At 40.5% G+C, this 461,373-nt stretch carries 390 protein-coding genes, 2 tRNA genes and 8 pseudogenes (2 of these 400 cut by a window edge); 188 read left to right on the top strand and 212 right to left on the bottom strand.

Annotated elements, in window-relative coordinates; all coding sequences use genetic code 11:
* From OCV27_RS19650 to OCV27_RS19610, 9 genes are all read left to right on the top strand, one after another.
* A protein-coding gene (locus tag OCV27_RS19650; RefSeq protein WP_125322711.1) for an arylsulfatase crosses the window boundary here: on the top strand, positions 1-483 show its final stretch. The gene continues 1,065 nt to the left of window position 1, outside the view; 483 of the gene's 1,548 nt are visible here — the last part of the coding sequence; its start codon lies off the left edge, out of view; it ends in the stop codon at positions 481-483.
* Between the two features lie 144 nt (positions 484-627).
* On the top strand, positions 628-2,946 hold the full coding sequence (locus OCV27_RS19645; RefSeq protein ID WP_125322710.1) for a cytochrome c3 family protein: 2,319 nt from the start codon (positions 628-630) through the stop codon (positions 2,944-2,946).
* Between the two features lie 113 nt (positions 2,947-3,059).
* Positions 3,060-4,043 (top strand): AAA family ATPase, encoded by a 984-nt coding sequence (locus OCV27_RS19640; protein WP_125322709.1) that lies wholly within the window; start codon positions 3,060-3,062, stop codon positions 4,041-4,043.
* A 12-nt stretch (positions 4,044-4,055) separates the two neighbouring features.
* Entirely contained in the window at positions 4,056-5,018 is a 963-nt protein-coding gene (locus OCV27_RS19635) for a DUF58 domain-containing protein (protein ID WP_125322708.1), read from the top strand.
* Positions 5,019-5,561 (top strand): DUF4381 domain-containing protein, encoded by a 543-nt coding sequence (locus tag OCV27_RS19630; RefSeq protein WP_125322707.1) that lies wholly within the window; start codon positions 5,019-5,021, stop codon positions 5,559-5,561.
* Complete coding sequence (locus OCV27_RS19625) at positions 5,554-6,654, top strand: vWA domain-containing protein (RefSeq protein ID WP_125322706.1); 1,101 nt, start codon at positions 5,554-5,556, stop codon at positions 6,652-6,654. The genes OCV27_RS19630 and OCV27_RS19625 overlap by 8 nt, the downstream gene beginning before the upstream one ends.
* Positions 6,647-8,365 carry a vWA domain-containing protein gene (locus OCV27_RS19620; RefSeq protein WP_125322705.1) on the top strand — a complete coding sequence of 573 codons (1,719 nt, stop codon included), beginning with the start codon at positions 6,647-6,649 and terminating at the stop codon, positions 8,363-8,365. The genes OCV27_RS19625 and OCV27_RS19620 overlap by 8 nt, the downstream gene beginning before the upstream one ends.
* Positions 8,362-9,711: a BatD family protein gene (locus OCV27_RS19615; protein ID WP_125322704.1), complete on the top strand. Its 1,350-nt coding sequence runs from the start codon at positions 8,362-8,364 to the stop codon at positions 9,709-9,711. Before OCV27_RS19620 ends, OCV27_RS19615 begins: the two co-directional genes overlap by 4 nt.
* 306 nt (positions 9,712-10,017) lie before the next feature.
* Positions 10,018-10,932, top strand: coding sequence for a LysR family transcriptional regulator (locus tag OCV27_RS19610; RefSeq protein WP_125322703.1), 915 nt, complete (start codon positions 10,018-10,020; stop codon positions 10,930-10,932).
* A gap of 278 nt (positions 10,933-11,210) precedes the next feature.
* Here OCV27_RS19610 and OCV27_RS19605 read toward each other — a convergent pair whose 3' ends face one another.
* The 4 genes from OCV27_RS19605 to OCV27_RS19590 all read right to left on the bottom strand — a co-directional run bounded on the left by OCV27_RS19605 (position 11,211) and on the right by OCV27_RS19590 (position 14,517).
* Positions 11,211-11,501: a hypothetical protein gene (locus OCV27_RS19605; protein WP_125322702.1), complete on the bottom strand. Its 291-nt coding sequence runs from the start codon at positions 11,499-11,501 to the stop codon at positions 11,211-11,213.
* Between the two features lie 572 nt (positions 11,502-12,073).
* Positions 12,074-12,280 carry a hypothetical protein gene (locus OCV27_RS19600; protein WP_125323500.1) on the bottom strand — a complete coding sequence of 69 codons (207 nt, stop codon included), beginning with the start codon at positions 12,278-12,280 and terminating at the stop codon, positions 12,074-12,076.
* Between the two features lie 318 nt (positions 12,281-12,598).
* Entirely contained in the window at positions 12,599-13,579 is a 981-nt protein-coding gene (locus tag OCV27_RS19595; protein ID WP_125323093.1) for an HAD family hydrolase, read from the bottom strand.
* Positions 13,580-13,728: 149 nt separating this feature from the next.
* The gene (locus OCV27_RS19590) at positions 13,729-14,517 is read right to left on the bottom strand and encodes a formylglycine-generating enzyme family protein (protein WP_125323094.1); all 789 of its coding nucleotides are present in this window, start codon (positions 14,515-14,517) and stop codon (positions 13,729-13,731) included.
* 176 nt (positions 14,518-14,693) lie between these two features.
* On the opposite strand from OCV27_RS19590, the gene OCV27_RS19585 reads away from it, so the two are divergent.
* The 4 genes from OCV27_RS19585 to OCV27_RS19570 all read left to right on the top strand — a co-directional run bounded on the left by OCV27_RS19585 (position 14,694) and on the right by OCV27_RS19570 (position 18,137).
* On the top strand, positions 14,694-16,019 hold the full coding sequence (locus OCV27_RS19585; RefSeq protein WP_125323095.1) for an anaerobic sulfatase maturase: 1,326 nt from the start codon (positions 14,694-14,696) through the stop codon (positions 16,017-16,019).
* A gap of 97 nt (positions 16,020-16,116) precedes the next feature.
* Positions 16,117-17,115, top strand: coding sequence for a hypothetical protein (locus tag OCV27_RS19580; protein ID WP_185759836.1), 999 nt, complete (start codon positions 16,117-16,119; stop codon positions 17,113-17,115).
* Positions 17,116-17,292: 177 nt separating this feature from the next.
* Positions 17,293-17,715, top strand: coding sequence for a YeeE/YedE family protein (locus tag OCV27_RS19575; protein ID WP_125323097.1), 423 nt, complete (start codon positions 17,293-17,295; stop codon positions 17,713-17,715).
* On the top strand, positions 17,712-18,137 hold the full coding sequence (locus OCV27_RS19570) for a YeeE/YedE family protein (RefSeq protein ID WP_125323098.1): 426 nt from the start codon (positions 17,712-17,714) through the stop codon (positions 18,135-18,137). The genes OCV27_RS19575 and OCV27_RS19570 overlap by 4 nt, the downstream gene beginning before the upstream one ends.
* Positions 18,138-18,157: 20 nt before the next feature.
* On the opposite strand, the gene OCV27_RS19565 is transcribed toward OCV27_RS19570, so the two are convergent.
* Positions 18,158-19,054 (bottom strand): endonuclease/exonuclease/phosphatase family protein, encoded by an 897-nt coding sequence (locus OCV27_RS19565; protein WP_125323099.1) that lies wholly within the window; start codon positions 19,052-19,054, stop codon positions 18,158-18,160.
* Positions 19,055-19,339: 285 nt separating this feature from the next.
* Between OCV27_RS19565 and nrdD the strand changes: the two genes are divergently transcribed.
* The 5 genes from nrdD (at position 19,340) to OCV27_RS19540 (ending at position 25,854) form a co-directional block, all read left to right on the top strand.
* Positions 19,340-21,460: an anaerobic ribonucleoside-triphosphate reductase gene (gene nrdD, locus OCV27_RS19560; protein WP_125323101.1), complete on the top strand. Its 2,121-nt coding sequence runs from the start codon at positions 19,340-19,342 to the stop codon at positions 21,458-21,460.
* A 3-nt stretch (positions 21,461-21,463) separates the two neighbouring features.
* A complete protein-coding gene (gene nrdG, locus OCV27_RS19555; protein WP_125323100.1) occupies positions 21,464-21,937 on the top strand; it encodes an anaerobic ribonucleoside-triphosphate reductase-activating protein in 474 nt (157 codons plus the stop codon).
* A 343-nt stretch (positions 21,938-22,280) separates the two neighbouring features.
* A complete protein-coding gene (locus tag OCV27_RS19550) occupies positions 22,281-23,240 on the top strand; it encodes a transposase (protein ID WP_185759835.1) in 960 nt (319 codons plus the stop codon).
* A 761-nt stretch (positions 23,241-24,001) separates the two neighbouring features.
* Positions 24,002-24,886: a LysR family transcriptional regulator gene (locus OCV27_RS19545; RefSeq protein WP_125323473.1), complete on the top strand. Its 885-nt coding sequence runs from the start codon at positions 24,002-24,004 to the stop codon at positions 24,884-24,886.
* A 653-nt stretch (positions 24,887-25,539) separates the two neighbouring features.
* Positions 25,540-25,854 carry a hypothetical protein gene (locus OCV27_RS19540; protein WP_125323327.1) on the top strand — a complete coding sequence of 105 codons (315 nt, stop codon included), beginning with the start codon at positions 25,540-25,542 and terminating at the stop codon, positions 25,852-25,854.
* A gap of 139 nt (positions 25,855-25,993) precedes the next feature.
* Here the strand turns inward: OCV27_RS19540 and OCV27_RS19535 are convergent, their stop codons facing one another.
* Positions 25,994-26,833, bottom strand: coding sequence for a hypothetical protein (locus OCV27_RS19535; protein ID WP_125323326.1), 840 nt, complete (start codon positions 26,831-26,833; stop codon positions 25,994-25,996).
* Between the two features lie 101 nt (positions 26,834-26,934).
* Between OCV27_RS19535 and OCV27_RS19530 the strand changes: the two genes are divergently transcribed.
* The 7 genes from OCV27_RS19530 (at position 26,935) to OCV27_RS19505 (ending at position 34,968) form a co-directional block, all read left to right on the top strand.
* Entirely contained in the window at positions 26,935-28,824 is a 1,890-nt protein-coding gene (locus OCV27_RS19530; RefSeq protein ID WP_125323325.1) for a PAS domain-containing sensor histidine kinase, read from the top strand.
* A gap of 915 nt (positions 28,825-29,739) precedes the next feature.
* Entirely contained in the window at positions 29,740-30,759 is a 1,020-nt protein-coding gene (locus OCV27_RS19525) for a BspA family leucine-rich repeat surface protein (RefSeq protein WP_125323324.1), read from the top strand.
* Between the two features lie 332 nt (positions 30,760-31,091).
* Complete coding sequence (locus OCV27_RS19520) at positions 31,092-31,898, top strand: BspA family leucine-rich repeat surface protein (RefSeq protein ID WP_420919493.1); 807 nt, start codon at positions 31,092-31,094, stop codon at positions 31,896-31,898.
* A 3-nt stretch (positions 31,899-31,901) separates the two neighbouring features.
* A complete protein-coding gene (locus OCV27_RS20915) occupies positions 31,902-32,207 on the top strand; it encodes a BspA family leucine-rich repeat surface protein (RefSeq protein WP_420919492.1) in 306 nt (101 codons plus the stop codon).
* Between the two features lie 224 nt (positions 32,208-32,431).
* Positions 32,432-33,613, top strand: coding sequence for an amino acid aminotransferase (locus OCV27_RS19515; RefSeq protein ID WP_125323074.1), 1,182 nt, complete (start codon positions 32,432-32,434; stop codon positions 33,611-33,613).
* A 72-nt stretch (positions 33,614-33,685) separates the two neighbouring features.
* The gene (locus OCV27_RS19510) at positions 33,686-34,336 is read left to right on the top strand and encodes an ATP-dependent zinc protease family protein (protein WP_125323073.1); all 651 of its coding nucleotides are present in this window, start codon (positions 33,686-33,688) and stop codon (positions 34,334-34,336) included.
* 221 nt (positions 34,337-34,557) lie between these two features.
* Entirely contained in the window at positions 34,558-34,968 is a 411-nt protein-coding gene (locus OCV27_RS19505; RefSeq protein WP_125323072.1) for an NUDIX hydrolase, read from the top strand.
* Between the two features lie 76 nt (positions 34,969-35,044).
* Here the strand turns inward: OCV27_RS19505 and OCV27_RS19500 are convergent, their stop codons facing one another.
* Together OCV27_RS19500 and OCV27_RS19495 are read right to left on the bottom strand one after the other, a co-directional pair.
* The gene (locus tag OCV27_RS19500; protein ID WP_125323071.1) at positions 35,045-35,518 is read right to left on the bottom strand and encodes a BamJ family beta-barrel-assembly machinery protein; all 474 of its coding nucleotides are present in this window, start codon (positions 35,516-35,518) and stop codon (positions 35,045-35,047) included.
* An 18-nt stretch (positions 35,519-35,536) separates the two neighbouring features.
* A complete protein-coding gene (locus OCV27_RS19495; RefSeq protein ID WP_125323070.1) occupies positions 35,537-36,157 on the bottom strand; it encodes a thiol:disulfide interchange protein DsbA/DsbL in 621 nt (206 codons plus the stop codon).
* A 188-nt stretch (positions 36,158-36,345) separates the two neighbouring features.
* Here OCV27_RS19495 and OCV27_RS19490 point away from each other — a divergent pair, with 188 nt between their 5' ends.
* The 4 genes from OCV27_RS19490 to glpK all read left to right on the top strand — a co-directional run bounded on the left by OCV27_RS19490 (position 36,346) and on the right by glpK (position 40,667).
* Entirely contained in the window at positions 36,346-36,969 is a 624-nt protein-coding gene (locus tag OCV27_RS19490; RefSeq protein ID WP_125323069.1) for an OmpA family protein, read from the top strand.
* Positions 36,970-37,049: 80 nt separating this feature from the next.
* Positions 37,050-37,823, top strand: a complete 774-nt coding sequence (locus OCV27_RS19485) for a substrate-binding periplasmic protein (RefSeq protein ID WP_125323068.1) — start codon at positions 37,050-37,052, stop codon at positions 37,821-37,823.
* A 429-nt stretch (positions 37,824-38,252) separates the two neighbouring features.
* A complete protein-coding gene (locus tag OCV27_RS19480; RefSeq protein WP_125323067.1) occupies positions 38,253-39,104 on the top strand; it encodes an MIP/aquaporin family protein in 852 nt (283 codons plus the stop codon).
* 45 nt (positions 39,105-39,149) lie between these two features.
* Positions 39,150-40,667, top strand: a complete 1,518-nt coding sequence (gene glpK, locus OCV27_RS19475) for a glycerol kinase GlpK (protein WP_125323066.1) — start codon at positions 39,150-39,152, stop codon at positions 40,665-40,667.
* 66 nt (positions 40,668-40,733) lie between these two features.
* Here the strand turns inward: glpK and OCV27_RS19470 are convergent, their stop codons facing one another.
* Positions 40,734-41,057, bottom strand: coding sequence for a DUF496 family protein (locus OCV27_RS19470; RefSeq protein ID WP_125323065.1), 324 nt, complete (start codon positions 41,055-41,057; stop codon positions 40,734-40,736).
* Positions 41,058-41,247: 190 nt separating this feature from the next.
* Between OCV27_RS19470 and OCV27_RS19465 the strand changes: the two genes are divergently transcribed.
* The 6 genes from OCV27_RS19465 to luxQ all read left to right on the top strand — a co-directional run bounded on the left by OCV27_RS19465 (position 41,248) and on the right by luxQ (position 47,609).
* On the top strand, positions 41,248-41,442 hold the full coding sequence (locus OCV27_RS19465; protein ID WP_125323064.1) for a hypothetical protein: 195 nt from the start codon (positions 41,248-41,250) through the stop codon (positions 41,440-41,442).
* Between the two features lie 29 nt (positions 41,443-41,471).
* Complete coding sequence (locus OCV27_RS19460; protein ID WP_125323063.1) at positions 41,472-42,131, top strand: YceH family protein; 660 nt, start codon at positions 41,472-41,474, stop codon at positions 42,129-42,131.
* Complete coding sequence (locus OCV27_RS19455) at positions 42,132-42,446, top strand: GIY-YIG nuclease family protein (RefSeq protein WP_125323062.1); 315 nt, start codon at positions 42,132-42,134, stop codon at positions 42,444-42,446.
* A gap of 181 nt (positions 42,447-42,627) precedes the next feature.
* Entirely contained in the window at positions 42,628-43,767 is a 1,140-nt protein-coding gene (locus tag OCV27_RS19450; protein WP_125323449.1) for a conjugal transfer protein TraF, read from the top strand.
* Between the two features lie 177 nt (positions 43,768-43,944).
* Positions 43,945-45,039 (top strand): autoinducer 2-binding periplasmic protein LuxP, encoded by a 1,095-nt coding sequence (locus OCV27_RS19445; protein ID WP_337969453.1) that lies wholly within the window; start codon positions 43,945-43,947, stop codon positions 45,037-45,039.
* A 2-nt stretch (positions 45,040-45,041) separates the two neighbouring features.
* On the top strand, positions 45,042-47,609 hold the full coding sequence (gene luxQ / locus OCV27_RS19440) for a quorum-sensing autoinducer 2 sensor kinase/phosphatase LuxQ (protein ID WP_125320983.1): 2,568 nt from the start codon (positions 45,042-45,044) through the stop codon (positions 47,607-47,609).
* A gap of 73 nt (positions 47,610-47,682) precedes the next feature.
* On the opposite strand, the gene glpD is transcribed toward luxQ, so the two are convergent.
* From glpD to yccS, 5 genes are all read right to left on the bottom strand, one after another.
* Entirely contained in the window at positions 47,683-49,215 is a 1,533-nt protein-coding gene (gene glpD, locus OCV27_RS19435; RefSeq protein WP_125320982.1) for a glycerol-3-phosphate dehydrogenase, read from the bottom strand.
* Between the two features lie 270 nt (positions 49,216-49,485).
* Positions 49,486-50,745, bottom strand: a complete 1,260-nt coding sequence (locus OCV27_RS19430; RefSeq protein ID WP_125320981.1) for a hydroxymethylglutaryl-CoA reductase — start codon at positions 50,743-50,745, stop codon at positions 49,486-49,488.
* A gap of 88 nt (positions 50,746-50,833) precedes the next feature.
* The gene (locus OCV27_RS19425) at positions 50,834-51,112 is read right to left on the bottom strand and encodes a hypothetical protein (protein ID WP_125320980.1); all 279 of its coding nucleotides are present in this window, start codon (positions 51,110-51,112) and stop codon (positions 50,834-50,836) included.
* 58 nt (positions 51,113-51,170) lie between these two features.
* The gene (locus tag OCV27_RS19420; protein ID WP_185759772.1) at positions 51,171-51,332 is read right to left on the bottom strand and encodes a hypothetical protein; all 162 of its coding nucleotides are present in this window, start codon (positions 51,330-51,332) and stop codon (positions 51,171-51,173) included.
* Positions 51,333-51,541: 209 nt separating this feature from the next.
* Positions 51,542-53,698 (bottom strand): YccS family putative transporter, encoded by a 2,157-nt coding sequence (gene yccS, locus OCV27_RS19415; protein WP_125320984.1) that lies wholly within the window; start codon positions 53,696-53,698, stop codon positions 51,542-51,544.
* Positions 53,699-53,894: 196 nt separating this feature from the next.
* Here yccS and helD point away from each other — a divergent pair, with 196 nt between their 5' ends.
* Entirely contained in the window at positions 53,895-55,970 is a 2,076-nt protein-coding gene (gene helD, locus OCV27_RS19410) for a DNA helicase IV (protein ID WP_125320979.1), read from the top strand.
* 4 nt (positions 55,971-55,974) lie between these two features.
* A complete protein-coding gene (gene cutA / locus OCV27_RS19405) occupies positions 55,975-56,217 on the top strand; it encodes a divalent-cation tolerance protein CutA (protein WP_125320978.1) in 243 nt (80 codons plus the stop codon).
* Here cutA and OCV27_RS19400 read toward each other — a convergent pair.
* Positions 56,181-56,798 (bottom strand): DUF2238 domain-containing protein, encoded by a 618-nt coding sequence (locus tag OCV27_RS19400; protein ID WP_125320977.1) that lies wholly within the window; start codon positions 56,796-56,798, stop codon positions 56,181-56,183. The two genes, cutA and OCV27_RS19400, sit on opposite strands and share 37 nt — an antisense overlap.
* Positions 56,799-57,029: 231 nt before the next feature.
* Here OCV27_RS19400 and OCV27_RS19395 point away from each other — a divergent pair, with 231 nt between their 5' ends.
* A complete protein-coding gene (locus OCV27_RS19395) occupies positions 57,030-57,869 on the top strand; it encodes an isopenicillin N synthase family dioxygenase (protein WP_125320976.1) in 840 nt (279 codons plus the stop codon).
* Positions 57,870-58,000: 131 nt separating this feature from the next.
* Complete coding sequence (locus tag OCV27_RS19390; RefSeq protein ID WP_125320975.1) at positions 58,001-58,618, top strand: DNA-J related domain-containing protein; 618 nt, start codon at positions 58,001-58,003, stop codon at positions 58,616-58,618.
* A 53-nt stretch (positions 58,619-58,671) separates the two neighbouring features.
* Here OCV27_RS19390 and OCV27_RS19385 read toward each other — a convergent pair whose 3' ends face one another.
* The 3 genes from OCV27_RS19385 to OCV27_RS19375 form a co-directional block, all read right to left on the bottom strand.
* Complete coding sequence (locus OCV27_RS19385) at positions 58,672-60,327, bottom strand: ABC-ATPase domain-containing protein (RefSeq protein WP_125320974.1); 1,656 nt, start codon at positions 60,325-60,327, stop codon at positions 58,672-58,674.
* Between the two features lie 97 nt (positions 60,328-60,424).
* Positions 60,425-62,302 (bottom strand): putative bifunctional diguanylate cyclase/phosphodiesterase, encoded by a 1,878-nt coding sequence (locus tag OCV27_RS19380; protein ID WP_125320973.1) that lies wholly within the window; start codon positions 62,300-62,302, stop codon positions 60,425-60,427.
* A gap of 285 nt (positions 62,303-62,587) precedes the next feature.
* Positions 62,588-63,187 (bottom strand): arylesterase, encoded by a 600-nt coding sequence (locus OCV27_RS19375; protein WP_125320972.1) that lies wholly within the window; start codon positions 63,185-63,187, stop codon positions 62,588-62,590.
* Between OCV27_RS19375 and OCV27_RS19370 the strand changes: the two genes are divergently transcribed.
* The 3 genes from OCV27_RS19370 to OCV27_RS19360 all read left to right on the top strand — a co-directional run bounded on the left by OCV27_RS19370 (position 63,186) and on the right by OCV27_RS19360 (position 68,029).
* A complete protein-coding gene (locus OCV27_RS19370) occupies positions 63,186-63,860 on the top strand; it encodes an ABC transporter ATP-binding protein (protein WP_125320971.1) in 675 nt (224 codons plus the stop codon). The two genes, OCV27_RS19375 and OCV27_RS19370, sit on opposite strands and share 2 nt — an antisense overlap.
* Positions 63,857-66,301 (top strand): ABC transporter permease, encoded by a 2,445-nt coding sequence (locus tag OCV27_RS19365; RefSeq protein WP_125320970.1) that lies wholly within the window; start codon positions 63,857-63,859, stop codon positions 66,299-66,301. Before OCV27_RS19370 ends, OCV27_RS19365 begins: the two co-directional genes overlap by 4 nt.
* A gap of 288 nt (positions 66,302-66,589) precedes the next feature.
* Complete coding sequence (locus OCV27_RS19360) at positions 66,590-68,029, top strand: FAD-dependent oxidoreductase (RefSeq protein WP_125320969.1); 1,440 nt, start codon at positions 66,590-66,592, stop codon at positions 68,027-68,029.
* A gap of 85 nt (positions 68,030-68,114) precedes the next feature.
* On the opposite strand, the gene OCV27_RS19355 is transcribed toward OCV27_RS19360, so the two are convergent.
* From OCV27_RS19355 to OCV27_RS19345, 3 genes are read right to left on the bottom strand one after another with little or no spacing between them, the layout of a single operon-like run.
* Positions 68,115-69,047, bottom strand: a complete 933-nt coding sequence (locus tag OCV27_RS19355; protein WP_125320968.1) for a 5-oxoprolinase subunit C family protein — start codon at positions 69,045-69,047, stop codon at positions 68,115-68,117.
* On the bottom strand, positions 69,044-69,751 hold the full coding sequence (locus tag OCV27_RS19350) for a 5-oxoprolinase subunit B family protein (RefSeq protein ID WP_125320967.1): 708 nt from the start codon (positions 69,749-69,751) through the stop codon (positions 69,044-69,046). Before OCV27_RS19350 ends, OCV27_RS19355 begins: the two co-directional genes overlap by 4 nt.
* Before the next feature lie 10 nt (positions 69,752-69,761).
* Positions 69,762-70,496 carry a 5-oxoprolinase subunit PxpA gene (locus OCV27_RS19345; RefSeq protein WP_125320966.1) on the bottom strand — a complete coding sequence of 245 codons (735 nt, stop codon included), beginning with the start codon at positions 70,494-70,496 and terminating at the stop codon, positions 69,762-69,764.
* A 224-nt stretch (positions 70,497-70,720) separates the two neighbouring features.
* Here OCV27_RS19345 and galE point away from each other — a divergent pair, with 224 nt between their 5' ends.
* A complete protein-coding gene (gene galE / locus OCV27_RS19340; protein WP_125320965.1) occupies positions 70,721-71,737 on the top strand; it encodes a UDP-glucose 4-epimerase GalE in 1,017 nt (338 codons plus the stop codon).
* 99 nt (positions 71,738-71,836) lie between these two features.
* Here galE and OCV27_RS19335 read toward each other — a convergent pair whose 3' ends face one another.
* From OCV27_RS19335 to napF, 6 genes are read right to left on the bottom strand one after another with little or no spacing between them, the layout of a single operon-like run.
* Positions 71,837-71,974 carry a TIGR02808 family protein gene (locus OCV27_RS19335; RefSeq protein ID WP_125320964.1) on the bottom strand — a complete coding sequence of 46 codons (138 nt, stop codon included), beginning with the start codon at positions 71,972-71,974 and terminating at the stop codon, positions 71,837-71,839.
* A 15-nt stretch (positions 71,975-71,989) separates the two neighbouring features.
* Positions 71,990-72,565, bottom strand: coding sequence for a NapC/NirT family cytochrome c (locus OCV27_RS19330; RefSeq protein WP_125320963.1), 576 nt, complete (start codon positions 72,563-72,565; stop codon positions 71,990-71,992).
* Positions 72,566-72,593: 28 nt separating this feature from the next.
* On the bottom strand, positions 72,594-73,049 hold the full coding sequence (locus tag OCV27_RS19325) for a nitrate reductase cytochrome c-type subunit (protein ID WP_125320962.1): 456 nt from the start codon (positions 73,047-73,049) through the stop codon (positions 72,594-72,596).
* 55 nt (positions 73,050-73,104) lie between these two features.
* On the bottom strand, positions 73,105-75,594 hold the full coding sequence (gene napA / locus OCV27_RS19320; protein ID WP_125320961.1) for a periplasmic nitrate reductase subunit alpha: 2,490 nt from the start codon (positions 75,592-75,594) through the stop codon (positions 73,105-73,107).
* Positions 75,591-75,905, bottom strand: coding sequence for a chaperone NapD (locus OCV27_RS19315; RefSeq protein WP_125320960.1), 315 nt, complete (start codon positions 75,903-75,905; stop codon positions 75,591-75,593). Before OCV27_RS19315 ends, napA begins: the two co-directional genes overlap by 4 nt.
* Before the next feature lie 16 nt (positions 75,906-75,921).
* Positions 75,922-76,401, bottom strand: a complete 480-nt coding sequence (gene napF / locus OCV27_RS19310) for a ferredoxin-type protein NapF (protein WP_125320959.1) — start codon at positions 76,399-76,401, stop codon at positions 75,922-75,924.
* Between the two features lie 241 nt (positions 76,402-76,642).
* Between napF and narQ the strand changes: the two genes are divergently transcribed.
* A complete protein-coding gene (gene narQ, locus OCV27_RS19305; RefSeq protein ID WP_125320958.1) occupies positions 76,643-78,373 on the top strand; it encodes a nitrate/nitrite two-component system sensor histidine kinase NarQ in 1,731 nt (576 codons plus the stop codon).
* On the top strand, positions 78,360-78,992 hold the full coding sequence (locus tag OCV27_RS19300) for a response regulator (RefSeq protein ID WP_125320957.1): 633 nt from the start codon (positions 78,360-78,362) through the stop codon (positions 78,990-78,992). Before narQ ends, OCV27_RS19300 begins: the two co-directional genes overlap by 14 nt.
* Before the next feature lie 68 nt (positions 78,993-79,060).
* On the opposite strand, the gene OCV27_RS19295 is transcribed toward OCV27_RS19300, so the two are convergent.
* Entirely contained in the window at positions 79,061-79,696 is a 636-nt protein-coding gene (locus OCV27_RS19295; RefSeq protein ID WP_125320956.1) for a hypothetical protein, read from the bottom strand.
* 397 nt (positions 79,697-80,093) lie between these two features.
* Here OCV27_RS19295 and OCV27_RS19290 point away from each other — a divergent pair, with 397 nt between their 5' ends.
* Complete coding sequence (locus tag OCV27_RS19290; RefSeq protein WP_125320955.1) at positions 80,094-80,633, top strand: cytochrome b; 540 nt, start codon at positions 80,094-80,096, stop codon at positions 80,631-80,633.
* Positions 80,630-81,202, top strand: coding sequence for a YceI family protein (locus OCV27_RS19285; protein ID WP_125320954.1), 573 nt, complete (start codon positions 80,630-80,632; stop codon positions 81,200-81,202). Before OCV27_RS19290 ends, OCV27_RS19285 begins: the two co-directional genes overlap by 4 nt.
* Positions 81,203-81,292: 90 nt before the next feature.
* On the opposite strand, the gene OCV27_RS19280 is transcribed toward OCV27_RS19285, so the two are convergent.
* Complete coding sequence (locus tag OCV27_RS19280; RefSeq protein WP_125320953.1) at positions 81,293-82,924, bottom strand: ATP-dependent endonuclease; 1,632 nt, start codon at positions 82,922-82,924, stop codon at positions 81,293-81,295.
* Between the two features lie 216 nt (positions 82,925-83,140).
* Between OCV27_RS19280 and OCV27_RS19275 the strand changes: the two genes are divergently transcribed.
* Positions 83,141-84,886: a bifunctional metallophosphatase/5'-nucleotidase gene (locus OCV27_RS19275; RefSeq protein ID WP_125320952.1), complete on the top strand. Its 1,746-nt coding sequence runs from the start codon at positions 83,141-83,143 to the stop codon at positions 84,884-84,886.
* Positions 84,887-85,482: 596 nt separating this feature from the next.
* On the top strand, positions 85,483-85,671 hold the full coding sequence (locus tag OCV27_RS19270; protein WP_125323334.1) for a hypothetical protein: 189 nt from the start codon (positions 85,483-85,485) through the stop codon (positions 85,669-85,671).
* A 63-nt stretch (positions 85,672-85,734) separates the two neighbouring features.
* Here OCV27_RS19270 and OCV27_RS19265 read toward each other — a convergent pair whose 3' ends face one another.
* The 4 genes from OCV27_RS19265 to moeA all read right to left on the bottom strand — a co-directional run bounded on the left by OCV27_RS19265 (position 85,735) and on the right by moeA (position 89,447).
* Entirely contained in the window at positions 85,735-86,448 is a 714-nt protein-coding gene (locus tag OCV27_RS19265; RefSeq protein WP_125323335.1) for a riboflavin synthase subunit alpha, read from the bottom strand.
* 96 nt (positions 86,449-86,544) lie between these two features.
* Entirely contained in the window at positions 86,545-87,375 is an 831-nt protein-coding gene (locus OCV27_RS19260) for a sulfurtransferase (RefSeq protein ID WP_125323336.1), read from the bottom strand.
* 66 nt (positions 87,376-87,441) lie between these two features.
* Entirely contained in the window at positions 87,442-88,203 is a 762-nt protein-coding gene (gene moeB / locus OCV27_RS19255) for a molybdopterin-synthase adenylyltransferase MoeB (RefSeq protein ID WP_125323337.1), read from the bottom strand.
* Between the two features lie 8 nt (positions 88,204-88,211).
* A complete protein-coding gene (moeA, locus tag OCV27_RS19250) occupies positions 88,212-89,447 on the bottom strand; it encodes a molybdopterin molybdotransferase MoeA (protein WP_125323339.1) in 1,236 nt (411 codons plus the stop codon).
* Between the two features lie 262 nt (positions 89,448-89,709).
* On the opposite strand from moeA, the gene folE reads away from it, so the two are divergent.
* On the top strand, positions 89,710-90,363 hold the full coding sequence (gene folE / locus OCV27_RS19245) for a GTP cyclohydrolase I FolE (protein WP_125323338.1): 654 nt from the start codon (positions 89,710-89,712) through the stop codon (positions 90,361-90,363).
* Between the two features lie 109 nt (positions 90,364-90,472).
* A complete protein-coding gene (gene dbpA / locus OCV27_RS19240) occupies positions 90,473-91,849 on the top strand; it encodes an ATP-dependent RNA helicase DbpA (protein WP_337969452.1) in 1,377 nt (458 codons plus the stop codon).
* A gap of 75 nt (positions 91,850-91,924) precedes the next feature.
* Here the strand turns inward: dbpA and msrB are convergent, their stop codons facing one another.
* Together msrB and OCV27_RS19230 are read right to left on the bottom strand one after the other, a co-directional pair.
* Positions 91,925-93,061, bottom strand: a complete 1,137-nt coding sequence (gene msrB / locus OCV27_RS19235; protein WP_171360691.1) for a peptide-methionine (R)-S-oxide reductase MsrB — start codon at positions 93,059-93,061, stop codon at positions 91,925-91,927.
* A gap of 147 nt (positions 93,062-93,208) precedes the next feature.
* Positions 93,209-94,414 carry an aromatic amino acid transport family protein gene (locus OCV27_RS19230; protein WP_125323367.1) on the bottom strand — a complete coding sequence of 402 codons (1,206 nt, stop codon included), beginning with the start codon at positions 94,412-94,414 and terminating at the stop codon, positions 93,209-93,211.
* A gap of 119 nt (positions 94,415-94,533) precedes the next feature.
* Here OCV27_RS19230 and OCV27_RS19225 point away from each other — a divergent pair, with 119 nt between their 5' ends.
* The 5 genes from OCV27_RS19225 to OCV27_RS19205 all read left to right on the top strand — a co-directional run bounded on the left by OCV27_RS19225 (position 94,534) and on the right by OCV27_RS19205 (position 98,907).
* A complete protein-coding gene (locus OCV27_RS19225; RefSeq protein WP_337969486.1) occupies positions 94,534-94,710 on the top strand; it encodes a hypothetical protein in 177 nt (58 codons plus the stop codon).
* A gap of 191 nt (positions 94,711-94,901) precedes the next feature.
* The gene (locus OCV27_RS19220; protein ID WP_125323368.1) at positions 94,902-96,176 is read left to right on the top strand and encodes a DEAD/DEAH box helicase; all 1,275 of its coding nucleotides are present in this window, start codon (positions 94,902-94,904) and stop codon (positions 96,174-96,176) included.
* A gap of 24 nt (positions 96,177-96,200) precedes the next feature.
* The gene (locus OCV27_RS19215) at positions 96,201-96,707 is read left to right on the top strand and encodes a GNAT family N-acetyltransferase (protein ID WP_125323369.1); all 507 of its coding nucleotides are present in this window, start codon (positions 96,201-96,203) and stop codon (positions 96,705-96,707) included.
* A 276-nt stretch (positions 96,708-96,983) separates the two neighbouring features.
* Positions 96,984-97,757, top strand: coding sequence for a substrate-binding periplasmic protein (locus OCV27_RS19210; protein ID WP_125323370.1), 774 nt, complete (start codon positions 96,984-96,986; stop codon positions 97,755-97,757).
* A gap of 583 nt (positions 97,758-98,340) precedes the next feature.
* Positions 98,341-98,907 carry a GNAT family N-acetyltransferase gene (locus OCV27_RS19205; RefSeq protein ID WP_125323167.1) on the top strand — a complete coding sequence of 189 codons (567 nt, stop codon included), beginning with the start codon at positions 98,341-98,343 and terminating at the stop codon, positions 98,905-98,907.
* A gap of 69 nt (positions 98,908-98,976) precedes the next feature.
* Here the strand turns inward: OCV27_RS19205 and OCV27_RS19200 are convergent, their stop codons facing one another.
* The 3 genes from OCV27_RS19200 to OCV27_RS19190 all read right to left on the bottom strand — a co-directional run bounded on the left by OCV27_RS19200 (position 98,977) and on the right by OCV27_RS19190 (position 102,860).
* Positions 98,977-100,740, bottom strand: coding sequence for a methyl-accepting chemotaxis protein (locus OCV27_RS19200; RefSeq protein WP_125323166.1), 1,764 nt, complete (start codon positions 100,738-100,740; stop codon positions 98,977-98,979).
* A gap of 236 nt (positions 100,741-100,976) precedes the next feature.
* Positions 100,977-102,281 (bottom strand): inosine/guanosine kinase, encoded by a 1,305-nt coding sequence (locus OCV27_RS19195; RefSeq protein WP_125323165.1) that lies wholly within the window; start codon positions 102,279-102,281, stop codon positions 100,977-100,979.
* A gap of 108 nt (positions 102,282-102,389) precedes the next feature.
* Entirely contained in the window at positions 102,390-102,860 is a 471-nt protein-coding gene (locus OCV27_RS19190; RefSeq protein WP_125323164.1) for a CreA family protein, read from the bottom strand.
* A gap of 164 nt (positions 102,861-103,024) precedes the next feature.
* Here OCV27_RS19190 and OCV27_RS19185 point away from each other — a divergent pair, with 164 nt between their 5' ends.
* Positions 103,025-103,534, top strand: a complete 510-nt coding sequence (locus OCV27_RS19185) for a flavodoxin (protein WP_125323163.1) — start codon at positions 103,025-103,027, stop codon at positions 103,532-103,534.
* Positions 103,535-103,545: 11 nt separating this feature from the next.
* On the opposite strand, the gene OCV27_RS19180 is transcribed toward OCV27_RS19185, so the two are convergent.
* Positions 103,546-104,007, bottom strand: coding sequence for a methylglyoxal synthase (locus tag OCV27_RS19180; RefSeq protein ID WP_125323162.1), 462 nt, complete (start codon positions 104,005-104,007; stop codon positions 103,546-103,548).
* A gap of 10 nt (positions 104,008-104,017) precedes the next feature.
* A complete protein-coding gene (gene torT, locus OCV27_RS19175) occupies positions 104,018-105,043 on the bottom strand; it encodes a TMAO reductase system periplasmic protein TorT (protein WP_420919491.1) in 1,026 nt (341 codons plus the stop codon).
* A 53-nt stretch (positions 105,044-105,096) separates the two neighbouring features.
* On the opposite strand from torT, the gene torS reads away from it, so the two are divergent.
* Positions 105,097-107,982 (top strand): TMAO reductase system sensor histidine kinase/response regulator TorS, encoded by a 2,886-nt coding sequence (gene torS, locus OCV27_RS19170; protein WP_125323161.1) that lies wholly within the window; start codon positions 105,097-105,099, stop codon positions 107,980-107,982.
* Positions 107,983-108,044: 62 nt separating this feature from the next.
* Here the strand turns inward: torS and OCV27_RS19165 are convergent, their stop codons facing one another.
* Entirely contained in the window at positions 108,045-109,193 is a 1,149-nt protein-coding gene (locus tag OCV27_RS19165) for an iron-containing alcohol dehydrogenase (RefSeq protein WP_125323476.1), read from the bottom strand.
* Positions 109,194-109,612: 419 nt separating this feature from the next.
* Between OCV27_RS19165 and OCV27_RS19160 the strand changes: the two are divergent.
* A pseudogene (locus tag OCV27_RS19160) lies at positions 109,613-112,531 on the top strand (chitinase C-terminal domain-containing protein); the annotation flags it as partial.
* 110 nt (positions 112,532-112,641) lie between these two features.
* Here the strand turns inward: OCV27_RS19160 and OCV27_RS19155 are convergent.
* A complete protein-coding gene (locus OCV27_RS19155) occupies positions 112,642-113,160 on the bottom strand; it encodes a hypothetical protein (protein WP_125323402.1) in 519 nt (172 codons plus the stop codon).
* A gap of 97 nt (positions 113,161-113,257) precedes the next feature.
* The gene (locus tag OCV27_RS19150; protein ID WP_171361834.1) at positions 113,258-113,626 is read right to left on the bottom strand and encodes a YgiW/YdeI family stress tolerance OB fold protein; all 369 of its coding nucleotides are present in this window, start codon (positions 113,624-113,626) and stop codon (positions 113,258-113,260) included.
* A gap of 156 nt (positions 113,627-113,782) precedes the next feature.
* On the opposite strand from OCV27_RS19150, the gene OCV27_RS19145 reads away from it, so the two are divergent.
* The 4 genes from OCV27_RS19145 to modC are packed head-to-tail and all read left to right on the top strand — an operon-like array spanning position 113,783 to position 117,814.
* Positions 113,783-115,255, top strand: a complete 1,473-nt coding sequence (locus tag OCV27_RS19145; RefSeq protein ID WP_125323149.1) for a cobyric acid synthase — start codon at positions 113,783-113,785, stop codon at positions 115,253-115,255.
* Positions 115,252-116,010, top strand: coding sequence for a molybdate ABC transporter substrate-binding protein (modA, locus tag OCV27_RS19140; RefSeq protein WP_125323148.1), 759 nt, complete (start codon positions 115,252-115,254; stop codon positions 116,008-116,010). Before OCV27_RS19145 ends, modA begins: the two co-directional genes overlap by 4 nt.
* Positions 116,011-116,051: 41 nt before the next feature.
* A complete protein-coding gene (gene modB / locus OCV27_RS19135) occupies positions 116,052-116,708 on the top strand; it encodes a molybdate ABC transporter permease subunit (protein WP_245986858.1) in 657 nt (218 codons plus the stop codon).
* Positions 116,708-117,814: a molybdenum ABC transporter ATP-binding protein ModC gene (gene modC, locus OCV27_RS19130; protein ID WP_125323146.1), complete on the top strand. Its 1,107-nt coding sequence runs from the start codon at positions 116,708-116,710 to the stop codon at positions 117,812-117,814. Before modB ends, modC begins: the two co-directional genes overlap by 1 nt.
* Positions 117,815-117,851: 37 nt before the next feature.
* Here modC and OCV27_RS19125 read toward each other — a convergent pair whose 3' ends face one another.
* Positions 117,852-118,286 (bottom strand): DUF3069 domain-containing protein, encoded by a 435-nt coding sequence (locus tag OCV27_RS19125; RefSeq protein ID WP_125323145.1) that lies wholly within the window; start codon positions 118,284-118,286, stop codon positions 117,852-117,854.
* A gap of 174 nt (positions 118,287-118,460) precedes the next feature.
* On the opposite strand from OCV27_RS19125, the gene OCV27_RS19120 reads away from it, so the two are divergent.
* The 10 genes from OCV27_RS19120 (at position 118,461) to OCV27_RS19075 (ending at position 128,139) form a co-directional block, all read left to right on the top strand.
* A complete protein-coding gene (locus tag OCV27_RS19120; protein ID WP_125323144.1) occupies positions 118,461-119,399 on the top strand; it encodes a GGDEF domain-containing response regulator in 939 nt (312 codons plus the stop codon).
* Positions 119,400-119,643: 244 nt separating this feature from the next.
* Positions 119,644-120,015 (top strand): late competence development ComFB family protein, encoded by a 372-nt coding sequence (locus tag OCV27_RS19115; RefSeq protein WP_125323143.1) that lies wholly within the window; start codon positions 119,644-119,646, stop codon positions 120,013-120,015.
* A 12-nt stretch (positions 120,016-120,027) separates the two neighbouring features.
* A complete protein-coding gene (locus tag OCV27_RS19110) occupies positions 120,028-120,309 on the top strand; it encodes an HlyU family transcriptional regulator (RefSeq protein WP_125323142.1) in 282 nt (93 codons plus the stop codon).
* A 259-nt stretch (positions 120,310-120,568) separates the two neighbouring features.
* Positions 120,569-122,107: a Re/Si-specific NAD(P)(+) transhydrogenase subunit alpha gene (locus OCV27_RS19105; RefSeq protein ID WP_125323141.1), complete on the top strand. Its 1,539-nt coding sequence runs from the start codon at positions 120,569-120,571 to the stop codon at positions 122,105-122,107.
* Positions 122,108-122,118: 11 nt separating this feature from the next.
* Entirely contained in the window at positions 122,119-123,495 is a 1,377-nt protein-coding gene (gene pntB / locus OCV27_RS19100; protein ID WP_125323140.1) for a Re/Si-specific NAD(P)(+) transhydrogenase subunit beta, read from the top strand.
* Between the two features lie 169 nt (positions 123,496-123,664).
* Entirely contained in the window at positions 123,665-125,095 is a 1,431-nt protein-coding gene (vxrA, locus tag OCV27_RS19095; RefSeq protein ID WP_125323230.1) for a sensor histidine kinase VxrA, read from the top strand.
* Positions 125,070-125,729, top strand: a complete 660-nt coding sequence (vxrB, locus tag OCV27_RS19090) for a response regulator transcription factor VxrB (RefSeq protein WP_125323231.1) — start codon at positions 125,070-125,072, stop codon at positions 125,727-125,729. Before vxrA ends, vxrB begins: the two co-directional genes overlap by 26 nt.
* Positions 125,729-126,601: a DUF2861 family protein gene (locus OCV27_RS19085; RefSeq protein ID WP_125323232.1), complete on the top strand. Its 873-nt coding sequence runs from the start codon at positions 125,729-125,731 to the stop codon at positions 126,599-126,601. The genes vxrB and OCV27_RS19085 overlap by 1 nt, the downstream gene beginning before the upstream one ends.
* Before the next feature lie 59 nt (positions 126,602-126,660).
* Complete coding sequence (locus tag OCV27_RS19080; protein WP_125323233.1) at positions 126,661-127,875, top strand: conjugal transfer protein TraF; 1,215 nt, start codon at positions 126,661-126,663, stop codon at positions 127,873-127,875.
* Between the two features lie 105 nt (positions 127,876-127,980).
* Positions 127,981-128,139, top strand: a complete 159-nt coding sequence (locus tag OCV27_RS19075) for a YoaH family protein (protein WP_125323234.1) — start codon at positions 127,981-127,983, stop codon at positions 128,137-128,139.
* 452 nt (positions 128,140-128,591) lie between these two features.
* Here OCV27_RS19075 and OCV27_RS19070 read toward each other — a convergent pair whose 3' ends face one another.
* Positions 128,592-129,134, bottom strand: coding sequence for a hypothetical protein (locus OCV27_RS19070; RefSeq protein ID WP_245986872.1), 543 nt, complete (start codon positions 129,132-129,134; stop codon positions 128,592-128,594).
* 263 nt (positions 129,135-129,397) lie between these two features.
* On the opposite strand from OCV27_RS19070, the gene OCV27_RS19065 reads away from it, so the two are divergent.
* The 3 genes from OCV27_RS19065 to OCV27_RS19055 all read left to right on the top strand — a co-directional run bounded on the left by OCV27_RS19065 (position 129,398) and on the right by OCV27_RS19055 (position 132,022).
* Positions 129,398-130,519, top strand: a complete 1,122-nt coding sequence (locus OCV27_RS19065) for a hypothetical protein (RefSeq protein ID WP_125323235.1) — start codon at positions 129,398-129,400, stop codon at positions 130,517-130,519.
* Positions 130,520-130,632: 113 nt separating this feature from the next.
* Positions 130,633-131,157 carry a hypothetical protein gene (locus tag OCV27_RS19060; protein WP_125323236.1) on the top strand — a complete coding sequence of 175 codons (525 nt, stop codon included), beginning with the start codon at positions 130,633-130,635 and terminating at the stop codon, positions 131,155-131,157.
* A gap of 445 nt (positions 131,158-131,602) precedes the next feature.
* Positions 131,603-132,022 (top strand): DUF3653 domain-containing protein, encoded by a 420-nt coding sequence (locus OCV27_RS19055; protein WP_337969451.1) that lies wholly within the window; start codon positions 131,603-131,605, stop codon positions 132,020-132,022.
* Between the two features lie 167 nt (positions 132,023-132,189).
* On the opposite strand, the gene OCV27_RS19050 is transcribed toward OCV27_RS19055, so the two are convergent.
* The 18 genes from OCV27_RS19050 to OCV27_RS18965 form a co-directional block, all read right to left on the bottom strand.
* Positions 132,190-132,342: a hypothetical protein gene (locus OCV27_RS19050; protein ID WP_337969027.1), complete on the bottom strand. Its 153-nt coding sequence runs from the start codon at positions 132,340-132,342 to the stop codon at positions 132,190-132,192.
* Complete coding sequence (locus OCV27_RS19045; RefSeq protein ID WP_337969450.1) at positions 132,342-132,560, bottom strand: hypothetical protein; 219 nt, start codon at positions 132,558-132,560, stop codon at positions 132,342-132,344. The genes OCV27_RS19050 and OCV27_RS19045 overlap by 1 nt, the downstream gene beginning before the upstream one ends.
* Before the next feature lie 91 nt (positions 132,561-132,651).
* On the bottom strand, positions 132,652-133,071 hold the full coding sequence (locus tag OCV27_RS19040; protein WP_337969484.1) for a virion protein: 420 nt from the start codon (positions 133,069-133,071) through the stop codon (positions 132,652-132,654).
* A gap of 53 nt (positions 133,072-133,124) precedes the next feature.
* Positions 133,125-133,301: a hypothetical protein gene (locus tag OCV27_RS19035; RefSeq protein ID WP_337969449.1), complete on the bottom strand. Its 177-nt coding sequence runs from the start codon at positions 133,299-133,301 to the stop codon at positions 133,125-133,127.
* A 12-nt stretch (positions 133,302-133,313) separates the two neighbouring features.
* The gene (locus tag OCV27_RS19030) at positions 133,314-134,198 is read right to left on the bottom strand and encodes a hypothetical protein (protein WP_337969448.1); all 885 of its coding nucleotides are present in this window, start codon (positions 134,196-134,198) and stop codon (positions 133,314-133,316) included.
* On the bottom strand, positions 134,198-134,806 hold the full coding sequence (locus OCV27_RS19025) for a hypothetical protein (RefSeq protein WP_337969447.1): 609 nt from the start codon (positions 134,804-134,806) through the stop codon (positions 134,198-134,200). The genes OCV27_RS19030 and OCV27_RS19025 overlap by 1 nt, the downstream gene beginning before the upstream one ends.
* Entirely contained in the window at positions 134,806-135,312 is a 507-nt protein-coding gene (locus OCV27_RS19020; protein WP_337969032.1) for a hypothetical protein, read from the bottom strand. Before OCV27_RS19020 ends, OCV27_RS19025 begins: the two co-directional genes overlap by 1 nt.
* Complete coding sequence (locus OCV27_RS19015) at positions 135,312-135,728, bottom strand: hypothetical protein (RefSeq protein WP_337969033.1); 417 nt, start codon at positions 135,726-135,728, stop codon at positions 135,312-135,314. Before OCV27_RS19015 ends, OCV27_RS19020 begins: the two co-directional genes overlap by 1 nt.
* The gene (locus tag OCV27_RS19010) at positions 135,725-135,940 is read right to left on the bottom strand and encodes a hypothetical protein (protein ID WP_337969034.1); all 216 of its coding nucleotides are present in this window, start codon (positions 135,938-135,940) and stop codon (positions 135,725-135,727) included. The genes OCV27_RS19015 and OCV27_RS19010 overlap by 4 nt, the downstream gene beginning before the upstream one ends.
* Complete coding sequence (locus tag OCV27_RS19005; RefSeq protein WP_185759874.1) at positions 135,937-136,086, bottom strand: hypothetical protein; 150 nt, start codon at positions 136,084-136,086, stop codon at positions 135,937-135,939. The genes OCV27_RS19010 and OCV27_RS19005 overlap by 4 nt, the downstream gene beginning before the upstream one ends.
* A 9-nt stretch (positions 136,087-136,095) precedes the next feature.
* Positions 136,096-136,365 (bottom strand): hypothetical protein, encoded by a 270-nt coding sequence (locus tag OCV27_RS19000; protein ID WP_337969035.1) that lies wholly within the window; start codon positions 136,363-136,365, stop codon positions 136,096-136,098.
* A 9-nt stretch (positions 136,366-136,374) separates the two neighbouring features.
* On the bottom strand, positions 136,375-137,181 hold the full coding sequence (locus OCV27_RS18995; protein WP_125323489.1) for a major capsid protein P2: 807 nt from the start codon (positions 137,179-137,181) through the stop codon (positions 136,375-136,377).
* A gap of 246 nt (positions 137,182-137,427) precedes the next feature.
* On the bottom strand, positions 137,428-138,087 hold the full coding sequence (locus tag OCV27_RS18990) for a P-loop NTPase family protein (protein WP_125322420.1): 660 nt from the start codon (positions 138,085-138,087) through the stop codon (positions 137,428-137,430).
* The gene (locus OCV27_RS18985; RefSeq protein ID WP_125322421.1) at positions 138,065-138,304 is read right to left on the bottom strand and encodes a hypothetical protein; all 240 of its coding nucleotides are present in this window, start codon (positions 138,302-138,304) and stop codon (positions 138,065-138,067) included. Before OCV27_RS18985 ends, OCV27_RS18990 begins: the two co-directional genes overlap by 23 nt.
* Positions 138,285-138,776, bottom strand: a complete 492-nt coding sequence (locus OCV27_RS18980; RefSeq protein WP_125322422.1) for a hypothetical protein — start codon at positions 138,774-138,776, stop codon at positions 138,285-138,287. The genes OCV27_RS18985 and OCV27_RS18980 overlap by 20 nt, the downstream gene beginning before the upstream one ends.
* Positions 138,776-139,162 (bottom strand): hypothetical protein, encoded by a 387-nt coding sequence (locus tag OCV27_RS18975; RefSeq protein WP_125322423.1) that lies wholly within the window; start codon positions 139,160-139,162, stop codon positions 138,776-138,778. The genes OCV27_RS18980 and OCV27_RS18975 overlap by 1 nt, the downstream gene beginning before the upstream one ends.
* Positions 139,162-139,341 carry a hypothetical protein gene (locus tag OCV27_RS18970; protein WP_125322424.1) on the bottom strand — a complete coding sequence of 60 codons (180 nt, stop codon included), beginning with the start codon at positions 139,339-139,341 and terminating at the stop codon, positions 139,162-139,164. The genes OCV27_RS18975 and OCV27_RS18970 overlap by 1 nt, the downstream gene beginning before the upstream one ends.
* A gap of 4 nt (positions 139,342-139,345) precedes the next feature.
* Positions 139,346-139,612, bottom strand: a complete 267-nt coding sequence (locus OCV27_RS18965; RefSeq protein ID WP_125322425.1) for a hypothetical protein — start codon at positions 139,610-139,612, stop codon at positions 139,346-139,348.
* A gap of 227 nt (positions 139,613-139,839) precedes the next feature.
* On the opposite strand from OCV27_RS18965, the gene OCV27_RS18960 reads away from it, so the two are divergent.
* Together OCV27_RS18960 and nadS are read left to right on the top strand one after the other, a co-directional pair.
* The gene (locus OCV27_RS18960) at positions 139,840-140,175 is read left to right on the top strand and encodes a type II toxin-antitoxin system RelE/ParE family toxin (RefSeq protein WP_125322426.1); all 336 of its coding nucleotides are present in this window, start codon (positions 139,840-139,842) and stop codon (positions 140,173-140,175) included.
* Positions 140,172-140,459: a NadS family protein gene (gene nadS, locus OCV27_RS18955; protein WP_125322427.1), complete on the top strand. Its 288-nt coding sequence runs from the start codon at positions 140,172-140,174 to the stop codon at positions 140,457-140,459. The genes OCV27_RS18960 and nadS overlap by 4 nt, the downstream gene beginning before the upstream one ends.
* 15 nt (positions 140,460-140,474) lie before the next feature.
* Here nadS and OCV27_RS18950 read toward each other — a convergent pair whose 3' ends face one another.
* The 4 genes from OCV27_RS18950 to OCV27_RS18935 all read right to left on the bottom strand — a co-directional run bounded on the left by OCV27_RS18950 (position 140,475) and on the right by OCV27_RS18935 (position 143,097).
* Positions 140,475-140,768 (bottom strand): hypothetical protein, encoded by a 294-nt coding sequence (locus OCV27_RS18950; RefSeq protein ID WP_125322428.1) that lies wholly within the window; start codon positions 140,766-140,768, stop codon positions 140,475-140,477.
* A 35-nt stretch (positions 140,769-140,803) separates the two neighbouring features.
* Positions 140,804-141,469, bottom strand: a complete 666-nt coding sequence (locus OCV27_RS18945; protein ID WP_125322429.1) for a DNA adenine methylase — start codon at positions 141,467-141,469, stop codon at positions 140,804-140,806.
* 620 nt (positions 141,470-142,089) lie between these two features.
* Positions 142,090-142,926 carry a hypothetical protein gene (locus OCV27_RS18940; protein ID WP_185759810.1) on the bottom strand — a complete coding sequence of 279 codons (837 nt, stop codon included), beginning with the start codon at positions 142,924-142,926 and terminating at the stop codon, positions 142,090-142,092.
* A 3-nt stretch (positions 142,927-142,929) separates the two neighbouring features.
* Positions 142,930-143,097: a hypothetical protein gene (locus OCV27_RS18935; RefSeq protein ID WP_185759811.1), complete on the bottom strand. Its 168-nt coding sequence runs from the start codon at positions 143,095-143,097 to the stop codon at positions 142,930-142,932.
* A gap of 264 nt (positions 143,098-143,361) precedes the next feature.
* Here OCV27_RS18935 and OCV27_RS18930 point away from each other — a divergent pair, with 264 nt between their 5' ends.
* The gene (locus tag OCV27_RS18930) at positions 143,362-143,634 is read left to right on the top strand and encodes a hypothetical protein (RefSeq protein WP_125322430.1); all 273 of its coding nucleotides are present in this window, start codon (positions 143,362-143,364) and stop codon (positions 143,632-143,634) included.
* Between the two features lie 251 nt (positions 143,635-143,885).
* On the opposite strand, the gene yciH is transcribed toward OCV27_RS18930, so the two are convergent.
* From yciH to OCV27_RS18910, 4 genes are all read right to left on the bottom strand, one after another.
* Positions 143,886-144,197: a stress response translation initiation inhibitor YciH gene (gene yciH / locus OCV27_RS18925; RefSeq protein ID WP_125322431.1), complete on the bottom strand. Its 312-nt coding sequence runs from the start codon at positions 144,195-144,197 to the stop codon at positions 143,886-143,888.
* Between the two features lie 6 nt (positions 144,198-144,203).
* Positions 144,204-144,578 carry a DUF3319 domain-containing protein gene (locus tag OCV27_RS18920; RefSeq protein ID WP_125322432.1) on the bottom strand — a complete coding sequence of 125 codons (375 nt, stop codon included), beginning with the start codon at positions 144,576-144,578 and terminating at the stop codon, positions 144,204-144,206.
* A gap of 247 nt (positions 144,579-144,825) precedes the next feature.
* Positions 144,826-145,821, bottom strand: coding sequence for a D-alanine--D-alanine ligase (locus tag OCV27_RS18915; protein ID WP_125322433.1), 996 nt, complete (start codon positions 145,819-145,821; stop codon positions 144,826-144,828).
* 155 nt (positions 145,822-145,976) lie between these two features.
* Positions 145,977-146,528, bottom strand: a complete 552-nt coding sequence (locus tag OCV27_RS18910) for an SPOR domain-containing protein (protein ID WP_125322434.1) — start codon at positions 146,526-146,528, stop codon at positions 145,977-145,979.
* Positions 146,529-146,745: 217 nt separating this feature from the next.
* Between OCV27_RS18910 and OCV27_RS18905 the strand changes: the two genes are divergently transcribed.
* The gene (locus tag OCV27_RS18905) at positions 146,746-149,442 is read left to right on the top strand and encodes a bifunctional acetate--CoA ligase family protein/GNAT family N-acetyltransferase (RefSeq protein WP_125322435.1); all 2,697 of its coding nucleotides are present in this window, start codon (positions 146,746-146,748) and stop codon (positions 149,440-149,442) included.
* 8 nt (positions 149,443-149,450) lie between these two features.
* Here the strand turns inward: OCV27_RS18905 and OCV27_RS18900 are convergent, their stop codons facing one another.
* The 5 genes from OCV27_RS18900 to OCV27_RS18880 all read right to left on the bottom strand — a co-directional run bounded on the left by OCV27_RS18900 (position 149,451) and on the right by OCV27_RS18880 (position 153,571).
* On the bottom strand, positions 149,451-150,338 hold the full coding sequence (locus OCV27_RS18900) for a LysR family transcriptional regulator (RefSeq protein WP_125322436.1): 888 nt from the start codon (positions 150,336-150,338) through the stop codon (positions 149,451-149,453).
* Between the two features lie 513 nt (positions 150,339-150,851).
* Complete coding sequence (locus OCV27_RS18895; RefSeq protein WP_125322437.1) at positions 150,852-151,103, bottom strand: hypothetical protein; 252 nt, start codon at positions 151,101-151,103, stop codon at positions 150,852-150,854.
* Entirely contained in the window at positions 151,072-152,811 is a 1,740-nt protein-coding gene (locus OCV27_RS18890) for an SgrR family transcriptional regulator (protein WP_125322438.1), read from the bottom strand. The genes OCV27_RS18895 and OCV27_RS18890 overlap by 32 nt, the downstream gene beginning before the upstream one ends.
* 76 nt (positions 152,812-152,887) lie before the next feature.
* Complete coding sequence (locus tag OCV27_RS18885) at positions 152,888-153,121, bottom strand: DUF3389 domain-containing protein (protein ID WP_125322439.1); 234 nt, start codon at positions 153,119-153,121, stop codon at positions 152,888-152,890.
* The gene (locus tag OCV27_RS18880) at positions 153,122-153,571 is read right to left on the bottom strand and encodes a hotdog fold thioesterase (RefSeq protein WP_125322440.1); all 450 of its coding nucleotides are present in this window, start codon (positions 153,569-153,571) and stop codon (positions 153,122-153,124) included.
* Between the two features lie 83 nt (positions 153,572-153,654).
* On the opposite strand from OCV27_RS18880, the gene OCV27_RS18875 reads away from it, so the two are divergent.
* On the top strand, positions 153,655-154,443 hold the full coding sequence (locus tag OCV27_RS18875) for a M48 family metallopeptidase (protein WP_125322441.1): 789 nt from the start codon (positions 153,655-153,657) through the stop codon (positions 154,441-154,443).
* 79 nt (positions 154,444-154,522) lie between these two features.
* On the top strand, positions 154,523-155,080 hold the full coding sequence (locus OCV27_RS18870) for a PhnA domain-containing protein (RefSeq protein ID WP_125322442.1): 558 nt from the start codon (positions 154,523-154,525) through the stop codon (positions 155,078-155,080).
* Between the two features lie 88 nt (positions 155,081-155,168).
* On the opposite strand, the gene OCV27_RS18865 is transcribed toward OCV27_RS18870, so the two are convergent.
* Both OCV27_RS18865 and OCV27_RS18860 read right to left on the bottom strand, forming a co-directional pair.
* The gene (locus OCV27_RS18865; RefSeq protein WP_125322443.1) at positions 155,169-155,396 is read right to left on the bottom strand and encodes a hypothetical protein; all 228 of its coding nucleotides are present in this window, start codon (positions 155,394-155,396) and stop codon (positions 155,169-155,171) included.
* Positions 155,397-155,515: 119 nt separating this feature from the next.
* Positions 155,516-156,727, bottom strand: a complete 1,212-nt coding sequence (locus tag OCV27_RS18860; protein ID WP_125322444.1) for a hypothetical protein — start codon at positions 156,725-156,727, stop codon at positions 155,516-155,518.
* A gap of 585 nt (positions 156,728-157,312) precedes the next feature.
* On the opposite strand from OCV27_RS18860, the gene OCV27_RS18855 reads away from it, so the two are divergent.
* The 4 genes from OCV27_RS18855 (at position 157,313) to OCV27_RS18840 (ending at position 162,797) form a co-directional block, all read left to right on the top strand.
* A complete protein-coding gene (locus OCV27_RS18855; RefSeq protein ID WP_245986797.1) occupies positions 157,313-157,867 on the top strand; it encodes a hypothetical protein in 555 nt (184 codons plus the stop codon).
* A gap of 437 nt (positions 157,868-158,304) precedes the next feature.
* On the top strand, positions 158,305-160,620 hold the full coding sequence (locus OCV27_RS18850; RefSeq protein ID WP_337969446.1) for a type VI secretion system Vgr family protein: 2,316 nt from the start codon (positions 158,305-158,307) through the stop codon (positions 160,618-160,620).
* Entirely contained in the window at positions 160,620-161,942 is a 1,323-nt protein-coding gene (locus tag OCV27_RS18845) for a hypothetical protein (protein WP_337969445.1), read from the top strand. Before OCV27_RS18850 ends, OCV27_RS18845 begins: the two co-directional genes overlap by 1 nt.
* 9 nt (positions 161,943-161,951) lie before the next feature.
* Complete coding sequence (locus OCV27_RS18840) at positions 161,952-162,797, top strand: hypothetical protein (RefSeq protein ID WP_337969444.1); 846 nt, start codon at positions 161,952-161,954, stop codon at positions 162,795-162,797.
* A gap of 216 nt (positions 162,798-163,013) precedes the next feature.
* Here the strand turns inward: OCV27_RS18840 and OCV27_RS18835 are convergent, their stop codons facing one another.
* Together OCV27_RS18835 and OCV27_RS18830 are read right to left on the bottom strand one after the other, a co-directional pair.
* Positions 163,014-166,397, bottom strand: a complete 3,384-nt coding sequence (locus OCV27_RS18835) for a hypothetical protein (RefSeq protein WP_185759795.1) — start codon at positions 166,395-166,397, stop codon at positions 163,014-163,016.
* 315 nt (positions 166,398-166,712) lie between these two features.
* Complete coding sequence (locus OCV27_RS18830) at positions 166,713-167,693, bottom strand: sugar-binding transcriptional regulator (protein WP_125321744.1); 981 nt, start codon at positions 167,691-167,693, stop codon at positions 166,713-166,715.
* A 463-nt stretch (positions 167,694-168,156) separates the two neighbouring features.
* On the opposite strand from OCV27_RS18830, the gene tal reads away from it, so the two are divergent.
* The 3 genes from tal (at position 168,157) to add (ending at position 172,304) form a co-directional block, all read left to right on the top strand.
* Entirely contained in the window at positions 168,157-169,107 is a 951-nt protein-coding gene (tal, locus tag OCV27_RS18825; protein WP_125321746.1) for a transaldolase, read from the top strand.
* Positions 169,108-169,187: 80 nt separating this feature from the next.
* A complete protein-coding gene (gene tkt / locus OCV27_RS18820; RefSeq protein WP_337969443.1) occupies positions 169,188-171,179 on the top strand; it encodes a transketolase in 1,992 nt (663 codons plus the stop codon).
* Positions 171,180-171,305: 126 nt separating this feature from the next.
* Positions 171,306-172,304, top strand: coding sequence for an adenosine deaminase (add, locus tag OCV27_RS18815; protein ID WP_125323263.1), 999 nt, complete (start codon positions 171,306-171,308; stop codon positions 172,302-172,304).
* A 34-nt stretch (positions 172,305-172,338) separates the two neighbouring features.
* Here the strand turns inward: add and OCV27_RS18810 are convergent, their stop codons facing one another.
* Positions 172,339-173,901, bottom strand: coding sequence for a methyl-accepting chemotaxis protein (locus OCV27_RS18810; RefSeq protein WP_125323264.1), 1,563 nt, complete (start codon positions 173,899-173,901; stop codon positions 172,339-172,341).
* Between the two features lie 307 nt (positions 173,902-174,208).
* Here OCV27_RS18810 and ylqF point away from each other — a divergent pair, with 307 nt between their 5' ends.
* The 5 genes from ylqF (at position 174,209) to cqsA (ending at position 180,432) form a co-directional block, all read left to right on the top strand.
* Positions 174,209-175,153, top strand: a complete 945-nt coding sequence (gene ylqF / locus OCV27_RS18805; RefSeq protein WP_125323265.1) for a ribosome biogenesis GTPase YlqF — start codon at positions 174,209-174,211, stop codon at positions 175,151-175,153.
* 45 nt (positions 175,154-175,198) lie between these two features.
* The gene (locus OCV27_RS18800; protein ID WP_125323266.1) at positions 175,199-176,170 is read left to right on the top strand and encodes a CobW family GTP-binding protein; all 972 of its coding nucleotides are present in this window, start codon (positions 175,199-175,201) and stop codon (positions 176,168-176,170) included.
* 441 nt (positions 176,171-176,611) lie between these two features.
* Positions 176,612-178,012: a H(+)/Cl(-) exchange transporter ClcA gene (gene clcA, locus OCV27_RS18795; protein WP_125323267.1), complete on the top strand. Its 1,401-nt coding sequence runs from the start codon at positions 176,612-176,614 to the stop codon at positions 178,010-178,012.
* A 107-nt stretch (positions 178,013-178,119) separates the two neighbouring features.
* Positions 178,120-179,067 carry a TDT family transporter gene (locus tag OCV27_RS18790; RefSeq protein WP_125323491.1) on the top strand — a complete coding sequence of 316 codons (948 nt, stop codon included), beginning with the start codon at positions 178,120-178,122 and terminating at the stop codon, positions 179,065-179,067.
* A gap of 189 nt (positions 179,068-179,256) precedes the next feature.
* On the top strand, positions 179,257-180,432 hold the full coding sequence (gene cqsA / locus OCV27_RS18785; RefSeq protein ID WP_125323484.1) for an alpha-hydroxyketone-type quorum-sensing autoinducer synthase: 1,176 nt from the start codon (positions 179,257-179,259) through the stop codon (positions 180,430-180,432).
* A 34-nt stretch (positions 180,433-180,466) separates the two neighbouring features.
* Here cqsA and OCV27_RS18780 read toward each other — a convergent pair whose 3' ends face one another.
* A complete protein-coding gene (locus OCV27_RS18780; protein ID WP_337969442.1) occupies positions 180,467-180,928 on the bottom strand; it encodes a response regulator in 462 nt (153 codons plus the stop codon).
* A gap of 62 nt (positions 180,929-180,990) precedes the next feature.
* Positions 180,991-182,511 (bottom strand): sensor histidine kinase, encoded by a 1,521-nt coding sequence (locus OCV27_RS18775; RefSeq protein ID WP_337969441.1) that lies wholly within the window; start codon positions 182,509-182,511, stop codon positions 180,991-180,993.
* 176 nt (positions 182,512-182,687) lie between these two features.
* Between OCV27_RS18775 and OCV27_RS20835 the strand changes: the two are divergent.
* Positions 182,688-182,798, top strand: a pseudogene (locus OCV27_RS20835) (tellurium resistance protein); the annotation flags it as partial.
* A 116-nt stretch (positions 182,799-182,914) separates the two neighbouring features.
* Positions 182,915-183,565, top strand: a complete 651-nt coding sequence (locus tag OCV27_RS18770) for a glycosyltransferase family 25 protein (protein WP_125323458.1) — start codon at positions 182,915-182,917, stop codon at positions 183,563-183,565.
* Between the two features lie 123 nt (positions 183,566-183,688).
* Here OCV27_RS18770 and OCV27_RS18765 read toward each other — a convergent pair whose 3' ends face one another.
* From OCV27_RS18765 to OCV27_RS18750, 4 genes are all read right to left on the bottom strand, one after another.
* Positions 183,689-185,746 (bottom strand): CDP-glycerol glycerophosphotransferase family protein, encoded by a 2,058-nt coding sequence (locus tag OCV27_RS18765; protein WP_337969440.1) that lies wholly within the window; start codon positions 185,744-185,746, stop codon positions 183,689-183,691.
* 158 nt (positions 185,747-185,904) lie between these two features.
* Positions 185,905-188,946: an AAA family ATPase gene (locus OCV27_RS18760; protein ID WP_125321286.1), complete on the bottom strand. Its 3,042-nt coding sequence runs from the start codon at positions 188,944-188,946 to the stop codon at positions 185,905-185,907.
* Positions 188,943-190,088, bottom strand: coding sequence for an exonuclease SbcCD subunit D (locus OCV27_RS18755; RefSeq protein WP_125321284.1), 1,146 nt, complete (start codon positions 190,086-190,088; stop codon positions 188,943-188,945). Before OCV27_RS18755 ends, OCV27_RS18760 begins: the two co-directional genes overlap by 4 nt.
* An 80-nt stretch (positions 190,089-190,168) precedes the next feature.
* Entirely contained in the window at positions 190,169-191,257 is a 1,089-nt protein-coding gene (locus OCV27_RS18750; protein WP_125321282.1) for a ketoacyl-ACP synthase III, read from the bottom strand.
* A 152-nt stretch (positions 191,258-191,409) separates the two neighbouring features.
* Here OCV27_RS18750 and trxC point away from each other — a divergent pair, with 152 nt between their 5' ends.
* Together trxC and OCV27_RS18740 are read left to right on the top strand one after the other, a co-directional pair.
* Positions 191,410-191,844: a thioredoxin TrxC gene (trxC, locus tag OCV27_RS18745; RefSeq protein WP_125321281.1), complete on the top strand. Its 435-nt coding sequence runs from the start codon at positions 191,410-191,412 to the stop codon at positions 191,842-191,844.
* A 195-nt stretch (positions 191,845-192,039) separates the two neighbouring features.
* Positions 192,040-193,200, top strand: coding sequence for an MFS transporter (locus OCV27_RS18740; protein ID WP_125321279.1), 1,161 nt, complete (start codon positions 192,040-192,042; stop codon positions 193,198-193,200).
* 82 nt (positions 193,201-193,282) lie between these two features.
* Here the strand turns inward: OCV27_RS18740 and OCV27_RS18735 are convergent, their stop codons facing one another.
* The 4 genes from OCV27_RS18735 to OCV27_RS18720 all read right to left on the bottom strand — a co-directional run bounded on the left by OCV27_RS18735 (position 193,283) and on the right by OCV27_RS18720 (position 197,639).
* Positions 193,283-194,659 (bottom strand): cytochrome P450, encoded by a 1,377-nt coding sequence (locus OCV27_RS18735; RefSeq protein WP_125321277.1) that lies wholly within the window; start codon positions 194,657-194,659, stop codon positions 193,283-193,285.
* 282 nt (positions 194,660-194,941) lie between these two features.
* Positions 194,942-195,015 (bottom strand) — tRNA-Cys (locus OCV27_RS18730).
* Positions 195,016-195,050: 35 nt separating this feature from the next.
* Positions 195,051-195,137, bottom strand: a tRNA-Leu gene (locus OCV27_RS18725).
* 189 nt (positions 195,138-195,326) lie between these two features.
* Complete coding sequence (locus OCV27_RS18720) at positions 195,327-197,639, bottom strand: methyl-accepting chemotaxis protein (protein WP_125321275.1); 2,313 nt, start codon at positions 197,637-197,639, stop codon at positions 195,327-195,329.
* Positions 197,640-198,284: 645 nt separating this feature from the next.
* On the opposite strand from OCV27_RS18720, the gene pdhA reads away from it, so the two are divergent.
* From pdhA to OCV27_RS18705, 3 genes are read left to right on the top strand one after another with little or no spacing between them, the layout of a single operon-like run.
* A complete protein-coding gene (pdhA, locus tag OCV27_RS18715) occupies positions 198,285-199,379 on the top strand; it encodes a pyruvate dehydrogenase (acetyl-transferring) E1 component subunit alpha (RefSeq protein ID WP_125321273.1) in 1,095 nt (364 codons plus the stop codon).
* Positions 199,372-200,355: an alpha-ketoacid dehydrogenase subunit beta gene (locus tag OCV27_RS18710; RefSeq protein ID WP_125321271.1), complete on the top strand. Its 984-nt coding sequence runs from the start codon at positions 199,372-199,374 to the stop codon at positions 200,353-200,355. The genes pdhA and OCV27_RS18710 overlap by 8 nt, the downstream gene beginning before the upstream one ends.
* Positions 200,352-201,488 (top strand): dihydrolipoamide acetyltransferase family protein, encoded by a 1,137-nt coding sequence (locus OCV27_RS18705; protein WP_185759781.1) that lies wholly within the window; start codon positions 200,352-200,354, stop codon positions 201,486-201,488. Before OCV27_RS18710 ends, OCV27_RS18705 begins: the two co-directional genes overlap by 4 nt.
* Before the next feature lie 42 nt (positions 201,489-201,530).
* Here OCV27_RS18705 and OCV27_RS18700 read toward each other — a convergent pair whose 3' ends face one another.
* The 3 genes from OCV27_RS18700 to OCV27_RS18690 form a co-directional block, all read right to left on the bottom strand.
* Positions 201,531-202,310: a GGDEF domain-containing protein gene (locus tag OCV27_RS18700; RefSeq protein WP_245986733.1), complete on the bottom strand. Its 780-nt coding sequence runs from the start codon at positions 202,308-202,310 to the stop codon at positions 201,531-201,533.
* A 547-nt stretch (positions 202,311-202,857) separates the two neighbouring features.
* Positions 202,858-203,796 (bottom strand): electron transfer flavoprotein subunit alpha/FixB family protein, encoded by a 939-nt coding sequence (locus OCV27_RS18695; RefSeq protein ID WP_125321265.1) that lies wholly within the window; start codon positions 203,794-203,796, stop codon positions 202,858-202,860.
* A 10-nt stretch (positions 203,797-203,806) separates the two neighbouring features.
* Positions 203,807-204,556 carry an electron transfer flavoprotein subunit beta/FixA family protein gene (locus tag OCV27_RS18690; protein WP_125321263.1) on the bottom strand — a complete coding sequence of 250 codons (750 nt, stop codon included), beginning with the start codon at positions 204,554-204,556 and terminating at the stop codon, positions 203,807-203,809.
* A gap of 216 nt (positions 204,557-204,772) precedes the next feature.
* Here OCV27_RS18690 and OCV27_RS18685 point away from each other — a divergent pair, with 216 nt between their 5' ends.
* Complete coding sequence (locus OCV27_RS18685) at positions 204,773-206,440, top strand: electron transfer flavoprotein-ubiquinone oxidoreductase (RefSeq protein WP_171361529.1); 1,668 nt, start codon at positions 204,773-204,775, stop codon at positions 206,438-206,440.
* Between the two features lie 57 nt (positions 206,441-206,497).
* On the opposite strand, the gene OCV27_RS18680 is transcribed toward OCV27_RS18685, so the two are convergent.
* The 7 genes from OCV27_RS18680 to OCV27_RS18650 are packed head-to-tail and all read right to left on the bottom strand — an operon-like array spanning position 206,498 to position 214,041.
* Positions 206,498-207,256 (bottom strand): SDR family oxidoreductase, encoded by a 759-nt coding sequence (locus OCV27_RS18680; RefSeq protein ID WP_125321261.1) that lies wholly within the window; start codon positions 207,254-207,256, stop codon positions 206,498-206,500.
* 12 nt (positions 207,257-207,268) lie between these two features.
* Positions 207,269-208,171 (bottom strand): 3-hydroxyisobutyrate dehydrogenase, encoded by a 903-nt coding sequence (gene mmsB / locus OCV27_RS18675; RefSeq protein ID WP_125321259.1) that lies wholly within the window; start codon positions 208,169-208,171, stop codon positions 207,269-207,271.
* Between the two features lie 33 nt (positions 208,172-208,204).
* Positions 208,205-209,335 (bottom strand): enoyl-CoA hydratase/isomerase family protein, encoded by a 1,131-nt coding sequence (locus OCV27_RS18670; RefSeq protein ID WP_125321257.1) that lies wholly within the window; start codon positions 209,333-209,335, stop codon positions 208,205-208,207.
* A gap of 8 nt (positions 209,336-209,343) precedes the next feature.
* Positions 209,344-210,132 carry an enoyl-CoA hydratase gene (locus OCV27_RS18665; protein ID WP_125321255.1) on the bottom strand — a complete coding sequence of 263 codons (789 nt, stop codon included), beginning with the start codon at positions 210,130-210,132 and terminating at the stop codon, positions 209,344-209,346.
* Positions 210,133-210,150: 18 nt separating this feature from the next.
* Positions 210,151-211,305, bottom strand: coding sequence for an acyl-CoA dehydrogenase family protein (locus tag OCV27_RS18660; RefSeq protein ID WP_125321254.1), 1,155 nt, complete (start codon positions 211,303-211,305; stop codon positions 210,151-210,153).
* 11 nt (positions 211,306-211,316) lie between these two features.
* A complete protein-coding gene (locus OCV27_RS18655; protein WP_125321252.1) occupies positions 211,317-212,810 on the bottom strand; it encodes a CoA-acylating methylmalonate-semialdehyde dehydrogenase in 1,494 nt (497 codons plus the stop codon).
* Positions 212,811-212,829: 19 nt separating this feature from the next.
* Entirely contained in the window at positions 212,830-214,041 is a 1,212-nt protein-coding gene (locus OCV27_RS18650; RefSeq protein WP_125321250.1) for a thiolase family protein, read from the bottom strand.
* 247 nt (positions 214,042-214,288) lie between these two features.
* On the opposite strand from OCV27_RS18650, the gene OCV27_RS18645 reads away from it, so the two are divergent.
* From OCV27_RS18645 to OCV27_RS18625, 5 genes are read left to right on the top strand one after another with little or no spacing between them, the layout of a single operon-like run.
* On the top strand, positions 214,289-214,666 hold the full coding sequence (locus OCV27_RS18645; protein ID WP_125321249.1) for a MerR family transcriptional regulator: 378 nt from the start codon (positions 214,289-214,291) through the stop codon (positions 214,664-214,666).
* Positions 214,667-214,718: 52 nt separating this feature from the next.
* On the top strand, positions 214,719-215,888 hold the full coding sequence (locus OCV27_RS18640; protein WP_125321248.1) for an isovaleryl-CoA dehydrogenase: 1,170 nt from the start codon (positions 214,719-214,721) through the stop codon (positions 215,886-215,888).
* 10 nt (positions 215,889-215,898) lie between these two features.
* Positions 215,899-217,503 (top strand): carboxyl transferase domain-containing protein, encoded by a 1,605-nt coding sequence (locus tag OCV27_RS18635; RefSeq protein WP_125321246.1) that lies wholly within the window; start codon positions 215,899-215,901, stop codon positions 217,501-217,503.
* A 9-nt stretch (positions 217,504-217,512) separates the two neighbouring features.
* Positions 217,513-218,325: an enoyl-CoA hydratase/isomerase family protein gene (locus tag OCV27_RS18630; protein WP_125321244.1), complete on the top strand. Its 813-nt coding sequence runs from the start codon at positions 217,513-217,515 to the stop codon at positions 218,323-218,325.
* 8 nt (positions 218,326-218,333) lie between these two features.
* The gene (locus OCV27_RS18625; RefSeq protein WP_185759783.1) at positions 218,334-219,227 is read left to right on the top strand and encodes a hydroxymethylglutaryl-CoA lyase; all 894 of its coding nucleotides are present in this window, start codon (positions 218,334-218,336) and stop codon (positions 219,225-219,227) included.
* Here the strand turns inward: OCV27_RS18625 and OCV27_RS18620 are convergent.
* The 8 genes from OCV27_RS18620 to accD form a co-directional block, all read right to left on the bottom strand.
* On the bottom strand, positions 219,207-220,142 hold the full coding sequence (locus OCV27_RS18620) for a DMT family transporter (protein ID WP_125321240.1): 936 nt from the start codon (positions 220,140-220,142) through the stop codon (positions 219,207-219,209). The two genes, OCV27_RS18625 and OCV27_RS18620, sit on opposite strands and share 21 nt — an antisense overlap.
* A 105-nt stretch (positions 220,143-220,247) precedes the next feature.
* Positions 220,248-220,994 carry an AraC family transcriptional regulator gene (locus tag OCV27_RS18615; protein ID WP_125321238.1) on the bottom strand — a complete coding sequence of 249 codons (747 nt, stop codon included), beginning with the start codon at positions 220,992-220,994 and terminating at the stop codon, positions 220,248-220,250.
* Between the two features lie 199 nt (positions 220,995-221,193).
* Positions 221,194-221,445: a DUF6482 family protein gene (locus tag OCV27_RS18610; RefSeq protein WP_125321236.1), complete on the bottom strand. Its 252-nt coding sequence runs from the start codon at positions 221,443-221,445 to the stop codon at positions 221,194-221,196.
* Positions 221,446-221,574: 129 nt separating this feature from the next.
* A complete protein-coding gene (locus tag OCV27_RS18605; protein ID WP_125321234.1) occupies positions 221,575-222,375 on the bottom strand; it encodes an OmpA family protein in 801 nt (266 codons plus the stop codon).
* On the bottom strand, positions 222,339-222,686 hold the full coding sequence (locus tag OCV27_RS18600) for a hypothetical protein (RefSeq protein WP_125321233.1): 348 nt from the start codon (positions 222,684-222,686) through the stop codon (positions 222,339-222,341). Before OCV27_RS18600 ends, OCV27_RS18605 begins: the two co-directional genes overlap by 37 nt.
* Positions 222,677-223,540 (bottom strand): hypothetical protein, encoded by an 864-nt coding sequence (locus tag OCV27_RS18595; protein WP_125321231.1) that lies wholly within the window; start codon positions 223,538-223,540, stop codon positions 222,677-222,679. Before OCV27_RS18595 ends, OCV27_RS18600 begins: the two co-directional genes overlap by 10 nt.
* Positions 223,541-224,087: 547 nt before the next feature.
* The gene (locus tag OCV27_RS18590) at positions 224,088-224,570 is read right to left on the bottom strand and encodes a hypothetical protein (RefSeq protein ID WP_125323203.1); all 483 of its coding nucleotides are present in this window, start codon (positions 224,568-224,570) and stop codon (positions 224,088-224,090) included.
* 435 nt (positions 224,571-225,005) lie between these two features.
* Entirely contained in the window at positions 225,006-225,869 is an 864-nt protein-coding gene (gene accD, locus OCV27_RS18585) for an acetyl-CoA carboxylase, carboxyltransferase subunit beta (RefSeq protein WP_125323204.1), read from the bottom strand.
* Positions 225,870-226,000: 131 nt separating this feature from the next.
* Between accD and OCV27_RS18580 the strand changes: the two are divergent.
* A pseudogene (locus OCV27_RS18580) lies at positions 226,001-226,207 on the top strand (LysR substrate-binding domain-containing protein); the annotation flags it as partial.
* 40 nt (positions 226,208-226,247) lie between these two features.
* Here the strand turns inward: OCV27_RS18580 and OCV27_RS18575 are convergent.
* The 3 genes from OCV27_RS18575 to OCV27_RS18565 all read right to left on the bottom strand — a co-directional run bounded on the left by OCV27_RS18575 (position 226,248) and on the right by OCV27_RS18565 (position 232,589).
* The gene (locus OCV27_RS18575) at positions 226,248-227,039 is read right to left on the bottom strand and encodes a substrate-binding periplasmic protein (protein ID WP_125323205.1); all 792 of its coding nucleotides are present in this window, start codon (positions 227,037-227,039) and stop codon (positions 226,248-226,250) included.
* A 263-nt stretch (positions 227,040-227,302) separates the two neighbouring features.
* Positions 227,303-231,199, bottom strand: coding sequence for a hypothetical protein (locus tag OCV27_RS18570; protein WP_337969439.1), 3,897 nt, complete (start codon positions 231,197-231,199; stop codon positions 227,303-227,305).
* A gap of 196 nt (positions 231,200-231,395) precedes the next feature.
* Positions 231,396-232,589, bottom strand: a complete 1,194-nt coding sequence (locus OCV27_RS18565; protein WP_125323207.1) for an acetate/propionate family kinase — start codon at positions 232,587-232,589, stop codon at positions 231,396-231,398.
* A gap of 270 nt (positions 232,590-232,859) precedes the next feature.
* On the opposite strand from OCV27_RS18565, the gene cueR reads away from it, so the two are divergent.
* The 3 genes from cueR (at position 232,860) to OCV27_RS18550 (ending at position 235,970) form a co-directional block, all read left to right on the top strand.
* Positions 232,860-233,246, top strand: a complete 387-nt coding sequence (cueR, locus tag OCV27_RS18560; protein WP_125322880.1) for a Cu(I)-responsive transcriptional regulator — start codon at positions 232,860-232,862, stop codon at positions 233,244-233,246.
* 107 nt (positions 233,247-233,353) lie between these two features.
* Positions 233,354-235,243: a DUF294 nucleotidyltransferase-like domain-containing protein gene (locus OCV27_RS18555; RefSeq protein WP_125322881.1), complete on the top strand. Its 1,890-nt coding sequence runs from the start codon at positions 233,354-233,356 to the stop codon at positions 235,241-235,243.
* A 7-nt stretch (positions 235,244-235,250) separates the two neighbouring features.
* Positions 235,251-235,970 (top strand): 3'-5' exonuclease, encoded by a 720-nt coding sequence (locus OCV27_RS18550; RefSeq protein WP_125322882.1) that lies wholly within the window; start codon positions 235,251-235,253, stop codon positions 235,968-235,970.
* 42 nt (positions 235,971-236,012) lie between these two features.
* Here OCV27_RS18550 and OCV27_RS18545 read toward each other — a convergent pair whose 3' ends face one another.
* Positions 236,013-237,590 carry a BCCT family transporter gene (locus tag OCV27_RS18545; protein WP_125322883.1) on the bottom strand — a complete coding sequence of 526 codons (1,578 nt, stop codon included), beginning with the start codon at positions 237,588-237,590 and terminating at the stop codon, positions 236,013-236,015.
* A gap of 412 nt (positions 237,591-238,002) precedes the next feature.
* Between OCV27_RS18545 and OCV27_RS18540 the strand changes: the two genes are divergently transcribed.
* The 4 genes from OCV27_RS18540 (at position 238,003) to emrD (ending at position 241,509) form a co-directional block, all read left to right on the top strand.
* Positions 238,003-238,479: a MarR family winged helix-turn-helix transcriptional regulator gene (locus tag OCV27_RS18540; protein WP_125322884.1), complete on the top strand. Its 477-nt coding sequence runs from the start codon at positions 238,003-238,005 to the stop codon at positions 238,477-238,479.
* Positions 238,480-238,556: 77 nt separating this feature from the next.
* The gene (locus tag OCV27_RS18535) at positions 238,557-239,603 is read left to right on the top strand and encodes a GGDEF domain-containing protein (protein WP_125322885.1); all 1,047 of its coding nucleotides are present in this window, start codon (positions 238,557-238,559) and stop codon (positions 239,601-239,603) included.
* 173 nt (positions 239,604-239,776) lie between these two features.
* A complete protein-coding gene (locus OCV27_RS18530; RefSeq protein WP_125322886.1) occupies positions 239,777-240,085 on the top strand; it encodes a cysteine-rich CWC family protein in 309 nt (102 codons plus the stop codon).
* 218 nt (positions 240,086-240,303) lie between these two features.
* Entirely contained in the window at positions 240,304-241,509 is a 1,206-nt protein-coding gene (gene emrD, locus OCV27_RS18525; RefSeq protein WP_125322887.1) for a multidrug efflux MFS transporter EmrD, read from the top strand.
* Between the two features lie 14 nt (positions 241,510-241,523).
* On the opposite strand, the gene viaA is transcribed toward emrD, so the two are convergent.
* Entirely contained in the window at positions 241,524-242,969 is a 1,446-nt protein-coding gene (gene viaA, locus OCV27_RS18520; RefSeq protein ID WP_125322888.1) for an ATPase RavA stimulator ViaA, read from the bottom strand.
* A gap of 11 nt (positions 242,970-242,980) precedes the next feature.
* A complete protein-coding gene (locus OCV27_RS18515) occupies positions 242,981-244,639 on the bottom strand; it encodes an ATPase RavA domain-containing protein (RefSeq protein WP_125322889.1) in 1,659 nt (552 codons plus the stop codon).
* 272 nt (positions 244,640-244,911) lie between these two features.
* Between OCV27_RS18515 and OCV27_RS18510 the strand changes: the two genes are divergently transcribed.
* Together OCV27_RS18510 and ltaE are read left to right on the top strand one after the other, a co-directional pair.
* Entirely contained in the window at positions 244,912-245,436 is a 525-nt protein-coding gene (locus OCV27_RS18510) for an NUDIX hydrolase (protein ID WP_125322890.1), read from the top strand.
* Between the two features lie 11 nt (positions 245,437-245,447).
* Positions 245,448-246,455: a low-specificity L-threonine aldolase gene (ltaE, locus tag OCV27_RS18505; RefSeq protein ID WP_125322891.1), complete on the top strand. Its 1,008-nt coding sequence runs from the start codon at positions 245,448-245,450 to the stop codon at positions 246,453-246,455.
* Between the two features lie 90 nt (positions 246,456-246,545).
* Here the strand turns inward: ltaE and OCV27_RS18500 are convergent, their stop codons facing one another.
* On the bottom strand, positions 246,546-247,286 hold the full coding sequence (locus tag OCV27_RS18500; RefSeq protein ID WP_337969438.1) for a substrate-binding periplasmic protein: 741 nt from the start codon (positions 247,284-247,286) through the stop codon (positions 246,546-246,548).
* 591 nt (positions 247,287-247,877) lie between these two features.
* Here OCV27_RS18500 and OCV27_RS18495 point away from each other — a divergent pair.
* Positions 247,878-250,052 carry a glycosyl hydrolase family 18 protein gene (locus OCV27_RS18495; RefSeq protein ID WP_125323019.1) on the top strand — a complete coding sequence of 725 codons (2,175 nt, stop codon included), beginning with the start codon at positions 247,878-247,880 and terminating at the stop codon, positions 250,050-250,052.
* 94 nt (positions 250,053-250,146) lie between these two features.
* On the opposite strand, the gene OCV27_RS18490 is transcribed toward OCV27_RS18495, so the two are convergent.
* A complete protein-coding gene (locus tag OCV27_RS18490) occupies positions 250,147-250,425 on the bottom strand; it encodes a peptidylprolyl isomerase (protein ID WP_125323018.1) in 279 nt (92 codons plus the stop codon).
* 194 nt (positions 250,426-250,619) lie between these two features.
* Here OCV27_RS18490 and OCV27_RS18485 point away from each other — a divergent pair, with 194 nt between their 5' ends.
* From OCV27_RS18485 to OCV27_RS18475, 3 genes are all read left to right on the top strand, one after another.
* Positions 250,620-251,555 (top strand): chemotaxis protein, encoded by a 936-nt coding sequence (locus tag OCV27_RS18485; RefSeq protein ID WP_125323017.1) that lies wholly within the window; start codon positions 250,620-250,622, stop codon positions 251,553-251,555.
* A 137-nt stretch (positions 251,556-251,692) separates the two neighbouring features.
* Positions 251,693-252,709 (top strand): GGDEF domain-containing protein, encoded by a 1,017-nt coding sequence (locus OCV27_RS18480; protein WP_125323016.1) that lies wholly within the window; start codon positions 251,693-251,695, stop codon positions 252,707-252,709.
* Positions 252,710-252,897: 188 nt separating this feature from the next.
* The gene (locus OCV27_RS18475) at positions 252,898-254,001 is read left to right on the top strand and encodes a hypothetical protein (RefSeq protein WP_125323015.1); all 1,104 of its coding nucleotides are present in this window, start codon (positions 252,898-252,900) and stop codon (positions 253,999-254,001) included.
* 21 nt (positions 254,002-254,022) lie between these two features.
* Here the strand turns inward: OCV27_RS18475 and OCV27_RS18470 are convergent, their stop codons facing one another.
* Entirely contained in the window at positions 254,023-254,955 is a 933-nt protein-coding gene (locus tag OCV27_RS18470) for a DHH family phosphoesterase (RefSeq protein WP_125323014.1), read from the bottom strand.
* Between the two features lie 615 nt (positions 254,956-255,570).
* Between OCV27_RS18470 and OCV27_RS18465 the strand changes: the two genes are divergently transcribed.
* Complete coding sequence (locus OCV27_RS18465; protein ID WP_125323013.1) at positions 255,571-256,941, top strand: L-serine ammonia-lyase; 1,371 nt, start codon at positions 255,571-255,573, stop codon at positions 256,939-256,941.
* Positions 256,942-257,046: 105 nt separating this feature from the next.
* Here OCV27_RS18465 and OCV27_RS18460 read toward each other — a convergent pair whose 3' ends face one another.
* Positions 257,047-257,637: a DUF1294 domain-containing protein gene (locus OCV27_RS18460; RefSeq protein WP_245986839.1), complete on the bottom strand. Its 591-nt coding sequence runs from the start codon at positions 257,635-257,637 to the stop codon at positions 257,047-257,049.
* A 340-nt stretch (positions 257,638-257,977) separates the two neighbouring features.
* On the opposite strand from OCV27_RS18460, the gene OCV27_RS18455 reads away from it, so the two are divergent.
* Complete coding sequence (locus OCV27_RS18455; RefSeq protein WP_125323012.1) at positions 257,978-258,664, top strand: helix-turn-helix transcriptional regulator; 687 nt, start codon at positions 257,978-257,980, stop codon at positions 258,662-258,664.
* Here OCV27_RS18455 and OCV27_RS18450 read toward each other — a convergent pair.
* Positions 258,661-258,882, bottom strand: a complete 222-nt coding sequence (locus tag OCV27_RS18450; protein ID WP_185759833.1) for a cold shock domain-containing protein — start codon at positions 258,880-258,882, stop codon at positions 258,661-258,663. The two genes, OCV27_RS18455 and OCV27_RS18450, sit on opposite strands and share 4 nt — an antisense overlap.
* A 70-nt stretch (positions 258,883-258,952) precedes the next feature.
* Positions 258,953-259,630 (bottom strand): pyrimidine 5'-nucleotidase, encoded by a 678-nt coding sequence (yjjG, locus tag OCV27_RS18445; RefSeq protein WP_125323010.1) that lies wholly within the window; start codon positions 259,628-259,630, stop codon positions 258,953-258,955.
* Positions 259,631-259,859: 229 nt separating this feature from the next.
* On the opposite strand from yjjG, the gene elbB reads away from it, so the two are divergent.
* The gene (gene elbB / locus OCV27_RS18440; RefSeq protein ID WP_337969437.1) at positions 259,860-260,510 is read left to right on the top strand and encodes an isoprenoid biosynthesis glyoxalase ElbB; all 651 of its coding nucleotides are present in this window, start codon (positions 259,860-259,862) and stop codon (positions 260,508-260,510) included.
* 96 nt (positions 260,511-260,606) lie between these two features.
* Here the strand turns inward: elbB and OCV27_RS18435 are convergent, their stop codons facing one another.
* The gene (locus tag OCV27_RS18435; protein WP_337969436.1) at positions 260,607-261,092 is read right to left on the bottom strand and encodes a hypothetical protein; all 486 of its coding nucleotides are present in this window, start codon (positions 261,090-261,092) and stop codon (positions 260,607-260,609) included.
* A 230-nt stretch (positions 261,093-261,322) separates the two neighbouring features.
* Here OCV27_RS18435 and OCV27_RS18430 point away from each other — a divergent pair, with 230 nt between their 5' ends.
* Complete coding sequence (locus OCV27_RS18430) at positions 261,323-262,060, top strand: dienelactone hydrolase family protein (RefSeq protein ID WP_171361230.1); 738 nt, start codon at positions 261,323-261,325, stop codon at positions 262,058-262,060.
* A gap of 44 nt (positions 262,061-262,104) precedes the next feature.
* Here OCV27_RS18430 and secF read toward each other — a convergent pair whose 3' ends face one another.
* The 4 genes from secF to OCV27_RS18410 form a co-directional block, all read right to left on the bottom strand.
* Entirely contained in the window at positions 262,105-263,007 is a 903-nt protein-coding gene (gene secF, locus OCV27_RS18425; RefSeq protein WP_337969435.1) for a protein translocase subunit SecF, read from the bottom strand.
* A gap of 2 nt (positions 263,008-263,009) precedes the next feature.
* Positions 263,010-264,848, bottom strand: coding sequence for a protein translocase subunit SecD (secD, locus tag OCV27_RS18420; RefSeq protein ID WP_337969434.1), 1,839 nt, complete (start codon positions 264,846-264,848; stop codon positions 263,010-263,012).
* A gap of 181 nt (positions 264,849-265,029) precedes the next feature.
* Positions 265,030-265,497, bottom strand: coding sequence for a hypothetical protein (locus OCV27_RS18415; RefSeq protein WP_337969433.1), 468 nt, complete (start codon positions 265,495-265,497; stop codon positions 265,030-265,032).
* A 147-nt stretch (positions 265,498-265,644) separates the two neighbouring features.
* The gene (locus OCV27_RS18410) at positions 265,645-266,313 is read right to left on the bottom strand and encodes a flagellar basal body-associated FliL family protein (protein ID WP_253820511.1); all 669 of its coding nucleotides are present in this window, start codon (positions 266,311-266,313) and stop codon (positions 265,645-265,647) included.
* Between the two features lie 97 nt (positions 266,314-266,410).
* On the opposite strand from OCV27_RS18410, the gene OCV27_RS18405 reads away from it, so the two are divergent.
* From OCV27_RS18405 to OCV27_RS18395, 3 genes are all read left to right on the top strand, one after another.
* A complete protein-coding gene (locus OCV27_RS18405; protein ID WP_337969432.1) occupies positions 266,411-266,920 on the top strand; it encodes a hypothetical protein in 510 nt (169 codons plus the stop codon).
* A 205-nt stretch (positions 266,921-267,125) separates the two neighbouring features.
* Entirely contained in the window at positions 267,126-268,304 is a 1,179-nt protein-coding gene (locus OCV27_RS18400) for a hypothetical protein (protein ID WP_337969431.1), read from the top strand.
* Positions 268,305-268,478: 174 nt separating this feature from the next.
* On the top strand, positions 268,479-269,642 hold the full coding sequence (locus OCV27_RS18395; protein WP_125322685.1) for a hypothetical protein: 1,164 nt from the start codon (positions 268,479-268,481) through the stop codon (positions 269,640-269,642).
* 91 nt (positions 269,643-269,733) lie between these two features.
* Here OCV27_RS18395 and OCV27_RS18390 read toward each other — a convergent pair whose 3' ends face one another.
* Positions 269,734-270,063, bottom strand: a complete 330-nt coding sequence (locus tag OCV27_RS18390; protein WP_125322684.1) for a 4a-hydroxytetrahydrobiopterin dehydratase — start codon at positions 270,061-270,063, stop codon at positions 269,734-269,736.
* A complete protein-coding gene (gene phhA, locus OCV27_RS18385) occupies positions 270,056-270,847 on the bottom strand; it encodes a phenylalanine 4-monooxygenase (RefSeq protein WP_125322683.1) in 792 nt (263 codons plus the stop codon). The genes OCV27_RS18390 and phhA overlap by 8 nt, the downstream gene beginning before the upstream one ends.
* A gap of 228 nt (positions 270,848-271,075) precedes the next feature.
* On the opposite strand from phhA, the gene OCV27_RS18380 reads away from it, so the two are divergent.
* The gene (locus OCV27_RS18380; protein ID WP_125322682.1) at positions 271,076-273,076 is read left to right on the top strand and encodes an acetoacetate--CoA ligase; all 2,001 of its coding nucleotides are present in this window, start codon (positions 271,076-271,078) and stop codon (positions 273,074-273,076) included.
* Between the two features lie 52 nt (positions 273,077-273,128).
* On the opposite strand, the gene OCV27_RS18375 is transcribed toward OCV27_RS18380, so the two are convergent.
* Positions 273,129-273,707 carry a class I SAM-dependent DNA methyltransferase gene (locus tag OCV27_RS18375; RefSeq protein ID WP_125322687.1) on the bottom strand — a complete coding sequence of 193 codons (579 nt, stop codon included), beginning with the start codon at positions 273,705-273,707 and terminating at the stop codon, positions 273,129-273,131.
* A gap of 151 nt (positions 273,708-273,858) precedes the next feature.
* Here OCV27_RS18375 and OCV27_RS18370 point away from each other — a divergent pair, with 151 nt between their 5' ends.
* The 3 genes from OCV27_RS18370 to OCV27_RS18360 all read left to right on the top strand — a co-directional run bounded on the left by OCV27_RS18370 (position 273,859) and on the right by OCV27_RS18360 (position 276,898).
* Complete coding sequence (locus OCV27_RS18370; RefSeq protein ID WP_125322681.1) at positions 273,859-274,737, top strand: LysR family transcriptional regulator; 879 nt, start codon at positions 273,859-273,861, stop codon at positions 274,735-274,737.
* Between the two features lie 245 nt (positions 274,738-274,982).
* Positions 274,983-275,876: a cation diffusion facilitator family transporter gene (locus tag OCV27_RS18365; protein WP_125322680.1), complete on the top strand. Its 894-nt coding sequence runs from the start codon at positions 274,983-274,985 to the stop codon at positions 275,874-275,876.
* 329 nt (positions 275,877-276,205) lie between these two features.
* Positions 276,206-276,898 (top strand): response regulator, encoded by a 693-nt coding sequence (locus OCV27_RS18360; protein ID WP_125322679.1) that lies wholly within the window; start codon positions 276,206-276,208, stop codon positions 276,896-276,898.
* Positions 276,899-276,962: 64 nt separating this feature from the next.
* Here OCV27_RS18360 and OCV27_RS18355 read toward each other — a convergent pair whose 3' ends face one another.
* From OCV27_RS18355 to OCV27_RS18345, 3 genes are all read right to left on the bottom strand, one after another.
* Positions 276,963-277,148, bottom strand: coding sequence for a DUF1289 domain-containing protein (locus OCV27_RS18355; protein ID WP_245986818.1), 186 nt, complete (start codon positions 277,146-277,148; stop codon positions 276,963-276,965).
* 85 nt (positions 277,149-277,233) lie between these two features.
* On the bottom strand, positions 277,234-278,094 hold the full coding sequence (locus tag OCV27_RS18350; RefSeq protein ID WP_125322677.1) for a mechanosensitive ion channel family protein: 861 nt from the start codon (positions 278,092-278,094) through the stop codon (positions 277,234-277,236).
* Positions 278,095-278,213: 119 nt separating this feature from the next.
* Positions 278,214-278,681: a DM13 domain-containing protein gene (locus tag OCV27_RS18345; RefSeq protein WP_125322676.1), complete on the bottom strand. Its 468-nt coding sequence runs from the start codon at positions 278,679-278,681 to the stop codon at positions 278,214-278,216.
* 539 nt (positions 278,682-279,220) lie between these two features.
* Here OCV27_RS18345 and OCV27_RS18340 point away from each other — a divergent pair.
* Complete coding sequence (locus tag OCV27_RS18340; protein ID WP_125322675.1) at positions 279,221-279,664, top strand: exoribonuclease R; 444 nt, start codon at positions 279,221-279,223, stop codon at positions 279,662-279,664.
* A gap of 76 nt (positions 279,665-279,740) precedes the next feature.
* On the opposite strand, the gene OCV27_RS18335 is transcribed toward OCV27_RS18340, so the two are convergent.
* The 3 genes from OCV27_RS18335 to OCV27_RS18325 all read right to left on the bottom strand — a co-directional run bounded on the left by OCV27_RS18335 (position 279,741) and on the right by OCV27_RS18325 (position 282,957).
* Positions 279,741-280,469 carry a carbonic anhydrase gene (locus OCV27_RS18335; RefSeq protein WP_125322686.1) on the bottom strand — a complete coding sequence of 243 codons (729 nt, stop codon included), beginning with the start codon at positions 280,467-280,469 and terminating at the stop codon, positions 279,741-279,743.
* Positions 280,470-280,729: 260 nt separating this feature from the next.
* A complete protein-coding gene (tdh, locus tag OCV27_RS18330; protein ID WP_125322674.1) occupies positions 280,730-281,761 on the bottom strand; it encodes an L-threonine 3-dehydrogenase in 1,032 nt (343 codons plus the stop codon).
* Positions 281,761-282,957 (bottom strand): glycine C-acetyltransferase, encoded by a 1,197-nt coding sequence (locus OCV27_RS18325; RefSeq protein WP_125322673.1) that lies wholly within the window; start codon positions 282,955-282,957, stop codon positions 281,761-281,763. The genes tdh and OCV27_RS18325 overlap by 1 nt, the downstream gene beginning before the upstream one ends.
* Positions 282,958-283,266: 309 nt before the next feature.
* Here OCV27_RS18325 and OCV27_RS18320 point away from each other — a divergent pair, with 309 nt between their 5' ends.
* The gene (locus OCV27_RS18320; protein WP_125322672.1) at positions 283,267-284,196 is read left to right on the top strand and encodes a LysR family transcriptional regulator; all 930 of its coding nucleotides are present in this window, start codon (positions 283,267-283,269) and stop codon (positions 284,194-284,196) included.
* 238 nt (positions 284,197-284,434) lie between these two features.
* Here OCV27_RS18320 and OCV27_RS18315 read toward each other — a convergent pair whose 3' ends face one another.
* Entirely contained in the window at positions 284,435-285,358 is a 924-nt protein-coding gene (locus OCV27_RS18315; protein WP_125322671.1) for a DMT family transporter, read from the bottom strand.
* 449 nt (positions 285,359-285,807) lie between these two features.
* On the opposite strand from OCV27_RS18315, the pseudogene OCV27_RS18310 reads away from it, so the two are divergent.
* The 3 genes and pseudogenes from OCV27_RS18310 (at position 285,808) to OCV27_RS18300 (ending at position 291,327) form a co-directional block, all read left to right on the top strand.
* Positions 285,808-286,418, top strand: a pseudogene (locus tag OCV27_RS18310) (hypothetical protein).
* A 579-nt stretch (positions 286,419-286,997) separates the two neighbouring features.
* The gene (locus OCV27_RS18305) at positions 286,998-289,754 is read left to right on the top strand and encodes an immune inhibitor A domain-containing protein (RefSeq protein ID WP_125323423.1); all 2,757 of its coding nucleotides are present in this window, start codon (positions 286,998-287,000) and stop codon (positions 289,752-289,754) included.
* A gap of 331 nt (positions 289,755-290,085) precedes the next feature.
* On the top strand, positions 290,086-291,327 hold the full coding sequence (locus tag OCV27_RS18300) for an SGNH/GDSL hydrolase family protein (protein ID WP_125323314.1): 1,242 nt from the start codon (positions 290,086-290,088) through the stop codon (positions 291,325-291,327).
* 85 nt (positions 291,328-291,412) lie between these two features.
* Here the strand turns inward: OCV27_RS18300 and OCV27_RS18295 are convergent, their stop codons facing one another.
* From OCV27_RS18295 to OCV27_RS18240, 12 genes are all read right to left on the bottom strand, one after another.
* Positions 291,413-292,111: an aspartate/glutamate racemase family protein gene (locus tag OCV27_RS18295; RefSeq protein ID WP_125323313.1), complete on the bottom strand. Its 699-nt coding sequence runs from the start codon at positions 292,109-292,111 to the stop codon at positions 291,413-291,415.
* A 201-nt stretch (positions 292,112-292,312) separates the two neighbouring features.
* The gene (locus tag OCV27_RS18290; RefSeq protein ID WP_125323312.1) at positions 292,313-293,752 is read right to left on the bottom strand and encodes a nucleotidyltransferase domain-containing protein; all 1,440 of its coding nucleotides are present in this window, start codon (positions 293,750-293,752) and stop codon (positions 292,313-292,315) included.
* Between the two features lie 86 nt (positions 293,753-293,838).
* A complete protein-coding gene (locus OCV27_RS18285) occupies positions 293,839-295,473 on the bottom strand; it encodes a pyridoxal-dependent decarboxylase (RefSeq protein ID WP_125323311.1) in 1,635 nt (544 codons plus the stop codon).
* A gap of 386 nt (positions 295,474-295,859) precedes the next feature.
* Positions 295,860-297,641 carry a class I poly(R)-hydroxyalkanoic acid synthase gene (phaC, locus tag OCV27_RS18280; RefSeq protein WP_125323374.1) on the bottom strand — a complete coding sequence of 594 codons (1,782 nt, stop codon included), beginning with the start codon at positions 297,639-297,641 and terminating at the stop codon, positions 295,860-295,862.
* A 56-nt stretch (positions 297,642-297,697) separates the two neighbouring features.
* Positions 297,698-298,045 carry a phasin family protein gene (locus OCV27_RS18275; protein ID WP_125323373.1) on the bottom strand — a complete coding sequence of 116 codons (348 nt, stop codon included), beginning with the start codon at positions 298,043-298,045 and terminating at the stop codon, positions 297,698-297,700.
* Between the two features lie 56 nt (positions 298,046-298,101).
* Positions 298,102-299,310 (bottom strand): acetyl-CoA C-acetyltransferase, encoded by a 1,209-nt coding sequence (locus tag OCV27_RS18270; RefSeq protein ID WP_125323372.1) that lies wholly within the window; start codon positions 299,308-299,310, stop codon positions 298,102-298,104.
* Between the two features lie 12 nt (positions 299,311-299,322).
* The gene (locus OCV27_RS18265) at positions 299,323-300,063 is read right to left on the bottom strand and encodes an SDR family oxidoreductase (protein WP_125323371.1); all 741 of its coding nucleotides are present in this window, start codon (positions 300,061-300,063) and stop codon (positions 299,323-299,325) included.
* Positions 300,064-300,775: 712 nt separating this feature from the next.
* Positions 300,776-301,567 carry a type IVB secretion system protein IcmH/DotU gene (gene icmH / locus OCV27_RS18260; RefSeq protein WP_185759852.1) on the bottom strand — a complete coding sequence of 264 codons (792 nt, stop codon included), beginning with the start codon at positions 301,565-301,567 and terminating at the stop codon, positions 300,776-300,778.
* Entirely contained in the window at positions 301,564-302,889 is a 1,326-nt protein-coding gene (gene tssK / locus OCV27_RS18255) for a type VI secretion system baseplate subunit TssK (protein WP_125323360.1), read from the bottom strand. Before tssK ends, icmH begins: the two co-directional genes overlap by 4 nt.
* An 11-nt stretch (positions 302,890-302,900) precedes the next feature.
* On the bottom strand, positions 302,901-303,401 hold the full coding sequence (gene tssJ / locus OCV27_RS18250; RefSeq protein ID WP_125323361.1) for a type VI secretion system lipoprotein TssJ: 501 nt from the start codon (positions 303,399-303,401) through the stop codon (positions 302,901-302,903).
* Positions 303,394-304,737 (bottom strand): type VI secretion system-associated FHA domain protein TagH, encoded by a 1,344-nt coding sequence (gene tagH / locus OCV27_RS18245; RefSeq protein ID WP_125323362.1) that lies wholly within the window; start codon positions 304,735-304,737, stop codon positions 303,394-303,396. The genes tssJ and tagH overlap by 8 nt, the downstream gene beginning before the upstream one ends.
* Before the next feature lie 12 nt (positions 304,738-304,749).
* Positions 304,750-305,352 (bottom strand): hypothetical protein, encoded by a 603-nt coding sequence (locus OCV27_RS18240; RefSeq protein ID WP_125323363.1) that lies wholly within the window; start codon positions 305,350-305,352, stop codon positions 304,750-304,752.
* A 483-nt stretch (positions 305,353-305,835) separates the two neighbouring features.
* Here OCV27_RS18240 and OCV27_RS18235 point away from each other — a divergent pair, with 483 nt between their 5' ends.
* Genes OCV27_RS18235 through OCV27_RS18225 form a run of 3 tightly spaced genes read left to right on the top strand, consistent with a single transcriptional unit; the run spans position 305,836 to position 311,052 of the window.
* Positions 305,836-307,167: a type VI secretion system ImpA family N-terminal domain-containing protein gene (locus OCV27_RS18235; protein WP_125322797.1), complete on the top strand. Its 1,332-nt coding sequence runs from the start codon at positions 305,836-305,838 to the stop codon at positions 307,165-307,167.
* A 2-nt stretch (positions 307,168-307,169) separates the two neighbouring features.
* A complete protein-coding gene (gene tssM / locus OCV27_RS18230) occupies positions 307,170-310,565 on the top strand; it encodes a type VI secretion system membrane subunit TssM (protein WP_125322798.1) in 3,396 nt (1,131 codons plus the stop codon).
* A 34-nt stretch (positions 310,566-310,599) separates the two neighbouring features.
* Positions 310,600-311,052 (top strand): Lrp/AsnC family transcriptional regulator, encoded by a 453-nt coding sequence (locus OCV27_RS18225; protein WP_125322799.1) that lies wholly within the window; start codon positions 310,600-310,602, stop codon positions 311,050-311,052.
* Positions 311,053-311,156: 104 nt separating this feature from the next.
* Here the strand turns inward: OCV27_RS18225 and OCV27_RS18220 are convergent, their stop codons facing one another.
* A complete protein-coding gene (locus OCV27_RS18220) occupies positions 311,157-311,669 on the bottom strand; it encodes a GNAT family N-acetyltransferase (protein WP_125322800.1) in 513 nt (170 codons plus the stop codon).
* A gap of 327 nt (positions 311,670-311,996) precedes the next feature.
* Here OCV27_RS18220 and OCV27_RS18215 point away from each other — a divergent pair, with 327 nt between their 5' ends.
* The gene (locus tag OCV27_RS18215) at positions 311,997-312,299 is read left to right on the top strand and encodes a GNAT family N-acetyltransferase (protein ID WP_125322801.1); all 303 of its coding nucleotides are present in this window, start codon (positions 311,997-311,999) and stop codon (positions 312,297-312,299) included.
* Positions 312,300-312,313: 14 nt separating this feature from the next.
* Here OCV27_RS18215 and tssG read toward each other — a convergent pair whose 3' ends face one another.
* The 13 genes from tssG to OCV27_RS18150 all read right to left on the bottom strand — a co-directional run bounded on the left by tssG (position 312,314) and on the right by OCV27_RS18150 (position 327,735).
* Complete coding sequence (tssG, locus tag OCV27_RS18210) at positions 312,314-313,312, bottom strand: type VI secretion system baseplate subunit TssG (RefSeq protein WP_125322802.1); 999 nt, start codon at positions 313,310-313,312, stop codon at positions 312,314-312,316.
* On the bottom strand, positions 313,309-315,057 hold the full coding sequence (gene tssF, locus OCV27_RS18205) for a type VI secretion system baseplate subunit TssF (RefSeq protein ID WP_125322803.1): 1,749 nt from the start codon (positions 315,055-315,057) through the stop codon (positions 313,309-313,311). The genes tssG and tssF overlap by 4 nt, the downstream gene beginning before the upstream one ends.
* Positions 315,058-315,075: 18 nt before the next feature.
* Positions 315,076-315,486 (bottom strand): type VI secretion system baseplate subunit TssE, encoded by a 411-nt coding sequence (tssE, locus tag OCV27_RS18200; RefSeq protein ID WP_125322804.1) that lies wholly within the window; start codon positions 315,484-315,486, stop codon positions 315,076-315,078.
* Positions 315,487-315,546: 60 nt separating this feature from the next.
* A complete protein-coding gene (gene tssC / locus OCV27_RS18195) occupies positions 315,547-317,022 on the bottom strand; it encodes a type VI secretion system contractile sheath large subunit (RefSeq protein WP_125322805.1) in 1,476 nt (491 codons plus the stop codon).
* 9 nt (positions 317,023-317,031) lie between these two features.
* A complete protein-coding gene (tssB, locus tag OCV27_RS18190; protein WP_125322806.1) occupies positions 317,032-317,541 on the bottom strand; it encodes a type VI secretion system contractile sheath small subunit in 510 nt (169 codons plus the stop codon).
* Between the two features lie 26 nt (positions 317,542-317,567).
* A complete protein-coding gene (gene tssA, locus OCV27_RS18185) occupies positions 317,568-319,121 on the bottom strand; it encodes a type VI secretion system protein TssA (protein WP_125322807.1) in 1,554 nt (517 codons plus the stop codon).
* A 3-nt stretch (positions 319,122-319,124) separates the two neighbouring features.
* Positions 319,125-321,119 carry a serine/threonine protein kinase gene (locus OCV27_RS18180; RefSeq protein WP_125322808.1) on the bottom strand — a complete coding sequence of 665 codons (1,995 nt, stop codon included), beginning with the start codon at positions 321,117-321,119 and terminating at the stop codon, positions 319,125-319,127.
* A gap of 183 nt (positions 321,120-321,302) precedes the next feature.
* Complete coding sequence (locus OCV27_RS18175; RefSeq protein WP_125323283.1) at positions 321,303-322,271, bottom strand: hypothetical protein; 969 nt, start codon at positions 322,269-322,271, stop codon at positions 321,303-321,305.
* On the bottom strand, positions 322,268-323,251 hold the full coding sequence (locus OCV27_RS18170; RefSeq protein WP_125323282.1) for a DUF2169 family type VI secretion system accessory protein: 984 nt from the start codon (positions 323,249-323,251) through the stop codon (positions 322,268-322,270). The genes OCV27_RS18175 and OCV27_RS18170 overlap by 4 nt, the downstream gene beginning before the upstream one ends.
* The gene (locus OCV27_RS18165; RefSeq protein WP_125323281.1) at positions 323,232-324,560 is read right to left on the bottom strand and encodes a hypothetical protein; all 1,329 of its coding nucleotides are present in this window, start codon (positions 324,558-324,560) and stop codon (positions 323,232-323,234) included. The genes OCV27_RS18170 and OCV27_RS18165 overlap by 20 nt, the downstream gene beginning before the upstream one ends.
* A gap of 19 nt (positions 324,561-324,579) precedes the next feature.
* Complete coding sequence (locus tag OCV27_RS18160; RefSeq protein WP_125323280.1) at positions 324,580-325,068, bottom strand: hypothetical protein; 489 nt, start codon at positions 325,066-325,068, stop codon at positions 324,580-324,582.
* Positions 325,068-327,146, bottom strand: coding sequence for a type VI secretion system Vgr family protein (locus OCV27_RS18155; RefSeq protein WP_125323279.1), 2,079 nt, complete (start codon positions 327,144-327,146; stop codon positions 325,068-325,070). The genes OCV27_RS18160 and OCV27_RS18155 overlap by 1 nt, the downstream gene beginning before the upstream one ends.
* Positions 327,147-327,216: 70 nt before the next feature.
* Positions 327,217-327,735 (bottom strand): Hcp family type VI secretion system effector, encoded by a 519-nt coding sequence (locus OCV27_RS18150; protein WP_125323278.1) that lies wholly within the window; start codon positions 327,733-327,735, stop codon positions 327,217-327,219.
* Positions 327,736-328,196: 461 nt separating this feature from the next.
* On the opposite strand from OCV27_RS18150, the gene tssH reads away from it, so the two are divergent.
* The 3 genes from tssH to OCV27_RS18135 all read left to right on the top strand — a co-directional run bounded on the left by tssH (position 328,197) and on the right by OCV27_RS18135 (position 333,466).
* Positions 328,197-330,863 (top strand): type VI secretion system ATPase TssH, encoded by a 2,667-nt coding sequence (tssH, locus tag OCV27_RS18145; RefSeq protein WP_125322194.1) that lies wholly within the window; start codon positions 328,197-328,199, stop codon positions 330,861-330,863.
* Positions 330,850-332,505, top strand: a complete 1,656-nt coding sequence (locus tag OCV27_RS18140) for a sigma-54-dependent Fis family transcriptional regulator (RefSeq protein WP_125322195.1) — start codon at positions 330,850-330,852, stop codon at positions 332,503-332,505. Before tssH ends, OCV27_RS18140 begins: the two co-directional genes overlap by 14 nt.
* A 199-nt stretch (positions 332,506-332,704) precedes the next feature.
* On the top strand, positions 332,705-333,466 hold the full coding sequence (locus OCV27_RS18135; protein ID WP_125322196.1) for a rhodanese-like domain-containing protein: 762 nt from the start codon (positions 332,705-332,707) through the stop codon (positions 333,464-333,466).
* 77 nt (positions 333,467-333,543) lie between these two features.
* Here OCV27_RS18135 and OCV27_RS18130 read toward each other — a convergent pair whose 3' ends face one another.
* The 4 genes from OCV27_RS18130 to OCV27_RS18115 form a co-directional block, all read right to left on the bottom strand.
* Positions 333,544-338,286, bottom strand: coding sequence for an OmpA family protein (locus tag OCV27_RS18130; RefSeq protein WP_125322197.1), 4,743 nt, complete (start codon positions 338,284-338,286; stop codon positions 333,544-333,546).
* A complete protein-coding gene (locus OCV27_RS18125; protein ID WP_125322198.1) occupies positions 338,283-339,425 on the bottom strand; it encodes a lipoprotein in 1,143 nt (380 codons plus the stop codon). The genes OCV27_RS18130 and OCV27_RS18125 overlap by 4 nt, the downstream gene beginning before the upstream one ends.
* A 108-nt stretch (positions 339,426-339,533) precedes the next feature.
* Complete coding sequence (locus tag OCV27_RS18120; RefSeq protein ID WP_125322199.1) at positions 339,534-341,282, bottom strand: hypothetical protein; 1,749 nt, start codon at positions 341,280-341,282, stop codon at positions 339,534-339,536.
* 521 nt (positions 341,283-341,803) lie between these two features.
* Positions 341,804-350,980 (bottom strand): hypothetical protein, encoded by a 9,177-nt coding sequence (locus tag OCV27_RS18115; RefSeq protein ID WP_337969430.1) that lies wholly within the window; start codon positions 350,978-350,980, stop codon positions 341,804-341,806.
* A 272-nt stretch (positions 350,981-351,252) separates the two neighbouring features.
* Here OCV27_RS18115 and OCV27_RS18110 point away from each other — a divergent pair, with 272 nt between their 5' ends.
* Positions 351,253-352,224 (top strand): peptidoglycan DD-metalloendopeptidase family protein, encoded by a 972-nt coding sequence (locus OCV27_RS18110; RefSeq protein WP_125322201.1) that lies wholly within the window; start codon positions 351,253-351,255, stop codon positions 352,222-352,224.
* Positions 352,225-352,479: 255 nt separating this feature from the next.
* A complete protein-coding gene (locus OCV27_RS18105; protein ID WP_125322202.1) occupies positions 352,480-353,550 on the top strand; it encodes an immunoglobulin-like domain-containing protein in 1,071 nt (356 codons plus the stop codon).
* Between the two features lie 131 nt (positions 353,551-353,681).
* Here OCV27_RS18105 and OCV27_RS18100 read toward each other — a convergent pair whose 3' ends face one another.
* Positions 353,682-354,035, bottom strand: a complete 354-nt coding sequence (locus OCV27_RS18100) for a hypothetical protein (protein ID WP_125322203.1) — start codon at positions 354,033-354,035, stop codon at positions 353,682-353,684.
* A gap of 528 nt (positions 354,036-354,563) precedes the next feature.
* Positions 354,564-354,914: a hypothetical protein gene (locus OCV27_RS18095; protein WP_337969429.1), complete on the bottom strand. Its 351-nt coding sequence runs from the start codon at positions 354,912-354,914 to the stop codon at positions 354,564-354,566.
* Positions 354,915-355,394: 480 nt separating this feature from the next.
* On the opposite strand from OCV27_RS18095, the gene OCV27_RS18090 reads away from it, so the two are divergent.
* On the top strand, positions 355,395-355,532 hold the full coding sequence (locus tag OCV27_RS18090; RefSeq protein WP_185759750.1) for a hypothetical protein: 138 nt from the start codon (positions 355,395-355,397) through the stop codon (positions 355,530-355,532).
* A gap of 49 nt (positions 355,533-355,581) precedes the next feature.
* On the opposite strand, the pseudogene OCV27_RS18085 reads toward OCV27_RS18090, so the two are convergent.
* Positions 355,582-356,493: pseudogene (locus OCV27_RS18085) on the bottom strand (sigma-54-dependent Fis family transcriptional regulator); the annotation flags it as partial.
* A gap of 323 nt (positions 356,494-356,816) precedes the next feature.
* Between OCV27_RS18085 and exaC the strand changes: the two are divergent.
* Positions 356,817-358,337, top strand: a complete 1,521-nt coding sequence (exaC, locus tag OCV27_RS18080) for an acetaldehyde dehydrogenase ExaC (protein WP_125320514.1) — start codon at positions 356,817-356,819, stop codon at positions 358,335-358,337.
* A gap of 57 nt (positions 358,338-358,394) precedes the next feature.
* Here the strand turns inward: exaC and OCV27_RS18075 are convergent, their stop codons facing one another.
* From OCV27_RS18075 to OCV27_RS18040, 8 genes are all read right to left on the bottom strand, one after another.
* Entirely contained in the window at positions 358,395-359,222 is an 828-nt protein-coding gene (locus tag OCV27_RS18075) for a DUF6279 family lipoprotein (RefSeq protein ID WP_125320513.1), read from the bottom strand.
* 79 nt (positions 359,223-359,301) lie between these two features.
* Positions 359,302-360,525 carry an L-2-hydroxyglutarate oxidase gene (gene lhgO / locus OCV27_RS18070; protein ID WP_125320512.1) on the bottom strand — a complete coding sequence of 408 codons (1,224 nt, stop codon included), beginning with the start codon at positions 360,523-360,525 and terminating at the stop codon, positions 359,302-359,304.
* A 197-nt stretch (positions 360,526-360,722) separates the two neighbouring features.
* Positions 360,723-361,076 carry a 50S ribosomal protein L20 gene (rplT, locus tag OCV27_RS18065; protein WP_125320511.1) on the bottom strand — a complete coding sequence of 118 codons (354 nt, stop codon included), beginning with the start codon at positions 361,074-361,076 and terminating at the stop codon, positions 360,723-360,725.
* 41 nt (positions 361,077-361,117) lie between these two features.
* Entirely contained in the window at positions 361,118-361,312 is a 195-nt protein-coding gene (rpmI, locus tag OCV27_RS18060) for a 50S ribosomal protein L35 (RefSeq protein ID WP_019275792.1), read from the bottom strand.
* A gap of 118 nt (positions 361,313-361,430) precedes the next feature.
* Entirely contained in the window at positions 361,431-361,919 is a 489-nt protein-coding gene (gene infC, locus OCV27_RS18055; RefSeq protein ID WP_338156075.1) for a translation initiation factor IF-3, read from the bottom strand.
* Positions 361,920-361,985: 66 nt separating this feature from the next.
* The gene (thrS, locus tag OCV27_RS18050) at positions 361,986-363,914 is read right to left on the bottom strand and encodes a threonine--tRNA ligase (RefSeq protein ID WP_125320509.1); all 1,929 of its coding nucleotides are present in this window, start codon (positions 363,912-363,914) and stop codon (positions 361,986-361,988) included.
* Positions 363,915-364,181: 267 nt separating this feature from the next.
* Complete coding sequence (locus OCV27_RS18045) at positions 364,182-368,135, bottom strand: hypothetical protein (RefSeq protein WP_125320508.1); 3,954 nt, start codon at positions 368,133-368,135, stop codon at positions 364,182-364,184.
* Between the two features lie 250 nt (positions 368,136-368,385).
* A complete protein-coding gene (locus tag OCV27_RS18040; protein ID WP_125320507.1) occupies positions 368,386-369,510 on the bottom strand; it encodes a DUF481 domain-containing protein in 1,125 nt (374 codons plus the stop codon).
* A gap of 382 nt (positions 369,511-369,892) precedes the next feature.
* Here OCV27_RS18040 and OCV27_RS18035 point away from each other — a divergent pair, with 382 nt between their 5' ends.
* The 8 genes and pseudogenes from OCV27_RS18035 (at position 369,893) to OCV27_RS18000 (ending at position 378,939) form a co-directional block, all read left to right on the top strand.
* A complete protein-coding gene (locus OCV27_RS18035) occupies positions 369,893-371,698 on the top strand; it encodes an MFS transporter (protein ID WP_125320506.1) in 1,806 nt (601 codons plus the stop codon).
* 159 nt (positions 371,699-371,857) lie between these two features.
* Positions 371,858-373,006 carry an S-(hydroxymethyl)glutathione dehydrogenase/class III alcohol dehydrogenase gene (locus tag OCV27_RS18030; protein WP_125320505.1) on the top strand — a complete coding sequence of 383 codons (1,149 nt, stop codon included), beginning with the start codon at positions 371,858-371,860 and terminating at the stop codon, positions 373,004-373,006.
* A 64-nt stretch (positions 373,007-373,070) separates the two neighbouring features.
* Positions 373,071-373,910, top strand: coding sequence for an S-formylglutathione hydrolase (fghA, locus tag OCV27_RS18025; protein WP_125320504.1), 840 nt, complete (start codon positions 373,071-373,073; stop codon positions 373,908-373,910).
* A 17-nt stretch (positions 373,911-373,927) separates the two neighbouring features.
* Positions 373,928-374,456: pseudogene (locus OCV27_RS18020) on the top strand (GNAT family N-acetyltransferase).
* Positions 374,453-374,911 (top strand): GNAT family N-acetyltransferase, encoded by a 459-nt coding sequence (locus tag OCV27_RS18015; RefSeq protein WP_125320503.1) that lies wholly within the window; start codon positions 374,453-374,455, stop codon positions 374,909-374,911. The pseudogene OCV27_RS18020 and the gene OCV27_RS18015 overlap by 4 nt, the downstream one beginning before the upstream one ends.
* A 298-nt stretch (positions 374,912-375,209) precedes the next feature.
* On the top strand, positions 375,210-376,430 hold the full coding sequence (locus OCV27_RS18010) for a multidrug effflux MFS transporter (RefSeq protein WP_125320502.1): 1,221 nt from the start codon (positions 375,210-375,212) through the stop codon (positions 376,428-376,430).
* Positions 376,431-376,542: 112 nt separating this feature from the next.
* Positions 376,543-378,222 (top strand): RluA family pseudouridine synthase, encoded by a 1,680-nt coding sequence (locus OCV27_RS18005; RefSeq protein ID WP_125320501.1) that lies wholly within the window; start codon positions 376,543-376,545, stop codon positions 378,220-378,222.
* 183 nt (positions 378,223-378,405) lie between these two features.
* Positions 378,406-378,939 carry a lipocalin family protein gene (locus tag OCV27_RS18000; RefSeq protein WP_125320500.1) on the top strand — a complete coding sequence of 178 codons (534 nt, stop codon included), beginning with the start codon at positions 378,406-378,408 and terminating at the stop codon, positions 378,937-378,939.
* Between the two features lie 133 nt (positions 378,940-379,072).
* On the opposite strand, the gene OCV27_RS17995 is transcribed toward OCV27_RS18000, so the two are convergent.
* On the bottom strand, positions 379,073-379,759 hold the full coding sequence (locus tag OCV27_RS17995; protein WP_125320499.1) for a type 2 periplasmic-binding domain-containing protein: 687 nt from the start codon (positions 379,757-379,759) through the stop codon (positions 379,073-379,075).
* 368 nt (positions 379,760-380,127) lie between these two features.
* Between OCV27_RS17995 and OCV27_RS17990 the strand changes: the two genes are divergently transcribed.
* From OCV27_RS17990 to OCV27_RS17965, 5 genes and pseudogenes are all read left to right on the top strand, one after another.
* On the top strand, positions 380,128-380,592 hold the full coding sequence (locus tag OCV27_RS17990) for a hypothetical protein (protein ID WP_125320498.1): 465 nt from the start codon (positions 380,128-380,130) through the stop codon (positions 380,590-380,592).
* A 22-nt stretch (positions 380,593-380,614) separates the two neighbouring features.
* A complete protein-coding gene (locus OCV27_RS17985; RefSeq protein ID WP_125320497.1) occupies positions 380,615-381,370 on the top strand; it encodes a hypothetical protein in 756 nt (251 codons plus the stop codon).
* A 223-nt stretch (positions 381,371-381,593) separates the two neighbouring features.
* Positions 381,594-381,740, top strand: a pseudogene (locus OCV27_RS17975) (lipocalin family protein); the annotation flags it as partial.
* 127 nt (positions 381,741-381,867) lie between these two features.
* Positions 381,868-383,670, top strand: coding sequence for an FG-GAP repeat protein (locus OCV27_RS17970; protein WP_125320495.1), 1,803 nt, complete (start codon positions 381,868-381,870; stop codon positions 383,668-383,670).
* A 211-nt stretch (positions 383,671-383,881) separates the two neighbouring features.
* Complete coding sequence (locus OCV27_RS17965) at positions 383,882-384,790, top strand: aldo/keto reductase (RefSeq protein ID WP_125320494.1); 909 nt, start codon at positions 383,882-383,884, stop codon at positions 384,788-384,790.
* A gap of 95 nt (positions 384,791-384,885) precedes the next feature.
* Here OCV27_RS17965 and OCV27_RS17960 read toward each other — a convergent pair whose 3' ends face one another.
* Positions 384,886-385,086, bottom strand: a complete 201-nt coding sequence (locus OCV27_RS17960) for a restriction endonuclease subunit S domain-containing protein (protein WP_125320493.1) — start codon at positions 385,084-385,086, stop codon at positions 384,886-384,888.
* Positions 385,087-385,414: 328 nt separating this feature from the next.
* On the opposite strand from OCV27_RS17960, the gene OCV27_RS17955 reads away from it, so the two are divergent.
* The 8 genes from OCV27_RS17955 to OCV27_RS17920 all read left to right on the top strand — a co-directional run bounded on the left by OCV27_RS17955 (position 385,415) and on the right by OCV27_RS17920 (position 393,029).
* Entirely contained in the window at positions 385,415-386,371 is a 957-nt protein-coding gene (locus OCV27_RS17955; protein ID WP_125320492.1) for an AAA family ATPase, read from the top strand.
* Positions 386,372-386,380: 9 nt separating this feature from the next.
* Complete coding sequence (locus tag OCV27_RS17950) at positions 386,381-387,307, top strand: DUF58 domain-containing protein (protein WP_125320491.1); 927 nt, start codon at positions 386,381-386,383, stop codon at positions 387,305-387,307.
* Positions 387,304-387,777, top strand: coding sequence for a DUF4381 domain-containing protein (locus OCV27_RS17945; protein ID WP_125320490.1), 474 nt, complete (start codon positions 387,304-387,306; stop codon positions 387,775-387,777). Before OCV27_RS17950 ends, OCV27_RS17945 begins: the two co-directional genes overlap by 4 nt.
* On the top strand, positions 387,770-388,738 hold the full coding sequence (locus OCV27_RS17940; RefSeq protein ID WP_125320489.1) for a vWA domain-containing protein: 969 nt from the start codon (positions 387,770-387,772) through the stop codon (positions 388,736-388,738). The genes OCV27_RS17945 and OCV27_RS17940 overlap by 8 nt, the downstream gene beginning before the upstream one ends.
* Entirely contained in the window at positions 388,731-390,605 is a 1,875-nt protein-coding gene (locus tag OCV27_RS17935; RefSeq protein ID WP_337969428.1) for a vWA domain-containing protein, read from the top strand. Before OCV27_RS17940 ends, OCV27_RS17935 begins: the two co-directional genes overlap by 8 nt.
* Positions 390,606-390,607: 2 nt before the next feature.
* A complete protein-coding gene (locus OCV27_RS17930) occupies positions 390,608-392,242 on the top strand; it encodes a BatD family protein (RefSeq protein WP_125320487.1) in 1,635 nt (544 codons plus the stop codon).
* Between the two features lie 70 nt (positions 392,243-392,312).
* Positions 392,313-392,483 carry a hypothetical protein gene (locus OCV27_RS17925; protein ID WP_171361711.1) on the top strand — a complete coding sequence of 57 codons (171 nt, stop codon included), beginning with the start codon at positions 392,313-392,315 and terminating at the stop codon, positions 392,481-392,483.
* A gap of 60 nt (positions 392,484-392,543) precedes the next feature.
* A complete protein-coding gene (locus OCV27_RS17920; RefSeq protein ID WP_185759749.1) occupies positions 392,544-393,029 on the top strand; it encodes a L,D-transpeptidase family protein in 486 nt (161 codons plus the stop codon).
* 8 nt (positions 393,030-393,037) lie between these two features.
* Here the strand turns inward: OCV27_RS17920 and yddG are convergent, their stop codons facing one another.
* The 6 genes from yddG to OCV27_RS17890 form a co-directional block, all read right to left on the bottom strand.
* Positions 393,038-393,958 carry an aromatic amino acid DMT transporter YddG gene (gene yddG / locus OCV27_RS17915; RefSeq protein ID WP_125320486.1) on the bottom strand — a complete coding sequence of 307 codons (921 nt, stop codon included), beginning with the start codon at positions 393,956-393,958 and terminating at the stop codon, positions 393,038-393,040.
* Positions 393,959-394,028: 70 nt separating this feature from the next.
* Complete coding sequence (locus tag OCV27_RS17910; protein ID WP_125320485.1) at positions 394,029-394,427, bottom strand: OsmC family protein; 399 nt, start codon at positions 394,425-394,427, stop codon at positions 394,029-394,031.
* Positions 394,428-394,438: 11 nt separating this feature from the next.
* Positions 394,439-395,416, bottom strand: a complete 978-nt coding sequence (locus OCV27_RS17905) for a Gfo/Idh/MocA family protein (protein ID WP_125320516.1) — start codon at positions 395,414-395,416, stop codon at positions 394,439-394,441.
* 67 nt (positions 395,417-395,483) lie between these two features.
* A complete protein-coding gene (locus OCV27_RS17900; RefSeq protein WP_125320484.1) occupies positions 395,484-396,098 on the bottom strand; it encodes a LysE family translocator in 615 nt (204 codons plus the stop codon).
* Positions 396,099-396,184: 86 nt separating this feature from the next.
* Positions 396,185-397,108, bottom strand: coding sequence for a LysR family transcriptional regulator (locus OCV27_RS17895; RefSeq protein ID WP_125320483.1), 924 nt, complete (start codon positions 397,106-397,108; stop codon positions 396,185-396,187).
* Positions 397,109-397,128: 20 nt separating this feature from the next.
* Positions 397,129-397,887, bottom strand: coding sequence for a class II glutamine amidotransferase (locus OCV27_RS17890; RefSeq protein ID WP_125320482.1), 759 nt, complete (start codon positions 397,885-397,887; stop codon positions 397,129-397,131).
* A gap of 1,732 nt (positions 397,888-399,619) precedes the next feature.
* On the opposite strand from OCV27_RS17890, the gene OCV27_RS17885 reads away from it, so the two are divergent.
* Positions 399,620-400,072, top strand: coding sequence for a dCMP deaminase family protein (locus OCV27_RS17885; protein WP_125320481.1), 453 nt, complete (start codon positions 399,620-399,622; stop codon positions 400,070-400,072).
* Here OCV27_RS17885 and OCV27_RS17880 read toward each other — a convergent pair.
* Positions 400,055-402,709: an ATP-binding protein gene (locus OCV27_RS17880; RefSeq protein ID WP_125320480.1), complete on the bottom strand. Its 2,655-nt coding sequence runs from the start codon at positions 402,707-402,709 to the stop codon at positions 400,055-400,057. The genes OCV27_RS17885 and OCV27_RS17880 overlap by 18 nt on opposite strands.
* Positions 402,710-403,260: 551 nt before the next feature.
* On the opposite strand from OCV27_RS17880, the gene OCV27_RS17875 reads away from it, so the two are divergent.
* From OCV27_RS17875 to OCV27_RS17860, 3 genes are all read left to right on the top strand, one after another.
* A complete protein-coding gene (locus tag OCV27_RS17875; RefSeq protein WP_125321221.1) occupies positions 403,261-404,697 on the top strand; it encodes a glyceraldehyde-3-phosphate dehydrogenase in 1,437 nt (478 codons plus the stop codon).
* Positions 404,698-405,360: 663 nt separating this feature from the next.
* Positions 405,361-405,846: an acyl-CoA thioesterase gene (locus tag OCV27_RS17865; RefSeq protein WP_125321218.1), complete on the top strand. Its 486-nt coding sequence runs from the start codon at positions 405,361-405,363 to the stop codon at positions 405,844-405,846.
* A gap of 108 nt (positions 405,847-405,954) precedes the next feature.
* On the top strand, positions 405,955-406,200 hold the full coding sequence (locus OCV27_RS17860; protein WP_125321216.1) for a hypothetical protein: 246 nt from the start codon (positions 405,955-405,957) through the stop codon (positions 406,198-406,200).
* 249 nt (positions 406,201-406,449) lie between these two features.
* Here OCV27_RS17860 and malG read toward each other — a convergent pair whose 3' ends face one another.
* The 3 genes from malG to malE form a co-directional block, all read right to left on the bottom strand.
* Positions 406,450-407,340, bottom strand: a complete 891-nt coding sequence (malG, locus tag OCV27_RS17855) for a maltose ABC transporter permease MalG (protein WP_125321214.1) — start codon at positions 407,338-407,340, stop codon at positions 406,450-406,452.
* Between the two features lie 11 nt (positions 407,341-407,351).
* Entirely contained in the window at positions 407,352-408,923 is a 1,572-nt protein-coding gene (gene malF / locus OCV27_RS17850; protein ID WP_125321212.1) for a maltose ABC transporter permease MalF, read from the bottom strand.
* Positions 408,924-408,990: 67 nt separating this feature from the next.
* Positions 408,991-410,175 carry a maltose/maltodextrin ABC transporter substrate-binding protein MalE gene (gene malE, locus OCV27_RS17845; RefSeq protein ID WP_125321210.1) on the bottom strand — a complete coding sequence of 395 codons (1,185 nt, stop codon included), beginning with the start codon at positions 410,173-410,175 and terminating at the stop codon, positions 408,991-408,993.
* An 853-nt stretch (positions 410,176-411,028) separates the two neighbouring features.
* Between malE and malK the strand changes: the two genes are divergently transcribed.
* Both malK and OCV27_RS17835 read left to right on the top strand, forming a co-directional pair.
* Positions 411,029-412,150, top strand: coding sequence for a maltose/maltodextrin ABC transporter ATP-binding protein MalK (gene malK, locus OCV27_RS17840; RefSeq protein ID WP_125321208.1), 1,122 nt, complete (start codon positions 411,029-411,031; stop codon positions 412,148-412,150).
* Between the two features lie 611 nt (positions 412,151-412,761).
* Positions 412,762-413,454, top strand: coding sequence for a MaoC family dehydratase (locus OCV27_RS17835; protein WP_125321206.1), 693 nt, complete (start codon positions 412,762-412,764; stop codon positions 413,452-413,454).
* Between the two features lie 26 nt (positions 413,455-413,480).
* Here OCV27_RS17835 and OCV27_RS17830 read toward each other — a convergent pair whose 3' ends face one another.
* A complete protein-coding gene (locus tag OCV27_RS17830; RefSeq protein ID WP_125321204.1) occupies positions 413,481-414,299 on the bottom strand; it encodes a phosphate ABC transporter substrate-binding protein in 819 nt (272 codons plus the stop codon).
* Between the two features lie 138 nt (positions 414,300-414,437).
* Between OCV27_RS17830 and OCV27_RS17825 the strand changes: the two genes are divergently transcribed.
* Positions 414,438-414,791, top strand: a complete 354-nt coding sequence (locus OCV27_RS17825; protein ID WP_125321203.1) for a DUF3024 domain-containing protein — start codon at positions 414,438-414,440, stop codon at positions 414,789-414,791.
* A gap of 81 nt (positions 414,792-414,872) precedes the next feature.
* On the opposite strand, the gene rnb is transcribed toward OCV27_RS17825, so the two are convergent.
* A complete protein-coding gene (gene rnb / locus OCV27_RS17820; RefSeq protein WP_125321201.1) occupies positions 414,873-416,840 on the bottom strand; it encodes an exoribonuclease II in 1,968 nt (655 codons plus the stop codon).
* A gap of 491 nt (positions 416,841-417,331) precedes the next feature.
* Here rnb and OCV27_RS17815 point away from each other — a divergent pair, with 491 nt between their 5' ends.
* On the top strand, positions 417,332-419,221 hold the full coding sequence (locus OCV27_RS17815; protein ID WP_125321200.1) for a DEAD/DEAH box helicase: 1,890 nt from the start codon (positions 417,332-417,334) through the stop codon (positions 419,219-419,221).
* Between the two features lie 37 nt (positions 419,222-419,258).
* Here OCV27_RS17815 and OCV27_RS17810 read toward each other — a convergent pair whose 3' ends face one another.
* Positions 419,259-420,227 carry an ABC transporter substrate-binding protein gene (locus OCV27_RS17810; RefSeq protein WP_125321199.1) on the bottom strand — a complete coding sequence of 323 codons (969 nt, stop codon included), beginning with the start codon at positions 420,225-420,227 and terminating at the stop codon, positions 419,259-419,261.
* Between the two features lie 126 nt (positions 420,228-420,353).
* Here OCV27_RS17810 and OCV27_RS17805 point away from each other — a divergent pair, with 126 nt between their 5' ends.
* Positions 420,354-422,288 carry a sensor histidine kinase gene (locus OCV27_RS17805; RefSeq protein ID WP_125321198.1) on the top strand — a complete coding sequence of 645 codons (1,935 nt, stop codon included), beginning with the start codon at positions 420,354-420,356 and terminating at the stop codon, positions 422,286-422,288.
* A gap of 14 nt (positions 422,289-422,302) precedes the next feature.
* Here the strand turns inward: OCV27_RS17805 and OCV27_RS17800 are convergent, their stop codons facing one another.
* The gene (locus OCV27_RS17800; protein ID WP_125321196.1) at positions 422,303-423,853 is read right to left on the bottom strand and encodes a response regulator; all 1,551 of its coding nucleotides are present in this window, start codon (positions 423,851-423,853) and stop codon (positions 422,303-422,305) included.
* Between the two features lie 497 nt (positions 423,854-424,350).
* Between OCV27_RS17800 and OCV27_RS17795 the strand changes: the two genes are divergently transcribed.
* Both OCV27_RS17795 and OCV27_RS17790 read left to right on the top strand, forming a co-directional pair.
* Positions 424,351-424,824 carry an RDD family protein gene (locus OCV27_RS17795; RefSeq protein ID WP_125321195.1) on the top strand — a complete coding sequence of 158 codons (474 nt, stop codon included), beginning with the start codon at positions 424,351-424,353 and terminating at the stop codon, positions 424,822-424,824.
* A 276-nt stretch (positions 424,825-425,100) separates the two neighbouring features.
* Positions 425,101-425,649 carry an MSHA operon transcriptional regulator gene (locus OCV27_RS17790; RefSeq protein WP_125321193.1) on the top strand — a complete coding sequence of 183 codons (549 nt, stop codon included), beginning with the start codon at positions 425,101-425,103 and terminating at the stop codon, positions 425,647-425,649.
* A gap of 30 nt (positions 425,650-425,679) precedes the next feature.
* Here the strand turns inward: OCV27_RS17790 and OCV27_RS17785 are convergent, their stop codons facing one another.
* The gene (locus OCV27_RS17785) at positions 425,680-426,462 is read right to left on the bottom strand and encodes a substrate-binding periplasmic protein (RefSeq protein WP_125321191.1); all 783 of its coding nucleotides are present in this window, start codon (positions 426,460-426,462) and stop codon (positions 425,680-425,682) included.
* Positions 426,463-426,865: 403 nt separating this feature from the next.
* On the opposite strand from OCV27_RS17785, the pseudogene OCV27_RS20910 reads away from it, so the two are divergent.
* The 3 genes and pseudogenes from OCV27_RS20910 to OCV27_RS17775 form a co-directional block, all read left to right on the top strand.
* A pseudogene (locus OCV27_RS20910) lies at positions 426,866-427,582 on the top strand (PAS domain-containing protein); the annotation flags it as partial.
* A 171-nt stretch (positions 427,583-427,753) separates the two neighbouring features.
* Positions 427,754-428,173, top strand: coding sequence for a methyl-accepting chemotaxis protein (locus tag OCV27_RS20905; protein WP_420919496.1), 420 nt, complete (start codon positions 427,754-427,756; stop codon positions 428,171-428,173).
* 206 nt (positions 428,174-428,379) lie between these two features.
* A complete protein-coding gene (locus tag OCV27_RS17775; RefSeq protein ID WP_125321187.1) occupies positions 428,380-428,631 on the top strand; it encodes a DUF2999 family protein in 252 nt (83 codons plus the stop codon).
* Between the two features lie 44 nt (positions 428,632-428,675).
* Here OCV27_RS17775 and OCV27_RS17770 read toward each other — a convergent pair whose 3' ends face one another.
* Positions 428,676-430,499: a M4 family metallopeptidase gene (locus tag OCV27_RS17770; protein ID WP_125321186.1), complete on the bottom strand. Its 1,824-nt coding sequence runs from the start codon at positions 430,497-430,499 to the stop codon at positions 428,676-428,678.
* 395 nt (positions 430,500-430,894) lie between these two features.
* Positions 430,895-431,470, bottom strand: coding sequence for an aldolase/citrate lyase/malate synthase family protein (locus tag OCV27_RS17765; protein WP_125321184.1), 576 nt, complete (start codon positions 431,468-431,470; stop codon positions 430,895-430,897).
* 163 nt (positions 431,471-431,633) lie between these two features.
* On the opposite strand from OCV27_RS17765, the gene OCV27_RS17760 reads away from it, so the two are divergent.
* A complete protein-coding gene (locus OCV27_RS17760) occupies positions 431,634-433,169 on the top strand; it encodes a DUF3612 domain-containing protein (protein ID WP_125321182.1) in 1,536 nt (511 codons plus the stop codon).
* Between the two features lie 319 nt (positions 433,170-433,488).
* On the opposite strand, the gene OCV27_RS17755 is transcribed toward OCV27_RS17760, so the two are convergent.
* Entirely contained in the window at positions 433,489-433,923 is a 435-nt protein-coding gene (locus OCV27_RS17755; protein ID WP_125321181.1) for an Mpo1 family 2-hydroxy fatty acid dioxygenase, read from the bottom strand.
* A 69-nt stretch (positions 433,924-433,992) separates the two neighbouring features.
* Entirely contained in the window at positions 433,993-435,375 is a 1,383-nt protein-coding gene (locus tag OCV27_RS17750) for a diguanylate cyclase (protein ID WP_125321180.1), read from the bottom strand.
* A 472-nt stretch (positions 435,376-435,847) separates the two neighbouring features.
* Here OCV27_RS17750 and OCV27_RS17740 point away from each other — a divergent pair, with 472 nt between their 5' ends.
* Positions 435,848-436,183, top strand: a complete 336-nt coding sequence (locus OCV27_RS17740) for a LysR family transcriptional regulator (protein ID WP_245986730.1) — start codon at positions 435,848-435,850, stop codon at positions 436,181-436,183.
* A gap of 345 nt (positions 436,184-436,528) precedes the next feature.
* Positions 436,529-437,701: a GGDEF domain-containing protein gene (locus OCV27_RS17735; protein ID WP_125321178.1), complete on the top strand. Its 1,173-nt coding sequence runs from the start codon at positions 436,529-436,531 to the stop codon at positions 437,699-437,701.
* Here OCV27_RS17735 and OCV27_RS17730 read toward each other — a convergent pair.
* Positions 437,688-437,990, bottom strand: a complete 303-nt coding sequence (locus tag OCV27_RS17730; RefSeq protein WP_171361177.1) for a hypothetical protein — start codon at positions 437,988-437,990, stop codon at positions 437,688-437,690. The genes OCV27_RS17735 and OCV27_RS17730 overlap by 14 nt on opposite strands.
* Before the next feature lie 367 nt (positions 437,991-438,357).
* Here OCV27_RS17730 and OCV27_RS17725 point away from each other — a divergent pair, with 367 nt between their 5' ends.
* Both OCV27_RS17725 and OCV27_RS17720 read left to right on the top strand, forming a co-directional pair.
* On the top strand, positions 438,358-438,849 hold the full coding sequence (locus tag OCV27_RS17725; protein ID WP_125321176.1) for a DUF2850 domain-containing protein: 492 nt from the start codon (positions 438,358-438,360) through the stop codon (positions 438,847-438,849).
* A 164-nt stretch (positions 438,850-439,013) separates the two neighbouring features.
* A complete protein-coding gene (locus tag OCV27_RS17720) occupies positions 439,014-440,108 on the top strand; it encodes a mechanosensitive ion channel family protein (RefSeq protein WP_125321175.1) in 1,095 nt (364 codons plus the stop codon).
* A 110-nt stretch (positions 440,109-440,218) separates the two neighbouring features.
* On the opposite strand, the gene OCV27_RS17715 is transcribed toward OCV27_RS17720, so the two are convergent.
* From OCV27_RS17715 to OCV27_RS17655, 13 genes are all read right to left on the bottom strand, one after another.
* On the bottom strand, positions 440,219-440,833 hold the full coding sequence (locus OCV27_RS17715; RefSeq protein ID WP_125321174.1) for a fumarylacetoacetate hydrolase family protein: 615 nt from the start codon (positions 440,831-440,833) through the stop codon (positions 440,219-440,221).
* Positions 440,834-441,011: 178 nt separating this feature from the next.
* Positions 441,012-442,013 carry a porin gene (locus OCV27_RS17710; protein ID WP_125321172.1) on the bottom strand — a complete coding sequence of 334 codons (1,002 nt, stop codon included), beginning with the start codon at positions 442,011-442,013 and terminating at the stop codon, positions 441,012-441,014.
* Positions 442,014-442,450: 437 nt separating this feature from the next.
* Complete coding sequence (locus OCV27_RS17705; RefSeq protein WP_337969483.1) at positions 442,451-443,914, bottom strand: ATP-binding protein; 1,464 nt, start codon at positions 443,912-443,914, stop codon at positions 442,451-442,453.
* A gap of 4 nt (positions 443,915-443,918) precedes the next feature.
* Positions 443,919-444,572 carry a response regulator transcription factor gene (locus OCV27_RS17700; protein WP_171361181.1) on the bottom strand — a complete coding sequence of 218 codons (654 nt, stop codon included), beginning with the start codon at positions 444,570-444,572 and terminating at the stop codon, positions 443,919-443,921.
* A gap of 99 nt (positions 444,573-444,671) precedes the next feature.
* Positions 444,672-445,676: an HlyD family secretion protein gene (locus tag OCV27_RS17695; protein ID WP_337969482.1), complete on the bottom strand. Its 1,005-nt coding sequence runs from the start codon at positions 445,674-445,676 to the stop codon at positions 444,672-444,674.
* 33 nt (positions 445,677-445,709) lie between these two features.
* Positions 445,710-446,726 carry an NADP-dependent oxidoreductase gene (locus tag OCV27_RS17690; protein ID WP_171361183.1) on the bottom strand — a complete coding sequence of 339 codons (1,017 nt, stop codon included), beginning with the start codon at positions 446,724-446,726 and terminating at the stop codon, positions 445,710-445,712.
* 63 nt (positions 446,727-446,789) lie between these two features.
* Positions 446,790-447,440, bottom strand: coding sequence for a hypothetical protein (locus OCV27_RS17685; RefSeq protein ID WP_337969481.1), 651 nt, complete (start codon positions 447,438-447,440; stop codon positions 446,790-446,792).
* Positions 447,437-449,026 (bottom strand): MDR family MFS transporter, encoded by a 1,590-nt coding sequence (locus OCV27_RS17680; RefSeq protein WP_171361185.1) that lies wholly within the window; start codon positions 449,024-449,026, stop codon positions 447,437-447,439. The genes OCV27_RS17685 and OCV27_RS17680 overlap by 4 nt, the downstream gene beginning before the upstream one ends.
* Positions 449,023-453,120, bottom strand: a complete 4,098-nt coding sequence (locus OCV27_RS17675) for a non-ribosomal peptide synthetase (protein ID WP_337969480.1) — start codon at positions 453,118-453,120, stop codon at positions 449,023-449,025. Before OCV27_RS17675 ends, OCV27_RS17680 begins: the two co-directional genes overlap by 4 nt.
* Positions 453,121-453,205: 85 nt before the next feature.
* Positions 453,206-458,731, bottom strand: a complete 5,526-nt coding sequence (locus OCV27_RS17670; protein ID WP_337969479.1) for a type I polyketide synthase — start codon at positions 458,729-458,731, stop codon at positions 453,206-453,208.
* Positions 458,732-458,867: 136 nt separating this feature from the next.
* Positions 458,868-459,143, bottom strand: coding sequence for a phosphopantetheine-binding protein (locus tag OCV27_RS17665; RefSeq protein ID WP_125323347.1), 276 nt, complete (start codon positions 459,141-459,143; stop codon positions 458,868-458,870).
* Between the two features lie 17 nt (positions 459,144-459,160).
* Positions 459,161-460,660 carry a non-ribosomal peptide synthetase gene (locus tag OCV27_RS17660; protein WP_125323346.1) on the bottom strand — a complete coding sequence of 500 codons (1,500 nt, stop codon included), beginning with the start codon at positions 460,658-460,660 and terminating at the stop codon, positions 459,161-459,163.
* A gap of 55 nt (positions 460,661-460,715) precedes the next feature.
* On the bottom strand, positions 460,716-461,373 hold the final stretch of the coding sequence (locus tag OCV27_RS17655; protein WP_125323345.1) for a non-ribosomal peptide synthetase. Its footprint extends 2,396 nt past the window's final position; 658 of the gene's 3,054 nt are visible here — the last part of the coding sequence; the start codon falls outside the window, past its right edge; its stop codon occupies positions 460,716-460,718.

Genomic DNA, 461,373 nt, shown 5'->3' with positions numbered 1-461,373 from the left:
GGTCAAAACGATGTAAAAGAGAAGCTTGTCAAAGGCGACTCTGTTGGCGGGACAAACTATAAAGTGCACCTTGATGGCTACAATTTCTTGCCTTATTTGACCGGTGAAGAGAGAAAAGGTCCGCGAGAAGAAGTGTTTTATTTCTCCGATGATGGCGATTTAACCGCACTTCGCTATAACAACTGGAAAATAGTCTTCTTGGAGCAGAGGGTAGAAGGTACTTTGCGTATTTGGGCAGAACCTTTTGTAGAGCTACGTTTACCAAAAATTTTCAATCTACGAATGGATCCGTATGAAGTCGCTGATATCACATCAAATACTTATTATGATTGGATGATAGATAGAGCATATATGCTGGTTCCAGCACAAGCCTATGTTGGGAAATTTCTTGAAACGTTTAAAGAATTTCCACCAAGGCAGAAAGCAGCGAGCTTCTCACTTGATCAAGTGATGGAGAAATTGCAAGAAAGTCATAACAAGTAAATACATCATTGTTAGAGGGGCCAGTTTATGGCCCCTTATTTGATCCTGATAATAATTCCATCTTCAACTTATGCAATTAATTGTATTTGATGGTGAAATTCCTCTATCTTGGCTTAGGAAATAATAATTATTACAAGGGGAGTTATGATTCAGTGGGCAAGAGGTCAGGTCGTAAAGCGTCTATTTGTTCTCATTATATTGTTAATATTTGTGCAGCCTTCGTTTTCAAAAATGTTGAAATCAAATAACTCTTCCAGTCTTGGCTATGTTGGCAGTCAGGTCTGTATTGACTGCCACCAAAAAGAATCAGAGGCATGGAAAGGTTCTCACCACGACATGGCGATGAAACACGCCGATTCACAATCGGTATTAGGTGACTTCAACGACCATATTTTTACCTTACAAGATAAACCGAATCGTTTCTTCCGTAATGGGGAGGAATATTGGGTTAATATTCAAGGGCCTGACGGGAATTGGCATGATTATAAAGTCAGCTACACTTTTGGCTGGGAGCCACTGCAACAATACATGGTCGAGTTTGAAGATGGAAGAGTACAGCTGCTCCCTTTTGCATGGGATGCGCGGGTGATAGAAGAGGGGGGACAACGTTGGTTCCACCTCTACCCAGATACCACTCCGACAGACGAATTCTATTGGACCAACTCAGGGCAAAACTGGAACTTCATGTGCGCTGATTGCCATTCAACCAATGTAGAAAAAAACTATAACGCGCAGTTAAATACCTATTCTACCACTTGGTCTGAGATTAATGTTGGTTGTGAGGCTTGTCATGGGCCAGCAAGTCAACATATTGCATTGAGTAAATCGCAGAAGCAGTGGAGTAATGAAGTAGGGCATTATGGTTTTGAACGCGATTTATCCAAAGCCGTTAAGCAGTGGGTCCAACAGGAAGGACACAGTACGTTACAGCCTAAAGATATTACTATCACGCAGCAAGTGCAAACCTGTGCTCAATGCCACAGTCGCCGTACACAGCTTAACGAAACGGGTGACCATATCAATGGCGCTTTTCTTGATAGATATCGCCTGAGTTTAATTACTCCAGAACTTTATCATTTTGATGGACAAATCTATGACGAGGTATATGTTTATGGTTCTTTTTTACAATCAGAAATGGCGAAAAAAGGAGTAACTTGTACCAACTGTCACGATCCGCATAGCGCTGATCTTAAGATCGATGAAGAGGCGGTATGTCTGCAATGCCACTCTGCATCTGATTATACGCCAGAAAAACACACTTATCATACCGCGAATACCAAAGCGTCAAAGTGTACCACTTGTCATATGCCTGAAACTACGTATATGCAGGTTGACCCACGACGTGATCATAGTTGGCATGTTCCTCGCCCTGACGTGAGTCAACATATTAATACGCCCAATGTCTGTACTTCTTGTCACGCAGATCAAACGGCTCAATGGGCCGATAAGCAAATCGGTCAGTGGTTTCCTAACTCTAAGTATCGTAACCAACGCCATTTTTCATTGGCATTCTATGCCGATTCAATTGGGCATAGCGGAGCGCCGGATGCCTTGGCATATTCTGCACAGGACTCTTCATTAAGTGACATTATCCGTGCGTCAGCTTTAGAGCGTATGAGTGGAAATACTGGTCAGAATACACTGGTTTCTCTGGCACGTTCTGTTAAGCATCAAAATGACATGATACGCCTCGGTGCTATAGCGGGGTCTTCAGGTTATCCATTTAGCGATAGGTGGCAAATATTAGAGCCGCTTTTGAGCGATTCAGTACTGTCTGTTAGAGCAGAAGCGGCGGGCGCTTTGGTTCGTTATTATGTTGAGATGAATCCGCTTCAGCGCGAGAAAATCCAATCTCCACTCAATGACTATATGGATATTCAGAGGTTTAATTTGGATAGAGGTTTTGGCAGAACGAACCTTGCTAACGTCTATCGGGATATTGGTGAAACGGCCAAAGCTATTGATTCTTATCAACAAGCGATTGACATTGAACCTTACTTTGAAAATAGCTACGTCAATTTAGCCGATCTATATCGCTCGCAAGGTCATGATAGTAAAGCTATAGCGACACTTGTCGCCGGTATGAAAGCTCAACCCAAATCAAGTGCGTTGCCTTACAGCGCAGGTTTAGCGTGGCTGAGACTTGAAGACAATACCAAAGCAGTTAAGTATTTAAAACAGGCCGCTGAAATCGCTGAGCGTAATCCACATTATTGGTATGTTTATGGGCTTGCACTGGAAAAAAGTAGTGTTGTTGCTGCTAGTAAAGCGCTACATACGGCCTACAAGGTCGGAGGTGACCCTCAGCATCTGTACGCTGAATGTGAGGTATTAGCGCGTAACTATAAAGCTGGTGGTGTCGCTTTTGCGTTTGAAAAGTGTGTTAACCAATTGAGCAAACTTGTTCCACCTCAAGTTATTCAACAACTTAGGGCACGAGTATTAAGTACCAATGGTGGATAGAGCCTGTGTTTAGCAGCATTTTAAATATGTTAGGTATTAAGTTTATAACCAATAGTTATAGAGCTTGTGAGTAGGCTGTACACAGCAAACATTATGCACATTGAGGGAATACGATGAATCATGCACAGCAAGCCATGAATGAATTAATCAAACAAACTGAAAAAAGTGTCATCGGACAAAGCCATGTGGTTCAGGCATTAGTGATAAGTTTGCTTACCAACGGACATGTGCTGTTAGAAGGGCTACCTGGTACGGCTAAAACACGCTCTGTAAAGTCGTTAGCAGAGAGGCTTAATACCAGTTTTGGCCGTATTCAGTTCACGCCTGATTTATTGCCGTCAGATGTAACAGGAACTGAAGTTTATCAAGAGCTAGAAGGTAAACATCGGCTGACCTTTCAAGCCGGCCCCATTTTTAACAGTATTGTCCTAGCTGATGAGGTCAATCGTGCTCCTGCTAAAGTGCAAGCGGCCCTTCTTGAGGCTATGGCCGAAGGCACAATTACTGTTGGCGATAAAACCCATGTACTGCCTGAACTGTTTATGGTGCTTGCAACGCAAAATCCAGTAGAGCAAGAGGGCACCTATCCATTGCCAGAAGCTCAGATGGACAGATTCATCATGAAAGTCACGGTGGATTATCCACAAGATGAGGCCGAGCGTGACATTGTTCGATTGGTGCGTAGTGAAGAAACGAGTTCTCGATCTCAAGACAAACCACAATCGTCATGGCACATCGACCCTGAATTTGTTATCGAAGCACGCCGTCAGCTGCCTGACGTTGCCGTCTCTGAGTTAGTAGAAAATTACATTGTTGCTTTAGTGATGGCGACGCGTAAACCCGATCGTTATTCAGAGTCTATGCTGAAAAAATGGCTTGAAATTGGAGCCAGCCCTCGCGCGTCCATTGGATTAGATAAGTGTTCTAGAGCTTATGCATGGTTACAGGGGCGTGACCACGTAACGCCTGACGATGTTCGTGCTATGGTGCCATCCGTACTTGGTCACCGATTTTCTCTGTCTTATGATGCGCTGGCAGACGGAGTGGATCATCAACGTGTTGTTCAAGAGCTGCTTGATTGCGTAGAAATCGGATAGGCAGGAGATGCTATGGCACAGCCAACGATTGTTCCTCAGAGTCAAGGGCTTGATCCTCGTTTGTATTGTGAATACGCACGTTTGGTGCGTTTACAAGCACAAGTAAAATCTTTTAGTTTACTGCCTCACCTGAATTCAGGCAGCGTGTTATCGGGTCGACATAATTCACTCTTTCGTGGTCGAGGTTTGAACTTTGAAGAATTGCGCCACTACCAATTGGGTGATGACATTCGCAATCTTGATTGGAAGGTTACGATGCGTACTGGTAAACCACATGTGCGCAGTTACACAGAAGAAAAAGATCGTAACGTGATTATTTGTGTCGATCAGCGTAGTGGGATGTTTTTCGCTTCTACTCAAGTCATGAAATCTGTTGTTGCCGCTGAAGTGGCGGCTATGTGTGGCTGGCGAGTATTAAAAGATGCTGATCGAGTTGGGTTTGTTATTGCGTCAGATACTCTGTTATACCAAAGTAAAGCGCAGCGTTCCCAGCATGATCTACTGGCTCAACTTAAGCGATTATCACAAGCGAACCAGTCTCTAAATGTCAACTCTCGAAATTCAGACAACGTCAGCTTTGGTCAATGGATAGAGCTGATAAAACGAATGAAGCTGAAGCAGTCGACTTATATTATCATCAGTGATTGGAGAGATTGCGAAGAGCATCACCTTGATCACTTAAAGCAATTGCAGCAACATAACGATGTGCTTGCGGTGACAATAAGTGATCCTTTAGAGCAATCTTTACCCAAAGATTTGGCCAAAATTAACTGGGTGATTGGTGATGGTTATCACCAGTTAAATCTAGATAGTCAGGCCAAAGTTGCCATGGCAAGAGCTAGCTTAGAAAAGAAAACGGAGACGCAGCGAAAGTCACTGGTCGAGTTGATGGCAATGAAAAGGCTCCCTCATATCGAGTTAGACACATCAGGTGAGCACATCGCTCAATTCCAAAAGCTGGTGGGAGGGAGATAAATGACAGAATTACATAAGCCTCCAAGCACTTATATTTTACGTCAACTTCATGATGTTGTTGTTCCTGACAGTGTCAGCTGGCTACCTCAGACAATAGGCTGGAAAGTCTTGGCTGTTTTTGGGTTTGCCCTATTAGCGTACGGATTATACTGCAAAGCTTGGCAATGGTGGGTTAACCGTTATCGAAGCGAGGCAATACAAGCGATATCAAGACTAAAACCGAGTGATGCTGATCAGCCTCAAGAGCTTTTTTCAATTCTAAAAATAGTTCTTATTTATCTCGATAATGCAAATGCACCATTATTTGACGAACAGTTTTTGCAAAAGCTTGATGCACTAAATCCTAATAGCGTCCAATTTACTGATGAAGTCGGAAAGCGCTGGGTTAAGAGTGTTTTCGATCCGAACATAGTACTTGATGCTTCAGAATGCTTATTGTTGAACCAACGTGCAATGGAATGGGTGAAAAGACATGATAATCGACAAGTAAAGCCAGTTTTGAAAAAGCACTTAAGGCGATTGATAGGAGGACGGTATGAATGATTTCCTTACCTTATTGGTCAACATATCCAGCGTTAAGTTTGAACACCCACTGTGGTTTTTTATTCTGCCGTTACCCATCACTATTTATTATTTTCTTCCTGCTTATCGCACCAAACAAGTGGCGATAAAAGTGCCTTTTTTCAGCCAACTGGTGAATGCGATTGGCGAAATCCCCAAACAAGGGGCGAGCCAACTTTCTCCTAGTTGGTGGCAGCGCGCGACCTTAATTTTGTCTTGGCTATTGGTTGTCACCGCTATGGCTAAACCAACCATTTTAGGCCCACCACAAATTCGTGAAAGTTTAGGTCGAGATCTTATGGTGGTGGTTGATTTGTCAGGTTCGATGGCAGAGCAAGATTTTATGTCTAAAACAGGTAATAAAATCTCTCGGCTTGATGCGGTAAAAGAGGTTCTAACTGATTTTGTGCAAACACGTCAAGGTGATCGACTTGGTTTGATTCTTTTTGGTGATGCTGCGTTTGTCCAGACTCCATTTACCTCAGATCAACAAGTATGGCTTGAGCTGCTTAAACAAACAGATGTTGCGATGGCAGGACAAAGTACTCATTTAGGTGATGCCATTGGCTTGGCAATAAAAGTCTTTGATCAAAGTGAACCGCTGGAAGTTGAAGGTAAAAACAAGCGTGAAAAGCTCGCTATAGTGCTTACTGATGGTAATGATACAGGCAGTTTTGTTGAGCCGATTGATGCCGCGAAAGTGGCGAAGGCGAAAGGGGTACGTATTCATGTGATTGCCGTGGGAAACCCCAAAACAGTCGGAGAAACAGCTCTAGATACAGACACTATAGAGCGCATCGCAAAAGAATCAGGTGGTGAGGCGTTTGAGGCGCTAAATCGTGATGAGCTTGCAAAGGCTTATGCTCAAATTGGGCAGTTAGAAACGCAGCTTTATGAAAGTACTACCTATCGGCCAAAGCAAAGTGTTCACCAGTATTTAATGGCTTGGGTTGTGATCATGTACTTATCTGCATTTTCTCTAACGACTTTGAAACGTAAGCAAGTTAAAACCAATAGACTCGTTTCTTCTCGGCAAGAAAAAGATACCAATGTAGCGGGAGAGAAACATGTTTGACTCGCTATATTTCGAGCAGTTTATTACTCAGTTTCATTTTATCCGCCCATTTTGGCTGTTGACACTTATCCCTATGCTTTTACTGCTCTGGTTAAGATGGAGAGAAGAGAGCAAACCGAGCTGGAAGGACATTTTACCAGAGCATTTACGCCAAGCTTTGATTCTTGGAGAACACGGCTGGCGCAAGCAGCTACCACTTAAACTATTAGTGGTAATTATTGGCTTAGCCATCATCACTTGCGCAGGACCAAGTTGGCAGCGTCAAGCGTCGCCTTTTGGCGAAGATAAGGCATCCATGTTGGTAGTCATGGATAACAGCGATTCTATGCTGCAAAAAGATCTACCTCCAAGTCGTTTAGAGCGATCCAAGCAAAAGATTCATGATTTGTTATCCGTAAGAAAAGGGGGTAGTACCGGGCTTGTCGTCTATTCAGGTTCAGCGCATGTTGCTATGCCTATTACTCAAGATAGCCATGTATTTGCCCCATTTCTTGCTGCTATCTCGCCTGAAATTATGCCAGCTAAGGGTAAAATGGCGGAAAAAGCACTACCTCTGATTGATCAACAATTAAAGGGACAGCTAGGTTCAACAGTGCTTTTGGTTACTGATGGTGTTAATCCAGCCACGATTGAAGCGTTTAAAACTTATTTTGCTGATAAACCTTATCAGCTTTTGATTCTGGCTGCCGGCAATGCTGAGCTTGTGTCAGATCGTCCCATCGATTTACATTCACTACGTCAACTTGCCAGTGTCACATCTGGGCACCTGGTTGAAGTAACGGTTGATAATACCGACATCGATACTTTAAGCCGCTATATTGAGCGTAACATGCAGCTTAATGGCGATTTATCCATGCCATGGCAAGATATGGGGTATGAACTGTTAGTCCCTATTGCGGTGATCATGTTGCTCTGGTTTCGCAAAGGTTGGTTAGTCCAATGGTGCTTGATTGTCGTCATCACGACAACTTTATTTTTGCCTCAGCAAGTCAAGGCGGAGACAGTTTCACTCAAAGCTGATATTCCCGAGGTAGTTCAAGAGGTGACGACTTGGGACAAAGTGTCCCAATGGTGGTGGGATCTATGGCTAACACCTAACCAGCAAGGTCAGCGTTTGTTTAATCAAAATGAATATTTAGAAGCGGCAAAGCACTTTACCGACCCGCTAAGAAAAGGCACCGCTTATTATTATGCGGCTGAGTATAAACTCGCTCACAGTACATTTTTGGAAATGCAGAATGCTCCGTCAAAAGCGAGAAGAGAATTAGGCTTATATAATGCCGCAAGCGCGCTTGCACGCCAGCGTGAATATTTAGCTGCGCGCGATGTTTTGCAGTCTCTTGCTGACAAAGATACGTTGGACCGTCATTTAAGAGAAGATGTTGAGCATAATCTTATCGTCATTAAAGGGATTGTCACAGAAATAAACCAAACGAGTGAAAGCCAAGCGGGAACGGAGAATGACGCATCAAAAGAGCTGGGTGATAATCCACAGACAGCAGAAGGGGCAGATGAAAAAACCTCTGCTGAATTAATGATTAATGAGACGTTAAGTGCCGACGAGATCCTTGCAGATGAAAGCATTGCCAATAAATGGCTAAAAGGCGTAGAAGCAGATCCTAAATACTTCTTACAGGCTAAGTTTCAGATTCAGCTGCGTTATACAACAGTAATTACCAGCAATTCTAGCTTCGAGGGGCAAGCGCAATGACAATTACATTAAAGCGTGGTGCTTCTACTTATCTGATATTTATGATTTTTACGTTGTTATGTTTACTTAGCATATTGGTATCAAGCTCATGTTATGCCCAAAACATTCACGATCTTGAACGTAACAATGAGATCGAGCTATTAGCTTGGGTTGGTAAACAAAGTAACGACTCTAGAAATAACAAGACACCTAAATTTAGTGTTAATGAGCAAGTTATTTTGTACATTGAGGTTGCAACCCCACGCTGGCTTACTGGTGGAACTCGCATTGGTAGTGTCGAAATACCCAGTGTAATTACTAAGCAGAGAAATCAGTTAGCAACCAATTATACTGAGCGAAAAGAGGGCCAAACATGGTCTCGTCAACGCTGGGAGGTGACTATTTACCCCCAGTCTTCAGGTAGATTTGTGATTCCACCGATTGCTGTTGGAGTGCAAGTTTCAGCCTCTGACGGCGCTAAAGTCGTTGGCACTTTATATACACAGCCGATTCATTTTGAAGCCATAATGCCTTCAGGCTTGATCAGTGACAAGTCGCAGTGGTTTTCAGCAACAGATGTTGAGGTAAAACAGACTTGGTCAACCTCAAATGATGAGCTCAAAGTCGGTGATGCGATTACTAGAACAATTATTATTAATGCAAACGACAGCCTATCAGTTCTGCTGCCTGATCTTTTATCCGATGGTCCTACAACTAAATACCAAGCATACCCGAAACCTAATAAACTTTCAGACATGCAAACCCGCGGTGATTATCAATCAAGCCGAAGTGAAGAAACGGTTTATGTGATTCAACAAGGAGGGGAACTTAAGCTACCTGAATACCATTTTCAGTGGTGGAATAGCAAAACAAAACAGATTGAAACACACGTTATTTCTGGAAAAATCTTTACTGCAAAACACACACTGAAGTCTTTCATTCATGCTTATGCGTTATGGCTTGTAAGTGGTATTACTTTTATTGTGACAATGGTGTTGATGGCTATTAGTATTGGTCAATATTATCGTAAACACCCAATGCCTCCTTGGTGGGTTTTTAATCAGATGCTGAGAGATAAACGTTGGGGTACAGCACGAGCCTTGTTATATAAGCAATTAAGAGTGAATTCAAATAACTTGGAGATGGGTAAGGCGGATTCTTCAGATGTTTGGAAGGGTTGGTGTGACCATATTCAAAATGGGTTCCAAGACAGAAAGTTGTTCCGATCTATGTGGAAAGTGATTGGTAAAATGAAGGACAATCATAAAGGTCTATCAGTACCTCCTAAAGCACTACCCCAACTAGATAGTAGGCGAAGAGAAAAAAATAAGTCATCAGGTAAAAATACATCTCAAAACTATCACTAGATAATAAGAATCAATTGCAGTAATGTGATTTTGTTATTACCCTCGCCATTGAGTTTTTTCTATTGATGCTACAGCCATAAGCTCAGATACTTTGTAGGCAGCCAGTATATTTGGCATTTATCTTTACTTATCAACTAGGTGGGTTGCTAAATTTGACGCCTATACTGCAACACATCCAGTCGGAGTTTATTGCTGGTTTCAAATTTGAGTCTAAAACATGCATTGCCACTCAGTTTCTTGATTCTAAGTCGTTATGTGTGAAGCAGTTAGTTAGAATGGGGTATTACTTGGTTTTATGTTGGCGCAATGAAGAGTACAGACTTAAACCTTATCCCAATTTTTGTGGCTATATTCGAAGAGCAGAATTTGTCTAAGGCTGCGGCTAGGTTAGACATTAGCCAGCCTGCCGTGAGTAAAGCGCTCGCCCGCCTCAGAGACATCTATGACGAACCTTTGTTTCACCGCAGTAGTTCTGGTGTTGATCCAACCAGTTTTGCTATGGATATCTATCCTGCAATGTTGACGGCGCTGAAGAACTTTACCTCGACCTTATCTGCTTCAAGTAGTTTTGACCCCAAAATATCAAATCGAATTTTTTCTATTGCCTGTTTGTCAGTAGCAAGTTACGAGTTAATGCCGCAGCTTTTGTGTCAAATTCGCCAGCAAGCACCAAATATTGCTTTGGAAGTTCATCCACTATTTACCGAGGATTATGAAAGTGACTTGCGCTTACAGCGTTATGATTTGATCATCGATTTACCGCCGCGCGGACGTACTGTATTAAAAATGGAAGCTGTTTTTTCAGAGCGCTTAATGGTGGTTTGTAGTGCTAAACATCCGCGCCTCAAAGAGTCTTGCAGCGTTGAACAATTTTTAGCCGAACAACATGTGGTCGTCGCTCGTTGGCAGGCGAGAGATAGTTTGCTTACCGGTGAAGATATAGAAGATTTAGCACGGAGAAACATTGTTTATCGTGCGGCTGGTGCAATGGAAATGTTACCAGTTATCAATGGTAGCGAGCTTATCGGTACTTTACCGCAATCGACTGTTGAGCATTTTTCAAATACCTATAGCCTTAAGGCGCTTCCTTTGCCCTTTGAGGATAGCGTGCATGACTTATACGCAATTTGGCACTCCAGCCGAACTAACGAAAGTGCACATCAATGGTTAAGAGCGCAAATCAAGCGGGCAGGAAAAGCGATCCGAAAACAGGAATTTTGATTTGAAAGTTCCCCATAGTGGGAAGCAATCGACTTATTGCTACGGCAGCGATTGACCAAGTGCCCTGAGTTTGAAACGAAATTCTGACGGGTAGGCACGCGTTTATTACTAACTCATACTCTCTAAGAAGTGCTATTAATACCCTTTCGGAAAATGAATGGATTTAGCTTTTGTTTTTTGAACTGATAAAGAATGAAAATTATCTGGTTAGTTAGTACACCACTATGATAGCTATATATTATATAGCTATCATAGTGGTGTACTAACTGTACTTGCGCCTAGACTTGAGATGTAGGTATGACGCTTAAACCATCACTTTTTGTGAAAGCTAGAACTTTGTCTGCAGCACTATTTTTCACTCCTGTTGCAAAAAACTCTTTTGTATGCGAATTGAGCTCCATTTTAGATCCACTATTTTCAAATGTATAAGTTCCATCAGGAGAGCAAGATAAACTAAATTTATTGCTACTAATTGAGAAATTACCATCCGAAAGATTATGCTTTTTTAAAAAGGTTCTCAATCCGGCACCTGAAACTTCAGACAGGTTATTTATTGTTAGATCTTTCACTTTTCAATCTCCTTTTATCGATATAAATAATAAAAACTAGAGTGTAAATACTAGTTACGCATCGAGATTAACCATTATTGATTTAATTATCAAAATTCATTAATTTATAATATTTTCATGGGTTATTATATTTTTTAATGAGTTAGTATGATTCAGATGGTTTTTATTGAGCCGCTTTGTATTCCAATACTATTTTTAATGAAAAGCGATCCGAAGACAGGAATTTTGATTTGAAAGTTCCCCATAGTGGGAAGCAATCGACTTATTGCAACGGCAGCGATGGACCAAGTACCCTGAGTTTGAAACGAAATCCTGATGGGCAGCCATGTGTTTATTATCAACTTATACTCTCTAAGATGTATTATTAAGAGGCTCACGGGCGCTGAATGGGTTTAGGCTTCGTTATATGAAAACTATCAAACTAGTTGCGATAAATCTATGCTAGCTATATGTTATATAGCTAGCTCGGAGGTATACTATTATTACTAGAGTTAGAGATATAGACTCTAGAAGTTGTATAGCTTCTCTGTTTTTGATAAGTGGAGTTTGCCCACTAGTATTATTATTTTTTGTTAGGTGTTTGCATATCCCGCATTATACTCAACTGCAAAGCTACCACTTTCAATCCTGTGAACTCCATGATGATTAGAGTATTTAAAATCGTATCCATGAATAGACAGAGTATAGTCTTTATTCGAAAAACTAAAGCTATTTAGAGTGTCAAACAGTATATTTCCGCCTGAAACTTCAGACAGGCTATCGAGTGTTAGGTTTTTCATTTTATAATCCCCGTTCAGTGAAAAATTAATAATAAAAATCAGAGTGTAAATAATATTCAGATTCCAAACTTAAACGCTGTTGATTTTACTATCAAGTTTTGTTTTTTTATAGAATCAATGTGAACTATTATATTTTTTAATGTATTGATATAATTCAGTTGATTTATGATTTAATCACTTTTCATACCAATATTATTCTCAAGGGGGAGTGATCAGCCAAGTGGTATTTGAATACTTGTTTACAAGGAAAAGCTTGTTCTGAGTTTAAGACAGGCATTTTGATTTGAAAGCTCCCCATAGTGGGGAGCAATGAGTAAATTAATATATGGTGCACCATTCTTTTCTCATATCGATAAGATACCAATTGTTACGCTGGTTGGCCTCATCCATAGCTTTATCGAGGTGACCAACGCTCGACTTACGGTCGTATTGCCACTCTCTGTCTTTGTCTGTGTGATGGACGATCATCGCCATAGAATTAGGTTGACTAGTCGCCCATTGCATCATTGCATGGTCGCCGTCTGAATTACCTACAGCAAGGATTGGCTTCTTACCAATAACATGTTGTATATTTTCAACTTTAACGGCTTTATCATCAATGCTAAGGATTTCATTGAGCTTAGTGACCGTTGGGTTGCCGTCGTTATAGTCGTATTGGTATTTGAGCGCACTACCAATGATTTGCTCTTGAGGAATGTTGTATACGTCTGGCGCCCAGACACGCATAAAATCAACGCCACCGCCCGAGACAATGTATGTCTTAAACCCATTATCTTGAAGATAAGTGAGCATTTCACGCATTGGTTTGTATGTGAGATCAGTGTAAGCCTTACTAAAGCGAGGATCTTTGGCCGCTTTCAACCACTTCTCAACGCGGCTTTGATACTCTTCGACAGTCATGCCGCTGTGGGTCGCAGTGACTATTTTAAGTAACGCTTTCTCGCCGCCCCTTAGTACACCAGGTATGTCGTTTTTGAGTACAGACTTGAATGGCTCCTGTGCTTTCCATTCAGGATGAGAACTGGCCATAGATTTTACTTGGTCAAAAGCGAAGGCAAGTTGGAAGTAATAAGGTTTTTCTGACCAAAGTGTTCCATCATTATCAAACACGGCAATACGGTCTTGCTTGGGGATAAAAGTTTTAGTCGATTTATCAGTTGATTGGGAAACGAACTGAGTGATTTTAGTTTTGCTTACGCCATCTTTCCATGAAGGCAATAAACTTGGATCACAATCTAAAGCTAAAGCTGAGAATGATAAACCAGATAAGACTGCGAGGGTACAGATGTGTTTTTTCATTTTATTATTTACCTATGTATTTATTGTTTACCGCCGATACAGTGAGGCTAAATGCCTATTGTCTCTATGCGCTTAACCATATCCTGACCATAGACGTACTGTTTTAATCAAATCGGGATTGAGTAGGCTTACGCCTACCTTTATCGTGACTATTCAACACTTTTAGCAAGACGAAGTCCCATGTCCGACATAATAATAGACTGACTTGCGAAATCGCGGCGGAAATTTTCTGATTCATCAGCATCATAGGAAAAACTTCCACCTCGAACCGACTTGTGGGCTAAGCCTGCTTTTTCTTGTTTGGCGTTGTTGGGATTGTCAGTAGGACCGAATCGGTAGAATGTATCGTCATAGGCATCAATCACAAATTCTCCAACATTGCCTGTCATGTCGTAAAGTCCAAGTTCGTTAGGTTGCTTTTGCCCAACAGGATGCGCTTGATTGTTCGAGTTAGCAGCATACCATGCGACATCATCAATATTATTTGATCCCGAATATGCAAATCCGTTACTTTTAATTCCCCCTGTGGCTGCAAATTCCCATTCGGCTTCGGTTGGTAACCTGTAGTGCTCACCCGTTAGCTGGTTAAGTTTGTCGATAAAATAGTTAGCTTGTTGCCAGCTCAAATTGTTGACGGGGTTATTTTTGCCTTGAAAATAGCTTAATGATGAACCCATTACAGATTCAAACAGCTCCTGCGTGACTTCGAATTTAGAGATATAAAAAGTGTTAACTGTCACTTTTCTTGCGGGCTTTTCGGCCTTGTTTGCCAAGTCAGTGTTCGAACCCATTATATAAGTACCGCCTTCGACCATAACCATATTTTTCTCAATATCGAGCGCAATAGGGTGGGGAGGGGGAGTAGCACAGCCATTGATTAAAAAGCTGAATGAGACAATGAAAATGGCAGGTAAAGGTTTGCTTTTAAGGTGTTTCATCGATGAATTCTCATCCGGTTAGTGAAAAATAATGTTAGCAATAATTACTATGACAAAAGGTTATATCGGGTATAACAAGCATGTGACATTAATGCTATTTATGATTGAACCACCGAAGTAAAAATAGCGGGCTTAAGGTTATTTTTATCTAAATTTCATAAAGAAAAAGGTGATTTATGCATATTACTCAAGGCCCTCAATATAATGGCAAAGCATCTAAACGTTTACACGTTATGGCCAAGCCCATTGGAGCGGTGTGCAATATTGATTGCACTTACTGTTATTACCTCAGTAAACAAGACTTACTTGAGTATAAGCAAGGCTGTTCGCCGGTGATGGATGATGACACATTAGAAACGTATATTCGGCAATATATTGAAGGACAAAACACGCCAGAAATTATTTTCTCTTGGCAAGGCGGTGAGCCGACCATGTTGGGTTTGGATTATTTTCACAAGATTGTTGAGTTTCAGGCCAAGTACAAACCTGAAGGTATTACTATTTCTAATGATTTGCAGACCAATGGTACATTACTAACCGATGAATGGTGTGTATTTTTAAAAGAGAACAATTTCTTAGTGGGTTTAAGCATTGATGGACCAGAGATGTTACATAATGCTTATCGAACTAATCGCGCAGGGAGAGGCACGTTTAAGCAAGTCATGAATGCGGTCGATCGGCTGCATAGTCATAAAGTGAACTTTGCAACGTTGACGTGTGTAAACAATCTCACCAGCCGTAATCCGCTAGAGGTTTATCGTTTTTTGCGAGATGAAGTGCGTTCACCTCAAATGCAGTTTATTCCCATTGTGGAGCAGAAAACCTTTCGCACTACAGCACCACAAACTTGGCAGCCACAAGAGCAATTAAAACAAGGAGATAAGCGATTGATTCCCGGTCATAAAGACTCAGTTGTTGAACCATGGTGTGTGGCAGATGAGGCTTGGGGAAATTTCCTTATTGCGATTTTTGATGAATGGGTGCAAAACGACATCGGTAGAGTCTTCGTGCAATACTTTGAAGCCAGTGCAGAAGCTTGGATGGGCAGAAAAAACCCTTTGTGTACATTAGGTGAAATTTGCGGTAAGGGCTTAGCAATGGAGCCCAATGGTGATGTATTTTCGTGTGATCATTATGTTTACCCAGAATATAAGATTGGTAACATCCACCACCAGAAATTGGAAACATTAGCCTATAGCCCAGAACAGCAAAAGTTTGGCTTTGCAAAAAAACGTACTTTGACTCAGCAATGTCAGCGCTGTGATTACCAGTTTGCATGTTATGGTGAGTGCCCTAAGAATCGTTTTATTCGTTCCAAAGAGGGTGAGCCGGGATTGAACTACTTATGCTCTGGATGGAAGAAGTTTTTTGCTCATGCAGATAAGGCGATGGCCTATATTCTTCGCTCTACCGGCAATCCTGTTGCTCATGGAAAATACAGCGATGCATTACTACACGATCATATGACTAATAAACGTTCTTCATTTGAAGCAAAGTTTTAAGGCGGAAGTTATGCGATTACTTTCAAAAAATTTTCCTCATTCAGCATCAAAAGTAGTCAACAAAAAGTGGTTTTGTAAGCTGATTATCGCTGTAGTTATGGGATTGTCAGTGAGCCCATTGGCTATTGCAGATGGTGAAGCTCCAAATGTACCAAGTCAAGAAAGGGCATTGAATTCAGCTGAGCAGCCGAAGCATGCGACTTCACAGCAAAGGGGGGCTTATCTTTCTTACCGAGCGCAGGATATTAAGCAACCTAAGCAACATCGTATTGAAGCTTTGCGCGAGCTGGCTAACTATCCCAGTCAAAATGCGCTTGTTGCTGTTGTGCGTAGTTTACAAGATCATGAACCAACCGTTCGAGAAGCGGCGATTATTGGAGCAGCGCCTTATACCATAGAACATCGCTGGCGTATGATTGAGCCTTTACTGACTGATAGAGAAGCCAAAGTGCGTATTACGGCGGCGACCAATTTGGTGCGAGACTTTGCAAATTTAAACCCAAAACAGCAACAAATATTAGAAAATCCAGTTGCTGAGCTCATCACTTACTTACAAGCTGAGCAAGATCAGAATTCTCAATTACTGCTTGCTGATGTCTATCGCTGGCATCATGAATGGGACCAAGCCGACAAAATCTATCAAGTACTAGTGGTAAAACAACCAGGCAATCCTGAGGTTTGGTTGAGTTTGGCGGATAACTATCGTGCTCAAGAGCAAGATAGTCGTGCCATACAAACACTAGATAACGGCCTTGAACTTCACCCTGATAACGCCGCTCTTCATTATTCAAAATCACTCGCACTAGTGAGGCTTGATGATAAGAAAAGTGCTGCAAGAGAAATTGAACAGGCAGCTGAAATAGCAGAGGACAACAGCTACTTTTGGTATCTTAATGGCGTGTTGCAAGAGGAGTATGATTTGAAAAAATCAGTAACATCTTTTGAGCAAGCCTATTTAATATCCGGTGCGCCTGAGCAGCTTTATGCGGTTTGCGATATATACGCTCGCCATGAAAACCCTAAGATCGATCAGTGCTTAAATGAATTAGCTAAAGTTGCTCCTCAGTCGGTTATCAATGGTTTGAAGAAAAACTAGACGATGCCTCTAACATGGGTATTGTCTAGTAGATCTATAACCCCAAAGTAAATTAGCATAACCTAATATTAACTTGACGAGCACTTAATACGCATTCATTATATTAGCAATTACTAATCTTGATTTGACGACATTCTCTGATAAGCATGATTGAAGTTCAGATATAGGTGAAAAAGTATGTTAAGCACGATGCTTTGGTGGTCATTAATTGGTGGAATGATGCTTGGTTTATCTGCTATTTTTCTACTTTTCATCAGTGGAAAAGTAGCGGGTATTAGCGGAATTATCAATGGCTTACTTTCTCCAGCGAAGGGAGATGTACTATGGCGAGCGCTTTTTTTGTTAGGGCTTGTTATTGGAGGATCATTCGGCCTAGTCAGTATGGGCATTCAAGCACCTAACACGGATGGAGTCCCGATTCATATTCTAATATTAGCCGGTTTACTGGTCGGTTTTGGTACTCGGTTGGGTAATGGATGCACTAGCGGGCATGGAATATGTGGAGTAGGGCGATTGTCTTTTCGTTCATTGCTGGCAACTGGTGTGTTTATTTTTGCTGCCATGGTCACAGTTTGGCTGACTCATGAGGTAGGGCTATGAAACTGACATTACTCAGAGTTTCTATTTTCACCAGTGGGCTGTTATTTGGTATAGGGTTGACACTTTCAGGAATGGTAAACCCTGCCAAGGTGATTGGTTTTCTTGATATTACAGGGCAGTGGGATCCAAGTTTAGCATTGGTAATGGGTGGCGCTTTAGTGGTTTATACACCACTTTATCACTTTTGGTTAAAGCAAAAAACACACGCTTTGTCAGGAGAAGTTTATTGCTTTACACCCAATAAGGCTATAGATACCAGATTGGTTTTAGGTGCAGTAATATTTGGCATAGGTTGGGGGTTAGCTGGTATTTGCCCAGGCCCAGCGATCGCAAGCCTAGGCTTCGGTAATTTGGATATTGTTATTTTCATTGTCGCAATGTTAGCGGGTTCCATGCTCTCCAAATATTTAACGCAGCCTTAAGCTTTGGGTTTAAGTGCTTTTTACTCTAGTGTTGCTCTTAAGGGGCAGTGATCACTTAAGTGGTATTTGAGTACTTGTTCACTTGGAAACACCACTTGTTCTGGTGTGCTCAGTGACAGTTTTTTGCTAATGATGATGTGGTCAATCAAAGAGCGAAACTGATGAAGCCGATCAGGATGATGTCTTGAACGCACCTTACACCTTGGTTGAGTGGAGATAGTCGCTAGAATCGCGGAAGAAGACTGCGTTATCTCCCCCCATAACCAGTCGCCTTGGTAGCTAAGGTTATGATTAAAATCCCCCAATATCATATATTGCTGCTTGGCTTTTTCGCGCTCTAGTATCCATTGGTTAAGTGCCTTACCTTGAGACTCTAGTATTTGGCAATCTCGATTGTTATTGTATGCACCGCTGCAACGTGCCTTTAAGTGCACAGATAAGAGGTGTACTGGCGGCTTTTGGTTAGGTGTAATAACCATATATGTGGCAAACCTGAGTTTGCTGCTTTTGCGCTTATCTAGCTGGAGATCGGGGAGATTCTCAACGGGTATTCCTTTTCGCACAGCAAATCCCGTATATTGGTTAATATCTTTAAATTGCTGTTTAACCCTACTGCTACTTGCGCGTTGTGATAAGTAAATATCATAGTCTTGTCCAACCACCTTCCGGATCGCTTTTAAGTCATTAACTTCTTGAAAGGCAAGAATATCAGTGTCGGTTGATTCAAAATGATTGGCTAGTGCCTCTAAGTCTATTTGTGTTCGTTTTGATTGAACAAACTGCTTGGAGGGCTTAGAGGTTAACCACTCAATATTCCATGTTGTAAAAGACAAAGGAGTTGCGGTAACAGAGGTTGAAGCAATACTGAGTATTAACGTGAGTATTAAATGCTGCCAGTGATGGTGAGATTTAGTCATAGAGAAACAGTGTATAAGGCTAAGAGGCTCAAGTTTACAGCAAATTAAATTTGATTCAGTGATAAACACTTAAAACCCATACCATGATGATTTTACCAAGTTGCGATCCTTATCTACAAAATTGGTGTTTTGTCCACCAAGCTCAGAAGTTTGTTGATCGATATCAATACACTCCACTATCAAATTTCGTCTAATAAACCACAATATATAGTATTTTGGATGTTAATTTTCCCCTCATGTTGTGATTCTAATGATCTGTTTGTGGGCAGAGGTTAAGGAGAAATGGTGAAACTAATTGTAATCAAACGAGATGGCTCAAAGGTCCCTTTTTGTCGGGGGCGTATTCAATCAGCTGTTGAGGCTGCGGCTGAATGCAAAAATAAGGATATGGCGCTGTACGCGCTAAATATTGCGTTAGCGATAGAGTTGCAACTGATTGAGCATCAACAAGTTGACATTGCTGATATCCAAACTCGGGTTGAAAATGAATTGATGCAAGGCCCGTTTCCATCGATTGCTAGAGCCTATATCGAATATCGCCATGAGCGTGATGTTGCGAGAGAGAAAAAAACCGACCTAACGCGAGAAATTGAAGGCTTGATTGGACAAAGTAACCTTGATTTGATCAATGAAAATGCGAATAAGGATGGTAAAGTTATTCCCACACAGCGAGATTTGCTAGCTGGAATACTAGCTAAACACTATGCCAAAACCCGCATTCTTCCTCGTGATATCGTTGCCGCTCATGACAGTGGCGATATTCATTATCACGACTTAGATTACGCACCTTTCTTTCCAATGTTTAATTGTATGCTCATTGATTTAAAGGGTATGCTGACCCATGGATTTAAAATGGGTAATGCTGAAATAGATACACCCAAATCCATTTCTACAGCGACTGCGGTCACAGCGCAAATTATTGCTCAAGTGGCAAGCCACATCTATGGAGGAACAACGGTTAACCGAATTGATGAAGTACTGGCACCATATGTAATGGCAAGTTACAAAAAGCATCTTGCAGTTGCACGAGAGTGGGGAATTGACGATGTAGAATGTTTTGCTCGTGAACGTACTGAAAAAGAGTGTTTTGATGCATTTCAATCTTTGGAATATGAAGTCAACACTTTGCATACAGCAAATGGCCAGACACCTTTTGTCACATTTGGTTTTGGCTTGGGTACCTGCTGGGCATCATGTTTAATACAGCAAGCAATATTAAAAAACCGTTTGGCGGGACTTGGGAAAAATCGTAAAACAGCGGTATTTCCTAAGCTGGTGTTTACCATCAAAGAAGGGCTGAACCGTAACAGTGAAGACCCTAATTACCACATCAAACAGTTAGCCTTAGAATGCGCCTCAAAACGAATGTATCCAGATATTCTTAATTATGACCAAGTGATTAAAGTGACAGGGTCATTTAAAACACCAATGGGTTGCCGTAGCTTTCTTAGTGATTACCAAGAAAACGGTGAGCTTATCTATGATGGACGAAATAATTTGGGCGTTGTAAGCCTAAATCTTCCTCGAATTGCCTTGCAATCAAAGCAAGGCGAAGAAGACTTTTATGCGCTACTCGATCAAAAACTACTTCTTGCTCGTAGGGCGTTAGAGACTCGAATCGCTCGGCTAGACAATATCCAAGCTCGCGTTGCCCCCATTTTGTATATGGAAGGGGCTTGCGGAGTAAGGCTAAGAGCGGACGAACCTATATCGAACATCTTTAAGTATGGTCGTGCCTCTATCTCGCTTGGCTATATTGGTCTTCATGAAGCCATTAACGCCTTGTATGGTGATGAGACCCATATTTATGACAGTGCTAATCTGCAAACTAAAGCATTTAAGATAGTGCAATATCTTAAATGCGCGGTTAACCAGTGGAGTAAGGAATCTGATTATGGCTACAGTTTGTATGCCACGCCAAGTGAAAATTTATGTCACCGATTTTGTCGTATTGATGCTAAAGAATTTGGTGTAATTGAAGGCGTCACAGACAAAGGCTACTACACCAACAGCTTTCACTTAGATGTAGAAAAAAAAGTTAACCCATACGATAAAATTGATTTTGAAATGGTTTACCCTCAGCTCTCAAGTGGTGGTTTTATTTGCTATGGCGAATTTCCAAACATGGAGTCCAACATCGAAGCTTTGGAAAATGTTTGGGATTACAGTTATTCACGCGTGCCTTACTATGGCACGAATACACCAATTGATGAATGTTACGAGTGTGGCTATAGGGGGGAGTTTGATTGCACAAGTAAAGGGTTTTGCTGCCCTAATTGCGGCAATCATGATTCGCCTACAATGTCTGTGACAAGGAGAGTATGTGGCTATTTAGGCAGTCCTGATACACGGCCATTCAACGCGGGTAAGCAGCAAGAAGTGATTCGTCGAGTAAAGCATTTATAAATAATGAATTATCACGCCTATTATCCAGTTGATGTTGTCAATGGCGAGGGAACGCGCTGTACCTTATTCGTCTCTGGTTGTGAGCATCAATGCAAAGGTTGTTATAACCAGTCAACTTGGCGTCCAGACGCTGGACTGCATTTTACCCAAGCATTACAAGACACCATCATTGCTGACCTTAAAGACTCCCGCATTTATCGTCGCGGCCTCTCATTATCTGGCGGTGATCCTTTGCATCCTGCTAATTTAAATGCCATTAATAAATTAGTGCAAAGAGTGAAGTTAGAATGTCCCAACAAAGATATTTGGCTTTGGACGGGTTATACCTTAGACAAACTGTCGGCTAAGCAACTTGCCATTGTCGATCAAATCGATGTACTCATTGATGGCAAGTTTGAGCAGGATAAAAAAGACCCCACGCTTAAATGGCGTGGTAGTTCAAATCAAATGATTTATTGGATGAGGGAGCTTACTTAAGCGCTTTTGTTTTCCCCCAGTTCAGCCAAAAATGTTGCTATCTTTCACGTTATTACTCCCAAATCCTAATACCCCTCTTTTCCCTAGCTTCAAATGCTGTTTTTCCAACCACCCTTCAGCCCATTTCCTTACTGTAATGAAATGATAATTATCGTAGCGCAGCGAGGACACACACCTAAGTGAGCGCAGCGAGGACACACACCTAAAGTATGAAATATAGCGCAGCGAGGACATACACCTAAAGTATGAAATAAGTGTGGTTATCCCCTAAGCACTCGTTGCACCACAACTCTTTCAATTAGCTTTTACTATATTTTCTTACTCGTTGAGTGAGGAAAAACCAATGACCACCGCCAGAAAACAGCTCGTCTCTGCTGACGTCACGTCCTACTATCACTGCGTTTCACGTTGCGTAAGGCGCAGTTTTCTATGCGGGGAAGATGCCGTTACTCAAAAAAACTACGAACATCGAAGAGACTGGATAGTACAGAAAATATATGCCCTATCTAGTGCTTATTGTATTGATATTTGTGCTTATGCCATCATGAGTAATCACTACCATCTGGTTGTAAATATTAACAAAGATAGAGCAATGACCTTATCCGCTCATGAGGTGGTTGCACGCTGGGGTCAATTACATAAGTTGCCTCACTTAATCCACCGTTGGATGAATAGTGAATTAACCAGCGAGTCTGAGACAGAGAAATGCTTTGAAATTATTGAGCAATGGAGAGAGCGACTCTGGAATTTAAGCTGGTACATGAAAGAGCTCAACTTTGATATCGCTTGCCGAGCAAACCGTGAAGATAAGTGCACTGGCCATTTCTGGGAAAGTCGATTTAAAAGCCAAGCCTTATTGGATGAGAAAGCACTCGCAGCAGCCATGACTTATGTGGACTTAAACCCCATACGAGCAGGTATCGCCGACACGCCCGAGACCTCAGATTATACCTCTGTAAAAGCTCGTATTGATGCGTTAAAGCAACCGCTATCCACCGCTCCGTGCCTACATCCTTTTATTGGCAATCCAACTAATGCCATGCAAGAAGGTATTCCTTTTCGTTTGATGGATTATCTTGAATTAGTTGATTGGTCCGCTCGTCAGGTAAGAGCGAATAAAGCTTCTATGGAATCAAGGCTGCCAAACATCTTACAGCGCTTAGATTTCAATATGAATGGGTGGTTAAAGGTCTGTACCTGTTTGGAGAAATCACATTCAACGGTAATTGGCTCCAGAGCTCAAGCTGTTGCCGTCAAATCGGTGCTTAATAAAACAAGAATTCATCTTTATTCGCTTGAATGATTTTTAGCCAGCCACTCATTACTGCATTTATCACTTTAGTTGTCTCCACGACATTAGCTGATTATAGACAGTCCAATATGACCGACACTCTAACCACCCAGAATACTCAATCAGACAGGTCCACTACTTGAGGTTAGTGATTAGCATTTAACAGGTTAAATACTCACTTTGGAGTAATATTGGCTTCTTTAAAGCTTGTTACTATGGTGTGTGTCCCCGTAATTTCCAATAAAGTTATCAAAAGTGGTTTTTAACATCTACATTGCAATTCTTATAACATTATTAACTATTTATTACTAATGTGCATTATTAATAAAATATTAAAACACTATTTAGATTGTCTTAAGCTATTAGTGTCATTTATAATTAATTATGCATTTAACATTAAATATAATATAATTGAATTAATCAAGATATTATTTAAAAATAGTAAATAATTTTGTTATCGATAGAGAAGTAATAAAAATAAGGCTAGGCGAGATAATGATAAAGATTTCCATAGAGCAACAAAATATTACATTTTTATTTCACTTTACAATCTAAGAAATAAATGATTAAAAATCTATCAATTTTTAACTTAATCATCTGAAATTTATGGATATTTATTATTTATAAAATTCTTATGTATATCCATTTTTGTAGTTATGTTTTTTATGCATATAAGAAAAATCTATAAATCTATAAATATAATGTATATTTTTAAGCTTACGAGGAAGTGATAATAAAAACATTGCGATAATATTTGCCAGTAGAGGGAACATATGGAAAACATGAAGCGTTACTGCATATTTTCTGTTGTTGCAGAATCCGAGAGCATGACTGCTGCATCAAAACGGCTAGGTATGTCACCGTCAGCTATTAGTCAGAATATATCTATCTTAGAAGAGTCTTTGGGTGTGACGCTGATTTATCGCTCTACTCGCGGTTTTTGTCTGAGTGAAGCAGGCAGAGTGTTGTTAAGCGAGTACCAAAAAATGCATACTCATTTTTGTCAATTCAAACAAAATATCAGTGACTGTAAAGAACATATATCGGGGAGGATCAAAATCACCGCTAGCACTGGTATTGCTCAGGAGGTTCTCGTACAGGCTCTTGCGGAATTTACACCGAAATATCCTCAGGTGAGTTTTCATATTATTGCTGATGATGAATCAAGAGACGCGATCAATGATGGTATAGACATTGCGATTAGGATTGGGAAGCTAAAAGATAGTAATTTGGTTTACCGGCCAGCAGGAGAGTTAGAAACAGTATTGGTTGCTTCACCAATATACCTAAAGAAGCATGGTATTCCGAACAAGGTCGGTGACTTAGTAGAACACAGCTGGCTGACGGGCACGGCATGTGCGATGGAAAGTAGAATAAATAGTATGCTTAAGAATTCTGAACCTCTAAAGTTTAATACCAAACTAGAGAGCAATAATATTATGGTGTGCCGCTCCTTCGCTATTGGTCATCAAGGGGTTACAATTTTGCCACGATGTTTCGTTAGTGATGCACTTCAATCTGGGCAGCTGGTTGAACTTTTGACTGATATTGATTGGCCATCGGTCGAAGTACAAATCTTAACGGTTAGTCGAGTTTTACCCAGAAAAATTAGGACTGTCATTGAGCATTTAAAGGCTCACTTTGAACTGAAAGTGTAACAAAATCAATGTAAGTCACTATTTTTACTAACAGCAGTCGATTAACTAATTTCTTTTAGTTTTATATAAGCATTCTAAATTAGTTGTCTACTTATTAATATTTAAATAACAATACTTTGACTTAAAAGAGCTAAAATTTAGTAATTTAGCCCTGAATATTACATATATTATTGGAACATAAAATGAAACTACAAAAGTTAGCAGTTTTATACACAATGACTATAGCTTGCCATTCGTATGCTGCCCCCACGTATATTCAAACTCCTTTCGAGCAAAGCTCCAATACAGAGTTACATCAGAGTAAGCAGGTTGATATTTTTTAAAACAACTGTCTGAATAGAACGTAGGGTAGAAAACCAACTCATTAGTACACGAACATTTTTGAATTTAGTCAGTAATAATTATGAAAAAATCATTCAATTGACGGAGCACACACAGCAAAAGTCGGCACAAAAACCGCGCGACATATATTTGGATGTTTCATTTGGAGCTAACATTAAAAATATTGTTAAAAAAGTGCCTCTTACGAGGAAAGATACAGGCCAGTCGGTACAAGTGAGCTTTACTAACTTTGACCAGATTAGTGGTAAAGACGAGTTGCACTACCCAAAGTTTATGTTGTTGCTAACAATCAAGAAGCTTTTAAATCATGTTTGGATAAACATGGTATTGAGTATCAAGTCGTTCAAGAGCTTCAACAACAGAATGTTGGCATACTCTCCGCCAGTAATCTCAGTATTGCATCTAAAGGTAGGCTAGGAATTTGCCGTTTTACTGACCTAGATTTGGTCAAAGAAAATAAGCAGGTTTCACTACAAAATGGCGATTTAGTTGCGCCGATGAATCAGCCTTTAGGTACCTTGGTTGGGCTTATGCTTGACCCAAGATCTTCAAGCTCAATTTTTCAAGAGCCTGCTTGGCAAGGTTATTTGAGGCAGGAGCCACTTCCAATTTATACTATCGATTAACGACAGTTAGTATATTACTCGAAGTAAAAAGGGCATACCAATCCCAGTTAGTGTCTTTATCTAAATCACAAATGGCGTCGCACAGTGCGACGCCATTTTATAACCATTGCCTAAAACCAGAGTCGATAATGCGAATTGCTTATGGTACATACCACCATTTATCATCGATAGCTTTAAAACCTTCTGTGAGAGTTGGGCTAGGTATTAGAATATGAGTGCGCTCTGCGAGATTAGCTTTGGTAAACGCATCGCTAGAGAAAGGGTGGTTGAACAGTAAGTCCCGCAGGCTGCCGTCATTAAATGCTGCTTCTAGTCCTTTAGCTAACATGTCTTCCAGCTCTTTATCATTATTACGAATGTAGAAAAAACGCCCATAGGGATAAATTAGAACTAATTGATTCTCGACCATCAGCTGTTTTTGGTTTCCACGATATGTTTCAAGAAACTGATGGACTTCTGTTGCACCTAGTGGAAATAAATCAAATCGCTTCCCTCCGACCATTTTGATTAAAATTTCGATACGTGGCGCAGTGGTCACCTGAAGTCCTGCAGCTTCTAATATTCGTATATCTCCCCAGCCTTGGCCTTGGCCCATAACAAATTGACTTAATTGTGATATATCTTTTACATTTTCAATTTTTTCTTGGGTATCTTGATGAATGATAAATAGTCGCCACCCTGTGAGACCTAAATCGATAGGTAGGTAAATAGGCTTAAATCTGCCATCGAGCGTTTCATCAAAACCAGTATCAAAAATGTCGAGTTGGCCATTTTCAACTTGCTGCCGAACTCGGTTTTGGTTGACTTCGTTGGAGTCGACCACAGCTGTCATATCGGCCCCTGACTTTTCAATCGCCAATTTTAGCATAGCAAGGCCAATGGATTGCTGGCCAATACCGTCAAGATTGGGATAGCGTACTTCTCTAGCAAATACGACACTTGAAAGGCTAAATAGTAGTAACAGGAAATACGCCTTCATAACAGGACCTCAACCTATGAATATGAACTTTAGTATAGTTATTTGTTAGAAACCCTCCAGTTAACACTATAATTTATACACATATTTGTAGAGATAGATAGATGAGCAAAACGCAGGTCAGTAGAATTGGCCGTCGTGTACTCCTTATATTGGTCGTTGTCAGCAGTATTATTACTCTAACAACAACAGGGTTGCAGCTTTACTGGGACTATGACCGTGAGTTTAGCGATGTTGAGTCAACACATAGAGAAATCAGACAGGTTTATTCTGGGTTGCTTGCAACATCTTTGTGGTTTTATGATATTCCTTCATTGCAAAAAAGGCTTGAAGAGCTGACTATGCTGCCCAAAGTAGACTACCTTGAAGTACGACTCGATGGTGAGGTTATTTCATCTGGCACAAAGCCTGAAGGGAGTCATGTCACCAGTGAATTCAACATCAAGTACTTAGATCAAAATACCCAGTTAGAAGCTGTGGTTGGTGAGCTTGCAGTTACGTCTAACTCAGAAAAAATCTACCATTTTTTAATTCAGCAGTTTTTTATTAGCCTTTTGCTTAATACGATAAGAACCTTTTTAGTGTGTAGTATTTTGTTTTGGGTTTTTCATAAAAGCATCAATAACAGAGTGATCAATATTGTCAAACATTTACGTCATTACTCTCCCCGTTACACAACTACTACATTACGAATGAATGATAAACATTGGACAATCGAAGACAGGGATGAGTTGAGCTGGGTTGCCGATGAAATTAATAAGCTTACCTGCACTTTTACTAAGTTATATCAAAGCATCAAATCTGAGCAAGAAAAGCTGCAAGATTTTACTTATGTCTCTTCAGATTGGCTATGGGAAACGGATCAAACGCATAGGCTAAGTTTTTGTTCCGAACCAATGAGAATTGCACTTGGAATTAGTGGCGATCAAATGCCGGTGGTGCATAAGATCGAAGGGTTTAAGAAGTCATCAAAACTAATTGAAAAACTTGAACAAAAGAAAAGTTTTTCAATGTGCCAAGATGAGATTGAGTTTGATGGTAAAGCTTACTATTTCGTGTTTCAGGCAATCGCCAAGCACAGTGATAATACTTTTATTGGCTTTAGAGGTACGGCAATTAATGTCACAGAACTTAAGCAAGCTCAGTTTGAGTTAGAAAAGCTTAACCATACGTTAGAAGACACAATTGCAGCGCGAACCCAAGCGTTACAAGAAAGCTTGAGAGAACTTGAGAGCACGCAAGAAAAGCTTGTTGAATCGGAAAAAATGGCAGCATTGGGTGGTTTAGTTGCAGGGGTAGCTCACGAAGTGAATACACCACTTGGCATTGCTGTCACCGCTACTTCACTAGTCGAAGACAGCTTGAATAAACTCAGTAGCAGCTTTAACAATCAGACACTAACCACAACAGAGTTTACCAGCGAAAGCCAAGTTATGGATAAAGGGTTGTCTATGCTCAAAGCAAATCTAGAACGTGCATCAATATTAATTAAAGACTTCAAGCGCACCGCAGTAGATCAAATTTCAGAAAACCAATCCGAGTTTAATGTCCATCAGGTGTTAGACACACTTTTGGTTAGCCTCAGCTCTGAGACAAAAAAGGTGTCAGTCAATATAGAGTTGACTGGCGATCGAGATCTCACGATGGATAGCCTGCCTGGTGTTTTGACCCAGGTTATGAGTAATTTGGTCCTCAATAGTATTTATCATGCGTTTGAGAAAAATATAGAGTTAGCGAGTATTGTGATTAGTTATCAACAATCTGAGCAGCAGGTCATTTTTATATATCAAGATAATGGACAAGGTATCGCTCTTGATCAACAGCAAAAAGTCTTTGAGCCTTTTTATACCACAAAACGTGGCAGTGGCGGTTCAGGGTTAGGTTTGACCATGGTATACAATTTAGTTAACCAGAAACTAAAAGGAGAAATCCAACTGAAATCTGATTTTGGCCAAGGAGTACGCTACACCATAACTTTACCTAAGTCACTATAGGCTGATTGTTCATAGATAATGATTTATGGAAACTTGGTTAATTTGTTGAAGCAGTAAACCTTTTCAAAGGACGCGTTTGATAAGGCAGGTTTGACTAATCGAACTAGGATTGACATCGACAGCCCATTTACGAAAAAAAGCTGTAGCCAAATCGATAGTCGGTGGTGGTACATACCGTAATTAATTATAAAATATCGTCAATACAGAAACGAGAAGTGAGTGTTTTTTCCTCTCGTTTTAAAGGTTATCAGTGTCAACTTTTCTTACCTCGTCACATTTAAATCAATCACTTTTTCTGTGTGTAAGCGCGCGAGGAGGTGGATTCCGGTAATATCTGAATATTGCCATTTAATAAATCCTTTCCTGTCAAATGATTGCATAATCTATCGTGATCTAATCCCGTCTCTTAACCCCCCAACTGTGATAAATGTGAATGGCACAATATTTTGTATATTGCACAAACATAACTGATTGATTTATAATTAAAAACACAAATTTAACAATAATGAAACAAAAGTATATTAATTTACATTGTTGCTACTTGTTCATATGTTCTAATAGATGCATAAAATTAAAAACTGCACCCAATCTCAAACTACCTTGTTCGGCTTAAACATAACAACTGTAGTTTGGTGTTGTGGCGCAATGGGCTTCAAATGGCACCGACAACAATAATCATAACTTCACTCAATAGTGTAGCAGTCAGGTCACAAAAAAAGTGGCTTATTCACCAAAGACAGGTTTTTAGTCAGAGCACTTCTCGCCTTATGATCAATATAAAACGCACGTTTTCTGGTGCGATCCGCGTGAACAGAATTTACGACGTGTGCTGCTTAATTATTGGCGCATTGGGTGGTTTGCCTGATCCACATCCTCGTATTTTCTCAACAACGTCGATACGTACTAGGAAAAAAAATGATAAATACAATAACGTCAGTTATATTTGGCGCAGCTGCGCTTGCTAGTCACAGTGTTTACTCGATTGATATCGCCATAAAATGTCCAGACGAACCGATCAATTCTATGATGTTAGTAAACGATCAGGTGTACGTTGTGGTCGATAATGACCTTATACGCAATAAAGCTTTACTGGTTAATCTGGAGCAAGGAAATATTCGATTCTGTACAACTCAAGTCACCAGTATGAAGTCTTTATTTAAAGGGCGTAAACAGTTTAATGCCAGTATTGGTGATTGGGATACGTCAAATGTAACTGATATGTCCTCAATGTTTTATTGGGCAGAGGTTTTTGATCAAGATATTGGCCATTGGAACACATCAAAAGTAACAACCATGCAAGAAATGTTTTACGGATCAAGATCGTTTAACCAAATTATTGGCCATTGGGATACATCAAAAGTGACCAATATGGACTCGATGTTTTTTTGGGCGAGTATATTTAATCAAGATATTGGCTATTGGGACACATCTAGCGTTGGAACAATGGCTTGGATGTTTTTTGGGGCAAAAAGGTTTAATCAAGATATTGGCTACTGGGATACGTCTAAAGTAAGATGGATGCATTCAATGTTTGGCGGGGCAGAGACGTTTAATCAAAATATTGGCCGCTGGGACACCTCACATGTAGCCAATATGTATGAAATGTTCTACAAAGCTCAAAAGTTTAACCAAGACATCAGCCGATGGAATACCTCTAGCGTGTCTTCCATGTATCGAATGTTTGTTGGAGCTGGTTCGTTTAACCAAGATATTGGTCGCTGGGATACGTCAAATGTTACTCATATGAAACAAATGTTTGATCATGCGATTAGTTTTTCGCAAGACTTAAGCCAATGGAACGTCTCTAAGGTGAGTAATTACAGCCAATTTTCAACTGGTAGTTCATTAGCGCCAGTGCAAAAACCTCACTTTATTGATTCATCTTGGCTGGATAATAAAGAGCCGGAGCCGAGATATTATACTCACAATCATTAATCTATTTACGATTTTTCTATCATAACAGCCTCACCAATGTGAGGCTGTTTATTTTTTAAATAAAATTCATTATATGGCATTAATAAAAACACATAAATAAATCACCACTATTTAAATTTATAATAACAGATAACATAGTCATTATGTTCGTGTTTTGATGAGGCATAAGTTTACTTTTTTGAATAGTTAAAATTAAATGTAAGAAAAAATGTATTTTTAACGGTTATAATCGATATAAATTTTTTAATGATTTATATGTAATTGAAAAAAAACTTATTTATTAGCTTTCTTCTTAATTTTCCAACAGCGTCTATTCAAACTAGGAAATAATAATGACAAAAAAAACCAATTCTTTATTTATAGGCTTATTAATTCTTATCAGTCAATATGCTTTCGCCATAGACATTGCGGTAAAGTGCCCGGATAAGCAGGTTAATTCAGTGCTAATCGAAAAAGGACAAGTGTATGTTGTCGTGGATAACGCGCTTATTCGTAACCAAACCATGTTGGACAAACTTGAGCAAGGATACATCAATTTTTGTACTACTCAAGTGACTAATATGGATATGGTATTCTATGATAGAAAAACGTTTAATGCGGATATTAGCGACTGGGATACCTCTAATGTTAACAGCATGCATTCTATGTTTTTGTATGCAGAAGCGTTTAATCAAGATATTGGCTTTTGGGACACGGCGAATGTTGCCAATATGCTGCAAATGTTTTCTTTCTCCAAAGCATTCAATCAAGACATAGGGCATTGGGACACTGCTAACGTCACTGAGATGCAGTCTATGTTTCATAAAGCGGAAGTCTTTAACCAAGATATCGATCATTGGGATACGTCCAAAGTGACCAATATGTTTGGGATGTTTTATCAAGCGGATGCTTTTAATCAAGATATCGGCCACTGGGACACTGCCAATGTGACGAATATGAATAACATGTTTCAAGGCGCTGGCGTATTTAACGCGGATATTGGTGGTTGGGATACTTCAAAAGTCACTACTATGGACTACATGTTTAATGGTGCAGAAGCGTTTAACCAAGATATAGGCCACTGGAACACTTCCCAAGTCACCAGCATGCAAGGAATGTTTATGGTCGCGTATCGCTTTAACCAAGATATTGGCCATTAGGATATGTCTAACGTTACTAGTATAAACCGAATGTTTCTGGGCAGTTATGCGTTTAATCAAGATATAGGTCACTGGGATACTTCCAAGGTGACCGATATGGCAGGTGCCTTTACTGCGGCACTGCTGTTTAACCAAGATATAGGCCATTGGGATACATCCAATGTGGTCAATATGAAAGAGATGTTCTCTCAAGCCACTCGTTTTTCACAAGACCTAAGCAACTGGAATGTTAGCCAAGTGACTGAGCATACGGATTTTGCCAAAGACAGTATATTAACTGAGGAGCAGTTGCCGATATTTACCCAGTAGTGGGTGATCCTTTTAGACTTATTACTTAGCTTTTAGCCTCGCATAGCGAGGCTTTTTACTTGGAACAGTAGAAATAGATAATGCTTAATTGATAACCTTCATTGTATTCTGACGGTGATTTTTGCTCGGTAATGTGAGTCGAGGTTAAAATTTTATTTCGACATTTTTGGGTTCAATGCTAAGTTGGATGGCGCAATCAGAATGTTAAAGGATTATATTGTCACATGTTTTCTCATCTACCGACTCCCGCATTAGACCCCATTCTTTCTTTATCTGGTATATATCGTAATGACTCTCGTGAGCATAAAGTGGATTTGGGGGTTGGCGTATACAAAAACAGCGCAGGCCAAACCCCGATAATGCAGGCTATTTCTCAAGCGCAAGATATTGTTGTCGCATCACAAACCACCAAAGCTTATGTTGGCCTGGCGGGATGTGAGGAGTTTAATCAAAGTATGATTGACCTGCTCTTGTCGGGCACTTCTGCCATAGAGAGAGTGGCGGCCATACAGACTCCTGGCGCAAGTGGAGCGCTAAGAATGCTGGGCGATCTAATCAAAGTTGCTCAGCCTGATACTTGTGTGTGGCTGTCTAACCCAAGCTATGTCAATCACAGACCGGTAATGGAAGCGGCGGGCTTGAAGGTTAAACAGTACACCTACTTTAGCCCGCAAACCAAGCAAGTTGATGCAAGCCGTATGCTGGAAGAGTTGGCTCAGGCTGGTCCAAATGATGTAGTGTTATTGCATGGCTGCTGCCATAACCCAACGGGCGCAGACATTGATTTTGCTGCATGGCAAGCCATCACTGAGCTTGCTCAGAAAAATGGGTTTGTGCCGTTTGTCGATGTGGCTTATCAAGGCTTTGGTGATGGCTTAGAGCAAGATGTTCAGGGGCTGCGCTTTATGGCTGATAATGTTGAAGAAATGCTGATTACCACCTCTTGCTCGAAAAACTTTGGCCTCTATAGAGAGCGAACTGGTGCCGCGTTTGTGATTGGTAAGTCGCTACAAGAAGTAGGTAATGCTAAAGGAAGATTGCTGACGCTAGCTCGCGCGACATACACAACGCCGCCAGATCATGGTGCTGCGCTGGTGAAAACTGTGTTACAAAACCAAGAGTTGACTAAGCTATGGAAACAAGAACTCAGCGAGATGCAACAGCGATTGGTCAGTTTGAGACAGACCTTGTGTCAAGAGCTTCGTAATACCCATAACACGTCACAGTTTGATTTTATCGAGAGTCACAAAGGCATGTTTACTATGCTAGGATTTAGCCAACAGCAGATGGTGAAACTGCGTGAAGACCATGGCATTTATGGTGTGACGGACGGTCGAATCAATATCGCAGGTTTGGCAGAAAAAGACATTGCTTATGTCGCTGATGCGATAGTGAAGGTCTCTTAGATTTTGTGTCAAGGCCCACATTGACTTGGGCCTTTCTGTCATAAATATGGTGTTAGAAAGTTAGGTGATAAAATGGATAAAACGTCAAAGGCTTTGGTAGCCATGTTATTAAGTGGAGGGTTAATGGCTTGTTCCACCACAAGTCAGCAGCCGAAAGATCTCCAACCTAAGCCCGTAATTGAAGCGCCCCAACCTGAAGAGCCCAAAGCTAAGCCTGATAGCTCTAAAGCCGATAAAAATAGCCAAGTGGCTGAAAAACCTAAACCCGTTAAGCCCAAACCTCAGCCGAAAAAAACCGCCGATGGCAAGTTGATTTTAGGCCAGCAGGAATGGGTGTATGTGCCTGGGTTTGAAGAGAATTTTAAGGCCCGTATTGATACAGGCGCTACCACTTCTTCGATAAGTGCGACTGATGTGGTGGAATTTGAGCGTGATGGACAAGATTGGGTCAAATTTAACATTGAGCATGATGGGACAAAGAGCAAACAGATGGCATTGCCTGTTGTGCGCTGGGTTAAGGTTCGTCAGTCCAGCTCGGAAAAATCTCAGCGCCGCGCTGTGGTGGAGTCTTGGGTTCAACTGGGCGATTTGAAAGAAAAAACTGAGTTTACCCTTGCCGATCGTACCCATCTCAAATATCCCTTGTTACTGGGAAGAAGCTTTGTCACGGATGTGGCAATTGTGGATGTGAGTAAAGAGTTTGTGCAGAAAAAGCACAAGTAAGCGGTTTAAAAGTAAAACTCATCATTTAACGGCACCTCAAGGTGCCGTTTTTGTTTTGGATATCGTGTTTTTTGAAGGCAGTATCAGAACTCAGCGAACTATTCCGCTAACCTTGCGGCTTGGATAACGGTGTAACATCGCAAGGGCAGCCTATTACTAGTCGTTTGTCCCCATTTTCGTCGCTCAGCCGATAATGTCTGCTTATTCTCAAGGAGTCTTTAATGAAGTATTTATCGATGGCGGTGGTCATCAAACAAGGTAAGGTTTTGATCCAAGAACGTTATCGCTCGAACCAAGGTATGGTGTTTGAGTTCCCCGGCGGGGAAGTAGAAAGTAATGAGTCGGGTACTGACGCTGCTATTCGCGAGTTATACGAAGAAACGAATATGAGCGGTTTATCTCACGTTGCAACCTATAGCGATATTAATGAATACGGTGGTCGTATCTACTATGTGCTGCTACATGCCAGTGCAGGCGATGAGCCAAGAGCGCAAGACTCAAGCCGCCAGCAGACTTTTCATTGGCTCTCTCTAGGTAATTTACCAATCGATGAATTTTACAAAGCTGATGTAAGCTTCATTAATAAGCATTTAGGCAAACATTTGCAACGAGAAGTCGGAGAGATGGCCTGATAAGACTTATTGCTGCCTTGAAGCCTAAATATGCCCCTTTCATATCCTTAATATGTATTAAAGGGGCATGTTGTCATTATTGTATCTCTATTAGCTCAACATCAAAGATCAATGTTGATGAAGGTGGGATTGGGCCTGAGCCATTTTTCCCATAAGCTAATGTACTAGGGATGAATAGGCGAAATTTATCCCCTTCAACCATATATGTTAAGCCTTCTTGCCAGCCTTTGATAACTTGGTTTAACCCAAACGAAATTGGCTCTCCACGCTCAACTGAGCTATCAAATACGCTTCCGTCGAGTAGGGTGCCATGGTAATGCACTTTGACCTTACTTTTTGCGCTTGGATTCAATGTACCTTCACCTTTTGACAGTACCTTATATTGCAGCCCACTCTCTGTGATGATAATGCCGTCTTGCTTGCCATTTTCGAGCAGAAATGCTTGACCGGCAGCGAAGTTTTCCTCCCCCGCCTTACCTGTGACCAGAGTACGGTAAATCATAAAACCCGCGAGAACCAAGATGACGATAGGAATAATAATTTTAGACATGGGACCTTTCCATAATTGTTAGGGTTGTTGTATTAGATAGTTGATGGTGTTAGCAATGCCATCGAGATCTTTATGCCCAGCAAGTAGTACCATGTATTTACCTTTGACGATAAAGGTGGGTACGGCATTAATCTGGCCTTTTTGCGAGATCAGAGCGGCTTTCTGCATTTCCGTAAACAAGGCTTTTTGCTGCGATTCACTTAATTGCTCAGGACTGGATAGTCCTTGTTGTTTAAACACCTTATTGATGGCTTGTTTTTGTTGCTGAGCGGTTGAACCATTACCCATTTGCACGGCATCAAACATGGCTTTCATCATCTCATGACTTGGTGTTGTCCCTAGCTGAATTTGCGCGCTGTAATAAATCATAGCGTTGATTTGTGCGCTTTGATCAAATATGACATGCAGTTTGCCGAAAGTTTGATCGGTCATTGATTCAAGTTGTGGTAGAGCTGATTCCATATTCGCGCAATGCCCACAATTAAGTGAAAAAACTTCAGTAACAACGGGGAGTTGATACTCGGACAAATCAGCGGGTAGACGCTCAAATTGCTTTCCTTCTTGGGGAAGGTCACTCTTACTGCAGCCCAACAGTAGGGCGATTAAACTAAAGCCAATAAAGGCCAGGATTTTTTTCATAGTGGTTACTCTTTACCATCAAGTGAGATGTATAAGTCTGAAGTGTTTGATTCTACCCTGTCATTGCAGGGAAAAAAACAGTCGGTGCACAGACTTTATGTCAAAAACAAAGTCTGCATTTATAATTAAAGTATTTCCCAATTCGCCGATATAAATGTTGTATCGAATCAAAAAAGAATGGTGGATCGATGAAATACCTTGCTTTGCCTCTTCTCTTGTTGCTCACAGGTTGTGGGAACCTTGCAAAAGAAATGCATTATTTGTCCGATGATATGTTAGAAACTGCGCCAAAATCAGACATGCAGGTTCGATATCCGACTTGGGGAGATGCACCAAAAGTGGTTTCACAGAGTGGTGTTATGGGACCAATGGGGCGAAGCCGTGCTGTAAGTAATAGCGATTTACAGAGCTTTTTGATGAAAAATGGTGTTGAGCATGAAGTGTTACCAGGCGACCATCTGATGGTTAAGCTAACCGATACGATTAAATTTAATACTGGGTCTTCGATGGTCAAACCCAGCTCGGCCTATTGGATTAATAAAATGGCAAGTTATTTAGCAACCCAACCGGGGATTGACATTGTGATTGATGGCCACACAGATAATACGGGCCCGCCGTCTCGTAATGACGTTTTATCTATGAAACGAGCCAAAGCGGTCAAGAAGCAACTCATTCGTAACAATGTCGCTATGGACGCTATTTTTACTCGTGGTTACGGTGAGTACGTCCCTGCATGTTCAAATAACACCAGAGCAGGAAAAGCTTGTAACCGTCGTGTTGAAGTATTATTCATTGTATCTAATCAGAGATAAATTCGCGCTTCATTAAAGCCCCAGCTAAACTTTAATTTGTAACCTTTAGCAACTCCTTTAGTGATTTATATGGGAAGCGGATGCCTGACTATTTAGAAAATATAATTAAATCTTTTTTGCTTCTTTTTCTACTACTTTTTTCAGCTTCAGTAGTTGTCGCTAAGCCACTGATTATCACAGTCAGTGAATATCCTCCTTATCACTCAAAAGATTTGCCAGGTTTTGGCATTAATGCACAAATTGTAAGCGCAGCGTTTGAAAGCCAAAAAGTTTCGATTGATTACCAGCAAATGAACACATGGAAGGAAGCCTTCGATTATGCAGCAGGGGGTAAAGCAGATGCTGCCGCGTTATGGGAGTACAACCAAGCACACAAGAATGATTTTTTGATCAGTGACTCTGTGTATAAAATAAATGCTCATTTTTTTTATAACAATAAACATGAGTTTAGCTGGCGCAAAGTCAGCGATCTTAAGGGATACACCATCAGTGCTTTAATTGGTGGTTATTATGGTGATGCTTTTGAAGCCGCTGAAAAGAGTGGGGAGATCAAGGTCACCCGGGTATATGATGAGACAGAGAATGTGAAGAAGCTTGTCGATGGATCCATTGATCTTGCGCCTTTGTATATTACTAGCTTCAATTATGTGCTGAAAACACAAGGTTTAGCTGATAAAAGGGCAGAGTTTAGTTATCACCCTAAGCCTTTGTTTACAAACTCTGTACACTTATTAATGCCAAAATCGAACCCTCAAAGCAAATACAATATGGTGTTGTTTAACGAGGGTTTAAAAGCCATAAAAGCAAATGGTGTACTTCAATCTATTCTCAATGACCACCTTAACTATCGTTAATTCATATCAAGAAATTGTTCAATCTAACTGAGATCTCTTTCGTTAATCTTCGTTTTTGTTCATTAATGGATGGTTCACGTTATAGCCATAGTAATAGACTCAATGGATAAACAAACAACAATTAGTTAATAATTGAGTCGTTAATTTTTTTGATAAACCTAATACTTTGGTGCCTATCTACTCGTTAAGTTTAACTTATGGCGAGAGAGCATATATAGCTAACTCTACCTCTTTACTACTAACAATGGTTGATTATGAGAATAAAAAGTAGAGTTAATTAACAAATCAGAGAACATAAATGCAACAAAGTGTGCTCGAACGCTCATTAATGGCTCGGGAGCGTTTCATATGGCGGTCAGGTATGCAGAATACCAATCGCAATCATAGCAAAACCAATCTTACCCATTAATATAAACAAGGACTCTTACTATGACGGATAGAAAACCCACTTTGCTCGGAGAGTGTATTGCCGAGTTCATAGGGACAGGATTGCTGATTTTCTTTGGTGTGGGCTGTGTAGCAGCCTTAGTACTAACAGGCGCTCAGTTTGGCCAATGGGAAATCAGTGTAGTCTGGGGCTTTGGGGTGGCAATCGCAATCTATTGTACAGCAGGCGTATCTGGCGCACATATTAATCCAGCAGTTACAATCGCATTGGCAGCGTTTCATGGCTTTGATAAAGCTAAGGTTGTACCTTACATCATTGCTCAAATGCTTGGGGCGTTTTGTAGTGCTGCATTGGTGTATAGTTTGTACAGCAATTTGTTTATCGATTATGAAATTACCCATGGTTTTGTTCGCTCTAGCCAAGAGGCTCTTGCGACTGCTGGTATTTTCTCAACCTATCCTCATGCTTCTTTGTCATTTTCTGGGGCTTTGGCTGTTGAATTTGTGATAACGGCCGTACTCATGTTTGCGATTTTGGCGTTGGGTGATGAGAATAATGGCGCTGCTCGCGGCCCTATGAATCCATTATTGATAGGTGTACTTATCGCTGTGATCGGTAGTTCATTAGGTCCGTTAACTGGGTTTGCCATGAATCCTGCACGTGATTTTGGGCCAAAGCTATTTGCTTACTTTGCTGGATGGGATTATGCGCTGACTGGAGCTAAAGACATCCCATATTTTATTGTTCCTATTCTTGGCCCAGTTGCTGGCGCGTGTTTTGGTGCTTGGGCATACCCTAAAGTTATCGCTCAATACTTACCCAATACCGGTACTGGTTGTACTATCCCTAATCAGTGTGATGATACTGAAGAGAATCAAGAAGCCCACGTGTAACACTAAAATCTATTGATATAAGTATTGAAATAAAAGGAAATTATCATGACTGAGCCAAAATATATTGTCGCGCTTGATCAGGGAACGACGAGCTCCCGTGCAGTGGTACTTGACCATGATGCTAACATTGTCAGTGTTTCTCAGCGTGAGTTTACTCAAATATACCCTCAGGCGGGTTGGGTTGAACATGATCCTATGGAAATCTATGCCACGCAAAGTTCAGTTTTAGTTGAAGTCTTGGGCAAATCTGGGATCCGCAGTGATGAAGTGGCGGGTATAGGTATTACTAACCAGCGTGAAACCACCATAGTTTGGAATAAAGACACAGGCAAGCCAGTCTACAACGCTATTGTTTGGCAGTGCCGACGCACAGCGGCTATATGTGAAGACTTGAAAAGCCGAAATCTAGAAGAATACGTTCAGGAGAATACAGGTCTGGTGTTAGATCCCTATTTTTCTGGCACAAAAATTAAGTGGATTTTAGATAACGTTGAGGGTGCCCGTGAAGATGCGAATGCCGGTAAGCTCTTGTTCGGAACAGTAGATACGTGGTTATTGTGGAAGATGACTCAAGGGCGTGTCCATGTAACGGACTATACCAACGCTTCTAGAACCATGCTGTTTAACATAAATACACTTCAGTGGGATGAAAAACTGCTGCAAGAAATGGACATACCTTTATCTATGATGCCAGAAGTTAAGACATCATCAGAGGTTTATGGACAAACCAATATTGGCGGTAAAGGGGGAACTCGAATACCGATTGCGGGGATCGCAGGAGATCAGCAAGCAGCTCTGTTTGGACAAATGTGTGTCAATGCAGGGCAAGCAAAAAATACCTATGGGACAGGTTGCTTCTTGTTGATGAATACTGGCCAAGAAAAAGTGACATCTAAAAATGGACTACTGACCACATTAGCTTGTGGACCAACGGGTAAACCTGCCTATGCGCTTGAAGGTGCTGTGTTTATGGGAGGGGCATCTATTCAGTGGCTAAGAGATGAAATGAAGCTGCTAGCGGATGCTAAAGATTCAGAATATTTTGCCACTAAGGTTGATACGTCTAATGGTGTTTATGTTGTGCCTGCTTTTACTGGGCTTGGTGCTCCCTATTGGGATGCTTATGCTCGTGGAACCATTGTTGGTTTGACTCGAGGTGCTAATTCAAGCCATATTATACGAGCAACATTAGAAGGAATTGCTTACCAAACACGTGATGTGCTAGATGCAATGCAAGCAGACTCTGACATCAAACTCGAAGCTCTTCGTGTCGATGGTGGTGCGGTTGCCAATGATTTCTTAATGCAGTTTCAATCTGATGTTCTTGATACTCAGGTGCTTCGTCCACAGGTCACGGAAGTAACCGCATTGGGCGCTGCGTACCTTGCTGGTTTAGCGGTAGGTTTTTGGGGTAGTCTGGACGAAGTTGCTGGCAAAGCTGAAATCGATAAGACCTTTGTACCTCATCATGACGAAGAGAAACGCAGCCGTCGTTACAAGGGTTGGAAGCGTGCGGTGAAATGTGCTCAAGTGTGGGCAAAGATGCATGATGAAGATGATTAAAGTATTGAAAAAATTATAATATAAATGGTGCCCACTGTATAAAGCGGGCATCATTTTTAGTGGAAGTTAAGCTTTCTTTTTACCTTGCAATACTTGCTTGTCTTCTTCAGTCAGTTCACGGATACGTCGACTAATATCACGGCGCTCTTTGGAGATTTCCGCACTTTTTATAATATGGTCGTCAACGCGATCTTCATAATCTGCTTTCATATTATTGATGATGGTGATGATTTCATCAGGGGTCATATTAGGCTTGATGTAATCCATCAAGTTGTCCAAAAGATCGACCCTCTTGCGGTTATCACGAACTTTTTTCTCATTGTCGAGCAGTTCACGCTTTAGCTTATTTTTTCTGCGAGCCTGAGCTACGATTTCAAATACTCCACTCATAAGTGTCTTTCCTGCTTTTGCTTAACTTTAACTGCCAATGATTAAACCATAACATCTCTGCCGATAACAGGCTTAAGATCAACAACTCTATAATGATGACTAGTTTATCACCAAAAAGCCAATGCAGTGATTGAGCATAAGTGGGAGTCAGGATATGATTTCGTTATTAATAAAATAAAAAGCTAACTTTATGCGAGTATCCAGTATTGTAGTCCCGAAAGTTGAGAAGGCTGAATTGTCCCCACAAACAAGTAAGATTGTTGAGGCATACCGTAAAGAACGTCGGTGTCAGGAATTGACAGAAGTTGAGTTAAATCGTAGAAAAATCATTATGATTGATGAGTATGGTAATATAAAAAAACCATCGATTCTTTTCGAGCACTAAGCTAGGAAGATGTGACTAAGGATATGATAATGAATATAGAACTAAACGATATAGAAGCTCGCGTTATTGGCTGTTTAATCGAAAAGGAAGTTACCACACCAGATTATTACCCATTGACCCTCAATAGTTTGACCAGTGCATGTAATCAAAAAAGCAATCGTGAACCTGTTATGACATTATCTGAAGTTGATGTTCAGCAAGCTATTGATGGATTGATTGCTCGTAGGCTTGTTAGTGATGAGAGCGGATTTAATAGTCGAGCGAGTAAGTTTCAACACAGGTTCTGTAATACCGAATTTGGTGACTTAAAGTTAACAGCTCAAGAAAAAGGGATCGTCTGTTGTTTGTTGCTTCGTGGAGCACAAACACCTGGTGAATTGCGTACACGTACAAATCGATTAGCAGATTTTAGCGATGTAAAAGAAGTCGAATCAATATTAGAAAATATGGCATCACCAGATGACGGATCCTTAGTTATTAAATTAGCGCGGGAAGCAGGCAAGCGTGAATCTCGTTATATGCATTTGTTTAGTGGAGAGGTCGATATTGAGAGTTTTGTAGTGTCGATCTCTCATCCTAACAATGTTGAATCTGATATAAAAAGGATAGATGCACTGGAACTTGAGGTTGCTGAATTAAAAACGCAATTAGAGGTATTACGTCAACAAGTGGAAGAATTGTGTTCCTAAATGCCATCTAAACAAACAATCCAGCCGTGTTCGATATGGTTTGTATACTTGATTCGGACACGCTTAAATGCCCTGTATTGTGGCATAACGACAGATGTTTACCGTCGTTATGCACAACACTGCCAAGGTACTGGTGCTAAATCTCTCAAAGGAAAAGCACCTTTGACGCTTGAATGGTATCAAATGATTGGTAAAAGCCGTTCAATGGCATCTAAATATGAATATCGTATTAAGAAATTGTCAAAATGTCAGAAAGAGCAACTGATAAGTGGGGCAGTAGTGCTAGGTGATATTATCGATGTTGAAGAGGGTTGAGGTGACAAAAGCCAGCTTATCCGATAACGAAACATAATTGTAATCTTGATAAATTATCAGTCAATTTTTTATCTTTACCACAAATTTTATGTTATGTAATTGATATTGAATTGATTGTCCGTCGAATAGTTCAAATCTGTATTAACCTTGAATATAGAATTTAAATAAGGTTGGTATGGATATGAAACTTTTGATAAAAGCTATTTTAATGTGGTCGTTAGCATGGATTGCTATCGTGGTTAATGCTGCAACCGTTGTCCCAGATGGGCGCGGTAATGGTATGGGTAATACTGGTGTTACATCGGCAGATTATCTGTTAGCACCATTTTATAACCCTGCATTGGTTGCTATTCATAGAGATTCAGATAAATTTGGTGTGCTCTTTCCTGGTGTCGGTTTAAGATTGAGAGATACAGATGAAACCCTAAATACCGTGGATAAACTTCAAGATGAGATCAAAGCTTTTAAAGCAAACTCCTCAGATTCTGCTGCAGAAGCGAGATTGAATAGTTATTTAGATCAAATTTCGGATGATAAGCCGTTGGGAGTTAACGGTGGTGTCGTTGCCGCGGTTGCGTTGCCTGTTGATATTCTGTCGACCAATATTTTTACCCGCGGATACGCCGAAGTTATCGCGAAGAGTGATATTTCAAGTTCGACGGATACTCAAACTCGTTATGAGAACTCGAGTGTTGATGTAATCGCATTTGGCTACGGTGAGTTTGGTGTGGCGATTGCTAAACGGGTGAACTTTCTAGGACAGGATGTTTCTGTTGGGATTTCTCCTAAGTTTCAAACCATGCGAACATACAAACAAGCAATTACTGTTGAAGACTTTGATATCAAAGACTATGACAAAAGTGAAACCAAAAAAAATGCATTTAATATAGATCTTGGTGCGGTTTGGTTGCATGAACAATTTCGTGCTGGAGTCGCTGTGAAAGACTTATTCTCGCAGAAACTTCAGACTTTAGATATTGGAGGTGTCAGTACATATAAGTTAAACACTCAGGTTACGGTATCTGGGGCCTATACATTAGAATATTTTACGGCCACTACAGACTTCGATCTGACCAAGCAAGAAAGATTTACAGATCAAAATGATGATACTCAATTTTTACGCTTTGGAGTGGAAGGTAATGCCATGGGTTGGGCTCAACTCAGGGTAGGCTATGAAATTGACCTAGAAGATACACTAGATAATTCAGTTACGCTTGGTGTTGGTATAAGTCCCGGCGATATGGTTAGCTTTGATTTAGCAGGAAGTTATGCTGGCGATAATCAATATGGCTTATCTGGGAATTTGGCATTTACTTTCTAATCTTGAGTTGTTAGTACAGAGTTTGTGCTGCTAGTTACTCAATTTGCATCAAATATTAGCCGCACATTCCCTGCTTAAGATAAAAACTTACAAACAGTGGTTAAATCAGCTCGAAAGGCAGGTACACCCTATGTAAAATACGAAGTAAAAAAATATCTTTATGAGAAAGGATAATTGATGCTAAAAGTGACTCTTTTGTCAGTAGTTCTCGTTTTACCTATGCCCAGTTGCGCACACACAACTCAAGTCCTCAGTGGGTACTGGCAATATGATGAGTATCTAGATGCTAATCCAGAAGAGAAGGTTCTGACTAAAGCTTTGGCCGATACAGTAAGAAGTCAAGCAGTACCGATTTCTGCCAAGCAATCTAACCCGGTATCAATTTCAGTTGTGTATCCCGGACAGCAAGTGTCAGATTATTGGGTAAGGAACATTAAAGCTTTTGAAGCACGCCTTACCGAGTTGGGGATAAACTATGAGATAAAGCAGGTTTTTACTCGGCCTAATCTAGATGTTAGACAGCAGAGTCTCTCACTGCTCGAAGCGATACAAAACAAAGCAGATTATTTGATTTTTACCTTAGATACCACTCGGCATCGAAAGTTTATTGAAAATGTTCTCAGTTCAACAAACACTAAGCTTATTTTACAAAATATAACCACACCTGTTAGAGCTTGGGGTGAGCAAAAGCCATTTATGTATGTTGGTTTTGACCATGTTAAAGGGACTCACTTACTTGAAAATTATTACAAAAAAATTGTGCCCGCTGGTAGTCGCTACTCTGTTTTATATTTCTCTGAAGGCTATGTCAGTGATGCTCGAGGTGATACGTTTATAGAAGAGATGAGCCATCATGATTCGTATAAACTATCTTCATCGTTCTATACAACAGCGACTAAAGAATCTGGATTTAATGCAGCGATCAAAGCCGTAGAAAAAGATCCTAATATTTCATTTATTTATGCGTGTTCAACTGATGTTGCTCTTGGTGCTACAGAAGCACTTAAGAAATTAAAGCGAGAAGATATTATTGTCAACGGATGGGGAGGTGGCAGTGCAGAGCTAGCAGCGCTCGCTAAAGGTGAATTAGATGTGACTGCAATGCGAATGAATGATGATACTGGGGTTGCAATGGCTGAAGCAATAAAGTGGGACCTTGAAGGAAAAGAGACACCAAATGTTTATTCTGGGGACTTTGAACTTGTGATAAAAACAGATAGTCATTTGAAAATAGATAAATTAAAGCAAAGAGCTTTTAGGTACTCGGATTAATAATGTCTTTTTTAGCTCGGCGAGGGACTAAAAAACGTCTTGCCACATTACTTACACGCTCAATCTTTCTTACCATCGCGGTTTTGTCTTTGGTCGTTGTACTTCAGAACTACCAGGTTAATCGGCAGGTTGTTTCTCAAGAAGTTGCGCGTTCTAAGTTACAAACCCAAAGTCTAGTCCAGCAAATCTTGAACTTTAGGCTCGAGGCTCTTGAAATACAACAAGATAGTTACAGCCGAAATGGCTCCTTAGTTGAGGCTTTTATTGCTTCGGATGTAAATCGATTGGCACGTTTTTTTAACGGTATTGATCAGGGCTCTCCGGCACTCGCTCCCGACTTTCGTTTTATTACAGAACGCTCCCAAATTGTATGGGATGATGCCAACTATCAGTTCTATGGTTTATCAATGGAGCAGTTGTCGCACATTAGTAAAGATATGACCACTGGAGGAAGCTGGCACTTATCACAAACACCTTCATTACTCGGAACTCGATATCTGATGGTGCGTCGTGTCCCTATTATTGATATGGGGTCAGGAGAGGTTTTAGGTTTTTTGCATATTGCGGTTGTATTGAACAATAATTTTTCTTTAATGAATGCAGTACTAAGAGGGAGTAATGCTGATCAAGTATTACTTGCAGTAGGCTCAGAAGTCATTGCATCGAGCACGAAAGATATCGACTTAAGTCATATTGAGTGGCTGGAAGAATCTGCAGTGGATTTTACTGCAAGTAAGTACATGGTTTCTAAAACAGATTTGACTATTAGCGATGTACCTACTTTTTTGTCTATTTATACCATTCAGGACAATAAACCCATCGTCATTTTAGTTCGTAGCCATTATATGTGGGTTGCAATCGCTGTGGTATTGCTTTTTTTGATCGCAGTATACGGTCGATTATGGCTTGGGAAGCGAGTTTCAAAAGAGCTCTTAAAACTCATGAATTACACCGAGAACTCTGTCGAAACCAAAGGGATGAACCGTTTCCCAGGATCACATATAGAAGAATTTGATCAGATTGGCTCTTCTTTTGAATTGTCTTTTCAGCGCTTTCACGAACAGGAAAAACAATTTGCTGACTTGTTCAACTTTTCACTTTCACCAATGACCTTGTGGGATGCAGGTGGTCAGTTATTGAGGAGTAACCCTGCTGCAGAAAGAAGCTTTCTAGTTAATAACGATACTGAAAAAGGCGATTATCATCTCTTAATTGAAAAACTTGGCCCTCATATACGGTTATGTGCCAAGGGAGCTGCGTTAAAGGGTATTAATATTTCTATAAGAGATAAAACATATCGCTGGAACCTGTCTCCGATTTTTATTGATAAAGGAACCAACAATGTGCTGGCCCAAGGACAAGATGTGACGAGTTTTGTAGAAGCAGAAGTTCAAAGTATTGCTGCAAGAAGGGAAGCAGAAGAGACAGCTAAAGCGAGATCTGATTTCTTAGCTAAAATGAGCCATGAGCTGAGAACCCCCCTTAATGGTATTTTAGGCGTTTCGCAGTTACTTAAAGGTAAATTATCTGATACTCAAGATGTTGAACACCTTGATGTGCTATGTAACAGTGGTGAACATCTATTGGCTGTATTAAATGATATTCTAGATTTTTCGAAAATAGAACAAGGTAAATTTCATGTTCAGTCTGTTGATTTTCGTTTAGTAGAGTTAGTGAGTGCAGTAGAGAAAATCTACACTCCACTATGTGAAGAGAAAGGGGTTAGCTTTGAGGTCATCACGAATCTCAGTGATATGACTTTTGCACATAGTGATCAAGTTAGGCTTAACCAGATATTGTTTAACTTAGTGAGTAATGCTATTAAGTTTACCCATCAAGGTAGTGTAACGGTATCAATTATGTGCCTTAAGCAAGTGACTGGGTGCAATTTGAATATAAGTGTAGTAGATACCGGTATAGGCATAGAACAGGAACGAATAACTCATATTTTTGAACCTTTTGTGCAAGCTGAATCTACAACTACTCGAGAATACGGTGGAAGTGGTCTCGGCCTTGCGATTGTTCATAGCTTAGTCGAAATGTTGGATGGCCAAATTGAAATAGAGAGCGCTATAGGTAAGGGAACGCGTTTACATTTATCGATTCCTATCGAGTTAGTGGCGTCCACCGAGCAAGTTGAAGCCAATATATTAGTTGAACCTGCAAACTTGTTTGATAGGGTACTTAATGTTTTGTTAGTTGAGGATAACCATACTAACGCGTTTATAGCCAAAGCATTTTGTGAAAAGTACGGTATGAAAGTTATATGGGTTCAAGATGGTTATAACGCGATTGAAAAATTAAAACAGCAGCATGATATTGATTTAATTCTAATGGATAACCAGTTGCCTAATTTGGGTGGTATAGAAACCACTAAAATAATTCGTGAAGATATGAAGCTAGATACGCCTATTTTCGCCTGTACAGCGGATGGAATGCAAGATACAAAACGCGCTTTTTTAAATGTTGGTGCAGATTACGTTATTATCAAACCTATCAAAGAGTTGGCGTTAAATCAGGCTTTCATTCATTTTAAGGAAAACCACCTCAATAAGACTCAACAATACTGAGAAAGTTTGTATGGTTTAAACAAAGGCTCAAGGGCTACCTCTTGAGCCTTCATATTTATTGGTAAATACGCAGTTACGCACACTGCTTTTCAATGCTGTAGTGGTTTGTTTCAAGATAGTTAGCAATGGCAAGCTGGCATTGTTGATCGCATAATAGGTGTAGTTTACTGCGGCGCATAAGGACGTCTTCAGCGTTTGCCGCAAGTTCTTGTTTAACCATATAGTCAACTTCAATTTGGTAGATGCCTGTAGAGAATTTAATACCCAAATCTTGATTGGTTTTTACCCCCTCAAGTAACTGATTCACTCGACTACCATATGATTGAATCCAACGTGTGCGTGTGCCAGGGTCAACAAATGGAATTTCCCTGGCTAATTTTGCTTGTAAACTAGTCCATGAGAAATGTTCACCGCCAGGTAAGGGAGCTTCTTTAGTCCAAGGTTTGTTTTGATTGAAATAGGGTGAGAGATGCTGCATTGCAGATTCAGCCAACTTCCTATATGTGGTTAATTTCCCACCAAAAATTGATAGTAAGGGTGGTTCGCCAGTTTGACCTTCTAACGAAAGTGTGTAATCTCGAGTGATGGCTTGCGGCGAGTCAGACTCATCATCACACAGTGGACGAACACCACTGAAGTCAGCAATAATATCTTCCATCGTGAGTTGTTTGCGAAAATGACTGTTAGTCACTTTAAGCAGATACTGTTTCTCTTCATCACTAATTGATACATGTCGAGGACTACCGTGAAACTCGACGTCAGTTGTTCCAATAATTGAAAATTTGTTGAGATAGGGAATAACAAAAACAATCCGATTGTCTTCGTTTTGCATGATATATGCTTGTTCTTCATCATGGATTTTGGGCACTATAATATGTGAGCCCTTAATCAACCGAATACCATAAGGAGAAGCCAATTGGGTATTCTCGGTCATAAAATCTTTGACCCATGGGCCAGTTGCGTTAACCAAGGCTTTTGACTTTCTTATTAAAGTTTGACCTGTGCGTAGGTCATTTATTTCGACATGCCAAAGTCCGTCAATACGCCTTGCTTTAGTCACTTGACAGTAATTGCTGACTTCTGCTCCTAACTCCCGAGCTTGAATGATATTGAGTATGACTAACCTCGCATCATCAACCCAGCAATCAGAATATTCGAAGCCTATACTAAGCTCAGGTTTCATGACTTTTTCATTATCAAGTTTGATTTTTTTACTGCCAGGTAAAGAGGTTCGTTTGCCTAAGTGGTCATATAGAAATAAGCCTGCCCGTATCATCCACGCTGGACGAAGAAATGGTCGGTGGGGTAATCTAAATCGCATTGGAAATGCAATATGTGGCGCTTTTGCAAGTAATACTTCACGTTCAGCGAGTGATTCACTGACTAAGCGAAATTCATAGTGTTCCAAGTACCTCAATCCACCATGTATAAGTTTAGAACTTGCTGAAGAAGTAGCACCGGCAAAATCTTGTGCTTCGTAAAGGCCTACTTTTAGTCCACGTCCTGCTGCATCTGCAGCTATACCAGCACCATTTATACCTCCGCCGACGACTATTATATCTAGAAATTCTTGTTCTTTTTGTTCATCTAAGTAACTAACAGTCATGTAATTGTCATCCAAATGTTCGTTCGAGCGTGATTATTTTCGTTATGTAATCATATTGTAGCTTGGATTGTTAGTGTTTGTTCGGTTAAATATGATCAAGATCATCTAAATAATTACAATACGAAAGTTATTCGAGCTTTAAATGTTCATATAAGAATATCAAACTAGAGAGTTTAAGCTGATATATGATCGTTGGACATATTTAGGCAGGCTAAAAGCACGCTAATTTAAAATTAGCGTGGCGGCAAAATGATAGTCTTCGATTTAGAATTATCTCGCGAGTTTCTGGTGTGCTTTCGAAAAATGACCTGCGCTGAATGCGCCAACAATAGAAAGCTCACCTGCAAGGCATACTGCTGCGACTACTTCGGCAAGTGTTCTTGCTTTTCCGGCTCCGTATAGGCCCATGATCTCGAGGCATGCCCTTTGACTTGGTAGGTGAGTACCACCACCGACGGTTCCTACCATGATGTTAGGTAACGTGACACATGCGTATAAGCCACCATCTCTGTTTACTTCCATACGCGTAATACCAATAGCAGACTCCGCTACGCATGCGCTGTCTTGTCCGCAAGCTGTATAAATAGCAGCAAGAGCATTTGCATAGTGTGCATTAACGCCAATTCCGCCACTAATAGAAGCGCCTGTTGTGGTTAGTTGGCCGAACTTAGCCATTTTCTCAGGCGTTGTGTGCAGGTATTTTTTGATCAACTCTTTTGAAAGGTTTACCTCAGCCGAGACCTTTTTTCCTCTGACATGCCTTAGTGTATGTGCATTGGGTTTTTTGTCTCCAGATAGATTCCCATCAAGAAAAGCTTCTTGTGCTTGAATTGGCGATTGCGCGCAGATGTAATTGAACACCTCATTGGTCGCAATGGTAACCATGTTTTGCCCTGATGCATCACCTGTATGAAACTCAAATATTAAATATACGCGATTACCTTCAATATTAATGTTGATATCATTTAGTTGGCCGTGTGATGTCGTTGACTCAGCAATTTTCTTGACTTGGTCATATTGGGTTACAACCCAAGCAACAAACTGACCTGCTTGTGAAAGTTGTTGGAACTCAAATACTGGAGTTCTTGTAACTCCTTCATTAAGCAGTATCGCACTAGCACCACCACTTGCGGTAATAAGCTGGGAACCACGATTGTAGGAGGCAACTAAAGCGGCCTCGGTAGTCGCAAGGGGAATAAAATAATCACCTTGAGCATGTAAGCCATTTACACGAAGAGGCCCAGCGACACCAACAGGTACTTTTACTGTACCGATGAAATGTTCGATGTTCTTGTTATACACATCAGAGTTCTGTTGCGTAAATGGATCAAGCAGATGTTGTTTTTGTGTGAGGTCAGCTAATATCTTCCAGCGTTTGTCTAAATTTTTAGTTGAGACATAAGGGCTCGATGTTAGACGTTGCTTTGGTAGTCCAAAGTTAGGTTTAAGCCTTTCCTCTAGTGTATCTGAGCAAGGCTCTTGGTCAAAGATCGATTTTCTGTCACGGTGAGATAAGTTGAGTTTGGGCATGGTGATGAAAAAAATGATGTTGTCGGGCGATTCTAGCGCCTATTGAGCGGAAGGCAACACTTGTTATCGTGTTGATGTGAATTTTAACCTACACATGTACATCAAGTAACGTACCGATCATTTCCTGATCTCTTTGTAACACATTGGTACCAATACGACTGTACTTTTCTGCTTGAGTTAGTTTAACGATAGGTTCAATTTGGGAACTCTCTGGTAGCTTAAATTCTACTTTGTTGAACTGATATAAATCGTCTTTCTTAATCGGGTTTGTAATTCTGGTCTGATGAATTTCGTGCGCTGCTTCTTCAGCCATCTGAGATGACTGTTCAATCACGTTATAACCGGGCTGGATTGCAGACACTGTAATATATCACCCCCCTAGATTATTAAATCTTAATTCGAGTTTGCTTTTTTAGCAAGTTATGCTATTCAAACAAGCTTGAGATAAGCTGCTGCTCTTCGTCTGTTAACAGAGTGCGATTAGATTCAGATAAGGTCTGGGATATCTCAGTTTTCAATGTATGTAGCTGATTAGGTGTCAGACTTTTTATTTGGTTTTTAAGTACTTCAAACTGTTTTGCATTCATACTATGTTGCCTCCGAATCAATTCATTTCTCTGGTTCGAATAGCAAGACATGTCTCCTTTCATCGTCTTACCCATTTACGAGATTTAAACGTCAATTTTATGCACTCCCGCTCAAAAAATGTCCGAACAATGTCAGGTAGAGTTTAAATAAAAGTGAAGTATGCCATAATATTCCACATATTTGTTGTTTTTATTATCACCAATATGGGTCAGTTTTTTGCACGAATAGTGAACTTACCTGCCAGAGAGTGGAGCTCTGGAAGCATTCTGTAAATGAGATAGAGCTGCTGTAATACCATCCTGGTTGAGTTATCGTCTTGATCTCGCCATTCTTCTAGACGGGCTTTGAGAGTGAGGTCAATACTATGATTCGTTGTGCTCTGCTCCTTTGGCTCATGAAGTTGATAAAACAATAATTCAAGATGGTTGTGAATAACTTTGTGGGTTTCTAGAATAAGCTGGTGAGCATTAGCTTCATTGATTCGAGTTCTGTGCGCTCCAAGCGCTGACACATAGCCTAACAAAGCATGAGTTAATGTTAAGAAGCGAAAGCTCTCATCCACCGCAGAGCGATATCGACCAGGTTCCACTAGCATTGCACTTATCGCATTGTTGAGATTAGCGTCATGGTTGTGAGCATTACGTCTGGCTATTCGGTAGGTCAAATTGTCTTTCTTTCCAATTCTGTATTGGCCAATGATTTGTGCGAGATACTCACGGTGCGCTTGAATTGTTTCAGCCATTACTTTATGAAGACGTTTTGATTGCCAGTCTGGTAATATAAATGTGACGGATAATACTGCCAATCCGCATCCGATAAGTGTATCAGTCAATCTTGGGAATACTACAGAATAACCATCACCAATCTGGTGGAAACAAAACAACACCAAAATAGTAATAAACCCCGTCGCATAGCCATAATTAGCGAGTCTAAGCATAAAGAATGCTACGCCAGAGATGACAATCAGTAATAACTGGCTCTCTTGAGATGGAAATACAATGAGTAGTGGGACACCAACTAACAAACCGATAATTGTCCCTGCAACTCTAGCGACAAGTTTGCTCCGAGTGGCACTGTAGTTAGGTTGGCAGACAAATAGTGTGGTCATTAGTATCCAATAGCCTTGGTTTATATTTAAAAATTTTATCAGGCCGTATCCTAATGTTAGCGTAATAGATAATCTTATAGCATGTCGAAACAGCATTGAGTCTATGGTGAAATGTGATGCAATCCTTTGCCACTTTTCCTTGAAGGTATGAACTTCAGTGTCATCGAGCACATCTGCCCCAAATTCATTCGAATGGGGATGACAAATGCTACTTAACTGTTTTTCGACAGTGGCAAGGTTATTAAACAGATAATGAAGCTGATTGAGCAGAGACTTTCTTGCTGGAATCGTCTCTTCTTTTAGATCTTCTAGTGATCTTACTAATTCATCAAGTGCAATCAGAGAGTTACCAGTATGTTGATAGTCTGATCCTAATTGAATCGCCTTTGCTACCGCACGGCATGCTTGTGCCTGTGTCTCCAGTAGGTATTTAAACCTAAACAGAATATCAGAGCGTTCAAAATTTTTACAAAGCTCCTGGTAGCGATAATGACTAGAGCTAACACGTTCATGGATATCTTGAGCGAGAAAATAAATATTAAGAAATTGATCGCTACTTGCATTGACATAGCCTCGTTTAGAACGGCTTAAGAGTGTCGCTTTACAGTGATTTAACGCTGTGACTGTGGCTGCATTAAGTTGTGCTTGCTTAATCCTAAAAGGTTGGGGGTCAAGACTTGTCACAGGGTGGAAGAGCTGACTTCTTGAATCTAGATAATTTGCGAGATTTGTGAAAACTGTTGCTAAGCTGTGTTGCACAGGCTGCAAAGGAAACAATGCAGACCAGAAAATGGAGAGTAGAAAATACCAGCTTGCACCGGATAAAAGCAAAATAGGTTGTAGCCAGATATTAACACTTTGTTCGGCACCTAGCATGGTGTAAATGGCAATCAGTAATGAACCGAATGCTATGCTGGCGTATCTTGTTCCAATCGCTCCAAGCATAATGAAGCCAAAAGTGGAAACACATAATCCAATAGCAAACAAAATGGGGGTAGGGAAAAGTAATTCTATCGAGAAAGACGCAACAGCGAAGCAAAATAGAGTTAAAAATGTCGCTTTTATTCGGCCTATTGTTGTGTCATCTGTCTGTGCTAAGGCTGCTGCGATCACCCCTAATATTAACGGGATGACGTTAGATTTTGTAGCATCAAACCAACTGAGGCCAACGATTCCTAATAATGAAATTAGTATTAGTAAGCCGTAATTAATGGTTTTGTTTGCCCAATATAGGCGAAGTTGATTAAAAGGTTGCACAGTATCTGTTTTGGTTGCCATTATTAGTGATTATATTATCTAATAATACATGTTAAATTCATGATGTAGATAAAGTAATACCTCTATTGACGAGATTTTAACGTCAAATGTTTTAATTCATCTATTGACAGGATCTTTTCATTCTTCGATTTGGTTAAGTTATTATGTATGTAACTAAGCTTAAGGAACAACAAGTATGCAGCTCAGTGCTACCAAGACTGCACAATATCTAATTCAAGACGAATATAATCGAGTGTGTCTAGATTCTGACTTTATCATATTGAGTTCTAAGAGGTATGAAGAACGTATTCCATTTAGTGTCTGGAATGGTGAGGTTAACCTAAAGCGTGGATTGATATGGGGTGGACTACAATTTTTTTCACATTCCAAAGATGGGCAAAGACAATCTTGGCTTATCGAAGGGCTTTCGTGGCAAAGTTGCCGTCAGTTTGCTCGTTTAGCTGTGACGTCATATCAAAAGTGGCATCGTCATCAATGCCAACAATTGTATGCATTTCTTCCGCAATGGGAATCAGCTCTGCAAGGGTTGGAACGTCAACCTGCTTACCTTACACATTCCACTCTTGATATTCAACTAAGTCAGATCTTTGCAGACTTAAGTACCATGGAAATGACTTTGGAAGATGCCATATTGATGGTGCCTGAGCGAATGGCAAATATCGTCCCATGGGTTTTAGAAACTGAGAAAAATCTATCAGAGCGTAACCAACGGTGGATGAAAATTGAATTGGAAAATTGGAAGGTACTCTTTTCACAAATTGAATCCTCTCCTTTAAATGTGTCTCAGCAGCAAGCTGTTTTACTTAATGACGATAATAACTTGGTACTCGCTGGAGCAGGTTCTGGCAAAACCAGTGTTTTAACTGCGCGGGTAGCGTATCTTCTTCAAGGTCACTTGGCTCAGTCTGAAGAAATTCTAATGTTATCTTTTGGTCGCGATGCAGCTAGTGAGATGCGCCAACGCTTAGAAAACAAAATTGGCTTGAGTGCAGATCAAGTTATGGTCAACACGTTCCATCAGCTGGGGCTGTATATTTTAAATCAAGTTGGACAACATCCAGTAATAATTTCACCTATCGCAACAGATGATAACTTAAAGACTACTTGGTGTATGGAATGGCTAAAAATACATTGGGCCACTCCGACAGCGTTTAAGCGTTGGCAAAAGCATCTCAATAAATGGCCAATAGCCTATATTACAGGAGATGATGAACTTGGTAGTCATGTAGAAAACCCTAAATTGATTGCTTGGTTAAACAAACAGCTTAATCAACTATCGGCAATAGGTGGGACGAAGAAAGATATTCAAGAAAGTTTGCTTCCCCATAAGAATTACACTCGATTAAACAGCGAACTTTCCTTAGTTTGGCCTTGCTACCAAGCGTGGATTGCAATGCTCAATGAGCATGGTCATATTGACTTTAATATAATGATCAATAAAGCGACAGAACATGTGCTTAAAGGAAGGTATAAATCGCGTTGGAAATATATCATGATTGATGAGTATCAAGATATATCACCTCAGCGTTTGTTATTAGTCGAGGCGTTGTGCAAACAAAATAATGGCCCGAGCTGTGTTTTGTTTGCTGTTGGTGATGATTGGCAATCGATTTATGAATTTGCAGGTGCTGATGTTGACTTGACAACGGGTTTTGCAATGCGTTTCCCTCATTCAACAGTCCATAAATTGGATACAACTTATCGCTTTAGTAATCAACTTGGTGACGTGGCTAATCAGTTTGTTCAGCGCAACCCAGCTCAAGTAGAGAAACTTTTACATAGTTTTAAACAGAAAAAATCTAAATCCGTCACTCTGTCAGCGAGTAGCTCGATTGAAAAAATTCTTGATGAATTGAATCGCAAGGCAAAAAACACTCAAACTGTGCTTTTACTTGCTCGAAATCATTACCACAAACCAGAGCTTCTTTCTCAGTGGCAAAAACAATTTGCGTTACTATCGATTGAATTTATGACTTGTCATGCAAGTAAAGGTCGTGAAGCAGATTATGTCATCATATTGTGCGTGAACGAAGGTCAATTTCCGCCAAGAATAAAAACGTTACATATTGATGGTGCTTTGACTCAATCCGATGATTGTTTTCCTTATGCTGAGGAGCGGCGATTATTTTATGTGGCTTTGACTAGGGCGAGAAATCACGTATGGGTGACGTATTCAGGAGCGGGGTCTAGTTTTATTCATGAACTGAAAGACCAAAATTACCCTGTCATTATTAAAAAAAGAGGTGTTTAAAATAATGAAAGAGCAATTTTGTATGGTACTAACGACGACTGATTGCCAGGAATTTGCACAAAAAATAATTGATGCAGTGTTAGAACAGAGATTAGCTGCATGTATCCAAACTATTCCAATTCAAAGCAGTTACTGGTGGGATGGACAAGTGCATAGTGACAATGAACTGCCAGAGATAATTCATATGCCAATCACAAAAGGCTTTGACCCTTATTTAGCATGGCTGGATGAAACAACCCGAAGTTGAAATGTTAACAGCATCAATGATGTTAACGCTCCTAATGTATCCATTAACATATCTTTTTGTGCATCCCAGATATCTCCTTGAGAACCCAAAAAAGCAATACCTTCATCACCACCAGCAAGTGCAGCGTACCACCATTCAACCATTTCATATCCAGCTGCCAGTGACATGATTGAAAATAGAGCAAAACACATTGCTAGTTTCGAGGTCATCCACTGTTTTTTGATCATATATTCGGCAATGGGGTAGGCATATAACCCAATAGAAAAATGCGCAACACGGTCAAAATTATTTCGCTCAGAGTCAATAGCTTGATTGAACCAATCGAATGGTACCTCAGCAAAGGTATATTTTGCGCCTATAGTATGAAGCGTTAGCCATATGAACATAAGAAAATAGGCTGTATTAGAAAATCTAAATCGTCTCGAGATTGACCAAATTAATAACAATATAATCAAAGCAGGGATGATTTCAGCAATCCATACGGCTCGAGAGGAAGGATCAGTTGCAGAGAATACAAACACTATTGCGTAACCTAAGCTTAACCAAAATAAAAATGATAGTGTGGTTCTGTTTGTATCCATTAAAGGGGTTCCTTAATCATGCATAGGGTTATAATGGCATTAAATAAAACGTTGTTCAATTGAGGTATGTGTAGTTTTTATCACATTTAACTTACCATTTATGTTGAAAAATATAAATATTGCGCAGTAAAAACACAAACTGACCCCTTCTATCTCACCAAAGTTTGATTTAGCTACAGGTGAGATTTAAAATCTTGCTTCAAACATAGCATAACGAAATAAAGTGAAGTCATGAAACTGGAAACTGTCGATTATCGAGCCAAAGATGCTGCTCAACAATTTGTAACCTCACTCCATGAGACTGGGTTTGGGGTGCTTAAAAATCACCCAATACAGAAAGAGCTTGTGGAGTCAATTTATGAGAACTGGTATCAGTTTTTTATGACTGAGCTCAAAAATGAATTTACATACAATACCGATACTCAAGATGGGTACTTTCCACCATCTATATCTGAAGTTGCTAAGGGGCATACTGTTAAAGATATTAAAGAATACTTTCATGTTTATCCTTGGGGACAAATACCGCAAGAATTAAAAGAGCAAATTTTGGATTACTATCAGCGAGCGAATAACTTTGCTGAGGAATTATTAGGCTGGGTTGAGGAGTTTGCTCCAGTAGACGTTAAGGACAAGTTTTCCATGGCACTTTCTGATATGATTAGCAATAGTGAAAAGACGCTGTTAAGGGTACTTCATTATCCTCCAATGACAGGTAAAGAAGAACCTGGTGCTATTCGAGCTGCTGCTCATGAAGATATTAATCTTTTGACGATTCTCCCCGCAGCAAATGAGCCTGGGCTACAAGTTTTGGCTAAAGATGGTCAATGGATTGATGTTCCATGTGACTTTGGTAGCTTAATTATTAATATCGGCGATATGCTTCAGGAAGCGTCAGGTAGTTACTTCCCATCGACTACACACCGCGTCATCAATCCAACGGGTGAGCGTCAAGAAACATCACGGATCTCGTTGCCTTTGTTTCTTCACCCAAAGCCTGAAGTAGTATTATCCGAGCGTCATACAGCAGATACATATTTAACAGAAAGACTAAGGGAGCTAGGGGTTTTGTAATTCAAACTTCTGTTAAAGAGTCAGTCATTACTGGCTCTTTTTTGGGGTAATGATCGTTAAATTTTAGGTATAAACTCGACAAATCGGCAATTTTGTCTTTGTATTAAAAATAAAACCTAAATAAACTGGATATGAACGAACATCAAGAAGTCGCGGCCCAATTCCAGCAGTATATGGAAAACCCTTTACTGTGGCCTATCATGGAAATTTTAAAACAACAATCTACAAGGTGGAAAGTACACACTCTTTCTTCACACCTTTGCGATCTTGAACTTTTACCTGTGCTTGATGCTTCCCCAGACAAGGATCTGTTTAAGCGTAATTTTCTTATCATGAACGCCTTATACCAGTTGCAGGAAACACTTTACCCAGAAAATTGGTTACAAGTGCAAGCAATGGATATTGTTTTAATGCCTCAGTCTCAAGTCTTCGGTCATGAAGTGGATCATGAAGATCCTCTAAGAGATTATTATCTGGACTGGCATAATTATGAGGCAGAAGAAGGTGAGGTGAAACGCTTGCTTAATGAGTTTTGGACTCGGTATCGAGAGTTTGTTGGTAGCACAGATGTTGGTGATATGGACAGAAGTAAAGCGTTATCGCTTTTCGAGTTACCTTTAGATGCTAGCCCTGCTGAAATTCGCAAAACTTGGCGCAAATTGGCACTTAAATGGCACCCGGACAGAGAAAATGGTAATAGTGAGCGGTTTCGAGTGCTATGTGAAGCGTGGCATGTGTTAAGGCATTAACAAGTGCGCAATGCGCACTTGTGCATAACGTATTTAGGTTAATCTATACAAAATTATTCTGTTGGTTGGAACTGAGCTTTCCTCATACGGTTTAAAGCTGCCACGACATCAAGAGCTCTTGGTTTAGCAAGATCACCTTGCACCGGCATGTTATGTGACCAATCTCCATCAAGCATCTGCTGTATTTCTTGAGTTGGGTTGTGAGAATACCCAGAGCCTTGCGCCAGTTGAAACCATAACCAGCCTATTGCATTGATTTCAGAACTTGATTCAAGTTGCTCTAATGCAGTTAAATCAGTGAACTCTTTGCCAAAACGAAGAGAATCTGTGCCTTTAGCTGATATTCTAAACTTACCATCTGATAGTACCTTTTGCAGTATGGTTCGATTTAGAGCTCGTGGCTTAAAAGTGGAGAGAACACCTTCTGATTCATTATGTCGTTGAGTTGGATGCTGTTTTACAACTTCTTTAGCTTTATCGGTAACATTTATCGGCTGATAGTCATGCATTTGAATTACACAATCAGCAATATCAAAATAGTCACCGGACCCTCCCATAACGACAATTGATGATACGTCGAGGTCATCTCGTAATTGCCCTATACGGTCTACTAACGGGGTTATGGGTTCAGCGCCTTTACTGACAAGAGCCTGCATCCTTTCATCCCGAATCATAAAATTGGTGGCCGATGTATCTTCATCAATTAATATTCCTAAAGCACCAGCCTCTATAGATTCTTGTAACCAAGCGGCTTGAGACGTTGATCCTGAGGCATCTTGAGTAGAGAAATTGGTAGTATCACGCCCCATAGGTAAATGATTGATATAATTAGATAAATTTAAACTATGAACACATCGACCATCTTCTGCCCGTATTTTTCCAGCATTAACATTAGTGGCAATGTACTCTCGCCCATCTCCAGGAATATGATTGTAAATAGATCGCTCAATCGCATTTAATAATGTCGATTTACCGTGAAATCCGCCACCTATTATCAAAGTAATACCTTTGTTAATACCTAAACCACTAATTCTACCTTGGTTAGGAGTTTGAATGCTTACAGACATTGATTCAGGAGCCATGAATGGTATCGCATTTTCCATTGGAAAATCACAATTTCCTGCAACTCTTGGGAGTATTGAGCCGTTTCCTACGAAAGCTATTAAGCCTAACTCGTCGAGTTTACTTCGTATAAAATCTTGATCTTCTATTACTTCACAATGATGTATTAATGCTTCTTTATTTAGCTCACGTTCTAGTGTGGCACGTCTGATGTATTTGGGTAGATGGAACGTTAATAAATTATTGGCCTTCTTTCCGAGAATAGAACGGCCTTCAGCTGGAAGGTTAACACGAAATCTGAGCTCAATACCTGTATCGGTGAATACTACGGCTGTAGAGTCAAGTACCGCCTGACCTGTTAAGGAAATATCAAGGTTGTTTTCTTGCTTAGATAATTGCGCAAATTCGCGCGCGATGAAATCACGAGCAGCAATCTGATAAGCTTGAGACTTATTTTGAAGCCACTGTAGCCCAGTTACTGACCATGGCCTTATAGCTCTTACTCTGGAAGCCGACGCATAGGGGTCGGCCTGAACTTGATCAACTAGGAACTTATAATCGCCGAAATCATACTCACCTTTTAGCTTTTGGTATGCACGGTAGTTTTGTTTTTCAATTTTTTTTAGTGTCGCGGTTAACTGTTCCATAGGACATTCTCAGGCGAGATATAATAAAGGTGTGGATTATATGAACCGTTCGCCACAGAGTAAAGAGACTAAGTCATAATCAATAAGTTTGAAGTGACTAATGGTTAATTAAGTTTGATTCAAATTCATCATACGGCATTGGTTTGGCGTATAAATAGCCTTGAGCAAAATCACAACCTTCGTTTGTAATGAATTCTTCATGCCTCTCATTCTCGACGCCTTCAGCTGTAATTTGCAAATTGAACTTTTTAGCTATCTCAATGATAGATTTTACAATTTTTTGATCTTCAGAATTCTCGTCTATATTTTTAATAAAGCTTTTATCTACTTTAAGTACATCGAATGGAAACTTTTTAAGATAGGCATAGGTTGAATATCCAGTACCAAAATCATCTAGTGCCAATGTCACTCCCAGTTTGTGCAAATATGATAAAGTGTTCTTCATTATTGACTCATCAATAACCAAACCGCTTTCAGTAATTTCGAGCTCAAGATTTCTAGGTGAAAGTTGATACGTAGTGAGTAGACTTTTGAGATGAGCAACAAAGTTCGGACTATTAAGCTGCACGACTGAAATATTGATAGCAATTTTAAACTCTGCATTGCGTTTCACCCACTCAGAACCTTTTTGAATAGCCTCTTTTAATACAAAGTTACCTACTTGAAAAATAAGACCATTCTGCTCTGCTATACGGATTAGCGCTTCACTAGAAATATCACCGAGAGTAGGGTGTTTCCAACGTAATAATGCTTCAGCACCTATCCAATGGTGACTTTTTGTACAGATCTTGGGCTGAAAATAAACCACAAGGTCATCGTTTCGTATGGCATGAAGTAAGTAGGTTTCCAACTTATGGTGATCTTGGTGCTGGTTAGAAAAAGCTTGAGAGAAATAGCTAAAGTTATTCCCGATGTCCTTGTTCAACCATGATGCTTTATAAGCGTATTGCAAAAGACTTTGGGCGCATGATGTATCATCGGTAGTACTAATACCTATGTATGCGTGAAGATGGCAACTTTCACCATTAATATCAAACTCTGACTGGCAAACTTTGGCTAAGCGCTGGCATAAGTTGTTGAGGTTGCTTTGGCATTGAGGTGTTTGAACAAGCAAAACTAAGTCTGTTGATGATGAACGAGTAGTAATGATTTGGCATCTATCTATATCACCAATCTTATGCCGAAATGTGACTAATAGAGATTCCCATAAATTACAGCCATACTGTGCCTGAATATTTTGTCCATTGGTAAAGGAAATATGGATAGCAGCACCGAATAATTTGCCATCTTCAGAGCGCTTTATTAATTGTTTAGATTCATCCTCAAGGGCTAAACGATTTAAAAAGCCAGTTCCAATGTCATGTCTTTGTTGATACTTAATGATGTCTTCAGCTCGTTTTCGCCTTGCTCTCTCTTGGTTAAGATACTCATTAACATAGACTAAATCTTGATTACGCAGATCAACTCTAGATTTGAGTTCTAGGTTCAGTTTCTTTAGATTTTCGATTTGATAGAGAGTACTTAGCTGTAGCTCTATAGAATTGCGAAAGTTTGTAATAAGTTTGTTATAGCTATATTGGTAAGGATATTCTCCACTATCTAAGACACATATTGTGCCAAAGGTACGACCATCGGGCCATTTTATGGGCAGTCCGTGACAATGCTGAACAACCAAGTCCGAGTTGCCGTCATCTTTCTGTAAAGCTAATTGCTTTAAATTTCTGATTAGTATGTGAGTTTGGCAATTTTTCGGTAACTTACAACAGATTTTCCGACCTATATCCTTAGGGTCGAAAGCATAATAAGCACGTTGTTTACCTTCATGTGATGAAAAAATACTTGTATTTTCAAGGTTGGTATTGATGATGAAAGCGATAGGAGTGGTCATGAACTCTGCGATTAAGTTGAGAATATTTTGCCAACTGTCCGACATCTCTTCGGGGATGGGTAAATTGACAGTATTAATTTGTGACATTTTCGCGGGATCCTTTGCCATTAACTCCCTCACCAAATTGGCACAAGAAAAGCTGACTGGCTTTATTCCACTTAGTGGTTTTAGTTTTTGGAAAGACTTGAAGATACTACCGGCCTCCATATTCTTATTATTAAGAAATACCTATCCTACTCATTTGTTTATGAGAGGTCAGCTATATTCTACTTTAGTCATATCCTATCTCAAGATTGATACAACTTGCGGTAAAAAGTCTTAATTATGAGATTGAACTGCAAGCTGATTACTTGTTTATGCTATCAGAGTAAATTAGAGATAATTAAGTAGTTCCTTTGCAACAAACTCTGCAATCCAAGGCTGCGCATTTTCGTTGGGATGAATACCATCCGCCATCATCCATTCTGGGCGGGTGATCACAGCTTGTAAAAAGAAGGGGATTAAGGGTGTATTAAACTGTAGTGCAGTTGCAGGATATAAATCAGCAAAGGCTTTTGTGTAACGTTTCCCATAGTTTGGAAGGATATAGATTTGCATTAGTAGAGCTTGTGCATTTGTAGACTGAACTAATTGAATAATTTGACGTAAATTATTTTGTATCAGCTTGGGAGCAAACCCACGTAAGCCATCGTTTGCACCAAGTTCAATTAGTACTATATCGGGATTATGTTTCTTCAGTAATTCAGGTAATCGAGCCAGCCCATTTCCCGTAGTATCACCGGAAATACTGGCGTTAACTATTGCTAAGTCTTTGTCTTTTTGAGACATGACGTTTTGTAACAATGTAGGCCAAGCTTTATCAATAGGCATTTGATAGCCTGCACTTAGACTGTCACCTAAAATTAATAGTTTTGTGGCGTTCAATGGATTCACGTAGAAGATAAAAAACATTAAGGAAAATAATCGAATCATGCACCCATCCATTATAAAAGCAGAGTCATTGTCCAAACTAGTCTCTACTAATCATGAGCAATTGACAATCTTAGAAAACATAAATTTGGACATCAAAGAAGGTGAAAGTATTGCAGTAGTTGGTACATCAGGGGCTGGCAAGTCGACATTAATGACGCTTCTCGCTGGGCTTGACACACCAAGCTCTGGAAATATTTCCCTTTTAGGGAAGTCACTTGTTAGCATGAATGATGAAGAAAGAGCAAAAGTTCGTAGTGAATCAGTCGGATTTGTTTTTCAGAGTTTTCTCTTAATACCTAGTTTGAGTGCATTGGATAATGTCACATTACCTTGTTTGATAAAAGGAGAAGAGGAAGACATAGAACGTGCAAAAGCATTACTTGATTCAGTAGGGCTAAACAAAAGAATGCATCATTTTCCAACTCAGCTATCTGGCGGGGAGCAACAGCGTGTTGCGCTGGCACGGGCATTTATGATTCAACCTAAAGTTCTATTTGCTGATGAACCTACAGGAAATCTTGATCAGGTCACCGCAGAGAAAGTTATACACTTGCTGTTTGAACTCAACAAACAACATGGAACAACACTGGTTTTAGTTACCCACGATATGAGATTGGCTGAGTTATGTGATCGCCGTTTACACATTCAGGTTGGCCACTTGGAGGAGCTATGAGCAGAACTAGAAAGTCTTCAAGTAACAACATTAGGATGGTCTCTTGGTGCTTCAATGAGATACGCCATGCTCATTTGTGGCCAGTAATGGTGGCACTAGCTCTGATTATTGCGAGTGTATTTGCAATCATGGCTTTAGCAGAGAGAGTTGAACAGGCTGTTGTGAAGCAAGGAAAAGAAGCATTAACAGCAGATAGCGTTTTTGTCTCCGCTAACCCGATTCCTGAACAACTTTATAAATTTTCATCTTCATTTGGGCTTACAACGTCGACACAAACACGTTTCGCCACCATGGCTTTTAGTGAGCTGAATATGAAGTTGGTTATGGTTAAATCAGTTGATAGTAATTTTCCGCTGCGTGGTAGTTTTATTCTTACTGACGATATGCGAAATAGAGATGGTGTAATGCCAGGTGAACTATGGTTGGATGAACGTCTATTTTCGATTCTTAACATTGATATAGGTGATGAAGTAACACTTGGAGATGCAGATTTTAAGGTGACTGGCCGAATTATTGAAGAGCCTGGAATGAGCTTTAACCCTTTTCAACAAATGCCCTCGGCATATATTCACAATTTAGACTTAGATAAAACGGGTGCTATTCAGACTGGGAGCCGAGTTCGCTATAGCTTGTTTATTAATGGAGAAGAAACAGCTATTGAACGTGTAAAACAAGGAATGAGTTTAACTCCAAGTGATAGGTGGAAGGATCAAAACACTTCGAGTCGCGCTAATGAAATCTATAGTCGAACTGAGCAGTACCTGTCTTTGACTGTCGCAATTGTGGTCATTATGGCTGCGACGACATTAGTATTTACTTGTCAGCATTACGTAACTTCTCGCCGTAAAACCATTTCTATGCTTAAAAGCTTGGGTGCAAGTAAACTTTGGCTAGGTCGATGGATATTAAACCAAATTGTAATTTTGTTTACCATTGCCGTGGTTGCAGGGATATTTATTGGTGTTGTACTTGAATATTTACTTCGTATTCCTCTGGCTGATGTACTTCCAAACCCTCTTCCTGATTACGGATTGAACCCAATTCTCATCGCTGTTTTTACTAGTGTGCTTATTTCGATACCAGCGCTTGGCATTCCTTTACATCGCCTTTTGAGCGTAAGTGCCTTGGAAGTCATGCAACCTAACATCGAAACTAGGAAAAGTAGGCATATACTATGGCTACTCCTAGTCCCAAGTGTACCTATGTTTTGGGTTTATAAAGAAAATCTCCTCGTGTGGCTGGTGCTAGGTGGTGTGTTGGGGTTATTTGCCATACTTGCAGTCGTCAGTATTTGCACAGTAAGACTTTTGGCATTCTTTTCATTGCCTACTTCCTTTAGGCTCGCTTTAAGCAGAATGAATCGCTCACCAATGACGACAGGCATGCAGTTTGCCGCATTGGCACTATCTTTGATGTTGTTGTCAGTGATATGGCTCGTCCGTAGCGATTTGTTATCTGATTGGCAGAGAACGCTCCCAGAAAATGCCCCAAACGCATTTGCACTTAATATTGCACCTTATGAAAAAGATACCTATCTGAAAGTACTTGACGATAATGGAATCGAACGTTCAAAAGAGTATCCAATTATTAGAGGGCGTCTTAGTGAAATAAATGGCCGGGAAGCAAAAGAGGTTGCCCCAGGTAGGGAGAAAACTGATGCACTTCGCCGAGAACTTAATTTCACCTTTTCCGATGAGCTTCCTAGGCATAATACTCTGCTTCAGGGAGAATGGACGCGAAGTCACGGAGTATCTGTTGAGTCTGATGTCGCAGAAGAGTTGAACCTTGAAATTGGTGATAGTTTAGAGTTTGTTATTAACAGCCAAGTAGTAACAACTACGGTCAACAGCATACGTGGAGTGGAATGGCGAGATATGAAACCAAACTTTTATTTCATATTTACGCCAGATGTACTTAAAAATATACCAACTACTTATTTGGTTAGCTTTAGGATCAGTGAACACCAAGATAGCTTGATAAATGCTCTGTCTAGAAACCATCCAACCGTTAGTTTAATGGACATTAGGCAGATGGGAGCAAAAATTCAGCAATTGCTGGAACAAATGGTATGGTCAATCACTCTTCTAGCTGGGTTAGGTGTTTTGGCTGGTATTATGCTAATTTTTACTTTGTTACGTCTTAGCTTGGGTCAACGTCAGGCAGAAATCAGGTTGTATAGAACCTTGGGAGCAAGTAAAAAACGTGTCATACAAACTATTTGGGCTGAATATGGATTAATGTCAATAGTTGCTGGTTTCATCGCTGTTATGGGTGCTGAAGTCATTGTTGCAGCAGTGGTTTCATTTGGTTTCGACCTGTCTCCAAAAGCACACCTTTTACTTTGGTTTGTAGTACCGATGTTGACTTTTTGCACACTTTTTTTGGTGATAAATAGTTTACTAAAACAGCTGTTAGTCCCGATAAATAAAGAATTTAATTAGTTTTGCTCAGGCTAGGTTATTCAGTTATCCACAAAAACAGTGGATAAACTTTGGGATAACTTAGCCTGTAGATAAGTAATAATTACTCTTAAGGCCAGTGACTGTAATGTGTCGGGATGTTTTGTTATTCACACTAGTTATTTTCTCGGATTTCATGAGATATAAGTCAAGTGCTTTTTTTACTTTTTTTACTTGAAATTACCATGTTTATCCCCTTCAAAAATTGTGTTTTTATTGAATGAATAAACTCAGTAAAATGTACTGACAACGAACAATTTAGCAGCATATATGTTAGTAGAAAATAAAAACTCGGATGTACCTACGATTGCAGTTATAGGGGGAGGTATCGCTGGTTCAACCTCAGCATTACATCTTGCCGAAATTGGACTTAATGTTGTGTTGCTTGAAAAATCGTCTTCATTAATTAGTGGTCCACCCATCTGTCATTTGCATGCTGGGGGAAATTTATACAGAGAAATTACCACATCTCAATGTATCGAACTTTTAAAACAGTCTATTGATTCAGTACGTCTTTACCCTCATACCATTAACCGTCGCCCTTCTGTTATCGCAGTTCCAAAGGGAGATGATGGAGATGTGGCAGCAATGATAGAGCGTTTGAATACGATACAGTCTTGTTATCAAACTTTGGTTAATTCCGATCCCAAAAATGAAGTCCTTGGAAGTCCTTCTGAATATTATAAATTGTATAACCGTCATGAACTCAATCATTTGGCCAAGTGTCATCAGGAGGGGACGCCGAAATCAATCGATGATTGGGTTATTCCATTCGCCAGATCCGTTGACTTAAATTCTTTAAAGTTTCCAGTTATAGCTGTTCAAGAGTATGGTTGGAGTGTTTTTCGTATTGCTGCATCAGCAACATTAGCCTTGGAATCGATGGATAACTGTCATTTACTAACAAAAACTCAGGTCATTGGTTTAGAAGAACTAGCTTCAGGTTGGCGGCTAGAATGTTTAACTCCTGAGAAGAAGAAGATATATGTTTCAGCTGATTACTTAGTTAACGCTTGTGGTTATGAGACGGGCAGTATTGATGATTTAGCGCGCACTCCTCGTGAGAGATTGGTCGAATTCAAGGCTGCCTATGTTACTCGTTGGGAAGAATGTAATGAGCTTTGGCCTGAAGTTATTTTCCATGGACCTAGAGGTACACCAAATGGTATGGCGCAACTAACACCGTATTCCAATGGTATTTTCCAGATTCATGGGATGACTAAAGACATCACCTTGTTTGATGATGGACTAGTCTCATCCGATGATAAATCTTCACATCCTCGATTACCTTTAAGATTAAGTCGTAAAATTGAAGCTGGATGGGATGATTCGATAGTATTAACCAGGACACATAGAGCCATTGAGTATATGGCGAAATATATACCTTGTTATAAAGGTGCTCGTGAGTGTGGTATGCCTTTATATGGCGCACAACAAATACCTGGAACAGATAAAACTCTTCGTACTGCAGATGTGACATTTGAAGGCACCCGCTACGCTAGAATCGAGGTTGTTAAAGGCTCATCCGCTTTGGAAGCTGCTGTGAAACTTGTTGAAAAATGGCAACTATTTGATTATTCGAACACGAGTATTGAATCTTTACATCCAGTCAGTATGTCTTTGGCTGCTAGTGAGGTTGAATTAAAGGCTGAACAGCTCACTAGATTGCGTAATTACCCAGTCGAACTAGCTACCATTTATGGTAGCTAAAACATAAATTAAGGTGTTAGACATTGTTCAATGTATTTATTAATTGAATTCAAATGTGTTATTTCTTTTAAGTTGTTATTCGGCGCTAGTACCCAAAAAACTTTGCCCATTGGCACCAAACTTCTTGTAAACCAAGTAAATCACCTCTAACAAACCTAACTTTTTGCCCAGGTCTTGCTTGGGAAAGCCTTGGAAGGTCAATTCGGGCGACGCAACCAATTTTTGGGTAGCCACCAATCGTTTGCCTATCATTGAGTAAAATAATTGGCTCACCATCGGGGGTGACTTGTATTGAACCTAAGGCGATACCTTCACTCAGATACTCTTTTCTAGGTGGTAATATGTGGCCATCACATAGTCTGTAACCCATTCTATCAACAAGTTTACTCACGCAGAATGTTTGATTGTACATAGAGCTTAAAGCGTCTGCTGAGAAGTCGCTTGCTTGATAACCTTCAATAACTCGTAGTTCGAGAGGTAAATTATAATCGGGTTTGTATCTAAAGGTCATTTGTCTTGTTTTTTTTCCTAAGTCATGAGCCTCGAAATAAATTCTATCACCAGAAGAAATGGGACTACCATTATTGATTCCGCCAAGCTGGTCACGAGTAACGGTTGATGTACTTCCCAATTGAGTAGGGACTTTGAACCCACCTTTGACTGCCAAATAACTTCGTAATCCATTTTGTGCTAAGGAAAAAGTGATAGATTGGCCTTGTTTAGCAAAAAATGTTGACCAATTTTCAAGGGGTTGCCCGTTGAGTTGAGCTCGTAGATCACCACCAGCTATTGCCATCTCACAATCAGCGTGAACTTGGAATTCAGCTTGTCCAAGCGTAATTTCCAGTGATGGGCAATTTGTTGTGTTACCAAGTAGGTGATTTGCCCAGCTATATGCATAATCATCAACTGGACCACCTTGTGTAATTCCCAAATGTGCAAGTCCAAAGCGGCCAAAGTCTTGAATAAGAGTCTGTTGGCCTGGCTTAATTGCAGTGATTGCGTTAATACTCGTCATTGCCATCCCCTTACTATACGTCCACCTAGACGGAGAAATTCGTCGCTGGAAATAGGTTTAAAACAAACTTTTGTTCCTATAGAAAATGGAAGAATTGGTGTTTTTTCAGGTGTATATAAGTTAACTGGGCAGTTGCCAATGATATTCCATCCTCCAGGAGATTCAGATGGATATACCGCTGTATTCCAGTTTGCTATACCTACGCTACCTTTCGGTAGTTTGAGCCTTGGATTAGCTCTTCTAGGCAAGCGAAGTACCTCAGAAACTGATGATAGAAAAGCAAAACCGGGAGCAAAGCCAATTGCTCCAACAGTGTATTCATGCTGGCTATGCAAGCCGATAACATCATCAACACTTAGACCTTTTTCTTTGTACTGGTTAAGTTCAGGTCCAACATCTTGATGGTAGTAAACAGGTAATTCTACACTCATAGGTTCTATGTTATCAGGCATTGCGCTGATAGCTTCCGTTACCAGTTGTTCTAAATACGGAATAAATTCAAATATAGATACTCGATGGGGAAGGTAATCGATTAATATAGAGTCTATTGAAGGGGTAACATTCATGATTATTGTGCCAAGTTGATTGGCTAAGTATCGGCTTATCTCGCCTATCAAGAGAGAAAGTTTTTGACTACATTCTGCCTCAAACCGAATCAAAATTGAGCATTCAGCCACAGGGTCAACGGACGTTTCTATATTCACTCTCAACCTCCTAGAGGGCATCTTTAATTCTTTGAATTCTTTGAATAGCATGATGATTATCACCATGGACACAAATTGTGTCGGCTTCTATTGGTATCAGGAAGCCATCGATAGTTCTTACTTTTCCGTAGTGAGCGATTTGTTTAACTTGGTCAAGAATTTCGCTTTCTGTACACAAAACGGAACCGGGCATAGAACGCGGGGCAAGCTCACCACTGGATAGATATGCTCTATCTGCAAAGGCTTCAAATAAAACAGGTAATTCGTATTTGTCGGCTATTTCAAGGTACTTTTCATTGTCAGTTACGGCAAGCATCATTAAAGGTATATCAAAACAAGCGACAGCATCTGCAACTGCATCGAAGATGGATAATTCACGCATCATGCTGTTGTACAAAGCACCATGTGGTTTTACATAATTTACTTGGGTATTTTGGCTTTCTGCTAAAGCCTTCAATGCTCCGACTTGATAGATAATTATATTCGTGATGGATTTCATCTCCATGTCTATCTTTCTTCTACCAAAGCCTTGAAGATCCGGATAGCTTGGATGTGCTCCTATTTGAGTGTCATACTCAATCGCTAGCTTGATGGTTTGCGACATGATATCGGGGTCAGATGCATGGAAGCCACAAGCAAGATTCGCCATATCTATCCACGGCATTACCTCTTCATCATTCCCCATTTTCCACAGTCCGAAGCTCTCACCCATATCACAATTGAGAGTTATAGAGCGCTTTGTCATTGAATACCCCCAATACTTTCATATATTCAACATGTTATAAAAATAACAGACATTCAATGATCTGTTTCGTTATTTCTTCAGTGTAAACGAATTACAGCTAATTACATTGGATCTAGTAGACAGAATTCATATCGTTTAAGGCTGTGTTAGGGTCTATATATGCGCTATATTTTGGTGAAAGTATCCGTTAATATGTAGCCGAAAATGATAATAAGGTTTTTAGTATGAACGTTTTAGTGACTGGTGGTCTAGGATATATCGGTAGTCATACCTGTATACAGATGCTCGAAGCAGGTATGAAGCCTGTACTTTATGATAATTTATATAACAGTAAAAAATCCGTTTTAAAACGTATAAAAGAGGTAACGGGTACAACACCTTTGTTTGTTGAAGGGGATGTTCGTGATAAAGAGAAACTCGTGAACGTGCTAAAAGATCAACAAATCAATGCTGTGATTCATTTTGCCGGTTTAAAAGCTGTAGGAGAGTCGGTAGAGAAGCCGCTCGAGTACTATGATAATAATGTTAGCGGTACTTTGATTCTTGTAGATGCAATGCGTCAAGTTGGTGTCAAATCACTTGTTTTTTCCTCGTCAGCCACAGTATATGGCGATCCTGCTAGCGTGCCTATAACCGAAGAATTTCCAACCAGTGCAACGAATCCGTATGGTCGAAGTAAGCTGATGGTTGAAGAATGCTTATGCGATTTTCAGAAAGCGAATCCAGATTGGAGCATTACGCTGCTGCGTTATTTCAACCCTGTAGGTTCTCATCCATCAGGTCACTTAGGTGAAGATCCATCAGGTATCCCAAATAACCTTATGCCTTTTGTGTCGCAAGTTGCTGTCGGTCGGCGAGAATATTTGTCTGTATTTGGCGATGATTACCCCACAATTGATGGAACTGGAGTACGTGATTATATTCATGTGATGGATTTGTCCGATGGACATGTCGCAGCCTTGAATAAAGTTGGACTATTGGATGGGTTACATATCTATAATTTGGGGACAGGTAATGGTTATAGTGTTTTAGAAATGGTTAAAGCTTTTGAAAAGGCTTCTGGAAAGCAAGTTCCTTATAAAATTGCTTCTAGGCGTCCTGGGGATATTGCCGAGTGTTGGGCTGACCCTACTAAAGCGAAGAAAGAGCTTGAGTGGCAGGCAAAAAGGACGCTAGAGCATATGACAGCTGATACTTGGCGTTGGCAATCAAATAATCCAGAAGGGTATCCTGAATCATGACATAAGTCATCCAATAGCCAGCCATCGTAAACTTCTCTCTATATTAGCTAAGAGCATATCGAGAGGATGTGAAATAAGTGATAGAAAAGTCTATTTAGACTATCCTAATTTTTTATCCTTGCTAAGTGATAACAGCCAAATGGATGCGGCAGCGACGGCTACGAAACCTGATAGGATGATAAATGGCATGGCACTATAACCTAATACATGCCATATAACCGATTCTAATGTACTCATGTTTTGATTCTCCTATTACCAGCCTTCAACACCATGCATGTCGGGTAGTTTGTGAGCAATGCCTTTGTGGCAATCTACACATGTTTTTTCCCCAGAAGCTAATGCAGTTGAATGTTGTTTAGCACTTCTGGCGCCTTGTTCTGAAAAATCCATGTATTCGAATTGATGACAGTTCCTACACTCAAGAGAATCATTATTCTTAAATCTTGCCCATTCCCTTTCTGCCAAGTGAGCCCGGCGTTGTTGGAATTTTTCTGGAGTATTAATAGTTCTCAAAACAAAATGTGCAAAGAGCTCTCTGGAAGCTTGCACCTTGCGAACAATTTTGTCTGTCCATTCATGAGGTACGTGACAGTCTGAACAAATAGCTCTCACACCAGAACGATTTGAATAGTGAATAGTCTCTTGGATTTCTGCCACAATAGGGGCGTGACAACTTGAACAAAACTCTTCGGTATTTGTAGCCTCCATCCCAGTATTAAAGGCTCCCCAGAATAGAAGGCCGCCAATAAAACCCATAAAAAGCACGATGCCTGCCGCAGCTTTGCTGGGAGATGTTAAACGAGTCCAAAACGCTTTCAATAATTTCATATTAGCCTCTTATTTACTTACGAATTATTTACTTGAGTGATTCAACACTAATAAAATCATTTTTAACCGGAGGCTGTGCATTTGCCTGAGGAACGTGACATTGCAGACAGAAATAGCGGCGAGGTGACATATCTGCCAGTACGGCATCTTCACGGTTAACATAGTGTGTAACGCTGATTTTTGTTGCTCCCATTTCTTTGGCATTCTTCCAACTATGGCATGAGAGGCATTTATTGGCGTTAAGAGATACTTCATAACCACGAATACTATGTGGAATTAAAGGGGGTTGATAAACATAGCTACTTTCAAGTACTTGTTCTTTAGGATATTTTTTAAAGTCATCAGCAGGGCGAGTTACTTCCAACTCACTAGCTCCGCGTAGTGATTCTATTCCTCCTATTCCGCCGGGATTATTTAGTTCAGCTATTGTAATGGTGCTGATTAAAGCGCTAATTGATAGCAAGGCAAAACCCATTCTTTTCATCTTACGTTCTCCACCTATGGGCTAAACTGCTGTTTAGCCGCTGTGTTATTCTGATTCACACGACCTTGCTAATCTTGATAGGACACTTTTTGTAATCCGTTTGCTTAGATAAAGGGTCTGTCGCATCAAGAATCAGTTTGTTTATCAGGATGCGAGCATCGAAGAATGGTACAAATACTAGACCTTTAGGGGGGCGATTCCGGCCACGTGTTTCAACTCGTACCCGTACTTCACCACGTTTATTTGCAATTAGCGCCTCTTCACCACGACGTAAGTTACGTGATTTAGCATCTTCTGGGTGCATGTAGCATACGGCATCTGGTACAGCCTTATATAGTTCAGGGACTCGACGGGTCATAGTGCCTGTATGCCAATGTTCTAAAACTCTTCCTGTGCATAACCACAAGTCAAATTCAGAATCTGGTACTTCGGGAGGAGCTTCATAAGGAGCCGAGATAATCAAGGCCTTTCCATCTGGTTTGCCATAGAAATCCCAACCACTTCCTTTCTTGGCATATGGATCAGAGCCTTCCTTGTAACGCCATAGCGTTTCTTTTCCATTTACTACTGGCCAGCGAAGTCCCCTTACATGATGGTAAACATCATAGGGAGCTAGATCATGGCCGTGGCCTCTCCCGAATGTTGCGTACTCCTCGAACAGGCCTTTTTGAACGTAGTAACCGAAATGATGAGCGTCATCGTTTAGTTCTTGTGCCTCTTTTAGTGGATACTTATTTACGACACCATTGGCAAACAACATGTCATACAGTGTTTTACCACGGTATTGAGGTGCTTTTGAAAGTTGCTCTTTAGTCCAGACCTCTTCCATTTTAAAGCGCTTAGTAAACTCCATTACTTGCCATAAGTCTGACTTTGCATCTCCTACAGTATTAACCTGTTGATACCATGCTTGAGTACGACGTTCAGCATTACCATAAGCTCCCTCTTTTTCGATCCACATTGCTGTTGGTAGAATTAAATCAGAAGCTTGCGCAGTTGCTGTGGGGTAGGGATCGGAACAAACGATAAAGTTTTCTGGATTTCGATAGCCTGGGAGGCGTTCGCCATTTATGTTGGGTCCGGCCTGCATGTTGTTATTACACATTACCCAGTATGCATTGAGTTTTCCGTCATGAAGCATCCGATCTTGCTGTACAGCGTGATAACCCGGTTTAGGGGGGATCACTCCATCTGGGATATTCCAGATTTTTTCCGCGATTTTGCGATGTTTGGGATTAGCAACAACCATATCTGCGGGAAGTCTATGAGAAAAAGTACCAACTTCACGAGCAGTACCACATGCAGAGGGTTGACCAGTTAGAGAAAATGGACTGTTACCAGGAGTTGAAATTTTCCCCGTTAGCAGATGAATATTATAAATAAGGCTATTCATCCAGACACCACGAGTATGCTGGTTCATACCCATTGTCCAAAGAGACATTACTTTTGTCTCTGGATCGGCATATTGTTTAGCGAGTTGGATTAATTTATCTTCTGAGAGACCGGAAAGCTTGGATGCTTTTTCGACGGTATATGGTGCGACAGACTTTTTGTATTGTTTAAAAGAAATAGAAGTCATTTTGCCTGAGTTTGGGTTTGCTGCCGCTTGTTGCAAAGGATCAGTATCACGTAGACCATAACCTATATCAGTCGTAGCTTGTTTAAAATTGGTGTGTTTTTCCACAAAATCCCAGTTTACGGCATCATTTTGTATTATGTAGTTTGCAATGAAGTTAGCGATAGCGAGATCGGATTGCGGCTCAAAAATATAACCTGTATCCGCTAGCTCAAAAGAACGGTGATAGTATGTGGATAATACATTGACTTTTACATGTGGATGACTTAATCGACGGTCAGTAATGCGTGTCCATAAAATAGGATGCATTTCTGCCATATTGGATCCCCAGAGAACGAAAGAGTCAGCGTTCTCGAAATCATCATAACATCCCATAGGCTCATCAATGCCAAAAGTTCGCATAAAGCCTCCAACAGCTGAAGCCATGCAGTGCCGCGCATTGGGGTCTATATTGTTTGACCGAAAACCAGCCTTCATCATTTTGGCGGCCGCATAGCCTTCCATAACCGTCCATTGGCCTGAACCAAACATACCTACACCAGATGGTCCTCGTTTTTGCAATGCCTGCTTCCATTTTTCAGCCATTGTATCGAAAGCGACATCCCAAGAAACTAGTTGAAAGTCACCATCTTTATTGTATTGGCCATCTTTCATACGCATTAGAGGCTGTGTTAGGCGATCTTCTCCATACATGATTTTTGAGAGAAAATAGCCCTTGATACAATTAAGTCCTTTATTTACTGGCGCTTCAGGATCTCCCTGAGTTGCGACAACTTTACCATTTTGTGTACCTACAAGAACAGAACATCCTGTACCACAAAAACGACAGGGGGCTTTGTCCCAGGTAATCTTAGTTTTGTCTGAACTAGCGATAAGATTAGTTGCTGATGCCGGTAAAGTGATACCTGCGACCGCAGCGGCTGATGCTGCAGCGTTTGCTTTTACAAACTCACGTCTAGTCATCTTCATACTTCACCCCCAGGTTGAGAATAGTGTTCTTGATTGCAGTGATGCTTGAGTTCATCATCGTCGAATTCTGTTTCTATTTGGTGGTAGACAAGTACCGTACTCAATACATTCGGTAGATTATTTATGGCGTCGATGGTGTCGGTAATGAATCCCTGATTTTCGGTTTCTAGAACAACCACGATTTTCCCATCTGGGCTATCAGCGTATACTTCTGCATTGTTAAATGCGTTAATGTGCGATTTTGTCTCTGATAAAGAGTTTGGTGGTACGTGTACCACTAAGCTAGAAATATGTACTTCATTGAGCGGCATAGTAAATATCCATTTATTATAAATTTTTCACATCGATGGAGGACGCTGGACAAATGGAGACACAAGCACCACAAGCGTTACATTCATCTAGATTCACAATGGGTTGTCCAACTTTACCAATGGCTAATTGAAATGTGATTGCCATTGGCTCACAGCTATCGCCGCATGTCCGGCAATCTATATTTTGTTTGGCTAAACAGTTTGAGTTTATAACCGCTTTTGCTGCCCATGGTTTTCCAATAGTGGGACTAAATATGGGTTCGGCGCAGATATCAGCACACTGATGGCAAAACGTGCATTCACCAACAGAAAAATCAACTTTAGGGAAGCCTCCGTCTCCTTTTACTATAATTTGTGTTTCACAAGCCTCGATACATTTTGAACATCTTGTACATAGATCAGTAAAAGAAGAGGGCTGCGAGAGCCACGGAAGGTGCAGGAAAGTACTTTCCTGTTTGCGTTGAGAGAGTAAATTTCGTTTTGAAAGATCGACCACAATATTACCTACCATCAATACAAACTATACTGACTTTAGCTCACAGTACATTTGATTAAATTGTCCTTTAACCTAGGTTAAATTGTAGTTTTTGATCTATCTGAATAAATACCTCTAAGGGGGTAAAAAACGATACTATTGTTTTAGATCAATAAACTCTTAAACATATGTAGAGATATTCGCTTTATCGATTCAAAGAGTATTAGCTATTAGGGTTGTAATAGATAAAATAGGAGAATACGTGTCTAAACTTGAGCGTAAGTCGGTAACTAGAATTGTCGCTAAGGCTATGATTTTAATTTTAATGCTGTCAATAGCTGCTACAAGTTTTGCTATTGCCACATTATCATCAAGTTTAAATGACGCGGAAGCGATTAATGTTGCAGGTTCAATGCGGATGCAAAGCTACCGTCTTGCGTATGATATAAAAGCGCAGTCCAACGATTTCGCATCCCATATGATGATGTTTGAGCGGTCACTTTATTCTCCGTCTATGAAAAAGCTTCGAAACTGGCTGTCTTCAGACTTGATAACCCAAGACTACGATTATTTAGTCAGATATTGGCATCAAATGAAAGAAACTTTGAGTGGTGATTCTAGAGAGGAATACCTAGATCAAGTAGTTATTTTTGTTGAAAAAATTGACAATTTTGTAGTGAAACTTCAACACTTTTCAGAACAAAAATTAATTGTTTCTGTATGGGTGGGGAGTATTGGTCTGGGGAGTATCTTAACAGTATCTTTAATACTGATTCATTATGTTCGTAAGCAAATAGTAAAACCGCTCGATTTGTTGATCAAGGCCAGTGAACAGGTACAAGCTCGTTCCTTTGATATATCCCTTCACGTAGTTAATGATAATGAAATTGGGCTGTTGACTCATACCTTTAATAATATGGCTACCGAATTGGGTAAGTTGTATAAAGGTCTTGAGTTTGCCGCTAACGAGAAAACGCAGAAACTTCAAAAAGCTAATAACTCTCTACAAGTTTTGTATCGCTCTTCTCAGGAGTTGACGACTTCACGTATTACTCAGGAAAATCTGTCTAATATTCTCAAACAACTTGTGAATATTGAAGGCATAGAATCAGTTCGATTGGAAATCTTTCAATTTGGGGAAAAAACGTTGTCTATCGAACATGGAGTAGATGAGGGATCTTTTTCTGCGGATCAGTACAAAACATTATTGTTTGATGAGCAAGAATTAGGTTCGTTACTTTTGTCAGTATCGTTACCTTGCCCAGACCCATCATTGATAGAGAATTTTGTGCAAATGATCTCTCGTGCTATTTATTATAGCCAAGCTCAACGCAAGTCAGAACAACTACTGCTTATGGAAGAAAGAGCTACTATTGCTCGCGAGTTGCATGATTCACTGGCTCAAGCTCTGAGTTATCTTAAAATTCAAGTTTCTATCATAAAGAAACAGATGGACCAGTTTCCACAATCTATACTGTTGAACAAAACAAATCTGACATTGCTTGAACTCGATACAGGGTTATCTTCGGCCTATACACATTTGCGGGAGCTACTTACTACCTTTAGATTGACAATAAAAGCGGGAGGTTTTGGTCATGCATTGCAAGAGATGGTTCAGCAACTGAGAAAGCAAACACAGTCATATATAGTGCTTAACAATGAACTTCTATCTATTGAAGTGGAGATCCATCAGCAAGTACATCTATTGCAGATAATCCGAGAATCGACTACCAATGCTATAAAACATGCTCAAGCTTCTCAGATTGATATTCACTGTCACGAAGGCCCGTATTATGTATATGTCAGTGTAAAAGATGATGGTATTGGCTTCGAGCATATGACCGGTAAAGTACACCATTACGGACTAAATATAATTCAAGAGCGCGCTTTATGTTTGCAAGGTAAGGTAGAAGTAAAAACGGCGAATGGCAAAGGATGCGAAATTTCATTGATCTACCCCAAAACTAAGGAACATGACGTTGACCAAATGTAGAGTACTACTCGTAGACGATCACCCATTAATGAGAAGAGGAGTGCGACAATTATTAAGTTTTGAAAACGAGTTTGAGGTTGTGACTGAGGCAAGTAATGGATCTGATGCTGTATCTGAAAATTATCAAGTTCAACCAGACTTGATATTGCTTGATTTGAATATGAAGGGAATGTCGGGTCTAGATACTCTAAATGCTCTTAGGGCGGATGGCTGTGATGCAATTATTATTGTCATGACAGTATCAGACAATGTATTGGATATCGATACTATGATAAAGGCGGGTGCAGACGGCTATCTACTTAAAGATACTGAGCCAGACGAGATTATAGATCTTCTGAAACACTCCCTTACAGGGAATAAGGTCTATAGCAAACAAGTTGCATCATATTTGGCAGATAATCGAAGTACTTATGATGTATTTGAAGCATTGACGGACCGTGAAACACAGATCCTTAAAGAAGTAGCAAAAGGTTATCGCAATAAACAGATAGCAAACGAGTTGTTCATCTCTGAACAAACGGTTAAAGTACATATGAAAAAATTACTGAAAAAACTTAATGTGTCGTCGAGAACTGCTGCAACTATTTTATATCTAGAACGCTATGGTGATCTAAAATAGTTTTACCAGTATACCTATTAATAAAGCAATAGGTAAAAGTCGTTATAGCATGATTTGTTAGCCGCTTTTTAGCTCAACTGGGCTACACAATAGAGTTGGACATACTTGAGTACGGTTTGGTTATCGGTTGAGCGTTTTAGTGGGTGAGTACATTTTACGAAATAAGGACTTAGTGAAAAGTACTTTTCTAATAGATGACTAAGCAATGTTTCGCTTTCAGATAGTTTGACACCTTGTATTTGATATTTTTCAACATCGTCAGGAAGCTGTCCTGTCCACCAATAAAGTATTTCTCTGCTTTGTCTGTTGCGCGAAAACCAGTGATCGCCAACCAATAACAATAAATCATTCGGTTGAATCGCAAAGGAATATTCTTCTTGCCAATGATTTACGGCTTGGAGAAATTTTTGTCTGCAATTGTTCCCACCTGTTACCAAGTGGGATGTTAATACCCAAACGGTACCCACATCGGAGGTGACTCTATAGCAATGGGTTGGAGCAGAGTCTATGTCAGAATCCAAAGCTACATACTCGCAGTTATGGCCAAATTCTATAAGGGTACGTGATAGTCTGCGAGAAAAAGCCAGACTCAAATGGTGTTGGCTCATACCTTTGTTATGAATAGTGGGATAGTTTTTTTGACAAAGTTTCATGCAATCTGCTTGAAACTCATTGACACTTTGGATCAGTACATCTAGTAGCAAGAGGTCTCTCCGAAAGTTGATGGTGCTACTCGAAAGATTAGCATGTGAAGACCTCACCTAGTTATGCTTAAATAGAAAAATCAGAAACATACCTAAAGATTTTTGCCTAAGATTGAATTTGTGTCACAACAAAAAAGTATTGCAATATGTCTTGTTGCTATATCTTAAATATCAACTAGACATTTAAGGCCATCTACCAGTTTGTAAGTATATGAATGATGGTAATTGAATAGTTAGTGGAGATTAGAACAATCAAATGTCTGTCAATATTTTTGAATAAGTCGAACAAGTTATACCTATTTTGTGAATGTAAAGAAGGGTAAATAATCTGTGCTGGGAATACGCTAGGCGGTAGTCTAGACGATAAAGAGATGCATTTAATATTGGGTAGAACACTATGAGTTCAGAAGTAAAAAACTATAATCCAGTCGCCCGTACTATTCATTGGATATCTGCCATTTTTGTTATTGGTATGTTTGCAGCTGGTTTGTGGATGGTTGATTTAAGCTATTACAGTGAATGGTATAGAACTGCTCCTCATTGGCATAAGTCGATCGGCATCTTACTGGCAGGTTTGACTTTATTTCGTATCATTTGGAAAAAGCTTACGCCAGCCCCTGATATAGAAGGTAAGCCATATGAAATCTTTGCGGCCAAGATTGTTCACTTCGTTATGTACTTGGCTTTGATAGGGTTATTTGTTTCTGGATATCTGATTTCTACAGAAGATGGCCGCAGTATTGATGTATTTGATTGGTTTTCTGTCCCTGCACTTGGTGCTCTATTTGAAAATCAAGCTGATCTATCTGGGAACATTCATTTCTACTGTGCTTGGGCACTTATTCTTATGGCAGCAGCACATGCAATGGCTGCTATCAAACACCATGTGATAAACAAAGATAATACTCTACGTAAGATGATAGGAGCTTCAAAATGAAAAGAAAGGTATTCGCTACCGGACTAGCGGCTTTAGTGATGGCGTTGCCGTTTGGTGCTAGTGCAGCGGACTACGTTATTGATGCCAAAGGTGCTCATGCATCAATTAACTTTAAAGTAAGCCACTTAGGTTACAGCTTTATAAAAGGGCGCTTCAATAAATTTGAAGGTGGCTTTTCTTATGACCCTAAAAATATTGCTGCTTCTAAGATTTCTGTAACTGTTGATACGAAAAGTCTAGATTCTAATCACGCTGAGCGAGACAAACATATTCGTAGCGGTGATTTCATAGATGCTTCAAAGTTCTCTAAAGCAACGTTTAATAGTACAAGTATTGTAGATAAAGGTAATGGGGCACTTGAGGTTAATGGGGAACTTAGCCTGCATGGTGTCACTAAACCTATTACGATAGATGCTAAGTTTATTGGAGAAGGCGCTGATCCTTGGGGTGGCGAAAGAGCAGGATTTGATGGAACGGTTCGGCTTGAGCTTGCTGACTTTAAAATCCCAGTAATGGGTTCTTCAAGTTATGTGGATATGGAGCTACACGTCGAAGGCATTAAGAAATAATAGGCAGTAAGCCTCTGATGGTTTTGTCAGAGGTTTACTTTTCAGAACACGATTATTTTTTAAAAGTCTATTACTTAAATATTCAACCTATTAAGTATTGCCATTAGCCATGGTAATAACACGTTTTAATGTCCATCTGAGTAATAATGGTATACATTCCATCCCCTTACCTTCACAATAAGAGACAATAGCAAGCGCTAAATCTGGTTTGGCAAATTTCTTAAGTACTCTAGTGACTACTTTTTTAGCTGGGATTGGATGATCTAATGGAATACGAACCATATCCTTAAAAAAAGCTTCAAAACCATTGTTGTATAGATAATGCTCAATGTCTCTATCGGGAAGCTCTGTTAAACGGTGCCGTTCTTGATCGTTACCAAGTTGTGCACGGACAGCTGATGCATATTTTTTCCCAGCAGCGTCACCGTCAGTGACAACATGCCAGTCAATACCAAATGCTTTAGCTATTTTCACCAATGACTTTAAACCTGATTGGGCAAACTCTATTATTTGCACTCCTTCAGCAGCTAAATTGTAACCACATTGGTTAGCTAGTTCATTAAAAAGCCATACTTCAGTTTCACCCTCCACTAAAAGCCAGCATCTTGCGAAAAGTGCACCAGAACGATGAAAACGTATATGAAACCCAATACGTCTGAACTCATCTTTGCTAAATCCTTGAGCGGGCAGGTAAGTGGTAATCGTTTTGTCTGATTGCCTTACTAAACGTCGAATACTATTTAATGGAACTTGCCCAAGTAGATCACCGCTGTTTGTCGTTAGTATTTTTTGCATTGGAAGAAGCTGAAGTAAGCTCCATGCCCGTGCTAAATGAGTGGGATGAAGACGACCTTCTGGGTCTTCGAGAATTAACAGAGGCCTAGCACAGCGGCGTAATTTATTAGGGCCTTTTGCTTGCAGGTATGCGTTTAGCAAGCCCATGAACAATAATCTGGTCTGTTTACTTTGAGTCTCTTCAACAACCTGTGAAATACTTTTGTTGTTTGGAGAACTACTAAAAAAAATACCATCCCTTTGTTTTCGTAAGTTTTTACGTGTATTAGATTTAAATGAAAAATAGTGTTCAACTAAAACATTCATAGAATTTAAACTACTTTTCATTTCTCCTTTATTTACATGGCCAGGTACTGCCATTAAGCGTCTGCACGTATTGTTTATTCTTTTTTCAATCCTGTCATTGTCATTTTCTCCTACCTTAATAGCTCTTTCAAATCGGCGAGAATCTTTTAGTCTAATTACAGGGTGTAGTGTCATTAGCTCTTGAGCAAGCTTTTCAGAGTGATGTAGCAGCAGTGGGTTACCTTGATTGTCAAGAAATACGTAGCGAGTTTTTACCTCATGCCCTTCTCGACTGGCACTTAATGTATAAATTATCCGGTTTGTCCCTTGTGAGTTTTGCGTCCAAACTGGTCTGATTTTACGATAACGGCCTGAGTTTATTTCTTTTTTATCGGTAGAAATTAGGCTTAGCACGATCTGTAAATGTTGAGATTGTGGATGAGCATCAGAATAATCGACATGAAAATCAGCCATTTCAAATTGATATGGCGTTCCTTCAGGTGGTAAGGCCACAGCGAGCGCATCTAGGAGTGACGATTTACCCCAGGTATTTTCCCCGATAAGGGTGGTGAGCTCTTCAAATGCGATGGATAGTCGCTTGATCCCACGAAAGCCGGAAATTTCAATCCGCTCTAGCAGCATTGACTGACTCCAAATGAGCTATTGTTATCTAAAGCATAATAGAAAAGCTTCTTACAAGCGGAAGGTTAGCTCACAAAGTTACTAATTTGAGGCAAGTCATCAATGTTTTATGCTGCTAAAACAAAATGAACGGTGCTTCCCAAACAAATAATAATGTTAAAAGTAATGAATTTGTCACAAAGGATGGGTTACGATGTGAGGAAATAGAGAGGCGTTATGCGTTATAAAAATAATAAAATGGCTAAGATAAGACTTGTCCACATTAATGATACCCATTCACATTTTGAACCTACATCATTGCAGTTATCAATCAATGTAGCAGGACAAAATTTTACACCCTACGTTAGTGCAGGTGGTTTTGCTCGAATCGCTACTCGTAAAAAGCAACTAGAGGCAACACTATGTCACTCCAGAGAAATGGTATTTCTCCATGCTGGTGACTGTTTTCAGGGAACGCTATATTTCTCTTTGTTTAAAGGAGAAGCTAACGCTGAAATGCTAAATGCGCTTAACCTCGATGCTATGGCGTTAGGTAATCACGAATTGGATATGGGCAACTTACCCGTGGCAAAATTTGTGAGGGAAATTGATTTTCCTCTATTAGCTGGTAATTGGGATCTTTCACAAGAAAACAAAAATAAAACACTTACGTTACGTGATATTGATAATGTTCATGCATTTAATCATATAGCTCGAACTGCTCAATGGATAGTGAAGCAGATCGAAGGAGAGCCTATAGCAATATTTTCTTTGGCTCTAGATCAAATGCTCGACATTTCAAATCCAGATCATGATACCCCCTTTGTTGATTCAATTAGAACAGCGAAGAATACGGTTGATGAAATTCGAGCCCAAGGGATCAATAAGATCATTTTACTTAGTCATATGGGGTATGAAGCAGATTTTGATTTAGCTGATAAGGTAGATGGCATTAGTGTTATTGTTGGTGGACATAGCCATCGCCTACAAGGTGACTTTAGTGCTTTAGGACTAAAGAAAGACGACCATTATGGAATGAAAGTTAATGATACTTATATTGTCCAAGCTGGCTATCACTCCCTTAGTATGGGGCATTGTGACATTGACTTTGATGAAAACGGTAGAGTTATAAGCTTTAACGGTAAAAATGAACTCTTATTAGGGCGACGTCTTTTTCTCGATGCCAGTATGACGAAAGCAACAACTCAAGTACCTTATAACCGTGTTCGTCAGTTTATCGATAGTCACCCAAATGTTAATGTTTGCAAAAAAGATCAAGATGTCCAGTCAATATTAAATAATAAGTATTTGCCTAGAGTTCGAGAGTTGCAGCATCAGATTGTTGCAACAGCAAAACAGCCTATGCGACATGTGAGAGTCCCTGATGATATTGGTGCCAGTGAATTGGCGCCGCTTGTCGCTGAATCTTTTGCTTACTCGATGCAGAAACTTGGTTATGGTGTGGAATTCGCGATTCACAACGCTGGTGGTGTAAGAAATTCACTTCACCAAGGTGATGTTTCCGTAGCTGATATTGCCGGAAAATTACTTCCGTTTGCCGTTCCCGTAGGTGTTTATAAAGTCAAAGGGAAGGATATTGCCGCTGCACTTGAAGGCTCAATAAACAATGCTCTCAATAATGGCGTAAATGGTACTGGTGATGGTTCCTACCCCTATACTTACAATCTTAACTTTAAGTATTTAAGCCATGCTCAGATAGGGCAGAGGATTGTAGATCTAGAAATATATAAACCTCAGTTTGGCTGGCAAGCAATTGATCCTAATGTATTTTACCTCGGAAGTTCTTCCGCTTATACGATGAAAGGGAAGGAGGGATATGAAGCCTTGTTAAATATGTCTGGAGAGGAAATCGTGACGGATAAGTCCATGACCGATTGCTTTATAGATCTTCTTACCGATAGGCCAGATGAACTTAATAGACCTCAATTAACACAACAGAATTGGTGGCACAAAGGTTGCTAAGTTCTGATTGGGCTAATGTTATTTGGGGGAACCTATGTTAAAGAGAAATTGGTTCGATATTGTGGTTGTAGTTAGCTGGGTAGGCGTATGGTCTGCACTAGTGTACTTTATTCCGTCTGGGGTAGTATGACAACCAAGCATAAGCTTTAATGGGGAGAAACCATCCCCATTAAGCTTTCATTCATGATGTTTTTTATACCTACTTGTCAGCATTTAATAATTTTTCTAAATGATGGTTGAGTTAATACGGGTGTTTATTTATTGTATTTTTCCCTCAAATTAGTCTTCACTTCCTGTAAAAGTAGTTTTATAAGTAATGTTGCAAATTTATTTTACATTTATTGTATGTAAATGACTTGTAAACGCAGATTTTTTATAGTCATTCTGACGATATTTTATGCATTGAATTTAGCTATTTAATCGTAGTTTCGCATTTTATCTGCATTTTATCTGCATTTTATTAATTGGTAATGTTAACGAATTGTTCCATTATAAAAACTAATCTGAATCGCTAAAATTTGTCATTTTTTGAACATCGAAATATTGCTTAATATTTCCCCATCGAAACAAATTATACGATTTATAGAGAGGCACTCATGACACAAGCAATAAGTATTGGAACTATTGAAGCTCCTATCTCTATGGACAGAAAAACCTATTCGGTAACATTCAAAGGATTGATTGCACACCTAGTAGATATTCTTTTTACTGACAATACACCTCACGCTTACTACGCAAGTGATATGTCTGGTCATATGCAAAAAGATATTGGCTTATATCGTTAATAGCTCTGTATTAACAAAGAAACCAAGCGCCAGTATATTGCTGGCGCTTTTTAGTTGTGGAGTTTATTTTTTAGCTAGGTGGCGAACTGTATTGCCTGCAAGTGAATCAATATCGATATTTTTAGTATTTAGGTAACGTTCAAAGTCAGGTAGGAGAGAGCCTAATGCATCATTCAGCGTGTCTTTGATCGTATCGACGACAACTTGAGTACCACGTTCTATCTCTATATTGACGTAATCACCCACGGTTTTTTTTCCAAGTGTCGTTTGGCGTCGGGTTTCAGGAATGAGCCAAACTTCAAACCAATTGGCGGACTTATTAACTTCTGAGACCGTAAGACTCGCACCATTAATAGCAATATACCCTTTTGAAAAAATATAGGGCTTGAGTAGTAAAGGCAAATCCAACCTAAGACGATAATTCTCTTCTAATACTTCTATTTGGTTAACTGTAGTTTTACCATCAATGTGTCCTGAAAGAGGGTGGCCACCAATCTCTACACCGTCTTTGGCAGCTCGCTCAACATTCACTCTTGAACCAGCCTCACAAGTTCCAAGCGTGGTGATCTTAATGCTCGGTAGCATTACATCGAATGCGACTCTCGTTGGTGACTGTTGCGCAGTCACGGTTAAACATACCCCATCAACGGAAACGCTTGCACCTATGTTGAGATCTTGGCAAAAGTCTTGTTCAAACTCTATCTCAAATGTTCGAATCCCACCGTGATCTTCGATATGCTGGATCACTGCTACTGAGGAAATAATCCCGGTAAACATGGTTGTTTCTCCTGTTGACCTAATACGATAATGTAATCGCAGTTAAAATTTGAAAAGTTGCGTTGGAGGAAGCTTTATGTCTGACTAATGTAACATTTAGCCTTGAATCGGCAAATCTGTATTTGCTCCCCATTCAGTCCAAGATCCATCATATATAGATAGGTTTTGATAACCTGCAATCTGCGCTGCAACTAAAATAATTGCTGCTGTGACACCAGAACCACAACTAAACACATATTGTGTTTTATTATGGTCCATCGTATTCAACAGAATCCGCTTGAGTTCTGTAGGGGATTTGAGCTTATGACCATCGATTAACTGCAAAAAAGGCAGGCATACAGAATTTGGAATATGACCAGAGCGGATACCACCCCTTGGTTCAGTAACCTTTGCATTAAAGCGGTCATGTGAGCGAGCATCAAGGATCTGACAACTGGAATTATCTATATTGTTCAAGATAAAATTAGAGTCTACAAAATAACTGGGGTGTAACTGTCCACTGAAATTGCCCTTAGAAAAAGTGTTTTGATATGAGGTCACTGTCTCTAGACCTTCATTCTTCCATTCAGACAGGCCACCATCGAGGATATACACCTCGACATGCCCCAGCGCTTTAAACATCCACCAAGCCCTAGGTGAAGCAAAAGTACCGCTATTATCATAAACAACAATAATGGAGTTTTGATTTATGCCAATGCCACGAGCAAGGCTATTAAACCTTTCCTCTGAAGGCATCATATGTGGTAGTAAAGAACTAGGATCGCAAAAGACTTTATCGTAATCAAAACGAATGGCGTCAGGAATAATATTATGTTTATCATTGGGTGGAGTCGATGGTACCTGAAAGTCGATACTAGCGTCCAAGATAATGAGTCTTCCAGTCTCACGTAGTTTTTGTACCTGTTTTGGTGTAACAATTGGTGACATAAATATTCCTTTATAAATCTGTTTATTTTGCGTTTGTACAGGGCTAAGCAAGGCAGGTATTGTGACTTAACTAGACTCCATACCACATACAATACAGTGGACTATCTTGATTAGATTCATCTCTCTCCACGACATACTCATACCATCCAAATGCAAAACTTTTCCTTGTTTTGATTGGCCGAATCTTGCAATGACTTTAATCGCCTCTAATGCTTGTACTGTTCCAATAATACCAACAATAGGGGACATCACACCGGACTCTACACAACTCAAATCTGTGTTTCCGATTAGTGAACTTAAGCACTGATAACATGGTTGGTTATCATCTTTATAGGTAAAGACGCTAACTTGTCCTTCCATTCTTATTGCAGCTCCCGACACCAAGGGTACTTTGAGCTTATAGCAAATGCTATTAAGTTGATTTCGTGTTTCAAGGTTATCTGAACAATCCACAACCAAAGTATGTTGTTTGATTTCAGATTCAAGTTCTAAGGAGTCTAAGCGCTTAGCAATAGGGCGGATATTTAAATACGGATTGAGTTGTTTGAGTGAATCTGTAGCAGAATGAACCTTGTATTGTCCTTGATTTATATCCTGATGCAATACTTGCCTATGTAGGTTAGACAGTTCAACAATGTCATCATCAACCAAGGTTAAAGAGCCGATTCCAGCAGCAGATAAATATTGGCTGGCAGCACAACCAAGGCCGCCGATGCCTATCACAAGGATTGTACTTTGCTTTAGTGCTTCCTGGCCCTCAAAATCAAAATCTTTAAGAATGATTTGACGGTTATAGCGCAGCATTTCCTGATCAGAAAGAATGGTCAAACTGTTTCCTAATAAAGTGAAGAATTAAACAATTGAATATTGACCGTATCACCCACTTCAATATGACCACGATCTTGTTCAAGAACGGCAAAACAGTTGGCTAAACTCATCGAACGAAAAGCCCCGGAGCTTTGATTTCCAGTAGTTTCAACAAAAAACTGACCATTTTCAATGCTGTAGATAGCACGTTGATAGTCTGTACGTCCTGGTGATTTTCTAAAAACAGAGCGTGTTTTTGCAGGAATAGATTCAGGCTTTTGCCAGTAAGTATGCCCAGCTAATTTTGCTAAAAGAGGTTGGACTAAAACATACATAGTAACGACAGCAGAGACAGGGTTGCCAGGAAGTCCGCAGAACAAAGCGTTTGGTAACGTTCCAAAAGCGAATGGTTTACCCGGCTTGATGGCGAGCTTCCAGAAATCAATTTTTCCTAAATTCAGTAATATTTCCTTGGTGTAATCTGCCTCGCCTACACTAACACCACCAGAGGTAACAACAACGTCAGCCTTAGATTGAGCTTTCCTGAAGGTTGCTTCTAACTCGACTGGGCAATCTGGAATAATGCCAAGGTCAATTGCTTCACAACCAAAATTTTCAATCAAAGGTTTTATACCATAGCGGTTACTATCGTATATTTGCCCTGCTTTGAGAGGTTCGCCAAGTGAAACAAGCTCATCACCGGTTGAAAAAAAGGCCACACGTGGTTTACACAGCACAGTTACATGGCTGATGCCCAAAGTTGCGATCATCGGGATATCACGTGCTGTCAGTCGAGAACCTTTCGCTACAACCAAGTCACCTTGAGAGATATCATCACCCTTAGGACGAATGTTATTCTGTGGTTTGATATTAGATTGTTCAAATATGACACCTTGCTCCGTCACCGTGGCGTTTTCTTGCATAATGACAGCATCACAACCATGAGGGATTTGCGCCCCTGTCATAATTCTAATACAGGTATGCTCAGGCCAAAGGTCATTAAAAGGCTGTCCTGCATAAGATGTTCCCGATATAGGTAAGTAGTTGTTACTGCTTAAGTTAGCAATGCGAACAGCAAACCCATCCATCGCAGAGTTTGCGAAAGGTGGAACGAAAATAGGAGAGTAGATGTCCTCTGCAATAACGTAGCCAATGGCGTCGATTAAGGGGAGGGGGAAACTAGTCTGAAGTGGTTTGATTGACGATAACATTTTGTTTATCGCGTCATCAATTGGCATTAAGCCCGGTGCATCGCAGCAACCCATCATATTAACCCTAAATTTTGTTGGTTTCACACTCAATTTGGTAGTGATTATGGTATCACACATAATTGTAGTCACAATAATAGCCACGGATAAAATATGGGTGTAATTCAGTAAAAATACGAGTATCCTTATCAGCCGAAAAAGCTACCCCACTTTTATTTTGCTGGGAACCGTAGCCACTCCAGGCGAGTGAATTATTTTTGGAGCAACACATGTAGTAGTTTGATGTTGAAACGGCAAACAAACTTTGAGAGGAAGTAGGATGTCAGATCTGAGTGAATCCGCAATATTGGTAAAAAAGGCGTTAGAAAATCGTGGTCTAGAGACGCCAATGCAACCGAACCAGATTAGTCGAGAAGAGAAGAAAGAAAAAATTCAGCATCATATGCGTGAAATTCTAACTCTGCTTGAGCTTGATCTTACAGACGATAGTCTTGAAGAAACGCCACATCGAATCGCAAAAATGTATGTTGATGAAATTTTTTCTGGCCTAGATTACTCAAATTTCCCCAAGATTACTGTTATCGAAAATAAGATGGATATGAGTGAGATGGTGCGTGTAAAAGACATCACTGTTACTAGCACTTGTGAACACCACCTTGTAACCATTGATGGACGCGCAACCGTTGCATACATTCCTAGAGGAAAAATCATCGGCTTATCTAAGATTAACCGTATTGTGCGATTTTTCGCTCAGCGCCCTCAAGTTCAGGAAAGAATGACCCAGCAGATTTTAGTCGCATTGCAAACCTTGCTTGAATCAGATGATGTTGCAGTGACTATCGATGCCACTCACTACTGCGTGAAATCAAGAGGTGTTATGGATGCCACCAGCGAAACGACGACTACAGCTCTTGGTGGTATTTTTAAGAGTAATCCAGCCACACGTTATGAATTTCTGCATGGTATTCGCTAGAGTTTGAGCTTAGCTAACGATTACATGAACCGCTTCTCGTCCGAAGCGGTTTTTTACTTTGAACGGTCAACACAAATCCTACCCGTTGGCTATTTTTGAGAGTTTCCCTGTGACAAACACATTTAAAAGTCTAAATATAAAACCTGAATTAATTGAAACACTCGATAGTTTAAAATTTATCGAAATGACGCCTATCCAGCAGCGAACATTACCTATTGTTTTGCAAGGAAATGATGTTATAGGACAGGGTAAAACAGGTTCGGGTAAAACCGCAGCCTTTTCTCTTGGCCTATTAAGCAACCTCAATGTTAAGCGCTTTCGTGTTCAGTCATTGGTTCTTTGTCCCACCCGTGAATTGGCGGATCAGGTTGCACAAGAGATACGCTTACTTGCCCGAGGTATCCATAATATCAAAGTATTAACTTTGTGTGGTGGTATGTCTATGGGCCCGCAAATTGGATCCCTTGAGCATGGCGCTCACATACTGGTGGGGACACCTGGACGTATTCTAGACCATCTATCTAAAGGTCGAATAAATTTAGAAGAGATCAACACATTAGTACTAGATGAAGCCGATAGAATGTTAGATATGGGATTTGAAGACGCTATCGATGCAATTGTTGAGCAAGCACCTAAAGCAAGGCAGACCTTATTATTTAGTGCGACATTTCCAGAAAATATAGAGGTTCTAGCAGCCAAAGTTATGCAAGAGCCGCAAATGATAAAAGTTGAATCGACACATCAACTTACAACCATTGAACAGCAGTTCTACCAACTTGAGACACGACAAGATCGAGATGAAGCACTGGAAGCATTACTTCTAACACATAAACCAGAGTCTTCAGTGGTATTTTGTAATACTAAAAAGGAAGTTCAGAATGTAGCTGATGAGCTTGTCTATCGCGGTTTTAGTGTTGTAGAACTTCATGGCGATATGGAACAACGCGATCGAGAACAATCACTTACTATGTTTGCGAATAAGAGTATCTCCATATTAGTTGCTACCGATGTGGCAGCTCGCGGGTTAGATGTAGACAATTTAGATGCAGTATTTAACTATGAGTTATCTCGTGACCCAGAAGTTCATGTTCACCGTATTGGTCGAACAGGTCGTGCTGGTGCAAAAGGTGTTGCTTACAGCTTTTACAGTGAAAAAGAATCATACCGTGTTGCACGAATTGATGAATACATGGATATTGAAATATCTCCAGCCACCTTACCTGAAAAACCGCTTGAAAAACCTTTCTACCCCAAGATGCAAACGATCCAAATCTTGGGTGGAAAAAAACAAAAAGTTAGAGCTGGTGATATTTTAGGTGCACTAACGAAGCAAGCCGGTTTGGACGGAAAGAAAATAGGTAAGATAAAAATCTTATCTATGGTGTCTTATGTTGCGGTCGAGCATGAGCTTGTAAAACCAGCTCTTAAACAACTCCAAAACGGAAAGATGAAAGGTAAGAATTTTAAAGCTCGTGTAATGAAGTAGACGCATTATCCATTGAATAATGTGCTTAAGAGGCCTTACATGATAATAATTCAGTAAGGCCTTAATTATAAATACTTAACTATCAAACAAATATAAGTACTCGCCATAGCCTTGTTGTTCTAATTCTTCCTTAGGAATAAATTTCATTGCAGCGGAGTTCATGCAGTAGCGCAAGCCTGTAGGTGCAGGTCCATCTTTAAACACATGCCCTAAATGTGAATCCGCAAACCTACTTCGTACTTCAGTTCTAGGATAAACAAGGTAGTAGTCTGTCTTTTCAGCTATATACCCCTCATTGATTGGCTTAGTAAAACTTGGCCAACCTGTACCAGATTTATATTTGTCTGTTGAGGAGAACAAAGGCTCACCCGAGACGATATCTACGTAAATGCCATCTTGCTTGTTATCCCAATACTCATTCTTAAAGGCTTTTTCTGTACCTTCTTTTTGGGTTACGTAATACTGCAAATCAGTAAGCTTGGCCTTTATTTCTGTATTTGAAGGTTTTTTGTAGGGCTTAATGTTGGCAACTACATTGTGTTTATCAATCAATTGACGGAGTGTTATAGGGTTCTTTTCTCGGTCATCACCAAAGATATCATCTAGATATTGATCGCGACCTGAGGCGTAACGATAGTAGTTGTAGCGAATCTTATTATGCTTGTAGTAGTCTTGATGATAAGCTTCAGCTGGCCAGAATTTTGAGAATTCGGTCAGTTCAGTTTTGAGAGGTTTCTTAAAAATACCGAGGTTGTCGATTTCATCCATAAAGTCTCGAGCAATTTTCTTTTGTTCAATGCTATGGTAAAAAATGGCTGGACGGTATTGTGGACCACGATCAACAAAGGAACCTTTACTATCTGTCGGGTCTATATGACGGAAAAACTGGTCAAGTACCTGTTCATAACTGACAGTCTTTGGATCGAACTTCACTTCAATGACTTCAATATGACCTGAATTTCCTGAAGATACCTGCTTGTATGTCGGGTTTTCTAGCTCACCGCCTGAATATCCAGACACCACATCAATAACGCCATCTAACTTCTCAAGATCAGATTCAGTACACCAGAAACATCCACCAGCTAAGGTTGCAATTTCATAGTTACTATTACTTGTTTCTTTTTTAACTTCGGTTTTCGCTGTGCCAAAAAATGATACTAGGGCCGCAGTTAAAGCTAGAGCAGAAACGACTATCTTTGACTTAACTTTCATATCAACCTCTTCAAATACTTTTTCTTTGGTTAATAAGAAAGGTAAGACTCGGAAAAAATTACACTCAAAATCACTTTTTGCAAAATAAAGTTAAATGAAAATAAAAAAGGCAGCACTAGGCTGCCGCTACTTGTTAACCTAAAATTGCTAGCCGAGAGCAGGAATAACGCCGCTAGTAATAAGAATTTGAGCTGTAATAATTACAACCCCTACAGTACCGCTAACCAGCAAGCCTAGATTACCCCCCATCACTTGATAACTTGCTTGGCTATTATCAATAACACGAGCTTTTTTGACCATCAAAATAGGCAAGAAAATAGCGAGTATAGCTAGAGAGATAGCCGCATACCCAAGAGCCATAATAAAACCTTGTGGATAAAAGAGCGCAAATCCCATCGGCGGCAAGAAGGTTATTAAACCAATGACAATTCGATTAGAAGGCGCATTTTGCTTGTTAAAGCTATCCCCTAAAAATTCGAATAACCCTAAACTAACACCCAAAAACGAAGTTAATAATGCAAGGTCAGCAAACACACCGATAGTTTGGCTAAGGCTTGATTGATGGACTTTGGTCGATAAGGTTGTGATAAGTCCACTTAACCCTTGGTTATCAATTAATGCTTCTTGACTTACGACTCCGAGAGTCACAATTTGCCAGAAAACATAAATTAGTAGGGGGATGGAGGAGCCGATAATGATGGCTTTGCGTAATGATGGAGTATTCCCGTCTAGATAGTTGACTATCGCAGGTATACTACCGTGAAACCCAAAAGAAGTGAAAATTATCGGAATAGCAGCAACAATTAAGCCTTGTTCAATTGGCATACTGAGTAAATACGATTCAGTGACATTGGGTGCAAGAAAGCTTAGCGCTATGGCCATGGCAACCAGTTTGATGGCAAATAAAATACGATTGACTTTATCGACCGTACTGGTACCTATGATCACAACTGAGGCGACGGCAAAAGTAAATAATATAGTCGATGATGTAGCTGTTAACTCTAAGCCGGTGAAATAAGCTAGACGATCGCCAAACTGAGCGCCTCCTCCTGCAATGTAAGCAGCACAAAGTGAATAGAATAAAAAGAGCATAGAGAAGCTAGCGACCCATTTTCCTTTGTTCCCCAGAAACTGTTTAGCGAGAGTATGTAAAGTAGCTCTCGAATCGGCATGTTGGTGTAATTCAACCATCAATAATGCGGTATATGACATAAGTGCCCATAACGCGAACATAATGATTAGTGATGCAGAAAACCCTATCCCAGCAGAGGCTAGTGGCAGAGCAAGCATACCAGCACCGATAGTGGTTCCGGCAATGATCAAAGTGCTACCCAATACTTTCGACTTGTTCATGTATATAATTCTTTACAGTTGTTGTGTTGAAATATTAAGATTTATATCTATAACAAATTCGATCTTAAATTCCTAGAATAGAAGCATTCTGCAAATTACTTAGGATAATTACAAGCCCGATGTACATTTTTTTGTTCAAACCTGTAGTTAATAGTTTACATATTTATGGGTTGATAAAGGTAAATCTTACTCAACTCGATGAATGTCTTGAATTGTTAGATGCTATGGAAATTGGGTTTAACCTGTCAGATTATGAACAGGAAACTAATGAACGAACTGAAGAAAACTTTAACTAATAACTTTTTATACCTAGAACTCGATAAGAAGCCAGTGAAAAACGCTGGTTTTGTGCTTTTATCATATCTCTATTTTGAAACGCTTAAACAACACTACGTTGAACCTTCGAAAGCTACTTTCGATGTTTTAGACTAAACGCATCGAAAATATTTTGATAGAATCCTAACCCCGTTTGATCTGGAAAATTACCATGCCTTCATTCCACCAGTTAGGCTTATCTCAAGTACTAACTAATACGTTAGATAAATTAGGTTTCAACATTCCAACACCAATTCAGGAGCAAGCTATCCCTCTTGTATTAGAAGGAAAAGATGTGCTTGCGGGTGCACAAACTGGGACAGGTAAAACAGCAGCCTTTGGTCTGCCGCTGTTGAATAAACTACTAGAAAAAGAAGCGAGTCGAGATCGACAGTCTAATGATGTGTTAGCATTGGTCATTGTGCCAACACGCGAGCTGGCGCAGCAAGTATTCGACAGCCTGACTTCTTATGCCGAATCGACTCAGTTAAAGATTGTGACTGCATATGGTGGAACCAGCATCAATGTTCAAACTCGCAATCTACAGCAAGGATGTGATGTTCTAATTACAACGCCGGGTCGGCTTCTTGACCATTTATATTGTAAAAACATTAACTTAAGAAAAACCAAGCATTTAGTTTTAGACGAAGCAGACCGTATGCTAGATATGGGCTTTATGCCTGATATCCAACGTATTTTGAAGCATGTCAATCCTGAGCGGCAGACATTGTTTTTCTCAGCGACTTTTGATAAGCGAATCAAAACTATTGCACACCGATTAATGGATAAACCTACTGAAATTCAAGTCACACCATCTAATAGCACGGCTGAAACCGTTAAACAGATGATTTATCCAGTAGACAAAAAAAGAAAAGCTGAGTTACTGGCGTATTTGATAGGCTCTCGTAATTGGCATCAAGTACTGGTTTTTACAAAGACCAAACAGGGTACTGATATACTAGTAAAAGAGCTTAAACTCGACGGGATTAACTCGGCATCCATTAACGGCGATAAAAGCCAAGGAGCTCGTCAAAAGGCGCTAGATGATTTTAAATCGGGTAAAGTTAGAGCGCTTATCGCGACTGATGTTGCTGCTAGAGGGTTGGATATCAATCAATTAGGTCAGGTCGTAAACTTCGACATGCCATACAAAGCAGAGGACTATGTACATCGTATCGGCCGCACAGGTCGTGCTGGTCAAAAGGGTTTAGCTATATCCTTGATGAGTAAGGATGAAGAATACTTGCTTGAAGCAATAGAAAGCCTCTTGGATACACGTTTACCACAAGAATGGCTGCAAGGTTTTGAACCAAGCAAAGAAGTAAAGCAAGAGTCTGAGTGTAACCAAGGTAGGAGCAGTAATAGTCGTTCTGCAGCAAAACGTAAGTTAAAAGCCCAGTTTAAAATCCACTCTAACCGAGGAAAGCACAAACGACCCAATAGATAAATTTGTTAGGCAAAAGGATTTGATATGCATCTTGAGTTACTTTCTGAAGGTTGGAGTGAACAACTTTTGCAATTCGAACTTCAAAATAAAGAATGGTTTGAATCTATGATCCCCTCTCGAGAAATTGATTTTTATTCTTTAGAAGGAGTCAAAGAACACATCCAGTTATTTTTGCTGGAATATAAAGCCAAAACGTTAATCCCAATGTTAATCGTTGATGATAGCGGAATTATACTTGGTCGAGTAAATGTTTCTAACGTTGATTATCGGAAAAAGCTCGGTCATATAGGGTACCGGGTTGGTAAAAATTTCACAAATCGTGGTTTAGCAAAGTTTGCAGTGGCGAATATGACACGAATTGTTGAAAAGTTAGAGATCTTGGAGCTGGTTGCATATGCATCAACAACAAACCTGGCTTCGCAAAAAGTATTATTGGCAAATGGTTTTAAACCTATCGATCTGGTTTCAAACTACGCAGAATTAAACGGAAATCCCATTAACTGTATTGAGTTCCAGCTGTCGATTAAATGATTAAAAATGTACTTTTTTGGACGAAGAAAAAACGAATACATTAAAGTAAATGCAAACTAAAGTACTAACATTTAGCAACAATTCTTATCTAGGAACAGTATTTCACCTTGAATGCATACTATTAAAAAGCATTAAATATCAACTACTTACATTAGATGCATGTTTTTCTTCAACATAGACACAATATTTATCAGCTTGACTTAACTTAACCATGCACTATTACTTACCGATAGTATCTTATTTTATTAATACTGAAGGAACAGTGCCGGAGTCACTATGAAAAAAACCCTAGCTTTGCTTTGTACAGTTTTAGCGTCTACATCAGTTTTTGCAAAAACCAACGTAGTGATATATGGGGACGATTCTTACCCCCCTTATTCTTACGTAGACAGTGGACGTATGACAGGGATCTATACAGTTGTATTAGAAAGTATTTTTTCTAAAATGCCTGAATACAATGTAACTATTAAAGGGGTGCCATGGAAACGGGGCTTATTGGAAATTGAAGGAGGAAAAAGCTTTGCTCTTTACCCTCCATACAAACGACCTGAGCAGCGTCCATATATGGAATATGATATGTCTATATTGGATGAAAAACTCGTTGTGGTTTGTCAAAAGTCTGTATTAAGTTCACCGAAACCAAATTGGCCAGGTGACTATATGGGCTTGACCATAGGCAATAACTCGGGCTTCTCAGCCGGTGGAGATGAATTCAGAGCTGCTGTTAAAGCGGGAAAAATCAAGCTATCGGAAACCAAAGGAACCCCAAAAAATCTTCTTAAACTTATTGCCGGACGTGTTGATTGTTACATGAATGATGCATTATCAATACAGTGGGAATTGAAAAAGCTTCAAAAAGAAGGTAAGTACAACGGACAGAGTATAGTTGAAGGGGCGACTATAAGCTCAGAGCAAGGATTCCTTGGTATCGCTACTAAAGCAGGTAAATTCCCGTTCAAAGATGACTTTAAATCTCAGTATCATAAAATACTTTCTGAGATGAAAGCCAGTGGTGAGGTCGATCAAATTATCCAAAAATTTGTGAAGTGATGTATCAAATATTTTATTAAGCGGGAGGTTATCCTCTCGCTTTTTTAATAATCATATGTGACTAAAATAAAGTAATAAAGCTATTCAATTAAACCAATGTTTATATTCCTATATTAAAATACATACCGACTATATTTTATATTATTTTTTAAGTTATAGGGATATTATATCCTATATAATAAAGACTTAATTTTACAAGCAATTGATTCAATATAATATCTCTATTGGTAACTCATCAGAAAAACGAATCAGTGACTGGCTACACTTTTAAAATCATGAATAGTGATTGAAAAAATTAATGATGTTTATTTCTTTATCAAGAATATAATATTAATTGCTAAAAATTAGTTATCTCGTGCAAGTTATTCTATGTAAATAAGCTAAATTACCATTACCTAAACTGAATTTAAGACGTTAGACTCAATTTCAAAGTATTGACGTTCATTTGTCACCTCCTTATGTTTCTAAACGCTATAATGTTGACTAAAATTGACAGCTGATGCAGTTTACCTAGCAGTTTTGGTAATGCTTCAATGTTCAATATGGATGATTTGTCTTTATAGGATATAACAGGGTTTAATACATGGATTTTAAAGTGGCTGTATATGGCGATTACGAGCGCATTGCTTCACTGCACACACAAAGCTGGAAAATGTTCTATCCAGGTTTTTTAGCACCACAATATCTTGATCATGAAATAATGGCTGAAAGGCGAGTTATTTGGCAAACTCGCCTAATCAATCCCCCCTTTAACCAACATGTTTTAATGCTTGAAGAAGGAGGCTTATTATGTGGCTTTATTTGTGCGTTTGGTAATCATGATTTTGAAAAGGGAACCTTCATTGACGCTCTACATGTCGATTCTAACTATCTGGGAAGAGGGCTAGGTATAAAACTGATATCTCAGTTAGCACAATGGGTTGTGAAATATTTTCCTAATAATGGGGTTTATCTACATGTCATCAAAAGTAATCATAGGGCTGTCAGATTTTGTGAATACCTAGGTGGAGAGTTTGTTCAAGAGCGGATTTGGAAGGCACCTTGTGGTACTCAAATTCCTGAAATTGTATACGGATGGGAATCAGCGGTTGGGTTGCTCAAAAATACAATGTGCCATGAGAGCAGAGCAAACTGTATTCAATTGAGTTAACCAATTATCACTCGAAAATAAAAAGCGCTTCAAAAAGTGAAGCGCCTTAATATAGATATAACTTTTAAATTATTTTGATGTACGGAACTCAGCCACCGCTTGGTCCATGTCACCAGCTTGGAGAGAAAGCTTATCAACCTCTCCAAGGCAATTTTGCGCTGAGTGCATATTACCTTCTGATATGGTATTTAACTCAGTGATAGAATCACTGACCTGATTCATAACACTTCCTTGTTCTTCAATCGCAGAAGCAATCCGCTCCGAGTTAGCTTGAATATTAGTCATGTCAGTAATTATTTGGCCGAGACTATCATCTAGTGTTTCTGATGCAGTTAATGTTTGCTGTCCTTGTTCATTACATTGATCAATATTGGTAACAACCGTAGCCATCTGAGTCTGAATATCTGTTACAACTTTGGTAATTTCCTCAGTTGATTGGTGTGTTCGACTTGCCAATGCTCGAACTTCGTCTGCCACTACAGCAAAGCCTCGTCCTTGCTCCCCAGCACGAGCTGCTTCAATTGCAGCATTCAAAGCTAGTAAATTTGTTTGCTCTGCAATACCTTGGATGATATTTACAGCATCTCCGATTTTATCGACATGGTTGTTTAGCGAACTGATAGATCCCTGACTGTCGGATAGAATTTGAGATAACTCGCCGATGTTCCTTACGGTTTCCTCAACGACTGAGCGTCCATTCTTCGCATTGAGGGAGGCTTGATGAACCCCTTCAACAGCGACAGCTGTGCTCTCTGATATCTCATTAATGGTCGATACCATCTCTTGTACTGAGATAGTCATAGTTGAAGTGTGGTCCGCTTGAACATGGAACTGTTTAATTACACTTTGCAATTCGTTATGCATGCTTTGTGTACTTTGAGATAACTCTGATGACTTGGCTTGCGTGCCAGAAATAAGCGCTTCAAGTTTATCAAGTAAACGATTAAAGTAAGTACCTATCGAAACAAGCTCATTATTGCCTTCAAGTTGTGAACGTAAGGTAACGTTATTAGATTGAGCAATTTCTTGAATGATGTTTAGTAGAGCAGCTACTTGTTGATTGATAGAGCGAGATATCTGGAATATAAACCCAAGAATAAATATCATTACAGCGATACTAACACCTTGTTTAGTAGCTATTAGACTTTTTTGAGTTGCTTCACTTTGTTCCGCCAAAGCAGCAGCGAATGTATTGAACTGCTTTTCAACACTATGTGATAAGCCTCTTACTTCACCTAAGATACCTTCATTATACTTGAGGCCAATTGCTTGTTTCTGAGCCACTACATCTTTTGCTGCTGCAAGTACTTGGGTGGAGTTATAGGGTAATAGATTTTCTTTAACTTCTCCTCCCGCTACACCAGTTTCAAATTCAAGTAAACTCACTAATTGATCACTGGATAATGATGGTTTAATCGAAGAAAGCGCATTATTTAAATTTCCTCGTAGTTTTTCATCGGGCTTTAACCCCAGTGTGTCATACGCATTTACTAACTTGGTAAAACCAGTCTGATATTTCAAGATATCTTCTCTTACAGAATCACTGGACGGTAAGTCGTTTGAATTTAATACCGCAGAAAGCTCGGATTCTAAGCCAAGGAAAATATCCATATTCTTGCCAAATTTATCCAGATATTTCATATTACTGCGTAATAAAAAATCTTTTTCATTACGTCTCAAATTGAGCAGGCGAATTTCAAGTTTTGCTACTAACAAAGTTGCTTGATTGAGTTGATCAGAGGTTTGAGCAAAGTGAGAACTTGTCAACAGCAACGAAGCAACTCCGAGAATAGCGACTGCACCTAATGAATATAGCTTATTCTTAATATTCATGTGAATACCTAAATTAATGACTGAGCGAATGGTAACAACTCTATGAATAATAGTTGCTAATTATAGATATATCAATTATGCATACTTTAGCTATGCTGAATCGGAATAAATGGGAATAAACGATTGATATAAATCAAGCTAACAAGGTAGGCGGTGCTTACTTTTCAAAATAGCAGTGTACTAAGTGAAATTTTACCACAGAGAGCCGTATAAAACCGCTCTCTGTGGTATGGCCATTAACGATCCCAGTATGTTTCTTCTAAGCTATCTTCTCGTTCAGGAAGTGCTCTTGAAAGTCGAGGAGAGTGCTGTGTTAAAACCTCATAGCTAACACGATTTGCATATTTACAAATCTGAGAAAGAGAGGAGTAGGTTAGGTATGGGCAATCATGCTTAGAAGAATTTGGGACATTCATCTGATGGTGACTGTTAGCTGCCATGTCATGTAAAAGTGCCGATAGGGCTGCATCTCCTGCGCCGTTGGTATTTTTTATTTCTAATGGACCACCTAAGTAAGGGCCGATATGTGAATATACTTTTAGTGGGGTTTTACAATCACTTTTACGCATCGCACGGCTAAACTCGTACTTATTAAACTCAGCAATATTACCAGGTAATAGAGGGAGCTCCGTTGTACGTTTTACTGAGTCTTCGGTATATCCTGCCATATATAAACCGACTGGCCCAGCGGTACATAACACAAGATCAACCCATTCTAATGCTTTGTCTGCGGCAAGGAGAGGATCTTTTACGCCGGTAAGTGCTTCCCCTTCCTCTTCATTCATGGCGACGATTGAAATATTTTCTTTGATGTAGTTTTGCCACCAATCAGCATTACTCTCGATGACCCACTTTGTTCCTAAAGTTAATACTACAGGCACATTTTTAGACTTTGCAATTTCAATCGCCCTAGCTACCGCTTTTGGCATCGGGTCTTCGGGTTTTCCTCTCATCAAGTAAGAAGAAACGATTAGGGCAGAGGCTTTATCAAATACTTCCTCAGGGATACTATCCGGACGAAGTTTATTCATATGCCCTTCATTTATCGCAAAGGTACGTTCGCCATCTTTCGAGATTAGTGTATAACAGCGCCCAATCGAGCCTTCAACCATTTGAAGATGGTTAAGGTTCATACGGGAGGACGTTCTACATAAGTAACGATAAGCAAATGAACCAACCTCGATATTTTTAGACATTACACCTAGCAGAACAGACTTACTGTCAGCAAGTACTGAGTAATTGTGTAATGTGTTACCTATTGTATCGCCTGGATATTGGTGTGTGATCAATTCTCGGTTGATCAACTCTTTATACAGTTCATCCGCCTTGCTTTCTTCAACAACCAAAGAATGTCCTTTGCTTAGATCATATTTGGCAAGGAAGTCATCGTCTACACGAGCTTCAATATCAACAATTGTCTGACCTACACCAACTATAATCGGACGAAAAAGCTTTGGTGTCTGCTTCATTTGGTTGACAAGTGGATCTCGAGCGTGAGTGGGGAAGTAGTGCTTAGATTTACGTTGTCCAGGAAATTTCATCTTTTGAGCAGGGTTGGAAATTTTGGCGCATCTTATCACATTCTAATAGGATTGCTTTTATTTTATTTACATCAAGCTGGGCCAAATTTAAATACTTGGCCCTTGTGCTTATTTTGTTTTTTCAGAGACTGAATAAGCCTTAGTTTCCCACAATGGCACTGTAGACAGGCTGTGCTTGAAGCTACCTTCGGTTTCTTTAGTTGTGTAAGACAAATAGAGTAACGTTTGATTTTCTGAGTCGTAGATACGTCTAACTTTCATTGACTTAAAGAAAATACTTTTAGACTTTCTGAATACAACCTCACCGGATTTACTCTTATCAATTTTATCGATCATATCTGCAGTAATATCACCGGTTTGTCGACATGAAATAGAACTATCACTAGGGTCGGCCAAACTGAAATCGGCTTCTACAGAAGCTATGTGGCAGGTTACACCTGTCACAATATCATCTTTAAGGTTTTCTATTTTGATGTCTTTTAAGGTAAATAAGCCTAGGCTAACATCGCCCACTTCATTGTTGTCACATGCTGTCAGACCGAGTGAAAGCATGGTTATTGATGCAACTTTTCTTAACATAATTTTATCTGCTTAAATTATCTTCTTGATTCTATGAATTAGAACAGTTTGGCAAAGAATATGCTAGTTTGAAGCTTTAGATGTAATTAAAAACACTTGTTACGTCATGCTCTTGTCGCTAAGCTTCACCTCATGTCTGCTACTGAGTCTTATTCAGCTAATATATGAACCACACATTAAATGAGATCATTAAAATCAAAAACCAATGGTTCAGCCAGCATGTTGATGTTGACTTTCCAACTAAAGAGAGCTTGTTAGGCAGAGCGTTATTTTTATCTGATGCCAATAATCGTACTAGCTATCAATTAAAAGTGCTGCCAAATATTAATTCAGAATATGCGGAAGACGGAATTTTTAAAGTGGATTTTCACCGCTTAACAGTTATATTTTCGTTGCTACAATCCCAGCGCTGGGGCAGTTCTACAGATCAGGCTTTTGTGGTGGAGTTCTTAAGTCAGATTATATTTTCTCCGCCTTGTGATCTTTATGTGGGTTTTCTTCAAGGCGAACCAGCGGCAGCGGCCGTCGTGACCAAATATGGTAACTCTTTACTTGTTTCCGACATTGTTACAACTTCTTCTAACCATGAGTCATTTCTTTCAACCCTGCTTAACCATTCATCGTTAGCCATTGAAAAATATTCTGATATCTATATTGAGCCCCATAGAATATAAATTACTTTTACCTAACCAACTGTACGTTCAGACAGATAAGCTTGATAGTCTGGTATTTCAATGCAAACCTCAGACTCTATTAAATCTGATGCTATGAGAAAATTTGCCGTGGCGCGGTTGGCTGCGACGGGTATGTTCCAAACACTTGCAATGCGAAGTAATGCTTTTACATCTGGATCATGTGGGACGGCATTAAGAGGGTCCCAAAAAAATATAAGCACATCAATTTTACCTTCTGAGATCAGCGCCCCAAGTTGCTGATCTCCACCCATAGGTCCAGAAATCATACTTTTAATCGCTAATCCTGTCGATTTACTAAGCATCGCTCCAGTAGTACCAGTAGCGTAAAGAGTATGGTTTTTAAGTTTTACTTTATACTCATTGACCCAGCGCAGTAACTCAGGTTTATAATTATCATGAGCGACTAGGGCTATGTGCTTGTACTTAGGCATGATACGCGTGGTTTTTTTCATGATATGTTTCCTAATCGCTGATGTAAAAAGTTGGACGATACTCGGAGGGAGACAAAGATTCTGATATAACAACCGGATCTAAATGTTCGGGTGTGAGTGCTTTGATGTCAGGGGTTTGTTTTAATTGATATGGTTGACCCCTTAAATAGTGCACAGCTTGCTGAATAGACATTCGTCCCTGCTGTACCATTTTATCAGTTGGAGCAAATTCTACACGTTGACGTAGTAGCCCACGATAAACTCCATGACTTAAATAGGTTGCAATTAAACCAATATTATCGGCTTTATTGGCAGTGCGCAGTTCACTTATCGCAGCTTCTATTGCAACTGCGCTACCCACTATATAATCAATATCATTACTCTCAATGGCTTTCTGGACCAAGTTACGCTGTAACTCCTTATCATTGTCTGCCCAGTAAGATTCGACTATTTGAACATCACTGTTTTCAATTTCACTCCGCAATCCTTCCATAACAGGCATGGTACCACCACTAGATTTAGGGCCAAGTAACAATGCGATATTGGTTATCCCTGATCCTTTAGGGTGCTTATTTTTGAGATATTGCCCCACATAGCGTCCCATCAAATTCCAATCGACTCCCACCTGGCCTTTTAGTTGTTGAGCATTTTCTTCTAGTGTCAGTGCATTGACAATTGAAAATATTGGTATTTTGCCAATAAGTTGATTTATATTGTTTTTATAAAGATCGGGACCTACAGTACCTAAAATTATTGCATCAGAATTCCAAAGACGACAATTTTCGATCTGCTTTTGCTGCTTTTGTTTGTTAGGGTAGCCTCCTGCTTCGAAGACTTTCAGTTCGACTCCAAGTTTAGTTGCTTCGTTTACCATGCCATAATTAACTGATAGCCAGTAGGAATCTTTAAGGTGCGGGTACAAGACGCAGAGTTTGATTGGACTCTCTAAAGCAGATGCTAGATTCGACCACATTGGTATTAGAAAAAGCGTAACGGCCAAAGTTCGTTTAAAGGAGAAAACTGAAAGCATGAGATATATCGTTACTAATAAGTCCATAAACACTGCAGAATATAGCCTATTATCAACGAGCAAAGAAGTGTAGTTGCTAAATGTTGTTAGAAAAGGCCAGTATAGGTAAAAAATTATTATTTGCGTTTGTTGCTATGGCAATGTTGGTGTTGATTTCTGCTGTTATTGGAGTCATGGGCTTCTCTTCGGTCGCTAAAACGGAACGGCAAGTGGTAAACTCAGCGCTACCTTCTATGATCGAAGCAAGGCAAGTATCTGAACTAAGTGCGCATATCATTTCCTCAGTTCAAACGCTCTCCAACGCTAAAACTGAGCAAGAACGACAACAATCTGGAAAAATTCTATTTACTCAATTAGAAAGGCTATTATCTCATACTAAGCAATTAGGTTCCGATTCCTTTGATTCGACATTACTTGTTAGGCTAGAAAACGATCTTCAAAGAATTATTAACACTTTGGGTGAACTCGGGCTCGTCGTAGAGGAAAAACTGTTTTTTGAGAAAAAGCTATCCTCGATAACAGAGGTGTTGCGTGAGCAAGCATCAGAGCTTGAACTTCTCACCGGCACACAAGTTTCTAATACAAGTACCAATGCTGTAGCTAATGTCACTCAGATTTATAACTTACTTGAAGCTAACCAAACAGAAAAGGTATATCAAGCACTAGATACGTTAGTAGAAGTAGACTTAGACCGTTCAGAGCGATTACACGAATTACATTTACTCGCATTTAAAGTGTTGAATCATATTGAGGAAACCAGAACAACTTCTAACATCGATCGAATTTACAGTATTGAGAAAGAGTTTCTATATAACCTAGATATAATGCAACGCCGAGTCAAAACAGTAGAAGACCCCACACGTTCTCGTCAGATGGCTGAGTTATTGAATCAATTAGAGCAAGGAAGCGTTGTTTTCGAGTTCTTAGCTCAACGTTATCAGAGCGAACATTCCGCACAAATACTACTGCGAAATACATTGATCCAATTTACTGATTTAAATAGCACAGTAGCAAAACTAATTGATGACTCAAACCAAGCTACGAATCAGTCAGTCGAAAAGCTGCATACAACATTGCAGTACTCACAATTAAGCTTGATTATAATAACGGTCGCTGGGATGCTGATTGTTGCCATAATTCTCTGGAAACTAGTTTATATCTCAGTGATTAAACGATTAGCAGAATATTCCTCAGCTTTACTTTCAATAGCTAAAGGTCATCTAAACATTGATATTCATGTAACAGGAAGCGATGAATTAGCTGATATGGGAAGGGCTATTGTTGATGCACGAGACACAGCGAAATCACTTAAAGTAGTCGCAGAAAGTGAAACTCAAGCTAAGCGAGACTTACAACAACATAAAGAGCATCTAGAGGAAATTGTTACTGAAAGAACCCATCAACTAGAAAATGCCAATAAACGCCTTAATCAAGAAGTTGTAAACCATGAAAAGGCCAGAGCTTTAGCTGAACAAGCCAACCGAGCAAAATCAACATTTCTGGCGACTATGAGTCATGAAATACGCACACCACTAAACGGTGTACTTGGAACAGCTCGGTTATTAAAAGACACAATTCTTACATCTAAACAAAGTCATTTTGTCGAAGTCATTAATCGAAGTGGGTCAACATTACTTGCAGTTCTAAATGACATTCTTGATTATTCAAAAATTGAAGCGGGTTTTTTGGAAATCAGGCCTACTGACTTTTCAATTCATGCCGTGATTGAAGAGGTTAAACAGTTACTAGATAGTAAGGCACTTGAAAAGCACATTGATATCAGAACTTCAATTGATAACTCCGTCAATCTTTACCTGTACGGCGATGTTACCCGTATAAGTCAAGTATTAACAAACCTAGTAAGTAATGCGGTTAAATTTACTGAATATGGACACATAGATATCTGTATAGCTCCAGATCCTCTGCATCCAGATAATATATTATTTGTGGTTAATGATACTGGTATTGGAATTGATAAAAATGATCAAAAAGCACTTTTTGATGCCTTCACTCAGGCATCAGGAGCAGTTCAATCAAAAGGTGGAACAGGGCTGGGTTTAGCCATTAGTAAACGGATTGTGGAAGCCATGGGTGGCACATTACGACTAGAGTCACAAGTCGGTAAAGGGAGTCAGTTTAGTTTCAGCATCTTTTTACCAAATGGAGAAAAAATGCTACCTAAACAACCTATATCTGGAGAAAAATATCCAGCTAGAGTGCTGCTTGTCGAAGACAATCCAGTAAATAGTATGGTTGCGGAGGGTTTTTTAGAAAGCTTAGGGCATTATATCGAAATCGCACCCGATGGCAGCTCAGCCCAAAAATTATATAAACAGGGTAGTTTTGATATCGCATTGGTGGATATAAACCTTCCAGATTGTAATGGCGTAGAACTACTAGTAATACTAAAACAACTTAAAAGGGACACTGTAACTAAGATGATTGCTGTATCAGCCCATGTATATAAAGAGGAAGTGCAGGGCTATCTAACGGCAGGTTTTGATGGTTTTCTCCCTAAACCCTTAGATAAAGATGCATTAGCTGAGATGATAGAAAATACTATGCTAAGTCAAACACTAACACGGCAGAATAACCATAGATTGCAAAATGAACTATCTGCAGATAGCGTTATTAATCCTAAAATAATAGAACAAGATGTTTTAATTTTAGGGTCTAAAAAGATGAGAGAAATCATAGAGATATTTGATGATACTGCAAATTCAATATTGAGTTCGCTACAAGATGCACTTGATGAAACAAACTCAAAGCAAGTAAAGGCGCTAGTGCATAAGCTGAAGGGCTCTGCAGGGAGTTTAGGCCTCAACGCACTTTGCGAAATATGCGTAAGTATTGAAAAATCTGAGCATCCAATAGAAGCGTACCGGCATACCCAATCACAATTGTTAACCATGATTCAACAGTCAAGCGAAGCGCTGCACCAAATAATAAATGAAACGTCTAAATAATGTTAAATTAGATGATTACCAGTGAAATTAAAAAAGCAGCGAATGCTGCTTTTTTAATAAATTTACGCAATCGCATTTACAAGTATTTGCCGACTTGCTTCAAGAGAGATTGCTTGGTTTTCGCCGAGGGCACCCATGCCATGTAACTCTAACTGGCTAACAACAGTATCGATTGCTTGTTGTTTGTTATTTCCATGTTCCGTCAACTTTGTTGAAACCTTCATCTCTTGGTAGAAACTTTCTATTGCATCAATTGTACGTTCAGCTAAATCTTCAGATTGCTCTAAGCCAAATACATTGATACCCATTTGTTCAAGCTTCGAGCGCTTATATTGGAGTTGATTACGTAACAGTGAAGGTTGCACTATTGCCAATGAGCGGGCATGATCAACTCCCCATAAAGCAGTCAGTTCGTGACCTATCATATGAGTGGCCCAATCTTGAGGAACACCGCTACCTATTAATCCATTTAGTGCCTGATTTGCTGACCACATAAGGTTTGCACGCCACTCATCACTATCACGCTGGTCAAAATTTTCACCTAGTTTTCTTAATGTACTTAGTAAAGTCTCTGCATAACCATCTTGAACCATTGCACCATGAGTAGTCGTTAAATACTGCTCGCATACATGAACCCAAGCATCAACAATACCATTTATTAATTGTTTTTCAGGTAGCGTTTTCATTACATCAGGATCCATCACAGCAAATTTAGGCTGCACATGTGGACTCATAAAAGATAACTTGTCCTGTGTTGCTGCTTTGGTGATTACAGCTCCCATATTGGACTCAGACCCAGTTGCAGGCAATGTTAAAACTGCCCCAAGAGGCGTCGCATCAATAACTTGGTGGCTACCAGTTAGTATATCCCAGCCATCACCATCATATTTTGCAGCAGCTGCGACATACTTTGAGCCATCAATAACCGATCCTCCACCGACAGCAAGGATAAAATTAATACCTTGCTGCTTAACGATGTTGACGGCCTTATCAAGCGTTTCAATTGTTGGGTTGGCTTCAACACCGGAGAATTCTATCCATTGGTGATTTTTTAATGAGGCTAGTACCTGATCGTACACGCCATTTCGTTTAATAGAACCACCACCATATATCACCAATACTTTATCTTCTTGTGAAATTGATGACCGTAATGATTGAATTTGACCTTGCCCAAAGACTATTTGAGTATGGTTAACATAACTAAACTGCATTGTCATTCCTCTTCTACTGGTAATAAAAGCATATTGCTTCAGCCTTCTCTCGGGCTATGAGTGCATATTAGTATTTTATTATGCGAAAAAAAATCGTTTCCGAATTTTCTTGAGAATATAAGCGTCATTTTAATCAAACACCTACTGATTTTTAAAACTAAAAAAATGGGCCGGATTGCTGCCAATACATAAGGTTTTAAGTTTATTTTTCAAAAGTGACACAATGTTCTCGTCGCAAATTTACTGCTGAAATATTGCACTTAAATCAAAAAAACTGCGAGTTGTTTTATAGATATAACATTTATATCTATACAATATCGTGTTCTTACCTAGAGTTATTTCACAACGGAATTTAAGTTGTCTTATGGATAAAAACATCAGCTAATAATATTAAAACAATAACTTAAAGGATAATTAGAATGCATTTATCGGTATCAAGAGCCCAAAGGCACTTGTTTAAACTCAGTCTGCTTAGCGCTTCATGTCTGGCTGCTTTCCAAAGTTACGCAGCAATTGATTGCACACTTTTAGATAACTGGAATGTGGCAACCGTCTACACAGGTGGGCAGAAAGTTCAGCAACAGAGCTATGCTTATCAAGCAAATTACTGGACAAAAGGGGACTCACCAGAGACTCACTCCGGAGAGTGGTCGCAATGGAAGAAACTTGGAAACTGTGTCGGGGATAGCAATAAAACGCCTAATGTTGGATTGACGTCACCAAAACCTTCAGATTCTATAGAAACGGGCGAGGTTGTCATGATCTCTGCCGATGCAAGTGATTCAGATGGAAAGGTTGAGAAAGTCGTCTTTTCTATTGATGGACAAAGTTTGGGCGAAGATAAAACCAGACCTTATTCAACAACTTGGAATGCGATAGCCGGCAATCACAGTATTACTGCTATTGCCTATGATGACAAAGGAGCCCAAAGTACCATAAGCACCATAATCATTGATGTTAGTGACGCACAGCCAGGCAATGAGCCACCAATTATTGATCTAACTTTATCAGCTAACAGCGTTGATGTGGGTGATACGGTAACGTTTATATCTGGTGCTACAGATAATGATGGCCGTGTTGAACAAGTTGAGTTTTACGTTTCTGGTCAGAGAGTTGGAGTCGTGACCAGCTTGCCTTATACTCTTGATTACAGAGCTTCTGCTACGGGCATTGTGCCTATCGTAGCGAAGGCAATAGACAATCAAGGCGCATCTTCGAGTTCATCAGTGATGCAATTAGAAATAAAAGATGCCCCAACGGTTTCTTCTTGTCGTCCTGATGGTTTATACCAAACGGCTAGCGTCAATGTCCCGTACTGTACAATATATGACGAAAATGGGCGTGAAAAAATGGGTACTGACCATCCACGTCGTGTTATTGGTTATTTTACAAGCTGGCGCTCAGGAGATGATCCACAAACCTCATACCTAGTTAAAGATATTCCATGGCAGCATTTAACACATATTAACTATGCATTCGTAAGTATTGGGTCAAATGGCAAGGTCAATGTGGGTGATGTTAATGACCCCAATAATGTTGCAGTTGGAAAAACGTGGCCTGATGTGGATATTGATCCCTCTCTTGGCTTTAAAGGCCACTTCGGAGCACTAGCAACATACAAACAAAGGCACAATGTAAAAACGTTGATCTCTATTGGTGGTTGGGCAGAAACTGGAGGTCACTTTGATAAAGACGGCAAACGTATTGCAGATGGTGGTTTTTACACTATGACAACCAATTCCAGTGGTTCTATAAACCATGCAGGAATAGAAAAATTTGCAAATTCTGCCGTTGAAATGATGCGAAAATATAAGTTTGATGGCCTGGATATTGACTACGAATATCCTACATCAATGGCAGGTGCTGGTAATCCAGATGATAAAGACTTTATGGAACCAAGGCGTAAGCATTTGTGGGCTTCGTATCAAGAACTCATGAAAGTTCTACGTAACAAATTAGACAAAGCTTCAGCTCAAGACGGTATACATTACATGCTGACTATTGCAGCCCCTTCATCGGGCTATTTATTGCGTGGCATGGAATCTTTTGATGTGACTAAGTATCTAGATTACGTCAATATAATGTCTTATGACTTGCACGGAGCTTGGAATGATCATGTGGGTCACAATGCGGCATTATACGATACAGGTAAAGACTCGGAACTGATACAGTGGAACGTTTACGATACCGCAGCATATGGGGGAATAGGTTACCTTAATACAGACTGGGCTTACCACTATTTCAGAGGTTCGATGTCAGCAGGTCGTATCAACATAGGTGTCCCATACTATACACGAGGGTGGCAAAGTGTCCTCAATGGAAGCAATGGGCTTTGGGGAAGAGCTGCATTACCTGATCAAACCCTATGTCCACCTGGCACTGGTGAAGGTGAGAAAAATAATTGCGGTCACGGTGCAGTAGGTATCGATAACATGTGGCATGACAAAGACATCAATGGTAATGAGATGGGGGCAGGTTCAAACCCAATGTGGCACGCCAAAAATCTAGAAAATAATATTTGGGGGTCATATTCTTCAGCATATGGACTTGATCCCACAAATGATCCAACTGATCGTTTAACTGGCAGTTATACGCGCCACTACGATAGCGTCGCAGTTGCACCTTGGCTGTGGAATGATGAAAAGCAAGTTTTCCTATCCATGGAAGATAAAGCTTCAATTGATATTAAAACTGATTATGTAGTAGATAAAGAAATTGGTGGCATTATGTTTTGGGAGTTAGCGGGCGACTATAGCTGCTATTTATTAGATAAACAGGGCACAAGATCTGGAATCGATAACTCAGAACAGTCTTGTGTATCGGGTCAAGGGGAATACCATATGGGTACCACAATGACCAAAGCAATTTATAATAAGTTTAAATCTGCGACGCCATACGGAAATAAACTATCTACTAGCCCAATTGCGACACAAGCTCTTGACATCGCCGTGAAGGTTTCAGGCTTCAAAGTAGGTGATCAAAATTACCCTATTAATCCCAAAGTCACCTTTATCAATAATAGTGATCAAGAATTACCAGGAGGCACTGAGTTCCAATTTGATGTACCAGTATCAACCCCCGATAATGTCAAGGATCAATCTGGTGCTGGTTTATCAGTCATTTCTTCTGGGCACACACGTCCCAATAATATTGGTGGATTAGATGGACCGATGCACCGAGCATCTTTTACTTTACCTAGCTGGAAGAACTTACCTATTGGAGGAGAGTATGAACTTGATATGGTATACTACTTACCGATTTCTGGGCCAGCTAATTACAGTGTGAAAGTTAATGGTGTTGATTATGCCTTTAAATTTGAGCAGCCTGATTTACCTATCGCTAGTCCGATTATTGATCAATATGATAAGTGATTGATCCATTAGGGTCTTGGTACACCAAGGCCCTACAAGATAAAGTCTAAAATTTTAGGACAATCTACTATCAATTTCTAATATTGGAATCTAACTGACATAGTCACTTGGGGGCCATATAGTCCATTATTACGTGTTTCTGCGGCAAGCAAGAGTTGTTCTGTAGAGTGAAAACGAATCCCTGCATAGAAAACAGAGCTGTCATCATTACGCCCCATTCTTCCAGACAGTTCGATCTGATCGGCGAGCCACAACCTGACACCAATATTAATTTCGGCCGTAGTATCCTTATTTGCTCCATAATCAGGCGTGTATTTAGTTCGATGAACCAATAACTGACCATATACATCAGCAAACTGGCTTATTGGGCCATTAAAGCCGATTCCTCCCGCTAAATCATAATCCTTGTCGAATTGTGTATCAGCCCTCAATACAAAGTGAGAGTTATCAGTAAAAAAAGTACTAAACTCGCCGCCAAACATTTCAGGGTTTATCGCCGTTCTTACTTCGAAGAAATTGTAGTTAAAGTTGTTTGCATTGACGGTACTAGCAAAACCAGAACATACGAGTGCGCTGATTAGTGTTATCTTTTTCAAAGTAAGTACTCCAACTCACATCAAGTTTTTGACTGTTAAAATAGAGTGCAATAAGTAAGCCAAATATTAACGTAGTCAGAGCCGAATTACTTTATGTTTACAAAACCTGAATATGATCTACTTCAATTTCTGGAGTATTTCCTCCCTCAAATTTGCCAAAAATACGCAAGTTTGTACTTGCATCAATAGATTGGCTTAACCTTACCTTATCACTGATTTCAATTTTAATGTCTCTCTTACCATCAAAAAAAATAAAGTTGTTGATACTAATCTGCCTAACTATATACCCATCAATAATGGCATTTCGTTTAGTGAACACACTGTTATCATCTAGTAGCGAATCTACAGTCGTTAAGTTTACTGGGCCATTAAATTGAAGCCCTTCAGAGGAACGTTCACTACTTGCAATAACGGCTACCGGAATGAACAAGAAGGTCGTGATGACCGCCAAAATGATTTGCTTCATTATTTTTCCTTTTTTTAATCGGCGAATATGCCGCATTATGCCATATAAGCAATAAAGCGACTCTTACAAAACAATGGATGTGAAATTCATAGGTTGAGCGGGGTAGTGCAAAAAAGTTATGATGATTTCTCTACTTAAAAACTTACAGAATGTAATATGCAGAGCCCATTAAAAGCCTTAATGGTTCAAGGTACTACCTCTGATGCAGGCAAAACAGTATTTGTCGCTGCACTGTGCCGGCTTTTAGCACGAAAAGGCATTAAAGTTGCCCCATTTAAACCACAAAATATGGCTCTCAACAGCGCCGTCACTTCTGATGGTGGAGAAATAGGACGAGCACAAGCCGTTCAAGCTAAAGCCGCATGTATACCATCTACTGTACATATGAACCCTGTCTTGTTAAAACCTAACTCGGATACAGGTGCTCAAGTAATCCTTCAAGGTAAAGCGATTGGAAATATGGAGGCTGTGGGTTATGAAAACTACAAGCAAACAGTTTTCCCAAAAGTATTAGAATCTTTTTCGATATTACAACAAGATTTCCAAACAGTTATAATTGAAGGTGCGGGTAGTCCAGCTGAAATTAATCTACGCGATAATGACATCACCAACATGGGCTTTGCTGAAGTCGCTGATGTACCAGTAGTTATTATCGCAGATATAGATCGGGGTGGAGTTTTTGCGCACATTGTCGGTACTTTAGAACTACTCTCAAAATCAGAACAGAATCGAGTAATAGGCTTTATTATAAACCGTTTTCGCGGTGATATATCGCTTCTTCAATCTGGGCTTGATTGGCTAGAAGATAGAACATCGAAACCTGTACTAGGTGTTCTACCATTTATACATGGTTTAGAGCTAGAGTCTGAAGATAGTATTAATAATCAGCAAAACTTAAGTAAATCTAGTCAACTTAATGTTGTAGTCCCCGTATTGACTAGAATGAGTAACCATACGGATTTCGATGCCCTTAGATTGAATCCAGAAATCCATTTTCGCTACGTGGCCAAAGGCGAGAAAATCGATAACGCTGATCTCGTTATCTTACCCGGAACAAAATCTGTAAGAGCGGATCTTAACTATCTACGTGAGCAGGGGTGGGATAAAGACATTGATAGACACCTAAGGCTAGGCGGTAAGTTAATTGGGATCTGTGGTGGCTACCAAATGCTTGGTCGCAGTATCATAGACTCTCTAGGAGTAGAAGGGGAAATTGGTAAATCTAAGGGACTTGGTTATCTCCCAGTTGATACTGAGTTAACCGCCCAAAAACAACTCACAAAGTTGACAGCAATACTCAAACTCAACCAAAAATATGCTAGTGTAAGTGGCTATGAAATTCATGTCGGCCGGACATCTAGAAATGAAACTAAGCCCTTAATATTTAGTGGAAATGAATTACATCCAATAGAGGGGGCTATTAGTGATTGTAACCAAGTTTTCGGGACTTATTTACATGGCATCTTCGATAAACAACAAGCACTTGAACTTATCTGTGAATGGGCAGGAGCTACAAAAATTACTGCCATCAATCATATTCAACAACAAGAAAACGCAATAGATCAAATTGCAGATGCAGTAGAAGAACACATTAACTTAAACGGAATCTGGCCAGAGCTCTATTCATGAATCGAAAAAACCGTCTTGCATCTCGAATTCTTACAAGCTTTGTTTTGTTGTGTATATCAACTCATCTTAGTGCCACATCGATTAATATTTATGCTGCCTCTTCAATGACTAACGTTGTTAAAGCTCTAGCTGATGCTTATTCTACTAAAACAGGCATTACTGTAGTCCCTGTGCTAGCCAGCTCTTCCTCGCTTGCTAAACAAATACTAGCGGGTGCGCCTGCTGATATTTATATTTCTGCAAATACTTACTGGACTCACTACCTTATACAAGAGGGAAAAATAAATAATGATGATGTCATCAACATAGCAACGAATCAACTTGTCGTTATTTGTTCAGTCAAACAACCTAAAACATTAGAACTTGCTAATACTGAACAATGGCTAGACTACTTAATTAATAACCGACTTGCTATTGGGGACACACGGGCGGTTCCTGCCGGAATATACGCAAAAGAGGCTTTGCAAACATTGGGATTATGGCAATCCTTGCAAGGACGATTAGCGCCTGTCAGCAATGTAAGACTGGCGTTGATACTAGTCGAACGAGGTGAAGCACCTTTAGGTATTGTATATAGGACAGATGCTTTGATAAGCGATAAAGTTAAGATTGTTGCTACTTTCCCTTCATCTAGTCATACGGCAATAACATATCCTATGGCGATAATGAACAATAATGTTGCCACACACAATTTGGCTGAATTCATCCAAAGTGATCAGGGGCAATCAATATTTAAACGTTACGGTTTTCTCTAGGAGATAAAGACGTGCTTTCCGATTATGAATTTCAAGCTCTAATGCTTAGCCTGAAAGTTGCGCTTTATACTATTATTTGGCTGTTACCAATCGGAATAGGGCTTGGTTGGCTTCTTGCGAAAAAACAGTTTTTGGGAAAAAGTGGGTTAGATAGCATTATACATTTACCATTAGTGCTTCCCCCTGTGGTGATAGGATATTTGCTGCTTATCTCTATGGGACAACAAGGGTATATTGGTCAATGGCTTAATCAACATTTCGACATTGTATTTTCTTTCAGTTGGAAAGGCGCAGTGCTTGCCAGTATGGTTGTAGCATTACCATTAATGGTCCGCTCTATTCGTTTAAGCTTAGAAAATGTTGACCCAAAGCTTGAACAGGCAGCAGCAACATTAGGGGCATCGCCGATGAAGCGTTTTGTCACCATTACCTTGCCCTTAATGAGCCCCGGAATAGTAACTGGAACTTTACTCTCGTTTGCACGAAGTTTAGGTGAGTTTGGTGCCACCATCAGTTTTGTATCTAATATCCCAGGCGTGACTCAAACTCTTCCTCTCGCGATGTTTTCTTCAATAGAAACACCAGGGGCAGAAATTGAGACTATGCGGCTGTGCATCATTTCACTATTTGTAGCTCTAATGTCTTTGCTTATTTCGGAGCTTTTATCACAGCAATGTACCAAAAGGTTGAAAGAATAATGAGTAACATACATGTCAGCTTTAAACAGCATTTCAGCGATCAGAGTTTTGATATTGATGTTACGATTCCCGGTAATGGAATTACCTCGGTATTTGGTAAATCAGGTGCAGGTAAGACCTCTTTAATTAACATCATCGCTGGATTGAACACTCCAACTGAAGGCAAAGTTACTGTATCAGGTAAAACCTTTTACTGCTCTGAAACCAAAATAAATATCCCGATGCATAAACGTAGGGTTGGTTATGTGTTTCAAGAAGCAAGGTTATTTCCTCATTATCGAGTCAAAGGTAACCTTCTATATGGTGTGACTCACCCAGACAAACATCATTTTGACAAAATAGTACAATTACTCGACTTACACTCGTTGCTTAGTCGATATCCAAATCAATTATCAGGTGGTGAAAAGCAACGGGTGGCAATTGGTCGAGCATTACTGTCCAAGCCATCTGTGTTATTAATGGACGAGCCACTTGCATCACTTGATATACCCCTAAAAAAAGAGGTACTGCCGTATTTAGAACACTTAGCACATGAAATAAAGCTTCCTATCATCTACGTCACACATAGCTTATACGAAATAGTGCGCCTAGCTAGTCATATTATTGTCATAGATAATGGAACAGCCATCGCGTCAGACACTCTTGAAAAAGTATGGGCGACCTCCGTCTTAGCACCTTGGAGACAATCAAGGGTTCAGAGTTCACTCTTTGAAGCAACCTTAGTCAATCACAATACGAATTATGCCTTGTCTCAGGTTCAACTCGCTAATGATGTATACCTTTGGGTGCAGAAACTTGAAATGAACATCTCATCAAACCTCAGAGTGCAAGTCAGAGCCTCTGATGTTTCGATCGCATTAACCAAACCGGATCAAACATCAATTCGAAATATTTTAACTGCAAAAATTGTCGAAATTAATACGCCGGTCGACAACGTTAAGCATAAACATGTCTCGGTGAAATTAGAACTTGGAGGGCAATGCTTTCTGTGGGCAAGCATAACAACTTGGGCAATGGATGAACTTGCATTAGAGGTGGGTTTACAAGTATTTGCACAAATTAAAGGGGTCAGCGTGACGCAAAAGGATATTGTTTTGCATCCATAGTCACGCCAAACACAATGACTTTACTTGCTTAGTTGCACTACTGAGTAAAAACCTGAATAAAATCAAGCTTCAACAATGGATCTCGACGGGCTTTTTTAATCTGTTTTAGCATATCTTTTATACAGTTTTGCATGACCTGTTCAACTACTTCAGCTTGATAACTTTCTTTTTCCTCATTGGTCATATTTTCAGGCAATGCTTGTGCCTGAAGTTCCTCTATAACGCTAAGGCCTGCAAAAGCTTGACTGACAGAAACTAGAGCGTGAAATTGCTCAAAGTTATCTAAAATATTTTGTGCACTTGGTGGTAACTCACTCCACGCTTGATGAACAGCTACTTCTGAAGCGTCATGTATTGACGTTACCATGATATACATAGATTCGGGTACATGATCAAACTCTATAACGCGGCGAAGTTCTTCTGATACGCTAGAAAGATCGATATGGGTAAGGTTTTGGGTTTCTTCAGACATCAGATTTATCTCATCAATAGTTACAATTTTTATGTAGCTTATCGTAAAAAATCCACATTAAATGTCAACCATAGTGGAGGAAGTAATAAGCATGAAGTATTCTTTACGATAACCAACTGATTTTTTGAAATTTAGTTAACAAAGGTAACTTGCGTGAAACTGTCTGGATCTTCGATGAAAATTCTCCTAGTCGACGACGTGCAAATGGAGCGAATGCAACTTGCTATTCGTCTAAAACAATTAGGACATACGGTTGAAATGGCGGCATCTGGTGAACAAGCTCTAGAATTGTATCCCACTTTTGAACCTGACCTTATATTATTGGACATTTCAATGCCAGATATGAACGGCTTTGAAGTTTCTCAGCGAATCCGCTCAACGTATGAAGAGTGGGTGCCGATTATTTTTCTTAGTAGTCATGACGAACCAGCGATGATAGCAAACGCTATTGAGGCAGGCGGTGATGATTATTTAACTAAACCAGTCGATAAGTTAGTGCTAGGCTCAAAACTCATTGCGATGCAAAGAATCGCCTTTATGCGACGAGAATTGAAGCAAAAGACGTCTGAGCTTGCAAAAGTAAATAAAAAGTTAGAAAAACTAGCCAGTGAAGATGGGTTAACTAAAGTTAAGAACCGCCGCTATGTCGATGAAAAACTTAAAGAAATGACATCAATCCATGGTAGACATGGTTTGCCACTTAGTTTAATTTTGTTGGATGTTGATTACTTTAAGCTCTATAACGATAATTATGGGCATATCGAAGGCGATAAGTGTTTGATAGAGATCGCACAGTCATTGGCGTTATTGTTTTCCCGCAGTGGAGAAATCGTTGGAAGATACGGCGGGGAAGAATTTGTCGTCGTATTAGGAAATGTCGACCAGGAAGGCGCTATACAACATGCCATGAGAATACAGGCGACAATTGAAGCTCTTGCTATTAAACACGAACATAGTGGCGTATCAGATTTTGTTACAGTGTCGCAAGGGGTTTGCTGTTTTACTCCCACGGGTAAAGAGGAGCCAGACGAAGTATATACACTAGCAGACAAAGGCCTATATGCATCGAAAAATTCAGGTAGAAATCGTTTTACCTTTATAGAAGATAAATAACGGTAAACTGGAGATAGTATTATATTTATTCCTGCTTTATCGTATCAAGCTATAAGTATGCAGGAAAATGCATGGGCATAATCAATTGCTTTTATTTGATGATATACCAAGTTTGTTACTAAACTTGGTAATGAAAAGGTGAGTAATAACTAAAAGCATGAAATTATGAATAGGTGAGTGATATTTATGCTTTACTGTTGGCAAGTACTCATAAATAGTCTGAATCTTAAAGGGGTTAAGATTTATGAAGATTAGTGTTGATGTTCATAACTATATGGAAACTCTCGTAGGGCAAGTATTAGCCGACAGTAAATATACTGACCAACTCGATCATGAGCAACTCGCCGACCTAGCTTGTTTAGCGCTCAGCCAACTGCGCCCTGTGTATATTCGTTATGATATCGATTTTCTATCAGCATTGTCAGAAGACAGATTAGTTGTACTCAAACGTTATGCTGAAGACGCCGTGAACACTTCACTTCCGATGATCGTTGACGATCGAAGAGATACACGTAAAGATGAGGTCCCGGTTATGTTCAGCAAACCACGGTTCGATGACGATACTGAACTCGAGTGGTTTGAGAAACCGCTCGCATCAAATGACAAAGACACTTAAAGGAGTTTATTGGTGGGTTTATTTTCTCTACTTTTTGGTAGAAGTAAAAAAGAACAACATGACGTTGAAATACAACCAACAGAATACAAGGGTTTTCTTATCTATCAAGAGGCACAAGCTGAAGGTGGGCAGTATCGTCTTGCTGGCAGAATTACGAAACATATTGAAGGTGAGATCAAAGAACACCGCTTCATTCGATCAGATGTACTAGTTTCGGAAACAGATGCAAACGAATTTATGCTAACCAAAGCCAAAATGTACATCGACCAAACCAGTGGTGATATTTTCAACTAACCTTGATCCTCCTTTGCAACAGGTCACTCATAAGACGTTGAGTCATTAGCTTAATCACTAATGGCTTTTTGTATTTAGTCGGCTTAACTCTCAGTTTTATGTGCAATATCCGCTTTGTTTCTTAATAATCTAAGAGCTGCAACGTCATCATCAAGTATATATCACTACATTTTGTATTTTCGAAACAAAATACTTGAAGTTAATGAAAGCGTTAGATACAAACAATGAATTATTGTTGTTAAGTAGCCAAGGAATCACTATGCAAATCGGGGTACCAAAAGAAATACTCGCAGGTGAAACGCGAGTAGCAGCTTCTCCGAAGTCAGTAGAGCAGCTGTTAAAGTTAGGATTTAGCGTCCATGTTGAATCAAACGCTGGTGCTCTTGCCAGTTTTGATGATGCTGCATTCACCTCTTTAGGTGCAACCATTGTCACCAAAGATGAAGTCTGGTTGTCAGATATTATCCTTAAAGTAAATGAACCAACTGATAAAGAAATACAACTATTCAAAGAAGGCGCCACACTGATTAGTTTTATTTGGCCTGCACAAAATACAGAGTTATTGGAAAAGCTCTCCGCTAAGAAAATTAATGTATTAGCTATGGACTCCGTACCTCGAATCTCTAGGGCACAATCTCTAGATGCCTTATCTTCAATGGCAAACATTGCAGGCTATCGAGCTGTGGTGGAAGCTGCCCATGAATTTGGACGTTTCTTTACGGGCCAAATTACAGCAGCAGGTAAAGTACCTCCAGCTAAGGTACTAGTTGCAGGAGCAGGGGTTGCGGGTCTTGCCGCCATTGGGGCTGCTGGCAGTTTAGGCGCCGTTGTCCGTTCGTTTGATGTCCGGCCTGAAGTCAAAGAGCAAGTTCAATCCATGGGAGCAGAATTTCTTGAAGTAAATTTCAAGGAAGAATCAGGCTCAGGAGATGGATACGCAAAAGAAATGTCTGAAGCGTTCAATAAAAAAGCGGAAGAGCTTTACACTGAACAAGCAAAAGATGTCGATATCATTATTACTACCGCTTTAATCCCAGGAAAACCAGCCCCCAAACTAATTACTAAGAAAATGGTTGATAGCATGAAAGCGGGCAGTGTCATAGTAGATTTAGCTGCTGCCAATGGGGGAAACTGTGAATACACAAAAACAGATAAGGTAGTGACCACCAAAAATGGTGTAAAAATTGTCGGTTATACTGATATGGTTGGCCGTCTTCCAACACAGTCCTCTCAGCTTTACGCAACGAATATCGTTAATCTGCTTAAACTACTATGTAAAGAAAAAAACGGAAATATCCATATTGACTTTGATGATGTAGTACTGCGGGGTGTTACTGTCATTAAAGAAGGGGAAGTCACTTGGCCAGCACCGCCGATTCAGGTTTCAGCGCAGCCACAACAAAAGCCTATAGACAAAAATATAAAAACTGACGATAAAAAAGATAAGCCTGTCTCTCAAACTAAAAAGCTCACAGCTTTAGGTGTCGGTTTATGCAGCTTTGCTTGGGTTGCATCTGTTGCTCCAGCTTCTTTCCTATCACACTTTACCGTTTTCGTATTAGCATGTGTCGTTGGTTATTATGTGGTATGGAATGTTACCCATGCTCTTCACACACCACTGATGTCCGTAACTAATGCAATATCAGGTATTATCGTCGTTGGCGCTTTATTACAAATAGGTCATGGTAATGGGGCAGTATCTTTCCTTGCCTTCATAGCGATATTGATTGCCAGTATCAATATCTTTGGTGGCTTTACTGTCACAAAACGCATGCTTCAAATGTTTCGTAAAGATTAGGGAGTACACGAATGTCTGCAGGATTAACACAAGCAGCTTATATTGTTGCTGCATTATTCTTTATATTGAGCTTAGCTGGCCTTTCAAAACAAGAATCTGCCAAATTTGGTAATTACTACGGTATTGCTGGTATGACGATTGCCCTGATTGCCACAATCTTTGGACCAGAATCGCAGGGTTTTGCCTGGATCATAATTGCCATGGCAATAGGTGGAACAATCGGTATTCACTATGCCAAGAAAGTTGAAATGACAGAAATGCCAGAACTGGTTGCTATACTCCATAGTTTCGTTGGCTTAGCAGCCGTGCTGGTAGGTTACAACAGCTATTTGAATGTTCCGGAAATGTCTACGCATGCAGAACATGTTATTCATTTAGTCGAAGTGTTTCTTGGAGTATTCATTGGCGCTGTAACTTTTACCGGTTCAATCGTGGCGTTTGGAAAGTTACGTGGGCTAGTATCATCATCACCTCTTAATTTACCTCATAAACACAAGATAAACCTAGCAGCAGTGATTATCTCTGTCTGGTTACTGACACGCTTTATTGAAGCCGATGGAAGTTTATTTGCTTTGTTTGTAATGACACTTATTGCCTTGGCATTTGGTTATCATTTGGTTGCATCTATTGGTGGAGCAGATATGCCGGTAGTGGTATCAATGCTAAACTCTTATTCAGGATGGGCCGCCGCCGCCGCAGGCTTTATGTTAGCTAATGACTTGCTCATTGTAACTGGCGCTCTAGTTGGTTCATCTGGAGCCATACTATCGTACATAATGTGTAAAGCAATGAATCGGTCATTTATCAGCGTTATCGCAGGTGGTTTTGGTCAAGAAGTATCTATTTCGACTGATGTTGACCACGGAGAGCACCGTGAGTCAACAGCTAACGAGGTGGCGGAATTATTAAAAAATTCTCACTCCGTAATTATTACGCCTGGGTATGGGATGGCTGTAGCACAAGCACAATATCCAGTACATGAAATAACCGAAAAATTAAGAGCAAAAGGGGTCAATGTGCGTTTTGGCATTCACCCTGTAGCAGGGCGACTTCCTGGTCATATGAATGTGTTATTGGCTGAAGCTAGAGTACCTTATGATATTGTCCTAGAAATGGATGAAATTAATGATGACTTTGAGGCAACTGATACTGTCTTAGTCATTGGTGCAAACGATACAGTCAACCCAGCAGCACAAGATGATCCTACCAGTCCGATTGCAGGTATGCCTGTACTTGAAGTCTGGAACGCGAAGAATGTTATTGTATTTAAGCGTTCAATGAACACAGGCTATGCCGGCGTACAAAACCCTCTATTTTTTAAAGATAATACTCAAATGTTATTTGGGGATGCAAAAGAGAGTGTGGACGCCATTTCCAAAGCTCTGTAAGATAGAGCATCAAGTAGGAGCCAGCAACAGCTGGCTTCTTTTCTTTTACGGGTAATATTATTGACAGCAATATCACATTGTAAAGTTATATTTTTGCGATAATACTTAACCCTAAATCTAACCTAATGATTTATAGATTTTTGCATTGAATAAAACGGTTATCAACATAATGGCACTTATTATTGCAAGTCTGTGTAATACTGTCAGAGCAAATTCATTACCTGAACGAATTGATCAGTTTGTTGACTCGTTCGGTCACGATATTTACACTGCATCATACGACATTCGTATTTTGCAGTCAGATTATCCAACTCGGTTAATTACACCGGATTCAATGTTACCTCAAACATCTTCGTACCCTTTACGAGACATACAGCGCCTATACCAAATCGCTCAAAACTGTACAGGTAAATTGCCTTTAAGCCCTTTAATCACAGAGCCTCTAGTCTTTACTCGTTCGATGTGTAAAGGTACAAAGTTAAGCCAAAAATGGTTTGCGCGAAGTGGACTTATTCACCCTGGTGGAGGAACGTATGCAAAAAGATATGCAGAGCTGTATCCTGAAAAACAGAAACAACTTCAGCAATATATGCATATAAAAGAGCGGCCACTTGCCCCAAGAGTTACGCTCTTAGGTCGTTTGCAAAGGATGAATGAAGAAACCATCATGGCACTAATATCTGGGTCGAGCATGTTTCTAGAACAAGGTGAACTTTGGCTGCGTCAAAACGATAGTTACCTTGTTTACCCAGAGAGTACCTGGAAAAAAAACGCTGATGCTTCAGGCTTAAGTGTTGCACTCAAAGGAGAATCAACTAGCTGCTTTGTCCAACGAGGCAACTTATGCTGGGACGTGGAGGATCACTCAGAGGTTCTACGCACCAGTATGGTCGTGCTAGTCATTGCAAATATATTGCTTGTACTTGGGTGGGCGGTGTACCGCTGGAATACCAAGAGACAAGAAATGAAAAGCCGTATGTTGATTCTCCAGATACTTACACATGAACTTAGGACCCCAATCGCGAGTCTATCCTTAACAGTAGAAGGATTTAGACGTGAATTCGAGAAACTTCCAGAGACTGTGTACGATGAGTTCCGCCGCCTTTGTGAAGACTCTCGCCGTTTGAGGCAACTTGCGGAAGCAAGTAAAGATTACCTTCAATCTGACAATAAGCCACTCGCCACAGAATGGGTACCATCGGTGAAAGAATGGCTTGAATTTAAGGTTGATGAACAATTTGATAGCAAAATTAAACTCAGAATCAATCAAGATGTGGCAGCAAAGCTAAACGTCTATTGGTTGGGTGCTTGCATCGATAACTTAATACGTAATGCCATAAAATATGGTGTTGCACCCATTGTGCTGGATATCAGCTCAGTAAATAATTTAATTACTGTTAAAGTCATAGATCAAGGTGAGTTAACACAAAAAGATTGGCGTCAATTACGTCAACCATTTGTGAGTAAAGCCGGTCTTGGTTTAGGTTTAACTATCGTTGAATCGATGGTGAGTAGGATGGGCGGCCGAATGTCTCTCATTGGCCCACCGACAACGTTTATACTGGAGATACCTTGTGAAACAGACACTGCTTCTTGTTGAAGATGACAAAAATCTGGCCGATGGCCTGTTAGTAAGCCTGGAACAAGCAGGATATGAGTGTTTTCACGCCGAAAGCATTGCCGATGTTGAACAATATTGGGAAAAATCAGATTTGGTGATATTAGATCGCCAATTGCCAGATGGTGATTCTGTTGAACATCTTGTCGGCTGGAAAACGATTAAAGATGTCCCAGTAATTTTGCTCACCGCTTTAGTGACAGTGAAAGATAAAGTCACTGGTTTAGATGCTGGTGCAAATGATTATTTAACTAAGCCTTTCGCTGAGGCAGAGCTATTTGCGCGCATCCGAGCTCAGCTTAGGGCACCAGAGTCAGAAGCTCATGACGACAATAAAGTACAAACACCACACCTTTTGATTGATAAGGCTACGCGTGAAGTATTTTATAAAGAAGAAACCATTACGTTAACGAGGACAGAGTTTGATTTGTTACTCTTCTTAGCTAGTAACCTTGGACGTGTTTTTACTCGCGATGAATTATTGGACCACGTTTGGGGATACAATCATTTTCCAACAACAAGAACCGTCGACACCCATGTTCTGCAACTACGTCAAAAATTACCTGGACTAGAGATCGAAACTCTACGTGGCGTTGGTTATAAAATGAAGGCCTAATGAGACTCAAAGCATTATTAATTGGCGCAATAGTTAGTGCGCCTATATCCGCTTCCAATACTTTATGGTTTGAAACTAATTCACCTCTTATTCAAGCGCATAAATATCTACTTAATAATGACCTGCCAGCAATGTTTTTTGCTTTGGTAGAAGTCTGGCAGCAGGAGAAAAATCAAGCCATATCACCTCATCTTAATAAACTTTTTCAACAATCATTGCGGGTAGACTGTGGAAAAGGACTCGAATCGAGGCCTTTTCCTGATTGGATCAAAAATGTTACGGTTAGAGCAATAGATACACAAAGCCCAGGAAGAGACTCATATAGGGCCCTTGTAGAAGTATCATCGAGGAAAGATATTTCTGATATTTCTCTGACTCGCTGGGTTCAAAAAAGTATTTCTGCTGATCAGTCTTTTGTTGATCTAACCCAAGACGAAGGCTCAACCAGATCTTACGTAAAGCGTTACAACTTAAATAGTAAAATCCCTATGGGGTTGTACCGTATCGATATAACTGCACAAGATCAAACGTCTTGGAGCTCTTGGTTGGTATTTGGTGACTCTAAAGCAAAAGTGACCATTCGCTGGCAATCAAAAGATCAGTGGCGCGTCGAAAAAAATGCATTATTAAACAGTCATTGTCCTTTACCAAAACTTGATGCTTCGCTTTATGATTATGTTGATGATCAGTACAATAAGGTATGGGGAGAATCTTATGAATCAGATTACCCAACAACTTTAGAGCCCAATATTGTGCCACCAGATCGTTACGTATTGGCAGTATCTATGACACATAAAAGGTGGCAAGGCCCAATAATTGTTGAACAATCCCAAATTATTAGTAAAACATATGATATTTCTATAGAGGAATAACTCAAGTTCATACACAATAAGACGATATAAGCCACAGGGATGAAGAAGTTTATATCGATATGAAAAAATCAATAAAAATCTTAGTATTGTCTATAGCATCTATATCTGCTCACTCCTATGCAGCAACCTACGCAGTGGAAGCGAGAGGGGATTCAATGGGTGGTACTGGCGTCGTATCTGCAGACTTTTTAACCGCTCCGTTTTATAACCCCGCAATTACCGCTATTTATCGTCGTAATGATGATGCGGGAATGATTATCCCATCAATTGGCTTAGCCTATAACGATGAACATGAAATGGTTGATGGCTTAGAGCAAGCTGCTGATATTATTAATGGAGCTGTAAGTTCAAGTAGTATTTCCTCAACAGATGCAGCCAAACTGCAAACCACTCTAGATGGTTTAGAAAATGATATAGCTAAGCTTGAACTAGGAGGTGTAGTTGCATTTGCACTCCCTAACAGCTGGATAGCTGCAAATTTATTCGGTAAAGCCTATATCGAATCTTTTGCACAAACGGATATTTATACAGGTGCAAACACAGGTAACTCAGACCTCAATACTGCTGTCAATGCAGAGTTAAGTGCGGTTAATGCTGTTGCAATTGGAGTCACAGAAGTAGGAATATCCTTAGCCAAATATCAAACTTTCTTAGGCCAGCATATTTCATTTGGCGTATCTCCTAAAATACAGCGTATTTATACCTATGTTTATACTGCCAATCTCAACAATTACGACATTAAAGATGTTAGAGATAATGGTACAGGCGATACCATGTTTAATATCGATGCAGGCTTTTTATGGTTCCGAGGCCCGTTAAGAGTTGGGGTATCAGCTATGAATATTGTTTCTCGTGACATTACTACCCAAGAACTCTCTGCACAAACACTGACATCGAAAATAGATAGCAGCCAATTTAGAACAACGCCGGCAGTGTCTTATTCATATAAAGTGAGGCCTCAATATACAGTTGGTTTAGGTTTAGTCGGCGATTACTCTGCATTCAGCGTCGACTACGACATTAATGAAGATGAACGTTACACTAACTTTAAAGACAACACACAATACGTAAGAGTAGGGGGAGAAGTTGATATTATGCGTCAACTAAAGTTGCGCGCGGGTTGGCGCCGTAATCTCGCTTACGATAATTTAGATGATACCTACACCGCAGGGATTGGGTTGTCACCACTTAATTTATTTCAAATAGATATTGGAGCAAGCTATACAAACGAAAATTCAATGGGAGCATACATTAACTTCCTAGGTAGCTATTAGCCTAACAAGCATTATAATCTTAAACAAAACTGGCTCACTATAGAAAACTGGTACTCTGACGCAAATAATAATATAGTTGGCTCCTAAATCTAAAGGAGCCACTTAATGTTTGATGATCTCCCAACACTTTCGCATGCCGAGCAACAAAAAGCTGTAGAAAAAATTCAAGAGCTGATGGCTCAAGGAATGAGTACAGCACAAGCAATAAAAATTGTAGCAGAGCAAATAAGAAGCCAATCTAATAATTCATATCCATCACTTTAATAAACTGAAGAAGAGGGTAGACAACTAGCCCTCTTGCTCTGTTTTTTACCTGAGTTCACTTCTGTTAGACCAATAATTTCTCTACGAGAAATAAGAACACTTAATTTATAAAACAAGTTAAATCATCTTTTTCTCAAATCAAATCCTATTAAAAACATACAGATAGTACAGCATATTATACTGACATTTTTTACATGCAAACTAAGCTGTAATTTTATTACAATAAATACTGTCGGGTCTGCAAGTGCTTACTATCGTGCAGCATAATATTTTGCCATGTTATGCTGTCACGGGACACCGACTACTTTTATGTATCCCACAGGTTATTTGGCAATACTATTGAATATATAAATGCGCATCTGCTCAAAAAAGAAAACACTCGTAATGTGACAGCGTAACCCCAATCGGTATAGTGAAATACCAAGAATCGATGTGTATTAAGTGGAAGTTACTTATAAATAAAATTCAACCTTAGTCGATTCGACAATAGTCTCATTTACATATCGCTGAAGAGGATAAGCAACCGAATTTTGACGATAGATAGCTCGGTATTGAGCAAGCTTTTTCATGATTGGTGTATATCGGGGACCTGTCTCTGAAAACTCAACTTTAAGACCGATTAATAAGTTTAGCTCGTAAGATAGAGCGTATTTGTTATTAATTAAAGGGGTCAACTTTAACCATGAATTGCAATCAAATTTCTGTGAACTGATATACTCTTTCACAGTATCATTTAGGCCCTCAAACACACCATTTTGCTCACATAACCTAAAGTGCATAGAGACAGGATCAGCCCCTGGCTCTACATTGATAATAACTTCTCTATCTGTCATGCCCTCTGGGCTGTATATAAAGCGTATATTTTGCCCATCAGGCATACGCTCGCCGAAAGTATGTCGGTGATCTAAGTTTTCATAAAAAGGAGGCGGTGCTGATCGATTGTTGACACAAGCACTGAGAAAAAGACAAAGTACTAGGAGTGATCGTATTTTCATAAAACCTTATCAAAAGAAGAGCAATGGATATGTTTGTTAACATTGTGTCTTATTGGGAATTAATATACTAGAGCATAGGTAAGCGAAACAAGCTGTTAATCATATATTACGTACTCCAGTTGCTCAATACGTTGTACAGTGAATGCTCAGCTAATTGAATGGTTCAAAAAATCATCAATATTCAGATTTATGGCTTTGTCTTTTTCATCAAAATCTGAGCTAATAGAATAACTGCTAATTTAACTCAGCTGTGGTGCTAACCCATGATATCAGCAACGACTAAGATTGCTAAAATACCTAGTAATAGATCGATTTACAGTGAAGGTGAACACAATCCAACGATTGAATCTTTACTTAATGGTGCTACAAATGGTATGAAGCTGAATGATTCCCTCAATGATTCAACCCCAAAAAATCACCTGGACATGCTATTTTCTCTAGCTAAAACCGACCACCAGGAAAGCATAGAGTTATTACAAAATCTATCGTGTAGTTCTGGAGAAATAGCGCTTTACTCTCAAGATCTGCTGTGCAAATTAATTGCTCGAGAAAATGAAACAAGCTATGAAGCCGCATGCTCAGTTAGGTCTGGTTGCCAAGTTCTCGTTACCAAGTATTCAAGTGGCATAATTACTGATGAAGTCTTAAATACCCATCCTAAATTGCTTCTTTTCGCTGCCTCAAAAATTAAGGGTGACGAGGGTAAGGTAGATACTACACCTTCACTATTAGTAAAATCTAAAATCGAAGCTTTCAACAGAAAAAAGATAAAACCACAATGGTGGCTTGATATAAAATTAGAAAATGGGCAATTTTCAACTCCTAAGCCAGACGATATAAAAGACAAAGACTATCTCGTTGAAAAGCTCGATTTACTTGAGGATGGCGCTTGCCAGTTTAGAGCTGCATTGGTTATAAAGTATGCTAAACAAGACTGGTTAACTGCCGATAAAGCTTCCATTTTACATAAGATTGAGGATTGCACAGATCCTAACCAAAAACCAATCAGTGACTTGGTAAAACAAAGTATATGTGATGCATTGAACGACATCATAAATATCGTAGGTCTAAATGTCCCAGCCCAATTCAAAGATGCCTTCGAAGAAGAGCATTTTGCAGAAAACATTTACACCGAAACCATTCAATCTAAGCATTTCAATCTTTACTCCAGGGCAGGTATTGAAGCTGCGATCAACAAAGATTCATCTACTGAGCAAGAAAAATATTTCTTAGATCTACTTACCGATATTATTGGCCAAAAGCTAGTTAAAGCTTTGTCCATACCACTATCTTCTAAAGAAAATAAAGCATACGCAGTTCCAACTGGTAACCACTACAACCTTATTGTACCTGTCGATTACTTTAGTAAGACACAAACCATGTAACACCAAATTTGATGAAAGAACCTTGAATCGCTATCTCAATTTAAGTGTGTTCTGATAGATAGTATGTAAATTTATGATTATATGAACCAATTTTCACTTTTGGTATATAAATCATGAATAAGATTTTGTATGTAATTATATCTCTAATAAGTTTGGGATACGTGACTTTAGTTATTGCTAGTCCATGTGATACAAACCCTGAAGGGTTTTGTATTACTAAAATGGATGAAGATGATAATAATGTTAGAGCTTGGTTTGATCGCGAGCTAGACTTTGATGCTTTGCTCTTAGGCTATGATCTGATGTCTTCAAAACATTGGACATATTATGCTCAGGAGAATGGTAGCTATAAGCTTTGGAATATTTCCAATCATGCAGACTACGCTAAAGAAAGTAAGAGTTTATGGTTTACGGCATATAGAGCAAGAGAAGCACAATGTTGGAAGCGATCAGAACTGCTCTATTTTAATGAGAATTGGGCTGGTACAAACTTTCTTCAACAACCAAAAGATTCCGCCACTGGCATTACTGTTCAAGACATACTCGATAGAGCAAGCAGCCAAGGAGTTCTGTTTGATAGTACTGGCCAACCTATAAATTTTTGCAATGGCGCAATGAGAGTCTCCCAAAGATCTTAAAATATAATCAAAATAATTCGTATATGAAGGTGAAGAATAATGCTTGAACCATATGAATTACCATCTCTAGAAAAGACATTATAATTATAATGAGGTGGGGCAATTGAGCAGAGCGATTACAGGTTGGGGAGATCGAACGACTTTTCAATCTCCTAGTTTTATGAAGCTAAGTTAATTGTTCATACTTCTTTTCCAGCCCGACATTGAGCGGGATTTTTCCATAAGACGTTACAACTTTGCTCTTACACCATCAGTGCGCATTACTTTGTTTTATGTAAAAGATAAGCTACTGATTAATATATAGTTATATTAATAAAAGGGGTATCACTGAACTATTATCACAGATTAGGAAAGTTTTATTAATGCCTAGTTCATTAGCATTTGTAGCTGAACACTATGAAAAATATGATTTTTGCTTCATTAATAATAATGAGACATGGATCATATGAAAAGACAAATAAAAGAAGAACTATTCCAAAATAATCTGTATGGCAACCAAGTATCAGACTTAATGCTTTGGCATTTTGATTCGATTAAAGAAGCGGCCGACTATTTCGGCGTCACTCCCCAAACAATCAAAAACTGGAAGAAAAAAGGCACATGGCCACTATCAGTCGTGCGTCTACTGCTCGTCATGCATCGTGGTTATTTACCAACGTCTAAAGAGTGGAGAGGCTTTAAAATTCGTGGGGATAAATTATTTACGCCAGGCGGTAGGGAATTAACCGCTTATGACTTGATGGAACTGGATATCAGAGTGTGTCTTAAAACAACCTCAAACGTCATCCAATTTAGGCGCAAAAAAAAGAAACGTTATAGATTAAAAACTAAACAGGGCGTAAAACGCCCTGTTAACTCTTCATAAGCTTTAGAACTGGTCAATGAGATTACCCAAGTTCGCAATCGTTGACCGTGTGGGTGGGGGAACCGGTGTTAACCTTGCTTTCTCTTTGCTCGTTCGTGCATAAGCATACCAAGACATCAGCAATAGAGTAGGGAACACAACCAAGGGCCAACGCTGATTTTTCCTCATCACGAATTCCCATTTTCAAGCCTTGTAACACGCTCATCTATCTTTTCAAGCATGAGCCGCAACCACTTCACATCTGTTTTGAGTGTCACCCCAACACCAATACCTGAGCACAAAGAGCTGATCGCGAAAATCACTAGTGCTTGGTAATCCATTATTGAAACTCTTTACGGATGGTTTCCCAAAGACCAATAGCAACGGGCAAGACAACACCAATAAGGCCGCCGTATTGCACGCCTTCAGGCGTCACGCTTGCCGTTAATAACTCTGGATGACCGATGGCTAATGCCGCACCCGCACCAACTAACGCGAGACCTTTTTGTGTTGAGGGCTCATCTAAATTGATACCCACTTTCTCTAATAGTTTTTTCATAGTAATTTACTCGCTTTTAAAAATTTAATGGTGTAGGCCGCCGCAACGCCACCCACAATGGTGATTCCAAGTTTTTTCCAGTCTTCTTTTGTCATGCCAATGACACTCCTTTTTGCGCCATTTTCAGCGAATAATAATTACCTACTTCCATGCGTGACATGGTATGCAGCAGTTTCGCTAACTGATCGTTGTCATTCACGTCAACACGCTGATTGGGCGCTATGCCTGTTTCCTTGCTCACGAACTTGGTGTAGTTGTCCGTGTCATTCTCATGAGAGGGAGCGAATCGATTGATCATCTCTTTTAACGTGCTGAAGCCTTGACGCTCATAAGAGCGAAGTACCCGCGCACCGGCACGAAATCCATAAGCGGGATTAGTGAACTCTTCAAATGATTTGTCAGTATCTAACAATGATTCTCCTTGCCATTGTGTGGTATCGCCTTTGCTTTCGCGGATGTTCAATGGATTATTGTTTCGAACGCCTCGAGGCAATGTTTGTTTATATGCCATATAGATAAGCCCTCCAACGGCTCCTAATATGAGAGATAGATAGAGCGGGCGCATTACTGCACTTGCTCAAGTTGAGGTTGTGGGTCAGCGTCTGCAACTCGGTTTTCTTGCTCTGCAAGGTCAATCCCGAATTCAGTCCAAAAGCGGTGGCCACGTGGGACTGTCCATTGCTGTTCATTCGCGGGGTGCTGACAAATAACAGCCGTTTTTTCTAAATTTGCGTATTTCATAATATCCAATCCTTATGGCCTAGCATCTAGTTTCAAATCATCAACATAGAGTGCCGCGCTTGTGTCTGCAGCGTTATCCCATTGGAAACCGTCTATTGTCCCGACAATCGTCCTCGCGTTATATAACCCTAACCATGACGCAGCAGGCACCATATGGAATACTTGCACCTTGTCATCTTGAACATTTCTTGAAATGAGGTTGAGATATCTATGCGTGCGTCCCTTAAATACTCGCAAGAACCTTAAGCATGGTGTTAGCTCATCACTGAGTTGGTGGTAAATCGGTAAACTCTTACTTTCAGCGAGAATCAAACGTGTAAATTTGGTGTTATCTCCAACAACCTCAAACTGAATGTAATCTCTGCTGTCATTTTGGGCGGTATCTGTACCACTATTGATTTTGATTTGTGGAGCACCGCTGACCATAGTCATATTGCCGCGCAAAGTTTTATTCGGGTCAACGTCATTTGGTACCAACTGAACTATCGAACCACTCACCAAACGAAAACCGTCGGCATCTCGATACACTTCGGCACCGTTTTCGCCCGCTTTCCAACCGTCACAGAAATACACACCCGCTGATAATACGCCGGCTGATTCATCCGCTTGATTAATTTTGCCGCGAGGGTTAATCAATAGGTTCTCACTGCTTGCATTGGCTAGGGCTTGCGCGTGGTTTACGTCCGTTTTCAGTTCCGCAATATCTTTGCTTTGCTGAGTCAGTAAGCTTGCTTGTTGATTGAGCTTGTTCAGTAGTGAGGTATCTTGCTGAGTTAGACTCAGTAAATCGTTAATCACCTGAGCATCTGTATCAGACAACGCCAGCAAGCGTTCGGCCAGTTGGTCAACGTCTGAAATCGTTGTTTTCGTGTTAAAAAATGGGTTATAGACGTGCATTATTTCACCCCCACAATCGATAGGCGAGCAGTTGATGCGCTGGTATTGACTGCATAAAGCTCACCTGTGTAGTCCAACGATAGGGAGCCTGTCGCGTGCTTGCTCCCCATCACCATAAGCCCGCGATTTGAGGCAATATTAAAATCACCAATACGCAAACTCGTTACCTTGTCACTAATGACTTGGATCGACACTTGACGAAAACCGCTATTGCAGATTTTTACCTTCGCATTGGGCGCAATTTCAACATCTGGCTTAGTGGTCATGGCGTCAGGTGAAAGCGGTTCGACTTTCAGCCCATCGCCAACATGCACCGTTGCGGAAAATTCAATTGGTTCAATGATGCGCTGAACCACTAGGCCACTGGTTGAAGCGGGTCTCACCTCAAGGTCTGAAATTTGATAATCAAAGGTCACGGTCTGTGGCACTTTGTGCTCTAAAAACATCTTATCGAACTCAGACACATTGATCCGGTCGCCCGATTCCAGCCGCTGCGGTCTCAGGTTGTCAGCACTGATAAATACAGGGGCACTGGTCGAGCGCACAATCAAATATTTGCCTTTGCCACCAACGGAAATTGGCGTCTGTGTCCCTGGTTGTAATTCCATTATTTCTTACTCCATGCTAACGCCACCATACCCACAGCAAGCGCACCCGACACACCCAGTGCAATTTTCGTCATTTGCGGGGCCGTGCCTGTTTGCTCATGAGTTTTCGCCTTTTCTGCCACTTTTAGCGCCGTGCGTGTGTTTTCACTGCTTTGCGCGGCCAGCACTTTCATTGCATCAATGGCTTCTGAGTTAGTTTTTGATACGGCATTCAATGACTTCTCGCCAAAGTCAAAGGACTTATCAATGACCCGCTCATTGCTTTTTATCGCTTCTGAGCTGAGATTACCCGCTTGCTTCATGGCTTCCGTATTGCTTGCCATTGCCGCCTTAGCCATATTCTCGGCTGCTTTCATAGCGCCGTGGTCAGTCATGGTGACACTGCCAATGTTGCCATTAACACCTGAAATCATTACACCAAGGTTGTCACCGCTAACCGCGCTTGTGCCGTTGGTGTTGGTGGTTTGCGTGGTGTTTTTACTTGAACTTGAACCGCCGCCGCCCATTAGCACCCCCCCAAATTCAAAGACAACACAGCATCACGTTCTGACTGGCCCGTTAACACGAACCCAAACCCTTTAAGAATTCGAGTCATGCCCGTGCGCACCGTGTGATATTTGATAGCGCGATAACCTTGAGATTTAACTGCATCAATGATCGCGGGCGCACCTTGTTGTAAGCCTTTGCCCGTCATCGCTAAAATCAAATAGTCATTGTCACTGGTGACGTAACCGACAAACCGCAATGATACGCCTTGCTTGCGGCTAACTAGGTGATACAAGCTCGCTCGTTTATCGATGACCGCATCACAGCAAAACTCAAACTCAGCCTTAGCGTTATCCACTCCATTAAACGCACGTTTAATCAGCTTAAATTGCGCCGATAGGTCAGGGCGGTTAGGGCGAATCAAATTGAATTTCATTTTCTTTTCACCGCCCATATCACCGCACCAATCCCAAGTAAAATAAGCGGGGCATTGCTCGCTAAGCTTTGCCAAGCACTGCCACCAAAGTTGATCGCACCGTTTCGGATACCGCCAATCGAGTTTCTCGCGTCGGCTTGGCTAGGACCCGCAGCACCACCTCCCGCACTGATAGGCATCGAACCGCTATTAGTTAGCCCATTCGGTATCATTTGCCCCCCTTAATTACCTTGTAGGCGATATAACCGCCGCCCCCAAGAGCGGCTAACTTAATCACTTTCGTTGCAGCCGATCCCGCAAAGAATCCGCCCCCAAACCCCGCCCCGCCAGCGGCAAGAGCAACCCATATTAATGGCATCGTCTCTCCCTATTTTTTGGCCAACACGACAAGCAAACCCACACCCAATAACGCCGCGAATCCAATACCCGCATAGAGAAGTGTTTTATCTTCTTTCTGCGATACAGGTGTCACCTTATTGCCGTGGTTGTCAGCTTGTTTGACTGTCTGCGCCGTGGTGCCTGAATTCACAGTTTGTTGCTCTGAGGTCGTGGCGGTTTTAACGAGGCTGTCAAACCCTTCACCAACACTATCAAGCGCACCAGAACCAAAGTCGCTCAAGTCATCCCATAAAGACATAACGCCCCCTTATTGAATGAGATCAGGACGCACCACTTTGACCGACTCAACCAAGATTGGGATCGTACCAACCGCTGAATCTGTTTTTACAGTGAGCTTGAGTTCATTACTGTGGTAGGTGGGGAACAGTTCATCTAGATAATAACCGCGCATGATAGGGTCAAAATGAAACACGCCCGCTTGCCAAAAACGGCGATTACGTTTTGCACGCATGGTTTCCACCGCTCGCGTTGAGTCGTAAAGCTTTACATAGTCTTTGTGAATTTCCAGCCCGTTAATTTCAGCGCTCAAAAAGTGCATGCGGCGAACGTGCACCAACGGACCACTTTTTAGATCTAGAAACTCGTTTTCCGTTGAACCCGCTTGCATGGTCTGCTTTTGGATCATGGGAACAACGATTCTTGCAGGTTGCGCAGGGGAGACCGTCGCATGACCTTTCAATTGTACATCCGGCGAATCGTCAGCGGGTTTATCCACGATTTCGACTTCTAACGTGATGTTATCGCCTGTCTCTGTCACAAGGGCTGTATAGCGCATACCGTTTTTGGTTTTGGCCGTAATGTCAGCCAATGGGATATGATAGAAACCTTCAATAGACGGCATACCTTTGTACGCTTCTAGAGATTTCATAAGCTGACCATCTAGCGTGATAATTTCATCAGCATTGAGCGTGATAGAGACACGCTTGATTTGCTCAGGTGTTAGGTTCGTTTCCAGAAAGATTTCTTCATAGACTGGCCCCGTCGATAGGGTCACGATTGCTTTCTCACCCCATTTAATACCCGTAAAGGAATTGATTTTCATTACTGAATTCATGTCACAACCCCTTAACCGATTGTGTCTTCAACGGCATCAACGTTGTTTGATGCCCAAACCACGCCAGCCGCGACCAGTGCCGCAATGCCCGCAATAATGCCGATGTTCTTAGCATCTAATTTCATTGTTTGCTCCAAATAAAAAACCGCCCAACATTGGACGGCTTTCACTTAAGCAAGATATTCACAATCGATACCTAATAGTTATTGTGAATGGGTTGGCAATAAGTTTGATTTGGTTCACATATTACCAGCGAATCACCCCCTTTTTGAATTGCTTACCGTCTTGCAGCAAGTACTCAAGCGGGTTGAGTTGGTCTATTTCATCCGCGGGTATTCCGGTCATTTTTTCCAAATATTGAGCACTGGCTTTGGTCTTTTGCATCATCACACACGCATGCTGACAGTTATCAATGATGGTCTTTGATACCTCTTGGCCACGTTGAAATAGATTAATGGTATGTAAGTTAAACTTACGCCCTAAGCGCAATATCTTGCCGTGGTAACCTGTCGCCTTGCCCGCATTGTCGCTGTGCTCTGCCACTTCCTCACAGATAACTTTGAGCTCTTTTACGTGCTTACCGTTGCCCATCGCCCACACAACCTGACAGTACTTATCAAAGTCCTTGGTTGTGGTTTCAACAGTGGGCTGATAGGCAATTTTAAAGCCTTGCTTAGTCTTACGACCTGCAATCAATGCGGCAGCAAATTCTTTAATGTCGCTGTAGCCACGCACCACACGCCCCGCAAGCTTTCCGGTATAGTCGCCCATTGGGTCAAAAATGGCGACTTGGTCAGTCGCCTTGATAAAGAGTTTCTTAGCAGCGGACGTTTTGCCGCTGCCACTCATCCCAACCGCAAACACATGACCATTTTTAAGGGCATTATTCGGGTTGATGGGCTGCATTGATTGCCTCTCCTATGGGCACAATGGCATTAGCATGACATTGCAGCATTACGCCCTTAGAAATAAGCGCTGTTGCCTCTTGCTCAGTTATTGGTTCTCCACCTAGCCATGGTAGAAAGTCTGCTTTGTCACTATCATGAATCAACAACAGTATTTCAACTTCTAGAACCTTGCAGTGGTAATGGTAAAATGACGCGTTATTCTTGAGTAATAGCATGGCTTTGCTCCTCTTCATTGTCAGCTTTCTCAATCTCTTTGGCTTTATCAAAAGCTTTAAGGGCTTTGATTTGCTGATATGAGCTAAAACCAAGTGCACCCGTTGCACCAATCAAAGCAATTTCCTCTTTGTATTCGGCCAGCCAAGGCGGCAATTCACCGTTGTATTTCACAAAAAGAGGGGCGGCCGCTTGCGCGACACCTTCCGCGCCGTCAGGGTCAAACTCAAACGACTTATGCCCAAACATTTTAAGCCCTTGCTCAACCACACCCAGCACCACACTAGCGGTTTGTTTACCCACTTCAAGTGCTGCCGCTTGTTTGGGGTCTTTGCGTTTAATGACGCTTTCTGGATCGAAGTCGTCGCCGTTAAGCTCTGCCAATAATGCTTTTTCGTCTAGCTCACTGTGCTGCTCTAACTGCTCGATATCTTCTACATTTATTTGATTGATTTCTGGTACTTGTTCGTCCATTACGCCACCGCCTTTAATACTTTAATCATGCCACCTAATACAAACCCTGTTACCGCCCCAATGCCCATACATGCAGCCGTTCCCATTGGCTTTGATTCACTATCCGGTTGTGGTTGATTCACAACGGGCTTTGGGTCTGATTGTGGTTCCGGTTTTGGATCGTTTAGCTTGGGTTTACCGTTTTTGATGGTTTTAATCTCAAGCTCAATATCCGCCAAAGGCTTAAAGCTTTTCATTTCTAGCTGTGCTGGCTTGCCTGTGCGATTATCTGGACCACATTCACAACGGCCATACACATATTCTTTGCGCTTGCCTGAGCCTTGAATGATGGCTTTGGGGGTCATACAAGTGCGGCAAGTGATATAACCTAAGATTTCCTTTTCCATTATCCGCGCTCCTTTTCCAGTGCATTGAGACGACGATTAAACGCCTTAAATAGCCAAACCGTTTTAGTCAACCAAGGCTTAACAAAGCCAAACCCCATAGGCGGCTTATAGGCTTGTGATTCGGTATCCATTTCATTGAGTAATCGTGTGGTTTCGCTTTGTAGTGTTTTCTGCTCCATACGATCACCACTCAATCATGACAGAGAACAGGCCGACAAAAGCCCAAGCGTAAACGATGACGTCAAGCTTCTGCTTTTCTGTTTTAGGCGGCCGTGGGCTGTTGTTAGCCCAACAGCCCAAGAAAAACATAATGGCGAGGAGTAGGAGATAGACCCCTTTAGACATATAGGGAGAGAGTAAATCAATGAACTCTATCGGTATGGATAGATAGAGACCGATACTCAATAGGGATAGGAGAATGACAATAAATATTTTATGTTGATATGACATATAGCTCGTTACCTTAACTGACGTTAAAAGAAACAAGCCGAAGAAATTTACGAATCCGGTAGCAATTATACCCACCTCATAACAATAAGGCACTGGTTTTATATAAATCTTGAATCTTGTAACACTAATCAAAAGAGTTGGAGAATCGATGACTTAGCGAGTATTGATTGCCAAGTTGACAAAGTGTACTATGTACACCTAACATAATGAAGTAAGGGGCCAGTATAGTGAGTTATGCCATCGAGTTTGTGGAAACCTCGATTTTTACCAGACAGATTAAGGCACTTGCAACAGACGATGAACTAAAAGATTTACAAGCGGAACTTATCGCCCAACCTGAAAAAGGGGACATCATCCAAGGTACGGGTGGGCTTAGAAAAGTTCGTATGGCCGTAGGCAATAAAGGGAAAAGCGGTAGTGTACGTGTGCTGTATGTTCTCGCTCACGCCGATAAAATATTTCTAGTTCTCGCTTACTCAAAATCTGATAAAGACAGCTTAACCAAAGAAGAGAAATCCAAGTTAAAAAGTCTAGTTCAGTCACTAAAAGGAGAGGAAAAATGAGCATTTTTAATGAGCTTCAAGCTTCCCTTGAAGAAGCCGTAGACATTCAACATGGCTGTAAAAAACCCTCGAAGGTAACACGCTATGAAGTGGCAGACGTTAAAGCAATCCGTGAAGAAGTATTAAAAATAACTCAAGCGGAACTAGCTGCAACAATGGATGTTAGCATTGACACAATCAAGAGTTGGGAGAGCAAACGGCGCAATCCTTCTGGGCTGGCCGCTAAGGTATTGGCAACGATTCAAGATGATCCCAAAGTTTACGACGCACTGGCCGAACATTGATGTTTCATAGGCTGCTTAGCAGACTGTATTCTTTAGGTCTGATGGTCCTAATTTTACGCCTTGATTCGTTAACAAAAAAGCGTTCTGAGGATAAGCTTCAAGCACTTTGAAGCAATCCTTTTCAATGGCGTTCAATATATCATCTATTCCATTATCAGCTAGGTACTCATAAGAAATATGAAGAATTGAGGTGCCATTGACAATGAAAGCCCATGTCTTGCGATTACTACAATCTATAGACTCAATATTCGTCCCAAACTTTTTACTAAAACAGTTCCTGATTTTCTCAACTTTGCTTTCTATATCCATATTTGTACCTTGCCATATCTGAAGTTAGTTTAGGTTTACGCATTCATGATAGCCGATAACACCGCCATTTGTTCTGACGCATCCATTGCGGCAAAGTTTTTCGCCCATCGGGCGGCCTTACGTTTGATCCTCTGCCTATCCGTGAAGTTCTTTCCAGCATAGGCAGCCCAATGTTTAGAATCCGCTTCATAGTTCATCCAGAGCTTTTCTGTTCGCACACCGCCGCGAGTCATCACTCGGAATGTGTGCGTTCGCCAGCCACTTAACGTCTCATCATAAAGCTTAGATGGGTAGCCTGAAATCATGATGTGAACACCTTGCTGGGTCAGTCGTTGATAGAGGGCCAGCATTTGAAGATGATCGCCGCGGGTGTAATCCTTACGATATCGGTTGTTAGACGTGCGAGTTTCCTCCAAATAGGGCGGGTCCGCATAAATAAACGTTGTTTCTGGGTCGTCAAACGTGAACGTGTCAAGGAACGCCACGGAATCCACATTGTAGATATCAATGTTGCGCTCCGGCTTGAAGTCCGCGAGTGTCGCCGGATCTAACTCCAACCCCACAGAATGTAATGCAGGCGGCTTTCGATTGAATATCACCCCTGTACCAAGATACGCTTCAATATAGGTGTTGTGTGCTGGCATATTCGCAATAATCGCCTGATAAGCACCACTGGACGCTTTAGAGCCCAAATAACTCATAAGGTGTCATTCCTTTGATTGGTTTGCTGCAGCATAGTTGTTTTTATCTATGTTGGCCAGAGCAAATCATAGACGCTGATAACTATACTCGATACTCACAGCTGGCATAGACAGCCGTATCTATGGCTCCTGGATAACGTGCGTTTTTCACCAAGCTTAAAATCTCGTCCTTCACCTTGCTAGACCATCGCGAAGCGATAAACGAAGGTCATACTCACCGCGTGTATGATGTCAATCGACTGTGTTGGAGCGGTGCAGCTCTAAGGCTCCAGTCAGCTTGCTGACAAGAAGAGCCGCTTCATTCTCAACTGCCTTCAGGCAGTATTCTTTAAGATCTTTACTATCTCTAACCGAAGGCGTTCTAGTCGAAGACTAGGGGAAGTAAGGGTATGGAGTGAAACTATGGAGTCGACCTATAGAGTAAAGTATGGAGTAGTTCACGGGTTAAAAAGTGCACAGTTATGATTTTCAAGACAAAAATGAGGAGTTACGGATCGAAAACTGGTCACACTGAGGTATCACAGTGGTAAAAACAGGGATGATTATCGCGCTGTGTGGCTTATCCTGAGGCCAAAGTAACGCAGAAAACCCCAACTAAGGGGCATACAGATAAAGTGTCACTATATAGGGATAGGGGGCGGATTCGAACCGAACCCAAATGCAAAGTCTGGCTGAGAATTGGCCGCGGCTTTACGTTCTGCGGCCTCTTTACGTCGGCGACGTAGAAGTGTAATAGGGGTTAGGATATACTTAATCGGCATCTTCCATTCAGTCGATTGCTTTTTAAGTCGGCTCTTAGCCTTTTTTTGGACGTCTAAGAACTTATCCAAGATACCTAGGTCTTCAAAGTATTTCAGCTCAACACGCTTGATAGACGCAAGTCCACGCCATTTCTGGATGTTGTCTTTACCTGTGTAGCTTTCGCGGGGCTGCTTAGAGGATAGCCAACCACGTTTTTTAACCCATTTATGGCACTGCTTAATGCGCCAATCAGGAAGGCCTGTCATCTGTTCAAAGTGCTTCCAAGTATCCAGCAAAAAGCCTTGCTGAGTACGGATTCCCAGTTTGCGTGAAACTAAGCACATTTCATTGACAACAGCGGCCATAAACAGGCACGCATCTTTGACCATGCTTTCTTGAGTCGCTCGTCCGTTCTCTGTCAGGAACGCCACATTAGAACTAGGGTGCACCGCGGTACGGTACATGATTTTACGGTGGTACTGACAGAAGCCACGATGAGCACGACCTTTGCGGCTCTGGGCTTGTTCTGGGCTTTCTTGTGCGTCAGAGTAGCCGAGTAGGGGATCGAGTAGTTTGGTTAACGGACAGTTAACCACTTGTTGATATGAGGACTCGCAGCTTTGACAAACACTGCCTATTTCATCGGCCAATTCATCACAACCGGATATGGCACAAATATAATCTAGCTTGTTTGTATGCTGCTCGCGCTTCATCATGGACTAAGCGGCCTTGGTGTGTGCTTCTAGCTTATCTAGCTCGATATTCGCGCGTTCTAAGAACTCATCGTGTTGTGTTGTTTGTGAGATTTCCATTGCACGGTGCATGATATCGAGTGAGAGAGTTCTTACTTTTTCTTGTTGGTGTTTGGTCTGACGTGTAACTGACATAATCTTGATCCTATTTTGTTTTATCTGGTCAATACTTAGAAGCTGTTCAAATCCTTTTATCAGATAGCCCCCGTAGCGCTTCGAATCACTTTGGGGGCTGTAAAAGGATCGTAAAGTCTCCCGACTTGACTTGTTCAAATATCACCGGTCTTCACAAAATCCACTTCAACCTGAACGAAATAGATTAAATATCATTTAGATATTGCTGTAAATGGTCCGTTTACACCGTTCTTTGTCATATACTCCAATTTGGAGGTGAGAAACATGATAACTACCTTAGACTTATTGGAACGCTTATGTGTTGAGAAACAAGTACATAGCACACGAGAAGTCGCGAAATATCTTGGCATTAGCCATATGACCGTACAAAGCTGGAGAAATGGACGCTCTATGAGTGATGATCTGGCGTGCGAAGTGGCAGTAATTTTAGGATTGGACCCAGACCTAACATTGTTAGCTATCATTGCTGAACGCTCCAAAAATGAGCGTGTTGTAGAGGCAATTGAACGTGTGACAAGTATAAAAAAATCCGCGTGATTTTAGAGTAAAAAGTAAAGGTAACTGGTTGAATTTATTATTAAAGTTGCCTTTCTTTTTTGCCTTATTTAGTGCGCATTACGTGTATTATGTTAAATAATGTAGTTAACATTAAAGAGTGCAACTGCACTCTTGCTCTATTCTGGTTTTATAAGTGGTTTTAATAACGACATTCAACATAATCGTATTTACCATAAAATACCTAATAATCATTGGTTTAATCAAAGATTACCCAACAAATTATTAATTCATTAACCACCCGCTAATTTTACTGTGTAGCCTTTCTTTTCAAGATGCGCTTTAATTTTATCTCTGGCATCACCTTGTATTTCGATGTTGCCATCTTTGACTGAACCACCGCATCCACAAACTTTTTTTAACTCCGCGGCTAAAAGCTTGAGTGGCGCATCTTCTAAATCAAGCCCTGAGACTATGACAACGCCTTTCCCTTTGCGACCTTTTGTTTGGCGCTGTATACGCACTATACCGTCGCCTTTGGCGCGCTGTACTATATCAGATTCGGGCGCTATTCGACCGACTTCCGTAGAATAAACAAGACTCATAACTAACTATTTCTTCTGTTCTGCTTTTTGCTTAGCTACCAAGTATGCCTCTATATGCTTCTGCATGGCAAGTTTTCCACCTTTAATTAGCTTACCATTGAAAAAACAGTACCATTCATTAGGATCGCCGGTATCATTCTTGAGCGTATAACCATGAAAATTCTCTTGTACTGGACTTCCTCCCTCAGCTGGCTTCTTATTATTCAGTGAGCCAAACTCTTTAGGATCAATGATTGTCGCAGTATCACAAAACCAATCGATGCTTTTCTTCACCGCAGGCATACTTCCAGACAAAGTGTGGTTTTTGATCTGTACTTGCCATACATCGGTAGAATTTCCAGCAGTTTTGAGGGTAAATCCTCGATATGTTGCAGCAGCCATAGTATTTTTTCTTAGTTATCAGTTAATTTAATAATAATTGCATATTGCCCTTATTCAAGTTTATCGGCACAAAGTAAGTTTACTGAAGTCCATCCCATAAAAATAAATTCAAAACAAATCATCACACTACAATGATACTAACAACAAAGAGACAACGTAACTCATTCACTATAAACAAGAAAAAACAAAGACTTATTTGCTGGTATAACCCAGTAAATATTATACATAGAATGACCAAACATATTCACTACCGAAGAAGTGAAGCTTTAATACAATCTTCCAAAAAGTCAGCAAATTTTATACCGCTGTGTTCTAACATCTTGGGGAACATTGATATGGGAGTCATGCCGGGAAAAGTATTGATTTCATTAAGATAAACATTCCCATTAGCCGTCAGGAAGAAATCAATCCGAGATAAATGCCGCAGCTTCATTTGCTTGAACACTTTTCTCGATGAGTCATGGATCACCATACGTTGTTCGTCGGTTAAATCCTTAGCTTCTACATCTGTCAGTGATTGGCTTGCAGGGCTGTACTTTTCATCATATGAATAGAAAGCACCTTCTGGAGCCTTTATTTCTCCCGGTGGTGTAATATGCAGCTTGCCTTGATATTCAAAAGCGGCCACTTCAAGTTCCCGCGGCCTGACAGCCTCTTCCACCAATACCTGATCAGAATAGTCAAAAGCATTATTAATTGCAGTTTGAAGCTGCTCACTATCTTTCACTTTGTAACATCCCACAGATGAACCTTGACGGGCTGCTTTAACAAATACGGTCCCCCACTTATTATATGCAGTAAGGCTTGTTTCATAGGCTTGCTGATTGTTCTCAGATAAAAATATGTAAGGTGTATTAGGAATGGAAAGCGTGTCGTACCATAATTTTGAAGTAATTTTATTAAAGCAGTTTGTACTTGCTTCAGGCCCACAGCCAAAGTAAGGAACGCCGGCCAGTTCCAACATCGACTGGATATCGCCTGTTTCCCCCGGATAACCATGAATGCAAGGTACCACAAAATCCAGCTTGATCGACCCATTAACAAAATTCAATGTCCCTTGGTTGGTATCGAGATAGACCAACTCACTTTTACATAGCCACCCTTCCTGAGTAATTTCAACTCTGATCACATCGAAGTTGTCAATCGACTCAAGCTGAGCCTGAACGTAATCAGCAGAGACTAATGAAACGTCATGTTCCGCAGAACCACCACCACAAAGTAGTAAAATTGTTGTATTCGCCATTAGGGATTTTCCGTGAAATAACAGAGATAGTTAAGGCCGATAGTAATAAAAAATCAGCTAAGATTCATTGATTTGACTGAACTATGTCATTAATAACAATTTAAACGGTCAATTTATGCGCCTAAAAAAGGGGGCCCGGCCCCCTTATGACATAATTAGTTTAACTTGTTGAGCGTTGGATACTGAGAGGTTTTAATCGCATCAATACTTTTCACAAATGGTTTCATATCTTGAAACTCATTAGGAAGCTTGGCAATCGCCTTTTTGGCATCCATCCGTGTCGCATAATCACCGAAGAGAATCGTATACCACTTGGTACCATTAACTACTTTATAGTTTTCCCAAACTGGCTCTCCATTTTTTGGTAATTTGCGAGCAAACTGATCGACTTTAGTCTGGCTGCCCACAGCAACGACCTGAATGGTGAAGCCATAACGTGAGCTCATGGCTTTTTGCTTTGCTGTCGGAGGTATAAGAGCTACGGCAGGCTTTGCCTTATTGTGCATTTTGTTATTATTCTTATCAGCCATTGGCTTAACTGTCATAGCAGCTTCTTCCATCATGCCTTTGTCTGACATCAACGGTTCCTGCATCGCCGCTGTTTTAAATTCTTCGCGGTAACTTTCAGAGGAGACATCTGTGACATAGTCACTCGACACACACGCTGAGAGCACCAATGGTAAGCTAACTATTGCGATCTTTTTCATGAATTCTTCACATGCCTTTTGTAGAAGTTACTGTAAATCATGCCGTTAGATAGTAAGAGAATCAAGCCAACATTCGAATTATCTAGTCGTACATTGTGACATAATACACAAACTCGAATGCATGTCAGGTGATCCGAGTATAACTACACTCATTTCACTCTGATTTCGTCGGTTAGGTCCGTTAAACTAGTGACAAAAATTTTTGATGGATCCTGCCATGAACAATCTAAATGCCCTACTCAAACCTAATTCTATTGCGGTTGTAGGTGCTTCAACTAGACCCATGAGCGCAGGCAACATTGTCATGACCAATCTCCTTCAAGGGGGATTTGAAGGTGTCGTCATGCCTGTAACACCGCGATACAAATCAGTATCTGGTGTACTCGCTTATTGCGATATATCTTCCCTACCTATCACGCCTGATATCGCCATTTTATGTACCAATATCAACAGAAATGAAGCTTTACTCAAAGAACTGGCTCTCAAACAAGTAAAACATGTCATCATACTTTCTGCTGAATTGTTTCATGTGGGAGAAAATGGAGCAACCCCAATCGAGTGCTACCAAACTATCGCAAAACAACATGGGATGCGTCTACTCGGTCCTAATAGCATGGGGATCATCATGCCCTGGGGAAAGCTCAACGCTTCTTGTTCTCCGGTCAATGCTAAGCAAGGAAAAATAGCCTTTGTTTCCCAATCAGCTGCTTTGTGCACCACAATTTTAGATTGGGCGAATGACAAAGATATCGGCTTTTCTGCCATTATTTCTCTAGGTAATGCTCTCGATATTGGCTTTTCCGACTTACTCGATTACCTGAGTATGGACTCAAAAACCGAAGCAATACTCCTTTACGTAGACACAATAAAAGATGCAAGGCGTTTTATTTCAGCTGCTCGAGCAGCTTCAAGGAATCGTCGTATTTTGGTGCTCAAAGGAGGAAGAACACACGCAGGTCGTACCGCTGCGCAGGCTCATACAGGTGGGCTTGATAGCCTAGATATTATCTATGACTCTGCTATCCGTCGTTCGGGAATGCTCAGGGTAAATAACTCACATGAACTGTTTGCTGCGGTTGAAACGTTAACTCATTCAATTCCGTTACGTGGCGAAAGGCTTGCGATCATTTCTAACGGAGGTGGGCCGGCTATTATCGCAGTCGATACGCTGCTAATAAGAGGCGGTCAATTAGCTTCCTTACCGCAAAAGCTTATCAACCAACTAACTGACGTACTCCCTGCTAGCTGGAGCCATAATAATCCAATAGATTTAATTGGTGATGCAGGCTGTGAACGTTACATCAAAGCGGTAAATCTTCTCATGGATCACGACTGCGCAGATGCGATATTAATCATGCACAGCCCATCAGCAAGCGCTAGTAGCGAGCAAACAGCGAATGCTATTGTGGAAGCTCTCAGTCAACACCCTCGCCGAAAACACTTTAACATACTCACCAATTGGTCTGGAGAAACGACCGCCAAACCCGCTCGTCAGATCTTTACGCATTCAGGTATACCAACATATAGGACACCAGAAAGCGCAGTAATAGCATTCATGCACTTAGTGGAGTACCGGAGAAATCAAAAACAATTAATGGAAACCCCTACCACTGCTGAACCTATGCATGTACGTGAGCTCGCTGGTGCTAAAAAATGGATTGATAATAAGTTACAGGATAACGAAATTGTGAGTTTAGATACTCATCAGCTTGGCGCTTTCTTAAAATATTTCAACTTTAATGTGTTACCCACTTGGCTTGCTTCCGATGTCAGTGAAGCCGTCCATATTGCTGAGCAAATTGGTTACCCTGTAGCAGTCAAACTTCGTTCACCAGACATCACTCACAAGTCAGACATACAAGGGGTTATGCTCAATTTACGCAATCGACATGAGGTTGCGAGTGCAGCTGAAGCTATTTTAGATAGAGTACAACTGCATTACCCTGCAGCAAATATACACGGTCTGTTAGTCCAAGCCATGGCAAAGCTAGCGGGGGGAGAAGAAATACGCATTAAAGTTAAGTCAGATCATACATTTGGGCCTGTCATTCTTATCGGCCAAGGAGGATCAGAATGGGATGAATCGGTCGATGCTACCTGTGCGCTCCCACCTCTTAATATGACATTGGCGAGATACTTGATTATCCGCGCTATTAAAGAAGGTAAGATTCGGCCACAAAAGCTTCCAATCCCCATGGATATACCTCAACTTTCTGAGTTACTGGTCAGGATTTCTCAAATGATTGTTGATTGCCCCCAAGTCCATGAGCTGGATATCCATCCATTACTTGCAGCCGGTGGTCATTTTACCGTTCTAGACGCTGATCTGATCCTTAAACAATCTCAGGGTGATAGCCAAAAACGACTAGCAATAAGACCATACCCTGTTGAATATGAAGAAAAGATACAATTAAAAAGCGGGATTTCTATCATCATCCGCCCTATCCTGCCAGAAGATGAACCAGACCATGCAACCTTCGTCAGTAAAGTGTCTAAAGAGGACTTATACAACCGATTTTTTAGTGATGTCGGCAAGCTTAACCATGAAGCATTAGCAAACCTAACTCAAATTGATTACGACCGAGAAATGGCCTTCATCGCTATCTCCAACCTTGACGCTAAACCAGAGATTATTGGCGTATCACGTGCATTACTTAACCCAGAAAACACCGATGCAGAATTTGCCATATTAGTACGCTCTGATCTCAAAGGTCATGGGCTCGGAAAACTTCTGCTCAACAAGATTATTGATTATTGCCGTCAAAAAGGAACGATACAAATCTCTGGCGTCACCATACCCACCAATAGAGGCATGCTAACTCTGGCTCAAAAGTTAGGGTTTGAGTTGGATGTTCAATTTGAGGATGGTATAGCCGATATGGTGTTACCCCTTAACCAACCACAAACACCTTAATATGAATGCTATTTAAAAGGCCAGTTCTTCTTAAGAAACTTGATACACCATGACTTAGCTTCGCCCATTTGGTTTCGTTTCCAAGCAAGAAGTATTTCGATGCTAAGTTCCTGAGTATTTGATATTTTCGCTAAAGAGCCTTGTTTTATCAGTCGCTCAGCGATAGGTGATGGCAGAGTCCCTATCCCTAGCCCTGACTCCAAAGCAGACACTTTTGCCGATAAGTTAGTTACAGTCAGCGTTGGTTGTTTGTGCAAAATATTGACCGTAATTGCAGGTTGTTCTCTGGCTGAATCGGCGATAGCAACGACACGATACTTTGCTCTTGCGTTATCATCAAACACACCACTGCGATTGTGAACATAATGATTAGGCGCTGCAACCCAAACCATGGTCATCGAACCAATCGATTCTGTTTTAACATCTTGGGGTAAACTATCTGGTTTAGGGCAAACCAGCAGATCGGCACGGCCTTCTTCTAATGACTCCCAGCACCCTGCCAATATTTCTTCCTGTAAACGGATCCGTGTCGAGCTTATGTTTCCTAGCTCCTGCACCATAGGAAAAAAGGGTTCTACCGATAAAATACCATCAAATGCAATCGCAATGTCTAGCTCCCAACCATTAGCTAAAACACTCGCATCATTAACCAACTTTTCTGTCGCAGCGAGAATCATTCTGCCTCGCTCAAGAATCAATTTTCCTGGCTCAGTAAAACGTGCTTTGTGGCCTGATCGATCAAAAATAGTGACGTCTAGGTCTTGTTCTAATTTTTGAATTTGGTAACTCAAAGACGAAGGTGCTCTATCAAGCTCATTAGCGGCAGCCGCAAAGCTTCCTCGGCGGTCAATAGCATCGAGAATATGCATTGCTTCGAGAGTAATTGGACTATGCAATACGAAGACTCCTGTAAATAAACGAATATCAATTCATTCGAACCAGACTGCAAAATTTTAGCTAATTCTACTGACAAATCTTGGCATCTTTGTCTGCTTTTTGAGCGTTTTTTTTCGCTATCAACTTTCCAAATGGCAAAAATTGTTAGACACAATTAAAAAAAGCCCCTTCAGAGGAGCTTCTAATGTTCATTCAAAAAGAAAATAAAACTGTTGTGAATGAAACGGTACTTACTTCGAGCTTGCCATCTCTTTCTTAACCATTACAGCTGAAGTGATGATGAAAGCGATGATAAGACCTAGTTCCATTGTGAACCCCTATTTGATTGCGATGAAGTGGATTGAATTTTCGACAGCAGAATTCTAACATTTTTGAAAATCAATGATACCTCTAAAAGAGACTTTCATCTATTTTGTGGCTTAGGTAATAAAATTGACGTATTAGGCTGATTTTTACCACAATGCGAATTGAATATTCAAACCAATTCGACAAGTGAACCATATTGCTGTTCACTATTTAACCGCCACTTTTCCACCAATTATTTTATATGCCGATGTTCCCCTAATTAGTGTCTCTCGGGCAAACTCACTTCCACATTGAGGGCAATGACACGGTTGCAAAGTATAATCGTCGACAATTCTTTCTTTAAAACACTTAAGTAAAGATCCTTTGCCCCCTTTACGATACTTAAACAGCTCTGTTCGGCATTTTACACAATAAATATTTACTGTTTTAGTCGGCTGTTTCTTGTTCGGCTTCGCCATGAGTTATTTCTCTTTCTATCGCTTGTACTGGCTTCAACCAAACCTGACTAAAGTCAAACCAACCTAACGCATTACACTTAGCATTTTGCAGTAAACCGCATTGATCTTTACTTATCCCCAGCCAACAATGAAACATCGGTATGATTTGCATTTTTTCAACCAATGACTTGCCGATTTCCTTTGCCGGAAATGCGCTATTTTCTCGTGCTTGCCATTTTTCAACTAATCCAGACCAATGGTGAAAATCTTCTGGTTTACTCATTAAACCTATATCACTGTAATTAAGCAGCCAGCCAGCCAAACCATCATCACGATGATTCGAAAGCCCCATAGGCTTGAGCCAAATATCAACACCCTCAGGATCAGGTAAAGTGACATCATACTTTACCCGCTCGACATCAAGGTTATCCCTTTTAAGCAACGTTTCAATACTTTGGATAAGTACAGCAAACATAGTGTGTTGCCCATGATAAGCGATAGTCACCTTGCGATAAGCCGGTGGAGACGTATATTGCCCTTGAGTCGTATGGTGATACCAACCTGGCTTAAGACCATGTGCAGGAAACACCCCCAATTCAACCACCTTTTCCTGAGGAAATTGATGATAAAGATTTAAACAACTCAGTCGCCGATTAAAATAATTAGCCCATTGATCGGACTTGGCAAGACCGCTACGCCGATTAAGCAATAGATAAGTGCAGCCTGGATCTAACTCAACATCATCACTTGGCTTGTCAGGTGCTGGCTTAATTGGGACTTCCATACTTGGGAACAAAATAGAGTAATGAATATCATCGATAACGCATACTTCCACTCTATCTATCAAGGGTCGAAAACCAAAGTATCCATCAAAAGCTTGTAAAACAAGCCGAGTGTTACTGTTACTAATCACTTTATAAGGACCAGTACCAATAGGCATTTGGTCATAATTTTCTGTTCGGGAATGCTCTGGCAACACAATTTTTGCATCAGATTCGGACATTAGTAGCGGTAGATAGTAATTAGGTTTATCAAGGACGACATCCACTACAAATCTGTCAGGGCTAAACACCTCGTTGATATGACAATAAAGAGGCTTGTTGCACAGGGATAATACCGAATCAACAACCATCTCGGTGGTGAGAAGATCACCATTATGACAACGAACATTAGGCCTTAAATAAAAACGCCAATAAGTTGAAGATAACATATCCCAATCATGAGCAAGATCTGGGCAAAGGGATTCATTTTCATCCAAGCGCGTTAAGCCACTGAAGATTTGCCTTGCAATATGTTGTTCCGAGCGACGTACTGGCTTGTGTGGATTAAGCATAGATAATGCTCGATAGTATGGAAGTCGCAGCACTTGCTCACCTTCTTGCTGCTGCACACCTAAATAACTTTCGACCACTTGGGCTAGCTTGGCAGAGTCTTGATCCAATACATTTAACGCTTGAGCAATTTTTCCTTCTTCCAAATAGCGTCGAGCAAGGTTTTCACTGACATCGGTTCGGCTCCGCTTAAAATTGAGTTGCGAGAGTTTACCTCGGCCAGGTGTCGGATGCCATTCAATCCATCCCTGCTGTTCCATTTTGTTTAACACAATACGCGCATTACGCCGCGTACAACATAGTATGTCTGTAATCTCCTCTAGTTGAACACCACGATCCTTACCATTGTAGTGCTCAAACAAAGTTTCAAATTGAATACGTAATCTGGGGCTACTCATAAAGAGGAAATCTCAACTATCTAGAACTTAGTTAATTTTCCTTATTTATTCTAAATTTAGCAAGCCTGTTATAACGTTATTGGACTTTAACTCCAATTTGTTCGGCAATCAGAGCAAGTTGCTGTGCATCATCTAGTTTAATTGACCATTTGTTTTCTGCGCCATGCGCTGCAATCACATTAGCACCTCTCCCGATAAGCTGAATCGCATCGGCTTGAGCTTGCAAAGTAATCATGTGCTCAGAAGACACCTTAATCACAATTTCGTGGGGGGTAACGATCACTTTGCCAGCGGAAAAATCAACAACCATCTAACTCTCCATAAATGCATTTTTAGCATTACGCTTCTTTTTAACAGCAATAGTAAGACGACTAGAGCACACTAACCTCCCTCTATCGTCACGAATATCAATTTGCCATACTTGGGTCGATACGCCTAAATGCAGTGGCTCAGCGCGGCCTGTCACTTCGCCCTCTCGCATTGCTCGAATATGATTAGCATTAATATCTAGCCCGACACAATAAGAATCTTCATCAACGGAGAGATTTGCCGCAATTGAGCCAAGTGTTTCAGCAAGAGCCACTGATGCGCCACCATGCAACATCCCAAACGGTTGATGAGTAAAATGACAAACCGGCATGGTCGCCTCAATAAAGTTGTCACCAAATTTGCTGTACACTATCTGTAAATGGCGCATCAAAGTATTTTCAGATGTCGCATTAAGGCTCTCAAGATCAAAGGTTTTTTTCCATATCGTCATACAAGTTCTCACATGAATAATTACAATGCATTATTAGCTAATGGTATTATGAAAAGAATAATAACAATCATACAGAATATTTTATGTGTAATTTCCTGAAATGCTTCACTTTATTAAGTGTAATAACTATGGTGGCATGCAGTTCATCACCAACAGGCCGCCAGCAGTTACTGCTTTTTTCAGATCAAGATATGAGCACACTTGGAGCGCAATCTTTTGCGCAAATGAAACAAGAGCAAAAAATCAGCAAAGACAAGCGTACCAATGCCTATGTGCAGTGCGTAGCCAATGCGGTAACTCAGTATGTTCCGGCTCAAGCTGGGTTTAAAGATTGGGAAGTGGTTGTCTTTGATAGTGAACAAGTCAATGCCTTTGCTCTGCCTGGTGGTAAAATTGGTGTCTATACTGGCCTGCTAGAGGTAGCCAAAAATGAAGACCAGCTTGCTACTGTCATTGGCCATGAAATCGCTCATGTTTTAGCTGCTCACAGTAATGAGCGCCTTTCGCAATCTCAACTGGCCAGTACTGGGCTGCAAATCACCAGTATTGCGCTTGGCTCATCACAATATGCCCAATACCAAAGCGCCACTATGGCAGCACTTGGGCTCGGCGTTCAATATGGCGTGATACTGCCCTACGGAAGAACGCAAGAATCTGAAGCCGATTTAGTAGGTTTAGAGCTAATGGCAAAAGCTGGCTTTGACCCAAAACAAAGCGTCGAGCTGTGGAAAAACATGGCCAAAGCATCAGGTGGCAGCCAGCCACCTGAGCTGTTATCCACTCACCCGTCTCACAGCACTCGTATTCAAGACTTGTCGACCAAAATAGCGACTTTACCCAATTACAACGTAAATAAGCCTAACTGTTCATAATGCGTATTGACCTTTATTTTCAATCCATAACATGGATAATAGCGCCCTTGATTGATTACCTATAAAACGTGAGCCTATTATGTCTTCAGAAGCAACTATGCTGGAACGCTGCCAATCTAAATGTGAATTGTGTGGCAACGACACTCCACTAACTGCCTACCCAGTTCCGCCACACAGTTATGTTACCGTTGATCACGCGATTATGATCTGTGACAAATGCCTTGGCGAAATTGAAAGCCCTGAAGACATCAATCACTGGCGCTGCCTCAATGACAGTATGTGGAGCCAAGTACCGAGCGTTCAAGTGACGGTCTGGCGACAACTAACACGTTTAAACGGTGAAAGCTGGGCTCAAGATGCGCTCGAGATGATGTACATGGAAGAAGAGACCAAAAACTGGGCGATGCAAGGCATGTCTGACGATGATAAGCCGTTCGATTGCAACGGCGTTGAACTCAAAAAAGGTGACGACGTAACGGTAATTAAAGATCTTCCCGTACGTGGCACGAACCAAGTCATCAAACAAGGTACTGTCATCCGTGGCATCAGTATTGCCGACGATCCTAAGCTGGTTTCAGGTAAAGCCAACGGCGGCCAATCTATGTACGTAATCGCTGAGTTTTGCCGTAAAAAGTAATCTTAAAGTTACTTTCTATAGATGTCACAAAGGCGCTCAATAGGCGCCTTTATTTAGTTTAATGGGATTCGAGCCAATTGTTGTTACACTACCCAGTAATCCCGAGAGAAAATACCAAGCTTTGAAGTGTCGATATGAGTTCTGTATTAGCATAAGTTGTAATCAAGCTAATGATCTGAGCTTTATCGTCGGCTAGCCATGCTAAGACCTGATCATGGCCAGCGCCTAGTAATTCATGTCCTTCATAAATAATATTATCACCTCTACAATCAGGGTGATAGGGATAAATCTTACAATCAACTGCGTTTGTAATCATAGCAAAACTCCTGCAAATTTATTTAAAAGCAATGCGGTACTGGCCTTTATTCATTAACCCTGAAGTCAAGGTGGTATCTTGCGCATTTTGTGTTGTGTGTTTGTTGAAAAATAAAGTAATCAGTTATCCCATTTTAACAAAAAGTGCAGTGGCGCGGATAACGGGCTTGCAGTCGGATTGGCTAAAAACCTGAGTACATCGGCTCTATGGTTTGGCAGAACACTGTCGGTGACCCACTGGCGGTGAGCATTGGTAATAGTGATACCCATTTTAGCAACACCATCGTGCTTACGAACTTGATAGCTCACTTGGCTGCCTCCAGTAGCGTACATTATCGTTTGTAGCATAGCGAATTGATCACCGGACTTTAATGCTCCTTTAATTCGCTCTTTGTCCCCAGACTCTCTTTCTTTGATTAGCCCCCTAGTTACCATATATGGCGTTCCACACACTTGTTCAAACGGGTAAGTTCCTCCTTTTGGAGTCGTCACAAAATCAAGGTCTATGTGTTTTGCTATACCATCTTTTATCACCATATTCTCAGGCTTGATATCTCGCATATAGATGTCTGAGTTATGCATTGCGGAAAGATCTTCGCAAGCTAAACGAAATGAATCTAATGGAAGTTTTTTATTGTATTTTCTTCTTAGTTCAGCAATTTCGCTACCACCATTTCTGGCAAGAACAGTTTTATCTTCAACATATCTTGATTGGCAGACAGAAGAGAATTGAGACAATTCATCTGCAAGCTTATTTTCGTCTTTTGCAGCATCGAGAGAAATGCTGGGATTCGATAGTTGAATAAATGATGGATCAGAGTGAGTAACTGTTTTAAACGTTCCGGCATTACCAAATTTGACACTATGATCCGGTGTTCTTAGGTGAGTATTTTTATTTTTTGGGTCAAAGTAGTAAGTACGACCATGATTCTCATTAGACATTTTTTTGAAGCCGAAATCGTTTTCTGGTGTTAACGATCTACGGGCTACAAAACCGCGAAAGGCTGCTTGAATCGTTGTGACGGCATTTTCTTTATTACACTCACCAAGAATTTGACCACAATTTATATCCATTTTTTGTAGTACTTTGAGCGCGCGGGCGCTGTTACTTCTGCTAAGAAAATTAGCGATGGATGTTTTGCATTTAGATCCAAATAACTGTTTGGGGTTATCTCTTATTACAGAGGTCGCTTTTCCATTAGCATCCACTAAAACACGGTATACTTTTTTGACCGGGAGAGTCAGTGTGATGTCTTTATCATTACCTGTTATTTGTAATGCATTGTGCTTGGTTGTGATGTGTTGATGTATTTGTCTACTAGTTAGGATCATTACTTTACATTAATTTATGTTATGCATCTAGATTTGTATTGTGTCGTGTAGTCAAGCACTTACCAAAATGAAAAAATATGAATATATATGAATAGTTGTTATTTGACTGTGGATGGATAGAGCCGAAAGCATGCATTGCCCAAAGTGATATAGGTTGAAAGTGAAAAGAAGTGTTTCAGCGTTTTTGCTAATTTAACAACTCATTAAATAACAAGAACAAAAGTGCTAATAAGGTGCCTGTCCTTTATAGTGGTAATGGGTCAATGTTTGCTTGAAACATCAACTAGCTTCGACCTGTAAAACCAAATACATATAATGAAAAACTGATTGATCGATGACATGGAATTGGATAATCACTATTGAAAGACTAATTCAGGACAAACACCAAAAGAACTATTACGCATAGTAAAAATGCCAAATGTTGCGAATCACTCTTAAACAGATTGTCAGCCATCAAACACCATATATAGTGTCAGTAATAAAAACAAAGCACCGCATATGGAAGATCGCATTTTTAGATGAAACTGGATGAAATAACCACAAAAATATAAATGCTATATTGCAACAAATGGCATAATAGATAATGTGACATCGAGAAAACCAAAACAAACAAAGGTAAAAAACATCGCTAATCGCGAACCTTACGCACCTTTTCGAGACTACTATGGTCCGTTGAGAAGTTCGATTAAACGTCTTTTCATTGCAAAGCGACATATTTCTCACCTTTACACAATATGCAACCGTCAGGAAGGAACCAAAAAGCAAAAATATGAAATGATCGTCAATACTTTTAAAGACTGGCAATCTGGTAAAAATATTAAGGCTTTTGATCCACCAAGAGAACACTACAACTTTTCACAAACGAGCATCACTTGTAACCCTGAGCTACATGTTGTCTTAAACGGTCAAGCACGCCTGGTTAAGCTCCACTTTAGTAGTAGCGACACAATGACTCAGGAAAGAGCAAATATAATCTGTGCGTTAATGGAAGACTCAATTAATGACCGTGGTTTTGAATATTCAGTCCTAGATTTAACTTCTGGTAAAGAGTACTTCTTCAATGGTAACTACGAAAAAGTCTATGACAGAATAAACGACGAGATCAAGGAACTCGAAAGGTTCTGGTTAGAAATAGCTTGAACAGCTGTGGTACGGATGCTTATGTTTGTGGTTAGCGCCCTGTTAAGGTGTAAAACACGCCTTGCCTTTTGACAATCATTCTTTTTGTATGTCAAAGTTAACTGAAAATCTATGTTCGCACTTTGGCTCACAACACGTTTCGGGGCAAAAACACGACAAAGATACAAAGCCGCCCCACCTCCACACTGCCAACTCCATCACAAAACCACAATTATCTACCCATCATAAAAACCGTGCTTTTGACTAGTCCTACTTTGTTATTAAGTAACTTAACATGCAATTACACTAGCCATTCCGAGTAATGCGCAGCTCTACGCCTAGCATTTTTGCTTTTTAACAAAAGTGCTGATTTCAACATAACTTGTTACAGTTCAGCTATTTAAATATGAATGTGGGTTGATTACCTGCGATTGCTGTGGTCACAAGAGTGAAGCTGTATGGCGAATGATATTGAGTTTAGCTTTGAGGTCTCTGGGTTTTTAGGGTTGTTCAAAGTAGAAAGTTTTCGGGTAATGGAAGCCCTGTCTACCCCGTTTGAAATGAGCCTCACCGTATTGTCTGAAAATGATGGTATTACCTTTGATGCGCTGAGCAGAAAAACTGCCGTGCTGAGTGTGTATGGCCAAGGCGCGGCGGCGGCTCGCCAGTTTAATGGCACTATTTCAGAACTGAGCTATTTAGGCTCTGGGCGGCGTTATTCTCGCTACCATATCACGCTGGTGCCGCAGCTTTGGTTTTTAACCCAGCGACAAGATTGTCGCATCTTTCAAAACAAAACCGCACCAGACATTATTCGTGATGTTTTTGATGACGCGGGGATGAGAGATTACCGCTTTGAACTAGCCGCTCAATACCAAGCAAAAGACTACGTTGTACAATACCGTGAAAATGACCACCACTTTGTACAACGTCTTTTAGCAGAGCATGGCATGTGGTTTTACTTTGAGCACAGCGACGCGGCTCATACCATGGTGATTGTTGATAGCAATGATGCCATTCCTGAGCTTGTCAGCACGCCACTTAATGCGTCTTATCTTGGCCCTATGCTGTTTCAGTCTCAAGGTGGCGGCGTTTCAGATAAAGAGCACATTTTCGACTTGGAGCAGGTACACCGCGCCCTCACCAGTGATGTGAGTTATAGCGATTACAACTACCTCACGCCGAAAATACCGCAAAACAAAACCGCCCAAGATGGCGTGAATACAGATTTAAAACGCTTTGATTACCCAGGGCGCTATACGTCACCTGATTTTGGCGGCCTGCGCAGCCAAGAATGGATGTCTGAATACGCAGTAGATAGCCACCAAATTCAGGCATCTAGCAATATTATGCGCTTGGCATCGGGGCTAAGCTTTGATATTAGCGAGCACCCTCGCTCATCAATAAACCGTGACTATCTAATGCTTTCGGTCATGCACCTTGGTGAAAACCCTCGCGTGCACGAAGAAGAAGGCTCAGATGCCCCAACGAACTACCAAAACCAGTTTGTCTGCTTGCCGCGAGATGTCACCTTTCGCGCCCCCAAAATGGCTTCACCTGTGGTCGATGGCACACAAACCGCCGTGGTGGTTGGTCCTACGGGAGAAGAAATCTACACCGATGAACTTGGGCGGATTAAGGTTCAATTTCACTGGGACCGCTATGGCCAAAGTGATGAGCACAGTTCATGCTGGCTGCGAGTAAGCCAATCAATGGCCGCGCCTAATTGGGGCGCAGTGTACCTGCCCCGCATTGGTCATGAAGTGGTGGTGACCTTTTTAGAAGGTGACCCAGACAGACCACTTATCACAGGCGCCGTGTATAACGGTTTACACAAACCACCTTATGAGCTGCCCGAGCACAAAACACGCACCGTCTTTCGTACCCAAAGCCACAAAGCTGACGGTTACAACGAAATGTATTTTGAAGATGAAAATGATCAAGAAATGGTGCATTTTCGCGCTCAAAAGGACATGAAAACTAAGGTGCTGAATAACCGTTACCGAGATATAGGTAATGATGAAGAGCTCAAAGTAGGCCGAAATCAAGAAAATAACGTCCACTCGGACCGCAAAGAAACCATCCACGGTCATAAAACCTCAGAGACAAAGCAAACCTTTAAAGAGCAAGTCGACCAAGACGTAACGGTAACTTACAACGCCAATGAGCAAAAACAAGTCGCAAAAGATCAACACCTATCGATTGATGAAAACCGCCAAACCAAAATTGGTAAAGATATGTCTTTGCAGATCGGCGGTAAAGCTGCTCTTGCTGTTTTAGAGGGATTATCAGCCAATATGGGTGTGGATGACTCGCTGCAAGTGGGCGGTAACTTGAACGTCGATGTACAAGGCAATACCTCTTTTCGCGCCGATGGCGGCACAACGATTATTTCTGGAGACGAAATCAAAGTTCAAGTTGGCTATGCAGGATTAATTCTAAAAAGTAATGGTAATATAAAGCTTTACGGCTCTTCAATTACCATTGATGGTGCGGCTCAAACGACAATAAACGGCGGAAAAGTGGCAATAAACCCAGACAAAGGAAATGCAAGGCTTAATGTCGCGCTGCCTTATGAATCCTTTATGCGTTACAACCAGCGTATTGTATTGCAAGACCAAACCACAGGTGCGGTTCATGCCAACAAGGCGTACAAACTCGTGTTTGAAGACGGCAAAGAAGTGATTGGTAAGACTAATACCAAAGGGGAAACATCCTTGATTAATAGCCAAGATTTAGAATCCTCGTTTGATATTTACTGGAGAGAAATATAATGAATGACGACATGTGGATTCATGCCGGTAGCTCAAAAACCACCGATGCCAAAGATAAAGAGCCAGTTGTGATGCACGCCCCTGCGGGCAATATGTTTTGGGCCGACGATCAAAGCGGGCAAAACCTTGATATTCAATTTGCGGTCAATGGCAAAAAAAGCCCTTCTCTGCCTAAAGAATTTACGCCAAGGGCAACCTTGATCCCCAATACGGTTGACGAAACCTGCAACTCCTTAGAGCTGTATTTAAACGGCCAAAATTACACCTTATTGGATCGCATCCCAACAGAAGCCATCACAGCCCCCGGCGATTTAAGAGCCGCGATAATGACGTGCCCTATTGCTCCTATGCAAGGAAAGTCGCTGATTAGACCTAGGGACAACGGCAATGAAGTGCTTGGCATTCTCAAAGCCAGTGACAGCTTAATGCTTCTCCCAAATCCTATTGGCGAGGTCTATAACATTGATGATATGGACGAATCGGTTATTTCTGCTCTGTTTGATACGCTAGCAGAAAATTCCTTGCTGGAATTCTACGAACATCTGCAAAACAGTAACCGCGACCAAAATGCCATGGCTACAGTCATGGTGCAAACGACAGAACATGGACAAGCTTACGCCTATTACAAAGCCAAATACGGAATAGAAGCGGCAAAGGGATACCTGAAAGAATTTATTGTTCAAAGTAGGTTCACAGTACGAAAAATGTCGCAGTGGGGTAATCAACTCGGGATTGTGTTTAAAGGCGATCGCACCAGCAGAACCTTCTTAACCAGTATCAATTACGGCATTCATGGCGATAAAATGAAAATGCTTAGTCCCATGCTTCAGGTTGTGGAAAAAGCTGGTATGAGCAAATTAAAATCTGCTTTAAATATTGCTAATCCGCTTAAGGGGACAAACGTCATATCTTTTCTTTTTGTGACATCATTTGATGTTTATGAGTTCTTTAAAAAAGATATTGGTGAACAGAATATTGCTGAGCTTCTCGGTGCGATTGGAATCACAATAGCAAAGCTGTTATTAGCAGGAACATCAGCAGTCTTGTTTCTAGCGGTTATTATATCCTTTTTCTCTTTAACATTAACTGGTACCGTTGTATTTCTCAGTATAGCTGGCCTGTCGTTTGCGGCTGGTTGGTTTATTGATACTGTTGATACAAACTATGGCATCAAAGACGATGTTAAATCGTTTCTAAAAAATGCATTCCCCAACCTCACAATAGAAGAAATGATAAATAAAGAAATAGAAAAAAATAATGCTCAGGTAGATAGCTATATAGGTACAGGAGCTATGAAAAACTCAGGTTATTTTGGTTTTTAAGAGGCAAATATGGAGATTTATTCAGATGATAATTATAACCCTAAATCTAAAAGGTCAGATATAACCATTATTTCTGTAATGATGGCGTTAGTTCAAATTACATATGCTTTTTTCGATTCGCAATATTATGCTACTGTTTTCTGCTGGCTAGCATTTTTGAGTCTGATATTTTTTCAAAGTTTCCTTTACACTCGTTTTGGGATAGAGTTTCTAAGAAGAAGAGTCGCCTCTCAGGCAATAGTCATGGGTTACTGTATCATTGGCCTAACAATGTTCATACTAAGCTCAGTAATAGTTCATTCAAAAAAAGTCTTTGACCCCATATTATATATGTTTATATTTTTGATAGTGTTATTTATACTGGGAATATTAACTGGATTACTATTTAGTGATAAAGCAGTATTATTTAATAACAGTAAATATGTCAAAATTAGAAACAACGAAATAGAGATAAGAAAGATTGACCTTTTCGGAGTTTTAACGCTAAAAAGAATGCCTTTGCTTAGGGCACCATTAGTAAAGTTTCGAAATTTTATCTCTATTTTAGCTTTGCTTATCGGCACTGGCGGTGCTGGTATTGGAATGGGGATTGCGGAGATGCTTAAGCGGTCAGATGTACTTGACCCTGATATAAGCGTTCATGCGGTGCTATTTTTCAGTCTTGGTATACCCGTTTTATTTACATTTGGCATATTGATTTACTCTACAATGACATACCTATCCGAATGGCGTAAGTTGGTCGCAAACATAGATAAAGAGTATGGTGAACATGTAATAATCTTCAACTCCAAAAAGAAATCGTATAAGAAGATTAAAGAGATAATGGCAGAGTCAGGCTCTAATCATAATGGATAAACATCGACTTTCTGCCATAACAACTAAAGCCAATTTGAAATGGTTTCACTAGCCAAACCTATACCTGAAGCTGCTCGTTTGAAACAGTGATGGCGTAACTACATATTTGTTTACGCCATCACATGACAGCTACTTCATCTGTTCATCATCAGAAATCGAAGTCTGGGATACTTTGAAATCGCTAGACATCGAGATCCCATCTAGTTGTCATTACCGTTAGTTTTCCTCCCCGCCCATATACTTCCAATACTGATTACTGGTTCGATCTTGTGGGAAGTAATACCTGTTTTGCTCTGTCGCCCTGCCGTTAAATTGAGCTTCAAAGTAGTCAGTGGTTCCGGTCTTCGGATTGTGGTAGACATGAATCTGCCCTACTTGAGTTTCTTCTCCCCAACTTGTTCTAGGATTTTCCATCTTTCCATAAGCTGGTTCATCTGGGTGCAGAGATGCTGTGTCTTGCGTCAGCCCTATCATGAGCTCATCTACAGTGATGGCATACCTCTGTTCACCTTCTTCATCCTGTGAATGCCTGATGATTCTAATAAACGAAGCAGGCGAGGTGCCATGAGTGTCAAAGTAGCCATAAACATGGTTATACTGCCGCAGTCCTCCAATATCCATACTCTTTACAATCTGATCGACATTCAGGCCAGGCCCCTGACTGAATGATAATACATCGACAGATTCAGAAGCTGCGCCACTTTCCGATACGGCCTGCCTTACTTGGTTAAGCGAACCTGCATCACTATGTGAGGCAATAAAGAGTTTGTTGCTTTGAGTCTCCCCACCGACTTGCACTATCGAGTGTGGTGCATCAATATCCGCGACCGTGCTCACGACTGAGTCAACTTGTGGTGCAGATACTGCGGGAGCAGGAGCTGGGCCAGAAGCCGCTGCTGGTAGTCCGTTTCTCCCCCGTACTGGGTTAGGGTCGTAAAACCTGCCCCGTTTCATGTCACTCTTTCTGAAATCTACATAGTTATACTTATTGGATTCACTACTAAACTTAGCACGGGCGTGATTGAAATCGGCACCCACTATGCGACCCGCTTTCTTATCAAATCGAGCCATATCCCCCGATCTTGAGAACAATACGTGGAAACCCAATGTGCCATATACAATACCGGGTTTCCTCAAAGGATCCTTTGCCACCAACTGGGTTTCAAAGTCACCAGCCAATGACGCTTCGAATGGCCCCATATTGTTGGGGTCTGTAACATAGGGGTAGATTTTCTTGTATTTTGGAGTTCCACGAATAGGCATATACTCCTTCGGTATCGGGATTCCGTTGGAGTTTCCTACAGCACTGTTGCATGAAGCGACCTTAACCGTCGTATTAGGTGGAAGCTTCATATCAACGATTTGTTGTGCCAACTCTTCAGAAGTGATTGGCGGTACCACTCCAACGCCTTCCTGCTTTGCATAGAGCTTTGTATCACCAGGACGAGAATGTCCGCTTATATAGAGCGTGTTCTTATCAGTCAAATGTGCAAGAGACGTCGTGTTTTCTTTATGAAGATAACCGAAATCGGGATGATCGGGGCCATATTTAGTCCCAAGTATCTGTTTGAATGAATCAGCCTGATCCTTGTCTTTAAATACTGGAGTATATTTCGACTTTCCTTTTGCCTTTCTCGATTCGAGCAGAGATATCAATCTGTCAAACACCCTTTCTTTGTCCATGTGGGGGAAATAGATGTACTTGTCACCTCCGGGCTTAACATACGGAACAAAGCCCCCGGATGCCTGCGCACTAACTGGCGCCACTGTATTGCCTTGGACAACCGGAGTTACCGTCTCCGCTGCGTCCATACCCTCGAATGGGTCCAGTCCCTCATCGGCAAGTGTCTTCTTGACCATAACCTCATGATCAATACCCGGTGAGGGGCGGCTACCTTCTGTTGGTAGATTAGGTCTTGGCCGCTGGCTGGGTTTTGGTCTGCTAGAAGTCAGCACCTGACCACCTGATGGCTTGGGATTCAAGGGATTATCCCCTCCCTGTATGGGCCTAACCAAAGGAGTCCTGCCGGGTTTTGGGCTGTTGGTGAGGAAATGATTTCTGACGACTCTTAATCTGCGGAAAAGTCCCTTGTTCGCCATTCCGCCTAAGTCAAACAAATCAATGGCATTGAGCCCGATAAGGAATCGCCCCATCGCCGCACTCTTTTTGGCTCGCATATAAACATCACCCTGATCGGTGGTCCTAGCGAGATTATCATCCAGTACTATTTGGGCGATGTCGGAGGCCAGCCCGACAGCCAGACCGACCAAGGTTCCCATCACCCCTGGTGCACAGAAAGACACCACGGAAGAAAGTGTGGTGACAAGCTGGATCACGGAAGAACCCATCTGGTGATCGTATTCGGCTTTTTCCTCCTCGGTGGTAAACACAGCGCTGTCGAGGTTGAGTCTGATTTTATTGAGGCCTACATCCAGAAGGTGTTCATATAAGCCCTGACTGAACTCGCTGGCTCCCCTTGGCTGCATAGTGATGTAGGCGGTATCTGTCTTACGGATGATGTCCTGTTCAAACTTAGAGAAATGCCTGATCACCCATTCCGGCGCTCCGCACAGCCAGTCACTGACCGAGCCTCTCAGCTGGCTGTACATTAATACCTCGCAATGCCCAGTGAGCATGGAGACACCAACCATGGTTTCCTCTGTACCGACAACCAGTAAATCTGGGACTTCCATCCCCACTTTCAGACGCAGCATCTTAGGTTCAAAAATACCTGCCAGCCACGCAAGCGCAAAAGTTTCCCGGATATGAAGTTTACTGAAAGTTAAGTTACGCACATTGCCTATCGGTTTGAATGCATTACTCAGGTCACCTGCCGTCAGCCCTTCAAATAGCCTACCATGGCAGTATGCTTTATAGTTGTTCATGAACTCTGGCGTCGCCTTCATCTGGGCAACTGATTGATTGAACTCTCTTAATAGCTGAGACTCAACCTGGTCAGAAATCGCCCGTCTTCGGTTGAGAAACTCAGGGTTGTAGGCAGATTGCCATCTCGGGTCTTCGTGTGGCGGCATTTTTCTGTTTACGCTGGTAATGCTCAGGCTCTGGAACACAGCGGCTCTCTCCAACCTGTCGCATTCGCCCAGTAGGACACTCCTCAGGGTAAAGGGGAACGCCTTGACTCTTTCCCCTTCGCCTGGCCTAAATCGGTTCACATATCTGAAGGTGACATCATAGATGTCATCAAGAGTATTGGCGGGGATATTGTCTAGATCCATCTTTGCATGGGAGAGCCGTTCCTCCCGGGTAAAGCGAATATGTGGCTTGAGTGTAGAATCGATACGGCTGACGGCGGGCCCGAGCACATCGGGCACAGGTTCGTCCATATTTGGCACAGCAGGTAAAGTAGGGAGTGTCGTTGACGCGGAAGAACCTGAATCTGTGCTAAAGGATTGGAAAGATCTGACGGCCTGATCGTGCTCGCCGACCAGTCTCTGGATATCTCGCCCATGACGCCGGTTTCCGCCATGATAGTATGTCAGCTTGATGAATAGCTGATCTTTTATGTCGATCAGCCTCTCCAACTCTCTCTTATATCTGTCGGCATCGCTAGAACCAAGGTGGTTAGTCTGGGATGTCATAAAAATAAACCCTTAAATATGATAATTTGAATAGTGGTTTTAAGGGTAACGAATCAGGCGTGGATAAGAGCGTATAAAACAGGGGATGTCAGGTATGTTCAACCCAAGGCCTTCTATCGGCCAGCAAGCTATGCGGTGGGGTTTTACTTATGACTTGAAGCAGCAGTCTTAGTGGCGAAAGTTAGTTTTTGGTATTACAGCCTGTTTAGAGTTTGGAAACGTTTCACTCGCCAAATCTGTACTCGAGTCACGTAATATGTAGCACCCAAAAAGTGACTGCGTAACTAGTTACTAAGTTACAGCGTCACCCTGCCGCTACTTCATTTGCTCATCAAGGTTTAATACAGTCAATGCATTGCTGACGCTGGTGGCGATCACATCAATCACGCCTGTTCTTAGTGCGCCCAGCATGGCGAGGGGTTTGCTGTTTTCGGCGGCGATGGCTATCACTTGTGAAATCGGGCGAAACTCTTCCATGCCAAGGCCAATGACTCTATCGCTCATGACGGTTTTGGCTGACTTACCATGAATATCAAAAAAGTCATAACCTGCAAAATCTCCGACGACGCCTTGTTTCATTCTTGACTGCACCACTTCATCGGCGGTAAACCAACCTAAATCGACCATGTAGCTGTTTTCACTCATATCGCCGATGCCGACCAAAGCCACATCGGCTTTACGTGCAAGATCTAGCGTCTGCTTTACCGTGGCATTTTGCATGAAAGCATGCTTTTGTTCAGGGTCCTCTGCATAGGCAGGCGCATAAAGCGTCTCCGACGTTCCACCATAGGTTTTAGCGAACTGGCGACAGATATGATCTGCATTGAACATTCCGCCTCTGGGGTGAATGCCACCAATCCCGCAGACAAACTTAACGTCCCTCTGTGGGATTACTCCAATATGATGAGCCACTGCTGATACATTCCTACCCTGACCCACAGTCACAACTGAGCCATTTTGAATCGAACTTGCCATAAACTTGGAGACCAAACCAGCTACTTGTAAACGTTGCTGCTGCTCACTCGGTTGATCAAGGGCTACTAAAGCTCGGTTAACACCAAATCGTTCAACCAATCTTTGCTCAATTTTGGCACTAAATACTGGGTGGTATTTCACTGTGATCTCGACAATGCCCTCATCACGTGCTTGCTTGAGCATTCGGCCAACCTTTGCACGTGATACAGCAAACTTTTTTGAGATTTCTTCTTGGGTCGCGCCATCTTGGTAGTATGCAACAGAAATTTCAGTCAGAAGATCCGCACTATCGTCCGACATATCATAGGGTGGCTTACTCATTTTATAGGCTCCTTTATAAGGAAATACACAAAACATGTGCTCAGAGACGTAGCATATGTCAGCCTATCAAGATAATGCAACATTTGCTCACTGCCATGACAAATTCTCAGCACCTACTCATCACTACCAATTCATGTTTGAATCCCCGCCAGACGATAGCAAACGTTTGATTTGTACGCCTCATTTTGTAGCGAAAAAGAATAGCGTAAAAACATCTCTAAGAGGGTCAATTATCGATTGACATTCTACCTCGAAGAGATAAATATGAACCCATCATTTACTCAATGAAAGAGCAAATGTTCATGACATATGCTCTATCACTACATAATTGAGAACCACATTATTGAGAATAGTTGGCTGGTTAAATAAACCTAGATAGGTAATATTGCTGGCTAACTTGCTTGAAACAGTACTAATCACATTAACTTTTTAGTGTGAGAGCCCATTATATAGGATGATCGAGATGAGCAATAAATTAGAGCAACTTCGTAAACTAACGACCGTCGTAGCAGACACTGGTGAAATAGACGCGATTAAGAAATACCAACCAGAAGATGCCACAACCAACCCTTCTCTGATTCTTAAAGCCGCTCAAATCGAAGAATACGCTCCTCTTATCAACGCTTCAATTGACTATGCAAAATCGCAAAGCAGCGACAAAACGCAACAAGTTCAAGATACTTGTGACATGCTGGCGGTCAACATAGGTAAAGAGATCCTAAAAACGATTCCGGGCCGTATTTCTACTGAGGTCGATGCGCGTCTTTCTTATGATACTCAATGCAGTGTTACTAAAGCGCGTCAACTGGTGAAAATGTACAACGATGCCGATATTACTAACGATCGCATTCTTATCAAATTGGCTTCAACATGGGAAGGTATTCGCGCTGCCGAAATTTTGGAAAAAGAAGGGATCAATTGTAACCTAACTCTCCTATTTTCATTTGCTCAAGCTCGTGCTTGTGCTGAAGCCGGCGTATTCCTCATCTCTCCATTCGTTGGCCGTATTATGGATTGGTACAAAGCAAAAGAAGGTCGCGATTTTGCACCAAATGAAGACCCAGGTGTACTTTCTGTTGCTAAGATATATGACTACTACAAAGACTATAATTACAATACTGTCGTTATGGGCGCAAGCTTCCGTAATATTGGTGAGATCCTTGAGTTAGCAGGCTGCGACCGCCTGACTATTGCACCTGCTCTGCTCGCCGAACTTGAAGCTGCTGAAGGTCACGTAGCTGAAAAACTGGTTGATTCAAAAGGTTCCAAACCTCGCCCAGAAGCCATGACTCATGCAGATTTCCTTTGGGAGCATAATCTAGATGCAATGGCGGTTGAGAAGCTGGCTGAAGGGATCCGTAATTTCGCCGTTGACCAAGGTAAACTTGAAGCCATGATTGAAGCAAAACTTTAATCTCAAATTATCAATAGGGAAGACATCCTCTTCCCTGTTATTTTTCCTTTTTTTGATAGACATAATATTTGGTATTCATTATGGATCGTAAACACCTAGCTAATGCTATCCGTGCTCTTAGTATGGACAGCGTACAACAAGCCAATTCTGGTCACCCAGGCGCCCCTATGGGGATGGCTGACATCGCTGAAGTTCTTTGGCGCTCTCACCTTAACCACAACCCGGCTAATCCTGAATGGGCTGACCGTGACCGTTTTGTGTTGTCTAATGGTCATGGCTCAATGCTGATTTACTCTCTACTGCACCTTTCCGGTTATGAGCTGTCAATTGATGAGCTGAAAAATTTTCGTCAGCTTCACTCTAAAACGCCAGGCCACCCTGAATATGGTTATGCGCCAGGTATTGAAACGACCACTGGCCCTCTAGGCCAAGGCATTACCAATGCTGTTGGTATGGCGCTGGCTGAAAAGACCCTCGCGGCGCAGTTTAATAAGCCAAATCATGACATTGTCGATCACTTCACTTATGCCTTTATGGGTGACGGTTGTCTGATGGAAGGGATTTCGCACGAAGCGTGTTCTTTGGCTGGCACACTAGGCCTTGGCAAGTTGATCGCCTTTTGGGATGACAACGGCATTTCAATCGATGGGCATGTTGAAGGTTGGTTCTCTGATGATACGCCGAAACGTTTTGAATCTTACGGTTGGCATGTCATTGCGGCTGTAGATGGCCACGATCCTGAGGCGATCAATGCAGCAATCCATGCAGCAAAATCGGATCCTCGCCCAACATTGATTTGTACTAAGACTATCATCGGCTTTGGTTCTCCGAACAAATCTGGCTCTCACGATTGTCATGGCGCCCCTCTTGGCGCAGATGAAATTGCCGCCACTCGCAAACAACTCGGTTGGCAGCACGGTCCATTCGAAATCCCTGCTGACGTCTATGCCCAGTGGGATGCCAAAGAAGCTGGCGCGGCTAAAGAAGCGGCGTGGAATGACAAATTTGCCGCATACGCAGCAGCATTTCCTAAAGAAGCGGCTGAGCTTAAGCGGCGTATAAATGGCGAACTGCCTGCCCAGTGGGAACAAAAAACCAGCCAAATCATTGCCGATTTACAAGCAAACCCGGCCAACATTGCTTCACGTAAAGCGTCACAAAATGCGCTTGAAGCCTTTGGTCAAATGCTACCAGAATTTTTGGGTGGCTCTGCCGATTTAGCGCCTTCTAACCTGACCATGTGGTCTGGCTCAAAATCAGTATCGGCTGACGATGCATCTGGTAACTACATTCACTATGGTGTGCGTGAGTTTGGTATGACGGCGATCATGAATGGTATTGCACTTCATGGCGGTTTTGTGCCTTATGGTGCAACCTTCCTGATGTTTATGGAATACGCACGTAATGCCATGCGCATGGCGGCGTTGATGAAGATCCAAAACATTCAAGTGTACACCCATGATTCGATTGGTCTGGGTGAAGATGGCCCAACGCACCAACCAGTTGAGCAAATGGCTTCATTGCGTTTGACGCCAAATATGAATACATGGCGTCCATGCGATCAAGTTGAATCGGCAGTGGCTTGGAAACTTGCGATTGAACGTAAAGATGCACCGACCGCCCTGATTTTCTCGCGCCAAAACCTAGCGCAGCAAGAACGCACCACAGAGCAAGTTGCCAACATTACCAAAGGTGGTTACATCCTTAAAGATTGCCAAGGTCAGCCTGAGCTTATTCTGATTGCAACAGGCTCTGAAGTTGAGTTAGCCGTTAACGCGGCGGCTGAGCTGACAGCAGAAGGCAAAAAAGTGCGCATTGTATCCATGCCATCAACCGATGCCTTTGATAGACAAGAAGCCGCGTACCGCGAAGCCGTTTTACCCTCCGATGTAACAGCGCGTGTTGCCATCGAAGCCGGTATTGCAGATTTCTGGTACAAGTACGTAGGGTTTGACGGCCGCATTATCGGCATGACCACCTTCGGTGAGTCTGCACCGGCGGGTGAGCTATTCAAAATGTTTGGCTTTACCACGGAAAATGTCGTTAACACAGCGAAAGAATTACTAGATTAATTGTTCTCGCACTAAACAAAGCCTCGCGATGCGGGGCTTTTTTAAATAAGCCAAACGAGCATGTAAGTTTAACTTCACTTGCTTACCATGACTTTATTTTTAACCTTTCAATAAAGGTAAAGACTGATGCAATTTATTGATCTTCCTAAAATTGATTTACACTGCCACCTTGATGGCAGCGTTCGTCCAGAAACTATCCTTGAGCTTGCTAACCAGCAAGGCGTTACGCTCCCAACTCAAGATATAGAGCAAATCCGTGCGCTAATGATAGCCCCAGAAACTTGCCAAAACCTTGATGAATACCTTAAGCGGTTTGATTTACCCCTGTCGGTTATGCAAACCGCTGAATCGCTTGAGAGGATTTCTTTCGAACTTTATGAAGATGCCGCCAAGGAAAACGTTAAATACCTTGAAGTTCGTTTTGGTCCCCTATTGCACCTTGAAAGCGGATTAACACTTGAAGACGTTTTAGCAAGTGTCGTCAAAGGGATGAAACGGGCAGAGTCACTTTACGATATCAACGGAAATTATATCCTTTCAATTCTTCGTCATGCGCCTAAAGATCGGATCAAAGAAGTATTGGATGTCGGTCATCAATATTTGGGCAATGGTATTGCGGCCTTTGACCTCGCAGGTGGTGAAATGGCGGGCTTTTGTAGTGAATTTGTACCTTATGCTAAATATGCTAAAGAAAAAGGTTACCACGTCACCATTCATGCAGGGGAACAAGGCGTTGGGCAAAATGTGTTTGATGCGATCACCTTACTAGGCGCACAACGCATTGGTCATGGCATTCATATCACGGGGCACCAAGATGCTTATGACATGGTTAAAGACCAGCAGGTAACGTTAGAGACTTGCCCAAGCAGTAATGTACAAACTAAAGCTGTTGCTGCTTTAGCTCAGCACCCAGCTAAAGTATTTTTAAAAGATGAGATAGCCATTACAATCAATACAGATAACCGCACAGTATCAAACACAACTATGACTAATGAAGTAGAGAAAGTGATGCAAGAGTTTGCTTTAACACTTGACGACTACTTTGCGATTTATTCATACAGTGTTGAGGCAGCATTTACTTCAGAGCAAGTCAAACAGCACCTACGCAGCTTCATACCTGCGTAGCGCTGCCTCTTAAAGCAGTGCCCGTAACGTTCGGCTACTGCTTTTCTTCAAAACGATGAGCAAGTTGATAGAATTCATTGACCTGATTACGCAGATCCTGTGAATGCTGGTTTACAGAGTGGGTTGCGGTAAGGTTTTTCTCCGCAGCGAGAGTAATGGATTGAATGTGTTGATTAACATCACCAGAGAGTCGCCGCTGTTTCATCGAGGCATCTTCTACTACTGTCATCAGTTGGTTCATTGAATGCATCATGCTCTCAACATCTGACAAACGTTTTGCACTCTCTTGAGCCACCTCGCCGCAAATATTAGTTTGCTCACGATTTTCAATAATGTCTTGCTGCCATGTTTCAATGGTTGCCAGCATGGTTCCAATACTGTCTTTAATTTGCAATGTTGCATTGGCAGTCCGGCCTGAGAGAGCACGAACCTCGTCAGAGACAACAGCAAATCCTCTTCCCTGCTCACCCGCTCGTGCCGCTTCAATGGCTGCATTCAACGCCAGTAAATTTGTCTGCTCAGCTATTCCCCCTATTTCTTCCATCATTTTGCTGACGTTTTGTGCCTGCTCACTGAGTTGGAAGGTTGCTTGCGTCGCCTTTTCAGCTTGAAGACTCAATTGCTCAAGATTAGCATGAGTTCTATCAATGGTCTCTTTGGCCAACAAACAAGTATTGAGGGTATCATCAATTAGCTCATGAGCCTCATGAGTACTGGTAGAGACCTCATTAGCGGTCAATTCAACTTCTTCAGATGCTTCACGCACTTGGCGGATATCACGTGTTTGCTGCTCAAGAGCCTCTGAAACTTCGTGGGTAGTTGCACTCAGGCTATCCGATAGATTCTGGAGCGGTTTTGCTGAATCTGTCATGCGCCCCAAAACCGTGCGAATGCGAGCTGAAAGCATTTTGATATGAAAATCAGCAATAGAAAACTGGCTTTGGCCAGAATAGATAAGACGACTGATACTGTCGTAATCAGACTTTAAATATTTTAGCTGCTTGGGAGTGTCGAGCAGCTCTTGTTTAAACATCAAAATGGCAACGATTGGTAGTAAGTGTAAAACCCAACTAAGAGCGCCTTGAATAGTAAGTATATTTGATAGTAGCGGTGCTAAAAGTGAGCCTAACAAAATCGCATAACGTACTGCATCAAAACGGGGTATTGACCAACCTCTTCCAGACATTTCTGCTTTGCGCAGCTTCTTATATGCTTTGTCAGCAACATTAACCCATTCTCTCTTTGGTTTAACACGAACAGATTGATACCCAATGATTTGGCCATGTTCGTAAATTGGGGTCACGTACGCATCAACCCAATAAAAACCACCTGACTTGGTGCGGTTTTTAACTATCCCTCTCCAAGCTTGCCCTTTTTTTAAATGGGACCACATATCAGCAAACGCTGCTTTCGGCATAGAGGTATGACGAACAAGATTGTGGTTTTGCCCAACGAGCTCATCGTGGCTAAATTCTGCAATACGGCAAAATGCTTCGTTACTGTATGTAATAACACCGTTTAAGTCGGTTGTGGAAACTAACTGTTCGTTAGTTTCTAATAAGGTTTCATGGTCCGAAGGTGCATTGCTTGCTGTCATAACGCTATTCTTTGAATTATCCATATGAGAAACGCAATATAAACAACAAATTTGAGCATGGCAAAGTATTAAATCAGTTTCATTTAACACTTTTTAATAGTGGTAACTTTTGACGTTAATCGGAGGATTAAAGTCACTGTCACTTTACTGTGAAAGTGACAACCTAAGTTATGAGAATATCAAACTCAATGTTAAGATTAATCGTAGCTCTGTGCTTTACAGCAGTTTGACTGCCAGATGCGTGACAACTCTCAACGCAATGACCTACCTGTAAAGCATGTAATAAAGTTAAAGGCAAAATATTCATATGGTTAACAACACAATCCAATGGTTCCCGGGGCATATGCATAAAGCCCGAAAAGAGATCGAAGAAGCCATTCCACAAATTGATGTCATTATCGAAGTGTTGGATGCGCGCATTCCATTTAGTAGTGAAAATCCGATGATTTCTGAAATTCGCTCTGGAAAACCCGTGGTAAAAGTTCTGAACAAGCGAGATCTTGCTGATCCAGAGTTAACTCAATTATGGATTGAGCACTTCGAGAAAGAACAAAATGTCAAAGCAATGGCCATTACGACATCTATCCCGCAAGAAGTGCATAAAATCCTCGAGCTTTGCCGTAAACTTGCTCCGCATCGTGAAGAAATCGGCAAAAATATTCGCACTATGATCATGGGCATACCCAATGTCGGAAAATCTACAATCATCAATTCTCTTGCAGGTCGCACTATCGCGGTAACCGGTAATCAGCCCGCAGTAACCCGTCGCCAGCAACGAATTAACCTTCAAAATGGTATTGTACTCTCCGATACTCCTGGCATTCTATGGCCAAAAGTTGAAAACCCCCACAGTGGATTTCGGCTGGCAGCAACAGGCGCCGTCAAAGATACCGCGATGGAATATGAAGAAGTGGCTTTTTACACCGTAGAATATCTAGCCCAAGCATATCCAGATCGTTTAAAGGAGCGCTATCAACTTGATGAATTGCCACAAAGTGACATCGAATTGATGGAAGAAATTGGTCGTAAACGCGGCGCTTTACGATCGGGTGGTCGGGTCGACCTACACAAGTGCTCAGAAATTTTACTCCATGAGCTGCGCAGCGGAACCCTAGGGCAAATTACTCTTGAACGTCCTGAAATGATCACCAAAGAGTTGGTCGAGGTTGAAATAGAAGCCGTTCGTAAAGCCGAGCTTAAAATACAGAAAAAAGAAGAACGTCGTAAACGTTATCTGAAAAATAAGCGCTAATACAAATCTGAAACTCATTTGAAATTGGAATATTAAGCGGTTGCCATGCAAACTCCAACAAACATCATTACTGGCTTTTTAGGCTCAGGTAAGACAACAGCAATCCTTAACCTGCTCAAAGAAAAACCCGCAGATCAAAATTGGGCAGTTCTGGTCAATGAATTTGGCGAAATAGGTATCGATGGTGCCATATTGACTGAACAAGGAACACTAGTTAAACAGGTTCCAGGAGGTTGTATGTGCTGCGCTGCTGGGGTTCCAACTTCAGTTGCCATCAGCTCGCTACTACGCAGTAAGCCAGATCGGTTAATTATCGAGCCTACGGGACTCGGGCATGCAGATAAGATTCTTGCTACGCTGATGTCAGATCAGTTCAAAGATCATATTGATCTTAGAGCAACAATTGCCATGGTCGACCCACGAAATCTTTCCGACTCTAAGTACCTCAGTAACGACAACTTTGTTGAACAACTTAAAATTGCTGACATCGTAATAGGAAATAAAACTGATCTATGTCTTTCTAGTGATATTGATACATTTAATGCATGGATAACGGTGCAAAAACCTTCCAAAACTTACTGGCAACTGGTTAAACAGAGTAAATTCCAGAGTGAAATCCTTGATAATATCAGGCGAATTCAGCCAAGTGATACCCATACTGAGCATGCGCATCATCATCATGCTACTCCGTCATTAGCCTTAAAATCGGGGCAACATTCACTGCGCCGAGAAAACAGCGGACAAGGCTATTATAGCTGTGGTTGGTTATTTAGCAGTCAGGTAGAGTTTTGTTTTGAACAGTTATTCTCAATGTTGTCTGAGCTGTCCGCTGAACGAATTAAAGGGGTAATGAAAACAGACAAAGGCTATATGACGCTGAATATATCATCTGGAGTCGTCTCAATTACCAAAGCATCTATTTCAACTGGTGACAGTCGAATAGAAATCATCGATAGCCAAAAGCTTCATTGGGAGCAACTGGATAAAATTCTTCAACAGCTTGGCGGTCTTTCTTAAACCTATAAACAACAAAAGGCGCACAACGATCAGTGCGCCTTGTCCCCCGCTGCTCAATCGTGAGCTTGCGAATCAGTGTCTTACATACGACATTCTGATCAAATTGCGAGGATTCCAAATATTTAAGTAAATCCTTCCATATTGTAAGTAAGGTAAACATTCTCTATACGAACAGTTCAGGTTACCTTACACTCAAAGTTTGGCTCAAATCGGCTAAATTGCAAGTTGGTAAACGTGATTCTCTACCAAAGATATACACTTAATCTCACATCTCTCTGCTATTCAAATTTGAAATTCAATATTTCATTTTTGACAGATAAAGATATCACTTCTCCAGAGTATAATCTGACCACCTGAACCCATAACTTCGTATTCTACAACTTGCTTGAATATCGGGAGCAGCACCGGATATTCATACTATTGCAATGGACCAATTATATAATGAACACCAAAGAGAGGATCAAAAAATCCTTATTATCTAACGTGCCAAAGGATGCCATTAATCAATTTCTTTCAAAGGATAAAACGCCATTATCTGTCTTAATTCTAGCTCTAATGGTTGGTGTTTTATCAGGGCTTGTTGCTACTCTCTTTGAGCTTGCGGTACATTTTGTTTCAGACACCAGAACAGACTGGTTAAAGCAAGCTATAGGCCGCGCCTTACCCTTGTGGCTTGCTGCTATTTTGATTAGCGCTGCACTTGCATTTATCGGATATTATTTGGTCCATCGATTTGCTCCTGAGGCTGCAGGTTCTGGCATACCTGAAATCGAAGGTGCAATGGATGGAATACGTCCAGTTCGTTGGTGGCGAGTTCTACCGGTTAAGTTTTTTGGGGGCATGGGCGCACTTGGCTCTGGTATGGTGCTTGGTAGAGAAGGACCAACCGTTCAAATGGGCGGTGCTATTGGTCGTATGGTCACCGACATATTTAAAGTTAAAAACGATGATACCCAGCACTCATTACTCGCTTCTGGCGCAGCAGGTGGCCTTGCTGCTGCTTTTAATGCACCTTTGGCAGGCATTATGTTTGTTGTTGAAGAAATGCGCCCTCAATTTCGTTACTCACTTATCTCAATAAGAGCCGTCATAATATCTGCCATCTCTGCAAACATAGTCTTTCGCTATATCAATGGACAACAAGCCGTGATCACTATGCCGCAATATGACAGGCCAGAGCTGGCGGCTTTGTGGCTTTTCTTATTACTAGGTGCAATGTTTGGCGTATTTGGCGTGGCATTCAACCGCTTAATTACCCTTTCACAAGATCTTTTTGTCAAACTGCATAAAAATGACCGCAGGCGTTACTTAATAACTGGCAGTTGTTTAGGTGGCTTTTTTGGCCTGATGCTTCTTTACCTTCCGGAGATCACTGGCGGAGGCATTACTCTCATACCTACTATCGCCAATGGAGGTTATGGGGCCGGCGCTTTACTTGTTCTTTTCGTTGTGCGTATTTTAACAACCTTGCTATGTTTTGCTTCAGGCGCTCCAGGAGGTATCTTTGCCCCTATGCTCGCACTTGGCACCTTATTTGGCTATGCGTTTGGATTGATTGCTCAAAGTCTATTTCCTGAACTCATGATATCTCCTGGTATGTTCGCGATTGCAGGCATGGGAGCTCTTTTTGCTGCAACAGTAAGAGCACCAATTACTGGTATATTGTTGGTTATTGAAATGACCAATAATTACTACCTAATTTTGCCCCTCATTATTACCTGCCTTGGAGCCGTAATTTTTGCTCAGCTCCTAGGTGGACAACCTATATACAACCAACTGCTCAATCGTACATTAAAAAATGAAAAATTACGCCAAGAAGATTTACCCTGTGAAAACAAATGATAGTTGCTTAATGAGCAACTGAATTGATATCATCCTCAGCTTATTCATATATATAGAGAAATATATGTATGTCATGACCTTGTTATTCTATATCAGGATGTAAAACCTTGAACTGGAAACGCTTTGTAAAGTTTCAGAATGTCCCCCCTTCACAAGCAGCGCTCGCACTCGGGATGATTGGATTAGGCCATGCTTGGGCACTGTACATTCCTCAAATAGGTATTTTTATTCGTCCTTACCTTGCATCTTTAGGGGCGTTATTACTGGCTCCTGTTTTAATTAAGTATTTTACTAACTATCGGTCTTTTCTCACTGATCTTCGCCACCCTCTTAACGGGAGCTTAATGGCACCTATGAGTATGGCATTACTTATATTATGCGATTATTTGGCAGTGATTTCTCCGCTTATTGCTTACCCTTTATGGTTTGCTGCATTGTCTCTACACCTCACTATGATGGGGCTGTTTTTCTTTTTCCAACTTCGTCGCTTCAAGATTTCTAATATCGTCCCTAGCTGGTTTTTATACCCTGTAGGATTAATCAGTAGCTCACTTGCTGGCACTAAGTTTGGGCATACTGTTTTTTCTGAATCTTTGGTGAGTATATGTATAGCCATATATTTCTTTTTATTGCCCGTAGTACTCTATAGGCTTATGTTTGAAGGCAGACTGCCCAGAGGAGCAAGGCCGACATTAGCCATAATGGCAGCTCCAATTAACTTATCATTAGCCACTTACTTAGTTAATTTTAGACAGCCAGACCCCATACTCACTGGCGCTTTAGCAGGAATTGCGATTACCATGACATTAACCATATATCTGTGTTATTTCCGTCTAATGCGTCTTAAATTCCAGCCCTCAATTGCAGCTGTTACTTTTCCTTCTGTCATCAGCGCTATAGCAATGCACCGTCTAACAAGTTTTTTTGAACAGTACCACCCTCAGTGGCACTGGTTACACAAATTTGGATTCTTTGAACTCAGTATCGCAACTGGTTTAGTGCTGTGGGTCACTCTGAGATATTTGAAAATGTACTGGCCAGAGAATAATTTTTAATCGATAGAAGATTAAAATACATTCTACACAAATAAAATACATCCCTTTATTGAGAGTAATTCATACTCTAAACTATCTACTTAACAATAAATAATCATTTAAAAGATATAATTAATAACAAAATACTATCCTTTTTTGTTCTTATAGGCAAAGTCAGAGATTGCTGACACTAACAATAAAGGAAAAATAATGAAACAAATTAAAAATAATTCACATCTACCTGATTTTATAAGCAAACAGCTGGATTTCTATCTTGATGATCTTATTAATAAAAATAATAATGGAAAGCATCTAGTCTTAGGGAAGAAGCCATCACGACAAGATATAACTCTTCAAAATAATGACTATTTGGATATATCAAATAACTCAGAAATAGTAGAACATCATATAAATGCAATTCGAAAACACACCTCTTCACCTATTATGTCAGGAATATTTCTCCGTGATATAAACACCAGACCAGAAGTTGAGCAAACACTAGCAGAATATGTAGGTTTTCAGTCCTGTCTACTTTCACAATCTGGTTGGACTGCAAACATTGCACTATTACAAACCATTTGTAACGAAAACACCATTGTTTATATTGATTTTTTTGCACATATGTCATTATGGGAAGGCTCAAGAATTGCGGGCGCTAATATTCATCCATTCATGCACAACAATGTAAACCACCTTGAAAAGCTTATTAAGCGCCATGGTCCCGGGATTATTTTAGTCGATTCAATCTACAGCACAATCGGTAGTATTGCCCCTTTGGAAAATATTGTTATGTTGTCTAAAAAATATGGATGTGCACTTGTTGTAGATGAATCACATTCATTAGGTACCCATGGTAATGAAGGCTCTGGGCTCGTAAACGCCTTGGGACTAACCAGTCATGTAGACTTCATGACTGCAAGTTTAGCCAAAACATTTGCTTATAGGGCTGGAGCTATCTTTTGTAATAACAAAGCTAATGAATGTATCCCATTTGTAGCGTATCCATCTATTTTCAGTTCTGCAATGTTACCTTTTGAACTGGATAGACTTGATAAAACAATGCAAGTTATACGAAAAAAAGATAAAGATAGAGAGTACTTGCATAAAATAAGTAAATACATTCGTAATAAGCTATCTGTTATTGGATTAACCATTAGAAGTGAATCTCAAATAATTGCTATTGAAACAGGGAGCGAATGTAATACTGAAAAAGTAAGGGATTTCCTTGAGGACAATGGAATTTTTGGCTCTGTATTCTGCCGACCAGCGACCCCATACAAAAGGAATATCATTAGATTTTCTATAAATAGTTCAATATCATATTTTCAAGCGGAAAAAATAATAAGTACATGCAGAAAGGCATTAGATAAAAATATATTAAAATAAAACATATATAAAGCTAAAGTTATTAATTTTAGCTTTATACCCAACTAGAAACTTTATCAATTAAAAAATTTCCATCTGCAGGTTTAATAATATATCCATTCATACCTGATTCATATATTTTTTCTATCATGTGCTGCGTGTCATCACCTGTATGAGCCAAAATTGGTATGTTTGAAAATAAACGAATTTTACTTGCAGCTTCTAATCCATCCACTTTTGGCATTTCTATATCCATAATAACTAAATCTACTATACTAGTTTTAAACTGATTTAAAACCTCTTGACCATTACTTGCTTTGATAACATTAAAACCTTGTTGCTCTAGTATAATAGCTGTGTGAGTACAGATAGATTGACTATCATCTGCAACAACAATAGTTTTTCCAGTTGGGTTATTTCTAGTTAGGACTTGGTTGAGATTAGTTTGCGGGATATCGAATAGTAACTCATCTAATACTATATCAAAATCGTTCTCTAACCGATTTTTTTCTATCATGAAGAATTTTGAGTATCTATTTATATCACAGTGATACCGTTTTTTTATATCATATAAATATATTATTCTTGCCTCGGTAAAACGAAGTTTTTTTCTAATATTCTTAGGTCAAAACCGCTATTTACAATTTCATCTAAATCTATAAAAATCAAGTCATATTCAAATTCGTATTCTTCCTTACTATCAATTTCTTTAAAAATGAGATGGGAAAAATTTAAACTTCTACTTGAAAATTTATCACAAACAATCTTACCAAATTTATTTTCATCACCAAGATACAAAGTGGATATATACTTTGCTATATCCATTTTTAATATTTGTGTACTATCTGAATTGTATGAAGGAAAAGTTAGTGTAAAGTTTGTCCATTCATTTAATTTTGAACTGCAGCTAATTTTCCCTCCCAATGCATTCATAACTCTACGACAAAATGGTAGACCTAACCCTGAACCACCTTTTTTTCCGTAAGTAAAAAAATCTTTAAATATATCTTCTAAAATACTTTCTGGAATACCTGCTCCATTATCTAAAAAATTTAGCTCATAATAATCATCAAAGGACTTCAAGTCTATTTCTATCTTAAGATTTTTTGAGTCTTGATAATGAAAAGAATTTTTTATTAAATTATATATAACGTATTTAACTAAAGTTTCGCTACCCAAAATGTACGCTTCATCATCAAATTTGAATGTTATAAAATCATGATAAACTCCATTATTAAATGGAATCGTTTTCAAAGAACCCTTAATAATTTCCATTAGTGAACTCTTTTTAAAAGATGATATTGAAATACGATTCTCATCGATAGATGTTAATAATAGATCTATAGTTTCATTACCTATCGAAATTGTTTTTTCTGAATTAGTAAGTATTTCTTTGACTGATATTAGATCTCGACGAGATATACTGTAATGTTCTTTTATTTCAACATTCTCATTCGGTAGTGTTGATTTCATGACGTCAATAGACGATTTTATCGCACTTAAAGGGTTCCTCATTTCATGCGCTATACCAGCTCCAAATGATTTTGCTATTGACACTTTACTTTCATGCTCTATTTGATTTCTCAAATAGAATAAATTACCAAATATATATGTAAAGATAAAAATTGGCATATACGGAAAAACAATCTGCTTCATTGCTAGAGTGAAATCTACTCCATAAACAACACCATATGCAATAGAAACTGATATAAGCGTTTGAATTAACATAATACGTGTTTGGTAAACAGTTAATATATGCAGAAATATCGAAGCCATGAATGACATGGCCCATATGGTAGACCACTCGTTCATAAACATCATAAAACTAAAGAAGAACGGTAAGCAAAAACCAATCGATATTAGGTAGTATTGGGGCATATACTTATGCAAAAACTTAGGTAATTTTTTCCGAAAAGCAATAATGGAAAATAGTATAGAGCATACTATACGCAGTATTAAATTTTCATATGGTTGCGGAAACAAGTATGTCCATATGTAGTAGTATGTAGGAAACCCGAACATACCCATCCAACCAACCAAGGTCAAATTAGGTTCAGCATACAGGTATACTTTTTTTACTCCTTCCATAACCGTTTTCATAATCTACCCAACATTAACTACAAGAACCTCTTAAACCTTTGTATTAAAACCAAACATTATGCAACTAATATTTCTCAGCATTTATATTATCTTCTTTATGAGGATACATAGAGATTTATCATTTAGATTACTTTTTTCTCAAATATTACACCCTACACTAGTACTATCATATAATCCACTGGTTGCACAAATTTGGATTCTTTGAACTCAGTATCGCAACTGGTTTAGTGCTGTGTGTCGCTCTGAGATATTTGAAAATGTACTGGACAGAGATAAAAACTTGTTAATTCATGCTGAAGCAACCTGAATCAATTAGAAATAAATTGAATTAAACAGGCTATATATTGATATTTATATAGCTTATGCTTAGCATGTCGGCACTTAAACGCTCAAGGTGCTTTCTATGCTGAGCAGCAACATCGATTTAAAAATTATTAATTTAGCTCACAGAACTGATAGGAAAGAAGAAAGCATCTCTGAGCTAAAGAAATGCGGTATCACAATAGGTAGTGATGCATTCTTTAATGCCTATCATAAACCAGAATGTGGCGCTTTAGGTTGCAGCTTGAGTCACGCCAATTTAATCGCTAACTACTTATCTCACTCTTCAAGTCCATATTTGCTTGTTTTAGAGGATGATTTTGAAGTTCAAGAATGTGACCTATTTCTGTCAAATTTGGAAAAAGTTCTGGAGTGCTCTACAGAATGGGATATTTTTCTTCTAGGTAATAATCAGGCTGTTCCCATTAAAATAGTCAATAACAATCAGGGTTTCTCCCAAGTAATCAATTCACAAACAGCATCAGGATACATTGTCAAAAGAGAGTTTGCTATTCAGCTGATGAGCACATTTTTCGAATCTGCCCTCGGCTTAGAGCAAGCAATAACTTTGCCTCCAAAGCTAAGCCAAATCGTTAACCATCATTACTGTTTAGATATTCTATGGAAAAGTTTACAAACAAAATATAGGTTCGCAACACGCCTTCCGGCCATAATCAAGCAACGATCAAGCTATTCAGATATCGAAAAAATAGATGTTGACTATGGCGTTTAAGTGAAATCACCGCTAACCGTACCACGGAAAGTTTTCATATTACTTCAGACTTATGCTTAATGGAATATGAAACTGGTATAGCAACACCCGATGACCAAGCTTTTTTTTTAAGGTCGATATAACCTAATTCCGCCTATCTAATTTATCAGCAATTTCTAGAATACGGTGACAATTCAACTTGTCATGATAGTCAAAGAAAATACTTTCATTTTTAAAAATTTGGTTCTCATTATTTATTATTTTTTCTACATTTTCTATTACATCATCACTACTGCTACATGAGGCTATAAAAGGTGTTTCCTTATCCGTTATCATTTCACCCCCTCTAATCGCAAGGAAGTTTTCTCTATCAAATGGGTATGTTATTGCAGGCTTACCTAAACGAATAAAGTCAAATACTACCGATGAGTAATCAGTAATTAATAATTTTCCTTTAGATAACAAACTCCCCCAATTCAAGTCTGACATATAAACTAAAGAAACACTGGGGAATTTGAAGTCGATTTTGAATTTAGACATCTTATGATGTAACACTAAAGTAACTTCATAATTTTTTTCACTTGCCAACTTTGATAATTTAGATAACAAGTCATAAATTGATTGATAGTATTGTGATTTAAGGAAGTTTTCTAAACTTTGATGCTCAAGCCAGTTTCTCCAAGTTGGAATGTAAATAATGCTATTACATGGTTCTCTACTAATATTAGGCAAATAATCGTATCTAGAAAATCCTGTAATTTTAATAATATCTTCAGGAAATGAATAATCACTAATGAACTTTTTTCTCTCGAATTCAGATGTAACGCAAAGCATATCTGGAAGCTCATTTCTACATTTCATAGAATAGTAGTCATAATAGAATGATGCTCGACTAAGTGCAGTAACACCATGTTGTAAAAAGATAAGCTTTTTACTGGTTCTGGGCTTTGTATTGAGTTCTCTCCAATAGAGACAAATATCGAGCATTGACACATCAAAAAAGTATCTTCTCGCAAACCCTACATAAAACAGATGCTTAATACTACCATATTCAAGAGTATGACCATACTGACTAGCTTCTTTAATATTCTCCTTTCTGGTAATGAAATAAAAATCATCTATACTTCCAGATTTTTTAAACAAAGCATAACCATTATCAGATATTGTTTTTCCTTCTCTCTCCCCTATTAAAGAAACATTTCTATCAGAAAACTTTGAAGCAACAATGCCAACATTAAAAAACAGCAATGATTTAACAAAATTAAAATATTTATCTATTTTAATTTTTAAAATATAATTAAATGACTTGAAATTTATTTCACTTGTTTTTTTACTACTTTTAAAATCGTTGTAAAATATTTTCTTTAACAATGACAGCTCTCTACCATTTAAGTACCTGAATATATTCATATTACATAATAGGAATCCTTTTATATTTTTAACATCTTCACCTCCACATTTGATTTTTTTATTTAATGATTCAAATTCACAAAGCATCTCTTTAATTAAAAATAGTTTTCTGGCTTTATTTTGAAACTCTAATTCTAAATCCCCTAACGAACTTTCAATATTATTAGACATAATGATGGATTCATTAAAGATTTTAATTATATTCTTATTTCCATGAACCTTCTCGATATAAACAATTTCATCGATGGCACCTACTTTTTCTGCTTTATAATATCCATTAATACAAAAATAACTATCATCTGAATATTTTAAAAAATCTAAAAACTCTAACTCCTTACCACTTAGTAAAAATTCTCTTTTATAAATTCTATTTAAAGGAAATGTATTTTTTAGTAATTTAGGATAATTGCCAATATTCGTCGAATCAATTCTACCTAAAAAATGAGAAGGTTTAGTATATGAACCATTAACTCCGATATACTTTACCCATCCAATTGTAATATCTAAATTATTTTTTTCTGCATGCTGATATAAAGATATTAACCCGTTTTCAACAACACATCCATCTGGTTTCATGAAGAATAAATACTTTCCTCTTGAATTTTTAGCTCCTATGTTAAAGCAGTATCCAATTCCAGAAGCTTTACTCTTAATGACTGAAACTTGACTTAATATGGAGTATTGACCCAATAACGCATTAAACTCTTCATTATCTATATCATACGCTACGATAATGATTTCTATATGTAACTGATAGTTCGATATTGAGTTAATTGTATTATCAATGGACAATGAGCGTTCCCTGATTGGTATGACTAGTGAGATGCTCGGGTTTTGACTTTCCATAATATAGCTATTTGGGAGAGATAAATACTTTCACACTAACATTATAGGGCACTTTGGTACAGAGATAGAGAGAGTATTATTGCTGGCAAAACATAAAACTGCCACTAAACTCCAACAAGGCGGATCTTACTGCCTGTTCTCGACGGCTCTACGTCTAGCCTGAGTAGCATCTGCTCTTTGAGCTCTGAAACGTGTGATATTACGCCTATCATACGGCCACTTTGCTGAAGTTCAATCAGGGTCTGCATAGCTAAATCTAGCGACTCAGGATCTAGGCTACCAAAACCTTCATCGATAAATAGAGTATCCAGCCGTATACCACCACTGTATGATTGGACAACATCAGACAAGCCTAATGCAAGAGCCAGCGCCGCCATAAAAGATTCACCGCCAGAAAGTGTCGCCACATCTCGCGTTTTACCTGTGTACCCATCTTCGACAGATAAATCGAGCCCTCGACCAGCAACACCTTTAAAGCCCTCAGTTTTTCGGACCAATTGGTAACGCCCTCGGCTCATAACACTCAACCTTTGAGACGCTTGAATCAACACATCATCAAGTAAAACGCCCAAAACAAAACGATGTAAGCTTACTCGACTACCTGTTTTTCCGCTTGCCACATCATAGAGTGTGCCAAACACCTTGTATTCATCATCAAGCTGGGTGTTCTTACCCCGTAATTGGGTTATATCTAGCGACACCTTTTCTAAACGATGAAAAAGTGACTGAGTAAGCTCAAGCTCTCTTCGCCTCATAAGATGCTCGGACTCATTCTTATTTACATTGTGCTGGCTAGCTTCTAAATCAGGCTCAATTGCACCAGAAAGCTGCCGCTTTAAGTCAGCAATGGTTTGCTCAATTTGCAAAGTCTTTCGTTCATATTGAACAATTTCATTTTTCCACTCTTCAACTTGCACACATGTAGATTGGCACTCCAAGAAATGTTGTAGTGAAGAAAACACGCCATTTTGGAACACTGTATCCCATTCTACCTTTGCCGTTTGGCTATTATGCAGTGCCTTAGCAAGTAAATCACTATGGGAGTCTATTTGAGATTGAAGATTAGAATTATGTATAACTGCGTTATGTTTAGACTCTTGAGCACGATTTAACTCATCATTAAGCCGCGAAATAGTATTTTGAATCTCTGCACGCTTTGCATCAAGTTGGGAAACCGATTCATAAGCATTTTTAACTGACGATTGAAGATTATTGAGTTGCTGCTTACTTGACTGCAGTGTTGCTAGATTAGCCGATATTTCTTCACGTAATAGACTAATCTTTGCTTCACCATTTTCGCACCTATGACTCAATTCGTTGACCTTCATTTCCAATTTTGACAAGTCAATTAAATCTAGATATTGGTATTGAGCTTTTTGCTTAACAAGCTGGTCTTCAACTATTTCTATCTCTAAGGCTGAGTTGTCACCCAGTTCAGTTTTGGACGACTGAATCAAGGACTCTTGTTGTTCACATAAAGCATATTGACGCTCAAGCTCACTTGCTGCTAAGTTAAACTGATCTTGTGCCACTTTCTCTATTTGACGAGCGTCCTGAACATTCTGCTTAGACACTTCTTTGCCAGCAAATTTTGCGGGTGTAGGGTGCTCACAACTACCACAAACTGGGCAGGGTTGATCAGGTTTAAGCCGCTTTGCAAGAACAGCCGCCTGAGCGCTATGCCAGTGAAGCTCAACTTCATCAGCATATTGGCGTTTCTGTGCTAATTCTTTCTCCAACTGCTGCTTAGTTCGACATTTGACTTCAGTTTGGCTTGAGAGTTGAGCAGCGTTATCAACCAAAGATCGCAGTTTATGAAGATCAGCTAATAACCTCTGATTTTTGACAATTTCAGCCTCAAGAGTGACCTTTGCCGTGACATCTTTTCGTGCTTGATCTAGGTCTTGCTTTCCTTTTGACATGTCGGCGAAAAGCTTATCTCTTAACGCTAGGTATTGTGACAAGGTTTGATCTTGCTCTTTCCCCTTTGCCTCCAACAAAATAATGCTAGATTGTTGTTGAACGAGCTCTTCAAACTTTTGCCGATCTTGCTCTAACTGAAATAACTGTTCGTTTAACTCTGGGAGCTGCTCAGAGTCGAGAGATGCCTTTTGAAGCTGTTGCTCGCATAAAGCCAAATTGGCCTGCGCTTGCTGATGTTCAAGCTTAAACGTTACAATTTTGCTTTCAAACTCTTTGACTTGTGCAAGGCATGATTGCCAGTTTTGATAAGGCATATTGAGCTTTTCTGCCGCTTGAGCAAGTTCAAGTTCTGCATAACGTTTATTAATTATCTCTTTCGCATTAAAATGCGCGTTTAAAGTCGACTGACTTTGATCTAATTTTATAAATTGATCAGCAACCATCTTAGATTGCTCAAATTGAGTTTTAGATTGGTTAAGGCTATCTAAACTTGATTTTTCTTCTGCTTTAGCTTTGCTCAATTGCACAGCCACTTCGCCCAGTTTAGCTTTTAACTCCGCCTCTGAATCCACTTCAGCAACCTTTAATGCACCGCGAATTTGATTATCAAACTCTTCTTTTGATGTCACGATAGAAAGCGCCCGTTCTTTTAATGCAGATTCGATTTTTTTATATATATCAGTTTGAAAAAGCTGACCAAAAATCGCTTCCCTATCTTTGGAGCTTGCCAACAATAGCTCACGAAATTTACCTTGAGGTAATACCATGACTTGACGAAATTGACTTTCACTTAGACCGAGAAGCTGTGTCACATCCACTTTAACTTGTGCTGTTTTACTGGTTATAAGCCGATCGTTCGCAGTGATTTCGTACAATGATGCCGTATGCTTGCGAGTTGTTGTGCCCTCTCCACGAGCTTTAGGCGCTTGCTGCTCTGGCATTCTTGTTACGCGGTAACGCTTGTCGTAAAATGCAAACTCAAATACCACCTCTGTCGGCACTGCTATGTCTGCCAAATCACAACGCATTTGAGCAGCCTGTCTCTCATTACCTGTGGTCTCACCATATAAAGCAAAGCAAATAGCATCTAAAATTGAAGTTTTACCCGAGCCTGTCGGTCCATTGATTAAAAAAAGTGGGCTACTACCAAGTAAACTGAAATCAATCACTTCTGTTTTAGCAAATGGACCAAAGGCTTGTAATGTCAGAGATAGCGGCTTCATTGCGTTTCCTTATGATTTTGACTGAGCTGGGTAATAATTTCAGCAACCGCCTTATCTTGTTCATCACTCAAATGAACACTCTGAGTTTGTTGAAAAAAATCACGGAACATATCTACTTCACTACGTGCCAACTTGGCCGTGGCTAACTCTTTCTCAACTCCCACTAAAATACCCGGTTTTTCTATATGTAGCACATTCGGGTAGACTGTTCTTAGCTTCTCCATAGGATTTAAAATAGCGTGAGTGTCCATTAATCGAACCAGTAAGTAGTCCTCATTATTCGGGTCGTCCTTACCTTGTTCAATAATATTGTTGAGCTCCCCTTCGATAATGCGCATCTGGCGAGGCGCTGTAAGATCAACATGCGTAGCCGACTTAAAACCGCATTCATCAAACTCAACCAGCGTCACGCCTTTTTTATGATGTTGCTCAGAAAAGCTGTATTTCATTAAAGAACCTGAATAACGGATGTAATCTTGTCCTTTTTTCTGCGGCTGATGCAAATGACCTAGTGCCACATAATCAAAATCAACAAAGTGTTCATGACTAACACGATCAGAGCCACCAATAGAGAGCGGCCGCTCTGAGTCAGACCCGATCGCGCCATCAACAAAACAGTGACTTAGCAAAACATTTTTCTGTTCAGGTTTGAATTGAGATTTGATTTCACCCGCTAAAAAGCAATGAGCCTCATCGAAAGTAGATATAGATTGTTTAAAGTAATACCGTACCATTTCAGGATCATTATATGGCATTCCATAGAATGCAACCTCGCCAATGTCACTCTTTATAACAACAGGCCTCAACATATCCTCAAAACTTGATAGGATATGCAGCCCAGCTCTTTTCATTTGTGATGAACCAAAACCAAGTCTTTCAGCACCATCATGATTACCTGGGATGAGAATAATGGGTAGTTTCAGTTCATCACAAACCTGACTGACAAATTTATTCATGATCTCGATTGCCGCCGTTGGTGGAACTGAACGATCATAAATATCTCCGGCAATAACTAACGCATCAACTGGGTTTTCTCTTAAATAATCAATTAATTGGGTTAAAACCGCCTTTTGATCTTCAACAAGGGAAACACTGTGAAATTGACGCCCGATATGCCAGTCAGAGGTGTGGAGAAACTTCATTTTTTTCCTAAGTAAGCCTTATTATTTAAGGCGTATCATAGCACTTCGACACGCCTTCTAACTAGAAGGGTCTTTTAGCTTTAAAAAGTACCATGCTTCTTGCAAAACTTAACCGCTTCATCGATCAAATTAAGCGCCGATTGATCACACTCAGGCAGCATTGCATCACTAACACCAATCGGTGTAACACGCTCTCCCCATTTCAGGTGCACAGCCCCCCAAGTTAGCCCGGCTCCAAAGGCAGCAAACAATATGTTGTCTCCTGCTTTGACTTGTCCTTGCTCAATAGCTTCACAAAGTGCAATTGGGATAGTTGCCGCAGATGTGTTGCCATATTTATTAATGTTTATAAATGCCTTATCACGATCAAGCCCAGATAAATCACATAGAGTTTGAATAATACGGAGATTCGCTTGATGCGGAATAACCACGTCCACATCTTTGGTCGAAAGTTGACTACTTGCCAACACCTTTTGGGCTGCTGCTCCCATCCCTTTCACTGCGCGTTTGAAAATTTCTTTACCGACAAAATGAAATTTCCAGTATCCATTGTCAGCCGCAAAACGATTCATTGAACTACCAAATTTAGGGACCGATAGAATATCCCTACCTTTCGAATCACAGCCTAGTTGTGCACTTTGCAAGCCTACAGGTTTATCGGATTGGCTTAATACAACCGCGCCGGCGCCATCACCAAACAACACAGCGGTTTCTCGCATCGACCAATCGATAAAAAATGATAAGCGCTCTGCACCAATAACTAAAGCATGACGATAACTGCCTGATCGCATCATTTGCGTTGCCGTTTCTAAACTATATAAAAACCCCGTACATGCCGCATTTAAATCAAACGCCATGGTCCCTTCCATACCGAGATTTTGCGAAACTTTTGACGCCATATTAGGAATGAGAGAGTCTGGTGAACACGTTGCAATAATCAAAAGATCAATATCGTTGACTTCCAAACCGGCGCAAGCAATAGCATGTCTGGCAGCTACTGTTGCAAGTTCCGAGGTATTGACATGACTTATTCGACGATTTTCAATTCCTGTACGAGCTTGAATCCACTCATCCGAAGTATCAAGAAAAGTACCTAAATCTTGGTTAGATAAAACAGTAGGTGGAAGGCACTTACCCCAGCCAGTAATTTCTGCATATGTTGTAGTCATTCAAAGCCTTTATTTTTATTTTGTTAAATAGCCAACATAATCGATTGGAACAAATATATTTTCAAAGTATAACTATCGACTATCTTCAGTGTCACCTGATTGATAAAATCAAGGTCACACTTGTGTAGAAAAAACTAAACGAGAGATGATTAATGTCGACATTTAATACACGCTGTCCTTCTTGCCAGAGTATGAACCGTATACCCAGTGAAAGAGTGTCTGAAAGCCCAAAATGTGGCAAATGTTCTAATGAATTACTTGATGGCTTCCCCGTTGAAGGAACAGAGTCGAACTTCGACGCGATTTTAAACAGTAGCCAACCAGTGGTTGTCGATTTCTGGGCACCTTGGTGTAACCCTTGTGTTGGTTTCGCCCCAATTTTTTCCGATCTTGCACTAGAGTGCGTAAAAAACGTTCGATTTGTAAAAATAGATACTGAAAGCCAGACAAACCTAGCAGCTAGGTATCAAATTAGGAGCATTCCAACAGTAATGCTGTTCAAAGATGGTAAAAGAGTTGATATTTTAAATGGCGCATTGCCTAAAAATCAATTTAAGCAATGGCTTAATGAAGCACTAAATAAATAAAAACACTTACATTTGTTGTCATAAAAGGCCTATATTGATTCATGTTATACGGCCTTTTATTTATTTTAAGACCCAAATAGCTTCGAAAAATATTTTTTATCGAAACGACCAAAATTATTCGTTTTACCCCTGCTTAAAATAGCCTCATAGTCGCGCCAAATTTTATACATTCAATCAAACTTAGAGGCTACGACTTTGGAAAATATTCTTGCTCCTGCAGCAAAAGCTCGCATTTCAATCCCTGTTATTGCGCTAGCTCTTTATGCGGTAGCATCAGGCTATTTAATGAGCCTGATCCCACTAATGCTACCTTACTATGAGCTCGACAGCTCATTAGCAAGTTGGTTGGCAAGTATGTTTTACGTTGGTCTTTTGCTTGGTGCGGTCATTAGTGAACCTATAGTGAGTCGATTGGGTCACAAGCATACACTTGTTCTATGTCTGGCAATATTTATCACTACAACGTTAGTTCTGCCAGTCTTGGTACATTCGTCTGTCTGGTTAGTAGCTCGTCTTGTGGCAGGCTTCTCCGTAGCAGGTATATTTGTTGTCGTAGAATCTTGGTTACTGCAAGGCTCTCAAGCGGCCCGAGCTAAACGTCTCGGCTTATATATGGCAGCGCTTTATGGTGGCAGCGCAATTGGACAATTGGGGATTAGCTATGTGGGTATCGATGGGTACTTGCCTTTCCTTATCATTAGCATCTTAGTTTGCTTAGCCATTGCTGTTGTTTTATTTGGACGATGTGAGCAACCTCAGTCCGAGTCCATTGCATATTTAACAGCAAAGCAAATTTTAAAGCTTAATCATGCGGCCATTATTGGCAGTATTGTATCTGGGCTCATTATCGGCGCTGTGTATGGCATGATGCCTATTGAACTTGCGGCACAGGGTATTGAAGACTCCGATATAGGGTCACTGATGGCGCTTATCATACTCGGCGGCATGCTGGTACAGCCAATAGTGCCTTGGATGTCAAAATATTTAGGTCATACACTATTAATGGCGTTTTTCTGTCTATTGGGTACTCTGGCGGTCAGTTTGGTTATGTTTGATAACGACATGCGCCTAATGGCTTTGGGTCTATTTTTGCTTGGTATGGCTGCGTTTGCTTTATATCCAATAGCCATCAATCTTGGCTGTGACAATTTAGATTCCAAGTACATAATATCAGCGACTCAAGTCATGCTGTTTAGCTACAGCATAGGCTCAGTATTAGGCCCAGTTATTGCTGACCAGTATATGTCTCAAGAGCATACTTTACTGGGATATTTATTCTCTATTTTGCTGGCAACTTGTCTGTATATGCTTGCTGCAAGCTTAAAGTTCAAGAATCATGTGGTAGCAGGAGAATAAGTTGAGCTATCTCTTTCTAATCTAAATGGAGCAATGATTCATCAGCCAGTTCCCGATGATTCATTGCTCAACAATCAATCCATTACTGGACAGTTTTCTTTATTTTCACTTTAAACCCGACAGGTGACATAGTGAATGCAAATTGCTCAGTAACATTTTCCGGCTTTTGCTGTGGTTCAATGCTAAATTGTTTAAACAATGCATGAAAGGCCAGTTTGATTTCCATAATCGCTAATGAGCGCCCGGGGCAAAGCCTTGAACCTCCGCCAAACGGTTGCAGGTTCGAAAAGGAAGCTCCTGTCTTTTCTATCCACCGTTCAGGGTTAAACGAAGTGGGATCCTCAAATAAGTCAGAGTCAAAACCACTCGCATGGAGCATAGCAAAAATAGGGGTGCTTTTTTTAACCTCTACCCCACCAATATCAGTATCATGGTTAGGTTCTAAATAAAGTTGCGGAGCAACAGGCTTCAAACGCATCGCTTCGTACATAATCGCTGTTACATAAGGCAGACGAGCAATTGGCCAGTCTAATACCCGAAAGTCACCAGTAGCATCAAGTTCATTGTGCAGAGCAATCTCGCTATCATTATCGTTGCTGACTAAAAATGCCATCCAAGCGAGAGTATTCGCTGTGGTATCTTCCCCTGCCAGTAAGACGGTAATCGCATTCGCAATGATATCTTCATCAGTTAAGGACGCGTCCAGTTCCTGCTCCAATAACATGATTTGCAGCATATTTTCTGGTGAACCTTTAAGGGTTGGCTCTTGTGTCAGACGAGCACGTTGCTTCCCGATGCATTCGGAAACAAACTGCTTGAGCTCCTCGACACTCGCATCAAACTGCCTATCTTTACTGGTTTTGAAAAAACGCCATAAGGGTATAGGAGACTTACATCGTAGATTTACAACAGGGAAAACACGCTGAATACAATCTCTGACTGAAGTATCCGCTCGCTCAATTGAGTTAAAATCTTCACCAAAAGCTAAGAGTGAGGTGACATCCACGGTATACTTTTTAAACTCATTAACTAATTCAACAACCTCTCCAGATTCTGACAAGGCATCAAAACGCTTTATCAAACGTTCTGTAATCATGCACAAATTAGGGTAAAAGTGTTTTAAGTGACTAGGCTGAAACATTGGTTCCGTCAGTTTTCGGTGATGCTTCCACCTTTCGTATTCAGAAGAGAAAATGCCATTAAGCCCAACTTCATCAAACACACTTTCAATACTTTTTAAACGGCGAAACTCACTAGGTCGGGACTTTAATATCGACTTAATTTGAGCAGGATCAGACAACACAAGAACATCTTTTAGACCGAGTTTGATTCGAAACTGAGCGCCGTATTCTTGTATCCAAGCCAACATCTGCTGATGTACATTTGTTTTCTTTAAATAGCTAACGTGTCCCAAAATACCAGCCGTAGGAGGCATTGGCAGCTGCCCAATTTTTTGCATCTCAATTTCCTTAGTGTCATCAAGATATTACTAACCAAACACAATTATACCTTATGAATTCAGTAACAAATTTATAAAAATCATGAAAAAACAATGATTAAAATGTCATTAAATGATTTACCCATTTCGCATAGGACTATGAATAGAAATTAGGTTTGTAAGATTTACAGAATGAGAATAAAGGTTGAATTCGTTTTGTTAGCAATTAAGAGAAGTGCTTCTATGGCAGGAATTTATGATTTGAAAACAATAATGCTTCTTGGTTTTGATGTTTAAATGAAATGGAGGCGCGTCCCGGAGTCGAACCGAGGTCCACGGATTTGCAATCCGCTGCATAGCCACTCTGCCAACGCGCCTGATTTGATATTTAGTTTTGAAGAGAAAGTTCAGATGGTGCCCCGGGCCGGACTTGAACCGGCACAGCGCGAACGCCGAGGGATTTTAAATCCCTTGTGTCTACCAATTCCACCACCAGGGCAACGCATAATGCGATGGTCAACACCATCTCAGCGAGCCTAACCCGCTGGAACGAGGCGTACTTTAACCTATTATTATTTCAGGTCAACAGAATTTTAGTCTTTTTTATTCAAATGGTTAAAAAGCCATCTCAACCGCACGTTCGTCAATCAGAGTGAAATTCCAACTTAGTTCAAAATATTGAGCCAAACTAATACTTAAATTGTGAAACTTCTGAATTAAGTTGCTCTGCTTGAGAAGACAGTCCCTTTAAAATAGTATCGACATCTCCAACCTGACTGGAAACCTCCGATGAGGAATCAGTGATAGACGTAATACTATCTGTAATATTGTTTGTCACAGATTGTTGCTCATCTGTCGCAGCCGCTATTTGAACATTCATTTCGTTTAGGTCAGTTAACATAGTTACAATCTGTTCGAGCATCTGAGCATTTGTGTCACACGTTTCTACGCCTTTTGACACTGTTTCATTGGCATTAGTTATACTTGTTGACACGTCACCTGTCTCTTTTTGCAACGACTCTATCTTCTCTCTGATTTCTTCAGTCGAAGACTGAGTTCTTCCGGCAAGATTGCGGACTTCGTCGGCTACCACTGCAAAACCCCGCCCCTGCTCACCAGCGCGCGCGGCTTCTATAGCAGCGTTAAGAGCCAATAAATTAGTTTGTTCTGCGATTCCTTGGATAACATCCAGTACTTCTGCGATGGAGTTGCTCTCTTTATCGAGACGACTGATTGCATCTACAGCGGTTTGCATCTCCTCATTGAGCTGAGAGATCTCTGTGCCCAAATTTCGGCCAACACTTACTCCCTGGCTACCAGTTTCATTCGCATTTTTGACAAATTCTGCTGCTCGGTTGGCAAACTCTGCAACTTCTGAAATTGAGTTCCCCATTTGGTTGATTGCTGCTGCAACAGATTCAGCGCGTTCGTTCTGGTCTGTTACCGCCAACCGAGTACTATTCATACTCCCACTCATGCTATGAATATTGTTATTCAGATCATCTGTTGCTTGGGCAAACTTCCGAATTATGTCTTGAAGATGAGCAAATAAAGAATTAAGCGACACAGCTAAATCCGTCATCTCATCTTTACCATTTTCATCAAGGCGCTCTGTAAGATCGTTCTCATTACTGATGCGTTTGATTTTATTACTTGCCTTACTAATTGGTTGAGCGATACTCCTTCCCAAAAAATAAGAAACGCATATGGCAACAATTACGCCAATGACGATACTGATAACAACGGTGATAAATTTTGACTGAATCAATGCTTCTAAATCTGCTAGGGCTTCATTTTTATTGATTTCAGTAACAATTGCCCATTTTAAACCTGCGGCATCGAGGGGGGAATAGACAGATAAAACTTCAACTCCCCTTTTGCCCGTTACAACATCAGTGCCATTTTCTCCACTAAGTGCTGATTTGACGCTTGTACTACTGACTTTGTAGCGACCAATTGCAGAGGATTTTCCTTCTATTTGTTCTAACGTCGCCGCTGGTACACCAAATGTTTTAAGTTCTGAAAAATATTGTTCTGGCGACTCGATCAAAAAGCGCGATTCACTTCTTAATAATTCATCAGGACCAACTAAGTATGTTTCTCCCGTTTGCCCTAAACCTGCATATTGCCAATTTTCTCCAAATGTCATAATGCTATTTATCTTATCAACCGGCATCTGGAATATTAGGACTCCTACAGTGCTACCATCCACCACAATGGGTGTAGCAATGAAAGAGGCAGCGGCTTCATATGAAGGAAAATAGGGAGAGAAATCTTCTAAGTAATACTGCGAGGGGCTAATATTCAAAGCTTGTTTAAATGCTTGCGCTATACCAGTAGACGCATAAGGTCCGGAATACAGGCTCGTTGCGTAGTCTAATTCTTTAAAAACTGAGTAGACAATATTCCCACTCGTATCAACTAGGAAAATATCATAGTAACCAAACTCTTCCAAAAACCCTTTGATACTCGGATGATAGGTTCTATGGACCTCATCATATTCTGTACCTAAAGAGTCTGCCATAAGTTGATGCTTATCACCCAGTTGGTTTGGGTTCACACCAATATAACGGGCCTGTAGTGCTTTAGCTTTGCCCGATAACTTGGCTAAGACTTGTAGCTCATTAGCACTTTGACCACCATTAGTACTCCGATATGTTTCACCAAAACCAGACGAGTAGTAGTCCGATAACTTATTCATATCCGTTGAGCTGACTAACTCAACAGGATATCTCTCAAAGGCATCTGAAAACGCAACCATAGCGTCCTTGACCCCGATAGAATTAGCCACGGTTACCATTTGGCCACGAATCTGTTGAAAATAGTTTTCGATTTCACTTTTTTTATTTTCTCTAATCGATGTCAATTGACTCATCGCTCGCTGATATAATGCTTGCTCTGATAACACCGACGCTCGCCAACCCACAAATGTACCAGTGGCAACAACCGCTAGACTACACAACAAAGTCGAAGCTATGACTATTTTTGTGGCAATTTTCATATGAAGCCCTTATGCGGTACTTTGTGCCCGCAGTTTATTATTTTGAGCCTAACCGTCTAACGTAACCAACACGGCTATTGACATTATTGTAATATAATAACCCTGTTTTATCTAAGTTTTATCTAAGTTTTATATTCACTACTTGAAGCCATTTTGATACAAATTAATCTAAATATATCGGTCGATATTAGGTCACATTCTCATGCTAGAAAGTCATTCAATAGCCTGTTTTGACTCTGATTTTTCCACCATAAATGATTCTTTTTGGTCCTTTTTATAAAAAAATCCAGATAATATTCTAGTAAAATTCATCAAATCATTAGTGAATATTTCCAGATTTCACTACCTCGCAGCAAAAAAACCAGTAGTTTCATCTGTTTTTTAACGTTTGTAAGGATTAGTTTACTCTCGAAAGAGTGTTCAGCAGGAGGCAATATTTAACAAATTAGTTACACTTAGTCCAACTGGCATGGCCGACATTCACAACTGGATAATGTCTATATATTAGTGTTAAAAAACAGGTTTACCCAATTATCCAGAATAGTGTTTCAATATGATTAAAAACTCAGAATGTCATAAAGTGGCCACGCCCGGAGGATGTTAATTAATTGCTGCCAGAGAATGCAGCACAACAAGGAGCTTGATATGAACGTTCAGGCATTACCCATGAATCGATTTATCGACCACCATGGCCAGGTCATCAAACCACTTCCAGAGTGGGCTGATGTAGCAACGCTGAAAAAGTTCTATCGTGACATGGTTGTTGCACGCACCTACGACAACAAAGCTGTCGCATTACAACGAACCGGAAAGTTAGGTACCTACCCATCACACTTGGGTGCAGAAGCCTTTGGTATTGCCATTGGCCATGCATTAAAACCTCAAGACGTTTTCATTCCTTATTACCGGGATATGCCCGCAATGTGGGTGCGTGGTATTGGCATGGAGAAAAACCTCCAGTACTGGGGAGGCGATGAACGTGGTAGCGATTTTGATTTCGAAGATAGTGAACTTACATGCCACGATTTACCTTACTGTGTTCCTATTGCAACTCAGTGTACTCATGCAGTGGGTGTTGCTGCTGCATTAAAAATTGCTGGTGACCATAATGCTGCTCTTGTCACATGTGGTGATGGTGCAACGTCAAAAGGTGACTTTCTCGAATCAATCAACTGTGCTGGCACTTGGAATATTCCGTTAGTATTCGTGGTAAACAACAACCAATGGGCAATTTCAGTCCCAAGAGCCCTGCAATGTGCTGCTGACTTCCTCTCTGAAAAAGCTAAAGGTGCAGGTATCCCTGGAATTACCGTTGATGGTAATGATGTCGTCGCTATGTATGATGCGATTAAAACTGCTCTGCACAGAGCAAAAAAAGGTAAAGGCGCAACTCTGATTGAAGCTATTAGTTATCGTCTGAGCGATCATACTACAGCTGATGATGCGAACCGTTATAGAAGTAAAGATGAACTCAATCAAGCATGGCAATATGAGCCTATAGAGAGATTGAAAACTTACTTATCAAATCAGGGGCACTGGTCTGAAAAAGATGAAAAAGCTCTTCTAGAAAGCGCAAAAATAGAAGTAGAGAAAGCCGTTGAACGTTACCTAAACCTTCCACCTCAGGCACCAGAAGCGGCATTTGACTATCTTTATGAGTCTCCGGTTTCAGAATTAAACAAGCAGCGTGATGAGCTGGTAACTAAAGCAATGCGTATGCAAGGTGGTAAGCATGTCTGAGATTACATTAGTTGAAGCAGTAAACCTTGCTCTTCACCACGAAATGGCAAACGATAACAATGTCATCGTCTTAGGAGAAGATGTTGGTGATAATGGTGGCGTGTTTCGAGCAACTGTCGGCCTTAAAGATAAATTTGGCTTTAAACGGGTTATCGATACTCCATTGGCAGAAGCTTTGATCGGTGGTGTCAGTGTAGGAATGGCTACGCAAGGACTAAGACCAGTTGCCGAGTTTCAATTTCAAGGATTCGTCTTTCCTGCTTTAGAGCACCTGATTTGCCATGCTGCAAGAATGCGTAATAGGACACGTGGGCGTTTAACTTGCCCTGCTGTATTTAGAGCACCGTTTGGAGGTGGCATTCACGCACCAGAACATCACTCTGAGAGCATTGAAGCTTTATTCGCTCATATACCTGGCTTCAGGGTTGTGATTCCTTCTTCACCACAGCGCGCTTACGGCCTATTACTAGCAGCCATTCGAAGTAACGATCCCGTTATGTTCTTTGAACCTAAAAGGATCTATCGTACTGTTAAATCGAATGTTATTGATAATGGTGAGGCACTTCCTCTTGATACCTGCTTTACATTGCGTAAAGGCAGAGACCTTACTCTTGTTACATGGGGAGCCTGTGTCGTTGAATCATTACAAGCTGCCCACCGCTTATCTGAGCAAGGTATCGAGGCAGAAGTGATTGACCTAGCCAGCATTAAACCTATCGACATGGATACGATCTTTAAGTCTCTCAATAAGACTGGACGCTTACTCGTCGTCCATGAAGCGAGTAGAACATGTGGGGTTGGCGCTGAAATTATTGCACGAGTAGCTGAACAATCCATGTGCACATTGAAAGCTCCGCCTAGGCGTGTAACTGGCATGGATACTGTCATGCCATATTATAGAAACGAAGACTACTTTATGATTCAAGAAGAAGACATTGTTATTGCAGCTAAAGAACTCATGGAGGATTGGAAATGAGATCGTTTTTACTACCGGATCTTGGTGAAGGACTTGCAGAGTCAGAAATAGTGCAATGGCATGTAAGCATCGGTGATATGGTCAAATTAGACGAGATCATTTTGACTGTAGAAACAGCAAAAGCCGTTGTCGACGTACCTGCGCCATATAGCGGAAAAATTGTAAGCCGTCATGGTGAAGAAGGTGACGTAATCAACATTGGTAGTCTTCTACTAGAAATTGAAGAAGAAGGAGCAAGTGAGAACAGCAAAGAAAGACAAAAGGATGCTGCAACAGTAGTTGGCAACGTTTCCAGCCAAACTCACAAAGTTGATGTTGATGATTTCTGGATCGGAGCTTCTCGTAATACTGACGATAACTCTCCTATTACCGCTATGCCTTCAGCACGACTATTAGCTAAAAAGCTTGGAGTCGATTTATTGAAGTTAAAAGGCAGTGGACACGACGGTATGATCACCGATTCCGACATTTATGAAGAAGCAGGCAAACAACAACCCGGTACTGAGGTGTTAAAAGGTGCACGTCGAACCATGGTTGGGACTATGTCAGAATCTCATCACAATGTCGCCTCCGTAACGATTACAGAAGAAGCATTGCTTGAGAACTGGGTAAAAGGTGAAGATATTTCTGGCCGTTTAATCCAAGCTGTGGTTCATGCTTGCCAAAAAGAGCCAGCATTAAATGCTTGGTTTGATGCCGAAACAATGACTCGTTGTGTCCACAGTACCGTGAATATTGGTATCGCTGTGGACAGCAATCATGGACTATATGTACCTGTTTTACGCAACGCAAACGAAGTAAAAACAGCTGATATTCGCTCATGGCTCAATGATACTGTCGCTGGGATTCGTGATCGTAAAATTGGCCGCGAGCAACTGCAGCATGCAACTATTACTGTGTCTAACTTCGGTGCTATTGCTGGGATCTATGCTACTCCGGTAGTCTCACCACCTCAAGTTGCTATCGTCGGTGCAGGGCGAATCATCGAAAAAGTCGTTATGCGAAATAATGAAGCAGTTGCGGTTAAGGCTATGCCATTATCAGTAACATTCGATCATCGAGCTTGTACTGGCGGAGAAGCAGCACGTTTTACCAAGCTCATGGTTGAACATTTAGAAATGAAACTCAAATAAACACATTTTGGGAGCACAGGACGAAAATTTCACATTGAAAGACTAATGCTCCCCTGCGATCACTTGGTTGCGGCCATTTGTCTTGGCATTGTAGAGTGCGATATCAGCGCGCTCTACAGCGCTTTGCCATTCTTCATCATGTAGTTGTGTTACACCAAAGCTGGCGGTACAGCGGTCTTTTTTACTCGGTAGCATTCTAGCCTCTTCTATTTCTTCCCGCAGTTTTTCCGCCACAATCAACGCTTTTTCAACATCAGTATTAGGCAACAAAACCATAAACTCCTCTCCTCCATAACGAAAACTCAAATCGTCCCTGCGGGTGTGGAGCTTGAGCACTCGCCCCGTTATACGTAATACCTCATCGCCTACCTGGTGGCCATAAGTATCATTGACTTGTTTAAAGTGATCAATATCAAGCAAAACAATCGATAACGGTTGGTCATGTCTATGTGCCCTGGCCACCTCAGTAGGAAGCAGCTCTTCGAGTGCACGTCGGTTATACAATTGGGTCAATTCATCTTTGATCGCACTATCATGAAGCGTTGCTACTAATCGGCCTGTAAGCATCCAAGTTATTGAAAAAAAGATAAGAATAATCATAAGCAATGTACTAACAAATGCTAATTGATGTACGGTGCCCGCACGCATGAAGTCATTGATAGCACCATCAAATATTGTCCAACCAAAGCGGAAAAAATTATAACTAGCCTGTATTGCCAACCCTACAGACAGCAAAAGTGTTGAAGTAGAAATATCCGTGCTTTTACCTTTATGATTAGCTATAACGGCAACGAAACACATACTCGAAATATATACTGACATCAAAATTACCCTCGCATTAGTGGAAGGCATAAAAAAGGTAAAGTAAGTTAATCCTATAACGAGGATTGGAAAGCTGTAAAAACCGACGTTAGAGAGCTTCACACTAAAACTTTTGAATTGGCAAATACCCAATAACAGCAAAATATAGCTGAAAGCCATTAAAGAATTGGCTAGGATTTTCGATAACCACAAACTAATATTATTGCCGAAACTAAGGAAGAAAAAACTTACAGAAAGTAATAAGAGTGATGTGGCAATGGTGTTAATACCGCGTACACTTGGCTGAAGTCTCTGAATCAAAAACAACCCTATGCAATAACACACTGACAACAAGACACAAATTATTGATAAAGTTGCAATATCTAGATGTATTGTCATTCAGAAAACGCCCCATAACTTGCCTTATAGGTTTAGTTTAGGAAATCTACTAAGATTCAGTGCCCTTTCAAGCTGATTTTTATTAAATAATACAGGAATGAAATTTCAATTAATCCCGATAATTGGTAAAACAACTATCGGGATGGCCTTCATATTTGAGGGTTTTGCTTTACACTGATGCTGTTAACTCAGGTAAAATTTCAAATAAATCACCAACAAGACCGTAATCTGCGATTTCGAATATTGGTGCCTCTGAGTCACTATTGATGGCGACAATTACTTTAGAATCTTTCATACCCGCAAGGTGCTGAATAGCGCCTGATATCCCCACAGCTATATAGAGTTCAGGTGCAACAATCTTGCCTGTCTGTCCTACTTGTAAATCATTAGACACGAAGCCTGCATCCACAGCCGCACGTGAAGCACCAATAGCCCCTCCAAGTTTGTCGGCTAATTGTTCAATCAAAGCAAAATTTTCTTTGCTTCCAACTCCCCGTCCACCAGAAACCACTACTCTCGCGGCTGGCAAATCCGGACGAACGCTCTGTGTTTTTTGCCGCTCAACAACCTGTGACGAGTCGTTACCAACATTGATGTCAACAACCTTTATTTCTGCACTGGAGTCATTATTCACTGGCGCATTTTCGAAAGCTGAGCTTCGAACAGTAATCACTTTTACTTTATCCAAAGACTTGACCTTGGCCAAAGCATTACCCGCATAAATGGGTCGGATAACTGTATCTTCAGATTCTATTTTTATCACATCAGAAAGTTGACCAACACCGAGCAAAGCTGCCACTCTTGGCATTAAATTCTTACCAAATGTCGTAGAAGGCGCGAACAGATGAGTATAATCCTCTGCCACCTTCTGAGCTAAAAGAGCTGAATTTTCAGCCATTTGATGCTGATAAATCTCAGAATCTGCGACAAGTACTGCTGAAACAACTTCAACTTTCGAGACAGAATCGACAACAGACTGACAATCACAACCAATCACTAGAACATTCAATGGCTGATTAAGGGTACTAGCTGCTGTAATAGCTTTAAGAGTATCGCTACTTAACACTTGATTATCATGCTCAACGATAACTAACGCTTTAGAATTCATGCTCATCTCCCTATAAAACCTTAGCTTCATCTTTAAGCTTGGATATCAATTCACTCACACTCGTCACCATCTCACCTGCTGAACGTGATTCAGGTGCCATAACTTCAATGATTTCCTGCGTAGACGTCACCTCAACTCCTAAATCATCTGCTGAAATTACCTCTAGTGGTTTTTTCTTAGCTTTCATAATGTTAGGTAATGAAGCATAACGTGGTTCATTGAGCCTTAAATCAGTACTAATAATGGCAGGCAATTGAAGTTTTACTGTCTCAAGTCCACCATCTACTTCACGAGTCACGCAAATGCCTTCACCGTCAACTTTCAGTTCAGAAGCAAACGTGCCTTGTGGACGGCTAGTTAACGCAGCTAACATTTGAGCCACTTGATTGTTATCAGTATCAATAGATTGCTTACCAAGAAAAACCAGTGTGGGATTCTCTTTGTCCATCACAGCTCTAAGCAATTTCGCAACCGCGAGAGGTTCAGGAGAAATATCATGTTTGATATGTATCGCTCTATCGGCCCCGAGAGCCAAGGCTCCTCTGAGGTTTTCCTGACTAGCCGCATCTCCAATAGAGACTACTACAACTTCATCAGCAGTGCCCGACTCTTTGAGGCGAACCGCTTCTTCTACAGCGATTTCACAAAATGGATTCATGGACATTTTAACATTGTTCGTTTCAACACCACTGCCATCACTCTTAACCCTGACTTTCACATAAGGATCAATCACTCGCTTTATGGCTACTAATACTTTCACATCTCCTCCTTGGTGCTAAAAGTAACTACACAACTGTAACAGTCTGATAATCAGTATGTTTATTTTAAACGTCTTAGCTATGTTTTGCTGATCGGCTTCACATTAAACATAATTGGTTACCGATTTTCTCTTATACTCAGCTTAGTTAAGTTTACGTTTACGTCAACTAGACTATATTGATTAGTGTTAAACAGTTGGAAAGGTAGGTTTACACCAATGGAAAGAGAATGTATGGAGTTTGATGTCGTCGTAGTCGGCGCAGGGCCTGCAGGATTATCAACTGCAATAAAACTTGCACAGCTGAGTAAGATCAATGACATACCTGTATCTATTTGTGTGGTAGAAAAAGGTGCAGAGGTTGGCGCTCATATTCTTTCAGGTGCTCTGTTTGAAACAAAAGCATTAGATGAGTTATTTCCTGATTGGCAAAGTTTGCAGGCTCCGGTCAACAACCCGGTCAACCTAGATGAATTTTTCTACTTAACATCAAAGCAGCAGCATGTGAAGATCCCATCTTTTATGACGCCAAGTCTAATGCATAACAGCTCAAATAATCATGTTATAAGCCTAGCGAACTTGTGCCGTTGGTTAGGCGAAAAAGCTGAAGAACTCGAGATAGAAGTTTATCCAGGATTCGCTGCAACCAGTATCAATTACGATCAAAACGGTGCCGTAACTGGCATAAACACTTCAGACATGGGGCTGAATAAATCAGGCGAACAAAAATCAACGTTTGAAGCAGGCATTGAACTCAAAGCTAAGTACACAATTTTTGCTGAAGGTGCCCGAGGTCACTTAGGTAAAGAATTGATCCATACATTTGAGTTAGACCGGGGACGCGAGCCTCAACATTACGCGCTGGGGCTTAAAGAAATATGGCAAGTTTCCAATGACCACCCTTTATACCAAGCGGGTCGTGTTCTTCATGGTGCTGGTTGGCCACTGAATGAAACAAGTTCAAATGGTGGTAGCTTTCTGTATCATTTAGATAACCATCAAATTGTCGTTGGTCTTATCGTCGATTTAAACTATACCAACCCCCACCTTAGTCCATTTGATGAATTCCAGCGCTACAAACACCACCCTTTAATCAGCCAATACCTCAAAGATGGTGAAAGAATTGCTTATGGTGCTCGTGCTATTGCAAAAGGAGGCCTTCGTTCTTTACCAAAGCAGCAATTTCCGGGGGGTCTGTTAATTGGCTGTGATGCTGGAACTCTTAGTTCAGGTAAGATTAAAGGTAGTCATACTGCCATGAAATCAGGCATGCTTGCAGCAGAAGCCATTTTCGTACAACTAAAATCAGGGCATAGTTTAACAGAGCCGGACTATCAGACTGTGTTTGAACAATCTTGGCTCTTTACAGAACTTAACCAAAGTCGTAACTTTGCTTCGTCAATTCACAAATATGGTGCAATTGCAGGTGGTGCGATAGCAACTCTGGAGCAAAATGTATGGCATAAAATATTTAATAGCTCCGTGCCATGGAACATATCTGACCCTCACCCAGACCATATTGGAATGAAAGAAGTCTCTGAATGCGAAACCATAAATTACCCCAAGCCTGATGGTAAATTGAGTTTTGATAAGCCCTCATCGGTATATCTTTCAGGAACTCAACACGAGGAAGATCAGCCATGCCATTTGGTTATAAAGAATGCCAGTATCCCTATTGAAAATCATCTACCAAGATTTGCAGAACCAAGCCAGCGCTACTGTCCAGCTGGCGTGTATGAAATCGTTACTGTTGATGACTCACCCAAACTACAAATCAATGCGGCAAACTGCATCCACTGTAAGACATGTGATATCAAGGATCCTTCGCAAAATATTACTTGGCTACCACCAGAAGGTGGCGGGGGGCCCAATTATCAGAATATGTAACCCATAAATAATAAAGGCACGTTAAAAACGTGCCTTCTAGCAAACAATAATGCTCATTTACATAAAGATTCCACCATCTACTTCAAAAACGCGCGCGTTCACATAGTCATTTTCAAAAATAAATTTCGCTGTTTGTGCTATCTCTTCTGGAGAGCCCATCCGACCGACAGGAACCATCTTCTCCAAACGTTCACGAGCTTCTGGCTTCATCCCTCCCGTCATCGATGTTTCAATCACACCAGGTGCAATAGCAGCGGCTCTAATTCCGTAGCGTGCAAGCTCTTTACCCCAAGTGGTGGCTAATGTCGCGACTGCAGCCTTGGAAGCAGCATAATTACTTTGGCCAATATTTCCTGCTCTTGCAACACTAGAAATATTAATAATCACGCCTTTACGTTGGGTGTTGATCATCTGAGCCGCAGCTTCTCGACCACAGAGAAAAGTCCCGTTGAGATTAACATCAATTACTGAGCTAAATTGCTCCAAAGACATCTTTGTCATCTCATCATCTTTCACCTTAATCAACAAACCATCCCGAAGGATACCAGCATTATTAATCAAACCATCCAACTGACCAAAGTCTCTAACAATGTCGCTAAATACCTGCTCAACCTGCCGTTCATCAGTCACATTAACCTTATAAGTCAATGCTTTAACACCAAGCATATTGCACTGTTCTTTGGTATTTAGCAAAGCTTCATCGTTGACATCAAGTAAAGCCAACTCAGCCCCAGCTTTCGCCAATGTTAACGCCATCATCTGGCCTAAACCTTGCCCAGCACCAGTAATAGCTATCACACTCTGTTTTAATTCCATCCGCGTACCCCATTACTTTTCTGATTGATAAAACTCGAACAAACTTGAAAAGTCTAGCTCCTCCTTACCGTTTGCGTTATGAAAAGCATACAAATTTCGTGCGAGAGATCCCATTGGAACCGAAGATTGACTCATTGCGGCAGCATCAAGACCTAAACCCAAATCTTTAAGCATCAGCTTGCTCATAAAACCTGGGCGATAATCATTGCTTGCAGGTGACGTATCCATAACACCTGGACATGGGTTATACAGTTCCAAAGCCCAATTTCGTCCCGAGCTTTGCAACATAATATTGGACAAGACTTTAGGATCAAGCCCATTATCAATCCCTAAATTAAGGGCTTCACAGGTACCAGACATCAAAATACCTAACATCAAATTGTTGCAAATTTTACCCATTTGCCCATCGCCAGCATTGCCCGCATGGAAAATATTTTTTCCCATATGTTTAAGAACATTTTCTGCTTTAGCAAAGGCAACTTCTGAACCACCAACAATAAATGTCAATGTCCCTGCTTTTGCACCCGCGACACCGCCAGATACTGGCGCATCAACAAAATCAAGACCCTTTTGCGCAGCACGAGCGGCTACCATTTTGGCTGAGTGAGGATCAATGGTCGACGAATCAATGAGAAAAGCCCCATCGTCAACCAAGTCAAGTAATCCTGTTGTACCTTTATCATCACCAAGATAAACATCCTTAACGTGCTGGCTTGCTGGAAGCATGGTGACAACAGTTTCAGCTCCTTTGACAGCTTCTGAGATTGATGATGTAGCAATTGCACCCACAGACTCTAAACCTTTAACTACCTCTGGCATCAAATCAAATACTTTAACCTTAAACCCTGCTGCCAAAAGATTCTCAGCCATAGGGCCGCCCATATTACCTAAACCTATAAACGCGATGGTATTCATGAGTAATTTTCCTTTTTTTAAGAGCAACGGCCCCTAGTAATGGCCAAGTTGTGCTAATGGGTGTTCTTGTTCACTCCACAAAGAGGTAAACAAAGTATCAATAGTGGTTTCGTCTACATTAGCGACTTGGTTATAAATCCACTTAGGTTGATTATCTTTATCTATCAGACGAGCTCTTACACCTTCACGAAATTCACCAAGCAAGCAGCAGCGGACTGATAAATTAAGCTCCAGACGAAAACAATCAGCCAAAGACAAATCATTGTGTCGAGTAAGTTGCTCGAAACAAACATGTGCCGTAATCGGGCTACCCTGCGCATGATTATTTTTGGCTGTCTCCATCCATTTAGTCTGCCCAGAGAGGTTGAGAATATTTTCACTCACTTGAATGACACTTTCTCCACTGCATGCGGCTTGGATTTCATTGATAAAAGGTAACATTTGTGGATCTGGCTGATGGCCATTCACCTCATTGCCTATATCAGCAAGTGACCTTGTCACCTCTCGATATACATCTTCAATTTCCGACCAGCATGTGCGTTTAAGGCGAGACAACAATGCCTCTTTATCTTCCGCACGAACCATATGGTCGGCAAGTCGAATACCTAGCGCATCGCTAGCATTAACCATCACACCCGTTAAACCCAGAAACAACCCTATTCCAGGGTCTAATTTATTTAAGAACCAAGTTCCACCAACGTCTGGGTAGAGCCCTATACTAATTTCTGGCATGGCCAGTCGACTTTGAGGTGTAACAACCTTGTGGCTGGCTCCCATAAAAAGTCCCATACCACCCCCCATTACAATCCCATGCCCCCAAGCAATAATAGGTTTGCAATAAGTATGGATGAGATAATCGCATTCATATTCCAACTTAAAAAAAGACGTACAATAACCTGCTATTTCCTCACATGAACCATCACGCATCTTATCGTGCATAGTACGTACATCGCCACCAGCACAAAAAGCTTTATCTCCTTGTCCTTCAATGACAACACAAATGATATTGTCATCTTCATGCCAAACTTCAAGTTGAGCTTTAAGCTGTACCAACATGTCATAGTTGAGGGCATTTAAAGAGGGCGCATTATCTAAAGTTGCCATACCAACTTTGGTGTTTTCTTCAAGGCAATCTAGAGTTTCAAAACGAACACTTGCTGTCATGTAACCTCCTAACCATTTTTCCACTGAGGCGGGCGTTTCTCCAAAAACGCATTGACCCCTTCAGTTTGGTCTTCAGTATCAAACAACTGGATAAACAACTCACGCTCTTTGATGAAACCGTGAGTCAAGGGACTGGTTCTTGTGTTTTGAATAAGAGATTTACATACCGCAACGGATGAAGGTGACTGGTTAGCGACCATTTCTGCAAGGCTTATTGCAGCATCTAAAGCATTACCCTTACTAACAACTTCTTCAACAAGTTTTATGGTAAGTGCTTGCTCAGAAGTCAATTGCTCCCCACATAAAATCATCCGTTTAGCCCAACCTTCACCAACTAAAGCAGTGAGGTTCTGTGTACCACCCGCGCAGGGAAGTAAACCTACTTTCGCCTCAGGTAGTGCCAAAACTGCTTGCTCTTCCGCGATACGAATATCACATGCAAGGGCAACTTCTAAACCACCTCCCATCGCATAGCCATTTATCGCCGCAATTGAGACGCCGCGAAAACTCGATAAGGTTTCAAATGCTTCACCAAACAAACGCGACATATCAACAGCTACCGATTTATCACCACTGGCAAAGAGTTTTAAATCTGCCCCAGCAGAGAAAAACTTGTCTCCCTTCCCTGTTAGGACTAACGAATAAACATCTTTATTATCATTGAGAGTAAGGACAAGTTGTTTAAGCTCTAAAAGACTCTCTGCTGTCCAAGTATTTGCAGGCGGATTGTTCATGGTGACTATCGCCACATGATTTTGGATTATGTGCTCAATTGCACCACTTTGTGAATAATTCATTATTACCTGTCCCTAAATTTAAACGAGTTGAGAGCCTTCCGATAACACGCGACGAGCAATAATAAGACGCATAATTTCATTGGTACCTTCAAGAATTTGATGCACGCGAACATCTCTAAAATGACGTTCAGCAGGGTACTCTTTAATGTAACCATAGCCACCAAAAAGTTGTAGTGCTTGATCACATATTTTGAATCCAACATCGGTAGCAAAGCGTTTGGCCATAGCGCAATATGCCGTAGCTTCTGGGTCATGTTTATCGAGTTTACTTGCCGCTAAGCGAACCATTTGTCTGGCCGCAACCAGCTCTGTCACCATATCTGCTAACCTAAATTGCAAGCCCTGAAAATGAGACAGCTCTTTACCAAACTGTTTTCTTTCCTTAACGTATTGCAACGCTTCGTTGAGCGCTTGTTGCGCTGTACCAATAGAGCAAGTTGCGATGTTAATACGACCACCGTCCAACCCTTTCATCGCAATCGAAAAGCCTTGCCCTTCTTCTCCCAATAAATAGTGCTCTGGCACAACAACATTGTCGAAGGTAATAGCGCGAGTAGGCTGACTGTTCCAGCCCATCTTAGGTTCTTTACGTCCGTAACTTATCCCATCTGCATTGGCAGGCACAATAAAGGCTGAAATACCTTTCGCTGATTGCTCACCCGTTCTCGCCATAACGACCAGTACATCCGTATCCCCTGCTCCAGAGATGAAAGCTTTACCACCATTTATCACATAGGTATCACCGTGCTTTTGGGCACTGGTTGTTAAAGAAGCAGCATCAGAACCCGCATTAGGCTCTGTCAGACAATACGAGCCTAGCCATTCACCGGAAATGAGGTTTGGGCAAAACTCTTGTTTTGCATTAGCAGAAGCAAAACTTGCAATCATCCAAGTAACCATATTGTGAATGGTCATAAAAGCCGTCGTTGAAGTACATCCCATCGCTAGCTGTTCAAAAATAATCGCAGAATCAAGTCGGCTTAGCTGCAGACCACCTTGATCATCTGGTGTGTACAAGCTCAAAAAACCCAGCTCTCCGGCCGCTTTTATTACATCCTTGGGAAAGATTTGTTTTTCATCCCACTCAGCTGCCATGGGCGCGAGTTGGCCCATGGCAAACTGCTGCGCGGTTTCTGCAAAAGCACGTTGTTCTTCATTCAATTCAAAGTCCATTTCTCCTCCCGTTATCGCAACTGAATCGTTAAGTTAGGTCCTGTCGGGATATCATCATCAAACCAACGTGTAGTAACGGTTTTCGTTTCGGTATAGAACCTCACTGCCTGTTTTCCATATGCATGTAAATCTCCATAGAAACTCCCTCGCCACCCTGTAAATGAGAAGAAAGGGAGTGGAACAGGTATAGGAACATTAATACCAACTTGACCAACTTGGATTTCATGTTGATATTTACGAGCCGCAGCGCCGTTAGCAGTGAAGATAGAAGTCCCATTGCCATAAGGATTATTGTTGATAAGCTCAATCGCTTCCTCTAAAGTCTCCACTTCCATACAAATCAGTACTGGACCAAATATTTCTTGCTCATAGATAGACATATCTGTTGTAGCACCGGTAAACAAAGTCGGGCCTAGCCAATTTCCTTCTGGCATACCTTCAACATTACACTGTGTACCATCTAACTGACATACTGCTCCTTGCACTTTGCCCTCTTCTATCAGGTTCACAACTCGGTTTTTCGCTTCCTTACTGATCAGTGGTCCATACGTCGCCTTATCGTCATTCCAAGCACCGGGATGCATCTTGGCCATTTCCGATTTCAAATCGTCTACCCAGTCTTTCGTATTGCCAACAAAAACGGCCACTGAAATCGCCATACAACGCTGACCTGCCGCGCCAACAGAGCTACCAACTAAGTTATTAATCACCTGTGCTTTATTTGCATCTGGCATAATCACCATATGATTTTTTGCACCAGCAAACGCTTGAACTCGTTTGTTAAAATCAGTTCCCGTTTTATAGATATATTGCGCTACAGGAACAGAACCAACAAACGAAACAGCGCGAATGGTTGGATGAACCAACAGCTTATCGACTTGTTCTTTACAACCATGAACCACCTGTAGTACTCCTTTAGGTGCTCCCGCTTCCTCAAAAAGTTCGGCTAATCGCATTGCTGTAAGAGGAACTTGTTCTGAAGGTTTGAGAACAAAGGTATTACCTGCTGCAATCGCCAGCGGGAACATCCACAAGGGGATCATGGCAGGAAAATTAAAAGGAGTGATACCACAGCACACGCCAAGAGGCTGAATCATCGAATAGGTATCAATCTCTGTCGCTACATTTTCGACCGTTTCACCCATCATATTACTGGCAATATTTGCCGCTTGCTCAACCACTTCAATACCGCGCCAAACATCACCCTTGGCATCAATGAAAATTTTGCCCGTTTCTTTCGACAATATTTCAGCAAGTTCATCATGGTGCTCTTTTAGTAAATGTTGATACCGTAACATTAAACGTGCGCGTTCTGAGACCGATACCTCTTTCCATGATTTAAATGTTTCTGCGGCATTAATCACTGCATGTTCCATTTCTTGTTCAGTTGCACATGGAACTTTGGCAATCACTTCGCTTGTGGCTGGGTTTGTTACCTCAACCCATTCGGTTGTTTGAGATTGGCAGAACTCTCCACCAATGAATAAGGGAACTGACTGAATCATGATTGATTATCCTTTTCTTTTATAAAGGTATTTCTATTCCAATAGCGGTCGCTTCACCGCCACCAATACACAGTGATGCAATACCTTTCATCACACGTTTTTTATTTGAGTTTCCATCACTGCCCAATGCCTGTAATTGACGCAAGCTATGGATTAAGGTCACAATAATTCTTGCACCACTTGCACCTATGGGATGACCCAATGCACATGCACCGCCTTTGACGTTCACTTTTTCGCTATCGAGTCCGAGCTGCTTAACCGCTATCTGAGTCACTACGGCAAACGCTTCGTTTATTTCCCATAAATCGACTTCGTCAATGCCCCAATCAAGCTGCGATAATAAGTGTTCAATAGCGTGCACAGGTGCAATGGTAAATTCAGAAGGTTGGCGAGCATGCGTTGCATGGCTTTTTATTATCGCCAAAGGCTTCAAACCTTTCTGCTCGGCCAATTGACCATCCATTACGATTAAAGCGGCTGCGCCATCAGAAATCGCACTAGAATTTGCCGCAGTGATGGATCCATTTTTAGCAAATGCAGGCCTAAGTTGAGGGATTTTCTCCGGTTTAATAGCCGGAGGCTGTTCGTCATAATCGAGCTTTTCATCGCCTTTAAGGGCAACTGGCACCAGTTCGTCATCGAACAGTCCTTGTTGCTGAGCTTGCATTGCACGACTAACCGAAAGTGACGCCCATTGATCCATTTGCTGGCGAGAAAAATCTAACTTATCAGCAATTTGTTGACCGTATACACCCATCAATTCACCTTGATAAGCATCTTGAAGTCCATCAAGAAACATGTGGTCATAACTCGATTTGTGGCCCATACGCATACCAGAGCGCGCTTCTTTGAGTAAATATGGCGCATTGGTCATACTTTCCATTCCGCCAGCCACAATACACCGAGAGCTCCCTGAGCGAATGAGATCGTGAGCAAGCATAACTGCCTTCATACCAGAACCGCACACTTTGTTGATGGTTGTACAGCCAATACCTTCACTAAGACCAGCCCCTAAAGCGGCTTGCCTCGCTGGAGCTTGGCCAGTTCCTGCTGGTAAAACGCACCCCATGTATACTTCATTGATAAGCTCTGCAAGTTCTGGCTGTTCATCAACAGCAGCCTTAATTGCCAAAGCCCCCAGCTTAGGTGAAGGATATTCAGATAGCATTCCTTGGAAACGACCCATTGGTGTCCTTTTGGCCGCTACAATCCAAATTTCTTTCTGTTCCATTGCCTACTCCTCATGACTGTTGAGTTACGGCTTTATTCCTCAAGCAACGACAAAGCGAATTTTTTGAACATCGCTTTTACTTTTTCAAGCCATTAAATTTTTGCGCGGTTATTTCTTGACGTTTACGTAAGCATAGCACTAACATTTACGTTAACGTAAAGAAACACATTCGCCAACTGTAAAATCTTTTTTACCGTCGTAGCGAACAGTGAACGATCTATCACTAAAACTTTGGGAGTTTCACTTGGTGGGAACCTACAAAATCAGCGAGCTCGCTAAAGAGTTTGATATAACAACAAGAAGTATCCGCTTTTATGAAGATATGGGCCTAATTCAGCCTGAACGCAAAGGAAACATGCGTGTTTATCAGCGTAGGGACAAGGTTCGTCTCAAGTTGATTTTACGAGGAAAACGGCTGGGATTTTCACTCGCTGAAATCCGTGATTTATTAGAGCTTTACGATACAAACCAACTAGATACTCAACTAATTAAGATGCTCAAAATCATCGATGACAAAGAAGCAGTACTCAAACGCCAGCTTGAAGACATCACTATAGTGATGGAAGATTTGAATATTGCCCGTAAGCGATGTGAAGAGGCTTTAGAACGATCTAAAGCCAGTTGATATGTCTTAAATAATGGATGCTTAACAGCAAAACCGCTCAATTGGAGGCGATATGATATCTCAATACACCCCCCTCAACTATGGACTCGACGAGTCAATCAATATGATGAGGGAACACGTCAATGCTTTTGCTCGAGAACACATAGCTCCTATTGCGGCTAAAGTGGATGAGGAAAACCAATTTCCAAATCATCTTTGGTCTTTAATGGGAGAAATGGGCCTACTTGGCGTGACCGTTGATGAACGGTTCGGTGGTGCCGGTATGGGCTACCTCGCTCATGTAGTCGCAATGGAGGAAATCAGCCGAGCTTCAGCATCCATTGCACTAAGCTATGGTGCACACTCCAATTTGTGCGTCAACCAAATATTTCGCAACGGCAATGCAACGCAACGTGAGAAATACCTGCCTAAGCTGATCAGTGGCGAACATATTGGCGCTTTAGCAATGAGTGAACCTAACGCGGGCTCTGATGTTGTCAGTATGCAGCTCAAAGCAGAGCTAAATGGTGATCATTATGTGCTCAACGGAAATAAGATGTGGATCACAAATGGACCTGATGCGCATGTTTTGGTGGTATACGCAAAAACTGATCCAGCGGCTGCTTCAAAAGGGATCACAGCTTTCATCATTGAACGCGATTTTGAAGGTTTTAGCCATGCGCAAAAACTCGATAAACTCGGAATGAGAGGCTCAAATACCTGTGAGCTCGTGTTCAACAATTGTAAAGTCCCAGTCGAAAATATCCTTGGTCAAGTCAATCAGGGCGTTAAAGTACTGATGAGTGGGTTGGATTATGAACGTGTAGTACTTGCCGCAGGGCCGCTAGGTATCATGCAGGCTTGTCTCGATCTAGTTGTGCCTTATGTTCACGACCGCAAACAGTTCGGCCGTTCCATTGGCGAGTTTCAGCTTATCCAGGGCAAAGTTGCAGACATGTATACTCGAGCCAACGCAGCTCGTTCGTATGTCTATGCCGTAGCAGGGGCTTGTGACCGCGGGGAAACCACAAGAAAAGACGCCGCAGGTGTCATTCTATACAGTGCAGAGCTAGCAACCCAAATCGCTTTAGATGCCATTCAGCTACTCGGTGGTAATGGTTATATCAATGAATTTCCTGCAGGTCGTCTGTTAAGAGATGCAAAACTATACGAAATAGGTGCAGGAACCTCAGAAATTCGCAGGATGCTTATCGGACGTGAACTGTTTGAAGAGTCACGATAACGAGGATGTTATGGCAGTAATAAAAACTAAGATCAAAACCGATTCCCCATTGTTTGTTAAGAACCAACAAGCAATGGCTGGGCTGGTAGAAAAACTCAGTGCTGATTTAGAAAGCCTCAAACAAGGCGGTGGGCCCAAAGCGGTAGAAAGGCAAAGAAAAAAAGGTAAACTTCCTGTTCGAGAACGGATCGATCTTCTGCTTGATGCTGGCTCAGAGTTTCTCGAAGTTGGCCAGTTCGCGGCATGGGAAGTCTATGAAGAATCGATAGCTTGTGCAGGTGTTGTCGCTGGTATTGGCCAAATTAGAGGTGTTCCTTGTATGGTATTAGCGAACGACCCTTCAGTGAAAGGCGGAACCTATTATCCACTGACAGTCAAGAAACACCTTAGAGCACAAGAAATTGCTGAACGATGCAATTTACCTTGTATCTATTTGGTCGATTCTGGTGGTGCTAACCTACCCCATCAAGCTGAAGTTTTTCCAGATAAAGATCATTTCGGTCGGATCTTCTTTAATCAGGCCCGTATGTCTGCCAAAGGGATACCTCAAATTGCAGTTGTTTTAGGGCCTTGTACGGCAGGAGGTGCGTATATACCTGCCATGGCCGATGTGTCTGTAATTGTAAAAAAACAAGGCACCATTTACCTCGCAGGTCCTCCTCTTGTGAAAGCAGCCACTGGTGAGATAGTCACTGATGAAGAGCTTGGCGGTGCTGATGTTCACTGCCGAAAATCTGGTGTTGCAGATTATTATGCTGAAAATGAGCAGCAAGCCATGCACATGGCCCGAGAAGCACTTGGAAACACTAACCAAGTAGCCAATCAAGCGCCAGTCGATAAATCCCTACCTCCTAGACTACCTGCTGAAGAAATATATGGCATAGTTAATTCAGACTTGCGTTTATCTTTTGATGTAAGAGAAGTCATCGCGCGTATCGTCGATGACTCAGACTTTGATGAATTCAAAGCGTTATTTGGTACAACACTTGTCTGTGGTTTTGCGCGCATCGAAGGTAGACTTATTGGCATCATAGCCAACAATGGTATTTTGTTCGCAGAATCGGCGCAAAAAGGCGCTCACTTTATTGAACTTTGCGCTAAGCGAAAAATTCCTCTTCTTTTCTTGCAGAACATCACGGGTTTTATGGTCGGCAAAAAAGTCGAAGAAGGAGGCATTGCAAAACATGGCGCTAAGCTTGTGATGGCAGTAGCGTGCGCCGATGTGCCTAAATTTACCATTATTATCGGTGGCTCATACGGCGCAGGTAATTACGGAATGTGTGGTCGAGCCTACGATCCAACACTTATGTGGATGTGGCCTAATGCCAGAATATCTGTGATGGGTGGCGAGCAAGCTGCGGGGGTTTTAACCCAAGTAAAACGTGAAGTCCTAAAACGTCAAGGTGAACCATGGTCAGACATTCAGGAAAACCAATTCAAAAAAGGAATCGTCAATCTTTATGAGCAGCAAGGGCACCCTTACTACGCCAGCGCAAGGTTATGGGACGATGGCATAATAGATCCTAAACAAACACGTGATGTTCTATCGCAAGCTCTAAAAGCGGCCGCTCAAGCGCCGATTCCAGATAGCCAATTTGGCATATTCAGAATGTAAGGATACGGTATGAACAACACCAAGGATAGGACATACCTGAATTGCCAAATCGATTCACGTGGCATTGCAACATTAACTCTTAATCGTGTTGAGAAGCATAACGCTTTTAACATCGAAGTCATTGAAGCGCTGATCGAGTCTATCGAAACCCTAGCACAAGATCCATCGGTTAGATGCCTAATTTTAAAGGGAAATGGTAAACATTTCTCTGCTGGTGCAGATTTAACTTGGATGAAGTCTATGGCAAGCAAAACTGAGCAAGAAAACCGCCAAGATGCATCAAGGCTAGCTCATCTGATGCATTGCCTAGACAGCTTTCCTCGACCAACCCTCTCAATGGTTCATGGCTGCGCTTTTGGCGGTGCTCTGGGGCTAATTTGTTGCTGTGACATAGTACTTGCAGATGACAGCGCATTATTTTGCCTTAGTGAAGTAAAACTGGGCTTAGTGCCTGCAACTATTGCCCCTTATGTTAATCGCACTATTGGGGCTCGTCAGTCAAGACGATACATGCTGACAGCAGAGCGTTTTGATGCGGAGCGTGCAAGGGAAATGGGATTGGTTCATGACATAGTTTCAACCGACCAAATGAACGATCGCAGAGAAGCTGTTATCACCCACCTTCTGACCAACAGCCCTATCGCTATGGAAAAAACCAAACACTTGATTCAAGAGTGTGAATCTAAACCACTGGACGACAACCTGATAGAATTTACCAGTGAGCTAATCGCTAAAGTTAGGGTCTCCGAGCAAGGACAAGAAGGACTTAGCGCATTCTTTGACAAGCGGTCACCTAGTTGGGTAGATGAGGGATCGTCATGAGTCTAAACATGGTACTTCCTAAATCAGTCAAAATCGTTGAGGTCGGACCACGTGATGGCTTACAAAATGAGAGTGCTGTTTCAACACAAGCTAAGGTTAAACTGATCAATCAGCTTTCATCCAGTGGACTCACTTTTATTGAAGCTGGCGCGTTTGTATCACCCAAGTGGGTGCCACAAATGGCCGATTCATTGGATGTCATGCAGCAGATAAAGCGTGAACCTCATATTCGATATAGCGCGCTTACTCCCAACCTCAAAGGGCTAGAAAAAGCACTAATAGCAAACGCTAGTGAAGTTGCGGTGTTTACTTCCGCATCAGAGGGTTTTTGCAAAAAAAACATCAACTGCTCTATTGAAGACAGTTTGGCCAGGTTCAAGCCTGTCATCGAGCAAGCAAAGTTGAAAGGTATCCCGGTTAGGGGATATTTATCCTGCATTGTTGATTGCCCTTATGATGGCCCAACCAACCCTGACCAAGTGGCCCATATCGCTAAGTCGCTCATTGATCTCGGCTGCTATGAGGTCTCGCTCGGAGACACCATAGGAACAGCAACACCAATGCGAGTTGCAAAGGTGATAAGTGCTGTAAGTGCTCAAGTATCACTTGAGCGCATTGCAGTACATTTTCACGATACCTATGGACAGGCACTGTCCAATATTTATCAGTCTCTGCAAATGGGCGTCCGAGTTATAGACAGTAGTGTTGCCGGTTTAGGCGGTTGCCCATATGCGGCCGGGGCTTCGGGTAATGTGGCCAGCGAAGATGTCGTTTATCTATGTCAAGGCTTAGGGGTAGAAACAGGCGTTGATTTGCACTGTCTTGCCCAAGCGGGTTGGGAAATCAGTGAGGCTCTTGGTCGTAAGCCCACATCCAAAGTCTCACTCGCTTTGAGACGCTAAGTTGTACTTACTTTTGGGCTGATATGATTGTAGAAACAAACACATCATAATCAGCCCAATACCTACCCATCCAGATTGTTCAATTCGCTCACCAACCACCAATACGGCAAATATCGCAGCAACAACAGGTTCAAAAAGAGTGAACAAACTCGCCTGAGTTGCTGTAATCGCTTTTAAGCTATAACCAAAGCAAACATAACCGAGAAACATGGGGATAAACGCCAAGTAAAGAACCACCGAAATGCTTAAGGTTGAACTAAACAAATTATCACCTGTAATCAACAATGAAGGAATAAGCAATATTGAGCCAAAACCAAAGATAGCACCCATTGCTGACTTTGCATGAGCACCCTTGTTGATCAAAATTTTAGCCACCCACGCGTAGATAGCGTAGGCTAAACCCGCTAGCCCCCCGAGTGCGATACCAACATAGTACTCCATCCCTGATGGTGAAATCGCGATCGAAGTATCTGAAAAAACCAGTAAGCCAATACCCAAAATGCCCACAAAAAAACTTAAAACCCAGTGGCGATCAATTACACGGACTTTGCCCAAAAGGCACTCTAAAGTTGCAACGAAAAATGGTGCACATGATATCGAAATTACAGTACCAATGGTGACACCTGCCATGCTCATTGAGCTATAAAACGCCAGAGGGTAAACAGCTAAAGCTAGCGAACCAATGAGAAGGACACCTCTATTGGCATGCAATACCACCCTATCTTTTCTGATCGTATTTCGAGCATACATAGCGAGTAATATGCCGCCAAGCCCCATAGAAAAAGCACCAATAGCAAATGGGCTCACATTGGGAATGATTGAAGCGGCTGTGCCAGTTGTCCCCCATAAAAGTGACGCAAACAAAATTAATCCAGTACTAATTCTTTTTTGTTTTAGCTTTATTACTTGTTTCATTATCATTATCTTCTATTTTTTTCCATAATTATGATATTAAAGAAAAATTAAATAGACTTTGCAGATAAGACACAATATTTGATTTTAAAGGCTCAATTTAGTTAACTAACGGCGCAGTTCCCTTGGGGAAAGACCAAATGAAAGTGAAAAACGTCGGCTAAACGCAGAAACATCAGCATAGCCCATTTTCTCTGCGATCAATTGAACGGGTGTATCTGTATGAGTTAATAATGCTTTAGCTTTTTCCATTCGCTGTTGAGTTACATACTGCATAACACTTAAACCTGTAGAACGCTTAAAGAGCTTTTTAAACTGGGTAGAACTAAGGCAGGCAACCGCAGCTAAAGAGTCAATGCTAATGTCAGCATCAAGACCGCTATCGATAACTTGTAGTACCGTACGAATTCTATGATCAATCCTTTTATCCACGGTTTGTTCGCATATGAGTTGCATAAACATGGAAACCATCGATTTTTCAATATGGTCAGAAACTCTATGTTGAAGCTGAGATTCGACAAAAGACAAATAAGATAATAATGGCGCTGATATAGGAAATATTGAACTTTCCATATCAGATATATTTGCTGGCAGTTCATCAAGATCGGCGACCACAAAACGTGAAGACTCATGAGCACGAAAGTGATGACAGATACCAGCAGCAATAATGACGCACTCACCAACAGAGACACTTCCTTTATATCCCTCCAGCTCAATATCAATTACGCCAAGTATCGGTAGAACCAATTGGTGGTAGTCATGTGTATGGCCGAGTCTTTGATGAGTATAAGCTCGAATGGTTAGGCTGTTTTCCAAGACCGAATTATGCTCCTGATGAAATACTGTTGTTTGCATAGTTAATAATTCAATAGCTAGCGGCAAGGTAGAAAAACTATACAAATACTAGAGCTTAATACCAGAAACCATGTATTACAACTTCAACCTCGAGGTGTTCAATAATGAATAAATTTATGAGAAAGTAAAACTGCCTCTGTAGGTCAATATATAGCCACTTGGCCTACATTTTGAGGCTTTGTTCTTATATTTTAGATGTTTAGAACCATTGCAGTTCAGTTTTAAGCGGGATCCCTGCTGCTATGTTTTCACCGCACATTTCATCGTAAGCACTCAAGTGAACAAGACAAGCACTATGATAATTTTCATCTTTAAAATGCTCTTTTGCCTGACACAAACTCTGGAACTTCAGAGGATCATGCTTTCTATCACGTAAAAGCATTCTATCCTCGCCATCTACAGAGTAAGCTAAGTAAATTCCACCTTCCAATGATTCGATTTGCAATTCCATTTCGTCTTCTCCTAGGTAAATCTAATAACTTGTACGATGCAGAATTGAAAATGGGTTACTTTGGCAAAAAATGGCCAATAAAATGTCAAACAAAAGCTTTTATATTGATGCAGATACTTTGTCCATTGATTACAATTCTTCAATAATAAATTCGACTCGCGTATTAGCATTACGCCCTTCTTGTGTATCACTTGACTCAATAGGGTACAAATTCCCTCTTGCGAGGACTCTTATCCGACTCTTATCGACGCCTCTGCTTTCTAAATACTTAGCAATTGAATCTGCTCTTTGCTCAGCTAACTCAGCTTCTTCACTTTCAGGCAAACCAGAATCAGTATGAACGATAACTTTAACTTTCAACTGGTCATTATCGAGAAGTGTAAAAACTACATCGTTGAATTTATGAGTAAACGATGAGTTCAGTGAATAGCCGTCACTGTCAAAAAGTGCAGTTCCACGCGTTTCATCGACTGTAATCATCTTAGGAGCGCTTTTATTTTGTTCTTCACTCGCCTGCGCCCAAATATCACCCAGACTTGCTTCCGCCTTAAGTTTGTCGATCTGTGCTTTTAGCCGATCGATTTCAATATTATAAAGGCGATTACAGTTCAAACGTTCACGCTTTCCGCCACCAAAGGGGATCACCACTTGGACATAGGCACCAACTTCATCTTTATTTTCGATATTAGCCGAATAGTTTGGGGTGGTAACACGGTTGTAGTCACTGTCTTCCGTTACACCCATCAAGCCTGCTTGAACATAAGAACTACTGGCTATGGTTGATTCACAGGTCACCCCATCAGAAGTGGTTACGCGATCGTATCCTCCGGGCACAGAGGCACTTGGAATACTCAGACCTGCCGCCGAAACAACATTTAACCAAAGAGTGAGAATTATCGCTGCGGATAATAAACATTTACTCTTGAACATATCTTACTTCTTACCTCTCGTGTCGCTACGGTCATAGAGCAAACTCTAAAGCGATTAACTTTATTTGGCTCAACTTTTGGCAGCGAAATCAACTGTTTCTTAACTTGATTTCCTTTCAAACGAATAGCTTCCTCTACTAAATACCCATTCACTTCTAGAGAATAGATTTTATCGGTGTCGTATGCATTTCCTAGTGTTAACTCAACTTGAGGGAATTGGCTATAAACCACTTCATTTAATTCTCTTGGGGCTTGCATATGTGCCTGAGTATGAAATGATAATAAACTAACGATTAGCAATATTACTCGCACACTATTTCCAAAGTGGTTATATAATCTCCGGGTGGTAAATCAGATTTTTTATAATTATATTTCGGAGCTAGTCTTAAATAATATGAACCTCTAAGTCTAAGAGGATGACTAGCGTTAATTTTCAACACTGAGTCCGATATCAATCTATTACTATCGCTATATCGTTGAACAGAGTAACCTTCAAAGTTATTATTTAAAGTATAGCTATTTGAATTGCTTACTAGCTTAAGGCGGCGCCTACCCTGTGCGTGCATACGAACATCAAGGGTTTTATCTCCTCTATCAGATTCGTCGCTAAATATCATACCTCCAGTGTTTCCATAAACTTCAATTGCGCAGGAATCCATAATGGGGGCAGGCTTTGTATAATAACGAATATTATTCCAAATTTCTTCACCAGCCACTTCAAAGGAAACATTTATATCACTAGTAGATCGCGATGTATCCAAGCTAAAAAAGTACAAAAAAGGTGCGTTTCTCCCATCATCATTTGATAAGTAAAATGTAAGTTTCTGATATGGATAATTATCACAGTCACTTTCAGCAAAAAGGTAATCTTTGTTACGATTAAACCTTTCTCTAAGAACAACAACACACCTACTTTGGTCATTTGTATTAACCAGTTGTCGTACATGGCTATCAAAACGAGTTTGTCTGTTATCTGCAGGGTAGATCTGAAATACTAACATGCGCCTGTCCGGTCTACCGGCTACCTGTGCACGGGGTGCAAAGTGATAACACATACTCATATTAGTATACTCTGTGTCTGAACGACCTTTTAAATACCTTTCAATACAATCAGCTAATAAAAAATCAGAAAAAAGTAGCAATGATAAAAAAGCTAAACATCTCATATATCGGCCTTAGTTTTTCTGAGAATAGTATATAACAGAGTGCGTACACACCTCATACACATAACCACCTTTGGGCTCAGACTCACTGCAAATACGATAGAAATTCAGCTTATTTTTTTCCAAATTAAATACTGGAACTTTAACTTTACGTCTTTTTTCTGTGTGTAGTTTTATTATTTTATTTAGCTTTCTTTTAATCGTACTTTCAGGCTTTGCCTTACTAAAAAAATCGAATAGTTTTTTTTCACTATTTTTCTTGTCAGTATTATTAGTGAGAGTGGTGACGTCATTTAAACTAAAATACAATTTACTCACCGATATCTTATAGGTTTCAGTGTATTTATTTAAGTTACCAAAAGTAACCTGCAAACGGTCATTCGTGCTAAAAAATACACTTTCTAATGATCGATTACTTATTGATTGCGCATAAACAAAGCCTGAATAACTTAAGCTCAGTATAAAAATCATAATTAATTCAAATGGAGATTTCATCATCAATATATAACAACTATCCAACTCTAATTACAGATACTTTAATTTATAACTTCTATGGACAGGTAAGCTGAATGGTCGCGGTTACAATATAGCCATTTTGACTTTCAGCGATTTCACTTTTCGAATAATCCACAACAGCAATCGCCTTCTGCTCTACATTCCTAGGCACATCTGTAGCAGACCCTGGGTGTGCAGCTAAGAATGATGCCGAGGAAGAGGTTGTACCAACCCACAGTTTTAGTTTATCTGTTCCAACATTTCCGCTACCAAAAAGTGGTATCGTTCCTGACACCGAACTCACTTCCAACTTAAGGTTCTGTTTTCTTTGATCATTGCTATACGGTGTAAACTGAACAAACCTCTCACCTGAGTGAGTTTCGCCCTTAAATAGAATCGAGCCCATCTGCCCTTGCGCAATCTTTATACCACATTGACTATCAACGGTTTCTCTAAATGTCAGTATTTCAGCAGAAACATTACCCACTAAACAAAAATACAACGATGAAAATAACACACTTAATTTTGTGAGTTTCATTTATACTCCAAAGTAATTTCTACTCTAAATAAAGAGGGGATTGAACACGACTTTTGAAGACGAGTGTTATTTCAACTCCCTTAACCGCGCAGATTGTAGGTTCAGATGTGAATTTTTCAAAAAAAACATTTATGATCTAATATGAATAATATCAAAATACATAAAAATTAAACAATGTCAGCAACTTACATTACAGCTGATTTCTGGGAGGGTTACCAGAATTGAAAGTAAAAGTAGTAAAGTGTCAAAAATCAATTATATTAACCAATTTAAATAGCGCGATCTTATGTGGATGGCAAGCAACAAAAGGCCAGAAATTAATCAGATATTCCCATTGCTGTATCCACCTTGTTCCAAGAATAAACTAATATATAATGGCAATATTTACTAGATAAATAAATTTCGCAACTATTTAATAAATCGTATAAATTTAACTTATAACTTAACGTATGGTTGATTAATTAGCTTAGATAATAAACTCGCGACTTTTTTTCGCATATCCCTTCTATCAACAATCATATCGATGGCGCCATGCTCCAATAAAAACTCACTACGTTGGAATTCATCCGGTAATTGCTGGCGAACCGTTTGCTCTATGACGCGCCGACCAGCAAAACCGATTCTTGCTCTTGGTTCAGCAATATTGATATCACCCAACATAGCTAAACTTGCCGAAACACCACCAAACGTCTGGTCTGTAAGAACCGAAATGTACGGTAACCGTAGTTGAGATAATCGCCCAAGAGCGGCGCTGGTTTTAGACATCTGCAATAGTGACATTAATGACTCTTGCATACGTGCTCCACCACAAGCTGAAAAACACACCAGTCCACATTTCTCGGTAATCGCGGTTTCAACGGCGGCAACAAATCTTGCTCCCACGACCGATCCCATCGATCCCGCCATAAATGAAAACTCAAACGCGCAAGCCACGATGGGTAAACCATGCAACTTACCTTTTAGGACTATCAGAGCATCTTTTTCTCCTGTCGTTTCTTGAGCATGCCGTAAACGATCTTGGTAGTGTTTTACATCTTTAAAGCCAATAATATCTTTTGGCTCTAGTTCACTAGCCAGTTCAACTTGCTCTGTTTCATCGAGAAAACATTCTAATCGCCTGCGAGCAGGCATTCTCATATGATGCGTGCACTCAGGGCATACATATAAGTTTTGTTCGATAAAGGCTTGGTATAAAGTCTTAGAACAATCGGGACACTGCATCCAAACACCCTCTGGTATCCTAGGCTTGCGTGTTTTAATTATATTATTACGAACGAATAATTTCTCTAGCCAATTCATTTTTAAAGTCCCATGCCTTTGATAATTGCACAATATATACTGCTTCCTTACATTCATAATCTTCCACTGATTCCTGTTGAAGCATTGTATAAAACCAAAAATGGTAATAAAGTGGCATAGTGGTCTGCTTGCGAAACAACGCACTTGCTGGAATGGGTGTCGCTATACTTCCGATTGAGTTATGCCAGGAGGAAATCGCTAACGGCCAACTCTCTGAGTTGCATCTCGAATATGAGCCAGAAGATCTTGTTCTGTATGCTTTTTATTCATCAAGAAAGCATTTAGCCAAAAAAGTACCGTTATTTATCGAGCATCTACAAAAGATGGCTAAGCCTTAAGATCTAACTATTTGTTCACTAAAATAACAACAAGCGAAGGTTACTCTTCAAGATATGGAGCAATCACGTTGTCTAACGTGCCAGACTCTCTTTGCTTAAGAAACTCACTATTAAACATATCGATAAACTGTTTTTTAAATGGAAAACCATCAGCAATGGAGGTATAGCCAATATAGCCAAATTGTGAGCTCACCTCTTTTACCATCACCATCCAATCACTATTTGCTATTTCTGTTTTATTTTGCATCTGGCGTAAGGTCCAATTAGTTGACAGTGAAATGTGCAGGTAACAATCGTTGCGTTTTTCACGCATCATTAATATATTTGCTTCTGGGTCTTTCGCTTCTCGAACCTTAATATCACCGCGCTCTTGAGCCTGCCAAAATGCCTGATCACCCAAGTTATAACCAGAATTAATACCAACACGCAAACCATAAAAAGTCTCTGGCCAAATAATTGGGTCACTCAATTTTCTTGCTACATCTATATGGCAATAAACCGCAACAGTCTCTTCAAATAAAGGTACTGAGTACGGGTTGATATATGGCCGTACATCGGGTAGATAGTAAGGGGGCATAAAACCAAAACCATTGCCACTTTCTAACAGCATTAGCCCTCTATTCCAAGGCACTGGTTTAATGGTCACATCAAAGTTAGGCATTGATTTTGCTACGTGACGAACAATATCAGGATAAATTCCCTTGGCTTCACCATTTATACTGTAGCTGTATGGAGGAAAGTCATTGGTAGAAAATAAAGTTACTGATATTGGCTTAGCAAGCAATACATTTATATTGCATAACAGAAAAAATATCCAGATTATCACTTTCATATTAACTACCGGCGCATTCAGGAGCCCTCCAACTTATAATCCAGTATAGTACCTAATTCACTATACCCAATTAATCATACTCTTAGATCTCAATTAGGCTTTTCGTCACCATGTTTTTAGGACTGTAAATAATATGAATAACATTTGGTTGATGGTTCTTTATTTCATCAAGAAGCAACGTCATTAATTATTGGTCATATTCCAAGAGGTATGACTTATCAATCATAACTCTTGGAATATAGTATTCACCGGCTTTTTCTCTTTCATCCAGCTAGCATTGCCGCATACTTTGCCATGGACTTTTGGACATCATCATAGCATTCATACCACTTGTTTCGCTCGATGGTTGCACCTGTTAACGTTTCTGCAGACGCAATTTCTTTCTCTCGTGTTTGCTTATACTGGCTGTCAAGTTTTTCATCCGAAATCCTAGCAGCATTGATAAGCTCTTCCTCCAATGCCTGATCTTGCTGGTCAATTGGCAGATTGGAAAAATTGAGTGACTTCCCTCTGTTTTTTATTGAGTCTCCAAGCAATTCAGCTAAACGACTATTATTTGTTTTTTCTTCCACCCGCTTAAGTGCATCATCAATACGCTGCTGAGTCATTTTCTCTCGAGCCCTTTCATTGGCATCGTTCATGCCCAAAAAGTTGCTAGCAGCAATAAGGTTTATCGTTGTCCTAGCGAAGAATCCACCAACAGACATAGCACCTAGACCAACCATAGCCGCAATTGCAATTGCAATACCTCCTGTACCAACGATCGATATCACCCCAATCACAGCAACGGCAGCGGCACCAATAGACAATGCAACAGTTGTGGCTACGGTAAAGGCTCTTGCTTTCCAATTCATCTCAGACCATGTATTTTTCGCATCTTGCCAAGCTCGTCGTATCATTCCAGTTTTATTGGTTTCAACACAATCTCGAGAAAGCGTCCCTACATCTTGTAACGCTTGACGCTGCATCGTATACACAGCCATCGCTTGGGCACGATCCTTAAAACTTCCTTGGCTTATAATTCCCCTCATTAGGGCATTCACCATCACTTCTGTTGTTCTATGTTGTGTGACTATATTTGCAGCTTTTTTTTCTGACCATGTTTGTACTATACCGCCAAGTATTCTTGCCATTGGTTGGGCTACAGCAACACCTGGCACTAATGTAGAGACAAGCAAGCCTGCGCCATTTGCCATAAGACCGCCACCTGCAAGCCCTTTCATTGCAGCCGCCATATAAGGTGCACTTTGGGCAAGATGCAATAGCGCGATCATCTCTGGTGTCATAGATAGAGACTCTTGGTTAGGCAAAAATTCTCTGCGACCTTGAAGAATATCTTTTACCCGACTTTCTACCGTCCCTGTACTCCAGATGGTCGTTGCCATATTGGCTGCATCCGAACCAAAAAAGCCACCATTACTACTGACTATCTGAAACACGTGATTTAAATTACCTGCCAGAGCTTGCGACTCTATTGGGTGATGCATCGCCCAACGATGCAAATCGACGAGTGCCTTTTTGACTCCTTCATGGCTAATTCCTATCTGACCTGACCGTAATGACACAAAAAGTGATTGATAGGCTTCTGTGTAGCCACTTATACCGGCTTTAGCCATCTGTCGTTCGAGAATCAGCATGCTCATATCAGGCCGATAATCACCCGATAGGCTTCCTGCAACGTTCTGTTTGACCCAAGCAGACCATGACTCAAGACTATTTCCACTGTCACCCGGATAACCCTTTTCTTGTTTGATCTTGCGGTCAAACCTTGTTAATTCGAGCAGTTGTCTTTCATATTCATAATCAAGAAGCTGAATATCAGCATTAAGTGAATCGATTTTAGGTTTGAGGTGAGTAAGCTCTTGGTTATCTAGCCCACTTTGGAGTTCATTTCGTTCATTCACCAGCTCTGTGACTTTTTCATTGTTTGTCCTCAAAGAAGGTAAGAACGTAAGAAAGCCTTGCAGATTAAGTCGTTGTCTAATGGAGACGATCGAGTTATCCAACATAATATCTACACGAGCCAATTTATCGCTTAAAAGTACTTTTGCATCGAGAACTTGCTCCACTGCATCACAGTGGACTTTTAGGTCATTGAAATGATCTCGCTGTATTTTTGTATCTTTAATTGCCGACTCTACTTGACGTGTAGTTTCACTACCAACCAATTTAGCACGGGGTAAAAAGGCCTGTAAGGCTGAAACATAGCTTTCTAATGCTGACAACTTCTCTTCTATATAGTCAGAATAACGCGGCAAGTTTTGGCTTAGATTATCAACTAAACGTCCATCTTCTAGATCTGCATAGAGATCAACCCCTCCGTGATTATTCAGTTCAAAAGTAATGGTATTTCTGTCATCTAGCCACGAAACACGATGTTGAGCCTGTATAACATTTTCAGCCAATTGACGAGTTTCATCACTTGGGAAACTTTGTCGCAATTCATGTTTAACAAAATTGCTTAAATTAAGATCGTCATAATCATTAAGTTCATCTGGGATTAGAGTGTCATTTTTTGCAATAGACCACTCTTGTCCAGTAATCGCCCATAATGTCGCAACGAACTGATCGTCTTGGTGAGCATCCATTTCTATAAACTGCTTAAAATAGTCTTCAAAAACCGCGGCATTATGATGCAGGCTAGCCAATTTCCCCGATAGATTTAGACGTTCATCTATGCCGTCGCTTTCTATGCTTAACTGCTTTTGACTTTGATTCAATGCCTGTGTTATCAGTAAAATAGCGCCAAGCTGTGCTTTTTGCTCTGCTTTGGGGAACGCTGTTGTTACATCATCGGCCAATTCTGGCATTTTCTCAGCAAGTATCTCAGAGAGTATTCTCAAATTCGCTATTGACATAGCCGAAGCGTACTGAGCAAGCTTATTTGGTAAACGTTGAGCTAACTCTTTCTTATCTAAAGATTCAGACTCTGCAACAAGATCAAAACATAAACGTTTTAGTTCGGGAGTCATTGTCGATTGAAGCTCCGGTGAACACGATGAGTAAAATTGATGAAAATGTTTATACCCATCGGAATTTGTCTTCCAAGCTGCCTGATAATCATCTATTAACGTTTCATTTTTGCTTATTAGATCAATCTCAAGACTTAAGATATCACCAAATTGCTTTGCATGATTACGCTCTGTTTCAGTCAAATTTTGAAATGCATGCTCTACCGCCTTCAAAGCGGTGCTCAATTGTGTCACTCTAATGGAAAGAGTATCTAGGTGCTTTGTCACATCAGAATCTGATACGGGGCAGTCAAACAAATTAGTAAGCGGCTGCAATTCATCATCCAGAGCGGAGGCTTTGAGGAGCTTGTTGTAATTATTAACCTCTTTTTGAAGCTGTTGCATGAAATCCGTTTCACTGTAAAAAAAGCTGCTCACATATGATAGAGAGCTCGGCATTGGCAAAATACGAGGTTTTTGAAATTTAGCAATTTTCTTTCCACGCTCATCTAGATAAGAAGCTAAGGTGGCTTCATACCCTATTAATTCATTCTCTGTTAGCTTCTCTTCCGTCAACTTTTCACTATTAGTAGAAGTTACATCTCTTGAGGTATCATCTCGTTGCTTATCATTATTGCGCTTTGAATAAAGCAAATTTTGCTCTGTTTCAGGCAAACTTTCATCATTAGTAGAAGTTACATCTTTTGAGGTATCATCTCGTTGCTTATCATTATTGCGCTTTGAATAAAGCAAATTTTGCTCTGTTTCAGGCAAACTTTCATCATTAGTAGAAGTTACATCTTTTGAGGTATCATCTCGTTGCTTATCATTATTGCGCTTTGAATGAAGCAAATTTTGCTCTGTTTCAGGCAAACTTTCATCACTAGTAGAAGTTACATCTTTTGAGGTATCATCTCGTTGCTTATCATTATTGCGCTTTGAATGAAGCAAATTTTGCTCTGTTTCAGGCAAACTTTCATCACTAGTAGAAATTACAACTCTTGAATTATCAGCTAATTGCTTCGCAATATTACGTTCTGCTTGGCTCATATAATGCTTAGCATGATTACGATTTAATTGCAACAAATTTTGTTCGTTTTCAGTCAAGGTTTGTATTGTAGCAATATCAAGTCGGTTCTCTACTGAAGCTAGATCACTGGATGCTTTGCTACTAGAGGCGGCAGATACGGGAGCAATATTATTAGGCATTAGCTGCTGATCACTTATAAAAATATCAATAGTGACCATAATATAAAGACGACTCTGGTATACAAGTGAATTTACATGAATAGTTTTATCTAATTATTGAAAACCACAAGGCAATCCCCTTCGGTAATCACACAATTAGCGCATTAACCCACAAAGCGAGCCGACTCAGCTCGCTTTGTGCTTAGGGAAAATAGAATTACAGAAGTTCAACCGATTGCTTGGCAATCACATATTCTTCATTGGTTGGAATCACCATGACAACGGCGCCAAGCAAATCGGATTTGGCGATAATGCCAGATTGGCCAAACCGAGCGGCTTGATTGGCTACTACGTCTTCCACAAAGCCAAGCAACCTAAGATTTTTAATGATTTCGCTGCGTATCGGCAGTGCATTTTCACCAATACCACCGGTAAAGACTATCGCATCAAGCTTATCAAGCGGAACAAGATACGCCGCTATATATTTCGCAACTCGGTAAGTAAATACATCAAACGCTAATTTTGCGCCCTTATGCCCTTCTTCAATAGCTTCAAGTATTCCCCGAGCATCGGAAGTCAGGCCAGAGACGCCCAGAAAACCAGACTTTTTATTTAAGGTTTCAAATACACTTTCTTGACTCCAGCCTTTTTTAATTAAAAATTCAATGATCCCCGAATCTAAATCCCCGCAGCGCGAGCCCATCATAAGCCCAGCCAGTGGAGTAAAACCCATAGAGGTATCAACAGAGCAGCCACCACTAACGGCGCACACCGAGGCACCATTGCCTAAGTGCACCGATATAATATTTGACTCTTCAGCAGGCTGACCAAGCATTTTCGCCGCTTCACGGCTGACATAAAAGTGGCTAGTACCGTGAAAACCATAGCGGCGAATGCCATGTTCTTTGTATAGCTGTTGTGGAATACCATAGGTAAAGGCTTTATCTGGCATGCTCTGGTGGAATGCAGTATCAAAAACAGCAAACTGGGGAAGGGTTGGAAATGCAATTAACGCTGCCTTAATTCCTTTGACTCCCGCAGGGTTGTGCAGCGGAGCAAGTGCAGACAAAGCATCAATTTCAGTCAGTACCTCGTCATCAATGCGAACCGTGGAAGTAAACTTTTCACCGCCGTGGACGATTCGGTGCCCTACTGCAACCAATTGTTTTGAAAGCCCTAAGGATTCTATAAGCGTTACAATTTGCTCAATCGCATACTCATGATGGTTATCTTTCGCCTTGATCTCATGTCGCGATTTGGTACCTTGGTGTTGCCAGCTAATGACAGCCTCAGCTAGGCCAAAGCACTCGCCCAAGCCAGTAATAACCTCTTCGCCTGTCGAAGAATCAATAACGGCAAATTTAAGAGAAGAACTCCCTGAGTTAATCACGAGAACAAACGAATTTGGCATTAGGTAAATCCTGTTATATGTCAGAATAGGAGTAAAACTTCCTTACATACGGTTATATTACTCAATATTTTTTTAAAACTTCAACTTTTCTTAAGTATATAGAACTAAGCAAACCAATTTTCGTTGATCCAACACAAGCTACAATTTAATTTCTAAATGAAATTTATTCATTTATCGTTGAGTTAGAACAGGCCATAATTTACTTGTGATTCAAAAAGACTTAAGTAATATTTCATCCGATATCAGACTAAAAAAGTAGCAGAGGTCAGCATGAATATAGGAGCCGTAGCAAAACTAACTGGCTTATCGAGTAAATCAATTCGTCTTTATGAGGAAAAGTGCGTGATAAGCCCACCGATTCGAAGTGATGCAGGCTATCGTGAGTACGATGACACACATGTCCAAGAGCTTAATTTGGTCTCTCGCGCCAAAAATGCTGGCTTTTCACTTCAAGAATGCAAAGAATTTGTTGAGCTTGCCCAAAATCCAATGCGTACAAGTCGTGAAGTAAAACAAAAAGCTCAACAAAAGCTTAATGAAGTGGAAGTAAAGATCTGTCAACTGCATGAGATACAGCAACAACTGACCACTTGGATCAATGCTTGCCCTGGAGATGAAGGAAGTAGTTGCCCAATAATTGAAGATCTAACTAAATAGTCCAAATACTCAAACTCATATTTATATGTGTTTTGAGCTGCCTACCATGAAGTCCTGCACCAGATCATGTAACATTGTAAGATACTACGGTTACATCGGACACCTTGATGGAAGCAGAATTACTGGATATAAAGAATTTCCTGTTACAACACCCACCGTTTGATGAGCTCGACGATGACGTAATTAACTTCGTTACCAAGCATGTTGAGATTTCTTATTTTCGTCAAGATACGCCTGTAATCCACTTTGGCGACGAGATCCATGATATTTACATGGTGCGAAGTGGCGTAGTCGAAGTGTACAGGCGCAAAGGTGAATTATACAACCGTCTCGATGAAGGCGCATTATTCGGACAAATGGGGCTTCTAACTAACAACAAAGTACGTTTCCCTGCCAAAGCTATCAAAGATACTCTTCTATATTGCATACCTGAGCCTGTGTTTCAGGAGCTGTATGATAACCACGAAACCTTTGCAGATTTTGTCGAGGTAGAAGATACAGCTCGCCTTCGCCAAGCAGTATCAAGTACTAATGAACAAAACGATCTCACCACCTCCAAAGTTCGCACACTTTTAAAAGGCGAGACACCATTTCTTGAGAAAGATGAAACCATTCAAAATGCTGCGGTCAAAATGGCGGATGAGAATGTTTCATCACTATTGGTGATAGACCCAAATATCCTTGAAGATAACGAAGAAGATCAGTCTCCCCTTGTCGGAATTATTACTGATAGAGACTTATGTACACGCGTACTGGCCGAGGGTCTAGACCCAAATGATCCTGTGTCTAGTGTTATGACCACTGAGGTTATTTCTCTTGATCATAATGCCTATGTCTATGAAGCAATGCTCACCATGCTTCGTTATAACGTTCATCACCTACCTGTTTTAAAAGACAAAAAACCAATTGGCATTATTGAAACTACAGATATTGTCCGCTATGAGTCTCAAAACTCTTTATTACTAGTGAGCAGTATTTATCAGCAGCAGTCTATTGAAGAGCTATCTTCACTCGCCGAGCAAGTCAAAGACAGCTTCGTACGACTAGTGAATGAAGATGCCAATTCACACATGGTTGGCAGTGCGATGTCGGTTATCGGTAAAAGCTTTAAACAAAGAATCATCGAACTCGCAGAAGAGGAACTTGGCGAACCACCGATCCCTTATTGCTTCCTTGCGCTCGGCTCTATGGGGCGTGACGAGCAAATACTGGTCACAGATCAAGACAACGCAATCATCCTAGATAACACTTACGATAGTGACAAGCATGGACAATATTTTGCTGCTTTAGCGGAAAAAATCTGCGACGGTTTGGATAAATGTGGTTACACATACTGCACTGGCGATATTATGGCGACCAATCCTGTCTGGCGTATGACACGTACAGAATGGGAGGAATGCTTCTCGGACTGGATTGATGATCCTAACCCTAAGGCTTTACTCAATGCCTCGATTTTCTTCGATCTCGTGGGTGTCTATGGTCGATTGAAATGGGCAGAACAACTGAATGGATTTATTATTAGGCGGGCGCGCAAAAATAACCGCTTTCTTGCCTGTTTAGCTCGCAATGCGATGAACCGAACACCTCCTCTTGGCTTTTTTAAAGCCTTTGTGATGGAGCAAGATGGTCAGCATAAAAACTCGATAAACCTGAAACGTAGAGGAACAGCACCACTTGCTGATCTGATTCGGGTCCATGCGCTTGCAGTTGGTTCACGTTCAACAAATTCGTTCGAACGCTTGGATGATATCCATGAAGCTGGTATTTTGCCAAAAGGAAAAGCTCGTGATCTCAAAGATGCACTAGAGTTTATCTCCATGGTGCGCATACGTCACCAAGCTTATGACGTCGAAAATGAGATTGAGCCTGATAACAATATAGAGCCAGAGAACTTGTCTGATTTCGAGCGCCGTAACCTTAAAGATGCTTTCCAAATACTCAGTAACGCCCAGAATTTTCTCAAATTCCGTTATCAAGCCAGTAATAACTTTAAGTAGGCGCTAGATGATAAATAAGATAATGAATAGCTCTGATCTTAACTGGCATAAAACGTTTCATATGAAACAACAAAGCAGCCAAGATGCTGCTCTCAAAAAGTATTATGCGGCTGGTACGCCTAACTCAGATACTTCTTTGGAAGATATCACTTTCTTGGCGATGGACTTTGAAACAACCGGGTTAGATTCTAAACAAGACGGTATCATCACCATAGGTACGGTACCGTTTAACCTCAATAGAATATTTCTCAAGCAAGCCCGTCACTGGACAGTGCGCCCTCGCCAGCAACTTGCTGAAGAATCGGTAATTATCCACGGTATCACTCATAGTGATATTCTCGATGCGCCTGATCTAATTGAAATCTACGACCAAGTTCTCGAACAAATGGCAGGAAAAGTCATGGTTGTGCATTATCAACGAATTGAAAGGGAGTTTTTCGACCAAGCACTAAAAGACCGTATAAATGAAGGTATAGAATTTCCAGTTGTCGATACTATGCACCTTGAAACAACCTACCAACAGCAGGCGAATGGTGGCTTTATAAAAAGTTTATTTGGTAAAAAGCCCGAATCCGTCAGACTTGGAACAAGCCGTATGCGCTATGGCCTGCCCAATTATACCCCACATCATGCTCTCACGGATGCCGTTGCCACCGCAGAGCTACTGCAAGCTCAGATAGCTCACCACTACCAACGTACAACAAAACTTGAGGAAGTCTGGATATAAAAAAGGGACGATTACTCGTCCCCTTTTCGATAGAAGGTATTTTTAACGCTGGTATTGCTCTGTACGCATCCCCATAAGAAGACTCACGCACATCAATAGCAACACAAAAGTAAAGGGAAGCGCAGTTGAGATAGCGCCGGCTTGAAGCCCTTGTACTGCTTCTGTACCACCAATCCAAAGTAAGGCGACTGCAATTGCCCCTTCCATAAAGGCCCAGAAGACTCGTTGCAGAACAGGCGCATCCACTTTACCGCCCGACGTAATACTATCAATAACCAAAGAGCCTGAATCTGATGAGGTAATAAAGAACACCAATACCAAAATAACAGCGATAACAGATAACACACTACCAAAAGGTAATACATCAAACATCTGGAACATAGCTAAAGAAACATCAGTTAGGCCATTAGCCCCCAGCTCACCAATGTTATTAACAACTTGATCAATGGCTATACCACCAAATACCGACATCCAAAGTAATGTTACCAATGATGGAACAATCAGCACAGCAATCAAAAATTCCCTGACTGTTCTACCTTTAGATACGCGCGCAATGAACATACCGACAAATGGCGACCATGAAATCCACCAAGCCCAATAGAATACTGTCCAACCTTGGAACCAAGCTTCATCTTCACGCCCGTGAGGATTACTGAGAGGGATAATATTTTCAATGTAAGCCATTAAGGTGGTGCCAATATTACCAAATGCGACAGCATATCCAATTAAAGCGACCATGATCAGCAATAGGAATGCAATGATCATGTTAATATTACTGATAACCTTGACACCACCATCAATACCACGGATCACTGATACGACTGCAAGCAAAGTCACTATAGTGATCACTACCACTTGAAGACCCATGTTTGCCTCAAAGCCAAAAACATGGTGAATACCACTGGCAGCCTGCTGCGCACCTAACCCAAGTGAGGTTGCAAGACCAAATAGCGTTGCTAGTACTGCAAGAATATCAACAATGTGGCCGGCCCAACCCCAAGCTCTATCACCTAAAATTGGGTAGAAAATAGATCGTATCGAAAGTGGAAGCCCTTTGTTATAAGCAAAAAACGCCAGCGATAAAGCTACAACACCATAAATAGCCCAAGGGTGTAAGCCCCAGTGATACATGGTGGCACCCATCGCAAGTTTTGCGGCTTCCGCTGTATTGGCCTCAACACCAAGAGGCGTCTCATACCAGCCGGTAAAGTAAGCAACGGGCTCAGCAACGCTCCAAAACATTAGACCGATTCCCATCCCAGCAGCAAACAGCATTGATAGCCAAGATACATAGGAGTAATCCGCCGTGGCATTTTCGCCTCCTAAGCGAATTTTGCCAAGTGGCGTTACAATTAGAGCTATACAAAATAGTACAAATATGTTGCCCGACCAGATAAATAACCAGTCAAAATTTCCAATAATCTTCCATTTGACTCCATCTAGTACTGCTTTCGCAGATTCTGCATCCATCACCGCAGTCATAATTAGGAACAAGCCTATAAGACCTGCACTGATTCCAAATACAGGGTTATGGACATCAAAACCCCACTTTTGGACATTATCTTGCCCTACTGTGTAGTCGGTGCTGTTGATACTATACTTATCTATACCTTTAGTCATTCGTCCTCTCTTACTGGTTTTCTTCCCTGACCAAACCTTCAGATAGAAAAATCATTAGTGATAAAAACAATTATCTCTATATCAAGGCTTAATCAATTACGAGTTATTGTACGTGTAGATACAGATCATTCCAGTACTTTACCGTCATTTGTCTATTTTTTAGACAAAAGTTAAGGTTGACAGTCGATAATATAATCAATAGAGGATGAGATAAGAATTCATATTATGTTTGACTTCTAAACATTTGACCACATCACATTTATCGATAAAATGACCAGATGTATTCCTATAACCCCTATTCCATCCACTGAAATAGTAGGCTAGGATAAAAATTATGGTTTGATGTACTTCATTTCATGCTAAATTTCATGTATTTTCGCCTCCATCCGCTTTACTAATATAAGGAACAACATTGGAAAAGCACGAAGAAGTTCTTATATCGATTCGACAGATTATCCGTGCAATTGATCTGCATTCGAAAAGACTAAGTAAGGAGTCTGGTTTAACTGGACCACAATTAATTTTGATGCGCTCTATAAGAGAGCTCGGTGAAGTCACGATTCGTGAACTTTCAAACCATACAAACATGAGCCAAGCAACAGCGACAACGATTTTAGATCGACTCGAACGTAATGAAATAGTCAAGCGTGTGCGTAGCGTACATGACAAGCGTAAAGTTCATGCTCATTTAACGGAGAAAGGGGTAATAGTATTAGAGCAAGCTCCCACACCACTCCAGCAAAACTTTATCAATAAATTTCAAAGACTTGAAGAGTGGGAACAATCTTTACTCTTATCCTCAGTTCAACGTATTTCATCAATGATGAATGCTGAAGACATCGACGTTGCACCTGTTTTAGAGATAGGAAGTATTACTACACCTGAATAACGTTACTTGTAAAATTGATTTAGCACTACTTTAGAGTTACGTTTTATACAAGGTGAAACTTTCACTCTGGGTACTCTATGGATAAAAATCACAAACTTCAGGCTGACCATCATACCGACGCTATTCTGGATATACGCCGGCAAAAGCAAGTACTGAAGTTTGTTGCGGCAACAACCCTAATTTTCTTTGTGCCAATTGGGATAAACAACATTCTGATTGGCGAAATTATGCTTGGCGCTATCTTGCTTTCCTTCGAGATCACATTATTGCTAGAAGTTACGGCTATTGTGTATAAACGAAAGGGGTTTTTCGGCCATACCTTACCCCTTATCTTGCTCATCACATCCATCATTATGGCCATTCATATTTTTGGTACACTTGCTACGTACTGGGTTTTTCCAATTATTATCAGCGTCGTTTTTCTCTTACCATCAAAAATTGCGTTGAGTGCTAATATCACCTTGCTAATAGGCTGCACTATCGCTGCGTTCCCTCATCAACATTTAGCAACAACATCCAGATACGCATTTTCTCTTCTTGCAACCGCGGTCATCGCTCATGTCATTGTACAGGCAATAAAAAGGTTACAAAAGGAACTGCGATATCTTTCTGAACGAGATAGTATGACAGGTGCACTCAATCGTCATGAACTTCAAACTCATCTTGAAAACGTAAGTAATTTGTACCCAACTTCAGCAGTTGCACTCATTGATATAGACAATTTTAAAAATGTAAATGACCAATATGGCCATGATGTGGGAGATAAAGTAATCAAGCAAGTTGTTGGTGTTATATATCGGCATATGGAAGAATCTGACTTACTTTTTCGACTCGGTGGCGATGAGTTTTTACTGATATTTCCACAAAAAGACCAGTTTTCCACTAAAAAAGCAATGATATATATAAGTCAGCATGTAAAACAAACTCAATACCCAGAAGGAGCCTTAGTAACTATAAGCTCAGGTGTTGCTCAATTCCTTGCATCAGAAAACATGGAAAACTGGGTAAAACGTGCAGACATAGCCCTTTACCAATCTAAACATAATGGTAGAGATAAAGTCTCATTATTTAGTGGCCCTACTCCTTCTGACAAACAAAAAGAAACCCCAAGCTACTTACGCTAATAAAGCAACAGTTACTGCCAGTTATGGCTGAATCTCAAAAATATCTATCAGATTAATACTTTAGGGCAGAAAGAAAGATTTTTTATATAAATGCTTAATAATGATTGCAGTTCTACTGATACCGTTTAGGATTACGTGTTCTATTCTTGCTACATTCGCATTTGGAGAACAACTTGAAAACACCCTGTATTGCAGCATGCCAAAACAATGGTGGTATATGTAACGGTTGCTACAGAACAATGGATGAAATTGTAAGTTGGAAAAACTTGTCAGATTCAAAGAGAGACAACATCATAAACACACTTACAGGTAATGCATCTAGCCATCTTTGCCCTTCATGTAACGAGCCTGCAACCTGTGATATTAGCCAAGGAAAACAAACATGTTGGTGTTTCTCACTCGAAACCCGTGCCATACCTTTAAGCTTAGAAAATAATGCATGCTTATGTAGACAATGCCTGAGTAAACTGAATTTAGCCTAAAATTGTTTGTGGGACTCTTATCAATCAAGCTTAATCATTATTTTTTCTAATCTAATTGATTGAATTTTTTCTTGCTTGTGATCACATATTTGATTGCAAATTAGCCATATTACCTCTAACATTCTTCGCAAAAGCATCCCTTAGAATCAACATTTATATAGGGATTAGCCATAAAGTTCAATTGTGTCATTTACTTATGAGTATCCTGGTTAGTTGAAATGCACGCATCACCTAAAGTTATTAAACTTATTTTATTTACCGCGCTTTTAGCCGCGGTTGGCCAAATGACACAAACAATGTTTGTGCCATCAATTGGCTATATGGCCGATGAGTTTCTTGTCTCTCCAGCAGCGCTACAAGCCGTCATGGCCTGCTACCTTATTCCCTATGGTTTGTCACAATTTGCTTATGGCCCACTTTCCGATCGCTTTGGTCGTAAACCAATAATAATAGTTGGATTATGTATCTATATAATCGGCAGTACCCTCGCTTTATTCTCTCATAATTTTGAATTTTTTTTGGTAGGTAGCTTTATTCAGGGAATAGGAATTGGTAGCGGTGGGGCAATGTGTAGAACGCTTTCACGTGATGTGTTTTCTGGTTCTGACCTTCATAAAGTCAACAGCCTAATAAGCATGTGTATCATTTTTTCTCCTCTATTAGCACCTGTGTTAGGAGGGTATTTAACTGAAAGCTTCGGCTGGCGATCAAGCTACCTGTTTTTATCCTTATTTAGTATTGCAGTGGTGATTACTACATTGACTCGCTTCGACGAAACACTTCCCGCAGCTAGACGCCGTCGTGATGCAGTTCTACATAGCTACAGCTACGTCCTGTCTAACAAAAAATTCCAGGGTTACTTACTTTGCTTGGTCGCAACATTTTCCGGTGTCGCTATATTTGAAGCTGCCGCTGGGGTCCTTTTAGGTGGCGTGCTAAAACTTCCTGCGACATCAGTGAGCATGTTATTTGTTATTCCAATTCCGGGATATCTCGTCGGAGCGGCACTATCTAGCGTGATCACGAGCAAAAAAAATGAGAAGTCCGCATTAAAAATGGGATTGGTTGCTATTGTAGTGGGTTCACTCGTGGTTCTAATTCCCGGACTAATGGGGCTAACTGATGCAGTAACACTTGTTGGCGGCGCTACCATCTATTTCCTCGGAGCTGGTATTCTTTTCCCAGCAGCGACCACTGGCGCTCTTTCTCCTTTCCCTTATCATGCAGGAACAGCGGGAGCTCTCTTGGGAGGTATTCAAAACCTCGGTGCTGGTCTAGCAACTTTGTTCGCATCAGTAATCCCGTCCCCTGACCAGATGCCACTAGGCTTTCTAATGCTTTTGATGTCGCTTTTGGCTATATTTGGACTACTCCGTGGCTACCAAAGTCAAAACCCATCCAATCAGAGCCCACTCACCGCTTAAGCTATAAAAATTGCTCACCATTTTTTAATAATTCGACCAACCCAATTAGGGTGATAAGACCAGCAGTGATCAAATAAGGACATTAGCTCAGGATTACCATATTTGGAAAGGCATATAGCGTGAAAACGATTATGATTTTTTTTCAATTGAACCACATGCTGCTCAAGCTCTACAGATTGTTTTGGTGCAATAAAATCTGAAATCACAACCATATCAGCATTTTTGTATCTTTCCCCGTGCATCAAATCAATCGACTTCATAAGTACAGGCTCTAAGTCCGTACCGCCGTGGAAACTGTATGTTAAAAAATCACTCGCTTCTCTTAGGCCATCTTGACGAGTAAGCTGATAAGTGATTTGCTCAGTGGAAAATAGAATCACAAAGCAATCTCGATCTTCTGCTAGGGCAATTTGCATAAGAGCATATGAAATTGCTTTGGCACATTGCTCAGGAAAACCACTCATTGAACCAGAAGAATCAACACACACAATAAATGGGCCTTTTTCCACATCTGCTTTCTTGTTATCAGGCCGATGAGCTTTAACTTTACGCAAAGTACGTGATTTACCCTGCATTCTATAATTCATTAATCGCTTATCGACTAAGTGCTTGTAGAAAACGACTTCCAGTTCAGGGTAAGCCAAAAATAGAGCTTCATTGGGTAAAAGCTTGTTCAAATCATCGCTTTCATGGATACCGACGATATCATCTGTTGCTTCATCAGACTTTTCCTCAACCATCTGAATGTCATCGGTAGGTGCTCGATTGAGGTTAGGATCATTAACCTCATGAGCCATACGCCCTAGCTGCTGAGCAATCTCTTGTAAGGCGTGATTTTTTTTCAAAAACTCCGCATGACGCTTCATGGCAGATAAATCTGTTTTACTTAATTTAGCCGCCGCCATATCCCAGAGTCGACCAAGAGTATTTTCATCGCCTTCTTCAGTAACCCCGTCCATGCTTTTCATGGTTTCCATCCGCTGATAAAGGTCTTTAAGCACTTTTTCTTTGCTAACCTCCAGTTCTGAAACTTGGGCCTGACGAATTGCATCTGACAGGCTTTGATACCATTGTTCACAAAAGTAATGCGGAAACATGGGGTTGTAGATACCCTTATTCTTCTCAATTAACCGACGCGCTTTGAGATAAAAAGCTGAGTGCCACTCAAGCTGTTTAATGACATCGGGAATTTTTTTAAAAAACCTCTTTTCGTCCCAATAAATGACTTCCTGATATAAAGCTATCTCTTGTTGGAACCTCTCGGTCTCGCAAACATTAGTGATGCGTTTTTTAACGTTGCCTCGCCATTTCAAGAGGTGATTTTTGACTTTTGTTCTCACCCCCCTATTTTCTGTTAACGTCATCACTTGAGATCGTGCCAGTAAATCGTTCACTGCAGTATCAATAATTCCTGAATCAGCAATCATTAAGGCTAAATTTAAACCATCTGCACCCAACATCTAAAACGCTCTCATAAAAAGAATTGATTCAGTTGTCTGAAACGTAGCACTGTCCGCTCGCATTCAGTTTTCGTCGATTCTAGTACTTGCTGAATGTTCTGCAGGCTTGCTTCCATAGCTATTGGAATATCTTGATCAATAAAACTATGCGGTAATGCGCCATGGAAATTGGAGCGTACTTTAAGTAGATGGTGCTCAGCTTGTGTAAGCTTCTCCAATGCCTGCTCAGATTTGTTTAACCAACCTTTATACAATATGTCTTCTAGTCCTTTATTAGTAACTACTGACACAAGTACAGCACGATTTGCGATATCTTTAATGACTAGCTTGTTTGCAGCATCTATATCGAATCGAATTCTGCATAGATTGGTATTTTTATTTACATAACCGTAGACATCACCATGCCCTTCTTTAATAATCTTTTCTAGTTCAGTTTTTGGCACATAGACCCAGCGACTGTCACCTTTTTCAGACTCCGAAACCGATAAATTACTCTGTAGTAAGACCAACTTTACCAAGCCTGCCGAATTGCCAACTTTGTATAAGTTGGCGTCTGTAACCTTATAGCTATGTATTTGTTTTTTCAACAGTCCTGTTGTTGACTCAACTGAGAGTATCATTCCAAACTCAGATTCTAGCTCGTCTTGAACTTCAGTTAATTCATCTCTACACAAATTAATCTGCTGCTCAACATCCTGCTGATCAAAAGCATACGTCAGGGCAAACTGTTTTATTACGCTTTGCACTACTTCACGCGATTCAGGACTATTCCATAAGCAATCCTGTAGCAATAATAAATCTAACGGATTGACTTCATCCCGCCCATTAAAAAATGCACTGGCTTTTAGTAATTTAACGGCTTTTTTCCAACGCCTATCAGAAACATACATCTCTGCTTCGTCAGTTACCTTATCTTGTGTGGCAGTCTCTTCTAACATCTCTTTTAACGTATACAGCTTTTCAAATGTAGCATCACTCAGCTCTAACTCTTCAAGCTCAGATTGCCACTGATGATATTCTTGCTCTGTAATAGCTAAACCTTCAGGTATGCTCGCTTCCTGTTTAGTACCAACAGTCAGCAAAGATTTGAAGTTTTGTTTGTTTTGTATTCGATTAACAAAAACCCGAACTAGCATCCGGTCATACAAGGCTTCTAAACCACTATCTTCATCCGGTAATTCATTGGATGCTGATACTAATAAACGCATGGGAACTTTTGCTATATCACTACCATTTTTGAAAGTCTTTTCATTCACAACAGTCAGTAGAGTATTAAGTATCGCTGGACCAGCTTTCCATATTTCATCGAGAAAAACGACCTCAGCGGTAGGTAAGTAACCTTCTGTTAAACGAACATAGCGGCCATTGTCCTTTAGCTCTTGAATACTAAGTGGCCCAAATACTTCTTCAGGAGTCGAAAAACGGGTCATTAAATAATCAAAATACGATGCATTATCGAATGCTTGGATAAGCCTTTTGGCAATTAAACTTTTAGCAATACCTGGAGGACCTAGCAAGAAAACACTCTCACCAGCCAGTGCAGCGAGTAGGCACATTTTAATTGTGTCCTCGCGTTCGTATACACCATCAGATAGAGCTTGAGCGAGTTTGGTAATTCGTTCAGAGAGCAAGGCTTTTTGCGAGTGGGACACTCTAGTAGGGCTCATCATAGTGTGCTCCTCTGAATTTTAACTAGCATTTTCAACATGCTTAGCTTTATACATTTGTTATCACCCTGTTACAAGTGGATTTTTTTATTTTGATCGGCCTTTTGGTCAGAAGCATTTTCCATGTAACACTTTGAAAACTATGATTCCAAATTTGGGACACAAATCACTGTAACAGTGTCTAAGGTTTGAGACATAATGTCTAATAACTTTTTTAAAGAGATGATGGTCTTAATTATCGTCACATCTCAATTAATAACTAACTTATAAATAATATGGACTCAGCTTTGAAAATTCTCCACACTTGGAAGGGAATTTCCCTCCAAGAACTAAAGACAACGTTACCTAGCGGTAAAGTTATAACCCATACCACGATTTCTCACCCAGGCGCTGCCGTTATACTGCCAATCTTACCCAACGGTAACATTATGCTCGTCAATCAATATCGTCCTTCTGTCAGAAAGTGGCTACTTGAGTTGCCAGCAGGTACGGTTGAAAAAAATGAACCTGTTGAACTTTGTGCAGTAAGAGAATTAGCAGAAGAGACTGGTTACCATGCTGAAACTATGATATCTCTGGGACAAGTAACACCTTTGCCAGGCTTTTGCGATGAAATCCAACATTTATTCATTGCCAAAGGTTTGTCAGAGGTTCAGCAGCTTATGTGTGACGATGATGAAGTTATAGAGGTCGTGTGTTTTCCTTTTGCAGAGATCGAGCAAAAGATTATCGATGGGGAAATTACAGATGCTAAAACCATCGCATGTTTAAGTAAGGCTAAATTATGTGAATATATATAGGAGTTATGCACATGGATTTCCGCTCGGATACCGTTACTCAACCTACCCCGGCAATGCGACGAGCAATAGCTAATGCTCCTGTGGGCGATGATGTCTATGGTGACGACCCGACTGTCAACGATTTAGAAGTATGGGCCGCAGAAAGGCATGGCTTTGAGGCTGCCCTTTTTACGACATCAGGCACGCAGGCTAACTTACTGGGTTTAATGGCACACTGTGAAAGAGGCGATGAATACTTGTGCGGCCAACAAGCCCATAACTACAAATATGAAGCAGGTGGTGCGGCGGTATTGGGGTCAATTCAACCTCAACCCGTAGAGAACAATCCAGATGGTACTCTTGATTTCGATAAACTTAGGGCAGCTATTAAGCCTAATGACAGCCATTTTGCTCGGACTAAGTTACTCAGTATCGAAAACACCATCAATGGTAAAGTATTACCACTAAGCTATTTGGCCAAAGCACGTGAGTTTTGTGACCAACACGAGCTGGCGCTTCACCTAGATGGTGCCCGAGCCTATAATGCGGCCGTCGCGCTTGATATTGATATTATAGAAATAGCGAAACACTTCGACTCGATGACCGTTTGTCTATCAAAAGGGCTTTCTGCGCCTATAGGTTCATTGCTTTTGGGTAGTAAGGACTTCATCGCCAAGGCTCGGCGCTTACGTAAGATGGTAGGCGGTGGTATGAGACAAGCGGGTATTCTCGCCGCCGCAGGTAAACTGGCTTTAACAGAACAAGTAACTCAGCTCAAAACCGACCATGCTAATGCTAAGCTGCTTGCAACTAAGCTCAACGAACTACCGTGCATTCATGTTAATCCTGATTTTGTTCAAACCAATATAGTTTTTGCCAAAATTGATTCCAATATTAATATACATGCTATCGCTAAGAAATTAAGTAACGAAGGCATTATTATTAGCCCTGGCAACCCTATCAGGTTTGTTACTCATAAAGACGTATCCGAGGCAGATGTAAATTTTCTTGTTGAAAAAATTAGAATATATCTAGCTTAATAGATAGTTACAATTAAATAGCAACACTTTAGCCTGATAATATTGATAGGCTAAAGTGGTAACAATAATCATGACATAAAAAACCAATTATTATCTATTTTTCATAATTTCATCGTATCTTCCAGATTCGACTAATTTCTTAAATCCATAATTAAACTGTTCGATAAAATAATCACCATATTGGTTTTTTTTAGAAATTAATACACTCCAATGTTGAATGTCAACATACCTATTATTATGGGTAATCATATTGCCTTCATTTTCTGATAACTTTGAAGCAATAAGCGCGTAACCCACTCTATAAGTAGCAATAACAAGATCCACACGATTTGCGATTAACATTTTGAAGTTATTACTTTCTTTTGCTATTCGACGCACCTTAAGAATACCTTGCGCTTCAGCTTCCTGAAAATCTTTTGAATACTGGTAACCAACTGTCGCGCCTATCTCATATTTACTGAGGTCATTCATTGTTCTCCATTCGATAGGTTTAGTAACAAGATGAAATAACACCCGTTTCTCTTCTAGTACTGGAACCGTGTATAAGAAATACTCCTTACGCTCCTCGTTAACAGACCAAATCACAGTGCCATCATACTCACCCTCCTTTGCCAATATGTATGAACGTGCCCAAGGGTACCATCCCCATATTACCTCTATACCTTGAAGCCTAAATGCCTCAACAATCACTTGAGAGGATGGTCCACCATTAGGTAAGCTTTTAGACAGATAAGGAGGCCACTCCCCATTAGTAAGATGGATAACTCTTGGAATTTTCGCCCAAGACAAGTGTGAAAAAATCAGTATGTTTACAAGAAAAAAACGTAACATTTTAGGCTAAACAACATAGTAATTTCTAAGTTAATTTTTGAAAATTTAATTATAGACTACTATTCAAAATTATTCTTTCAGATAAGAAAAACATGAGACAAAAGCATAATAAATATCAATGGAAAAAATTAATACAGCTACTTAATAACTAATTTTGAATTTTATTTACACAAAAAATAACCCATTTAAATAACAAATGAAATACGTGATATTATACCTATTTATTTTAATTGTTTAATTTGTCAACTTGAACATATATTTATAATGACGATAATAACGTTATTTAAAGTTTTAACTCTATTATTAGCCAATCATAAAATAGTTAAATTTTCCTCTAAAAAATAATGAAAAATAGTATAAAACATAGGCAGCTCGCATAGTTAAACCTAACCTTTTCTCATTAATTAAAATAAAAGCTAAATTTTAAATGCCTGCTAATCGGAGTTATTAATACATAGTATGTAGGCCAGTCCATATTCTGATTAATGGAGTAAATTAATTAGTTTTATGAATATTAAATTAATTGTCTAGTCATAATTGAAAGCTTTTTCACTACATAACTAGCGTTGAATCACTAATGAGAATAGTAAGATGAAGACACCTATCAAGTTATCAAGTTTAGCCGTTCTAATTGCTCTCAGTTCTATGAGTACTTCAGCATTTACCAGCCCTAGATGGAGCGATGCAGAAAAAGTATTTAATACCTACGAACGTAATGATGCCTTAGTTCCCGTCGCTGGTTACCTATCAAACTGGGGAGTCTATGAGCGTGGCTTTAATATTAACGACATAAAAGGGAAATACGACAAATTAGTTTATTCATTTATGGGTATTTGTGGATCTAAAGTTGGTGACCCAGCTATCACATCTGCTGTGACATCAGTGGCCAGCATTTGTGCTCGAAATAATTATCCTGACTATACAATTGTCTTTACTGACCCCAATTCTGACTATCAAGCTGATTATGGTGGTGGTAACGGGCATTGGAATAGTGAGTTACAAGGTCCCGCTAGTTTTGAAACTGGACAAAAATATGCAGGTGGCTTAATCGGCGTACTGCGAGATATGAAAAAAGAAGACCCTAATCTAGAGCTAGCTTTTAGCGTTGGCGGATGGTCACTTTCTGAGCCGTTTTCTCGTATGGCAAGCTCACCACAATCACGAAAGGTATTCATAGATAGCGCTATCCAATGGTTTACTTTATACCCGATGTTTGACCAAATTGATATCGACTGGGAATACCCTGGTGGTGGCGGTGCAAGTGGTAACTCATGGTCAGAGCAGGATGGGGAAAACTATACTCTTCTCATAAAGGAACTTCGAGCTGCTTTAGTCGCCGCCGGAATACCAGAGAAGAAGATTGCAATCGCAGCCGGTGCGCCAGCAAGTAAGTTGGATGCTTCTAACATTAAAGCATTAATCGATAATGGTTTAGATTACGTACATTTAATGACCTATGACTTCATGGGAGAGTGGCAAGATAAACTAGCGCATCATACTAATCTTTCGGGCGAAGCGTTCAAAAATGATGAAAGTTTCAACTCTGCTGAAAAATCCATTGACTATATGATTGATGTGTTAGGCATACCATCCACATCGATTCAAATCGGTTATGCTAATTACAGTAGAAATGCTGGTGCTGTCGACTTACAAAGTGTTTCCCCTCTAATTGGTTCTTTCACTCCGGGAACTTCAACAAATAAGAGTTATGACACAGGTGTATCAGAATTGTACGACTATGCCGACAAGCTTGTGACCTTTAATCAAATGGGTGGTCAAGGCTTAGAAGGCTATGAAATCTACACAGATATCGATACAAACGCTGACTTTTTATTTAATAAAGTGACTAATCAATTTCTAAGTATCGATACACCTAGAAGTGTTTATGCTAAAGCCGCTTACGCTAAAAATCGCAATCTCGGCGGTATTTTCAATTGGATGGTTGATCATGATCCTGGCTATCATATCAATGCAGCGCGTGAAGGATTGGGGTATCGTGTTGTAAATACAACTCTAGACATGACTAATATTGTTAAGGCTTGTGGTTTCATCGATAAAAATGAGACAACATTATCTGAAGAAGCTTGTAAAGCACTAACCGGCATTACGGATGACTCTGTCAACCCCGGCCCTAACCTTGCTCCCGTTGCGAATGCAGGTAAAGATAAGGAAGTCGAGGGTGAGGTCACCGTACACTTGAGTGGTTCAGCTTCTTATGATCCTGAAGGTAAAGCACTATCTTATGCTTGGGTTCAAATTAACGGTTCTGAAGTTAGTTTAACAGGAGCTAATCTCGCTACACCTTCATTTGTTGCCCCTGAAGTTGAAGAAGATACGTCCTATACATTTAGCCTTACCGTGACAGATCCTGAAGGTTTAGAAAATACTGATACCATCGTTGTCAAAAACCAAGCATCTGAAGATGGCAACACAGGAGGTGGTGGTTCATGTTCTCAAACTGACCCTGAGGCTGACAATGTTCCAGCATGGGTGAGCGGGCAAGTTTACACAACCGAAACAGTCAACCATAACGGTCTGGTCTATACAGCAAAGTGGTGGAACAAAGATGAGCCGACGCCTGCTACACAGTCTTGGACCCTTACTTCTGAGGTTGAACTTCCTTGGACAGCAGCAGGTATTTATAACGGAGGTGACGAAGTGGATCATAATGGCTCACGTTGGCAAGCTAAGTGGTGGACACAAGGTAATGAGCCAAATGCATCATCAGATGTGTGGTTAAATATAGGCGAAGCACACTGCCAATAGATTTATGCTCACATAAACGAAAAGCTCATCTAAAAAGATGAGCTTTTTCAATGTATTATCGACGACGTTACAATATTTGTATTAAATATATACTTTAGGTTCTGTACAAAACCTTCACTACATGCCATCCAAATTTGGTCTTTACTAAATGAGGTATGAGGGTCTCCCCCTGAAAGCACACTTTATCGAATTGCGGAACCATCTGACCCTTACGGAATTCACCCAAATCTCCACCCTTTTTAGCTGAAGGACAAGTGGAATATTTCTTGGCTAAAGTCTGGAATTTAGCTCCCTTCTTAAGCTGTTTTATTATATCTTCAGCTTGTTCTTTATGCTTTACCAAAATATGTAAAGCTGCGGCAGTATTAGCCATATATTGATCTCGCTAAATCGACGGTACGTATAGACGCACATTGTAGCGAAATAGAGTGAAAACACCACTGCAATAGGTTAAAATTTAACCAAAGAAATCAATTTATCAACTAAATGTACAATGTTAGATTGATTAGAAAAACAAATGCGTTAATATCTCAATGGGAAGAATATACAACTGGAGTGTTTCGGAATATGGTAAAAACAATCAGTAAAGCAAACCAATCACAAGGAATGTTGATGTTTACCCTTACCCATAGCAAGCAATTGTTCGCTATTGGAACGCTAAAAGTACGAGAAATTGTACCGTACCAACCTACTACTCAAATACCATATTCTCACCACCACGTTATAGGTGCAGTGACGATTCGCAACAATACTATCCCAGTCATCAACATGCCGGCTGCAATTGGTTTAAGACCTATTCAGCCAGAAGAATATGCTTCATGCTATTTGATTGTTACCGACTGCCTGAGAACCGTAGTAGCGTTTATGATCCGCTCTATTGAAAAGATCATTGAGTGTGACTGGAAATCAATAGAATGTTCTCCTAAAGCCACTGGTAAAAATGTATTCGTTACTGGTATCACTCGATTCGAAGAGCAAATTGTTCAAATGCTAGACGTTGAGCTGCTTTTATCAAAAATCTACCCACAGTACGAATCGAATAACATCCCTATGCTAACCGACGTAGAAAGAGAAAAACTAAAAGCTCTACGAATTCTGTTGGTTGATGACTCTTCAATTGCCAGAAAACAACTCTCAGATGCATTAGACAGCATTAACATAGGCTATCAAATCCGTAATAATGGTGTCGAAGCCCTAACACTAATGCGTGAAGAGTCTGAACGAGGCCAGCCAATCCAGCTATTGGTGAGCGATATTGAAATGCCCGGCCTAGATGGCTATGAACTCGCTTTTGAAATACAAAGTGACCATAATTTAAGTAAAGCCTACACCATTCTACATACCTCTCTTTCGAGTGAAATTTGTGTCGATAGGGCCCGTCAAGTTGGAGCACATGAAGCACTAGAAAAGTTTAATGCGGGAGATTTAGTCAAAGCGATGCTGCGTGGTTCGGAGCAACTGGAAAACAGTCATATAGTCAAAAATCTCGAGCTACAGGTTTAATAAATCAATTAAACTGTTTGATAACTTATTAATATCAAAGCAAAGTTCATTTTTTATACCTATTAACCCAAGCAGCTCATGCTCAGATCCGCTAATCTTAAGCTATTGGGTAGTTAACACAGAATTTTAATCAAAAGATGCTAGATGACGATTTCAAAAAATCGACTGCTAACTTAAAAAAAGCTGTCCCACTTATGATGCAAAACCATGTTGCTGCAACGCCAGCAAACTATGCGTTGTGGTATACATATGTAGATAATGCAATTCCAGAAATGAATCAAGAACTGGAAGCAATCATCGAGAATTACGGCTTGTGCCCACCAGCAGCGAGTAAGCAACTCTATGATAGCTACGTTGCGAGTCGTTCAGAAACGGATATGAAGGAGTTAAAAGCTAATGTTGAAGTGCTGGTCAATCAAGTGGCCTCGTCGATGACAGATACTCTTTCTGGTACGTCTCATTTTTCCCAAGTTATAGATAAAGGTTTTGAAAACCTTGAGAAATTTGAAGACAAAGCAATATCAATCGATGATGTAACTAAAATCATCCGCCAATTAATTTCTGAATCTAAACAAATAAGAAATTCAACAAGCTTTTTAAATAACCAGCTTGAAACTGCTGCAAGTGAAATTCAAAGGTTAAAAAATCAACTTGCCAAGGTCCAACAGGATGCCTTATTCGACGGACTAACTAGTCTTTATAATCGAAGGTCATTTGACAACGATATCAATGCATTGTGTCAAGCAGAACAAACAATGTGCCTTATATTAGCCGATATAGACCATTTCAAAAGCTTAAACGACAACTACGGACATTTGTTTGGTGATGCCGTATTAAAGGGCATTGCTAAACGTTTTCAGATCAGTAGTAGAGACGGTATTCATGCCTACCGATATGGCGGAGAGGAGTTTGCTTTAATAGTTCCCAACAAACAACTTAGGATTGCTCGCCAATTCGCAGATAGTTTGCGACGGTCCATTGAAAAACTCTCTGTCAAAGACAGACGTTCAGGCCAATCGGTTGGCAGTATAACAGCTTCATTTGGTGTTGCAGAACTGCAACGCGGAGAAGCACCAGAGTCACTCATAGAAAGAGTCGACAAACTCCTCTATGAAGCTAAAGAACTTGGTCGTAATCGCGTAATGCCAATTTAAGAATAATATTTTGTTGATATATAGACGAAAATTTGGCAAAGCGTTTCGTCACCTTAAAGTATATCAAATCAATCTAAGTATTTATAAATACTGAGCGGTATAAAATTTCAGAAATAATCTTATTACACTATACTGAGCAAGGAGTAGACTTAATGACTAAATTGTAGATAACTTATTGAGTAGTTCTTATGTCGTTCAAATATATAGCCACCTCGATCAAGGATTTGGCACCTTCTGCTGGTTCTACTGGTTCTACTGGCGATATAACCAGCCAAGCTGAGTTTGTGCGAAGTATAAGTTGCGTTACTCAAAACGTCGATAAAGAACGCGTAAATCAAAGGAACGTTTTATCTCGTCAAGATAGGCAAACAACAAAATCCGTGCATGTCCAGCATCAGGAACTAAAAAGTTATACACATACCCTTATACCCCAAACAAACAGTAACTCTTTAGCTGTATCGCGATTAGATAGACTCGCACAAAACTCCAAAACCAATAGCATTGGAAAGTTTATTGGCCGTATATTCGCTCATGCAATGATCGATAGTATCAGTGATGAAAGCTTCAATATTACTGGTATCAATAATAAATTACTAAAATCTCTGGCAGAATACGCTATTTTGGGGGAAATTGGCTCACAAGCAAAAGGACGAGATGATTACTACCAATCACTATCAAAAAACAAACGTTTTGTATATAGAAAAGTATACCAATACATTAAAAGTAGCCTATCGCAACCATCTACTTCTAATGAACCAATAAAAGGTTGGAAATCACAAAAGCTTCATAAAGTTACAGCAGGAATCAAAAGCTCAATACTGGATCAACCAGAGATAAAGAATGTCCGCTTTAGGGAAATGGTAAGTTCTCAGTTCAATAAGAAAGCAGATACGTTCGTCGCAAAATCTAGTTCAAAAATAGATAAAGATTACACTAAATCAAAACGGCACAAACTCGGCTACGCTATCACTGCGGGCTTTATTTCAGTATTAAGAGCACGAACACCAGGGGCATTAGCTAATATTGAACATGTAAATAAGGTGTTTGATACTTGCAATCCCGTGATTGATGTTTACGATGCCATGACTACAGCCCAACAGACCGTAACACCTGCCAAACTAAATACTGCATTCACTAATTCTTTTGGTAACCCATTAGATAGTATAACAGAGACGTTAAGTACCACGACCAAAGCAGTCAGTGATGCAACAAATGAAGTATCATTTAACAAATTTTTGACGGCAATTAACAATTACTGGTTCAGCAATCAAGAAGGTAACAAGGCCGAGTAAAGCTTAATGACACTTTAAATCTCATCCGTCTGCGGTAATAGAGCCAATAAGTTCTTGCAAGACTTGTTCAGCTTTGTCATTCTCAATTTGGCAGGTCCCTGCAGCTTTATGGCCTCCCCCTCCATTTTTCAGCATTAATTCACCCACATTGGTCTTTGAACTTCTATCAAAGATTGATTTTCCAGTTGCAAATACAGTATTTTTCTTCTGAAAACCCCACAACTTATGAATGGAAATATTGCATTGTGGGTATAAAGCGTAAATCATAAAACGATTACCCGCATAAATTGTCTCTTCTCCTGTGAGATCCAATACAACCAAATTGTTATGTACAGTCGCACAACGTTGTATTTGTTGCTTGAATAAATTCTCATGCTCTTTATAAAGTTCTATCCTCTCTGCAACATCAGGATGCTCTAGGATTTCCTCAATGGTATGCGTCGTGCAATAATCGATAAGATCCATCATCAAATTATAATTGGAAATTCTAAAGTCCCTAAAACGCCCGAGCCCAGTTCTAGCATCCATAAGAAAATTAAGCAGGTTCCACCCTGTCGAGTCTAACACCTCATCACGTGTAAACTGTGCAGAGTCGCCTTTATCAACCGCTTCCATCATACCTAGCCATGCTTTAGGAAACACTTTGTCTCCATCATAATGCTCCCATACAACCCTAGCTGCTGAAGGTGCGTCAGGATCTATGATATGGTTAGGTCGCTCTCCCGGATTTCGGATAGTCTCTGATAAATGATGATCGAATACAAGATGGGCCTCTTTAACATATGGCAAGTTAGTCACTATATCTAGTGAGGTAATCTCAACTAAACCGTCCTGCATATCTTTAGGGTGGACAAACTTTATATCATCAATGAGACCAAGCTGCTTAAATAAAACCGCGCACACTAAACCATCAAAATCGCTACGTGTTACTAAACGATGTTTTTTTTTCGGCATCTGTACATCCTTATCTCTATACTTCCCAGTCTGACGAACAAAGTTTCATCATATTTAAAGTCTAACTGATAGATAGGTATTTTAAACCTACCTTTAGTTTAGACTCCTTCGATTGTTTAACAAACTTACGTAACGCTTTTTCCACGCACTTTATTACCAGCATAAATATATTAGGCAAATACGCTGTAATTGAACACTGTTTTTATTGATGAAAATTGATGAAAAACTCACAATAAAATGCCATTGAAATCATAGATTAGTCATAAAATGGGTTATCTTTATGGAACATGAACACTCTACTACTCACCAACAGCACCTAGATACAAAAGCTGTTATGTCAGAAAAATCAAAGAGTATTCTAATCAATGGAGCTATTGTTCTACTGCCTAATTGCTTTGGGATCAGTAAAATCACGTCTAGCTTTAAAGCAGAAATAAGTTTAAAACGGGGGTACCTAAGGTACCCTTGCCTTTTTCGCTTCTCAAATATTGGCTACTCTTTTCATAATTCCTGTACAAACACCCTGTTTATCGATAGTGTCGACTAGGTTATCAAATTGTTAACTATATTTAATGAGAGTCTGGATAGCAGACCATTTAAACAGGAAGTAAGTTTATGCTGTCGATTTTTGATATTTTTAAAATCGGTGTTGGGCCATCAAGCTCCCATACCAACGGGCCGATGTTAGCGGGCTATCACTTTACTCGTCTTCTTAGTGACTCAATTTCCAAAGTGCATAGAGTTCAAATAGATCTATACGGCTCATTATCTCTTACCGGTAAAGGGCACCACACTGATCGTGCAATAATACTTGGCTTAATGGGCGACAAGCCAGACACAATTAAAATGAAGAGTGCGAAACAAGCCCTGCAACAGACTTTTGATCAAGGGCAGTTACTTTTAGCGAACAAACAGAACATTAGCTTCGACTACCAAAGAGATCTTATTTTTCATACCACCAACCTGCCACTGCATGAGAACGGTATGACTGTGACCGCCTACGACTCATCAGACACACAGCTAGGAATGGAGACCTATTATTCGATTGGTGGTGGTTTTGTTGTCACTGCCGATGAACTCGAAAATGGCAGCTCTGATACCCCTGTAGAAGTACCCTTCCCTTTCACTTCGGCCGATGAAATGCTTGAGATGGCAGAGAAAAGTGGACTAAGTTTGGGGAGTATGGTGCTCCAAAACGAAGTCTGTTTTTTCGATATCAAAGAGATAGATCGTAAAGCTGAGCAAATCTGGAAAGTGATGTCTTTGTGCATGCAAAGGGGTTTTGAAACAGAAGGTATACTCGAAGGCGGTCTTGAAGTAACCCGAAGAGCACCTAACCTACTTAAAAAGCTTGAGGCAAACGAAGCGGTTGAGAATGATCCAATGGAAGTGATGGACTGGATCAATCTGTTCGCTTTTGCAGTCAGTGAAGAGAATGCAGCAGGGGGACAAGTTGTGACCTCTCCTACCAACGGAGCTGCTGGGGTAATACCCGCGGTATTAATGTATTATCACCGTTTTGTGAAGTCTCTTGACGTCAAGCAGATCAAGGACTTCTTGGCAGTTGCTGGCGCAATCGGTATTTTGTACAAAACCAATGCTTCCATTTCCGGTGCTGAAGTCGGTTGCCAAGGAGAAATAGGCGTTTCGTCTTCAATGGCAGCAGCAGGTCTCACCGCGTTACGTGGAGGAAGCAATGAACAGATATGTATTGCTGCAGAAATTGCAATGGAACATTCACTGGGGATGACCTGTGATCCTATTGGCGGACTAGTACAAGTCCCTTGTATAGAACGCAATGCGATGGGTGCAATGAAGGCTATCAATGCATCTAGAATGGCATTAAAAAGAACAAGCAAATGCTTGATATCATTAGATAAAGTCATTGCCACCATGTATCAAACAGGCAAAGATATGAATAAGAAATATCGTGAAACATCACTGGGTGGATTAGCCGTGATTCATATCTCTCCGCCTTGTGAATAGGCAATGTAAAACTCCCAAAATTTCACTATAGCCAAAAGGCCTTACTGATAAAGTATGGTCTTTGGGGGACAACTATACTAGCACAATGTCAGCGTAAATTAGATGTTACAAATTTACAGAAAACAACATCAGCAGCTTCATCATTTCAGTTGCACCTTCGCTTGTTAAAGTCCAACAAAAAGCGCCGAAGTTGGCCAGTAATGTCGCCCAAAAAAAACTGTTAAATATTAGGCCTATATGTCGATAATTTAAAAACGACTGTGCGAGTAGTGCGCCAGGCCACCCTCCAAACAGATTAAGAGCAAACAAAAAAATTGAAGGCACACGCCATGTCCCTGAACGAAGTGCATGCTTATCAAGTGCATAGACTAGGTAAGCAATTGCGCTAAGTGCAACATACGTAAAAAATAATAGTGGAGGATAGCTTAGAAGAAACATACTCGCTATCAGTGTTGTAGAGAACCAAATTGCAATAGCGAACGTGAACTTAAACACCATTTGTTTTTCAATTTGTACTGCTTTGAGCCCCTCTCGTGTATCTTCTCTTAACTTAAATTGGACACGCTCGCTCACTCGAGGAATTCTGCCAAAAGTCTGCAAATCATTAAGATGAAATTTGACTCGTGCTTGTTGATTCTCAACCGCAATATAACCGTATCCTTCATTGTCATACCACTCACTTATCGTCCCACGCATCTTAATCATCACCCTTGATATTTATTTAAAACCAAATTAACGGCCATTCGCTAGTTCATACATTGTAAATAACACCTTCGATATAATTCTAGTTGCATATCATGTTCTATCGTCTGACCAACGTCACAGTTATAGGCATAAACAAGAATAGTAATTAATTTTTCCACTGACACATTCTGACGCTATTACTTGATAACATACTAAAAAGTTGAATCCCTATAATTTACAGCTATCTTGAAAGCAAGTATTTAAGGTAAATTACCATATTCAGTAAATTAACTTTCCTACTAACAATTACCAATTTTGTGACCATATACAACTTGGCATAGTGAGCGTTGCGATGACCAAATCTGAGAGACTACTTGAATTAATAACTTTATTACGCTCAAAACGATATGCCGTAACAGCAAGCGAATTGGCCTGCATACTTAACGTCAGCGAACGTACTATATATCGTGATATTAAATCATTAGTAAAGACTGGAATACCTATCTTAGGAGAATCAGGGACTGGCTACGTGCTTCAATCAGGTTCTCATTTACCTCCATTGATGTTCACTAAGCATGAAATGATAGCACTAGAACTTGGTATGAGAATGGTTCGAAGCTTGTCCGACAATGAACTCGCTAAATCTGCTCTAACTGCTTCGACTAAAATTCGATCTGTTCTAACTGATAAGCTAAAACAACAGATTGAAGACTTTCCTATATGTGTACCCGACGTGCATACTGAAAAAAGGTCTTCCCATTTGGGAAAAACTATACGACACGCTATTGATGATAATTTCAAAATAAAGCTGCATTATATCTCTCAAAATAAAAGCAAGTCTCAGCGTACAGTACAACCTTTGGGGCTAGTATTCTGGGGAAATTCATGGACTCTCGTCGCATGGTGTGATTTACGTGGGGAGTATCGTCAATTTAGGCTGGATAGAATTGAAAATTGTTTTGTTTTGGATGAAACATACGAAACAACAGAAAGCAAAAACTTGGAGCACTATATCAATCTATGTGCTCCTAGTACTTAATCTTTAAATTTGATAATTACAGGGTTGATATTCGTGGCCATTTTGCAACCATTCATGTCCCGTAGAACATCAAATTCAACTTGTTCTGATACATAAGGTGGCCCCTCTTCAGTACTCATATCTCTTACATGAAAGAAGACTTTTTGTGTCGGCAAGTTTCTCGTCGATATCAAGCCATACCTATGTTTTTCATCCCACTTAATAATTACGCCTAACACAGTGCTACATCCTAGAAAAGTTAATTTCAACACTTATACTCAAAATTATAGACGTAAGATCAAAAATATGTTAAACGAGCAGGATGTTTTTCAACTCTGATAATGAGCCAACAGTATATGTAGGTTTAATTCCCTGTTGTTCTTTTGCATTGTGATGATTCAACCAGCAAGTTTCAATACCAAAATTGATACCGCCTAAGATGTCAGATTGAAGTGTGTCTCCGACCATTAATATCTTGTTTTTACTTGGGTAGTTCATTTTTTTCAATGCATGGTTGAAGATTTTTTTATCTGGCTTAGCAGCTCCAACTTGCTCTGATATGATTACCTGTTCAAAAAATTCACTCATTCCTGTACGTTCCAAGCGTATAGATTGTAATTCTGTGAATCCATTAGTGATGATTCCAAGCTTTGTTTTATCAGCTACTAATGCGCTTGCAAGTTCCTTTGCACCAGGGAGTAAGGTACAAATGTCGGCCATAGCAGTTAAGAAAGCATTATTAAGTTCTATAGTCGTAGTACCAAGCTTTTCAGCCCACTGTGAAAATCGAGAATGTTTTAGTTCGTGCGCGTCTATTGTCCCGTTTTGATACTCTACCCAAAGTGGTTTGTTGATTTCTTGATATTGACTGTAATTATCTTGCGTAAATTCCACACCTTTACGTGAAAACATTAGTTGCATTCCCTTAAAAGCATCAAAATGGAACAAAGTTTCATCAGCATCAAATAGGATCCAGTCGTACTTCATTTTACTCTCCTCAAAATCAAGCCACATTCTATATTGTTTTCATATAGATGTTAATCTAAATAATAAGGCATAAATTGCGTACATATAGTCACCTCATACAGTCATACACCTTTATATGAATTAAAATTATAATAAAAATTAAAAAATAAACTCCCAGGTAATTCCTATTTAACTTAAATGATGTAATCTAGTTTTTATTTATGCCAAGCAAAGATAATAGGAGATAATAATGAAAAAAGTTGCAGTAATTCTTAGTGGTTCAGGCGTTTACGATGGTGCAGAAATTCATGAGTCAGTGTTGGCTTTACACTCACTAGAAAAACAGGGAGCCAGTTGGCATTGTTTTGCTCCAAATATCGAACAGTTACACGTTATAAATCATGTTACTGGTGAAGAGATGTCAGAAACACGCAATGTTCTGACTGAAGCAGCTCGAATTGCTCGCGGCAACATTGAAGACGTAGCTAATTTGAAAGCTGAAGACTTTGACGCCCTACTCGTTCCTGGTGGTTTTGGTGCAGCAAAAAACTTGACTGATTTTGCAGTAAACGGTGCTGAATGCAGTATTAATACCCATGTTAAATCTGCATGTCGTGACTTCGCCCAAGCCAAAAAACCTGCGGGATACTTATGCATTGCTCCAACTATTATTCCTTTGATTTACGATAATGGAGTCAAAGCAACAATAGGTAATGATGAAGGTACAGCAGCAGCTTTTAATGCTTTAGGAGGTGAACATATAAACTGCCCTGTCAGCGATATTGTTTTCGACGAGGAACATAACGTTCTATCCACACCAGCCTATATGTTGGCCTCCAACATATCACAAGCAGCAAGTGGAATAGATAAATTAGTCGAAAAGTTAGTTAGACTGGCGTAAGTCCATACCTAAGTTAACTAACAACACCCCAATCGGTAGAAAACTTTTTGCTCCAATGAAGTCCGTCACCTAATGAAAAAGTTGACGGACACAAGCTCAATATGAACGTGTTAAGAGCCCTAAAATAGATTTTTTCGTTTCGCCAAAATAAAGTGTCACTGACTGAGTCTCATCCTGTGAAAAATGACCATCTTGCTCTATACGTGAAGGAGAAACATAGTATCCATTGCCATAATAAGCTTTTATTTGATTTGGTTTAAGAGCAACACCTCCACCAGAGTGGTTTGTGATAGTGGCCTGGACCATGCGTTTACCACCTTGGCTACTGTATATATCGTACGACTCTAAACTGAAATAGCTGTAGGCAGGCTTGTCGCGACTACTTTTAGGCTCTGGGACATATTGTGAGCCATTCATAGTCCTCACATAATGCATACTATCTTGGGATTGTTGCTGTGATTCTTTAATACCTTGAAGACTCTTTTCAATATTACTAAGGTCCACCTCATCGTCATTTCGTGCAGCAAAGCTTGAAAAAGTACTTAACAATAATAAGAATGTGCAAAAATTACGGACCAACATTAATCACTCCATGAGCTGTTGTTTAAATGGGCCGTTAAGGCTACCACTCGTATTAACTATGTCAACGACACTTAAGTTAATATAGGGTTAATCTCGCCATCGATAGCATGTCACTACAAATAAAGGTTTGAGTTAATACGATATTACGCCTACTCCATTGTGTACCGCATTGTGGATATTCCCTCATTATACCTTTACAGCTACAATTCATTAACTAAATGGAGGTAGTTATGAAAAAACGTTTGTCAGTGTTAGCAGCTCTCTTCTTGGCAACCAGCTTTACTACGGCTGGTGAAAACATAATTTACAATGTAAATGGTAGCGATTACGAAGGTTATTGGGCAAAAGTGAAAGATGAAGCACCATTAATTTTACTCATACATGACTGGGACGGCTTGACCGAGTATGAAATAAAACGGGCTAAAATGCTCAACAATCTAGGCTATAACGTCTTTGCTGCTGATTTATTTGGCAAAGGAATTCGGCCAACAAAGGTAAAAGATAAAAAACAACATACCGGCGAACTTTATAAAGATAGGGAAAAACTAAGGTCACTGATACAAGGAAGCTTGAATTATGCCGTATCTCTTGGTGCTAAAACAAATAATCTAGTAGTGATGGGGTATTGCTTTGGGGGTGCTGCAACTCTGGAAGCTGCACGTTCAGGAATAAATGCTAAGGGTTTTGTCACCTTCCATGGGGGTTTAAAAACACCTGAAGGTCAGTCGTATAAGGATGCTTCTGGCCCAATATTAGTGTTGCATGGTACCGCTGACAACGCCATTACCATGGATCAATTTGCAACATTAGCGAATGAACTAGAAACTCAAAAAATTGACCATGAAATGATCACATACAGTGGCGCACCACATGCTTTTACCGTGTTTGGTAGTAAGCGTTACAGAGAAGAAGCTGACAAAAAATCATGGCAACGTTTTACAGAATTTCTCACATCTACCACTCAGTAACAACAGATATGCCCCATGACTTTTCCATGGGGCATACTCAGTTATTAAGGCGCAGAATCGACTTCTACGGGGAGGTAATGTTTTGACTCAAGTTTCAACCATTCCGGTAAGACCGTTCCGATAGAAATTGAAGACCAAGTACCAGAAAGAATGCCAATAAACATAGCGATAGAAAAACCTTCAAGTGCATTCCCTCCCATAATCCACAAAGCAGTAACTGTGAGTAGAGTGGTCCCAGATGTCACCATAGTACGAGAGAAAGTCGCTATTACAGCCTGATCATTTATCTCATCAATTGGAATGGACTGTTTTGCGACCAACAGCTCACGAATGCGATCGGCAATAATAATCGAATCGTTAAGTGAATATCCTAGTATGGCCAAAATAGCCGCAAATACAGTTAAGTTGAATTCCATCTGAGTTAAAGCAAAAAAACCCAGAACTAAAACTACATCATGAATAAGAGCCAGTAAGGAACCACTTGCTAATCTCCATTCAAAACGAAAACACAAATAACCCAAAATACACATCATTGAAATCAGTAGAGCCAGTCCTCCTTGCTCTACTAGATCTTGGCCAACTTGTGAACCAACCATGCTATTACTAATTACATCGACTTTGTCTGACACGCTAGCAAGTATCGAAGTAACATCTGATACCTTACTGCTATCTTCTGGGACTGGGTATCGAATAATCCAGCGACCTTCCTGATCAGAATGTGTAACTGCAGTAAATTCTCCCAAACTTGGCTTCAAGGCATCAAGCAACTCATTATTAGTCAGGTTTTTGTCTACTTGTACTTCTGTTACCATACCGCCAGTAAAATCTAACCCCATGTTAAGGCCTTTAGTCGCAAATGCCACAAGCGAGAACACCATTAAAGCAATTGATACAAAACCCGTGATATAACGAATTCGACGAATATTGTTTGTTAGATATTGAACCATAATTACACCCTTACATCCCGGCGGCCGTCGCGACCCCAAACCAAATTAATGATCGCACGTGAAGCGAAAATACCACTGAACATACTAGTTAGAAGCCCTAAGCCCAGAGTCAAAGCAAAGCCCTGAATAGGTCCATTACCAATTGAGTACAGGATTACAGCGGTGATCATAGTGGTAATATTGGCATCAAGAATTGTGCTTAACGCGCTACCAAAACCTTGGTCAATAGACTGAGAGAATGTACGACCTTCTGCCAACTTGTCTTTGATTCGTTCGAATATCAGTACGTTTGTATCAACAGCCATTCCCACAGTCAAGACAAGTCCTGCTATACCGGGTAAGGTGAGGACAGCCCCTGGAAGTAACGCAATAAGACCAAGTAGACTTACCATATTTATCATCAGTGCAACATTGGCTACCCAACCAAGGCGACGATACCATAAAGCCATGAAAGTTAATGTCATCGCCATTCCTAGTGCCAAAGCTGCAAAGCCATTCTCAATATTTTCTGCACCTAGTGACGCACCGATTGTACGTTCTTCAACTATGGTAACAGGTGCCGTCAATGATCCTGCTCGCAGCAGCAAAGCCAGGTTTTGCGCTTCGTCTAATGAACCTGCCCCTGTAATTCTAAACTGACTTCCTAACTGAGATTGAATAGTAGCGACACTAATCACTTTTTCGCTCCGTTCAGTCTCGCCGCTTGCATTAGTCGTATACTCACGGTATACGGTTGCCATAGACTTACCTATGTGCTTCCCAGAAAAATCGCTCATAACCTTACCGCCGGAATGATCAAGCGAGATATTAACTTCAGAAAATCCCATTTTATCCATACCCGCTCGAGCATTAACAATATGTTCTCCAGTAAGAACTGGACGTTTTGACAATAAAACGTCACGTCCATTATTGTCCTTCAAAACAATATTGTCGTAAGAGGCTGCTTCAGAAGGAGATTTAGCCTCATGAAATGCTAATGATGCCGTTGCACCAATCACATTCTTAGCCTGAGATGGGTCCTGAACTCCTGGTAGTTCAATACGAATACTATGCTCACCTTGCCTCTGAACTAAAGCCTCAGTGATGCCAAGTTCTTCGATGCGGTCACGCATAATTTTTAAATTTTGTTTTATAGTCACAGCTTGAAACTCTGACTTATTCTGCACAGTTGGTTTCACGGCTAAATAACCAGAATGACGCTTAATTTCCCAACCTGGGTAATTCTGACGTATATAGTTTGCAGATTTAGTCAATGCTTCACTAGAGTTACTCTTAAGATCAAACCCATCCACACCCACTTGAGCCAATTTAACTCCACGCAAATGCTCTTGACGCAACATATCTCGAATTTCATCAACAATAGTGTTGCGCTGCTCCTCAAATGCTTTATCAACATCCACGTTAAGCAAGAATTGAACGCCACCTCGCAAATCAAGACCCAACTTTATAGGGTTAAATCCCATATCACTTAACCATTTAGGTGCAACAGATACATATGAGAAACTAATAGAGTCTTTCTTACCCAATAGAGTGTTTAGAATTTTTCTAGCATGCGTTTGGTCTGTTTCACTGTCGAATACTACTGTTGTTGAGCCTTGTTCCTTACGAACTTCTTTAGCATGGATATTGTTCTGCTCAAGAAATCGATTCAACTCAACCGGATTGTCTATAAGTTTATTTCCATGTGACGTTGATACATTAATCGATGGTTGCTCACCATACCAAGTTGGTATCGCACTCAAAGCAAGGATAATAACCGTTATAATCAGCACAGCATATTTCCATCCTGCGTATCGATTTATCACTCTAGCTTGTTTTTTCTTTGGGTGATTATTCTTCATATTGATATCTTAAATAGTTTTACCTAACCAAAGGCGAGCTTCAGCTAAATGTAATTGTAAATCTGTATGAATAACGCGCATTATATAATGATAAAAATGTCACCATATGGCAATGTCATGAACTTTATATGTTTAATGACACACTAACGCGAGAACCTATTTGCGGAAATAAATGAAATGATTAAGAAAAGTGGCCGTTGAGAGCTACATATAATGCGTTTGACTCTTTCCAACCAGAAATACGGTATTGAGAATTGAAATCTGCACCGAACCACTCGCTATCTTTTTTGTCAGACTGAATGCTGTTAACAGCGAAGGTCTTTATTTTATCCGTCGTATAGCCTTCAAAATGAACTACACCTTCGACATAGTCACGGATAACCGAACTCAAACGATTATTCTGAATAATGGCTAACGTATCAGAGTCAACATTTGACTTCGACACTGGACGTTGAGATATCTCTATTTTTGTCGACTTAGCAAGTAAGGCTTGAATCAGAGATTGAGAATTATAATTGGGTAAATCATTATGAATTAGGCGTGAACTCGCATCAGTTGAATCTTTTGTCAGACAAGAGAAAGCCTGCGATGGCAGTGCCAATGCAACCAATGCAATCCAACAAAGCGATGTAATAAAACGCTGAACCATTCACAACACCAATAAAACAAATCGCTAGGATCATACTACCTAGTGACATTATTAACAAATAAAAATTCTACAAGCATATACTTTGACGCTTAGTAACAACTATTTGACCATTTATCGAGAAATAAAACAATCAGTAAAACACCTGAGTTATCGATAAAATATTTCTCCTGTTCGAACATCTAAATAAATCTTATTTGCCTGTTTAATACCCCCACAGTAGATAAAATATACATCACGATATTTAAAGGTTAGTGAACGTATCCAGCCATGTGTTTCCTCAAAGTCTTCTGGTGTACAGGTCTTTTCCTTAAGTAATTGATCGGTAATTTTTACAAACATTTCAAAATGCTGTTTAAAGTCATCTGATTTTTCTACGTAACTGCTAACCGTTTCAACTCTCTCTTCTTTTGTAATAGTTGGTGAAATCTCCAACAGCGCTTCCATAGGGACCCATTCGGCAATCTCTTCACCACCCTCTTCATAAACGTAGTAGCGAGAAATACGTCCCCAACCATTTTTTTTCTCTAGGATATGTAATTTTTCTCCACGATAAACTTCACTCTCAACAAAAGCATCATATCTAGGTGCTTCTCTAACACCCAATTTGGGAGGGCTGACATAATAGTCTGTTACCTCAGGTTTGGGATGCCGATGCTCTTTCTGCTTTCCAAGCAAAGGATCGGTAGGCTTTTTATTTCTCTCCCTTTCAGCAGCCTCTGCTGCATCTTGCTGTGGCTTGAAGTAGAAAATGTAATAACCACCACCAGCACAAGCTAGGCCAAGCAGCAGCATTACAAACATTAATATCTTTTTCATATTAGGTCAGCATCTTTCTATACTTAAATCATATTTAACCAATACTATAGCTAATATGACATTTCACGGGCTATACCTGACTATAGCGGCAACATTAGTGTTAACTTTACCAATGAAGAGTATCGCAGGGCATTGTGGTGAGGAGACATGGAACAAAGCACTCAGTTTTCAACAAGAGATTGAATCTTGGTACAATACAAAAGCAATTGATTTCAATAGCTTCTTAAACTCACATCAACAAAAAACATTTCTGCATAAACAGTTTACTAAAGATGAACTCAACTCTTTATTATCAGGAGATTCCTCTTACCAACAAAGATTTAAACAACAACTTAAAGTGTCAAAACACACTATTGCCAAGCTTAATAATGAAAAAAAACGTATTAACGAGCAGTCCGACCTTGTAAGAATAGCTTATGCCAATTGGGCTAGTATACATGATCACTGTAATCAATCAGGTCTAGTAATCAATAGCACCTCTAGTCAACGATACATGCAGCTCAATCAAAGCATACTTACTGATACTAAAAATTTGCTTAATAAATATAAATTGCTAATTCGCATTTATGAAAAAGAAGTTGATACACTTAGAAAAGTAAAGCTTTGAAAAATAAATATTAACTATATATATCAAGATACTATTTAAAATATTCATTCTTCATTGATAAGAAAAACCCTGAGTAAACCATCCTTTGTAGCTATTTTTTGTGAAATCACAATAAGTCAGATTAAATCCATCGTTACATCCATTCGAACACTTTATAATCACTCTAATTATCCTCAGAGTATTTCTTTAAAACTTGGAATTTGGAATGATAACCAACAACATTACTAATGCGCTTCTGGACGGCATTGAGCAAAAGACCCCACGGGTTGATTCTCAAAACCTTGAAGCTTATCTTGCATCAATTGGAAAAGCTGAAAAAGACCTTGAAAAAATTGACCCTGCCATTGCACTAATCGACAAGCAACCCGCAGACTCAGAAGTACTTGCTATGGTCGCTAATCACCAAAAACAAGTTGTATTGTCAATGGTGAGCGGTAATCCTGAGGATGCTATTGCGTTGGCGCTTGCAGCGAGTATTGAGGTATACAGCAAACAACTAGAAGAAATTCAAAGATGGACTGAAGGTGGTGAAGGTACGTTTGAAGCGATGCTCCAGCTAATGTTTGAAGATATTGTATCTACCCAGCCATTAAGTACCGAAGACTATGAAAATTTACTTCAAGTATTAGTTCTAGATCTGATGATTAATGCAGAAGAATACGGACTATCCGATTGGATGAATGAGTCTCAAACTAAAGATTGGACAAGCCATATACTGGAAGTCGTGGGAAGTGGTAATCACAGCACTCACCCTGGCCAATCAGGTTGGCAATCTGCTTCTGAGATTGCAGACAGCATAGAGGGTTTTCTTAATGCATTAATTGCTGAAGCTGGTAATAGCCTCCCTGAAGATTCACTCGCGGGTCAAATTATTAAAATTTTTGAGGACGAAGGCATCTCGAATATCGCTGATGATATCGAGGCTAGCTTTCATAGCAATCACGGTGGTATTGATACTGCTGATAATTACAGCCCTATGCTGCGTTTATCCATCATTTCCGAATTAATGTCACAAGTACCGTTAAGTCAGGAAGAAGTCGAAGTTGTTCTCACTGGGAGTAAAGCAGACGTCGACAAATTGGTTAAAGATAAAACAGGCGAAAATACTGGCATAGATCTTTTAGTCAACTCTCCAAATTCAGAATGGCAAGTAAGAACAGATCCTGATACAGGCTTAGGTCAAGGAGTCGACTACATAGGAAATGGTATTGACTATGATGTTCTTGTTTCACTATATACTAATTTCCCTCCAAGAGAGCTTACTGATGAAGAGTTAAAAGAAGTAAACCGCATCGGTGATCAGGTGAAAATGCTGCAACAAACGCTCAAATACTGGCTACAGATTTGTCGTGATGAACAAATGGCCATTGCTCGCAATATCTAATATTTACCATCATTTAATAGGGCGTCTGAACTCAGTATTTCAGGCGTTCTTATCTGTTATACCTGAAAACGCATATTCATAAAAACTCAGGTTAAATCCGTACCGATAGATTAACTACCTCTTTATAATCACCACCATACTTTTACTCTACCCTACTACTTCAGGAATTTTGGAATGATAACCAACAATATCACTAATGCGCTTCTGGGCGGCATTGAGCAAAAGAGCCCACAGGTTGATTCTCAAAACCTTGAAGCTTATCTTGCATCAATTGGAAAAGCTGAAAAAGACCTTGAAAAAATTGACCCTGCCATTGCACTAATCGACAAGCAACCCGCAGATTCAGAAATACTTGCTATGGTAGCTAACCACCAAAAGCAAGTTGTACAGTCCATGGTCAGTGGTAATCCAGAAGATGCTATTGCGTTGGCGCTTGCGGCGAGTATTGAGGTTTATAGTGCTCAACTTGAGGCAATAGAGCAACAAACCAAAGGTTTGGGAGCTTTTGAAGATGCAATGGAAGTAATGTGGGAAGATATATCCAAAACATCTCCATTGACAGGCTATGCGTTAGAAGATGCCTTTCAACTTGTACTCATGGATGTACTAATTCATCCAGATGACTATAACTTAACACCTGCAGAGCAAAATACCCTTCAACGTTTTATGGAATGTGGTGGCTCAGGGATGCATGGTTCTCACGAAAACTATGACCAAAACGAGTTTGTCCGTGACGTTGCTAAATTGTTTAATACTATTTATGCTCAGGCACCTGAAGGTAGCTTAGCACATACAATTACTCAATCGATGAAAAATGAGTCTGGCTGCCCAGAAGCTCTAGTAAAACAATTTGAAGATAACTGGGGTAACGCAGTCGATTGGAACAATGACTGGAATAACGGTACTGGAGAAATTTCTCCAGTAATGCGTATGGCTATCCTCTCAAGTGTTCTAGGCGATGAATCTATCGAGCTGACTACAGAAGAGTATAACCTACTACTTACAGGTAGCCTGTCAGAAGTTGATGACTTTATACAAGATAAGTACGGTAAAAGTACAATTGAATACATTAACCAAGATCTTGATAAATGGAATTATCACTATGACCCCAATGAAGACACCGGTGTCGGTTACGGCATGAACTTCTGGTCTAGTGATGGAATGACGGTAGATTATTTCACCGAGTTATCTGAGAATCTACCTGCTCGTCCCCTAACTGACGAAGAACTTAAAGAAATCAACCGAATCGGCGACCAAGTGAAAATGCTGCAACAGACACTCAAGTACTGGCTACAGATTTGTCGTGATGAGCAAATGTCGATTGCTCGAAACATATAAACGTCAGTGGCGCTATATCATCTCGATAAATTTTATCGACGTAAAAAAGCCTGAAGCGAAGGGGGAGTTAATCGCTTCAGGCCACTAATAATTAACTTTGATTGTCACACTTGGAAGCACATATGAAATCATTACGGTGCAATCCTTTAATCGCATGACTCCACCATGTTACGGTTACCTTGCCCCACTCCAATAGGATAGATGGGTGATGGAATTCGTCTTCTGCAAGTTGGGCGATATTATTAGAAAAGTCCCATGCTAATTGAAAGTTTTTGAACTTATACACTTTCTCCAACTGCGGAATATCATCGCGTACTATTATTTGCCAGTTATCCAATTCGGTAAGCAGCAGCCGCTGCTCTTCCTTCGTCAATGCTATAGATTCTGGGCTGCACGCTTCACAACGTAGTTCATTAAGCATGTGTTTTTTCCTTTGATTTAAATAATGGGGGAAGTAATCCAACCTTCATAGCCTTACGAACATGAGACATTAAATCCTCTTGGCTGAGTTGGTATAGCTGTTCAATATCATTCAAGATAAAATACGCTGGCTGCATGATATCAATACGATAAGGAGTACGGAGCACCGTATGAATATCAAATTCTTCTCTAACAGGCTGCTCTCCATCTAAAGCGTATAACGTTTCTCCTGGTGAGGATAAAATTCCCCCTCCATAGATCTTATAATCTTGCGCTTCTCTTACCAACCCAAACTCGATAGTGAACCAGTAAAGCCTTGCAAGATATACACGCTCTTTACTGTCTGCGTCTCTGCCCAACTTACCGTACGTTTCAGTAAAGCGAGCAAATTCAGGGTTAGTCAACATAGCACAATGGCCAAAAATTTCGTGGAAGAAATCAGGCTCCTGTAAGTAGTCAAACTCTTCTCGTGAACGCAAGAAAGTCGCTACAGGAAACTTTTTATCTGCGAGTAAAGCAAAAAAACGATCAAAGTTAATCAGTGCAGGTACTGGTTCAACTTTCCAGCCAGTCTCTCTTTGCAAAATTTTATTAATCTCAGGTAACTGGGGGACCCTATCGACTGGTAAATCTAGTAATTCTAAACCTCGAAGATATTCCTTACATGCACGCTCATTGACGAGCTCTAACTGGCGCGATACCAAATCATGCCAAATCTGGTCTTCTTCACTACTCCAGTCAACAAATCCTTGTTTATTAATAGGTTTAGAAACATACTCGCTCATTGCAATGCTCTTTAACAAATCCTTTACATAAAGCCTATCGTCTGACTAAATCGGTGACAATTGACTTGATCATATCCCCTCTCACATGCAATGTAACATTTTCTTTACATGGTTGTATTTTCTTCTTATTTTTCAGAGATATGATCATCTATGATTTGTTTGACATTGTTGGTTTTTACCACAAAACTTAGCCATGTTTAAAAGGAAACTATCTGAGACGAGGAAGTCATGTCTACTCATAATATAGCCGCCCTAGATCCTGTATGGATGCCCAGCAGCCAACGCATAGCGGCCTCAAACCTACACCAGTTCATCAAGCACATTAATATGCAGGGTGAAGCGATCGAAAACTACACTGACTTACACCAGTGGTCAGTAGAAAATGCTAAACACTTTTGGTCCAACCTATGGCAGTTTTGCGATGTGATCGGCTTTAAGGGTGATTGTATTTATGGTGAAGGTGTCGCTCACTGGGGGAATTTTCTCCCAAGCCGTGACACCATATGGTTTCCTCAAGCTCAGGTAAATTATGCTGAAAACTTGCTCTCTTATGCATTTCAAGAACCTGAAGCGAAAGCAATTTTCTTCAAGAATGAGCATGGCTACGGCTATTCACTCACTTGGCAACAGCTCTGTGACCAAGTATCACTCATGCAGCAGTGGTTAAAACAGTGCGGAGTGGGAACTGGTGATATCGTAGCTGGTTACTTACCTCATATTCCTGAAACGATTGTAGCTATGCTTGCAACAACCAGTTTGGGAGCGATCTGGACCTCTACATCCCCAGATTTCGGCGTTGACAGTGTTAATGAACGTTTTGGCCAAGTCCAACCCAAAGTGTTGTTTTGCTGTAACGGCTATCGCTTCAACGGAAAAATCTTTCACATGGAAGATAAAAATAACCAGATTATAGATAGCATTACTAGTATCCAACATGTATGTTGCATCAGCTACTTAGAAGGTGAAAAACCGATTGTTTTCTCTAGTGAAAAAATGAACGATTGGGAATCTATCGTTTCCAGCTTCATTCCACGCAACGTCGAATTTCAACGTGTTGGGTTTAATGAGCCTTTATTCATTCTCTATTCATCTGGTACAACAGGTAAACCAAAATGTATTGTTCACTCAGTTGGGGGGATCATACTTAATCACGTTAAAGAGCATCAGCTACACTGTGATGTACAGCCATGCGATAGGGTCTTTTATTACACTACATGTGGCTGGATGATGTGGAATTGGCATGTATCAGCATTAGCCAGTGGAGCAACATTGGTCATATTTGATGGCAGCCCAGTACATCCATCGGAAACTGTTCTTTGGGAATTTGCCAAGGAAGCACAAGTTACACTATTTGGTACATCAGCAAAATACCTCGAAGCATTAGAAAAAGCACAGTACTACCCTAGCCAACACTTTGAATTGAAACACCTGAAAACCCTATGCTCTACTGGCTCCGTGCTTTACCCGAAACAATTTGATTTTGTTTACAACCAGATCAAAACAGACCTACATTTAGCTTCCATTTCTGGCGGTACAGATATTTGCGGATGTTTTGTCATTGGTAATCCAATATCTCCTGTTTTTCGTGGAGAATGTCAGGCTCCAGCTCTGGGCCTAAATGTGCAAGTATTTAACGAACAAGGACAAACTATCGTCAACCAACGTGGTGAATTGGTTTGTCTGAACAGTTTTCCAAACCAACCACTAGGCTTTTGGAAAGATAATGGAGAACGTTACCATAAAGCATATTGGAACAAGTACCCAAATGCTTGGCATCACGGGGATGACGTTGAAAAGACAATAAACGATGGACTCATATTCTACGGTAGAAGTGATGCAACCCTTAATCCTGGCGGAGTTAGAATAGGAACTGCAGAAATATATCAGCAAGTAAATCAATTGCCAGAGATCAAAGATTCTATTGCTGTTGGTCGAGCTGTTGAAGGTGATGAAAAAGTTGTCTTATTTGTCCAGTTAATTGATAACGCTAATTTCAACGATGATCTTATCTCAACCATCAAATTACAACTGAAAACCAAGTGCTCACCAAGGCATGTACCTGCCGAAATTTATGCTATTAGCGATATCCCAAAAACAAAATCCGGAAAATTGGTTGAGTTAGCAGTAAAACAAATATTGCACGGAAAAGAAGTAAAAAATAAGGGTGCCATCGCTAACCCTCATGTATTGGATGAAATTGCTCAGTATACCATCCAAACAACGTGTTAATATCTACCAAGCCCGAGCAAATTGTTCGGGCTTAAAAAATTACTCAGCCACATTACTTTCTCGCAATAGCCATTAATACCATTAATTTACCTCTTGGCGTTTCAAAACCGAACGGTGTTGTAACTTCTACTTCTTCAAAGCCAACGCTGCTCAATACTTGTAAGACATGTCTGGGGGTCATACCACCCTCTTGATCATGTTCAGAAAACCAATCCCAATGGATAAAGTAATTTCCCTTATTCAATAGGCTGTAGACAATATCGGCCACATCCGAGTAATTTGGCAAAAAACTACATACGGATGATGCGACTACTAAGTCAAATTGATGACGAAATGCAGGATGCATCGCCACTAAGCCTCGAGTAAGACAATCGACAACAGGCTCAACATTGTTTAGTTGCTTATTATCAAGTTGCTCAATCATCGCTTCTGAACTGTCTAACCCAACAATATCTTTTACAAGAGGGGACATTTTTTGACTTAATAATCCAGTTCCACAGCCTAAATCAAGTACTCTCATACTTTGAATATCAACAATTTCTTGAAGTGATTCAAAGGCTTTATCTGCGTATAATAGTGCAGTGGGCTCACTTTCCCACTCTGCCGCGTAATCGTCCCAGCTAGTAGTCATCATGATCTCCCTGTTACATCATTCAATTTGGCACCGACCAAGATTACCAAAACTACATTAAATTCATAGCTTTTAGCTTCAGAAAACAGACAAGATTTGTGTATTCTTATAACATACATTCGTATAAACACCGATGAAGTGGCGACACCACATGAACCTATCGCAAATTGAAGCGTTTTGTACCATTGCAGACACCGGATCAATTTCAGAAGCCGCTCGGCAATTAAATTGCAACCGGACAAAACTTAGTATGTCGATTAAAGCATTAGAAAAGGACCTGCACACAGAGCTGTTTAAGCGCACGGGCAACCATGTGGCTCTGTCTGAAGCTGGAAAAGCGATTTATAAAGATTGTCACAGCTTACTCGCCACTCTATCACGCATTCATCAGACTTGCTCTCAGGTTTCAGGTGAGTTTAATGCCGAAGTTTGGCTAGCAAGGGATGATTCACTTCCTGATGAGATGTGGCAAGAGTTTTCACACAAACTTAACAACATGTTTCCCGCAACTTCATTTAATATTGTACAGGCGTCTAGTGGAGATCTAGCAAATTTAGTGGCCACTCAACAAGTCGATTTTGCGTTTGGTGTTGACTACGAACGAATAGATGACCCACTCATAACTTATCATCCATTGGGAAAAATTCGTTTAATGTCAGTGTGTAAAGCAGAACATCGACTTAGTCAAATGCGGCGGGTATCTGACGAACAACTACGTAATGCTATGCAAGCTATTATGGTCTACCTTAACGAAAAGGATAACCCAGAACTTCAACCCTTTTCGTTGCGGCACATTGGGTTCTCAAGCTTTGACAACATGCTAAGTACGATTCTTACAGAAGATGCTTGGGGAGTACTCCCCGAACCTCTGATTCGTCATTACCTGCGTAAACAAGAACTCGCGGTTATCAAACATACCTATGGTTTAACACAAGAAGATTATTGTATGTTTACCGCGGCAGGAATGTCCGAGCACCCTGGCATGTCATGGCTCGCTGATAGACTGAATGAGTACTTATTTGACTTCTAGCATTGCCAATACCTAAGCAAAAATGAACACTCCCTGACCGCTATTGTTGACTAAATTGATATTTTTATAGTTATTAACGACACTCACTGTCAAACTTAATGACGCATAAAGCTGTACTTATCCGACTGAAATTTAATATAAAATAATTCATTCGATAAATTTTGGTTACTTTTAATACAAATCAAGTTTGTAAATTCTATCTATTGCAAGAAAAATAAGAGTATGTCGTTAACAGAGACAACCCTATGTGTGCCAAGACAAGCTTGAATGAAAAACGTATTTTGATTTTTTCAGCATTTCTTGCTTTGGGTTTTGCCATCGGTGGTTTAGTACTTGGTACTCTTGTTGGATCCTTGGTCATCTTGTTTGACGGAGTTTATTCTTCTGTAAGTCTGGTGCTAACTTTATTGTCACTCATCGTATCAAAGTACATTCAAAATCCGTCAAGACACCACTTCCCATATGGCAAAGCTGTGTTAGAACCAGTTGTTATTGCGATTAAAGGCAGTGTTATATTACTCATTGTCAGTTACTCGCTTTATTCTGCAGTGGCAGCACTTTTTACTGGTGGACGTGAAGTTGACGTATCTATTGCGACTCTCTTCGGTGCTATCAATGTATTGGGCTGTGGTTATGCATGGTGGCATATTGCTCGTAAATCCAAACGCTTTTCTTCCGGGTTGATTGAAGCAGAAGCTAAGCAATGGCAGATGGATACCATGCTCAGTGTCACGGTAACGCTAGGTTTTGTCTTTGCTTGGACAATAACCCTATCGCCTTTTGAAAGGTATGCGGTCTATGCTGATCCTATAATGATGGTTTTAATGTCATTTTACTTTATTAAAGTGCCTGCGATTATGCTTAAACAATCCATTCGAGAAATGTTAATGATGTCTCCCAGTACAGACATACTTGAAGTTGTAGACCGAGAAGTTTGCGCTTTGGACAAGCAAGTAAAACAGCATTTAGAGGTAGATGCTGTCACCAAAGTTGGGCGTGAGCTGAGAGTTAGCTTAAATGTCCATTCAAACGACAAACAACTTGCCATCGCAGATCTCGACAAAACTCGGCGAATCTTAAAACATCAGTTGGCTCAATTACCACTAGACTTAAAGCTGGAGCTAAATATTGCTTCATAACCACTAGTCATTTTCTTCAAAATGACACAACGTGTTACCTAATTATTTCAAATTGAGAGTCAAAATAAGCAATATCGCAGTCATGAAATTAGACATTGTATTAGCACCTTAACCGAATGCTACCTTTCGAATCAAACTCATTATTCATATTTAACCTTTTGACTTTGTTTACTTATTTAAAGAAATCAAACAAAAGAAAAGAAGCCAAATACACCATATTCAACTGATATCACACAAGTAAACCTTACTATGGTTCAAATTTTGCTTTAGTACTATTATTTACAGAAAGTCAGTTAGCGAAAGTTGATTGGTACATAGAGGGGACACGTATGGCAAAGTTCGAACCTGACAAATTCACGATTCTGGTCGTTGAAGATAATAACTTATCCCGCAAAGCGCTGATTGGTATGCTGTTTAAAAGCGGGTATGAGAATATCTTGAGTGCACCTGACGGTCAAACTGCGATGGAAAAAATCGAGCATAATCATATCGATCTCGTCGTAACTGATATTAATATGCCCCACATTAACGGCTTGCAGCTTATTAAGGCTATACGAACAGGTGCAACACATGCAATACCAGAAACCAGTATCATTGCGGTAACGTCCCTTTCAGATGTAGAAACTATATCCGCCTGTATGAGACTTGAAATTGATGCTTTTTTACCTAAACCTGTAACCGTAAAAGATGCGCGAGAACAAATAGAACAAGCAGTAATTGGCCATACTGAACTCTACCAGCAACACCTTTATGACGAAATCGAAACTGATCTCAATTCTTGTAATCAGGTTCAATCAAGCGAGCCGACAGAAAAAAATAATGACGAAACAATCACTCTGCAAAGCCTTTTTGATTTACGTGCAGGAATGACATTAACACGAGATATTTTCGCCAATAATGGAGTTTGCCTTGTAAAAGCCGGAACTCTACTTGACGGGAGGCTAGTAAAGCGATTGTGTGAGCTAAAATCTATTATCGCCGAACAACCAATCCGAGTAGAACTTGAACCCACAGACGCCTGAATTGCCGTGGTAAATATCCATGTGCTGCGATTTCATAATTACCAATAAGGAGGGGGGAAGTCTTCTAATTTCTCCCCCCATTGAAAGATTTTTTACGTTTGGCGCAGCGAACAGTTACCTTTATCTTCTCTTCACTACTGTAGGTATTCCAGTCTAGGATCTCCGTTAATGTACGGTAACACCCAAGACATATATCTTCTTCATTGAGGCAACACAAACGTACACACGGTGAAGGTACTTCTTTATTCACATGTTTTCCCCATACGATACTACAACGCTATTGAGCAAAAGCCAAACTGTCGAATTCAATACATTCCAAAGGTGTCTCTATAACTCTAGTCAGACTCCAATACTTTTTTATCCAACGTAAACTTTTCCTCGTATAAGGTCATAAAGTCTTTCCTTATTTCCTGTTCAAGATGTGTCGCCTTCTCTGTTGGGCAAAATAGCATAAAATGAACAACTTGCTCTCCTGTGGGAGCACTATTGATATGAATATGTGGTTCTGCGCCTGGCAAATCGACACCTGCATGCTTTTCAATCATAGAGTTGTAACGTGTTGCAACATCACTAAAGTACTGACAGTGATCCTCAATCTTATTAATCATAGTTGGAAACAAGGGATATAAATTAACAAAATCAACCACCACAATCGAGAAGTTATGGTAGACATAGCGCTTCATGAAATTGAGGTTTTTAACTGGGAAAGTAAAAAACATGCTATTGGGTAAGGTCGCGGTTTTTCCAGTATAATGGTACTGGCCATGATGCAAATCAATTTCTTGGATCACGGTCGCCATCATATTGTGTTCAATAACTTCGCCGCACAACTTACCTACTTCAATCCAGTCACCAATTCTAAAAGATCTAGAGCTCGCACGCTGAATAAACCCAGTGAAACAAAGAATAATCTCTTTTGACGCAACCACGATAGCGATGGCTATTGCAGTAACGGATAACGCAAATTCATTTATTTCTGACTTCCACAATATGAACAGCAGCAAAACAGTAATAGAAAATGTGCCATTCTTTGTTCTAGACATCCAGCTGCGTTGTTTTTCTGTTACAAAAGCAACATCACCACGAATTTTCGATAATATTATTCTTCGAACAATAACAACAAGCCCAATAATAAATAACGTAAAGATAAACTTATGAGTCAGAAAAAAATTGATAACAAGATGTAGATTCTCCACTCTAAACTCCCTACACCAGTGAATAACGAAAGGGCATCAACCCCAATCTACACTTCATTCTAAAACAACCACAAAAGTATACCAATCGGCTATACCCAATAATGGAATGGCTCCTGCAATTACTTAAACCGAGCAGAGGTGATAAACTCACCAAACGTCTCGCACCAAACCACAACTGTATTGTATTGGGATAAATCCAATTCTTGAGGTAGATTTAGAGCAAAGCGATCAAACGTTTTAACATCACCTACCTGTGTCATCTTATGTTTTGTATCATTAAAGTCCTTTTCTGTTTCAATAAATTGAGGTGATAAATAAAGTTTATAATCTGGACCAGGAGCTAATTCTCCTACAAAAGCGATCTCTTGGTTGCTAATTGACACCGAACCTTCACCCCAATGAAAAAAGTCGCTATCTTTACGATCACGTTGAAAAGTTGCAGTATAAATGGCGTTATTGGTAATTTTTTCAACCGAGCTCATGGTAGGAGAATCAGGCTGGGTAAGAATAGGTAAAGCATAGATCCCAAGAGCAAAACCAAATGCTCCACAAGCCAAATGAGTAAACAATAAAACAATTTTTTTCATTTCAATACCTATAATTAGTTTATATGTACAGATAGACAAAGTGAACAATTAGATAATAGGTAGCATATATATATTTGCCTTCTACTAATTGGTATTTTCCTACAACAATCACAATACTAACAATTACAGTCACTGATATCGATGTAAAACGATGGCTTGTGAGTGCAAGTTTCAATCACTTAACTTCAAATCTTATTTGCAACAATATGCATCATCTAGATATACAACTATGAACAAAGATCACAAATTTAGTATAAGATCAAAATACAACTCTGCATTATATTGGCAAATTATCATCAGCCATCTAGCTTTAAAAATGTATCAACTAACGTACTCGTGAACCAAGTATTCGCGAACAACGTCAGAGGCTAACCACGACGCAAACACAACAATATATAGCCCCACTTTCATGTGGGGCTATTTGTTTACACTCCATATACCCTTGCCTATTTAATTGGACTCTAATCTACTAAGTTAGACTGGATTTCTATCAACAGCGATATAAAATAGCGTTCTAATACATTAACCATGGATATGTTATGGAACGAGATTACACTCTCTCATACTTGGAAAATACCTCCAGGGATGAACTCCAAGAACTGAGCCTTAAAATGCTAAATCGACTCATAGACGATAACTCGATGTCCGAGATCTTTACGTTTGAAACCGATGAAACGGCTTCAGAAGATAAGCTTTTTCAAGCACAATTTGACGCTATGCTGAGAATGAATGCTATTGCATTAAGTCAATTACCTGCACTCTTTAATGATTCTGAACAACCTATTCAAAACACTAAGCGTATGCAGAGGCTCTTACTTTGGCACTTTTATGCAATATCTTTTAAACTAGAACGAACAATTAATCTTGCAGTACATTGCGAACATGTGGAAACCATACTTGAGGAAGCCCCAGAGAACGCCATAGAATGGGTGACAAGTTTAACAGACTTACTTCGACAATATGCTTTGATTGCTAACAAATAGAGTTACGCTAAATTGATAGGTTCTGTGACTGAATTAACTTAGCACATCACAGAACCAAAGGTAAAAATGATGTCAACTAATCATTTGAAAGTACGACTCGAGCATTATGATTTTGCAGCGGACGGTTATTTGTACCCATAACCAACTCCAGTTCTTTCGCTTGATCCAAAGTAAGAGTCTGTGGGGACTTAGCGACTATCCAACGAACTCCCTCAGAACAAGGCGGTGTAGTTAAAGAGCCATTAAAGCGATAATATTTGGCAGTTTTCGGCAACATATCTTTGACCGAAAACGGAGCGTCTAGTGTGACAGTATGATTGGTTTCTGGCATGGATTTAATAAGTTTGCTTATCTCTTTATTCTTGTGTGTATTAAGATCGAACATCACAGCCAAAACAGCAAGATGTCCTGCTTTATCTGAATTGACAAAATGCGCTTCTAGAGGGTAACCATGACCTTTGATATGGTTTTCAGAAGGAGTATGGAAATGAAACTGCGCTAAATTAAACTTAATACCATCGAGAGTGAATATATTGCTACCACGAACAACAGCCTGTAACGTATGGCCATTATTCGTTAAGCCCGTCACTGTTCCGTTATATTGTATGTCTAAAGACTTGAGTTCTGCTTCAACCGTATCATTTTCATTTATGTCGATTGGACTTTGGTTCTTACCAGCAGCACACTCTTGCGCAAACTCTCCCCAATGCTCTGGGCCTATATCACCTTGATATCCCCATTCTGCCGCTTGAACATAGCTACATAAAGCCACTAAAAGGCTTCCTGCTATCACATTTATCTTAATCATATCTCTTCCCTTAGTAATAAGTTTAACCAAATCGGCGACATCATAAATCGAAGGACAATGTTAGTAATAGCGAATACTGTATGATTAAATATGAAGTTGGGAAGAGTGTATTAAAGAAACGAAATTTACAATTTTTTTCACTTGTAAATACTTAAATCAAACAAATAGTAGCCGAGCGATAAACGCTCGGCTAGAAACCCTATCTTCAACCTTAGCTAAGACCAAAGCATAAAAGTTGATAAAAAAATATCAAAGTACTATTGCCAATCCAGTATTACTTTGCCTGACATACCAGAGCGCATTGCATCAAAGCCTTGTTGGAAATCATCCACCTTAAAGTGATGTGTTATGATTGGCGTTAGATCTAGGCCAGATTGAATCAATGATGCCATCTTATACCAAGTTTCAAACATTTCTCGGCCGTAGATACCCTTAATCACAAGACCTTTAAAGATAACTTGGTTCCAATCAATTCCCATATCTGATGGTGGAATACCTAAGAGAGCTATTCGTCCACCATGATTCATAGTTTTGAGCATACTACTAAATGCAGCTTGGACACCTGACATTTCAAGACCAACATCAAAGCCTTCTGTCATTCCAAGATCAACCATGACATCTTCTAGGCTTTCACTGGCAACATTGACAGCGCGAGTAACACCCATCTTACGTGCAAGATCCAAGCGATAATCATTCACATCGGTAATAACCACATGTCGAGCACCTACATGCTTTGCCACCGCCGCCGCCATAATACCGATAGGCCCAGCACCCGTGATTAGTACATCTTCGCCAACTAAATCAAACGATAACGCAGTATGTACTGCATTACCAAATGGGTCAAAAATTGACGCTAGATCATCTGAAATCCCTTCTGGAATTTTAAAAGCATTGAATGCAGGAATAACCAGATACTCGGCAAAAGCCCCTTCCCGATTTACACCCACACCAACAGTATTACGACATAAATGCGTTCTCCCACCACGGCAGTTACGGCAGTGACCACAAGTAATGTGCCCCTCACCAGAGACACGATCACCGATTTCAAAGCCCCGAACCTCTTGGCCCAGATCGACAACTTCACCCACATATTCATGACCGACTACCATAGGTACAGGAATTGTGTTTTGAGACCATTCATCCCAGTTGTAGATATGAACATCTGTGCCACAAATTGCGGTTTTCTTTATCTTAATGAGGATATCATTGTGTCCAAGCTCAGGCTTGTCCACTTCAGTCATCCAAATACCTTCTTCAGGCTTAAGTTTAGACAGGGCTTTGATTTTCATTACTTTATAATCTCCATGTCACGGGCAACCTCGATAAACACATTAATAGCACGATCTAGTTGCTCAGGAGAATGTGCTGCTGACATTTGTGTACGAATACGTGCCTGTCCTTTCGGTACAACAGGGAAAGAAAAACCAACCACATATATACCCTTTTCTAATGCACGCTCTGCAAACTCTGCTGCCACTTTTGCATCACCTAACATGATTGGGATGATGGCATGATCAGCACCCGCAAGTGTAAAACCAGCTTCTGTCATACGATTACGGAAATGCTTGGCATTTTCCCAAAGACGACTTCGTAAATCTTCGCTTTCTTGAAGAAGACCAAGAACACGAATGGATGCGTTAACAATGGCTGGCGCTACTGAATTGGAGAACAAGTACGGACGTGAACGTTGACGAAGCCACTCAATCACTTCTTTTTTACCCGCGGTATAACCACCAGACGCGCCACCCATAGCTTTACCAAGCGTACCAGTAATAATATCAATACGATCAACAACATTATGATATTCATGTGTCCCTGCGCCGCTTCCCCCCATAAAACCTACTGCATGAGAGTCATCGACCATAGTCAAGGCACCGTACTTTTCCGCTAGATCACAAATAGCAGGTAGATTAGCTACAACGCCATCCATCGAGAATACACCGTCCGTCACAACCAAAATATTGCGTGCACCCGCTTCTTTTGCAGCAAGCAACTGCTGTTCTAACTCTTGCATATTATTGTTAGAGTAACGAAAACGCATCGCTTTACACAAACGAACACCATCGATGATTGAAGCATGATTTAACGCATCAGATATGATGGCATCTTCTTTGCCTAGAATAGTTTCAAAAAGGCCAGTATTTGCATCAAAACAAGAGGTATAGAGGATCGTATCTTCTTTACCAAGGAATTTAGAAAGCTTTTGCTCAAGCTCTTTGTGGATATCTTGAGTACCACAAATAAAACGTACAGATGCCATACCAAAACCATGCTGCTCCATACCGGCTTTACCCGCTTCTATCAGCTCAGGATGATTTGCGAGGCCTAGGTAGTTATTTGCACAGAAGTTTAATACCTCTTCACCCGTCGAAATCTTAACAGCGGCCTGTTGCTGAGAAGTAATGATACGTTCTGATTTGTAAAGACCTTCAGCCTTTACCTCTTCAATCTGTTGTTTGATCTGGTCGTAGAATGCAGAAGCCATGTTAAATTCCTTGCTAATTATTATGTAATTTATTGTGCTAGAGCCGTATTTTTAGTCAGAAAACCTAACCATGGTGACGACATTGAGCTCAGTCCGTTAGTGTAATCTAAGCCAAGCATTTTCATTATCCCGCCAACTGGAAAAACATTAATGAACTTAAGGCACAAATAGTCCTTTTTTATGACATGAATCACATGATAAGATTAACCCGATGAAATGGTTGGCTTGGTAACGAAATTGTGTGGCTAAATCGTACGATTACTTTGCAGCCAATTTAATAACAAACTATTGATATATTCAGGCTTTAACTTGGTTAATTCTAAACTTATTTCCCTACTTCCCGATCTCGCTTCATTCATTTTGATTGTCGATGAAGGCAGTTTTACCGCCGCTGCGAAAAAACTGAATGTAACACCATCGGCGCTAAGTAAGCTCATCACACGGCTAGAATATGCACTATCGATTAAATTGTTTGAGCGTACTACACGTACTTTGATCATAACTCCAACTGGTCAACAGATATATGACCAAGCGATTGTAATGGTTAACGCTGCACAACAAGCTTGGGAGCTTTCAACCACAAACCACACCCAACCAACTGGAGCACTTACAATCGCCGCTCCTGAGGCTTTTCTTAACTCAGTTTTGCAGCCTTTTGTGATGCCTTTTCTGCATCAATACCCAGATATACAACTCAAGTTACGTGTCGCAGATGGAGAAATTGATCTACTTAAAAACGGTATTGACGTTGCTTTTAAGTTAACTGATAAACCAGACGAAAACCTAGTTTTAAAAGAAATTGGCAAAACCAATCTTGTATTATGTGCAAGCCCAGAATACATCAAAAAAAGAGGCAAACCATTGCACCCAACCGAGTTATCAAGTCACGATTGCTTATACCTTGCTGAAACTGAGATCGACGACGTTTGGGACTTTTTCAAAGATGATGAGTTCCACTCTATCGCGGTTACAGGACGCTATGCAGTCAACCACTCACAAATGCGTTTAAATGGTGTTAAACAGGCACTCGGCATTGGCATATTTCATGACTTTGTTATTGCTGAAGCAATTGAATCATTGCGGGTAGTTCCTATCCTTCCCGACTGGACTATTAAGAGCAACTATCATGGCGTAGTTGCTATGCAGTATTCGCAAACAAAGTATATGCCAGCTCGTCTACGTGTATTTATCGACTACATTAGTGATGCCTTAAGCCATAGACTCAACTCAGCCACATAAAGTAAAGTTACCACGTAACACCAAATAACCGCATAGGCCAAGTCATTTGCCCATGCTCAATAAGATCATAAATGGTAAAAAACACACCACATATAAAAGCGAGTTTGATAAGTCTGTAGACAACAATCATAGTGATAACCTTATATCTTAGAAATGGTTAGATACCGCTAAATCAAGTACCTTGTCAAGTGGTTTCAATATGACTTAAAAAATATCAGAACTTACTCAATATACATACTCACAAATTCACACTCGCTTTATTGGTTCGATTTTCTTGCCTAGCAAACACTGATTTTGGCGTTTTAGTTAGCAAAATCCCAGCTAATAAAGGCGCTAAAAGTAACATTGACTGGAGAGATAAAATTTCATCATTTACATAAGCGGATATGAAAAGAGCTACAACGGGGAAAATCAAAAAACAAATAGACGCTTGGAACGGAGTTGATACTTGCCCAAGTTTAAAATAAGCGACAATGCCACCGACACTTGCCACTAAGCCCAAATACGCTACCGCCGATACCGATTCCATACTGAATGACTGATAGTCAATATGCTCTCCTATCAAAGAAACGATAAAAAGCAATACTGAAGCAGCAAGGCATGGCACAGCATTATAAGTCAGCACCTGAATGTCTTTACAATGTTTCTGCACAATTACATACATAACTGCATGAATAACCACCGCCATTCCAAGACAGACAGTACCGATAATATAGTCTGAGCCACCTAGCTGCATTTCAGTCCCAAGAATGAATGACAAACTCAATACGGCCACAACAAGGCCAAACAACTGATGGCTTGCTAAACGTAAACCCAAAAACAAGCCTGACATCAACATGACTGCAACTGGCATATTGGCAAAGATAATTGAAGCCAAGCCTGATGAGATATACTGCTCACCATAAATCATCAATGTAAATGGAACCGCAAAATACATTAAAGCAACAATTAATATCCATTTCCCCTTCCCTCTTGGAAAAAGTAACGGTTGCCCAAATACCTTAGCTAATACAGCTAAAAGTGGTGCGGCCAGCATAAAACGCATTGCCGTAGCAAAAATGGGAGGAATAGTTTCCAATGCTACTTCCATGGCAAACCAAGTTGTTCCCCAGATTATACAAACGGAAATAAAAAGCAGAAAAGATAGAGACTTTGAATTCATGAGATCATTCACCTAGAGACGATACTACTTTGTCAGAGATAACTTTGTAGTGAACTAATTACGTGTCACAGTATACGAATTTCCCTGGAGAATTTTTTTATCTTGTTATCTATCATTTAATTAAAAACAGAAAATTAATCTAATAATTATGTGATTTTTAGAAAAGTTTACCACCCTCTCTGAGAAGGCCAGTATCAATATTTTTATTGTGGGTTTTTATTATAATTGAATGAATAACCCCGTTTAAAACATTGTACATGGAAATCTCTTATGTTAAATTTACCAATATGAAACTAAACGCATTCATATCGTCTCAAAACAATTGGTGGCGCTCTCACTAGAGCAGCCAAGACTTATTTCGTTCCTATGCTGCTGGAATAACAGCATACGGCATTAGTATCTATGAATTATCTCCAGTAGTGAATCATTCAAAGCCGGAGAATAAATTCATGAAAAAGCCAACAAATGCACCTCAAAACCAGGTTATCTTAACAGGTGACCGAGCAACAGGGCCTCTGCACCTTGGCCACTATGTTGGATTATTACAGCAAAGAGTGGCGCTTCAGAAAAGCAACGACCAAACAATACTCGTCGCAGATATGCAAGGTTTAACAGATAATGCCAGTAACCCTTCAAAAATTTCCTCTAACATTCTTAATGTTGTCGCGGACTATTTAGCCGTAGGAATCGATCCTACACTAACTACAATTTGTTTGCATTCACAGCTTCCTGCACTTGCAGAAATCACCATGTACTTTAGCAATTTGTGGAGGGTAATGTTGTCTTCACCTATCTTGAAGCGTTTCATCCCGATACAATTTACATCAATGAACTGAAAAATCGCTATCAAAGTGGAGGGCTGGGAGATAGTACAACAAAAAAAATATTGGAAGAATGTTTACAAGAGATATTACGCCCTATAAGACATGAACGTGAAAAACTGTTATCTGAACCGAGTTATCTTTTACAAGTATTGGCAAAAGGAAGTGAAGTAGCCAAGTTCAAAACTGAAAAAACATTATACAATATTAAAAGCGTATTCGGTCTGAATATATTTTAATAATTTTCTCACCAAATTATTAAAATCAAAATAATCACTAAAAAATAATTATTTCTAAGTAATCATGGGCAACACCTCAGATAATCGTTTGGGGTGTTTACATATTATGTTGAACTATAGATCAAGGTCTTATCGTTTAAAATTCAACCATTGCATTTTATAATTCATAGTTATATTTTGTTGAAAAATATAAGTAGTTTATAAGAAAGAATGAAGCTTGTGGTTTTTTTGTTAATAATATTATCCTTTCCAGTTATTGCTAATCCGCTTCCTGATGATGAGGAACTAGTTACGTCCCTAGTGAAACGTGGTGTCATATGTGAAAATCAATCCTATGACGAAAAGCTTAAATCTCTCCAAGTTTACCTCGCTAATAGATTCAACAAAACCAAAAGTAACGATAATAACACTAAGAAAACTACCAATGAATTTTTAAAAAACAAACAATGTATTTCAGCTCCTAAGGATTAAGTACTGAAATATATTTAAGAATCTCCCACCGTCATGGGAGTTGTTCACGCAACGTTATAACCACTATTTAAAGTGGTGTTTGGCAATAAAATATAATAAGGAAATAATATGGCTTGCATAAGGAAAACACTGCTACCAACAGCAGTAATGGCACTGTTAAGTGCCGGAGTTAATGCTCAAACACCTATAGATTTAGGTGTCATGAATGAAGAAAAAATTATCGAAATGCTAGAAAGAAAAGGCATTATTGATGAAAGTTCTTCTATTGAAGAACAGAAACTTGCTCTTAGTAACTACCTAAATAAAAAACTTGGTAATGGTTTTAAAGGCGATGCTCAGTTCGGTAAAAAAGCACTCGAACAAAGAGCAAAAATATTAAAATCTATTGAATCAAATAATGGTCAGCATAAAGCGCATGTATTTGCTTTTGATTTGTCTGATAAGCGCACTGATAAAGTTCTAGCTGTACTCGTTGATTTCCCTGACTTACCTTGGAACGATAATCGGCTAACATCTGATCACACAGACATGCTCTACGATAGCTATCAACCAGAACATTATCAGAGCCTTCTTTTCTCTAACACTGGCTACATTGGCCCAAGTGGGCAAAACCTTATCTCAATGCGTCAGTATTATGAGAGTGAGTCAGGCAAAAGCTACAGCGTCGCAGGACAAGCAGCCGGTTGGTATCGCGCTTCAAAAAATGCAGCATTCTACGGGGGTAATTCTCCCTCAACAGACAATGATCTTAATGCACAAGAGTTGGTGCGTGAAGCCCTCAACCAATTAGCTCAAGATCCAAATATTAATCTTGCCGATTACGACATTGAAGACCGCTATGACTACGACCAAGATGGTGACTTCCGTGAACCTGATGGAGTGATAGACCATTTGATGGTTTTTCATTCATCAGTAGGTGAAGAGGCTGGCGGTGGCGTACTTGAAGACGATGCTATATGGTCACATAGATATAACCTTGGTAAATATCATGTATTACAAGGGACCACCAGCACAGTTCCGAGTCGTTTTGGCGGTAGCTATGCTGCTTTTGATTATACTATTCAGCCGATTGATGCAGCAGCTGGTGTTTGTGCCCACGAGTACGGGCATGACTTAGGCCTTCCCGATGAATACGACACCCAATATACAGGCAAAGGTGAACCTGTCTCATACTGGTCTATTATGTCTTCGGGTAGCTGGGCTGGCAAAATTGGCGGCACTCAGCCTACTGCATTTAGTTCTTGGGCAAAGCAATTTCTACAGGAATCAATCGGAGGGAAGTGGATTGTTAATCAAACACTCTCCGTTAATGAACTTACGACCAAAGGTGAAGAGATTACTCTTCATCAGACCATCGACAATGACAAGCCAAATATGGTTCGTATTGATCTTCCTATTAAACGTACCGAAGGCCAAAAACCTTACTCCGGTAGCTATGGTTTTCATTCCGGTAAAGGTGATGCTCTCAAAAACTCGATGTCCCGTGAGATTACTCTGCCGGAGGCAACAAATATAGAATTGGCGTTTAAAGCTTGGTACCAAATCGAGAAAGACTATGACTTTGCACGAGTACTTATCAATGGAGAGCAAATAGCTGGTAGCATTACCACTCTAGATGATCCCAATACTACCGACCTAGTACCTGCAATTTCTGGTGAATCTGATGGCTGGGTTGATGCTGAGTTTGATCTTTCCCAATGGTCTGGGCAAACAGTTGCTTTAGGCTTTGATTATATTACCGATGGTGGCTTAGCTATGGAAGGCCTACACGTCGACAACATTGAAATCATAGCAGATGGTGTGGCAACATTAATCGATGATGGTGAAGCAGATTCAAGCTTTACGTTAAATGGTTACCGATTAAACAATGGCGTCAATGAAGCTCCACACTATTATCTACTACAATGGCGCAGCCATAATGACGTTGATGAAGGACTAAATAATATCAAGCGTTTTGGAAGCCTGATGTCATTTGAACCTGGTTTAATCGTCTGGTACGTTGATGACTCTATCACCGATAACTGGGTAGGAAAGCACCCTGGTGAGGGTTGGTTAGGTGTTGTTGATGCGGACCAAAACGCTATGATTTGGGAAAAATCTGGCTCTCCAGCACAAACTCGTTACCAACTACGTGATGCAAGCTTCTCACTTCAAGATCAATCACCTATGACACTTGAAAATAAAGAAGGTGATGTATTGAGAGATGTCAGCCTACTAGGTAATGCCTACTTTGCTGATAATGAAGATTATTCTAATCCACAAGCGCCAGATGCAGGAAAACTATTAGCTGAACACGGTGTCGCTATCGAAGTCATTGAACAAGCCGCTGATAACACATATGGGGTAATTAGAGTATCAAAAGTACCCGAGCCTAACCAACTTCCAGTCGCAGCATTTACCTTATCTGTCGATGGTATGACAGTCATTGCAAGTAATATGAGTTCTGATCCTGATGGCAGTATCGTCGATTATGAGTGGAACTTTGGCAATGGTGAAACAAGTAAAGAAGCCTCCCCTACTTGGACATACCTAAATGATGGCCGCTATACAGTTTCTCTAACTGTCACAGATAACCGTGGCGACCAACATACAGCTACAGACACGATTTTTGTCGAAGACGGTAATATCTTGCCAAAAGCAACGGCTAAATACATACACTTAGGTCGTTTGGTTACAATGTGGTCAACAAGCTCTGATGCTGATGGACGTATCGTTGATACTGAGTGGGTTCTTCCAAATGGTGATATCAAACGTGGACGCATGTTCACTGCCATATTCCCAAGCTACGGAGATCACCAAGTTCGCTTAACCGTAATGGATGACAATGGCGATAAAGTCACCAAACTTATAGACGTCAAACTATAATCCATTATTAATAATTAGCCAAAAGCGCAACGACGGTTGCGCTTTTTTTTGTCTGCAAAAACTTCTTTTAGCTCTCTAAATTTTTACCAAGTCAATCCAGATAATCAATATAAGCAACAATTCTCATATAAGCAACAATTCTCATATTAGAAACAAGATTCACCATAAAAACACACAAATTTAACACCTAGGTAACTAAAGATTTCTGTATAAAGTTTGATCTCAATCGAATCTTGATTGATTTTTTTCATGAATATTTTGACTGCTAAGTGCACGCCATGCGATCAAAGATGAGCAAACACTCTACAATCAGAATAATAAGTGAAGGATCATGAATAAAATTCTACTTTTAGTTGGTTGCACCTTGGCGGCACCAGCACTCGCAGATGATACGCCAACAAATCTTAAACTTGGAAATGCTGAATATGACCAAAGGATTCAAGGCCGACAAACCAGCACCTATGTCAGATGTTGGTATCGTATTTCTCAAAACCGCAATGAAACGGATGCTGATTGGGAATGGGCTAAAAACGAAGATGGCACTTACTACAAAATACAGGGGTATTGGCGTTCTTCTGTATCGGTTAAGAACATGTTCTATACCAATACTACACAGTCAGACATTGAGGAACGCTGTATTGAAACATTGGGGGTGACCTATGATGAGGCTGATCCGATGTATTACGCATCAGATAGCCAAATTTCATACAACCACAGTATTTGGACAAATGACTCCATTAACAATGAAAAAATTAATAGAATCATCACCTTTGGCGACAGCTTGTCAGACACTGGTAACTTATACAATGCATCGCAATGGGTATTTCCAAATAGAAGCTCATGGTATTTAGGGCACTTTTCAAATGGTTTTGTATGGACCGAGTACCTTGCACAACATAAACATCTGCCATTATACAACTGGGCAGTAGGCGGAGCAGCTGGAGTCAATCAATATGGGGTTTTAACTGGTGTGTACAAGCAAGTTACATCCTATCTCAAGTATGCGAATAAAGCAGAAAACTACAAACCAGAAAATAGCCTAGTCACGATGGAGTTTGGTCTCAATGATTTGATGAATTATGGCCGCTCTGTTGCAGACGTAAAAGCTGATTTGAGTAGCGCTCTGATTCGTTTAACTGAATCAGGAATAACAAATATACTTTTGTTTACCCTGCCTGATGCCACCAAAGCGCCCCAATTTAAATATTCAACGGTTGAAGAAATCAACACTGTTAGAGATAACATCATTGAGTTCAATGCTTTTATAAAAGAGCAAGCCAAACTCTATAAGGACAAAGGGCTTACCATTGTGCTTTATGATGCTCACGAAAGGTTTAACCAAATCACATCTGACCCCAGAGCATTTGGGTTCGAGAATGCGACCGACTCGTGTTTGAATATCAATAGAAACTCAGCATCGGACTACCTGAAAAATCATTCACTGACTAATGATTGTGCTTACTATGGTGCAGATAAATATGTCTTTTGGGGAGTGACTCATCCAACAACAGCCACTCACAAATTCATCGCGGATGACATCATTCAAACAAAGTTAGAGCAATTTAACTTCTAAACACGGCTCGCATAAAAAGATGGAGTTACGCTTACTTCATCTTTTTAACGCTTAGCTAAGCTTTTGTTCTTAGGTATTGAGCTATTTACTTATTATATAAAGCTTCTCTTACTGCCGCTTGAACATGTATTGCTGTTGTATCGAATACTGGAATATCTATATCAGAACTATCAAGTAGAAGTCCTATTTCAGTGCACCCTAAAATTACACCCTGGGCACCTTCTGCTGTTAGATCTTCAATGATTGTTTTAAAGTCCTGCTTTGAACGAGCACTTATCTTTCCTACACACAGCTCATCATAAATCACATCGTGGACGAGTCTACGCTGGACACCATTTGGAACTATAACTTCTATGCCAAATTTGCTCTTAAGACGTTGCTTATAAAAGTCCTGTTCCATCGTAAATGCAGTTCCGATCAAACCTACTTTAGTAATTCCTTTATCTACTATATTCTGACCGGTTGGATCGGCTATATGCAACAAAGGAGTTGACACCCCTTCTTGTATTTCATCAAATACCTTATGCATAGTGTTGGTAGCAACAATAATAAAATCAGCCCCAGCATTTTCCAGTGACTGTGCTACTTGACTCAAGATTACAGCAGCTTTGCCCCACTCTTCACTTTTCTGTAAGCACTCGATCTCGGCAAAATCGACACTATAAAGAATAATTTTGGCTGAATGCAGCCCTCCTTTTTCATCATTAACTGCCTGATTGATGAATTTGTAGTAGCTTGAAGTTGACTCCCAACTCATACCACCAATAATACCAATTGTTTTCATTACGATTCCTTTCTCTAGATATGAATGACATCATAATCAGATGTTTAGAAAAATTACAATCGATATTATGCAACAAAAATAGCCTTGCGATAGTAAGAATAAGCCTATGTTTAATATTAAGATATTTTAAACAATAAAGAGCCGTATTTACGTGACGAAAGGCTTGGTAAAATTAGATGTTTAGCCTTTTAAACCTAAAGATCAAGGGTTATCTAAGGCAAGTAATGATTTAAGTTTTTCTTCAACACCTTTCCGGTCTTGTTTATAACCCAGCCAATACTCCCCTTTGTTCTCACCTTGCCCCATAAGAAGTTGAATTCGTTGCTCAATACTAGCACTTGCTTTATCCCCGAGTTGTTCCTGCAAATCTTGACTCATGTCCAACAATGATTGTTTCACTTTACCAGTAAGGATTTTTACCGCCTCTTCGTTTTTAGAATGGATCACATTTGGAGTCGTCATGATATTGAATAGCAACCTCAACCTTAAATATTTGCTTTTTAAAAATTCAGGGCTAAACCTTTGGCTTTCTGACTTAGTAATACCATCTAAAGACACTTCTTTATCGAGGAAGAATCTTAATGGATCAATATGAACTTTATCAGCAACGCCTTCAGTATTAGTTGGGTAATACATATGAAGGGAAGCCGCTTCCATCATTTCATCAGCACTTATTAAGTGTTTGGAATCTGCGGGGACTTCATCATCTACCACAGCGCCAACGCGTTTATGAAGCGCTGAAATACATTCGGTGATTTTAGGAATGAGTTCTTCTCTGTAAAGTGCATGGCTTTCGTTATCGCAAGAAAACATTACGTCAATATCCGAACCTGGCTGCTCGTCCGTGCTCACTCGCTGATTACCAGAGGCGTAGGATCCATACAATATTGACATCCAGGTCCCCCCATAAGTACCTGCCAATATGTTGGTGAATTTTTTGATTTCCTCTTTAACATCGATGGTTTGAGTACCTGAACCTAGCTTACTTACAAAGTTATCGACTTCTTTAGATTCGAGCTTTTTTCCTATTAGCGCTGGTGGCTGCGGAAAATCAAACAGTTGACGTGCTTGTGGACGCCCTCTTTTATCATCTTGTTCTGTGGCCGGCTCAGCGACAACATGTAAACCTTGTTCATTAACAAAGGCGTCTTCTCGTACATACCAATCTTCACTGACCAATTTATCGTTAATTGTTACAACCGGGTACCAGTTGTACATTGAAGGTTTACGTGAATCAATTTGGTCAAATACCTCTTGGTTAGGACCTCTACGTGATATCACAACTTTAGATTCATCAATCGTTAGCGAATCTTGTTCGCCAATCTCTAGTTCTGTTTTCCCTTTAATCAGTGATTGATTCTCCAATTGAACGAGATGACTCCTACCTATCACTTTTACATGCAAATATTGGCCACTCGATGAATCAGTCTTCGGACTAACAAAAGATTCATCACTACTATGCTGACGTTGAGGTTGTATTTTTTTCATTGGACCAGAAGGCCTACTAGGAACAGAACTATTACTTCTGCTGAGTTTTTTTTCTACTTTTTTAACAGACAAAGTAGCATTCGACTCGTCCGTATGATCTCTTTGCTGAGAAATCTCATTTAACGTCGTAGTTGTTACAGGGTTTTTTACCATTGGTGACTCCTAAGGCAGAAAGAACCCACTCACCGAGCGGGTTACTAGGTTAAAGTCTTGCTTGATAGAAAAGATGGAATTGAGAACTAGCGAATTGGTTCGTTAATACTTAACTGGTTAAGATCGGTAATACCGCAAGTAATACTTTGAGCATAGTCATTCCAACACTCAATAATATCGGCTTTCATTACCTCACAATCCTTATCAGTCAGTTTAGGATTCATGTTGTATATAATCAGGCCATGATTAGCATTGCTTTGTTGGTTGTTTAGGAAAGATTTAATGATACTAACGTTGGGAACATCTTGACCTGCTATGACTAACTGCTGCATATAATCATAAAAACCTTCAAGTAATAAATCAGGGCTGTAACGACTGCTTAGTTCATCAGTTGGCTTAATATTGAAAATGACTTCCCAACCACATGACGACTCATTCAAGATCGAAACCTGCTCATCGGAAAATACCGACTTCAACCTTTCTGCTGAAGTCAGCAAATTACCCAAATATTTTCTGAGCCCATGAATACCAAAACGTTGAAGCGCAACCCAAGCACTCGCAATACCAGAAGAAGATCTTGAGTTTTCAAAGGTTTCTTTGAAAGCTGATAGATCGCCATACCCAAGCGGTTGCTTGCTGCATTGTTCGTCTTCTAAGGCTTTTTTACGAACAAAGAAGCTGCTCGAGTAAGGGCATAATGCATTTTTATGAAAGTCTACACCAAATGAATCAAATTTATCGAGCTCCATAAAACGACTAGTCACCGATTTAATTTTCTGGATCACTTGCTGTGAAAATCCTAACTGAAAAAGCTCGAATTCAGATGCCGAAACAAAGCTAAACCAGAGCCAGCCAATTACACTATCAAGATGTAAGTACGGGAAGTATTCTAATTCCATACGATTACAAACCTTCTGGCTAGATTCGTAGATGGTCGCTGTGTTATCGCATAAAAAATCCAAAGTCGTGCCACCACAAGCTATAATCGCAGCGACACGTTTACCTCGTCTTACCTGTTGCTCAAAAACATTTTGAAGAGTCTCGGAATCGAGACCATTTGAAGATGAAACTGGTATACGAATACAGGCATCTCGCCCAATCCCAGCCAGTTCACATACATGCTCAATAGAATAATGCGCTCCTTCTGCAGTTAAAATAACAAGATCATGAGGCACACCTTGAAATTTTGCTTCAGGAGCTATCCGATCAATGGCTGATTTTACTGCATAGAGTAGAGTTTGTTTACCTCCACTACATGAAATACCAGAGGCTTGGTCCCAACCGATCAGACGTCCCACAGAACGAGAAATTTGTTGTTCAAAGAGGAGAGATTTCCCCCCATAACTATCCATAATCGCATTGATATTATAAAGCTGCATAAGTGAAGCGGCAGCAACGGTTTCAGGGGCAGGTTGAGGTACCATGTTATACACTTCATTACTAGATTGTGGTCTAAGGCTTCCCTCTACAATCGTACTAAGTGCTGTTATTGCTTCTTCGCAAGTATGCCCATACTTGGGAATATTACATTTGCTCAATTCGTTGCGATAAAGGAAAGGCTCTACCGAAAATTTCGGCCCAGTAGCTTGTTTTGACTCTATTTTTGCAATACCGAGATTGAGTAATCGAAATAGCTCTTGGACTTGGCTTTCAAAATTAAACAACTCAATATCACCCGATACATCTTTATCACCCGATACATCTTTTGCAATTTCCAACATCGTTTTCACCTAAATTGAAGGGTAACTACATGCAATCTATAAAAGCAAACAAGAAAGCTTAGATGTCCTTAATAAAGCTCTTAATTATCCATTTTTCTTGTTAGGTAGGAGCCCTGATTATTGATTAAAAAATAACTAGAAATTCAAATGTTGCATAATATCAGCTATCTATTTAGTGAAAAAAAATGAGTATGCGTGAATAAATAAGGTGGGTGTTAAGCTCTTTTTAAATTTATTTACATATTTATTTTTATTATAAAAACAATAACATATATATCAATAGTGAGAAGTGATATGAAATGTTTCAATAGCAGGACTTTCAACTCTTATAAAAACTAAAAAGCCCTGAATTATCCACTCAGGGCCAAACTTACATAAAATAACTGTTAGCTGGTACTTTCTTCAATTGGAAGTACTTGCTTGACATAATTCCCTGGGGCTGGGCCTAATACAGAGAATTGTTCGCTGCCAACATTAAATGGTTCACGTTGCTCTTCTGGGCTAAAACTCAGTAGCCATTGATTCCAATGTGTCCACCATGACCCTTCAGCATGTTTTGCATTTGCTAACCATTCGTCTGCATTCTCATCTAAGCTTTCATTGGTCCAAAAACCATATTTTCTCTTTTCAGGGGGGTTGATAATACCTGCAATATGTCCAGATTCACCCAGAACAAAAGTCTTGTTACCACCAACATTAAGAGCGCCACGATATGTTCCCTGCCACAAAGCAATATGGTCTTCCTTCGTAGACACAAAATAGCTCGGTATTTTAATCTTATTAAGATCTATCCATACCCCACCAATCTTAACGCCTTTTTCCTTCACCAATTTGTTGTTTAGGTACAACTCACGAAGCATAAAATTGTGGCAAGAGGCACTAACATTGGTGCTATCACTATTCCAATAGAGTAAATCAAAATCAACTGGGCTTTGCCCTTTGAGATAATTATCTACATAATAGTTCCAGTAAAGGCTGTTTTCTCTTAATAAACTGAAAGTTACGCTCAATGAGCGCCCATCCATGAAACCTTTTTCGTTATTTTGTGCTTCGATTGCATTAATGATTGTATCGTTGATATAAGCACCGACTTCTCCAGGCTGAGAGAAATCTAATAGTGTGGTAAAGAAAGTAGCACTCTTAATGCGCTTCTTCATTCTCTTCGCGGCATAATAAGCAATAGTGCTAGCCAGTACAGTCCCACCAATACAATATCCAGCGGCATTAATTTGTTCTTGCCCTGTTATATCTTCAATTGCGGAAACAGCTTTTGCTACTCCCTCAGTGACATAGTCTCCAAATTCAATCTGACTTTGCTCTTTACCCGGGTTGCGCCAAGACATCATAAATACCGAGTGTCCCTGCTCTAGCAACCAACGTACTAATGAGTTCTTCTCACGTAAATCAAGGATATAGTATTTGTTAATAAATGGAGGAATAAACAGTAGAGGTGTAGCATGAACATTTTCAGTAAGCGGACGATACTGAATCAGTTCGAATAGCTCATTACAATAAACAACATCACCCGCAGTATTAGCCACATCATCGCCTAACCGGAATGAATTATTGTTTGTCATTCGGATCTTTAGAATGTCAGCACTCGATTCTATATCTTCTTTTAACTGTTCAAGCCCCGACAAAAGGTTTTCACCGTTTTGTTCCAACGTCAGCTTTAACAATTCAGGGTTAGTTGCAATAAAATTACTTGGCGACAACGCGTTAAGCGCTTGACGTGAGAAAAAACTAATGCGTTCTTTTGCTTTTTCGTCTAGGCCCTCCATGCTATCGATTGTTTTTAAATATGTCTGACTAAAAAGTAAATATGACTGCTTAATGAAGTTGTAGAAGATTTCATTCTGCCACTCTTCATTAGAAAATCTTTTGTCGCCCTTCTCTGCCTCAACAATCGTTTCACCATTTTGTGCTAATGCTACATTTTGCCAAATTTGTAGCTGTTGCTGCCACCATTCAGCTTGAATTTGTAGTATTGCCGCTGGCTGATTTGCTGCACTTTCAAAAAGTTTTGAGGTGTCTTCGAAGTTGACTTCTTGCATTGCTTTGTTGAGAGGGGAGTTAACGGCTGCCCTGCTTAGTTCTAAATCTTCCCACCACTGTTGATTGGTTTCTTGAAGCTTTACAAGGTAGTCCGAAAAGAAGTGTTGATACATATTGCTACTCCTATGTTCGGAAAAGTGCCGCCAGTTTAGCGGCACACAAGTCAGTGTTATGCTGGAGTCACTGTCTTAAGGTTTTCCGTTGTCAATTGGTCAACATCATCTTTAAACTCTTTAGCAATTGACTGTAGCTTATTACTATCGTCCATCATTTGATGAGATAATTTAGAAAGAACAGACAATTGCTGGCCATTAAAAGCTGTTAAAGAAGTAGCATCTTTAATTTCACTTGCTGCTTTCATTTGAGTTAGGCCCATCTCACTGTATGTGCGGATTGCATTTAATTGAAGCTCTGTTAATACTTCAACATTCTTAGTAACAAGCTTGTTGAACTTGATATAGGGTTCTAGGCTTTTCTCTGTTTGGTCAGTGAAAGATTTAAAAAAGTCAGTATACATATTAATACTCCTGGGTTAATTCCATTATTGTTGGCTTAAATTCGACTAACTCGAACTTAAGCGATTGACTTGACGACTACTGCCGTGCCCATACCCCCGCCTACACACAGGGAAGCAACGCCATAATTACCATTTCTTCTGTTTAGCTCATGAACTAGAGAAACCAAAATTCGATTTCCCGATGCTCCAAGCGGGTGACCAAGTGCTATCGCTCCACCATTTACGTTTGCTTTCTCCAAAATAGAGCTGCTTGGTATATTATGAATATCAGCCAGCTGGTGTATGACACCCAAAGCTTGAGCTGCAAACGCCTCATTGAGTTCATAAAGATCAACATCACCAGCTGAAATCTCAGCCTTACTCAATGCTTGAGTGACGGCTTCCACAGGACCTAGCCCCATGATCTCTGGCTCAAGGCCTGATTGAGCATAGCTAACAATTTCGGCTATAGGCTTGAATCCAAATTCTTGGACCGCGCTTTCGCTAACAACAATAATGGCACTTGCCCCATCATTGATACCCGAAGCATTACCAGCCGTAACTGAGCCTTCTTTTTCAAACGCTGGACGCAGCTTAGCTAAACCGTCAAGCGTTGCGTTGACTTTAGGATACTCGTCCGTCGAGAATCTAATGGTATCTCTTCGCTGTTTTACATCAACCGCAACAATCTCATCTTCAAACTTACCGGCTTCAATTGCAGCGGCGGCTTTCATTTGACTTGAAAGGGCATACTCATCTTGCTGAATTCGACTGACCCCTACTTCACGAGCAACATTTTCCGCTGTCATCCCCATATGGTATTGATTAAACACATCAGTCAAACCGTCACTAATTAGTAGGTCAGTCAGATTCATATGTCCCATTTTATGACCATCGCGGATGTTACTTGGGGTAGCAAAAGGGATTTGAGACATCACTTCTACACCAGCAGCCACAACAATAGAAGCATCGCCACCGCGAATATGGCTAACTGCATCCATCAATGCTTTCATTCCACTGCCGCAAACCATATTCAAAGTGTAAGCAGGAACATTAGCAGGAATACCAGCATAAATAGCCGCTTGACGACCTATCCCCATACCTTGTCCAGCACCAACCACATTGCCAACAATTACTTCATCAACAAGTTTTGGTTCTATATTCCCTGCTTCTAATGCCGCTTTAATCGCAACAGCACCCAAATCACCGGCAGAAATGTCTTTCAGAGTGCCACCAAAGGATCCAATAGGGGTTCGTTTAGCAGCTACAATATAAATTTTTTCCATTGGTCACTCACCTTAATGCATGTATAAGCCGCCATTTACAGACAAAGTTTCACCTGTAATATAAGCACCAGCATCACTGACTAAAAACGATACAGACTGAGCAACTTCTTCTGGTGTCGCCAAACGTTTCATCGGTATTTGAGCCTTGATTGCTTCCAAGACTTCTGGTTTCATCTGCTCAACCATTGGTGTACCCGTATAACCTGGAGCCACAACATTAACCGTTACGCCACTTCTTGCCCCTTCTGCTGCAAGCGCTTTCGAAAACCCGATCATCCCAGCTTTTGCCGCTGAGTAGTTAGCTTGGCCGAATTGCCCTTTTAAACCATTTACAGAAGATATATTAATGATGCGCCCATTACCTTTCTCACACATAGCGTCAAACAGGGGCTGAGTTACGTTAAATACGCTATTTAGATTAGTGTCTATCACATCTTTCCAAGCTGAAGCATTCATCTTCTTAAATGTGGAATCACGAGTAATACCTGCATTATTGACCACAACATCCAAGGTTCCTTCTTCCTGTAATAACTGAATTAACCTATCTGCACACTGCGCTGTGTCGGTCACATCAAGCTCAAATAAGCGAACTTGATCTTGGTTAAATTGCTTTTCACCAAACCAATCTAAAGCACTCTGATAATTACCTGTAGAGTAGGTTGCAATTACACGATAACCGTCCTTAACTAACTGCGAAGAAATTGCAGAACCTATACCACCTTTTGATCCTGTGACCAAAGCAAGTTTTTTCATCGATGAGACTCCATTCGTAACAGAAAATATTTTTCTGCTATATCACCGGTGCTTAAAATAAACACCAACCAACGTCATTAGTTATATATTAGTCAGGAACCTATCATTCCTGTTCTGTTATTTTAAGGTAAAGACTTAATATTACAGTTCAAACAATTTCTGAACTTAGTTGCATAATGTTGAGCAAGATCTCATATATCGTGAAATGTTACCCCAATGTTAATTGTTGCTATCTATTTGTTTTTAATAGGTTTTCACAAAGGAATACTTAACTCATTAGATGCTAAGGCTATGTTTATTATATACTTTCCATTATTTTCATATATTTCATTAGTTTTAATCTCTATTTCATGCATTTATATTTATCTATCAAATTAATTAATTCTTATTAATTTTTAATTTAATAATTAATTTGCTCTCAATTTATAATTAACTAATTTTCACAAAAGAATATTTGTTTAAGATGTGTTAATTGTAATCAATAATGATTACATTAATGTATTAGTAAATACAAAAATTTAACTTAACTTTCTTATTATATTGCTAATAAAATAGTATAAATGGGATACTAGAAACTACCTGACCACTAAATTCAAATAGTAGGTGGCTACTTGTTCACACCTAAAAATACAGGATAATGTAAAAAATTAGATGTAATTTCTAGACTTAGTGAATAGTTTTAGAGACAAAAGTCTGCAGAATGCAGACTTTTTTACTGAAAGTTGTTTAGCAGATTATGAAAGTTTGTATTAATGATCACGTAGGTAACGAGATACATAACTGAAAATAATAAAGCAGACACTCCAAGGGTCACTTTAGGAGGAATAACACGCTTCAAAGGCTGTTTGAGATATTTAGCTTTTAAATTAACCAGCGAAACTTTCTCATTTTCAGCCATCCGCTCATCCTTGATTAAGCGATAAATGGTATTTGCGATATCTGCGAGCTTTTCTTGTCCCCTTTCTTCGCGGCCATACTTACCCTGAAAGCCGAGTTGGATAAGAAGATACAGCAACTCAATCACGTAACGGTAACGTCTAGGATCAGCTTTTAGTCGCTCTAGTATGGTGAAAAACTTATCACCACCAGAGGTCTCATTATGAAATTCCGCCAATAAGCTATTTTGGCTCCAATTACTATTTGCTCCCCACTCTTGACGGCATACCGCTTCATCGATAGCGGCACATAAGCAATAGCGGATAACCAGAACAGATGCTCTATCAACTTCCATCTCATTCAATTTACGCTCGCCTTTACGAATTTCTCTCGCAATTTGCTCCCTAAATGGCTGAGGGTCTTCCAACCATGGAATAGAAGACATACAAGACAGACTGGCAATTAACCATGAAAACTGATCAACCAAAGGATTAACGCCCATAGTCTCAATATTAGGGTCTTTAACTGCAATGTTTCTAGATAAATCAGGGGCAGGCATAACCTCCATTGGTTTACCTGGGTCAGGTTGGAAAAGTACAACAGTAACATCGTTATCTATGTAGCTCATACTCGCACTGCCCATAGCTGAAGTGATAGATTGGCAAAGTCACCGGAAACATGTATAGCAATAGCTGAAGCTTTCTCAAGTGCTGCCCATTCCTCACTTGATCTCTCAAGTTCAAAATAGGTATAGCCAGCATGATAAGGTAAAGCTCGAGGTACTACTGGCATAGGCTTGATGCTAATGCCCGGTAATTGAAGATTAATCAAATCGCGTATATTGTCGATAGCTCCAACCTTAGTTTGACTTACAAACTGTGTATGAAGAATATCAAGTGTAACATCCGCTTTAACTGCCAAGATAAAGGTTGCGGATTCGACAACCTTCTTATCCGGAATCACAGCAGTACGGATGCCAAAACTCTGCTCTTGGAGTGTCAGCGGTATAGCTCGTTGCTCAGACATTACACTCAGAGTTCGCTTGGAATGATCAAGTGTTTTTGATAAACAGAGAGTCAAGTCACCGTGGTTATACTCAACAAAATCTGGTGGCCTGCGTGATGTTGAACATAAGGTAGACAACTCGCCTTCAACTTGGAGAAGAATTCGATATAAAGACTCGGGATGAACTCCTTCTACGCTCGAAAAATGCCAAAATAGCGGCTCATAACGATTCAGCGCTTGTAAAAGCATAAAGTCTGATACAGTAGAAACTCCCTGCTGGTCCACTGTACCAAGTCGCTCGACGATGGACTCAGCACGATGCTTTAGCATAGAGGCAAATTCATTAGTAAACTTTGCCAATAATTCTGATGCCTTAATATCAATACAAGTAGGTATATAACGCTCATCAAGAACAACACTACCATCCGCTTTCACTTCTGATACTTTGAGGATTGGAATACCAGTAAAAGCACTTCGATCCTCGTCCTCGTACATCAGGCAAAATTTCAATTTTCCAACTGCAATATTAGCGGTATCTTCATTATCGTAACAAGAATCAACCGCATCCTGATAACCGACGATATAACGAGCATCATCTCTATCAGAACCAAACAACTCCTCTCGCTCTGACGGTAGTGGGCAACATAAATAGATAACTTTATCTGTTATAGAAGGATCGACTTCTTTAACGTCAGGGACATCTGCAAGAAGCGGCAAATCAAAAGGCGTCTTATCTTGCAGTATACCCGCCGCACTTGTCACAGCAATCTTACCCTGTGTCAACAACTCAGTATTTATCTCTATACGATTTACCCCCCAAAATAAGGGCGAACTGCTGGAGAACAACATACTATTTCGTTTAGTTTGAGATCGATCTAACTGTTGGAAATGCTGTGGCTTCATGAACATACCATCTTGCCACACCACCGGATTATATAATGACATCTTGATATTCCTTAAAAATAAGTTTGTTCAATTCCACGCGTAGAGTCGAACAATAATTCGCTTTCCTCTAGCTTAAGTTTCAAGAAGTACTCAGATTTCTCTTCAATTAGTTCAAGCTTTCTCCATGATGAGCCATTAATGTCACGAAAAGCGGCAGAAAACCCTAGCGCTCGTGTGGCAGGATCCAATTCTAAGACTTGGTGAATTTTCTCACCCGGCTTTAGCTGGTACTCATAGCGCTTTATGTATTCATCACCGAGAGACTCTTTGTCATTATCAAACAAAGCGAAAAAATCAAGATTACGAAACAAAACAGGCGATGTTAGTTCATGAATACGCAATATAACTGGGGAAGGTTGGCCCTTTTTACGTAGGTTAAGCTGAGGAGATGCTTCAATTATCAGTTCGATAGAAGAGGTTTCCGGCGTAATACCACTCGATTCTTTAAACTGTTCCCACATCGAGCAGCCCGATAAGCATAACAGGAATATAATGACGATATATTTACGCATGTTTTTCTTTTAACAGCCTATTATAGTTTTCTTGTACGAGTTTCTTTGTGCCAATACCATGAACACCTTTCAAACTCTCCAAATAATGTAACTTATATGAGTCCCAAAGCTTTTGTTTGATCAAAAAGCCTTTATTTTCATGTTTTTGCTCAAATACTATCGGGTCATATTGACTAATACTTTGTTGAACATAACTGTTTAGTGCTTGCTCATAGAGCGATTTATGTTCGCTAATTTCATCAAGCATTTGTTCCACCAGCTCATTAGGTGAGAGCATGCTCTGCTTATTTAGGTCAAGCATCAAGCTAATAAGATCAGTGTCTGTAGCCGCAGGAGATTGTTTCAACTCTTCAATTTCAACAAGTTCATACTGTAACCTAGTCATACACAAGCGTAAGCACATACCCATTTGTTCAAAAAGACGCGGATCTTCTTCCAATAAAGAGTTATCCGTAATGCCTAATCCCTTTCTGAAAGCGTCAATGACTCCACCTTTCTCTGAAGTCGCTTTTATCTCATTTTCATTCACTTGATGTGTTTCGTGGCTAGAGGCCATTTCTTCCCATTCTTGAACTGAACGCTCGAAAGAAGGTTTTAACTGGCGACTAGACTGTTCAGCTTTAATATCTAAAGCTGACTCTTTTGGCGTCACGACCTCAATAGTGCGAGTTTCCTCGCCAGACATCCAATCCTCAGGAATTAAACTCGGAGCATCAAATTCGGAAAAAACACTTAAACTATCATCAACAAGCTGGCGTGTAGACTCGTCAACTGCCGCAACTCTTTCAGACGCATGATCTTCTGTTCTAATCAGATGGTTATCATCTTTTTTTAATGAAAAATCTAAATGTGTCATAGGATCGGACAGATCAGTTTCTTCTGATTGAGTCTCAATGAAAATTTCCTCTAATGGCCCTTCTTGTTCCAGCTCAAATTCAATCTCCTCCAAATTCAATAATGGATCTTTGTTATCCCTATCTGGAGTAATATCACAAGCAATATCTAAGGTATCCGTCTCTCTCTCAACACTGATTGATAACTCATACTGACCTAGAGTAATCGTATCTCCTTCATGAATCGGAATTGGTTGGTTCTTGAGTAACTTATTTCCATTTATAATCAAGCCATTAGTACTAACATCGCTAATATAATATGCATCACCATATATACTAACAAGGCAATGGGTACTGGATATGTAACGATTATGATCAATCAAAGGTACTGAACAACCGGGGTTACGCCCAATAGAGCCACCACTGTCTGGCAATTCTACAAATTTTGCTCCCGTATATTCTTCAGGGTGCTTAGATATGACTATGACCAAGCGCTCTAACAAAGCTATTACCCTCTAAAATAGGAGTGACATTGAAAGTTCAAGCCCACCTAAACCATCGTTGTAGATTGGCAGAATGTAAGAAACTTGTGGAACAATTTGGATATGGGCGTCCGGATTACTCCCCAATTTAATTACTGTACCTATAGTTGCTACCGCACCTGCTTCAAACTGGTCAATATCATCAAGTTGTGCACCATACTTGAATCCATCACCATCAACTGGCCAACGATTAGCATATTGGCTATATGCGGCTGAAATACCTAGGCCAATGTAAGGTGTAAAAATTGACCAGTTACCCAATGCATACTGAGGAACAACTCGTAATTCATAATTGGTAACTTCTTGATAAATGCCGTTTGCCGGTGCATCAATTGACTCACTAAGGTAGTTGAACCCTAGCCACCATCTCCAACGATTATTATCTTCATCGATTGGTCGAGTATGCACGAAGCCATAACGTATTGTATCAGCGGTACCACTGTCTCCTTGCTCGTATTCTATCGAATCAATACTCAACATACTTACAGAGCCACCGTAGCGCTCTCCCTTCGCATTGACTGCCGTCGATACTGTGCATGCTAGGGCCAATAAACCCCACAGACTTAACTTACTCATCCTTTTACCCTCAAAAGGTCTAAAGTAAAAACTTAAATAAAGAAGTGAGCAAAATAACAGGGTAAGTTACAAATTCAATAGCGAAAAAAAAATCCCACACAATTATTTCCTTTCTCCTAGTGTTACCTTCTTATTCCCTAGAAAAATAGACACTTCGACTGTCTGGAAAATTTCATACAGGCGATTTAAAGAACTCACTTTTATGTGAAATTATTTGTATACTCAATCATATTTATAGCATGGCGTTTATTTAACCAAATGGCTATTATACAACCGGACGATAATTACAATAATATCATCTAAACTTTAGTACTAACTGACATCGTTCACAGTTAATAAACTTTAATCATTTTTAATCAATATATTATCTACAAATTACCATTCTCCCACGTAAAATAACCTTTTTGATAATTAATCACCTTAATTAAGAATTTATATAAACTTGGTTGAGTCTTTATAACTAGCGTCACTTGGGTAGGATTAATGTACTTTTCAGACTTCGCTCGACGGCCAATAAACGAGCAGACTCCTTGTGGAGTCAACCCGAACAACCTCGAAGATTTTGAGGAGATAAAACGACAAATAAACAATATCAATAAAGTAACGGGGCGCGTCTCTTGGAAAAAAGTACAGCAGTTGTCCAAAGGGATACTTAGAAGTAAGAGCAAAGACTTACGTTGTGGCTGCTATTACGCAGTAGCTTCAGCACATAACGATGGTCTGAGCGGATTTGTCGATGCACTCAATGCTATTTTAGATTTATGTGTGGTTTATTGGTCATCGTCTTACCCAGAAGTAACGAAGTCTAGCGCTAGAATAGGCGCATTTGAATGGTTAGCGGAGCATGGTGAAAAAAGAGTCAAACAATTTAACATCAACCTTGAAGATAAAGCTGTCCTCGAAGCTGGGCACAGAGTCTGCTTAAGAATAGAAGAAGAACTGAGACTCTATTTTGGGCACAAAGCTCCCTCACTCGGTGGAATAAGACGTATGTTTAGTCAGTTCATTGATGAGATCAAAGATATTGAGGACAAAAAAGAACAAGAGAAAAAGAAATCTCAACAACAAACAGAAAAGGCGCAGGCAAAAAATAATAGTGCGCCTGGTATAACGGTAAAAATTAATCCCCTAGCAAATCAAACACTACCTGAGCCTGAAACTAAACCAGAAAGCAATCGTTCTGCCGTGTGGACCATCGCCGTTGTCGTAGGTGTTTTTATATTTGCTTTAAGTGCATTTTATCTAAAAAAAGAACAATTGCTAACGGAATACAAACAAAAAATTGCTTCAAATAATATCTCGGTCTTACTACAAGTAACACAAGGCCTCAGTGCTGAAAAACAAAACACTATCGAGCAGCTCAAACAGCCACTCATTAGTGCTATTGATAAGGCAGTTTTTGACTTAGATCGCTCACCAGAGAAAGTAAGTCAATTATCAAAGTTGATCGAAATTACTGATAACCTTGCGAACCTTTATTCAGACTCATCCTCCGTGCAAGTATTATCAACTGAGCTTAATCGTTTTGAAAGTCAGATGGAACAAGACTTTAAAGACATCAGTAATCGCTTTTCACGTGCACGAACAGCCATTGCAAACTTAAAACTTGGTGACAATAACAACAATACCAAACTTGCATATCAATATAGTAACTCACTATTTCCTCTCCTAGGGCGAATTGAATATGCCGAAAAGACCAATGATCCAACCGAGCTTGATCGCTCCCTAGTCTTGATAAACGTTTACTTACATAAAATCGCTCAGCTCAAGACGATACAAACCCAAACATCACTAGATAAAGTTGTGGCTGAATAACCATGTTAAAAAATATAATACGTCATCCGATTTTCCTCTCCACTGTACTCGCCTTAGTGTTTATTGTTGGACTCTCTGCTGCTCACTTCTGGGCACCTGATACTGTAACAAAGACGATTTGGTTTATCGGCATTGGTATCATCGCTCTTGTATTTTTAGCTTATCAAGCGGTACTTTTTTTTAGAAAGAAAAAACAAAGTCGCGATCAACAACTTGAAACTGAAGAAGAAGCCTTGGGCTTAGTTTTGAGACCACTTCTTATTAGCTCTAAAGGCAAACCGATTTATTTGCTACTCGGCAACCGCGCTGCGGGTAAAAAGCAGTTCTTGTTTAGTTCAAATGCGATCAAAACTCTAGATAATTCAAAGACTGCAAAAAATGATTTTTTTGAATGGTACGAGTCTGACGAAGCCGTGTACCTAAAACCAGACCAAAGGTTAATATTTCAAGAAGTCTCTGCTTCTGACACATTATTATGGGCAACATTAGTTGCCGAAGTGCTTAAGAGTCGACCTCGTAAACCGTTTGCAGGTTGTTTGTTCTTTACTGACCTAGAGTTTTTAATAATTTCTGAAGAAGAACAAATCGATTATACCCTAACGGCCCTGATTGAGCGCGTTACTTCTATCTGCGAACGTACCAATACAGCTCTTCCAATCTATATGATTGTGTCTAAATTAGATAAACTACAAGGCTTCAAAGAGTATATTCAGCTAAGCCCTCTCAAACACAATGTTGAGTATCTATCTATTGCTCTTAAAGACGCTAAAGGGATTCTGCTAGACTACTACCGCGATAGCTTCGATAACCTAGTTAAAGTTATCGAGAAAAATGCCCTAGATTCTACCTCTGGATCGAATGATACCAAAGAGAAACAAGCTATTCTCTCATTTCCAAAGCAGCTTGAGATTTGTCAAAAAGAGATTGAATATGTCGTTCAACGCTTAAGTGAGGTTAATCGTGGTTCTTACTATTTAGATTTAAGAGAGTTATTTTTTTCTTCGTGCCTTCAAGGTGGACGTAAGTACAATTTACTAGCTAAAAGTTGTAGTACCTATTTCAACCTTCCAATCATTGCCTCTGAGCATACTCAACTATCAGAAACACCGTACTTCATTCGATTTTTGGTTGAGTCCCAAATTCTGCCTGAAGCAGACTTTGCAGGAGAAAATAAGACCTATCTCAAACGTATATTACGCCAAAGCCGTTTGGCTATGGTCGCCTCTGTTATATTTTTATCCGCAGGTGCTTATCTGTTAGGCACCACACTCGATAGCAACCTTCGCGTTATATATCAGTTACTCCATATTGAAACAGAAGCTACTGCTTCAGACTCTAACCAGCAGTTAGACTTAAATTTAGCTAAAGCTATTAAGAAAATCGACCCTATTTACAAGGCATGGTTAGAGGGCAGTAAAGCTATGGATGAAGAGGTGATTTCTCTTCATGTAAGTCGCTTAGAACCCACAACTCAGATCGCCTATCAAGCACTACTCGATTCTATTCAAAATGAATTAGTCCCTGTTATCGAACAAACCTACCAAGTGCAATTGACCCAGTATCAAGATCAACCACTTAAGGCATTACCTGTTTTAAAAGGTTACCTCATGCTTAAAGAACCAAGTAAGCGTGATTTAACCTACATGGATAGACAGACCAATTCGACTTTATCCAAGATAATTAATGATCAAAAACAAGTCGATACAACAATGAACTATCTCAATGCTTACTTCAGAACTGATTTTCCACCAGTAAACATCAATATGGACATAGTACGAGCAACACGTCGTACATTGCTCGCGGAATCCAATATTGATCTTGTCTATGCGCAATTAATTCACCAAGCTGAAAATATCGATCTTGGCACTCTAAATTTAGGACGTGCCGTCGGCTTTGACTTTAACAATGTTTTCAATGATAAAGTGGACCAACAACTACTTGATATCAGTAAAGTCTATACTGCGACAGGCTTTAGCACCTTTTATCGCCCACGAATTGATTTAATGTCTAAAGACGTGATTACCAATGACTGGGTTCTGGGGTTGTCTAACAATGTTATTCCAAGCAAAAAAGAACATGAAAAGTTCAAAGATAAGATTCGCAAAAGATATACCGATGACTACGTAAGTTACTGGCGAAATGCGTTAAGTGAATTAAAAGTTAAGAAGTATGAGTCTATTGACGATCTCACTAACGCCATTGATCTTGTTTCAGGGCCTGCATCGCCCCTCACTACTGTATTAAAACAAGTTTATTCTAATACACATTTCTCACCAACAGGAGAAAACGAGCTTATCGCGAATAAGCTACCTAAAGCGGCAACTGAAGCTATAGATAAGCTTGCCGATTCAGCCGAAGAATTTGTGCAACCTGACTACTTATTGATGCGCCGTGTCGAACAAGCTTTCTATCAGCTAAATCAGCTACAAATTAACGAGACGCCAAACTCTCCTGCTCCTTGGGATGAAATCGTAACAGCATTAAGCCAGCTAAGAACCTACATGAAAGACATAGCCGACTCACCGGATCCACAGATGGCTTCACTGCTGGCAGCTCGAAAACGTATGCAAAGTTCAGAAGCTGATCCGATAATACGCCTCAAACAAATTGCTCAGAAATCTCCAGAACCAGTTCGCAGTTGGTTGCTAGGTTTTGTCCAACAAAGCTGGTCTGTCATGATCAAAGAATCAGCGAAAGGTGTGCAAAGCCAATGGTATAGTGAGGTATATACAAAGTATAAAGACTTAGCACTCAACAAATATCCTTTTGATTTGAATGCTGAAGAAGAAATTACGCTAGAAGATTTCGAGCTGCTTTTTGCAAAAGGTGGAATCATAGATACTTTTGCGCAAGAAAACTTAGCATCATTTTACGATACTAATCTCTGGACACCTAAACGAGTAGAGGGTGAAAACATGCCTCTAACTCCACAACTTTTGGTGCAACTTAAAAATTACAATGTCATACGTGACACATTAATCAATAAGAGCACCAACCGCGTATCTATTCCATTTACAACTAAAGTCCTAGACTTAGACTCAAGTGCAATACGTGCAACTATTAGAGTCGCCGACTCAAAAATGAGCTATTACCATGGTCCAAGTCGAATCCAAGAATTGGTATGGCCACCAAAAAATGGGGAATTTAACGTCAGTATTACTATTCAGGACGTAACAAATGAAGGAAAACAGTACGTATTGAGCAAGGATGGTCAGTGGGCAATCTACAGACTATTAGGCCAATCAACACTAACAAATCAACATGATGGTAGCTTTGTTAGTGATATAACTGTTTCAGGTCGTGATCTGAAACTGAGAGTGAAACCGCTCGCGCAAAGGAATCCATTTACCTTAGCAGAGCTATATAACTTCTCACTACCCGAAACCATCAACTTATAAAAGCAAACTAATAAAAACAACGTAAGGCAGGATAATGATGTCAACTACAAACCTTCAAGGATTAGACAAATTAGATAGGAAAATACTTTCAAGTCTTTTGTCAAATGGCCGAGAATCAATAGCGAATCTATCGCGAAATATTGGTTTATCACGTACCGCTGTCGCTGAGCGTATCAGCCGACTGGAAAAAACCGGTATTATAAAAGGCTATACCGCCCAAATTCGAGTAGAGAAAGAAGGTAGGTTAGCGTCTAGCTACCTACTTATTTCTTGTGAAAAAGGAAAGAAGAACAATGTCACAGAAGCACTAAAAGAGCTTCCAGAGGTAAGAGTCACCAGTATCGTCGGTGGCGCGTACGATATTATCGCTCTTATCGAGGCACCCGATCTTCAGTCGATCCACACCTTGTGCAATGAGATAGAGTCATTTAACGGCATTGAGTCATTAAATAACACTGTGATATTGCACGAACCGATTCGACGATAAGGCCCATAAATACAATTACTACACTTTTTAATCCAAGGCGTAGGTATATATTTAAAAGCCACATATTTTTTATGTGGCTTTTTGCCTTCTCAATCAAATATTGTCTAAGTATTAATGATACGATAACAGTGGTCTGCATACATTCGATCACCAATTTGATATGCATTAGGTATTATTCTTTGAAGAGTAAAACCACACTTTTCTAATACACGCTCCGAGCCTATGTTGCCCTCAGTGACGACGGCACTAAACTCGTTAATATCGCAGTTCATTCTGGCCCAATGAAGCAATGCTTTCAATGATTCTGTGCCATAACCCACACCATAAAAGCTAGGCAGCAACAAATAACCAACCTCTGCTACGCCATTTTCTACTTTTAATCCTGTAATACCAACTTTTTCATTCGTCTCCAAAATTGAGATTGTCAAGCAAAGCCAATGTCCAGACTCTCTATTCCAAGTAGGTAAACAATATTCAAATTTTGCTTCTAGCTCATCATTTGATGGCTCATCAAAACATAATGCGATAATCTCTGGGTCGGAATGTAAAAAGTAATATAGATCACGATCACACGCCTTCAACTGTGTCATAACCAGACGCTCGGATCTAATTTCCATCGTTTCTCCATACTCAGAAAGATATTAAAAGGCTAGGCTTCATAGCAATACGATTAACTGTATAAATTTACTAAATTTTTTCTTTATTTTAACGCTATGATTACTTATATTTTCCATCTATGCAATTAGTAATAAAATCCACTAAATCATGAAATTTATCAACGAAGAGCATGGCGAAGTGTCAGCGATTAACTTAATCCGCTGTCCAAAATATCTCTCGCTTTTTGCTCAATGGGCAGAGAGCGAATGGGGCTATGTAAGAAATAAAGGCGTCAAGTTTCGCACAAGTTATTTAAGTAATATATCGAGTCTAATGGTATCCCTGAAATGTACGGTTTATTTATACAGGACTCCCCTGTTGGTATGTTTGCAATTGAAGACTGCGAGTCTCAAGACAATACTCTGTTTTTGAATTACCTGTATATTACACCCAAATATCGTTCAGCAGGCATAGGTACGAGAACAGTAGAACTAGCGAAACAAATTTGTCGCACCTATAACGCTGAGTTTATGCAGCTGACAACGTTAGAAACCTCAATGAATGCATACTACGAAAATCTTGGTGGCCATATAATTGGTGAGGAGTATTTTTACACTTATCCAGCAACCAGAATGGAAATAACATTGTAGTTATATAACTGCTGCTATAACTGCCCTATTTGCTTGATAGATACATCTTTGAGCTCAGGCGTTCCAAGCCATAAGGTTTGACCAAGTAAATTCCCCTCTCCTTTTCCCAAAGCGTTTTTAGGAATAGTCTCAAGCTTCACTTTCATGATCATGTCCCACGCTAAAGGGTCACGTAAAATAAACTGCATCAAGCCAATAAGCGTTTTGTAATTACTTCTACCAGTTAAAAATGTTTGGTAGGTGGAAAAATCAATATCTTCAATACGCAGATGAAACTTACCAACTAAATCAGACAAGGATTTACCTAAATGAAAATCTTGGCCCAGCATACAATTATCATGATTAAGTTTATTCCTTTGCGAAGGATGAATTTTAACTCGTCGATAGATCCATTCATCGACAAACACTCTTTTCAAACTAAAGTAATGTGCCACGATACCTGATAAAAGTTTGGGCGATCGAGTTCTTGTAGAAAGCTGACTAACATACGATAGTAGCTTAGCTCTATCTAGTTCACTGACTTCCGCTTCTTGCATTACTGATGACAAGCCAAGCAGATGCAGCATACGACCTGAAAACGGGTCTTTCGCCTCATTCTGATACTGAATATGGTAACGATATTTTTTCCAAACCCGATAGACTAATGACAAGTGCCGATTGTGAAAAAAATCAAAAAACTGCTTTACCGGATTATCTTCATCTTCTCTTCCTGCTATTTTCTCAGTATAAGATGAGGGAAGCGGAGAGCTAGTCCCATGCAAGCCCAGAAAGTTCACCTCAATTCGAGTATAGGGATTACCTTCTATCTCATAGTGTGAAATATAATCAATGTCACTTTTAGGAAAAGCTAAGCTAGGCGAGACACTAAAACGGATGTACTCCTCAGAAATATACTTGTTATGGCCGATACCTTGATAGCTAGAATTCGTTTCTGCTTGATAATATTTTTCCAATAGTGAAACCGCTTGGAAAAAACTAAATTCATGAGTTTGTTGTTCAATATGGTCAATCATAGTACTGTCTGCTGCCCTACAAGGCTTGGCCAATGATAATTTTCACCAGTTTTTTCATCAAACACTTCAAGCTCAGTAAAGGAGTTCAAGCTCGAATATAAACGGATAAACTCGTTCAACACACTCACCAATAAAAACATATCCCCCTCATTGACAAAGAAAGAGGAGTCTACGGTAAGGCTGAACTGAGTTCCTCGAATAGCGGTACCACGAAATACCCTATCTGCAGGCTGCATTTCACTTTTCTTAATCCCGTCTAATCTGTGTATTGATGCTCGGTGGGCTTGGCGATCGATGCGAGAGTGGAAGTCGTAAGTTGAAAGTAACACTTTTAAAACATCAATATTTGCCAATGACAAATAGTTTAATGACATATTGGCAATCAGCTGCCATTGCAACTCGCCATTTACTTGAGGACTAACAGATTGAGTCGGTTTAGTGATGTTGGCAAAATTAGCATAAGTCGGTGAATTATGTGCCGAATATGTAATATCACCAACTGACAAACGCTCTGCCAACTCACCATTACTGCAGGTGAGTTGCATTAAGACTGTTTCAGAACCTAGCTCTGCAATATCACTGTTGTGCGTATGAAAAGAAATATAGCGCTCTAAACCGCGACCACTAACACGTTCAGAGACTTTAGTCTTATAGAATTCTCGTTTATCACGCTGATTGATCTGATGTTCAAAAGATTCAAACTCAATTAACGTCTTACGGCAACGCTCTTTTTTGCTCCACGTTTCAACCTTACCGATTGAGTAAACTTCATAATGCTCTTGATTACTGCTCTGAGGCCTAACCTTATATTCACTTCTACGATGCTCCAATCGAATCGGGTCAGCATCTTTACTAAACAAATTCACAGCTGGAGTGCAGTGCAAGCGTAAATGTTTATTTTTTACAGTGATTTCTGATGGTAACGCACGTTTAAACACAAAAGATATTTTCATCGTTGAGCGTTGTGGAACACCTGATAACCAATCCAGTCCTGTTACATCGAAGAACATGAATTTCTCGGGTAAAGAAAAGTATTCCTGTAAGAGACGGTAGCCAGAAAATGAGTTACTACCGTAGGGTAGAATTGCTTCGTCATCACCAAAACCAACTGGCTTAATACAAGAAGATGGCAATTTATGTGTGAAGCCGCCACCAACATCAAGCTCAACATAATCCAAGTAACGAAATAGCCATAAATACAAACTGCGGGTAATATGTACTTCACCATGTAAGTGAAAACGCAACGAATCCATTTTTAATCTTGATAGATCTTGGCCAAATTCGGCAGCAATGGACACGTCTACACTCGAATTAGTGCGGCTATTAGACTGTTCAACTTGAGTAATACTGATGGGGTACAAAGCAACGTCATAGCAGCTCCTAAATAAACATTGAGTGCCCTCAACTTGTTCGCTCGCCATTTCAATGCCACGTTCAACAACCAACTTTTCAGTCACGCTGCCAACATGTGGCGTTAACTCAGATATACACATTGAAGGTACAGAGCGCATGTAATGCGGCCAAAGCAATGTCATCAGTGATTGAGTCAGCTCAGGCAATTCATCATCTATCTTTTCTCTGATCCTACCGGTAAGGAAAGCAAAGCCTTCCAAAAGACGTTCTACGTCTGGATCATAAACACCTTCACCAAGAAAGTTAGTTAACTTAGGATGATATTTGGCAAACTCGCTTCCCGCTTCTCGAAGATAAGAAAGCTCATCTTGAAAATATTTGCTGCTACTCACGAAACACTTCTCCTAACTTTAAACGTTGAATTTACCATCAACGCCCATAAACACATTGATAGACATTGGGACCTGCCCGCCGTTATGGCTTACTTCACCGGTAATACCAAAACTCAGCTGTAAGGGATTATGAAAGTCCTGACGATATGTAACTTCAATATTGCCAAGCCTTGGTTCAAACTTGTAAATTGTCGTACTGATATTCTGTTGAATATGACGCACCAAGTTTGATTGACTAGCAAGAACATCATTGAAGTCAGGAAGGCCATAATCATTGTCTATCATTGCATTCCCTGCATGAGTATTTAGTAAATCAGCAAGATGGATATGAATGGATTCAATTAGATGTTTATGAGACACCACTTTTTCATAACAGTTTTTTGGTTCACCTAATTCAATACGCTCAAGTAATCGATAACCTTTTTCCATACTTAACCTCAAAAAGAACGGCCAGATGACTGGCCGTTCGTTATTAGAAAAATGCTGATATTACTGGTCTAGTTTCCCAACTAAAGAAAGATCAAAGCTTGCACCCATGTATTTGAAGTGCGGACGTACAGACATAGACACCTTGTACCAACCTGGATCGCCTTCAACATCCGATACTTCTACCTTAGCGGCACGAAGAGGACGACGACCACGAACTTCCGCTGGCGGATTTTCCTGATCAGAAACATACTGACGAATCCACTTATTCAACTCAATTTCAAGATCTGAACGTTCTTTCCAAGAACCAATTTGCTCACGTTGAAGTACTTTTATATAGTGCGCTAAACGGTTAATAATGAACATATAAGGTAGCTGAGTACCTAGCTTGTAGTTCATCTCCGCGCTCTTCCCTTCCGGCGTGTTCGGGAAAACCTTAGGCTTTTGGATTGAGTTTGCAGAAAAGAAGGCAGCATTATCAGACCCCTTGCGCATAGTCAGCGCAATGAAACCTTCTTCAGCCAATTCGAACTCACGGCGATCTGAAACTAAGATTTCAGTTGGTATCTTAGTTTCAATCTGTCCCATAGACTCAAAGTTATAAACTGGTAGATCAAACACTGAACCACCGCTTTGAGGACCAATAATGTTTGGACACCAGCGATATTTGGCAAATGACTCGCTAATCTTAGATGCCATTGCATAAGCTGAGTTGCCCCACAAGAAGTTATCATGGCTATCAGTAACTAACTCATCGTAATCAAAGGCTTTGATTGGATTATCTTCTACAGAGTACGGGTTGCGTAACATGAAGCGAGAAGTACATAAGCCAAGGTAACGAGAGTCTTCATGCTCACGTAAACCACGCCATTTAGTGTACTGCGGCCCTTCAAATACCGACTTCAGGTCTTTCATGTTTGGCAGTTCTTCATAGCTATCTAAACCAAAGAACTTAGAAGACGCTGACGTAATAAATGGAGCATGAGACATAGCACCCACATTGGCCATGTATTCCATTAGCTTAATATCAGGACTTGATGAACTCAACTGATAATCACAAACCACTGCCGCAACTGGCTTACCACCAAATTGGCCGTATTCACGAGTATAGATTTGTTTGTATAGACCTGATTTTACCACTTCTGGTGCATCTTCAAAGTCATCTAATACTTCGTCTTTTTTCGCCGAAATCAATTCAATAAGAATATTTTCACGAAAATCTGTGTGATCAACCAAATATTTCAATCCACGCCATGTTGACTCAATTGCTTGGACCTCTTCATTATGAAGAATCGCATCAACTTGAATTGAAAGTTTTTGATCAATCTCACCAATCATAAGATCAACCAAGGACTGGTCAACCTTTTCAGTTGCGTTACTGCTTAGTAACTCACCAATAAAAGCTTCAACGCCACGTTTTGCAACATCAAAGCCTTCATCCGTTGGCTTTAACCGTGTTTCATTTAAAATGCTGTCCAAAAGAGAGCCAGAGTCAGCTAACGCCGCTTCTTGTTCTGGAGCTTGTGCTTCTGCTGTCATAGTATCCTCTTATTCAGCCTTTTCAGCGTCTTGATCTTCACCAATGCTGAGTTCTTCGAGTAATTTTTTACGAGCGTCTTCATCCTGAAGAACCGCAGCAATCTTTTTACGGAAAGCCGGTACATTGCCCAGTGGACCTTTTAGCGCAACCAATGCTTCTCTTAACTCAAGCAAGCTTTTAAGTTCAGGGACAGCCTTAGCGATAGATTCAGGTGAAAAGTCTTTCATGTCCTTGAACGTTAGATCAACGCCAAGCTGGGCACCTTCTTCATCACTTAGACGATTTTCAACATTAACTTTCAAGTTAGGCGCATAACCTTCTAGAACCTCGTTAAAGTTGTCCTTATCAATGTTGATTGGCATACGTTCTTCAATTGGCGTCTCGTCAGAACGAGCGGTGAAATCACCGACAACCATCATATTCAGCGGCAGTTCAACGTCTTCTTGCACATCACCAGTCGCTGGAACATAACGGATATTAATTCGCTCTTTAGGAGCTACCGAGCCATCGCGTGACATATTTAGTTCCTTATCTAATTGTATTGTTAGTTGTAGATTGACTCCCACAGCTCAAACTTTACTGGCAGCAATTCCCTGGATGGATAAAGCTGCTTAAGAAGCTTTTCAGTTAAATCATCTAGTTGTAAAGAAAGGTGTGGTTCCCAGCTGAACAGGTGCATTTCATCTCTAACTGACCATAACTTTTCAAGATAAGGTAAACATAGAGCGTAAAGACCAACAGCTTGGTAAGCTTTTACGATTTGCAAATGCAGCATAAATTGCCCTCGCCCAGTGCTATCTTGCGCTAAGTTTTGGGCTACTTCTGCTACGCGCTCTCCCAAATTTTCGAGAGTTACATCGTCCATGGATACCAAGTCGCACTCTGCCAAAACTACTGGTTGGGCAGAAGCTAGCTTGGCTGCGCTAGGCTGACTCAGCCACTCGGCTGTGGCTTGGCTAGCAAATGGTATCGAATTTTTAAATGACAGCTGTTCTATACCCGGCAATGAATGAGCGAAATTACTGACTTCCTCATAAACAGCTTGCGCCGTATCCTCTAGGTTTAGATTTTTCAGCATCTGATATACATAAAAATGCCCAGTCAGCCAAAAAGGGGCATCAGTCAAAGTCCGTTCAAGACGTTTTATGGTGTCAATATCGCTTTCTTGTTTCGCTTTATCACGGTATTCAGCTTGCTTATCTTGGGATACCGCAAGAGTTAACAGTGTCTCGTTATTTTTATGATCAGGTAACTCATCAATATCTAGCCAGGTAAGGTGGCGATGAATACGATACGACAGCGACAAATCAGGGTCAGCGGCAAGAATCATCTCCGCAACTTTCTTTAGTGTTCTTCTTGACGCGGTTGGAGAAGAAAAATCAGTATCAATATCCACTTCTTGAGCCTGACGTGGTGGTGACGCCGAACCTGCTGTTTTAGATGATTCCAGTTTCGGCTTAACAATTTTTTCTATCGGTTGACTAGTATTATCAGGTTGAACCGTCTCCTCAGAATTAGGCGACGTATATCCTTCAATGGATGCCGAATGTAAAGCGTCAACATCAAGAGATTGTGATAAACGGTTTAACTCGCTTTTTAATTCAAAAAAGTCTGCTTCTGAGTCTTGGAAAATTTCATCAAAGTGACGCTGAATATTCTCAACATAATCACTGCAACGAGATACCGCATCCCATGTAATTTGCTGTATCTCTAACTTAGGCAACGCGAGTTTCAATTGGTGATTTAGCCACTCTACAGCGCCATCCCTGCCTCGTTTTCGGCGCGGGTATAAGTCAGAACCAAAACAAATTAACGCTTCACATATCAAGCTTAAACCATTCTCCAGCCCTACTAATCTATGGCTTTCGACCATAGCCCGCGTGAGATAACACATCGCTTTAAAGTCTTTACTATGTTTGCTTAATACTTCAGTGGCATTATCTTCAACTACTTTCCAATCAACAGTTTCACCAAACAATGAGCCGAATTTTTTAACTTCAGCCTCCATTAGTTCAAAACTAAACTCATAACGAGCATCATCTCCGACAGGAGAGGCAGTGCTGATAGGTTCAAGAAGTGTTTTGATATCTTTGACCACAGCTTAGCTCCTTACACCAGGTTGATAGCCACTGATGGCACGTTGAACGGCAAGAGCTCCGCGAGCTGGTTTAGATTTTTGGTGACTTTTACGAATGGCGTCCTTAGCCATACTATTGAGCAGCTCTGTCACCTCAGCAAATTTTTTCGGTGCATTTACCTGCAAATCAGTCAATGAAGCATTCAATTTTTCGTTTTCAAAAATGGACTGTTCAGTAACAGTGCTAAACAATATGTACTCACTGCGAGCAACTTTAAGAGCGCGAATCTTTGCTACAAGTTCAGGAGTATTACCATAAAACTGTGTGGCAGTTTTCGCTTGGTCAATCGCATGAGAATAGTAATGTTGTTCAGCACTCATATCGATAGCAGCGTACACTTTATCTAGTAAAGTCCCTGGTAGCACTTGGCTGTAGTAATAAGATTCTGCCTGATGGTTCGCCCAAGCAGATTTCATATAATCATCGACAGCTTTTGCTTGGCCACTAAGTATAAGGCTGGCCAGATCATTGTCTTGCCGACCTATATAGTTAACCATTTCCTGCGCTTGCTCATTTAAAAGATTAAGATTCGCCATCACTTGATTCAATGACCTTTGAGCTTTGGCAAATAAAACACCATCATTATTTAAGTTGGCATGTAATGTGACCAAATCTGAGCGAATTTCCTGCAAGGTGTTCGGTAAGCTAACTGCAATATTTCGTCTCTCAATCACACTCTCTTGATTATCTTGATAAACATCCTGTAGTTTACTCTGTTGAACCTGATACGCTTCCTGATAAGGTGCCATTAAGACCACATCGTTTGACATGTCGTCCAATGCATATTCGATTTTCCATGGCGGCTGAGCAAGAAACGAAGCGGTTTGAGCCGGTTTAATTGTTTCGATTGTATTAGCTAGTTCAGTAAACCCTGATTTTGCTGACGGCTTCCATTCCGGCTGTAGGTAGTCATACGTATAAGTACCGCTAACCAAAAGAACAGAGGCCACCAACGTCGCTTCTAGATATTTAAAGCGGCCAAGCGAAAACTTGTCTGTTGCACTATGATTAGTCAGAACAAGATCGGCGTTTCTTAGGTTAGAAAACAAAGGGGCGCTATTATCTGATTTAAGTGCTTCGGTATCAATCCTTGCCAAAGCCTGAGCAAAAGAAATCGCCGTGTAGCCATGTGAGCGAGGTTTATTCAGTACATTTTTAAGTAACAACCAAACGTGCTTAGGGATTAAGTGACAACGCTTTTTTTGTCCCAAAAGTTGGCGCCAGACATCTCCATATGTAGAGCCTAAGAATAAATGCCCCGTCAATAATGCCAAAGAATAAACATCATCTTGTGGTTTAGAGACTCCACTTTCGATATACATAGGTGACGCATAGTTCATGCTAACTTCGGTCAAGCTTTGCGCTTCACCTGAATATCGGGCAGCACCAAAATCGATGAGCTTAACGCTATCATCTTCACCAACCAGAACATTAGCAGGCTTAATATCAAGGTGGCACACGCCTCGAGTATGCATATACTCAAGGGCGCCAGCCAATTGATAGACCAGCCAAGCAATATGATCATGGCGAAAACCTTTTTTGCTATGCCTTTCAATTTTTTTAGCTAACGATTCACCGTGGATCCACTCGTACATAATATAAGGGCGATCAAACTCATTACCGATTTTAATAAAGTCGGCAACACTCGGGTGCTGAGATATTTCAAGTTTGCTTGCTTCACCAATCAACTGCGAATGTTCATGATTAGATGTCCCTTCATTTGCCACTTTACAGCAAACCTGTTTCTCAGGCTCTCCCTGTTTAGCTAAGTGATAAAGGGTTGTATTACCATTTTTTGATGGAAATGATTCCAGTACATCAAATTGAGAGAATAAAACATATTCCAACTTAGGCTTATTGCGCTGTGCTTCCTGATGCTCTAAGTGTTTCTTTCTCTCAATAGCTTTATGAACTAATTGATTGATATAGCTATCGCTTGACCCATTTTGATCAGACACGTTTTACTCTTTAGCCAGCTGATAATATTTACTAGATGAGCATATTAATTATTTTGAATATTACTTTTCAACCTGGTAAAAATAAAAAGCCCACTATATCTAGTAATTTAGTCAGAATGACGGTGAACTTGGTAAAATGCCTGATTCTTTTGTCGCTTTTTTATAGATAAATTTATTATTTATTCAGAGTGATTGAAGATTTGGGTTATAGTCACACAGCGACATTTTTAATAATCCCCGATCACCACAGGTGTCAAACATAAGTAAAGATGCACTGTCAGAACACTTATGGGTACGAGTAAAAGCACTAAGCAATACCAAAGCTGATGCCTGTCCTAAAGTACCCCATAAGTCATTAATTAAAAAAGGTTGCTGAGGATTGTCAAACTTCTCAGCTCGTGCACCCAAGGCAAAACCATAATCCTCACTATGGCAACGTGAGTTATACATATCCGAATAGACACGGCCTAAATGTTGAAAATTACTCGATGCTTTGCGCACAAGCCGCATCATCCCTCTTCGGTCATTACATCCCGGCTCGGAAATAAAATATTCCAACATCGCCATTGGTTGCAATTTAAGTGTCTCAATGATGTTTTTTCTAGTAAAAATAACACCAGCTCCTCCTTCACTCGGAATCATTCCCCACGGGTTGTGATTACCCAATACTTGAGATTGAGCAATCAACTGTTCAAGCTCACAAAACAATGAATCGGCCGCAATAGTGATAATCGCATCATGATTATCAAGTGATTGTAATGATGTTTCGATAAGTTTCGGCCCACTAGAATGAAATATTTCAATTTTTGACACCCATTTAGAATGGTCACTATCTTCTATCCAATTACTTAATTCTGCGGCATCGATAGATTCAGGCGCCGAGATAAATACTGGTACTGGTTTGAGCATCTTGGGCAACTTATTTAACATCGAAGTAAGCAACAAATCGATAATTTCAATTAGTCGTTTTGGCTTATCTTCTGATTCAATAAAACCCACTCTAGAAAAAGTATATTTATCACCATTGTCCATTTGGAGCTGATTGAACCTTGCTAAATCCGCTTTTGCAATGGTTAGCGATAAGTCAAGGTTCATTCCCATAGGGGTGACAACATCAGTATCCAACACAAAACGACCGAAAAGATGACTCATACTTCCTCCTGCACCTGAGAAACCTTAGAAGAAACCAATAAATGTCCTTTTCCTTGACAGGGAAAAGATGCGCTGTAACTTAGAGTTAGGCTCATTGATTCAGTATCAACGAACAAAGTATGTATCTGCATAGGTAAACAGAGATCTTCTTCACTAAAGCTCGCTCTCGCTAAATATTTTTCTGCAGGTAGACGAAATGAAAATACCTCATCATGGCTAAAACCACTCATCATTAGTCTTTCTCCCCCAACTAAAAAACCATTACATTGCTGATCTGAAGACGCAGATTGATAGAATTTTGGATTAAAATCTTGAGGCAGAAGTGGTCGACGATGCTCTTCCCAATGCACATCAAACGTTCCACCATATTGAGTTCTCTCTGCGAAGAATGGAGCAATTGGCCCAAACCCTGCCAGCCTGACATTTTTACTGTTTGGCGCCCACTCTTCATTGGGAAAAAAAACACTAGGGACTGGTTTGTTTAGTAACTCTGCTGTACTAGATGCAATACCGCAACCAATACGATTTCGTGCATCCCCTCCGAGAGCTTTACCATAGTGTATATCTGCTTCAACAAAAGGCTTTGGGTTTGAAACTGTAACAGTACCTCCATGTTGAATCCACAGTCGCTCTCCATGAACCGCAATTGTTTTATCAATATGTCCATCAATCAGTACTCGGCATTCATGATAGACCACAGGTCGTTTAGCATAACTGCGAGCTTTGCCATAGACCAACACATCAGTATTTTGTTTCGTGACTGGAAATTCATGGTCTATTTTCATTACTGAAGATCCCGGCTCACCGAGATATACTGGGTCATCGTAAATACCCTCAGCTGGTACTTCCTGCCATTGCTTATCAAGCATATTCCACTGACGTTTTGCCGTCAGAACCCAGACTTCATGCCCATCCACATCACTTTGAAATCGCCCTTTGATGAGTAGGCCTTCTGTATGCTCAATATCCCACAGTTGCATTCTGGTTCCTTAGGTTAAACCTCTCTGAGGCAGCGGTTTGCTGTTTTAATTTATCAAATAACCAATCTTGCTGATATGAGGGCATTGCCCAATGCCAAGGCATATATACACGACCATGCATACAAACCTGACGCCAAAGCCATACTCGATAGCGCTCTGGAACACATGGGTGTTGCATTGCACGTAGAGTCGATTGATAACTGAGCACTTCACCAAGTCGCATTGGATTACTGGTATAGTGCTTATCCTCTTCACACCAGCTTTGTACTACGTCTTTTGCTTCATTCCAATCATACTCAATACCCAATTCATGAGGTTTGAGAGGGAATTTTTCACCATAAACGATATACAGTGCAAACAACCACTCTTCACCCTCGTTTTCATCATCGTCGCCAAGAGTAGTGAAATACTCTAGAGCGACTTCTAACCACGAAGGTTGAGCAGACAAGGCTAATTGAATTGGTGCCATCTTATTGCTAGGAGTAAATTGACGAAATTCTCTCAACTCAAGTAACTTAGCGTAAGTCATCACCTTATCACTGGTTAAAGCGGACTCATCAGTTCCAAAACGCTTTCTAAACCAAGTACCTCGGTCATGTTTACATAGCAATAACTCAAATAGATAGTTTTCGTCATTTTCTTGAGTACTTATCCATTCAATACTTTCTTCAACATCGAATTTTGCCAAGGTGGAATGCACTTGAGGATCATCGAGAGATTTATTCTTAAGCCAATGTTTCGTAAGTCCAATACTTAAGGTTTGGCGACGCTTGAGTAAATCAAAGCACCAATGTTTAACGACTACCCCCCCTTCTATGGACTGCGCAACTATCAAATCTAAATTTGCTGCTTTCGCTTTTAAAAACATCAGCATTGCAATTTCTTCGTCAATATCTTGTACAAGATTCAAAGCACTATGAAGATGATGCAGTTGATGAGAAAATTCTAATTCAAGCATTAACCAAATAAACAGTTCTGGTGACAAATCTTTCTGCTCGTAGACAAGCCCTGGGTGGAGGTTAAACAAAGCAATATAGACTTGTTTAAGTTCGAACATTTCGCGTTCCACTAATCTTAGGTAATCCTGATCTGTAGCGGGATAACCGTTGCGGTGTAAGCGTACCCACTGACGAAATAAAAAGGAAAATGACTCCCTAGCTAGTTGGGATTTCTCACGACAAAACTGTAACCAGCTAGGCTTCAGTTGATCAAGATCTGCAATACTACTGTTTAATGATTCGATCGATTGATCGAAATCTTGTTGGCTTAACGCATAGCTAAGCTGTTGAGGGGTTATTCTTTGTCTCATGGTCAAACATCTGCCATCATCAATTTATCGCAATCGTACTGCCAAGAATTCTTTGAGCCTTATTTGCTTTTGAAGTCACATGCTCAGCTTTGGTTGTTACGCTCCCTTCTTTACCAAGAAAATAGGTTTTTGCCTCGCTACTGCCGATAATCAATTCATCTGTGCTGTCGAGCATAAGCTTATCTGCACTGATCGCTAACTCTTTACCATCATCTAACAGGGCAAAAAACAGATCCGTTACTATGGGTAGAGTCAGATCTTGATTAATAAACTCAATCCTGCAACGGACTTGATTATCCATTGCCTGCTGAAGTTCAGATTGTTCAAAATGACGCCCTAATCTAGCCCAAATAGGTTGATCTATAGGATTATCGGCAAAGTTTATCCTGACGCTGTTCGTTGCTTGGTTAAAGTCCAGTACACAGCCAAAACGGGAAAAGCAAGCCGATTGCTCGGCTTGCTGCGTTTCTTGCTCGAATAACTCGATATAGGTTTGTTGCTGTTTCATTAGTTAATTGCCACGTTACCACCTTTGATAACCACCTTATCACTACCTTCGACCGTAATAGATACTCCTGAGAGCTTGATGGTGCCATCACTATTCATAACCAGTGATGAACCACCTGTCTTAAGTACGATTTTATCACCGCTAATAACCTGAGTCGCCGCGTCTGCTTTATAGGAAGTATTCCCTTTCACCGCAACAGTTAAATTACCGCCAACGGACAAGTTATCATCTGCGCCAATGTTGGCCGAACGTGAGGCTCCAACGGTCAGATTACTGTTTTCACCGACATCAAGATCGTCATTAAGGCCTATTTTAGTGGTGCGGTTATCACCAATAGAGAGAGCCGAGTCGTTTTTAACTGTCTGTGTTTCATTAGCGTTATAGGTGACGGTCACATCTTGTTCAACCGTTTCAGTAAAAGTGCTGTTCACCTGAGTAGTTTTATGACCATCGATAGTTTCTTTATGATCACCATGAACTTCATTGGTTTGATGACGCCCAACCTTTAAAAATTCGTCTTGGCCAATATCACGGAAGCGATCGTTAAGCACCTTAGTCGACATATCTTTCTGAGCATGAATATAGATCTCTTCCTGATTCGCCTCGTCTTCAAAACTCAGTTCATTATATCCTGTACCTTTGTGAGTTTGGGTACGAAAAGTAGTACGAGTTTTATTTTCTGGCAGCGCATAAGGAGGGTAATGTAATCCATTATAGACTGCACCAGTAATTAACGGACGGTCAGGATCGCCCTCTAAAAAGGTAACCACCACTTCGTGGCCGATACGCGGCAAATATACGGCTCCCCATGTTGGCGCAGCCATTGACTGACTTACTCGAATCCAACAACTTGAGTTTTCATCATTATTACCATAGCGATCCCAATGAAACTGAACCTTGATTCTGCCTAAAGTATCGGTATAAATTTCTTCACCCGATGGTCCAACAACTACTGCGGTTTGCGGGCCATCGACCATAGGAGCAGGCAGTTTAGGTGCTTTAAAAATGGTATCACGTGGAATACAAATAAACTGGTTTTCATAAGTGGTCGGTAAACCACTACTTTCATCTTCATGAACTTGTGGATCATGACCACTATGGACAACCGATAGCATGGTATAGTCACGGTTAATTGCGCGACGTGGATGCTCGCTAATATTAAAGCTATAACCTGGTATAACACGCATAATACTTGAGGCCGCCTCGATCTGTTGATTATCAACTTGATGATCGGCTATCCACTCAGAAGCACGTATTTGACCCATTGAAGGTTCAACATAACGTCCAGGGTAATCAAACTGCTTTAGGTCTTGATCTAAAGGCCCATCACTCGCCATTTCTTGCGGTGTCTTAGGATGCTCATAGTTATAATCACTATACGTCGTGCTACCAGTTCGTACTCGATTTATTGCAGTTAAATTAAAAATATGCTCACGATCCGGCACCCCACCTGCATCAGAATGATAGACAAGAGGCCCAAGATGCGAACCATTGAGAAGCGTACTAGTTAACTCAGGTATGGCATCATTACTATCAACAATTACCATAGTGTGATTAGCTTCTGTGTGCTCAAAGTAGTACCACATACCATGTTCAGCAAGTAAGCGTTGAACAAAGTTATTGTCACTTTCACGATATTGAAGCACGTAATTTTTAGGCGGATACATACCTGATATGTCAAGCCTATAGTCGGTAACAGATGCCTCATCTAATACTTGAGAAACAATCTCTGGGGCAGAAAGATTTTGGAATATTCGGCAATCTTGCCTTTGAGTCATAAACCAAGTCTGCGGTACCAAAACTAGCTGGTAACGGGCAAAACGCCGCCCTTGCCCAACAAAGCGAACTTCATTCACTACACCATGAAACAAACGAGCAGTACCTGTTCCCTGACCATATAAAGTCAATAAAGCTGGCTTACGAATTAACTCATCAAAGGTGATATCAGCATCAAGTGAAAGCAATGAAAGGCTAACTTGGAATGGCTTAGACAGTTCTTCTGTTACTTGAAAGCTTTCAACGCGAAACTCATGGCCAGTTCCCTGAATTTCAAATTTAAATTCTACGTCAGTTGTCATACCTTTTACCTGATACAAATAATAAAATTAGGGCCAACATACGCTGGCCCATTACGCTAACGAGTGACGATTACGCTTCGCGTGGAGCACGCCAGTCGTCGTTACCGCCTTTACCCATAACTTCGTGAGTTACTTCGATTGCACGGTAAGTGAAGCTCAATACTTCTTCAGTTACACGATCAGATGTTGCAGCATCCTGACAGTGAGCCATACGAGTTTGCATGTCGACTAGTAGTGCATCCACAAGCTTAATTGTGTAGTAGTGCTCTTGCTTACCTTGGATAGAAGTACGGAAAAATTTGATGTTACACTCCGGCAGTTTCTCACCAGATACTAGTGCGTTGAAAAGTAGTGGTGAACAGCAGTCTTGTACTTTAGTAACCACAACTGGCTTATGTACACGTTGACCTGTAGGCTGACCACTTTGTGGATCACGAGGAATAGTGATTATATGATCAAGTTCCTGTACTAGAAACTCATCTTCGTGCCCTTCTTGCCATGAGTTACCTACTGATTCCGCAGTGTAAGCACCTTTTGTAATTTCTTGTTGAGTTTCACCCGTGATAGACATATACGCTGGAGTTGGCATCTTATATTCCTTCTAAAATTCTTATTTATTTAAATTCACCAAATCGCTTATTACCGCGACTCTAAAGTAATAATACAAACTCCGTGCCAACTTTTAAACACTTTAAAATCAAAAGCTTATTATATTTCAATGCTTTATTTTATATATCTATAATTTCAATAAATTGTAAAATTAAACAAGTTTTTGTTGAATCAACTCAATTAATTGTCACTCATATCAATGAATAAAACAACGGCTCACAGATATACAAAAAAAGCGTTATTAACGGGCCCTGAAGTCATTTTAACTAAAACAATAATCATACTGTCTACATAGCATTGAATATATGGTGTCAATCCATTTATTATCACCAAAAAAATAACCAGAAAACACCTGTTAAAATAGCTGAGTAAAAAAAAAAATCGTTATTATTTAGTATAATTCTATTCAATTAAAAACAACCGATAAGCTCGATAAAGACAATGATAAACATCAATCTTTCCTCTTTAATTCAACGTCTGCACCCTATCACCAAAGTTGCGCTAGAAGACGCGGCAGCTTTGGCAGTATCTGAAAAAGCAAATGAAGTACAAATTGAGCATTTTTTACTCAGTCTACTTGAGAGACCTAATAGTGACTTTGATGTTCTGCTTGCACACTTTGATTGCTCAGAAAACATCCTACGCCAATCAATTCGTTCAACGTTAGACACGAGCCCAAAAGGCAATGGTGGTAAACCCGTTTTTTCAGCACTTTTAATTGAGTGGTTACAAGAAAGCTGGCTGGTCTCATCACTCGATCTGTCTCAGTCACAAATTCGCTCAGGTGCATTACTATTAACGCTGGTAAGTAATCCTCTAAGATATGGTCAACATGCCTACGCAGCCTTGCTCGAAAGCGTGAATCAAGATAGCTTAAAGCGCAACTTTTCAGAACTCACTACTCAGTCTCTGGAAGCTCAAGTAGCAAGCTCTGAAAAAACAGAAGCCAGAGAAGAAGGCTCAGCACTGAGCAAATTTACTACTGACTTTACGGGTAAAGCTCGTAAAGGTGAAATTGATCCTGTGTTCTGCCGAGATCAAGAGATCCGCCAGATTGTTGATATTCTTGCTCGTCGTAGGAAAAACAACCCGATTGCAGTAGGTGAACCCGGCGTTGGAAAAACCGCTGTAGTAGAAGGACTCGCACTTAAAATCGTGCAAGGGGAAGTACCCGACAACTTAAAAGGTGTTGAGTTGTACGGCCTAGATATGGGCTTGCTTCAAGCTGGTGCGAGTGTCAAAGGTGAGTTTGAAAAACGCCTCAACGCCGTACTTGATGAGGTAAAAAACTCCCCTACGCCTATTATTCTGTTCATTGATGAAGCGCACACACTTGTTGGTGGCGGAAACCAAGCCGGTGGCAGCGATGCTGCAAACCTACTCAAGCCTGCGCTTGCTCGTGGAGAAGTCAAAACAATCGCAGCTACTACATGGTCAGAGTACAAAAAATACTTTGAAAAAGACCCTGCATTAGCACGTCGTTTCCAACTGGTTAAACTTGATGAACCTTCGCCGCAGCAAGCAGCGCTTATTATTCGAGGTCTGCGTCCTGCATATGAAAAGTCTCACAATGTGTATGTTCGTGACGATGCCATCACGGCCGCAGCCGCTTTATCGGCTCGCTATATCTCAGGACGGCAACTACCAGATAAAGCAATCGACGTATTAGATACCGCCTGTGCACGTGTCAACATCAGCTTAAACGCCGTTCCAGCATCAGTTGAAACTCTCCAACAACAACTTGCCGCCCAAGATCGTGAGCTTGAAGCACTTGAACGTGACGCCCTGCAACAAACCGGTGATAAGCACAGCCTAGCGTCTATTCCAGATCTCAAACAGCAGATGGAACAAACTCAAGCTGAATTAGAAGTTCAAGAAGCTCAGTGGCAAAATGAAAAGCAGCAAATTGAAGAAATGATCTCGCTACGTAGCAGACTTCACTTTTTGGTTAGCGGAGACGTAAAACAAGTTGAAGAAGGACAAGACGAAGAACACGAACCATCACCTTATTTAGAGATGGATGAAGAAGCAGTCCGATTTGCGATTTATGCTTGTCAGGAACAATTAGATGCGATCCGTGGCAGCAACCCACTAGTTCATTTCGAAGTTGGTCCCGATGAAATAAGTCACGTCATTTCTGACTGGACTGGTATCCCAATGGGTAAAATGTTACAAGATGAAGCACAAACAACACTCAATCTCAAAGACAGTCTAACCAGTAACATCAAAGGTCAAGAGTACGCGATTGATGCGCTAGCAGAAGGTATTCAAACCGCTAAAGCAGGCCTTGGTAACCCTGATGCACCAACTGGCGTTTTTCTTCTGGTCGGTCCAAGTGGTGTTGGTAAAACTGAAACTGCTCGTGCTATTGCAGACCAACTATTTGGTGGCGAGCGCTTTATGACCACCATTAATATGTCTGAATTCCAAGAAAAACACACAGTATCACGCCTTATCGGCTCACCTCCAGGTTACGTGGGTTACGGTGAAGGTGGTATGTTAACGGAAGCGGTTCGCCAGCGACCTTACTCTGTTGTATTACTTGATGAAGTTGAAAAAGCGGATCCAGAAGTACTCAACCTCTTCTATCAAGTCTTCGACAAAGGAACACTTAACGATGGTGAAGGCCGTGCCATTGACTTTAAAAACACTCTCATCATCATGACAAGTAATCTTGCAACTCACGACATTGAGTCATTGGTTCAACAATCAAAAGACATCAGTGCTAATGTCATTGCTGAAGCGATTCGCCCTACTTTGAATCAACACTTCAAGCCTGCATTACTGGCTCGTATGTCGGTATTGCCGTTTGTTCCTCTCTCAGACGAAGCAATGACAGAGATCATCCAACATAAACTAGGCAAAGTGTCGCAGCGTTTGCAAAGCCATCATAAACTGTCCTTGGACTATAGCGATGCCTTAGTCGAGTTTGTTCTAGGTAACTGTCGACTCGCCGAAACAGGTGCTCGTAACATTGACGCGGTTATAAACCGTCAGTTACTGCCACAACTTTCTAATCAGTTATTGGTTCACGACAAAGATGAATCTCATTGCCAAATCACTATATCAGTAGATGAGCAAGGAACGCTATCTTATGCGTTCAGCTAACCCTAGCGACCTTAGTAACGCCTTACTTGCGATCAGCCAATCTTTGGCTGATCGTACCCAATTAGCGCAAACTCTTGACGCGGTGCTTACAGCAGCGCGTCAAATGACACTCTCCAAACATGGCATCATTTATGTGCTTGACCAAACAGGGCAAGCGCTGATCCCAAGCATTGTACATCATAAAGAAAAGCCGCTTTCTGCTCATCCTTGGCTGGCTTTAGCGTTCGACCATACCAGCCCAACTGACCCATTTAATTACGCCATTCAAAATGGCGAAGTCGTACTGATCAATGAGCTTTATCAGTACAATGGTTATGACTGTGAAGCTATTTATGATACCGAGTTAACGCTTGGAAACAAAAGTACCAACCTTCTCGCTTGGCCACTCGTAGATGACGGCGATAAAACCATTGGTCTGCTAGCACTGTTTGATCTCAATGTCATTGATAACGAGTCTGCATTAACGGCCTTTTGTCAAATGGCTGCTAATTGTATTCGTCAAGCAGTATGGCTTGAAGAATACGGACATATGATCAAAGATCTCAGTGCAGATAATGCAGCGCTTGTACGTGAAAACCAACACCTTAAGAGGCGCAAACAAAGTCATTACCAAGGTCCTATTGCTGAAAGTAAGCAGATGCTTGAAGTATTACGCCGCTTGGATAAGGTATTAACCCTTCCAGTCGATGTATTGCTACGTGGCGAGACTGGCGCAGGTAAAGAGGTGATTGCCAAGTACATTCATCAAAATTCAAACCGTGCCGACCAACCACTGATAGTGCAAAACTGCGCAGCAATACCTGAACAACTGTTAGAATCTGAGCTGTTTGGCCACAAAAAAGGATCTTTCACTGGCGCAGACAAAGACAAGATAGGTCTATTTGAAGCTGCCCATGGTGGAACCTTGTTCCTCGATGAAATCGGCGATATGCCGCTCTTGCTGCAAGCTAAGCTACTACGTGTACTGCAAGAACGTAAATTACGCCCCGTCGGTGCAAACAAAGAAGTTGAAGTCGATGTACGTGTTGTCGCAGCCACACACTGTCATTTGATGGAGAAAATCAGACATGGCGAATTTCGGGCTGATCTATTTTACCGTCTAAATGTATTTCCGGTTACCTTGCCACCGCTTAGAGAACGCCAAGCTGACATACTGCCACTGGCTGAGCATTTCGTTAAACACAGCGCCTCAAATCTCGGGCTTACACAAGCTCCAGGGCTAAGCGCTAATGTACAAAAGCAGCTGTGCCAATACACTTACCCAGGCAATGTCCGTGAACTTAAAAACATTGTTGAACGCGCATTACTGCTGTCTGATTTCGAGACCATCAATCAGATTGAGTTGGGTGAAACCAGCCTACTTATCAACCCTATTCAATTAGAGACACAAGTTACTGATACGTTGCAATCTGTGTCAAGCCCCCATCCAGCCCAACCACCTACCGATTATTCTAAAGGTCTTAAAGAAGCTGTTGGTGATTATGAAAAAACCGTGATACTTGAGTGCCTAAATGCATCAAACTGGCAAATTAAACGTGTGGCAGAACAGTTATCCCTGCCTGTCAGTACATTAAGCCATAAAATGAAAAAGTATGATATTTCCGCAGCCGGTGAATCAAATAAACTCAATGAAAGTGCATAATGCCTGTCACTATTTTTCAGCAAATGTTTATACAAGGTAAAAGCCAGCCGCAGTTGACAAAAAGGGTTGGTTTTTGGCTTTCCTAGACTAACCTTTATATAAGAAATTGCTAATGTTATCAATTAAAAGCATTAATTAGCAAAATAGTCAATAGCAACTACACTTGTTGGTACTTCAATGCATTACAAGGAAGCATATCATGCTATTGAGATTGGCCATTTTACTACTCACCAGTCTGTCTTTTTCCGCCTTCAGTATAGATTTTCCATATCGAGGCGATTATTCAGATGTCAAAACCATTGAACTTGCCGACTTAAAACAAAATAAGGACACACTCAACGTTGTTGATGTGCGCTCAAGGCTCGAATTTGACGTGCTTCATATTGACGGTGCTAAGCATATTACTCTGTCTAACAAAGGATTTGAAAAAAAGGTCAAAGATCTCTCAGCGGATGGAAAGACTATCGCCTTTTACTGTAACGGTATTACCTGCAAGAAGTCCTACAAAGCGTCACAACGGGCGATGAAAGCAGGCGTTAGCAATGTCGTCGCCTATGACGCAGGAATTTTCCTCTGGGCAACCGACTACCCAAAAGACAGTATTTTACTGGGTAAAGTCATGCAAGACAGTTCGCAGTTGATCAGTAAAGAAGATTTCAATGCACGCGTTTTGGCTCCAAAAGAGTTTGAATCAATGTTAAACGATGCAAATATGGTGATTGTCGATGTAAGAGACCCGAACCAGAGGGAAAAACAGCTCTTCAAAGGCAAGCCAGTACGAAATGTCCCTGTTGAGCGTTTTGAGACCTTCTTAAAGCAGCAAAAAACCTCGACAAAGATTATGGTGTTTGATGCGGTAGGCAAGCAAGTACAATGGCTACAATATATTCTCGATGGACAAAACTACACCAACTACCAATTTTTGAAAGGCGGGGTTGAAGGATATATCAAGAGTCAATGATAAAATCTCACCAAAGACAATATTCAATGGCCAGAGATTAGAACGCAAGGGCCAAAGCCCCTGCGTTTTTTGCATGATTATTTCGGATTATCGAGTGATTTTTCCAGTGGTTTAGGCGCTAATACGGCGGTTGGCTGTTTCTCAATCCAATCTTTAAGCCATTTTTTGCGCTTGGCTTTGTCATACTTCTTCCACGTTTCGGCCGCCGATTTATCTAAACCTTCTGTGGACGAATCTTTTTCAACCAGCCAAGGCATTTTCTCGAAGTAGTTTCCGGCTAAAGCAGCATCGCCGCTTAAGGAAGGAATAGATATCACCAAATCACGATTTTTATCATAATCTTCACCACCTACTAACCCGACCTGTTTAAGATGTGCAACCGACAGCTCCAGATGAGCTTTGCCACCAATCACTTTACCAAAGGGTCTTAAGCCCTCGAGGTTTACACCTGTTGGAGACACATAGCTAAGCTCAAAGCGCATACAATACACGGCATAGTCCTTGCCGCGAGAAAGATCGTTGTCTTTTTTGAGCTGGCTAACCGCTTGGTCTAAAAAGCCTCGCATAACACTCATATCATTGAGTGTATCGACACGCTGTGACTCATTAAAGGCCCACTTACCTGATGCGTGAGCAAATTCTCCAACATGGTGCATTTGGGTAAAGTAGACAGGCCCTTTAACAATACCACCTTCATTGCCATCTAGACCTAACTGCATACACATATTGACGGTCTCCCAGTCCAATTTGGGGATACCTTTTTCTATTTTCTCACCCAACAGCAGCATATAAATAGCGGCAGGATCTTCTTTGCCTCGATTTCCCCAGCTAAAGCCATCACGAAAAATATTATCGGCCGAGTCATACCATTTACGCTGATTAAAAAAGTTCAATCCTGAGGCTTTGGTTTCAATTGCCACTACTTGCTGCTTAATACCGTGAAGCACAGGAATAGTATTCTTGTTGCCTTCTTCGCTACGCAAGGTAAAGCTTTCTACCAACAAGTCTTTTTCCCGCAGCTGCAAATGGCGCTCACCGACATTGGTGTCGAGCAGCACAAATTTGGTCTCTGTGGTCAGGGCACCAACCTGAAGTTCATCTTCATCACTTTTCTTCATTCCTTGTTCAAATTCAACTGGTAGGTGAAATGCACTCTTGCCATCTTTTTGTCTTATTGCCAGAGAGTAGCGCATATTCCTAAAACCACCCGCTTGAACATAACGGGTAAAAGAATTGGTTTGGCCATAGTTATAACTGGCTTTATACGCGTATGCGTCTCCAATTGTCGCCATACCAATCAAAGTATCAGTGAGAACTAATCTCGCTTTTGAGGTGATGGGTTTTAAACCATCTATCATGACTTCGCCAAATCGATAAGAAGGAATATGCTCTATCGCAATCAGCTCTCCGTCTTCATCCAATCCTTGCTTGGCATAATACGCTTTTATGTCATTATTTAGGTCATGTTTAAATCCACTCGCCTTCATTGGCAGCATCCAATCGCTAAAACCAGGGCCTTGGATATTATACCCATCCACCCTGTCATAACCTATGGTCACCATACGCGGCGAATCATGCTGCTTTTTCAATACAATCTGTACTTTAACTTTATCATAAGGCCCAATATGACCATTCTCAGACTGCTTGATCCAATCTTGGTAAGCTAACCAAGAAGGGTTATCTTCCGGCGTTTTGCGCGCTGATTGAACCAATATTCGGCAGTAACCGATAGCCTCTTGTTTAAGCTCATACACTTGCGGGTTAAAGGATTTGGCAAAGTTATCAAACATCGACTCTTGTGGGTGATCATAGAGCAGAGTTTGCACTGGGAACACTCGGTTAAATGCACCCGTGGCTTTAGGGATGTTTTGCATTGGTATATAACTGTAAGGGTAATAGCCCACCGCCGAATCTCTTCGCCTTGGCAATGGCATATACATACTACCTTCAGGCATGTTCTTAACCAACTCAGCATAGTACTCATCGTCACAACGGTTTTTCCAGTTGGCGGCCAGTGTCGTACCTTTAATGGTGTTGACTGACCAAGTATCACTGAGTATATATTGCTCAATGTACTGTTTGACTTTGTAACGTTCTAAAAGGTGTTTAAAGTTACCATCTGAGCGGTGTTTAGCATGAACACCTAGGTCTGCCAATAGTAATATCAAACCATTTATTGCCAGCGCTCTAAGTTGGTAACGTTTAAGCAGCTCTTTTTGTGCCTCTTCGCTGTCTAAAAAGTCAATTAACTCTTTATAACTGTGAAAAGTTTCCTCTAAATCTGCATTGGTTTCACGCAGCTCAGCCAACAGCTCAATATGAATCTTAGATAAGCGCTCTAACTCGCGTACCACATCATGCTTTTTGTTGAGATCGGTTAAGAAAGAGTCAAAAAAGGCATTGTCCATCAACTTAACCGCTGAAATCAGTGCTTGACCGCTCTCTTTAGCCAACAAAATACCACGCGCCACAGGGGCAACCACAGGAATGTAAGACGCCACATCGACAATGCCTTCAAAGATAGCTATCCGCAGCTCAACTTCCGCCTTGTCTTCTTTATTCATTGAGCTTTCAAGAGCTAAGCGCGAGCGCTCCATCGCTTGCGAACCATAGCGGCTGGGGTGAAATAACACATCGAGCGATGACATATAGATACGGATCTCAACTCGGCGATTTTGGCGCAGATTAGGATTATTGCGATCAATACTTTCGCCCTTCTTCGGGCTATAAAGCGGTTTACTTTCACCAAATATCGCCAGCGAGATCCTGTCTTTAAACACCGCAGAAGACTCAAGTAGCAACTGCTTGGCATTTTCAGCCCGTTCCGCCGACACCTGCATATTCGCTTGTTCAGTATCAACTTGACAGGCATGGCCTTCAATCTCTACCCGTAAGTTAGACTCACTTTTGAGCACCTCAGCCAATGCGGTAGCTAACTGGAGAAATACGGGTTTATTCTGCTTAAGCTCACTCTCACGGGAATTAAAGTTAAACTCAATTTTAATCCCTGCGCCGCGTTCATTATTGACCATAGTTGCCGTCATTTCATCGCCAGCTTCGGCTCTGGCTTTTTCTAGCGCTTGCTCGATTTTTTGTTGCTGATTTTCTCGGCTGGTATTCCAGACGGGGATTTTATCCAGATAATCGTAAGCGACTTCACTTATGTCCTGTTTGGCTTGTTTGGCTTTTTTTGCCATTTCCAGTACGGCTTTGCCTTTGGTATAAAGATCAATACCACTTTTGATGGTGCCAAGCGCATGAATACCAAGGGTTGCCCCGCCGCTAAACCAAGCCTGCGCCACGCGCCCAGCCACTACTTGCCGGTTGCCTATACTTGCTTCCATCGCCGTCGACACAGCCGTTGCCAGTGCGGTTTGGCGATTAAACACCTTGTCGTTAAATAGCGCTTTCCAACCAAGGTTTGCCAGCGCTGGGTTATGCAGATTTTGCAGCCTAGTGAGCGCATCTTTGCTGCTGTATACCCCGTAATAAAGCTCGCCTGCGGCCTTAATCGCCTCAGGCATATCCGATTTCACCGCGTCCCAATACAGCTTGGACACATTATTAAATACCGCTTGTCTTCCGTCTGAGTTTAGGGTTTCTTGCAAGCTACCACTCATTAACCCTGCGCCAAGCTGCGCGGAAGCATCGCGGATATTTTTAAGCAGCACTAGGCTTCTCGCCGCTGGGGTTTTGGCCGCTTTGCCTTGAGGATTACCCGTCAGGTAGTGCTTCATATGGGAAAAATACTGCGGGTACTGATACATCAGCGACTCTTCGAGCGAAATCATATCGCCACTGACAATGGCAAACTGGCCCAATGGCGTTTGTGGCGAAAAGGTGATTTTTTCACGCAGTTCGTATTGGTAGCCAGTGTTTAATCCAAAACGTTTCTCTTCAATTTGAGCACTTTTAACAAAATCAGGGATCTCTTCCATCAGATCAGGATCGAATTCTACCCGAATACTGTACAGGCCTTGTTCAAACTCAGCCGGATCAAGGTGAAATAAGGCGCACGGGTATTGCTTATCATCTTCTGGCAATTCATCTTTAGGCAGGGCGGCTTGCACGCTATCACCGATTTGCACGTATTCGCCAACCTCAATGCCGTCTTTCTCTGTCACCTGAAACTTATATAAGCTAACCGTTGCATCTACATAACCTCTGTCCGAGAAAACCACAGCACAGCTGGCCACCACAGGCAAAACAAAACCCTTAATAGGCTGCTTGGCATCACTAACCTTTTGATGCCACTCATTATACACTTTCTGATCTGGCGTTAACTGGCCGCTGGCATCGGCTTTATAAGGCGGGGCAAGTTGAGCTGGGCTAATGTCAGTTAGGGTCAGTTTGGCCTGACTATTTTCCAGCTTGCCACTGAGCTGAGTGATTTTATCACTAAGATCTTTAGCGCTTAAATCAGCCAATGAGGCAATCAGTGGCAAAGGCGGAAAACGAAAGGTGTATTGCTTAGTGCTATTGCTGGCAATGACCGAGCCAAGGGTATGAATCGGGGATTCAGGCTTTAGTGCTTCAAATACCCCAGTGTCGGTTGGCTGACCACTGTTAAGTTTGCTGAGTTTAAAGTCATGCCGAGCGGCCCAAAGCTGGGGGTCATCACTATCGGTAATATTAATCAATGGTACCCGAGATAAAGGGCGCACATTAGTTACTTCTTGGTTATCGATTAGGCTAGTTTGCGCATGCCATGTTGGGTAAGTTTTATCACCTTCATCATCTTCTGTAGATGGAAAGTACACACCAAATAAATAGTACTCGGCTGGCATTGGAATCGCTTTGTCCTCTTGGGAAGTACTCATAATGTCTCCCCCTTAACAAAGTCACCATTATTAGCAAAGGCATTATAAAGCGATGATTTAGTCGCACTATGCCCTGTACCTATCTGCTTCCACACCTTATATTGCTCTAGTTGCTGCTGGTTATTTAACTCAAACAAAAAGACTCGTACCGCTCCACCACTGCGGGCGTAATTGCCATTTTTCCCAAGCAATGCCAGTTTTTCAAACTTACCAATCACATTTCCATCTTTTACCTCGGATTGAAAAGTTTTATTTTTCACATCAATTAAATAACGCTGCTTACGGGTTTCAACCCAAGCATAGCGGCCGGTAGGACTAACACTTTTTTTACGAAACTCTTTTTCATCTAAATCGCCACCTTTTTCTTCTGGGCGTACTGAGTATAACCATTTACCTGTTTTCTCATCATACACCCCGACAGCGTAGGCAAGCACAACCACACGCTTGCCATTATAGATCGTTGAATATTCATTAAACTTGGTCTCCACTTGCTGCTTTTCACCGCTATTAAGGGTGTATTTCCAGTCGTTAAATTTATCCACATAGTAGAGATAGCTGCTGTCTTCTGCCCATAAAAACTCGGGGTAACCGCGTGAGCGGCCAAGCTCAATATACTCGCCGGTTTTAAGATCTTTAATCACCTTAAACATGCCTTCTTCGGCGGAATAGGCGAGCGCTAAATAGCGGTTATTGGGTGACATACGCATCAGCTTTACAATGCCAACAAACTCATCAGCCACCAAGCGAAGGTCAGTGCCATCGGTTTTAATGCTCCACACTTTATCGCGCTGATCATAGTGATCTTCTGCTTCATTGCGGGCGTTGTCCCAGCGAAATACCACACGCGGTAAATCGTAAGACTCCTTGTTATTGAGATCTTCACGCGGCCACTCTTTAGCTTTAAAAACAAAGTGGCGCGGTTTACCGGTGTCTTTATCATAAGTCACATAATTATGCTCGGTGATATACACTCGGCCATCTTCCCACTGCTGGGCATTTTTTGCCGCAATCTTCTCTTTAACCGTGAGCGGCTTTTGCTCTTTGACCACGTTGGCCTGCTCGCTAGGCTCAGTGTCTTGACCATTGCACCCTGCCAGCAAAGCCAAGGCAAGCAAGGTTAAGATTGAATACTTTTTCATAGTCTTCTCTACTTTTTGTTTTTAACGCACATTATTGTTTTTAAAGCACATTATTGTTTTTAACGCACGCAGCTTGCTGCCCACGTATTTTTAATGACGTGTAACGGATTATTGGGGTTTATATGCCAATAATTCACTCAATTTTTTATCGCTGAAAATAACGGTTTGATTGTCGCGCTGATGGCGGCTATGGCCTAGATAGCCTCTTACTAGATCAACATTTTTCACCTCAGCAGGCCAGCCGGAAAATTGAATGTGCCGGGTACCTTGTTCATTGGGCGCGCAATCTCTTAAATAGGAGCGCTGGCACCAATCCCCTTTCGTCTCTTGTAGCTCAAAATAATCGTCAGACTCATCAACCACAGGATCACTAGGGTAGGCAAAGGTTAACGCGCTTACTGGGCCATTAATATAAACCCCAGCGATATTTTTTTCTAACTGACTAGAGATCACAGCATACTCAAGCGCTTGAACTTCAGAGATATTTGGTAGCGCTAACGCACGCGTTATCCCTTGGCCCGTTTTAAAGCTTTGCGCGTTGGTATACTGATCCCAATCTTTAATCTCCGTGGCTTGGCTTGGGTCTGATTCCAGTTCTGAAAGCCGCTGTGTACTAAGCTGAGTCGCGCTATAGTGAACAAAAACGCTTTGCACCTCACCCAAGATTTTATACGGCAACCAAATATGCGGTACTGGCCTACCTGTTGCCTCACGAAGTGCTGAATTCGCGCCTTTAAACGGGCTTAGCTCAGTTTGCACTTTCACCACCACCTGAGGTTCATAATCTGTCATCACCACGTCAACCTCTTCTTCAGTGAGATTAAAAACCCTAGCCTCACCAACATCATTGAGTATTCCCTCACACACCACTTTTCCATTCTGAACAACTTGATAAGGCTCATAAGAAAATGGGCTGCCTCTTTCTGGATCGGTAATACAAATATCAGCGTGACGTTTAGGTTTAGAACTTTGTGGCTCTGCCCCACGATAATATTCAATATTAATATCGGAATAATACCCTTTGTCAGTGATCTCTAGCTCCCGCCATACTTTTTGTTGCCACAGCACATAAATGTAACCAGACATGTGCCTTGCTGCTGCCTGCTCGGATTTATCTGCATTTAGAAAATACATAGGCACCACAGGGATCAAGACGTTTTCCCATTCTGACATCTCTTGGCGCTCATCGACTGGCGTGAGGTTTTCTGCAAGCAATAGATTCATCGGTTGAGTCTGATTAGACAAGGGAATAGATAAATAAAGATTCTTCGCTTCGTCTTCGAGGGCTTTAAATGTAACAAGGCTACGGTGGATATTTTTAAGATCTGCCTTTGGGTAGCTGATCTTTTCTCGCTGCTTTTCAGTCTTGGTAAGAAGCAGACTGGCCGCATTTCTTAACCACTGGCCGGCAAACTCGACGACGATTTTTTTATCTGGCGCGGGTTCAACTGGGGTAAAGGTGAGGTTACGTGCCAAAGGGACATCGTCAGTGACCATGGCATAGTTGGCTTTCACCACTTTCTTTTCTGGCTGCGCCGCTAGCGTATCAATACGTGCTTTTAGCGCTGGATAGGCTTGAAGCTGGGTGTCTGACAACGGAGTGCGACGAGCGAATGATGACACGGCGACCCAATCAGCACGAACGAGGCGCTGTTTAAGGGTGGTAAGTAAACGGTGGATGTCTTTCTTCGCCGACTGAGGAATACTTTCAGCCAAAGGTTTGGGAAGCTGCCTCGCCACATCTTGAAGATTGCGCGTACGCGAAAGCTGCCCGATGCATTCATCTGGCGATAAAATAAAGTCTAACACGTCCCTAGAAAGCGAATTTCCTGGAACAAATTTGCAAATTAATTGCATTTTAGTTCTCCACAACCATTAATGTTTTTGATTGCGGTAACAAGTTACCCCAAAGGGGTTAATTACGATTTGGCGCTAGCCATTCTACGTATAATTGAGATATTTGCAACCTAATCAACTTAACACATTCATCATTTAAATTTGAAAAATATACCGTATTCTAAATAAAAAAAGACGCGATGATATATCGCGTCTAAAGTATCAACTACATTTTCAGATACTAAAAAACAGATAGTCATTACCACCTGTGCAGGATAACACCCGTGGGTGTAGCGCTACTATACAAACTGAGCCAGACAATGCAACGTGGCGAAATTTATGTACCAAACTTCACTTTGACAGGTATATTTCGCTCTCCTAGTCGATAATTAATCATGTGAACAAGTAAACAGCACGTTTTTATATTCATTTCGTTCATCATTCGTCTCAAAAATAAAAAAAACGCCAATAAAAATTGGCGTTTTAGTTCAAATAATTGAGTTAATGTCACTATTTTAATGCATATTCTCAAATCTTAGAGATTAAGCGGCTAAGCGTGTCTCTTCTATTTCACTCTCTGGTGAGCCAGGATCAAGTTCAGAAAGTTCGCTGTCTTCTCGCGGCGTCTCTAAACTATCTTCTGTACCTGAGTTATCTGGGATCTCAACGGGTGGCGTTAAAGGCAATGAGTAATCACGATTCTCACCACCCGGATTGCCCGCACGGTCTGCGTGCCCCTTCACTAACAAGGTCAATGATTCAAGATTCGTCGCTAACTCCGATGGCAACGTCACTTGGCCTATCCATTCTTGACTCAGCTCATCACTCCCAGACCAATTCACCGCTTCATCACCCAAGGTTGACCCCGCCGGCTGATTCACCGGCTCACTGAAGGTAACGGTAAACTCAACCGCCTCGCCCGCTGATGCTTGAGAAGTCTGCCAATCGACATTAGAGACTTCAGGGTCTACAAAATCAACTAACACAGGAATACCTCTTGCACCGTATGTCTCATCTGAGTAGGTGAACTGCTCTATCTCACGACCTAGAGAATCTGTTACTACAAAGCGTAATGTGAACTCTCCTTGCGGGATTTGGCTCGCTGCCAAGTTAAACTCGGCTGTGCTGTCAGTCGATCCACTTGGCAACTTCAATTCAGATAAAGTGACGGTATTACCGCTCTCATCCGATGGAACCAAAGTCATACTGTAACCCGCAGCATTCACCACACTGCCTTCAGCACTTGGCGCCGTCAGCGTCATTGACTGAGGCAATTGAGTCAATGGCAATGCGCCATCAATCAAATCCACAGGCCCTTGTAAAGACAAATTCACCTCTGGCTGAGCCACGTTGATGGTCCTTTCAACACTGAACGTTTGACCAAGCGTATCTTCAGCCTTGATAGTCACCTTCAGCTCATCTTTTCCTGCCAAATCTTCGGCCGCTAGCGATAACTGGGTTTTATCTGCGCTGTCTTTAACAATCTCTTTATCATTGAACTGATAGGTCACTTGACTTAAACCACTCGCCGCATCTTGGATATCAAAACCAAATGTTGCATGGTTATTGTCGTAAGATATCTCTAAGAACTCCTCATTTATCACCGGAGCAGCAGCGTCAAACGTGAAGGTTTGTTTCTCTCCTTCCACCTTTTGACCTTCTGCATTATTACCACTCACCGTCACCTTGATACGCCCTTGGGGTAGGTCCTCAATCGACACCGCTTGACCCCAAGTGCCATTTCCGGAAAGCGGCACATTTTCATACTTTTTAGACGACACCGTCAGTGTTAATTGACCCTGCAAGTGTGCCCATTTACCACCAATAACTATGGTCTTAGAACTGTTTTGGCCCACATTGCCAATCTCATTGATGGACAGTACGTGATTGAGGGACACGCTGTTATTCGTATTTTCAACGCCAAGGTTGGCATACTTATCTTGATAGCCCTTAATTGATAAATTCAGTTTTAATGTGGATGCGTCTGTACTAGGCACCGTCACTTGGCCTATCCATACTTTACGCAGCTCATCACCCTCAGACCAAGTCACTGCTGCATCACCCAAGGTTGACCCCAACGGCTTAGTCACCTCCTCAGTGAACGTCACGCTAACGTTAATAGGCTCTCCTACTGTGGCCGAGTCCGGTAGCTCCACTGAACTCACTTGCGGTTTTGTCCCTTTAATGTCCAAGGTTAACTCTGCACCTTTGCCCGGAATATTGTTTTCACTCAGGTAGCTGTCCTTCTCTATCTTGAACGTCACCTTGGTGTCTGTATCTGAAGGCGTGGTGTAACTCGCTTGCCACTGCTTACCGTCTTTATCTATTGCTTTAAAGTCTTTCAACGAGGCAGGCCCATACTCTTCATCGCCAATACGCATCAATACATCGCCCGAGTCAAACTCTTTCACCGCCTCACTAAATTTCATCTCTAGCGTGACATTTTGACCGCCACCTATCTTATTATCCGATGGCGCATCCAACAGAGACATGCTTACGCTCGGCGTTGGTGACTCTTCCACCGTCATGTCGGTCTTTTTCTCACTCTTTCTGCCTACCCTATCTAATGCCACTACCTTGACTTGATAATCGCCAGCTGCAACATTCAATGTCGTCGTGTAAACATCATCATCACTCGGCTTAAGAGAGACTTGCGATACTTGTGTGCCTTCATAGTTGAGTAACACCACTGTCACTTGGCTTAAGTGGAGGTCTGATACCTCAGCCGTGACCTCGACTGGATACTTACCCTCTTCTTTCACCATGCTCGATTTACGAGCAGAAAGGTTCTTGATATCAGGGTCTACAAAATCAACTAACACTGGAATACCGCCTGCATCATATTCCTTATCTGAGTAAGTGAACTCGGTTATTTCACGGCCCAGTGAATCGGTTACCTTTATGATTAAGCTTGACTCACCTTGACCGTCAGAGTTAATTCCAATCTCCAGCGGCCAGCTCGTATCGCTAAACTCACCTTCCAGTTCACTTCCGGCAACCATGACGCTGTAACTTTTCGCTGTAATTAAACTGCCTTCATTTTCGCTGTTAAGAGTAACGGAGAGTTTTTCGTCCTTCACAGCAAGTCTCTCTCCAACAAAATTGGTTTCTGGTGATAAGGTTAAGCTGATCTGAGGCAAAGTGAGATTGATCTTTTTACCCCAATTTAAACTGCTTCTGCCAACCTTATCCTTCGCTATTATATCTACAGTTAATGGTTCAAGACCTAGGTCTGAGGCTTTCAATTCAAAATAAAGTGCTTCTCCTTTACCTTGTTCTTGCTTGATGATGGGTGTTTCTATCCCCTTTACCTTGTAGGTAACTTCACTTAGTCCACTGGTTTGATCTGAAATATCGAATGTAAACCTGATATTCTCACCACGCCTTTCGATGCTTTGTATACTGCCTATTGTTGGCTCGTCGTTATCGACCCTCAGGTTGTCTACTGAACCTTCTACTTTTAAGCCAAAGACATCTTTCACCGTGACTGTTAGATTAAATTGCTCGATCTCTCTAGGCACATTAAACGTAAATCCTTTACACGTAGCATTATCGCATTCTACATTGTTAAACGCGTCGTTATGGTTTGCATTAGACGATGAATAAACTCTATCTCCAACTTTAACCTCGATTTCATCTATGCTTGAGTTCTCATCCAAGATTGTCTTCAAAATAACCGTATATGCCTCACCACCTTTAACTATTGTGTATTGAGGTAATTCACTGGAGTTATCAGCGATATTAATAGAAACTTCAGGAGCTTTACTGGGAAGAACCAATTCGAGCGGGTAAGGCTTTGCTATGTTACCCGCATTATCCCTCAAGCCGTTAATATCGAACGTTAATTTAGGTTGTATCCAGTCAGTAAAACTTGAGTAATCCCATGTATAGGTGCATCTAAACTGGCGATTTTGACGACTTTCACATCCTGTCGGCTCAAATGTGTTGAACCCCTTTTCTAATATCGGCCATGTCCCATTATTGATATTGACACCAGACATATCGTCTGTAAATACTAACGCCATAGAGAACTGCTTTGGTTTACCTCCCGATGCACGAATAATATTCTCGGCTGTAACGGAATACGGTTGAGTGAAATCCGGATATGGCGGCTGCGAATCCAATTGTTTAAAGCTAAACAACTGCACGTTGGTCGCATCGTTTTGACCTAGTGTTTCTACAATGAGTACAGGGTTTTGGTTAAAATCTTCGTTAGACGTGATGCTACAGCGAGGAGCTTCAGCTGAATTCACATTGATTGTTCCAGAGGTGTACATATCACGATCTTGGCCTTGAGGGGCCTCAGCCGATGTATAGTTTTCTCGGACCCAGCACTGAATTTGTTTGGTTTGCACATCATTTAGCACAGTAAACTCAGCGGAGAGCGTTTTTCCTGAAACATGGTTTAAAAACGGTGTCGGTTTAGTAATCGAAAGCTCAACGCCTTGTCTTTGAACACGTAAGGTATGGTCCATTTCACTAAACTTAGCACTTTGGTCCGATGTCACGTGGACCTTATTATAGGCTTTGATGTTTAGACTATATTTACCGTCTCGCTGTAAGGTGCCATGGGAAACTGTGGTTTGCCAATACTTCTCATCGACATTGAACTCGAATTTCTGACTACTTCCATCCTCGTTGTCGTATTTAATTGATAAATCAACATTCGCTATCCCACTGTTATCTTGGGCATCGAGTGTGATTTTTATGTCACCCGTTCGGGTTACTGCTCCTTCAACATTTTGGCCATTAGCGTAGAGAATATTCAAATTTGAAAGCTGGGGAGCGCTATTGCTTATTTTAAGAGGAAAGTGTTTTACACGCTCATTGCCCCTAATATCTTTCCCAGACACAGACAGCTTCATATCACCATCAGCGTGTACTGAAGGCAGTGTGATGTAGTAATTGCCCTCTTCTTCCTTTACCTGTGTTCTACTGTTGTCTTGGTCATTGAACCAATATTGAAGACTATTTTTATCCACACCTGCAGACGTTATCACACCATTTTGGGCATAATCTTCGGCATTGACGGTAAATTTATAGCCCGAGGAATAATACTCATTTGGCTGGTGACCACCTAAACGCAATGTAGGCCCTATAGTATCTAGGATCACCGTTCCTGCTTCTAATTGGGTAGAAAATCCATTATTATCAACAGCTTCTATAACAAACGTTACTTTGCTCTCACCATTAACTTCAATATTTGGATCAGCCGGTAACAAATATTCAATTTTAAATTCGCCTTTCCACCAGTCAGGATTATTACTGCTCCAACTTTTTAGCTTTACCAATTGTTCATTAACTCTTTGATAGATATTAACTATTTTCACACCCGATGGGTCTTCAGCTGATGCAAATTTGAAACTAAAGTCCTTGCCTATTACAAGGGAGCTTTCTGTTTTTGTATCTTTAATCCAAGGCGATAGTAGCTTCAAGATTGGCCCGGAACCATCAAGGATAAAGCTCAGTACCTTTGGTTTACTGGTATTTGGCGGGTAGGCTGAATCTGACGCTTTGACTCTAAATTTATGCGTCTTCCCATCTCCATCTTTCAGATCTTCCGCTACCAATTGGACTTTAACCGTGTCTTTTTCTACCGTGATATAAGATTCTATGCAGTCACGTTCACCTGGCTCACATACTATAAGCTCATTGAATACGCCGTTTGGTTTCTGGAGTTCAATTTTAACTTCTTGTCTAGGCGCACCACCTAGCCATTTAATTTGTGGCTCCCATTTGGCATTGGCAGCAAGAACGAAACTGTCATCCAGATCACCTATAACTGGCGGCGTCGAATCGATAAGAATCTTAAGTGGGTTAAAGTCTTCTAATTGAGTAGCCTGACCAAATTTGTCTACGGCTTTAACCTTCAGTTGCCATTCGCCATCTTCGAGGCCTATTGTTTTCTTATCACAGTTATCTGAGCTACAAAGTTTCACTTTGAACTCTGACTCTTCAGATTCACTGAATTTTTGCGGTGTAAATTCCTCAATATCATCGGAGTTCAATGGATCAAATTGTAAAAGACGCTGTGTTTTGTCATCGCTTACTTGATCATCAATTTCAAATGTGAGTTCTGGGTATTGACTTCCTGCTGCACTTAAATAGACGTTTTCGTCGCCATCCTCGTTCGGCCTTTTTAGTGTTACAATTGGTGGGGTTTTATCTAGGTGGTACTCTTTCGTTGCTTTCCCAGCATTACCTTTGTTATCCGTTACATCGACTTCAACTTTGAATATTTTGATAGCACTGTACTGGCCTGAGCTTGTATCAAGCTCAAAAGAATATTTGCCCTGCTGGGTAGGATTTTTAACAATATTAAGAGGGTCAATCTTTATAAATTCTTCACTCGCTTCGTTTTGCTTGTAGAAAACTTTAATTTCAACCTTTCCAATTTCTGCTGGGTCCGTTGCTGTTACTGTAAATACCATCTTATTGGCTGTAACATAGGTTTTATCAGCAACTGTGATTTCATGAACACCACTGTCGATAACGATTTGGGGAGGTTTGTTATCAATGCTTTTTAAACCCTGCTGAGCAATCACTTCTTTATTAAAAAACTTGGGGTTTGCTGTGGCCACTTTATCCGCATAAATAAGTGCTGCTTTTTTCTCAACAGTATAAGGTCGATTTCTTTTAGGGAGCGAAAGGTCTTTGAATGTGAAATAGCCAAAAGAGTCCTCCCCTGTCATCACATAGTAATAAAAGTTCGCTAAATCTTTGGTATAGGTATTAGTAGTAAATTCATAACTCTCCAAAACAACGGGTTGAGTCTTTCCTTCGCTATCTAACAACTTACCATCAGCTTTACCATCAGAGCTGAGATCAGCATAGATTCTTTTAGCAAATTCAACAGAATTCACCACCTGTGAACTGGAGGCCATGGTCGCCATATTGGTGAATGATTCAACCAACAGTCTATGGCGCTGACTATTATTTAGACTACCAACCGTCTCTTCTCTCTTTGACGCTTCTAGGTTGGTTTCATAAGGAGTTATGGTTGGATCAAAGCCAAAAAAGGAGTCGCTGCCCGCTAATGCTTTACTAACGTGCTTAAGAATAGCCTCTGCGGTTGCCACATTTTTATCATTGCTGTTATTCCATTGATAATCAAACAGTCCCGAGTGATAGGAGGCTAACTCTGTGATATAAAAAGTTTTGTCACTTGCGCCTTTAAAATAAACCGCAAAAGCCTCAGTGCCAAGGTCTACTTTCGGCTTATCTGAATTTGACGTTCCCCAATCATAATAATGTGTGTTCTTAGCTTCATCGCTGAGTACCTGTAAACGATAGATTTGAGATGCACTAGGGTCTTGGACTTCGATAACACAAGAAGCCACATCAGGTGAGCTTAGATCTGGTTCTGTATCGCAAGTATCCCCCGTTGACACGAAATTGTCACCTCCATCAAACACTTGCAAGCTCACACTGGCATTAATAAAAGGTGTAACCACCTTAATTTTCGGTAAGTTATAGGACAGCTTGTAGTATACTTCGAAAGACTGTTCGGATGTATTTCCAGCTTCATCTCTAGCACTAATCACAAGCTTGTGCGCGCGGTTAGTACTCGTCGATTTCATTACGTCTTTGGTAAATGGTATGTAATAGGTTAGATCGCCATCAACTACTGCGTAAGGTAATGCAGAGTTTCCTTTATCATCTATCGATGTCTCTAATGCTTCTCCATGCTTCTTCTGCCAGTTCCCACCCCTTTGCTTAGTAAAATGCGTTACTGAAAGTGTAATATCTTTCGGCTTTGACGCGAGGCCTGAACCTTGATCCCCTTCATCCCACACTGTGGCCGTAATATAGGGGATTTGGCGTAGATTTAGAGAAGAGTTAGGGTCCTCTTTCATAACCAAATAGTCCGGTGTAAAGTCTTTAAGTTTAAGGTTTTCATCTAGTTCCGGTATAAGGGCAACGCCATTTTCAACATAATATTTATCAGCTTTAATCGCGTAGTTAACTCCATCTATATTGTCGTTAGTAAACGTATCTGCATCATATTTGTTGCCTGTTTTAACCTCTCGATCAATAACGAAATCGAGATCAACACTTGGGTATCCAATCCTTAAAATTGGTTGTTCAACATCTTTTTGAATATTTTTCGTTGCTTCACCAATATATCCATGTTTGTCCGCTGCTGTTACCTTGATCTCTGTTTTACCACTACCAAACATCCCATTTTCGTATATGGAAGCGAATATACACTTGTGCCGCCCTGTTGCCTGCTCATTATTTTTATCTTTTGTACAGTTCAGTGATTCTTGCTCAGCCCGATTAATAAATACCTTAACTTGTGAAATTTCACCAAACTCGTCTTCAACGCTTCCTTCTAAGTGATAGTCAGTGTTTGAACTGATGGTGTCTGCGGATGTGATAGTGACAATGGGTTTTTCGTTATCCCATTTAAAAGTAAATTCTTCTGTGGATTGATTAGCGGTTGTATTGGTATCTTCAACGGTAACATATAGCTTAGCTTGGTTAACAAGAGGGCGCTGAAACTCTGATGTGTCGCGTGCAATATCATCCAATTGTTTGGTCTCTACAATGACCTTTATTTTGGTCGCGCGCTTTTTGGCATGGAACTCACTTTTGTCTAACTCACAAAAATCGTTTGACTCACTACAGTCAATCTCTTGCCACTGCTCATCCAATTTATAGGCTAAGCGAGCACTTGCATTTTTTACTCCTATATTATCAGAAAGGTTAAATTCAATTAAATCTTTGCCAAGTAATACTCTCGTTTCTGCTCTATCAATGTTGGGAGGAGTACTGTCTAAAGAAATGCCATCATCTTTTCCTTGCACCTGCTTACTGTAAACTGAAAAATCGGTTGTGATATCCAGTTCATTAGCAGCAATCATAATATGCTGGGCTAGTATTTCACTGTAGGTATCTGCGGTAACATTAGCAGGCCCAAATGTGCTGTTGACCTCTCCACCGTTATCAATAAATTGGCCATCCATTTTACCATTCGCTAAAACATCTTCATATTGCACTCTGGCTAAATACGCTGATGTATAGGTATTGTCTGTGTCTACATAACCTGGCTTGACCGCTACTTGTGAATTCAGAACGTCTCGTGCGTAAGAGGAATAAGCCGCAAGCAGCAAACCATATTGATTTTGAGCGTTATACCCACCTTCGATATCTACCCCTTGAGTCGCCTTGATAACGTCACTGGGCCGGACCGTTAGAGCATTAAATCCATACAGACTGGCTATTTTATCATTTGATGCGTTAATCGCCTGCTGGCTATCCATTCCTTGGCGAATATTGTACTTTGCGAGACCAGTAGCAGCGTAAGTCAAAGGCGTCACCATCGCCGTTTGGTTGGCACCTTCTGCATAGTTGATAAGGCTTTGGAATTTTAAAGGGCTGCCTTTTACCAGTTTTATTTCTTTTTTGCTAAAGGGGTCTGTGTATTTTCCTCCCTCAGCATCAATTAATACCGGCATTGACGCGGTTTTGACTGCAACACTGTATTGCCCATCGTACGCTGTTGTGGCCTCACCCAATAACCGCCCTACTTTGCCGTTTTTATATTCCCATACCTTAACCAATGCGCCCGAGACAGGGGCATCAAACACTGTGCCTGAGATTGAGCCTGTTGCTCTAGATGGAGGAGATGAATCTCCTTTCCCACCACCACCACCACCACCACATGCAGTAAGAATAAGAGATACGATTAAAGCCAGATAAGTGCAGTATTTCATTGTTTAAGCCGATACCAGTGACGAATTAAATTTTCACCGATTATATTTGGGAATTAAATTTTCTCAACGTGGTATATTGACTGGCAAAAAATACAATTTAACTAGTTATTTAGCCTTTATGTATATGAGTGCAACATCAATGGCGACATATTGTATTTCACTCTATTAAAAGCAACTTATTTACCTAGATTATAGCTAATAATTTATCTAAAATTTATCTAGATTTTCGAATTTAAGGCTCTATCATTGTAAAAAAATAAAAAAGCATCCCCATGTATTCAACGTCTATTCAACAAAAAAGCTATAAAGACTTTTTATCTTTATGGCATTTGGCGATTATTCCTTTGGTATTGTGCGCCATGATTGAGTTAATTCCTTTCAATAGTAGTAAAACAGATCATGTTGAACAAAAGAAAACAGAATTAGTACCGCCGATTCAAACTAATATCACGCAAGGTATTTCTATTCCCATTAACATAGTAAAGCCAACTGTTTTTAATGGTTCAGTAGGGTATTCTTTTTATGGTTCTGCACTCGCTTCCGGTGCATCACCCGACACCATAGGTTATTTGACTTCTTTGGCAGCAGGAAAGTTTGATTTTATTCACTCTGTTTCTCGCTCAGGTCAATTCGTCTTTAAAATTGATGATAAAAATCAGCTTGAAGCGTTTTTGTATCACGATAAAATGCATATGTTTTATGTTTACAGTGATAACAAAGGCGTCCTTTTTAGCTCAGACGGAGAGCACTTTTATAAAGATAAACTGCTTCTTTCTCCTGTTTCACGGCAGTTTAGGGTAAGCTCTCAATTCAACCTTTCCAGAATGCACCCTATTACTCATAAAGTAACGCCCCATATGGGCACTGACTATGCCGTCCCTGTTGGCACACCTGTGGTCAGCATTTCCTCTGGCCGAGTGGTTGCTTCGCATTATCATCCATTAGCCGGAAACTATATCGTGATTCTCCACCCTGATGGTTTGAAAACTCGCTATTTGCATTTATCAAAACGTTTTGTTAATCGAGGTGATAATGTGATCCAAGGGCAAAAAGTCGGTGCCAGCGGTAATACAGGCCGTACTACTGGTGCACATCTTCATTTTGAGCTATGGAAAGATGGTCGGCCGATAGATTTTGAGAAAAAAAGGACCTTCGCAGAAAAAGTAGCCGTAGAACAGATATCTGCTCAAACTGCTGATGCAAAAACAGCATTAAAACGGCTGGCACGCCAGATCGCTGAATAACCGCCCCATCTCATAAATTCATATCTTAGTGGCAAGACTGAACTCTTTGCACATTCTTGCCTCTTTATAGAGACGAAAAACAATAAATATTCAACAAATCACTAACTTAAAGCATTTAAATTGAATTAAATTATATATTTAAGCATATGGCTTGCAATTTGTATCAAATTAATTGGAGCGGTACCAAGTATTCTGTCATCCAATTTTACTCTCCACTCAAGATTATGTAGCGTCGACCTGAGCACTTAATTATCTTTGAAAAATAAGCGCATCATCTACTACATTGCCGATAGTATAATCAATGGCACTCGTGGCTATACCAAGATCCCACATGAAAAGCTGGTATTTGGCATTCCAGCCAATCCAGATGCGGCAGGAAGTGGCTTCGTTAGTAACCCTAATGATATATACAAGTCCTTAGACAGTTTAAGAGAGCAAGGGCAAGCATTGCGCGGCATTATGACTTGGTCAATCAACTGGGATATGGGAACCAATAGCGGTCAGCAAGCTTATAATGAGCAATTTGTGAAAGACTATGGTCCTTATGTTCATGGTCAAACCCCTCCTCCAACGGATGGAAAACCTTCTATTAGTGGTATTGGTGATGATCGTACTCCATTTGGTAGTAGCTACGACAAAATGGCAGGCGTGAGCGCAACAGATGCAGAAGATGGTGATTTAACCGGAGATATTGTCGTCAGTGGCGAGGTGAATACTAACAGAGTCGGTGCGTATCCTCTCACTTACTCGGTGACTGATTCCGATAGCAACACCACGGAAGAAATCAGACAAGTTACGGTATACGATACTGCTCCAGTGATAAACGGCGTAAACAATGAAACCATCTTGGTCAACTCAGACTTTGACCCAATGGAAGGCGTGAGTGCGACAGATGCAGAAGATGGCGACATCAGTAATTCTGCCATTCAGGTATCAGGACAGGTTAACACTGAGATTGTTGGGCAATACACCCTCACTTACCAGGTCACCGATGCGGCAGGAGAAACGACAACCAATGAGCGCATCATCACTGTCACTGATGAAGAAACAGGAAGTGGAACTTGGGATCCAGAAGCGATTTATAATACTGGGGATCAAGTGTTATACAATGGCGTAAATTACACAGCCCAATGGTGGACACAAGGTGATGAACCGGGCACTAACGCTGTATGGCAAGGTGAAGATGACGGACAAATTCACGAATGGAGTTCAACGCAGACCTACACTACCGATGATCTTGTAACTTATCATGGGCAAACTTATCGTGCTAAATGGTGGTCACAAGGCAATGTGCCTACTGATGGCGATCCTTGGACACTAAACTAATTAGGGTTTGACGCTACACTAGCCTGACAACCTAAATAAAAGAAGCGAGATTTTACGGGGAATAAAATCATCGCTTCTTTTGAAGATTACTTTATATAAGTTAGAAAACAGCCTCAGAGCCGAGGATTAAATTACTCTGGCAACTCAAACGACATCTTGTTCACTATAGTGACTTCACTTTGATGGTAACCGTATTGTTGAAGGTGAGGTTTAAGATCAATACTAAATTCCTGAACCCAAGGGATCATCAAACAGTCAATGAGCCTATCTTTAATAGCAACTTTAACGCTATTATCTAAGCTCGTCTCTAGCTCTACTTCCATTGGAGACGCACAAGCAAAGTTGGCTTGAGAAGTTAGTATCCCGTCACTACTAATACTAAAACCACCATAGAGAAGCTCATTTGGGCTGTATCTACCCTCTGCCAGTGCGCTATTAGACGCAAATAAAGTCAGAGCTAACGTTGATAAAATTATTTTTTTCATTTTATTTTACTACCTATAATTATGTTGTTTAAAAAGCCATCAGGCACATTCAAACTATTTTACTAGGCAATCGATTACAACCGTAAATAATTAAGGAGTTGATATTTCCTCCAAAAATAAACATCACTAAAAATGGATATGACATTAAATATGTTAATCATTTAAAAATCTTATAAATTCAATATAATAAAAATCGTGGTTTATTTTAATGTGTACATTTATAATAAAACAATATCTAAGCTTTCAATAAAAAATATAACCACAGAATAATAAATAATTTTAATAATTAGTTTTATAATGTATTTATAGTAATTTTTGACTTATTATGGAAGGACCTATCGTGCTCAGTGGTGGTCACAGGCAATGTGCCTACTGATGGCGACCGGGCACTCTACTAATCACGGTTTGACGCTACACTAGCCTGACAACCTAAATAAAAGAAGCGAGATTTTACGGGGAATAAAATCATCGCTTCTTTGATTAATTATTTCTCATTAAGATGGGAGATAATAGCTCAAAAATAGACCACTATTCTTGTTCAAAGGTAATTTTATTTGCAACGCTTAGCTCGCTTTGATAATAGCCATACTGTTGAAGTAGTGGTTTAAGATCAATGCTAAAGTCTTGAACCCACGGGATCATGCGGCAGTCAATAAGACTATCTTTAATCTCTAATTGAACACTATTATCAGCGCTCATAGTAAACTCAACTTCCGTTGGCGCGGAACAGGCAAAGCTAGCTTTAGATGTCAGTACACCGTCAGCACTAATACTAACTCCACTGTAGAGAAGTTCATTTGGGCTATATCTATCTTCTGCAAGAGCATTGTTTGAAGCAAATAATGTAAGAGCTAACGTCGATAAAATTAATTTATTCATTTTATTACCTATAGTTATGTTGTTTAAAAAGCCATCAAGAAGGTTCAAAGTATTTAATTAAGTAATCGATTACAATAGTGAATATTTTAAGCGGTGACATTTACTCCAAAAATAATCAACACAAAATATAAATATAACAACAATCAGATTAATTATTTAAAAACAATAACTTACATTATAACAATATATTATTAATTTTGATTCATTAAAATAATTCAGGTAGAGGTGAACCAATGTCAAAATTTCAATAATAAATAACACAATACAATAGCAATTACTTTTAAAATTAACGATTTTAATTTAATTATATTCGACCAATACAAATTTAATAAACCCTAGCTCATCTAATAACTCAAATATCAACAATTGGCATGTATTCAACTATGCTTAATAAAAAGTTGTACTGTAATTTTTGTTTTTCCTGTTGCTGTAAGCTCAGGTCAGCTTAAGAGCTGTTAGTAATCATTCGAGGCCTTTACTATGATAACAAACCAATATTTTGCATTAGTCACCAACTCAAAACGCCCCCAAAAATCAAGCAATCAAGGTTCGGACTCTCCCAAAGAACAGGAGCGCAAAGCTTTGGTTAAGGAAGCTCAGAAACAAGGTGGCTTTTAAACACTAATTATTGTCTTAGGCCTAAAATACCGTCTTTATCAGCTTTAAATTAATAGCCCAGAGCTCTGAGCTTGCGATAAACCGTATTGCGACTCACTCCTAATTCTCGTGCCACTTTACTGATGTTACCTTGGTTTGACTTATACACATCAAGTACAGTTTCATTTAGGGTTGTGTTTAGATCTGTGCTTGGAGATTCTCTAACAAGAGAAACACTTTGCAATGATTGCTGCCACTGTTGGGGTAAATGTTTAAATTCAATTTCAGCACTGTCATCAGCCATTAATGCGGCAACTTTTATAAAATTATCGAGTTCACGTATATTTCCCGGCCACAGATAAGCCATAAGCCTCTCCATCACAGGCTTTGAGATCTTCTGTGCCTGCTTGCGATACTGGGCATGGATACTTTCAATTAGCTGGGCCTTATCTTTACGCTGCTTAAGCGTGGGAAGTCTTACAGTCAAACCATTGAGGCGATAATATAAGTCTTGGCGAAAACGACCTTCAGCGATCAATTGCTGTAAGTTCTGATGCGTAGCCGAAATCACTTCTATATCAACATTATAAGAACGTGTAGAACCCAATGGCATGACAATCTTATCTTGTAAGAGCGATAACAAACGGCATTGGGCCTGCAGTGACATGTCTCCAATTTCATCAAGAAACAAAATTCCTTTGTCAGCTTGTCTAATTCGGCCACTGTAGCCTTTGGGATTTGCCCCTGTAAATGAACCTGGCGCATAGCCAAATAGCTCAGATTCAATAAGATCATTGGGTAAAGCCGCACAATTGACCATCACTAAAGGCTTATGAGAAAGACGGCTGTAGTTATGGAGAGCTTTTACAAACTCGCCTTTTCCCACACCCGTTTCTCCTAGGATAAGTAAATGAATACCTGAGCCAACTACCTTTCTCGCATCCTGCCATGCCTGATCAACTTCTGGGTCCCCATAGTGAAGACCGAGTAAAGGCTTGAGAATATGTTTCGCTTTGGCAGGTGATGAGGCTAGCCAAGAATCCATCTGCAAAATGTGTTGCTCCATATCTGTTCCATAGTTGAACATACTAACCGTACCAAAATAATACAGTTAACAATGAGATCATCCCTTTTACTTCTCTGGTGTCTCTTTATCTCCGTTTCTGAAAGCACGGGTACTCTAGCTTTACTCGACTTTTACAACAAGCTTGCAACATTTGGCCTGTGATTTGCGTTAAGTTGCGTCGCAAATAATGAGTTCAAACATCACTTGCACAAAAAATTGAATAAAAATAAGGACATTTTATGATTTACGCACAACCCGGCAGCCCAGATTCGCTTATTGAATTTAAAACCCACTATAACAACTACATAGGCGGAGAATGGGTTAAACCTCAATCTGGCGAATACTTTGAAAATATCTCCCCTGTAAACGGACAAGCATACTGTAAAGTAGCTCGCTCAAACGAGGCTGATGTTGAACTTGCACTCGATGCTGCACATAAAGCCAAAATATCTTGGGCAACGACCAGTGTTAGCGAACGTGCCAACTTGCTGCTTAAGATTGCCGATAGAATTGAGGAAAACCTTGAAGTTCTCGCCATTGCTGAAACATGGGAAAATGGCAAACCAATTCGCGAAACGCTAGTCGCTGACCTTCCTTTGGTCGTTGACCATTTCCGTTACTTTGCTGGATGTATTCGCGCTCAAGAAGGCAGCGCAGCCGAGCTTGACGTCAATACAGCAAGCTATCACTTCCCAGAGCCCGTTGGAATAGTAGGACAAATTATCCCATGGAATTTTCCAATGTTAATGGCAGCATGGAAATTAGCACCGGCTCTTGCTGCTGGCTGCTGCGTTGTTCTTAAACCTGCAGAACAAACGCCAACGTCGATTCTAATATTGATGGAGACCATCGGCGAACTTCTCCCGCCTGGGGTAATCAATATAGTCAATGGTTATGGTAAAGAAGCGGGTCAAGCGCTGGCAACAAGTCAGCGTATTGCAAAGCTTGCCTTTACTGGTTCGACCGATGTCGGTCAACATATCCTAAAATGTGCAGCAGACAACCTCATTCCCTCAACGGTTGAGCTTGGTGGCAAGTCACCTAATATCTACTTCGCTGATATTTTTGATCACGAAGACGAATATTTAGAAAAATGTGTGGAAGGCACACTATTGGCTTTTTTCAATCAGGGAGAAGTGTGTACTTGTCCTTCAAGAGTCTTAGTCCATGAGTCGATTTATGATCGTTTCGTCGAAAGAGTAGCGGAACGTGCAAAACATATTCTACAAGGAAACCCTCTTGATACAAATACTCAAGTCGGTGCCCAAGCTTCTCAAGAGCAATTTGATAAGATTTTAAGTTATTTGGAAATAGGCCGCCAAGAAGGGGCAAAAGTTGTGTTTGGAGGTGAAATCGCTCAACAAGCAGGAGAGATTGAATCAGGCTATTACATTCAACCTACTCTATTGGAGGGACACAACAAAATGCGCGTGTTCCAAGAAGAGATTTTTGGTCCAGTTATCGCCATCACCAAATTCAAAGATGAGCAAGATGCCCTAGCTATTGCTAACGATACAGAGTATGGGCTTGGTGCGGGTGTTTGGACTCGTGATACCAACCTTGCCTACCGTATGGGAAGAAAGATTGAAGCAGGTCGCATCTGGATTAACTGCTACCATGCATACCCTGCGCACGCGGCATTTGGTGGGTATAAAAAGTCAGGTATTGGCCGAGAAACTCACAAGATGATGCTCGATCATTATCAAAATACTAAAAATCTATTAGTCAGCTATGATGTCAATCCAATGGGTTTCTTCTAGATTTTATTTTTCTTAGCTATCTAAGCGCCTGATGGCGCTTTTTTCACCAATTTTAAACTACTGAATTTCAACTGCAATATCTCGCCAATCCTCTAACTCTTGGCGATAATGAAGTGTTTGTTTCTGTGATACAGAATTGACAATTTTCACCAAATAGTAATGAGCTGTCGATCTATTATGCTCAATCTTTTGCTGCAATTTCTCGGTGTAAAAACTGGTCGGATTAAACATCAATTGTTCAAAATGGGGGGTAAAATAGTCATCATCTAAACGACGGTTGAGCAATGTATTTATCTCAACTCTCATTTTAGTTTGGTGTTCAATCCAATCATAGGAAGTAATATCAAGCTGTGAGACCCAGTCAGCGATCCATAGTTGCTGATCTGAACTTAGTGGTCCCAGCCAGTCTTCAATGTTATTGGTCATCTTTTTTCGGTAGTTATCTCTAATCTCTTGCTCAGATAACTTCTGGTATTTCTTTTTATAGCGGGTATGACGGACACGAATGCTATCCATCAGCTCTTCAACTTGCTGATCTGAAAGCTGCTTAGCCAATATATAAACGTCGGGCGCAATATGACGCAGTAGCCTTTGTGTATGTGCCTGAAGTTTCTTTTCCTGCTGCTGCACATTAGCTATAGTCAGAGTTTGGGGATCAAGAACAATCAAGTCATTTAAATGTTGAATATAATGAGGTAACTCTTGCTGCTTATGCCACTTGGTGAAGCTTTCAAGCTTATCACCTAACAAAGTTTCTTGCTCGTCCGTCAGCTCAACGAAGTCATCAAGATATTCAATCAATAGCCAATCGATATTGTTATAAACAAACTTTGTACCGCAACCTGTCAAAAACAAGCTCAGCAACAGTAATCCCCATTTTCTCATCACCAGTCCCTCGCCCTACACCAACGCTATCATAGCTGCCAAATTGCCGCATAACCTTACTCATGCAAATACGAGCAAATTAGGTGCCAGGCGCAAATTTTTCGGCAACTTTTTCACATATGTACGCACCAATTGGTATAGCTGCTGTCGCTGCTGGGCTGGGGGCATTGCAAACATGTAAGCTGCGAGTACTTTCTGCAAATAAAAAATCGTGAACTAATGTCCCATCCTCTAATACTGCTTGGGCCCGAATTCCCGCTGGATAAGGTTTTAAGTCTTTGAGAACCAAGTTAGGGCAGTATTTTTGAACTTGTTTAAGATAAGCCGGTTTCCACCAAGAATTGAACAACTCGATCAAGCCAGTTTTACAATGCATACGCGTTACACGCCAAAATCCTTTGAATTTAAGCATTTGCAGTGTATCCCGAACGCTGAAATTAAGCTTAGAATACCCCTCACGTTTCCAACCTTGAACTGCATTGGGGCCTACGGTTACACTCCCATCAACCATTTTAGTCAAATGTACCCCTAAGAAGGGTAAATCAGGATCAGGAACTGGATATATGAGGTGATTTACTATCTTGTTATGCTTTGAGTCAAGTTGATAATATTCACCTCGATAAGGAACAATTTGAAAGTGCGTTTCAATCCCCAGCATCGACGTTAACCGATCAGCCATTAGGCCACCGCATGTAATTAAATATCGGGTATTTAGCTGCATTGTCTGGCCAGCTCTTATACTAGTCAGTTGAATCTCAGACTCAAATTCATGCCCAGCCATCACTTCTGTTGATAAACTCACTTCGCCACCAAGATCGGTAAACTCTTTTATCATGGCGCGAGTGACTGCTTTGTAATCAACAATACTTGACTGCTTTATATGCAGGGCTCCGAGTCCTGTGACGTTGGGTTCTGCATGTTTAAGCTGATATTGATTTAGCTGCTCAACATCAATCTCATTCTGCTTACAGCGCTCAAACAGTGCCTGCATCCTTTCAAGTTCAATACTTGATGTAGCGACAATCAACTTACCGCAATTCTTGACTTGGATATTATGGTGGCCACAAAAAGCTATTGTCTCTATCGCTCCTTGCTTACAAAACTTAGCTTTGAGACTATTCGGTGGATAATACACCCCTGCATGGATAACGCCGCTGTTATGCCCAGTTTGGTGTTGAGCAAAATCTGGTTCTTTTTCTAACAGCAAAATTCTTTTGCTCGGATATTTTTTCTTAAGCTGCCATGCCGTTGAAGCACCTATGATACCACCACCAATGATAATATAGTCATGCATGATGTCCATTTCCTACTACCACTGTCATAGCAATCATTGTAAGTGCAAACCAGTATCAATACATGTATCGGGAGCACAGTCACCGCAAGGTGTTGCTGTGAGTTGAATTTAAATGATGGAAGTGTGATTTAAAACGTTACAAATAATAACAGCAACAAAAAAGGGAGCCTAAGCTCCCTTTTTTTAATCCTAATCACTAACTCTAATTAAAGAGCAGCTTTCGCTTTTTCAACAAGTACTGTGAAAGCAGATTTGTCGAATACCGCGATGTCCGCAAGGATCTTACGGTCGATCTCGATAGAGGCTTTCTTAAGACCGTTGATTAAACGGCTGTAAGATAGACCATTCTGTCGAGATGCCGCATTGATACGTGCAATCCATAGTTGACGGAATTGACGCTTCTTATTGCGACGGTCACGGTAAGCGTATTGACCAGCTTTGGTGACTGCTTGGAAAGCTACGCGGTAAACACGTGAACGTGCTCCGTAGTAACCTTTAGCTTGTTTTAGAACTTTCTTATGACGTGCACGAGCTTGTACACCACGTTTTACGCGAGGCATTATGCTTCTCCTAAACTAAACGATAAATAAACTAAAAAGAATTAAGCGTATGGCATCATACGAACAACAGCAGCCACTTCACATTTAGGAAGGATTGCGTTTGGACGTAGTTGACGCTTGTTCTTAGTAGTACGCTTAGTCAAGATGTGACGTTTTGTAGCGTGCTTGAACTTAATACCACCAGCAGTTTTCTTGAAACGCTTAGCAGCACCTTTGTTGGTTTTCATCTTAGGCATGATGAATAACTCCGCATTGTAGTAGTTTAATAAACATGTAATCAGGGCGAATAAAACCCCACTACGTTTTTTCCTATAAGAAAAGAACGGCGAGGTCAAATTACTTGCAAGCCACTAATTACTTCTTTTTAGGGGCTAACACCATTATCATCTGGCGACCTTCAATACGACTTGGGAAAGATTCAACAACAGCTAGTTCTAGCGTGTCTTCTTTCAAGCGTTTAAGAACGTCGACACCGATGTCTTGGTGTGCCATTTCTCGGCCACGGAAGCGAATAGTTACTTTCACTTTGTTGCCTTCTTCAAGGAAACGCGTCAGGTTGCGTAGTTTTACCTGATAGTCTCCAATATCAGTTCCAGGGCGGAATTTAACTTCCTTAATCTGGATCTGCTTTTGCTTCTTCTTCTGCTCTTTAGCAGCTTTGCTCTTCTCAAAGAGGAATTTACCGTAGTCCATTACGCGACATACAGGTGGCTCGGCATTTGGACTAATTTCTACAAGGTCCATACCAGCATCTTCAGCTGCTGTTACTGCTTCTTGGATTGATACAACACCAACTGATTCACCGTCTGCGCCTGTTAAACGAACTTCACGAACGCCACGAATTTCACCGTTTAAACGATGAGGATTTTGTTTGGCCGGTTGTTGGCCGCGTCTTCCGCCTTTAATAGCTTATTCCTCCAGATTGAGCTTACGGCTTGAGATCTCGTCTTGGATGTAGGAAACAAAATCATCCACTTTAAATTTACCGAGATCCTTACCTTTACGAGTACGTACTGCTATTTCTCCGGCTTCCATTTCTTGGTCACCACAAACCAGCATATACGGCACACGCTTCAAAGTATGTTCGCGGATTTTAAAGCCAATCTTCTCATTTCTCAAGTCTGCTTTAGCTCTAATTCCACATTTTTGTAGTTTTTGGGCCACTTCCTGAGCATAATTTGACTGTTTATCAGTAATATTCATGATTACAGCTTGCTCTGGAGATAGCCATGTTGGGAAAAACCCAAAGTATTCTTCAATCAAAATACCGATGAATCGTTCCAGTGAACCCAATATTGCGCGGTGAATCATCACCGGTACTTGACGTTCATTGTTTTCATCAACGTATGTCGCACCTAGACGGCTCGGTAGATTGAAATCGAGTTGAACCGTACCACACTGCCACGCACGATCAAGACAATCATGCAAGGTAAACTCGATCTTAGGTCCGTAAAACGCTCCTTCACCTTCTTGAATTTCATATGGGATCTCCATAGATTCAAGAGACTTCTGAAGCGCTTTCTCAGATTCATCCCAAATTTCATCTGAACCAACACGTTTTTCTGGTCGAGTAGACAGCTTGACAACGATATTGTCAAAACCGAATGTCTGGTATGTATCGTATACCATCTTGATGCAAGAAGTCACTTCTTCTTGTATCTGACTCTCAGTACAGAAAATATGAGCATCATCCTGAGTGAAGCCACGCACACGCATAATACCATGTAATGCACCTGATGGCTCATTACGGTGACATGAACCAAACTCAGCCATTCTTAATGGCAAATCACGGTATGATTTCAGACCTTGGTTGAAAATCTGTACATGCCCAGGACAGTTCATCGGTTTAAGGGCGTAATCTCGATTTTCTGAAGCCGTGGTAAACATGGCTTCAGCATATTTATCCCAGTGGCCAGAACGCTCCCAAAGTACACGGTCCATAATAAGTGGACCTTTTACTTCTTGATAACCGTATTCAGTCAGTTTCTCACGTACAAAAACTTCAAGATCACGGAAAATTGACCAGCCATTATGGTGCCAGAACACCATACCTGGTGCTTCTTGCTGCATGTGGAACAAATCTAGCTGCTTACCGATTTTACGGTGATCACGCTTAGCCGCTTCTTCAAGACGAGTTAAGTGTGCTTTTAGCGCTTTCTTATCGTGGAAAGCCGTACCGTAGATACGCTGCAACATTTTATTATCACTGTTACCACGCCAGTATGCGCCTGCTACATTGAGTAACGTAAAATGCTGACAAAAACCCATATGTGGTACGTGAGGGCCACGACACATATCAACGTATTCTTCATGATGGTAAAGCCCTGGACGGTCGTCACGTGCAACGTTTTCATCCAAAATTTCTATCTTGTAGGATTCACGACGCGTTTCGAACGTATCGCGTGCTTCCTGCCAGCTCACCTTTTTTTTGATAACTTGATACTTAGTTTTGGCCAGATCTTTCATGCGCTGTTCGATCTTTTCTAGATCTTCTTGCGTAAGAGAATGCTCTAAGTCGATATCATAATAAAAACCATTGTCTATAGTAGGACCGATCGCCATTTTAGCTTCAGGGTAAAGCTGCTTAATCGCGTGCCCCAAAAGGTGAGCACATGAGTGACGAACGATTTCTAGACCATCTACATCGTCTTTTATCGTAATGATTTCAAGGTTTGCATCTTGTTCAATGAGATCACATGCATCAACACGATTACCATCAATACGTCCAGCGATGGTTGCTTTCGCAAGACCCGGACCAATTGATTGAGCCACATCGAGAGTTGATACTGGATTGTCAAATTGACGTTGACTGCCGTCAGGAAGAGTAATAATTGGCATTTAATTGTCCTTACAGTGGTGTTGCACACCAAGCAACACTTGATTTATTTATATTTCTTTAAATAACAATATGTTAAATAAAGAAAACTAAGATTGATAAATGTTGGATCACTTTTAGGAACAAATACAGATGAACCTCTCAATGAGCCAAGCACGAATACTAATGTATTCTGTGTGAAAAAGACACTGATAAAAACGCTATCTCTCAAGTAAAATTAAAGGATTGTAGATATATAAAAGCTTATTAACCAACGCATAAAGCTTCAATCAATTCATATTTCTTCCTGCCATCAATTTTGACAATCTTAAATACAGAGGATCAAAATTTATTCTGGCTGGCAGCTTCGTTAATTTATCAAGTATTAGTATTCGACGTACTTCTTTTTCTCTAGCAGAGTGTGATGATGGTACATCATCAAACTTACCAACCGCTTCGACAAAATCAGTTTCAGTTGCTATCTCTTTTTCATACAGTCCACGACGTGAAGAAGCCTGACTAAAAAGGGATATATTGTCTTCTGATATTCCCATTTTTTCCAGACAGACTTTGGTTTCTATTTCGAGCATTTCAGGACTTCTTTGCATACTGGATACCGTTGTAGCTCCAGCAGCTACGCCATACAATAAAACTAACTTCAAAACCTGATAAAATTCATTATCCTTGATAGTGCCCGATATACACTCTTCAACTAAAACGATAATCTCACCAGTCAACGTTAATATCACAATTCCTTCTAAGGCTTCCATTACAGTTGTCGTTTTATCATGGCTGTTATAAAAATTTTTGAGTCTTTTAAACAAGTTTGTTTTACGTTCAACGCTGACCCCATAGCGATTTATAACACTTTGCATATCCACACTTTGACTGTTTATTCTCGGTAGACCGTCTCCCTTTTGGGCCAATAGTTTAGTAAGGGCTGACATTTCTGGGCGTTCTCTGGCAATTCGAGTCACCCCCTCTATCGCTTCATCAGAATAGTTTTCAATCGTTTGCTTCGCCTGCGCTAATTCACGACCTTTTAGTTGCATTGATGCCCTTTTCAATAAAAGGCGTTTCATCGCTTTCGCCGTTAACTGCGCGCCGCCTCCGCCGAGTGCTTCCCCTCCAATTGACACTAAAGTTTTTACTATTATGCCTTTCATTAATTTTTCTTTTTCTGCTGGCTCATCCTCAACCCCTAATAATCCAATATCTAGGGCAGTATCAGTGATAAAAGTTGTCGCTATACCTGCAATGATCCCTGCCGATAGTCCAGGAAACATGATCGCTAAAACAGAGGCAATGGTGTAACCAGCAATCCTTAAAGGGGTTCGCCACCACTCAATCGTATCTTTCCACCATTCTTCATTATATGAGACCACTTCGTCGTCCCATTCCGTTAGATAACTATCTTTAATGTCTTCAAAGAGTTTATTGGCAAATGCACTCCCAGCGTTAGGGTTGAAGACCCTTTCCTCGGATGCTTCATTGGACCTTCTCCATGTAAAACTTTTGTGTAGTCTAAGGAGAGAAACAAAGTCGTTCATTCCAGCTTTGAAGTTTACAGCGCCTATGTATTGGTTCACCTTAGAGTCATCAGAGATATGGTCTTTGAAAAATTTGTTATAGGGCTTATGTCGATTTCTCAGTTGAAATATCTCACTAAGCTTTAATATTTCCATCTCCGTCGGGCTTTCAAAACCAAATGCCGTTCTCATGCAATATTGAGATACACGTCTTAGTGCTTCATCCAGATCTGGCATGGTAATATTTCCACCCTGAGATGATAACCATTGCGCGTAACGAACAATGTCTCTCATAGCACCCATCCACCCTGAGTCGGTGATGGGGATATTTCTTATTTCCTCGCGATTTTTCGAATAAAAACCCAGAGAAAACGACACCCTAAAATCTTGGGAACGGTATAGCCTAAGTTTGTCAATGAAGTTTCTAGGGACAGGGATGACTATGGATAATCTCAAATTAACTAATAGCCCCTCTGTCGTTGTCGATTGCTGTTGAGTTAGAGGAACAAATATCAAGTCAGGATTTGATACTCCCTCTTTTCCAATATAATCAGCGGTTCCAAAACTGGCTTTCCTTTCACCACGAAAAAACTCATCCAACCAACCTCTGATCTCGCTCTTTTGGTTCTCATCAACCTCCCCTCCACCAATCGATATATCCATTAGTGCTAAAAGCTTCAGGTGGGTATCAATCTTATCAACAATGAAAGACCGATTGTCAGTCAGCGTGTTGTCAACCTTTTCGGTGTACTTTTCATCAAGGCCTAAGTTCAAAATACGGTCAATCGTAGCCTGTTGCTCGTGCCTATATGGAAAAAAAACAGCATTATAATGTCTTCGTGCCAAATCGCCTGCTGACAAACTTTTCTTTTTCGGCAAAATCACACCGGTTGTGGCGTGATCAGAAAACACTCTTACCGCTGCCTGCCCGTCAGGAAAAACAAATAGACTTTGCAGTAAAGCGTCAATTTCTGGAGAGTCACCTTTTTGCAGCGTGAACGTGTCTTCGGGGAATTGGTATATACGGTTACTTTGTCTAACGTAAACGATGACTCGGCCTTCTATTCCACGGTAACAGTAGGCCCTCACGACTCTGGTTGTATCGTCTGTATTGACCGACTTTCCAACCATATACATAAATAACTCGTCAAAATGTCGCTCGGCAGTTAAAGCCCCTGGATAGAGAGAGGTCAGCATAGATCTAAAATAACCTATGTCTTCTGACCAAGTGGGGGCCCGACTAAGTGATGATGCCATATCCGCTGTTCTATGGAAGTATGGTGCTATTTCTTCATACCCTTCAAGACTAAAATCGGGTTTTACTGGTGGGTTCAATTTCGATAAAGCATCAGTGATAAAATGCGACCGACTTAGTACTTTGTCTAAGTACCTTGGACTTGAATGTTCAACAATTGTTGCGAGAGGTATTGTTGGATAATATTTTTGTGAGTAAAGCTTTTCAAAAGGCCCTTCATCGAATCCTCCAGCCTGGACAAGCACAGTATAGGCACTTTTTAAATCATGGGTCGCTTCTACCTGACTATTGTTCATTAACACTACATCTTGAGTCCATATATCGCCTCGAGTCAATCGGATCATTGTATCCGATATGTCGTCAAATACATGACCTACATTGATAAGCCTTCCTTTTTGTTCTGACCCTTGTTTTGTTTTTTCTTCATCCAGTTCGGTAAAAAACTTAACCATCACATCCTCTTCTCCAAAATTGATACTGGGTAAAGAAACAGAGGACAAAAGCGATGTATGCACAATCGCATAGTCAACAAATGTGGCCCATTTGCTGTGTTGGATTTTTGCTTTTTCGCTGAAAATCCGATCGGATCCCCAAGATAATTTGCGGTCAATAGACGTGATAACATTTTCTTCAAATGAAGTTATATCTTGTCTTGGGCTTATTTTATATAACTGCCTAAACCTTCCCTTTAAGGCCAACTCTTCTGCATTATCAAGCTTAAATTCTTCTCTTTCTGTCAGCATTAGAGCTTTTCGTTCTTCCAATTGAGCTAATGCTGTTTGGTATAAGTTCAGTTCACGCGAGGTAAGTGTTAGCAATCTATTCTGTATTGCGATTATTTTTTTGTTTGTTATCTCAATTTGAGAGTCGAGTAAATCTTCAATAGCATCAAGAAGTATTTTTTTCTTAAACTGCCCTTCTACTTCTATTTCTGGTGTATTGAGCGATAAATATAAAAGCTCTTCTTTGAGTTGGTTAACAGGCACACTCGAATTGAGCGAAGAATTAATAATGTCATTATTGATTTTTTCTTCCTGAAGTAAAATAAGCTCACTTCTTAATATATTTCGGGCTTGTATCGCCTCTTGTCTTTTTCTCCATTCATTATTTTCAGCTTCCGTGTGACCTAAACTCTCATAACGTTCAAAATCATCATCTTTATCCTCTATTCTTAGCTCTAAACGATTAATAAGTTCAATTTTTTCTGCGATTTTGCTATTCAAAGAAGAAATTTTGTTCGGTTCATTCAATGAAATGACAGACTCAGGAGAAGCAACACCATCAAGTTCCGACACCCTCGATAAGTCTTGCTTTTTACTTTCTTCTACTAAACCATTCCAAGAAGAAGTCAGCGGTGTGACCATGTTTTCCACATCAGGGGCCTCAGTTAAAACACTAGTATTTACCTCTGTAGAAAAGTCTTGGCTCGATATTAGAGTAGATATAACTTCCTTTGCCATAAATTAGATATTCTCAAAAATCAGGTTTGGTTATAGTTTATTTACATGAAAAGTTGTAATATTGTAAATAACAATCGAGTACCAAACTCGATATAAGATAATATTTGTGATGTAAATTGAATTTGTGTAGATTCAGAGAACACTGAATAAAAAGCAACTAGAAGACTGTGGCAAGAAAGTTAAAAGAACAGGATAGTACACTCAAACAATATTACTTGAGTGTATTTAGCTTGATTGGAAAATAACTTTATTAAATTTCGTAACTTAAACCAACCAACATTTGGTAGTCATCTTTTTCGGGTACTTTACCATCTGAATCAGCGGTTGGATCTGAGCGATGCTTCCATATACCCTCAATACTAAGATCAAGGTTACCAACCAAATCAATATCAAAGCCTAGAGTATTCTGTTGGAAAACTCCTCCTGACTCTTCACTTTCCCAAGTCATATTATAATCATAAGTAAAATCAATATTTTTGGTAAGTTCATAGTCAAAATTTGAGTCTAGCTTGAATGCGCCACTATTGGCGGACGATGAATTGCCTTCTTCTACCGTAAGAAATTTAGTATAGGTATACGCTGGACCTACGGTCACATCCCATTCTGTACTCTCATTAGCAATAAAGAAGTAACCTACACCCATTGAGGCTGTTATCTTGTAATCTAAGTTCTGAAACTCATCGTTTTCAGCCTTAAGATCTACAGGTCTAAAGAACAATCTGTTGTCGATATAAATGTCATAGGAACCACCAACTGTAGAGTTATTGGCGGTTTTTTCATCATTGGATTCTTTGGTTTCATGATTTGCATTTAGTTTGGTTCTAGATTCTACCGTATTGCGCTCTGCTTTAATGTCACCTTGAATGGTAAGTTCATCAGTGTTGCCACTACTCATGTCCATTGCAAAAGTAAATTCTGCATCCCACTGCTCTGAGTCCTTTTCCTTACCACGGTATATAGATATAACCTCGGTAACAGGAAAAGACAGTTCTTTATCAACGTTTGTTAGATAAAGTTTATTGTTTCGAATAGATAAGTAGCCGTCATAAATAGCACCATCTGCTGTACGGATGGTAAAGTATCCTGCGGTCTGGAGCTCTTGGATATCACCGAGTTCAATTTTCTGATCACCAAGATCATCACTATCAAACTCGATTTCTTGCTTGTAAGAATTCGAATCTTTTTTAATCGTACCGTTAAGTTCACCCTTGATAACCTCGCCTGATTTGAGCTTTACCCAATCATCATTGTTATCAAAATAAACGGTTTGGCTATTAGGCTCATCGACCACTTGTTCTACTAACTGCTCTTTTGCAAAAACAGTAGACTGTACAGAACAAATGGCGATAAATAATGCTGTAGATTGTAATTTCATATCAACTTAATCTGTATAGTTTTACACCTTTTAACCCGGCTACAATAAATAGATAGTCATTTATTATTGTCATGAGTAAGCAAATCTCATGTCAACCTTGTCAGACCACTTTAAGCAAAGTTACCTACTAACTGAAATCTTAAGCCTGAATACTTATTTCAGATACCCAAGTATTAACCTTCTTAGACATGAGAAACGAAATATTTTCCATCACACTCAATTAGCTCCTATGCTGAGAGAATAGTTTATAAGTAATTTTATCTTTAAGGTAAACAAGAGGCCATCAGGACATCAGTCATGACTGGGCATTAATCTTAATATTTTTAAAAATTTAAGGCCTATTGCTCTAATAAAATCAGCCATATAATAGAAGGGATTAATCATGCCGATTTATCCAGCAACACTTTTGTTTATTAGCTCATTTCTCTTGATGGGTAGTCATGGTCTGAGTGGTATTTTATTGCCTGTGTCCCTTGCAGAAACCAATATTAGTGTCGAGACTATCGGCTTTATCCTTTCTATGTACTCGGTCGGTTTTTTACTCGGCGCAATTCTTGGTAAGCGTATTTTACGTCGAATTGGCTTAGTCCGGACATTCGCAATGTGTGGGAGCTTAGGGGCAACAGCTATTCTAACCATGGGGTTAAATGCTGACATGTGGATTTGGGTGCTGATGCGCACTCTAATGGGATTTTGTATCGCTTGTGCAACGGCGACGCTGGATGTATGGTTTAATAGCGTTTCAACCCAATCAAATCGTGGAAAGCTTCTTGCTATCAATCAGATAGTTATTCTTAGCGCAATTACACTTGGTCAATTTGGTCTTGTGATAGCACCACCAAGTGAAATTACTCTTTTTCTGATCTGCGGTGTGTTATTTAGTATATCGGTGACTCCTGTCATCTTTGTCGCACAATTTGAGCCCAGTATCGAGTCAATACCAACCATTCCACTCAAAGCTATCTATACTATTTCTCCTTTGGGGTTTATCACTTGCTTTGTATGTGGTGTTTTATACTCCACTTTAATCAATATGTTACCTGTTTATGCCGGCGGTGTCGGGCTAACTGGGTTCGAGCTATCTATGTTTATGGGCGCTGCGACTGCAGGGGGTATTCTGTTACAAATACCGATAGGTCATCTCTCTGATCGTTTTGAGCGACGAAAAGTAATTTTAGCCAGCAGCTTTGTACTCGCAATTGTGTGTTTTGCTTTACCCGTTTCAATTGAGTGGCAATCTCCTATCGCGCCTTTCTTTCTTGCTGCCATGACAATGGGTCTGATTGCATGCCTTTACCCATTAAGCATTGCCGAAGCCTTTGATCATTCGATGAAAACTCAACTTGTACCTGTAGTTTCTGGTCTTCTCTGCATTTATGCTATTGGCGCGATTATTGGTCCTTACACAGCATCTGTTTTAATGGGTAGTATTGATCGAAGTGCTTTGTTTACTTTTGTTATTATGGTCGATTTGGCTTTGATTACATTTATCATTTACCGAATGTCAGAGCGCGAAGCTCTACCAGTAGAGGAACAAGAAACGTTTGTTATGCACACTCCAGCTTCCGTTCACGGAGAGCTTGATCCTCGTACTGACTACCAAGATAGCTCAATCAAGATGGAAGCCGCATTATTGCAGGTTGAGCAGCTTACTGCTTCAAGTCCTATTAATGCCATCACTTTCATCCGTAGCCTTGTGAATAAGCAGCCTCAGTGGGCAATTTCTCTAATGGAACGTACGGGTAAACTTGACAATATTGATACGGCATATATGTTTCGGTCATTAGCTCTTACTCACCCCGAGTTGTCCATTGATATTACCAAACAACTCGCAAGTTCCGACGACAATCAAATAGAAGAACTCGTTATATGGCTGGCCGAAAAACAACCTGAGAATGTGTCTGCTATACTCGCAGCCATGATGGAATCCATTGAAATCGAACAACACTCCATTACTGCAGCTTTGGTCAAAAATAAAACTGAGCAATCAGTTCAAGCCTATCAAGAAATAGTGACCAACGAAGATCAACCAGAAAATTTAGATATATTACAAACTCCTGTCTATGAAACGCTGAGCGAATGGGATCTACTATCCGTGCCAGAAAACACTCCCCAAAATACTCATGAGATTAACGATATTGTTGAGCATCCAATGCAAGAAAATGACTTTGGTTCTGGTCCCTCCTGAGCTCTAACTCATTTACAGTAAACTCTCAAAATAGTGAGATACCAAACAAACCTCGGGTAAGACTTCACATAATACTGGGAACTGCCTATTTTTCGTGGTTAAATCTTAGATTAAAGATCAATAAACACAGTAAGTTAAAGGTATAACAAGGAAATTTTAATGGCACTAGATATCAAACCAGGACAAGAGTTTATCAAATCTAAAGCGGCCGTCGCTTGGGCAGCGGGTGAGCCCCTAAAGATCGAAGAAGTCGATGTTCAACTGCCCAAAAAAGGTGAAGTGCTGGTGCGTATCATAGCAACAGGTGTCTGCCATACTGATGCCTTTACCTTATCTGGTGAAGATCCAGAGGGCATTTTCCCTGCCATTCTTGGCCATGAAGGTGGCGGAATTGTTGAGATGGTCGGTGAAAGCGTGACCAGTGTTAACGTAGGCGACCATGTTATCCCACTTTATACCGCAGAATGTCGTGAGTGCAAGTTTTGTACATCAGGTAAAACTAACCTTTGCCAAGCCGTGCGAGAAACGCAGGGTAAAGGATTAATGCCAGACGGAACAACACGCTTCTCTATCGATGGAAAACCTATTTTTCACTACATGGGTTGCTCGACCTTCTCTGAATACACAGTACTTCCTGAAATATCATTGGCTAAAGTCAACCCACAAGCACCTTTAGAAGAAGTATGTTTATTAGGATGCGGTGTCACAACGGGTATGGGAGCCGTGCTAAACACCGCTAAAGTAGAGAAAGGTGACACTGTAGCAATATTTGGTCTTGGTGGTATCGGTCTATCCGCAATCATCGGGGCTAGAATGGCTGGCGCTAGTCGTATTATTGGCATCGATATTAATGAAAGCAAATTTGATCTCGCCAAACAACTTGGGGCAACGGATGTTATCAACCCAAAAACGCTAGACATGCCAGTCCAAGAATTCATTGTTGAAATAACAGATGGTGGTGTCGATTATTCATTTGAATGTATCGGTAATGTTAATGTTATGCGCCAAGCACTTGAGTGCTGTCATAAGGGATGGGGAGAGTCAGTTATTATTGGCGTTGCAGGGGCAGGCCAAGAAATTTCAACTCGACCTTTCCAATTAGTCACTGGCCGCGTGTGGCGTGGTAGTGCCTTTGGTGGCGTTAAGGGACGCTCTGAATTACCTGAGATTGTAGAGCGTTATATGGCAGGAGAATTTGGCCTTGAAGAATTTATCACGCATACCATGAGCCTAGGTGATATCAATCACGCCTTTGAATTGATGCATCAAGGCAAGAGTATTCGCTCTGTTATCCATATGGACAGATAAATTCTTACTTTCATATTAATTGTCGTCATAGCAAGACTATGGCGACTTTAGTCGAGAACACATCATGAACTTAACCAATATCAGTCAAAATAAAGTTGCAGGTGGCTGGCACAAACAATACAGTCACGACTCCAATACCTTAAGCTGCACGATGCGTTTTGCCCTATTTCTACCACCAAACGCAAGCAAGACATCACCTGTACCTGTGCTGTATTGGCTGTCAGGGTTAACCTGCACTGATGAAAATTTTATGCAAAAAGCAGGTGCTTTCAAAATGGCAGCCAAGCTAGGTATGGCGATTGTGGCACCTGATACCAGCCCTCGCGGTGATGACGTAGCAGATGATGATGCATACGATTTAGGTAAAGGCGCTGGATTCTTCCTCAATGCAACTCAGCCGCCTTGGTCAACCCACTATCACATGTATGATTACCTGATAAAAGAGCTACCCGCCTTATTAGAGAGCAATTTTCCTGTTTCAAATATCAAAGCGATTTCAGGGCACAGCATGGGGGGGCACGGCGCTCTTACTATTGGATTGAAAAACCCAAATAATTTCACTTCTATTTCAGCCTTTAGCCCAATTTGTAATCCAATCCAGTGCCAATGGGGGCAAAAAGCCTTTAACGCCTATTTAGGCAACGACCAAGAAGTATGGAAAGCTTACGATGCCACTGAACTGCTCAAACAAAGCCCAGTATCACTGCCGATTTTAGTCGATCAAGGTGCTGATGATGGCTTTTTACACGAGCAATTAAAGCCCCTGACACTGGTTAGCGCCGCAAAAGAGCATAGTTCAAACCTTGATCTTCGGATACAAGAGGGATACGACCATAGTTACTATTTTATCTCTAGTTTTATTGACGACCACCTGATGTTCCACGCGAAACATATGTTCAAGTAAGCATAGGTTGAAGACAAATGAAACTAGTATCACCATCATTTGAGTATCAGCCTGCATTCTTGGCTTACTACCAAGATTTTGAGAGCAATGACAATATCAATGCAGAATGCTATCGTGAAGGCGTGGATGACTTTGTAGCCTATATTCAACGATTAACTGATGAAGCAAATGGTGTAAGATTACGCGAAGGTTATGTACCTTGTAGTCACTTCTGGTTGATAGATACAGAGGAATACATACTCGGTGTCATTCGCATTCGCCATTCGATTGATAGCCCATTTCTCTCTTTTGAAGGCGGCCATATAGGGTACGACATTGCGCCTTCCTATCGAGCGCAAGGCCATGGTAAAACCATGCTAAAACTAGCCCTACCCATTGCAAAATCACTCGGTATATCGAAGGCTTTGCTCACTGCTGATGATAAAAATCACGCCTCATGTGGTGTGATTGAAGCAAACGGGGGGGGAATTTATTGATATCGTAATGGGAAAGGTATTTCCTTACCCAATTGCTCGTTACTGGGTAGATTGCGAGGTAAGTGTATGAAATTAAGAAAAGCCACAATCGACGAATTGGATAGCATTTATGCAATGGGATTTGATGTATGGGGGGACGGCCTTCCTTTTCAAGAATACCTATTCCAATGTCGTCAGAGTAAGAAGTATCAATCAGGAGTTTGGTATGTTTTAACCGAGCAAGAGACCGTGGTTTCATCTCTTATTGTTTATCAAGATATGTTCAATCTCAAACAAGATTGCTTTGGTATCGGCTCTGTAGCAACTTCGCCCAGTCATAGACAAAAAGCTTATGCTTCGATGCTAATTAACTTGGTCAAAGCTAAGTTGTTTGAGGAACAACACTGCAAAGCTCTGTACTTGCACAGTGATATTAACCATAAGTTCTACAAAAAATTGGGCTTTACCCGCATCCTAGATTCTAATTGCATGTTGTGTTCAAATGATGAATCACTTTTTTCAAGCCCTATTCCATATTACTTTTAGTTAACACTGCTTATCCGCGTGATGAATTGCTAATGAATTTTTGTTACGAAAATCAATGATGTGACACTATGCAATTATTTTGTTATTTGACTAAAAAGTCACTTGCAAAATCAAAATAAAATGTTAAATTTAGCCACCACTTACTCACAACTAAGTGGTGGAATGTATTATCTTAAGGCATTACTCCTCTCTAGCCTTCAGCATTCCTCAAATAATAATTATTTTCTTGGGCTTATAAAGCACTATATGTGGCCATAGCTCTCGTCATATACAACAACATATTCCAGTTGGATTAATTATGTTCCCTATATCTCATCAAGGAAAGTGGTTTCGTTTTCTGATGGTGCTGATCTTTCTTGCAGCATCAATGGAAACAGATATTTATTTACCTACATTTCCAGATATACTAAAAGATTTGAATACCAATGCTGTTATGGTTCAGCGTATTATCAGTTACAACTTTATCGGCATCTGTCTTGGCTCACTCATCTACGGCCCTCTATCCGATCACTTTGGACGTAGAACCATAATGATGTTTGGTTTCTTTATATTCCTCATGGCCAGTATTGGTTGCGTTTTTGCACAAACGATTGATCAGTTACTTGCTTTCCGTTTATTGCAGGGTTTTGGAAGTTCAGCCTGTCTTATAGTAGGCACAACAATGATCTTCGATTTATTCGAGGAAGAATCTGCTACAAAATTAGTCGCTGATCTAAACACTCTGACTGTAAGCGTCATGGCTTTCGCCCCACTTATTGGTGGGTGGATCAGTATTCACATGGGGTACCATGCAAATTTTGTTTTTATTGCTATTTTAGTCCTTATCTCAGCAATTAAATGCTTTTTGTTTATTCCTGAGTCTTTACCAAGCAGCAAGCGAAAAAAAATGATTCCCAAGCGAGTAATCATTGATTATAAAATGGTACTTTCATCCTACTCATTTTGGTATAGCACGCTAATAACCAGTTTAATTTTGGCTGGATATATGGTGTTTGTCTCTAATATGTCGCTTTTGTATGTCGATCACCTTAAAGTCAAACCTGAACACTTTCCTTTTCACCAAATGGCCACATTGGGTACTTTCGCTCTTATAAGCTTTATAAATGGCCCCCTAATTGATCGTTTCGGTATCGAAAGACTAAAGAGTTCAGGGCTCAGCTTGATGTTTATCGCAATGGCAGTATTTTGGTTTGTACCAAATACAATGCTAAGCTCACCAAGCTTTCTGACCTCTATCATGTGTTTGTTTTCCGTAGGGGCTGCACTCTCAATTGGGCTTTTCTTTTCCGAGTCAATGCAAGTATTTCCAGATATGACTGGTGTCGCGGCATCACTAGTAACCTCCATTCGGCTTGTAATTGTTGCTATTGCCATTGATTTAGCGAGTAATTTTTATGATGGCTCAGCGCAATCGGTCGTTTACGCGGTAACATCTGCAGTAATGGGCATCGCTATTCTTGCTTTGTTGCATAATGTTCGGCGACTCAAACACTTAAAGCTGAGTAATTTAAAGACCTAAGTTGTTGCTATGGTCTCATACAAACTGAGGCCATATACATGCTGGGAGCGACTGGAAATTAATTGATAATTGAGTACAATCTTGCTCCCAGTTGGTCATTATGGCAAGTAATATGCTTCACAACACACCTACATTTACCCTTTTCAAGGGTTCAATTGATGGATATACCTTGCCAGGAAAGTTTACTTTCCCATTTTTCTATGAACCCCATCCTTTAAGTGAGCTCGCCGCCAACGAACTTCAGCAGTACTTACTCACTCAGACCAGCTGGAAGCACAATTTTGGACTTGATGGTAGCCCAGACGGTATAGGGAAAATGTTCGGTGTACTTGTCGTACAATCCCCGCAAGGAGAGATTGGCTATTTATCTTCTTTTTCAGGAAAGATAGCAGATCAAAATCAGCTCGCACATTTTGTTCCCCCCGTCTTTGACATATTGGCTGGAGAAAGTTTTTTTCATGCGGATAATGCTGAAATCATGTCCATCAATAACCAAATAGATGCTTTAAACAATGATTCGCAGTTTTCAAAGCTCGGTAAAAAAATAAAAGAACTTGAAGCCGCTTATCAACAAAAAGAGCGTTCTCATCGAGAGCAGATGATTGCCAATCGAGCAATAAGAAAGTCACAGCGCCAACACGCGCAGTCTTCTCTTTCTGACATAGAACTCCAGCGAGTTCTGGACGAACTAGCCAAACAAAGTGTGGCGGATAAAAACAAGTTTAAAAACATAAAGCTAGAGTGGCAAGATAGTCTCTCTCTATTTAAATGCAAATGGGAAAAACTCAATAATGAGTTAGTAGACTTAAGAGAGCAACGTAAAAAGCTCTCAAATACTCTTCAACACAAACTTTTTGAGCAGTACTGCTTTTTTAATATTCGGTTAGAAGAAAAGTCGCTTAACTCGATATTTGAAAATACCAGCAGCCCGACACCACCAGCAGGTGCTGGTGAATGTGCCGCTCCAAAACTGCTTCAGCATGCCTTTAAACATGGGCTTAAGCCGATTTCGATGGCAGAGTTTTGGTGGGGATCTTCACCCGCATCTGAAATTCGTCAGCATAAAAAATTCTACCCTTCATGTCACAGTAAATGTCAGCCCATACTTGGCCATATGCTTGAAGGCATGGATGTCGATAGTAACCCTCTTGAAAAAGCTTGGGCAGAACACGACTCAATGGATATATTGTTTGAAGACGATGCAATAGTTGTGATCAACAAACCCGCAGGTTTGCTATCAATTCCGGGCAAAACAATACAAGATTCAGCCTTTACTCGCCTTCAGCAACGTTACCCAGATGTAGAAGGGCCATATGTCATCCACCGACTGGATATGGCGACATCAGGATTGCTCGTGTTCGCACTAACCAAACGTGCCAACAAAAGCTTACAAAAACAGTTTATTACTCGAACAGTAGAAAAGCGCTACGTAGCCATTGTGCAGGGAGAAGTCCAGAACCAGAGCGGACAAATTAATTTAGCCATGCGAGGCGATCCCGATGACAGGCCGCGTCAGCTAGTATGTTTTGAGCATGGTAAGCCGGCTGAGACCTACTGGCACTGTATCGAGGTTAAAGAGGGACGGAGTAAGTTATACCTTTACCCAAAAACTGGCAGAACTCATCAACTCAGAGTCCATTGTGCACATCATCTCGGACTCAACATGCCTATGTGTGGGGATGGGCTCTATGGGCAAAGGGCAGATAGATTACACCTACATGCACAACGTTTATCTTTCAATCATCCATATACTAAAGAGCGGATGAGTTTTGAGGTCAAAAGTCCGTTTTAACACCAGTTTGTGCAGAGTAAAATCTGTGGTTTATTTGGATTCAACGGTTATTTGTATTTCTTGGCTTTTCCATAAAAAGTATGCTTTTAAGGATAATCGCTTTTTAATTCAATCTTTTGGACCTATTCACTGTGATCCAACCTATCCACTTTACGTAAAATGTGTTTAACCTTGGAAATAACGATGAGAAATATACTAATAATATCTGTCCTTTTCGCTCTATCTGGCTGCTTGGGCATGCCCAAAAACGTCGAACCCGTCAATAACTTCGAACTTAATAACTATCTTGGCACTTGGTACGAAATTGCTAGGCTCGATCACTCATTTGAGCGAGGGTTGTCCGAGGTCACTGCGCAATATTCTCTTCGGGATGATGGTGGAGTTTCTGTTATTAATAGAGGTTACTCCTCAAAGGATCAGGAATGGAAAGAGGCAAAGGGTAAAGCTTTTTTCGTCAACAGCTCCGATGAAGGGTATTTGAAAGTTTCATTTTTCGGACCTTTCTATGGCTCTTACGTCGTGTTTGAACTTGATAAAGATAACTACAGCTATGCGTTTATTTCTGGACCAAATCACGACTATTTATGGTTACTATCTCGGACGCCAACTGTCAGCCCTGACATCTTAGAGAAGTTTAAGCAAATGTCTAAAGAACGTGGCTTTAATATTGAAGAGATGATTTACGTCGATTTTACTCACCCTACACGGATACAGTGATCTAGGTGGCTGCAATAAAATTCCTGCTGGTTAGAGAACATAAGTCTGTGAAAAACTAACGCTAGCTTTCATGAACAACAACATGCGTGGTGTACGCGGCTAATTAAGTTTCGATAATTCAGATCAACTATCCCTACTCAATCACTTTACTTTTCATCACATACTCAGCCGAGGCCTCAAGAGACTTGAGTAAATGTGACTGATCTTTATGCAAATAATGGTATAAATACTCTCTTGAGACTGGTGAACTTGAAACATGAATTGCAGGGTACTTTTCTTTTACTAAACCATATGACTGCGTCGCTGCTACCCAAACATCAGCTTCTCCGTTTGTTAACATTAATGCCGCTTCCTCTGCTGTGGCCAAACTAAGATTTTTGTAATGCTTAATTTTATTTACATAAATGGCTCCTCGCACGGCAACAACGTTTTTGTCATGAAGATCTTTTAAGCTCAAATCTGATTTTTCACCTACTGATAAAATGTATATATCAATATTTCCTAAAGGTATATTAACCTTAACAAGCGACTGGCTATGATCGTATTCTAACTCACTAATCCTCAAATCCAATGCGTCATATTGCCCTGTTATAACAGATTGGATAGCAAGTTTGTCAGGCATGTAAGTTGTCGTGTGATTGATTCTTGCTTCATCATAGATAGCGTCAAGGATTTCTTTTGCTGTCATGCCATAACCTAAATCGGCACTACCTTTATAGAGTTCCCCTATGACCACTTTCACTAAAGTGCTTTGTGCTACCAAAACCGAGGAAAAAGTCATCATCATTGCTATCAGAGATACAGCTATTAATTTCTTCATTCATTTTATCTCCTTTGCCCATTTTTATAGTGTTGTTAACTTAAATTGGAGCCTTAACACATAATAGACAAAAATATCAGCGCTAATGCCATCTAACTCAATAAGATCGATTTTTAGGTGTTTTTCATTACAGTTTCTATGCTCCATAACCACTGATGTTGAAACCCTAATTACACTGTTGTTTACTCAGCTCTCTAGACATAGGAGACTCTATCCTGAGCCCTTCCAGATATTGACAGATAAATTACTTACTTCTAGTTTTAGGAATGAGTTTTATTGTGATTTTTCAAAAAATACACTGTCGCAGGGAAAGAGCCTTGGTCTTTGCAGAATTTAAATCTAACAAAACACTCATTTGAGGAACTGAAATGGATAATAAAAAGGTCGTCGCGACTTCACTTTTATATATCTCTATCCTAGTAGGTTGTGGAGGAGGATCAGATGGAGGAGCAAGTAATACTAAAGGCTCAAGTTCAGGCTCAAGTTCAACAGACGGTAGTGGTCCACAAGAAGGAACTGACACATCCGCAGTCAAGATTGTAGATAGCACGACTCAACAAGAAGTTTCAGTGATATACAGCGGAAACAGTCTCTCCGCCTTAGTCATGCAGCGCAGTAGCCCAAACTTCGAATGGCGGGTAGATTCTCAGACTGTAAGTACCGACCCATCTTACACTGTTACCAATAGAGATTGGTTAAAAAGCATTCAGGTCTGCACGAGTAGCGAAGGAAATGAAGAGGTTTGCTCTAATACATACCCAGTATTAGCGAGAAGGCCTTTAACAATTGAAGATCCAGATAATTATGTCGTATTGCCTTACGATACACCATAAAACATAGAAAGGGACTACAGAAATGAGACAATTAAGCGTATGTCTTGGTGCACTACTTATATTAGTTTCCGCCCACGTAAATGCAGCCGGATGGCAAACTTTTTATAACCCCGACGGCACTATGTGGACACAGGCTCAATATCAAGGGATCAACGGAACTGCGTTCCCAGTGGTGGGACAAGGTTTAACCGCAACAGCCAGAATAAACTCAACACGTGATGCTGTGTGGTTTGATATACCCATTTCCTCCAATACAAACCCTTCTAAAGTAGAAATTACAATCAATGACGTCGCCGTGACCACTTGGACAGGAGTAATGCCAAAATTCGACAGTAGTGCTGATGGAGATGTGACTAAAGCGGTTAACACTAAGACTGGAATGATTTTAAGTTTTAACTCTAACTACAAAAGCCACGATGGTAATTACCCTATAGGGGCTGACATTTTAGAAATTTATCCATGGGTCCTAGCAGGAATAAATCAGAATGTTGAGAACACCAATGGTCGCTTGTACAAAAATGAACCTGCCGGAGGAGCGACTACCCCACCTCTTATCATCAAAGCTGGGAAAAACAGTATCGGCTTCTTCGACAACCGCCTCGTTATAGGTTATGCCAACGATAGTACTAACCTTACTTCGTTTGTCATAGGTAACTCTATAATCGCCAATAATGGAGAGCTTATGACTTTTCAAGCAACGACTAGTCCATATTCAGCGATTATCCGTCTTAACCCAGCTGATTTTGAAATCGATAATGTGTGGGCTATTGTTTACTAGCATAGCAAGGCCCTACATTTGGTGTAGGGCCAAAAGTTATTCTTCTATGTAGCTTGTTCTGCACAACTTTTTCAGGACACTTTTCTAAAGAACTTTTCATAGTCGACCGGTGAAATGTCTCCGTTAGTCGTATATAGTTGATCTAAATTGTAATATCTCATATAAGCTGCCACATCACTTTTCATGTGCTCTCGCGTTGGTTGCGGTACTTTTAGCAACCGGTCATGCGTTTATATCAGGACCTAACCATGACTACCTATGGATACTATCTCGAACGCCAAAGGTTAACCCAGGTATTATTGATAAGTTTAAACAAATGTCTAAGCAGCGTGGTTTTGATACTGAAAAGCTGATTTATGTTCAGCAATAACACAGGGACTTCCAATGGTGACCCACTCACAACATGTAAGCTAAATTAAGCGATTTAGTCCGACTTTGTATATTTTACACTAGCAGCTAACATTAATGTTACTTTTGACATTAAGGATCTTGATACAATGTCTTTACATAAACATAGCATTTTAGTAATTCTTTCGACTGCTCTCACTTTATACGGATGCGGTGATAGCGGTAGCGGTAATGGATCTACTAGCAATGCTACCACGTACCTAGGGGCTAAAGGTTCAATACCAGAGGATTTCAATCTAAATGACATTGTTGTCACAAAAGATGAAATTACTTTCAAATGGAGCCAATCTAGCGGTGCGACTAATTATGTTTTATGTAGAAAGGATACCGAAGAAGATAATAATTGTGACAAAATAGGTACAACATCGGCACTACAGATTGCAGTAACGAGTACTGGCGTATTAGAAGTACTATTAGATCAATTTTTTGTAATTGCCCAAAATAATTACGGGCAACGCCTTTCAAATGAGAAAACTACTGAGCCACAAGACCTTTCTGTTTTAATTCAGTATATAAAAGCTTTTAACTCCGGCTCTCATGATGAGTTTGGTTTTAGTCTATCGCTATCCCAAAATGGAGAGCTACTAGTAGTAGGTGCTCCTTTCGAACAATCAAATGCTACGGGTATTAATAGCTCAGGATCAAGTGACAATTCACTAATCCAAGCAGGGGCAGCATATATTTTTCGCTTTGATAATAACAGGTGGGACCAAGAAGCGTATGTTAAAGCCTCTAACACAGGTGAGACTCATGTTTTTGGAATGAACGTTTCTTTGTCGTCTGACGGCAATACTCTTGCTGTGGCGGCACCCGGTGAACGTACTAACGGCATTAACGCAGGTGCTGTATATGTCTATCGTTTTAATGCAGGGGCTTGGGGCGAAGAAGCCATTTTGAGAGGCTCTAATACCGAAACTAGTGATTTTTTTGGTAATTCTTTAGCTCTATCTGGTGATGGGAATACCATAGTTGTAGGCGCCACCGAGGAAGCCTCACTCTCAACGGGTATTAATGGCGACCAAGGAAATGACCCTATGCTAACAGAGGATGCTGGTGCCGCTTATCTGTTTCGTTTTCAAAGCGGAAGTTGGACTCAAGAAGCCTATATTAAAGCTTCTAATACCAATGCAGGTGACCGTTTTGGATCCTCGGTAGCGTTATCAGACGATGGCAACATCTTAGCAGTAGGCGCTACTAATGAACAGTCCGACTCAACTGAGGTTAACGTCGGGCAATCCAACAATAGTTTGACAGAAGCTGGAGCTGTGTATATTTATAAGTTCACGACTAACTGGGCTCAAGAGGCATACCTTAAACCACTGAATACTGGAACTGGTGATCTCTTTGGTAGTTCTGTTGCTCTATCATCAAATGGCAACATCTTAGCAGTAGGCGCAAGTGGAGAAAGCTCGAGTTCCAATGAAATCAATATTGGGGTAAACGACAACAGCGCCTCACAATCTGGCGCTGCGTACATCTTTCGTTTTAGCGATACAGAGTGGTCTCAACGAGCTTATATTAAGGCTTCTAACAGTGGAACGGAAGATTATTTTGGTGTATCAGTATCTCTGTCAGAGGATGGCAACACCCTCGCAGTGGGAGCCTCATCTGAGGACTCTAATTCACAAGGTGTTAATGGTGAAGATAATAACAACACCGCCAATTCTGGAGCAGCTTATACATTCTTCTTTAACGGTTCAAATTGGATCGAACAAGCATACATAAAAGCACCCAACACAGGGGCGGACGACTTATTTGGCATCAGAGTATCTCTATCTGGCGATGGAAACAGGTTAGCGATCGGAGCCAGAGAAGAAGACTCTAGTTCAACAGGAGTTAATAGCCAAGAAAACGATAATAGTGAAGACTCTGGAGCAGCTTATATTTTCTAGTATAACTCCCCTAACTTAAGGGGCTTTACTGGGGGATATCAGTGCATATAACCAAGTATTAGGTAATGAAGCTAAACTTATTCGGTTAACTGGCTCACGCTCTTGTAACAAAAACATGTTTTGTCTTCGAACTCTAATTTGTTGTCTGCATAAGTTGAGCAAAATCACGAAAAAGCATACTGTATAGCCAGATTTAATTGGAGAAAAAATTATGGTGTCAAAGGTGACAGTTGCTCCACAGGGGCCGGAATTCTCAGAGCTGGTTCAAGGTTATTGGCGACTAGCTGAATGGGAAATGACCCCGAAAAAAAGGTTATCTTTTTTAAAGCAACATATCGATTTGGGTATTACGACGGTTGACCATGCCGATATTTATGGGAACTATCAGTGTGAGTCTCTGTTTGGAGAAGCCCTAAAACTTGAGCCTTCGGTCAGAGAGCAAATTGAGATTGTCACTAAATGCAACATTATGCTGTGTGATAAACAATTTCCAAAGCGTAAAATCAACCACTATGATACTAGCGCTAAACATATTTATACCTCCGTCGACAATTCACTAGACCGTTTAAACATAGAACAAATCGACGTACTTCTTATCCATAGACCGGATCTATTAATGAATGCTGATGAAGTTGCCAATGCATTTAATGAGTTATATAAAGTAGGGAAAGTAAAACACTTCGGCGTATCAAACTTTACTCCTAGCCAGTCTCACTTATTACAATCTAGGCTATCCAAGCCACTAGTAACCAACCAAGTTGAAATAAACCCACTGAACTTTGACGTTGCCCATGACGGCACGCTCGATGTATTACAGATGAACCGTACACGCCCTATGGCATGGTCTTGCCTCGGTGGAGGTCTTATCTTCACTGGCTCTACAGAGCAAGCTAAGCGAGTTAAAAAAGAACTAGAGAACATCCGTATCGAACTTGGAGCCAAGAGTATTGACCAAGTTATATTTGCTTGGGTTAAGGCCCTGCCCTCTATGCCTATACCTATTATTGGTTCAGGCAAAATAGACAGAGTGAAAACCGCTGTTGAATCTCTAAAATTTGAGCTTAGCCGAGAGCAATGGTATCGAATATGGGTAGCATCAAAAGGTCATGGTGTACCATAAGTCTTGCGTCTGTTATTACTCTAAGTGTTACGACGTACTTTTTAACCCATAAGCTCGTAGCATACTAAATGATCAGCCTGCACTAATAACTTATATTAGTGGACAGGTTTGTCATTCTCAGCATAATACTTAGCAAAGTATTTCTCTAAGATTTCAGGAGTTAACTCCCCTGCTTGTTCGAGTTTCTTCAGCTCTGCTGCAATAGATTGTTGTTCTTCAAGGGACGGCAAGGGAACTTCAGGTTCATCGCCCATTTCATGCGTAATCTGTTCTAAATCTTTTTCTAACTCATTCATAATGCTTGTTACTCAATTCACGTGATACAGACAACCTATTTTACCTCAACTTCTACAGAATGTGATAACTATAGTTCCATCTATAACGACCTTACCTGCCTTAAGGAAGACTTCTTCTTACTTTTACAAATTTGTAAAACCAATTTTTCAATATTGACTACTTGCAACATGAGTATAAACCCCCATATTGTAACTAACTGAAATAATGGTATTTATATATAACTTTCTATTTGGCTAATAAATAGCCAAATAGAAAGTTATTAAAGTAGAAAGATGAACTTTTTTGCCGATGAAGCCACTAAGTGAAAAAGTTAGGAGATAAACATTGATGAGCTCTCAGTCATTTAACAAGCTACAACAATATCTGGAAAGTCAGATCATTGGTCAAGCTGAATTAGTCAAACAACTTTTAGTAGCGCTACTCGCCGACGGTCATATTTTAGTCGAAGGACCACCAGGCCTCGCGAAGACTCGGGCGGTAAAATCTCTCGCAGATTGCATTGAAGGTGACTTTCACCGTGTTCAATTTACTCCAGATTTATTACCTGCTGACTTGACGGGGACCGATATTTTTCGTCCAGAAACCGGTGAGTTCACCTTTCAAGCTGGTCCTATATTTAATTCCCTGATCCTTGCAGATGAAATCAACCGCGCTCCAGCTAAAGTTCAAGCAGCAATGTTAGAAGCAATGGCAGAAAAGCAAATCACAGCAGGTAGAAAAACTTATCCGTTGCCTGAACTATTCCTTGTAATGGCAACACAAAACCCTATTGAGCAAGAAGGCACCTATCCACTACCTGAAGCTCAGCTTGATCGATTCCTTCTTCACCTTAATGTTGATTACCCCGATGCTGAAAGCGAACTCGATATACTGCGTCTAAATAGAGGTGAGGCCAAAGGTAAACAAAGTATTCCTGCGCCAACTATCAGTCAGCAAGATATCTTCTCGGCACGCCAAGAAGTATTGAATACTCATATGGCGGATACCGTAGAGAACTATATTATTCGCCTTATCATGGCAACACGCCAACCAACACAATATGACGATACATTAGCTAATTGGATAGAAATGGGGGTCAGCCCACGAGCAACCATTGCTCTAGATAGATGTGCGCGCGCTCATGCTTGGCTATCAGGTCGTGATTATGTTACCGCGGAAGACGTTCAGGAGATGGCATTCCCTGTACTAAGACATCGCATTCTACTCACCTATCAAGCTCAAGCTGAAGGTATCTGTACTAACAAAGTCGTCAACCGGTTGTTATCTCTTGTAGGCAGTGCATAAGGTTTGCAGATGGATAAACAACTATCCCCTTACTCTGATGGTGTGAACCTCTGCCTTGAAGAACTACTGTACTTCAAACAACACGCAATCCATTGGCTGCCACCTACCCGTAGTTTATGGTCGCAAATACTTGGTCATCATCAAAGTAAACAATTGGGCCGAGGTATGGACTTTTCGGAAGTGCGACAATATCAGGCTGGCGATGATGTACGTAGCATCGATTGGCGGGTTACTGCGCGCACTGGTAAGCCTCATACCAAGCTATTTACTGAAGAACGCGAAAAGCCCATTATCATTTATATTGATTTAAGTATGAGCATGCGGTTTGGTTCAAAGCTAATGTTTAAGTCCATCCTCGCTTCTCAGATGGCAAGCCTTATCGCATGGATTTCAGTTGCGCAAAAAGATCGTGTAGGTGCGGTGATTGACACTGGGAATCAACTTACGGAACTAAAACCAAGCAGCCGTAATCAAGGGCCATTAACATTAATCCAAAACTTAGTAAAACTTCACCAAAAGGAGCTGCATACCCCTCCCAAAACTGCCCAATTGGATATGAGCCAAGGTCTTAACGCATTAAATCGTCTTTGCCCAAAAGGCAGTGAAGTTGTGATAGTCAGCGACTTTTTACGCTTTTCCGAACAAAATCAGTTGTTAATTTCGCGTCTGCGATCCCACAATCAAGTACGACTAGTCCAAATATCTGACCCATTGGAAGCTGGTATTACGGACTATCGGGGAGTTGAGCAGGTATCCGATAAGCGCAGCACTATGTGGGTAGATTTTTCTTCACGCAATGTGCGTAATCAGATCGCTGCTGCTTTTGAAAGCAAGCAGCATGAACTGAAGAGCTTATCTCTTAGCCATGGTTTGAGTTTTACTTGCCTCTCGACTCAACAATCGTTGCTACAACAATTATCGGGGCGTGATCAATGAGCACTATTAATAAGGATTCTCTATTACCACTTAATCCGATGTATCTACCAGACCTACCCTCTTGGTTTCCAGTCGCTTGGGGTTGGTGGGCCAGTGTAAGTGCCACACTTTTGTGTTTACTGTCCATGTGGCTGCTCTATCGCTGGAATAAAAAACGTTTAGCTCCGAAAAAAGCTGCCTTAAGATTAATTCAAGCTGGTGAAAAGCCCGCTGAAGCCTTTGAGCTTCTTCGCCAAGCAGCCTTGTGTTACTACCCAAGAGAAGAAGTCGCAAAACTGACTGGTAAAGAGTGGTATGCCTTTTTGGATACTCAAGTTAAGGCCCCATTATTTCTCGATAACTACGAACTCTGGCAAGAAGCTCTGTACTCTAAAAAAAATCTAGGGAACGAATCTGAACTCGTCGCTCATTGCTCACAATGGGTCGATGAAGCACTGCCACCGAAAAGAAGGAGAACCAAAGTTGGCTAACATTGAGTTTGTATGGTGGTGGAATTTTCTGCTGCTTCCTTTGCCAATATTGATTTATTTTTTACTTCCTCCAGTTCAAACATCATCTCCGGTTTATATGCCCTACCTTCCTCTTTCGCCGGCAGGAAACTCGGCATGGAGCATGATGGCTAAAGGGCTAGCAGCCTTGATTTGGATTACTTTAATTACTGCTGCTGCAAGACCAGTTTGGTATGGCGACCCCGTTACAACTCAACCAAAGCACCGAGATATGATGCTAGTTGTGGATCTCTCATATTCAATGAGTCAAGAAGACATGCAACTAAACGGAAGTTTTATCGACCGCCTAGCTGCAGTAAAGCAAGTTTTAACCGATTTTATTAGCAAACGCCAAGGAGATCGTCTTGGTTTAGTCCTATTTGCTGATCACGCGTATTTGCAAACACCATTAACCCTAGATAGACATACTATTAGCCAACAACTAAACCAAACCGTTTTACGCCTAATTGGAGATAAAACGGCCATTGGTGAAGGTATTGGCTTAGCCACCAAAACTTTTGTCGATGGGGATGCACCACAGCGAATAATGATATTACTCAGTGACGGCACCAATACAGCTGGAGTCCTTGACCCTATAGAAGCAGCAAAAATCGCTAAAAAATACAAGGTCACTATTTACACAGTAGGCATCGGAGCTGGTGAGATGATGGTTAAAGAGTTTTTTATGAGTCGTAAAGTCAATACAGCAAAAGACTTGGATGAAAAATCTCTCAAAGAAATAGCATCTATTACCGGAGGTAAATATTTTAGAGCTCGTGATAGTCAAGAGCTTTCCAATATTTATAACACTATCAATGAATTGGAGCCTATTAGTCAAACCACCCAAACTTGGCGCCCTCAACAAGATTGGTTTGTAATTCCATTAGCAATCGCTTTTGTTGGATTCTTAACTTTGATGATTATCAGGAGAAATCATGTCTGATTTTCGCTTCCTCTACCCTGAATGGCTAGTTATGCTTTTGCCGCTTGTAGCCTTGGTTATCTGGCTGTTAAAGCGTAGTCATACCAAAACACTAATAGCACCTCACCTGGCTAAAGCGATGGGGCTCAGCCATAGCTCTTCACGAAGCGCTATCATCATCTCGATTATAATTAGTGGGCTTTTGGCTGTAATTGCCCTAGCGGGCCCCAGTCTCACTGCCTCAGAAAGACCTAGTTTTACTAACGCTAGCGGTAGGATACTGATCATGGATATGTCGATGTCAATGTATGCCACCGACATTAAGCCTAATCGGCTAACTCAAGCAAAATATAAGGCCAGCGACTTATTAAAACAATGGAAAGAAGGTAGTACAGGGCTCATCGCTTATGCTGGAGATGCGTATACTGTCAGCCCTATGACATCGGATACGCATACTATTCTCAATCAAATCCCCAATCTCAGCCCAGATTTAATGCCATTTCAAGGCGCTAATGCAGCAAGAGCTGTTGAGCTAGCAATCAGTATGATGAAGAATACCGGTTTGTCTCATGGTGACTTGGTGCTAATCACTGATGATGTCGATGATAATGAAACGGCCAACATTGAAAAACTCCTAGATGGCACAAAATGGAGATTAACTATTCTAGGGGTTGGCACTCATTCTGGAGCTCCTATTCAGCTCTCAGATGGCAGCTTACTTAAGTCCGACTCTGGGCAAACTGTGGTAGCCAAATCAAATTTTGCCAACATGAATAAAATTATTCGCACCTCCCAAGGTTTATTTATGCCAATTCAACTTAACAACAGTGACATTGATGCAATCAGCGATTTAACAAGTCAGGTTGAAACAACAAGTAAACTCAATCAAGGTCAGCAAATCTCTGATCGAGTAAACAATGGAATTTGGCTAGTCCCGTTGTTATTAATCCCTGCGTTGGTTATGTTTCGGCGTGGTATCGTATTTGCGCTTTTAGTTATTGTAGCCCCAGTCCTTACAACCAATAATGCAGAAGCATCCCCTTGGCTCAACGACGATCAACAAGCCAAAAAACTGTTTGATTCTCAAAAATACACGCAAGCCGCACAGTTGTTCAAAAACAAAGAATGGCAAGGGATTGCACAATATGAAGCAGGTGACTATGTTGCAGCAATTGAGTCACTCAAAGATGTCCAATCGCCTAAAGGTAAATATAATCTCGCAAATGCTTATGCCCAAAATAGAGACTTTGACCAAGCCGTGGAACTTTATGAGAAAGTACTAGCTGATCAACCTAATAATGAAGATGCTAAGCGTAATCTAGAAATCGTTAAGCAACAGCAACAGCAACAGCAACAGCAACAGCAACAGCAACAGCAACAGCAACAGCAACAGCAACAGCAACAGCAACAGCAACAGCAACAGCAACAGCAACAGCAACAGCAACAGCAACAGCAACAGCAACAGCAACAGCAACAGCAACAGCAACAAAATTCTGCTGATAATACGTCATCAGAGCAACAAAAAACTTCTCAATCCGAGCAAAATTCTACTCCAAATAAAGAATCATCAGAAAAAAATCCTGAGTCTGCCCAACCTAACGAACAAAAAATAGCACAGGATGAGCAAACTTCGCAGTCAAAGGATCAAGCTGACCAACAAACTCCAAAGCAACAAGCAACTCACAATGAACAACCCAAGCCTAAAGAGACTTCTACACAACAGCCACAAGAAGTTAGCCAACAACAAGAAACTGAACAAATAGATCCCGAACTACGAAAACTTGAGCAAGTGGAGAATGCCCGAGACCCTAGTCGCCTGCTTAAAGCACAACTGATATTACAAGCAAAGACTAAACAACCACCAGAGAATACAGGTAAGAAGTGGTAATCATGAATCAAAAAGCATTTAAATTAATGGGCTTATTGGCTCTAGCTGTTGCCTTTTTTAGCCCTATTTCAATGGCTGCAAATATATGGGCAACGGTAAGCAAAAATAAAGTCGTAAAAAATGAAGTTTTTCAGTTACGTGTTGTTGTAGATGAAAAAATGTCTTCTGACGACATCGATTTCAGCTCGTTAGAACAAGACTTTTACGTTAGTAGGCCCAGTTTTGGCTCATCCATAAATATCGTTAATGGCCGAAGAAGCGTTAGAAGTGAATGGAATATCACTCTAGCAGCGCAAAAATTGGGGTTAGCAAATATTCCTGCATTCACTATTAACGGTAAAAGTTCAAAGCCCATTGCTATTCAGGTCACACAAGATCTAGATGAACCCAAAATATCTGATCTAGTGGAACTGCGTACTACCCTGGACAAAACTCAGTTATACCCAAATGAAAGTGCTTCATTACAAATCCGACTCATCATCAAAACAGATCCACGGCGCTTACAAAACCCCAAAGTTTTGCCGCCTGAAGTTAATGGACTCACTCTTAGCCAAATAGGTGAACCTAATCAATATCAGAGTGTTCTCGGTGGGGTTGAAGTCACTGTACTTGACCAAAACTACAGTGTTACTGCTGATAATCCAGGACGCTATACGCTACGTAGCGCAGCCTTTAAAGGTACTGTTATTTATGGAAATGACCAAATTGGTACTACAAAACTGATTTCTGTCGATACTCCTGCAGAAACTTTTAATATTCAAGTCGAATCCAAACCGGAGGACTACACTGGCGTATGGCTGCCAACTTCAATGCTATCATTGAAGCAAACATGGACAGCTGCCAATGGCGAGAAAATAGCCACCAAGTCTGAGCACCAAACTAAGGTTGGTGATTCAATAACTCGAGAAATCACACTAGATATTGAAGGATTATCGCAGGAACGTATCCCTAAGCTCAACATCAACTATCCAGATAATATTCGTGTTTATTCTGAAAAGCCGCAGTTTTCACAACTTGATAATGGCGTAACACGTATGACGCTAAAACAAGTTTTGATACCCAAAGAAACCGGTAATATCCAGCTACCTAGTTTTGATCTAGGCTGGTGGGATAGCCAAAGCAAAAAGCCAAATACCGCTCACTTAGATAGTTTATCTTTAATTGTTGAGCCTGGTGAAAACTTGAATACATCCATACCTATGCCTCAATACTCAGCGCCGACAGAAACAAAAACAATCACGGTTACTGACTCAGGTTTTTGGCCTTACCTAACAGCTCTATTTGCAATGCTCTGGCTCATCACCAGTGGATTGCTGTTTCGCAACAAAGTTTTGAAAACAGAGCCGAAAGACAATCAAAAGATCGACTTAAATTTAACTACTCTCTTGATAACTGCACTTAAATCTGGAGACCACTTTAAAGCCCGACATTGTGCTTCCCAATGGCTAAAGCAGATAAATATTAACGATCAAAACCTACTAAAAGACATCAAATATGAACTAGAACAAATGCAGAAATCGTATTTTTCTTCACAAGAAACTGGCTGGAATGCTGTAAACCTGCTTAAACTTATTAAAAAGGTGGACAAGATGCCTCGTTCAAATAATAAGCCTGAGGAGGAATTGGCTAAGCTTTAACGAGACGAAGGCAAGATTAACAAGAGGCATTATTCAAGTCCTATTTCATTGAAAAATGATAGCTGGAGGAATGATGTCGGCAATCGAAAAGCCAGATCCCAGTACTCATTATGTCATCGTTTATTTCGATGGGTCCCAAATGGCTTCACTTGAAGTCGATGCGGAGAGTCGTACTGAAGCAATCGAAGCATTGAAGCATTTGGGATTTACGCTGCGTGATATATTTTCTATTGCGCCCTAGTGACACAATTTACCCAGAAAGGTAGCACTTAAGCTACCTTTCTATTTTAAGTGAAGGACAATGAAGCTCGCACGCATTACTATTACATTAGGCTTAATCATGTTTGCATGTATTTCAACCGCACAAGTTGATTTAGTCGAAGTCGATAAGTCCAAACGACGAATGTATTTGATTGATGATCATCAAATCGTGCATGAGTTTCGAATAGCATTAGGGAAATCACCGAAAGGACATAAAAGACAAGAAGGAGATCAGCGCACACCAGAAGGGCGTTACTATTTAGATTTTGTTATTGATGACTCCGAGTTTTATCGCTCAATTCATATCAGCTATCCTAACCAGCGCGATATCGAAAACGCACACACATTAAGAGTCGAACCAGGGGGAAATATTAAAATCCATGGTTTAAGAAATGGAGAAACTCGACCAGCCAATTTTGTTCAAAGCTTTGATTGGACTAATGGCTGTATAGCGATCACAAATCAAGAGATGGATGAATTTTTAACCCTAGTAAGACCAGGCACTCCCATCGATATCCGCTGGTAAGTTAACTGTTAACTATCAGATACTTTCATCTCTTCAGGTACTATTTTTCTTGGTTCGCGAGTTACCCACCAACAAAGTAATGATCCTACAGTAACCAAAGCAACACCTTGTAAAAAGCTATCAGTAATTACCAAACCTAGAATAAGAGACGAGATCACCGTTGACAAAACAGGCGTAAAATACGATAGCGTCGCTAAAAGCACCATATTACCGCCAATAATAGCGTAATTCCATAAAGCGTAACCGCTTCCCATTGCAACTCCAGTCAAAATAAGCCAACTGCCGGATTTAAGGTCCAAGCTCATACCTTGCTCAGAACTGAGCGCATATTTAACCCATAAGGTTATTGCCGTCATGATGAAAAATAACGTGATTGCGTTTTGACCTGCTGCCAAACGCTTAGTCAGATTACAATATATCGCCCATAAAAAGGCACCAACAAAAGCCATCATATACGTTAAAGGGTTAGTCGCCACATTAGCTATGATCTGCTGAACGGATAACCCTTGATCACCTGAGATACTCCAAGCAACACCGAAAAAGGCCAATATTATCGCTGGATAGACGAGAACATTCGTTTTCTTTGGACTAACAAGTACGGCTAATAGGACGGTAAGTGCGGGCCAAAGGTAATTAATAACCAACATTTCAATTGCTTGTTGACGTGAGTGAGCCATCCCAAGCGAGAGCACTAAACAAATCTCATAAGCAACAAACAGTCCGCCACCGATAAGTACATAACTTATTGAATAACTTCGTAACTTAGGACGCCCCATGACTAATAACAAAAAAATCGAGGCCACCGTATAAATAGACGCTGCACCACCCACAGGACCAAGAAATTCTGTCACCGTCCTTGCCATTCCTGTTACCCCACTCCATAGTAGAATGGCTAGGACTCCACACCATGTAAATTTATGCTGGCTCATTTTGTATCCTCAGTAGAGCTAGAGGCTTAAACTCGCGTTATTTAAAGCCTTCTGTTAGATTAAATGACTACTAAATCACTTCCCAACTGTGTGACATTTCAATCCCAGAACCGAGCATTAAGCACACTGAGCAGTATTTTTTCAAAGAATCAGCCGTGACTTTCTCGATAATATCTTGGTCTAAGTTATCTCCTGATATTACAAAATGGATGTTGATCTTGGTAAAAATTCGCGGCGTACTTTCACGCCGTTCAGTTGATAGCTTTGTGGTACAAATTGAAACTTGCTGCCCAGCCTGCTTCAACCCATCAACAACATCGACAGAACTGCATCCACCGGCAGCCATCAGTACCATTTCCATTGGGCTGGGTGCTGACTTCCCCCCACTGCCATCCATTACTATCGAATGTCCAGATGGAGAAAGGCCTAAAAACTTTAAATCTTCTATCCATTTTACTTCGGCTTGCATTATTTTACTCTTTATTGGTCCGTGGGAAATTTCACACCCGTTTGTCGACGAATTTCTGTCAGCAACTTAGCTACAATCAGTGAACGATTCATACAGTTTTCATCAATCTGCTTCTCAGTATACTGCTTGGCAAAAGCCAAAGCTTCGTAATACATTGGATTTGGGTCCTGTTTGACGCTTAAATCAATACCTAAACTACCTTTAGTAATCTTGGTCAACTTTTTACCTGTAGATATCATTTCCATCAGCAAAGCACCATTCTCACCCTGAATCTCACTTGGTAAATAAGAATCGCTTGTCTTAGAGTGTTGCAGAACCACCTCAAAACCATCGTAACCTAGAATAATGCTACCACTACCGTCAACGCCACTATCTAAAATCTGAGCATGTGCTTTGACCGATAGTGGCTCACCAAACAACTCAACCGCAGAACCGACACAGTAGTAACCAATATCCATGACTGAACCATTGGCAAATTGTGGGTTAAATGTATTTGGGGTTTCTCCCTCAAGGTATTTAGGGTAGCGAGATGAGTACTGACAATAGGTGATCAGAGCCTTGCGAATCTTACCTATGCTATTACAGTGCTGCTTAAGTAACTGGAAGTTCGGCGTATAAGGTGACATGAACGCTTCAAACAGTATCACATTATTGTTTAGAGCAGCTTGATACATTTTCTTGGCCAACACATCATTTGCAGCAAGTGGCTTTTCGCAGATAACGTGCTTGCCCGATTCAAGTAATGTTATAGCTTGAGGTGCATGCAACGAATTTGGACTCGCAATATACACAGCATCAATTGACGGGCAGGTAGCGAGACTATCAAAGTCGTCATATAAAGCTGGAGACTCGTATTTCTCGGCAAAACCCCTCGCTTTATCGAGAGAACGGGAGTATATGGCTACAAGCTGATATTTCTCTGTTTTTAGCGCAGCTTCAATAAACTGGTCGGTAATCCAGTTTGTCCCCACTATCGCAAGTCTTATCATCACTTCTTCTCCAGTTACAGCAAAAGGAGCCAATAGCTCCTCAATGATGTTACCTGTGCTTAACGTTTCACACCGTCATAACGACCCTTAATGCTAAAAATATCAAAACCATGCCTGATAAGCGATCAATTAATTGTGCTTTAGAGCGAATCTTATCTAGCAAGCGTGGACTTGATAGCAAAAAGGTAATTAGGGTGTACCATAAACCATCAACCACTAATGGAGTCAAGACAATCAGCATTTTGGCCGATAGACTATCCCCAACCGCAACAAACTGACTAAACAAAGCGATAAAAAATAACGCAATTTTAGGGCTAAGAATGGAAATAAGAAACCCTTCCTTTGCTGACTGCCATAGTGATGTATCTTCACCAGATTCAAGCTTTGCAGCCACTCCACCTTTGGAACGCAATGCATTATATCCAAGATAAGCTAGGTAGGCTGCACCGCAATAACTGATCGTTTTAAAGATCAGAGGCGACTGCTGCAAGACTACTGCAAGGCCAATTAAGGTGACAAATGCATAGATCCCAATACCCAATGCATGAGACCAAGCTGTCGCTAATCCATTTCCTCTACCACCTGCAAGGCTATGCTTAGCAACCATGGCTAAACTCGGCCCAGGTGACATAGCGCCTAAAATACAGATTGTAAAAAGTGATAGCCAAATTGTTAGTGTCATACTATTTCTCGAACAAGATCCATACCGCTACATTATCGATATACAAGAATGATTTGAAATCAAAACTTACGATAACTGTTATGATTTTAACTCATAGCGATGGAATAGCTGGATGTGCTAATACTATTAAGTATCAAATCACGCATCCATAAGTGTGCTTTGTCTTGATCGTATTTCGGGTGCCACATTAACCAATAAAGGTGAGGCTCCAAATCAAAAGGTAAAGGAAAGTATATAAGATCATGAACACGTGCAAGGTTTAACGCAATATGTTCAGGCACTATCATGAGATAATCACTCACTACCAAAGCATTGATTGCTGAGGAAAAGAAAGGAATTCTCAGAGCAATACGTCTATTAACACCAAGAGATTCAAGTGCATCATCTGTCATTGAGTCCTTATCACCACCCCCTGTAACTTTAACATGTGAGTAACTAATCAAATCATCAACACTTAGCTTTTTTTGTTTCGACATAGGGTGCTCACAACGCATTAAACATACTGATTTATCTTCACCTATCTTAATGCTAGTTATATTAGTAGGTTGATGAGGCTGCATGGTAGATGCTAAGTGAATCCCCGTTTCACCAAAAACTTGCATATAGTCAGGCTGCCAAAGACGATAGGATAAGTTGACATTAGGAGCCTGCTTTGCAAGTTCAGATACCACACTAGGCATTATATACTGCGCAACATAATCACTAGATGAGAACACAAACTCCTGTTGCCAAGTTTTGGGTTCAAATGGCTTGTCTCGCAACAGCTGTTCAAACTCATCCAATAAACATGAGAGCTGCTCTTGCATGCCTATCGCTCTTGGTGTCGGTACTAAAGAATTTCCTTCTCGCACAAGCAAAGGATCGCCACATAGCTCCCGTAATTGCGCTAATTGACGGCTCATTGCCGATTGGGTGATATTGAGCCTAAGCGCCGCTCTACTCACATGGCATTCTTGCAATAAAACTTGTAAAGAACGTAGCAAGTTAAGGTTAATGTGATTCAAAGACATAGAGTTTTCATACTAATTATCTATATTGCATGTGACGTTACAGTATCACCTTCAATCACTAAAATACTCTGCTTTTTAACTTTCTTCCAATCACGGTGACGCTCTAAAGGCTCAGAAGCCACTGTAATATTCGCTCCCTTCTTGCGTATAAACACCGTTGGTGCATCACTATCTGAGCTATATCTAATTGCCCAAAGCCTTTCGCCATCAGAGATACAAATTGAAGCTTTTAGTGGCTCTTCAATGCCACGATTGACCATCATTTGGCTAATGTCACTTAAAGTTTTACTTATCGCATCAATGGGTTGTTCAGACAAACCATTTTGCAGCATTAGCAGAAAAATCAGTTCACTATCTGTTGTCCCCAGTCTTTTGAGGAAAAGAGGTTCAGATAACTGCTGATGTAAGTCATATTTTACCTGTTCAAAACCGCCAATCTGCCCATTATGAAGAAACATCCAATTATCAATAATAAATGGATGGCAGTTTGAACGAGAAACTTGAGTCCCTGTTGATGAACGAACATGTGCCATAAAGCAGTGAGAACGAATATGATGAGTTAGCGAACGAAGGTTTTCATCTCCCCATGCAGGTAATACTTCATGAAACCTCCCAGGAGTATCTCGCTCTGTATACCAACCAAGGCCAAAACCATCAGCATTTACACGAGTGACGGCTTTTCTGGCATCAATACTTTGATGTACTAGTGAGTGCTCTGGTTCATACACTAACTCATCGAGATAAATCGACTCTCCCTGATAAGCTAACCAACGGCACATATATACTCCTTAAACATTACTGATACTTTTAGGCATAACATCATGATTTAAACAACCTAGCAAGTAATTCTATGCTGGGTACTATTTCCTCCATTGAAGTATTACCAAACCTAAGCACCACAGCGTTCCACGAAAGTTTTCATCACCACTATGTTCATAGTAGCTCAATGGCTGTAACTGGATACCATTATTAGATGCCCTTTTCACCCATTCTAACTCGCTAATTCCAAACTACCATTTAATAGTGGTATGGAGTCCAGCAGCCTGACTAATCACTTTTATTTACTGACTGAGTGTACGTTCCAGAGAATTATCGACCATACGATCTACTTTCGAATATACAACGAACTGAGATGAAGAAAAATGTCCCTTACAAAAGCCTCTGTTAAAGTCAGTTGTCATGGCGTACAAGATGAAGAGTTTGATCTAGAGTGACCTACTTAGGCTGGTATTTTGCCATACAGAACAATTATCGGCCCATTGCAATCGGCACTAACTTCCGGCGATATAGAAATGCTGACTACAGCCGGGCATATAGAGAACGCTGGCTCAATAAACACTATGACCAGCCGACATAGAAATAAAACACGTACTAAGCCAAAGCGCATTGGGGTATATAGCTTAATATTCGATTATTAAACAAACGCAATGATATTTCATAAACATCATTAGCAATATAAATACAATTGCAAAATGCATTTTCAATTTGCAAAAAAAACACTCGCCACACCGCATATTTCGCTCACAAAATAAGCAATTAGACGGTATAAAAGCTGGCACATATAATGCTTTACTATTTATGACTCTCATTAAGCCGAGAGTCACCTAGCCAACTGACGTTGTTAGTGAATATAGATTTGTTCACAATTTTATAAGCCAATCTCGCATATTGAGATTGGCTTTTTTTATTCCACTTGAAATTGTACATATGCAAGAAAAGCAAGTAAAAGTAATAGATGGTGTAAAAAGAAAACCCCACTAGACTTGCGCCTAGTGGGGTTTATTCTTACTCGCAGCATTCCGGCCACTGTTAGTGCTCCCTGCATCAAATCCCTGATAGTAAGCTGAGTCCTTCAGCAGTTTCCTTTACGTCGCCATCCTAGCGGTGTCCATAGCAATCCAGCTCGTTGACTATCCCAGTCAACTCTCATCGCTTCATCCAAAAAGCGGTGTCCCTGATACTATCTTCCTGATAGAAATTACCTTATTCCATTAAGAGTACATTAACTTTCCTTGTTGTAACCATCCTAGTTACTAGCATCCAGCTAATGTCCTTTGCTCTCCATGCCGATCATTTATCCAAAATAATCGAATCTTCTTCCTGAAGATGACCTATCCATGGGTCTTTCCTGTTCCGAGTCTGCATCCTGCTGACACTTTAAGATTATGATAATGGTGTATATTAGCAATGATGATTTTCACATTGCTTTTTTATCAAAAAGATAAAAAATAAAATTTTAATATAAAATACAATGACTTAAGATAAAAAACAGACCAAAATCACAATGATTAACATCATTAAACTCACGATATTGTAAGAAATATCTCACAAGGCATTAAGTTATTAGCTCGTGATTATTTTACGTATACTAAAGATTTCTTTAGATCAATATCACATAAAAATGAGTAAGCGAATTTCTCTGGACTATTGCAAAATAAAACCGGATATTACATCTATAATGCAATATTTCATTGTCCCATATAGGGATTTCTTTCATAGAGGAATAATGACATGATTTCTAAATGGGCACAGCGATTTTATCAAATGGCTATCCTAGTGGGCTCTTGGAGTAAAGACCCATCGACTCAAGTCGGTGCTGTTATTACTAAACAAAACCGTATCGTCTCTGTTGGCTTTAACGGTTATCCACATGGCATATCGGATAGTGCGATAACAGACGATCGAGAAATGAAATATCTCAAAACACTCCATGCCGAAGAAAATGCGATTTTATTTGCTAAACGCGACTTAGATGGGTGCGAGATATGGGTAACGCATTTCCCTTGTCCGAATTGTGCTGCAAAAATTATTCAAACAGGGATTTCCACTGTACATTGCCCGGAACAAACACAAGATTTCCTGTCACGCTGGGGTGACAAGATCAAAGTCAGTCAAGAGATGTTTCTACAAGCTGGTGTTAAAGTAAACTGGCTACCTCTCGACGATCTAAACAACGACATTTAGTTGCTCTAAGATCTCAAATAGCTGCTGAGACTTATAGGGCTTGGGTAAATAAGCATCCATCCCCGCTTCGAAGCAGCGCTCTATTTCTTCAGGTAATACGCTGGCTGTTAATGCTATGATAGGGACATAGTTTTTGCCTACTTCCTCTTCCCAAGCCCTAATATTTCTCGTGGCTGTTATTCCATCCATTACAGGCATCATACAATCCATAAGTATCGCCATATATGTTTGCCCTGATTGGACCATAGCCACAGCCTCTGCTCCGTTACTCGCTACCTGGTAGTCAACACCTATTTTTTCGAGAAAGAAGCTCGCAATTTTCTGATTCATTAGGTTATCTTCGACGATTAAGATACATCTTGTTTCCCCAGCTTGGAACGTGGGAGGCCTTTCTTGTCTTATGTCATCCAGATTGAGTTCAATTGAGCTCAATGCTTTTGAAGTTGCGGATTCAAGGCGGCGCCCTAGAAATGGTAATGTCAGATTCGAAGATACCAGCGCGCTATAATCAGGCGAAATATACAAATGATGTTGAAGGCCTATTATTTCGGAGAAATTAAAATGAGCTTTTAGAGAAGCAAGATCTTTTCTCGAACTCTGCTGACAATGATAGCTATAAAAAATCACGTCGAAGTCGTCACTTATCTTTATGGCCTGATCAACATTCGGGGCTTTAGTTAACAATAGGCCAGTTCGTTCTATTTCATTTTGTACCAAAGCGCTATAGCGACTTTCATTAACAATATAAAGGGCATTTCCTTTTGTGTGGTTTGTTTGTTTGCAAGCTGAAAAGTTTGCTTCTGCTGGAACTTTAAAGTTAAAACAGCTTCCCACGCCTACTGTTGAACTCACTGTGACTCGGCCCCCCATAAGTTCAGCAATCTGACGACAAATCGTCAGACCTAAACCCGTTCCACCAAAACGACGAGTTATACCACTGTCTTGCTGGGTAAAGGGCCGAAAAATTTCTTCCAGTTTAGTGCCATCTATCCCTACACCAGTATCTAATACACGACAATGCAAAAATGATTTTCCATTCTCTTTATTAAATTCGACAAAAATAGAAACCGAGCCGTCTTGTGTAAATTTAACTGCATTATTGAGCAAATTCATTAAAATTTGTTTAAAGCGAAATTCATCCAAATACAATTCATCGGGAATGCTTGGTGAAAAACTTACACTTAGCTCTACCTGCTGTTTTAAAGCTTTGGTGCTTACCATATTCATAGCTTCGAAGGCCGCTTCTCGAATATCAGTGTGACTCGGGGATAACTCAAAACTCCCTGATTCTATTTTCGACAAATCAAGAATATCGTTAATCAAGACAAGTAATGCTTGGGAAGAAATATCGATATCAGATAGGAGCTCTTTTTGAGATGCACTGAGATGACTATCAGACAAAATCTCCGTCATCCCAATAATACCATTTAACGGTGTTCTAATTTCATGAGACATAGTAGCTAAAAATATACTCTTAGCTTTATTTGCCGCTTCAGCACCCTCTTTGGCTGACACCAAAGCCTGCTCGTTATCCCTTTGTACCTGAATAACATAATTAACATCTTGAGCAAATTTGGTAAACTCATCTTCTCCATCTACCGTAACTAAGCTGGTACTTTTTCGGCTCCGCAAACTTCCTAGTGCCAAAAGAATGTCTGTAAGTTTTGAATTAATCCGATATAAGGTGCTAGCACCCCAAAAAAACATAGTGGCCAAGACAAGCAAACCCACAATAGCAAAGAAATAGAGTAAACTTTCATTAGCTCCAATGTTAGTTAACAACTCTCTACGAAGCTTGTCAGATAACTCTCCAAGGTGCTTCTCAACTAACTTATTTCTATTCTCAACCCAAGAAGAGAAGCCTTCTAAACCACCAATACGACTCTCGTTTAGTGAAATATATTGTTTAAAGTAATTATTACGTTGTAGGTCGCTATCTGAGAGGATTTTTAACAGAACTTCAGCCTGATCTAAATGAGACCTAAGGGTAACAATTCGATCCAAGTAAAATTGCTGCCTTTCACTGATCTTAAAATAGTCTTCAGCATAATATGTATATGATAGCTGTTTAGCCTCTATCTCCTGAGCAAGCCAAGCCTCACGCTCCATCCAAAAATACAGCCAGTTTAGATCACTTAGTGCCATGTCTAGTTGGTGAATAGTCAAATCTAAATCATGGCTTTCTGTTGACTGTACAGCTATATACAGCGCTAAAAGCTCACCATAAGCCTTCTTTCCGGTAAATAAGCGTTCTTGACCATCTGTATCTGCAATATGCGATACAAGTACCGAAAGAGCTTGGATGTGAGGCAGAACAGCATTGGATTCAGGAATTCCATGGTGTATGTGCTCTTCTGTATGGGCAACTTGAGCAACTAAGCTTATCGATTTCTGAGCCAAAGCCTGCTCATTACCTCTAGTTTTTTTGTCATTCCTTACACTGAGCGCCTGATATAAATGTCCAGTAAATTCGGACAAATATCGAAGCGTTTCAACTTTCTCGATGATTATTAGATTACTGTGGAGTCGATCTTGAATATTTTTAACTAAATTAACAGATAACAAACCAATCACTAAAGTAGGGATTAGGCACAGGATCAATAGTCGACTTTTAATGGAAATATTGCTGAGTAGCATTGAGACCCGTTCCTTCGAATCATTTTACAATCACTAGAGATTCAATATTAGACGATGTCTGTTCAAAATCTTACCTAAATTGCGGAAATTATTTGATTTTTGAGCCATGATAAGTAATTTTTCTATATTAGACTTTACTATCTCTAACACGACATTTTTTTGCTTACGCTTTATCAATTTTAGTTTGTTTAGACGTGACATACCCCGGTTTGATTCTCACCTAGAAACCAATAGATCGTAAAACGCAATTAATATCACATTTATCCATAAAATTGGCAGGATTTGGATAGTAAAAATGTGACCTGTATATTTTTCGATAAAAAAAAAGGGCTTTAATATTAAAAAAAAATACAAAAAATGGATATCTATCAATCAGTTTCCAACCGAATAATGTTTTTTGGTAGCATAATTATTTTTTCTAGCAGAATAAGTAGCTAGGCATTACAATCCGCGGCATAAAAATAAAATAGACATTTGTATTCTCTACACCACTAACCCTACACCCTAGTTGAGTAGAGTCACTCCTAAAAACGTGAAAGGTCCCAAAAAACATGAGCCCTGAGAAACATCTTCTAGACTGGCAAATAAGCCAAACGATTGCGGAAACAATCTCCCCACTACTAGGTAAACTTTACCGCGAAAAAGGCGTTGAAGTCCTGTTGTTCGGCAAGACTTTGGTTAATGCTGCAACAATCGATATTATCAAAACACATCGTCTCGCTCGTCGATATACAGGGACTCCACTTTCAACAGAGCAAACTCTGCCTTTAATAAAAGCACTCTCCGAAATGGAACTCTCACCATGTAGAGTTGATATTGGTCAGTTAGCTCATCAGTTCTGGAAGGGCCGAGATGACGACTATGGCATAAAAGATTTCCTACATACGTCCTTACTAGGTGCTATGAATGGTGAAACTGTCAGTGAACCACGTGATGTTGTTCTATATGGGTTTGGCCGTATCGGGCGACTCCTTACTCGCCTTCTAATTGAGAAAAACGGCCCCGGTTACCCTTTACGCTTACGAGCTGTCGTTGTACGTGGCGGTAAAAAGGGAGATTTAGAAAAGCGTGCGAGTTTGCTTCGAAGAGATTCTGTTCATGGTCAGTTTAACGGCAGTATCATTGTCGACGAAGAGCGCAAAGCCATCATAGCAAATGGCAACTACATTCAATTCATTTATGCTAACAAACCCGAAGATGTAGACTATACCAAATATGGCATTAATGGTGCTTTAATAGTCGATAACACTGGTGTATGGAGAGACAGTCAAGAGCTAGGCCAGCATCTTGAATGTAAAGGTGCTGAAAAAGTACTTCTAACAGCTCCTGGAAAAGGTGACATCAAAAACATAGTATTTGGTGTCAATGAAAACACTATCCTACCACAAGATACCATTGTCTCAGCAGCAAGCTGCACTACTAACGCAATCACTCCCGTGCTCAAAGCTGTTAATGATAAATATGGCGTCACATCCGGGCACATAGAAACTGTTCATTCATTCACAAATGATCAAAACCTGATTGATAACTTCCATTCAGGTGAACGCCGCGGCCGCAGCGCTTCACTCAATATGGTATTAACATCTACAGGCGCAGCTAAGGCTGTCGCTAAAGCTCTCCCTGAGCTAGCTGGGAAACTAACAGGTAACGCAATCAGGGTACCAACGCCAAATGTATCAATGGCTGTTGCCAACCTAAACCTAGAAAAAATAACTGACAAGAACGAGCTAAACACATACCTACGTGAGATCGCTCTAAAGTCGGATCTCTCAGCACAGATTGATTACACAGAATCGACCGAAGTAGTTTCAACTGACTTAGTGGGCTCTCGTTTTGCAGGTGTTATTGATGGTGCTGCGACGATTGCTCAAGATAAACGATGTGTCCTTTATATCTGGTACGACAACGAGTTCGGGTATAGCTGCCAAGTAGTACATTGTATGGAACAAATGATGGGCGTCCGTTACAAAACATACCCTGCTGTATAAGTAAATTCGCTCCTGACTGAGTCTAGGAGGATGCCTCCACAACAATAATAACGATATACCCCACGTTTGCCGCTTTTTCTTAAAGCGGCTTTTTTACTTTCTAATTTCTCATTCATGTTTGGTTCATTTATGTCGTTTTACTATAGATGTATCAAAAGCGAGGTTCAAATGTATGAATAAAATGATTGCCAGCGTATTAGCACTATTTATAGGCCTATTAACTATTACTTTTAGCATCATAATGATGGTTCCACTCACAATTTTTGCCCTTCTAACAGGCAGAAAAATTGAAAAATCATTACGCAAAAACGCACAAGCATCACGAAGATCTGTATTGGAGGGGGAATATGAAGACGTCTCAAAATAGTGTCGATAATGTTGAATACACTATTCGAAAAACAATAGCATTAACCTTCTATTCGGCCGCTGTCGTCACAACGGCCATAATTAGTTCTATCCCATATTGATTAAATCACCCAGCTAGCCACCCCACACTTAACTTCGTTATACAAAATACCACTCTTCAATATCCCATATCCCCTAAAAGCCCAACCGATCGATTCTGGGCATATTCCATTTTTCGACTAAGCTGGAACTAATGATTGCATTTAATTAACACCTTTGTTAGTTAAAGTAATATTCGTATTAAGTAAGGACTGACAGATGAGTAATGGTCAACGGGATATCACACTTCGCTTTTTAGCTGAACCTGCTGATGTCAACTTTGGGGGAAAAGTTCATGGCGGTGCTGTCATGAAATGGATAGATTTAGCTGCATACGCAAATGCCGCAGCATGGAGCGGTCAATATTGCATTACAGCCTACGCTGGAGGAATTCGCTTTGTTGCACCAATACATGTCGGTAATCTTGTAGAAGTCAGTGCCAAAGTTATCTACACAGGCAAAACATCCATGCATATTGCAATTGATGTTCAAGCTAGTGACCCTAAAGTGCTAAAAAACCGTCTTACTACACATTGTATAGTCATTATGGTTGCTGTCGATGAACATGGAAAACCGTCTGCTGTCCCAGAGTGGATACCGGAAACACAAGATGATATTCAACTAAGGGAATCTGCGATAAAGTTGATGAACATGCGTACTAAAATAGGCGAAGAAATGGAAGCCCACGTGAAATACCTCAAATAAATTTGGATGTTAGTCATCCTCACTGGTCTATTTCACGGATGTTTGTCATGTTTCCTTCATCTTCATTTGATTAAATCACCTTAGAACCGTTTATGGTAAGGTAATGGAGTGAAGTTAAACCATATCACACTCAGTGAAACGACACTTATCAATAGAAAAGCAGTCGAATATCAGTGGGTCAGAAGCTTGTATGTCGAAGGATATACCAGTGAAGAAATTAATCATTATATTCAAACTTGCTTTGGTGGAGATGACATCTTTGCTGATTTATTTCGTAGAGTGGCCCTTTCACAAGAAAGCCTCTACATATTGCTCAAGTATTTAGGATATGCCCCCTCTAGTAGAGAACTTTAAAGCTTTCTTCCACATCTAAAACTTACCAAGCCCAGGACATGCTCACATTTACCTGCTATGAATAAAAAAACCCGAGTCGACTCGGGTTTCGGTTACAAAAACTGTTAGTAGTGACATAGTAAGGAATCTAAGCTAACAGCCAGCTATGCGTAACGCCAGATGTACTCCCTCCTTAACTGATCGGCGGCCAAACCAAAGTAGGTTAAGTCGAGAAACAGTTGGGTAACCTCTCAGCGACCCTTGTTATTATTAGCCTTTTACACCGCCAGCGGTCAAACCTCCAACCAACCAGCGCTGCGCCAACAAGAATACAATCGTTATTGGTAAGGCAGACAATACAGCTGCTGCTGCAAAGTCACCCCACAGATAATTTTGTGGGTATAAGTACTGCTGCATACCAACAGCTAACGTATAGGAGTCTACATCAGAAAGTAATACTGACGCCACTGGAACCTCACCAATAACCATAATGAATGACAAAATAAACACAACCGCTAGAATCGGCACCGAAAGTGGTAAAAGAACCAACCTAAATGCTTGCCATGGTGTTGCGCCGTCAAGTGCTGCCGCTTCTTCAAGAGAATTATCTATAGTTTCAAAGTAACCTTTAATCGTCCAGACATGTAAGGCGATTCCACCAAGATACGCAAAGATTAGACCACCATGAGTATTTAAACCCAAGAAGGGAATGTATTGACCTAGTTTGTCAAACAACGCATAAATAGCGACTAGTGCCAATACTGGTGGGAACATCTGAAAGATCATCATAGCTTTGAGAATGGTATTCTTACCCTTAAACTTCATCCGTGCAAAAGCATAAGCTGACGTTGTTGAAAGAACAACAATCATAATCGATGAAACCCCCGCTACTTTAACTGAATTCCACAACCAAGTGAGAACGGGAAATGGGGGGGATGTAACAGAACCATCGCTATTCGTCACTGAAAGCCCTAACGCTAACTTCCAATGTTCCAAAGAAGGGTTATCGGGAATAATACTCCCTATCGCAAAATTACCTTCCCGCAACGAAATTGCGACAACCATCAATAAAGGAAATAGAATTAACGCAAGAAAACACCACAATAAAATATGTGTTGCCCAAACTCGATATTTCAATGACTGACCTTGTACCATTGCCATTACAACTCTCCTTAGTCTTGAGCCACTTTTATTAAACGAAGATTTAGCAATGCCAAAGCCCCAACGAGCAGAAAGATTAATGTCGCGATTGCACTCGCCAAGCCAAAGTTTTGTCCACCAGCACCTTCAAAGGCAATTCGATAGGTGTAATTCACCAATAAATCCGTATGACCTGCCCGCTCAGTAGTCCCTATCATATTGGGACCTCCTTGAGTCAGAAGCTGTATCAATACGAAATTATTGAAGTTAAATGAAAAACTGGCGATCAGAAGAGGTGTTAACGGTTTAATCATCAGCGGTAAAGTAATACGACGAAAGTTATCAATAAAGTTTGCCCCGTCAATGGCTGATGCCTCATACAAATCATCTGGGATTGCCTTTAACAACCCCATACATAAAATCATAATGTAAGGGAATCCAAGCCATGTATTAACAATTATAATCATCAGCTTGGCCATAAAAGGATCAGAGAACCAGCTTGGACTGAGGCCAAACAGCGCTTCCAAAACCATATTTATCTCACCAAAACTTTGATTAAACAGTCCTTTAAAAATCAAGATTGAAATAAATGCTGGCACGGCATAGGGCAAAATCAAAAGCACACGATAAATAGAGCGACCTTTTAACGCTTCCCACTGGACAATATTTGCTAAAACTAAACCAATGATAAGAGTTAACCCTACACTCAGAGCGGAAAAAACCACTGTCCAAACAAAAATACTAACAAAGGGTTGTTTTATGCCTTCTTCTTTCCAAACACGTTCAAAGTTGTATGTACCAACCGTAACAATATACCCCGGTGATATCGTAGTACCAGTGAACTGCCCCTTCTCATCTATTGTTTGATAAAAACCGATTTGATTATTAGGACGAAAATATTGCTGGGTTTCATTATTATACAGTGTCTCACCATCAGCTTGTAGTGAATAAAGGGCTCCTACAGCAGCAAATTTACGTAACCCACTCATCCGAATTACTTCACCAGATGGTAAATAAAAATCAACAGAACTCAATGTCGCCTTATTTTTAATGATGGTTTTAATTTTTTCTTTCTCACCTTCTACCCCTGTAACGGGTTCTAAGTGAAGCTGACGGCCCAATGTAGCAAAGTTCAATTCGTCTGTTGCTAATAGTTGTTCTTCTGTTGTCACTACTATGCGATAACCATTACCGGTTCGAACTAAGGAAAACGGATAACTTTCACCACTTTGATAAGTACGATCAAGTAGTACCGATTGTGCCCGCTCAAAGGAAAGTTGATTTTTGGCGCTGTAGTTAGTGAAGGCAAGGCTCACTGTATAAGCCAAAGGGAAAAGAACAAACAGGATCATACCTGCAATTCCTGGATAAATATAACGATGTGCGTATGTTTTTGCACTACCAAAAATAAATAAAGCCAATGCGGTAATGATAAGAGTGAGAAGCGCAAATGCCATCTCACCTCTAGAATACATTAAAATGGTAGCGTAGCCGTTGATAATGCCAACAGAACCCAAAAGTGCCCATTTGATAAATACATTTTTTTTAGAAGGCAAGCTTACTCTTGGTAATGGCATAGTGCCTGTACCTTGAACTGACTGCATATGATACCCTGCTCATTATAATAGAGAACGAAAGAGGACAAAGTCCTCCTTCTAAAAATCAGATACGTTACTGTGTCATTCTCGCTTCAGCAGCTTTCAAGGCATCAGGTACACTTTGTCGGCCATCAACCACGTTGTCTAATGCGTCTTTCATGCTGTACCAAAAGGTAGTAAGTTGAGGGATATTTGGCATGATCTCACCATTCATAGCATTATTCATTGTCGCAGCGATGCGTGTATCAGATTCAATTTGTTTCTGGAATGACTTTAAAGCCACAGCACCCAGAGGTTTATCATCATTGAGACTTTTTAGACCCTGCTCAGTGAGTAAGTAATTTTCCAAAAACTCGACAGCTAATTCTTTATTAGGTGATACCGCACTAATGCCTCCTACCCATACCCCTACAAAAGGCTTCGACGCATGACCATTGAATTTGGGTAACGTGGTTACGCCGTAATCAATTCCTGCTTTATCAATGTTTGCCCACCCCCACGGACCATTGATTGTCATTGCAACATTACCAGCAGCAAACTCTGACTCGGAGATGGAATAGTTCATATCAGCGGAAATAACCCTGTTTTTAATCATCTCATTGATGAAGTTTAAAGATGCTTGGACCCCATCTTTTGCCACACCAACATCTTGAATGTCGTAGCCATCTTTGACTTGTTTAAAAGCATATCCACCATCTGCAGATAAAAGAGGCCAAGTGAAATATGCGCCATCTCGCAATGGCCACATGATCGCTTTCTTGCCTGATTTCTGCAATTTAGCATTCAAGGCAGGAATTTCTTCCCACGTTTTAGGAGGTGTTGGTAATAGTGACTTGTTATAAATTAAAGAGACCGACTCAACAGCAACAGGATAAGCTATCTTTTTCCCTTTATAAGTCGCTGCATCCCAAGTAAAACTTACTATCCCTTGCTCAATATTTTTCGATGGTTTTATTTCAGCAAGCAACCCAGCTTCTGCATAACCGCCAAAGCGATCATGGGCAAAAAATATAACATCTGGGCCTTCTCCAGAGGCAGCAACCTTGGGAAATTTCTCTTCCAATTTTTCAGGAAAAGCAACTGTAACTTCAACACCAGTTTCTGCCTCAAAACGCTTACCAATCTCAGCCATCCCTTCATAAGCTTTGTCACCACCAACCCAGATGGTCAGTTGCCCCTCTTCAATAGCAGCGTTAGTACTCATTGAGCATAGAGCCACTAGGGTGCTCAAGGTTACTGTACTTAGGGCATTTCTCATATTAACATCCTTTTTGTATATATTACGGACACAGACTAGTCAGGGGGAGTTACCCGATTCCACCCCCTATTTTCGCTAAATTATCAATTAGCTCATCATCCCATCTTCTACGCCTTGGCTATTATGACGTATTTTCGTGATCAACATCGGTGAACAACAGTAACGTAAATCACAAAAAACACTCTTATCGTGATCAGGTTCACCGATGTATGCTGCAGTTCTTTGAACTTGATCTAACAAACCGAACAGCTTGCAGACCCACCTACTCCCTCACTACTCCCCCTAACTAAATAAATATCAGGAGGATGTAGAGCCCTCGCGAGCCAAGCAAACTGATCTGGTCCCAAGGTGGGATAGTAGGAACTTTTTCCAGCGTATATTAGTTAAAGCACATATTAGTTAGATAGCTAATTTTCTGTATCAATAATAAAGCTGGATTACATTGCCGAGAGTCACTGTGATGAAAAATAGTACATAATATAATCAAAATGCAGTTTTCGATACAATCTTACTATATTTTATGGTTACTATATTTTATGTATGGGGAGCAGACTCTAAATTGGCTCTGAAGGGTGGTGCTTTAGTTCACCACCCATATTTCTTGCCCCAGCATTTCCCTCAGCAAGTATCCAAGTATGCTAGTCTTCAAGTTTATTGTGGTAGCTGTTGATGTATCGTTAAAGTCAAAGCATATGCTATGTGATTATTTTATATGGGCTAGTGCATTAAAAGAAGCATCAAACACCGCTAGTTCAGGCAAAAATGACCGTGAAAATAAACGGTACTAGATGTTACTGAAAATTGATAAATTTATTATATCACGCGGTAAAATAAAATATTGATCGAGGGCAAGATGGCAAGTGTCACATTAAAAAATGTATCTAAGGCTTATGACGACGTTTTAATCTCAAAAAACGTTAATCTGGAGATTGAGGAAGGCGAGTTTGTTGTATTCGTTGGTCCATCAGGCTGTGGAAAGTCAACCTTATTACGCTGTATAGCTGGTCTTGAAGACATCACGTCAGGCGAGCTATATATTGGTTCTCAGCACATGAATGAAGTAGAGCCATCAAAACGTGGTGTTGGTATGGTATTTCAATCATACGCCTTGTATCCACATTTAAACCTATATGACAACATGTCATTTGGTCTCAAGCTCAGCAAAGCAAGTAAAAGTGAGATAGATAAACGTGTAGAGCATGCTGCAGATGTTCTCCAACTCAGCCATTTGCTTGAACGCCAACCTAAAGCCTTGTCTGGAGGGCAAAGACAGCGAGTCGCCATAGGTCGAACCTTGGTTTCACAGCCAAAAGTATTTTTGCTGGATGAACCTTTATCAAACCTAGATGCAGCCCTACGCGTACAAATGCGCTCTGAGATTACCAAGCTTCAAAGAAAGCTGGGTTGTACAATGATATATGTAACTCACGATCAGGTTGAAGCGATGACAATGGCAGATAAGATCGTGGTGCTTGATGCTGGCTATGTCGCACAAGTAGGCAGGCCATTGGAGCTATATCATTACCCTAAAAATCGTTTTGTTGCTGGATTTATTGGTTCACCTAAAATGAATTTTATTAGCGTTTTCATCGAGGCGGTAGAGAATGAGCGAGTGATGGTTCAGCTCGCAAACGGCACTGCATTCTGGGTACCTGTAGATGGCCGAACTGTCACACGAGGAGAACGCATGTCATTAGGGGTACGGCCAGAACACCTGCTCCCTAAATCACAAGGCAATGCTTCGATTGAAGGTCAAGTAAGCATTGTAGAGAAACTAGGTAATGAAACCCAAGTGTACATGCATATTGAGGCGGCTGACGCAGATATCATTTATCGACAACCAGATACATTAGCTATTGAAGTGGGCGATAAGTTTATCGTCGATATACCAGCTCATCGATGCCATCTCTTTCACAATGACGGGACAGCTTGTGCGCGATTATACCTAGAAGCTGGCGTTAGTTTTGTAGAATAAACTTTAGCTATCTAATCAAAATCTATGAATGAAGGCTGTTGCATAATAAGGCAAACCATTGCCGCGCTAGACTAATTTTATCAGCTAAAGGGCAAACGAATCATGCCGCAAGGTGCCAGAACTAAGTACAAAGGGAAACTACACCATTTGGCAAAAATCAGAAATAAAAAACCGCTGTAAGAACAGTGGTTTTTTATTCAAAAGTGGCGGAGAGATAGGGATTTTAACCCTAAGTACACTATCAACCTAAATCGATTTTCAATACTGGAGGTTTCAACTTATCAGTCACCTATATTTGAAAATTGGATACTGGATATTGGCACGAGTTTTGTAAAGGCTTTGTTTCGTTAATCATAATTGAGTGTCGAATAGATAAACGCTCTAACAATGTACTATTTATTAAAAACACAGTAATACCCAATCAATTGCGTAGAGCAAAAACTCTAAATAGAATTATCTAATAAAATAATGTTTTTTTGCTAAAATTATGATTATTATGAAAAATATAGCGTTAAGGCAACATGTGTACGCCCAAAAGTCATTGCGTACAATTGTGAAGTGTTTCAAAATTGGTACGTTGGCATGTATTAATATCAGATTTCTGAGGTTTTATGAAAGTCGCAGACCTATTCAAACATCGTGGTGAAAAGTCGCAATCCGAATTTATGCAGTGGATGTCCCCTGCTGTACGTGAATATTGGGATGAGCTTTTACAAAAGACGAATAACCGCCAATTATTTGCACGTTTTTGGGATATGCAAAGGCCAGCGGTTAATGATGAAGTCCAGGTACCTGCAACAACAAATGATATTCGAGTAAAGACCATTGAATTAAAGCCTGAGGCGCAAAAACTTTATGCACAACTAGAAACAAAGCTCGGGCAAGTCATTCACACCGGTGATTGGCTAGACATATCTCAGCAACGTATTAACCAATTTGGTCAAATCACGGAAGATATGCAATGGATTCATACTAACCCCGAACGTGCAGAAGCAGAGTCACCTTTTAAAACCACTATTGCACATGGTTTTTTAACTCTGTCCATGTTGCCGAAACTTACAGATAGTATCGACCCAGAACATACCCTTTTCCCGACAGCAAAAATGGTGGTCAACATTGGTCTCAATCAAGTACGTTTCCCTTACCCAGTTAAAGCTAATAGTCGAATTCGTGCAGTAAGTACCCTATCTAAAGTAACTCCAATTAAGAAAGGACTTGAAATTGAGCGTGAAATCAAAGTTGAGATAGAAGGTATTCGACGTCCAGGCGCTATTGTGATTTCGGTCATCCAGCTTCATTTCTAATGAGAGACAAAGCCCTCCCTAGTTGATCACTGACTGATAGGTATATAACCATACTCTTTAATCAAGGTTCTCGCTTTAGCCCCCCGCAAGTATTTAATGAATAACTGCGCTTGCTGATCTAGCATTGAATCCTTGTATAAAACAAGAAAAGGCCGAGAAAGAGCATATTTATGATTTGCGATGGTTTGACTGTTTGCCTCAACCCCTTCAAATTTGACCGCTTTAATTGATCTATCTACTGAACCTGTAGAGATAAATCCGATTGCTTGTTTGTTGTGGCTAACTAAAGTTTTGACCATACTGTTGCTATTAACCACTAAGTTATCAGGGCTAATTGACGACACTTGACGGCCATTTACAATTTTAGTTAATCCTAGAAGGCTTTCAAAACTATATCGCGACCCAGATGAAACTTCTCGCGTTACTACTGCAATTTTTTGGTTAGATCCACCTACTGTTTTCCAATTATTAATAACACCCTTATATATATCATAAAGGATTTTGCGACTAATATTATCTATTGGATTGGATTTATTAACTACCACAGCCAAACCATCAAAAGCCAATGGGATTACAGTAAGAGATTCATCTTGCTCACTTTCAGTCAAATAACGTGAACTCATCCCGACATCAGTTACTCCCTTGCTTAATAGTGTAATTCCTGCTGTTGAGCCCACACCCTGTACGGCAATATAGGTCTCTGGATGGTTTTTATGGAAATCTTCAGCCAAAACATCCATCACTCGAGCGACAGAAGTCGAGCCCGATATATTGACCTCATTTGCTAATGCAGGATTAAAAAATAAAATTGACGTAAGTAAGGGTGTTAAAATCAAACGAATCATATCAATCTCCGATTCAAATTATGAAAAATGTACTGACGCTATGATATTTCGAGAAGATTACATTTTTGTGAAAAGCTATACAGACTCAGGAACATCTTATACTTATGATGTAGGAGAAAATGCAATGCTGGGGCTAGAATGGGACTGGTAAGTTTGCTACAAAAACAAGTAGAAAGCCGAGCACAGATTATCTGTTCTCAACGTAATAAAAGTTTACCGGCTGAACTAGGTAAAGCAAGTTATGAGGTTACTGACAATGGGGTCGTGTTCATTAAACAGCACTTTCTTCTTGATTCTACTCATTGCCACTACATGCTACCTGTGGCCAAGGTTATATGGAGCCTAGAAGAAGAGGTTTGGTTATTACTGGTTCCTGATGAAATCAACCAAACACACTGGCTTCCCTATCCGTACCTTGCCCAAAGTCAAGATATTACGGCAATAATGCGTGAAGTAGACAAAGATCCGAAGTCAGTATTCTGGGAAACATAGAGTCTTGGATTTTGTATTAATAAATGGGCAGTAAAGCATATTTCTCTGCCCATCAGGTTATCACCAATAAAGCTTGTAGATTTAAACAAATATTTCAACAGGCTTAGCCACAATACTTCGAGTTTCCTGGTTAACCTCATTAAGTACAACTTCTATGAAGCCGCCGACCCTATAAACAACATCATTATCAATAGAAACAGTTCCTGCTTCGGCATTAAACTTTAAACGCTCTTTATTAGCCAAGATTAAAGATCCAGGAACAAATACAACCGCCCCATTTTCTATTAAACGGACACGTAGCCCAGCACGTGATACATCAAAAATTTCACCGTTAAATATCGTACCTTTATTAGGTTCATCAGCTAAAGTACGCACATATAGCCACTCTGCTACATGACGCTCAGCTATTTTATGATGTTTACGATGGAGAGCTAATTCATCGCCAAGATTACCATCTGCAATTTGAGTGGGCGCTTTACCAAGAACATGAGCTTTTAGCATACGATGATTAACCATATCACCATACTTACGGATCGGCGAAGTCCATGTAGCATATAAATCAAGCCCCATTGCATAATGAGGTAATGGCTGATTACCGATTTCACTGTATGCTTGATATTTACGAATACGATAATCGAGGTAATTGGTATCTAGCTTAACTAACCAGCGACGAAGCTCTGAAAATCCCTCTAATGTTGTAATACTATCGATACTAAAGGTTGAATTCTTTTCTTCAGAGTTGACGAGTTCAATAACATCACTGATTTTCTCTTGCTTGAAGCCTGAATGAGTATTGAACACTCCGGAATCAAAACTTACTTGCAGTGCTTTTCCTGCACAAATGTTCGCGGTAATCATACATTCTTCAACTAGACGGTTTGCACTACGGCGAACATCTGCATGAATGCCAATCACGTCATTGTCTTCACTGAGTTCAAACCGATAATCTGGCCGGTCTGGAAAAATAACTGCATTGCTCTCACGCCACTGAAAGCGAGCCTTTGAGCATTCATGAAGCGCACCAATCACCTGGGCAATATCTTCATTAGGCCGCCAATGCTCTGCTTGTCCATTTTCCAACCAATCGGATACATGATCGTAGGCTAGACGAGCATGAGACTTGATATTGGCCGAAAAAAACTGTGCATCATTGCCAAGGGTACCATCACAGCCTATCGTAACTGTGCAGCAAAGTGCAGGTCTTAGCTCGCCTTCAACCAGAGAACATAGCTCATCCGCTAATTCACGTGGCAACATTGGGATATTGCGCCCCGGTAGATAAATGGTGAAACCTCGTTGACGAGCGACTTTATCCATATCAGATTCCGCAGCAATATAGGCTGTAGGATCTGCGATGGCGATCGTCAGTTCATACGACCCATCATCTTTCTTTTTAGCATATAGAGCGTCGTCCATATCTTGGGTAGATGAACCATCTATAGTAACGAAGGGGATATGTGTCATATCCAAACGTTCAAGATCAGCATCATCTTCTACCTGCCAATGCTCAACTCCAGATGGTTCTGTATTTGGCAAATCATTCTGAGCCAATGTAACCCACCAAGGCGCTATTTTATCGTCAGCATCAGCAATTTTGCTTGAAATTTCTGCCAGAAAAGAACTCTCTTCACTAAGTGGGTGTTGAATCAGGTGAGCAACAACCCAATCACCCTCTTTCAACTCATCTCGCTTCAAGCCTTTTTTTGTTTGAGCTTTCAGCGACAATCTCTTAAGTTGCGGACTATCTGGAACAACGTTCAGTTTTCCTTTAAACAATTTCACTCGACCAATGAATCGATCAACGCCTTGTTCTAGCAGAGCTTCTGGCTCAGCGACTTCTCGCTCTTTTTCGGTACGAATAATGGCTCTTACTTTATCTCCATGCATACACCTTTTCATATAGGGAGGTGGAATAAAGATGCTAGTTTTACTGTCGACTTCTAAAAAGCCAAAGCCTTTTTCCGTCGCTTTAATAACACCTTCTTTCTTGGGAAGGTTTTCTTGAATTTGCTGCTTCAATTGAGCCAGTAGAGGGTTATCTTGGAACATGTTAACTTCTAAATAATTCGTTTTATGTTCTGGATGCGATCACATCCAACGCTATATTATCAGCCAATCAGCCATCAGCTTCATGCTATGATAATGACATTTGTGGAGCTAATTTGTTGGCTCACATATTACTAGTTAATGCCATCAATGTATATCGTAGAAGCTTGAGAGCTAGACGCCTGTATAGTTTTCTATATTATCAGCCAGATCAATAACAAAAGTTCACTTTCTAGAACGTAATAAATGTAAGCAAAAGCATCCCCAACACAGTCTATCCATTTAAAGCTAGGAAAAATTTGTGATGTATTTCAATTTTTTCTGGCTTTTTTTGTGTATTTAGGGAATAATTTGCACCCCTTAGATATGTCCCTAGCGGCTTGATGCGATTTACGACTTATCCGCATCTGAACGGATTCAGCACTCACTGGATTGGTAATGGAATTGGTAGAGCTCGTGGGACCTTTTGTTGACATTTATATAGTAGGATCCCAATGACTGATTCTGTAATACAGTTTAGCGACTTAGCGCTGAACGACTCTATCCTTTCTTCATTAGATGGAATGGGTTTTGTTTCACCAACTCCTATCCAAGCAGCAGCAATACCGCACCTAATGAAAGGTACAGATGTACTCGGTAAAGCTCAGACTGGTACTGGTAAAACAGCTGCTTTTTCTTTACCCCTTTTGAACAAGCTGGACCTTTCTCAGCGCAAACCTCAATCTATCGTACTTGCTCCAACACGTGAGCTTGCAATTCAGGTTGCAGCAGAAATTAAAAACCTAGGGCAGAATATTACTGGCCTGAAGGTTCTAGAAATTTATGGTGGCGCATCAATCTCTGATCAAATGCGAGCTCTGAAGAACGGTGCACATATTGTTGTAGGTACACCTGGCCGAGTTCAAGATCTCATTAACCGTGAACGCCTCCACTTAGACGAAGTACACACATTTGTCCTTGACGAAGCTGATGAAATGCTAAATATGGGCTTTGTTGATGATGTAACAGAAATAATGGAGCATGCTCCTGAATCTGCTCAACGCGTTTTATTCTCTGCGACAATGCCACCAATGTTAAAAAGCATTGTAGAACGTTTTCTTCGCGGGCCTGCTACGGTTGATGTGGCAGGAAAAAACCACACCGTTGATAAAGTTGAACAACAGTTTTGGGTAGTAAAAGGTATCGAGAAAGATGAAGCTATGTCTCGCATGCTGGAAACAGAAGAAACTGATGCATCCATTGTTTTCGTTCGTACACGTCAAGACACAGAACGACTAGCAGATTGGCTATGTGCACGCGGATTTAAAGCTTCTGCGCTTCATGGCGATATTCCTCAGTCTTTGCGTGAGCGTACTGTTGACCACATTAAGCAAGGTGTTATCGACATTCTCGTCGCAACTGATGTAGTCGCTCGTGGTCTTGATGTACCAAGAATCACACACGTATTCAACTATGATATTCCTTTCGATGTAGAGTCCTATATTCATAGGATTGGCCGTACAGGTCGCGCAGGTCGTAAAGGTAAAGCCATACTCTTGGTACGTACCAATCAGATTCGTATGCTTCGTACTATAGAACGTGTAACCAAGTCCTTAATGGAGGAAATTCAACTTCCCCTACGTGATAAAGTTGCAGCAGCGCGCTTGGTTAAACTTGGCTCTGAACTTGAGCAAGAAAAGGAACATAAATCTTTAGATAGATTTACCGAACTAGTAGAAAAACTACAAGAAACTTTAGATATTGATGCAGTAACGCTTGCTTCAATGTTACTTAAACGTCAACAAGGTAAGCGCCCATTATTTTATATTGGCGAAGACCCAATGATCCAAGCTATTGAACGAGATAAGCAACGCCGTAAAGAGCGTCGTGATGGTGGACGCGACAACCGCGGCCGCGATCGAAGTGTTAACAACCAAGACTGGGATACCTACCAGCTTCAAGTTGGTCGCGAACAGGGTGTCCAAGTCAAGGATATCGTTGGTGCATTGGCAAATGAACTTGGCCTTACGAAGGGCTCGATTGGTGCTATTAAGCTAGCTCAAGGCGAAACTTATGTTCAGCTTCCAAAAGCGATGCCTTCTGAAACGGCAGGAAAACTACGTAAGCTTCGAATTCGCCAGAAGCAAGTAGATGCTGTGGTTTGTGACTTCGACGACTTCCGTGAACCTCGTGGCCGCCGTGATTCAGGCCGTGGAAGAGATGGTGCCGGGCGTCGTGATGGTGGTTTCCGTGGTAACCGTGAAGGTGGACGTCGCGAAGGTGGCAACCGCGAAGGTGCTCGACGAGATGGTGAACGTCGATTTGATCGCAATCGAGGTGGTGATAACCGTGGTAACTATCGAGGTGAGCGTGGCCACGGTCGTGATCGTCAAGTAGAAGCGTAACCAGCTTAGTAAATTGAAAGCCCACTGAAGTGGGCTTTCAATTCATAACACTCCAATGAGCAGGTGGCGTAAGGCCCCAACGTCTCAACTCTTTCTCTGAATAGATCGCTCGACCTTGTTCACCAATAGCAATAGGAATTTTATTAGCTTCTTTACCTGCCAATATTTCATTGACTAAACCTGCGGCTTGTTTGCCCTGACTTTCACCAAACAAAACAACACCACCACTTGCCTTTCCTTCTCCAACTGCAAAGTCCCAAAATGCAAACAATGGTGTTTGGGAATTCTCATTTGTCCAACTGAGTACCTCTGATGCCGGAACACTATTCCCCCCCTTATCTACAAGCGTATGATAAAGACCAACAATAATTACTGATACACCATCGTCCTTGGCACTAGTTACCTTCTCCTGCCATTCTTCTTGTGTTCCTATTAGAAGGATATCTGCTTCAACCTTAAGGTTCTTCTCAATTAATTGATATTGTTTTTTAATATGTTTAGCCGCTTCTTGAGAAGTCACTCCAGAGTCAAACATCACTCTAAATTTATGCTTTTTCTTGGGTAACATCTGACTTAAGTCTCGGATGTTTTTCACAAATAAAGGTAGCTCGAGTACCCCTGTCACTTTGGCTTGACCTTTGTATTTTTTCAAAAGTGAACGTGGATTTGAGTTTATACCTAAAAAAACAATTGATATGGGCTCTTGGTATAACTTAGGTAGCATGTATTTCAGCGCATTATCATCTCCCAAAACCACAATACTTGGCTTTATTTGCTGATAATATTCAAATGCTTCGTTAGCCTTGGCTTCAAACTGCTCAACAGGTACACGCTTGGTGTCCATCTGAAAGCTATGCAGCTCAGCTGATGATGACATTGCATCTTTGATGCCTTTTATATAGCTGACATCCCACGGATATTCAGCGTGATAACTTTCTATTAGTAGTACCTTTTCTGCACTTACACTACTCACGAATAAAAGCAAGCAAAACATGAGTGCTCTCATAATTAACTCCTAAAAATATTAATTACCTAATCAGTTTAGATTGAAAAATAAAATCGAGGCGTTTTTTCTTGATAAAAATTGATAAGTGCAAGCTATACTCAATTGAAAACACTATCTTTGAGTATTATGAGCCGAAGCAAAAAAGTAGATGAGAGTATTAATAACCCTCTACAAAGTCGAATTGGTCGTCGAATTATATTATTGATGGTGACGCTAAGCAGTTTTGTTACTTTATTCACCACCATACTTCAATTATCTTGGGACTATAAAAAAGAATTTAACGATGTGGAACAACGTCATATAGAAATACGTGACGTGCATGCTGGATTACTAGCTTCTTCTTTATGGTCATTCGACCTAGCCGTACTGCAAGAAAGACTTGATGGATTAGTTAACCTCCCCAAAATTGATTTTCTTGAAGTAAAATCCGGCAACTACACCTTTAATGCAGGTGAAACTGAAAAAGGCAATGTAGTCCACGAGACCTTTCCACTTACTTATCGCGATCCAGAAGACGGTCATTCTGAACAAATTGGTACAGTCTACGTAGAATCAAATGCGCAAGAAATATACGACTACCTACTCCACCAATTTATTTCCACTCTGATTCTTAATGCGCTCAAAACCACTCTAGTTTGCTCAATTATGCTATTGATATTTCATGCTAGTGTAAACCGACGAATATTCCAGATTGCTCAATATTTACGATCGTTTAACCCACGTCACCCAAGCAAGCCCCTGGTTTTAATGAAAAAACGTTGGATTTCGGAGAAAGATGACGAGTTAGATTGGCTAGGTGAGGGAGCAAACAAAATCAGTAATAACATTACAATGTTATATAACAGTATCAAAGAAGAGCAGGATCGTTTGGCAGATTTTACTAATGTTTCGTCAGATTGGCTGTGGGAAACAAACGAGCTTGGACATCTCACCTATTGCTCAGAAGCGATGAAGGAGTCATTGTCTCTAGTTGCTGTTCATGGCATAAGTTTAGCTGATATTGAGGCTCTGAAAAGCTCAGTCAACTTGCATCAAGCGGTTACTCGACGTAACGACTTTACGCATGTAGAAGTAAGTATTACGATAAATAGCATAACCTTACATTTACTCTTTCAGGCAACTGCTCGCTATGAAAAAAGCCAGTTTTTAGGCTTTAGAGGAACAGCCATCAACATTACTGAACTCAAACTGACTCAAATTGAACTTGAAGAACTCAACCAAAACTTGGAACATATGGTTGCCTCAAGAACACTCGATCTCAAGCAAAGTATGGAACAATTACAAGATACTCAAGATAAGCTGGTAGAATCAGAAAAACTCGCGGCTTTAGGTGGTCTAGTTGCAGGAGTTGCTCATGAAGTTAATACTCCGCTAGGTATAGCAGTAACTGCAACATCTGTGATTCGAGATGTAACTGGTGAACTTAATACCGCATTTGCATCACAAACCTTAACAAGTTCACAGTTTGAGTCACTGATGAAACGAATGTCCGATAGTAGTCAAATGCTTGAGCATAACTTAAATCGAGCAGCGCAGTTGATAAGAGACTTCAAGCAAACCGCAGTTGACCAAGTTTCAGAAGCGCGTTCGCAATTCAATGTTTCACAAGTTATTGAAGCTCTTTTAGCAAGCCTACACCCTGAAACACGTAAAGTACCAGTCAAACCTGAATTGACAGGTGATCATTCTGTATTGATGAACAGTCTACCCGGTGTACTCACTCAAATAATATCCAACCTCGTCATGAACAGCATTAATCATGCTTTTGAAAGCCAACCACACGCTGAAATCTCCATCAATTTTTTCCAAGATGGTGATACTATCATTTTTGAATATCGCGATAACGGCAGTGGTGTTGAAGATTCTCTACACCAGAAGATTTTTGAACCCTTCTATACCAGCAAACGCGGTTTGGGTGGCTCTGGGCTGGGCTTAAATCTAGTGTTTAATTTAGTACATCAAAAACTAAAAGGAGAGCTGGAGTTCAGCTCTCAATTAGGTAGCGGCGTGTTCTTTAAGTTGATTATCCCAGCAAACCTACCGCTTGATACAAATACATAACTACAATAATCACCTTAGTCTGGAAGAGACTCTCTTATCGCTAAAAACTCATCCCAATGTTTAACGAGTAACTCCACCAATTGAGGCTCGAACTGCTTACCTTTCTGGGCAACCAACTCAAGCATAATTTGCTCATCACTCCATGGTTGTTTATAACTACGCTTGGAACCCAAGGCATCAAATACATCGGCTAGCGCAGTGATTCGCCCAGAAATAGGGATATCGAGTCCAGATAGGCCATTTGGGTAGCCAGTACCATCCCATTTTTCATGGTGATAGCCCGCAATTTCTTTTGCGACTGTCATTAAGCGACGTTTAGACTTGCTTAAAATATCAACTCCATAATCTACATGCTTCTTCATAATTTCCCACTCTTCGGCATCCAACTTGCCAGGTTTATGAAGAATTGAATCTGGCACTGCAACTTTACCTACATCATGTAGTGGCGAGGCATATTTGATCATAGATGCATCATAATCACTTAAACCGTATAGCGATGCTAATTTTTCACTGAATAAGGAAACCCGTTGTACGTGAGCACCAGTTTCCTTACTACGAGCTTCCACAGCATTTGCAAGGTTATAAACAAGTTCTTTAGACGTTTCTCGGATATCAAGCATCAGACTAAGATTCTCAAATGTCAGGCCGATATTCTGCATGTAAATTTCAAGAAGCTGCATATCCAGTTCAGTTAACTCACGGCTAACGTTAACATATAGAATGCAATCAACGCCTTGTTCATCATGGGAAAATAAAACATAAGAATCACCAAAATTCTCAGACTGACGTGATTTAAACACTTGCTTACACCGTGTCGCGACTTCCTCTGGGAGTTTTTCAAATGAACATTCACTATAGGTATCAACAAAAGTTCCCGTTGCAGCCAAAGTCAATGCTCGAGACTCTTCACCATCGGGCCTAGGCTGAACTATGCAATACAGAGCTGATTGCTCAAGCATTAGCAAAGATGTCAATTGTTCAAGAACTGATGTAGCATAAGTTTGCAGTGTCGTCGTATTTTGCACACAAGCTGAGGCTTCAATAACTTTACTCAAACCTTTTTTCTGCTGCTCTATCAGACACAAGTCTCGATATGAACGTAACATGGAGTAGAGCAAAGTCTTTAACTTTTGAGTTGTTAGTTCGGTTTTTTCTTTATAATCATCAATTTCATATTCACGAATGACAGTATCTTCTGGAGCTTGGCCTGCCTGCCCCGTTCGTAATACGAGTCTAACTAGACTATTTCCTAATGTGCTACGAATATACCTTACTAAATCTAACCCAGCATGCTCGGTTTCCATGACAACATCGACTAAAGCCAGTGAAATATCGTCATGTTGCGTAAATAATTCCTTAGCTTCATCTCCAGAATAAGCCGAAATTAAATCAAGTTTTCGCCCCTCAAACTCAAAATCTGATAGCGCAAGCTTAGTCACTTGATGCATTTGCTCATCATCATCTATCAGAAGAACTTTCCATGGCAACATAAGATATTCAGCAGGTGTGTGTGCATCACCAGCTTCCGGTTGATCTGACTGTCGGTGGTCTGCAAACATTTCCATTTAACATTTAACCCCTTGTCACACTTCTATACTCTAAGTTTTAGCACAATTTTGCCAAAAAGCCCGAAAATATACATCTATCATTTACATTTGAAAATAAAAAAATTAGATAATAAGTTATACAAAAAAATCTTAGATACAAAAGGGTTACTATTATATTAGGTAAGGTTAATATTTATCACAGTTAGCTAGATTAATTTCGACTTTCTAAATAACGTAGATTACCAGTACGATGCCTTTTCTTAAATGCAGAGCAAGAGAAAATACATACTGTATAAGTAGCTATTGGATCACACTTCTAGAACATGAAGACTGCACAATTATATGCATAAAGCTTACATATATTGCCACTGACTATTACGTCATATTTAAGTCAAATTCACACACTACTAGAATACATATCTCTCAATTTTTGTTATATTTTTTATTTTCTGGAAAATAAAAAATATAACAGTGCTTAAAACATGTAATTTTTATGAAATGATTAGGTAGATAGTATGAATAACGACTCCCTACAATATGCCGGTTTCTGGCCTCGCCTAGGTGCCACATTAATTGATACCGTACTGCTCTTTTTGCTTACTATACCCGTCATGGCCTGGATATACGGAGAGCTTTACTGGAACTCAGACGAGTTTTTGCTAGGAGGGTGGGACTTGGTACTCAACTGGATCTCCCCATTATTTGCTACTGTTATCTTTTGGGTATATAGGTCAGCAACACCTGGAAAAATGGTCTTTAATCTCGAAGTGCTCAATGCAAAAACGGGTCAACCACTAACGATTTCAACTGCTATAACCCGCTACTTTTCATACTACTTAAGTGCTATCCCACTATGTTTGGGGTTTATTTGGATCATATTGAATAATAAGAAGCAAGGCTGGCATGACTTAATCGCAGGCACGATTGTAGTGAAAAAAGTACAGCAGAAAGAAGTATTTCAGGCTAGTTTCGAACAAAAAGAGCAATGAATTCTATTACAGTGAATAGTTTATTGGATATTCGCTTAAATAAATTAAAGATTTGCGTATAAACTCGCACTCCGTTTTGAAATGCATAACTAAGCCGTCAGTAATATTTGCTTTAAATTGACCGATAACTACTAGAACTAAGGATTGGAATTCACTACAATGGGCCTAGTGTTACTACACTACTGCCTTATTTTTCTTCTATTTCAATAGTTTTGAGCGTTTACTTTGGCTTTTGGAATAGGCTTTTCCTAACTCAAATGTTCTGTGTATTCATTTATGGACCAAGACAAATTTACTCACATCTACCGCTTGCCTACTGCAACACAAATACGTATTGCTAAATGGCAACAGACATTTAATGGCACGTCAGATTTAGTGATCCATAAAGCGATAGAAGAACGCAATAAGCAATACCGCCAACCTAGCTTTTTGCTTACAGGCTGGAGCGTGAACTTATTCGATAAAAATGACATTTCCATTACTAATCACGGTAAATACATTCAAACTGCTATGCGAACCATGGTCGATAGAAAAGTGTCTTATAAACGTATTTATCTAACACGAGTACCTCTCGAACAAGCAGAACCTGCATTGACTAATTTCAAACTAGAATGGATCTCAAAGCACAATCATATTGCACGTAAGTACAATCAAATTATGAAGAAAGAGTTACTACGCTATGCCCGTGAAGAAGAAGAAACACTCTATCCTTCAATCCCCAAAGGAGAGTTTGACAAAACTTTGTGGAACCGATTAGTTTTATCTGAGCTAGGGCCCATACGAAAGTTCGATAACCCTTACTTTGTAAAAAAGTCCAAGGTTTAAAACCAAAGGCAGCCTAATGCCGCCTTTGAGTTATTCATATTTATCCATAATCTCTTGATATAAAGAAGCTCCTGACTCACCTTTAGTGCTTTTAAGAAGATCGATACCTTGCTGTAATTTGTCTTTAGCTGCAGGATTAACACTCGTATTTAAAGCAAAATAAACATCGCCCTCTCTAACCGTATATACTGCCTCGAATAAATCAGGGTCTACCTGTGCTTCTTTAGACCACCATATGGCAGCTCGATGTGCATAAACTAACAAATCAATGCGCTTTTTCATTAACTGCTCAGAAAGGGTTGTAACGTAATTAGCCTCCTGCATTGCATTTCGAGGAATACCCATGTCCAACAATGACTGCTCCCCAATATCATCACGGATCACTCCAATACGGTATTTGGCCATGTCCATAGCTTTATTGATTTTGATGTTGGCATCCTTACGAGCCATAACAACGATCTTTATGTCAGTAATAGGCCCAACCCATTGAAACAACTTCTCACGATGTTCAGAACGAGTGGTTGAAAATAAAACGGCATTGTCCTCAGTCAGCGCTGTTCTATATGAACGCGCCCATGGTTGGAGTGTAATTTGTGATAACTCAACCTCCTCTCCCACCAACTTGCTTGCTGCTTTCAAAATATCTACAGCGTAGCCAGATATTTCACCATCTTTCAGGAAATTACCTGGGGGATAAGACTCGGTAAAATACGCAAGTTCGCGCAAATCTGCTGAACCTTCAGCCTTAATTGCAGCACTATAAGATACCATTGATAAAATCAATAAGGACAGAAGATATTTAATTCGCTCCATTATCCTCTTTCCCCCAAAGTAATGACTATTGTATAAACTTAGTCCACCAAGCAGGAGTTCTAAAGAAAAACTACTAATAAAATGGAACGTTTTAACAACTATTTAATTTCAACGCTAATCCCTTCAGCTTGCTTTAGCTGCTTAAGATCAGGTATTTTTGTTATCAAATAGACACCTATTCCTTCACACATGAAGCTGATAATTCACTAACTATCAGATGACTCTCCGAATATCAGCAGGTTTGATGAACTGTCATTGGAAGCACACGATAGAATACTGAAGCCACCTTTTTGAAAAGCCTTGCTCTATTTTGAAGAGAATAAATATTATGCGCCGAGTTGATTTACTCTAAACACAGATCATACTTACTAGTGATAAAAAAATCATTAAAGAGTAACTGTCTATGTGGCCCTTCAGAAAACTTGTAGAAAACGATAACCAAAACGACGAGTTCAATGGTTACAAACAAACCATCAATTCGATGAATCAGTCTTTAGTAACGATACAATTCACACCCAATGGTGACATAAAGTCAGCAAGTCCCCTGTTTCTTGAAGCCATGGGCTACAAGCCCAATGAAGTGCAAGGAAAACACCACAGAATGTTTTGTGATCCAAGATATGTAGAAACCCAAGACTACCGAAGTTTTTGGCAAGACCTAGCGAAAGGCCAAGTAAAATCTGGAACCTTTGAGCGGTATAATAAATCAGGAGAGCTCATTATTATCGAAGCAACCTACTTTCCTGTATTAGGAGATAGTGGTCGAGTCGAAAGTGTGATTAAAATTGCTAATGACGTCACTGAAAAAATGATAACAGCCCGCTCACAGCAAGACCTAATTTCAGCACTACACCAAAATTTCGCAGTAATCGAATTCCAACCTGACGGAACGATTATTGAAGCAAACAACAATTTCCTTACCGCTCTGGGGTATAGCCTTGATCAAATCCAAGGCAAGCATCATAAAATGTTTTGTTTTGATGAATTTTACGATCAAAACCCTAATTTTTGGAAAGATCTATCTAACGGTAGAGCTTTTTCCGGTAGATTTTTGCGCAAGAATAATTATGACGAAGAAATATGGATTCAAGCCTCATACAGCCCTGTATGTAATGGACAAGGAAAAGTATATAAGGTGGTTAAGTTCGCTTCTAACATCACTGAAGATGTAAACCGAGAATTAGCAGTTTCTGATGCTGCCAATATTGCCTACAGTACAGCAGTAGAAACTTCTCAAGTGACCCAAGAAGGTAAAAAAATTCTAGAAGATACTGTAAATATTTCACAGACTATGATGAAAAACTTAAACCAATCGATCGATCAGGTCCAAGAACTCGCATCGCTTTCAAACGATGTCTCGGAAATTGTAAAAACGATTGGTGGCATTGCTGACCAAACCAACTTACTGGCCCTAAATGCAGCAATTGAAGCAGCAAGAGCTGGAGAGCAAGGTCGAGGGTTTGCTGTCGTAGCAGATGAAGTCCGACAGTTGGCCTCTAGAACCTCAGAATCTACAGAAGAAATTACTCAGGTTGTCAACAAAAACATGACATTGACACAGGAAGTTACAAAAGCAATGAATGATGTAAACAATGTAGCAGAACAAACCAGCTCTCGTATCGAAGAAGTATCTCGCACTATGGACGAGATATATAGCGGTGCTGAAAGTGTGGCATCAGCAGTCAACAGCTTCCAAGCAAATAATACTTAAGTATGAGCTAGACCATAGGTTGGACTTAGGCTACACATAACATCGAAAATGCGTGTTTAATATTTCAACGCAAGTCATGTCATCTCTGAAGAGTCAGGTTTAGTACCATTGCAATCAAATACTAAGCGCTAAAATATTCGATGTTCAACAATAAGAGTGCCGATGTTACACTTCGATATTATCTACACACAAGCGAAAGATGGACTATGAACCCAATACTTGAAATGTTAAACAAACACAATATTAACAATCAGCAGATAAATGATCTGTTTGAAACACTAACGCAAAACCCTCTTGCAGCCATGGCGAATATAGGTCAGCTTGGCTTGCCACAAGACCAATTGCAACTGTTGATGGGACAGATAATGCAAAATCCTCAGCTAATTAAAGAGGCTGTTGAAGAACTCGGCCTCGACTTCTCAAAAGTAGAACAGGCAAAAAATAAGCTCCAACAATAAATAAGGGCTCCATGACGGAGCCTTATCGTTTTATTCAACCACAACTAATTCAAACTTAATGTCACACCTGCATAACTGCTGTAGGCTCTCAGCATAACATGGTAAGTAATACCAGGCGTTGCTGTCACACTACACTGCTCATTATTTCCGTAGTTATATGGACGACAATCAAAGCTACTGGCTGTAGGTTTACTACCTGCTTTTACGTATAGATCTGCGTCACCACTTCCACCAGACATAGAGACAACCGCATTTGATGCCGAATCAACAGTAAATGTGTAGAAGACTTCTGACGAACGAGCACCAGAAAGGTTAGTTACGGGTGAACCCTTCACTAAAATGTTATCAGTTGGAGGAGGTGTCGTGCCACAAGAAGCATTTACACCGACTGTATTAAATGCGTCTTCAACATCTGTAACACTGTAACCCATATCTGCAGCTGCTTTAGCAACCCCACATCCACCTTCATCGAAAGTACTATTTGCTGTCCAATACGTCTGATTTGCCAAAGTAAATATTTCAAAACCTTTACGCACATCCCAACCTGCTTTGTTTGCTAATAGGTAGAAGGCACGATTAAATACACCACTAGAGTAATGCACATTCAAACCGCTATAGTACTGCGAAGCATTATCTATTGAGCGACCATCTCTAGAGGGCTGCTCAAAGTAACGTAAACCCCCATCTGATTTGAAAATATCAGCCCCTACTATCCAATCAACAGAGCCCTTCATATAGTATTCAGCGGCTTCACCTGCAATATCAGAGAATGCTTCATTCATACCACCAGACATATTGGCGTATACCAAGCCAGAGTTTTGCTCGGTAAAACCATGGCTTACTTCGTGTGCACTAACATTAATGTCTACTAACGGATAAAATCTACTTTTTCCATCACCAAATGTCATAGATGAGCCATTCCAAAAAGCATTTTCATAACTACTGCCATAGTGTACGCGCATTGTGAGCTGGAAGGTTAATGGCGCGGTATTCATCCAGTCTTTGTACATATCAAACACAATTTTACCAAAGTAATGGGCGTCGTTAAGCGGTGAGTATGCCCCATTGACAAACTTGTGATCATTAAAATTGGAATCATCATTACACGAATAGCTGTAGGCACTGCTGCCTGAAGTACTACCATTTAGATCAACCGTTTTAACAGCAGCATTATTCATTACACAAGTATTACCAGACTTACTAATGACAAACCCTGGGTAGTCTGTTCCGAAACTATACTGCCCTGTTTTCTCATTCCCACCAGGTCCTGTACCCTGTGCTTCAGCATGATTAAGCCCGCTCCAATGCTTAAGGACTTCTCCTGTATTGGCATCAATAAAATAGAATGGGCGCTGTGGTACCTGAGCTGCGATGAAAAAATCAACCATATAAACAACTTTGGCAGTATTTGAATCGTCCAGCCAAACCATAAGCTTAGATTGAGTATTTTCTATTGGAGCACCTGATTCGACTAAAGTTCTTCTCTTAAAAGCATTCTTAGCCGCTGAAATAGCTTGTTTTTCGTCTAAAGCTGGAGAAGAAGTGGCGACATCACCACTAATTCCTTGCATCATAATGCCATACACTTCACTTTGACTAGCTTTTGTTTCAGTAGCAACTACCGAGGTATTAAATACTGGAAGCCCCATATAAGTCTGTTGATAGCGAACTTTTACCTTGCCATTTGGTAAAACTACTCGTTTAACTTCAGCAAAACCTGTTTCCATCGGTACAACACTAGTAGATTGAGCTTTTAGCGTTTTGTGCAATAGTGCATCGCTTTCGACTTTAACCATCTGTGCGGCCGTTGCTGGGAGGCTGACTCCTAACCCAGCGGCAATTAGCCAAAGTGTTTGATGTTGTTTCATTTTACTTTCCTGTTATTGGTATAGAATCCCTCTCCCCAACGACTGAATAGGAAGTGTCTTTGCGACAACTCGCTCCAATAACATGGTTGAAAACAGCTTAACCAAGCAAACTTAATATGAAATTACAATTGACTACATGGAAAAAAAATAAGACATCAAATACTCATTAAATTGCCATTTATTTAACTTTATGACATTAAGACTCCTTAAAAACAACGATATAACAACTAATGATAGTTTTGAGTCATAAAAATTGAACAGTCAGATATCATTAGTGACACTTGGTATGCTGCAATCGTTTTCATCATTATTTCATTATTTTACAGAACATCAGATACAATAAAGGCCTTTCTAAAATAAAGGCCCTTTATTAATAAAATAAACTTTAGTTAATTCTATCTAATAAGTTTATAGCAACATGCTAAATCATAATCTTCACCAGATTTTGCTGTATATTCTTTAGCTTCAGAATATGCTCGAGGCTTTCCTATATCATCCCCTTTAACCAAGCTTATCCAATGACGCATTGCTGACATATCCTGACTTTCTTGTGAAAACAACGTACATGTCTCTAATTGTATATCGTCGATCTCAACTAATTCAACACACCCCGTCCCCTTATGGCAACCAAAAGTCAGTTCAACATGGCTTCCTGTACCATCACGGAAGAGAATCGACTCAGGATCTTCCTTATCACCAGAATAGGCAACAAAGTGTTTTGGATGTTCTAAACCGCTATGGCGACCATCTTTGAAATAAGCCATAACATGTCGGTAATCTACAACATACGCAGTCACATCGTTATGGGAACCATTTTCAAGTGGGAAAAGGCGATCAAGTAATTGTTTTGCTTTGTCTTGCTTTTCTGACGCCTTATTTGCGCTTACCTTTTCTACCTCAAAGACTGCTTCAGCGATATAGGTCTCGTGCTCTTGATTATTTCTCGTTTTGTCGAAAGTAAGCATATTCATAAAGTATTCCCTCACGGATTTTCCATAGATTTACTGCTCTTGAGCAAGTATCTAACATTTGTGTTTCGCTATATGTCGATTAATTACTTTGCTTACTTTGTATACTAGTGAATTTATTACTACAATTTCACAACAAAAATTTTACAATGTGAATTTTACAAAAATGCTATCAAAAAGCCTTATTCGACAGTCTCATTTTTTGGGAACTAAGATACGAAATCTCAGAAAGAAAAACCACTTAACCATGGAGGACCTTTCTACTCGCTGTATTCGAGTTAACCCTGAATCTGCACCGTCAATTTCATACCTATCCATGATTGAACGAGGAAAGCGCGTACCCAGTAGTGATATGCTAGAAGTTATCGCCAACGTATTCCAAAAAGATCCTTCATGGTTTCTGGATGATGAGCCTGAGAAAGTTGATATTACACCGATGAAAGGAAATAGAGGTGGGATTCATGGAATGGCACTTGAACCAAGTTTTCTCTTTTCAAATGAGATATTGCAGATTGCCATACCAGAAATGTTATCTCAAACAGGCATCTCAGGACGTCAATTTGCTCACCTGCTCATTAGAGCTCATCAGGAAAGTAACCAGAACCATTTTCCTGATCTAGAACGTGCAGCAGAAGAAGTTGGTCGAAAGCAACTCAACTTGTCTTGGCAAGATCTCATGAATATTGCTCGTAATATGGGCCTATGTATCCACTGGATATCCAGTCCGCCAAAAGATATTGTTGATGAGTTAGGAGTTAGTACTAAGCAAGTAATGACTTCTTTTTTTGAGCCTTCAGCTACGATTTACTTAAACGAAGTGCTCAAGAAACACCCTACACGCTTAAAGTATGATCTCGCCGTCTATATAGGTCACTGCGTTTTACATAATAAGGCAGGTCTAAAAAGTGTCCTCACTGTAGGTCAAGCTAGTAGCTGGACGAACGAAGACCAATCAAATTCAACCTCAGAACTTAAGTCGAAAGATATCTTGAAAGCATGGCGTGATTTTGAATCAAGCTTTTTCGCTGGAGCTCTTCTTTGCCCTAAGGTTCCTTTTCGCCAATTACTTGATAGAAGCGGATACGAAATTGATACCCACCTAAAAGCCGGCGTCTCTCCCTCAGTTGCGATGCGGCGCATGACCGTGGTGTCTCCATACCCACATTGGCACTATTTTGATGCATATGGTCAAAATAAGCTTAAAGCAGTATATAGAGGAAACGGAATTCCTCTACCTTGGGGGAATATGTGTCAAGTTAATGATCCTTGCCAGCATTGGGCTGTTTTCCGCCGACTTTCACAACCTAAAAGCAACAGCTCTGCGCAAATTTCTATCTTAAATGTCAACGAAGAACCTAGAATCTACTGCTGTGAATCAGTCAACATAACAGACCCAGCAGGTAACAATCGAGTTCTGTGTGCAGGCATTGATTTAAACCCAGCAATTGATGCACAAGGTGGTGATTCTAAAGCGATAGCTGAATCGCTGAAGTCCCTATGTGTTGAAAATGGGGGGACGGCATCTATCCCTAATAATATTCGAAAGGAATTCAAGACTATCGCCAAGATCCTCAATATTAATTGGGTTGAGCGTGGCATACAAGCTGATGCGCGCGTAATTTGTTCCCGTGGAGCAGTTTGTCCAAGGAAACCAAGTTGCTACAGCCTAAACACCCAATGTAGTCAAGAAGAGTCAAAATAAAAAAGCCAACCACAAGAAGTGTGGTTGGCTACATAATGTGTGAACAATCTATATTCACTAACAACGTCAGTTGGCTAGGTGACCCTCGGCTTAATAAGGGTCACTATAGATAAAGCACAACTCATGCCAATATTTATATTGGCATAAGCATCTGATATTTAAGGTATTTTTAAAATAAAAATAAATAGTGGCATACCACATACGTATGGATCGTAAGTTTCATTGCGAAATGCAAAGATCGTTTTCGCGTTTTGCAAAAAACAAGTAGACGTATTTAATGAAGCGCATTAAGCCTGAAGAGGCCATCACTACTCATAGATTACTTATGACGAAATACCCAAATTGGACCAACTAAGATAAACCAAAAATTATCCCAAAAAGAAGGCTTTCTTCCTTCAATCTTATAACCAATGAATTGCATTAACCACAATAGGAGAAGTAAGCTTGATGAAATAAATAATACTGGTAATTGCAGAATGTCTAAAGACCAAATTAAAGATATACAAGCCAAAGTAAATCCTAACATCATCAAAAACACACTTAAGGAAAGTCTGAAATAAAAAATCATAACGGGGATTATGGCTAAGTAAACCCAATTGAGGGTAAAACCAAAAATCGAAACAGAAGGTATTGTCCACAATAAACCGACAACGGATAGAAAAATACCAGGGACAGACACCTTATGAAGCTTTTGGTTGACGGGATCTTGGTGACTTGCTCCATAATCATTTAACCATTGAGTCAGGTCTCGCATTTTTCTCCTTTAATTCTCGTTGATTGGATTTTTAATAAAGTGGTTTAGGTGGAGTATAGTAAGACCCAATTAATCTTGACGTCGCTTCTTCTCATCATACATACGATCATCAGCCACTTTGAGCATCTCATCCACTTCTGCAAATTCATCACCATATACAGCCTGACCAACACTGACATAAATATCGATTTCATGATGTTCATAAATTACTGGAGTTTGGCAGATTGCTTTTTGTAATTCGATATTAATAATATCAACATTTTCTTTATCTTTAATTCGAGTTAAGAGTATCAAAAACTCATCACCCCCTACTCGAGCCACTAGATCAGACGATCTTAATACGCTTTTAATTCTTTTTGCTACTGCAATAAGTACTTTATCTCCAGCAGCATGCCCATAGGTATCGTTAATCCATTTGAATTTATCCAAATCTACATTGAGAATCGCAAATGACTCTTTTTTTCCGGAACCAGTAACCAGGCTAAAGTGTCGTTCTAGCGTATACATAAAATAGCGTCTATTTGGCAGTGACGTCAGTGCATCATGAAGGGAGCGTTGGTTAGCAGTGTGATATAGGTAAAAAATAGTGCCATAGGCCAACATTAGTAAAACAATAAGTGGATAACCCAACAATCTAACCGCATGAACTCTATACCATTTACTAAATTCAAGAAGATCACTTTTGGGTGCAGCGGCAATACTCCAAGTCCCATAAGGAAACTTAACAGATTCTATTGAAAAAGAACGATCAAATGTGCTTTGTGTACCATAAAATATATCTCCTCCTTGACCTGAACTATCAACACCACGCATCGCCAGATCGTACTTTTCACTGTAACTTTTGATTCCCACATCACTAAATAAACTTTCAAGTGAAATGACTAAGCTGCAAACTCCCCAATAATTTCGATGATATATTGGATCAGTAAAAATTGGTACCTGAGCTATAAGAACACGCCCACCTTGAACTGAATTAACTGGCCCAGCTATCAATATCTCGTGTATGTCTCGTGCTTTGTTAACAGCTCTCCATTGATCGGGAAGAGTGCGATAATCTAAATTAAGTAACTGTTCATTTCCCTCAAACGGGTATATATACTTCACTATATCATCAGGAGCTAACGTAATGAGCTCCACATGATGAGCTTTACGCATTACACTAGAGGCGAATAACCCCCAGCCTGAAAACTCTAAGCTTGGATTTGAAGCGATGAGTGCAGACAGGCTATTTGCAACGAAAATATCATTGAAAATAGCAATTTCTAATTCAGAACGAACAATGGAAAGTTCTTCCTTTGCTCGAACTAGTATACTATCGTGCAAGAACGCTTTCTGGCTACGATCAATAAACTCAACGAGCCCAATACCAGCAGTACATAAAAATAATGCTATGATCGAAACTACCCATTGGCTGCCAAACCATTCTTTTATCCCACCTTCACAAACTCTCATCGATAGATGATATTTGGGAAGCTGTAACTAAGTATCAGATGAGATATGTACGTCATTCTCCACCTTTGTTATCTGTCTATAAAGATCAATACCAATATCTTATCCCCTACTTAAAAACTATATGAACTTGAGTAAGTTTCCATTAATAATGATAAAAATATTACTATCAGGGAGAGATTAATGCTAAAGAGCAACTTAATAATCACAAAAATTCTAGTAATTTTAGTATCTTAAGCTTGAATTTATAAATACTTCGAATTAGTTTTTTTACCTTTAGCCACTTGAGTTAGCAGGTTTCCTATCAAGCCTAATGGAACAGGTGGTATTAGCGATAACCATCAGTACCAGACCATAAATTTGCAAACAGTCATACGCCTTTGGTAGAACAAAAACTGCCACAAGGCAGTAAAGAGCAAATTTGTGTAGATTAGTGGTGCTAATTCAGATCCAGAACTTACAAGGTAATATGCTTTTGAACGGAAAACCTGTCTTTCTTAATTCAACAGGACACCATTATTACAAACAGGTCGCGCCAGCACTCGAACAAATAATTATCGCAACTGAAAAGCTTATTGAGCAACAACAAAGTCAACGACTGACGCTCAATATAATAAACTCTTTGGTGGTGCGCTGGTGGATTCCTCGTGTTGACAAGTTTAACCGATATGCACCTGAAGTTGATATTCGTATATCAAATCTTACTGGTCACTTTACAATGGAGGCTGAAGGCATCGATGTTGCGATTATTCACGGTAAACGAATGACTGGTCGGACTATTACTGTGAACTTCTCGCAAAAAATGAACTAGTTATGACAGCCAGTCCAGAGTTTAATAAATAGTATAGAGGACTTGAACTGTTATTTTAATAGACCTTTTTATTATATTTAGATAGTGAAAAGTTTACATTTTATTATTAATATGACATGTTAAATTCCTTCTCTAAAGAAAAATTCTACGGTTTTTACAAATAAATCCATATAGTTATCCTCCTTTATTTTTATTTTCCAGACATCGAAAAATACACTATTATGAATAATGTTTCATATAGGTGATTGATATTCATTGATTTATTTTCTCGAACCTTGCTCCAGACTGAGTTTTTTCTTCTAGACTTTAATAGCCGAATTGTAAATTTCATAGGCAAGGGATTATATGACAAATTTTGCAGGACAACATCTTGAAGAAATGGCAGACATGCGTTCTGCTCGAAAGTGTAAAATAGTACTTCTCTGCTCTGTGATTGCTGTGATTATTATGATCTATTACGGGACTAATCATGTTATCAGCCAAGACTACCTATTCGGTACTCTCAATATATTTTGTGCCACTATTTTGGCATGTAACCTTTTCTATTTAAGATATAATCCATCTGTCAATGTTTCTGACATAGTACTGTCGAGTGTATTACTGTTCCAAGCATTATTGCTACTTTTTTATGGTGAACATATATCTGACAGATTGCTTTGGCTCTACCCCATAATCGCTGCTATTATTTTTGCATGCGAATTTCGTACTGGGTTATTTCTAAGTGTTAGCTTATTCATTTTCATTACTATAGTCTGTTTTTTTACCAATATGGTTACTGTCCCTGGTCAATTCGCAATAGACAGATTCCTAATTAGCCTACTCGCACTAATCGTACTCAGTAACTCCTCCGCCTACTTCTATTCAAAAGTCGTCAGTTATATACAATCTCTATACAAAGAGGGAATTGAGGACCTAGCATATCGTGACAAATTAACTGGATTAGCAAATCGCTGGAGCTTTGAAAGTTGGGCATTAGGCAAGCTTGAACAGGTTAAGAATAATGAGACCTTAACTGCGATGGTATTTTTGGACATTGATAACTTCAAAAGCATCAATGATACCTATGGACATGAAATTGGTGATCGTGTGCTTCAACACTTTGCTAATCGCCTTAAAAATAACATTCGCACAAAAGATCGTAAAACCCAAAAAAATGATTATTCTATTGCTCGATTTGCAGGAGATGAATTTGTTCTACTCCTCTACGGCGTGAATAGTGTTGATGATCTGAATAGCATTTTGGGGCGAATTTGTCACTTATTCGAAGATAGCTACCAGAGTACAGCAAGAATAAACAAACTTACTGTTAGTGCAGGAGTAGCGATTTACCCTGATGATGCTGACTCTATGCTGGAATTAACTCGGTGTGCAGACAAGGCAATGTACTCGGCCAAGCACAGTGGTAAAAATCAATACCGATACTACAACCCTGAACATGCCAAATTAGTCAATGTAAAAGATGAACTCGATTCAACTAAAGTAACCCCTCTTAAGAAAGCTAAAACTAACGACTCATAAACATCAACCACAGACTAACAGACATTATCACCAGCATCCATGCGGCATACCTAGCCGAGTTTGGCTTGTCTTTTTTTGGTGCGACAACAGGTTTCATCGCTTTATCTTTCACGGCTCGTGCAGCTGATGCTAATGAACCACTTTGCTCTCTCAACTCACGTCTTTTTTGTGCTTCGTTGGCAACCTTGCCAAAACGGTGCAACTGATCTGTCGTTAACTCCTTATTAGGATCATAACGTGCGTGTGGGTCTTTGTGTTTTGGTACAATAGACATTTCTAACCTCCCCAAAAAACATACCTTTACAATGTAATTATAGTAAATATTTTTATCAATTGCAGAAGATCGATTCAATTTCAGCGAAATTACAGCATATTGGGTATCCTTATATCGACTAAATTACACCTTAAAGAAATCAAGCATAATTCTTGCCAATGAGATAGTAACGAGAAATTAATACTAAATAATATCGAACACCTTTCATTATTATCCATTACTGGTAATAAAAACCTAGTCAATGTGGTCTAGATAGGCTGTGGAAAATTACTTAGCATATTTTGCATAATAAGAAATTAGCAAACCTCTATCAAAATTTTCACTTCTATTGGTGGTTTAAAGGTATACTTATTTTTAACATTGATGAAATGAGCCGTTTAGTGTGGCATCAAATAAGAAAAATAAAGACTCCGAGCCGGAACAAAGCTCTAATTTTACAAAAGAAACTTTCCTTAAGTTATCTGCGGGTACACTTCTCGTAGCACTAATAGTCGCATTTTCTGCCATTTTATATTTTAGCTATAAGGATTACATACACCCAAAACACGTGTATGGCCGATGGATAGAGATAGGGTCCCCTGAGTACGATACTGAGATACTAACATTCAGCAAACGCGGTGTATTTCGTAACGAGCGACTAATTACTACCAATTTTGAGTTTGATGGGACCTTAATTACAGTAACAACAGGAAGCGGCAAGTCCATTTATCAAGTTTCAGGCACTTTTGAGTCCCCGCAACTAAAACGCTTAAATCCTAGTAACCCAACTCAGCGCTTTATAAAAGCAGGTTTTGAAGATACAGTGAACAATAGCGGTGGCGCTGCCCAAAAACGTCGCGCAGCGTTATCAGAGCATTTTAGCAGCAAAAAATAAGCCAATCCCTTTAAAAATGAATACCATACAAAGTGATATAATATATGGGTCATATTTTTTCCTTGTATGTAAATTAGCAAAAGCTTTTACTAAGAACATCACTAGTTTGATAGGCAACATATCTTTATACTGTTGCAAGTGTTTGTAACCATAAGAGTCAATGAATGATGGAGTCGTCATCTCCCTTAGCACAATCCCTAACTACATTTTTACAAAGTTGGAATACCAACTTTTTGTTTATTACTACGGCCAGCTTCCTTGCTTGGGTTACATGGCGAGTGATATACAATCGGCTAGAGTTTCTGTCAAAAAAAACCAAATTTGATTGGGATGACCTTACGCTACACGCATTAAAAACACCTATTAGCGTGTTAATTTGGTGTTTACCAGCAACAGTATCACTCGACTTTTTTATTCAAGAGCACTTTGGGATTAAACTCGGTTGGCTCAGTACATTAAAATTACCAATTTTTATCGCTATTTTTGCCTGGATAACAATACGCTTTATTAACAATGTAGAAAGCTTTGTTCTCAAGAAAAAAACACATGATGAAACAACAGTTCAAGCAATCGCTAAAGTCTCACGACTAATTTTCATCATTATCGGCACACTCACTATCATGCAAGCTTTTGGCCTTAGCCTATCCGGTTTACTGACATTTGGTGGTGTGGGTGGTTTGATCGTAGGTTTAGCCGCTAAAGATCTACTTTCTAACTTCTTTGGCGGTATGATGATTTACTTTGATCGTCCATTCAAGGTAGGTGATTGGATTCGTTCGCCCGATCGTCAAATAGAAGGAACGGTTGAGCGCATCGGATGGAGAATGACCATCATTCGAACCTTCGAAAAGCGGCCTCTATATGTTCCAAACTCTGTTTTCAGCAGCATTGTTGTGGAAAACCCTTCCCGAATGCTAAATAGAAGAATCAAGGAAACTATTGGCGTTCGTTATAATGACAGCCACAAAGTTGAGAACATAGTAAATGATATTAAATCGATGCTTCAAAACCACCCTGATATTGATACCAAACAGACACTCATAGTAAATTTTAATGCATTTGGTCCATCATCACTGCAAATGCTAGTGTACACCTTTACCAAAACGGTCAACTGGGTACGCTACCATCAAGTGAAAGAAGACGTTCTACTTAAAATTATGGGCATTATTCACCAGCATAACGCTGATATTGCTTTCCCAACTCAGACACTTAAGTTAGAAACACAGGTTATAGGGGAAAATGACCAAGGGCAGTTATAATCGTTATTTAGTGCGCTGTTTTGAGAGAAAAAGCAACCAAGGCAGCGCTTTACCTAAAAATTAAGACTTAATAGAATTTAACGACTTAAGTTTTTATCATCTGAAAGCTATTACTGCGCAATCCACTCAACTTCCAGCAAAATCTTACTTTGACAACTTAATCGTCCCAAGAAGATATCTCCTTGGTGGACTTCACCAACGCCTTTCGGTGTCCCCGTCATCACTATATCGCCATCAACTAAACTTGTATAAGTTGTCAATTCCTGCAAAATGGATTGAGGTGGATAAATCATTTCAGCTACTGTACCTTTTTGCACGCGCACACAATTGATAAATAGTTCAATTTCTAAATTTTCAACCAGAATACCTTCAATAGAAATAAAACGACTAAATACAGCAGAGCCATCAAATGCCTTCGCACGCTCCCATGGTAATCCTTTACTTTTAAGCTCAGACTGTAATTGACGTTTGGTTAAATCCAGCCCTAAACCTACAGCACAAAATTGCCCATCTTTAACCATAAAGCAAATCTCACCTTCGTAGTGAATAGCTTCTCCATGGTAGGAACATAACTGGCTATGAATAGATGAAGGCGGTTTATTAAACACCACCATTTCATCAGGGATTGCATTATTTAACTCTTTTATATGATCATGATAATTTCGCCCCACACAAAGAACCTTTGTCGGTTGGACGAATTTACTGCCGTGTTTAACCGAGCCCATATCTGCTCCTTACCATTATTCACTATGCTAGATGGTAATAGAAATCGGCGTATGAGCGACATAAAGCAAAACAAAAAATTGAACTTATGCACAAAGTTTTTCTTACAATAGAAAAGCGCCTATTCAAATTTGAATAGGCGCTAACACAATTGCGTGTCAAGGCAGTTGGATTAAGAGCTTATAGGTAGTAACGCATACCAACGATCCATTTATCGTCGTCTTTTGTTGCGTCGTCGTCGTCACCTAGGTCTATCTGATAAGCTGCAAAAGTAACAAAGCTTGGTGCCACGGTATACTCAAACTGAATTGCAGACTGGCTAAATAAAGTCTTGCTAGTTTTGTCATTCTCAGCAGCTTCGTAGTTAACGCTTACATTAAGGCCATTATCCATACCGTAAGCAAGCAAACCTTCAAGCTGAACAGTTTCTTCAAGATACGACCCACCAAAGCTATAGAAGTATTCATTCATACCATAAACAACAGCCGTATATACGCCAGAGCCGTATGAACCGTAGTCAAGCGAAAAGATGTGAGAAGTTGCATCTTCTTTTTTCGCTCCAACTAGAAGTTCACCACCGGAATAAGCATAGCCTAAACCAAAGCCCATCATATCAAGACTGATCGCTGCCTGCATTCTCGCATCAACATTTGACTCAGTTTCATCGCCCTGCCAGCCAAGAGCTACATTGAACATGCCATCTTCAGCAACTGCAAATGATTTTCTGTAGCTCACCATTCGCTCAGCACGAGCACCGCCCATTAGATAGTCGTACAAGAAATCGTTAGCAAATGCGATAGGCATATCAGCAACGCCACCCACATCGTAATATGGAGACCACTGGGTTCCGACAACCATGCGGCCCATCTCTTCGTGTGTTACACCGATATAGCCTAAACGAGTAGAGAAAGAGTTCTGTCCGCCATCTAGTACATTGACCGACCACTCACCTTTCATATCAACAACAACACCGTTGCCGACATCTTGAGACCCTGCAATATTGATACGAGGTGAAACCTCTTCAACATCTACATCATCATTTGAATCGTACTCACCGACACCCACAGAGACGTGGCCGCCGATAGAGAGTGTTGTGCCTTCACTGTTGTAAACTTCTGCTGCAAAAGCGTTCGTACCACATGCTGTTGCCGCAACCAAAGCGGCTAATAATTTAATTTTCATAATTTAACGTCCATATAGGTTATAACCTTTGTTCATATAACACTCAGAAAACCAAGCTTTTTCATAAACATTTATAAAATAGTACGAAAAAATCAAATGTGAAGTGCAATTTGTTTCTTATTAAAGAGATAAATTAGCAATTACTGAAGTAACAAAAATATGATTAATTTTTAAGCTGTTGAAAATAATAAATTTTAATTGCTATTGATAAGTTAGCAATGAATCAAGATCCAGTTCACATTTTTTGAAATTAATACGGAACTTTTTAAAAAAACCAAAAAACCCCTCTATCACTAGAGGGGTTTTTTATCACCTTTTAGTCATTTAAACTGTAATAACAATAGTCAAAATAACAGCTTAATATCGGTGATTTACTTCTGCCATAAATGTTCTATTTATGCATTACTACTAAGCTCAGTTACCCAGTAACAAATTTTCTATAGACTGACAACTTCAACTTGGTCTATAGATCGTTGATTAGGCAAAGTGACGATAAACGCAAGACCAGGATCTTGTGGCCAAACAGAAATAGTTCCTTCATGCAGTGCGATAACTCGCTCGACAATCGCCATTCCTAAGCCAACACCTTGCACTTGATTTTGGGTTTCTCTCGCCCGGAAAAAGCGCTCAAAAATACGTTCTATATCTTCTTCACTCATTCCTCGACCACTATCAGATATCACTATTTTTACATGACCATTATTTGGCACCACTTCAGCCAATATATTAGATCCCTCTCCCGAATAGCGGATGGCATTGTCAATCAGATTACGAAAAAGACAGTTTAAAAAAATGTCATTCCCTTGTATCAAATAGTGGTCTTGTGTGGCATCAAGCATGATTTCTTGACCTTGTTTAAGTGCCAATGGGACTAATTCAGCAATAACACAGCGTAGCAAGGAAACAACATCAACTGGCCTAGTCAAATCAACCGTCAAGCCACTTTCTATTTTTGCCAAAGTTAGCAATTGTTCTATCGTTCGCTCTGAGCGAATAATGCTTTGCTCTATTTGGGCTAGATCATGGTTTTTTTCGTCAATATTTTCCGTTTTAAGTGCATTTTGAGCGTTGAGTTTGATAACCGCTAGTGGCGTTCGAAGTTCATGAGCGGCATCTTGATTAAAGCGCTTTTCTCTTTGCCATGCAGCGTCTACTTGATCGAATAAAAAATTCAAACGTTTAACTAAGCCGTCAATTTCGGTAGGTACATTCGAAATATTGACATGTGAAAGGTTATCTATCGATTTTTCAGCAATTTCTTTCTCTAACCGACTGATTGGTGCAAATAAGTGATAAGTAAATAGTACCAATAAGATACATAACAGAGGAGTTGTAACTAGCAAGGGAACAATTGCGGGCATCGAGATTTTGTTTTCAATCTTACTTCTTAAATGCTTATCTTCACCTAACCAAAGCCAAAGCAATTCACCAGTTTTGGGCTGAGTCAAAACCATGGTGATCCCACGCCATATATTGTTCTGCTTTTGATCTTTTATGTCATTTAAACCAGGTTGGCGCATTAAAACTAAGTCAACGGGCGGTGCGTTAGAAGAGTTAGCAAGCACTGAACCCTGTGCATCAAGTAAGAGGTAAGAAAAATCATCCTTAAGTAGCTTTTCTGAAGACCATTGTTCTAGCTTATCTTCAGGTGATGTCTTGCTTGTTATTTGGGCTAACATTTCTTCGGGCTCCATATCTTGAGCCTCACCGAGCACAGAAGGATCCGTCATTACTAAAACTTTCAAAAAGCTTTCACTTAGATCTTCAAGGCGTGCATCGTTGACCTCATTAATTGCCTTTGAGGTGTCAAAATAAACCCAGGCAATGGAAACGGTTATCACCGCCAAACACAGCTCAACACTGACTGCTGCAACACGGCGTTTTATTGATTTTAATTTCATATTTTTACTGGATGATGTATCCAACACCTCGAATATTTTTTATCGTATCTTTGGGCATTTTTTTTCTCAGGTTATGAATGTGAACTTCTATTGAATTGAGTCCTGCGCTTTCATCCCAACCATGCATATTTTGCAGTATCTGAGTTTTACTCAACACTCGACCTGAATTCGTCACAAGATAAAGGAGTATTTTAAATTCATTCGGCGTTAGGTTAATACACTCACCCGCAACAGTAACCTTATGCGAATTAACCGAAACTGATACATCCCCGAGAATAACGGTATCATCAGCAATACCCGCCGAACGTCTGATTAACGCCCCCATTCTGGCAAGCAATTCTTCCAATTGGAACGGTTTGACTAAGTAATCGTCTGCTCCATGGTTTAACCCGTAGACGCGATCATCTAATTCATCCCGTGCACTCAAAATCAATACCGGCGTTTTATCACCTTTATCTCTCAGCTCTTTTAATACTTGTAACCCGCTAATGCCGGGTAAACCAATATCAAGAATGATGAGAAGAAAGTCATCAGCCTTAAGTGCATGTAAAGCACTCTCTCCTGAAGTTACCCAATCTGTAGTATAATGGTGCCTAGCAAGAGAAGCTGTAATCGCGTTACCAAGCATAGGATCGTCTTCAACAAGTAATATACGCATTTCATCTCCCTACTTATCTCGAATCAAAATCAACCATGAAAAGCCGATACAGCCTAATACATTAACCAAAAATACTTAAAAAAGGTTTAATCCCTAGGATTATTCACGAGTATCGACTGTGACAACGGCTGATAAACCATTATCTACCTCAATAGGATTATCAAATACAACCTTGACTGATACTCTTTGGACCACCTTAGTGAAGTTACCAGTTGCATTATCTGGAGGCAACAGTGCAAATGTCGCCCCTGTGGCGGGAGCAAGGCTGTCAATGGTTGCCGCAAATGTCTTGCCAGGGTACGCATCAATGGTAACATTGACGGGTTGTCCACTATGCATACGTGATTTCTGAGTTTCTTTAAAGTTTGCTAAAACCCAAGGGGGGCGATCAGAAACAATACTAACCACAGATTGTCCCTGCTGGATCATCATACCAACCTGTAGATTACGGTTGCTAATTACACCATCGATAGGAGCAAGAATACGTGTATAACCCAACTCCAATCTCGCTTGCGAAAGGTTGGTTTTGGCTTGAATAACCATGGCATTTACTTGTTCAATCTCACTTTTCAATACCAAAAGCCTATCCTGCTGAGTTTTAAGGCTCGCTTGTGCTTCATAATAAGCAGCTTCATCAACTTTGTATGCTGAAGCACTATTATCTCTCTCCCCTTTCGAAATATAATTCTGTTTTTCAAGTGCTTGAAAGCGCTTATATTGTTCTAAAGAATATTGGTATTTCGCTTTTGCTGAAATGATCTTACTTTGATATTCCTCAATGGTACTTTTCTGCATTTGAAACGCAGCATTGGCATTGGCTTGCTCTGCCCGACTTTGAGCTAAATTAGCCTCTGCTAGCTGTTCCTTTATGACCAACTCTCTATCGTCAAGTAATGCCAATACATCGCCTTTTTTAACTCGTTGGTTATCATGAATAAGTATTTTCACTACCTCAGCATCAATACGCGAGCTGACATGAGTAATATCAGTTTGCACATAGGCATTATCTGTCGATTGAAAAAAACGCCCATAATAATACCAATAAGCGCTACCAATCATAACTAACGTCATTAGCGGAATAACAATCTTGAGTATTTTTTTCATAACATGACCAACTAATTAAAAAAGGCAAAAAGATTAAATCCTAACTAATGGTTTGCCAAAATGATTCCCTTCCAGTAAATCAACAAATGCTTGGGGAGCATTTTCCAATCCATCCGTTATGGTTTCACGAAACTTAATCTGACCTGCTTCAGCCGCTTCTGTCAGCCAACGAACCGCGCTAGCTGCATCATTCATCCACTCTGTAACGAGAAAAAAACGATTCTCAGGGGCTGTGGGTAATGATGAATAGAAACGTGACAATGCGTTAGAATCCACATCCTTACCTTTGTTATATAAAGCAGCACTTCCGCAAATTGGAACTCGTGCACCTTCATTAAGATGCCGAGCTACGAGGGAAGAAGTTCGTCCACCAACATTCTCAAAGTAAATATCAACACCATCAGGGCAAGCATTGGTAATGGCGTCACTAAAGTTATCATCCTTGTAGTTTACGCACACATCAAAACCCAGCTCGTCAACAACATAGCGACACTTTTCATCACTGCCAGCAATGCCAACCACACGACAACCAAGCATTTTTCCTATCTGTCCAGCAACAGAACCTACAGCTCCTGATGCCGCAGAGACTACCATGGTTTCGCCTGCTTTAGGCTTTGCGATTTTAAATAGACCGAAATATGCTGCGCGGCCGGGTGTGCCAGAAACGCCGAGGAAGAGAGTTGGTGATAAATGTGTATCAGGAAGGCGATTGACCATGAGCTCTTCTTCATGAGCGATATAATACTTCTGCCATCCCGAAAAAGTCCCCACTAGGTCTCCTACCAGATACTTTGAACTTTTACTTTCAATCACCTTGGCAATGGTCTCCCCCTGAATGACGTTACCTAAGCCGATCGGTTCAACATAAGCCGTGGTTTTATTCAGGCGTGGACGAGTGTATGGATCCATCGATAACCATAAGTTTTCAACCAAAAATTCACCTGGCTTTAGCTCTCCAAGCGGATTGTTTGATAGACGAAAGTTATCCGTAGCAATAGCACCTTGTGGATAGCTATCAAGAACAATTGCCGGATTGACTAATTTATTCATATTGTTTCCCTTTGAGTTTTTAGTTGTCAACGATTGTTTAAAGTCTGCCCATACTTATCAAATCTACTGAAGCGATGGATCATCATCCCTTGAAGATTTGATTGACTTTTCTGATGCCAAGCGAAAGCTAGGCCAATAAAAACTGAAGATAATCATGGCGATAGTCAGGGGCCAAGCGCCAATAAAAACAAAATAGTCTGCGTAATTAGGTAGATCGCTTGAAAGCATAACCACAAGCAGTGCTTTGACTGCGTAAGCGAAGATCCATGCAATAGACACCTCTTGCCATACCTGAGCGTATTTTGGAGTACCGTATACAGGCAGTTGAGTCAAACGAGGAAGCGCATTTTCAGCTTGGATTCTCACCACAGGGCGTCCAATAAAAGAATAAAAGCCGAACACAAGAATAACGGAGAGTGAACCACCCACAGACAGTAAAACACTTTCTTCCCCAATTTTGAAAAAACGGTAGCCATGCAAATATAAATAATGCACGCAACCGGAAATCAGGATTAGCGCAATAATAGATAGAGAGCCTGTGCGCTGACTAAATACCTCAAACATAGCTGAATAGCAGGCCGTGATGATTAGAGCTGGACCCGCTCCCAGAACCCAAAAAACAATATTGTATAAAAGGATAGGAATAATAATCGTCATACGAGCTTCATGTGATAATAAGTAGCTCCCTATACCAATAGGATTTTTATTACTCATATTGCTTCCTCCTGCTTGAGTTGAAGCCGAAAATCACGGTTTGAACACAACACCATAATTGCCGTTGCCAGCATCATGACACCCATGATCATAAATAGATCGTTAAATGCCATGATCTGTGACTGTACTGCCATTCTTTCGCCGAGAATATTGACGGCGGTTCGTTGCAAGTGCTCGTTGTCTGTCGGTAACCCCTGATTTAACAGCACATTTTTTACTTCACCTAGATAGTGGTAAAACTCTTGACTACCAATTGACACTCTTGATTTTACCGCATCGAGGTGAAAGTCCATTCGAGTGATAAAATATGTCGACAGTATTGCTATGCCCATCGAACCGCCAATACTGCGAAATATATTAATTAATACGGCAGAAGAGGCAGCATCTTCTGCTTTGATATTCTTCGTCGCGAGCATAGAGAGAGGCACCATAATAAACGGCTGTCCTAACGCTCTAACTAACATAGAGGCGATCATCTGTGGCCCCGCAAAATCTGCGTTCATGAAACAATCCATAAAAGAGCTGATCGATAAACCCATAAAACCGATAAATATTAGATATTTAGGATTGAATCGACGAATAAGGTATGGAATAAATGGTAAAATAACCAGTTGAGGTAAGCCCATCCAAATCACCACATGCCCTATTTCTGTCGCGTTGTAATCATGAATCATAGTTAGGTAATACGGCACCAGAAATAAAGTACCGTAAATAGCCGAACCAAGCATGGCAAAAATCAACAAGGAATAAGAATATTGATGCTCACTTAATAAACGAATATTGATTAACGGGTGACGACATACAATTTGATCGTACACAAAAATGATAAAACTCACGGCTGAAATAACAGTTAAAATGCAGATCATCCTTGAATCAAACCAATTTTCATCTCCACCTTTTTCCAATATAACTTCCAAGGTTCCTAAAAAAACCATCACACTCACGACGCCCAAATAATCGCCTTGACGAATGATGTTCCAATCGATGATGGGATGTTTCATAGATCGTTGAATTAACACCCATGCCAATACAGAGGGGAATATATTGACGTAAAAAATAGCATGCCATGAGAAGTGTTCAGTTAACCAGCCCCCGATTGCAGGACCAATCGCTGGGGCAAAAGTCGCAATAATACTAAATAGCGACATCCCCATCGCCCTTTTCTCTTGTGGAAGAATTTCAATAATAAGCCGAAACGATAAAGGAATTAGCGCACCACCGCAAAATCCTTGCATAGCTCGAAATACAATCATTGAGTCTAAGTTCCATGCCATAGAACACAACAAAGATGAACCAAGAAATCCACCAATACACCATAACGCGTATCTTCCGGTGCCAAGGGCTTGTGATAACCATCCACAAAGAGGAATCGCTACAATCTCCGCAGTAAAGTAAGACGTCATCAACCAAGAAGCATCATCTAGGGAGGCGGAAAGCGCTCCCTGAATGACCTTCATTGAGGAGTTAGTAATCTGAATATCCAAAATGGCCATAAAGCCACCGATAAGGCCACCAAAAATAGCCCACCACTCCTTTTTTGAAACAACGACTTCGCTATCCTGCGTCGATATAGCGATACTGCTCAAAGTATTTCCTCCTGTAGGCAAACAGCCAATTGAGTAATATATGGAGCGTTCATCATTGAAATATGATCACCCAAGGCAGGGACCACCTTCAAAGGCCTCTTACTAAATTTCTGCCACCCAAGTCCTTCACTGGCTAAGCGAGTACGGCCAGGTAAAATGTCTTGCGCTTCAGCAACCACAACTTGGCCTCCATAAGGCTGCCCTTGATAGCGATCTGTCGCCGTCATATGAGCTTGTAAAATGGTAAGGAAATATTGGAAATCTTCAGCACTGATATTGTCTGGGACCATTTGGGCCTTTCGAAAACCATCAAGAAACACATCACTTCTCTCAATATCAGACATGGCCGCCAATTGGGTTCCTGAAGTATTAAATGATGTTCCAGTAAACCGCTCTACTTTCTGAGCAAAATAGGCCAGCCTATCATGCTCCTCCATGTTCGCACTATCATCAACATTCACTTGAGGCGCAGGCTGATCGAACACCAAAACCTTGGGCTGATTACCCGTAAACTGCTCAATCTGACAAGCCATTTCAAAGGCAATCGTTCCACCTAAAGACCATCCACCAATAATGAGTTCAGATTGCTGCGATAGCTTACCCAATTGCTCTACGTAATGCCCAGCCAAGCGAGACAATTCATGATTGTATTCAGCCACTGTGCTAAAGTTCGACACCTGAATACCATAAACCGGATAACTCTTATCTAAGCCGCGAGTAAACTCGTTATAGCACATCACGTTTCCACCAGCCGGATGAACTAAAATCAAGCTCGAATGAGTCTCTGGATTGCCTTTGTTTAGAAGAACTAAGGAGTGCTCACCCAAATGACTTACCGAGTATTGCTCGATATACATGGCTAATTCTACAATGCTGCTATGTGCAAAAAACTCTCCTAAGGTCATGGCCATAGAAAACGCTTTGTTCACTTCAATAAGAAGTTTCAAAGCACTGATAGAGTTGCCGCCAAGATCAAGAAACTTGGTTTCCGTGCTCACAATATCTCGGCTTAATACCCTGTGATAAATTACCTGTAAACGCACCTCCATGTCATTTTTAGGTTCTACTGCACTGTGACATTCATTATTTATCGACTCTTCAGGCAACTGTCGGTAGTTTATCTTTCCACTGGCTGTCATGGGCATAGACTCAAGCCATAGCCAGCTCTCAGGATGCATATAAGCGGGTAAACTGTTCTCAACTTGCTGCTTAATGATCGATTGAGTGTCGGAATTCGTTTGCTCTGGATGACAACTCACATACGCTATCAATTGGCTTAGTTGACCTTGGTGCCTTTGAATCACAGCAGCACTCTCAACATAATCTTGCTCACAGATGGCTTTCTCAATTTCGCCTAATTCGACCCTAAAACCTCTGACCTTTACCTGCCTATCCAGCCGGCCAAGATACTCAAGATCACCAAGGCTGTTGAACCGACCTTTATCTCCTGTGCGGTATAAGCGCTCTCCCGCTAGATAAGGGTGGTCGATAAACTGATGTTGACTGATGTTCGATTCACCTATGTACCCACTAGCAATTTGTCGGCCTCCAATACAAAGTTCACCCGCTAAACCCGATGGCACAAGCTGCTGATTCGCGTCCAAAATCAATACATGGTTGCCCTTTAAAGGCTGGCCAATTGGAACAAACTTAGCGTCTAATTGTGCTAAATCATTTGGCAATAAGTATGTAGTCACGCCGACAGTACATTCTGTTGGCCCGTAATGGTTAACAAGACGACAATCCGGTCTCAAGGTTTTAACTTTTTGAACTATGGATACGGGTAAGGCTTCTCCTCCAAGCACTAGAGTACTTTGTGGTAAGATATCCCCAGCATTGGGGACATTCAACAAGGCTGAGAGGTGTGTGGGGGTTATTTTAGCGCAATCAATCGGATTGTCTTTCAGATGATCTGCCAGTGCTTCAGGGCTTTCCAACATCTCTTTTGTGAAGATAACAAGCTCTCCACGCCCAACAAGAGCAGGAAATAGCATGGTATGGGCGAGATCAGTCGAAAACGAAGAAAACATCCCATAGCGAGCGTGTTCAGATTGAGCTAATACTGGCGCAACGGATTGACAATATGCACTTAGCTGCGAGTGGTAAACACATACGCCTTTTGGGTTGCCAGTGCTACCTGAAGTATAAATAATATAGGCCGGACGCTCACTGTTGGGGTCGGTAAACAGGTTTTCCTGTGAAATTTTATCGTTTTCTGGTTCATCCAGTAGATCAATCCAGTTTAATGATGTCCGCTGTGCAATACTTTCTATATGCTGTGGGATCTTACTTGCATATATCACGTTCTTAGCTTTTGCATCATTTAAAATGTACGCTATTTTTGACTCAGGCAAGTTGATATCGATAGGCAGATAGCAGCCACCAGCTTTGAGAATCGCTAAAATAGAAACTACACTCAGTTCGCTTTTATCCATAGCTATCGCAACAGGTTCACCTAAGCTGACGCCCTCCAACAACAACCTCTGTGCTAGCTGGTTAGCCGACTGATTTAATTCTTGGTAACTGAGCGCCCGATTGCCACAACGCAGCGCAATATTATTTGGGAAATGTTCAGCACTATGTTCAAAGTGAAGGTGTATCGGATGTAACGACCTCTGCTCTTTGGTAACACATCTTTCAAGAAGTTTCTTCTCTTCACTCTGGGTAAGCAAAGACAGGTCAGCAATCGTCTTATCTGGCGTTTCTACAATGGCAGAAAGAATAGTATTTAGGCCATCCAACATTCTTTCTATCGTCGCGTGTTCAAACAAGGCCGTATCATAATTAATGGTGCAGACTAAACCATCTCCGTCTTCCTCTACCCAAAGATTTAGATCCAGTTTAGCGACACCATAATCGACTTTTAATGGCGTATAGCTGAATCCTTTTTGTCCACGTGAATGTGGGTAAACTTGATAACTTAACACAGCTTGATACAGTGGATTAATTGCTAAGTCACGTGGATGATCGATAGCTTCAAGAATTCGATTAAAGGGCACATCCTGATGTGTCATTGCCTGCGAGCTTTCTTTTTTCGCGGCTTCAACAACAGACGCTAGACTTGAATGGCTATCTAATTGAAAACGCAGTGGCAGGGTATTCATAAAAAGCCCCAACATATCTTGCGTTTTAGCATCCAAACGATTGGCGAAAGGAACACCAATAATGATATCTTGTTGACCGCTATATTTGTGCAAAAGTAGTTTGTAGGCTGCCAGCATTAGATGGAAAGTTGTCGCACCTTGCTTAGCAGCAGCAGATTGAAGTTTTTGGCAAAAATCTCCGCTAAGAAACTTACTGACATAACTGCCTGCAAAGCTCATGGTATCAGGACGAGGATGATCAGTGGCAATATCCAGTATCCCTTCTGCTCCGCTTAGCTTATCACTCCAATATTCGATGCCCTTTTGGTATTTTCCTTGCTCGAAATAGAGACTTTGGTTGAGCGCATACTCAGTAAACTGAGGGGCTTGCTCGTTGCCATGCCCAAAATAGGTTTTCATGAATTCCAAAAAGCATAAACTGACCGTCCAGCCATCAGAAATAATATGATGGAAAGTCAGCATCAATACGTATTCACTAGGCTGCGTCTTCGCCATTCTCCAACGAAATAATGGTCCATTTTCTAGGTCAAAAGACTTGCACCCTTCTTCTTTCGCAACCTGCATGATCCAATGGTGTTTTTCTTCGTCAGGCATAGATGAGACATCATCAAAACCGACATCCATCGTCACCTTATCATCAACAAATTGACACGGTTCGTTATCAACATTACGGATCTTAGTTCGAAATATATTATGGCGGTCGGCCATTTTTTTTAACGTGTCTTGAACACGATCAGGGGTAAATTCATGGTCAATGTGACAAGTAATAGCAAGCGGGTTGTTATAAGCTTTGTTGCCTTTTTGGTATTGCTCTAACGCCCAAATACTCTTTTGTGCATCCGTCAAAGGAAAGATTTTTCGGTTTTTATCCGATGGTGCATTCGCTTCCATGAGCTGTGCTTTGTTATTTCTTTTCTCTCTAGCAAGTCTTTTGAGCTCTTCAAGCCCCATAGATTGCAAAATTTTATGTGTTTTAGTCGTCACAGCCATACCCCTATCATGGTGGGTGGATTAGGCTGCTCGCTAAAGCAGCCAAAAATTAATGTGATTCCCGAGCTCTGCTCGGGAGCCATCTTTACTCACTTTCTAATAGTGACTCGAAAGCTTGAATGACTAATCCAGCAAGCCCTCTTACGGTTTGGTCTTGATAGAAAAGATCCACTCGGATATCGACTTCAAACTTAGCTGATACCTTAGAAACAATCTGTACTGCTAACAAAGAGTTCCCACCTAGTTCCACAAAGTTATCATCGATTCCTATCCCTGAAATTCCCAAGGTCGACTGCCAAATAGCAATGACTTCTTTCTCGATATCATTTTCTGGTGCCACATATTCAACTGAGAGTTCAGGGCGAGCATGTCCTTGGTTTGCTGCTACATCCGCCACCGTCGTTTCAACTTCTTCTCGCTCGGGAATCGCTTCATAAATCAGTTGCCCCAAATCGCTCGTCACAACGACCAGTTGCTCAAATTCTAAGTGGGCTAACTGACGCTTCAATGCATCAAGTCCTTCATAGAACATAATATCTTTGTCAGAAACATTGACATCAAACCTTGCCTTGCTTGAAGTCGATACAGAGTCTTGTACTTGGTTGTCTGCTTTCATTCGAACCAAGGTGTAATTCTCTATAACCATCAATGGCTGACTATCTGCGTCTAAGAAAGTTACATCCATAATGATGGTGCTGTCTTCTTGCTTGTATGCTTGCTTCAGCTTGATATGGGCATAGCAATCACCATCAAGTGGTGCTAAGTAGCTGACCTTACCGTAACTAATTGGCAGGAAATTTTCTTTTGAAATCAGATTAATACAGCGAATCGATACAGAATCAATCACGGCTGGGTGATATGGGTATTGCTCGAAATCACTCTGATACTGAGCATCAAGATCTTTATGGATCAACCACTCATTATCCCCTTGCCATGCCGTCTTAGTCGTGCTCCAGCGGTCACTGAGAGAGAGGAAAATCTGGCCAGTTATCGCATTAATATACTCTTTGCCAACATCTTCTTCGTCTAAACGCTCGCCACAACGCGCTTGAATGGTGTCGAGTGATTCAATATAGGAGGTAAGGCTTTCTGTCGTCTCAACACCCGATCCAAGATTACCAATGGCATGCTCTTCCCAATCAATTTCTCGAATACCACGGCTACGCAGACTAAAGCTATAGCCAGTGCCTTCTGCGCGAACAAATAGGCGCATTTCACGTGGCCAAGCATTATGATAAATCGCAGGTTTTGTTAGCAGTAGGTTTTTAACCTGAAGTGGTTCTTGTGGTTTGAAATGGTTCATAAAACTATGCAGCATAGAGAGTATGGTCGTCCCAACCATAGTTGGTTGCTCTGACAAGCAATGCTCGTTCAATACCCAGTCTTTTTGTACATCGAGATTGACTCGATACACTTCCTCTAGGCCTTTACGATCAACCAATGCCAATAGCCCCGACTCCTCAGCTTGAACCAGTTGAGCTTTTTTCTCATCCAATTCACGGCCATATTGAACCGCCATACCGACATCGCCCCATTTACCCCAGTTTATGGCTAGAGTGCGACCAGTGCGATTCTGGTTACGATAGCTGGCGAACGTATCTAAAAATGCGTTGCCTGCGCAGTAATCAATGCGTGCTTCATCCGCTTGAATCGATGTAATGGAAGAAAATAGCACCATAAAGTCAGGCTGATCATCTTTTGTCAGCTCATCAAGAATCATGCTTCCCATTAGCTTGGGATCAATAACGCTTGCACAGTCTTGGTCAGACTTGAGCGGAATAATCCCCCCACCTGCAATACCCGCAGTATGGAAAATACCGTCAAATTTTGGGTAGCGCCGACACATTTTTTCCATTTCAGCATAATCGCAAACATCAACATGCACCAAGTCTATGGTGTTACCCATTTCTTCTAGACGAAGGATGCTCACCAATTTCTCACTCATGGCATCATCGACTGGATGTTGTTCGATCCAAGTTTGCCACTCTTCCCTTGGTGGTAAACTACTACGGTAAGTCAGCACTAGCGTGGCATTACAAAGTTCACTGATATGACCGGCGACTAACATGCCAAGGCCCCCGAGTCCTCCAGTAATGAGATACACACCCTCGTCTTTAAATTGCGCACTGATACCAGACACTTGCTCATACAAGCGCACCGCTTGGTATTCCTCTTCAAAGCGGCAGCCGCCACGATATGCCACCAACTGACCATCAGTAGCGATATTTGCCTCGGCAATCAGACTGCGAGCTGCAATATTATTAAAACCGTCAATTTCATCCTTTTTGTCGAGAGGAATGTCAATATCCACCAGATGACACTGTACGTCTGGATACTCGTGGTAAAAGACCCGTGCAGGACCAACAAGTAAGGCTTTTTCAGGGCAAATGACCTTTTCACCAGAGACACTAAATGTGTTGTTTGTAACAAATAGTAAGCGCACCCTATCTAATACATTTTCGCTCACCAAGGCTTGCTGCAAATACAATGGACCATAGAAAGAGGCGTGTTGGCCATTCTGACACTGCTCTAGATCCAAACCTCTATCTTGAGTTGACAAGTTCCACAAGTCTACAATACGCACAGGCGCCATACCTTGCGCTTTAATTGCCTGAAGCAACTGAATATAGTCTTCACGCTCACGAGAATTGATAATAAAGTTGAAAGTATGATCTTCAGGCACTGAATTGTCCTGATAACTGTCCCCTTGAAGGACAGTTACAACATGCGCACCATTCTCACGAAGGAGCGATTGCATTTGGGCCGCAACGCCATATTCATCGGCAAAAAGGATCCAACAGTCGACCTCGTTTTCTGCTTTCTCACCAGGCATAAATTCAGCTGGAATTGTGCGCTTCCATGCTGGCATATAAAACCAATCCGCAACGTCTTGCTTTTTACGTTTTAACGAAGCTTCAACCACTGCAACAGAAGGACTGTCTGCATTTCCGCCTTGAATTTCGGGCAATTTAAACTCATTGCGCTCAAATGGATAACCGGGTAAAGGCAAGCGGCAACGGCGCTCATCGTTATATAATAACGACCAGTCGACTTTGACGCCATGAGCCCACATAGAACCAAGTGTTGAGACAAAATATTGACCTGATAGCGACACTTCTTTTGCTGTTGGTAGCGAGGAGAATATATCTGCTTCGATGTCAGTTTCTTCTTTGAAGTGCTGTTTTGCCGCTGACTCAAGTGAGCGACCCGGCCCTACTTCCAAAGCGAAAAATCCGTCTTGGTATTCTTGCATCAAAGTCTTAAATGCGTGCGAAAAGAGGACAGGGTTTCTTACATGACGGACCCAATAATCGCTGTCTTGCGCTAAATCTTCACTGATCCACTCCCCTGTGACCGAAGACACAAATGGGATTTGCGGAACATGAAGATCAATACCATCAATAACCTGTTTAAAATCTGGTAACATTGGATCCATCATGCTTGAATGGAAGCCATGGGATGTGTCCAAATGTTTGCAGAAAATACCTTCTTCTTCCAACTCATATTGGAAGGCTTTAACCGCTTCCAGCTCGCCGGCGACGACAGATAACTCGGGGTAGTTAACGGCGGCGATGTCCAAGTCCAAGTCGGCAATCCGCTCACTCAGTTCAGATTCTTCCATCAATACGGCCAACATAGCGCCTGGTGGTAGGGCTTGGACCAATTTCCCACGAATCGCCACTGCTTTTAATGCATCTTGTAGAGAGAAAACCCCGGACAAACAGGCTGCCACATATTCGCCAACACTGTGGCCAATCATTACATCTGGCTTAATACCCCATGACATCCATAATTGAGCCAAACTGTACTCAACAACAAAAAGCGCTGGCTGAGTGAATTTCGTTTGGTTGATAAGCGCCGCAGCTTCATCGTCCTTAGGAAATATAATATCTTTCAGATCTTGTTCAAGGATCGGGGTGAGATAGTCACAACACTCATCCATTGCCTGCTTGAACACCGGATAAGTTTTATAAAGATCCAAAGACATATTCGCATATTGATTTCCCTGCCCTGGAAACATAAAGACCACAGGACGCTTAGACTTATTCTTAACCGTAACTGGAGAAGCCTTGCCCAATGATGCCAGAAGTGATTCCAGATCTTCACCAACAACGCTGGTTGAAAACTCAAACTGCTTACGTCCTGTTTGCAAGGTATAAGCAACATCAGCAAGATTAGCTCCTGGGTTACCTTCCAGATACGCAGTCATACGCTGTTTCATCTCGATAAGCGCGTTACGACTTCGGGCCGAAAATGTCATCAACAACGGAGCTTGGTGGTCTCCACCAGATGGCAGGTCAGGAGCTGCTTCCAAGATAACGCAAGCATTGGTACCACCAACACCAAACGAATTCACTAGCGCATTATTCGGCTTATCTGAGTGTTTAAATGATGTGAGTTCTGTATTCATCACAAACGGACTGGTTTCAAAGTCGATATTTGGATTGGGCTGTGAATAATGCAGCGACGCTGGAAGCTGACCAGATTTGAGCGCTAATGATGCTTTGATCAAACTCGCAACGCCAGATGCTGCATCTGTGTGCCCAATGTTGGTCTTAACCGAGCCTAAGCGGCAGAACTGCTTTTTGTCTGTGTACTGCTGAAAGGTTTGCGACAAAGAAGAAAACTCAATAGGATCACCAAGCGCTGTCGCAGTGCCATGCGCTTCAACAAAACGAATATTTTCGACATCAATATCAGAGTTTGCTATCGCTTGCTTTGCAACCTCTACTTGCCCTTCAATACCCGGTGCGGTAAAACCTGCTTTTAAAGAGCCATCGTTGTTGATAGCGCCGCCCTTAACGATAGCGTAGATATGATCGCCATCTCTTATGGCATCTTTAGCTCGCTTCAGCAACACTGACCCAACACCGCGACTGAAGACAGTGCCATTTGCTCGTGAATCAAACGCATAACAACGCCCATCCTCTGACTCCATTCCGCCTTGCATATATCGGTAACCGCGACGCTCTGGTGTATCAATCGACACACCGCCAGCAACAACTAGATCACTCTCGCCACTTAGTAGGCTGTTAATTCCCATCACAACCGCTACCATCGCAGTAGAGCATGCAGTTTGGACGTTAACACTTGGTCCTTTTAGGTCCAACTTATAAGAAACCCGAGTGGTGACATAATCTTTATCATTGTTGGTCACAATCGATGCGCCACTGGCAAATTGAGTCACGCTAGGGTGCGAGTGAACTTTGTTCAAGTGCCATGCTGCACCTGTTCCTCCAAATACACCCACCTTGCCTGGATAGCTTGCAGGAACATAGCCCGCATCTTCAAATGCATGCCAACTACTCTCAAGAAATGCACGATGTTGAGGGTCCATAATTTCAGCATCACGGGGGGTGATGTCGAAGAAATGAGCATCAAAATACTCAGCATTACCAAGAATACCTCGCCGAGGAATATAATTAGATGAAGCAATTAACTCTTCGTCAACACCCGATTCTCTAAGTTCTTGTTCACTGAAAGTGGTAATGGTTTCTAAGCCCTCAGCGAGATTACTCCAAAACGTTGAAATATCTTCGGCTCCAGGGAATCGGCCTGACATGCCAATAATAGCTATGTCTTTGTCGCGCAATGTTACTTGGTCGTTCATATGCTACCTCATGGTTATATATTATAATTTGGGAATGTGATGTATTGGGTTCCAAACTCAGGGCAAATAATTTCCTGCCTCCAAGAGAGGAATAAATATTTACTAATGGCTATCTTTTAATTAAACGTATTAGTTCTCAGGCTTCACCTGATGTTTCACGTAATACATTTGGATACTTTTTCAGTATATTTTTGCTAAGAGATTCAACAGTAGGACACTGAAATAAATCAATAATATTAATTGGAATATCAAATTGTTTTTTAATTTGTCGATGAACTTTACTCATAAGTAATGAATTACCACCGGCTTCAAAAAAATTTTCATCTATCGTTATTTTCTTAACCTCTAATACTGATTTCCAAATAGCGATGATCTGATTTTCTATTTCAGAGTCCTGTCTACTGTTTAACATGTTTTAACGCCTTCTCGTCACTTAGCACTGAGTGCTGATTTACTGATTTTTCCATTAGGGAGTGTGGGTAAACTGTCTACGGCATAGTAGCGTGAGGGTTGCATGTAATAAGGCAGTATCTCTGCCATTTCTCGCTTTATAGCCTGTATGTCTGTATCTCTATGTTGATAAGGCACATAAAATGCTGTGAGATGTTGTTTTTTTCCGTCATCACTGCCATCCACAATGACCGCAGCATGAGATACATAAGGCAATGCCTGCAACTGAGCTTCTATTTCAGCGAGCTCAATCCGGTGACCACGCAGTTTTATTTGCGAATCAATTCTTCCATGAAAGAGCAGTGCGCCATCTTTTCTTAAACTAACGAGATCGCCTGTACGATACATTTTAGCCTTAGCGCCCGTGGAATAAGGGTTAACCAAGAAACGTTCAGTGGTTAGATCTTCACGTTTCAAGTAACCTAATGCGAGTATGTCTCCGGACAAATAAAGTTCGCCGCGACACCCTTGCTCAACAAGTTCAAGCTCCTCATTTAGTATCAACACTTGGGCATGAGGTATCGGAAAGCCAATTGGGACAATGGCTTCACTAGTAGTATTAGGCTGGCATTGCCAGTGACACGCAAAAATCGTCGCTTCTGTTGGGCCATATAAATTATGAATATCGCCATGAAACTGTTGAGACAAATCATCAACCAAACACTGAGGCAGCGCTTCTCCACCAGAAAAGATGTGTTCGAGTGAATGACACTTATCCAAAACACCTGCGTCAACAATGATTCTAAGCGCGGTTGGAACAAACTGAGCGACCGTTACTTGATGGTGTCGAATAAAATCCGCCAGTAAAACAGGATCATACTTGGCTTCTTCGCAGATTAGTGCAGTACTCGCGCCCGTAGTTAAAGGCCAGAAAATTTCCCACACCGATATATCAAAGCTATAAGTAGTTTGGCTCAATACACGACTATCTTGCTCAAGTTGAAATGCCTCTTGCATCCAATTGAGATAGTTAACGACTGTATTGTGTGCCACCATGACACCTTTCGGCGTACCCGTAGAACCAGAGGTATACATGATGTAACAAAGTTGCTGTTCATCTATATCAGGTAGGGTTGGCGATACTGATTGGGAGAAATCGACACTCGTAATATCAATATATTCACACTCTACTGGCAGCCAATCCATTTCATATGGTCTATCGGTTACAACAAGCTTTGCTTCTGAATGCTCTACCATGTAAGACAAGCGGTTATGTGGATAATAAGGATCTAAAGGTAGGTAACAAGCACCGGTTTTCATTATCCCCAAAAGTGTGGCTACAAGGTTATTACTACGGTCCATGTATACGCCAACAACATCACCAGGACGAACCCCAAATGAAAGTAATTTTTGAGCAATTGTATCAGTGCGTAACTCGAGCTCACGATAAGTAATATTTTCGTTAAGGCTGCGAAGAGCAATATTATTTGGTGTGATAAGGCATTGCTTAGCAAACTGAACATGAACTAATTTTGACATAGGTACAAACTCCTCCCAATTAATGCTGCCTTCTCCGTCCAACGTAGATCAACAATCATAAAGATATAGTGTCCGATATCATTGCTAGGTACTGCTCTGCCAGCAACATGATCTTTGGCTTAGTAAAGGCTGATCGCTCATAATCAAAACTTAATCTGAACCGCTCCCCGTCATCCACTGTTAGGGTCAAATCACAACGAGCAAACGGCTCAACAATATGCTGCACTGACACCTGACAATCTGCGATACTTTCTGCCTTTGGTAAGGCTGATAAGTAGTTAAATGTAATGGGAAAACGCAGTTTATCTAACCAACTTTTACGCCTCATCTCATCAACAAGTAATTGGTAAGGAACTGACTGATTGTCTAACAATGAATAAATCGATTTACCACTGGATTGCAGCAGGGCCAATACATTTTCAACCTGCACCGCTGGTTGGTAGTAGGTCACCATATTAACGAAACAGCCTAACTGATCATCATTTTGTAACATTGAACGACTTGAAGTTGGAAGACCAATGGCAACATTCTTATAACGAGTTTCTCTATTTAACGTTAGATTAAACAGTGTTAGAAGCAATACATAAGCAGTAGTATTATGTCTTCGCGAAAACTGTTTTATTTGTTGAGTAAATCTCTGAGATAGCTCGATTTGATAACCATCTGGATTAGGGTAATCTTGCACAGGGTATAAAGATGCATCGGCACCTTGG

Origin of the sequence: Vibrio pectenicida (assembly GCA_024347015.1) — a bacterium.
Lineage (GTDB): Bacteria > Pseudomonadota > Gammaproteobacteria > Enterobacterales > Vibrionaceae > Vibrio > Vibrio pectenicida.
This window is presented reverse-complemented; position numbering and strand designations above follow the sequence as displayed.

Bases quoted from the DNA above. Each gene is read 5' to 3' on its own strand.
- OCV27_RS18685 (WP_171361529.1), top strand. From the start codon at position 204,773: ATGGAAAGAGAATGTATGGAGTTTGATGTCGTCGTAGTCGGCGCAGGG.
- OCV27_RS18845 (WP_337969445.1), top strand. From the start codon at position 160,620: ATGAATGACGACATGTGGATTCATGCCGGTAGCTCAAAAACCACCGAT.
- OCV27_RS19550 (WP_185759835.1), top strand. From the start codon at position 22,281: ATGACCACCGCCAGAAAACAGCTCGTCTCTGCTGACGTCACGTCCTAC.
- OCV27_RS19115 (WP_125323143.1), top strand. From the start codon at position 119,644: ATGAAGATTAGTGTTGATGTTCATAACTATATGGAAACTCTCGTAGGG.
- icmH (WP_185759852.1), bottom strand. From the start codon at position 301,567: ATGAGCTACATAGATAACGATGTTACTGTTGTACTTTTCCAACCTGAC.
- OCV27_RS19040 (WP_337969484.1), bottom strand. From the start codon at position 133,071: ATGGCATATAAACAAACATTGCCTCGAGGCGTTCGAAACAATAATCCA.
- OCV27_RS19005 (WP_185759874.1), bottom strand. From the start codon at position 136,086: ATGCCATTAATATGGGTTGCTCTTGCCGCTGGCGGGGCGGGGTTTGGG.
- OCV27_RS19065 (WP_125323235.1), top strand. From the start codon at position 129,398: ATGATATCAGCAACGACTAAGATTGCTAAAATACCTAGTAATAGATCG.
- OCV27_RS18545 (WP_125322883.1), bottom strand. From the start codon at position 237,590: ATGACTAAAGGTATAGATAAGTATAGTATCAACAGCACCGACTACACA.
- OCV27_RS19000 (WP_337969035.1), bottom strand. From the start codon at position 136,365: ATGTCTTTATGGGATGACTTGAGCGACTTTGGTTCTGGTGCGCTTGAT.
- OCV27_RS18490 (WP_125323018.1), bottom strand. From the start codon at position 250,425: ATGGCTAATACTGCCGCAGCTTTACATATTTTGGTAAAGCATAAAGAA.
- OCV27_RS19015 (WP_337969033.1), bottom strand. From the start codon at position 135,728: ATGAAATTCAATTTGATTCGCCCTAACCGCCCTGACCTATCGGCGCAA.
- OCV27_RS18875 (WP_125322441.1), top strand. From the start codon at position 153,655: ATGTGTAATTTCCTGAAATGCTTCACTTTATTAAGTGTAATAACTATG.
- OCV27_RS19355 (WP_125320968.1), bottom strand. From the start codon at position 69,047: ATGACGAGTATTAACGCAATCACTGCAATTAAGCCAGGCCAACAGACT.
- OCV27_RS18835 (WP_185759795.1), bottom strand. From the start codon at position 166,397: ATGACATCCCAGACTAACCACCTTGGTTCTAGCGATGCCGACAGATAT.
- OCV27_RS18655 (WP_125321252.1), bottom strand. From the start codon at position 212,810: ATGATTCAGTCAGTTCCCTTATTCATTGGTGGAGAGTTCTGCCAATCT.
- OCV27_RS19595 (WP_125323093.1), bottom strand. From the start codon at position 13,579: ATGAAAAAACACATCTGTACCCTCGCAGTCTTATCTGGTTTATCATTC.
- OCV27_RS18710 (WP_125321271.1), top strand. From the start codon at position 199,372: ATGTCTGAGATTACATTAGTTGAAGCAGTAAACCTTGCTCTTCACCAC.
- OCV27_RS18400 (WP_337969431.1), top strand. From the start codon at position 267,126: ATGATAACCAACAACATTACTAATGCGCTTCTGGACGGCATTGAGCAA.
- OCV27_RS19275 (WP_125320952.1), top strand. From the start codon at position 83,141: ATGCGTTATAAAAATAATAAAATGGCTAAGATAAGACTTGTCCACATT.
- OCV27_RS19620 (WP_125322705.1), top strand. From the start codon at position 6,647: ATGTTTGACTCGCTATATTTCGAGCAGTTTATTACTCAGTTTCATTTT.
- OCV27_RS19360 (WP_125320969.1), top strand. From the start codon at position 66,590: ATGTTAGTAGAAAATAAAAACTCGGATGTACCTACGATTGCAGTTATA.
- tssE (WP_125322804.1), bottom strand. From the start codon at position 315,486: ATGGAAAAAGGTTATCGATTACTTGAGCGTATTGAATTAGGTGAACCA.
- OCV27_RS18800 (WP_125323266.1), top strand. From the start codon at position 175,199: ATGCAAACTCCAACAAACATCATTACTGGCTTTTTAGGCTCAGGTAAG.
- OCV27_RS17800 (WP_125321196.1), bottom strand. From the start codon at position 423,853: ATGGAAATGTTTGCAGACCACCGACAGTCAGATCAACCGGAAGCTGGT.
- OCV27_RS18700 (WP_245986733.1), bottom strand. From the start codon at position 202,310: ATGTCAGTATATATTTCGAGTATGTGTTTCGTTGCCGTTATAGCTAAT.
- luxQ (WP_125320983.1), top strand. From the start codon at position 45,042: ATGTCTTTTTTAGCTCGGCGAGGGACTAAAAAACGTCTTGCCACATTA.
- OCV27_RS18485 (WP_125323017.1), top strand. From the start codon at position 250,620: ATGGTAAAAACAATCAGTAAAGCAAACCAATCACAAGGAATGTTGATG.
- OCV27_RS18910 (WP_125322434.1), bottom strand. From the start codon at position 146,528: ATGAAAAAGATCGCAATAGTTAGCTTACCATTGGTGCTCTCAGCGTGT.
- OCV27_RS18990 (WP_125322420.1), bottom strand. From the start codon at position 138,087: ATGCAGCCCATCAACCCGAATAATGCCCTTAAAAATGGTCATGTGTTT.
- OCV27_RS18095 (WP_337969429.1), bottom strand. From the start codon at position 354,914: ATGAATAAATTAATTTTATCGACGTTAGCTCTTACATTATTTGCTTCA.
- OCV27_RS19375 (WP_125320972.1), bottom strand. From the start codon at position 63,187: ATGATTCGATTATTTTCCTTAATGTTTTTTATCTTCTACGTGAATCCA.
- OCV27_RS18215 (WP_125322801.1), top strand. From the start codon at position 311,997: ATGTACGGTTTATTTATACAGGACTCCCCTGTTGGTATGTTTGCAATT.
- malG (WP_125321214.1), bottom strand. From the start codon at position 407,340: ATGGCAATGGTACAAGGTCAGTCATTGAAATATCGAGTTTGGGCAACA.
- yciH (WP_125322431.1), bottom strand. From the start codon at position 144,197: ATGAGTCTTGTTTATTCTACGGAAGTCGGTCGAATAGCGCCCGAATCT.
- OCV27_RS18885 (WP_125322439.1), bottom strand. From the start codon at position 153,121: ATGGTTGTTGATTTTTCCGCTGGCAAAGTGATCGTTACCCCCCACGAA.
- tssC (WP_125322805.1), bottom strand. From the start codon at position 317,022: ATGACAGCAGAAGCACAAGCTCCAGAACAAGAAGCGGCGTTAGCTGAC.
- OCV27_RS18360 (WP_125322679.1), top strand. From the start codon at position 276,206: ATGGCAAAGTTCGAACCTGACAAATTCACGATTCTGGTCGTTGAAGAT.
- OCV27_RS18865 (WP_125322443.1), bottom strand. From the start codon at position 155,396: ATGATTACAAACGCAGTTGATTGTAAGATTTATCCCTATCACCCTGAT.
- OCV27_RS17675 (WP_337969480.1), bottom strand. From the start codon at position 453,120: ATGGCTGTGACGACTAAAACACATAAAATTTTGCAATCTATGGGGCTT.
- OCV27_RS19575 (WP_125323097.1), top strand. From the start codon at position 17,293: ATGTTAAGCACGATGCTTTGGTGGTCATTAATTGGTGGAATGATGCTT.
- OCV27_RS18370 (WP_125322681.1), top strand. From the start codon at position 273,859: ATGAACCTATCGCAAATTGAAGCGTTTTGTACCATTGCAGACACCGGA.
- phaC (WP_125323374.1), bottom strand. From the start codon at position 297,641: ATGTATCAACACTTCTTTTCGGACTACCTTGTAAAGCTTCAAGAAACC.
- OCV27_RS18435 (WP_337969436.1), bottom strand. From the start codon at position 261,092: ATGTTGGTCCGTAATTTTTGCACATTCTTATTATTGTTAAGTACTTTT.
- OCV27_RS18625 (WP_185759783.1), top strand. From the start codon at position 218,334: ATGGTACTTCCTAAATCAGTCAAAATCGTTGAGGTCGGACCACGTGAT.
- helD (WP_125320979.1), top strand. From the start codon at position 53,895: ATGCAGCTCAGTGCTACCAAGACTGCACAATATCTAATTCAAGACGAA.
- OCV27_RS17825 (WP_125321203.1), top strand. From the start codon at position 414,438: ATGGGACTGGTAAGTTTGCTACAAAAACAAGTAGAAAGCCGAGCACAG.
- OCV27_RS18110 (WP_125322201.1), top strand. From the start codon at position 351,253: ATGTATTCAACGTCTATTCAACAAAAAAGCTATAAAGACTTTTTATCT.
- OCV27_RS18175 (WP_125323283.1), bottom strand. From the start codon at position 322,271: ATGAGTCATCTTTTCGGTCGTTTTGTGTTGGATACTGATGTTGTCACC.
- OCV27_RS17930 (WP_125320487.1), top strand. From the start codon at position 390,608: ATGAATCAAAAAGCATTTAAATTAATGGGCTTATTGGCTCTAGCTGTT.
- OCV27_RS18735 (WP_125321277.1), bottom strand. From the start codon at position 194,659: ATGCAAAAAATTGGGCAGCTGCCAATGCCTCCTACGGCTGGTATTTTG.
- OCV27_RS18680 (WP_125321261.1), bottom strand. From the start codon at position 207,256: ATGGAATTAAAACAGAGTGTGATAGCTATTACTGGTGCTGGGCAAGGT.
- OCV27_RS19645 (WP_125322710.1), top strand. From the start codon at position 628: ATGATTCAGTGGGCAAGAGGTCAGGTCGTAAAGCGTCTATTTGTTCTC.
- yjjG (WP_125323010.1), bottom strand. From the start codon at position 259,630: ATGAAGTACGACTGGATCCTATTTGATGCTGATGAAACTTTGTTCCAT.
- OCV27_RS18840 (WP_337969444.1), top strand. From the start codon at position 161,952: ATGGAGATTTATTCAGATGATAATTATAACCCTAAATCTAAAAGGTCA.
- tdh (WP_125322674.1), bottom strand. From the start codon at position 281,761: ATGAAAATCAAAGCCCTGTCTAAACTTAAGCCTGAAGAAGGTATTTGG.
- OCV27_RS17950 (WP_125320491.1), top strand. From the start codon at position 386,381: ATGGATAAACAACTATCCCCTTACTCTGATGGTGTGAACCTCTGCCTT.
- OCV27_RS19430 (WP_125320981.1), bottom strand. From the start codon at position 50,745: ATGCCCAAACTCAACTTATCTCACCGTGACAGAAAATCGATCTTTGAC.
- rpmI (WP_019275792.1), bottom strand. From the start codon at position 361,312: ATGCCTAAGATGAAAACCAACAAAGGTGCTGCTAAGCGTTTCAAGAAA.
- OCV27_RS19590 (WP_125323094.1), bottom strand. From the start codon at position 14,517: ATGAAACACCTTAAAAGCAAACCTTTACCTGCCATTTTCATTGTCTCA.
- OCV27_RS19615 (WP_125322704.1), top strand. From the start codon at position 8,362: ATGACAATTACATTAAAGCGTGGTGCTTCTACTTATCTGATATTTATG.
- OCV27_RS17660 (WP_125323346.1), bottom strand. From the start codon at position 460,660: ATGTCAAAATTAGTTCATGTTCAGTTTGCTAAGCAATGCCTTATCACA.
- OCV27_RS18000 (WP_125320500.1), top strand. From the start codon at position 378,406: ATGAGAAATATACTAATAATATCTGTCCTTTTCGCTCTATCTGGCTGC.
- OCV27_RS18930 (WP_125322430.1), top strand. From the start codon at position 143,362: ATGATAACTACCTTAGACTTATTGGAACGCTTATGTGTTGAGAAACAA.
- glpK (WP_125323066.1), top strand. From the start codon at position 39,150: ATGACTGAGCCAAAATATATTGTCGCGCTTGATCAGGGAACGACGAGC.
- OCV27_RS19125 (WP_125323145.1), bottom strand. From the start codon at position 118,286: ATGTCTGAAGAAACCCAAAACCTTACCCATATCGATCTTTCTAGCGTA.
- OCV27_RS18965 (WP_125322425.1), bottom strand. From the start codon at position 139,612: ATGTCATATCAACATAAAATATTTATTGTCATTCTCCTATCCCTATTG.
- OCV27_RS18225 (WP_125322799.1), top strand. From the start codon at position 310,600: ATGATGTCAACTACAAACCTTCAAGGATTAGACAAATTAGATAGGAAA.
- thrS (WP_125320509.1), bottom strand. From the start codon at position 363,914: ATGCCAATTATTACTCTTCCTGACGGCAGTCAACGTCAATTTGACAAT.
- OCV27_RS18315 (WP_125322671.1), bottom strand. From the start codon at position 285,358: ATGAATTCAAAGTCTCTATCTTTTCTGCTTTTTATTTCCGTTTGTATA.
- OCV27_RS18480 (WP_125323016.1), top strand. From the start codon at position 251,693: ATGCTAGATGACGATTTCAAAAAATCGACTGCTAACTTAAAAAAAGCT.
- OCV27_RS19290 (WP_125320955.1), top strand. From the start codon at position 80,094: ATGAGTTCAGAAGTAAAAAACTATAATCCAGTCGCCCGTACTATTCAT.
- OCV27_RS18325 (WP_125322673.1), bottom strand. From the start codon at position 282,957: ATGGCTTCTGCATTCTACGACCAGATCAAACAACAGATTGAAGAGGTA.
- OCV27_RS18565 (WP_125323207.1), bottom strand. From the start codon at position 232,589: ATGCCAAATTCGTTTGTTCTCGTGATTAACTCAGGGAGTTCTTCTCTT.
- OCV27_RS18295 (WP_125323313.1), bottom strand. From the start codon at position 292,111: ATGAAAACAATTGGTATTATTGGTGGTATGAGTTGGGAGTCAACTTCA.
- OCV27_RS18985 (WP_125322421.1), bottom strand. From the start codon at position 138,304: ATGCTATTACTCAAGAATAACGCGTCATTTTACCATTACCACTGCAAG.
- OCV27_RS19495 (WP_125323070.1), bottom strand. From the start codon at position 36,157: ATGAAAAAAATCCTGGCCTTTATTGGCTTTAGTTTAATCGCCCTACTG.
- OCV27_RS19630 (WP_125322707.1), top strand. From the start codon at position 5,019: ATGACAGAATTACATAAGCCTCCAAGCACTTATATTTTACGTCAACTT.
- OCV27_RS19325 (WP_125320962.1), bottom strand. From the start codon at position 73,049: ATGAAAAGAATGGGTTTTGCCTTGCTATCAATTAGCGCTTTAATCAGC.
- OCV27_RS18780 (WP_337969442.1), bottom strand. From the start codon at position 180,928: ATGATAGAAAAAAATCGGTTAGAGAACGATTTTGATATAGTATTAGAT.
- OCV27_RS18150 (WP_125323278.1), bottom strand. From the start codon at position 327,735: ATGCCAACTCCAGCGTATATGTCTATCACGGGTGAAACTCAACAAGAA.
- pntB (WP_125323140.1), top strand. From the start codon at position 122,119: ATGTCTGCAGGATTAACACAAGCAGCTTATATTGTTGCTGCATTATTC.
- malF (WP_125321212.1), bottom strand. From the start codon at position 408,923: ATGCAGTCAGTTCAAGGTACAGGCACTATGCCATTACCAAGAGTAAGC.
- emrD (WP_125322887.1), top strand. From the start codon at position 240,304: ATGCACGCATCACCTAAAGTTATTAAACTTATTTTATTTACCGCGCTT.
- OCV27_RS18620 (WP_125321240.1), bottom strand. From the start codon at position 220,142: ATGAAACAAGTAATAAAGCTAAAACAAAAAAGAATTAGTACTGGATTA.
- rplT (WP_125320511.1), bottom strand. From the start codon at position 361,076: ATGCCTCGCGTAAAACGTGGTGTACAAGCTCGTGCACGTCATAAGAAA.
- tssH (WP_125322194.1), top strand. From the start codon at position 328,197: ATGATAAACATCAATCTTTCCTCTTTAATTCAACGTCTGCACCCTATC.
- tkt (WP_337969443.1), top strand. From the start codon at position 169,188: ATGGATCGTAAACACCTAGCTAATGCTATCCGTGCTCTTAGTATGGAC.
- OCV27_RS18165 (WP_125323281.1), bottom strand. From the start codon at position 324,560: ATGAGACAAAGAATAACCCCTCAACAGCTTAGCTATGCGTTAAGCCAA.
- OCV27_RS19020 (WP_337969032.1), bottom strand. From the start codon at position 135,312: ATGGGCGGCGGCGGTTCAAGTTCAAGTAAAAACACCACGCAAACCACC.
- OCV27_RS18720 (WP_125321275.1), bottom strand. From the start codon at position 197,639: ATGAAAATTGCCACAAAAATAGTCATAGCTTCGACTTTGTTGTGTAGT.
- OCV27_RS19185 (WP_125323163.1), top strand. From the start codon at position 103,025: ATGAACCACACATTAAATGAGATCATTAAAATCAAAAACCAATGGTTC.
- fghA (WP_125320504.1), top strand. From the start codon at position 373,071: ATGAACTTAACCAATATCAGTCAAAATAAAGTTGCAGGTGGCTGGCAC.
- OCV27_RS17865 (WP_125321218.1), top strand. From the start codon at position 405,361: ATGAGTAATGGTCAACGGGATATCACACTTCGCTTTTTAGCTGAACCT.
- OCV27_RS18130 (WP_125322197.1), bottom strand. From the start codon at position 338,286: ATGAGTACTTCCCAAGAGGACAAAGCGATTCCAATGCCAGCCGAGTAC.
- OCV27_RS19230 (WP_125323367.1), bottom strand. From the start codon at position 94,414: ATGAACAAGTCGAAAGTATTGGGTAGCACTTTGATCATTGCCGGAACC.
- OCV27_RS19510 (WP_125323073.1), top strand. From the start codon at position 33,686: ATGGATAAAACGTCAAAGGCTTTGGTAGCCATGTTATTAAGTGGAGGG.
- OCV27_RS18075 (WP_125320513.1), bottom strand. From the start codon at position 359,222: ATGAGAAAATGGGGATTACTGTTGCTGAGCTTGTTTTTGACAGGTTGC.
- OCV27_RS18465 (WP_125323013.1), top strand. From the start codon at position 255,571: ATGCTGTCGATTTTTGATATTTTTAAAATCGGTGTTGGGCCATCAAGC.
- OCV27_RS18365 (WP_125322680.1), top strand. From the start codon at position 274,983: ATGTGTGCCAAGACAAGCTTGAATGAAAAACGTATTTTGATTTTTTCA.
- OCV27_RS18635 (WP_125321246.1), top strand. From the start codon at position 215,899: ATGGCAGTAATAAAAACTAAGATCAAAACCGATTCCCCATTGTTTGTT.
- OCV27_RS17685 (WP_337969481.1), bottom strand. From the start codon at position 447,440: ATGAGTAATAAAAATCCTATTGGTATAGGGAGCTACTTATTATCACAT.
- OCV27_RS18830 (WP_125321744.1), bottom strand. From the start codon at position 167,693: ATGAGTAAGCCACCCTATGATATGTCGGACGATAGTGCGGATCTTCTG.
- OCV27_RS18455 (WP_125323012.1), top strand. From the start codon at position 257,978: ATGACCAAATCTGAGAGACTACTTGAATTAATAACTTTATTACGCTCA.
- modC (WP_125323146.1), top strand. From the start codon at position 116,708: ATGAGTAACATACATGTCAGCTTTAAACAGCATTTCAGCGATCAGAGT.
- OCV27_RS19455 (WP_125323062.1), top strand. From the start codon at position 42,132: ATGCCATCTAAACAAACAATCCAGCCGTGTTCGATATGGTTTGTATAC.
- cutA (WP_125320978.1), top strand. From the start codon at position 55,975: ATGAAAGAGCAATTTTGTATGGTACTAACGACGACTGATTGCCAGGAA.
- OCV27_RS19050 (WP_337969027.1), bottom strand. From the start codon at position 132,342: ATGGATTACCAAGCACTAGTGATTTTCGCGATCAGCTCTTTGTGCTCA.
- elbB (WP_337969437.1), top strand. From the start codon at position 259,860: ATGAAAAAAGTTGCAGTAATTCTTAGTGGTTCAGGCGTTTACGATGGT.
- OCV27_RS18005 (WP_125320501.1), top strand. From the start codon at position 376,543: ATGCTTCACAACACACCTACATTTACCCTTTTCAAGGGTTCAATTGAT.
- OCV27_RS19470 (WP_125323065.1), bottom strand. From the start codon at position 41,057: ATGAGTGGAGTATTTGAAATCGTAGCTCAGGCTCGCAGAAAAAATAAG.
- OCV27_RS19055 (WP_337969451.1), top strand. From the start codon at position 131,603: ATGAAAAGACAAATAAAAGAAGAACTATTCCAAAATAATCTGTATGGC.
- OCV27_RS17960 (WP_125320493.1), bottom strand. From the start codon at position 385,086: ATGAATGAGTTAGAAAAAGATTTAGAACAGATTACGCATGAAATGGGC.
- OCV27_RS19505 (WP_125323072.1), top strand. From the start codon at position 34,558: ATGAAGTATTTATCGATGGCGGTGGTCATCAAACAAGGTAAGGTTTTG.
- OCV27_RS17785 (WP_125321191.1), bottom strand. From the start codon at position 426,462: ATGGAGCGAATTAAATATCTTCTGTCCTTATTGATTTTATCAATGGTA.
- OCV27_RS19585 (WP_125323095.1), top strand. From the start codon at position 14,694: ATGCATATTACTCAAGGCCCTCAATATAATGGCAAAGCATCTAAACGT.
- OCV27_RS17755 (WP_125321181.1), bottom strand. From the start codon at position 433,923: ATGCGAGACCTGACTCAATGGTTAAATGATTATGGAGCAAGTCACCAA.
- OCV27_RS17790 (WP_125321193.1), top strand. From the start codon at position 425,101: ATGGACCAAGACAAATTTACTCACATCTACCGCTTGCCTACTGCAACA.
- OCV27_RS17965 (WP_125320494.1), top strand. From the start codon at position 383,882: ATGGTGTCAAAGGTGACAGTTGCTCCACAGGGGCCGGAATTCTCAGAG.
- OCV27_RS18550 (WP_125322882.1), top strand. From the start codon at position 235,251: ATGATAAATAAGATAATGAATAGCTCTGATCTTAACTGGCATAAAACG.
- OCV27_RS18860 (WP_125322444.1), bottom strand. From the start codon at position 156,727: ATGATCCTAACTAGTAGACAAATACATCAACACATCACAACCAAGCAC.
- OCV27_RS19445 (WP_337969453.1), top strand. From the start codon at position 43,945: ATGCTAAAAGTGACTCTTTTGTCAGTAGTTCTCGTTTTACCTATGCCC.
- OCV27_RS19485 (WP_125323068.1), top strand. From the start codon at position 37,050: ATGCCTGACTATTTAGAAAATATAATTAAATCTTTTTTGCTTCTTTTT.
- tal (WP_125321746.1), top strand. From the start codon at position 168,157: ATGAGCAATAAATTAGAGCAACTTCGTAAACTAACGACCGTCGTAGCA.
- OCV27_RS19490 (WP_125323069.1), top strand. From the start codon at position 36,346: ATGAAATACCTTGCTTTGCCTCTTCTCTTGTTGCTCACAGGTTGTGGG.
- OCV27_RS19010 (WP_337969034.1), bottom strand. From the start codon at position 135,940: ATGATACCGAATGGGCTAACTAATAGCGGTTCGATGCCTATCAGTGCG.
- OCV27_RS19025 (WP_337969447.1), bottom strand. From the start codon at position 134,806: ATGGAATTACAACCAGGGACACAGACGCCAATTTCCGTTGGTGGCAAA.
- tssJ (WP_125323361.1), bottom strand. From the start codon at position 303,401: ATGCGTAAATATATCGTCATTATATTCCTGTTATGCTTATCGGGCTGC.
- ylqF (WP_125323265.1), top strand. From the start codon at position 174,209: ATGGTTAACAACACAATCCAATGGTTCCCGGGGCATATGCATAAAGCC.
- OCV27_RS19205 (WP_125323167.1), top strand. From the start codon at position 98,341: ATGGATTTTAAAGTGGCTGTATATGGCGATTACGAGCGCATTGCTTCA.
- OCV27_RS19400 (WP_125320977.1), bottom strand. From the start codon at position 56,798: ATGGATACAAACAGAACCACACTATCATTTTTATTTTGGTTAAGCTTA.
- OCV27_RS17775 (WP_125321187.1), top strand. From the start codon at position 428,380: ATGAACCCAATACTTGAAATGTTAAACAAACACAATATTAACAATCAG.
- OCV27_RS19145 (WP_125323149.1), top strand. From the start codon at position 113,783: ATGCAGAGCCCATTAAAAGCCTTAATGGTTCAAGGTACTACCTCTGAT.
- OCV27_RS19030 (WP_337969448.1), bottom strand. From the start codon at position 134,198: ATGCACGTCTATAACCCATTTTTTAACACGAAAACAACGATTTCAGAC.
- OCV27_RS17945 (WP_125320490.1), top strand. From the start codon at position 387,304: ATGAGCACTATTAATAAGGATTCTCTATTACCACTTAATCCGATGTAT.
- OCV27_RS19330 (WP_125320963.1), bottom strand. From the start codon at position 72,565: ATGAAATTATTGAAAGCGTTTTGGACTCGTTTAACATCTCCCAGCAAA.
- OCV27_RS18275 (WP_125323373.1), bottom strand. From the start codon at position 298,045: ATGTATACTGACTTTTTTAAATCTTTCACTGACCAAACAGAGAAAAGC.
- OCV27_RS18640 (WP_125321248.1), top strand. From the start codon at position 214,719: ATGATATCTCAATACACCCCCCTCAACTATGGACTCGACGAGTCAATC.
- OCV27_RS18890 (WP_125322438.1), bottom strand. From the start codon at position 152,811: ATGAGTAGCCCCAGATTACGTATTCAATTTGAAACTTTGTTTGAGCAC.
- OCV27_RS17910 (WP_125320485.1), bottom strand. From the start codon at position 394,427: ATGCAAGCCGAAGTAAAATGGATAGAAGATTTAAAGTTTTTAGGCCTT.
- OCV27_RS18670 (WP_125321257.1), bottom strand. From the start codon at position 209,335: ATGACAGCAAGTGTTCGTTTTGAAACTCTAGATTGCCTTGAAGAAAAC.
- OCV27_RS19105 (WP_125323141.1), top strand. From the start codon at position 120,569: ATGCAAATCGGGGTACCAAAAGAAATACTCGCAGGTGAAACGCGAGTA.
- OCV27_RS18120 (WP_125322199.1), bottom strand. From the start codon at position 341,282: ATGCAATTAATTTGCAAATTTGTTCCAGGAAATTCGCTTTCTAGGGAC.
- OCV27_RS18605 (WP_125321234.1), bottom strand. From the start codon at position 222,375: ATGTTCAAGAGTAAATGTTTATTATCCGCAGCGATAATTCTCACTCTT.
- OCV27_RS19600 (WP_125323500.1), bottom strand. From the start codon at position 12,280: ATGAAAAACCTAACACTCGATAGCCTGTCTGAAGTTTCAGGCGGAAAT.
- tssB (WP_125322806.1), bottom strand. From the start codon at position 317,541: ATGTCACGCGATGGCTCGGTAGCTCCTAAAGAGCGAATTAATATCCGT.
- OCV27_RS19580 (WP_185759836.1), top strand. From the start codon at position 16,117: ATGGGATTGTCAGTGAGCCCATTGGCTATTGCAGATGGTGAAGCTCCA.
- OCV27_RS18170 (WP_125323282.1), bottom strand. From the start codon at position 323,251: ATGCAACTGTGGGATATTGAGCATACAGAAGGCCTACTCATCAAAGGG.
- OCV27_RS18270 (WP_125323372.1), bottom strand. From the start codon at position 299,310: ATGGAAAAAATTTATATTGTAGCTGCTAAACGAACCCCTATTGGATCC.
- OCV27_RS17955 (WP_125320492.1), top strand. From the start codon at position 385,415: ATGAGCTCTCAGTCATTTAACAAGCTACAACAATATCTGGAAAGTCAG.
- OCV27_RS19465 (WP_125323064.1), top strand. From the start codon at position 41,248: ATGCGAGTATCCAGTATTGTAGTCCCGAAAGTTGAGAAGGCTGAATTG.
- malE (WP_125321210.1), bottom strand. From the start codon at position 410,175: ATGAGAAATGCCCTAAGTACAGTAACCTTGAGCACCCTAGTGGCTCTA.
- OCV27_RS18810 (WP_125323264.1), bottom strand. From the start codon at position 173,901: ATGACAGCAAGCAATGCACCTTCGGACCATGAAACCTTATTAGAAACT.
- OCV27_RS17985 (WP_125320497.1), top strand. From the start codon at position 380,615: ATGAGACAATTAAGCGTATGTCTTGGTGCACTACTTATATTAGTTTCC.
- OCV27_RS18155 (WP_125323279.1), bottom strand. From the start codon at position 327,146: ATGACAACTGACGTAGAATTTAAATTTGAAATTCAGGGAACTGGCCAT.
- OCV27_RS18500 (WP_337969438.1), bottom strand. From the start codon at position 247,286: ATGTTACGTTTTTTTCTTGTAAACATACTGATTTTTTCACACTTGTCT.
- OCV27_RS18415 (WP_337969433.1), bottom strand. From the start codon at position 265,497: ATGGTTCAGCGTTTTATTACATCGCTTTGTTGGATTGCATTGGTTGCA.
- OCV27_RS18945 (WP_125322429.1), bottom strand. From the start codon at position 141,469: ATGAGTTATTTGGGCTCTAAAGCGTCCAGTGGTGCTTATCAGGCGATT.
- OCV27_RS17795 (WP_125321195.1), top strand. From the start codon at position 424,351: ATGAATAACGACTCCCTACAATATGCCGGTTTCTGGCCTCGCCTAGGT.
- OCV27_RS18495 (WP_125323019.1), top strand. From the start codon at position 247,878: ATGAAGACACCTATCAAGTTATCAAGTTTAGCCGTTCTAATTGCTCTC.
- OCV27_RS17810 (WP_125321199.1), bottom strand. From the start codon at position 420,227: ATGAGAGCACTCATGTTTTGCTTGCTTTTATTCGTGAGTAGTGTAAGT.
- OCV27_RS18705 (WP_185759781.1), top strand. From the start codon at position 200,352: ATGAGATCGTTTTTACTACCGGATCTTGGTGAAGGACTTGCAGAGTCA.
- galE (WP_125320965.1), top strand. From the start codon at position 70,721: ATGAACGTTTTAGTGACTGGTGGTCTAGGATATATCGGTAGTCATACC.
- OCV27_RS19525 (WP_125323324.1), top strand. From the start codon at position 29,740: ATGATAAATACAATAACGTCAGTTATATTTGGCGCAGCTGCGCTTGCT.
- OCV27_RS17875 (WP_125321221.1), top strand. From the start codon at position 403,261: ATGAGCCCTGAGAAACATCTTCTAGACTGGCAAATAAGCCAAACGATT.
- OCV27_RS19315 (WP_125320960.1), bottom strand. From the start codon at position 75,905: ATGCCGCTCAATGAAGTACATATTTCTAGCTTAGTGGTACACGTACCA.
- OCV27_RS17805 (WP_125321198.1), top strand. From the start codon at position 420,354: ATGAGCCGAAGCAAAAAAGTAGATGAGAGTATTAATAACCCTCTACAA.
- OCV27_RS18030 (WP_125320505.1), top strand. From the start codon at position 371,858: ATGGCACTAGATATCAAACCAGGACAAGAGTTTATCAAATCTAAAGCG.
- OCV27_RS18410 (WP_253820511.1), bottom strand. From the start codon at position 266,313: ATGAAAAAGATATTAATGTTTGTAATGCTGCTGCTTGGCCTAGCTTGT.
- OCV27_RS18220 (WP_125322800.1), bottom strand. From the start codon at position 311,669: ATGGAAATTAGATCCGAGCGTCTGGTTATGACACAGTTGAAGGCGTGT.
- OCV27_RS18595 (WP_125321231.1), bottom strand. From the start codon at position 223,540: ATGAGATGTTTAGCTTTTTTATCATTGCTACTTTTTTCTGATTTTTTA.
- OCV27_RS18290 (WP_125323312.1), bottom strand. From the start codon at position 293,752: ATGGTAAAAAACCCTGTAACAACTACGACGTTAAATGAGATTTCTCAG.
- OCV27_RS18905 (WP_125322435.1), top strand. From the start codon at position 146,746: ATGAACAATCTAAATGCCCTACTCAAACCTAATTCTATTGCGGTTGTA.
- OCV27_RS17995 (WP_125320499.1), bottom strand. From the start codon at position 379,759: ATGAAGAAATTAATAGCTGTATCTCTGATAGCAATGATGATGACTTTT.
- OCV27_RS19635 (WP_125322708.1), top strand. From the start codon at position 4,056: ATGGCACAGCCAACGATTGTTCCTCAGAGTCAAGGGCTTGATCCTCGT.
- OCV27_RS18240 (WP_125323363.1), bottom strand. From the start codon at position 305,352: ATGAGTAAGTTAAGTCTGTGGGGTTTATTGGCCCTAGCATGCACAGTA.
- rnb (WP_125321201.1), bottom strand. From the start codon at position 416,840: ATGTTCCAAGATAACCCTCTACTGGCTCAATTGAAGCAGCAAATTCAA.
- OCV27_RS18940 (WP_185759810.1), bottom strand. From the start codon at position 142,926: ATGATGAAGCGCGAGCAGCATACAAACAAGCTAGATTATATTTGTGCC.
- OCV27_RS18395 (WP_125322685.1), top strand. From the start codon at position 268,479: ATGATAACCAACAATATCACTAATGCGCTTCTGGGCGGCATTGAGCAA.
- ltaE (WP_125322891.1), top strand. From the start codon at position 245,448: ATGGATTTCCGCTCGGATACCGTTACTCAACCTACCCCGGCAATGCGA.
- modB (WP_245986858.1), top strand. From the start codon at position 116,052: ATGCTTAGCCTGAAAGTTGCGCTTTATACTATTATTTGGCTGTTACCA.
- OCV27_RS18610 (WP_125321236.1), bottom strand. From the start codon at position 221,445: ATGGAATTGCAAATCGAATCATTGGAAGGTGGAATTTACTTAGCTTAC.
- OCV27_RS18750 (WP_125321282.1), bottom strand. From the start codon at position 191,257: ATGACTACAACATATGCAGAAATTACTGGCTGGGGTAAGTGCCTTCCA.
- OCV27_RS19625 (WP_125322706.1), top strand. From the start codon at position 5,554: ATGAATGATTTCCTTACCTTATTGGTCAACATATCCAGCGTTAAGTTT.
- OCV27_RS17750 (WP_125321180.1), bottom strand. From the start codon at position 435,375: ATGAGAGTTTGTGAAGGTGGGATAAAAGAATGGTTTGGCAGCCAATGG.
- OCV27_RS19520 (WP_420919493.1), top strand. From the start codon at position 31,092: ATGACAAAAAAAACCAATTCTTTATTTATAGGCTTATTAATTCTTATC.
- OCV27_RS18300 (WP_125323314.1), top strand. From the start codon at position 290,086: ATGAATAAAATTCTACTTTTAGTTGGTTGCACCTTGGCGGCACCAGCA.
- trxC (WP_125321281.1), top strand. From the start codon at position 191,410: ATGTCGACATTTAATACACGCTGTCCTTCTTGCCAGAGTATGAACCGT.
- OCV27_RS19165 (WP_125323476.1), bottom strand. From the start codon at position 109,193: ATGCAGTTTAGTTATGTTAACCATACTCAAATAGTCTTTGGGCAAGGT.
- nadS (WP_125322427.1), top strand. From the start codon at position 140,172: ATGAGCATTTTTAATGAGCTTCAAGCTTCCCTTGAAGAAGCCGTAGAC.
- OCV27_RS17710 (WP_125321172.1), bottom strand. From the start codon at position 442,013: ATGAAAATTAAATTATTAGCCGCTTTGGTTGCGGCAACAGCATGTGGT.
- OCV27_RS18650 (WP_125321250.1), bottom strand. From the start codon at position 214,041: ATGGAACAGAAAGAAATTTGGATTGTAGCGGCCAAAAGGACACCAATG.
- OCV27_RS17760 (WP_125321182.1), top strand. From the start codon at position 431,634: ATGCTATCAAAAAGCCTTATTCGACAGTCTCATTTTTTGGGAACTAAG.
- OCV27_RS19035 (WP_337969449.1), bottom strand. From the start codon at position 133,301: ATGAAATACGCAAATTTAGAAAAAACGGCTGTTATTTGTCAGCACCCC.
- exaC (WP_125320514.1), top strand. From the start codon at position 356,817: ATGATTTACGCACAACCCGGCAGCCCAGATTCGCTTATTGAATTTAAA.
- OCV27_RS18045 (WP_125320508.1), bottom strand. From the start codon at position 368,135: ATGGCAAAGGAAGTTATATCTACTCTAATATCGAGCCAAGACTTTTCT.
- OCV27_RS18775 (WP_337969441.1), bottom strand. From the start codon at position 182,511: ATGAAAACGGTTATGGAAGGAGTAAAAAAAGTATACCTGTATGCTGAA.
- tssM (WP_125322798.1), top strand. From the start codon at position 307,170: ATGTTAAAAAATATAATACGTCATCCGATTTTCCTCTCCACTGTACTC.
- tssG (WP_125322802.1), bottom strand. From the start codon at position 313,312: ATGATTGACCATATTGAACAACAAACTCATGAATTTAGTTTTTTCCAA.
- cueR (WP_125322880.1), top strand. From the start codon at position 232,860: ATGAATATAGGAGCCGTAGCAAAACTAACTGGCTTATCGAGTAAATCA.
- OCV27_RS19395 (WP_125320976.1), top strand. From the start codon at position 57,030: ATGAAACTGGAAACTGTCGATTATCGAGCCAAAGATGCTGCTCAACAA.
- OCV27_RS18760 (WP_125321286.1), bottom strand. From the start codon at position 188,946: ATGAAGCCGCTATCTCTGACATTACAAGCCTTTGGTCCATTTGCTAAA.
- OCV27_RS19480 (WP_125323067.1), top strand. From the start codon at position 38,253: ATGACGGATAGAAAACCCACTTTGCTCGGAGAGTGTATTGCCGAGTTC.
- OCV27_RS18915 (WP_125322433.1), bottom strand. From the start codon at position 145,821: ATGGCGAATACAACAATTTTACTACTTTGTGGTGGTGGTTCTGCGGAA.
- phhA (WP_125322683.1), bottom strand. From the start codon at position 270,847: ATGAGCGAGTATGTTTCTAAACCTATTAATAAACAAGGATTTGTTGAC.
- OCV27_RS17735 (WP_125321178.1), top strand. From the start codon at position 436,529: ATGACAAATTTTGCAGGACAACATCTTGAAGAAATGGCAGACATGCGT.
- torS (WP_125323161.1), top strand. From the start codon at position 105,097: ATGTTGTTAGAAAAGGCCAGTATAGGTAAAAAATTATTATTTGCGTTT.
- OCV27_RS19385 (WP_125320974.1), bottom strand. From the start codon at position 60,327: ATGGAACAGTTAACCGCGACACTAAAAAAAATTGAAAAACAAAACTAC.
- OCV27_RS18010 (WP_125320502.1), top strand. From the start codon at position 375,210: ATGTTCCCTATATCTCATCAAGGAAAGTGGTTTCGTTTTCTGATGGTG.
- OCV27_RS19280 (WP_125320953.1), bottom strand. From the start codon at position 82,924: ATGCTGCTAGAGCGGATTGAAATTTCCGGCTTTCGTGGGATCAAGCGA.
- OCV27_RS18665 (WP_125321255.1), bottom strand. From the start codon at position 210,132: ATGAATTATTCACAAAGTGGTGCAATTGAGCACATAATCCAAAATCAT.
- OCV27_RS19220 (WP_125323368.1), top strand. From the start codon at position 94,902: ATGCCTTCATTCCACCAGTTAGGCTTATCTCAAGTACTAACTAATACG.
- OCV27_RS18285 (WP_125323311.1), bottom strand. From the start codon at position 295,473: ATGTTGGAAATTGCAAAAGATGTATCGGGTGATAAAGATGTATCGGGT.
- OCV27_RS18040 (WP_125320507.1), bottom strand. From the start codon at position 369,510: ATGAAATTACAATCTACAGCATTATTTATCGCCATTTGTTCTGTACAG.
- OCV27_RS18090 (WP_185759750.1), top strand. From the start codon at position 355,395: ATGATAACAAACCAATATTTTGCATTAGTCACCAACTCAAAACGCCCC.
- OCV27_RS17720 (WP_125321175.1), top strand. From the start codon at position 439,014: ATGATGGAGTCGTCATCTCCCTTAGCACAATCCCTAACTACATTTTTA.
- OCV27_RS17700 (WP_171361181.1), bottom strand. From the start codon at position 444,572: ATGCGTATATTACTTGTTGAAGACGATCCTATGCTTGGTAACGCGATT.
- lhgO (WP_125320512.1), bottom strand. From the start codon at position 360,525: ATGGACATCATGCATGACTATATTATCATTGGTGGTGGTATCATAGGT.
- OCV27_RS18515 (WP_125322889.1), bottom strand. From the start codon at position 244,639: ATGATGAGCCCTACTAGAGTGTCCCACTCGCAAAAAGCCTTGCTCTCT.
- OCV27_RS19420 (WP_185759772.1), bottom strand. From the start codon at position 51,332: ATGAATGCAAAACAGTTTGAAGTACTTAAAAACCAAATAAAAAGTCTG.
- OCV27_RS18345 (WP_125322676.1), bottom strand. From the start codon at position 278,681: ATGAAAAAAATTGTTTTATTGTTTACTCATTTGGCTTGTGGAGCATTT.
- OCV27_RS17665 (WP_125323347.1), bottom strand. From the start codon at position 459,143: ATGTTAAACAGTAGACAGGACTCTGAAATAGAAAATCAGATCATCGCT.
- moeA (WP_125323339.1), bottom strand. From the start codon at position 89,447: ATGGGTTGCTGCGATGCACCGGGCTTAATGCCAATTGATGACGCGATA.
- OCV27_RS19080 (WP_125323233.1), top strand. From the start codon at position 126,661: ATGAAAAAATCAATAAAAATCTTAGTATTGTCTATAGCATCTATATCT.
- OCV27_RS17695 (WP_337969482.1), bottom strand. From the start codon at position 445,676: ATGAAAAAAATACTCAAGATTGTTATTCCGCTAATGACGTTAGTTATG.
- OCV27_RS19085 (WP_125323232.1), top strand. From the start codon at position 125,729: ATGAGACTCAAAGCATTATTAATTGGCGCAATAGTTAGTGCGCCTATA.
- OCV27_RS19225 (WP_337969486.1), top strand. From the start codon at position 94,534: ATGTACATTTTTTTGTTCAAACCTGTAGTTAATAGTTTACATATTTAT.
- OCV27_RS19075 (WP_125323234.1), top strand. From the start codon at position 127,981: ATGTTTGATGATCTCCCAACACTTTCGCATGCCGAGCAACAAAAAGCT.
- OCV27_RS17925 (WP_171361711.1), top strand. From the start codon at position 392,313: ATGATGTCGGCAATCGAAAAGCCAGATCCCAGTACTCATTATGTCATC.
- OCV27_RS18460 (WP_245986839.1), bottom strand. From the start codon at position 257,637: ATGCGTGGGACGATAAGTGAGTGGTATGACAATGAAGGATACGGTTAT.
- OCV27_RS17970 (WP_125320495.1), top strand. From the start codon at position 381,868: ATGTCTTTACATAAACATAGCATTTTAGTAATTCTTTCGACTGCTCTC.
- OCV27_RS18135 (WP_125322196.1), top strand. From the start codon at position 332,705: ATGCTATTGAGATTGGCCATTTTACTACTCACCAGTCTGTCTTTTTCC.
- OCV27_RS18125 (WP_125322198.1), bottom strand. From the start codon at position 339,425: ATGAAAAAGTATTCAATCTTAACCTTGCTTGCCTTGGCTTTGCTGGCA.
- OCV27_RS18015 (WP_125320503.1), top strand. From the start codon at position 374,453: ATGAAATTAAGAAAAGCCACAATCGACGAATTGGATAGCATTTATGCA.
- OCV27_RS19570 (WP_125323098.1), top strand. From the start codon at position 17,712: ATGAAACTGACATTACTCAGAGTTTCTATTTTCACCAGTGGGCTGTTA.
- add (WP_125323263.1), top strand. From the start codon at position 171,306: ATGCAATTTATTGATCTTCCTAAAATTGATTTACACTGCCACCTTGAT.
- OCV27_RS18100 (WP_125322203.1), bottom strand. From the start codon at position 354,035: ATGAAAAAAATAATTTTATCAACGTTAGCTCTGACTTTATTTGCGTCT.
- OCV27_RS19460 (WP_125323063.1), top strand. From the start codon at position 41,472: ATGAATATAGAACTAAACGATATAGAAGCTCGCGTTATTGGCTGTTTA.
- nrdG (WP_125323100.1), top strand. From the start codon at position 21,464: ATGAATTATCACGCCTATTATCCAGTTGATGTTGTCAATGGCGAGGGA.
- OCV27_RS18035 (WP_125320506.1), top strand. From the start codon at position 369,893: ATGCCGATTTATCCAGCAACACTTTTGTTTATTAGCTCATTTCTCTTG.
- OCV27_RS19180 (WP_125323162.1), bottom strand. From the start codon at position 104,007: ATGAAAAAAACCACGCGTATCATGCCTAAGTACAAGCACATAGCCCTA.
- OCV27_RS18980 (WP_125322422.1), bottom strand. From the start codon at position 138,776: ATGGACGAACAAGTACCAGAAATCAATCAAATAAATGTAGAAGATATC.
- OCV27_RS17815 (WP_125321200.1), top strand. From the start codon at position 417,332: ATGACTGATTCTGTAATACAGTTTAGCGACTTAGCGCTGAACGACTCT.
- cqsA (WP_125323484.1), top strand. From the start codon at position 179,257: ATGAAACAAATTAAAAATAATTCACATCTACCTGATTTTATAAGCAAA.
- OCV27_RS19370 (WP_125320971.1), top strand. From the start codon at position 63,186: ATGCACCCATCCATTATAAAAGCAGAGTCATTGTCCAAACTAGTCTCT.
- yddG (WP_125320486.1), bottom strand. From the start codon at position 393,958: ATGAGCCAGCATAAATTTACATGGTGTGGAGTCCTAGCCATTCTACTA.
- OCV27_RS19380 (WP_125320973.1), bottom strand. From the start codon at position 62,302: ATGTCACAAATTAATACTGTCAATTTACCCATCCCCGAAGAGATGTCG.
- OCV27_RS18770 (WP_125323458.1), top strand. From the start codon at position 182,915: ATGCTGAGCAGCAACATCGATTTAAAAATTATTAATTTAGCTCACAGA.
- OCV27_RS18470 (WP_125323014.1), bottom strand. From the start codon at position 254,955: ATGCCGAAAAAAAAACATCGTTTAGTAACACGTAGCGATTTTGATGGT.
- OCV27_RS17670 (WP_337969479.1), bottom strand. From the start codon at position 458,731: ATGAACGACCAAGTAACATTGCGCGACAAAGACATAGCTATTATTGGC.
- OCV27_RS18970 (WP_125322424.1), bottom strand. From the start codon at position 139,341: ATGGAGCAGAAAACACTACAAAGCGAAACCACACGATTACTCAATGAA.
- OCV27_RS18870 (WP_125322442.1), top strand. From the start codon at position 154,523: ATGTCTTCAGAAGCAACTATGCTGGAACGCTGCCAATCTAAATGTGAA.
- secF (WP_337969435.1), bottom strand. From the start codon at position 263,007: ATGGTTCAATATCTAACAAACAATATTCGTCGAATTCGTTATATCACG.
- OCV27_RS18305 (WP_125323423.1), top strand. From the start codon at position 286,998: ATGGCTTGCATAAGGAAAACACTGCTACCAACAGCAGTAATGGCACTG.
- OCV27_RS17770 (WP_125321186.1), bottom strand. From the start codon at position 430,499: ATGAAACAACATCAAACACTTTGGCTAATTGCCGCTGGGTTAGGAGTC.
- OCV27_RS17715 (WP_125321174.1), bottom strand. From the start codon at position 440,833: ATGGGCTCGGTTAAACACGGCAGTAAATTCGTCCAACCGACAAAGGTT.
- OCV27_RS18895 (WP_125322437.1), bottom strand. From the start codon at position 151,103: ATGGCGAAGCCGAACAAGAAACAGCCGACTAAAACAGTAAATATTTAT.
- OCV27_RS19195 (WP_125323165.1), bottom strand. From the start codon at position 102,281: ATGAAATTTCCTGGACAACGTAAATCTAAGCACTACTTCCCCACTCAC.
- OCV27_RS19335 (WP_125320964.1), bottom strand. From the start codon at position 71,974: ATGAGTACATTAGAATCGGTTATATGGCATGTATTAGGTTATAGTGCC.
- OCV27_RS18950 (WP_125322428.1), bottom strand. From the start codon at position 140,768: ATGGATATAGAAAGCAAAGTTGAGAAAATCAGGAACTGTTTTAGTAAA.
- OCV27_RS18630 (WP_125321244.1), top strand. From the start codon at position 217,513: ATGAACAACACCAAGGATAGGACATACCTGAATTGCCAAATCGATTCA.
- OCV27_RS18375 (WP_125322687.1), bottom strand. From the start codon at position 273,707: ATGACTACTAGCTGGGACGATTACGCGGCAGAGTGGGAAAGTGAGCCC.
- OCV27_RS17990 (WP_125320498.1), top strand. From the start codon at position 380,128: ATGGATAATAAAAAGGTCGTCGCGACTTCACTTTTATATATCTCTATC.
- OCV27_RS17690 (WP_171361183.1), bottom strand. From the start codon at position 446,726: ATGAATAAATTAGTCAATCCGGCAATTGTTCTTGATAGCTATCCACAA.
- OCV27_RS17835 (WP_125321206.1), top strand. From the start codon at position 412,762: ATGAAAGTCGCAGACCTATTCAAACATCGTGGTGAAAAGTCGCAATCC.
- secD (WP_337969434.1), bottom strand. From the start codon at position 264,848: ATGAAGAATAATCACCCAAAGAAAAAACAAGCTAGAGTGATAAATCGA.
- msrB (WP_171360691.1), bottom strand. From the start codon at position 93,061: ATGAAAGTTAAGTCAAAGATAGTCGTTTCTGCTCTAGCTTTAACTGCG.
- viaA (WP_125322888.1), bottom strand. From the start codon at position 242,969: ATGTTGGGTGCAGATGGTTTAAATTTAGCCTTAATGATTGCTGATTCA.
- OCV27_RS18115 (WP_337969430.1), bottom strand. From the start codon at position 350,980: ATGAAATACTGCACTTATCTGGCTTTAATCGTATCTCTTATTCTTACT.
- OCV27_RS18975 (WP_125322423.1), bottom strand. From the start codon at position 139,162: ATGGAAAAGGAAATCTTAGGTTATATCACTTGCCGCACTTGTATGACC.
- OCV27_RS19640 (WP_125322709.1), top strand. From the start codon at position 3,060: ATGAATCATGCACAGCAAGCCATGAATGAATTAATCAAACAAACTGAA.
- OCV27_RS18340 (WP_125322675.1), top strand. From the start codon at position 279,221: ATGGAACGAGATTACACTCTCTCATACTTGGAAAATACCTCCAGGGAT.
- OCV27_RS17830 (WP_125321204.1), bottom strand. From the start codon at position 414,299: ATGATTCGTTTGATTTTAACACCCTTACTTACGTCAATTTTATTTTTT.
- OCV27_RS19530 (WP_125323325.1), top strand. From the start codon at position 26,935: ATGAGCAAAACGCAGGTCAGTAGAATTGGCCGTCGTGTACTCCTTATA.
- OCV27_RS17895 (WP_125320483.1), bottom strand. From the start codon at position 397,108: ATGTCTTTGAATCACATTAACCTTAACTTGCTACGTTCTTTACAAGTT.
- OCV27_RS18935 (WP_185759811.1), bottom strand. From the start codon at position 143,097: ATGTCAGTTACACGTCAGACCAAACACCAACAAGAAAAAGTAAGAACT.
- OCV27_RS19200 (WP_125323166.1), bottom strand. From the start codon at position 100,740: ATGAATATTAAGAATAAGCTATATTCATTAGGTGCAGTCGCTATTCTC.
- OCV27_RS19060 (WP_125323236.1), top strand. From the start codon at position 130,633: ATGAATAAGATTTTGTATGTAATTATATCTCTAATAAGTTTGGGATAC.
- OCV27_RS17890 (WP_125320482.1), bottom strand. From the start codon at position 397,887: ATGTGCCGTTGGTTAGCTTATCAGGGAGAGTCGATTTATCTCGATGAG.
- OCV27_RS19565 (WP_125323099.1), bottom strand. From the start codon at position 19,054: ATGACTAAATCTCACCATCACTGGCAGCATTTAATACTCACGTTAATA.
- OCV27_RS18430 (WP_171361230.1), top strand. From the start codon at position 261,323: ATGAAAAAACGTTTGTCAGTGTTAGCAGCTCTCTTCTTGGCAACCAGC.
- OCV27_RS18590 (WP_125323203.1), bottom strand. From the start codon at position 224,570: ATGAAACTCACAAAATTAAGTGTGTTATTTTCATCGTTGTATTTTTGT.
- OCV27_RS19500 (WP_125323071.1), bottom strand. From the start codon at position 35,518: ATGTCTAAAATTATTATTCCTATCGTCATCTTGGTTCTCGCGGGTTTT.
- OCV27_RS18615 (WP_125321238.1), bottom strand. From the start codon at position 220,994: ATGCAAACAACAGTATTTCATCAGGAGCATAATTCGGTCTTGGAAAAC.
- OCV27_RS18475 (WP_125323015.1), top strand. From the start codon at position 252,898: ATGTCGTTCAAATATATAGCCACCTCGATCAAGGATTTGGCACCTTCT.
- OCV27_RS19045 (WP_337969450.1), bottom strand. From the start codon at position 132,560: ATGAAAAAACTATTAGAGAAAGTGGGTATCAATTTAGATGAGCCCTCA.
- OCV27_RS18235 (WP_125322797.1), top strand. From the start codon at position 305,836: ATGTACTTTTCAGACTTCGCTCGACGGCCAATAAACGAGCAGACTCCT.
- OCV27_RS18390 (WP_125322684.1), bottom strand. From the start codon at position 270,063: ATGCTTAATGAACTACGTTGTGAAGCGTGCAGCCCAGAATCTATAGCA.
- OCV27_RS19610 (WP_125322703.1), top strand. From the start codon at position 10,018: ATGAAGAGTACAGACTTAAACCTTATCCCAATTTTTGTGGCTATATTC.
- OCV27_RS19545 (WP_125323473.1), top strand. From the start codon at position 24,002: ATGGAAAACATGAAGCGTTACTGCATATTTTCTGTTGTTGCAGAATCC.
- OCV27_RS19260 (WP_125323336.1), bottom strand. From the start codon at position 87,375: ATGTCACCAATTGTTACACCAAAACAGGTACAAAAACTACGTGAGACT.
- OCV27_RS17885 (WP_125320481.1), top strand. From the start codon at position 399,620: ATGATTTCTAAATGGGCACAGCGATTTTATCAAATGGCTATCCTAGTG.
- OCV27_RS19390 (WP_125320975.1), top strand. From the start codon at position 58,001: ATGAACGAACATCAAGAAGTCGCGGCCCAATTCCAGCAGTATATGGAA.
- OCV27_RS18140 (WP_125322195.1), top strand. From the start codon at position 330,850: ATGCGTTCAGCTAACCCTAGCGACCTTAGTAACGCCTTACTTGCGATC.
- OCV27_RS19285 (WP_125320954.1), top strand. From the start codon at position 80,630: ATGAAAAGAAAGGTATTCGCTACCGGACTAGCGGCTTTAGTGATGGCG.
- OCV27_RS19265 (WP_125323335.1), bottom strand. From the start codon at position 86,448: ATGTTTACCGGGATTATTTCCTCAGTAGCAGTGATCCAGCATATCGAA.
- OCV27_RS19515 (WP_125323074.1), top strand. From the start codon at position 32,432: ATGTTTTCTCATCTACCGACTCCCGCATTAGACCCCATTCTTTCTTTA.
- OCV27_RS17880 (WP_125320480.1), bottom strand. From the start codon at position 402,709: ATGCTACTCAGCAATATTTCCATTAAAAGTCGACTATTGATCCTGTGC.
- OCV27_RS18880 (WP_125322440.1), bottom strand. From the start codon at position 153,571: ATGACGATATGGAAAAAAACCTTTGATCTTGAGAGCCTTAATGCGACA.
- OCV27_RS18265 (WP_125323371.1), bottom strand. From the start codon at position 300,063: ATGAAAAAACTTGCTTTGGTCACAGGATCAAAAGGTGGTATAGGTTCT.
- OCV27_RS19210 (WP_125323370.1), top strand. From the start codon at position 96,984: ATGAAAAAAACCCTAGCTTTGCTTTGTACAGTTTTAGCGTCTACATCA.
- clcA (WP_125323267.1), top strand. From the start codon at position 176,612: ATGAACACCAAAGAGAGGATCAAAAAATCCTTATTATCTAACGTGCCA.
- mmsB (WP_125321259.1), bottom strand. From the start codon at position 208,171: ATGAATACCATCGCGTTTATAGGTTTAGGTAATATGGGCGGCCCTATG.
- OCV27_RS19450 (WP_125323449.1), top strand. From the start codon at position 42,628: ATGAAACTTTTGATAAAAGCTATTTTAATGTGGTCGTTAGCATGGATT.
- OCV27_RS17905 (WP_125320516.1), bottom strand. From the start codon at position 395,416: ATGATAAGACTTGCGATAGTGGGGACAAACTGGATTACCGACCAGTTT.
- malK (WP_125321208.1), top strand. From the start codon at position 411,029: ATGGCAAGTGTCACATTAAAAAATGTATCTAAGGCTTATGACGACGTT.
- OCV27_RS19345 (WP_125320966.1), bottom strand. From the start codon at position 70,496: ATGACAAAGCGCTCTATAACTCTCAATTGTGATATGGGTGAGAGCTTC.
- OCV27_RS19190 (WP_125323164.1), bottom strand. From the start codon at position 102,860: ATGTTAAGAAAAGTTGCATCAATAACCATGCTTTCACTCGGTCTGACA.
- OCV27_RS18995 (WP_125323489.1), bottom strand. From the start codon at position 137,181: ATGAATTCAGTAATGAAAATCAATTCCTTTACGGGTATTAAATGGGGT.
- OCV27_RS19215 (WP_125323369.1), top strand. From the start codon at position 96,201: ATGCATCTTGAGTTACTTTCTGAAGGTTGGAGTGAACAACTTTTGCAA.
- OCV27_RS18920 (WP_125322432.1), bottom strand. From the start codon at position 144,578: ATGGCTGCTGCAACATATCGAGGATTTACCCTCAAAACTGCTGGAAAT.
- OCV27_RS17920 (WP_185759749.1), top strand. From the start codon at position 392,544: ATGAAGCTCGCACGCATTACTATTACATTAGGCTTAATCATGTTTGCA.
- OCV27_RS18695 (WP_125321265.1), bottom strand. From the start codon at position 203,796: ATGAATTCTAAAGCGTTAGTTATCGTTGAGCATGATAATCAAGTGTTA.
- OCV27_RS19535 (WP_125323326.1), bottom strand. From the start codon at position 26,833: ATGAAGGCGTATTTCCTGTTACTACTATTTAGCCTTTCAAGTGTCGTA.
- folE (WP_125323338.1), top strand. From the start codon at position 89,710: ATGTCAGATCTGAGTGAATCCGCAATATTGGTAAAAAAGGCGTTAGAA.
- OCV27_RS20915 (WP_420919492.1), top strand. From the start codon at position 31,902: ATGTCTAACGTTACTAGTATAAACCGAATGTTTCTGGGCAGTTATGCG.
- OCV27_RS19120 (WP_125323144.1), top strand. From the start codon at position 118,461: ATGAAAATTCTCCTAGTCGACGACGTGCAAATGGAGCGAATGCAACTT.
- OCV27_RS18380 (WP_125322682.1), top strand. From the start codon at position 271,076: ATGTCTACTCATAATATAGCCGCCCTAGATCCTGTATGGATGCCCAGC.
- OCV27_RS17765 (WP_125321184.1), bottom strand. From the start codon at position 431,470: ATGAATATGCTTACTTTCGACAAAACGAGAAATAATCAAGAGCACGAG.
- OCV27_RS18510 (WP_125322890.1), top strand. From the start codon at position 244,912: ATGGACTCAGCTTTGAAAATTCTCCACACTTGGAAGGGAATTTCCCTC.
- OCV27_RS19365 (WP_125320970.1), top strand. From the start codon at position 63,857: ATGAGCAGAACTAGAAAGTCTTCAAGTAACAACATTAGGATGGTCTCT.
- OCV27_RS18575 (WP_125323205.1), bottom strand. From the start codon at position 227,039: ATGAAAGTGATAATCTGGATATTTTTTCTGTTATGCAATATAAATGTA.
- OCV27_RS17935 (WP_337969428.1), top strand. From the start codon at position 388,731: ATGTCTGATTTTCGCTTCCTCTACCCTGAATGGCTAGTTATGCTTTTG.
- vxrA (WP_125323230.1), top strand. From the start codon at position 123,665: ATGGCACTTATTATTGCAAGTCTGTGTAATACTGTCAGAGCAAATTCA.
- OCV27_RS18755 (WP_125321284.1), bottom strand. From the start codon at position 190,088: ATGAAGTTTCTCCACACCTCTGACTGGCATATCGGGCGTCAATTTCAC.
- OCV27_RS18160 (WP_125323280.1), bottom strand. From the start codon at position 325,068: ATGAAACAGCAACAAACCTATATCGAGTTATTCGAGCAAGAAACGCAG.
- OCV27_RS19270 (WP_125323334.1), top strand. From the start codon at position 85,483: ATGACACAAGCAATAAGTATTGGAACTATTGAAGCTCCTATCTCTATG.
- OCV27_RS17705 (WP_337969483.1), bottom strand. From the start codon at position 443,914: ATGAAATTAAAATCAATAAAACGCCGTGTTGCAGCAGTCAGTGTTGAG.
- OCV27_RS18570 (WP_337969439.1), bottom strand. From the start codon at position 231,199: ATGCCTAATAATATTGCTCCCGTATCTGCCGCCTCTAGTAGCAAAGCA.
- modA (WP_125323148.1), top strand. From the start codon at position 115,252: ATGAATCGAAAAAACCGTCTTGCATCTCGAATTCTTACAAGCTTTGTT.
- torT (WP_420919491.1), bottom strand. From the start codon at position 105,043: ATGGACTTATTAGTAACGATATATCTCATGCTTTCAGTTTTCTCCTTT.
- OCV27_RS17900 (WP_125320484.1), bottom strand. From the start codon at position 396,098: ATGACACTAACAATTTGGCTATCACTTTTTACAATCTGTATTTTAGGC.
- napA (WP_125320961.1), bottom strand. From the start codon at position 75,594: ATGAAGATGACTAGACGTGAGTTTGTAAAAGCAAACGCTGCAGCATCA.
- glpD (WP_125320982.1), bottom strand. From the start codon at position 49,215: ATGACTGTTAGTTACTTAGATGAACAAAAAGAACAAGAATTTCTAGAT.
- OCV27_RS18535 (WP_125322885.1), top strand. From the start codon at position 238,557: ATGGATAAAAATCACAAACTTCAGGCTGACCATCATACCGACGCTATT.
- OCV27_RS19070 (WP_245986872.1), bottom strand. From the start codon at position 129,134: ATGAAAATACGATCACTCCTAGTACTTTGTCTTTTTCTCAGTGCTTGT.
- pdhA (WP_125321273.1), top strand. From the start codon at position 198,285: ATGAACGTTCAGGCATTACCCATGAATCGATTTATCGACCACCATGGC.
- accD (WP_125323204.1), bottom strand. From the start codon at position 225,869: ATGAATTGGCTAGAGAAATTATTCGTTCGTAATAATATAATTAAAACA.
- OCV27_RS19150 (WP_171361834.1), bottom strand. From the start codon at position 113,626: ATGAAGCAAATCATTTTGGCGGTCATCACGACCTTCTTGTTCATTCCG.
- OCV27_RS18660 (WP_125321254.1), bottom strand. From the start codon at position 211,305: ATGGACTTTGAATTGAATGAAGAACAACGTGCTTTTGCAGAAACCGCG.
- OCV27_RS20905 (WP_420919496.1), top strand. From the start codon at position 427,754: ATGATGAAAAACTTAAACCAATCGATCGATCAGGTCCAAGAACTCGCA.
- OCV27_RS18850 (WP_337969446.1), top strand. From the start codon at position 158,305: ATGGCGAATGATATTGAGTTTAGCTTTGAGGTCTCTGGGTTTTTAGGG.
- OCV27_RS18555 (WP_125322881.1), top strand. From the start codon at position 233,354: ATGGAAGCAGAATTACTGGATATAAAGAATTTCCTGTTACAACACCCA.
- tssK (WP_125323360.1), bottom strand. From the start codon at position 302,889: ATGTCATTATATAATCCGGTGGTGTGGCAAGATGGTATGTTCATGAAG.